Annotated in this window: 422 protein-coding genes, 6 tRNA genes, 2 pseudogenes and 1 riboswitch (1 of these 431 running past the window's edge); of the genes and pseudogenes, 221 read left to right on the top strand and 209 right to left on the bottom strand. The window is 57.4% G+C overall.

Annotated elements, in window-relative coordinates; genetic code table 11:
* Nucleotides 1–95: 95 nt before the first annotated feature.
* Nucleotides 96–2,426: a VWA domain-containing protein gene (locus EL361_RS12175; RefSeq protein WP_126379912.1), complete on the bottom strand. Its 2,331-nt coding sequence runs from the start codon at nt 2,424–2,426 to the stop codon at nt 96–98.
* A 291-nt stretch (nt 2,427–2,717) separates the two neighbouring features.
* Between EL361_RS12175 and EL361_RS12170 the strand changes: the two genes are divergently transcribed.
* The gene (locus EL361_RS12170; protein ID WP_126379910.1) at nt 2,718–4,247 is read left to right on the top strand and encodes a YifB family Mg chelatase-like AAA ATPase; all 1,530 of its coding nucleotides are present in this window, start codon (nt 2,718–2,720) and stop codon (nt 4,245–4,247) included.
* A 47-nt stretch (nt 4,248–4,294) separates the two neighbouring features.
* On the opposite strand, the gene EL361_RS12165 is transcribed toward EL361_RS12170, so the two are convergent.
* Nucleotides 4,295–5,722, bottom strand: a complete 1,428-nt coding sequence (locus EL361_RS12165) for a sigma-54-dependent transcriptional regulator (protein ID WP_126379908.1) — start codon at nt 5,720–5,722, stop codon at nt 4,295–4,297.
* A complete protein-coding gene (locus EL361_RS12160; protein WP_126379906.1) occupies nt 5,712–8,306 on the bottom strand; it encodes a PAS domain S-box protein in 2,595 nt (864 codons plus the stop codon). The genes EL361_RS12165 and EL361_RS12160 overlap by 11 nt, the downstream gene beginning before the upstream one ends.
* A gap of 361 nt (nt 8,307–8,667) precedes the next feature.
* Here EL361_RS12160 and EL361_RS12155 point away from each other — a divergent pair, with 361 nt between their 5' ends.
* The 5 genes and pseudogenes from EL361_RS12155 to EL361_RS12135 form a co-directional block, all read left to right on the top strand.
* Nucleotides 8,668–9,531 (top strand): isocitrate lyase/PEP mutase family protein, encoded by an 864-nt coding sequence (locus EL361_RS12155; RefSeq protein ID WP_126379904.1) that lies wholly within the window; start codon nt 8,668–8,670, stop codon nt 9,529–9,531.
* Between the two features lie 30 nt (nt 9,532–9,561).
* On the top strand, nt 9,562–10,536 hold the full coding sequence (locus EL361_RS12150) for a TRAP transporter substrate-binding protein (protein ID WP_126379902.1): 975 nt from the start codon (nt 9,562–9,564) through the stop codon (nt 10,534–10,536).
* Between the two features lie 82 nt (nt 10,537–10,618).
* Nucleotides 10,619–11,116: a TRAP transporter small permease gene (locus EL361_RS12145; protein WP_126379900.1), complete on the top strand. Its 498-nt coding sequence runs from the start codon at nt 10,619–10,621 to the stop codon at nt 11,114–11,116.
* Nucleotides 11,117–11,126: 10 nt separating this feature from the next.
* Entirely contained in the window at nt 11,127–12,404 is a 1,278-nt protein-coding gene (locus tag EL361_RS12140) for a TRAP transporter large permease (RefSeq protein WP_126379898.1), read from the top strand.
* 231 nt (nt 12,405–12,635) lie between these two features.
* Nucleotides 12,636–12,773: pseudogene (locus tag EL361_RS12135) on the top strand (magnesium chelatase subunit ChlI family protein); the annotation flags it as partial.
* 39 nt (nt 12,774–12,812) lie between these two features.
* Here the strand turns inward: EL361_RS12135 and EL361_RS12130 are convergent.
* The gene (locus EL361_RS12130; RefSeq protein ID WP_126379894.1) at nt 12,813–14,324 is read right to left on the bottom strand and encodes an ATP-binding protein; all 1,512 of its coding nucleotides are present in this window, start codon (nt 14,322–14,324) and stop codon (nt 12,813–12,815) included.
* Nucleotides 14,325–14,883: 559 nt separating this feature from the next.
* Here EL361_RS12130 and EL361_RS12120 point away from each other — a divergent pair.
* Together EL361_RS12120 and EL361_RS12115 are read left to right on the top strand one after the other, a co-directional pair.
* Nucleotides 14,884–15,786: a type 2 periplasmic-binding domain-containing protein gene (locus tag EL361_RS12120; RefSeq protein ID WP_126379892.1), complete on the top strand. Its 903-nt coding sequence runs from the start codon at nt 14,884–14,886 to the stop codon at nt 15,784–15,786.
* A 57-nt stretch (nt 15,787–15,843) separates the two neighbouring features.
* Nucleotides 15,844–16,677: a mechanosensitive ion channel family protein gene (locus tag EL361_RS12115; protein WP_126379890.1), complete on the top strand. Its 834-nt coding sequence runs from the start codon at nt 15,844–15,846 to the stop codon at nt 16,675–16,677.
* Between the two features lie 170 nt (nt 16,678–16,847).
* Here EL361_RS12115 and EL361_RS12110 read toward each other — a convergent pair whose 3' ends face one another.
* Nucleotides 16,848–18,290 (bottom strand): response regulator, encoded by a 1,443-nt coding sequence (locus EL361_RS12110; RefSeq protein ID WP_126379888.1) that lies wholly within the window; start codon nt 18,288–18,290, stop codon nt 16,848–16,850.
* Nucleotides 18,287–19,696, bottom strand: coding sequence for a sensor histidine kinase (locus EL361_RS12105; RefSeq protein ID WP_126379886.1), 1,410 nt, complete (start codon nt 19,694–19,696; stop codon nt 18,287–18,289). Before EL361_RS12105 ends, EL361_RS12110 begins: the two co-directional genes overlap by 4 nt.
* A gap of 222 nt (nt 19,697–19,918) precedes the next feature.
* Between EL361_RS12105 and EL361_RS12100 the strand changes: the two genes are divergently transcribed.
* Entirely contained in the window at nt 19,919–21,727 is a 1,809-nt protein-coding gene (locus tag EL361_RS12100) for an MASE3 domain-containing protein (RefSeq protein WP_172961733.1), read from the top strand.
* A 94-nt stretch (nt 21,728–21,821) separates the two neighbouring features.
* Nucleotides 21,822–21,896, top strand: a riboswitch (cyclic di-GMP riboswitch).
* Nucleotides 21,897–22,005: 109 nt separating this feature from the next.
* Nucleotides 22,006–22,530 carry a chemotaxis protein CheX gene (locus EL361_RS12095; RefSeq protein ID WP_232034773.1) on the top strand — a complete coding sequence of 175 codons (525 nt, stop codon included), beginning with the start codon at nt 22,006–22,008 and terminating at the stop codon, nt 22,528–22,530.
* Nucleotides 22,531–22,538: 8 nt separating this feature from the next.
* Here the strand turns inward: EL361_RS12095 and EL361_RS12090 are convergent, their stop codons facing one another.
* From EL361_RS12090 to EL361_RS12075, 5 genes and pseudogenes are all read right to left on the bottom strand, one after another.
* Nucleotides 22,539–23,261 carry a M48 family metallopeptidase gene (locus EL361_RS12090; RefSeq protein ID WP_126379882.1) on the bottom strand — a complete coding sequence of 241 codons (723 nt, stop codon included), beginning with the start codon at nt 23,259–23,261 and terminating at the stop codon, nt 22,539–22,541.
* 177 nt (nt 23,262–23,438) lie between these two features.
* Nucleotides 23,439–23,525, bottom strand: coding sequence for an SEC-C metal-binding domain-containing protein (locus tag EL361_RS17380; RefSeq protein WP_420810705.1), 87 nt, complete (start codon nt 23,523–23,525; stop codon nt 23,439–23,441).
* A 78-nt stretch (nt 23,526–23,603) separates the two neighbouring features.
* A pseudogene (locus tag EL361_RS17375) lies at nt 23,604–23,929 on the bottom strand (YchJ family protein); the annotation flags it as partial.
* The gene (locus EL361_RS12080) at nt 23,926–24,216 is read right to left on the bottom strand and encodes a hypothetical protein (protein ID WP_126379880.1); all 291 of its coding nucleotides are present in this window, start codon (nt 24,214–24,216) and stop codon (nt 23,926–23,928) included. The gene EL361_RS12080 and the pseudogene EL361_RS17375, both read right to left, overlap by 4 nt.
* Complete coding sequence (locus EL361_RS12075; RefSeq protein WP_126379878.1) at nt 24,217–24,636, bottom strand: NifB/NifX family molybdenum-iron cluster-binding protein; 420 nt, start codon at nt 24,634–24,636, stop codon at nt 24,217–24,219.
* A gap of 122 nt (nt 24,637–24,758) precedes the next feature.
* On the opposite strand from EL361_RS12075, the gene arfB reads away from it, so the two are divergent.
* Nucleotides 24,759–25,187, top strand: coding sequence for an alternative ribosome rescue aminoacyl-tRNA hydrolase ArfB (gene arfB, locus EL361_RS12070; RefSeq protein ID WP_126379876.1), 429 nt, complete (start codon nt 24,759–24,761; stop codon nt 25,185–25,187).
* A gap of 39 nt (nt 25,188–25,226) precedes the next feature.
* Here the strand turns inward: arfB and EL361_RS12065 are convergent, their stop codons facing one another.
* The 3 genes from EL361_RS12065 to EL361_RS12055 form a co-directional block, all read right to left on the bottom strand.
* A complete protein-coding gene (locus EL361_RS12065) occupies nt 25,227–25,751 on the bottom strand; it encodes a YeeE/YedE thiosulfate transporter family protein (protein WP_126379874.1) in 525 nt (174 codons plus the stop codon).
* The gene (locus tag EL361_RS12060; RefSeq protein ID WP_126379872.1) at nt 25,748–26,272 is read right to left on the bottom strand and encodes a YeeE/YedE thiosulfate transporter family protein; all 525 of its coding nucleotides are present in this window, start codon (nt 26,270–26,272) and stop codon (nt 25,748–25,750) included. The genes EL361_RS12065 and EL361_RS12060 overlap by 4 nt, the downstream gene beginning before the upstream one ends.
* A gap of 352 nt (nt 26,273–26,624) precedes the next feature.
* Nucleotides 26,625–27,989: an L-serine ammonia-lyase gene (locus EL361_RS12055; RefSeq protein WP_126379870.1), complete on the bottom strand. Its 1,365-nt coding sequence runs from the start codon at nt 27,987–27,989 to the stop codon at nt 26,625–26,627.
* 162 nt (nt 27,990–28,151) lie between these two features.
* Here EL361_RS12055 and EL361_RS12050 point away from each other — a divergent pair, with 162 nt between their 5' ends.
* Entirely contained in the window at nt 28,152–29,081 is a 930-nt protein-coding gene (locus EL361_RS12050) for a YheT family hydrolase (RefSeq protein ID WP_232034772.1), read from the top strand.
* 124 nt (nt 29,082–29,205) lie between these two features.
* Here EL361_RS12050 and EL361_RS12045 read toward each other — a convergent pair whose 3' ends face one another.
* The 7 genes from EL361_RS12045 to EL361_RS12015 all read right to left on the bottom strand — a co-directional run bounded on the left by EL361_RS12045 (nt 29,206) and on the right by EL361_RS12015 (nt 36,163).
* Entirely contained in the window at nt 29,206–29,838 is a 633-nt protein-coding gene (locus tag EL361_RS12045) for a 3'-5' exonuclease (RefSeq protein ID WP_126379866.1), read from the bottom strand.
* A gap of 104 nt (nt 29,839–29,942) precedes the next feature.
* Entirely contained in the window at nt 29,943–30,245 is a 303-nt protein-coding gene (locus EL361_RS12040) for a GIY-YIG nuclease family protein (protein ID WP_126379864.1), read from the bottom strand.
* 8 nt (nt 30,246–30,253) lie between these two features.
* Nucleotides 30,254–31,285, bottom strand: coding sequence for an ABC transporter ATP-binding protein (locus tag EL361_RS12035; protein ID WP_126379862.1), 1,032 nt, complete (start codon nt 31,283–31,285; stop codon nt 30,254–30,256).
* 10 nt (nt 31,286–31,295) lie between these two features.
* Nucleotides 31,296–32,210 (bottom strand): ABC transporter ATP-binding protein, encoded by a 915-nt coding sequence (locus EL361_RS12030; RefSeq protein WP_126381453.1) that lies wholly within the window; start codon nt 32,208–32,210, stop codon nt 31,296–31,298.
* 76 nt (nt 32,211–32,286) lie between these two features.
* A complete protein-coding gene (locus tag EL361_RS12025; protein WP_126379861.1) occupies nt 32,287–33,204 on the bottom strand; it encodes an ABC transporter permease in 918 nt (305 codons plus the stop codon).
* Nucleotide 33,205: 1 nt separating this feature from the next.
* Nucleotides 33,206–34,183, bottom strand: a complete 978-nt coding sequence (locus tag EL361_RS12020) for an ABC transporter permease (protein ID WP_126379859.1) — start codon at nt 34,181–34,183, stop codon at nt 33,206–33,208.
* A 360-nt stretch (nt 34,184–34,543) separates the two neighbouring features.
* Nucleotides 34,544–36,163, bottom strand: coding sequence for an ABC transporter substrate-binding protein (locus EL361_RS12015; protein ID WP_126379857.1), 1,620 nt, complete (start codon nt 36,161–36,163; stop codon nt 34,544–34,546).
* 333 nt (nt 36,164–36,496) lie between these two features.
* On the opposite strand from EL361_RS12015, the gene EL361_RS12010 reads away from it, so the two are divergent.
* A complete protein-coding gene (locus EL361_RS12010; protein ID WP_126379855.1) occupies nt 36,497–36,835 on the top strand; it encodes an STAS domain-containing protein in 339 nt (112 codons plus the stop codon).
* A 23-nt stretch (nt 36,836–36,858) separates the two neighbouring features.
* The gene (locus EL361_RS12005; protein ID WP_126379853.1) at nt 36,859–37,272 is read left to right on the top strand and encodes an ATP-binding protein; all 414 of its coding nucleotides are present in this window, start codon (nt 36,859–36,861) and stop codon (nt 37,270–37,272) included.
* Between the two features lie 7 nt (nt 37,273–37,279).
* On the opposite strand, the gene EL361_RS12000 is transcribed toward EL361_RS12005, so the two are convergent.
* The 4 genes from EL361_RS12000 to EL361_RS11985 all read right to left on the bottom strand — a co-directional run bounded on the left by EL361_RS12000 (nt 37,280) and on the right by EL361_RS11985 (nt 42,690).
* A complete protein-coding gene (locus tag EL361_RS12000; RefSeq protein WP_126379851.1) occupies nt 37,280–40,888 on the bottom strand; it encodes a bifunctional diguanylate cyclase/phosphodiesterase in 3,609 nt (1,202 codons plus the stop codon).
* 110 nt (nt 40,889–40,998) lie between these two features.
* Entirely contained in the window at nt 40,999–41,271 is a 273-nt protein-coding gene (locus EL361_RS11995) for a hypothetical protein (RefSeq protein ID WP_172961732.1), read from the bottom strand.
* Between the two features lie 109 nt (nt 41,272–41,380).
* Nucleotides 41,381–41,998 (bottom strand): acyltransferase, encoded by a 618-nt coding sequence (locus tag EL361_RS11990; protein ID WP_172961731.1) that lies wholly within the window; start codon nt 41,996–41,998, stop codon nt 41,381–41,383.
* The gene (locus tag EL361_RS11985) at nt 41,995–42,690 is read right to left on the bottom strand and encodes a glycosyltransferase family protein (protein WP_126379847.1); all 696 of its coding nucleotides are present in this window, start codon (nt 42,688–42,690) and stop codon (nt 41,995–41,997) included. The genes EL361_RS11990 and EL361_RS11985 overlap by 4 nt, the downstream gene beginning before the upstream one ends.
* Before the next feature lie 175 nt (nt 42,691–42,865).
* On the opposite strand from EL361_RS11985, the gene EL361_RS11980 reads away from it, so the two are divergent.
* The 15 genes from EL361_RS11980 to EL361_RS11910 all read left to right on the top strand — a co-directional run bounded on the left by EL361_RS11980 (nt 42,866) and on the right by EL361_RS11910 (nt 54,842).
* Nucleotides 42,866–42,940, top strand: a tRNA-Val gene (locus EL361_RS11980).
* A gap of 100 nt (nt 42,941–43,040) precedes the next feature.
* Nucleotides 43,041–44,990, top strand: coding sequence for a threonine--tRNA ligase (gene thrS, locus EL361_RS11975; RefSeq protein ID WP_126379845.1), 1,950 nt, complete (start codon nt 43,041–43,043; stop codon nt 44,988–44,990).
* On the top strand, nt 44,959–45,489 hold the full coding sequence (gene infC / locus EL361_RS11970) for a translation initiation factor IF-3 (RefSeq protein ID WP_126379843.1): 531 nt from the start codon (nt 44,959–44,961) through the stop codon (nt 45,487–45,489). Before thrS ends, infC begins: the two co-directional genes overlap by 32 nt.
* A gap of 144 nt (nt 45,490–45,633) precedes the next feature.
* Nucleotides 45,634–45,843: a 50S ribosomal protein L35 gene (gene rpmI / locus EL361_RS11965; RefSeq protein ID WP_126379841.1), complete on the top strand. Its 210-nt coding sequence runs from the start codon at nt 45,634–45,636 to the stop codon at nt 45,841–45,843.
* An 80-nt stretch (nt 45,844–45,923) separates the two neighbouring features.
* Nucleotides 45,924–46,277 (top strand): 50S ribosomal protein L20, encoded by a 354-nt coding sequence (rplT, locus tag EL361_RS11960; protein WP_126379839.1) that lies wholly within the window; start codon nt 45,924–45,926, stop codon nt 46,275–46,277.
* A gap of 1 nt (nt 46,278) precedes the next feature.
* A complete protein-coding gene (gene pheS / locus EL361_RS11955) occupies nt 46,279–47,331 on the top strand; it encodes a phenylalanine--tRNA ligase subunit alpha (RefSeq protein ID WP_126379837.1) in 1,053 nt (350 codons plus the stop codon).
* A 210-nt stretch (nt 47,332–47,541) separates the two neighbouring features.
* A complete protein-coding gene (pheT, locus tag EL361_RS11950) occupies nt 47,542–49,941 on the top strand; it encodes a phenylalanine--tRNA ligase subunit beta (protein ID WP_126379835.1) in 2,400 nt (799 codons plus the stop codon).
* Nucleotides 49,942–50,099: 158 nt separating this feature from the next.
* Complete coding sequence (locus EL361_RS11945; RefSeq protein ID WP_126379833.1) at nt 50,100–50,438, top strand: MerR family transcriptional regulator; 339 nt, start codon at nt 50,100–50,102, stop codon at nt 50,436–50,438.
* A gap of 84 nt (nt 50,439–50,522) precedes the next feature.
* Nucleotides 50,523–50,765: a nicotinamide mononucleotide transporter gene (locus tag EL361_RS11940; RefSeq protein ID WP_126379831.1), complete on the top strand. Its 243-nt coding sequence runs from the start codon at nt 50,523–50,525 to the stop codon at nt 50,763–50,765.
* A 91-nt stretch (nt 50,766–50,856) separates the two neighbouring features.
* Nucleotides 50,857–50,933: transfer RNA gene (locus EL361_RS11935), tRNA-Pro, on the top strand.
* Between the two features lie 448 nt (nt 50,934–51,381).
* Nucleotides 51,382–52,707, top strand: coding sequence for an APC family permease (locus tag EL361_RS11930; protein ID WP_126379829.1), 1,326 nt, complete (start codon nt 51,382–51,384; stop codon nt 52,705–52,707).
* A 210-nt stretch (nt 52,708–52,917) separates the two neighbouring features.
* Nucleotides 52,918–53,376: a DUF1499 domain-containing protein gene (locus EL361_RS11925; protein ID WP_126379827.1), complete on the top strand. Its 459-nt coding sequence runs from the start codon at nt 52,918–52,920 to the stop codon at nt 53,374–53,376.
* Between the two features lie 59 nt (nt 53,377–53,435).
* Complete coding sequence (locus EL361_RS11920) at nt 53,436–53,771, top strand: TraR/DksA family transcriptional regulator (RefSeq protein ID WP_126379825.1); 336 nt, start codon at nt 53,436–53,438, stop codon at nt 53,769–53,771.
* 286 nt (nt 53,772–54,057) lie between these two features.
* Entirely contained in the window at nt 54,058–54,600 is a 543-nt protein-coding gene (locus EL361_RS11915; RefSeq protein ID WP_232034771.1) for an acyloxyacyl hydrolase, read from the top strand.
* Between the two features lie 166 nt (nt 54,601–54,766).
* Nucleotides 54,767–54,842 (top strand) — tRNA-Thr (locus tag EL361_RS11910).
* A gap of 58 nt (nt 54,843–54,900) precedes the next feature.
* On the opposite strand, the gene EL361_RS11905 is transcribed toward EL361_RS11910, so the two are convergent.
* Together EL361_RS11905 and rarD are read right to left on the bottom strand one after the other, a co-directional pair.
* A complete protein-coding gene (locus EL361_RS11905; RefSeq protein WP_126379823.1) occupies nt 54,901–56,112 on the bottom strand; it encodes a glycosyltransferase family protein in 1,212 nt (403 codons plus the stop codon).
* A gap of 61 nt (nt 56,113–56,173) precedes the next feature.
* Nucleotides 56,174–57,088: an EamA family transporter RarD gene (rarD, locus tag EL361_RS11900; RefSeq protein WP_126379821.1), complete on the bottom strand. Its 915-nt coding sequence runs from the start codon at nt 57,086–57,088 to the stop codon at nt 56,174–56,176.
* A 283-nt stretch (nt 57,089–57,371) separates the two neighbouring features.
* Here rarD and EL361_RS11895 point away from each other — a divergent pair, with 283 nt between their 5' ends.
* Entirely contained in the window at nt 57,372–58,031 is a 660-nt protein-coding gene (locus EL361_RS11895) for a GntR family transcriptional regulator (protein ID WP_126379819.1), read from the top strand.
* 94 nt (nt 58,032–58,125) lie between these two features.
* Here the strand turns inward: EL361_RS11895 and EL361_RS11890 are convergent, their stop codons facing one another.
* The 5 genes from EL361_RS11890 to EL361_RS11870 all read right to left on the bottom strand — a co-directional run bounded on the left by EL361_RS11890 (nt 58,126) and on the right by EL361_RS11870 (nt 64,511).
* Entirely contained in the window at nt 58,126–59,034 is a 909-nt protein-coding gene (locus tag EL361_RS11890; protein ID WP_126379817.1) for a diguanylate cyclase domain-containing protein, read from the bottom strand.
* Entirely contained in the window at nt 59,031–62,753 is a 3,723-nt protein-coding gene (locus EL361_RS11885; protein ID WP_172961730.1) for a CHASE domain-containing protein, read from the bottom strand. The genes EL361_RS11890 and EL361_RS11885 overlap by 4 nt, the downstream gene beginning before the upstream one ends.
* Before the next feature lie 161 nt (nt 62,754–62,914).
* Nucleotides 62,915–63,736, bottom strand: a complete 822-nt coding sequence (locus tag EL361_RS11880; protein ID WP_126379814.1) for a M48 family metallopeptidase — start codon at nt 63,734–63,736, stop codon at nt 62,915–62,917.
* Complete coding sequence (locus EL361_RS11875; RefSeq protein ID WP_126379812.1) at nt 63,733–64,191, bottom strand: YbjQ family protein; 459 nt, start codon at nt 64,189–64,191, stop codon at nt 63,733–63,735. The genes EL361_RS11880 and EL361_RS11875 overlap by 4 nt, the downstream gene beginning before the upstream one ends.
* Nucleotides 64,192–64,196: 5 nt before the next feature.
* Nucleotides 64,197–64,511, bottom strand: a complete 315-nt coding sequence (locus tag EL361_RS11870; RefSeq protein WP_126379810.1) for a YbjQ family protein — start codon at nt 64,509–64,511, stop codon at nt 64,197–64,199.
* 175 nt (nt 64,512–64,686) lie between these two features.
* Here EL361_RS11870 and EL361_RS11865 point away from each other — a divergent pair, with 175 nt between their 5' ends.
* On the top strand, nt 64,687–64,896 hold the full coding sequence (locus tag EL361_RS11865; protein ID WP_126379808.1) for a hypothetical protein: 210 nt from the start codon (nt 64,687–64,689) through the stop codon (nt 64,894–64,896).
* A 131-nt stretch (nt 64,897–65,027) separates the two neighbouring features.
* On the opposite strand, the gene EL361_RS11860 is transcribed toward EL361_RS11865, so the two are convergent.
* From EL361_RS11860 to EL361_RS11845, 4 genes are all read right to left on the bottom strand, one after another.
* Nucleotides 65,028–67,523: a Lon protease family protein gene (locus tag EL361_RS11860; RefSeq protein ID WP_126379806.1), complete on the bottom strand. Its 2,496-nt coding sequence runs from the start codon at nt 67,521–67,523 to the stop codon at nt 65,028–65,030.
* 23 nt (nt 67,524–67,546) lie between these two features.
* The gene (locus EL361_RS11855) at nt 67,547–67,960 is read right to left on the bottom strand and encodes an Hsp20/alpha crystallin family protein (protein ID WP_126379804.1); all 414 of its coding nucleotides are present in this window, start codon (nt 67,958–67,960) and stop codon (nt 67,547–67,549) included.
* Nucleotides 67,961–68,162: 202 nt separating this feature from the next.
* Nucleotides 68,163–68,735, bottom strand: coding sequence for a sigma factor-like helix-turn-helix DNA-binding protein (locus EL361_RS11850; protein WP_126379801.1), 573 nt, complete (start codon nt 68,733–68,735; stop codon nt 68,163–68,165).
* A gap of 141 nt (nt 68,736–68,876) precedes the next feature.
* On the bottom strand, nt 68,877–71,324 hold the full coding sequence (locus EL361_RS11845) for a SulP family inorganic anion transporter (protein ID WP_126379799.1): 2,448 nt from the start codon (nt 71,322–71,324) through the stop codon (nt 68,877–68,879).
* A gap of 292 nt (nt 71,325–71,616) precedes the next feature.
* On the opposite strand from EL361_RS11845, the gene EL361_RS11840 reads away from it, so the two are divergent.
* Nucleotides 71,617–72,111 (top strand): rubrerythrin family protein, encoded by a 495-nt coding sequence (locus EL361_RS11840; RefSeq protein ID WP_126379797.1) that lies wholly within the window; start codon nt 71,617–71,619, stop codon nt 72,109–72,111.
* Nucleotides 72,112–72,530: 419 nt separating this feature from the next.
* Nucleotides 72,531–72,758: a rubredoxin gene (locus EL361_RS11835; RefSeq protein ID WP_126379795.1), complete on the top strand. Its 228-nt coding sequence runs from the start codon at nt 72,531–72,533 to the stop codon at nt 72,756–72,758.
* A gap of 456 nt (nt 72,759–73,214) precedes the next feature.
* On the opposite strand, the gene EL361_RS11830 is transcribed toward EL361_RS11835, so the two are convergent.
* The 5 genes from EL361_RS11830 to EL361_RS11810 all read right to left on the bottom strand — a co-directional run bounded on the left by EL361_RS11830 (nt 73,215) and on the right by EL361_RS11810 (nt 78,944).
* A complete protein-coding gene (locus EL361_RS11830) occupies nt 73,215–74,774 on the bottom strand; it encodes an anti-phage dCTP deaminase (protein WP_126379793.1) in 1,560 nt (519 codons plus the stop codon).
* 352 nt (nt 74,775–75,126) lie between these two features.
* Nucleotides 75,127–75,834, bottom strand: coding sequence for an ABC transporter ATP-binding protein (locus EL361_RS11825; protein ID WP_126379791.1), 708 nt, complete (start codon nt 75,832–75,834; stop codon nt 75,127–75,129).
* Nucleotides 75,834–76,601, bottom strand: a complete 768-nt coding sequence (locus EL361_RS11820; protein ID WP_126379789.1) for an ABC transporter ATP-binding protein — start codon at nt 76,599–76,601, stop codon at nt 75,834–75,836. The genes EL361_RS11825 and EL361_RS11820 overlap by 1 nt, the downstream gene beginning before the upstream one ends.
* 1 nt (nt 76,602) lies before the next feature.
* Nucleotides 76,603–77,937 carry a branched-chain amino acid ABC transporter permease gene (locus EL361_RS11815; RefSeq protein ID WP_126379787.1) on the bottom strand — a complete coding sequence of 445 codons (1,335 nt, stop codon included), beginning with the start codon at nt 77,935–77,937 and terminating at the stop codon, nt 76,603–76,605.
* A 41-nt stretch (nt 77,938–77,978) separates the two neighbouring features.
* On the bottom strand, nt 77,979–78,944 hold the full coding sequence (locus tag EL361_RS11810) for a branched-chain amino acid ABC transporter permease (protein ID WP_126379786.1): 966 nt from the start codon (nt 78,942–78,944) through the stop codon (nt 77,979–77,981).
* Here EL361_RS11810 and EL361_RS17100 point away from each other — a divergent pair.
* Nucleotides 78,934–79,074 (top strand): hypothetical protein, encoded by a 141-nt coding sequence (locus EL361_RS17100; protein WP_172961729.1) that lies wholly within the window; start codon nt 78,934–78,936, stop codon nt 79,072–79,074. The two genes, EL361_RS11810 and EL361_RS17100, sit on opposite strands and share 11 nt — an antisense overlap.
* Before the next feature lie 8 nt (nt 79,075–79,082).
* Here EL361_RS17100 and EL361_RS11805 read toward each other — a convergent pair whose 3' ends face one another.
* Nucleotides 79,083–80,240 (bottom strand): ABC transporter substrate-binding protein, encoded by a 1,158-nt coding sequence (locus EL361_RS11805; protein ID WP_126379783.1) that lies wholly within the window; start codon nt 80,238–80,240, stop codon nt 79,083–79,085.
* A 367-nt stretch (nt 80,241–80,607) separates the two neighbouring features.
* On the opposite strand from EL361_RS11805, the gene EL361_RS11800 reads away from it, so the two are divergent.
* The 4 genes from EL361_RS11800 to EL361_RS11785 all read left to right on the top strand — a co-directional run bounded on the left by EL361_RS11800 (nt 80,608) and on the right by EL361_RS11785 (nt 83,243).
* Entirely contained in the window at nt 80,608–81,225 is a 618-nt protein-coding gene (locus EL361_RS11800; protein ID WP_126379781.1) for a D-sedoheptulose 7-phosphate isomerase, read from the top strand.
* A 16-nt stretch (nt 81,226–81,241) separates the two neighbouring features.
* Nucleotides 81,242–81,484, top strand: coding sequence for an FmdB family zinc ribbon protein (locus EL361_RS11795; RefSeq protein WP_126379779.1), 243 nt, complete (start codon nt 81,242–81,244; stop codon nt 81,482–81,484).
* A 323-nt stretch (nt 81,485–81,807) separates the two neighbouring features.
* Entirely contained in the window at nt 81,808–82,731 is a 924-nt protein-coding gene (gene hemC, locus EL361_RS11790; protein WP_126379777.1) for a hydroxymethylbilane synthase, read from the top strand.
* A gap of 122 nt (nt 82,732–82,853) precedes the next feature.
* On the top strand, nt 82,854–83,243 hold the full coding sequence (locus tag EL361_RS11785) for a hypothetical protein (RefSeq protein ID WP_126379775.1): 390 nt from the start codon (nt 82,854–82,856) through the stop codon (nt 83,241–83,243).
* Nucleotides 83,244–83,404: 161 nt separating this feature from the next.
* Here EL361_RS11785 and EL361_RS11780 read toward each other — a convergent pair whose 3' ends face one another.
* From EL361_RS11780 to thrB, 5 genes are all read right to left on the bottom strand, one after another.
* Entirely contained in the window at nt 83,405–83,872 is a 468-nt protein-coding gene (locus EL361_RS11780; RefSeq protein ID WP_126379773.1) for a FlxA-like family protein, read from the bottom strand.
* 130 nt (nt 83,873–84,002) lie between these two features.
* Entirely contained in the window at nt 84,003–84,632 is a 630-nt protein-coding gene (locus tag EL361_RS11775) for a Crp/Fnr family transcriptional regulator (RefSeq protein WP_126379771.1), read from the bottom strand.
* 122 nt (nt 84,633–84,754) lie between these two features.
* Nucleotides 84,755–85,240: a hypothetical protein gene (locus EL361_RS11770; protein ID WP_126379769.1), complete on the bottom strand. Its 486-nt coding sequence runs from the start codon at nt 85,238–85,240 to the stop codon at nt 84,755–84,757.
* Nucleotides 85,241–85,256: 16 nt separating this feature from the next.
* Entirely contained in the window at nt 85,257–85,838 is a 582-nt protein-coding gene (locus EL361_RS11765; RefSeq protein WP_126379767.1) for a hypothetical protein, read from the bottom strand.
* A complete protein-coding gene (gene thrB / locus EL361_RS11760) occupies nt 85,835–86,374 on the bottom strand; it encodes a homoserine kinase (RefSeq protein WP_126379765.1) in 540 nt (179 codons plus the stop codon). The genes EL361_RS11765 and thrB overlap by 4 nt, the downstream gene beginning before the upstream one ends.
* 136 nt (nt 86,375–86,510) lie before the next feature.
* Between thrB and EL361_RS11755 the strand changes: the two genes are divergently transcribed.
* Entirely contained in the window at nt 86,511–87,797 is a 1,287-nt protein-coding gene (locus tag EL361_RS11755) for a type III PLP-dependent enzyme domain-containing protein (protein ID WP_197723434.1), read from the top strand.
* Between the two features lie 125 nt (nt 87,798–87,922).
* On the opposite strand, the gene jag is transcribed toward EL361_RS11755, so the two are convergent.
* The 6 genes from jag to EL361_RS11725 form a co-directional block, all read right to left on the bottom strand.
* On the bottom strand, nt 87,923–88,936 hold the full coding sequence (jag, locus tag EL361_RS11750; RefSeq protein WP_126379761.1) for an RNA-binding cell elongation regulator Jag/EloR: 1,014 nt from the start codon (nt 88,934–88,936) through the stop codon (nt 87,923–87,925).
* Nucleotides 88,937–88,993: 57 nt separating this feature from the next.
* Nucleotides 88,994–90,598 (bottom strand): membrane protein insertase YidC, encoded by a 1,605-nt coding sequence (gene yidC / locus EL361_RS11745; protein ID WP_126379759.1) that lies wholly within the window; start codon nt 90,596–90,598, stop codon nt 88,994–88,996.
* A complete protein-coding gene (gene yidD, locus EL361_RS11740; RefSeq protein ID WP_126379757.1) occupies nt 90,591–90,863 on the bottom strand; it encodes a membrane protein insertion efficiency factor YidD in 273 nt (90 codons plus the stop codon). Before yidD ends, yidC begins: the two co-directional genes overlap by 8 nt.
* 20 nt (nt 90,864–90,883) lie before the next feature.
* The gene (rnpA, locus tag EL361_RS11735) at nt 90,884–91,225 is read right to left on the bottom strand and encodes a ribonuclease P protein component (protein ID WP_232034770.1); all 342 of its coding nucleotides are present in this window, start codon (nt 91,223–91,225) and stop codon (nt 90,884–90,886) included.
* A gap of 23 nt (nt 91,226–91,248) precedes the next feature.
* Complete coding sequence (gene rpmH, locus EL361_RS11730) at nt 91,249–91,383, bottom strand: 50S ribosomal protein L34 (RefSeq protein WP_126381445.1); 135 nt, start codon at nt 91,381–91,383, stop codon at nt 91,249–91,251.
* Nucleotides 91,384–91,615: 232 nt separating this feature from the next.
* Nucleotides 91,616–92,509 (bottom strand): flagellin N-terminal helical domain-containing protein, encoded by an 894-nt coding sequence (locus tag EL361_RS11725; RefSeq protein WP_126379755.1) that lies wholly within the window; start codon nt 92,507–92,509, stop codon nt 91,616–91,618.
* Between the two features lie 229 nt (nt 92,510–92,738).
* Between EL361_RS11725 and EL361_RS11720 the strand changes: the two genes are divergently transcribed.
* Nucleotides 92,739–93,404, top strand: a complete 666-nt coding sequence (locus EL361_RS11720) for a lactate utilization protein (protein WP_126379753.1) — start codon at nt 92,739–92,741, stop codon at nt 93,402–93,404.
* 342 nt (nt 93,405–93,746) lie between these two features.
* Nucleotides 93,747–94,346, top strand: coding sequence for a phosphatase PAP2 family protein (locus EL361_RS11715; RefSeq protein WP_126379751.1), 600 nt, complete (start codon nt 93,747–93,749; stop codon nt 94,344–94,346).
* A 151-nt stretch (nt 94,347–94,497) separates the two neighbouring features.
* Here the strand turns inward: EL361_RS11715 and EL361_RS11710 are convergent, their stop codons facing one another.
* Both EL361_RS11710 and EL361_RS11705 read right to left on the bottom strand, forming a co-directional pair.
* Nucleotides 94,498–95,169, bottom strand: coding sequence for a TVP38/TMEM64 family protein (locus EL361_RS11710; protein WP_126379749.1), 672 nt, complete (start codon nt 95,167–95,169; stop codon nt 94,498–94,500).
* 71 nt (nt 95,170–95,240) lie between these two features.
* Nucleotides 95,241–95,966, bottom strand: coding sequence for a glycosyltransferase family 2 protein (locus tag EL361_RS11705; protein WP_126379747.1), 726 nt, complete (start codon nt 95,964–95,966; stop codon nt 95,241–95,243).
* Between the two features lie 92 nt (nt 95,967–96,058).
* Here EL361_RS11705 and EL361_RS11700 point away from each other — a divergent pair.
* A tRNA-Met gene (locus EL361_RS11700) sits at nt 96,059–96,135 on the top strand.
* 56 nt (nt 96,136–96,191) lie between these two features.
* Nucleotides 96,192–96,268 (top strand) — tRNA-Met (locus EL361_RS11695).
* A 157-nt stretch (nt 96,269–96,425) separates the two neighbouring features.
* Here EL361_RS11695 and EL361_RS11690 read toward each other — a convergent pair.
* The 9 genes from EL361_RS11690 to EL361_RS11650 all read right to left on the bottom strand — a co-directional run bounded on the left by EL361_RS11690 (nt 96,426) and on the right by EL361_RS11650 (nt 107,562).
* Entirely contained in the window at nt 96,426–96,761 is a 336-nt protein-coding gene (locus EL361_RS11690; protein WP_126379745.1) for a NifB/NifX family molybdenum-iron cluster-binding protein, read from the bottom strand.
* A gap of 169 nt (nt 96,762–96,930) precedes the next feature.
* Nucleotides 96,931–99,531 (bottom strand): PEP/pyruvate-binding domain-containing protein, encoded by a 2,601-nt coding sequence (locus tag EL361_RS11685; protein WP_172961728.1) that lies wholly within the window; start codon nt 99,529–99,531, stop codon nt 96,931–96,933.
* A 90-nt stretch (nt 99,532–99,621) separates the two neighbouring features.
* On the bottom strand, nt 99,622–100,332 hold the full coding sequence (locus EL361_RS11680; RefSeq protein ID WP_126379741.1) for a hypothetical protein: 711 nt from the start codon (nt 100,330–100,332) through the stop codon (nt 99,622–99,624).
* A 2-nt stretch (nt 100,333–100,334) separates the two neighbouring features.
* Nucleotides 100,335–101,591, bottom strand: a complete 1,257-nt coding sequence (locus EL361_RS11675) for a sulfite exporter TauE/SafE family protein (protein ID WP_126379739.1) — start codon at nt 101,589–101,591, stop codon at nt 100,335–100,337.
* A gap of 171 nt (nt 101,592–101,762) precedes the next feature.
* The gene (locus EL361_RS11670; protein ID WP_126379737.1) at nt 101,763–102,191 is read right to left on the bottom strand and encodes a response regulator; all 429 of its coding nucleotides are present in this window, start codon (nt 102,189–102,191) and stop codon (nt 101,763–101,765) included.
* Nucleotides 102,188–103,981, bottom strand: a complete 1,794-nt coding sequence (locus EL361_RS11665; RefSeq protein ID WP_126379735.1) for a sensor histidine kinase — start codon at nt 103,979–103,981, stop codon at nt 102,188–102,190. The genes EL361_RS11670 and EL361_RS11665 overlap by 4 nt, the downstream gene beginning before the upstream one ends.
* Nucleotides 103,974–104,396: a DNA-binding transcriptional response regulator gene (locus EL361_RS11660; protein ID WP_126379733.1), complete on the bottom strand. Its 423-nt coding sequence runs from the start codon at nt 104,394–104,396 to the stop codon at nt 103,974–103,976. The genes EL361_RS11665 and EL361_RS11660 overlap by 8 nt, the downstream gene beginning before the upstream one ends.
* A 227-nt stretch (nt 104,397–104,623) precedes the next feature.
* Nucleotides 104,624–106,072, bottom strand: a complete 1,449-nt coding sequence (locus EL361_RS11655) for a sigma-54-dependent transcriptional regulator (RefSeq protein ID WP_126379731.1) — start codon at nt 106,070–106,072, stop codon at nt 104,624–104,626.
* Complete coding sequence (locus tag EL361_RS11650; protein ID WP_172961727.1) at nt 106,057–107,562, bottom strand: sensor histidine kinase; 1,506 nt, start codon at nt 107,560–107,562, stop codon at nt 106,057–106,059. Before EL361_RS11650 ends, EL361_RS11655 begins: the two co-directional genes overlap by 16 nt.
* 284 nt (nt 107,563–107,846) lie before the next feature.
* On the opposite strand from EL361_RS11650, the gene EL361_RS11645 reads away from it, so the two are divergent.
* Nucleotides 107,847–108,221 carry a response regulator gene (locus EL361_RS11645; protein WP_126379729.1) on the top strand — a complete coding sequence of 125 codons (375 nt, stop codon included), beginning with the start codon at nt 107,847–107,849 and terminating at the stop codon, nt 108,219–108,221.
* A gap of 182 nt (nt 108,222–108,403) precedes the next feature.
* On the opposite strand, the gene EL361_RS11640 is transcribed toward EL361_RS11645, so the two are convergent.
* A complete protein-coding gene (locus tag EL361_RS11640) occupies nt 108,404–110,635 on the bottom strand; it encodes an ATP-binding protein (protein WP_126379727.1) in 2,232 nt (743 codons plus the stop codon).
* Between the two features lie 460 nt (nt 110,636–111,095).
* Between EL361_RS11640 and EL361_RS11635 the strand changes: the two genes are divergently transcribed.
* Nucleotides 111,096–112,730 (top strand): Na/Pi cotransporter family protein, encoded by a 1,635-nt coding sequence (locus EL361_RS11635; RefSeq protein WP_232034930.1) that lies wholly within the window; start codon nt 111,096–111,098, stop codon nt 112,728–112,730.
* Between the two features lie 131 nt (nt 112,731–112,861).
* Here the strand turns inward: EL361_RS11635 and EL361_RS11630 are convergent, their stop codons facing one another.
* On the bottom strand, nt 112,862–113,839 hold the full coding sequence (locus EL361_RS11630; protein ID WP_126379723.1) for a glycosyltransferase family 2 protein: 978 nt from the start codon (nt 113,837–113,839) through the stop codon (nt 112,862–112,864).
* 229 nt (nt 113,840–114,068) lie between these two features.
* Between EL361_RS11630 and EL361_RS11625 the strand changes: the two genes are divergently transcribed.
* A complete protein-coding gene (locus EL361_RS11625; protein WP_126379721.1) occupies nt 114,069–115,211 on the top strand; it encodes an MFS transporter in 1,143 nt (380 codons plus the stop codon).
* Between the two features lie 104 nt (nt 115,212–115,315).
* On the opposite strand, the gene uxx1 is transcribed toward EL361_RS11625, so the two are convergent.
* The 3 genes from uxx1 to EL361_RS11610 form a co-directional block, all read right to left on the bottom strand.
* Nucleotides 115,316–115,513 carry a UXX-star selenoprotein family 1 gene (gene uxx1, locus EL361_RS17330; protein ID WP_126379719.1) on the bottom strand — a complete coding sequence of 66 codons (198 nt, stop codon included), beginning with the start codon at nt 115,511–115,513 and terminating at the stop codon, nt 115,316–115,318.
* A gap of 74 nt (nt 115,514–115,587) precedes the next feature.
* Nucleotides 115,588–118,569, bottom strand: a complete 2,982-nt coding sequence (locus EL361_RS11615) for an EAL domain-containing protein (RefSeq protein ID WP_232034929.1) — start codon at nt 118,567–118,569, stop codon at nt 115,588–115,590.
* Between the two features lie 2 nt (nt 118,570–118,571).
* Nucleotides 118,572–119,810, bottom strand: a complete 1,239-nt coding sequence (locus tag EL361_RS11610) for an ABC transporter substrate-binding protein (protein ID WP_126379715.1) — start codon at nt 119,808–119,810, stop codon at nt 118,572–118,574.
* Between the two features lie 175 nt (nt 119,811–119,985).
* Between EL361_RS11610 and EL361_RS11605 the strand changes: the two genes are divergently transcribed.
* The 5 genes from EL361_RS11605 (at nt 119,986) to EL361_RS11585 (ending at nt 125,519) form a co-directional block, all read left to right on the top strand.
* Nucleotides 119,986–121,041 (top strand): type 2 periplasmic-binding domain-containing protein, encoded by a 1,056-nt coding sequence (locus EL361_RS11605; RefSeq protein WP_126379713.1) that lies wholly within the window; start codon nt 119,986–119,988, stop codon nt 121,039–121,041.
* Nucleotides 121,042–121,045: 4 nt separating this feature from the next.
* Nucleotides 121,046–122,014, top strand: coding sequence for a D-2-hydroxyacid dehydrogenase (locus EL361_RS11600; protein WP_126379711.1), 969 nt, complete (start codon nt 121,046–121,048; stop codon nt 122,012–122,014).
* A gap of 199 nt (nt 122,015–122,213) precedes the next feature.
* Nucleotides 122,214–123,902: an FAD-dependent oxidoreductase gene (locus tag EL361_RS11595; protein ID WP_126379709.1), complete on the top strand. Its 1,689-nt coding sequence runs from the start codon at nt 122,214–122,216 to the stop codon at nt 123,900–123,902.
* Nucleotides 123,903–124,057: 155 nt separating this feature from the next.
* A complete protein-coding gene (locus EL361_RS11590) occupies nt 124,058–124,927 on the top strand; it encodes a radical SAM protein (protein ID WP_126379707.1) in 870 nt (289 codons plus the stop codon).
* A 166-nt stretch (nt 124,928–125,093) separates the two neighbouring features.
* The gene (locus EL361_RS11585; RefSeq protein ID WP_126379705.1) at nt 125,094–125,519 is read left to right on the top strand and encodes a Fur family transcriptional regulator; all 426 of its coding nucleotides are present in this window, start codon (nt 125,094–125,096) and stop codon (nt 125,517–125,519) included.
* A 144-nt stretch (nt 125,520–125,663) separates the two neighbouring features.
* On the opposite strand, the gene EL361_RS11580 is transcribed toward EL361_RS11585, so the two are convergent.
* A complete protein-coding gene (locus tag EL361_RS11580; RefSeq protein ID WP_126379703.1) occupies nt 125,664–126,071 on the bottom strand; it encodes a hypothetical protein in 408 nt (135 codons plus the stop codon).
* Between the two features lie 305 nt (nt 126,072–126,376).
* Between EL361_RS11580 and EL361_RS11575 the strand changes: the two genes are divergently transcribed.
* Nucleotides 126,377–126,730 (top strand): hypothetical protein, encoded by a 354-nt coding sequence (locus EL361_RS11575; RefSeq protein ID WP_126379701.1) that lies wholly within the window; start codon nt 126,377–126,379, stop codon nt 126,728–126,730.
* A 201-nt stretch (nt 126,731–126,931) separates the two neighbouring features.
* On the opposite strand, the gene thiC is transcribed toward EL361_RS11575, so the two are convergent.
* The 4 genes from thiC to rdgC are packed head-to-tail and all read right to left on the bottom strand — an operon-like array spanning nt 126,932 to nt 130,198.
* A complete protein-coding gene (gene thiC, locus EL361_RS11570; protein WP_126379699.1) occupies nt 126,932–128,197 on the bottom strand; it encodes a phosphomethylpyrimidine synthase ThiC in 1,266 nt (421 codons plus the stop codon).
* A 23-nt stretch (nt 128,198–128,220) separates the two neighbouring features.
* Nucleotides 128,221–129,006: a prolipoprotein diacylglyceryl transferase gene (lgt, locus tag EL361_RS11565; protein ID WP_126379697.1), complete on the bottom strand. Its 786-nt coding sequence runs from the start codon at nt 129,004–129,006 to the stop codon at nt 128,221–128,223.
* Nucleotides 129,007–129,028: 22 nt separating this feature from the next.
* Nucleotides 129,029–129,568, bottom strand: coding sequence for a hypothetical protein (locus EL361_RS11560; protein WP_126379695.1), 540 nt, complete (start codon nt 129,566–129,568; stop codon nt 129,029–129,031).
* A 15-nt stretch (nt 129,569–129,583) separates the two neighbouring features.
* On the bottom strand, nt 129,584–130,198 hold the full coding sequence (rdgC, locus tag EL361_RS11555) for a recombination-associated protein RdgC (RefSeq protein ID WP_126381441.1): 615 nt from the start codon (nt 130,196–130,198) through the stop codon (nt 129,584–129,586).
* A gap of 177 nt (nt 130,199–130,375) precedes the next feature.
* On the opposite strand from rdgC, the gene EL361_RS11550 reads away from it, so the two are divergent.
* Nucleotides 130,376–130,966 carry a VOC family protein gene (locus EL361_RS11550; protein WP_126379693.1) on the top strand — a complete coding sequence of 197 codons (591 nt, stop codon included), beginning with the start codon at nt 130,376–130,378 and terminating at the stop codon, nt 130,964–130,966.
* Between the two features lie 252 nt (nt 130,967–131,218).
* Here EL361_RS11550 and EL361_RS11545 read toward each other — a convergent pair whose 3' ends face one another.
* From EL361_RS11545 to EL361_RS17095, 3 genes are all read right to left on the bottom strand, one after another.
* The gene (locus tag EL361_RS11545) at nt 131,219–131,671 is read right to left on the bottom strand and encodes a hypothetical protein (protein ID WP_126379691.1); all 453 of its coding nucleotides are present in this window, start codon (nt 131,669–131,671) and stop codon (nt 131,219–131,221) included.
* 200 nt (nt 131,672–131,871) lie between these two features.
* The gene (locus EL361_RS11540; RefSeq protein ID WP_126379689.1) at nt 131,872–133,887 is read right to left on the bottom strand and encodes a methyl-accepting chemotaxis protein; all 2,016 of its coding nucleotides are present in this window, start codon (nt 133,885–133,887) and stop codon (nt 131,872–131,874) included.
* Between the two features lie 118 nt (nt 133,888–134,005).
* Nucleotides 134,006–134,515, bottom strand: coding sequence for a cyclic nucleotide-binding domain-containing protein (locus tag EL361_RS17095; RefSeq protein WP_172961726.1), 510 nt, complete (start codon nt 134,513–134,515; stop codon nt 134,006–134,008).
* Nucleotides 134,516–134,699: 184 nt separating this feature from the next.
* Here EL361_RS17095 and EL361_RS11530 point away from each other — a divergent pair, with 184 nt between their 5' ends.
* The 4 genes from EL361_RS11530 (at nt 134,700) to EL361_RS11515 (ending at nt 141,772) form a co-directional block, all read left to right on the top strand.
* Nucleotides 134,700–135,509 carry a tetratricopeptide repeat protein gene (locus tag EL361_RS11530; RefSeq protein ID WP_172961725.1) on the top strand — a complete coding sequence of 270 codons (810 nt, stop codon included), beginning with the start codon at nt 134,700–134,702 and terminating at the stop codon, nt 135,507–135,509.
* A gap of 101 nt (nt 135,510–135,610) precedes the next feature.
* Complete coding sequence (locus tag EL361_RS11525) at nt 135,611–135,976, top strand: hypothetical protein (RefSeq protein WP_126379683.1); 366 nt, start codon at nt 135,611–135,613, stop codon at nt 135,974–135,976.
* A gap of 103 nt (nt 135,977–136,079) precedes the next feature.
* Nucleotides 136,080–138,818 carry a TIGR03960 family B12-binding radical SAM protein gene (locus tag EL361_RS11520; protein ID WP_126379681.1) on the top strand — a complete coding sequence of 913 codons (2,739 nt, stop codon included), beginning with the start codon at nt 136,080–136,082 and terminating at the stop codon, nt 138,816–138,818.
* A 326-nt stretch (nt 138,819–139,144) separates the two neighbouring features.
* Nucleotides 139,145–141,772 carry a M16 family metallopeptidase gene (locus tag EL361_RS11515; RefSeq protein WP_126379679.1) on the top strand — a complete coding sequence of 876 codons (2,628 nt, stop codon included), beginning with the start codon at nt 139,145–139,147 and terminating at the stop codon, nt 141,770–141,772.
* A gap of 530 nt (nt 141,773–142,302) precedes the next feature.
* On the opposite strand, the gene dsrP is transcribed toward EL361_RS11515, so the two are convergent.
* The 6 genes from dsrP to EL361_RS11485 are packed head-to-tail and all read right to left on the bottom strand — an operon-like array spanning nt 142,303 to nt 147,902.
* On the bottom strand, nt 142,303–143,460 hold the full coding sequence (dsrP, locus tag EL361_RS11510; protein WP_126379677.1) for a sulfate reduction electron transfer complex DsrMKJOP subunit DsrP: 1,158 nt from the start codon (nt 143,458–143,460) through the stop codon (nt 142,303–142,305).
* A gap of 11 nt (nt 143,461–143,471) precedes the next feature.
* Complete coding sequence (gene dsrO, locus EL361_RS11505) at nt 143,472–144,242, bottom strand: sulfate reduction electron transfer complex DsrMKJOP subunit DsrO (RefSeq protein ID WP_126379675.1); 771 nt, start codon at nt 144,240–144,242, stop codon at nt 143,472–143,474.
* The gene (gene dsrJ / locus EL361_RS11500) at nt 144,242–144,631 is read right to left on the bottom strand and encodes a sulfate reduction electron transfer complex DsrMKJOP subunit DsrJ (protein ID WP_126379673.1); all 390 of its coding nucleotides are present in this window, start codon (nt 144,629–144,631) and stop codon (nt 144,242–144,244) included. Before dsrJ ends, dsrO begins: the two co-directional genes overlap by 1 nt.
* A gap of 14 nt (nt 144,632–144,645) precedes the next feature.
* A complete protein-coding gene (gene dsrK, locus EL361_RS11495) occupies nt 144,646–146,265 on the bottom strand; it encodes a sulfate reduction electron transfer complex DsrMKJOP subunit DsrK (protein WP_126379671.1) in 1,620 nt (539 codons plus the stop codon).
* Nucleotides 146,266–146,281: 16 nt separating this feature from the next.
* Nucleotides 146,282–147,325 carry a sulfate reduction electron transfer complex DsrMKJOP subunit DsrM gene (gene dsrM, locus EL361_RS11490; protein WP_126379669.1) on the bottom strand — a complete coding sequence of 348 codons (1,044 nt, stop codon included), beginning with the start codon at nt 147,323–147,325 and terminating at the stop codon, nt 146,282–146,284.
* Nucleotides 147,326–147,383: 58 nt separating this feature from the next.
* The gene (locus EL361_RS11485) at nt 147,384–147,902 is read right to left on the bottom strand and encodes an RsbRD N-terminal domain-containing protein (RefSeq protein WP_126379667.1); all 519 of its coding nucleotides are present in this window, start codon (nt 147,900–147,902) and stop codon (nt 147,384–147,386) included.
* 360 nt (nt 147,903–148,262) lie between these two features.
* Between EL361_RS11485 and EL361_RS11480 the strand changes: the two genes are divergently transcribed.
* A complete protein-coding gene (locus EL361_RS11480) occupies nt 148,263–149,999 on the top strand; it encodes a B12-binding domain-containing radical SAM protein (protein WP_126379665.1) in 1,737 nt (578 codons plus the stop codon).
* A 94-nt stretch (nt 150,000–150,093) separates the two neighbouring features.
* Here the strand turns inward: EL361_RS11480 and EL361_RS11475 are convergent, their stop codons facing one another.
* Complete coding sequence (locus EL361_RS11475; protein WP_232034769.1) at nt 150,094–150,321, bottom strand: hypothetical protein; 228 nt, start codon at nt 150,319–150,321, stop codon at nt 150,094–150,096.
* 170 nt (nt 150,322–150,491) lie between these two features.
* On the opposite strand from EL361_RS11475, the gene EL361_RS11470 reads away from it, so the two are divergent.
* The 5 genes from EL361_RS11470 to EL361_RS11450 all read left to right on the top strand — a co-directional run bounded on the left by EL361_RS11470 (nt 150,492) and on the right by EL361_RS11450 (nt 157,518).
* Nucleotides 150,492–150,866 carry a Rid family detoxifying hydrolase gene (locus EL361_RS11470; protein WP_232034768.1) on the top strand — a complete coding sequence of 125 codons (375 nt, stop codon included), beginning with the start codon at nt 150,492–150,494 and terminating at the stop codon, nt 150,864–150,866.
* A 199-nt stretch (nt 150,867–151,065) separates the two neighbouring features.
* Nucleotides 151,066–154,464 (top strand): FecR domain-containing protein, encoded by a 3,399-nt coding sequence (locus EL361_RS11465; RefSeq protein ID WP_126379661.1) that lies wholly within the window; start codon nt 151,066–151,068, stop codon nt 154,462–154,464.
* Nucleotides 154,465–154,778: 314 nt separating this feature from the next.
* Entirely contained in the window at nt 154,779–155,663 is an 885-nt protein-coding gene (locus EL361_RS11460) for an NAD-dependent epimerase/dehydratase family protein (RefSeq protein WP_126379659.1), read from the top strand.
* Between the two features lie 98 nt (nt 155,664–155,761).
* Nucleotides 155,762–156,295, top strand: coding sequence for an acyltransferase (locus EL361_RS11455; protein WP_269471677.1), 534 nt, complete (start codon nt 155,762–155,764; stop codon nt 156,293–156,295).
* A gap of 62 nt (nt 156,296–156,357) precedes the next feature.
* The gene (locus tag EL361_RS11450) at nt 156,358–157,518 is read left to right on the top strand and encodes a DegT/DnrJ/EryC1/StrS family aminotransferase (RefSeq protein WP_126379655.1); all 1,161 of its coding nucleotides are present in this window, start codon (nt 156,358–156,360) and stop codon (nt 157,516–157,518) included.
* A gap of 91 nt (nt 157,519–157,609) precedes the next feature.
* Here the strand turns inward: EL361_RS11450 and EL361_RS11445 are convergent, their stop codons facing one another.
* On the bottom strand, nt 157,610–157,849 hold the full coding sequence (locus EL361_RS11445; protein WP_126379653.1) for a hypothetical protein: 240 nt from the start codon (nt 157,847–157,849) through the stop codon (nt 157,610–157,612).
* A gap of 351 nt (nt 157,850–158,200) precedes the next feature.
* Here EL361_RS11445 and EL361_RS11440 point away from each other — a divergent pair, with 351 nt between their 5' ends.
* Nucleotides 158,201–158,605 (top strand): Ros/MucR family transcriptional regulator, encoded by a 405-nt coding sequence (locus EL361_RS11440; RefSeq protein ID WP_126379651.1) that lies wholly within the window; start codon nt 158,201–158,203, stop codon nt 158,603–158,605.
* 65 nt (nt 158,606–158,670) lie between these two features.
* Here the strand turns inward: EL361_RS11440 and fcl are convergent, their stop codons facing one another.
* Nucleotides 158,671–159,603 (bottom strand): GDP-L-fucose synthase, encoded by a 933-nt coding sequence (gene fcl / locus EL361_RS11435; protein ID WP_126379649.1) that lies wholly within the window; start codon nt 159,601–159,603, stop codon nt 158,671–158,673.
* 359 nt (nt 159,604–159,962) lie between these two features.
* Between fcl and EL361_RS17090 the strand changes: the two genes are divergently transcribed.
* Nucleotides 159,963–160,268: a chemotaxis protein CheD gene (locus tag EL361_RS17090; RefSeq protein WP_172961724.1), complete on the top strand. Its 306-nt coding sequence runs from the start codon at nt 159,963–159,965 to the stop codon at nt 160,266–160,268.
* On the opposite strand, the gene EL361_RS11425 is transcribed toward EL361_RS17090, so the two are convergent.
* The 8 genes from EL361_RS11425 to EL361_RS11390 form a co-directional block, all read right to left on the bottom strand.
* Nucleotides 160,265–161,245 carry a deoxyhypusine synthase family protein gene (locus tag EL361_RS11425; protein ID WP_126379645.1) on the bottom strand — a complete coding sequence of 327 codons (981 nt, stop codon included), beginning with the start codon at nt 161,243–161,245 and terminating at the stop codon, nt 160,265–160,267. The genes EL361_RS17090 and EL361_RS11425 overlap by 4 nt on opposite strands.
* Nucleotides 161,246–161,254: 9 nt before the next feature.
* Complete coding sequence (locus EL361_RS11420) at nt 161,255–164,401, bottom strand: efflux RND transporter permease subunit (RefSeq protein WP_126379643.1); 3,147 nt, start codon at nt 164,399–164,401, stop codon at nt 161,255–161,257.
* Nucleotides 164,402–164,446: 45 nt separating this feature from the next.
* The gene (locus EL361_RS11415) at nt 164,447–165,511 is read right to left on the bottom strand and encodes an efflux RND transporter periplasmic adaptor subunit (protein WP_126379641.1); all 1,065 of its coding nucleotides are present in this window, start codon (nt 165,509–165,511) and stop codon (nt 164,447–164,449) included.
* Between the two features lie 19 nt (nt 165,512–165,530).
* On the bottom strand, nt 165,531–165,989 hold the full coding sequence (locus EL361_RS11410) for a MarR family winged helix-turn-helix transcriptional regulator (RefSeq protein WP_126379639.1): 459 nt from the start codon (nt 165,987–165,989) through the stop codon (nt 165,531–165,533).
* Nucleotides 165,990–166,123: 134 nt separating this feature from the next.
* Nucleotides 166,124–167,041: a DMT family transporter gene (locus EL361_RS11405; protein ID WP_338031041.1), complete on the bottom strand. Its 918-nt coding sequence runs from the start codon at nt 167,039–167,041 to the stop codon at nt 166,124–166,126.
* A gap of 103 nt (nt 167,042–167,144) precedes the next feature.
* The gene (locus EL361_RS11400; protein WP_126379635.1) at nt 167,145–167,327 is read right to left on the bottom strand and encodes a hypothetical protein; all 183 of its coding nucleotides are present in this window, start codon (nt 167,325–167,327) and stop codon (nt 167,145–167,147) included.
* 154 nt (nt 167,328–167,481) lie between these two features.
* Nucleotides 167,482–167,883 (bottom strand): hypothetical protein, encoded by a 402-nt coding sequence (locus tag EL361_RS11395; protein ID WP_126379633.1) that lies wholly within the window; start codon nt 167,881–167,883, stop codon nt 167,482–167,484.
* A 15-nt stretch (nt 167,884–167,898) separates the two neighbouring features.
* A complete protein-coding gene (locus EL361_RS11390; RefSeq protein WP_126379631.1) occupies nt 167,899–168,081 on the bottom strand; it encodes a toxin-antitoxin system HicB family antitoxin in 183 nt (60 codons plus the stop codon).
* Nucleotides 168,082–168,402: 321 nt separating this feature from the next.
* Between EL361_RS11390 and EL361_RS11385 the strand changes: the two genes are divergently transcribed.
* The 3 genes from EL361_RS11385 to cysC all read left to right on the top strand — a co-directional run bounded on the left by EL361_RS11385 (nt 168,403) and on the right by cysC (nt 170,931).
* Nucleotides 168,403–169,515 (top strand): DUF3179 domain-containing protein, encoded by a 1,113-nt coding sequence (locus tag EL361_RS11385; protein WP_126379629.1) that lies wholly within the window; start codon nt 168,403–168,405, stop codon nt 169,513–169,515.
* A 12-nt stretch (nt 169,516–169,527) separates the two neighbouring features.
* Nucleotides 169,528–170,253 (top strand): HAD family hydrolase, encoded by a 726-nt coding sequence (locus EL361_RS11380; RefSeq protein ID WP_126379627.1) that lies wholly within the window; start codon nt 169,528–169,530, stop codon nt 170,251–170,253.
* Nucleotides 170,254–170,316: 63 nt separating this feature from the next.
* Complete coding sequence (cysC, locus tag EL361_RS11375) at nt 170,317–170,931, top strand: adenylyl-sulfate kinase (protein WP_126379625.1); 615 nt, start codon at nt 170,317–170,319, stop codon at nt 170,929–170,931.
* 123 nt (nt 170,932–171,054) lie between these two features.
* Here the strand turns inward: cysC and EL361_RS11370 are convergent, their stop codons facing one another.
* Nucleotides 171,055–171,684: a class I SAM-dependent methyltransferase gene (locus EL361_RS11370; RefSeq protein WP_126379623.1), complete on the bottom strand. Its 630-nt coding sequence runs from the start codon at nt 171,682–171,684 to the stop codon at nt 171,055–171,057.
* 9 nt (nt 171,685–171,693) lie between these two features.
* On the bottom strand, nt 171,694–173,676 hold the full coding sequence (locus EL361_RS11365; RefSeq protein WP_126379621.1) for a FapA family protein: 1,983 nt from the start codon (nt 173,674–173,676) through the stop codon (nt 171,694–171,696).
* A gap of 207 nt (nt 173,677–173,883) precedes the next feature.
* Here EL361_RS11365 and EL361_RS11360 point away from each other — a divergent pair, with 207 nt between their 5' ends.
* From EL361_RS11360 to EL361_RS11315, 11 genes are all read left to right on the top strand, one after another.
* The gene (locus EL361_RS11360) at nt 173,884–174,789 is read left to right on the top strand and encodes a M23 family metallopeptidase (protein ID WP_172961722.1); all 906 of its coding nucleotides are present in this window, start codon (nt 173,884–173,886) and stop codon (nt 174,787–174,789) included.
* 210 nt (nt 174,790–174,999) lie between these two features.
* A complete protein-coding gene (locus EL361_RS11355) occupies nt 175,000–175,566 on the top strand; it encodes a helix-turn-helix domain-containing protein (RefSeq protein ID WP_126379617.1) in 567 nt (188 codons plus the stop codon).
* 6 nt (nt 175,567–175,572) lie between these two features.
* A complete protein-coding gene (locus tag EL361_RS11350; RefSeq protein ID WP_126379615.1) occupies nt 175,573–177,228 on the top strand; it encodes an AMP-binding protein in 1,656 nt (551 codons plus the stop codon).
* 91 nt (nt 177,229–177,319) lie between these two features.
* Complete coding sequence (locus tag EL361_RS11345) at nt 177,320–177,871, top strand: helix-turn-helix domain-containing protein (protein ID WP_126379613.1); 552 nt, start codon at nt 177,320–177,322, stop codon at nt 177,869–177,871.
* A gap of 89 nt (nt 177,872–177,960) precedes the next feature.
* A complete protein-coding gene (locus EL361_RS11340) occupies nt 177,961–179,604 on the top strand; it encodes an AMP-binding protein (protein ID WP_126379611.1) in 1,644 nt (547 codons plus the stop codon).
* 143 nt (nt 179,605–179,747) lie between these two features.
* Nucleotides 179,748–180,785, top strand: coding sequence for a GGDEF domain-containing protein (locus tag EL361_RS11335; protein ID WP_126379609.1), 1,038 nt, complete (start codon nt 179,748–179,750; stop codon nt 180,783–180,785).
* Nucleotides 180,786–180,919: 134 nt separating this feature from the next.
* The gene (locus EL361_RS17085; RefSeq protein ID WP_172961721.1) at nt 180,920–181,090 is read left to right on the top strand and encodes a hypothetical protein; all 171 of its coding nucleotides are present in this window, start codon (nt 180,920–180,922) and stop codon (nt 181,088–181,090) included.
* A 6-nt stretch (nt 181,091–181,096) separates the two neighbouring features.
* Nucleotides 181,097–181,498: a VanZ family protein gene (locus tag EL361_RS11330; protein WP_126379607.1), complete on the top strand. Its 402-nt coding sequence runs from the start codon at nt 181,097–181,099 to the stop codon at nt 181,496–181,498.
* Nucleotides 181,499–181,978: 480 nt separating this feature from the next.
* Complete coding sequence (locus EL361_RS11325; RefSeq protein WP_126379605.1) at nt 181,979–183,256, top strand: metallophosphoesterase family protein; 1,278 nt, start codon at nt 181,979–181,981, stop codon at nt 183,254–183,256.
* Nucleotides 183,253–186,768, top strand: coding sequence for a YhaN family protein (locus EL361_RS11320; protein ID WP_126379603.1), 3,516 nt, complete (start codon nt 183,253–183,255; stop codon nt 186,766–186,768). The genes EL361_RS11325 and EL361_RS11320 overlap by 4 nt, the downstream gene beginning before the upstream one ends.
* 15 nt (nt 186,769–186,783) lie before the next feature.
* Entirely contained in the window at nt 186,784–187,038 is a 255-nt protein-coding gene (locus EL361_RS11315; protein WP_126379601.1) for a DUF6899 family protein, read from the top strand.
* A 380-nt stretch (nt 187,039–187,418) separates the two neighbouring features.
* Here EL361_RS11315 and htpG read toward each other — a convergent pair whose 3' ends face one another.
* The 4 genes from htpG to EL361_RS11295 form a co-directional block, all read right to left on the bottom strand.
* Nucleotides 187,419–189,317 carry a molecular chaperone HtpG gene (gene htpG, locus EL361_RS11310; RefSeq protein ID WP_126379599.1) on the bottom strand — a complete coding sequence of 633 codons (1,899 nt, stop codon included), beginning with the start codon at nt 189,315–189,317 and terminating at the stop codon, nt 187,419–187,421.
* Between the two features lie 130 nt (nt 189,318–189,447).
* Nucleotides 189,448–190,581 carry an oxidoreductase gene (locus tag EL361_RS11305; RefSeq protein ID WP_126379597.1) on the bottom strand — a complete coding sequence of 378 codons (1,134 nt, stop codon included), beginning with the start codon at nt 190,579–190,581 and terminating at the stop codon, nt 189,448–189,450.
* A 141-nt stretch (nt 190,582–190,722) separates the two neighbouring features.
* Nucleotides 190,723–191,016, bottom strand: coding sequence for a putative quinol monooxygenase (locus EL361_RS11300; protein ID WP_126379595.1), 294 nt, complete (start codon nt 191,014–191,016; stop codon nt 190,723–190,725).
* Nucleotides 191,017–191,026: 10 nt separating this feature from the next.
* Nucleotides 191,027–191,536, bottom strand: a complete 510-nt coding sequence (locus EL361_RS11295) for a nitroreductase family protein (protein ID WP_126379593.1) — start codon at nt 191,534–191,536, stop codon at nt 191,027–191,029.
* Nucleotides 191,537–191,705: 169 nt separating this feature from the next.
* Between EL361_RS11295 and EL361_RS11290 the strand changes: the two genes are divergently transcribed.
* The 3 genes from EL361_RS11290 to EL361_RS11280 all read left to right on the top strand — a co-directional run bounded on the left by EL361_RS11290 (nt 191,706) and on the right by EL361_RS11280 (nt 197,502).
* Entirely contained in the window at nt 191,706–192,077 is a 372-nt protein-coding gene (locus tag EL361_RS11290) for a winged helix-turn-helix transcriptional regulator (RefSeq protein WP_126379591.1), read from the top strand.
* A gap of 122 nt (nt 192,078–192,199) precedes the next feature.
* Nucleotides 192,200–193,549 (top strand): cyclic di-GMP phosphodiesterase, encoded by a 1,350-nt coding sequence (locus EL361_RS11285; protein WP_126379589.1) that lies wholly within the window; start codon nt 192,200–192,202, stop codon nt 193,547–193,549.
* Between the two features lie 59 nt (nt 193,550–193,608).
* A complete protein-coding gene (locus tag EL361_RS11280) occupies nt 193,609–197,502 on the top strand; it encodes a class I adenylate cyclase (RefSeq protein WP_126379587.1) in 3,894 nt (1,297 codons plus the stop codon).
* A 62-nt stretch (nt 197,503–197,564) separates the two neighbouring features.
* Here EL361_RS11280 and mnmE read toward each other — a convergent pair whose 3' ends face one another.
* On the bottom strand, nt 197,565–198,974 hold the full coding sequence (mnmE, locus tag EL361_RS11275) for a tRNA uridine-5-carboxymethylaminomethyl(34) synthesis GTPase MnmE (RefSeq protein WP_126379585.1): 1,410 nt from the start codon (nt 198,972–198,974) through the stop codon (nt 197,565–197,567).
* A gap of 78 nt (nt 198,975–199,052) precedes the next feature.
* Here mnmE and EL361_RS11270 point away from each other — a divergent pair, with 78 nt between their 5' ends.
* A complete protein-coding gene (locus EL361_RS11270) occupies nt 199,053–200,432 on the top strand; it encodes an SH3 domain-containing C40 family peptidase (protein ID WP_126379583.1) in 1,380 nt (459 codons plus the stop codon).
* Nucleotides 200,433–200,674: 242 nt separating this feature from the next.
* Here EL361_RS11270 and EL361_RS17080 read toward each other — a convergent pair whose 3' ends face one another.
* The 5 genes from EL361_RS17080 to EL361_RS11250 form a co-directional block, all read right to left on the bottom strand.
* On the bottom strand, nt 200,675–200,812 hold the full coding sequence (locus EL361_RS17080) for a hypothetical protein (protein ID WP_172961720.1): 138 nt from the start codon (nt 200,810–200,812) through the stop codon (nt 200,675–200,677).
* Nucleotides 200,813–201,157: 345 nt separating this feature from the next.
* Nucleotides 201,158–203,326: a ribonuclease R gene (gene rnr, locus EL361_RS11265; RefSeq protein WP_126379581.1), complete on the bottom strand. Its 2,169-nt coding sequence runs from the start codon at nt 203,324–203,326 to the stop codon at nt 201,158–201,160.
* Between the two features lie 203 nt (nt 203,327–203,529).
* A complete protein-coding gene (gene lpxK / locus EL361_RS11260) occupies nt 203,530–204,588 on the bottom strand; it encodes a tetraacyldisaccharide 4'-kinase (RefSeq protein WP_126379579.1) in 1,059 nt (352 codons plus the stop codon).
* Nucleotides 204,589–204,631: 43 nt separating this feature from the next.
* Nucleotides 204,632–205,339: a Bax inhibitor-1/YccA family protein gene (locus tag EL361_RS11255; RefSeq protein ID WP_126379577.1), complete on the bottom strand. Its 708-nt coding sequence runs from the start codon at nt 205,337–205,339 to the stop codon at nt 204,632–204,634.
* A gap of 343 nt (nt 205,340–205,682) precedes the next feature.
* Nucleotides 205,683–206,744, bottom strand: coding sequence for an adenine nucleotide alpha hydrolase family protein (locus tag EL361_RS11250; protein WP_126379575.1), 1,062 nt, complete (start codon nt 206,742–206,744; stop codon nt 205,683–205,685).
* 203 nt (nt 206,745–206,947) lie between these two features.
* Here EL361_RS11250 and recA point away from each other — a divergent pair, with 203 nt between their 5' ends.
* From recA to EL361_RS11235, 3 genes are all read left to right on the top strand, one after another.
* Nucleotides 206,948–208,021 carry a recombinase RecA gene (gene recA / locus EL361_RS11245; protein WP_126379573.1) on the top strand — a complete coding sequence of 358 codons (1,074 nt, stop codon included), beginning with the start codon at nt 206,948–206,950 and terminating at the stop codon, nt 208,019–208,021.
* A 122-nt stretch (nt 208,022–208,143) separates the two neighbouring features.
* Nucleotides 208,144–210,789, top strand: coding sequence for an alanine--tRNA ligase (alaS, locus tag EL361_RS11240; protein ID WP_126379571.1), 2,646 nt, complete (start codon nt 208,144–208,146; stop codon nt 210,787–210,789).
* A 131-nt stretch (nt 210,790–210,920) separates the two neighbouring features.
* Nucleotides 210,921–211,544 (top strand): cysteine hydrolase family protein, encoded by a 624-nt coding sequence (locus EL361_RS11235; protein ID WP_126379569.1) that lies wholly within the window; start codon nt 210,921–210,923, stop codon nt 211,542–211,544.
* 33 nt (nt 211,545–211,577) lie between these two features.
* Here the strand turns inward: EL361_RS11235 and EL361_RS11230 are convergent, their stop codons facing one another.
* Both EL361_RS11230 and EL361_RS11225 read right to left on the bottom strand, forming a co-directional pair.
* The gene (locus EL361_RS11230; RefSeq protein WP_126379567.1) at nt 211,578–212,723 is read right to left on the bottom strand and encodes an SO_0444 family Cu/Zn efflux transporter; all 1,146 of its coding nucleotides are present in this window, start codon (nt 212,721–212,723) and stop codon (nt 211,578–211,580) included.
* Between the two features lie 30 nt (nt 212,724–212,753).
* The gene (locus EL361_RS11225) at nt 212,754–213,104 is read right to left on the bottom strand and encodes an ArsR/SmtB family transcription factor (protein ID WP_126379565.1); all 351 of its coding nucleotides are present in this window, start codon (nt 213,102–213,104) and stop codon (nt 212,754–212,756) included.
* A 202-nt stretch (nt 213,105–213,306) separates the two neighbouring features.
* Between EL361_RS11225 and EL361_RS11220 the strand changes: the two genes are divergently transcribed.
* Both EL361_RS11220 and corA read left to right on the top strand, forming a co-directional pair.
* Entirely contained in the window at nt 213,307–214,311 is a 1,005-nt protein-coding gene (locus EL361_RS11220; protein ID WP_232034928.1) for a mechanosensitive ion channel family protein, read from the top strand.
* A complete protein-coding gene (corA, locus tag EL361_RS11215; RefSeq protein ID WP_126379561.1) occupies nt 214,304–215,374 on the top strand; it encodes a magnesium/cobalt transporter CorA in 1,071 nt (356 codons plus the stop codon). The genes EL361_RS11220 and corA overlap by 8 nt, the downstream gene beginning before the upstream one ends.
* A 5-nt stretch (nt 215,375–215,379) precedes the next feature.
* Here corA and EL361_RS11210 read toward each other — a convergent pair whose 3' ends face one another.
* Both EL361_RS11210 and EL361_RS11205 read right to left on the bottom strand, forming a co-directional pair.
* The gene (locus tag EL361_RS11210; protein WP_126379559.1) at nt 215,380–215,730 is read right to left on the bottom strand and encodes a DsrE family protein; all 351 of its coding nucleotides are present in this window, start codon (nt 215,728–215,730) and stop codon (nt 215,380–215,382) included.
* 145 nt (nt 215,731–215,875) lie between these two features.
* A complete protein-coding gene (locus EL361_RS11205) occupies nt 215,876–217,594 on the bottom strand; it encodes a Na+/H+ antiporter NhaC family protein (RefSeq protein ID WP_126379557.1) in 1,719 nt (572 codons plus the stop codon).
* 296 nt (nt 217,595–217,890) lie between these two features.
* Here EL361_RS11205 and EL361_RS11200 point away from each other — a divergent pair, with 296 nt between their 5' ends.
* Both EL361_RS11200 and EL361_RS11195 read left to right on the top strand, forming a co-directional pair.
* Nucleotides 217,891–219,162, top strand: coding sequence for a double-cubane-cluster-containing anaerobic reductase (locus EL361_RS11200; RefSeq protein ID WP_126379555.1), 1,272 nt, complete (start codon nt 217,891–217,893; stop codon nt 219,160–219,162).
* A gap of 2 nt (nt 219,163–219,164) precedes the next feature.
* Nucleotides 219,165–219,920, top strand: a complete 756-nt coding sequence (locus EL361_RS11195) for an acyl-CoA dehydratase activase (RefSeq protein ID WP_126381437.1) — start codon at nt 219,165–219,167, stop codon at nt 219,918–219,920.
* 71 nt (nt 219,921–219,991) lie between these two features.
* Here EL361_RS11195 and EL361_RS11190 read toward each other — a convergent pair whose 3' ends face one another.
* The 4 genes from EL361_RS11190 to EL361_RS11175 form a co-directional block, all read right to left on the bottom strand.
* Nucleotides 219,992–220,588 (bottom strand): DUF2238 domain-containing protein, encoded by a 597-nt coding sequence (locus EL361_RS11190; protein WP_126379553.1) that lies wholly within the window; start codon nt 220,586–220,588, stop codon nt 219,992–219,994.
* Between the two features lie 66 nt (nt 220,589–220,654).
* Nucleotides 220,655–221,254 (bottom strand): hypothetical protein, encoded by a 600-nt coding sequence (locus tag EL361_RS11185; protein WP_126379551.1) that lies wholly within the window; start codon nt 221,252–221,254, stop codon nt 220,655–220,657.
* Nucleotides 221,255–221,403: 149 nt separating this feature from the next.
* Nucleotides 221,404–221,868, bottom strand: a complete 465-nt coding sequence (locus tag EL361_RS11180) for a RuvC family protein (protein ID WP_126379548.1) — start codon at nt 221,866–221,868, stop codon at nt 221,404–221,406.
* A 12-nt stretch (nt 221,869–221,880) separates the two neighbouring features.
* Nucleotides 221,881–222,852, bottom strand: a complete 972-nt coding sequence (locus EL361_RS11175) for an ABC transporter ATP-binding protein (protein WP_126379546.1) — start codon at nt 222,850–222,852, stop codon at nt 221,881–221,883.
* 74 nt (nt 222,853–222,926) lie between these two features.
* Here EL361_RS11175 and EL361_RS11170 point away from each other — a divergent pair, with 74 nt between their 5' ends.
* From EL361_RS11170 to EL361_RS11155, 4 genes are all read left to right on the top strand, one after another.
* Entirely contained in the window at nt 222,927–223,370 is a 444-nt protein-coding gene (locus tag EL361_RS11170; protein ID WP_126379544.1) for a DUF3795 domain-containing protein, read from the top strand.
* Entirely contained in the window at nt 223,367–224,713 is a 1,347-nt protein-coding gene (gene trmFO / locus EL361_RS11165; RefSeq protein WP_126379542.1) for a methylenetetrahydrofolate--tRNA-(uracil(54)-C(5))-methyltransferase (FADH(2)-oxidizing) TrmFO, read from the top strand. Before EL361_RS11170 ends, trmFO begins: the two co-directional genes overlap by 4 nt.
* Complete coding sequence (locus EL361_RS11160; RefSeq protein ID WP_197723433.1) at nt 224,713–225,189, top strand: EVE domain-containing protein; 477 nt, start codon at nt 224,713–224,715, stop codon at nt 225,187–225,189. Before trmFO ends, EL361_RS11160 begins: the two co-directional genes overlap by 1 nt.
* A gap of 61 nt (nt 225,190–225,250) precedes the next feature.
* Nucleotides 225,251–225,463: a SlyX family protein gene (locus EL361_RS11155; RefSeq protein ID WP_126379538.1), complete on the top strand. Its 213-nt coding sequence runs from the start codon at nt 225,251–225,253 to the stop codon at nt 225,461–225,463.
* A gap of 52 nt (nt 225,464–225,515) precedes the next feature.
* Here the strand turns inward: EL361_RS11155 and EL361_RS11150 are convergent, their stop codons facing one another.
* Nucleotides 225,516–227,768, bottom strand: a complete 2,253-nt coding sequence (locus EL361_RS11150) for a DUF3536 domain-containing protein (protein ID WP_126379536.1) — start codon at nt 227,766–227,768, stop codon at nt 225,516–225,518.
* A gap of 199 nt (nt 227,769–227,967) precedes the next feature.
* Here EL361_RS11150 and EL361_RS11145 point away from each other — a divergent pair, with 199 nt between their 5' ends.
* Nucleotides 227,968–228,240 (top strand): hypothetical protein, encoded by a 273-nt coding sequence (locus tag EL361_RS11145; protein ID WP_126379533.1) that lies wholly within the window; start codon nt 227,968–227,970, stop codon nt 228,238–228,240.
* A 110-nt stretch (nt 228,241–228,350) separates the two neighbouring features.
* On the opposite strand, the gene greA is transcribed toward EL361_RS11145, so the two are convergent.
* The 22 genes from greA to EL361_RS11035 all read right to left on the bottom strand — a co-directional run bounded on the left by greA (nt 228,351) and on the right by EL361_RS11035 (nt 248,601).
* Nucleotides 228,351–228,842, bottom strand: coding sequence for a transcription elongation factor GreA (gene greA, locus EL361_RS11140; protein ID WP_126379531.1), 492 nt, complete (start codon nt 228,840–228,842; stop codon nt 228,351–228,353).
* Nucleotides 228,843–229,045: 203 nt separating this feature from the next.
* Nucleotides 229,046–231,487, bottom strand: coding sequence for an endopeptidase La (gene lon, locus EL361_RS11135; protein WP_126379529.1), 2,442 nt, complete (start codon nt 231,485–231,487; stop codon nt 229,046–229,048).
* Nucleotides 231,488–231,614: 127 nt separating this feature from the next.
* The gene (locus tag EL361_RS11130; protein ID WP_126379527.1) at nt 231,615–231,890 is read right to left on the bottom strand and encodes an acylphosphatase; all 276 of its coding nucleotides are present in this window, start codon (nt 231,888–231,890) and stop codon (nt 231,615–231,617) included.
* A gap of 11 nt (nt 231,891–231,901) precedes the next feature.
* Complete coding sequence (gene radC, locus EL361_RS11125) at nt 231,902–232,609, bottom strand: RadC family protein (RefSeq protein ID WP_126379525.1); 708 nt, start codon at nt 232,607–232,609, stop codon at nt 231,902–231,904.
* Between the two features lie 111 nt (nt 232,610–232,720).
* On the bottom strand, nt 232,721–233,722 hold the full coding sequence (gene holA / locus EL361_RS11120) for a DNA polymerase III subunit delta (RefSeq protein ID WP_126379522.1): 1,002 nt from the start codon (nt 233,720–233,722) through the stop codon (nt 232,721–232,723).
* 70 nt (nt 233,723–233,792) lie between these two features.
* Nucleotides 233,793–234,290, bottom strand: a complete 498-nt coding sequence (gene lptE / locus EL361_RS11115; protein WP_126379520.1) for an LPS assembly lipoprotein LptE — start codon at nt 234,288–234,290, stop codon at nt 233,793–233,795.
* Nucleotide 234,291: 1 nt separating this feature from the next.
* Nucleotides 234,292–236,796: a leucine--tRNA ligase gene (gene leuS / locus EL361_RS11110; RefSeq protein ID WP_126379518.1), complete on the bottom strand. Its 2,505-nt coding sequence runs from the start codon at nt 236,794–236,796 to the stop codon at nt 234,292–234,294.
* A 10-nt stretch (nt 236,797–236,806) separates the two neighbouring features.
* A complete protein-coding gene (locus EL361_RS11105; RefSeq protein WP_126379516.1) occupies nt 236,807–237,334 on the bottom strand; it encodes a hypothetical protein in 528 nt (175 codons plus the stop codon).
* Nucleotides 237,312–237,779, bottom strand: coding sequence for a transcription antitermination factor NusB (nusB, locus tag EL361_RS11100; RefSeq protein WP_126379514.1), 468 nt, complete (start codon nt 237,777–237,779; stop codon nt 237,312–237,314). Before nusB ends, EL361_RS11105 begins: the two co-directional genes overlap by 23 nt.
* A gap of 3 nt (nt 237,780–237,782) precedes the next feature.
* Nucleotides 237,783–238,253 carry a 6,7-dimethyl-8-ribityllumazine synthase gene (gene ribH, locus EL361_RS11095; protein WP_126379512.1) on the bottom strand — a complete coding sequence of 157 codons (471 nt, stop codon included), beginning with the start codon at nt 238,251–238,253 and terminating at the stop codon, nt 237,783–237,785.
* A 42-nt stretch (nt 238,254–238,295) separates the two neighbouring features.
* Nucleotides 238,296–239,507, bottom strand: a complete 1,212-nt coding sequence (locus tag EL361_RS11090; protein ID WP_126379510.1) for a bifunctional 3,4-dihydroxy-2-butanone-4-phosphate synthase/GTP cyclohydrolase II — start codon at nt 239,505–239,507, stop codon at nt 238,296–238,298.
* 83 nt (nt 239,508–239,590) lie between these two features.
* Complete coding sequence (locus tag EL361_RS11085) at nt 239,591–240,247, bottom strand: riboflavin synthase (protein ID WP_126379507.1); 657 nt, start codon at nt 240,245–240,247, stop codon at nt 239,591–239,593.
* Entirely contained in the window at nt 240,248–241,390 is a 1,143-nt protein-coding gene (ribD, locus tag EL361_RS11080; RefSeq protein WP_232034765.1) for a bifunctional diaminohydroxyphosphoribosylaminopyrimidine deaminase/5-amino-6-(5-phosphoribosylamino)uracil reductase RibD, read from the bottom strand.
* Nucleotides 241,365–241,820: a deoxycytidylate deaminase gene (locus EL361_RS11075; protein WP_126379505.1), complete on the bottom strand. Its 456-nt coding sequence runs from the start codon at nt 241,818–241,820 to the stop codon at nt 241,365–241,367. The genes ribD and EL361_RS11075 overlap by 26 nt, the downstream gene beginning before the upstream one ends.
* Nucleotides 241,821–241,976: 156 nt before the next feature.
* Nucleotides 241,977–243,215 carry a serine hydroxymethyltransferase gene (glyA, locus tag EL361_RS11070; protein WP_126379503.1) on the bottom strand — a complete coding sequence of 413 codons (1,239 nt, stop codon included), beginning with the start codon at nt 243,213–243,215 and terminating at the stop codon, nt 241,977–241,979.
* A gap of 47 nt (nt 243,216–243,262) precedes the next feature.
* Nucleotides 243,263–244,507 carry a beta-ketoacyl-ACP synthase II gene (gene fabF / locus EL361_RS11065; protein WP_126379501.1) on the bottom strand — a complete coding sequence of 415 codons (1,245 nt, stop codon included), beginning with the start codon at nt 244,505–244,507 and terminating at the stop codon, nt 243,263–243,265.
* Nucleotides 244,508–244,636: 129 nt separating this feature from the next.
* On the bottom strand, nt 244,637–244,867 hold the full coding sequence (gene acpP, locus EL361_RS11060; RefSeq protein ID WP_126379499.1) for an acyl carrier protein: 231 nt from the start codon (nt 244,865–244,867) through the stop codon (nt 244,637–244,639).
* A 44-nt stretch (nt 244,868–244,911) separates the two neighbouring features.
* Nucleotides 244,912–245,655 (bottom strand): 3-oxoacyl-[acyl-carrier-protein] reductase, encoded by a 744-nt coding sequence (fabG, locus tag EL361_RS11055; protein ID WP_126379497.1) that lies wholly within the window; start codon nt 245,653–245,655, stop codon nt 244,912–244,914.
* A gap of 130 nt (nt 245,656–245,785) precedes the next feature.
* Nucleotides 245,786–246,772, bottom strand: coding sequence for a beta-ketoacyl-ACP synthase III (locus tag EL361_RS11050; protein ID WP_126379495.1), 987 nt, complete (start codon nt 246,770–246,772; stop codon nt 245,786–245,788).
* Nucleotides 246,773–246,816: 44 nt separating this feature from the next.
* On the bottom strand, nt 246,817–247,836 hold the full coding sequence (plsX, locus tag EL361_RS11045; protein WP_126379493.1) for a phosphate acyltransferase PlsX: 1,020 nt from the start codon (nt 247,834–247,836) through the stop codon (nt 246,817–246,819).
* Entirely contained in the window at nt 247,826–248,008 is a 183-nt protein-coding gene (rpmF, locus tag EL361_RS11040) for a 50S ribosomal protein L32 (RefSeq protein WP_126379491.1), read from the bottom strand. Before rpmF ends, plsX begins: the two co-directional genes overlap by 11 nt.
* A gap of 62 nt (nt 248,009–248,070) precedes the next feature.
* Nucleotides 248,071–248,601, bottom strand: a complete 531-nt coding sequence (locus tag EL361_RS11035) for a YceD family protein (RefSeq protein ID WP_126379489.1) — start codon at nt 248,599–248,601, stop codon at nt 248,071–248,073.
* A 207-nt stretch (nt 248,602–248,808) separates the two neighbouring features.
* On the opposite strand from EL361_RS11035, the gene rpmB reads away from it, so the two are divergent.
* Nucleotides 248,809–249,018 (top strand): 50S ribosomal protein L28, encoded by a 210-nt coding sequence (gene rpmB, locus EL361_RS11030; protein WP_126379487.1) that lies wholly within the window; start codon nt 248,809–248,811, stop codon nt 249,016–249,018.
* Nucleotides 249,019–249,212: 194 nt separating this feature from the next.
* Here the strand turns inward: rpmB and gltX are convergent, their stop codons facing one another.
* Both gltX and EL361_RS11020 read right to left on the bottom strand, forming a co-directional pair.
* On the bottom strand, nt 249,213–250,613 hold the full coding sequence (gene gltX, locus EL361_RS11025) for a glutamate--tRNA ligase (protein ID WP_126379485.1): 1,401 nt from the start codon (nt 250,611–250,613) through the stop codon (nt 249,213–249,215).
* A 101-nt stretch (nt 250,614–250,714) separates the two neighbouring features.
* Nucleotides 250,715–250,936, bottom strand: coding sequence for a NifU family protein (locus EL361_RS11020; RefSeq protein WP_126379483.1), 222 nt, complete (start codon nt 250,934–250,936; stop codon nt 250,715–250,717).
* 78 nt (nt 250,937–251,014) lie between these two features.
* Here EL361_RS11020 and EL361_RS11015 point away from each other — a divergent pair, with 78 nt between their 5' ends.
* A complete protein-coding gene (locus tag EL361_RS11015; protein WP_126379481.1) occupies nt 251,015–252,235 on the top strand; it encodes an AI-2E family transporter in 1,221 nt (406 codons plus the stop codon).
* A gap of 63 nt (nt 252,236–252,298) precedes the next feature.
* On the opposite strand, the gene EL361_RS11010 is transcribed toward EL361_RS11015, so the two are convergent.
* The gene (locus tag EL361_RS11010; RefSeq protein ID WP_172961718.1) at nt 252,299–253,498 is read right to left on the bottom strand and encodes an MFS transporter; all 1,200 of its coding nucleotides are present in this window, start codon (nt 253,496–253,498) and stop codon (nt 252,299–252,301) included.
* A 284-nt stretch (nt 253,499–253,782) separates the two neighbouring features.
* Here EL361_RS11010 and EL361_RS11005 point away from each other — a divergent pair, with 284 nt between their 5' ends.
* From EL361_RS11005 to EL361_RS10995, 3 genes are all read left to right on the top strand, one after another.
* Nucleotides 253,783–254,295, top strand: a complete 513-nt coding sequence (locus EL361_RS11005; protein WP_172961717.1) for a periplasmic heavy metal sensor — start codon at nt 253,783–253,785, stop codon at nt 254,293–254,295.
* A 119-nt stretch (nt 254,296–254,414) separates the two neighbouring features.
* Complete coding sequence (locus EL361_RS11000; protein ID WP_126379475.1) at nt 254,415–256,193, top strand: two-component system sensor histidine kinase NtrB; 1,779 nt, start codon at nt 254,415–254,417, stop codon at nt 256,191–256,193.
* On the top strand, nt 256,190–257,608 hold the full coding sequence (locus EL361_RS10995; RefSeq protein WP_126379473.1) for a sigma-54-dependent transcriptional regulator: 1,419 nt from the start codon (nt 256,190–256,192) through the stop codon (nt 257,606–257,608). The genes EL361_RS11000 and EL361_RS10995 overlap by 4 nt, the downstream gene beginning before the upstream one ends.
* Nucleotides 257,609–257,700: 92 nt before the next feature.
* Here EL361_RS10995 and EL361_RS10990 read toward each other — a convergent pair whose 3' ends face one another.
* Both EL361_RS10990 and EL361_RS10985 read right to left on the bottom strand, forming a co-directional pair.
* Nucleotides 257,701–258,054: a ferredoxin-thioredoxin reductase catalytic domain-containing protein gene (locus EL361_RS10990; RefSeq protein WP_126379471.1), complete on the bottom strand. Its 354-nt coding sequence runs from the start codon at nt 258,052–258,054 to the stop codon at nt 257,701–257,703.
* A gap of 31 nt (nt 258,055–258,085) precedes the next feature.
* Nucleotides 258,086–258,340: a glutaredoxin family protein gene (locus tag EL361_RS10985; RefSeq protein WP_126379469.1), complete on the bottom strand. Its 255-nt coding sequence runs from the start codon at nt 258,338–258,340 to the stop codon at nt 258,086–258,088.
* A gap of 291 nt (nt 258,341–258,631) precedes the next feature.
* On the opposite strand from EL361_RS10985, the gene hisC reads away from it, so the two are divergent.
* The gene (hisC, locus tag EL361_RS10980; protein ID WP_172961716.1) at nt 258,632–259,708 is read left to right on the top strand and encodes a histidinol-phosphate transaminase; all 1,077 of its coding nucleotides are present in this window, start codon (nt 258,632–258,634) and stop codon (nt 259,706–259,708) included.
* Between the two features lie 493 nt (nt 259,709–260,201).
* Here the strand turns inward: hisC and EL361_RS10975 are convergent, their stop codons facing one another.
* From EL361_RS10975 to EL361_RS10945, 7 genes are all read right to left on the bottom strand, one after another.
* Nucleotides 260,202–261,083: an amino acid ABC transporter permease gene (locus tag EL361_RS10975; protein WP_232034764.1), complete on the bottom strand. Its 882-nt coding sequence runs from the start codon at nt 261,081–261,083 to the stop codon at nt 260,202–260,204.
* 102 nt (nt 261,084–261,185) lie between these two features.
* The gene (locus EL361_RS10970) at nt 261,186–262,019 is read right to left on the bottom strand and encodes a transporter substrate-binding domain-containing protein (RefSeq protein ID WP_126379464.1); all 834 of its coding nucleotides are present in this window, start codon (nt 262,017–262,019) and stop codon (nt 261,186–261,188) included.
* Between the two features lie 44 nt (nt 262,020–262,063).
* Complete coding sequence (locus EL361_RS10965; protein WP_126379461.1) at nt 262,064–262,837, bottom strand: amino acid ABC transporter ATP-binding protein; 774 nt, start codon at nt 262,835–262,837, stop codon at nt 262,064–262,066.
* A 4-nt stretch (nt 262,838–262,841) separates the two neighbouring features.
* On the bottom strand, nt 262,842–263,648 hold the full coding sequence (locus EL361_RS10960) for an amino acid ABC transporter permease (RefSeq protein WP_232034763.1): 807 nt from the start codon (nt 263,646–263,648) through the stop codon (nt 262,842–262,844).
* Nucleotides 263,649–264,015: 367 nt separating this feature from the next.
* On the bottom strand, nt 264,016–264,771 hold the full coding sequence (locus tag EL361_RS10955) for a glycosyltransferase family 2 protein (RefSeq protein ID WP_126379459.1): 756 nt from the start codon (nt 264,769–264,771) through the stop codon (nt 264,016–264,018).
* 3 nt (nt 264,772–264,774) lie between these two features.
* Complete coding sequence (tmk, locus tag EL361_RS10950; protein ID WP_126379457.1) at nt 264,775–265,455, bottom strand: dTMP kinase; 681 nt, start codon at nt 265,453–265,455, stop codon at nt 264,775–264,777.
* Nucleotides 265,431–266,471, bottom strand: coding sequence for a 3'-5' exoribonuclease YhaM family protein (locus EL361_RS10945; RefSeq protein WP_126379455.1), 1,041 nt, complete (start codon nt 266,469–266,471; stop codon nt 265,431–265,433). The genes tmk and EL361_RS10945 overlap by 25 nt, the downstream gene beginning before the upstream one ends.
* Before the next feature lie 207 nt (nt 266,472–266,678).
* Between EL361_RS10945 and surE the strand changes: the two genes are divergently transcribed.
* From surE to EL361_RS10920, 5 genes are all read left to right on the top strand, one after another.
* Nucleotides 266,679–267,434, top strand: a complete 756-nt coding sequence (surE, locus tag EL361_RS10940; protein ID WP_126379453.1) for a 5'/3'-nucleotidase SurE — start codon at nt 266,679–266,681, stop codon at nt 267,432–267,434.
* Between the two features lie 158 nt (nt 267,435–267,592).
* Complete coding sequence (gene fba, locus EL361_RS10935) at nt 267,593–268,516, top strand: class II fructose-1,6-bisphosphate aldolase (protein ID WP_126379451.1); 924 nt, start codon at nt 267,593–267,595, stop codon at nt 268,514–268,516.
* A 22-nt stretch (nt 268,517–268,538) separates the two neighbouring features.
* On the top strand, nt 268,539–269,540 hold the full coding sequence (gap, locus tag EL361_RS10930; RefSeq protein ID WP_126379449.1) for a type I glyceraldehyde-3-phosphate dehydrogenase: 1,002 nt from the start codon (nt 268,539–268,541) through the stop codon (nt 269,538–269,540).
* A 140-nt stretch (nt 269,541–269,680) separates the two neighbouring features.
* Entirely contained in the window at nt 269,681–270,535 is an 855-nt protein-coding gene (locus tag EL361_RS10925; RefSeq protein WP_126379447.1) for a hypothetical protein, read from the top strand.
* Between the two features lie 107 nt (nt 270,536–270,642).
* Entirely contained in the window at nt 270,643–272,559 is a 1,917-nt protein-coding gene (locus EL361_RS10920) for a molybdopterin-dependent oxidoreductase (protein WP_126379445.1), read from the top strand.
* A gap of 15 nt (nt 272,560–272,574) precedes the next feature.
* On the opposite strand, the gene EL361_RS10915 is transcribed toward EL361_RS10920, so the two are convergent.
* Complete coding sequence (locus EL361_RS10915) at nt 272,575–273,189, bottom strand: YigZ family protein (RefSeq protein ID WP_126379443.1); 615 nt, start codon at nt 273,187–273,189, stop codon at nt 272,575–272,577.
* A 150-nt stretch (nt 273,190–273,339) separates the two neighbouring features.
* Here EL361_RS10915 and EL361_RS10910 point away from each other — a divergent pair, with 150 nt between their 5' ends.
* From EL361_RS10910 to EL361_RS10830, 17 genes are all read left to right on the top strand, one after another.
* Nucleotides 273,340–273,768 carry a cupin domain-containing protein gene (locus EL361_RS10910; protein WP_126379441.1) on the top strand — a complete coding sequence of 143 codons (429 nt, stop codon included), beginning with the start codon at nt 273,340–273,342 and terminating at the stop codon, nt 273,766–273,768.
* 3 nt (nt 273,769–273,771) lie between these two features.
* Nucleotides 273,772–274,503, top strand: coding sequence for an SDR family NAD(P)-dependent oxidoreductase (locus EL361_RS10905; RefSeq protein WP_126379439.1), 732 nt, complete (start codon nt 273,772–273,774; stop codon nt 274,501–274,503).
* Nucleotides 274,500–275,264 carry an acylneuraminate cytidylyltransferase family protein gene (locus EL361_RS10900; protein ID WP_126379437.1) on the top strand — a complete coding sequence of 255 codons (765 nt, stop codon included), beginning with the start codon at nt 274,500–274,502 and terminating at the stop codon, nt 275,262–275,264. The genes EL361_RS10905 and EL361_RS10900 overlap by 4 nt, the downstream gene beginning before the upstream one ends.
* A gap of 169 nt (nt 275,265–275,433) precedes the next feature.
* Entirely contained in the window at nt 275,434–276,165 is a 732-nt protein-coding gene (locus tag EL361_RS10895; protein ID WP_126379435.1) for a substrate-binding periplasmic protein, read from the top strand.
* Between the two features lie 152 nt (nt 276,166–276,317).
* Nucleotides 276,318–279,773 carry a DNA polymerase III subunit alpha gene (dnaE, locus tag EL361_RS10890; RefSeq protein WP_126379433.1) on the top strand — a complete coding sequence of 1,152 codons (3,456 nt, stop codon included), beginning with the start codon at nt 276,318–276,320 and terminating at the stop codon, nt 279,771–279,773.
* A gap of 47 nt (nt 279,774–279,820) precedes the next feature.
* Entirely contained in the window at nt 279,821–280,207 is a 387-nt protein-coding gene (queD, locus tag EL361_RS10885; protein WP_126379431.1) for a 6-carboxytetrahydropterin synthase QueD, read from the top strand.
* A gap of 1 nt (nt 280,208) precedes the next feature.
* On the top strand, nt 280,209–280,673 hold the full coding sequence (gene dtd / locus EL361_RS10880) for a D-aminoacyl-tRNA deacylase (RefSeq protein ID WP_126379429.1): 465 nt from the start codon (nt 280,209–280,211) through the stop codon (nt 280,671–280,673).
* A gap of 8 nt (nt 280,674–280,681) precedes the next feature.
* On the top strand, nt 280,682–282,280 hold the full coding sequence (locus EL361_RS10875; RefSeq protein ID WP_126379426.1) for an ATP-binding SpoIIE family protein phosphatase: 1,599 nt from the start codon (nt 280,682–280,684) through the stop codon (nt 282,278–282,280).
* A complete protein-coding gene (locus tag EL361_RS10870; protein WP_126379423.1) occupies nt 282,262–282,603 on the top strand; it encodes an STAS domain-containing protein in 342 nt (113 codons plus the stop codon). The genes EL361_RS10875 and EL361_RS10870 overlap by 19 nt, the downstream gene beginning before the upstream one ends.
* Nucleotides 282,604–282,618: 15 nt before the next feature.
* Complete coding sequence (locus EL361_RS10865) at nt 282,619–283,731, top strand: DUF342 domain-containing protein (RefSeq protein ID WP_126379420.1); 1,113 nt, start codon at nt 282,619–282,621, stop codon at nt 283,729–283,731.
* 7 nt (nt 283,732–283,738) lie between these two features.
* Nucleotides 283,739–284,494 (top strand): motility protein A, encoded by a 756-nt coding sequence (locus tag EL361_RS10860; RefSeq protein WP_126379417.1) that lies wholly within the window; start codon nt 283,739–283,741, stop codon nt 284,492–284,494.
* A gap of 3 nt (nt 284,495–284,497) precedes the next feature.
* The gene (locus EL361_RS10855; protein WP_232034762.1) at nt 284,498–285,223 is read left to right on the top strand and encodes an OmpA family protein; all 726 of its coding nucleotides are present in this window, start codon (nt 284,498–284,500) and stop codon (nt 285,221–285,223) included.
* A complete protein-coding gene (locus EL361_RS10850; RefSeq protein ID WP_126379415.1) occupies nt 285,223–286,956 on the top strand; it encodes a CgeB family protein in 1,734 nt (577 codons plus the stop codon). Before EL361_RS10855 ends, EL361_RS10850 begins: the two co-directional genes overlap by 1 nt.
* Nucleotides 286,957–287,102: 146 nt before the next feature.
* Nucleotides 287,103–288,527, top strand: a complete 1,425-nt coding sequence (locus EL361_RS10845; RefSeq protein ID WP_232034761.1) for a glycosyltransferase family 9 protein — start codon at nt 287,103–287,105, stop codon at nt 288,525–288,527.
* 141 nt (nt 288,528–288,668) lie between these two features.
* Nucleotides 288,669–290,645 carry a flagellar hook-length control protein FliK gene (locus EL361_RS10840; RefSeq protein WP_126379412.1) on the top strand — a complete coding sequence of 659 codons (1,977 nt, stop codon included), beginning with the start codon at nt 288,669–288,671 and terminating at the stop codon, nt 290,643–290,645.
* A gap of 19 nt (nt 290,646–290,664) precedes the next feature.
* Entirely contained in the window at nt 290,665–291,405 is a 741-nt protein-coding gene (locus EL361_RS10835) for a flagellar hook assembly protein FlgD (RefSeq protein WP_126379409.1), read from the top strand.
* Between the two features lie 95 nt (nt 291,406–291,500).
* Nucleotides 291,501–293,117, top strand: coding sequence for a flagellar hook protein FlgE (locus tag EL361_RS10830; protein ID WP_126379406.1), 1,617 nt, complete (start codon nt 291,501–291,503; stop codon nt 293,115–293,117).
* Nucleotides 293,118–293,257: 140 nt separating this feature from the next.
* Here the strand turns inward: EL361_RS10830 and EL361_RS10825 are convergent, their stop codons facing one another.
* Nucleotides 293,258–293,662 carry a flagellar protein FlaG gene (locus tag EL361_RS10825; RefSeq protein WP_126379404.1) on the bottom strand — a complete coding sequence of 135 codons (405 nt, stop codon included), beginning with the start codon at nt 293,660–293,662 and terminating at the stop codon, nt 293,258–293,260.
* Nucleotides 293,663–294,000: 338 nt separating this feature from the next.
* Here EL361_RS10825 and EL361_RS10820 point away from each other — a divergent pair, with 338 nt between their 5' ends.
* The gene (locus EL361_RS10820) at nt 294,001–294,918 is read left to right on the top strand and encodes a flagellin N-terminal helical domain-containing protein (protein WP_126379401.1); all 918 of its coding nucleotides are present in this window, start codon (nt 294,001–294,003) and stop codon (nt 294,916–294,918) included.
* 135 nt (nt 294,919–295,053) lie between these two features.
* Here EL361_RS10820 and rnc read toward each other — a convergent pair whose 3' ends face one another.
* A complete protein-coding gene (gene rnc, locus EL361_RS10815) occupies nt 295,054–295,767 on the bottom strand; it encodes a ribonuclease III (protein ID WP_126379398.1) in 714 nt (237 codons plus the stop codon).
* 26 nt (nt 295,768–295,793) lie between these two features.
* On the opposite strand from rnc, the gene acs reads away from it, so the two are divergent.
* Both acs and EL361_RS10805 read left to right on the top strand, forming a co-directional pair.
* The gene (gene acs / locus EL361_RS10810; RefSeq protein WP_126379395.1) at nt 295,794–297,902 is read left to right on the top strand and encodes an acetate--CoA ligase alpha subunit; all 2,109 of its coding nucleotides are present in this window, start codon (nt 295,794–295,796) and stop codon (nt 297,900–297,902) included.
* Nucleotides 297,903–298,004: 102 nt separating this feature from the next.
* Nucleotides 298,005–299,066 (top strand): phosphotransacetylase family protein, encoded by a 1,062-nt coding sequence (locus EL361_RS10805; RefSeq protein ID WP_126379392.1) that lies wholly within the window; start codon nt 298,005–298,007, stop codon nt 299,064–299,066.
* Nucleotides 299,067–299,149: 83 nt separating this feature from the next.
* On the opposite strand, the gene EL361_RS10800 is transcribed toward EL361_RS10805, so the two are convergent.
* The 9 genes from EL361_RS10800 to EL361_RS10760 all read right to left on the bottom strand — a co-directional run bounded on the left by EL361_RS10800 (nt 299,150) and on the right by EL361_RS10760 (nt 308,781).
* On the bottom strand, nt 299,150–300,676 hold the full coding sequence (locus EL361_RS10800; RefSeq protein ID WP_126379389.1) for a flagellar hook protein FlgE: 1,527 nt from the start codon (nt 300,674–300,676) through the stop codon (nt 299,150–299,152).
* Nucleotides 300,677–300,869: 193 nt separating this feature from the next.
* Entirely contained in the window at nt 300,870–301,343 is a 474-nt protein-coding gene (rnhA, locus tag EL361_RS10795; protein ID WP_126379387.1) for a ribonuclease HI, read from the bottom strand.
* Nucleotides 301,343–301,852, bottom strand: a complete 510-nt coding sequence (locus EL361_RS10790) for a hypothetical protein (protein WP_126379384.1) — start codon at nt 301,850–301,852, stop codon at nt 301,343–301,345. Before EL361_RS10790 ends, rnhA begins: the two co-directional genes overlap by 1 nt.
* 71 nt (nt 301,853–301,923) lie before the next feature.
* Nucleotides 301,924–303,171 carry an ABC transporter permease gene (locus tag EL361_RS10785; protein WP_232034760.1) on the bottom strand — a complete coding sequence of 416 codons (1,248 nt, stop codon included), beginning with the start codon at nt 303,169–303,171 and terminating at the stop codon, nt 301,924–301,926.
* Nucleotides 303,155–303,838, bottom strand: coding sequence for an ABC transporter ATP-binding protein (locus EL361_RS10780; protein ID WP_126379380.1), 684 nt, complete (start codon nt 303,836–303,838; stop codon nt 303,155–303,157). Before EL361_RS10780 ends, EL361_RS10785 begins: the two co-directional genes overlap by 17 nt.
* 3 nt (nt 303,839–303,841) lie before the next feature.
* Complete coding sequence (locus EL361_RS10775) at nt 303,842–305,068, bottom strand: efflux RND transporter periplasmic adaptor subunit (RefSeq protein WP_126379377.1); 1,227 nt, start codon at nt 305,066–305,068, stop codon at nt 303,842–303,844.
* A gap of 53 nt (nt 305,069–305,121) precedes the next feature.
* Entirely contained in the window at nt 305,122–306,867 is a 1,746-nt protein-coding gene (locus EL361_RS10770; RefSeq protein ID WP_126379373.1) for an aldehyde ferredoxin oxidoreductase N-terminal domain-containing protein, read from the bottom strand.
* Complete coding sequence (locus EL361_RS10765) at nt 306,860–307,321, bottom strand: 4Fe-4S binding protein (RefSeq protein WP_232034759.1); 462 nt, start codon at nt 307,319–307,321, stop codon at nt 306,860–306,862. The genes EL361_RS10770 and EL361_RS10765 overlap by 8 nt, the downstream gene beginning before the upstream one ends.
* A 92-nt stretch (nt 307,322–307,413) precedes the next feature.
* Nucleotides 307,414–308,781, bottom strand: a complete 1,368-nt coding sequence (locus EL361_RS10760) for a phosphomannomutase/phosphoglucomutase (protein ID WP_126379371.1) — start codon at nt 308,779–308,781, stop codon at nt 307,414–307,416.
* A 208-nt stretch (nt 308,782–308,989) separates the two neighbouring features.
* Here EL361_RS10760 and hflK point away from each other — a divergent pair, with 208 nt between their 5' ends.
* Both hflK and hflC read left to right on the top strand, forming a co-directional pair.
* On the top strand, nt 308,990–310,045 hold the full coding sequence (hflK, locus tag EL361_RS10755; RefSeq protein ID WP_126379368.1) for an FtsH protease activity modulator HflK: 1,056 nt from the start codon (nt 308,990–308,992) through the stop codon (nt 310,043–310,045).
* On the top strand, nt 310,045–310,896 hold the full coding sequence (gene hflC, locus EL361_RS10750; protein WP_126379366.1) for a protease modulator HflC: 852 nt from the start codon (nt 310,045–310,047) through the stop codon (nt 310,894–310,896). Before hflK ends, hflC begins: the two co-directional genes overlap by 1 nt.
* 400 nt (nt 310,897–311,296) lie before the next feature.
* On the opposite strand, the gene EL361_RS17260 is transcribed toward hflC, so the two are convergent.
* A complete protein-coding gene (locus EL361_RS17260) occupies nt 311,297–311,473 on the bottom strand; it encodes a helix-turn-helix domain-containing protein (protein WP_232034926.1) in 177 nt (58 codons plus the stop codon).
* A gap of 182 nt (nt 311,474–311,655) precedes the next feature.
* On the opposite strand from EL361_RS17260, the gene EL361_RS10740 reads away from it, so the two are divergent.
* The 4 genes from EL361_RS10740 (at nt 311,656) to EL361_RS10725 (ending at nt 315,351) form a co-directional block, all read left to right on the top strand.
* Nucleotides 311,656–312,378 carry a LexA family transcriptional regulator gene (locus tag EL361_RS10740; protein WP_126379361.1) on the top strand — a complete coding sequence of 241 codons (723 nt, stop codon included), beginning with the start codon at nt 311,656–311,658 and terminating at the stop codon, nt 312,376–312,378.
* A gap of 179 nt (nt 312,379–312,557) precedes the next feature.
* The gene (gene panB, locus EL361_RS10735; protein WP_126379359.1) at nt 312,558–313,391 is read left to right on the top strand and encodes a 3-methyl-2-oxobutanoate hydroxymethyltransferase; all 834 of its coding nucleotides are present in this window, start codon (nt 312,558–312,560) and stop codon (nt 313,389–313,391) included.
* Between the two features lie 11 nt (nt 313,392–313,402).
* Nucleotides 313,403–314,362, top strand: a complete 960-nt coding sequence (locus tag EL361_RS10730; protein WP_126379356.1) for a hypothetical protein — start codon at nt 313,403–313,405, stop codon at nt 314,360–314,362.
* A gap of 290 nt (nt 314,363–314,652) precedes the next feature.
* Nucleotides 314,653–315,351, top strand: coding sequence for an aspartate/glutamate racemase family protein (locus EL361_RS10725; RefSeq protein WP_126379353.1), 699 nt, complete (start codon nt 314,653–314,655; stop codon nt 315,349–315,351).
* A 245-nt stretch (nt 315,352–315,596) separates the two neighbouring features.
* Here the strand turns inward: EL361_RS10725 and EL361_RS10720 are convergent, their stop codons facing one another.
* From EL361_RS10720 to EL361_RS10710, 3 genes are all read right to left on the bottom strand, one after another.
* Nucleotides 315,597–316,367 carry a hypothetical protein gene (locus EL361_RS10720; protein ID WP_126379349.1) on the bottom strand — a complete coding sequence of 257 codons (771 nt, stop codon included), beginning with the start codon at nt 316,365–316,367 and terminating at the stop codon, nt 315,597–315,599.
* Nucleotides 316,368–316,480: 113 nt separating this feature from the next.
* Nucleotides 316,481–316,933, bottom strand: a complete 453-nt coding sequence (locus EL361_RS10715; protein ID WP_126379346.1) for a YbhB/YbcL family Raf kinase inhibitor-like protein — start codon at nt 316,931–316,933, stop codon at nt 316,481–316,483.
* 5 nt (nt 316,934–316,938) lie between these two features.
* Nucleotides 316,939–317,481: a DUF6125 family protein gene (locus EL361_RS10710; protein WP_126379344.1), complete on the bottom strand. Its 543-nt coding sequence runs from the start codon at nt 317,479–317,481 to the stop codon at nt 316,939–316,941.
* Nucleotides 317,482–317,649: 168 nt separating this feature from the next.
* Here EL361_RS10710 and EL361_RS10705 point away from each other — a divergent pair, with 168 nt between their 5' ends.
* On the top strand, nt 317,650–319,467 hold the full coding sequence (locus tag EL361_RS10705; protein WP_172961715.1) for a sensor domain-containing protein: 1,818 nt from the start codon (nt 317,650–317,652) through the stop codon (nt 319,465–319,467).
* Between the two features lie 90 nt (nt 319,468–319,557).
* Here EL361_RS10705 and EL361_RS10700 read toward each other — a convergent pair whose 3' ends face one another.
* From EL361_RS10700 to EL361_RS10685, 4 genes are all read right to left on the bottom strand, one after another.
* Nucleotides 319,558–321,555: a monovalent cation:proton antiporter family protein gene (locus EL361_RS10700; RefSeq protein ID WP_126379340.1), complete on the bottom strand. Its 1,998-nt coding sequence runs from the start codon at nt 321,553–321,555 to the stop codon at nt 319,558–319,560.
* A 188-nt stretch (nt 321,556–321,743) separates the two neighbouring features.
* Nucleotides 321,744–322,610: a bifunctional methylenetetrahydrofolate dehydrogenase/methenyltetrahydrofolate cyclohydrolase FolD gene (gene folD, locus EL361_RS10695; protein ID WP_126379338.1), complete on the bottom strand. Its 867-nt coding sequence runs from the start codon at nt 322,608–322,610 to the stop codon at nt 321,744–321,746.
* 413 nt (nt 322,611–323,023) lie between these two features.
* Nucleotides 323,024–324,316 carry a phosphopyruvate hydratase gene (eno, locus tag EL361_RS10690; RefSeq protein ID WP_126379336.1) on the bottom strand — a complete coding sequence of 431 codons (1,293 nt, stop codon included), beginning with the start codon at nt 324,314–324,316 and terminating at the stop codon, nt 323,024–323,026.
* A gap of 86 nt (nt 324,317–324,402) precedes the next feature.
* The gene (locus EL361_RS10685; RefSeq protein WP_126379334.1) at nt 324,403–325,200 is read right to left on the bottom strand and encodes a type III pantothenate kinase; all 798 of its coding nucleotides are present in this window, start codon (nt 325,198–325,200) and stop codon (nt 324,403–324,405) included.
* Between the two features lie 174 nt (nt 325,201–325,374).
* Between EL361_RS10685 and EL361_RS10680 the strand changes: the two genes are divergently transcribed.
* From EL361_RS10680 to EL361_RS10585, 20 genes are all read left to right on the top strand, one after another.
* Complete coding sequence (locus EL361_RS10680; RefSeq protein WP_126379332.1) at nt 325,375–326,442, top strand: hypothetical protein; 1,068 nt, start codon at nt 325,375–325,377, stop codon at nt 326,440–326,442.
* A gap of 3 nt (nt 326,443–326,445) precedes the next feature.
* Complete coding sequence (locus EL361_RS10675; protein ID WP_126379330.1) at nt 326,446–329,127, top strand: multiheme c-type cytochrome; 2,682 nt, start codon at nt 326,446–326,448, stop codon at nt 329,125–329,127.
* Nucleotides 329,128–329,265: 138 nt separating this feature from the next.
* A complete protein-coding gene (gene ffh / locus EL361_RS10670) occupies nt 329,266–330,768 on the top strand; it encodes a signal recognition particle protein (RefSeq protein WP_126379327.1) in 1,503 nt (500 codons plus the stop codon).
* A gap of 134 nt (nt 330,769–330,902) precedes the next feature.
* Nucleotides 330,903–331,148, top strand: a complete 246-nt coding sequence (gene rpsP, locus EL361_RS10665) for a 30S ribosomal protein S16 (RefSeq protein WP_126379325.1) — start codon at nt 330,903–330,905, stop codon at nt 331,146–331,148.
* A 99-nt stretch (nt 331,149–331,247) separates the two neighbouring features.
* Nucleotides 331,248–331,481 (top strand): KH domain-containing protein, encoded by a 234-nt coding sequence (locus EL361_RS10660; RefSeq protein ID WP_126379323.1) that lies wholly within the window; start codon nt 331,248–331,250, stop codon nt 331,479–331,481.
* A 100-nt stretch (nt 331,482–331,581) separates the two neighbouring features.
* Entirely contained in the window at nt 331,582–332,211 is a 630-nt protein-coding gene (gene rimM / locus EL361_RS10655) for a ribosome maturation factor RimM (RefSeq protein WP_126379321.1), read from the top strand.
* A gap of 10 nt (nt 332,212–332,221) precedes the next feature.
* Entirely contained in the window at nt 332,222–333,511 is a 1,290-nt protein-coding gene (trmD, locus tag EL361_RS10650) for a tRNA (guanosine(37)-N1)-methyltransferase TrmD (protein WP_126379318.1), read from the top strand.
* Between the two features lie 46 nt (nt 333,512–333,557).
* Entirely contained in the window at nt 333,558–333,908 is a 351-nt protein-coding gene (gene rplS, locus EL361_RS10645; protein WP_126379316.1) for a 50S ribosomal protein L19, read from the top strand.
* A 65-nt stretch (nt 333,909–333,973) separates the two neighbouring features.
* Nucleotides 333,974–334,612, top strand: coding sequence for a ribonuclease HII (locus EL361_RS10640; protein WP_126379314.1), 639 nt, complete (start codon nt 333,974–333,976; stop codon nt 334,610–334,612).
* Nucleotides 334,594–334,989: a YraN family protein gene (locus tag EL361_RS10635; protein WP_126379312.1), complete on the top strand. Its 396-nt coding sequence runs from the start codon at nt 334,594–334,596 to the stop codon at nt 334,987–334,989. Before EL361_RS10640 ends, EL361_RS10635 begins: the two co-directional genes overlap by 19 nt.
* 10 nt (nt 334,990–334,999) lie before the next feature.
* Nucleotides 335,000–335,890 carry a 16S rRNA (cytidine(1402)-2'-O)-methyltransferase gene (rsmI, locus tag EL361_RS10630; protein WP_126381425.1) on the top strand — a complete coding sequence of 297 codons (891 nt, stop codon included), beginning with the start codon at nt 335,000–335,002 and terminating at the stop codon, nt 335,888–335,890.
* Nucleotides 335,887–336,696: a PTS system mannose/fructose/sorbose family transporter subunit IID gene (locus tag EL361_RS10625; protein ID WP_232034757.1), complete on the top strand. Its 810-nt coding sequence runs from the start codon at nt 335,887–335,889 to the stop codon at nt 336,694–336,696. The genes rsmI and EL361_RS10625 overlap by 4 nt, the downstream gene beginning before the upstream one ends.
* Before the next feature lie 52 nt (nt 336,697–336,748).
* Entirely contained in the window at nt 336,749–337,045 is a 297-nt protein-coding gene (locus tag EL361_RS10620) for an HPr family phosphocarrier protein (RefSeq protein WP_126379310.1), read from the top strand.
* A gap of 3 nt (nt 337,046–337,048) precedes the next feature.
* Nucleotides 337,049–338,830 carry a phosphoenolpyruvate--protein phosphotransferase gene (ptsP, locus tag EL361_RS10615; protein WP_126379308.1) on the top strand — a complete coding sequence of 594 codons (1,782 nt, stop codon included), beginning with the start codon at nt 337,049–337,051 and terminating at the stop codon, nt 338,828–338,830.
* A gap of 4 nt (nt 338,831–338,834) precedes the next feature.
* Entirely contained in the window at nt 338,835–339,305 is a 471-nt protein-coding gene (gene smpB, locus EL361_RS10610) for an SsrA-binding protein SmpB (protein ID WP_126379305.1), read from the top strand.
* Between the two features lie 7 nt (nt 339,306–339,312).
* Nucleotides 339,313–340,689: an FAD-binding oxidoreductase gene (locus EL361_RS10605; protein WP_126379303.1), complete on the top strand. Its 1,377-nt coding sequence runs from the start codon at nt 339,313–339,315 to the stop codon at nt 340,687–340,689.
* Between the two features lie 145 nt (nt 340,690–340,834).
* On the top strand, nt 340,835–341,278 hold the full coding sequence (locus tag EL361_RS10600; RefSeq protein ID WP_126379301.1) for a hypothetical protein: 444 nt from the start codon (nt 340,835–340,837) through the stop codon (nt 341,276–341,278).
* Between the two features lie 10 nt (nt 341,279–341,288).
* On the top strand, nt 341,289–341,729 hold the full coding sequence (locus EL361_RS10595) for a hypothetical protein (protein WP_126379299.1): 441 nt from the start codon (nt 341,289–341,291) through the stop codon (nt 341,727–341,729).
* A 136-nt stretch (nt 341,730–341,865) separates the two neighbouring features.
* A complete protein-coding gene (locus EL361_RS10590) occupies nt 341,866–342,312 on the top strand; it encodes a hypothetical protein (protein ID WP_126379297.1) in 447 nt (148 codons plus the stop codon).
* 16 nt (nt 342,313–342,328) lie between these two features.
* Nucleotides 342,329–342,763: a hypothetical protein gene (locus EL361_RS10585; RefSeq protein WP_126379295.1), complete on the top strand. Its 435-nt coding sequence runs from the start codon at nt 342,329–342,331 to the stop codon at nt 342,761–342,763.
* 48 nt (nt 342,764–342,811) lie between these two features.
* Here EL361_RS10585 and EL361_RS10580 read toward each other — a convergent pair whose 3' ends face one another.
* Nucleotides 342,812–345,154, bottom strand: coding sequence for a PAS domain S-box protein (locus EL361_RS10580; protein WP_126379293.1), 2,343 nt, complete (start codon nt 345,152–345,154; stop codon nt 342,812–342,814).
* 104 nt (nt 345,155–345,258) lie between these two features.
* Nucleotides 345,259–346,140, bottom strand: coding sequence for a DMT family transporter (locus EL361_RS10575; protein WP_126379291.1), 882 nt, complete (start codon nt 346,138–346,140; stop codon nt 345,259–345,261).
* A gap of 156 nt (nt 346,141–346,296) precedes the next feature.
* On the opposite strand from EL361_RS10575, the gene EL361_RS10570 reads away from it, so the two are divergent.
* Both EL361_RS10570 and secA read left to right on the top strand, forming a co-directional pair.
* Entirely contained in the window at nt 346,297–347,502 is a 1,206-nt protein-coding gene (locus tag EL361_RS10570; RefSeq protein ID WP_126379289.1) for a (Fe-S)-binding protein, read from the top strand.
* 37 nt (nt 347,503–347,539) lie between these two features.
* Nucleotides 347,540–350,050: a preprotein translocase subunit SecA gene (secA, locus tag EL361_RS10565; protein WP_126379287.1), complete on the top strand. Its 2,511-nt coding sequence runs from the start codon at nt 347,540–347,542 to the stop codon at nt 350,048–350,050.
* A 411-nt stretch (nt 350,051–350,461) separates the two neighbouring features.
* Here secA and EL361_RS10560 read toward each other — a convergent pair whose 3' ends face one another.
* Nucleotides 350,462–350,890, bottom strand: coding sequence for a PACE efflux transporter (locus EL361_RS10560; RefSeq protein WP_172961714.1), 429 nt, complete (start codon nt 350,888–350,890; stop codon nt 350,462–350,464).
* 114 nt (nt 350,891–351,004) lie between these two features.
* Between EL361_RS10560 and EL361_RS10555 the strand changes: the two genes are divergently transcribed.
* The 8 genes from EL361_RS10555 to EL361_RS10520 all read left to right on the top strand — a co-directional run bounded on the left by EL361_RS10555 (nt 351,005) and on the right by EL361_RS10520 (nt 359,936).
* Nucleotides 351,005–351,895 carry a LysR family transcriptional regulator gene (locus EL361_RS10555; protein ID WP_126379283.1) on the top strand — a complete coding sequence of 297 codons (891 nt, stop codon included), beginning with the start codon at nt 351,005–351,007 and terminating at the stop codon, nt 351,893–351,895.
* A 169-nt stretch (nt 351,896–352,064) separates the two neighbouring features.
* The gene (argJ, locus tag EL361_RS10550) at nt 352,065–353,243 is read left to right on the top strand and encodes a bifunctional glutamate N-acetyltransferase/amino-acid acetyltransferase ArgJ (protein ID WP_126379281.1); all 1,179 of its coding nucleotides are present in this window, start codon (nt 352,065–352,067) and stop codon (nt 353,241–353,243) included.
* 95 nt (nt 353,244–353,338) lie between these two features.
* Nucleotides 353,339–353,917 carry an HD domain-containing protein gene (locus tag EL361_RS10545; RefSeq protein ID WP_232034925.1) on the top strand — a complete coding sequence of 193 codons (579 nt, stop codon included), beginning with the start codon at nt 353,339–353,341 and terminating at the stop codon, nt 353,915–353,917.
* Nucleotides 353,918–354,057: 140 nt separating this feature from the next.
* Nucleotides 354,058–355,005 carry a sensor domain-containing diguanylate cyclase gene (locus tag EL361_RS10540; protein WP_197723432.1) on the top strand — a complete coding sequence of 316 codons (948 nt, stop codon included), beginning with the start codon at nt 354,058–354,060 and terminating at the stop codon, nt 355,003–355,005.
* Between the two features lie 108 nt (nt 355,006–355,113).
* Entirely contained in the window at nt 355,114–356,868 is a 1,755-nt protein-coding gene (locus EL361_RS10535) for a histone deacetylase family protein (protein WP_126379277.1), read from the top strand.
* A gap of 223 nt (nt 356,869–357,091) precedes the next feature.
* A complete protein-coding gene (locus tag EL361_RS10530) occupies nt 357,092–357,796 on the top strand; it encodes a FadR/GntR family transcriptional regulator (RefSeq protein WP_172961713.1) in 705 nt (234 codons plus the stop codon).
* 180 nt (nt 357,797–357,976) lie between these two features.
* Nucleotides 357,977–358,978 (top strand): alpha-hydroxy-acid oxidizing protein, encoded by a 1,002-nt coding sequence (locus tag EL361_RS10525; protein WP_126379273.1) that lies wholly within the window; start codon nt 357,977–357,979, stop codon nt 358,976–358,978.
* A 160-nt stretch (nt 358,979–359,138) separates the two neighbouring features.
* Nucleotides 359,139–359,936 (top strand): sulfite exporter TauE/SafE family protein, encoded by a 798-nt coding sequence (locus EL361_RS10520; protein ID WP_126379271.1) that lies wholly within the window; start codon nt 359,139–359,141, stop codon nt 359,934–359,936.
* A 202-nt stretch (nt 359,937–360,138) separates the two neighbouring features.
* Here EL361_RS10520 and EL361_RS10515 read toward each other — a convergent pair whose 3' ends face one another.
* Entirely contained in the window at nt 360,139–361,458 is a 1,320-nt protein-coding gene (locus EL361_RS10515) for an HD domain-containing phosphohydrolase (protein WP_126379269.1), read from the bottom strand.
* Between the two features lie 209 nt (nt 361,459–361,667).
* Here EL361_RS10515 and EL361_RS10510 point away from each other — a divergent pair, with 209 nt between their 5' ends.
* Genes EL361_RS10510 through EL361_RS10495 form a run of 4 tightly spaced genes read left to right on the top strand, consistent with a single transcriptional unit; the run spans nt 361,668 to nt 365,298 of the window.
* On the top strand, nt 361,668–362,471 hold the full coding sequence (locus EL361_RS10510) for an MlaE family ABC transporter permease (RefSeq protein WP_232034756.1): 804 nt from the start codon (nt 361,668–361,670) through the stop codon (nt 362,469–362,471).
* Nucleotides 362,472–362,478: 7 nt separating this feature from the next.
* Nucleotides 362,479–363,234 (top strand): ABC transporter ATP-binding protein, encoded by a 756-nt coding sequence (locus EL361_RS10505; RefSeq protein WP_126379267.1) that lies wholly within the window; start codon nt 362,479–362,481, stop codon nt 363,232–363,234.
* Between the two features lie 43 nt (nt 363,235–363,277).
* Complete coding sequence (locus EL361_RS10500) at nt 363,278–364,792, top strand: MlaD family protein (protein WP_126379265.1); 1,515 nt, start codon at nt 363,278–363,280, stop codon at nt 364,790–364,792.
* Between the two features lie 2 nt (nt 364,793–364,794).
* Nucleotides 364,795–365,298, top strand: coding sequence for a metallophosphoesterase family protein (locus EL361_RS10495; protein ID WP_126379263.1), 504 nt, complete (start codon nt 364,795–364,797; stop codon nt 365,296–365,298).
* Between the two features lie 153 nt (nt 365,299–365,451).
* Here EL361_RS10495 and EL361_RS10490 read toward each other — a convergent pair whose 3' ends face one another.
* From EL361_RS10490 to EL361_RS10465, 6 genes are all read right to left on the bottom strand, one after another.
* Entirely contained in the window at nt 365,452–366,345 is an 894-nt protein-coding gene (locus EL361_RS10490; RefSeq protein ID WP_126379261.1) for a flagellin N-terminal helical domain-containing protein, read from the bottom strand.
* A gap of 205 nt (nt 366,346–366,550) precedes the next feature.
* Nucleotides 366,551–367,714: a radical SAM family heme chaperone HemW gene (gene hemW / locus EL361_RS10485; protein WP_126379259.1), complete on the bottom strand. Its 1,164-nt coding sequence runs from the start codon at nt 367,712–367,714 to the stop codon at nt 366,551–366,553.
* A gap of 21 nt (nt 367,715–367,735) precedes the next feature.
* Entirely contained in the window at nt 367,736–368,122 is a 387-nt protein-coding gene (locus EL361_RS10480) for a hypothetical protein (protein ID WP_126379257.1), read from the bottom strand.
* Nucleotides 368,115–368,756, bottom strand: a complete 642-nt coding sequence (locus tag EL361_RS10475; RefSeq protein WP_126379256.1) for an epoxyqueuosine reductase QueH — start codon at nt 368,754–368,756, stop codon at nt 368,115–368,117. Before EL361_RS10475 ends, EL361_RS10480 begins: the two co-directional genes overlap by 8 nt.
* Before the next feature lie 20 nt (nt 368,757–368,776).
* Nucleotides 368,777–370,225 carry an Rne/Rng family ribonuclease gene (locus EL361_RS10470; protein WP_232034755.1) on the bottom strand — a complete coding sequence of 483 codons (1,449 nt, stop codon included), beginning with the start codon at nt 370,223–370,225 and terminating at the stop codon, nt 368,777–368,779.
* A gap of 78 nt (nt 370,226–370,303) precedes the next feature.
* Complete coding sequence (locus EL361_RS10465; protein WP_172961712.1) at nt 370,304–371,317, bottom strand: radical SAM protein; 1,014 nt, start codon at nt 371,315–371,317, stop codon at nt 370,304–370,306.
* Between the two features lie 95 nt (nt 371,318–371,412).
* On the opposite strand from EL361_RS10465, the gene EL361_RS10460 reads away from it, so the two are divergent.
* From EL361_RS10460 to EL361_RS10450, 3 genes are all read left to right on the top strand, one after another.
* A complete protein-coding gene (locus EL361_RS10460; RefSeq protein WP_126379252.1) occupies nt 371,413–372,312 on the top strand; it encodes a tRNA (adenine-N1)-methyltransferase in 900 nt (299 codons plus the stop codon).
* 197 nt (nt 372,313–372,509) lie between these two features.
* On the top strand, nt 372,510–373,226 hold the full coding sequence (locus EL361_RS10455) for a DUF6125 family protein (protein WP_126379250.1): 717 nt from the start codon (nt 372,510–372,512) through the stop codon (nt 373,224–373,226).
* A gap of 531 nt (nt 373,227–373,757) precedes the next feature.
* The gene (locus EL361_RS10450; RefSeq protein WP_126379248.1) at nt 373,758–374,885 is read left to right on the top strand and encodes an MFS transporter; all 1,128 of its coding nucleotides are present in this window, start codon (nt 373,758–373,760) and stop codon (nt 374,883–374,885) included.
* A gap of 113 nt (nt 374,886–374,998) precedes the next feature.
* On the opposite strand, the gene EL361_RS10445 is transcribed toward EL361_RS10450, so the two are convergent.
* Nucleotides 374,999–375,610 (bottom strand): LysE family translocator, encoded by a 612-nt coding sequence (locus EL361_RS10445; RefSeq protein ID WP_126379246.1) that lies wholly within the window; start codon nt 375,608–375,610, stop codon nt 374,999–375,001.
* Between the two features lie 108 nt (nt 375,611–375,718).
* Between EL361_RS10445 and EL361_RS10440 the strand changes: the two genes are divergently transcribed.
* The 8 genes from EL361_RS10440 (at nt 375,719) to EL361_RS10405 (ending at nt 385,715) form a co-directional block, all read left to right on the top strand.
* Nucleotides 375,719–377,065, top strand: coding sequence for an aminotransferase-like domain-containing protein (locus tag EL361_RS10440; RefSeq protein ID WP_126379244.1), 1,347 nt, complete (start codon nt 375,719–375,721; stop codon nt 377,063–377,065).
* A 143-nt stretch (nt 377,066–377,208) separates the two neighbouring features.
* Entirely contained in the window at nt 377,209–378,474 is a 1,266-nt protein-coding gene (locus tag EL361_RS10435; protein WP_126379242.1) for a phenylacetate--CoA ligase family protein, read from the top strand.
* Nucleotides 378,475–378,881: 407 nt separating this feature from the next.
* Nucleotides 378,882–380,045 (top strand): ChaN family lipoprotein, encoded by a 1,164-nt coding sequence (locus EL361_RS10430; protein WP_172961711.1) that lies wholly within the window; start codon nt 378,882–378,884, stop codon nt 380,043–380,045.
* A 6-nt stretch (nt 380,046–380,051) separates the two neighbouring features.
* Complete coding sequence (mutM, locus tag EL361_RS10425) at nt 380,052–380,894, top strand: bifunctional DNA-formamidopyrimidine glycosylase/DNA-(apurinic or apyrimidinic site) lyase (RefSeq protein WP_126379238.1); 843 nt, start codon at nt 380,052–380,054, stop codon at nt 380,892–380,894.
* A gap of 352 nt (nt 380,895–381,246) precedes the next feature.
* Nucleotides 381,247–382,773 carry a murein biosynthesis integral membrane protein MurJ gene (murJ, locus tag EL361_RS10420; protein ID WP_126379236.1) on the top strand — a complete coding sequence of 509 codons (1,527 nt, stop codon included), beginning with the start codon at nt 381,247–381,249 and terminating at the stop codon, nt 382,771–382,773.
* A 172-nt stretch (nt 382,774–382,945) separates the two neighbouring features.
* The gene (gene serB / locus EL361_RS10415; protein ID WP_126379234.1) at nt 382,946–384,157 is read left to right on the top strand and encodes a phosphoserine phosphatase SerB; all 1,212 of its coding nucleotides are present in this window, start codon (nt 382,946–382,948) and stop codon (nt 384,155–384,157) included.
* A 107-nt stretch (nt 384,158–384,264) separates the two neighbouring features.
* Nucleotides 384,265–385,035, top strand: a complete 771-nt coding sequence (locus tag EL361_RS10410; protein WP_126379232.1) for a tRNA1(Val) (adenine(37)-N6)-methyltransferase — start codon at nt 384,265–384,267, stop codon at nt 385,033–385,035.
* A gap of 14 nt (nt 385,036–385,049) precedes the next feature.
* Nucleotides 385,050–385,715: a hypothetical protein gene (locus EL361_RS10405; RefSeq protein ID WP_126379230.1), complete on the top strand. Its 666-nt coding sequence runs from the start codon at nt 385,050–385,052 to the stop codon at nt 385,713–385,715.
* A gap of 55 nt (nt 385,716–385,770) precedes the next feature.
* Here the strand turns inward: EL361_RS10405 and EL361_RS10400 are convergent, their stop codons facing one another.
* Nucleotides 385,771–386,445 carry a CBS and ACT domain-containing protein gene (locus EL361_RS10400; protein ID WP_126379228.1) on the bottom strand — a complete coding sequence of 225 codons (675 nt, stop codon included), beginning with the start codon at nt 386,443–386,445 and terminating at the stop codon, nt 385,771–385,773.
* Between the two features lie 187 nt (nt 386,446–386,632).
* Between EL361_RS10400 and larC the strand changes: the two genes are divergently transcribed.
* Nucleotides 386,633–387,349, top strand: coding sequence for a nickel pincer cofactor biosynthesis protein LarC (larC, locus tag EL361_RS10395; protein WP_126379226.1), 717 nt, complete (start codon nt 386,633–386,635; stop codon nt 387,347–387,349).
* 32 nt (nt 387,350–387,381) lie between these two features.
* Here larC and EL361_RS10390 read toward each other — a convergent pair whose 3' ends face one another.
* Entirely contained in the window at nt 387,382–388,611 is a 1,230-nt protein-coding gene (locus tag EL361_RS10390) for a peptidase U32 family protein (RefSeq protein ID WP_126379224.1), read from the bottom strand.
* 1 nt (nt 388,612) lies between these two features.
* The gene (locus tag EL361_RS10385) at nt 388,613–389,473 is read right to left on the bottom strand and encodes a PHP domain-containing protein (protein WP_126379222.1); all 861 of its coding nucleotides are present in this window, start codon (nt 389,471–389,473) and stop codon (nt 388,613–388,615) included.
* 135 nt (nt 389,474–389,608) lie between these two features.
* On the opposite strand from EL361_RS10385, the gene EL361_RS10380 reads away from it, so the two are divergent.
* The 8 genes from EL361_RS10380 to EL361_RS10345 all read left to right on the top strand — a co-directional run bounded on the left by EL361_RS10380 (nt 389,609) and on the right by EL361_RS10345 (nt 394,916).
* Nucleotides 389,609–389,806 carry a Trm112 family protein gene (locus EL361_RS10380; RefSeq protein ID WP_126379219.1) on the top strand — a complete coding sequence of 66 codons (198 nt, stop codon included), beginning with the start codon at nt 389,609–389,611 and terminating at the stop codon, nt 389,804–389,806.
* 208 nt (nt 389,807–390,014) lie between these two features.
* Nucleotides 390,015–390,425, top strand: coding sequence for an Hsp20/alpha crystallin family protein (locus tag EL361_RS10375; protein WP_126379217.1), 411 nt, complete (start codon nt 390,015–390,017; stop codon nt 390,423–390,425).
* A gap of 13 nt (nt 390,426–390,438) precedes the next feature.
* Nucleotides 390,439–390,804, top strand: coding sequence for an Hsp20/alpha crystallin family protein (locus tag EL361_RS10370; protein WP_126379216.1), 366 nt, complete (start codon nt 390,439–390,441; stop codon nt 390,802–390,804).
* Between the two features lie 333 nt (nt 390,805–391,137).
* A complete protein-coding gene (locus EL361_RS10365) occupies nt 391,138–391,644 on the top strand; it encodes a hypothetical protein (protein WP_126379214.1) in 507 nt (168 codons plus the stop codon).
* Nucleotides 391,645–391,665: 21 nt separating this feature from the next.
* A complete protein-coding gene (locus EL361_RS10360; protein WP_126379212.1) occupies nt 391,666–392,682 on the top strand; it encodes a glycosyltransferase in 1,017 nt (338 codons plus the stop codon).
* Between the two features lie 78 nt (nt 392,683–392,760).
* Nucleotides 392,761–393,597, top strand: coding sequence for a TatD family hydrolase (locus tag EL361_RS10355; protein ID WP_126379210.1), 837 nt, complete (start codon nt 392,761–392,763; stop codon nt 393,595–393,597).
* Nucleotides 393,598–393,751: 154 nt separating this feature from the next.
* Nucleotides 393,752–394,036, top strand: coding sequence for a hypothetical protein (locus EL361_RS10350; protein WP_126379208.1), 285 nt, complete (start codon nt 393,752–393,754; stop codon nt 394,034–394,036).
* Nucleotides 394,037–394,142: 106 nt separating this feature from the next.
* A complete protein-coding gene (locus tag EL361_RS10345) occupies nt 394,143–394,916 on the top strand; it encodes an alpha/beta fold hydrolase (protein WP_126379206.1) in 774 nt (257 codons plus the stop codon).
* A 114-nt stretch (nt 394,917–395,030) separates the two neighbouring features.
* Here the strand turns inward: EL361_RS10345 and EL361_RS10340 are convergent, their stop codons facing one another.
* From EL361_RS10340 to larB, 5 genes are all read right to left on the bottom strand, one after another.
* Nucleotides 395,031–395,447 (bottom strand): hypothetical protein, encoded by a 417-nt coding sequence (locus tag EL361_RS10340; protein WP_126379204.1) that lies wholly within the window; start codon nt 395,445–395,447, stop codon nt 395,031–395,033.
* The gene (locus tag EL361_RS10335) at nt 395,448–395,753 is read right to left on the bottom strand and encodes a DUF4911 domain-containing protein (RefSeq protein ID WP_126379202.1); all 306 of its coding nucleotides are present in this window, start codon (nt 395,751–395,753) and stop codon (nt 395,448–395,450) included.
* On the bottom strand, nt 395,753–396,826 hold the full coding sequence (locus EL361_RS10330; RefSeq protein ID WP_126379200.1) for a M24 family metallopeptidase: 1,074 nt from the start codon (nt 396,824–396,826) through the stop codon (nt 395,753–395,755). Before EL361_RS10330 ends, EL361_RS10335 begins: the two co-directional genes overlap by 1 nt.
* A gap of 134 nt (nt 396,827–396,960) precedes the next feature.
* Complete coding sequence (locus EL361_RS10325; RefSeq protein ID WP_126379198.1) at nt 396,961–397,692, bottom strand: acyl-[acyl-carrier-protein] thioesterase; 732 nt, start codon at nt 397,690–397,692, stop codon at nt 396,961–396,963.
* Between the two features lie 6 nt (nt 397,693–397,698).
* The gene (gene larB, locus EL361_RS10320) at nt 397,699–398,469 is read right to left on the bottom strand and encodes a nickel pincer cofactor biosynthesis protein LarB (protein ID WP_126379196.1); all 771 of its coding nucleotides are present in this window, start codon (nt 398,467–398,469) and stop codon (nt 397,699–397,701) included.
* A 230-nt stretch (nt 398,470–398,699) separates the two neighbouring features.
* Here larB and EL361_RS10315 point away from each other — a divergent pair, with 230 nt between their 5' ends.
* The gene (locus EL361_RS10315) at nt 398,700–400,115 is read left to right on the top strand and encodes a sigma-54-dependent transcriptional regulator (protein ID WP_126379194.1); all 1,416 of its coding nucleotides are present in this window, start codon (nt 398,700–398,702) and stop codon (nt 400,113–400,115) included.
* 63 nt (nt 400,116–400,178) lie between these two features.
* The gene (locus EL361_RS10310) at nt 400,179–401,369 is read left to right on the top strand and encodes a pyridoxal phosphate-dependent aminotransferase (RefSeq protein ID WP_126379192.1); all 1,191 of its coding nucleotides are present in this window, start codon (nt 400,179–400,181) and stop codon (nt 401,367–401,369) included.
* A gap of 256 nt (nt 401,370–401,625) precedes the next feature.
* Here EL361_RS10310 and EL361_RS10305 read toward each other — a convergent pair whose 3' ends face one another.
* The 12 genes from EL361_RS10305 to aprB form a co-directional block, all read right to left on the bottom strand.
* Entirely contained in the window at nt 401,626–402,033 is a 408-nt protein-coding gene (locus tag EL361_RS10305) for a bacteriohemerythrin (protein ID WP_126379190.1), read from the bottom strand.
* Nucleotides 402,034–402,204: 171 nt separating this feature from the next.
* The gene (locus tag EL361_RS10300) at nt 402,205–402,924 is read right to left on the bottom strand and encodes an ABC transporter ATP-binding protein (RefSeq protein ID WP_126379188.1); all 720 of its coding nucleotides are present in this window, start codon (nt 402,922–402,924) and stop codon (nt 402,205–402,207) included.
* Nucleotides 402,925–402,942: 18 nt separating this feature from the next.
* Nucleotides 402,943–404,139, bottom strand: coding sequence for a high-affinity branched-chain amino acid ABC transporter permease LivM (gene livM / locus EL361_RS10295; RefSeq protein WP_420810661.1), 1,197 nt, complete (start codon nt 404,137–404,139; stop codon nt 402,943–402,945).
* Nucleotides 404,140–404,149: 10 nt separating this feature from the next.
* Nucleotides 404,150–405,061 (bottom strand): branched-chain amino acid ABC transporter permease, encoded by a 912-nt coding sequence (locus EL361_RS10290; RefSeq protein WP_126379186.1) that lies wholly within the window; start codon nt 405,059–405,061, stop codon nt 404,150–404,152.
* A 116-nt stretch (nt 405,062–405,177) separates the two neighbouring features.
* Nucleotides 405,178–406,317, bottom strand: coding sequence for a branched-chain amino acid ABC transporter substrate-binding protein (locus EL361_RS10285; protein ID WP_126379184.1), 1,140 nt, complete (start codon nt 406,315–406,317; stop codon nt 405,178–405,180).
* A gap of 27 nt (nt 406,318–406,344) precedes the next feature.
* On the bottom strand, nt 406,345–407,109 hold the full coding sequence (locus EL361_RS10280; RefSeq protein ID WP_126379182.1) for an ABC transporter ATP-binding protein: 765 nt from the start codon (nt 407,107–407,109) through the stop codon (nt 406,345–406,347).
* 641 nt (nt 407,110–407,750) lie between these two features.
* Entirely contained in the window at nt 407,751–408,422 is a 672-nt protein-coding gene (locus EL361_RS10275; protein WP_126379180.1) for a coiled-coil domain-containing protein, read from the bottom strand.
* 61 nt (nt 408,423–408,483) lie between these two features.
* Nucleotides 408,484–409,665, bottom strand: a complete 1,182-nt coding sequence (gene qmoC / locus EL361_RS10270) for a quinone-interacting membrane-bound oxidoreductase complex subunit QmoC (protein WP_126379178.1) — start codon at nt 409,663–409,665, stop codon at nt 408,484–408,486.
* 13 nt (nt 409,666–409,678) lie between these two features.
* Nucleotides 409,679–411,913 carry a hydrogenase iron-sulfur subunit gene (locus EL361_RS10265; protein WP_126379176.1) on the bottom strand — a complete coding sequence of 745 codons (2,235 nt, stop codon included), beginning with the start codon at nt 411,911–411,913 and terminating at the stop codon, nt 409,679–409,681.
* A gap of 6 nt (nt 411,914–411,919) precedes the next feature.
* Nucleotides 411,920–413,158, bottom strand: a complete 1,239-nt coding sequence (locus EL361_RS10260) for a CoB--CoM heterodisulfide reductase iron-sulfur subunit A family protein (RefSeq protein ID WP_126379174.1) — start codon at nt 413,156–413,158, stop codon at nt 411,920–411,922.
* Between the two features lie 161 nt (nt 413,159–413,319).
* Complete coding sequence (gene aprA / locus EL361_RS10255) at nt 413,320–415,314, bottom strand: adenylyl-sulfate reductase subunit alpha (RefSeq protein WP_126379172.1); 1,995 nt, start codon at nt 415,312–415,314, stop codon at nt 413,320–413,322.
* A gap of 53 nt (nt 415,315–415,367) precedes the next feature.
* Nucleotides 415,368–415,874 carry an adenylyl-sulfate reductase subunit beta gene (aprB, locus tag EL361_RS10250; RefSeq protein ID WP_126379170.1) on the bottom strand — a complete coding sequence of 169 codons (507 nt, stop codon included), beginning with the start codon at nt 415,872–415,874 and terminating at the stop codon, nt 415,368–415,370.
* Between the two features lie 863 nt (nt 415,875–416,737).
* Here aprB and sat point away from each other — a divergent pair.
* The 5 genes from sat to EL361_RS10225 all read left to right on the top strand — a co-directional run bounded on the left by sat (nt 416,738) and on the right by EL361_RS10225 (nt 423,965).
* On the top strand, nt 416,738–418,003 hold the full coding sequence (sat, locus tag EL361_RS10245) for a sulfate adenylyltransferase (protein ID WP_126379168.1): 1,266 nt from the start codon (nt 416,738–416,740) through the stop codon (nt 418,001–418,003).
* A gap of 184 nt (nt 418,004–418,187) precedes the next feature.
* Complete coding sequence (locus tag EL361_RS10240) at nt 418,188–419,825, top strand: hypothetical protein (protein ID WP_126379166.1); 1,638 nt, start codon at nt 418,188–418,190, stop codon at nt 419,823–419,825.
* The gene (locus EL361_RS10235; protein WP_126379164.1) at nt 419,785–420,057 is read left to right on the top strand and encodes a hypothetical protein; all 273 of its coding nucleotides are present in this window, start codon (nt 419,785–419,787) and stop codon (nt 420,055–420,057) included. The genes EL361_RS10240 and EL361_RS10235 overlap by 41 nt, the downstream gene beginning before the upstream one ends.
* Before the next feature lie 45 nt (nt 420,058–420,102).
* Entirely contained in the window at nt 420,103–422,031 is a 1,929-nt protein-coding gene (locus EL361_RS10230; RefSeq protein ID WP_126379162.1) for an aconitate hydratase, read from the top strand.
* Nucleotides 422,032–422,060: 29 nt separating this feature from the next.
* Nucleotides 422,061–423,965, top strand: coding sequence for a SurA N-terminal domain-containing protein (locus EL361_RS10225; RefSeq protein ID WP_126379160.1), 1,905 nt, complete (start codon nt 422,061–422,063; stop codon nt 423,963–423,965).
* Nucleotides 423,966–424,070: 105 nt separating this feature from the next.
* Here EL361_RS10225 and EL361_RS10220 read toward each other — a convergent pair whose 3' ends face one another.
* From EL361_RS10220 to EL361_RS10200, 5 genes are all read right to left on the bottom strand, one after another.
* Nucleotides 424,071–424,433 carry a hypothetical protein gene (locus EL361_RS10220; RefSeq protein WP_126379158.1) on the bottom strand — a complete coding sequence of 121 codons (363 nt, stop codon included), beginning with the start codon at nt 424,431–424,433 and terminating at the stop codon, nt 424,071–424,073.
* 80 nt (nt 424,434–424,513) lie between these two features.
* A complete protein-coding gene (locus EL361_RS10215; RefSeq protein ID WP_126379156.1) occupies nt 424,514–425,395 on the bottom strand; it encodes a DMT family transporter in 882 nt (293 codons plus the stop codon).
* A 128-nt stretch (nt 425,396–425,523) separates the two neighbouring features.
* A complete protein-coding gene (locus EL361_RS10210; protein ID WP_126379154.1) occupies nt 425,524–426,603 on the bottom strand; it encodes a transglycosylase SLT domain-containing protein in 1,080 nt (359 codons plus the stop codon).
* A gap of 55 nt (nt 426,604–426,658) precedes the next feature.
* Entirely contained in the window at nt 426,659–429,448 is a 2,790-nt protein-coding gene (locus EL361_RS10205; RefSeq protein ID WP_172961710.1) for a PAS domain S-box protein, read from the bottom strand.
* 143 nt (nt 429,449–429,591) lie between these two features.
* Nucleotides 429,592–429,795, bottom strand: coding sequence for a hypothetical protein (locus tag EL361_RS10200; protein ID WP_126379150.1), 204 nt, complete (start codon nt 429,793–429,795; stop codon nt 429,592–429,594).
* A 459-nt stretch (nt 429,796–430,254) separates the two neighbouring features.
* On the opposite strand from EL361_RS10200, the gene EL361_RS10195 reads away from it, so the two are divergent.
* The 4 genes from EL361_RS10195 to EL361_RS10180 all read left to right on the top strand — a co-directional run bounded on the left by EL361_RS10195 (nt 430,255) and on the right by EL361_RS10180 (nt 436,207).
* On the top strand, nt 430,255–430,830 hold the full coding sequence (locus EL361_RS10195) for a peptidylprolyl isomerase (RefSeq protein ID WP_126379148.1): 576 nt from the start codon (nt 430,255–430,257) through the stop codon (nt 430,828–430,830).
* Nucleotides 430,831–431,064: 234 nt separating this feature from the next.
* Nucleotides 431,065–431,694 carry a TetR/AcrR family transcriptional regulator gene (locus EL361_RS10190; RefSeq protein WP_126379146.1) on the top strand — a complete coding sequence of 210 codons (630 nt, stop codon included), beginning with the start codon at nt 431,065–431,067 and terminating at the stop codon, nt 431,692–431,694.
* Between the two features lie 26 nt (nt 431,695–431,720).
* Nucleotides 431,721–433,079, top strand: a complete 1,359-nt coding sequence (locus tag EL361_RS10185; RefSeq protein WP_126379144.1) for an efflux RND transporter periplasmic adaptor subunit — start codon at nt 431,721–431,723, stop codon at nt 433,077–433,079.
* Nucleotides 433,076–436,207: an efflux RND transporter permease subunit gene (locus EL361_RS10180; RefSeq protein ID WP_197723431.1), complete on the top strand. Its 3,132-nt coding sequence runs from the start codon at nt 433,076–433,078 to the stop codon at nt 436,205–436,207. Before EL361_RS10185 ends, EL361_RS10180 begins: the two co-directional genes overlap by 4 nt.
* 216 nt (nt 436,208–436,423) lie before the next feature.
* On the opposite strand, the gene EL361_RS10175 is transcribed toward EL361_RS10180, so the two are convergent.
* Entirely contained in the window at nt 436,424–437,419 is a 996-nt protein-coding gene (locus tag EL361_RS10175; protein WP_126379143.1) for an AMIN domain-containing protein, read from the bottom strand.
* Between the two features lie 258 nt (nt 437,420–437,677).
* Between EL361_RS10175 and EL361_RS10170 the strand changes: the two genes are divergently transcribed.
* Nucleotides 437,678–437,768 (top strand) — tRNA-Ser (locus tag EL361_RS10170).
* Nucleotides 437,769–438,813: 1,045 nt separating this feature from the next.
* Here the strand turns inward: EL361_RS10170 and EL361_RS10165 are convergent.
* A complete protein-coding gene (locus tag EL361_RS10165) occupies nt 438,814–439,092 on the bottom strand; it encodes a hypothetical protein (RefSeq protein ID WP_126379141.1) in 279 nt (92 codons plus the stop codon).
* Between the two features lie 147 nt (nt 439,093–439,239).
* On the opposite strand from EL361_RS10165, the gene EL361_RS10160 reads away from it, so the two are divergent.
* The 20 genes from EL361_RS10160 (at nt 439,240) to EL361_RS10065 (ending at nt 454,625) form a co-directional block, all read left to right on the top strand.
* The gene (locus tag EL361_RS10160; protein ID WP_126379138.1) at nt 439,240–439,701 is read left to right on the top strand and encodes a hypothetical protein; all 462 of its coding nucleotides are present in this window, start codon (nt 439,240–439,242) and stop codon (nt 439,699–439,701) included.
* A gap of 22 nt (nt 439,702–439,723) precedes the next feature.
* Complete coding sequence (locus tag EL361_RS10155; protein ID WP_126379136.1) at nt 439,724–440,125, top strand: DUF5675 family protein; 402 nt, start codon at nt 439,724–439,726, stop codon at nt 440,123–440,125.
* A gap of 213 nt (nt 440,126–440,338) precedes the next feature.
* Complete coding sequence (locus tag EL361_RS10150) at nt 440,339–440,848, top strand: hypothetical protein (RefSeq protein WP_126379134.1); 510 nt, start codon at nt 440,339–440,341, stop codon at nt 440,846–440,848.
* Entirely contained in the window at nt 440,845–441,051 is a 207-nt protein-coding gene (locus EL361_RS10145; RefSeq protein ID WP_126379132.1) for a hypothetical protein, read from the top strand. Before EL361_RS10150 ends, EL361_RS10145 begins: the two co-directional genes overlap by 4 nt.
* 294 nt (nt 441,052–441,345) lie before the next feature.
* A complete protein-coding gene (locus EL361_RS10140) occupies nt 441,346–441,747 on the top strand; it encodes a hypothetical protein (RefSeq protein WP_126379130.1) in 402 nt (133 codons plus the stop codon).
* On the top strand, nt 441,744–443,264 hold the full coding sequence (locus EL361_RS10135; protein WP_126379128.1) for a terminase large subunit: 1,521 nt from the start codon (nt 441,744–441,746) through the stop codon (nt 443,262–443,264). Before EL361_RS10140 ends, EL361_RS10135 begins: the two co-directional genes overlap by 4 nt.
* Nucleotides 443,264–443,782 (top strand): GNAT family N-acetyltransferase, encoded by a 519-nt coding sequence (locus EL361_RS10130; protein ID WP_126379127.1) that lies wholly within the window; start codon nt 443,264–443,266, stop codon nt 443,780–443,782. Before EL361_RS10135 ends, EL361_RS10130 begins: the two co-directional genes overlap by 1 nt.
* Before the next feature lies 1 nt (nt 443,783).
* Nucleotides 443,784–444,008, top strand: coding sequence for a hypothetical protein (locus EL361_RS10125; protein WP_126379125.1), 225 nt, complete (start codon nt 443,784–443,786; stop codon nt 444,006–444,008).
* Between the two features lie 3 nt (nt 444,009–444,011).
* Nucleotides 444,012–445,853, top strand: a complete 1,842-nt coding sequence (locus tag EL361_RS10120) for a portal protein (RefSeq protein ID WP_126379123.1) — start codon at nt 444,012–444,014, stop codon at nt 445,851–445,853.
* Entirely contained in the window at nt 445,853–446,092 is a 240-nt protein-coding gene (locus EL361_RS10115) for a hypothetical protein (RefSeq protein WP_126379121.1), read from the top strand. Before EL361_RS10120 ends, EL361_RS10115 begins: the two co-directional genes overlap by 1 nt.
* A gap of 93 nt (nt 446,093–446,185) precedes the next feature.
* The gene (locus tag EL361_RS10110) at nt 446,186–446,809 is read left to right on the top strand and encodes a phage tail protein (protein WP_172961709.1); all 624 of its coding nucleotides are present in this window, start codon (nt 446,186–446,188) and stop codon (nt 446,807–446,809) included.
* 225 nt (nt 446,810–447,034) lie between these two features.
* Nucleotides 447,035–447,835, top strand: a complete 801-nt coding sequence (locus EL361_RS10105; RefSeq protein ID WP_126379117.1) for a hypothetical protein — start codon at nt 447,035–447,037, stop codon at nt 447,833–447,835.
* A 3-nt stretch (nt 447,836–447,838) separates the two neighbouring features.
* Nucleotides 447,839–448,750, top strand: coding sequence for a major capsid protein (locus EL361_RS10100; protein ID WP_126379115.1), 912 nt, complete (start codon nt 447,839–447,841; stop codon nt 448,748–448,750).
* Nucleotides 448,751–448,759: 9 nt separating this feature from the next.
* Nucleotides 448,760–449,158: a hypothetical protein gene (locus EL361_RS10095; RefSeq protein WP_126379113.1), complete on the top strand. Its 399-nt coding sequence runs from the start codon at nt 448,760–448,762 to the stop codon at nt 449,156–449,158.
* 435 nt (nt 449,159–449,593) lie between these two features.
* Entirely contained in the window at nt 449,594–449,983 is a 390-nt protein-coding gene (locus tag EL361_RS10090; RefSeq protein WP_126379111.1) for a hypothetical protein, read from the top strand.
* 3 nt (nt 449,984–449,986) lie between these two features.
* A complete protein-coding gene (locus tag EL361_RS10085) occupies nt 449,987–450,538 on the top strand; it encodes a phage connector family protein (RefSeq protein ID WP_126379109.1) in 552 nt (183 codons plus the stop codon).
* A 2-nt stretch (nt 450,539–450,540) separates the two neighbouring features.
* Nucleotides 450,541–452,853: a phage tail protein gene (locus EL361_RS10080; RefSeq protein WP_126379107.1), complete on the top strand. Its 2,313-nt coding sequence runs from the start codon at nt 450,541–450,543 to the stop codon at nt 452,851–452,853.
* Complete coding sequence (locus EL361_RS10075) at nt 452,850–453,299, top strand: hypothetical protein (protein WP_126379105.1); 450 nt, start codon at nt 452,850–452,852, stop codon at nt 453,297–453,299. The genes EL361_RS10080 and EL361_RS10075 overlap by 4 nt, the downstream gene beginning before the upstream one ends.
* A complete protein-coding gene (locus EL361_RS10070) occupies nt 453,299–453,802 on the top strand; it encodes a hypothetical protein (RefSeq protein ID WP_126379103.1) in 504 nt (167 codons plus the stop codon). Before EL361_RS10075 ends, EL361_RS10070 begins: the two co-directional genes overlap by 1 nt.
* A gap of 232 nt (nt 453,803–454,034) precedes the next feature.
* The gene (locus EL361_RS10065; RefSeq protein ID WP_126379101.1) at nt 454,035–454,625 is read left to right on the top strand and encodes a MarC family protein; all 591 of its coding nucleotides are present in this window, start codon (nt 454,035–454,037) and stop codon (nt 454,623–454,625) included.
* Between the two features lie 127 nt (nt 454,626–454,752).
* On the opposite strand, the gene EL361_RS10060 is transcribed toward EL361_RS10065, so the two are convergent.
* The gene (locus EL361_RS10060; RefSeq protein WP_126379099.1) at nt 454,753–455,145 is read right to left on the bottom strand and encodes a DUF309 domain-containing protein; all 393 of its coding nucleotides are present in this window, start codon (nt 455,143–455,145) and stop codon (nt 454,753–454,755) included.
* The gene (locus EL361_RS10055; RefSeq protein WP_126379097.1) at nt 455,138–455,713 is read right to left on the bottom strand and encodes a flavodoxin family protein; all 576 of its coding nucleotides are present in this window, start codon (nt 455,711–455,713) and stop codon (nt 455,138–455,140) included. The genes EL361_RS10060 and EL361_RS10055 overlap by 8 nt, the downstream gene beginning before the upstream one ends.
* Before the next feature lie 268 nt (nt 455,714–455,981).
* Between EL361_RS10055 and EL361_RS10050 the strand changes: the two genes are divergently transcribed.
* Nucleotides 455,982–456,701 (top strand): ABC transporter ATP-binding protein, encoded by a 720-nt coding sequence (locus EL361_RS10050; RefSeq protein WP_420810660.1) that lies wholly within the window; start codon nt 455,982–455,984, stop codon nt 456,699–456,701.
* On the top strand, nt 456,698–456,721 hold the 5' end (the start) of the coding sequence (locus tag EL361_RS10045; protein ID WP_126379095.1) for an ABC transporter permease. 2,541 nt of this gene lie beyond the right edge of the window; 24 of the gene's 2,565 nt are visible here — the first part of the coding sequence; the start codon lies at nt 456,698–456,700; its stop codon lies beyond the right edge, outside the window. The genes EL361_RS10050 and EL361_RS10045 overlap by 4 nt, the downstream gene beginning before the upstream one ends.

Raw genomic sequence — 456,721 nt, 5'->3', positions numbered from 1 at the left:
ACGGATGGGGCCGATCGAGGCTGGGATATGAAGACAAGTGAGCAGGGCGTCATCGAACCAGGTCGATGGCGCCCTGCTTTTGGGTGAAGGGGCGGTTATTGTCCCTGCGCTAGGCTGATCTGGATGGCGTGAACTTCTTGGACACATCTGTTCAGGGTCTGCTGCAGCACATCCTTTGGGACCCTTTGCTCGCGTTGCTTGGCGAGGGCAGCAAGGTTGGTGCGGGCGGTTTGTATCCTTCCTAGGATATCCGAACGGCCCTGGTTTTGAGCCTGCTGGGTGCAGGTGTCGAGCCGATTGCCCAACGTGTTCTCATGTCGCTTGCACTGCAATGGATAGGCCTTGCCCAATTGCCAGTTGTCTCGGTTGTGATTGCCTGTTCCTTGCGGTCCCTGCATGCCCATGTCCCGAGCAAAGGCGGCCTGCATCTCCTCTTTGGACATGCCTGCGTATGGATTGTGACCCTGTTCTGGATGTTCGTCCTGGTCGCTGAGACCTCCACCCGTATCCTGGGCACCGACGTTGGAATAGTCCACGTGGGAAGGGGGTGCACCAACGGTTCCAGTGGCTTGTGCGCCATGGTCTTCTGCCGTGGGCCGTTGGGCTGAATATCCGGCCGGACCGTCAGCCGCCTGCGGCAGCGCGATGTCCTTGGGGTTTTCATTCATGTCTTTGTCCGTGAGGCGGGCATCCGCTCCGCTGGCTGCTGCCTGCTGGGTCGGAGTCTGTGGTAATTGCGGGAGTTGATTGCCCTGCATTTGAGCCATGGTGGCTTGCATTTGGGCCATGGCGTCGGCTTGGGCCGCTGCGGCCTGTGTCTGGGCCAGCGCTTGCATCTGGTCGGCCATGGCCTGCATGTCCTGAGGCGATTGTGTCGGGGGCAGTGCTGTTGACTGCGACGGTGGCTTGGTCTCGCGCACAGTCTGCTTGGGGGGTGCTGCTGTTGCGGATTGCGATGCCTGGACTGGGGGCTGTACAGCTGAATTGTTACTTTGCGGTGGTGTCGAGATTACGTCATCAGGTTTGGGCAGGGTCGTCTTAATAACCTTGGTGCGACAGTTGACGGTCACCTGGTTTTCCTGGCCCTGACCGATGCCAAAAGGAAGGGAGCGCAAGCGTGATTCATTCGGACATTCTACGTCGACCTTGTACCTGCCCGGCGGTACTTCGAAGAAGCGCATTGAGGATCGGGAATCAGCCTCGTCCGCATAGGAGTCCGTGGGAATGTCGACGATGCGGATATAGCCGGTGACTGCTTTGCCGTTTTCGTCGACGACAAGCACACCGATTCGCGCATTGGCACAGATGCCGTTGATGTTTCTGTTCTCACCAGATCGGAGGGTAAATGCCTCGCTCTTAATACGCCTGCCAGTGTTGGAGCACTCCATATCCACCACGTATTCACCTGGTGATACGATGAAGCCGGAGGATGCTCCCTTGTGGTCGCCTTCTTTAACATATTGTTCGGTCTTCTGGTCCACAATGCGGATATAGCCCGGGACGTCGCTCCCATCACCATCCTTCATTGTTACGATGACTTGTGATTTGCCAAAAACAATGTCCTTTCGGGTGACCTGGTCCGCAGTCACAGTGACGTTTTTGATGACCTTGTTTTCAGACAGGGTGTCCGGGTTGATTTTCAGGGTGTATGTTCCCGGGGCGAGGCCGAAACTGACACGTCTTCCGCCATCGGAGGCAACGAGCTTGCCGGATGGGTCGAGCACGGAAATCATGACGGAGACGGGCGTCTTTTTGTCATCGAAGCAATTCACGACAAGATTCTTGGCCACGGTCTTTTTGACCACGGTGTCCAGTGCGCCCTTGAGTTTGTCCGCATCCGAAGCCGGGAAGTATTCTCCGCCGCCAGCTTCGGCCATGCACTTGAGCTGAGCTTCCGTCTCTCCTCCAACATCAAAGCCGACCACGTGCATCACAAAATTGATGCCCAGTTTCTTGAGTTCGGCAACAAAGGCACAGGGGTCGGGATCACAGGTTTCTTCTCCGTCGGAGACGAGCAGGAGAGTGGTTTCGTCCTCAAGGTGCTTGATGGCTTCCGCGGTCATGCGGATCGAACGGACGATGGGGGTCTTGCCTTTGGGGTTGATGTCCTTGATTTTGGTCAGGAAGGCCTGCTTGTCGATGGGACCGAGGGGGACAAGTGTCTCTACATCGTCGCAGTCGCCTTTTCGTCTGTGTCCGTATGTGACGAGGCCAATATCAATGTCGTCGGGGAGGTCCTTGACGATGCCGTCGAGAGCCTCCTTGGCGATGGTGATTTTGGCCTTGCCGTTGATCTGTCCCCACATGCTGCCCGAGGCATCGAAAATGAGGACAAGGTTTGTTTTTGTAGCTGCAAGAGCCGTAGTAGGTGTTTGCATGATGAGGATTGACAGCAATGCAAATGCAGTTATGGCGAATCTGCGCATATGCACTCCTTTAGTAGGGGTGATAATAAAGAGAGATTTATGATTACAATAGATGAAATAATTTGTCGAACATTCATGAATATTGGGAGGCTGTTTATTGACCCGTGGGGTTCGTGGTGTCTTGGGTTGAATTGATGCACTGTGGAGAAGTGCCGGTCTGCCATTGAGCTGTACGTTTCGCCTGTAACACCAATTCTGTCGGGGGGCGGCATTTCTGTCTTCACCTTGAGATTACCCGTCAATCCAGATATGCAAGTCGATACCAATGGAACGATATCCCTGGAGTTTTTCGTGTTAGCCAAAGTGTCCACAGCCGCCCTGTTGGGTATCGACGCCTTCCGGGTTGAATTGGAAGTCGATCTGTCCCGCTCCGGGATGCCAGCCTTCACCATGGTTGGTCTGGCCGAGGGCGCAGTGCGCGAGTCCAAGGAGCGTGTCTTTACCGCGCTCAAGAATTCGGGTTTTCGCATTCCCCCCTCAAGGATTACGGTCAACCTCGCACCGGCAGACATGCGCAAGGAAGGCAGTGGCTATGACCTGCCTTTGGCAGCGGCTCTGCTGGCGGCTTCGGGCGTGTTACCGCAGGTGGCGCTGGATGGCTGGATGCTGGCGGGTGAATTGTCGTTGGATGGTCAGCTCAAGGCCGTTCCGGGGATTCTTCCCTTGGCCTTGAAGGCCCGTGAGCAAGGGGCCAGGGGCTTGATCGTGCCTCCGGGTAATGCCGCCGAGGCCGCAGTGGTGGAAGACGTAGCGGTGTACGCGCCCGAGACTTTGGCTGATGTCGTCCGCCTGTTGACCGGAGAATTGATACTGGAGCCCGTCGCGCCAGGTGTGAAGGCGCTGTGGGAAGGCCGCTCCGGGTTTCATGTGGATTTCTCCGAGGTCAAGGGCCAGGAACACGCCAAGCGGGCCATCGAGATCGCAGCGGCTGGTGGGCATAACCTGCTGTTCATGGGCCCTCCGGGCAGTGGCAAAACCATGCTGGCCTCGCGTATCCCCACGGTGCTGCCTCCTCTGGAGTTCGACGAAGCTCTGGAAGTGACCAAGATTTATTCCGTTGCTGGTCTTTTGAATGGCGAATCCCTGAAGGTTTCGCGCCCGTTCCGCAGCCCGCATCATACAATTTCCCATCCCGGGCTGGTGGGTGGCGGTGCCTATCCCCGCCCCGGCGAGGTCAGCCTGTCGCACCGGGGAGTGCTGTTTCTGGATGAACTGCCCGAGTTCAAGAAGCATGTGCTGGAGGTGTTGCGTCAGCCCCTGGAAGATGGACACGTGACCATCTCGCGGGCGGCAGTGTCTTTGACCTACCCAGCGGATGTGATGCTGGTGGCGGCCATGAACCCCTGCCCGTGTGGCTATCTTGGTGACAACAAGCACGCTTGTGCCTGTTCGGCGCGTCAGGTGGGGCAATATCGCAGCAGGATCTCCGGGCCATTGCTTGATCGAATCGATCTGCATGTGGAGGTGCCGGCGGTGCCTTATCAGGACTTGAAGCAGAGTGGTGTTGGTGCGGATTCGGCGTCCATGCGTGGGCGTATCGAGGCCGCGCGAACGGTGCAGGCGAATCGCTACGTTGGATTGCCCGTGCGCACCAATGCGGATCTATCGGGCAAGCTGTTGGATGAGCACTGCGCTCCTGGTGAGCGGGGCCAGGACTTTCTGGGCAAGGCCGTGAACAGTCTTGGCCTGTCGGCCCGCGCCTATACGCGGATTCTGCGCATTGCTCGCACCATTGCCGATCTTGAAGGCGCTGAGCACATCGGGGTGCCGCAACTGGCCGAAGCCGTGAATTACCGCAGCCTGGACCGGGGGAAGTCCTAGTAGGAAGTGTCCCGATGGATGTTTGCGGAGGATATTCTTCCGTATTGCTATTGATTTTCACTCTGCTGACGTTTGAGATGCCTGCTGAGGGCTGGCTGGGAGATACCCAGATAGCGGGCGGCTACAGACTGATTGTTCCCTGAACGCCGCAGAGCCTCCTCAATGAGCTGGATGCGTGCCTCGTGCAGCGTGGGCAGCGTGTCCGCGTGAGTGAATATACTTGTGCGACCGTCGTCCTCTTCCCCCTCATGATGGTTTTCGACGTGTCCTTCAAAGATGCGTTCCTTGATGGAGGTCAGGGACAGTAATCCGCCCCGGTGTTTGCCCACCGCGTCAAACAGCATCGTCTCCAGTTCACGGATATTGCCGGGGAAGGAATAGCTGCTCAGCAGTGACACCAGTTCTTTGGGCGCGCTGGGCGTCTTCTTGTCCAGTTTGGCCGCCGTCAGCGCCAGGAAATGATTCACCAGCAAGGGAAGGTCTTCCTTGCGTTTACGCAACGGCGGGATGTGGACGAGATGTGTTTGTAGTCTGTAATACAGGTCGCGCCGGAAGGGCACGCCGCCTGAGTCCTCGCGGAGGTTGCGATGGGTTGCCACCAGGATGCGCACGTCGGCCTTGCGCGGTAGGTCGGAACCCAGGGGATAGTATTCGCGCTCCTGCAATAGCCGTAATAGTTTGACCTGCAAGGCGGGAGTCAGGTCGCCGATTTCGTCCATGAACAGGGTCCCATTCTCGGCAGTCTTCAGAAGTCCGTCGCGGTTGCTGTGGGCACCTGTAAAAGCCCCCTTGCGATGGCCGAACAACGTGTCAGAAAAGCTTTGTTCGTCCAATCCCGCGACGTTTACGGACACCAGCTTGCCTTTTCGTCCGCTCATGGCATGGATGCCTCGCGCCACAAGTTCTTTGCCCACGCCGGTCTCGCCGGTGATGAGTACGGCCTCGGGCGAAGCTGCAATGGCCTCGGCGTATTGGAATAGTGAAAGCATGGCTGGACTGCGCGTGACCACGCCTTCAAAGGCTTTGGGGTGTTCCCGTGTGTCCGACAGCACTCGCTTCTTGAGTGCCCGGTTTTCGCTGACCATGAATTGGTGCTCGTAAGCCCGTTTCACACACGAGAGCAGCCGCACTTTTTCCACGGGTTTTACCAGATAGTCGAACGCCCCATCCTTCATGCACTCCACGGCGGTGTTCAGGTCGTCCAGGGCGGTGATGACCACTACCACCACCTCTGGATGCGTCTCCTGGATGGATTTCAACAGGCTCTGGCCTCCCATGTAGGGCATGATCAGATCCAGGAGTACCAATCGGATGGAAGGGTCTGCGTCGAGGATGCTCAGCACCTCGCGTCCGTCATCACAGGTCTGCACGTCGCGCATGCCTCCGGCAAGGAGCGTCAGGCGAAAGCTTTCCAGCACTTCATGCTCGTCGTCCACAGCCAAAGTTCGAAATCGTTTCTGTTCGCTATTCGGCATCGAAGTCTCCAGAGGAATCTATCCCTCTCTTGAGGGGGAAGGTCAGGGTGACAGTGGTGCCCCGGCCTTCATGGGAGTCGAAATGGATGGACCCGTCGAGGTCATGCACGATGGTGGAAGACACGGCCAAGCCCAGGCCCGTTCCTCCGCAGTCGCGCTTGGTGGTGAAGAACGGGTCCATGACTCGTCCAAGGTTTTTCTGGGATATGCCTTGGCCCTCGTCGTGGACCATGACGAGGGCTAGCTCACCCCTCTTTTCAGAGCTGACCGTAATGGCACGGCCCGCATCCGGCAGGGCTTGGCAGGCATTTTGGATAACGTTGATGAGTACTTGCTCCAAACGTTGGAAACTGCCCTGCACCACAAGCTCGCCTGGGCACAGGTTCATGTTGAAATGGTCAGTGCTCTTGCGGATCATACTGGAAAGCAGAATCTCGGAGGTGCTGATGACGCGGTTCAGGTCCACAGCTTCGGTGGCCTCACCCATGTCCCGTCGTGAGAACACCAGCAACTCTTTGATGATACGTCCGATACGTCGCGAACCGTCCAGGATGCGGGTGTTCAGTGATGGCAGTGTCTCGCGCAGGATGGAGTAAGGGATGCCACCCAGTTCATAGTCGCCATTCTCCTCGTAGAATTCATCGAGTATCACCCGTGCCTGTTCCCAGGCGTCGGCAAGGGTTTGGGCCGAGGACAGAATGTAGGTGTTGGGGTTGTTGATCTCATGGGCGATACCCGAGGTCAGAACACCCATGGCGATCATTCGGTCTGCCTCGAACAATTGCTGCTGTTGCTCGGCGGCCTCGCGCTCTGCGCGTACGATGGGGGTGATGTCTTCGTAAAGCGACACCAGTTCCACCACGTCGCCGCCGGGACCGAACATGGGGGCGATGGACACCGAGACGATGATCTCGCGGCCTTCGGGCCAACGCAGTACACAGCGGTCCTTGCGTACCATAGCCATTTCCCGGCGGGCACGATTCGCTGGTGTTTCATCCTCGGGGATGGGGGCGCCGTCCAGAGTGAATATCGAGAATTCAGGCCGTGTGAATCCTCCTCCATACGGCAGCGGCCGGATACCCAGGAGCTGCTCGGCCCTCGCATTGGCGTAGGTCACGTTGTCTCGTGCGTCGCTGAGTACGATACTGGCGGGGCTGGTCGTCATGATACGCGACAGGATGTCGCGTTCACGCCGCAGGGCCTCAATGGCTTCCTTCTTTTCGCTGACATCAAGGCAGAATCCTTCAATGAACTCCCCTTCATGTTCCTCGCCGCGGGCCAGGCGGCTGGATAGTGAAACCCAGATGGGATCGCCGTTCTTCGTGAGATAGCGGGTCTCGAAGCCTGTGAACTGCGTGTGCTCGGTCAATAGCCGTAGCCACACGTCTCTGTCATTGGCGTCGTAATAGATGTCACGCATGTCTTGCACGGATTCAATGAGGTCGGCGGGACTGTCGTAGCCCAGAATGGTCGCCATGGATGGGCTGGCTTCCAAGAAACGACCTTGTATCGTGCTCTGGTAGACGCCCATAACAGCATTTTCAAAGATGCTGCGGTACTTCTCCTCGGTTCGTCGTAATTTGCGCTCGGTGTGTTTGCGGTTTTGAATGTTTACGGCCAGGAAAAAGATCAATGTCGCCATGCCGCCAGTGATGCTCGTTCCTCCTGTGATCAGGAAGGTTTGGAACAGGGTCAGTGGTGCGGGTGTCAGGTTCGCCTGGCAGGAGATGATGTTCCAGCCGGGGATGGAGAGCGGTACCCGGATGATGTTGTACCACTCCTTATCCATGCGCACGCGCTGGCCGGAGAGGTCATATTGCAGCGGCGGGATGTTGTCTGGCCCGAATTGGCGGCTTTTGCGCAGACGTTGGCGTACCCCGAGCGTGAGCGGGGCCAGTGAATGCAGCAGCCAACCATCTTGATTGGTGGAGAGCATCACTCCTTCCGGTGAAGCCATGGCCATTTTGTTGGGCTGTGATGCGAGAATTTCGTCGATTTCCTCCATTCCGATTTTCATGACCAGCACGCCTAACGGGGTGTCATGTTTGTCACCGTAGATGGGCACTGCCAGGTGGACGCCACGTTTGCTGGTGAACGCGCCCATGGCTGGGTAGATGGAGATTTCGTTATTCATGGCCTGTTTGAAATAGGGGCGGAACCCGTAGTTCTTTCCCACCAGTGGAGCCTCTAGAGAATCCGCGCTGGCAAAAGTCCGTCCGGTGTCAGAGAGCGTGTAGATGAGCGAGGTGGCGGCCATTTCGTTGACCGTGTTCAAGAGCGTGCGCGAATCCAGAGCATTGGGCGAACCTTGGTCGTATATCTGGATGATGGTGGGGTTTCGGGCCAGGCGTTTGGCCATGTCGAGGCGTTCATGGAGTATGACCCTGATTTGTTCGGCAACGAGCTTGGCAGACAGCTCGTGGGCTGCCCGTCGGTTTTCCATACGCATCATGTGCGCGGCCTCGTAACCGGTTACGGTCAGGACCACCATGAGGGCCACCAGAAAGACGGCGGTTCCTCGGAGACGGGCAGATTCACGGAGGGCGGCTCTTAAGCCATTGAAAATCGGCACTTGGTCAAACATGGTGGACACCTGTGCTGCTGTTGGGGGCGAGCCGGCATGGCCGTCCTTGCGAAAAGGGTCATTGGGGAAAAGAAACTAGCATGTAATGAAATAAATCAAATACCTATAATAAATGTAATAGTCATGCACCATGGCATGTTGTCCATGTTTACTCCTGCGAAGGTCCCTCCCCTATGGTTTTCCGCTCCAGCGCGCAGCGCCGATCCCTGAGAATTCCATAACTCTGGTCATACCTCCCTGCAAGCCTTTCTTAAAGCTATGGTATGCTTAAGCGTCTGTTATTTAAGTATGTTTCTGTGTCGTATGGGGTTTGGCACATGCCTTGCGAAAGAGGGGGAAACAAATTGGAGGTTTACTCATCATGAAAAAGACAACCCGTCTTCGCAATCTGCTTGCTGCCAAGGAATTACTCGTCGCTCCCGGCGCATACGATATGCTCAGCGCCAAAATCATCGAGGCCGTCGGCTTTAACGCTGTGTATCTGACCGGCTATGGCCAGTCTGCCAGTATGCTCGGACAGCCCGACGTGGGGCTGTTGACCATGAGTGAAATGGTCCAGCGCGCCGCCAGCATGGCCGAAGCTGTGGATGTGCCCATCCTCGCCGATGGTGACACCGGTTACGGCAACCCTGTCAATGTGATGCGCACTGTGCGTGAGTACGAGAAAGCAGGTGTTTGCGCCATTCAGCTCGAAGATCAGGTCTTCCCCAAAAAGTGCGGCCATATGTTGGGCCGTAAGGTCATCCCCCAAGAAGAAATGATTCAAAAGATCAAGGCCGCTTGCGATGCGCGCATCGATGAGGACTTTGTGATCATCGCCCGCACTGACGCCCGCACCGATCTCGGTTTGCAGGCAGCTCTGGACCGTGCCGCTGCTTACAAGGAAGCGGGCGCCGACCTGTTGTTTGTTGAGTCTCCCGAGAGCGAAGAGGAGATGCGCAAAATCAATGAGGCGTTCCCTGAGGCTTTCACGCTGGCCAATATGCTCGAAGGTGGCCGCAGCCCCATGCCCAACGTGGCCGAGATGGAAGAGATGGGCTTTAACATCGCCATCTACTGCACCGGACCTCTGTACGCCGCAGCCAATGCCGTGCGTGGCTACTGCGAAACTCTGAGGAAGGACACAACGACCAAAAATATCTGGGACGAGTTGCTGACCTTCCAGGAGTTCAACGATTTCATCGGGTTGAACAAGTACTACGAGGCCGAGAAAAAATACGCCTAGCAACCCGTAGCCACTCTCAAGGAGACTGTCATGAAACAAGGTATCCGACGCATTCTGCTATTCGTCTTCGCCGTGACTCTGCTGGCTGTGCCCGGTATGGCCCAGGCTAAAACCGTGCTCAAGCTGGGGCACTTGGCGCCCATCGACCATCCGTACCACGCCGGGGCCATGCTGCTCAGCGGCATGGTCGCCAAGAAAAGCCATGGAGACATGGAGATCAAAGTTTTCCCGGCTAACCAGCTTGGCAAACAGCGTGAACTGGTTGAAGGCGCGCAGCTTGGCACTGTGGACATGGTCCTGACTTCCGACGTGCTGCTGTCCAGTTTCGAAGAAACCATGGGTGTGTTGAACATGCCCTTCTTATTCCGTGACATCGAGCATGTGGGCAAAGTTCTCGATGGTCCAGTGGGCCAAGAACTGTCTGCTAACCTGGCCAAAAAGGGCCTGGTGGTGCTGGGTTACTGGGAGAATGGCTTTCGTCACATCACCAACTCCAAGCACCCCATCAATACCCCCGCAGACCTTAAGGGCCTGAAGGTGCGTACCCCCAGCGGTTATATCTTCATTGAATCGTTCAAGGACTTTGGTGCGTCTCCCACGCCCATGGCCTTTGGCGAACTGTACTCGGCTTTGCAGTTGGGCACCGTGGATGGCCAGGAAAATCCAGTGGCCCACGTCGTGACCCAGAAGTTCTATGAGGTGCAGAAGTACCTGTCCCTGACTGGTCACATCCATGTGAGTGAGCCGTTGGTCATGAGCAAAGTGATCTATGACTCTCTGTCCCCAGAGCAGCAGAAGATCCTGCACGAGAGTGCCGCTGAGATTGCCGTTTGGAGCCGTGCCAAAGTCGCCGAGGAAGCGAGCGAGAAGCTCGAATTCCTCAAGACCAAGATGAAGGTGAATACCGCTCAGCGCAAGACCTTCGCAGCCGCCTCCGAGGCCTTGTATGAACATTACGAGGGCAAGTTTGGCGCACTGATTAAGGAAATCAAATCAGCCATATAGGTCAGTTACTGATCAACACCCCCAACGTTCGTGGGCGGGATTTATCCCGCCCACGAACGCCCTGCCGCAAAGGAGTCTCCCCATGCAATTGCTGCGAGCGGTGAACACGTTCTTTAACAAATACCTGTCCATGCTGATCGCGGTGGCCTTTTCGATGATGACCCTGCTGATCTTCGCGCAGGTGGTCTGCCGCTACGTGTTCCAAGATCCGCTGTCCTGGTCTGAAGAGCTGGCACGTTACATCTTCATCTGGCTGACCTTCTGCGGTGCCAGTGTGGCCTTCTACGAAAATACACATATCAAGGTGTCCTACTTCATCGAGCGTATCGGCAATCCGAGGCTCCAGGCGGGTATGTTCCTGATCGCCGACGCTCTGTGCCTGTGGTTTCTGTGGGTCTTCGTCACGGATGGTGTCGTGGTGGCCTCGCGGGTTCTGTCCCTGGGACAGGTCTCGTCCTCCATGGGCTTTATTCCCGTGGGTATTGTCTACCTCGCTGTGCCCATCGGCAGCCTGTTTATGGCCCTCAACGTCCTGTACCACGCGCTGATGCATGTCCAAACCATCCTTGGCAAATCCTAGGGGTATAATTATGGGAACCACCCTCTTTCTTAGCTTTTTTATATTCGTTCTCGTCGGCGTACCCATCGCTGTGGCCTTGGGGCTGTCCTCGCTGGTGGCCCTTGTCATGCACAGTCATGTGCCGCTGATGGTGTTGGTTCAAAAGGCCTACGGCGGTGTCGATTCGTTCACTCTGATGGCCATTCCGTTTTTTATCCTGGCGGGAAACATCATGTCCTCGGGTGGTGTGTCCTCACGCCTGGTGAACTTGGCCAACTGTTTCTTCGGGCGCTTTCCGGGCGGTCTGGCGCACGTGGCCACGGCGGCATGCACATTCTTCGGTGCCATCTCCGGTTCGGCCCCGGCCACAACCGCGGCCATCGGTTCGGTTATGGTCGGCCCTATGCGTGAGAAGGGATACTCTCGCGTGTTCTCCGCTGCTTGCGTTGCTGCGTCGGGCACCATTGGTCTGCTCATCCCCCCGAGTATCACCATGGTCCTGTACGGCGTCATCACCGGCGCATCCGTGGGTAAACTGTTCTTGGGTGGTGTCCTGCCCGGTCTGCTTATGTGCAGTGCGCTCATGAGTGTGAACTACGTGGTTGCCAAGCGCCATGGCTATGGCGGTGGCGATAAGGTGGGCTTAGGCCAGACCATGAAAGCCATCAAAGACGCCTCGCTGGCATTGCTCATGCCATTGATCATTCTGGGCGGTATCTACGGTGGTGTGTTCACACCCACTGAGGCGGCGGTTGTAGCCGTGGTCTACGGCCTGATTATAGGTCGATATGTTTACAAGCAGCTCGACAATAAGCGACTTTACGAAGTCGTGCTGAGTACCGCCAAAAGCGCAGCGGTCATCATGTTCCTGGTAGCTACGGCCCATTGTTTTAGCTACCTGATGGCCAGCGAACAGATTCCTCAGGCTCTGACCAACTCCATGCTTAGCGTCTCCACAAATCCTTCCATTCTGTTGTTCATGATTTGTGCATCCTTGCTGGTGGTGGGCACGTTCCTGGATAATGCCGTGGCCGTGGTCCTCATGGCTCCCATTTTCCACCCGGTGATTATGTCTGCAGGCATCGACCCCGTGTATTTCGGGGTGTTGTTGGTGCTGACGCTGTCCATCGGTCAGGTCACCCCACCTGTGGGTCTCTGTCTGTTCGTGGCCTGCGACTTGGGCAAGGTGAGTATCGAAAAGCTGTCCATGGGCGTTCTGCCATACTTGCTGATCCTGGTGTTGGTGATGGTCGTGTTGATCCTGTGTCCCGATATCGTTCTCTTTATCCCGAATCACATGATGCAATAGACAGGCTCCATGGTGTCGCCCTAAGAACTCCCAGGGCGTCGATTCGGGAGGTCAGCGCAGAACTCAACTCATGATCTCTGCGTTGACCAGTCCCCTCCGGGTCCCGGCATGTGTCCGGGGCCCGGTTTTTTTAAACGCTTCCTACCTATCCCCTGAGTGTCTTCGTGTGCGGGGGCTTTATTCAAAGGAGTTCTCTGTTTTATGGGGCAAAGGCACCTGCTGCCAATTCATGGCCTGTCGGCCCGCGCCTATACGCGGATTCTGCGCATTGCCCGCACCATTGCCGATCTTGAAGGCGCTGAGCACATCGGGGTGCCGCAACTGGCCGAAGCCGTGAATTATCGCACCATGGACCGCAATCCCCTCTAGCCTGTCAAAATCATTGCGCCGGGCTAGAGCTGGTCCGGATCACACCCCCTGATCGACTCTCTGCTGTTCCCGCTGAATGTAATCGAAGAGCTGTTTGGACTGTTCGCCGTAGACACGGATGGTGTCCATATCCAGTACGATGTCAACTCGCTGCATGAGCATGCGGTCATCACCATCATGGATATGAGGCATGACTCCGGCAAAGGAGAGTCCCAGTGCTTCGCATTCTTCTACAAGCATAGGGCTGGCGGGAGCACCCAAAGGGAGAAAGGCGTATACGGCATCCCGTCGCTCGCGTTTGCACTGGCGCAAGGCTTCTGCAATCTCTTTCGCTGTATCGGGTCCGATGGCATGCACTATGATGAACACCACGTTCAGCTCGTCGGGCAACGGGAAGACACTGACTCTGGATTCGCCCAGAGGGTACTCAGTGTCTGGGGTTCCAATTTCCCGGGGCAATTCAAGCCAGCCGTAGATGTTGGAGACCATTGTTCTATGTCGCTCGGGAACGTACACCGTGGCAGGAGAGCGGTCGAAGGCACGGTAATGGTTGACCACCGAGCCCTTGGGTTGGACCGACGTTGCCAGTTCTTTGGCATGCATCCCCGAGGCAGTAATGGCCAGCATGATGCTGCATGGCCTGGAACCATAGCAGTTCTGCATGGCCTTCTGAGAAAAGGTGTGGGTGGTCACCGAGCAGTCGAAGGTTCCACGATGCCCGGCTTTCTTCGCCATGGCGGTGACGGCGTCCGCCATCTGTTGTGTCGCCCCTGGGCAACGGAAGGCCGGGTCGATGAAAGCCAGCCCCATCTCGCCCACAGGGACATTCGGATCATGAATCTTCAGGCCCGCGTGCCAGACCATCTGGTTGCTGGCCGGGTCGATGGCCACCACTGGTACGAAGGTTCCCTTGTCGAATGCTTCGGTCAGCGCCTCGAGATCATAGAGAAAGGCTTCCTGGGTATAGCCGTAGCAGCGCCAAGCCAGCTGGCAGATATGAGGGAGTTCCTCCCGGGTAGCGGGGCGGACGATGGCGTTCTTGACCGTGGGACGATCGCGCCCGCGCCGCACAGGCTGGACCTCCAGCAGTTCCTGGGGCAGCGCCCCATAGGGGATGGTCTTGATTAGGCGGGTCTCCTTGCCCTTGCGCCCGTGGCTCAAAAATTCGAGGGAATCCACGGCCTTTTGCATGAGCAGTGTGCCTAGTCCGGGCATGTCCATGTTTTCGAGATCGTCGGGAGTGTAGCGCTGCCCTTGCTGTGGGGTGAAAGGAATACCTCTTTCGCGAATGGAGATTACCAGCGAATTTTCATGAACGCAGAATTCCACGTCGATGGCCTCCCCCTCCACAGGGCCAGAGAAATGTCTGATTGCATTCCCGAAGGCTTCTTCCACAGCCATGCCGAGAAGTTGGCTGTCGGTTTTGCTGAAGCCCAGCAGGTGAGAGATCTGTGAGGTAAACTGCACGGTGGGCCTGACCATAATCAGATGGACCGGTACGGAGAGACTTCCCAGGGGGATACGGTGTGGGGATACATGGATGTCGGGCATTGCAGGCTACCTTCCTGGCACATTTCCGGGAGAGTGGGGTGCGTGTGATGCGAGATTGCGAATTCGAGTTTGGACGCTGCAGTTCACAGTTCATACTTGTAGGAGTAATTGATTGTATTTGTTGGTATCCATAAATCAAAGGAGCGTAAAGTGCCCCTACGAAAGGTTCTTCTTGTCATGAGCAAGGCCCGACTCTTCCGAGACGGGCCTTGGTTGGTGATGTGTTTTGGGCTATTCGCTTGCTGACCAAAAGCAGCGCTTGGGCGAGTGGACCTTGCCCTGCTTTTTAAGTTCCTGGATGACTTTGGAGACATCCTTTGATTCCAGCCCAGTTCCTTGGCGATTTTACCTGGGCGGACGGGTTTGCCTGCCACTTTCATGGCCTCCTTGTTGTTGGCATTGATTACTGATAGTGGCAGCAGGAGGGAGAGGTCAACAGCAACGTGAACAGGTAGGATTTTGGAGCCCATGCTGGACCGAAAGTTCGGGGCGTGGCATAGAATAGAGGCAAGAATGTCTGATAATGTCTTATCTGGAATGCTCATTCAGGAGGACACAGATGGGTAAAGGTTTAATGATCCTGTGCTGTCTTGTCCCATTCCTGATGGGAGCATACCCGCTACCCGGTGGTGGACTGTCGCAGGATGTGACACTGCTGGTGGAGCCAGGACGTGGACCGGTGGAGGGGTATTATAAGGCCCTGATTGAGTTGGCCCTGAAAAAAAGCGGATACATCGGTAATGTCTCCGTGGTGCGCTATCCCCCGTCGCAATTGAGCAATACCGATCTGGTCATCAACTCAAGCGATCCGTATACCATTGTCGCGGGAACAAATCCCCGATTCGAGGAGCAGATGCTTGCCGTACATGTCCCCATCTACCTTGGGCTGGGGAGTGGATACCGGATCATGCTCATTCGCAGGGATTCGCAACAGCGTCTGTCCACGGTTAAGACCTTGAAGGATTTGCAGGCGTTCAGTGTGGGGCAGGGTCGGGGCTGGTCTGATATCCCCATTCTGGAGAACGCAGGACTTACCGTGGTGCAGGGAGAACAATATCGGGATCTGTTTCCCATGTTGGCCTGGGGGCGTTTTGATCTTTTTTCGCGTGGGCTTTTCGAGGTCTACCCGGAGTATGAGTCCTATCGTGAAGAGTACCCCACCCTGGCGGTGGAAGAGCGGCTTGTGGTGGTCTATCCCTTTGCCATTTTCTTTTTCGTGTCCCGCGAGCATCATGAGCTTCATCGGATATTGGAACAGGGGTTGTCCAAGGCCTATGCCAGCGGGGAGTTGCAGGATCTGCTCATGGCTCAACCCACAGTCTCCGATGCACTGACTCGAGCCCGGCTGGACAAGCGCATGCGCATTGATCTGCCCGCCTATGACATGACTCTGGAAACGTTGAAGGCCATTCAGGCTTATCCTTTTGTTTTCGGCAAGGAAAAAGGACAGCCGCCTTATTAGACCGGCGGTGTCCGCTATTTAGAACTTAATATGAGCCCCATTTCGGGGGGAGGATTCATGAATCTCGATTTTGATGTCAGTAAACATAGTGACCAGATCATTGCCTGGTTGACAGTTAATGGAATTGATCTGCTCATGGCGCTGTTGATCCTGTTGGTGGGTATCTGGTTTGCACGGCGCGTGAGAGATGCGGCACAGGGGACCTTGGAGAAGCGGGAAGTGGATATCCTGCTGTCGAATTTCGTGGGCAACGTCGTGTTCTATGTTCTGGTGCTGACAGTGCTCATCGCGGCTCTGGGGCAGTTGGGGGTCGATACCACCTCGTTCATCGCCATTGTGGGTACGTTGGGTCTGGCCATCGGCCTGGCGGTAAAGGATAATCTGGCAAACTTTGCTTCGGGCGTGGTCTTGATTCTGGCTCGGCCCTTCACCGTGGGGGACTATATCTCCGTGGCAGGCGTATCCGGGACGGTCAAGAATGTGACCTTGGGCAATACGGTTCTGTCCACTCCGGATAACCAGAAGATCATCGTACCCAACACCAAGATCACCGGTGATGTGATTACCAACGCCACGGCCAACAACACCAGGCGTATCGATCTGCTGATCGGCATCGGCTATGGCGATGATATCGCCAAGGCCAAGAGCGTGGTGCAGGGGTTGCTTGAGGCTGAGTCCCGGGTGCTGGATGACCCTGCCTACACTGTTGCCGTGTCCGAGCTTGGGGACAGCAGCGTGAATCTGGTGGTCCGCCCCTGGGTGAAAACCGAGGACTACTGGGGCGCGCGGTTTGATTTGACCGAGCGTATCAAGCTTGCCCTGGACGAGAATGGCATCTCCATTCCCTTCCCACAGCGCGACATTCATATCGTGTCCGGTGGCGAATCCTAGGCGCCATTCATTCCTCTCCTGATCGGGCGGAATTACGAAGCAGGCTCCGCATGGTTGAACATGTGGGGCCTGTTCTGTTGTTGCGTGGTGGCGACTAATGGCACTGAGATGTTCAATAGTCCGGTGGGCGGAGAGTCCACTTCTTTTCGCATACTGCGCCTGAGAATGGGCTATGCTGGTTGTTCCCGGGGCAGAGAGGCGGTGATGATTGCGCTGCCGTTGTCCTGGAGTGTAAAAGTCAGCATTCCTCCAAGATTTTTCAGGTTTCGATAGGCCAGAGCCAGGTCCAAAGTTCCACCGCCTTCTTCAAAAGGCATGAGCAGGGTCTCTGCGTCAGGAGGCAAAACCTCGGCCATGTCATCGGCGAGGTTGAATTCCGCAGTAACGTGCGACGGAGTCTGGCTGGTCGTGATAATAAGTTTGCCCTGTGTGCTCATTTTTTGGGTCAGGTGATTCAAGACACTGGCAAAGGTTTCGGTCAGAAGGGCAGCGTCCGAGGGAATGTCGTCAATCTGCATGTCGAGCCTGGGGCGCACGTCCAGTCCCCGGGGAACAAGCCACGGAGTCAGTCGGTCCAGGCAGTATGTCATGATGGCCGACACGTTGACCGCTTCGGTCTTGACCGGCACCGGAGCCACATAGGCACTGATGCGGTTCATGAGCCCTTCCAGCCGACGGGCCTGTTCGAGAATGATCTCAGCCTCGGTGATATCCGGGTGCTTTTGCGCCAGACGTTTGGCGAATCCTCCCAGGGACATGAGTGGATTGCGGATTTCATGGGCCAACTCGTGGGAGACGGCACCCAAGGTGTTGAGTTTTTCGCGCTGGACCAGAACTTTATCCAGGAAGGCCCGCTCGGTGACGTCGGTGATGATGCCCTTGATGGGGGCCTCGGATTGGTCGTTGTCATCGCATCCGGAACCGATGGACTTGGCCTGTAAACGCAGTTGGTAGCCCTTCTTGTGGCGCATCTTGAACTCCAGGGCGAACCCAGAGTTATCGAGGCAGGATTGTTCAAGGGTTTTGGTGACTTGATCACGGCTCTCCGAGGCAATCAGACCCATGAATTTCCCGGGGATATCCACCAGTTCTTCGGGGGCATACCCCAGGATTTCGCTGCTGGTATCGTTGATGAAGCGAAGAGTGAGATCCTTGTCCAGGGTGAAAATCAGCACGGGCAGGTTCTGGACAAGATCCCTGTAGCGCTGCTCGGCACGGCGGACCTTTTCTTTCAGGGCCCTTCGTTCCAGGCAGTTGCGGATGGTTTGTTCCAACACGTCGAAGTTGAGGATGGGCTTGATGACATAGTCCCAGGCCCCGGCTTTGAAGGCGCCGATGGCATCGGAGATGTTGGCGTTGGCCGAAACGATGACCACCGGTGTTTCCGGTGAATGCTGATGAATACGCTCAAGGACTTCGAGTCCCGAAAGTTCGGGCAGGCCCATATCCAGAAGCACGAGGTCCGGTGACTGTTCGAGGAAGATATCGACGCCCATGGCTCCGTCCGAGGCTTCCAGCACCTCAAAGCCGCTGTCTTCCAACCAGGCCACGATGGAATTGCGAACGTTCTTGTCATCCTCGATGCTCAGGATACGCGCTGGGGTGGTGATCATGGAGTCGCCTCCAGGTCAACCGCCTGCCTGGCTGTTAATGTGGCGGGCAGGATCAGGTAAAATTCGTTTCCAGACGCCGTAGCTCGTTGTCCAACTCGCCCCCCGTGTAGCTCAACGATCTGTTTGACGAAGAACAGACCGTGTCCGGTGCCTTCCACTTTTTCGGCTTGGGAGCCGCGTACTCCTGCCTGGAACAGTTGCGAACCTGTCTCCTCGGGAATGGGGGGGCCTGTGGTAAAGAGGCCAAATCGTATTCCGGGTTTGCCGGGGCCCAGGGCATGAGGGATGCGCTGGATGGAGCAGGACAGGCTTTTACCTTGTCCCGAGCCGTCCTGCGGAGGAGAGGTGTATTTGAGGGCATTGGAGAACAGGTTGGCGTAAACTTGGGCCATGAGCCCCACATCCACATACAGTTCATTGGCGGGCGATGGGCCCGGGGGGGGGCACTGGTCAACCTCGATGTTATTCTCTGCCAGTCGTGGCAGGTAGTGATGCAATTGGGGTTCGATGATCTGGGTGACCATGTCGCAGGCCCGACGCTCCAGAACATAGTGGCCTTTTTCGAAATGGCTCTGCCTGAGCAGGGTTTCAAGGTACAGGCTGGTTTGCTCGTAGTGGGTGATGATCTCGGAGAACTGGGCATCAAGCTTGGTCTGCAAGTCCATGACGTCGGCGCAGTGAGGGCTGCCCGCGTTGAGCATGCGGCGCTGAAGAGGACCGAGCTGGTCGATGGTGCGTTTGAGTCGATTGAAGAACAGCTTGAAATACATGTTGGGCACGATCACATTGTGGCCGATGTCTTTGGCCAGACTGCGGATGAATCTCAGGTGCCGTTCGTTGGTTTCGTGCATCATGCGGTTGTGCAACTGGAATCCGATGCGATTGGCATATTTCTCCCAGAAGAGACTGTCACCAGAGGCCATGCGTTCCGCGGGATGGACCTCTAGGCAGCCGATGACGTCTCCGGGTGGATCAAAGGGCAGTTCTTTGATGTGTCTGGGGTTGGCCCGGATGGGGAAATACCAGTGTTCGTCCCGCCGGTCGGGATGCTGCGGGATTGCTGGCGAGGTTTGGAACAACCCTGGGTGCAGGGCATCACTTCCGGTGCATGCGATGCAGCGCAGGTTGAGCTTGGGAGTTACTAGGTATAGGGCGCAGTCCAGGCCGAAAATTACCTTTGGGACCATGACGCAGATGGCTCGGAAATCCTCTTCGCTCTCGAACTCCTGAACCAGGTCAAAGAAGATGTTCAGGGCACCGCTTTGGGGCTCCGTGAATTCATAGCTGGAGTAATCGGCTGTTTTGGCCTTGATGCGCGCGGCGATGGGATCGGCCCTTGCCGGACGCGGGCAATGGATGCTCGTGATAAGCCCCGGGCTTGGGGGCGGTTTGTCGTTCTGATTCATGGGCTCCGTCCGCGCTGAAGGCCTAAAACTATTATGGGCTCATGCAATAATGACAAATTGCGGTGTAATTGCAAGGTCTGGATGATGGATAGTCTTCGATTCTGTTTGTATTGAGTCTCAACACTATGTTTTGCGAGGTGTGGCTGTTGGTGGTACAGGACTCAGAGCTGCGTGGTTGGATGTGTCTGAAAATGAAGGACAATGGCCTGTGAAGGATGGGAGATGAAAAAAGTACTCTATGTCTTTGACTCCTGGCTTGAAGTAGCCGCCGGTCTGTTTATCACGGTCGTGCTGGTGCTTTTCTCCTCTTACAATTTTTTGTTGTTCCATACGCTCTCAGAACTGTTCAGCGTTGTTGTTGCCTTCTCGATGTTCGTGTTGGCCTACAGCTCGCGTGAGCGTATTCAGAGCGGATATCTCATTCTGCTCGGGGCGGCCTATTTCCATATAGCTACAATCGACCTGCTGCATACCCTGGCGTTCAAGGGGATGGGGGTCTTCCCCGGGCATGATGCCAATCTTCCCACCCAGCTATGGATAGCAGGGCGATATCTGGAAGGCTGTGCCCTTTTGGTTGCGGGCCTGCTGGCAAGCAGAAGGATTAATTTGACCGCTGCGTTCTGGGGCTATGCCCTGCTGGGTATGGGGCTGATCGCTGGCATCTTTATGGGCTATTTTCCGGATTGCTATGTCGATGGACAGGGGCTGACACCATTCAAGCGAATCAGCGAGATTGCGATCTGCGTCCTGTTCCTGCTGGCTCTGCTCACTCTGGGGCGTGCCCGTGCAGTGATTGGAAGGGCCGCCTATTGGTTGATCTCTCTCTCCATTGTCTTTTCAGTGGGTGCGGAGTTGTTGTTCACGTTCTACGTGAGTGTCTATGACCTCTCGTTGATTGTGGGGCACTTTGCCAAGGTGGGCTCGTTCTACCTCATTTTCAAGGCCGTGGTGGAAGCTGGATACGCCAGACCGCAGGATGTTTTGTTCCGGAAGTTGAACAGCAGCCGTGAGGAGTTGCAGGCGGCTCAGGGGCTGGCCCGGTTCGGGAGCTGGCACGAGAATCTGGAGACAGGTGAGACTGGTTGGTCTGATGAACTGTATCGCCTTCTGGGCTATTCCCCGCGGGAGATGGCGCCTTCGGGCCGGTTGATTGAGCGACATATTCATCCCGACGATTTGCCATCTTTGCAGGCCGACATGGACAAGGCTCTGGTGGAAAAATCCATGTTTGATCGGGAAGTTCGGTACTCAACCACCAGCGGCCAAGCCCGCCACGCCAGGGTCATGGGACGGGTTTTGGACCTGGGGAATGGCCCCGAGCGTCTTGATGGCAGCTTCCAGGACATCACCGATCGGAAACAGGCCGAACAGCTGCGGGCCGATGTTGACAGCATCACCCGCCATGATTTGCGGACTCCGTTGTCGTCGATCATTTCCTATGCCGAATTGCTTCATGACGAGCAGGACCTGAATGAGGAGCAGCGGGATATGGTTGCCCGCATTGCTGGTAACGGATTCAAGATGTTGGACCTGCTCAACCGTTCTCTGGATTTGTATCGCATGGAGCAGGGCACCTTTGAGATGTCCGCCAGACCTGTGAACCTTTCGCTTGTTATGGAGAGAGTGATGGAGGATCTGGCCGAGAAGGCGAAGCGCCGGCAGGTGGCATTTATGCTGGAGGAGTACCCCTCTGAAGGAAGCGGGCGTATCCGTGGAGATGATCTGCTGTGTTATACGCTGTTTGCCAATCTGGTTCAGAATGCAGTGGAAGCGTCTCCTCAGCGGGGCGAGGTTCGTATCCGGCTCGAAAATAATGGTCAGGCCAGAGCCACGGTCTGGAATGACGGGGTTGTTCCAGAGTCCGTGCGTGAACATTTTTTTGATAAATACGTGACCAGCGGCAAACCCAAGGGGACCGGGCTGGGGACCTACAGCGCCCGGCTGATTGCTCAGGTGCATGGCGGTGACATCGGTTTCAGCACCTCCGAGGACGAGGGTACTGCCGTCTGGGTGACGTTGCCCAAGTCCTGACTTTCAGGAGTCTGTTCGCCCGAAGATTCTTTGATATCGGCGAATCGTTTTTTGAGTTGACCCTTTGCTGCCAGACCCAATAAGATGGGGTTGTTCAGTATAAAGCCAAACCTGTTGCGAGGCAGGGACGGAAAGCCACGGATCTCAATGAGAACGCCGGGTTGCCTGGATGGCCGCATCCTCCATGCACAAGGCCGAAGCGCCGCAAAGTCGCAACGACCCTCTCCCGAATCTCCATCCGTTTTCTGCCCCATTGCCTGGTTTGGCGAGGGGGGCTTATGGCTCGTATCAATGTGGACGTGGTGAATCCGTTTCTGAATGCCGTGGTGGAAGTGTTGTCCACCATGGCCCAGGTGCGGGCGGCACCGGGAAGCCCGTATCTGAAGCAGGACAGCTCAGCTCGTGGCGATGTGTCGGGGCTGATCGGTATTACGGGAGAGGTGCAGGGCACCATTGCCGTGACATTCTCTGAGCGTTGCGCCTTGGCTATTGTGGGCAACATGCTTGGCGAGCGGATGACCTGCATGGATGAGTGCGTCATCGATGCCGTGGGTGAGTTGACCAATGTGATCTCGGGCAAGGCCCGCCAGGGATTGGAACAAATCGGCCAGACATTCAGCGCTGCGATTCCCCAGGTCATCACGGGGCAGGGGCATGCCATCGTTCATTGTGGTGATCCGGTGCTCTGTCTGGCATTTACCACGCTGTATGGTGACATCATCGTGGAGGTCGCCTTTGGCGATGGTGCGGCGCAGGTCTCTGTCGATGGGGCAGGTCCAAGGGATAAGGCCCGGGCGTATTGAGTGCCTGTCTAGCCTAGCCAGCGCGGAACATGCTTCCAGGCCCCGGATAACTCGTGGTCATGGGTTGCGCCGTGATGATCCAGCGAGTGCAGCAGGGCCCAGAATTCGGCAGAGTGGTTGAGCTGTTTGATGTGGGCCAGTTCGTGAAGCAATACGTGCCTGGTCAGGGGCCGGGGCAGGAAGAGCAGCTTGCAGTTCAGGCTGATGGTGCCGCGGGCCGAACAGCTTCCCCATCGTGATTTTTGAGCCCGGACTCGGGCGCGCTCAAAGGGCAGGTGTATTTCTTCAGACAGCTCACGCAGCCAGGGAACAAGGTGCAACCGTGCCTGCTGTTTGAGCCAGGTCAGGATGCACTTGCGGCAGGCTGATTGATCAGACGAGTCCCCTGTGAGCAGAAGGCTGTCCGGTCCGCTCTGGGTCAGGGCCGGAGCTTTGCGCGGGTTGTGCGCGATATCGATGCGCAGGACCCTGTCCAGGGTCTGGAGATTCAGTTCCCCGGGCATGAGCGGTGGTTCGGAAGACCATCCACCCTCCGACAGCCGCTGAATCTGTCGATGCAGCCACTCCTTACGGTCGGCCACGATGCTTGGCACCCGGTCCCTGTCAAACCCCTTGGGCACGACCACTTCCACCCCCGAGCGTGGACTGACACGCAAGGTCACTCGCTTGGCCCGGGAGCTTTCACGGACGCTGTAAGCCGGGAGGGGGGCATGCGGAGGGGTGTTGGTCATGTGTCCTTCAGCGCTTCAGAGAATCGGTACTGTGGGGCAGGACTCGTGGGAGTCATTTTGTACCCTGTGTGGGAAGTCGTCTCGAGACACCTGCCTTGCCCAGGGTTGGGAGCGGAAGTCATTCAAGGGCTGCTGGCCCGGCTGACGGTTTTGCCAGGCCGGGCCAGAAAGGGCTGATTAGCCCATGCAGCACTTCTTGTATTTTTTTCCGCTGCCGCAGGGGCAGGGCTCGTTGCGACCGATCTTGGGGGTTTCGCGACGCACGGTGGCTCCGACAATGTTGCCGTCCACATACAGCCAGTGCTCGCCTTCGCGGCGGAACTGGGCGTATTCGTGATGTTCGTTGCGTCCACCGGACTGTTCGAAGACGGCGGTGAATTCCACTTCGCCAGTCTCATCGTCGGGGCCGCCGTCCTTGGTGTCATGAACGGTCAGGCCCAGCCATGTGGCGGAGTCGGACCACTGCTGCGCGCCTTCGGGATCGAAACTCTTGTGCTTCTCGGGGCCAGGCTGGTCTGGATGTAGTCGATGTTGCCCACCACATAGGCGCTGTAGCGCGAGCGCATCAGTGCTTCGGCAGTGGGAGCAGGGGTGCCGTTGATGATGGGCTCGCAGCAGGCCGTGTATTCCTTGCCGGAACCGCAGGGACAGTCCTTGGGTTTGGTCATTGATGCTCCTTGATATGTTCGTGCACGGCGGCATCTGTCAGGGCCTGCACGTCCTGTTTGCTCAGGGGACGTTTGTCGGGCAGGAAGGCCATGATGAATGCTCCGCCGTCCGCTGTAAGGTTGACCTTGGTTTCACTGGTCGCGTCGGCCAGTTGCGCCTGGATGCGCTCCACCAGCAGGGCCAACAGATCCGTACGTACGGAGTCCTCGATGCTCAGGCGGTAAAATGCCAGCTGAGGATCGATGGGGAACCGTTTGATGCGGATTTGCGGGGCTGGTGCTTTCATCTAGCTCAGGGGTTTCAAGGTTGGAATTTCATGATGGTGGCAGCCGTGGCCGTCATCACCATGGTCATGGTCGCAGATATCAGGCTGGTCCTGGACCTTTCCGTCCAGCCAGGCCTGCAGGCCTTCGCGCACTGAACCTTCCAGACCGCGGATGGTCTGGATGCCGGATTCGGCCAGCTTGTTCACGGCGCCTTGACCCATGTTGCCAGCCAGAAGGGTGGTCACACCCTCGGAGGCCATGGTGGCGGCGATGTTGGATTTGCAACCGCAGCCCTCGGGGGCGGCCACATGTTCTTCGACCAGGACTTCCTTGGTCTCGTCGTCCAGGGTCAGTACGGTGAAGAATTCGCAGTGTCCAAAATGCGAGTCTACGATATGCACGCCATTGTCGTCGGTTTTCGTGGGAATGGCAATCTTCATGGGGAGTCCTCCGGTGTTGCTTGGTTCGGAGGGGGAGTATAAGACTTGTTCGCTAGGGGTCAATGCCGATTCGAATCGGCTGTGCCCTAGTATTTCGATAGGATAAAAGGGTCAAGAATAAGATGGATATCGTTTATATCAATGCTCAGTTGAGCATCCCCATGGATGAGGTGCAATTCACGGCTGTGCGCAGTGGTGGACCCGGCGGTCAGAATGTGAACAAGGTCGCCACCAGCGTAACGTTGATTTTTGATGTTGCGGGGTCGCCCTCGCTGTCCGGGCCGCAGCGTGTCAGAATTCAGGACAAGCTCGCCAATCGTATCGGGCGCGATGGAGCTTTGCGTTTGACTGCGCGCGACACTCGCAGCCAGTTGTCCAACAAGGAGTTGGCCGTCAAACGGTTTGCCGAGCTGTTGCGCGAGGCCTTGAAACGCCCCAAGGCCAGGCGTAAGACCCGGCCTACACTGGCCTCCAAGCATCGCCGTCTGGACTCGAAGAAGCAACGTGCAGGCCTGAAGAAGACTCGCGGCAAGGTCAGTTCCGAGGATTGAAACGCCAACTGTTGAGTGATCAACAGTTGGCGCTACGTGCTATAGTCCCTTTTGTTCGAACCATCGGAACAGAGCAATTCCCCCTGCCCAGGACAGCCCGACCAGTATCCAGTGATTGATGCCAAGCAGTCCGGGAAGGGTTGTCTTGCCAAGGTCACCCCAGGTCAGGATTGTGACCTTGATTGCGGGGTAGGCTTCGGCATACAGAGCCGCGCCAACAAGCATTCCAAAAATGCCCCACAGGGCGTCCCATCGGCCTTCTCCCAGTGCCCCGGCGGAAGTCCCTGGGCAGTAGCCCAGCATTGCCCAGCCGATGCCGAAGAGCAGGCCGCCCAGAATGTTGCCGCCCAGCACGGCGGTCTTGATGTCGAGTTGTACCAGGCCCATGTCATAGAGCAGGTGAATGCCCACCATGCCGACAAGCACCGTGGACAGCATGAATTTGACGATGGTCATATCCAACAGTCGTAAAGCACCGAGTTGGCGATCATAACGGATAACCTCGGCGCGTTGCAGCAGAAAGCCGAACAGGATTCCAGTGATCAATCCGTAGTACAGACTCATCTCCCCTCCCTGCCGTAGATGATCCTCGCAGTGAGCAGGCCCCCGAGAAAGAAGCAGACCAGGGCGATGAATCCGCTCAGGGATAACTGGAGGGTTCCGCTCAGGCCATGCCCACTGGGGCAACCACCCGCCAAACGTGCTCCAAAGATGGCAATAACGCCGCCAATGAAGGCCACCAGGGCGCGCTTGGCCGTGCTCGGGCCAAAACGCTCTTGCCACATATCGGGCACTGCCTGGATCTTGAATCCGCCAATGAATTTGGCCGCAAGGTACGAGCCGATGAAAATTCCAGCCACGAACATCCATTGCCAGTCGATTTTGGGGGCCGTCTTGATGAAATAGTCCATGACTGCCACCCGCTCGGGATCGAATAGTTGCTCGATGAGTCCTGCCGAGCGAACAAAGGTTGTGGATGCCCCAAAGTATTTGCCTGCAATCCAAACCGAAAGAACGACGAGCAGTCCACTGAGTCCGCCACAAAGATAGGGGTTCCAAGGCCTTGGCGATGTAAACTTGTCCATTCGCTATTCCTCCCCAAAAGGAGCCTGAGCCGCTGACTCAGGGTTTTAAGCGTGAAGGGCGCTGTATATGATACTTTTTATGGCTACGTGTTTCCGATAGCATATTGCCGGAGGCATATCCATGCCTGCAGGAAGCGTTTGTGCCCGCTGTAAATATGAAATCGAGTCATGGCTTGTGTCGGGGAAGAGTGAAGGGGCAGAGGGCTCACGCTTTGGCAGGGCGCGGAAATGAGAATGTCGCAAACAGCACCCGGGGCGTTGTGCGAAAGCCCCGAGTGGGGGGTACGGTATCGAGGAAGGGCTGTAGCCCTGCCTCAATACCGTTGGTTACTGCAAATCCGGTGATTGGTCGCTAGCATTTTGGATTATTCAGGGCCAGGCCACCCAGGCTGGTCTCTTTATACTTGCAATGCATGTCGCGTCCGGTCTGATTCATGGTCCAGATGGCCTTGTCCAGATCGATGATCTGGGTTGTGGGATCGCCGAGGGTGGCCATCAGGTAGGCATTGTAGGCTTTCACCGCGCCCATGGCATTGCGTTCGATGCAGGGGATCTGCACGTAACCGCCCACCGGGTCGCAAGTCAGCCCCAAATGGTGTTCCAGAGCGATCTCCGCGGCGTTTTCTGCTACCTGGAAGCGATAGCCCTTGGCGTAGGCCAGCATGGCTGCGGCCATGGCCGAGGCCGTGCCGATCTCACCCTGGCAGCCAACTTCGGCTCCAGCAATGGAGGCGTTGTGCTTGACCAGAAAGCCCACGGCAGCAGCGGTCAGGAAGGCCTCGCGGATGGTCTGGCGATCAGAACCCATATGGTTGTGCAGGGCGTAGAGAATGCTGGGGATGACCCCGGAGGAACCGGACGTGGGCGCGGTGACCACCACGTGTCCTGCCGCATTTTCTTCGGCCGCCGCCATGGCATAGGCATCCAGCAGCATCAGAAAGCGATCGGCACTATGCTCGGATTCCTTGGCTCGGCGCACCAGAGTCGGGGCCTTGCGTGACAGGCCGATGCAGCCCGGCAGCTTGCCTTCGGTGTCGCAGCCCCGGCGCACGGCGTTTTCCATGGATCGGGCAATAAGGTCCAGCTGGTCGTAAATTTCGCGTTCACTGCGTCCGTGCAGGGCTTTCTCGTTCTCCAGAATCAACTGGTGCAGGCGCAAATCCTTGGCCTGAAGCTGAGCCTTGAGCTGGGCCATGGTTTCATAGGGGTGGGGTGGCTGACCCAAATCCGGCTCCTGCCAGCCCTTCCATTGAACGAATCCGCCACCGGTGGAGTAATATTCCATTGTCAGCAGGGGGGTGGAACCGGCCAGCAGCGTGAGCACAAGGGTGTTGTTAAACGGGAAGTCGTGCTCAAGGTTGTCAAAGATCACGGTCTGCGGTCCCAGCATCACTCGGCAATCCTCCACGGGTAGTGGATGGGTGTCTTTGGGGTGCTCCAAGAGGTCATCCAGTAGTTCCTGAGGCACGGATTCGGGCAGATATCCCAGCAATCCCGCAAGAACAGCCTTGTCCGTGCCGTGACCGTCTCCGGTGGCGGACAGGGACCCGAACAATTGCACTGTGAGCTTGCCGGCACGGGTCAGTTCGCTGGGAGGCAGTTCACGGACCCGTGTCAGAAAATCATAGGCCGCTCGCATGGGGCCGATGGTATGCGAACTGGATGGTCCGGGGCCGATGCTGAATAGGTCGAAGACCGATGTTGTGATTGCGTTCATCTCAAAAATTTAGCCTCAAGGTTCGCATAACGCAACAAAATACGACGGGGTGTTTCAAACATCCAGAACCGTTGCATTTCCGATGGTTGGGGCTATAGTGCCGCCATGCCTGTGATAGAAGCATCCTCATACAACCCATCGTATTGGCTGACGGGTGGCCACGTGCAGACACTGTATCCGGTCCTGCGGCGGCCCACTCTCTCCCTTGAGTACACCCGCGAACGTCTGACCTTGCCTGATGGTGACTTCCTTGATCTTGACTGGAGTCTGGCCCCAGGCTCACAGGGACAGCGTGCGGGGGGTGTGGCTCTGGTCATTCACGGCTTGGAGGGCCATTCAAGGCGCAAGTACCTGCAAGGGATGGTCAAGGCTCTGAATGGCGCGGGCTGGGATTGCGTGGCCATGAATCACCGCGGTTGCTCTGGCGAGATGAATCGCCTGGCAAGGTTTTACCACAGTGGTGAGACCGATGACGTGCATAGTGCCCTGACCTATGCCATTGGGGCAGGGCAGTACAACCGTGCTGCGCTGGTTGGGTTCTCCATGGGTGGGAATCAGACGCTTAAATATCTGGGAGAGGACCCGCAGCGTGTGCCTGTCCAGTTGCAGTGTGCTGTTGCCGTGTCGGCCCCGTGTGATCTCGCTGGGTGTGCTCGGGTGCTGGAACAGGGATTCTCGCGGGTCTATCAAGCCTATCTGATGCGCAGCCTGCGCCAAAAGGTGCGCGAGAAGCATGAGATTTTTCCTGATCGCATCCCCGTGGATGGACTGAGTCGGATGACCACTTTCCGGGAATTTGACGATGCCTACACCGCTCCCTGTAATGGTTTCAGGGACGCCGCCGACTACTACGAAAAATGTAGCAGCGCCCGTGTGCTCGAGGGGATCCAGATTCCCGTTTTGACCCTCAGCGCCCAGGATGACCCTTTTTTGTCCGAGGGGTGTTACCCTTATGACATGGCCCGCGGCAGTCAATGGCTGCACCTGGAAACACCGCAGACGGGTGGGCACGTTGGTTTTGCCGTGAATGGCGCAGCCGGACCGTATTATTCCGAACAACGGGCAGTGGAATTTTTGGATCGATTTGCCTGATTATTTGACGGATGATCATTTTTAATGGGTCGTTTCAGGTCGGACTGAAATTGAAAAGCAACGAGCCCCATGCTGGATTACCGGCATGGGGCTCGTTGCTGCTTCCCTAGGGGAAGAGTCTGTACTATTTCTTTTTGGGTTTTTTCCCGTTGCCGTTGGTGGGAATCAGTCCTGCATCATTCATCTGCAGGAACAGTTCACGGCTGATCCAGGCGTCGGTGGCGGCGTAGCGAATTTGGGCCTTGGTCAGGCTCTTGTTCGCCCAGTTGGTACAGCGCGCAGCCTTGGAGATACGGATACCCAGGAATTTTGCGGCAAGGTTGCGCAGGCCATGGGTCTCCAGCTTGTGCTCCAGGGCGATGGCGCCCAGGTCCAGGAACCCAGCGTCCTTGAAGGGTTCCAGCTTTTGCAGATCCTTGACGTCATCACGCACGGCAACGCCGGACTTGATGACCTTCTTGTCCTCGAAGATGGCTCTGAGGGCTTCGGGGAAAGGGGTCTTGGAGAGCTGAAAGATGTAAACCTTTGAGCTGGTGGCGATCTGAATGAGGGAAGGCAGGAAGTACATGCCTTTCTTGAAGGCGGGGCGGGACTCGGTATCGAATCCCAAGAGCGGTTCGTCCGCGATTTCGTTTACGGCGTACTCGGCGTCTTCCTCATTGGTCACGAGCATGATGTCGCCCTCATAGCCTTGGAGGGGGAGCTCGTTGATCTCGTCCTTACTGATTTTTCTGCGATATTGTTCGATGTCGATCATGGTGATTGTGCTCAGCGCGTTGAGTCCCGGATGATTTCGCGCGGTGTTCGTAAAAATGAGTATACACTGAAGGGCTGCCTTTTCCAAGGTCGCAACCCAAGGGGTCATTGTTCGTTTGTTGTCTGAAGCGGAAGTCCTTGCTCCTGCTCCTTTTTGACCAGGAAATCAATTTTGTCGGATGCGGGGCGTTGCTTGACCGCGTACTCGATGCGGCTGGCCACGCTCCGATCTTCAAACCGGGCGCTGGCAGCCAGGACAACCGGTGTGCGGGAACGGGTGTATTTGGCGCCTGTTCCCGCGTTGTGCTCACGGAGTCTGCGTTCGATGTCCGTGGTTATGCCGCAGTACAGTGTGTCGTCCGCACAGCGGAGCAGATACACGGTCCAGGGATGATCAGAAGCGGCCATGACAACGGCTACAGACGGCCTTCCTCCACTCCGTGACAGGCCACAAAACGACCGGTCTCGGGCTCAATCAACTTGGGAATTTCGTGCCGGCAGCGATCCTGGGCATGTGGGCAACGGCCGTGGAAGACGCAGCCCGGAGGCAGGTTGATGGGCGTGGGTACATCCCCGGAAAGTTTGACGTGGCTGCCCTGCTTGGTGACACCCAACTGCGGGATGGCCGACAGCAGAGCCTGTGTATAGGGGTGCATCGGAGAACTGAAGAGTTCCTTCTTGGTTGTCAACTCGCACAGGGTGCCCAGATACATGACCGCCACACGGGTGGCGATGTGCTCCACCACCGACAGGTCATGGCTGATGAACAGGTAGGTCAGGCCGCGCTGGTCCTGGGCGTCCATGAGCAGGTTCAGGATCTGGGCCTGGATGGAAACGTCCAGAGCGGCAATGGGCTCGTCCGCGGCAATGAACTGCGGGTCCACCATCAACGCGCGGGCGATGCTGATGCGCTGGCGTTGACCGCCGGAAAATTCGTGGGGATAGTTGTCTGCCCAGCCGGGACGAACACCCACTTGGGTCATGACTTCAGCGACCTTGTCGTGCACATCCCCGTTGGAGATGCCGGGGACATGGAAGCGCAGGGGCTCCTCCAGAATCTGGCGCACGGTCATGCGCGGGTTCAGGGAGGCATAGGGGTCCTGAAAGACCATCTGCATCTTGGTGCGGTAGGGCATCATGGCCTTGGGCGACAACTGATCGATGCGATGCCCTTCGTAGTGCACTGCTCCGGAAGTGGGGGGGTACAGCCCCATCACGGTACGGGCAAGGGTCGACTTGCCACAACCGGATTCACCGACCACAGCCAGGGTCTCGCCGGGCAGGATGCCGAGGGTGACATCGTTGACGGCTTTGACCACGGTCTGTTTACGGGTCACGCGTCCGCCCTGGAGGCGTAACTGCTCCAGAAATCCGCCGGAAATATCAAAATGCTTAACGAGATTATCAATCTCAAGCAGGCATTTGGGTGTTTGGGGTTCAACTTTCATGATCAGTCTCCTACACGCAGTGGCAAGCCACGAGGCTGCCGCTTTCCCGAGAGGTTAGCGCGGGCATCTCCTCGGAGCAGATGGTGCACTTCTTGGTGCAGCGGGGGTTGAAAGCGCAGCCGGAAGGCATGTTGTACAGGCTGGGCATGATTCCGGGGATCTGTTCCAGACGAGCCCCCTTGGCGCCAGCTTGCGGCAGGGCCTTGATCAGTCCCTGTGTGTAGGGGTGCAGGGGGTTGGTGACGATCTCCTGGGTCAGCCCCATCTCGATGATGCGGCCAGCGTACATGACGGCGATCTTCTGGGTCACCTGCGAGACAACGGCCAAGTCATGGGTGATCAGGATCAGTCCCATGTTGTCCTTCTCACACAGCTCCAGCAACAGATCCATGATCTCGGCCTGGATGGTCACGTCCAGAGCCGTGGTGGGCTCGTCGGCGACGATCAGGCTGGGATCGGTCAGCAGCGCAATGGCGATGACGATGCGCTGGCGCATACCTCCGGAAAACTCGTGTGGATACTGCTTGAGGCGTTTTTCCGGCGAGGGGATGTAGACCTTGTGCAACTTCTCCAGCGCGATTTTTTCGGCATCGGCCTTGGATATGTTGCGGTGTGCCTGCAGGGTCTCGACCATCTGAGTGCCGATGGTCAGAACCGGGTTCAGGGTCATCATGGGGTCCTGGAAGATCATGCTGATCCGATTGCCGCGGATCTTGCGCATTTCATCTTCCTTCAGGGCTGAGATGTCCTGGCCCTCGAGGATGACCTTGCCGGTGTCGATGAATCCGGGCTTGCTGATCAGGTTCAGGATGGCAAAGCCGGTCACGGATTTGCCAGCCCCGGATTCGCCCACCAGGCCGAGGCGTTCGCCGCGGTTCAGGGTGAAGCTGACATTGTTCACCGCAGGGAGAGTGCCTTTTCTCATGGCAAACTTCACGGTGAGGTCCTGGACGTCGAGGAGCTTGTCCCCGTTATGCTGTTCGGGCTGTATTTTCACGGCTCTAGTTCTTGTAGAGTTTGGGGTTCAAGAAGTCCCGCATCCAGTCGCCGAGCAGGTTGATGGCCAGAATCAGGCCGACCAGCACGATACCGGGGAACAGGGTGATCCACCACGAGCCGCTGAAAATGTATTCGAAGCCGGACTTGATGAGCGAGCCGAGGGACGGTTGGGTCACTGGCATGCCCAGTCCGATGAAGGACAGGGCGGCTTCGCTCATGATGGCATTGGCCACCTGTACGGTGGAGATGACCAGAACCGGCGTCATGGTGTTGGGCAGGATATGGCGCCACATGATGCGCCAGGCGGGCAACCCGATGACCCGGGCGGCTTCAACGTATTCCTTCTTCTTTTCAGCCAGGACCGAGGCGCGCACGGTTCGTGCGTACTGTGGCCATTCGGCTAGTCCGATGACGATGATCAGGAATGGGACTGCTATTTCCTCGTATTTGCCCACTCCGAAGGCCGTTTGGAAGATGGCTCCCAGAAAGATCGCGACCATGTATGTCGAGAATGAGAGCTGGACATCGGCCACTCGCATCAGCAGTGAATCCAGCCGTCCTCCGGAATAGCCGGAGATCAGACCGATGCTGATGCCCAAAAAGGCCTGCAAGGCGACGGCTCCCAGACCAATGAGTACCGAGACGCGGGTTCCGTAGAGGATGGTGGACAGCATGTCACGGCCCTGGGCATCGGTGCCCAAGGGGAATTTGGCGTCGCCGCCGGGGCTCCACATGGGGGCCATTTCGGCGTCCATGACATCGATTTGTGCAGCGTCATAGGGATTGGTCGGTGCCGTCAGTGGCGCAGAAAAACCGGCGATCAGGAAAAAGACCAGCACGATGAAGCTGCCAATGGCGACCGGGTCGCGCAGGAAACTGTAAATGAAGAATGAATCCTTGAATTGTCTGAGTCTGCCCATGCTACTTCCTCCCTGCCACGCGGACGGTGGGGTTCACCATGCCGTAGATGATGTCCACCAGAGTGTTCACGAAGACGAAGATAGCGCCCACGAAGACGAGATAGGCCACGAGCAGCGACGAGTCGGCGCGTTCCACGGCCTCCAGGAAGATGAAGCCCATGCCCTGCCATTGGAAGACTGTCTCGGTGAGAACGGTGAAGGCAATCATGGTTCCCAACTGCACACCACCTACGGTGATGACCGGCAACAGCGTGTTCTTGAAACCGTGTACCAGCAGTATCCGCCACGGGGCCAGGCCTTTGGCGCGGGCAAACTTCATGTATTCGGCTTCCAGAACTTCCTTCATCTCGGCGCGTACCAGACGGATGAACAATGGGAGCATGACCGATGACAGGGAGATTCCGGGCAGGATCAGGTGGCGTAGGCCGTCCTTGGTGAACAGTCCGGAGTCCCATGGGCCCCAGACGTTGACGGTCTCTCCCCGCCCGTATGAGGGCAGCCAGCCGAGTTGAACCGCAAAAATATAGATCAGCATGATGGCCGTCAAAAAGACCGGGATGGAGACACCGACCACACTGCCTCCCATGAGGAAACGTGAGAGGACCGTGTTTGGTTTGACGGCGGCATAAATGCCAACGGGTATGGAAATGAGGATGATCATGATCGAGGAGACAAGGACCAGCTCAAGGGTCGCCGGTGCTTTCTTGATGATGACTTCCATGGCGGGCTTCTTGAAGAAGAAGGATTGGCCCACATCGCCGTGGGCGGCATTCTTCACAAAACGTACCCACTGGGTGAGCAGGGGATCGTTCAGGCCCAGATCGTCGGCGATCCTGTTGCGTTCCTCAACGGAGACCGAGATGCCGACCAGATCACGGACGGGGTCACCAACGGCTTTCTTGATGGCAAAGCCGATCATGCTGATGACCAGCATGACGATCAACGCCTGGGCGATGCGACGGACAATAAAAGCGAACATGGTTGATTTCGTTGGTTGGGGTTAGCAGGCCATTCAAAAACAGCCACCTGCATTGTTGCTGCGAAAAATTCAAACTCTCACGCATTGCTCATACGCCACGATCTTGAATTTCTCTTGCGCCGTTCTGTTTTTCTTCATCCGTAGGAGTCGAGGCTCGTCAACGGCTGAGGATTACAGTTCACAATTCTTGAAGGGTCTGCATGAGCAATCGCCAACCCGAGGGGTTGACCCGAGGCTTCAATACGGCCCGCAATCCCAGTTTGGGCTTGCGGGCCGTGGAAAACCTCCGGAGGAGAGGGGACTACACCCTCACAGGCTGAATGACAACCCCCTCTCCATCTTACCGGAAGACTTGAATCATTAGTCCATCTTCAGGTTCCCGAAGTACGGGAAGTTCATGACGTTGACGATTTCGTCAGCGTTCTTGACCTGGGGAGAAACGGCCCAGGACAGGTACTGCCAATGCAGGGGAATGAAGGCGGCATCGTCGTAGAGGATGCGCTCAACCTGCTGCAGCATGGCGGTACGCTTGGCAACGTCGGTTTCGGCGTTGGAGTCGGCAATCAGCTTGTCGACTTCGGGGTTGCAGTAGTTGCCGCTGTTGTACTGGCCAAGGCCGGTGTCGGCGTTGAAGCACATCAGCAGGTACTCGGTGTAGTTGGCGGAGTCTTCGGTGTCAGGGTGCCAGCCGATCATCTGGATGTCAGCGGCGCGGGCATCGAACTCATCCCAGTACTGAGCCTTGGGCATGGTCTTCAGTTCGACCTTGATGCCGATCTTGGCGACCATGGAGGCGAAGGCCTGGGCAATCTTTTCGTCGTTCACGTAACGGTTGTTGGGAGCGATCATGGTGCAGGTGAAGCCGTTTTCGTAGCCGGCTTCCTTCATCAGCTGCTTGGCTTTTTCCAGGTCGAAGCGGGGCTTCAACTCGGCAACGTAGCCCAAGTAGCCTTCGGGAGCCTGCTGGGCGGCGGCCATGGCCTTACCCTTCATGATCTTCTCAACGATACCTTCGTTGTTCACGGCGTAGGCGATGGCCTGACGGACCTTTTTGTTGGCCAGTTCAGGACGGCGCTTCTGGTTCAGCTGCATGGTGATGATGCGCGAACCGGCCATGGTGATCAGGTTGACATTGGGGTCCTTCTCCAGGCGGTCGTAGTCCTGCGGAGGAACGGGCATGATGAAGTCCACGTCACCGGAAAGCATGGCTGCCACGCGGGTGGCGTCTTCCTTGATCGGGGTCAGGATGATCTTGTCGACGTTACCTGCCTCGGTATCCCAGTATTCGGCGAACTTGGTGAATTCCATGCGAACGCCCTGCTCGCGATGGGTGACCTTGTATTTGCCGGTGCCGGACTCGTGAGTCAGAGCGTAGGAGGGGCCAACCTTGACGATGGCGTCCTTGGGATTACCGGCTTCATCGGTACCGGTGTAGAACACGCTGTCCATGGGGAAGATGTAGGTGGCCATGTTCAGCAGCAGCGGATAGGGCACCTTGGTCTTCAGCTCGACGGTGAAATCGTCGATGGCAGTGGCGGATTCAAAGATTTCGAACAGACCCTTGAAGTCAGGGCTGATCTTCAGGCGGTTCACGGTCCAGACAACGTCCTTGGCAGTGAAAGCATTGCCAGAGTGGAACTTGACGCCCTGACGCAGGGTAAAGCGGACGGTCAGGGGATCAGTGCGCTCCCACTTGGTGGCCAGACGGGGCTCGAACTGCATGTCCTTGGTCCAGCGGACCAGGGGATCAAACACCATGTGCGAGTACTGCAGCATGCCGCCGGACAGCTGGACATGAGGGTCCAGGGATACGGGGTCGGCATCCATGGCCAGGCGCAGGACACCCTTTTCTGCGGAAACCTTGGCTGCCGCGGCAGGTTTGGCCTCTTTCTTTTCCACTTTTTCTTCTTTCTGCTCGCCGCAACCGGCCATCAGAGCGATGGACAGGATGAGCGCGATCAGCAATGCAAAACGTTTCATCAAACACCTCCGGATAAAGTTGAATCAGCATTTAACACCGGCATCAGTTATGATGCACGGCGTGTGAGCTCACAGGGGTTGCCCCTTGCCCGTTATACGGGCATAAATGAAGTCATATTTCCAGAAAAAACAAAAGAAATACTCAATGATCCCGGAATTCCAACCCTTTTGCCACCCCCTGCGAAAGGCACCTGTTGGTTTCCCGGGGACGGGATCTGGACGATCCTTACCGATTCTGACGATTTGGTTACAAGGAATGAACAAAAAGAACAAGCTTATACACAATAATCCATTATCTGTTGATGGTTGTTGTGGCCGTGAGGAGGTCTTGTCGTGAAAACCAGTCTGGTTCAGAGCGCAGGGAATGTCGTTCTTGTCAGTTTGTCCGGTCGTATGGATTCGGCAGGGGTGCAGGCTGCATCTGATGAATTCAAGGGTCTAGTCACCTCTGCGGGCAGGAATACGGTGATTGATATGTCCGGGGTGGAATTCATGGCATCTGTGGGCATGCGTCTTTTCATCGAGGCTCAGAAGAATCTTGACGAAAAGGGAGCGAAGCTGGTTCTGGCCGCTGCCCGGCCCTTGGTGGAAGAGGGACTGCGTATCGCCGGTATCGACAAGATGGTGACAACGACTTCAGACGTGCCAGCGGCCATGGCCCTGTTTGATTAAGGCCGCCCGGCCCGGAGAGAAAGATGTCAGAAGCAGCCCTGTCGCTCAAGATGGATCGGGATTGGCAGACACTGGCAGACTGCGTCGAGCAGGTCAGGGGCTTTACGAGTGCCTATGACCTTGGTGAGCGGGCGAGATATGTACTGGAGTTGGTGCTGGAGGAAATCCTGTCCAACGCGGTGCGCCATGTGCCTGCGGGCGAGCGTCGAGGAGTGGGGGTGACGGTGACCGTTTGCGGACGGGGAGTCAGTGTGATGTTCGAGGACCGGGGTGTTCCCTTTGATCCGACGTTCGAGGCTGAGCAGCGGGAAGGCCTGAGCGGTGACGAGCACGGGGGGTTTGGCCTGCACCTGGTGCGTAATTTTGTGGATGCCTGGGAGTATTCGCGCCAGGATGGGCAGAATACGTTGACCGTCGAGATTGAGGGGGGAAGCTGACGCGTCTTTACGAGTGCTGAGACAGCAGAGCCCGGGCGTCGACCTCGTCCATGGGCCGGCCCAGGTGGAATCCCTGCACCATGTTGCAGCCTAATTGCCTGACCTGTTCCAGTTGAGCTTCATTTTCCACCCCTTCTGCGACGACTTCAAGCTCCAGCGCCTGGGCCAGGACCACGATGGCCTTGACGATTTCCTTGTTTTCCTCGGTCTCGAGCAGATCCACAATGAATGAATGGTCGATCTTCAGGGAATCCATGGGCAGTCGCGACAGATGCGACAGGGAAGAGTAGCCGGTGCCAAAGTCATCAATGGCCAGCTGCACCCCCAGAACTTTCAATCGCTCCAGAATCATCTGCGAAGCGTCCGGCGATTCCATGACAGCGGTTTCCGTGAGTTCCAGCTTCAGGCGATGAGGTGGAAGATTCGTCTGGTGCAATGTCCGGCGCACCATGGCCAGCAGGTTGGTGTGCGAGGCCTGTTTGGCGGACAGGTTGACCGAGATGGTCAACCCCTCGTTGGAGCCGGGGAGCGTGAGCCATTCGGCCATGGTGGCGCAGGCCTGTTTGAGGACCCATTGCCCGATGGGGATGATGATGCCTGTCTCTTCGGCTACGGGGATGAATTCCGCAGGGGATATCGGACCGCGTTCGGGGTGATGCCAACGGATCAAGGCCTCGAATCCGCTCAGGGCTCTGGTTTGGGCGTCGAAAATCGGTTGATACTGGAGTTTGAATTCTCTGGCAGCCAGTGCCCGCTCGAGGTCGTGTTCCAGGGCCATGGCCGCCATGGCGGCAAGGTGCATGGTGCGGTTGAAGACCCGGAACAACCCCTTGCCCTGCTGCTTGGCCTGGTACATGGCGATATCCGAGTCCCGCAGCAGTTCTTCGGAGCTGGCGTAGTCCTCGGTTTTGATGACGATGCCGACACTGGCTGTGGTGCGTAGCTCGTGATCTCCCACCATGATGGAGGCGGAGACAGACTCCTGAATGCGGCGCACGATGTGAACGACCTGCTGTGGTTTGTCGAATTCCTCCAGTAGAATGGCGAATTCATCGCCTCCCAGACGAGCCAGGGTGTCCACTGAACGCAGTACGGGGGCGATGCGTCGGGCCGTTTCCTTGAGGACCTCGTCACCGGTCAGGTGCCCGTGGCTGTCGTTGATGATCTTGAATCGATCCAGATCCATCATGACCACGGCAAAGCGGTAGTCCGTGCGGCGTTCGGAGCGCCGAATGGCTCGTCCCAGGCGCTCCATGAACAGGGCTCTGTTGGGCAGGCTCGTCAGGTCGTCATGTAGGGCCTGGTGAGTGAGCTGCTCCTCATTCATATTGCGTTCGATGCCCAGAGCCACCTGTTCGGAGACTGAAGACAACAGGCGCAGATCTTTTTCGCTGTAGCGGTTGGGGTCCTCATAATCATTGACCGCCATCACGCCGATGACCTTGTCCTTGATGATCAGAGGGACGCCCATCCAGACTTCTGCGGGGGCTCCCATGACGCCGAATTTCAACTGCTGCTCACGGTTCATGATCAGGGGTTTGGCCTGGTTGAAAACCGCCAGGGTCAGGCTTTTCCCCTTCAGGGAACTGATGGCGACGGGCTCCCAGGGGATGCCGTGTTCCTGGTCCTTGGCGTAAACGAAGTCGATCAGGTCGCGTTCCGTGTCCACAAGGGCAATATAAAAGGTTTCGGCTCCGATGTGTTCAATGAGAATGGCGTGCACCGCGGCATAGAGTGTTTTCAGATCTCGTGTGGTGGTGACCGCACTGGACATGGCCAACATGATGGCGGAGACGGTTTCGTTTTCCTTGCGGGTGTTGATGTCTGAGATGGCACCCAGAATTCGCGTGGTTTGACCGTCGTCATCCACGACGCCGGTACCTCTGTCCAGGACCCAGTGATAACTGCCATCCCTGCGGCGGACACGATATTCCACGGCAAAGGAGTCCTCGCGACCTTCGATGACGGCTTCCTCGGCACTGTTGATTTGTTCCACGTCGTCGTGATGCACGTGGGATTGCCAGTGACCGGGAATGCTCTCGAATTCCTCGTCACTATACCCGAGAATCTGCTTGCAGCGCGGGGACAGATAGATGCTGCTCGTTTCCAGATTCCAGTCCCAGATGCCGTCGTTGGCCCCCTGCACGGCCAGAGCGTAGCGCTCCTCGCTTTCGCGGATTTGCTGCTCTGCAACCTTGCGGTGCGTAATATCGCGGATGGACTCGATACCACCCACGACATTGCCGTTATTGTCCAGAAGTTGGGAAGCCGTGGCCCAGACGTGAGCGCCTTTGCCTGCATACGCGTTGGGGACGAATGTCTCGGCGTAAATGGCGTGGCCGTCACGTGTGACGGAATGATACCGGCCGATCAGCTCGGTGTAGTCTTTACCCACCAGGTCAATCAGGCCGGGGCGCCGTTCTCCGTAAAAAGGGACCGCGTATTCAAAATTGCCTTTACCAAGCATGTTTTTGGCCTTGAAGCCGGTCATGGCGGCAATGGCCCGGTTCCAGGCAATAACCCGACCTTCATGGTCAATGACGAACGTCGGGTCCGGCAGGAATTCGACTATGTCCAGAAGCCGTCGGTGGCTGGCCTGGATGTCTGGCTGCACTGCCTTGCGGTAGGTGAGGAAACTCATGCCTGCAAGGCACAGCAGCAAAAGGGCTCCGATGATATGACGCTCATGGCGAATGGCAGTCATGGAGGCATTGACTTCGGTGTCCGGGGCGGACAGGGCGATGATGATGGATTGGTCGCCAAAGTGGGCAGTTCGCCAAGCGACAAGCTTGCGGGTGGGTGGACCATCTTGGCGCAGGATGTAGGAATAACTTCCGGTTCCGGAAGGCTCGGAGAGCATGCGCGTATCTATTTCCAGGACTTCGGGGTGACTGGCGTGGAGCCCGTCAAAGACGTTTCGCCCGATGAGTTGCGCCTCATGGTCGAACAGAACCTGCCCTGTGCTGCCAAGGATGAAGGCGGCTCCATGCTGGCCAGAGCGCAATGGGGCGATGTGTGTTCTGATGACGGTGCCCAGATCGACGATGCCGGTGAGAATCCCTCTGAATTTGCCATCAACCAGGACGGGGTAGAAAAGCCCCATGGCCTGGATATCCCGGGATGCATGAAGCGGAGGGACAAGGGGCAGGGCGCGGCCATCTGAAAAGGTGGACCAATACTTTTCGGACCAGTCGAGAAGGAGCCGGGTCGCTTTTCCTCCTGCAGCCTTGCCGCCCGATTGGGCGACAATGGAATCCGGGGCATCAAGATAGGCCAGGGTAAGCAGGGTTGGGATGTTGACAGTGGTGGTGTCCAGCAGGGTCTGGATGGAGGAGACGTCTCGCAGCCCGCGTTCAAGCTCGGGAAAAGAATACTGGGTGTAGATTTCCAGCGCGGAAAAAACCTCGTTCATGCGCGAGTGCATGGCCTGAGCGGCCAGCTGTACCTGAAGGGATTGCTGCTCGTTGAAGATGGCCTCATGGCGGATGACGGCCCGACGGTCGGTCCAGAGATTGAGCGTCCAGAAGATCAGGAACAGCAGTAGCAGCCCCACGCCATGGAGCAGGAGATAGTGGCGTTGTGTGGTCGGTTTAAAGGGGGAGACAGGGCGTGGCATAGATGCTGACTATAACGATCGGCTTTGGAATAGACAAGGTGGAAGACAGGGGGCGAAAAATCAGGCCCGCAACCGGAGCTGCAGGCCTGAAAAAATGGAGTCTTTCGCCGTTATTGATTCTGTTTCGCCAGGTCCATGAAGGTGGCGCCACAGTATGCGGCCAGATTGAAGGAGGCATAGTTGTTGACCGGGTCTTCGGCATAGCGGAATCCGAGTTTGGATTCGGGCTGGTACTGAGCCACGGTCTCATTGGAGCAACTGAAGTGTGGACACTGGTTGTTGTTGCAGACCAGGATGATACCCCATCCGGTCTCCGGTGGTCCTTCCCAGGGCAGCAGAATTTCTCCGCAGTGGGGGCATTTGCGATCGGTTGCAATATCCATAGTGAATCTCCTTGCTCATTCGAAAGAGCTTATATGTCTTTGTCGTTGCCAACGTGCAGCAACTAAGGCCGGATTGATGTTTTGTCCAGTGCCGCGCGATGGAGATGAATTATTTTTTTGCCATGGGGATCAGTTCGCGGTCCCAGGTGATGCCTTGGCGCAAGGCCTTGGCCGGTGCCCCTGCAGCCAGGCTTCCTGAGGGGATGTTCCCGGTCACAACGGCTCTGGCTCCGATCACGCAGTCTGCTCCGATGGTTGCCCCTTTGAGAAGCATGGCCTCCAGCCCCAGCCAGACATGATCCCCTATGGTAATGTCGTCAGAGGGGTTCAGCCGCTGGCCTGTTTCCGTGTCCAGAATGGAGTGGGCGTCACCTGTGGCAATGGTGACACCGCGTGAAACCAGACAGTCGCGCCCCAGAGTGCAGCGGGTTCCTTCGAAAATGCTGGCTTCCATCTCCAGAATGAAGCTGCCATCCCCCACTGCAAACAATCCTTTGCCGTGGAGCAGGCGCAGGTTGAGGGCCTCGATTTCGCAATGAGCCCCGATATGGATGCGATGGCCACTGCCGCGCAGGGTCAGCGTTGTGTTTCTGAGGCGGGCATAGCGACCGAAGATAATGGTGTTGTCATTGCCGATGATGTCAAGAGTGACGTTGTCGAAGTCGCAGTCCCTGTGCTGGATTTCGTTGTCTTCGCCGCGCATGGCGAGGTGGATATGGTCGCTCATGTCGTTTTCCTGTCCGTCTGCTTGAGCTGTCTGGAGTTGAATCCGGTGTCGTCCAGTCCGCATCCGGCATCGTAGATGCCCACAAGTTGGTCAATCCTGCGGATGGATCGGGCGCGTCGGGCATAGCGCAGGATGTTCAGGTAGTCGGATTCATAGCCGCCTTCACCCTGCCAACCTCCACAGCGAATGGTGATCAGTTCGCGGGACAGGCACAGACACAAGGGGTCGATGTTGCCTTGGCGGACCAACTCCCTGCCAGGGGCGTCTTCGGGCAGGAAAGGCTTGTCAAAGGCCCGGCTGACATCGATGCGCCCAACCTGCATCTCGTATTCCAGGCCTTGGAGATACAGGCTGAAGGCCTCTGGGGTCAGGGCGTTGTCATCATCCACGAAGAGCACGAATCGGCCTCGCGCTGCCCGGAGCAGGGTGTCGCGAATGGCGTTGCCGAAGTTGCCGTCATGGGGCAGGTCGAAGAAGCGGACGTAATCCGGTGCGGGATGACCATCTGGGCTGGTGCGCTGGCCTTTGACTCCGTCAAAGCCCACAAGCATCTCGACTCCTGCGGGAGGCAGTTCTGCAATGGCGTAAGCTGCTGCGGCGTCGACACTGGCAATGGCCTGGGCCAGGGCCAGAGGACGATTCCCACGGCTGGGGGTGATGACGGAAAATAGTGGTGGTTGTTTCTGCGGCATGGGCACTCCTAATGAATGTTCACAAAGGTACAATGGCACCGACAGGTTGGCAACGCCTGCCGGGAGCATTGGAGCTTCCTGTGTGGCCTGTTCTTGTGGTGTTGGAAAAAAAGGCAGATATCTTCTTGACACCCGTGGCCTAGGGCAATATAGATTCTCTTCCCAAACGCAGGGTAGGCCCGTAGCTCAGGGGGAGAGCACTTGCTTGACACGCAAGGGGTCAGCAGTTCAAATCTGCTCGGGCCTACCATTTTTTCTGATTATCAAGGGAGGCTTTGGCCTCCCTATTTGTTTTATGGATTTGGAAGGTCAGGCTCCTATAATAAGGAAACTACATCGGGAGACGATTCGTGCAGATTTCCGTTGGTGGAGAAGTTGTCGAGGCGCAGGCGGGTGATACCTGTGGTGATGTCCTGAGTAAGGCATTGTCCAAGAAGAAATTCAAACAGGTGGTGGCCGCTGACTGTGGTGGAACCATTCTGGACCTGTCCAGGCCCATTGGCGACGGTTGTACAGAGCTGCAGGCCGTGTTCGAAGACACTCCCCAGGGGCTGGACGTGATCCGTCACAGTGCCGCCCACATCATGGCTGAAGCCGTGAAGCGGTTGTTCCCCGATGCGCAGGTGACGATTGGGCCTTCCATCGAGAGCGGCTTCTTCTACGATTTCGATTTTGAGCGTCCCTTCACTCCCGATGATCTCGAGGCCATCGAAGCCGAGATGAAGAGCAGTGTCGGGCGTGATCTGCCTTTTGAGCGGAGCGAGGTGTCCAAGGACGAGGCCAAGGCCCTGTTCGAAGGCCTGGGTGAGCACTACAAGGGTGAGATCATGGACGATCTGGGCGGTGAGGAGTTTTCCCTCTACGCCCATGGTGAGTTCACCGATCTTTGCCGTGGTCCCCATATCCCCTCCACCGGCAAATTGAAGGCCTTCAAGCTGATGTCCGTGGCCGGTGCCTACTGGCGCGGTGACGAGAAGAACAAGATGCTGCAGCGCATCTACGGCACGGCCTTTGGTTCCGAAAAGGATCTCAAGAAGCACTTGAATCAGCTGGAAGAGGCCAAGAAGCGTGATCATCGCAAGCTCGGCCCGGCGCTGGATCTGTTCAGCTTCCACGAGGAAGGTGGCGCGGGCATGGCCTACTGGCATCCCAAAGGCGCGTTGCTGCGGACCATTCTTGAGGACTTCGTGAACCACGAGATGCTCAAGCGCGGTTACGACATTGTTCGTACCCCACAGATTTTGAAGCGCGAGCTTTGGGAGACCTCGGGCCATTATGAGAACTATCGTGAGAACATGTATTTCACGGAGATCGATGATGTGCCCTATGGCGTCAAGCCCATGAACTGCGTTGCGCACATGATGATCTACAACACGGGGCTCAAAAGCTACCGTGATCTGCCCAAGCGATATTTCGAGTTCGGCGTGGTCCATCGCCACGAGATGTCCGGAGTGCTGCACGGCCTGCTGCGTGTGCGCCAGTTCACTCAGGATGATGCCCACATCATCTGCCGTCCGGATCAGTTGCATGACGAGATCAAGGGAGTCATGGACTGGATTCAGGCGCTGATGGGGCTGTTCGAGTTCGAGTGCATGATGGAAATCAGCACCCGCCCCGAAAAGTCCATTGGTTCTGAAGAGGACTGGGAGCGCGCCACCAGCGCATTGATGAACGCCATGGATGATATGGGTTTGCCGTATCAGATCAATGAGGGCGACGGTGCCTTCTATGGTCCCAAGATCGACGTCAAGCTGCGTGATTGCCTGGGCCGCGAATGGCAGTGCTCCACAATTCAGGTGGATTTCACCTTGCCAGAACGATTTGACATGGTATACATCGGCGAGGACGGTGAAAGACACCGCCCCGTTATGGTCCATCGGGCCATCATGGGTTCCGTCGAACGCTTCATCGGAGTGCTGACCGAGCACTATGCCGGAGCCTTCCCCACCTGGCTGGCACCAGTCCAGGCGCGGATCGTGACCGTGACCGATGCCCAGAAGGAATTCGCCGAAACCGCCTTGACGGCCCTGCGTGAACGTGGGGTGCGTGTTGAGGCGGATTTGCGCAATGAGAAATTGGGTTATAAGGTTCGTGAAGCGCAAGTACAAAAAATTCCCTATATCTTTGTGATAGGGGACAAGGAAGTGGAGTCCGGCGGCGTGAATGTGCGTTTGCGGGGCGAGAATCTCGGCCTTAAAACTTTTGATGAGGCCGCAGGAATGGTACTGACCGAGTGTCAGGAACCGTTCAAACGAGGAGGAATGAGCTATAGCTTCAGCAGCTACCCAATCCCGGTGTAACAGGCAGATCCGTGTGCGCGAAGTGCGCGTGATCGGGGCCGACGGCGAGCAAGCGGGCATTATGGCCACTCAGGATGCATTGCAGATGGCAATGGATCTGGGTCTTGATCTGGTGGAAGTCGCGCCGAATTCCCGGCCACCCGTGTGTAAGATCATGGACTACGGCAGGTACAAATACCAGCTGCAGAAAAAGCAGCAGGAAGCCCGTAGAAAGCAGAGCACGGTCCAGATCAAAGAGATCAAGGTGAGGCCTAAAACCGATGATCACGACTTCAACACCAAGTTGAAGCACGTGCTGCGTTTCCTTGAGGGCGGCGACCGAGTGAAGGTCACCGTATTCTTCAGGGGTCGCGAGATTGTGCACAAGGATCGTGGAATGATGATCCTGCAGCGCATGGTCGAAGCCGTGGGTGATCTCGCCAAGGTCGAGCAGCAGCCGCGTTCCGAGGGCCGCACGATGAGCCTTTTGCTGGCACCCATCAAATTGCAGCAGCCGTAGCCGCTCGTTCTCCGAGCTTAGACGCTAGCACCGCGCTCCGCGCGGGTATGCATATACTTGGGGAGGGCTTCGGCTCGCCCTGAGCTTCGGGATGCCCGAAGCAAAGTCGTTGTGGTTTATTGTATTCACTTGAAGGAGAGCATTATGCCCAAGATCAAGACCAACAGGAGCGCCGCCAAGCGTTTCAAGCTGACCGGCTCGGGCAAGATTTCCCGCCGCCGTCAGGGGCTCCGTCACATCCTCACCAAGAAGTCGCAGAAGCGTAAGAACCGTCTTGGTAAGGCCACTTTGGTTGACAAGTCCAATGAGAGTGCCGTGCGCCGCATGGTGCCCAAGGCCACGTTGAAAAAGTAGTTTATCCATTCATTGATTGATCGTTCTGCCTGTCAGGCCGGGGTGACCCAGGTACGCAGGTCGAAAGGAGGAAACGAACGATGAGAATTAAAAGAGGAAAAGTCGCCAAGAGGCGTCATAAAAAATATTTGAAGATGGCCAAGGGCTATCGTGGTGCTCGCAGCAAGCTGTACACCACGGCACGGGAAACCGTTGAGCGCGCCCTTGTCTATGCTTACCGCGATCGCAAGGTCCGTAAGCGTGAGTTCCGCAAGCTGTGGATCATCCGCATCAACGCTGCTGCGCGTATGCACGGTCTGTCCTATTCCAAGCTCATTCACGGCCTGAATCAGGCCGGTGTTGAGTTGAACCGCAAGGTTCTGGCTGACATCGCAGTGCGTGACAAAGAGGCCTTCGGCAAGATTGCCGAGATCGCAAAGTCCAAGGTGAACTAGAGTGTCTGAAGCGGGTTCTATTCTCGTCACGGAGTTGGAGTCCCTTGTCCCCGAATTGAAGGATGCACTGACTGGTGCATCCGACAGTGACGGGCTTGAGGAAATCAGGGTTAAGTATCTGGGCCGAAAGGGTCTTCTGGCCGCGAAACTCGCGACGTTGAAGGACCTGCCGGTTGAGGACAAGCCGTTGGTCGGCAAAGCCGGTAACGCCGTGAAAACGGAGTTGACCGAGCTGTTTGCCGCGCGCGAGGCCGAATTGGCCCGTGCCGGTGTCGACGCTGCCCTGTCCCGGTTCGATCCGACCATGCCCGGGCGCACCCCTGCCATGGGTTCGCTGCATCCCATTACTCTGGTCATGGAAGAGATCTGTCAGGTCTTTACCGGGCTTGGGTTTGAGGTTGTCAGCGGGCCGGAGATCGAGACCGACTGGTATAACTTCGAGGCGTTGAATCTGGCGCCTGAGCATCCCGCCCGCGATATGCAGGACACCCTGTATGTCACGGATAATGTGGTGCTGCGCACCCACACCTCGCCCCTGCAAATCCGTACCATGATGGAGCGCAAGCCCCCCGTGGCAGCGGTGGCACCGGGCAAGGTCTATCGTCGGGACTCCGACCTGACGCATACGCCCATGTTCCACCAGATCGAAGGGTTCCTGGTTGATCATGAAGTGTCCATGGCCGATCTGCGCGGAACGTTAACCTCGTTTCTGCAGCAGATTTTCGGCAAGGATACGCGTGTGCGTTTCCGTCCCAGCTTCTTCCCGTTCACCGAGCCTAGTGCCGAAGTGGACATCAGCTGCTGCATGTGCGGTGGTTCCGGAGAAGTTGCAGGCGCTCCCTGCCGAGTCTGCAAGCAGACTGGTTGGGTGGAGATTCTCGGCTGTGGAATGATCGATCCCGAAGTGTTCAAGGCTGTGGAGTATGACCCGGAGGTTTATACCGGGTTTGCCTTTGGCCTTGGCGTGGAGCGAGTTGCCATGCTCAAATACGGCATCGGTGACCTGCGCATGTTCTTCGAGAACGACACCCGCTTCCTGTCTCAGTTTTCTTAAGACTTAGCCACAACGACGTTTAGGGCCCCGGACCGAGAGGTTCGGGGCCTTTTTCATAAGCCGTGCCCTGCTTGGCTCCCGTCACCACCCCGTAAGTTGAAAATCGGGGCGATTCCGGGTATGCAGGACGACTTGCCGTATGCGCTGTGCGGCATCTTTCCGAAATTTCTCGCGGTCGGCCACGGGCCGGTCCGACGGAGGCAATAATCAATGCTGTTGAGTCTGAATTGGTTGCGGGAATTCGTGCCCTTCGAAGGCACGGATCAGGAACTGGGTGACAAGCTGACCATGCTTGGTCTCGAGCTGGAAGAAATCATCCATCCCTTTGAGCACCTGGCGAACGTGGTCGTGGGTCACGTGGTGGAGTGCGACAGGCATCCCGAGGCCGAAAAGCTATCCGTGACCAAGGTAGACGTGGGTGAGGCTGAACTGCTGCCCATCGTCTGCGGTGCGCCTAACGTGGCCCAGGGGCAGAAAGTGGCCGTGGCCAAGATCGGTGCAGTGCTGCCTGGCGACTTCAAGATCAAGAAGGCCAAGCTTCGCGGCCAGTTGTCCATGGGCATGATCTGCGCCGAGGATGAACTGGGACTGGGCGACAGCCATTCCGGAATCATGGTTCTGGACGAGAGCCTTGAGGTCGGTATCCCTCTGGTGGACGCCCTGAATCTGGACCAGGTGGTCTTTGACATCGGCGTGACCCCCAACCGTGCAGACTGCAACTCCGTGCTGGGGTTGGCCCGCGAGACCGCACTGGCCTATGGATTGCCTCTGACCCTGCCCGAACTCAAGCTCAATGAATCCGGCGAAGACTGCTCGGACATGGTCAAGATCGTCATTGACGACCCGGCCCAGTGTCCGCTGTTTCAGGGGCGCGTGATCAAGGGCATCCAGGTCGGACCTGCTCCGGCCTGGATGCGATACCGCCTGATTGCCGTGGGCCAGCGCCCCATCAGCAACATGGTGGATGTCTCCAACTACGTGATGTTTGAGTTGGGACATCCCAACCACGCCTATGATTTGAACCTGATCAAGGGTGCAACCATCCGCGTGGGACAGGCCAGCGACGGCCAGACCTTCACCACCTTGGACGATCAGGAGCGCAAACTCACTGCCGCCGACCTGTTGATCTGGGATGCTGAGCGCCCGGTGGGGCTGGCCGGTGTCATGGGCGGTGCCGAGACCGAAGTCCACGAAGGTACCACTGATATTTTCCTCGAACTGGCGGTCTTCAATCCGCCCACCGTGCGCAAGACCGCCCGCCGCTTGAGCCTGCCCAGCGAGGCGTCCTACCGCTTCGAACGTGGAGTGGACCAGGGGCTGGCCAAGTATTGTATCGACCGCACGGCCGCACTCATGGCCGAGTGTGGAGCCGGACAATTGCTGCCGGGTATGTGTGTGTCCGAGCCTCGTCCCTGGCTGAATCGTACTCTGCGATTCCGACGCGAACGTGCCGAGAAGCTATTGGGCATCGAGCTTTCCGAAGAATTCTGCCGCACCACCATCACTGGCATGGGCTGCAAGGTCAACGACACCAATGCCGAGGACTGGAGCGTCGAGGCACCGAGCCACCGCCTGGACCTGGAGCGCGAGGTGGACCTGTTTGAGGAGATTGCCCGTGTCTATGGCATGGATCGTATCCCCGCTGTGTTGCCGCGAGTTTCCAAGTCGCTGGATTCCATCGGCAAGGAAGATACGCGCTATACGTTCACCATGAAGCTCAAGCATTGGGCACGGGGTGTGGGCCTGCGCGAAGCGATCAATTACAGCTTTGTGGGCGACGACGAGTTGGATTTGTTGGGCCTGCCCAAGGAAGGTCGCGTCCCGGTCATGAATCCTCTGTCCGAGGATCAGAACATGATGCGTACCGTGCTGGCTCCAGGCCTGCTGGGTAACGTGCGTACCAACGTGGGCCATGGCTCCCGCCATCTCCGTCTGTTCGAAGTGGCTCATGTCTTCTGGGCGGATGAGCACTCAGAGACCACAGTCAACGAGCCCACCCGTCTGGCGCTAATGGTCACTGGCCGTCGCGAACGCGAGCGCTGGCCCTGGCCCGCTGAAGATTTCGCCGAGTATGAAGATCTCAAAGGCTTTGTGGAGCACCTGCTCCAGCATCTGGGATTGCCCGGGGCCAATTTCAAGACCGTGGAAGGGCATACCTACCTGACGCCTTGTGTGCAGGTGATTGTGGATGGCCGTTCTGTGGGGCTGCTTGGCTGCGTCAATGGCGATGTGGCAGACCATTACAACGCCCGTCGTGACGTCTGGCTTGGTGAATTGGACGTGGACCTGCTGCGTGAGATGTTCGAGGCTCTGACTCCCGGATTCGAACCCTTGGCCGTGTACCCGCCCATCCGGCGCGACATCACCGTCATTGCGCCTGAGGGATTGTCCGTGGCTCAGATCATCGGAGCCATCGAAGGCATGAAGGTCGATCTGCTGGAAGACGTGACCATGGTGGACCTGTACGAGCCCGAGGGTGAGGCTGTGCGCAACGTAACCGTGCGCCTGACTTATCGCCACGCCAAGAAGACCCTGAAGGACAAGGAAGTGGACAAGCGTCACTCCAAGGTTGTCGAGGGTTTGCTCAAGGCGTTGCCGGTTCGCGTGTAATTCTGCCATATTGACCGTGAGCCGTTGATGTAAATCTCAAATGGTCGTATGCAGGGGCTGATGTCCATGTCCGTTATTCTGCGGCACTCCTGGCGGGGTGCTGGCGGAGGCGGCATGGAAGGATGTAAGTTGGATGACCTGTTGATTGGGAGATACAGATGCTGGGCAGAACATACCGTATCGGCAAGGCCGCCGAGTTGCTCGGATTGAATACATCCGTGCTGCGGTATTGGGAGTCCGAGTTCTCGCAGATCAGGCCCATTCGAACGAAGAAGGGCCAGCGCCTGTATAACGACGATCATCTGGCGCTTTTGGAGCGCATACGGACGTTGCTGCACGGTGAGGGTCTGACCATCGAGGGGGCTCGTAAACGCCTGGAGCAGGACTTGCGAGGCGAGAATGAGCCGCCTCCCTGTGAACCGGGGCTGGATTCCAGCCTCAAGCAGGAGCTGCGCGACGAGCTGATGGAGTTGAAGCGGCTCCTCAGTGACAGATAAAATTAAAACCCCGGCAAGTCCGGGGTTTTTTCTTGGCTGAAATCCGTGTGGCAGGGTATCCTATGGGCAAACCGAGGAGGACCCATGGAGACGGCCCTGACCTGGATGCTGACCTGCCTTTCCGTGACCGGAGTGATCCTGAATATCAAAAAAAGCAGAATGGGCTTTGTGTTCTTTGTTGTGGCCAATATGGGCTGGATCACGGTGAATGTCCGCAACGAAATCTATGCCCAGGCATTTTTGTTCATTATTTATACTGGTCTTTCCATCTGGGGGTTTGTCGAGTGGACGCGACATCCACCCCGCAGAGAGTGCAAAGATGAATAAACTTGGGCTATAATTTAATTTGGTGTTGACATTTGAACGCCCACGCTCTAGGTAATCTTTCCCCGCACGCGAAAGCGTGCTTGAGATTCGTCGGGATGTAGCGCAGCCTGGTAGCGCACCTGAATGGGGTTCAGGGGGTCGAATGTTCAAATCATTTCATCCCGACCAGAAAGTTCAAGGGCTTACGAAGAAATTCGTAAGCCCTTTTTCTTTGGTTTCAGCGTTTGTGTCCGTTATGTGTCCGCCGGTGCAAAAGAAGGCCGCGCCGGGGCCCATGAATTAGGCAAAGTAAAACCATTCCACGCTGTTCATGAGAAAGAAACGACGAGCAAGGCTTGTAAGGCTATCTAAGGTTGTGTTGCGAATATTTTTGACAGTTTTTTTCGATAAACTGACATATCGGACTATAAAATTCACCATTTCGCGCTAGACATTGCCTGCTTGAGGTGCCAAGAAACCTCGACGTGTGGCTTATTGCATTGCTCAATACGCACCACTTTAACAGCGATGTTGAAGTTTTTTTTTGACACTCGTCCCTCGCCATCCCGCTTGGCGGGCACTGAAGTGGCAACGAGGAAACAAACCGACAAGACCAACAATCAAGGATACAAAATCTATGGATAATTTACAGAAGAAATATGGATTCTGGACTGCAACTGCCATGGTTGTGGGCATTGTGATTGGCTCCGGGGTATTCTTTAAGGCAGACGATGTACTTAAAGCCTCAGATGGAGATCTGTGCACAGCCTTGTTGGCATGGCTGATCGGTGGCTCCATCATGATCGTTACCGCGTATGTTTTTTCGAAAATAGCTACCCGCATCGAACGTGTGAACGGTGTGGTTGACTATTTTGAAGAGGCTTATGGTAGCAAGGCTGGCTACTTTGTGGCCTGGTTCATGACCTTTGTTTACTACCCCACGCTGGTGGCAGTTCTGGCATGGGTTTCGGCCAACTACAGCGTGAGTCTGATTGGCTGGACAGATGGGGTCTGGACTCTTTCCTTTATATATATGACCGCCTTTTTCCTGCTCAACTATTTCTCTCCGGTTCTGGCGGGCAAGTGGCAGGTCTCTGCGACTGTCATCAAGCTGGTCCCTCTGGCTCTGGTTGCCATCGTCGGCGGTTTTGTCGGCCTGACTTCCGGCCAGACCCTTGAAAACTTTGCGCAGGCTGCCCAGATGGTTTCCAGCGGTGGTGGAGGGCTTGCCGTGGCGACCCTGTCCACTGCATTTGCCTACGAAGGCTGGATTATCGCCACTGTTATCAACGCTGAACTGAAAGATGCAAAGCGTACCCTGCCGCGGGCGCTTGTGGTTGGTGCCATCGCCGTAGTGGTCATTTACATGCTCTACTATCTGGGTATTTCCGGTGTGTTGACCAATGACCAGGTCCTGGCTCAGGGCGATGCAGCACCCGTTCAGGTGATGTCCATGGTGTTCGGTACGTTGGGTGGCACTCTGCTGACAGTGTTTGTTATTATCTCCTGCCTTGGCACCCTGAACGGTTTGATCATGGGTTCTGCCCGTGGCATGTATTCCATTGCCTCGCGCAACATGGGGCCCAAGCCCGAGGTGTTCAAGCGCATTAACGCCGCAACCAACAGCACCACCCATTCGGCATTGATTGGCTACCTGTTCTCCTGCATCTGGCTGGTGGTCTGGTACGGCAACTTCAATGGCTGGTGGGGCCAATTCATGGATATTTCCGAATTGCCCATCGCCTTCCTGTATGTCATCTACATTTCCATTTATATCTGGGTAATGAAGACCTTCACCGACCTTGGCCCGGTCAGCCGTTTCATCTGTCCGCTTCTGGCTGGTTGTGGCTCCATCTACATTATTTGGGGTGCTGTGCAGAAGGATATGTTCGCTCACTTCCTTGTGATCCTGTTGGCCATTTTCGGCATTGGTATGATGCTTATGAACGATAAGAAGGGCTAAGAGTCCGAATCCAATCGTCTTACGCGTCAGGCGATCACTGATGCAAAGAGCATTCAGAATGCCCTCGAATCCTGTTCGGGGGCATTTTTTCGTCTAATGGCGATATTATTCTCAAACCTGAACCGAAGAGATTCCCTGTTGTGTCTGGAGGGAGTTGCAAATATGGCAACCGCGCTTGCTCATTATTCTTTTGCGATTTAAATAGAATGCATGACAAATAAATACCTTCCACTTCTCGCGCTGGTCTGCACAGCTTTTGGAGTCCTTCTTGCCGGCTGTGCCGGCTCCGTTCCTACCAATATCGGCGTGCAGGGCGGGCGCTTGGCCTTGTGCCCCTCCAGCCCCAATTGTGTGTCATCCTATGATATAGACGAGCGGCACGGAGTTGCCCCTGTTGTCCTGAGTGGTAAAGCCGCGGAGGCGGGCATGGCTCATGTGCGGCAAGCCGTGGAAGCCCTGCCCGGTGCAAGGGTCGTGGGGCAGGGTGAGACCTACCTGCGTGCCGAGTTTGCCAGCCGGGTGTTCGGGTTCGTGGATGATCTGGAGTGTCTCTACGACGCCAGCACGCATACGGTACACATGCGGTCTGCCGCGCGGCTGGGGTATTATGACTTTGGGGTGAACCGGGCGCGTATCGAACTACTGAGGGAGTTGTTGAGTCACCAATAGCCTTGGGCGAGTGCTGTGGAGACAAGCCAAGCGATGGGTTTTGTGGTAGGAACAACAGTATGAACGAGAAACAGAAAAACGACTTCAAAGAACAGATCCGTAAGGAAATTGAGTCTCTGAGCGAGACCATCACGGGCCTGGCCGAGAACACAGGGCCCGTGGAGCCGGATGTCGCCATTGGGCGTTTGTCCCGTCTGGATACCATGCTCAATCAGGGCATCAACGAGGCCTCCATCGCCAAGGGGCGCGAACGTCTGCGCAAGCTGGAAGCGACCCTGAGCCGCGTGGATGATGACGAGGAATTCGGTTTCTGCTCGGAATGCGGTGACCCCATCCCCCTGGCTCGGCTACTGGCTATCCCCGAATGCATCACCTGTGTGGAGTGCGCAGAATAGGGTTTGATGTACCGCTTAAATCTATAGATGTGCAGAGAGCGGGGAGTAAACAGCCTTGGATGAAAAAATGCACGCAGCAAGTCTGTGTGCTTTTTTTGTGCGAGGGCTTTGGACCTCGTGTCTGAGTTTTGCCTTCCTCCCCATGACATCTGTCCATTTTTTTCTTTCCATATCAGATCTCTTCCAGCCATGGCTTACAGGGTAAAACAATCTGGAAATCCGTGTGAAATATGGTATCGTTTTAGAACCTGTATTATTCATGAGTCCTAAGACGAGGAGGGGTTTGATGCGTCGGTTCTGCGCCATTGCCGCTATTGTCTGCATTATGATTACTGTGGGGATGGATCTGACAGCCTCTGCCACGGAGGTGGTTTCCGAAGCACGGATAGGAGTTTTGGCTCACGATGTCCCTTTTGTAAGCTTTAATAGGGAGTCCGGAGCGGATTTGAATGCTGAGGTGCTCTTTGTTTCTCCTGTTTTTTTGCAGGCTATTGGTGCGCCCAGGCCGCACATCGGAGGGAGTTTGAATGTCACGGGGGACACTTCGCAGGTCTATGCAGGTCTGACCTGGGATGGACAGCTCGGGCGTGGATTCTTCGTTGAGGGTATGTTCGGCGGTGCATTGCACGACGGCAAGTTGGATACCGATGAAAGTGATCGCAAATCTCTGGGGACGAGTCTGTTGTTCCGATTGGGAGTTGCCTTGGGCTATGCGCTCAATGAGCGGATGAATGTCTTGCTTGTTGTTGATCATGTGTCCAACGCCAATCTGGCCTCAAGTAATGAGGGGCTTGATACGATTGGTCTGAAGCTCGGATACAAATTTTAAAAATATTGCCAGACAAGGATTTTCCCTTGTTTTCGAGCAAAGATCGCGCGGCAGGGTTGATTATGTGGTGCTGTAACGGCCACATAAAGGCGACTGAAGCGCTCATTTTTTCTTGACCCGCGCGGGTGAATGACTTAAATCGCCGTCTGCGTCTTTGACGCAATTTGCCCACGTAGCTCAGGCGGTAGAGCGCGTCCTTGGTAAGGACGAGGTCAGCAGTTCAAGTCTGCTCGTGGGCTCCAGAAAAGAATAAGGCCGACGCCATCAGGTGTCGGCCTTTTTTCGTGCGCAAGAAATACCTTATTGGGCGCACAAGATATCGATCATTCGCCGGACTCTGTGGACGTAGGTGTGCTCTGCGGCAATCCGTTTTCGTGCAGCGCGGGTTACGGCCCTTGCCCGGGTCGTGTCCTTGCTCCAGCGGGCCACGGCCTCGGGGATGTCTTCTGGCGTATCGTAGCAGGCACTTTCAACATCCGGTTCGAACAACTCATCCATCTGGCGCCTGCGGTCCGTGAGCAGGAAACCTCCGGCCGCCGGGACATCAAAGGCCCGTTGGGTGACGGCCCCCGGCATCTGCGTGCTCGAGCAGGCGAAGTTGATGGTTGAGGCGCGGTACAGGCGTGGCAGGTCGGGGGTGTAATAGCCAATTGCTGGATGCAGGGAAAATTGCGAAGCGAGCGGGCCGAGTTGCCGTTGCCAGTGCCTGTCTCCCACGATGGTGGCGTTAAAGGGGGCCAGTCGGGAGACGCAGTGTTGGCGGTAGGCCCGGTTGGCTTCCCAACAGGCCAGATGCAGTGCGCCGCGTCTGTCGCTGGCGCTTAGTGGCGCAACGGCGGTCGCAAATTTTGGGTACCGTTTTTGGAGACAACTTAAGGTGTCGCTTTGGTAGTCGCCTTGCGCCAGGGCCCACCCTGCAGAGCGGTAATGGCGCAGGAGTCCACGCGGGAAGTTGAAATTGCACAGCGTTCGTCCGAGCTTGTCCACCCAGTTGGAGCCTACAAAGGAGACTGGCAGAGTCGTGCCCGAGGTCGCTATGGGTGCCTCAAGGTCGACGCGGGTGCTGTCGGCAGCCAGAGGCAGGTGATGGACGTTATCGAAACCCATGGGTTCGAGTTTTGTCCGGGCGTCGGGATCGCAGCAAAACAGGACGGAACGGGTAGAAGTGAGGTGGGACCGCCCGTGTAGGAATAATTCCGGGCTGTCCACGAACCATGTGGCGAACGTCAACCGCAGCTTGTTCAGCAGGTCCATGAGTGGCCCTTCGAGGTCTCCACCCAGAAAATTGATGCTGAGCAGTGTGTCGGGTCGGTGGGCCTGAATGCGCTCCAGAAGTGAGGTCACATATCCCTGTGCTCCGGGTGCTGCTTCGCGCTCGGGCCAGAAGGCCGTGACATCGGCTCCTGTCAGGGCAAAGGCCGCCATCAGTTCCCGTTCCAGAAAGTAGCCGAAACGAAGAAACAGGATGCGGGGCGAGTTGCGCCGGGGCTTTCGCCCAGGGGAAGCATTCATGGCGACTCCTGCACCAAGAGGGATGGGCCAGTGAATGTGTTACGAAGCACGGGCCTTTGCGTCAACCGGTTTGGCGAACGGAGGCCCGGCGCAGCCTCTTCACTCCATCGACCGTGTACAGGCCAATGCCAGCCCAGATCAGCAAGAAGGTGGTCATGTGTGCGGGGGTGAAGGTTTCGTCGTAGGCGAAGATGCCCAGTAGGAACATGCAGGTGGGGGCCACGTATTGCAGTACTCCCAGGGTCACCAGAGACAACCTTCTGGCTCCGAAGGCGAAGGCCATGAGCGGCAGGGCGGTAGCGGCTCCGGCGCCAACCATCAAGGCGTCGGCCTGAAGGCCATAAGCTCCCAATGCGCCTGTGTTCTGTCCCCAGAGATGCAGCAGGTAGGCTGCGGCCGGGAGGCCCAGAATCAGGGTCTCGAGAAAGAGTCCGGGTGCGGACTCTACGTGTACGATTTTACGCACCAATCCATAGAAGCCGAAGGAAAAGGCCAGGGTCAGCGCGATCCACGGGAAGTGTCCATAGGCCACGATCAGATTGATGACCCCTGCCAGAGCCAACAGGATGGCCAGCATTTGAAGAGGTCGCAATCGGTCCTTGAAGAATATGAATCCCAAAATCACGTTGACCAGTGGGTTGATGTAATAACCCAGGCTGGATTCCACCACATGCCCGGAGTTGACGGCCCAGATGTAGGTGAACCAGTTGATGGAAATGAGTGCGCTGCTGATGGTCAATGGCAGCATGATTCGTGGTGATTTCAGGGCAGAGTAGACTTCGGCCATCCGGCCCGTGGTTGTCAGCACCAGGCCCAGGAAGAGCAGGGACCAGGCGATTCGGTGGCAAAGCAGTTCCAGCGCGGGCACCATCCCCAGAGCTTTCCAGTAAACGGGTAACAGCCCCCAACAAAGAAAGGCCGCAAGAGCAGCCAGTCCACCTGTTGTACTGGGGGGAGATGGGGGGCGGGATGGCATGGGGCAGCGCTCCTGATCGTGGGATGGATTATGTGGCAGGGCATTAAGTAATGTTCTAGTTGAGGAAGTCAATGAGTTCCGGTGGGATGCGGAGAATGACCTCGCATAATCGATCATGGAGAGTGGATTGCCATGGAATGGTTCGACTGCTACACTCGCGCCGCCGTTGAGGAGGACCGCAGCTGTCACGGGAGAGTTGGTTGCGTTGTCTGTTCAGTGAGCGTTTGTTGCCGCCGTTTTTGTATGCCTGGCGGTTAAGTGCGGTTACAGCAAGAGGTATCAAATGGAAGGAAATAATGTGATCACCCGGCGGGTGCTCCGAGACGAGGTCGCTGATTATTTGATTGATGCGATCCTCTCCGGAGAGTTCCGGCCCGGCGATAAAATCGTTGAGACAAGGATTTCAAAGGAGCTCCAGGTCAGTCAGGGCGCGGTGCGTGAAGCCATCCGCGATCTGATCGCCAAGGGTTTTTTGGAAACAGAGCCCTACAAGGGTACGCGGGTCCGTGAGTTTTCCCCCGAAGAACTCGGGGATTACTACGCGGTGCGCATCGAGTTGGAGACCATGGCCGTTCAATGGGCCATTAAGAAGGGCGGCAAGCTTTTCGATCTCTCCAGCTTGAGGGAGTGCGTGGATAAGATGTTCGAGTGCGCCAAGATCGGTGACACCAAAAACCTGAGGAAATACGACATCGATTTCCATAAGGAACTGGTCAAGGCCGCTGGCAACGAGTTCCTGCTCAAGGCTTGGGAGTCACTCGGGAACTACTACTGGGCGCTGTTGGGGATCCATTACGGATCTTCGGGTATTGATCCCGAACGTCAGGCCTCCTTGCACACCGAACTTATCGAGGCTCTGGAGAGTCGCGACCAGGAACGGGTTGCCAACACCATCCATGAGCATTTTTCAGACATCAAGAAGATGTTTGGGCAGGGCAGCTAGCCCGTTTGTTGAGATAAAGAAGAGCAATGCCCGGCGCGAGTTCATCGCGTCGGGCATTTTTTCGTTGGGATAGGGGCTAATTCAATGGCCCGGTCTAGCGGGAGATGCGCACCTGGTTGCGACCATTTTCCTTGGCCTCGTACAGCATTGCGTCGGCTTTCTTGATCAGGAACTCAGGGTCCTTCAATGCGCCTGGGACCAGAGTTGCCACACCTACGCTGATCGTCACGTGGTCAGTCACCAGCGAGTGAGCATGGGGTATGTTCAGGCTCTCCACTGCATTCCTGATATCCTCGGCAAGATGTTCTGCTCCGTCGGTTTCAGTCTCGGCCAGAATGGCCGCGAATTCCTCGCCTCCGTAGCGGGCGATCAGGTCGGAGGGGCGTTTGATGCAGAATTTCAACGCCCGGGCCACCTGACGCAGACACTCATCGCCTTCGGCATGCCCGTAGTTGTCATTATAGGCCTTGAAATGGTCGATATCGGCCATGATCAGGGATACCGGGGACTGACTCCGCCTGCTGCGCAGCCATTCCATGTTGAGGAACTCATCAAAACGGCGCCGGTTGGGAATGCCTGTCAGTCCATCAAGAGCGGAAAGATCCCGCAGGATATCCCGTTGGCGCTTGAGCTCCACATGAGAACGGACACGGGCTTTGACAATGGGGATGCTGAAGGGCTTGGTGATGTAGTCCACGGCACCCAGTTCCAAGCCCTTGGTTTCATCATCCTCTTCGGACATGGAAGTGATGAAAATCACTGGAATGGAAGCGGTGGACGGGTTGTTCTTCAAACGGCGGCAGACCTCGTGCCCGTCGATGCCAGGCATAATGATATCCAGCAGGACGAGATCGGGCGGGGCCGGCCCAGAGACTGCCGCCAGGGCGTCTTCGCCATTGGTGGCGACACTGACTTCAAACTCGTCGGACAGTGCTTCCCCGAGGATGGTGATGTTAAACGACGAGTCGTCAACGATAAGAACTCTGCTTCTTTCACTATTCATGAATGATCTCCATCAGGATCGAGGCCAAGAGATGTAAGGATAGCATTAACCGTTTCTCTGGCGCCAGAGAAATCAAAATGTGCCAATTGATCTTCCAGAGTGCCAGCGAGTTTCGTCGCCTCGGACCCGGCCAGCGCTTTGCTGACGTGGGGTGCCATTTGTGCTGCCGTAAAGTTGTTGAGAGTCAACAGATCCTCAAGCTCTCGCAGGAGTCTGGTGGCTTCTGAGGGGTCGAATGTGCCCGAGGGTGACAATTTGTCTTTGGATTCCGTCACCAGTTGCAGGGAGGCCAGTAACCGTGACAGCTCGTGCCTGAACTGCGTCAGGGCTTGGGCCTCCGGGGGATGGTTGCGGCGCAGGTCGTGAACCAGAGCCGAGGCTGCGTGGTGCAGATCCATGGCTGCGATGTTGCCTGAGACCCCCTTGATGGTGTGCACCAGAGTGTGAGCCGAGCTGAAGTCTTCCGCCGCCAGAGCAGCGGATAATTGTTCATCGAAATCGCTGTGCTGGTGGGCAAAGTCGATCAGCAGCCTGCGGAACAGAGATGCATTTCCCCCCAGCCGTTCCAGCCCCAAGGGGATGTCTAGACCAGGGAGTGAGGTTGGGAGTTCGTCCTGAGGCAAAGCGTTGCCAGCGATGATCGGTTCATCAGAAAGGGGCGTTTCCACCATGGTTGGGTTGATCCAGCGAGCCAGAGTTTCGAACAGCTCCTGAGTGTCCACCGGCTTGGATACGTAATCGTTCATGCCCGCAGCAATGCAGCGCTCACGATCTCCGGCCATGGCGTGAGCAGTCATGGCGATGATGGGCAGATCCTTGAACCGCTGGTCTGCGCGTATGGCCAGGGTAGCCTCGTAGCCATCCATGAGTGGCATCTGGATATCCATGAGCACGGCGTCAAAGGGTGCCCCCATGAGTATCCGGTCGGTTGCCTGTTGACCATTGACGGCCAGTTCGACGTCGATGTCCACCTGCTGCAAAATTTCCTTGGCCACTTGTTGGTTGATGGCGTTGTCTTCCGCCAGCAGTAAGCGTGCTCCGGGGAAGGAGATCTTGACGTTGGGGGGGAGCCTTCGCGACTGGGAGGTGGCTTCCTCGAGAGCTTTTTCTGTGCCCGGTGCGAACTCTACCGTAAAGGTGAAGGTGCTGCCCTGACCGGGAGTGCTTTGCACCGTGATTTGGCCGTTCATCATGTCCACCAAGCGTTTGCAGATGGCAAGGCCCAGGCCTGACCCTCCGTAGCGTCGAGTCGTGGAGGAGTCGGCCTGAGTAAAGGAATCAAAGAGCTTGGACTGGTCCTGCTCGGTAATGCCGATGCCTGTATCCCGGACGCTGAATTGAACCGAAATTGCCTCTGGTGTGGCAGGGTCGGGTGCCAGCGTGACGATGACATCAATGGTTCCCTGGCTGGTGAATTTGAAGGCGTTGCCCATGAGGTTCATCAGGATCTGTTCAAGGCGCAGGGAGTCGCCTTGCAGATGGCTGGGGACATCCGGCGCGGTGTGGATGGAAAAATCGAGTCCCTTGTCCGTGGCTTGAAATGCAAACACATCGTGAAGGCGTGTCAGGATTTCTTGCAGGGCAAAGGTTGTTTGCTCCAGCTGGAGTTTTCCGGCTTCGATCTTGGAAAAGTCCAGAACGTCGTTGATGACTCGCAGCAGAGAATTGGAGGAATGTTTGATCTTGGAGAGATAGTCTTGCTGCTTGGGAGAAAGTTCCGTTTTCAGGGCCAGGTCTGTCAGACCGATTACGGCGTTCATCGGGGTGCGGATTTCATGGCTCATGTTGGCCAGGAAGTCGCTCTTGGCCCGGTTGGCCTGATCAGCTTCTTCCTTGGCTTCGACCAACTGCTGCTCAAGGGTCTTTCGTGCAGTGACATCCTGGATGATGCCGATCATGCGCAAAGGTTTGCCATCGGAATCGTAATCGACCACACGCCCCCGGGCCATCACCCAAATCAGGTTACCGGACCTCTGGTGGGCACGGTATTCCACCTGATAGATGCCGATGAAATCCGGTTGGTGGCTGGCCTTCAGGCGGCGCATGACCATGGGTAGATCATCGGGGTGGAGCGTCATTTCAAGGGTTTCCATTGACGGCGGCAATTCAGCGGTATCGTAGCCGTGAATGATTGCCCATTGGTCACTGTAGTAGACCTCTCCGCTGGCAATGTTCCAGTCCCAGAGTCCGGAGGCAGAGCCCACAAGAGCCAACTCCAGGCGTTCTTTGAGGTTTTCCAGCTGGTTGCGCGCTTGCCTTTGATCGGTGATGTCCATGTGCGTGCCTGCTGCACGTAGCGGTGTCCCATCCGAGGCCCGCTCCACGACCCTGCCCTGCGTGAGAATCCATTTCCACTGGCCAGATTTTGCCTGCATTCGGATTTCGGCGCTATAGAGCGGGGTGATACCGGCGAGATGGTTTTGCAGCACGTCCGAGACCCATGGCATATCCTCGGGGTGGACCAGATTGGCCCATGATTCGAATTTGGGCTCGATTTCCGATACCTGGTATCCCAGCATTTCAGCCCAGCGGTCATTGATGGTGACATCCCCGGTCAGCATGTCCCAATCCCAGAGTCCAAGGTCTGCGCCCTGCAGAGCCAGCTCCAGTCGCTCCTCGCTGTTGCGCAGCTCGTCGGTACGCTGGTCCACCAGTCTGCGGATGCGTTGAGTCTGGCCCGTGATGGTGGCGAGGTACGCGCACAGGACCACTGTCAGTGCGAGGCCGGCGGCACCGATAATGACAGGGTAGCGGGATTCGAAGCGGTCGAAGAATTGTTGCTTGGGTACGCAGGTCATGCGCCAGATACGCCCGCCGATGGAGATGTCCTTTTCGTCGTGTATGCCTTCGAGAATTTTGGGGTAGGGGGTGCCGTCGGTCTGGGCGGCGTGGAGAAACTGTTTATCTTCGGGCGCACTCATATCGTGCAGGTAGAGGGCGACCCCCTGGTCTTCCAAACCTGAAAGGGCTTCTTCAATGAAGTCTCCCCCCCTAAGAACCAGAATGACGAATCCCTTGAGATTTGCCCGTCGGTCTTCCAGTTTTTCTTGAGGGTGATTGCGATGATAAACAGGGAGGATGGCAAGGACGCCGAATTGACTTTCCTTTTCCTGGACCAGGGTCAGGCGCTCAGTGACCTGGATTGTCCCGGAGTCTCGGGCTTGCTGCAGGGCAGTAGCCCGGGACGGGCTGGATGCGATGTTGAAGCCTAGGGCATTGAGGTTGCCCTCCAGCGGGTTGATATAATAGGCGGGGTAATACTCGTCTCGGAGTTTCGCAGGGATCAATCGCCCATCAGCGTCAAGATCGGTGATTTCAAATTTCTTAAAACCATCGGCACGTGCTGCTGACCGGTAGATGGATCGCTCTGCGGAACTGACCCGAGGGTTCCAGCTGATGGCCTGAATACCTTTAATCTGCTTCAGAGCAGGATCTGTGGAGAGTTTGAACTCGTTGCGCGAGATGAAATCCGTGGCCTGAAAGGTTCCGCGGACAAGTTCGAGCAGAACCAGATACTCATTGAAAAAGTTCTCTACATTCAGGTAGCGAAGCTGTGCAGCGTTATGAAATTCCCGTTTTAGGGCCAGGTCTTCCCGTGACTTGATGGCAATGTAGGAGGCTAAGGCCAACAGGCTTCCCACCACGGCAACGAGGATGACCGGGCCGAATCGGCGGATCATCTCGGTCAGGGATCGCGTTGTGGTATTTTCCTTGTCCATACCTTGTGCCCATCGTTCTTGATCAAGACTGTCGAGAGGTGAAGTGGCCTCTGGCCCATCCATAGCATGGACCGGTCTTCAGGACAACGAAGGGAGGGAAAACGGGGGGTTGTGTACTTCTCCCCCCGCTTATGATTCGTTGGAATAAGGTGAGGATAAGCTCAGACCGAAAGTTGTGGCTCCGGGTTCAGCGGAGTGAGCGGTCCGGCAGGGAATCCTTCCACCTTGGCGCGGTTGCGCAGGTGCTGGATGCGCGACTGGGTTTCGGGATGGCTCAGGGCAAAGCGCGTCAGGTAGTTGGTCTCCGCGCGTTTGGCAAAATGCGAGAACACCTGCTCCGCTCCCGTAATATGTCCGAATACGGACATCAGGGCGTCCTGACCGGCTTCGTCGGCCAGGGTTTCCTGCCTGCGGGTAAAGGTCAGTTCTGTCAGCACGACCATATTGCCCAGGGAGCCTCCAATGGAGTCGCCGGCGTCCAGCACCAGAGAGGACAGGGTCAGGAGCACCAGGCCGCGGCCCATGCCCCGCAAATGATCACGATGGGCGATGTGCCCCAGTTCGTGCCCAAGGATGAAGGCCAGTTCGTTTTCCGATTCAATGGCATCCAGAATGCCCGTGGTCAGAACAATTTGCCCGCCGGGAACGGCAAAGGCATTGACCTGCGGGTCCTCGCGGATGGAGATGGTCACGGGGAAGGGAATGTCGGTGCTGCGGGTGCGGATGGTCTCGGCCAGTTTCTGGATGGCTTCCGGAGCCGGGCTGGCATTCTTCAGGATGGGATGCTTGCCCAGGAATCCGCCGATGGCGAGTTCCGTCTCGTAGGAAATATGTGGGGCGATTTTGTCCACGGCAAAGCCCAGAGCGACATAGATGCCGACCACAATGGCCGAAGCTGCTGCCAGCATCAGCAGCAGGTCTTTGATGGGAGAGCCGGGACTGACGTTGACGTTGGTCTCGGGCAGGCGGGGGGTATATTTCAAACGTCTTTCCTCAGGCGGACGGCGGTGCCGTAGGCCACGGCTTCCACGCAACTGACGCCGTTCTTTTTCTTGGATTTGCTGATGGAGGCCGTTTCGATGCGAACATTTACGATGTAGTCGGCATCGGGCACCTGTTCCTTCATGCGCAGCAGGGCTTCGCGTCGAGCGCGGTCGAGCAGCGTCTCGTAGGACTTGATGCGCCCGCCAAAGAAGTTTTTGAGCCAGGCCAGGAAGCGCTTGAAATAGTCCACCGAGATGACGGCACTGCCACTGACGACCGCCACGGCTTCGGCCTTGTCCGGGGCAAAGGGCAGGGTCTTGGCGCAAACCATAGGCAGATTGATGGAGGCACGTTCGCGCTGCTCCAGAGAGCGGAAGTGGCGGCGCTCAAAGAACGTTCCGACCACATAGCCCACGATAAGCAGGATGATGAAGAAATAATAGTCGGGGAACATGGTTGCTACTCCACACGCACGGCAGTGCCGTATGCATATAGCTCGGCCGCTCCGCCTGCGATGCTGGAGGTGGCAAAGCGGATATTGACGATGGCATTGGCCCCGAGTTGCTCGGCTTGGGCGGTCATGCGCTCCGTGGCTTCCTTGCGGGAGTCCTGAAGCAGTTTGGTGTAACCGCGCAGTTCGCCACCGATCAGGTTCTTCAGTTTTGCCAGGATGTCCACACCCAGATGGCGGGCGCGGATGGTGTTGCCGGACACCAGCCCGAAATGCTCGACAATGGTTTTTCCGGGGACGGTTTCGATATTGGTCAGGATCATTCTTCCTCCTGAGGAAAGACTGCTATACAGGTGCGAGTTTCAGGAAATGCTGTTGCCCATGAAGGTCTTCGAATTGAAAACATAGCTTGGTGTTGGTAGTGAAAAAAAGAATTAGCATTGCCTTCTTGACTCGACTCTTTTGTGGAGTAGCGTTGAGAGGAAAGGAGGTTTTGCCATGTTCTTTGAATGGCTATTTACTGAATGCCTGTTGTTATTTTCGCTGATTGTGTTGGTTTTCAGGGCCGATGCCGTGATGCACTCCTGTCTGTCTGTATCCAGAAAGGTCATTGCTGCGGGGATTCGCGTTGTCAGGCAGCGAGTGGCCACTTCTGGTCGCGATGATTTCTATTGCTTTTTCCCTGCCCACACCCTGTGCGGAAAATAGTTGGTTGCAGCCCCAACGCAGGATGCTTTGGCTTTGCAGGAGTGCTCGTCCTATACGACGATCAGGCCGTGGTGCAAAGCAAAAAGGGCCGCCGCGTAAGCGACGGCCCCTGTGTGTAGAAGCGAAAACGGCTACTTCTTCTTTGCCGGAGTCTTTTTCTTGGGCTTGGAAGATGTCTTTTTGTCTCCCTTCTTGCCAAAGTCACGCAGGGATTCTCCAAGTTCTTTGAGTCTCTCGTTGGCCAAAGCGAAGATGGAACCCTTGGTCCACCCTGTCTTGGTGCGGGTGCCCGCCTTGACTCCGGTCAGAATCTCGATGCCCTGCTCAATGGTTTCTACGGCCCAGATATGGAAGGTGCCGTCCTTGACGGCCTGGATCACCTCGGGACGGAGCATCAGGTCCTTGACGTTGGGCTTGGGGATCATCACCCCCTGATCGCCGGTCAGCCCCGCGTTCTTGCAGCACAGGTAGAAGCCTTCAATCTTCTGGTTGACCCCGCCGATGGGCTGGACCTCGCCCTTCTGGTTGACCGAACCAGTGACTGCCACGGATTGGCGGATCGGCTTGCCCGAGAGGCTGGAAAGCAGGGCGTACAGTTCTGTGGAGGAAGCCGAATCGCCATCGATCCCACCATAGGATTGCTCAAAGGCAATGGACGCGGCCAGGGACAGGGGCTTGTCTTGGGCAAACAAATTGCGCAACCAGCCTGAAAGGATGAGCATGCCCTTGTTGTGTGTGGGGCCGGACATGTCGGCCTCGCGTTCGATATTGATGATTCCTTCCTTGCCCAGGCTGGTGACCGCGGTGATGCGCGAGGGCTTGCCGAACATGTGGTCGCCCATGGAATAGACGGCCAGGCCGTTGACCTGCCCCACCTCTTCACCGGAGGTATCTACGAACAGGCTGCCCCGATCGATCATTTCCTGAATGCGGTCCTCGATCTGATTGGCCCGATGGATCTTGGCCTCAAGGGCTTCAAGGACGTGCTTGTCGGTGATGGCCTTGGCTTTGTCGACACCTGCATAGTAGTCGGCTTCGGCCAGCAGGTCTGCCAGCGCAGGGAAGGATGTGGAGAGCTTCTCCTGACGTCCGGCCATGCGCACGGCCTCTTCCACCAGAGCGGCCACGCCTGAGGCATCAAAGGGGCGCAGTTTTTCCTTCTTTACTTCGGCGGCCACGAATTGAGCCATTTTTTGCACGGCATCATCCGTGCGGTCCATGGCGGACTCGTAGTCGGCCCGGACCTTGAAGATTTTCGGTCCGTCGGGATCGTAGTGCCTGAGCATATGGTAGAGCCGGGTATCACCAAGAACAACGACCTTGACGTCCATGTCGATGGGCTCGGGCTTTAAGCCCGCACCGGCCATGAAATAGTAAGGATCGAAGGTTTCAATCTCGATGCGTTCGGTCTTCAGTGAGCGCTTCAGAGTCGGCCAGACCCCGGGTTCCATGATTGCGTCCATCAGGTTGATGACCAGGTAGCCTCCATTGGCCTTGACGAAGGATCCTGCCTGAATCTTGGTGAAGTCCGTTCTCCATCCCCCGAAGCGATCTCCCTGCCGATCAATGGCCCCGAACAGGTTGCGATAGGTGGGGTAGGTCTCGAAGATGACAGGTGGCGACTTGCGTTCGGAATTGTCCACCAGCAGATTGATTTGGTAGGGCCGCAGCAGGTCGTCCGGGTTGGGAGCGCTCATCATGAACGGCATTCCCTGAGGTGCCTGGGACTGTTGCCCGCCCAGCATCTTTATCTCATCCAGATTGTCGGCCATGTGCTCCAGCATGGCGTCCAGGTGTGTGCGGACTTTCTTGGCCTTGTATTTCTTGCGTACTGGGGCAACGAAATCCTCGGCTAGAGACAGGAACATCAAGCGGTCCACTTCCTCGTGCTTCTTGCCGACTTCCTTTTGGAGTTCCTTGACCTGCTTGACGATGTTATCCAGCTCTTCCTTGAGCTCCAGGCGCTTGTCGCGCAGGCGTTCAAATTCTTCACGCGGGAAGCGGCCCTTTTCCACGAGGTCTTCGATATCGACCAGGCGTTTGGGCTCGCCATCCACCATGGGCACCAGGTCCGGGCGCTGTATGGGGCCCATCTGCATGCGTACGACCACCAGTCCGGTGTCCGCGACCTTTTCCTCGATGGACTTGTAGAATTCGCGAACGCGCCGTTCGTGGGCTTCGGCGATTTCGTTCTTGCGGGCGATGTATTCCTCGCTCTCGAAGAGCTGGGGAATCTCCCGCTTCACGTTGTCCAGAAATCCCTGAACATCCTTCTTGAATTTAGCACCGCCTCCGGCAGGGAAGCGCAGCAGGATGGGTTGTTCGGAATGCTTGTAATTGTTGACGTAGGCAAGGTCATCAGGCGCCTTGTCCTTATGGGATAATTCCTTCAGAAGCTTCTTGACCGTGGCCTGACGACCGGTACCGGGTTCGCCCGTCACGAAAATATTGTAGCCCTTCTTGGCCATGCCCATGCCGAAGCGGAAGGCATCAACGCCGCGTTGCTGTCCGATGATTTCGTCATGGGGCTCCACTTCTGCGGTGGTCTTGAAGCCCAGGCCTGTCGGGTTCAGCTTCCAGCGAAGCTGTTCGATGGGAACCTTGAGAGATTGTGTCAAAGGGGCCATTCGGACCTCCCTGGTCGGAGTAGTTATTCGCTGAGGGAAGAATATTCGTCGGCGCTGCAACTGCGGGGCAGTTTCACTTCGACAATGCCGTCTTCATAGGATGCACTGACTGTTCCCGGTTCCACCGGACAGGGCAGGTACATCTCGCGTCTGAAGGATTGCTCTTTGCGTGTGCCGTCTTCGGAGTGCTCCACCTTGCGGCCGGAGATAATGAGCCGTCGTTCGGTCACGGTCACGGACAGGTCTTCGGGCATCAGGCCCGGCGCTTCCGTTCTGATCAGGATTTCGGATTCGGTATGCGTTACGGACAGGCCCGCCTTGCCCAGAGGCCGGGCCGGGGGAAGGCCAAAATCCGAGCATAGGGCTTCGAATAGCTTGTCCATGTCGTGCTTCATTCTGGAGAGTTGCTGCTCTCCCCATACCTTCAAGTCGGGCATTGCCCAAACCTCCTTGCGGCAGAAGTGCCGCCCTGCCTGAGGCCAGCAGGAAAAGGGAATATCTGTCTATAGATATAACAAATCAGGGAAAAGAAACAAGAAAAACTCCGTGGGAGTTCGAGTAGGCAGAGTTCCAAAAAGCACGGGCCGGGATGCGAAATGCAACCCGGCCGGCTTAGTCAAAACAAGTGGTCTTGGAAAATTAGTGAATGGTCGCAGTGGGAGGCAGGGCGCCCAGATGCAGGTGCAAGGCTTCCAGCGCTCGGGTTTCCATCGTCCTGATCTCATTGCGGCTGGTGCCCAGTGCCCCTGCTGTTTCATCCACAGACATGCCCTCGCCATGGCGCATGCATAACACTGTGCGTTGGCTGGAGGTCAGTGGATCTTCGCTTTCGTCGAGCACCAGTTCCAGCCCGAAGGATTTACCGCCCAGGAGTTTCAGGATGCGGGCCAGCGGGGTGGTGGGGTAGTGCACGGCCCGCACATACTCCATGGTGACTTCCTTGGCGAAGCCATGGATGAATTTCAGGGCGTCTCCGAAGCGGATGCGTTCACGATTCATGGTCGGTGCGGACATGGAGGTGATGCGCTCGTACACGGTGTCCACGATCATCAGGATATCCATGCGGGGCAGGCGTCCGGTGGTGTCTTCCAGGGTCTTGGCCACGGTGGTGAAAACCGTGCCTCGGGTCAACTCGAAGAGGTCGTCCGGGTTGACGTTCTGAGAAATGGTGCCGTCGCACAGTGCCTGGTCGAAGTCTTGCCAATCGAGCATGGATCCCTCCCGAAGTGTTGCTCTGTTCTTGTGAGGTTATTCGGGCGAAGCAGGGCAAAACATCCATGCGGGGGATGAATTATATAAAAAAGGGCCGGAAAACCGGCCCTGTGATGTGTTGGGATCAGCGCTGGCTTCAGGCTAGCGCAGGATGTCACGGATGGTGGCGTTGGCGCCAGAGACACGATCCGCCAGCAGGCTGACCACGAATCGATGCACGGACGAGGCAATCTCGGGACGTTTGGCCTGCAACAGGTTCATGACCTTGGTGGACAGCTTGTACAGCACACAGTTTTCCGCCGCGATGATGGAGGCTGTGCGTGGGGCCGAGGTGTAGAGACCCATTTCGCCAAAGACCGTTCCCGGTCCCATTTTCTTCAGGCGCAGTTTTTTGCCACCTTCGAGTTCGAGTTGGACGTTCACCATGCCGCTCTCGATGAAATACATGGCATCAGATGGGTCACCCTGTGAGAAGACGGGCTTGTTCTTTTTGACCTCGATGCGCTTCAATATCTTCATCAGCGCCGGGATGTACTTCTGCTCCGGGAAGATGGGGGCCAACAGCGAGGGCAACGCCTGCTGCTTGATGGTCAGCATGTCTTCTTCTTCCAGGATGCGGTCTTCGGCCCATTCCAGAGCGTAATCCATAGAAACGACCGTGACTGAGCCGCCGTAGGGGTCGTCCAGTTCACACCCTGCTCGGCCCAGCTGCGCTTCCAGCTCAAAGGGCACGTTGGTGAAGATGAGGATGAATTCGTGGCGCTGTGCCATCTGCTTGAGCTTGATGAAGCTGATGGCTACCGAGGAATCAAGTCCACTGATGAAGGTGAAGTCCAACAGTACGAATTTCAGGGGCAGGCGTTCTTCATCCCTGGCCCGGTCCAGAATCATTTCCAATAGATTGTTGGTGGTGCCCATGAAGATGAACCCCTGCAGGGTCATGGCATAGATATGGTCGCCCTTGGTTTTGAGCATGGCGATCTGTGTAGGAGCACGGTCCACGTTGCTATGAAAGTGGGCCCCGGAGATGTCGTGTTTGACCACACTCACCGAGCCGTAGCGTCCGGCTGTCACCAGCATGGCCAGCCCGGCTCCCATGGCCAGTCCGGGCAGCAGGCCCATGGTGGAGGTGAGCAGGAAGATCAGGATCAACAGTGCGTAGTCGCCTTTTTGGGTGAAGCGGGTGCGGGTTTCGATGATCCAGCGCCACATCAGTCCCAGGCCCAAAGCAAACAGGATGCCCGCCGGGATGAAGCGGGGCAGATAGGGCAGCAGTTTGTGTGAGAAGGCCAATGCGCTCATACAGACCAGGGCCACGATGAATCCGGCGATCTTGCCATGTGCACCGGCACTGCGCCGTGCAAGGCTGCGGTCCAGCGACAGCGCGCCCGGCATGCCGCCCGCAAATCCTGTGAAGATGCTGCCGAAACCAAGAGCCGTGAATTCACGGTTCAGATCGATGGGGCGCGAGTCCAGCACCTCCATCTCCGAGACGCGAATCATGGTCGAGGCCAGAACCAGTCCGGCCAGGGCCGCATAGTGTCCTGCGTGATCAAGAATTACGTTCCAGTCGATTTGTTTGAGAAAGCCGACGTCATAAACCTGTAACCAGAACAGGTCGGGTTCGTGTGCGGCGAATAGCCAGCCCAATTCGCGGGCCTGGGCCAGGCCGATGCCCTCGTAATGCAGAAATCCGAAAAGGCCGCCCATGGACAACAACAGCACCGAGGCGATGACATAGGCGTTGTGAATCCAGCGGATGCAGATGAATAGGACGATCCCCAGCGCGGCGGCGGGGGCCCACTTGATGCAGAATTCCATCTGTGCATATTTCATGAACAGTTCTTCGAGGCAGGCATTGGTGCCCAGGGCAAGGTTGAAGGCCTGGATAATGATGATCAGGCCAATGCCTGCAAGGACGCCACCCACGGCCTGGATGGGCACGTAGCGGATGAAATCTCCACTGCGGGTCATTCCCGCGGCCAGCAGGCACAGGCCCGTGAAGACGGCGGCCACGAAGACGGAGGCCAGAACTGTGGGATACAGGGCTTCGGCAGGGCCAGCGCCCATCTGGTGGTAGATCGAGCTGGTCAGCAGAAAAAGGAACAAACCGGCCATGGATTCCGGTCCGGCAGCGGAGCAGGCAATGCCGCTGCGAGCAGCCACGACCATGCTCATGATGATGGCGCTGATCAGCGCCATGCTGATGGCATGATGAAAATTGTCGGCCAGTGGCCCCTGGGAGAAGACAAGCCCGGCGATGGCGATGGAGATCATGACGGTGACGATACCAGAGGCAAGTCCGGCCATGATGTTCTTGGCGGCGCCTCCTTCGAAAATACCGGGTTGATCGCCCAGCGGGGCATCCTTGCGGGTCAGCTCTTCTTCGGGAATGGCTTCATGGCGTCGAGCAGGTTCGGGAGCAGAGTCTTCGGGGACCATACCGATGACATCTTCAAGGGCCAAATCCTCGGCCTCGGCCTGTACGGTAACGACTTCGTTGCACTCGGGGCAGCGCACCTTGGCGTCAACATAGCGTTCGGGAACCTTCTTGGAGAAATCGCATTTTTTGCATTTGAGGATGGCCAAGGGATGAGCTCCTTCTCAGGGATTTTCATATCTATAAACCGCTTGAAGCGAGTTGTGCAACTCTAGCTCTCTACCCTATCGGATTATTGACGGAAATCTTAAAAATCAAGTGAAAGCATATATTTCTCGATCCTGTGACTTGAGTGTACGATAATGATATGAATATTCAGAATCCCAAGGGGATAGGGGGAGTGTCTTTTCTTTGAAAAGGGGTTGACGCCAAGTATTGATGTGGATATAAACGCTATCAATAACTTTTACCAATAAGAATCAAACCTAGGAGAATATCACGATGTCCAAGACCGAAAAGAATCTCAAAGATGCCTTTGCTGGCGAGTCCCAGGCCAACCGTAAGTATCTTGCTTTTGCTGCCCAGGCCGAAAAGGAAGGGCTCGCCACTGTCGCCAAGCTGTTCCGCGCCACTGCCGAGGCAGAGACCATTCACGCCCATAATCATCTCAAAGCCCTGGGCGCTGTGGGCACGACCGCCGAGAATCTGCAGGCTGCCATCTCCGGTGAGACCTTTGAGTTCGAGACCATGTATCCGCCCATGCTCGAAGAGGCCATTGCCGAGGGCAACAAGAAGGCCGAGCGTGCGTTCCGTCTGGCCAATGACGCCGAGAAGATCCATGCCGACCTGTATCAGAAGTATCTGGATGGTCTGGACGCCAAAGCTGATGCCGAGTTCTACCTCTGCACCGTGTGTGGATACATCCACGAGAACGATGCGCCGGACTCCTGTCCTATCTGTAAGGCGGCCGCTAAGGCCTTTGTCAATCTCGGCTAGTTTCCGATCGTCCTGCGACGCGCGATTGCGGCGTTGCTTCAAAGGGCCTCAAACCCTCGCGTATGTCTTGATACGCATCGGGCTTGAGGCCCTTCTTGCGCCTGGCACTCACACGCCGCAGAACGATCGGTTTTCGGCGATTTGAAAAACTCGCGCCTTGCCAGCACGGTTTCTTGACCGCCGACCGCGGTAAGAATTTCAAAGGCTCAATCCCTTGCGTGTAACATGCGTAAGGGGTTGAGCCTCTTTTTGCATCACGTTGCTTTCTTTATCCATAAGCCCATTCTATCTCAGCGGCTCAAGGTTGCACTCACACGCTGCTGAACAATCGGGGGAACAGAAAGGAATTGAATTCACGAAGAGAGTAAATAGATGGTAGGGTAGAAATCCCTTTTGCCTGAACTCAGCTGGAGGATACCATGGCGCAACCCGAAGAAATGTACCGCTGTCAGACCGTGAACTGTGGCTATATCTATGATCCGGACCGGGGCGACCGCAAGGGCAAGATTGCGAAGGGAACGGCCTTCGAGGACTTGCCGGACACCTGGCGCTGCCCCATCTGCGGCGGCACTCGGAAGTGCTTCCGACCCATGGCAGGGCCGGGGTCTACTGTGCCCGCCGATTGCGAACTCCCCACCGATTCTTGACATGTAAACAGGGCGTCTTGCTGGGAGATGGGTGCTAGAGAATGGGGTGCGTGGCGTTGATTTTGGTTTGACAGGATGGATTTTGAAATTTGATAGAAAAGGACCCCTTAGAGGGGTCCTTTCAGAAACTACCAGCCACGATTTCTTGCTGTTTCTGCAGCTCGATTAATTACTTGCTCTTGAAAGTCGGCTTGTTGGCTTGCAGCTTTGTCTTTTCGGAAGTTTTCGAATGAGACAATTTTGCATGCGTCGTTAGTCGAATACGCGGATGAATTGCATGCTTCCTTAGTTTTCTCGAAAGATTTTATCTTACGATTATTCATGCATCCCTACCCCTCGTTATGTATATACTAGACTGATCTTATGCACATGATTGTGATTTTTTCAACAAATAAATTTGCCAAAGCGAGTCAAGCTCGGGAGTGTGTTATCGAGGTTCTGGGTTGCAGGCAAATATTATCTCCTATGAACCTCATCTACCGTCTGAAGGATTCCATTTTCATTGTCCTCTGTGGTGTCAATTTGGCTTATTATTTTAGGTTTGGCTGTTAACGGGTCGAGTTCTAAATAGCACCCGTTACGCTTACGTTCTCCAGCCTCAAAGAGTCTGAGGTAAACTCGAGGTGCGATTCCTTCGAATTGATTGATTCTAAGGTGATTTGTGCCATCGCCTTCCGGCTTGTCTACTCTGATTGAATCGTCGTGGATATGGATCGCAAGACTCTTGTCGTATGGTTCAATGTAGTAAACCTGTTTGATTCCGGATGAAACTATGTGCCTCGCGCAGTTGTGACAGGGAAATGTTGTGCAGTAGAGAGTAGAGTTTTTTATCCCATTACCACCATTGCGTGCGGCTGTCGTTATGGCGTCCATTTCAGCATGTATTGCTCGTGAATATTCTGTTAATCCTTCGATTTGAGTCAATTTCGAAATGATTTCTGATATTGTTTCAGCGTCTTGATCTGGCAAAATTTTAGATATTATTGATTCTGCATCATTCTTAATGTCTTCTTTTATAGAAGAGTTTTTGCATTTTCTGTTGAATCTAAATGCACATCGGTTGTCATTGACTCCATCGTCATGCGTGTATAGCCCCCCACCAAATTTAGGAACGTCATTTCTTCCGACAGAAATGATGTCACCATCTTCTGTGACGATTGCTGCTCCTACTTGTTTAGAGATACATGCTGAACGACAAGATGATGCTTGGGCGCAACACATCGCAAATTCAGCTTTGGTTGGTGAATGTGCATTAATTCCGAGAAGAAGTTCAATGAAACGAGTGAGTTTTGGGTCTATATTTGAAATATGGTCGCTGCTGTTTTCAATGAAAAAATCAGATTTACATAAAACCTTTGAAACTTGAACGCCCAATTTATCTGCATCTTTGCGATCTCTGTTTATTATTTCTGAAACAACATTGTCGGAGATGCGCTTATTGATTGAGAGCCTATTTCGTCTTTCTTCTTCAGGGCACAGGACACCAATGAGGAAAAACCTATCCCCATATGTGGCCCGAAGAAGTTCAAGTTCTGATTTGTGCTTAATATTATCAATAATGCTTACCGTGCGTATTTCATGGTCTTTTTCATTGCCCGGGATAACTGGTTGAGATTTATCGGCTTCGATGTGGTCTGAAAAAATTTCAGCTCGTAATTTTTCTCTTTCTGTTCGAATTTTGACAATAGCTTCTCTGGCTAAGGCCTCTGGGCCAAATTTTGTTCTAATATTTAATCCAGCTTCTTGTAGTTCCTTAATGCTACTGCCTGCATCTGAAGATGCTATTTCAATTTCAGAAAGGTTTTTGATTATGTCGGTGATTTTAATTGGTAGGACATTGTAATTATAATTTTCAAAGTGCTTCGATAATTTTTCAGTGACAGTTGAAATTCCGCAACCAGCAAAGCCACATAAGGCAATAACGATTTCTTGCGATTGTCTTTTTCGAATGCGTTCTGCATCACTGGTTAAGGATTTTTTATTAGAGACAGCTTTTACGATTTTGGCAGCCTTCATGTATTAATCCTCGCATTTTTATAGTGATCCAGATGCACAGCCTTATGATTAATCATTTGGTTTTAGATATCAGTTTATAATTGTACTGTCTAAGGTTGGGTATTGAAAAAAGGAGAGATGTTGTTGAAAAACTAGCTATACAACGACTACACATGCATCGGTGAGTGCCGATGGCTTGTCATTTTGTAGGGTTTTGCGAGAAGGAGTAATCCTCCATTCCACGCAAGCGGCTAAAAAAGTGTGCGGATGCAAGGCGCAAAAAAACCGCCGAGCCCGATGCGTACGAGAGGTACGTGAGGGTTCGGCGGTTTTTAATTGCAACGTAGCAGACGCGCGCTTTTCAGCCGCTTGCCTAGCCGCCGAGGTAGGATTTCTGAACCTCAGGATCATTCATGAACTCTTCGGTGGGGCCTTCCTTGAGCACGTGTCCGTGTTCCAGCAGGTAGGCCCGCTGGGCGAACTTCAGCGCCATGCGAGCATTCTGTTCCACAAGCAGGATCGTGGTGCCCTGATTGTTGATCTCGCGCAGGGCGGCGAACACGCGCTTCATGAGCAGTGGTGACAGGCCCATGGACGGCTCGTCCAGGATCATCAGCTCGCGCCCGCAGATGAAGGCACGGCCCACGGCCAGCATCTGCTGCTCGCCGCCGGACATGGTCCCGGCTTTCTGGTCCTTGCGTTCCAACAGCCGCGGGAAGATCTCGAACACGCGGTCGATGTCGCGCTTGACCTGATCGGTGTCCTTGCGGGCAAAGGCGCCGAGCTTCAGGTTCTCGTGCACGGTCAGGTTGCCGAACAAGCGGCGGCCTTCGGGCACGTGCGAGATGCCAAGCTCCGAGACGACCTTTTCAGGTGGGTAGGACCTCAAATCCTTGCCCTTGAAGGTCATGGTGCCCTGGGTGATGTTGGCGACCTGTGAGATGGCGCGCAGAGTCGTGGTCTTGCCCGCCCCATTGGCACCGATGATGGTTACGATCTCACCTTGTTCAATATGGAAATCAATGCCTTGCAGAGCACGGATATTGTCATAGGAGACGTGGAGATTCTCAACCTTCAGCATTAGTCTTCCTCCCCGCCCAGATAAGCCTCGATGACCTTGGGATGGTTCTGAACCACGTCCGGGTCACCCTCGACCAGTAACTCACCAAAGACCAGCGCCTGAACGTGTGTACACAGGTCGCGCACGAACTTGAGCCGGTGTTCGATCAGGAAGATGGCCAGATTGAAGCGTTCGTGCACCAGTTTGACCACATCGATGATGCCCTGGAGTTCCTCCGGGGTCATGCCCACGGTGGGTTCGTCCAGGAACAGGACCTTGGGTTCAGTGACCATGGCGCGGGCCATTTCCACCCGGCGCTGTGCGCCGTAGGGCAGGTTTCCGACAAGGTCGTCCGCATATTGGTCCACACGGAAGATCTTGAGGTATTCCATAGCCATTTCGGTGGCTGCGGCTTCTTCGCGGTTACGCTTGGGCGTGTCGAACAGTGCCCCAATCATACCATAGGTCAGCTTGGAGTAGCGGGCCATCTTGACGTGCTCAAGCACGGTCATGTGCCGCCACAGGCGCATTTCCTGGAAGGTGCGCGCCAAGCCCAGGCCTGCGATTTCGCTGGTGCGTTTGCCTCGGATGGATTTGCCCTCGAAGAACACGTCACCATCAGTGGGCGTATAGATGCCGGTGATCAGGTTGAAGATAGTGGTCTTGCCCGCCCCGTTGGGGCCGATAAGGCCGGTGATCTGTCCCGGTTCCAGGGTCAGATTGTATTCATTGACGGCGCGCAGGCCACCGAAGTTGTGTCCCATGTTTTTAACTTCAAGAAGTGCCATGCTACTTCTCCTCCCTGGGGCCGAACATGCTGCGGATATTGAAATCCCTGAAGGCAAACAGTCCGGTAGGCCGGTAGATCATGACCAGGATGAGCAAGAGCGGAATGCAGATCCACTTGAAGATACCCAGCGGTCGCAGAGCCTCGCCAAGCACGCTGATGCTCACGGCGCCGATGATGGAGCCGGTCACGGAGTTCAGGCCGCCAAAGTAGACCATGGCCAGGACCTCGGCCAGTTTCTGCACACCGAACATGGCGGGGTTCACGTAGCGCAGCACGTGAGCGAACAGCCCGCCCGCCACACCGGCCCAGAATGCTCCGAACAGGAAGGCGGACATCTTGGTCGTGCGGGTGTTCACGGTCATGGCCTCGGCGGCGGACTCGTCGTCACGCACGGCGTTCAGCGCCTTGCCCATGGTCGATGTCACGAAGTTGTTGATGATCCAGACACCGGCAACAACGACCAGGAAAACCACGGGCAGTGTTGCCCAGTCCGGCTGGCTGGAAAGGCCGCGTGGGCCGCCCAGAGCCTGGACGTTTTCAAAGAAGCTCTTGACGATGAACAGGAATGCCAACGAGATGATGGCCAGATAGTCGCCACGTGTCTTGAACGACGGGATGGCGATGATGAGTGCCCAGAGGGAAGCCATCAGTCCACCGAAGATCAGCGCCAGGGGGAAGGTCAGGTAGGCCTGAGCCCACTCGAAGACCGGGCTGCCCAGGACCTTGTCATCCACGAACAGACCCACGGAAAAGAGCGAGGCTCCGTAAGCGCCCAGGGCCATGAAGCCCGGATGCGAGCACGAGAATTCGCCCATGTAGCCGTTGATGATGTTCAGGGAGAGGGTGAACAGGATGGCGATGAGCATCAGCTTCAAGGTGATCAGTCGATAGTCACTCATGCTCGCCCAGAAATGGAACACCGCGAACATGATCGCCAGATGCACGGCGGCGGTGACGATGAGTGGCATGTGGGACATCGCACGTGAGATGCCGTTGCAGGCGCTACCCGCGACCTTGAAGAACAGGGCCATGGGGATGGCGAAGATGCACAGTACGTAGATGAATGCGCTGGGAATGTTCAGCAGTTCTCTTGCCATGAAGGCGTCGCCACCGCGCATGGATTCGATGATGCTCGCGATGACCTTGAACGTGGTGTTGATGCCGAATAGCACGGGAATTTTATGCAGCCCCATGGCGTTGGCAAGCCCGAGGCCGAAGCTGCGTTCCAACAGAACGCAGATCAGTCCGCCCAGGAGCCAGGCCAACATGGGGACGCCAGTGAAGAAGCGCCGGATGGGCCCTTTTTTCTGGCTGGTGATTGTATTGTCTTCCATTATCATTACCTTTTCGGGTCGAGGCTTGTGGGGTGAAACGATTACAGGCGCAGTTTGGCGCTATAAGACTCACCGAACAGACCATGGGGCCGGTAGACGAGAATGATCAAAATGATGGAGTAGGCAATCAGGTCACGCAGGTTCGAACCGATGTTCATGGCGAACACCTTGTTGATGACCATGATCAACGGCACGACCATGATTTCGATGAACCCGAGCATGAACCCTGCGATACAGGCGCCCATGATGGACCCGCGGCCTCCGAGAATGGCGGCCACAAAGGCCTTCCAACCGAAGGTGACTCCCATGTAGGGGTCCAGTACGGGGTAGGCCAGGCTGAACAGGATGCCTGCTGCGGCGGCAAGGGCGGAGCCGATGCCGAACGTCATGGCGGCAATGGTGTTCAGCGGCACGCCCACAAGGGGCACGACGGCGAAGTCATAGGCCATGGCCCGCATGGCCATGCCCCATTTGGTCCGCATGACGAATTGGTGCAGCGCAAGCATCAGACCGAGGGAGATCAATACAATCATGATCTTCTTGTTGGTCACGAAGACTCCACCCAGATTATAGGTCTCTGACTGGATGAGCTGCGGAAATTTGAGTCGTTCGGCACCCAGGAAGATCAGGTTGCCCGTCTCCAGGATGATACCGATCATCAGACCGGTAATGGCTGCCGAGGCGCGCGGTGCATTACGCAAGGGGCGATAGCCAACCCGCTCGACAAAGACACCCACGAATGAGGTGAGGAACATCGAGATCAGGATGGTCAGGGTGAGGATGACCCAGCCGGGCAGGATGGCCGTAGCGCCAGTCCCGACCAGTGCCAGGAGTGACATGGCCACTCCCAGGCCGATGTAGGCTCCGACCATGAAAATGTCGCCGTGAGCGAAGTTGAACAGCATCAGGATGCTGTAGACCATGGAGTAGCCCAAGGCGATGAGGGCGTAGAAGCTCCCCCACTGCAGGGCATTGACCAGGTTTTGGAGAAGGAACGTGATAGTCATGCAAATGGCTCCCAGAGGACAGGCCGGAGGCGCTTGTGCCCCGGCCTTGGATTGTCGGCGGGTTGTCCTGACCCGACACGACGGCGATATCAAACATGGCGGCCCGCGTTTGCGGGCCGCCATTGTGTGAGTCGTATTCTACGGGCAGACAGACTTGTGGAAGCTGAACTGGCCAGCATCGTCGATCTGAACCACCACAGCGCACTTGATGGGGTCACCTTCGGGGGTGAAGGTCATGCCACCGGTGATACCGGGGAATTCCTTGACCTTACCAAGGGCCTTCATGACTTCGGCGCGGTCAGCCTTCAGGAAGCCGGTAAGCTTGGCGTCCTGGATGGCCTGCAGCATCAGGCGAGTGGAGTCCCAGGTCAGGGCAGCCACGTCGTCAGGAGTCTTGCCGTACTTGGCCTTGTAAGCGTCGATGAATGCCTTGGTGTCACCCTTGGCGCCGGCAGCGGCGTAGTGGGTGGAGAAGTAGTAGCCCTTACAGGCATCGCCACACAGACCCATCAGATCGCCGGAACCCCAGGAATCGGAGCCCAGAATGGGCTTGTTCCAACCCATTTCACGGGCGGCGTTCACGATCAGGGGGATCTCGTTGTAGTACTGGGGAACGAAGATGACATCAGCGCCGGACATGACGATGTTGGTCATCTGCGCGCCGAATTCCACGTCCTTGGTGGTGAAGGTCTCGAAAGCAACAACAGAGCCGGGACCGTGGATTTCCTCGAAAGCGGCCTTGAAGAATTCAGCCAGACCCTTGGGGTAGTCAGAGGCGATGTCGTACAGGACGGCAGCCTTCTTGGCGCCCAGTTCCTCGGTGGCGAACTTGGCAACAACCGGACCCTGGAAGGGATCCAGGAAACAGCCGCGGAACACGTAGGGACGGTCCATGGTGGTGTTGGGGTTGGTGGACCAGGGGCTCACCATGGGAGTGGCGTAGTTGTTGGCGATTTCGCCAGCGGGTACGGCCTGCTTGGAGGACTGGGGCCCGACAATGGCGAGCACTTCGTCTTCGGTGATCAGCTTGGTAGCTGCCTTAACGGCGGATTCAGCCTTGGATTCGTTGTCTTCGTAGACGAACTCGACCATGACCTTCTTACCACCGACCATCAGGCCGCCGGCACCGTTGATTTCTTCCTTCAGCATTTCTGCGGCGTTCTTGGAAGACTGTCCCACATCCGGAATGTCACCGGTCAGCGGGATGTTAAAGCCGAGTTTGATGCTGTCGGCAGCCAAAGCAACGCTGGCCATCATAAAGACAGCGGCCAATGCCATTGCAACAACGCGTTTCATAACTGTACCTCCTCAAAAGTGAAATGTTCGCAACTGACGTCCTGCCGAAGTAACTGAAAATATATAAAATGGAAAGCCGTCGAATTATTCGTTTTTGCAAAAAATACGGTAGGTTGTACGCTCAAACAGTGACAAAAGCGAAGGTTATATATGAAAGTGTTACAATTCCGGGAAGTTGGGTGTATACAATTTTGTTAATAGGATTTGTTGTGTTTGTGCAAAAAAGAGGTTCCACTTTTGTGAAATGCGCAGCGAATGGGCGCTGTAGGAGCGGCGTGCGGAGTTGTCAGCAGGCGGGAATTGGGGTAGCTGAGGTCCGTTGACAGCAGGCCTGAAAAGGTTTGTGATTTTCAGGAAGGAGCAATGCATGTCCGATGAAACACGCAGGATTGTATTAGAGCATTCGGCTGCCGGGTGCGAACTCCGGGAAAAGTATTTTCGGGAGTCGACCGACAAGGTCGTGGATGTGGCACGCATTATGGCTGTGGCTCTGGCTCGTGGCGGGAAGATGCTGTTTGCAGGCAACGGTGGTTCAGCAGCGGATGCCCAGCATCTGGCCGCGGAATTCGTGAATCGTTTCCTGCTGGAACGGCCTCCGTTACCCGCTGTGGCCTTGACCACGGATACTTCCATTATTACCGCTATTGGCAACGATTACAGCTTCGATCAGATTTTTGAGAAACAGGTTCTGGCCCTGGGCAACCGGGGTGATGTGCTGGTGGCGATTTCCACCTCGGGCAACAGCCCGAATCTGGTGCATGCCCTGCGTGCCGGACGCGAGCGTGGGGTGACCACCGTTGGTATGGTGGGCCAGGGCGGTGGCGAGATGGCCCCGTTCTGTGACCATCTGCTCATGGTCCCCAGCAAGCAGACCCCGCTGATCCAGGAGGTCCAGATCACCATCGGGCACATGTTGTGTCGCCTGGTGGACTATTACCTCTTTGAAGCCGTGACCGAACTGCAGCCCTATCTTGAGGGCGAATAGTCTCACGGAGGAATTGATGCCTATTTTTGAATACAAATGTGACAAGTGCGGCAACGAATTCGAGGAAATCGTCTTCGGTACCCCTGGTATCGTGAAGTGTCCGGCTTGCGGCTCCGACAAGACCGGGAAATTGATGTCCTGCTGTCGGCACAAGGCCGGTGGCCCTGCCGCTGATCTGGGTACCGCCCCGGCGGCGTCTGCTGGTGGCGGCGGTGGTTGTGCCGGGTGTTCCGGTGGCGACTGCTCTTCCTGCGGCTAAATCGTCCAGAATGATCCAATGACCTTGGTGCTGCGAAAGACATTGATCCTCATGTGTTTCATATACACTTCGGCCCAATGCCTTTTTTGCACCTCGTTCTTGAACCATTCTGAACAATTTCGCCAGAATGTTAGTGGTTAGACTTGAGGAATAACCTCTGGATACCCGTGGGTTGATTCTTCTGGGCCTACCCCCAAATCACTCTGGGCGGTCAGCAGGGCCGGCGATTTTTTGGGATGTGTCACTGACCGGCTAGTAGACAATACAAATAATGGATGTTTGCCCTTTGACGGCATACCCCATCAAGCTATCGGGAATACTCAATGAAAAAGATCACCATCGCCACGCGTGGCAGCAGACTCGCTCTGTGGCAGGCCAATCACATCAAGTCCCTGCTCGAAGGTCAGTATCACGGCCTTGAAGTCGATCTGCTCAAGATCAAGACTACCGGGGACAAGATTCTTGATGTTCCTCTGGCCAAGGTCGGCGGCAAGGGCCTGTTCGTGAAAGAGATCGAGGAAGCCCTGCTGGATGGCCGTGCCGATTTGGCCGTGCACAGCATGAAGGATGTTCCCACCGAATTACCCGAAGGGCTTATTGTGGGTGTTATCCCCGAACGTGAGGATAATACCGACTCGCTGCTGTCCGTCCATTACGGCAGCTTGGCCGAATTGCCTCAGGGCGCCACTGTTGGAACCTCCAGCCTGCGCCGTGGCGCACAGGTCAAGGCGCTGCGTCCAGACCTGGAAGTGCGTGACCTGCGAGGCAATGTGGACACCCGTCTGCGCAAGCTGGTGGAAGGGGAATACGACGCCATCGTCATGGCCACTGCGGGCATGAAGCGTTTGGAACTCGAAGCGCCCAAGTCCTCGCTGTTGGCACCGCCCGAATTTCTGCCTGCCGTTGCCCAGGGCGCTCTGGGGATCGAATACAAGGCTGATGGTCCCATGGCAGAGATGCTGGCCTTTTTGAATCATGAACCTTCCAAAATTCAGGTTCAGGCTGAACGTGGTTTTCTGACTGGCCTGGAAGGTGGCTGTCAGGTCCCCATTGCCGCCTATGCGGAGCACGACGGGCAGACCGTGCACCTGACGGGCTACCTGTCCGATACCGATGGTTCCAACCCTATCCGCATGGAAGCTGAAGGTCCGGTGGCTGATGCCTTCGAGATCGGTCTGGGCTTGGCCAGAAAGGTGATCGAGGCCGGTGGCGACGAAATCCTTGAGCGGGTCTACGGCGAATTGTAATCACCCGGAACCGTGCTCCTGATCCATCAATAGTTCCGCCCGTCCTGTCATGCACAGGGCGGGCGGTTATGTTTGGAGGCCCGGGCCGGGTCTGCTATGATGTCTGGAACAGGGGAGTGACTATGTATAGAATCATCGCGGCGCTAGTGCTGGTCCTTGTATTGGCAGTGCCTACCCATGCCGAGAACACGGGAGATGTCCTGCTGCAGTGCGTGACCTTGAAATGGGATGCGGGCAAGACCTATCCGCCTCAGGTCAAGGTCGAGGCCTGGGTCTTTGGCAAGTCCGTGGCAACGGGGCTGCTCGACCAGAAGAATTCAATTTTCGAATTTGAATTCGAGGACGGTTTCGTGGTTGCCAAAGGCAAGGTCTCTGCTTCGTTTGTCGCTTACGATGGCAAGGGCAAGCTCAAGCTGGAGTCCATGGAAGCCGGATGTGATTTCTCGGGAAGCTTTCCCCTCAAACCCCGGCATCTTGCCGATTTCGAATTCGAAGCCAAATTCGATTACTGATTTCCGGTTCGCTCGTAGATGTCTTGAGACTCAGCGTCCCTGCTTCAGTGGAGATTAAGAGCAGGGTGTCGGGATGATTGGACCAGAAGGTCGTCTGGCAATGAAAAGAACAGGCCCGGGAATATGCCCGGGCCTTTGTTGTGTCGAGTGGGAAGAGTTGCCTAGGTCAGGCTGCCTGTATTCATGAAACTGCTACCTCCGACCTGGGCCCCAGCTCCCTGCTGATCATCGTATAGCTGTTGCAACTGCGATTGCAGTTGGGCCAGCTCGGACTGTTTGAGTGCCAGTTGCTGCTGTTTTTCTTCGGCAGACAGGTCACTGGACTGAATTTCGCTGATTTCGTCCTGCAATTGCTGGATACGTTCTTTCAACTGGTCGATGATGCTTGTGCCCTCGTCTTCCGAAGTATCTCCCGAGCCTCCCCCCAGCCCAGCCTTATTCAAGAGATTGTCAAAGGGGTTGTCTTCGGCAGCCAGCTTCTTGGCCGTTTCGGAGAGTTCGATCACGTAATCCCGCATGGGATCTCCCGTGGATTCCTCGACGGGCTTGGCCACCACAGGCTCCTGCTTTTTGCCCATGGTGAATGACAGGGCTGCATCGAGCATAGCATCCAAAGAAATTGACGGCATGACGGACTCCTCTCGATATCCTATCGGCGAGTTCGGTCAAAACTTGAGGGAAACTGTTGAGTCAGGGGGGCAGAGAGCAAAGAAGGGCGCCCGCAGGAGCGCCCTTGATGGAATGGGTGGGAGTGATCGGCTACAGGCCTTTGCGTTTTTCGGCGGCCTTGGCAGCGAAATCTTCAATCTCGATGAGATAAATGGTCTTTTCTCGCTGGTCGTTCATGCGAAATTCGATCATTTTCTCCTGCTCCAGAGTTTCCAGAACCTTGTCGATGGTTTCCTTGTTGGTATTGAAGGAAGAACTCAGGTAATTCAACGAGTCGAGATAGTTTAGGTTTCTATTTCCGTGTTTACCAAACAGGGTGAACACATTACAGATTCCCACAAAAATATTCGGAACACGCAGGGATTTGCTGGTTGCTGTCTTCAGACGGTGTACCAGCACGTTGAGCAGTGTGGAGATCATGGGTGGGCTTTGCCTGATGTATTCCTGAAAATCGTCGTTCTTGATTTCGACAACCTTGGAATCTTCGAGGGCCACAGCAGTGGCTGTGCGCTTTTCGTCACCCAGCAGGATGGCCATCTCGCCAAACATCGAGACGGGCTTCAGGATGGCGAACACTTTCTTTTTGCCGTCCATCATCTTGGAGATTTCAACGCGCCCTTCCTTGAGCAGATAGGCGGAGTCCCCTTTGGACCCCTCACCGAAGATGACGGAGTATTTGAGAAAGTTTCGAACCAGAAAAGAGCTTTTTGGGCTGGCCATGCAGACCTCCTGCGCGCATCGTGATCATAAAATGATCGCAGCAAGGCGATCGAAAATCATCTCGAATATAGCGGGTTTCCGCTGTCGCGGCAATGGGGGAAGCGCGGAGAGGGGAAGGGCAGTTAGAAACGGGTCATGGCGCCTTCACTGGCAAAGAAGACTTCATTCTTGCCGCGGTCACCAGTGAGTTTCATGCGGTAGCCAAAGGTGATGAACAATTCGTTTCTGGTGGGAAGAGTTTCGGGTTTTAAGCGGAATTCGAAGCCGATGCCCGAATCCCTGTCCAGAGAGCCAGGCTCAAACACGCGCAGGTCCTGCGCGATTACCTTGCCGCTGGCGTCGGAGAGATAGGCGGCAAACCAGATGTCAGCCACTTGATTGGCCCAGGCGGGGATGGCGTCACTCAAAGGAAGAGCCGAACCGCATACGCTGAACTGGTCATTGGTGGGGACGATACGGTAGTCGAAACGCCAGAACTTCATTGCCAAACTTTGATTGGCATCCAGAGTCCAGGGCTGCCGGGCAAGGTGCTTGACGTTGGTGCTGGAGCAGCCCCACAGGGCTGTCAGGCTTATGATGATCGCAAGGCAGGCGATCAGGCGTTTCATCGGTGCTTCCAAGGGCTTAGGTTGTGAGCTTAGGAGGACCTTGCACCATCATTTCGGCAAGAGTCAAGTTGACTTTGGGCAGGCGAGCCATGCGAGAACCCAGGAAATCCATCTCCAGCTTGGCAAGTTCCCGGTACAAGGGGGTGCGGTCCAGTGGGTTTGCACCGGCCTCGTTGGGAAAGCGGAAACAACCGGGGTATTCGTTGAGTTGTCCCATCCGTCCGGCCAGCACGTGCGGAACCCCGTGCAGTCGGCAGATCATCAAGCGATGGCGATACAATCCGCACAATCCGTCATCGTTCAGAGGGCACATGGCCGAAGGCCGTTCGCCCTTGTTCAGGGAGTCCTGAGCGGCATGGACATAGTCCTGAGCACGGGTCATGTACTGCTCGCGCTTTTCAGCGGGCAGGTCATCCAGTCCCTTGAACAGAAAACTCCACTCTACATAAGTATGGTGCTGGAAATAGCTGGTGCAGCAGTTGTTCTCGCAGCCCTGACAGGTAAATCCCGTCTCGCCTACGGTGGTGTCGTAAGCCTGTTGCATGCGTGCGTACAGGGCTTCCAGGCGGCGGAATACGCCGGTGCGGTTGCGTTTCATGATTTATCCTGATGGGCAAGCCAATCCGCGATATGCCTGGCGCAATCCTCGGGGGACAGGCTGGCGGTGTCCAGCGTGAGGTCGGCGATCTGCTCGTAGAGCGGCTTGCGTTCGTTGTAGAGATCCTGGACGGTCTGCCCGTCGGCGATGGCAAGGCCACGTCCCTGGGCGCCGCCTACACGAGCACAGGTGGTCTCAACGCCGGGGTCGAGATGGACCAGAGGACCAAGTGTGTTCAGGCGCGCGATGGCTTCGGCTCCGTAGATGACGCTGCCGCCGGTGGAAATGACAGCACGCTTGGCAAAAATCTGCGTAACGATTTCCTCTTCGGTCCGAATAAAGCTCTCGCGACCGAGAGCATCGAAGATATCTTGCAAAGGGCGGCCAAAGAAGGACTCGAGAAGGTGGTCAGTATCCATGTGGGCCCATTGCAGATGCTCGGCCAGGGCCTTGCCCACAGTGGTCTTCCCTGCACCGGCCATGCCGATCAGGGTGACGCAACCTTCGTCTGTCTGTCTGGTGCTGAAAGCTACCATTTCGTTCTTCCTGTGTGGTCATTGAGCGGGGTGTGGGATGCCCTCCCCACCCGGCGTGGAATGCGGTAAAAAACAGGCCCTGTCAAGGCTTCCCAATCCGGCAGGCAGGGATTAGCATGGGGTCATGGACATTCGAATGACACCCTTGGAGGTGGCTCGGGCCCTGCAATCGGCCATGGAGCGGGGGCTGATGGGCAGCGAAGATACAAGTCTGATCATCTATGATCTCGACCGGCTGCGTTCGCGATTGCAGGAAGCCAGACAGGCATTTCCAGAGGGCACATTGCATGCCGTGGCGGTCAAGGCCAACCCCCTCCCTGCAGTGCTGCGGCGATTGGCCGACGAGCATCCCTGTATAGGGGCCGAAGCCGCATCCCTGCCCGAGTTGGAATTGGCCCTTGGGGCCGGTTTCGGGCCGGAGCGCATCCTGTTTGATTCCCCTGCCAAGACCCATGCCGAATTGCGCTTGGCTTTAGAACGCGGGATTGTCCTTAATGCCGACAATTTTCAGGAACTTGAGCGCATGGCCGGGCTGCTGGGGGGAGCGAGCATTGGTGCTGCGAAGCTCCACGGTGGGATTGGCTTGCGCGTCAACCCGCAGGTTGGGGCAGGGGCTATCGCCACGACCTCAGTGGCAGGTCAATATTCCAAATTCGGCGTCCCAGTGAGCGAGTGCCGTGATGAGATTCTGGCCGCTTTTGAGCGCTATTCATGGTTGACCGGGTTGCATTCTCATGTTGGTTCTCAGGGCTGTTCTCTGGAGCAACTCTGTGCCGGGGTGCGGACCCTGCTCGATCTGGCCGAGGAGATCAATTCGCGGTTGCCGGAGCGGATTCGTCTGCTGGACATCGGGGGGGGCTTACCCGCAACCTATAGGGATTCCGAACCCAAATCATCCCTGATGGACTACGCCCAGGCCTTGCGCCAAAGATGCCCGGAACTCTGGTCGGGGCGCTATCGCATTGCCACGGAATTCGGACGGGCCATCCATGCCAACGCGGCCTTTGCTGCTGCCCGCGTGGAATACGTGAAAACACAAGCCGGAGTGGTCACCGCTGTGACGCATCTTGGGGCGGATATGTTTCTGCGCAAATGCTACAACCCCGGCGATTGGCATCATGATGTGCTGGCTGTTGATGGTTCCGGGCAGATCAAGGCTGGCGAGGCCGTTGTGCAGACCATTGCCGGGCCCTTGTGCTTTCAAGGAGATCTGCCTGCCCGTGATGTGTCGCTGCCGCTTCTTGAGCAGGGAGATGCTGTCTGTTTTCGGGATGTGGGCGCTTACACCCTCTCCATGTGGTCCCGCTATAATTCGCGCCAGATGCCAGCGGTGCTGGGCATGACGCGTAGTGAAGAAGGCCCGCGCTTCACGATCCTGCGGGCACGGGAAAGCGTGGAACAGGTCCTGCGTTTTTGGGAATAATGTATTTTTCAGGATACTTTTCGAGCCCATGAAAAAAAGGGGAACTCCGTTTGGAGTTCCCCTTTTGATTTGTCGAGTCCGCATAGCGAAGCGCTAGCTGCGGTCATCCGCCTGGAGTCGTGTTGCTAGGCCCGCTGCTGCTGACGTCCTCCGCCGCGGCGATTGTCGTTTGCGGGGTAGATCAGCACGCGCTTGAGCGGTCCCTCACCCTTGGAACGGGTGGCGATGCTGGCATCGTCCTGCAAGGCCAGGTGGACCAGGCGGCGATGATAGGAAGACAGCGGCTTGGTGCTCTGCGTCCGGCCCTGATTCTTGGCCTTGTCAGCCAGATACAAAGCCAGCTTGCGCAGGTTGTCGTCCTGTTTGTCGCGGTAGTCGCCTGCATCCAGATGGACGCGGACCGAAGTCTGGAACTTGCGGGCGACGATGCGATTGGTAATGTATTGCAGAGCCGTGATGGTCTGGCCCTCGCGGCCAATGATCAGGCCGGAGTTGGGCTCGTCATCGATGAGGACCTTGAGGCGTCCGGACTCCTGGCTGAAGACCAGCTTGGTTTCGCCGACAATGGGCTCCAGCAGTTTGACCAGAACCTCGCGGACAGCGTCTTCGAGGGCTTGGGCGTCAGGAGGCGTTGCCGCAGGGCGGGGATCAACGTTCTGGGGGCGCCTAGTCGGTTCGGATTGAGTTTTGCGACGAGGCTCCGGTGCGGGATCGCGCCGCGGAGCTGTCTCCTTCTCTCGTTCGGGCCGAGGGGCACGTGCCGGAGCCGGTTTGTTCTCGCGACGGGGTTCGGGCTTTGCCTCGCGGCGTGGCTTCGGTTCGCTTGCGGGCCTAACCTCGGTGCGTGGTTTCGCTTCCTCACGCGGAGTCTGTTCGACCTGCGGCTTGGCTTCCTGTACCGAAGGCTCTTCACGACGTTTGGTCGCTGCGTCACGTTGCAGATCAGCAAAAGGCTGACGCTTCTCGCGGCGCTTGGCGCGAACCACAGCCTTCTTCTTGCCCATCAGGCCGAAGATACCTGCCGATCCGCCGGAGATGATCTCGATCTCTAGTTTCTCTCTGGAAAGGGCAAAGTGCGTGCACGCAGCTTCGATGGCGTCGTCTACGCCTTTGCCCGTGAATTCCTTGAACTCGCTCATCAGAACTCCTTGCAATGATACCAGGGGGAGCTACCGGTGCCAGCCTGCGCGACGCCGTTAGGCGTCGCGGGTCAGCATCCACTGCTGGGCGATAGACAGGACGTTGTTCACCATCCAGTACACAACCAGCCCCGAAGGGAAGTTCAGGAACAGGAAGGTGAAGATGACCGGCATGAACAGCATCACCTTGGCCTGGGTCGGGTCGCCGGGCGAAGGAGTCATTTTCTGCTGCAGGAACATGGATGCACCCATGATCAGCGGCGTGACGTAGAAGGGATCCTTGGCCGAAAGGTCGGCCAGCCAGACGATGTCAGTGAAGGGCACGTGGGCGATGAACGAGGCATGGCGAAGCTCAATGGCTCCAAGCAGTGCCTGGTACAGGCCGAAGAATACGGGGATCTGCATCATCATCGGCAGGCAGCCGCCAGCCGGGTTGACCTTGTAGGTCTTGTACAGCCGCATCATCTCTTCGTTCATCTTCTGGCGGTCATCTTTGTACTGCTCGCGGACTTTGGCCATGAGCGGCTGAATCTTCTTCATCTTGTTCATGGACTTGTAGCTCTTGTTGGAGAGCGGCCAGAACACGATCTTGATGATGACGGTCAGCAGGATGATGGCGACACCCCAGTTGCCGACCATGCCGTACAGGAAGTTCAGCAGTTGCAGCAAGGGCTTGGCCAGGACATCGAAGAACCCGTAGGTCACGATGCTTTCCAGGCCGTTGGGGGTGCCTGCAAGGAAGTTCTCGCTGATGGGACCCAAGTAGTAGTTGTTGCCAACGTTTACCTGAGTGCCCTGAGCCAGATCGATGTTTTCCTTATCCATCTGGATGCGGAACAGATCGCCGGCATATTTGGCGTGCATGGCCAGGTTGCCCGCTTCGGGGGCTACGGCCAGGACGAAATAGTTGGACTGGATAGCGCCCCAGCCCACGCCATCGAGGCGGGAGACTCCAGCACCCAGATCTTCGCGGTCATTCTCGTTGTCAGTGCCTTCGGCGTCGAGCCAGGAGACACGGGTCATGTTGTAACGATCGTCAGGGTGGGTCAGGGGCTTGCTGGCCAGGGTGAAGCCCAGGCGACCCGAGATGGGGGTCGTCGAGGTGTTGGTCAGGGCGATGTCTTCCTTGATCAGGTAGGAATCGGCCTTGAAAGTCAGGGTGCGCACAATGGCCAACCCGCCAAACACACCGGAGAAGGTGACGTTGGTCTCGTCACCTTCGGAAACGGTAACCCGGGTCTGCTCGGGCGCGGCCCACTGGCCGCTGCGCCAGGAGCCCTGACCATTCCAAAGGATACCCAGCAGGCCTTTGTCCATGGCGGCGGAGGACACCAGATTCACCTGGGGAGCACCGGGCTCAATGCTGGTCGTGTAATTCTTGAGTTCGAAGTCGGTCAGGATACCGCCTGCGGAATTGAGGACGGCCTTGAACAAAGGGGTCTCGACCACCACATCCTGGCCATCGACCGGAACGAAGGCGGGAGCCTCTTTGGGTTCCGCCGGAACGGATGCCGTTGCCGGGGAATTCTGCATGGTCGCAGCCTGCTCGGCAGGCGCCTGTGCGGGCTGGGGCTGGGGGGAAAAGAAATACGTCCAGCCCAGCAGGATCAGGGTGGAGAGGCCAATGGCGATCAACGTACGTTTTGTATTGTCATTATCCATTGTTCATACCTGTGTGGATGTTGGCTGTTGGGGACCCTGCGGCCGAGTCCGGTCTGGGAGGCACGGGATCGAGACCTCCCTTGCACAAGGGGTGGCAGCGCAGCAAGCGGCGCAGGGTAAGCCAGGACCCCTTGAGAGCACCGTGAACGGTGAGGGCTTCGATGGCGTATGACGAGCAAGTGGGGACGAACCGACACGATGGCGGGAATAAGGGAGAAATGGCGCGCTGATAGGCGCGAATGAGCAGACAGAGTGCGGTTCTCATGCTCTTATTGCCTGCGGGATTCAACCCGCGGTAGGGCCTGGTGCTTTTAATGATTTGGCCACCAGTGCCGAGAGTTCTTCCTGAACAAGTGCCATGCCCAATCGTTTGGCGTCCACATGGCGCTTGGGGACTACGACGTAGTCAATGGGAGCCGTCAGTTCGGCCCTGTGCAAGCGGAAGAACTCCCTCAGGAGGCGCTTGATGCGGTTGCGACGAACCGCTGACCCCAGTTTCTTGCTCACCGCCACCCCAAGACGCCAGGTCGCCTGTGGGGCGGTATTGGGGAGCGCGAATACAATGAAATGCCTGGAATGGAATTTCCTTCCCCGCTCATAGCAGGCAAGGAACCGGGGTCGTTTCAAAAGACGGTTATCTCGCGGAAAGCTTAAGCTGATAATCTCTTGCGTCCCTTTGCGCGCCTGCGACGCAGGATGGCGCGGCCGTTTTTGGTGCTGGAACGGACACGGAATCCGCAGGTCCTTTTTCTTCTGATTTTGCTGGGCTGATATGTTCTTTTCATTTGAACTCTCCTTGAGTGGCAAAGTAAACGGCAGTAATTAACCGTTGCCCGGCGCGAAGTCAACCCCGGAGGGTGCGCGCGGCCAGCGGGTTTTCATCGTTTCGTGGTGCGAAAAGGCTGAAAGGACGCGGTATCCCACGTTCCACGATCAGTCTCTTCGCGGCTGGTCTATGTGCACCAGCGCGGCTTGCTTGTCAAGCCTATCCTGTGTTCTGATTTTTCAAACCGGAGATTAGCCGCCAATGAGTTGCATGGCCATGCGAGGCAGGGAATTGGCCTGGGCCAGCATGGCGACAGCGGCCTGGGACATGATCTGGGCACGCACGAATTGTGTCATCTCCAGGGCCACATCCACATCCGAAATGCGTGATTCCGAGGCCTGGAGGTTTTCCGCCATGATCTCCAGGTTGGTTACGGCATAGAGCCTGTTTTCCAGTGCGCCGAGGTTGGCTCGGATCTTGTCCTTGGAGACGATGGCGTTCTTGATGGCATCCAGGGCGAACTGGGCAGCGGACTGGGTGGAGATGGAGAACCCGGCACCCGCAGCGGATTGGTTGCCCACGCCCAGAGCCGAGGCCGTGGCGTTGTTTATAGAGATGTAATAGTAGTCTTCGGAGCAATCGTTACCCGAGCCGAAGTGCACTTTGAGCGGTCCGGTTGGGACGAGAGCCGAGCCAACGTGGGCGGAATTTTCGCCCGAAAGGTTGCCATTGAGCAGGTGGATGCCGTTGAAGTCCGTGGCGTTGGCGATTCTGGTGATTTCAGAGGCCATGGCCTGATACTCGGAATCGATGATCAGGCGTTGGTCTGAGTTGTAGGTTCCGGTGGCGGCCTGTTCGGCCAGCTCTTTCATGCGAATCAATTTTTCATCGATGACCTGGGCTGCGCCGTCTGCGGTCTGGATGAGGGAAATGGCGTCGTTGACGTTGCGGGCACCCTGATGCATGGCGGCGATTTCGGAGCGCATCAATTCGCGAATGGCGAGGCCTGCTGCGTCGTCCGCAGCGCTGGTGACGCGCAGCCCCGAAGACAGGCGGCTGACCGATGAGGCCAGCATGGAAAAGGCCGATCCCATATTTCGGGCGGCGTTTATGGCCATGAGGTTGTTGTTGATAACCAATGACATGTTTGCCCCATGTTGAATCGGATTGAGTGGCACGCCAGACGGTGGAAACAAAAATCCGTTACCAACTTTCCTATCGTCCATAACCAGGAAAACTTAAGGGGTGGCAGGCTTTTTCTGGAATTGAATGAATTTTTTGCAGAAGGTGGCAAGCGAGGCGTGCATGGACGACCTTGACCCCAGGCCTGCGGCTTGGCACTTGTGGCTGAAGAAACCAAAGGGAGATCGACAGATGGATAAGCCCCTTGATGCGTTCCACGAAGGAAGGCTGAATCAATTGAAAAAGGCCCTGGCCCGTAATAATTTCGAGCCATATATCGTGTCTGGTGCTGGAGCTGCGCGAACGCTGGTGGTTGACGAGTTGCTGCCCAGGATGATGCAGGACGAGCACGTCAAGTCAGCCTCCTTTGGCGGCTCCATGACCTTGGTGCACTCGGGCATTTACGAAGGGGTCAAGGCTGTGCCCGAGCTGGAGGTGCTGGATACCTATGACACCTCAGTGCCGCGTTTCGAGGTGCTCAATATACGGCGCAAGGCATTGCTTTCCGATGTGTTCCTGACCGGCACCAATGCCATTACCGAGGACGGTCGACTGGTGAATCTGGATGGCACGGGCAATCGTGTGGCTGCTCTGGCCTTTGGTCCGAGGTTTGTCATTGTGGTGGTAGGCCGCAACAAGATCGTTCCGAATCTGGACGCAGCCTTTGCTCGGATCAAGGACCACGCCGCTCCTGTGAATAGCATGCGCCTGGACCGCAAGACTCCGTGCGTCAAGACCCTGCGCTGTGAGAATTGCACCAGCCCGGAGCGTATTTGCAATACTTGGGCGATTACCGAGAAGTCGTGGCCTAAGAATCGCATCAAGGTGATCCTAATCGACCAGGAACTCGGCTTTTAAAGGCGGCTGAAAAGGGGCCGTCTGCGGTGTCACTGTGAAATAATCGAACTCTTGCGTATGTTCAGATACGCGTCGATCTCGATTCTTTCTTGCTCCTGACATCCGCTCCCTTTTGAGCCACCTTTGAAGAATGAGTTGGAATTGGATTATTGAGCGCCTTCAGAATCTGAAAGGGCTGCTTGGAGTGCAACATCCCGGCTTGCAAGCGGCTCAAAAATGGGCGAGTTCGAGGCGTGAGGATCAATGCGGGCCGACGCGTACACGATCAGTACGCGAGAATTGCATCGATCCGAAACACCGAAGCAACCGTGCGTTTTTCATCCGCTTGGACCAAGGAAGAATATGAATTTTATGACACCCAGTTGGGATCTGGCCCTATTCGAATTCGCCAATGGCGTGTTCAGAAATGGCCTGTTCGATTGGCTGATGCCGCTCATTTCATCGGCCGTGTTCCTGTGGTTGATTGTGCTGGGTGGATTGGCGCTGGGTGCGCGGCGTTACGGCAAGGCTCAGTTGGCGGGCCTGCTCATTCTGGCCCTGGCCGTAGGCGCGGCTGATGGCGGAACGAATCTGGTCAAGAAGGCCACCGGTCGGGTCCGACCCCTGAATGCCCTGGCTCAGACCCATTTCGTGGAGGATGGGCAGTGGCAGCAGCGCCCCGCAGATTTTGTACAGACCAAGGTGCACGGCAATTCCTATCCATCGGCCCATGCGGCCAATGCCATGGCTGCCGCCGTACTCATCTGGCTGCTCTGGCCTGGGACCCGGCGTTATGTCTGGGCGATGCCTCTGCTGGTGGGCTGGTCGCGACTGTATCTGGGCAAGCATTATCCCACGGACGTGCTCATGGGCTGGCTGTTCGGGATTGGTGCGGCCTTGGCGGTCTGGATTGTGCTCAAACTGGTCCGTGGCGGGAGGCCCTTGGGGCTGCCCGGCGGCTAGGTCGGGGCAAGAGAACCCCGGACGAGTAGGGTGCAGCGCAATTTATCTTGTGACTCGGGGCCAGTGCAATTGCATGGGCATAAGAGTGGTCTGGTGGCGTGTGGCTTGGCCCCTGATGCGTAATGGTGGGGCTGAAATGAGAGTCGGGGAACTAGTCCCCGTTGATCACGCTGCCCGCCCGCTTCTTGCGATAGAGCACAAATCCCCACCAGGTGGAGATGCCGAACAGGATGACGGCCAGGGTGACTCGCCAGGCGAAATCGACCTTGAAGCCACTGCCCAACAGGGCGAAGATCAGGGTCTGGGGGATGAAGCCGATGGTCGATCCGGCCAGGAATGGCAAGGCTCCAACAGAGCTGACTCCTGCCACGAGATTGGTCAGGATGTTGCTGCCCACGGGCATGAAACGGATGATCAGGGTCATGGAAAACGGATTGTTCCGCAGGAATTTGTCGACCTTTCCGATCTTGCCGCCGAAGCGCTCGGTTACGGTGCGCCGGCCCAAGAACCGGGCAAAGCAGAAGGCCAGGGCGCAGCCCAGAGCCGTGCCGATGGTCCCCGCAAGGGTTCCACCTATGAATCCGTATGCATATCCCGCAAGGAAGCTGATGATCTGCCGGGGCAGGCCAATGCCCGTGAACAGGCCCGCCATGCCGATGAACAGTGCCCAGCCTGCCAGCCCCTGCCCGCGGATATGGGCGTCGATCCAGCGTTCGTTCAGGGCTTCATCCAGACCCGCCATGCGCAAGGCAAGACCCACGCCCACCAGTGTGGCGAGCATGATTGATCCTTTCAGATAGGTACGGGCCTGTTTGCGATCCATGCGGCGTCTGTCCGTTGGTGTTTGCTGTGGGCGCAGGGTAGCTCAGGGTGAGCGAAGAGGGAAGGCCGGGATTACTTCTGGTCTTCGATGTCGTAATCGATGGCCCGGTCCAGCAACCAGCGCACGCCAATCAGGTCGTAGAGGCCAGCCTTCAAGCGGTCCCAAGTGCCGTATTTGCTTTCGCCGTGCATGCGGTGGCGGTGATTGACCGGAGTCTCCATCACCTTGGCCTTCTGCATCTTCATCAACGTGGGCAGATAACGGTGCATGTTCTTGAACATGGGCATCCGGCGGGCCATCTCGGTGCGCATGACCTTCAGCGAACAGCCAGTGTCGTGCACGGTCTCGCGGGTCCACCAGTTGCGGGCGGCGTTGCCGATGCGCGAGGACAGGCGTTTGACGGCGGTATCCTTGCGGGTGGTGCGCCAGCCAATGACCATGTCAGCTCCCTCGGCATCGTACATGGCGAGCATGGACGGGATGTCGGCGGGGTCGTTTTGGAGGTCGGCGTCCAGGGTGACGACGACGTCCCCCGTGGCATGCTGGAATCCTGCGGCGAATCCTGCGGATTGGCCCCGGTTTTCCCTGAAGGACAGATAGCGCACGTGCTCGTCCTTGGCGGCGAGGTCGCGGATGACGGCCAGGGAGTTATCCGTGCTGGCGTCGTTGATATAGATCACTTCCCAACTGGGCTTGATTCCCGTCAGGGCAGTGCTGATTTCCTTATGCAGGACCGGTAGGTTGGCTTCCTCGTTGAAAACGGGGATCACCAGCGATATGGACTTTATGTTTGGCATGACCGGGAGAGGAATACGGGAATCAAAAATAATTGTAAATAGGGTTTGACAATGGCGAGCCCGGATGTTTATAAGCCCTTTCTCGACAGCGTTGCGGGGTGGAGCAGTACGGTAGCTCGTCGGGCTCATAACCCGAAGGCCGCAGGTTCAAATCCTGTCCCCGCTACCAAAATTTTCAGGGCTTGCAGTGAATAAACTGTAGGCCCTTTCTTAACAGAATAGTGTTGCGGGGTGGAGCAGTACGGTAGCTCGTCGGGCTCATAACCCGAAGGCCGCAGGTTCAAATCCTGTCCCCGCTACCAAATGAAGTTCAAGGGCTTACGATGAGAATCGTAGGCCCTTTTTTTATTCAACGTTGTCGATGGAGTCGTGTCTGATTGAGGTCTTGGCATGAGGGAACACCTTGCTCCTCCTTCTTTTGCGGGGGGCGCAGATGAGCATGTGGTTCATGGTGCGAGGCTATTTCAACCGGCTGGTCTCCTCCAGTTCCATGTATCGGACAACGGCTTCACTCACCGTGTCTTTACGCGAAAAAGAGATGCTTGTTCCTGAACTACGGCAGGCAAGAGCCGCTTTGGGGCCACAATTGCCTGAGAGTACAGCCTTTACGCCCATGGACTCCAGCATACGGGCAACCTTCACGCCGCAGCCTTCCTTATCATCTCGATGAGGATTTTGGATGGCTTCAATGAGAGTTTTTCCGTCCTCCACGATGACGAACCAATCGGCACGCCCCAGGACTGGTTCCACATGGCTCTCCATTTTCGGCCCATCAGCAGCAACAGCGATACACATCTTGCACCTCTTTGAAATGTACCTTCAAAATCAATGCCGGTATGAGTTGTCCATTAAATCATGAGTTTACAGGTGGAGCTTTCCTGGTAGGGACGCAGGATTCGCCTGTTTTGAATGGAGAGGGCGTGATTTGATGACGTTGGGCTGGTCTCAGGTGTTGCGGCCTTTTTCAGTCAAGAAAAAATTTGTCCAGCTGTCCCGAGAGCATCTTTCGTCGTCGCTGCGCCTCGGCCGGGTCGGCCATGATCATGTCCAGCTGACGGGTGTGGATGATCAGGTAGCCCAAGGCCCGAAGGCGTCGTACCATGGATGCGCGGTCGAAGCCTTCCATCCTGGCAGACAGGGCGTCCCCACGCAGCTTGACCCGGAAGTCCCTTTCCTGAAGCAGATCCGCAATCAGTTTCGTGCGCAGGATTCTGCGCCTCCGCCCCGCCGCGCCACCCTGGAATTGGAATTCGGCATAGTTGTCGGATTCCTGCTCGCCCACCAGGGCTTCCACTCCGCAAAAATGGAAGCCGAACCGGGATTGGAGGCTGACGAAATTTCTGGTGACCATGAAATAGTTCCGCTGGGCGTAGTGGGACGCCAGAGCAGGCTCCAGAGCCGGATTGGCCGTGGCCTCGAACATCACGGATAGTAATCCCCTGGCGTTGACGGGCGGTGGCCCTTCCCAAGGGACGGCATTTATTCCCTCCCACAGGGCCAACATGGGGATAGAGGCGATGTTCTCCAGCCGGATGAACCGTTCGTCCTCGTCTTTCAAATAGCCATCGTCCAGGTTGAGCACCCAGAATTGCTTGGCTCCGTCGTGGTACAGTTGCTTGGCCGATGTGCGGGGTGACTGCCTGTCCTGCCCGAATGAGAACATCTCGCGCACGGATTTCTCGTGGCAGAAGCGTACGAGATCGTGCAGGCTCTCACAGTTTCTGGGCCGAAATTCAGGTGAGTCCGGGTCCAGCAGGTGCAGGGGCAGAATATGCCTCGCTGCGCCCCTGAGCGAGGCGTGTACAGGGCTGTTTCGGATGGTCTCTGCGCTGCGGGGGCCACATCCATGTAGGCCTTCAATCCGCCCCTGATAGACCTTGCGGGTGTTGGCATCGAGGGTGATTGTTGCTCCCGGTTCCAGTGAACCGTATGCCCCTTTGAGCCCGAACAGGGCGGGGACATCAAATTCCCGAGCAACATTGGCGAGGTGTCCTGCCGCGCTGCCCATCTCCGAGATCACTCCACGTGCCCGGTGCATCAGAGGTGCCCATGAGGGCAGAGCCTGCCGGATCAACAGGATATCACCTTCCGGGAACAGCAGCAGATCGGCCTGGGAACGGGCACGGAAGACCTTGCCGCAGGTTGAGCCGGGGGAGGCCGTGTTGCCTCCGGACAACAGCACGTGGCCCAGAGGTGCTGCGTCGTCCTGTTCCGCCGCCTGCCACAGATCCTGAATCGGGGCGAGTGGTCGCAAAAGAGTGCGTGTCTGGAGCAGAATGATGTTGCCCTTTGCATCCAGAGCCCATTCGATGTCCTGCGGGGAACCGAAATGCTCATCCAGTCTCAGGGCCAGTGCGGCGATTGCTTTGGCTTTGCTGTTGGTCAGTGATGGCTTGTCGCAACGTGAGGATTCCACCTCCTGGCTACAGGTGCCTTCATCCGGGCGGCAGGCGAACAACGTGTCCTTGTGGGCGATGGTTCTGTCCAGCATGGTCGGAGGATTGCACCGATCAAAGCGGAACAGGTCCGCATCGGCGGAACCGTCCACAACAGTCTTGGGCAGACCCCAGGTCGAATGCACCGAGACGTTTAAATCCAGAGGGTCCATGGCGCCCGAGGAATAGGCAACACCTCCTGCCGTGGCATCGACCATGCGCATCACTCCGACGCACATGGCGGCATCCTCGTCACGAATGCCCTTTCTCCAGCGGTAGCTCATGGCCTGGCGGCCATACTTGGAGGCCACCACCACTTTATAGACCAGCAGTGCTTCGTCACGGCTGACATTGAGTTTTGTTTTGTATTGTCCGGCAAAGGCGGCTTCGGCCAAGTCCTCGCCAAGGCCACTGGAACGCATGGCCACACGCAGCCGTTGACCATCATCCAGGCTGTCCATGCCGTCCATGATGGCTGCGGCAACATCATCGGGCAGGGGGGACTCGATGATCAGTTGTTGAAGGGAGGAGGCCAACTGGAACAGGACTTCCTCGTTTTCCTTGGCTCCATTCAGGTTGGCTGTACGTATTCGCTGTCGAATTTCCTGCTTCAAGCCACGGTGGGACATGAACCTGCGATAGGATTCGGCGCTGATGACAAAGCCTTGCGGGATGTCGATGCCAGGCATGGCCCCGGCTTCTCCGAGGTAAGCCATCTTTGGGCCCACGAAATCTGCCAGTTCTCTACTGATTTCGGCGAGGTTTACCGTCAGAGGGCCTGTTTTCGGGGGCTGTCGGGGTTCGATATGTGGAGAGATATTGGCCTGGATGGTCTGAAATCTGGTCTGAAGGTTGTCGTAGCGGCCTGGGGCAAGGGACATCAGGTCTGCGACAATTCGTGAGGTGGATTCCGTAGCACGGGTGGCGAGCTGGCGGACGAAAGGCATATCGAAGAGGGCTTCACCGCGCAGTGCTTCCTCGATATCCATCATGCATTCGTGCGCCTCACGGTCGTGACGCAGGAGTTGTCGGAAGTGGTGGTAGCGAGATTGGAATTCGGCTCGCAACCTCTCTTCATCCACGGCGTTTGTCGTGCTGCGTCCGAAGATGCGTCGAAAAAAATTGATCATGGCAAGCCTGTTTGGACGTCGGTTTGACGGGGCGGGCATCGCCCGCCCCGTGTTCCGTCGTGCGTGCCACGGCGGATGCGCTTCTGATTGCTACATTTCCTTCTTGGCTCCGGCCTTCATGACCAGACCCACTCCCTCAAACAGGAAGAAGATGGAGTATCCCCACCAGAGGGTGTAGACGACATAGAAGACCAGAGAGAAAACAAGCATCCCCATCTTGCTGGATGCGCTCTCCGGTTCGACCTTGTAATAGTTGTAGCCGACTTCCACTCCCTTTGCCACGACTGTGGCCGTGAACTTGGCCTCCTTGAACTGCTTCTTGGCCTTGAGGCTCTTGTCCATACTCTGGAAGAGCTTCCACCAGACATACATGGCTTCCTTTTCCGGCATGCCATACCGGCTGGTGAGGTCTGCGCCGTTGTTGTTGAACATGAGCTTGGAATCATCAAGGGCTGCCCCGAGGATGGCTCCAAGGTTCTCCTGGATGCGGAGTCCCGAACCATCCAGAGTGGCGCTCAGATTGTTGGCAGAGAGCAGCCGCATTGCCCTTTCGGCAAAGGCCGCTTCCTTGGCGAGCACAATCAAATCGACTCTGGTGCTGTCAAAGGCCTTGGCCTGGTCCTTGAGCATCGGGATATAGTTGGTCGACCCCTTGGAGATGGAGTTGAACATCTTGTCCGAGGCTTCGAAGGCGTTCTGTCCGTTTCCGAAGTTCGGAGTGAACATATAGGCAAATACGGCCAGGAACCCCACTGCCATCGCGAGGCCCAGGTTGAAGTGCTTCTTGTCTTTGACTAGCATGATTAGTCCTCCCTCAGTTGACCGATCTTGGTGATGAACGTTCCGATGACCCAGACTCCGAAGATGCCCACCACCACAAAGAAGCTCCAGTTGCCGATGCTGGTGAGGAGCCCCGTGGTGTCACTGGACAATGACAGGTACTGCATCTCGGTCAGCTTGCCGGGCAGGGCAAACAGTCGGTTGATGAAACCGGCCAGGATGGCGGTGGCGTAGAAGCCACGGATGTAGATACCCTTGACCAGCTTGGTGGTCAGTGCGCCGACCTGGATACCCAGCAGCGAACCGAGCAGCATGCCCATGGCCAGGGTGTAGAAAATGAAGCCATAAATGGCGTACTGGGTGATGGAGGCATAACCTGCGGTGAAGATGATCTGCAGGATGTCGGTACCCACGGTGGTGAAGGACGAAACGCCCAGCACATAGACAAACACGGGGAAGGTCACGAATCCGCCACCCACGCCCATGATGGCGGCCAGGAAGCCCACCAGTGCGCCGGACAGGGCCACGAACAGGGCGGAGATCTTCTTGCCACCGGGGACCAGATCTTCGTCAAAGGTGATCATGGGAGGGATATTGGTGGCCTGGAGCTTGGCAGGCAGGCCAAGCTCGCCGGAGGGGGCGGAGCCGTGGGCGTCGCCGTCGGAGTCCTTGCCCCTGAGCTTCAGGAAGTCCACCATGGCATAGATGCCCAGGAATCCGAGCAGCACCACGTAGATGACGCTGATGAACGTATCGGACAGCACCGGGTTGATGTCGTACAGGGCCCGGTTGATCAACCCCCCGCCCGTGACTCCGACAATGGAGCCCACCAGGAATGCCACGGCCAGCCCCACGGAGACGTTGCCCAACTTCTTGTGAACAGCGGTGCCCATGATGGCCTTGGCGAAAATATGGAACAGGTCCGTTCCCACCGCAAGGATACCCTTGATACCTGCACTCATCAGTGCAGGGGTGATGATGAATCCACCACCTGCGCCGATACAGCCTGTAATCAGTCCGGCACAGAGGCCGATGACGATGGAAACCAGGAAGACTTCAGGGGTGTAGAACGCCGGAGTGTAGGCCTTCTTACCGCCCAGGATCTCGGGCAGTCCGCCAATGTCCCCAGCCATGGCCACGGAGAATATGATTGCCGGAAGAGCCAGGCACAGCACCAGGATCATCCGTTTTCTGCTGTGCAGAATACTCATGGAAACCTCATAGTCCCATCGTGCGTGGGCCTTGGCTCCTTCCATGAGAAAGTTGAATAACGTTCGCATTGCTTCGTCTCCTTGTGAAGATGTTGTCTCGTTGTGCCGTTGGTGTCGGGCCATGTTCGGTTGCCGGCGCTCACCGGTCAGGGAAGCACGGAGTTGACCTTGAACCGTGGCTCAGGCCCTGGTACTCCCCGCTGTGCGTCCCGCTGGCACCGAATGAGCGGGGGGCCAGGATTAATCCCCTCGTCTCAGGACTATGAGTTGAGCTTCGGCCTCATTGATTCGGGCTTCGGCCTTTTCCTTGTGTGCGTTTGCCTCGCCGATCTTCTGCATCAGGTCGTCCATCTCGCAGGGCTTGAGCAGGTAGTCGAAAGCACCTTCTCTCATCCCGTCGATGGCTGTTTCCACGGTGCCATGGCCGGTGAGCATGATCACTTCCACCAGGGGGTGATTGGCCTTGATTCGCTTCAGGGTTTCGACGCCGTCCAGACCGGGCATCTTGACGTCCAGAATGACCACATCGATGTTGTCCTCGCTGACCAGCAGGTCCAGTCCCTCTTGTCCGGAATAGGACTTGAGGACTTTGGCTCCTCGCTTGTCCAGACGCTTGGCCAGTGTCTCCACGAAAGCGTGCTCATCATCGATGAGTAGGACTCTGGTCATGACGTACCTCCATTGTTCATGTTCTTACAGTCACTGCATTGCTGGGCCGTTTCGCTGCAGTTGTCGTCGCCAGTTCCCAGGCTCCCAGCACGGGGTTCCTGAGGAAGAATTACGGTGAAAGTCGTGCCCTTGTTCACGGTGCTCTTGACTGTGATGTCACCACCCATCTTGGTCACGATGCCGTAGCAGATGGACAGTCCGAGACCTGTGCCCTTGCCCACGGGCTTGGTGGTGTAGAAGGGGTCGAAGATTCGGGCCAGATTGGCCTGTGGAATGCCATGGCCGGTGTCCTTGACCACCACATGAACAGTGCTGTCGATGGCCTTGGAACTGAGATCCAACTGCCCGCCGTCCTTGCTCATGGCGTCCAGGGCATTGTTGATGAGGTTCAGCAGAACCTGCTGAATCTCCGAGGGAGAGGCACAGATACCCGGCAGGTCGGATTGCAGGTTGGTGACGATTTGGACATTGGCGTACCGGGCGCGTTGACCGGAGAGGGCGGTCATTTCTTCGATCAGTTCGTTCAGATCAACGGCCTTCAGGGTGGCGTCGGTCTTGCGGGCAAAGCTCAGGAGCTTGTGGGTGATTTCCTTGCATCGTGCGCCTTGCGTCTTGATCTGCACCAGGGATTGTCCGATTTCGGTGCGGTCGGCTTCGCTGAGGGGGACATCATCGGACAGGATGTCTGATATCCATCCGCCTTCTTCGACCATGATGGCCACGGGATTGTTGATTTCATGGGCAATTCCGGCGGCCAGTTCACCCACTGAAGCCAGCTTGCCGGCCTCGATGAACTGCTCGTTGAGCATTTCTTTTTCTTCGTCAGCCTGGCGCACGCGCCCCACCACTCGGTGCGAGCGCCATACGGCCACCACGATAATGGCCACACCGCCCAGCAGGAACACCACAAGGCCGAGGTTGCGGGTGTGGTACAGGCTTTCCAGGGCGTCGTCCGCGTCCTGGCGATAGACCAGGGTCCATTCTCCGCCCTTGAGCGGCGTGGTCACAATGATCACATCACGTTCCACAGCTGGCGGGCGGATAATGCTGACGTTGACGTTTCTGGCTGGTTTGATTTCCTCGCTGACGTCCTTTTGCGTTGTCTGCGTTGCGATGAGATCGAGGATGGCTGGAATTTCATTTTGGACATTGACTCTGGGCTTGGTTTGAAATTCACCCTTGTTACTGATGATGAATCCCAGCCCCGTGCGGCCGATGCGGATGTTTTCCACCAACTGGTTGAAAGCCACGAAATCGATGGTTGCCCGCAGGACCCAATCCCGCTCGCCGGACTCCATGCGAACGGCCACGATGAAATGCGGAACACCCCTGAGCCCCAGAAAGACATCACTGATATGGACCTTGCGGCGCATGACTTCCTTGAACCATTGGGCGTTTGAATAGTCGGCTTTCCCCAGTCGGAAGGGGCCTGCATAGGCTTCTTGAATACCATCGCTACGGATCAGCCCCAGGTCCACGAACATGCCCTGGTGATAGCCTTGCAGTGCGGACAGCAACCCTTGCAGTTCCTTGGGATCACGCAGTCGGGTGAAGGAGAAGGAATTGGCCAGAACGCGGATTTCGGCTTGGCGTTCGTTGAGGAAGCTGTCGATGTTCTGCTTGTGCTTTTCAACGACTTCTTCCAGATGGTCGATGACCTTGTTGCGGTATGAGGTGTGAAATTCATAGCCTACGATGCCCGAGATGAGGATCAGGGGCGTGAACGAAACCAGCACCACGGACAGGACCATGGTTCTGGTGAGTTGCTTGTAATAGGCTTCGTCAAACATTGTCTGTTCCCGGTTTGGGGTGGCTCAGGTCCGGTGTCGCCTCTTGCGTGGTTGCGGTCTCATTCAAAAGATTCCGCAGCACGCGTTTGAGTTTGTCCAGGTCGCCGGTTTTCTCCACGCAGGCTGCGACGGTGGAGATTCCTGCCGGGAGGGTGGAGCAGTCCACGTCTTCCAGAGCATGGAGCACCACCTTGGCCTGGCCCGGGTCGATTCTTGTGCAGTGTCGGATGCCACAGAATTCGGGGTCCAGTACGAGGAGATGAACGACTTGGGAGGACCCCAGTATTTCCAGTAGATGTGCGCCGTTCTTGGCCTCGGTCACGCGGTAGCCTTCCCGAAGCAGTTCCCGGAACAGCAATTCGCGCACGTGGGAATTGCGGTCCGTGATGACGATGTGAAAATCCGATGCGCACATACAAAAACCCCCATTGTCTCCGCTGGGGTAAGGGCAATGCGCATGCCAAAAGGCTGGCGACGCAATATGCTGAAATATCAGGTGTATTTTTAAGAAGAGAAGGCGAAGGAAGAGTATAGGTGTCAGGAATTTTTACGATTTGTCAAAGCAGGAGAGATTGCCCCTTCGGGCAGGTGGGATGCCGGGAGTCGTATTGTCCTCCCCCGGAGAGGGGGAGTTGAAAGTGATCAGTCGCTAGATCCATTGTGAGAAACGGAGGTCCCAACCTTCAGACCGTATTTTTCAATGCGGGCGATGAGAGTGGGTCTGGATATTCCCAGCAGTTTGGCGGCCTGGGTGCGGTTGCCTCCGGTTCGCGTCAAGGCCTCGGCAATGATACGGGTTCCGATTTCGTCCATGAGAGTGTCAAACAGGTTGTCGTTTCCTTGCGCATTCATGGCCTGGTGCACCCAGTTTTGCAGAGGATCACCTTTGATGGTTGGTGGAGCAGCGCGGCGCAAAGCGCTTTCACGGCTTTCCAGCGCCCGGTCGACATCGTCCCGATTCAGAGGAGCCCCCCGGCTGAAGATCAAGGCGTTCTTCAATGCATTGGATAGTTCCCGCACATTGCCGGGCCAGGAATGGCTTGTGAGTCGTGCCAGTCCATCGGTTGTCAGCCCCGGATTTTCGCTGTCCATGTCTCGGGCGAAGCGGGCCAGGAAATAGTCTGTCAGCAGGGGGATGTCCTCCACCCGCTCCCTGAGCGGGGGCAGGTGCAGAGTGACGACCTTGAGCCTGTAGTACAGATCTTCCCTGAACCTGCCGTCGGCAACGGCTGCTTCGAGATCGCGATTGGTGGCGGCGATGATGCGTACGTCCACGGGAACGGGGTGCCCGCTGCCGAGTCGCTCGATCTTTTTTTCCTGAAGCAGGCGCAGGATCTTGGCCTGGATGGAAACGGGCATGTCGCCGATCTCGTCTAGCAGGATGGTGCCTCTGTGGGCCTGTTCGATCTTGCCGACTCGACGGCTGGAGGCTCCGGTAAAGGCCCCCTTTTCGTAGCCGAAGAGTTCGCTTTCCAGCAGGGTCTCGGGGATGGCCACGCAGTTGATGACCAAAAAAGGCTGCTCCGCTCTTAAGCTATGCTGATACACGGCCCTGGAGACCAGTTCCTTGCCGGTACCGGATTCGCCCCGGATCATGACCGTGGCGTCGGTCGGGGCTACTCGCCCGATGGCCTTGTAGACCTCCTGCATGACCTGGCTGCGGCCAATGAGTGCATCGCTGGAGGCGGATTCCGGGCGAGCGTCAACCTCTACCCGCGAGCGGGTGAAGCGCCCTGCTTTCAGGGCTTCGCCGATGAGCTTGAGTACGGCCGGGATTTCAAAGGGCTTCAGAATGTAGTCGAAGGCTCCCAGCTTGGTGGCCTCGATGGCTGTTTCGGTTGTGCCGTATGCCGTCATGATGATCACGGGCAGATGAGGATCCATGCCGCGCATGGCCGCGAAGGTTTCAAGGCCGTTCATGCCGGGCAGGCGCACGTCCATAATGACCAGATCAGGGCTTTCGGCTTTGACCTCCTCCAATCCGGCTTCCCCGGAGGCGGCGACGCGGATGGAGTGCCCCTCGGTCATCAGGAGTTTGTCGAAACTCTGTCGGAGCTGGGCGTCGTCATCAACGATCAGGATTGAAGCCATGAGTCCTCCTCCGTGCAGGGCAGCCCGATGACAAATGTTGCACCTTGACCCTCGGTGGAGTGTACATGCAGCCAGCCGCCATGTTCAACCACAATGCGTCGGGCAATGCTCAGCCCCAGTCCCGTGCCTTCCTCCTTGGTGCTGAAGAAGGGCTGGAAGATCTCGGCTTGAAGGTCTTCGGAAATCCCCGGGCCGGTGTCGCTGATGCGGATCAGGGCCACGCGCCCCCGTGGCTCGATGATGCCTTCTTCTTCCCGGATGTTGATTTTGCCGCCTCCAGCCATGGCGTCGCAGGCATTGAGCAGGAGATTGACCAGGACTTCCTTGAGCTGATCGCCATCCACGGCAAGGATGGGTAGCCGTCTGTTGCGAACGACCTTTATTTCGACGCCATGGGATTCCAGCCTGTGGCGAAGCAGCTGCAGAGCTGTGTCCACTACCTCTGACGGACTCACGGGTTGGACCTTGAGCTTTGGGGGTCTGGCGAACTCCAGAAAGTTCTTCACGATGGTGTCGATATGGCGGATTTCTTCGGAGATGACTTCGAAGTCTTCTTTTTGCACGGAGTCCAGACGCAGGGTTCGCTCCAGGGAAAACAGGCGCATTTTGACCGATGTCAGAGGATTGCGGATGGAATGAGCCACACCAGCCGCCAGCTTGCCCACCATGGCCAGTTTTTCGGACTGGAGCAGATGCTCCCGGCTTTCTTCCAGTTTGCTCTTGGCCTTGTCCACGTCCGTAATCAGGTGGTGAACCCTTTGGCGCAAGGCTTCGACTTCGTCTCCTACGCCGTTGACCTTGGATTTTTCCTGAGTTTCCATGGCCAGTTGGCGGATGGGGCCCAGGACCTGCTTGAGTAGGATAAGGACCAGAAGCACCCCGAAGAGGACCGAGCCTGGGAGGGCCACTCCTGCCATGACGGCCACCAGATCGGCCTTTTCCTTGTATTTTTCACTTTCCCTGGTCAGGAGCTCCTCGTGCAACGTCTTGTAGGCCTTGCACAGATTGTAAAGACTCAGAAATTCCTTGCGGACCTCCCAGTGCAGGTTGGCTCCCGCATCGCGTTGTCCTTTCTTGTACAGGTCCAGTACACGGTCGCGATTGACCACATAGCGTAGATAGTGTGACTCTATATTGCTCAGGATTTCAAGGGCTTCCATTTCCATAGGGGAGCGCCTGGCCTTCTTGATCCATTCTTCGAATCGCTGATGATGAAATTCCAGACGTTCAAGCCAGGCGGGGTCGTCATTCAAAAAATAGTAGGTGGCGAAGCCTTTTTGCATCACCAGGGCGGATTCCAGGCCTTGGGCGGCGGTCAGGGCCTGAATTTCGGAGTCCACAAGCGTGGTGTACAGGTCACGGGTTCGATAGGAGTACCAGAAAGTTACGCTGGCACCGATGATATTGATGGCCACCAGCCCCAGAAGCAGGAAATAGATGCGCCCTCTGAGGCTGGGTTTGAACAGACGAGCCAGTGTGCTTGTATCCATCAGTGATTCCTTTTGATTTCGTATCGCTTCGGGTATCGACGAAACGTATCTTTGCGTGATGCTGAGGACAACATGGATGGAAGTAAAGGAAAAATACAGGATTCCTCATCTTCCGTCGATCATGCCTTGCTGCTCCGTTAAGTGAGGAAAGGGACGCTGTATCTCACTGCTAACCTACATTACAGGTGCAAGATTCAGAGATACAGGACTGAAAACAGGTTGTGTCACGGCTTCGGGGCGTGCTACCGGTGGAAAAATTCAGGTAATCGAAAGGACGGTATCTCATGTCTGACACTCCCATCCGACTCCTGCTGGTTGACGACGAGGCTGGCTTTGTCGACGTCTTGTACAAGCGCTTGACTCGGCGCGGGCTGGAAGTGGTCACGGCCCTTTCGGGGGAATCAGCCATTCAGGCCCTGCGCAAACAGGATTTCGATGTCTGTGTGCTTGATCTGAAGATGGAGGATATGGACGGCATTGAGGTGCTCAAGATCTTCAAGAAGATGGCCCCTGAACTGCCGATTATTTTTCTCACTGGGCATGGTTCGGAACAGGCCGCCATCGAGGGGATGCGCTTTGGAGCGAAGGACTACCTGATGAAGCCTTGTGATCTGGAAACCCTGTTGGCCCGGGTGCTGGACGCAGCTCAGCGGGAATGACGGATGGTTTGGAACGGTGGATCTGCTGTTTCTGACCATGACTGTGTATGTTGAGAAATCGATGGGAGTCGAGGCTGAGGCCCGTGATTCGAGCATGGAGAAGTCCGCTGAGGTCTGGGGCGGTTTATTGCTTCCGTCAGGTCGTGAGAGGGCAGGAAAGCCTTGGGCGAGATGTACCTGCTCTATAGTTTCTGAGAATGTCTGCTCATGGCCTTTGCGGTGTGAAGAGCTGCCGCAGTCTGTTTACTGTCCCTGGCCAGCGCCGCCTGCTCCAGAGTGCCCATCTGCCGTCCCAGTTCCGGGAGGCCATAGCTTCGGGCCGCGCCCTTCAGGCCGTGCGCCATGCGCGTGATCTTGTCGAAGTCTTCCTGTTCAATCCATTGTTCGATGGTCAGAAGTCCTTCCTCCAATTCTTCATGGAAAATTGGGAGCAGGGCCTGGATTCCCGGCTCCAGATAAGTTGATGCGCCGGTCGGGTGCATGTCAGTGGCAGTCGTTTGTGCCGTGATGTGGGCATGGATGCTCATGGCCGCAAGGAGTTCGGACCGGGTCAGCGGTTTGGTCAGTACCTCATCGCAGCCTACGTCCATTGCCTCCCGCCGGCGGGAGGGCAGGGCATCTGCAGTAAGCGCAATGATTGGTAAACGGCCAAGTCCCCTCTCCTGTTCCTGTTTGCGAATGGAGAGTACTGCTTCCAGCCCATCCATTTCGGGCATTTGGATGTCCATTAGCACCAGGCCATATTGACCACTGAGCGCTTTTTCAACCGCTTCTCGTCCATTGACGGCCCGTTCGGGTTTTGCCGGTGTTCCTTCAAGGAATAACTCAATGATTTCATAGTTTGAGGCTAGGTCTTCGGCCACCAGCGTCCGGATAGGAGGGACCTCTTCCGCAGTGCGATTTTTCCTGCCTTCTGTAGTGACGTGCAGGGGGTATTCCGTCACTGGCAGGGGCAATGTGAAGTGGAAGGATGAGCCCTGATCCAACACACTGTCCACCCAGAGCTGTCCGGCCATGGCTTCCACCAATCGGCGACAGATGGACAGCCCGAGTCCTGTGCCGCCGTATTCACGGGTGGTGGACGGATCGGCCTGTGTGAAGTCTTCAAAGATCGTGACGAGCTTGTCGGCCGGGATGCCGATGCCGGTGTCATGCACGACAAAATGCAGGTCATGTTCGCCTTGGGGCGTGACCGATAGTTCGATTTTGCCCTGGCTGGTGAATTTATAGGCATTGGACAGCAGATTCACCAGGACCTGACGCAGGCGCATGGGGTCACCGACTCTAAATGGTGGAATCGCGGGATCTAAGTTGATGTCGAAGCCCAATTGCTCGGCTTTGCCTCCGGCGGCGTTGCGGACCACTCTGGCGCAGACCTGCAACAGTTCGAACAGGTCGAATGGTCGTTCTTCCAGTTCAATGATTCCGGATTCGATGCGGGAGATATCCAGGATGTCGGTGACGAGTTCCAGCAGATGTCCGCCCGCATCCGAGATGTTCTTGAGTCCGCGGCGTTGGCGGGGGGACAAGCTGGGAGCATCCAACACTTCGGCCATGCCCAGGATTGTGTTCAGAGGGGTTCTGATTTCATGGCTCATGACCGCCAGGAAGCGGCTTTTGGTTCTTTCTGCCTCTTCGGCATGTTCCTTTGCTTTCTGGAGTTCTTCTGTCCGTAGCTTGACCCGCTGTTCCAGTTGGTCCTTGTGCCGCCTCAATTGAGCATTGGTGCGCTTGAGAACGGAGGAATAGCGGGAGTTCTGAGTCCGGTGCGCAATGATGAACGGGATGGAAAAAAGCAGGAACAGGATGCCGATGGCCACGGCCTCCCAGCGCTTGTTGTGCAGCAGCACTTCGAGTTTGGGTACGGCAAAGTCTGCGCAGGCCAGGTATCTTCGGCCGGCAGGAGAAAGCTCGGGCAGGGCCACGGAACGGAAGGTTCCCCACTCATCTGTGTAGGTCAGATATACCGGTTGATCGTTCTCCAACGCCAGGACGAATTCGTTGGGTATCTCACGGTAGGGATAGTAATACCAACGCCGAATTTCTTCGGCTTCTTCGGGTGTGACCGTGGGAGCTGAAAAGTAGTATCGCCCTTGTTCTTCAATGATTGTGTAAGCATAGTTCAAGCCGCTTTCCCGGACAAACGCATTGAAACGTTCGCGGTTGGACAGTTCCTCTTGATAGCTGATGGAGTCTTTGTCCGTGGTGCGGTCATGAAAGTCCTTGGCCAGGATATGCTTAAGAGCCGAGGCAGAGACAAGGAGTCTGCTGTCGATGTCCGCCAGTATCTGATCTTCGGCGCGCTGGGTATACCAGACGACAAACGTGGCGACGAACATGGCATAGATGACGACGCTGATCAGGACCATGCGGAATGGGCGCTGAGGAATGGAGGGGGCATCGTTGGAAATCATTGCGTCAATATACTGGATAGTCGCATTAAATGCAGCAAAAAGGAGTATGTTGGTAAGTCACTGAATATCAAATCGTCGATTACGGATGGACGATATGGCCTGTGATTCTTCCAAGTGCTGGTGATAGGGCTAAAATCATGTTGTGCTTCAGAGGCTGCGACGCAGTGCGCGTTTGGTTATAGGCCTGGTGCAAAGCAGGCACATTGCCTTGGATGAGGGGCGGTAGTCGTCAAGATGATCGTTGTTTCTCTCAGCCCGATTCTCATTGTGTGTTGTGTCGATAGTGCCTGGAGCGTGATGAACGGCAAGGTGCTCCTGCTGTGGGGCGCCCCACCGCTGAGTGCGGGTTGATTTTTCTTCTTCTTTTCATTTTGGGGCGTCCACGCTAAGAATTGCGGTCATTGAAGATGTGTGACCAGATTGAACATGGACGACAGATCAAGGGAGTTCCCATTTGCAGATGATTATTTCGCTGGCCGGAGGACTGGGCCTGCTCCTATTGGGCATGAAGCTGATGAGCGATGGCCTGAAGTTGGCTGCCGGTGGCGCACTGCGCAGGGTGTTGTCCAATTCGACCAAGACCCCGTTTCGTGGTTTGACCTCCGGGTTTGTGATGACCTCGGCGGTGCAATCTTCTGCTGCGGTGACCGTGGCGGCCATCGGTTTTGTCAATGCCGGAGTGATGACTCTGGGCCAGACCGTTTGGGTGGTTTATGGCAGCAACATCGGCACGACATCCACGGCCTGGATCGTGGCCTCCCTTGGGCTGAAGCTCAATATCAAGATTCTGGCCCTGCCACTGATTGCTGTGGGTACTGCCTTGTGGCTGTCCAGGGGCGGGACGCGCCGCGCAGCTCTTGGTGAGGCTTTGGCCGGATTTGGTCTGTTCTTTTTGGGGATTGAGGCACTGCAGGAAGTGTTTATCGGCCTCAGTCAGACGGTTCGGGTTGAGCAGTGGGTCTTTGATGGGTGGGCTGGGTATTTGTCCCTGTGCGGTATTGGATTTGGCATGACCTTCCTCATGCAGTCGTCCAGTGCCTCCATGGCTCTGATCCTGACGGCGACGGCGCAGGGCATGCTGCCACTGGAGTTGGCTGCATCGGCTGTGATCGGTGCCAACCTGGGGTCCACAAGTACGGCGGCCATCGCGGTCATAGGGGCGACTTCGAACGCCAAACGCGTTGCTGCCATGCACGTGATTTTTAATCTGATCACGGGGCTGGCTGCTTTTGGTGCACTCTCCTTGATCCTGGGCGGGATTTTACACTTGCGTCTGCTGTTGAATATGACCTTGGACCCGGTGCCCGTGCTTGCGCTCTTCCATACAACATTCAATATCCTTGGTGTGTTTTTGGTGGGGCCCTTTACCACTCGTTTGACCGGAATGGTTGAAAACTGGTTTCGGACGGAAGAGGAAGAAGAGGGCACCCTCAGGTACTTGGATAGCAACGTCCTTTCCACCCCGGCCGTGGCTGTGGGAGCGATGGTGCGTGAAGTGGCCCGGGTTGGCGCAACGGCACAACGCATGGCCCATGCTGCCCTGCGTTGCCGGAGCAAGGAGCAGCCGTGCCGGGAGTTGCATCGCGAGAAAGCCGTTCTGGATAAGCTTCAGGCCGAGATTGCCATGTTTTCGGCCAAGCTGCGCAAGCATGGCCTGCCCCAGGAAACTGCTGAATTGATCCCCGATATCCTGCGCTCCCTCAGGTATTATGTCATGACCGGGGATTCCGCCTTGGAGGCGGAGACCATCTATAAGAACCTGGAGCCTACTGAGGATGCCGAGTTGGATGAGGCTCTGGAAAAACTGTTGGACAGTGCAGTCACCCTGTCTCTGCACGCCGATCCCTCGGATGCCAGTTTTTCCAGTTTGCGTCTGGCAGAAAAAGTGGAAATCTTTGAACAGCGCTACCAGTATCTGAAGCAGGACATTCTGGATGCCGGATCGGCCAACCGGCTTGGTGTTGATTCCATGGTGGGGTACCTGGATTACTTGTCGAGTATCCATAGAATGATGGACCAGACAGCTAAGGGCGGTGGCTGGTTGCGTGGCCTGGGGCTGCGGCTTGGGGTGTACAGTCGCCCGAAGGCGTTATAAAAATGCGCGAGGCCGCGGACCCTATGTCCTCGGCCTCTGGCGCATTCCAGCCCGAATGTCTTCGGGGTGGCGGGTCGCCCAGTAGAGTCTCTCCCCTCCCCTGGATTTCCCACCCGTCTCTGGTAATTTGTTTATTGCAGGACCCTGAGTTCCCGTTCTTTCATCAGGCGCAATAGTTCGAGTCTGCTGCCCTTGCCGGGGCGTGGCCGGAAGGCTGCTGCCGGTGTGGCCTGGACATGTGACTCGATGAAAGTCATGTACCACCAGATGTCGTCCATGCTGACGTGCTTGCGCAGGTAAGCCTCCGGTCTGCCATGGCTGAAGTGGTGGACCAGGGCATCGGTGACCACTGCAGCACGCATACCGCCGTTACGCAGGGCGCTGTTAATGTAAAATTCGTCGGCCCGTGTGGCCCCGTCCGGCAGGCGGAGTGCCATGGGTACGATGCGCTCTATGAGGTCACCGTCAAAGAGCAGGCAGTCCACTGAGACATGGCTCAGGTAGACCTGTTTGGGGCGGTTCAGTTCCAGGTACTTTCCCACAAGGTTGTCGCCCAGTACCTTCTCCCACACAAAGCGATGATAGACGGCGTTCTGTTCGACGGGAATCAGGGGCAGCCGCTTTCGTTCTGCCGGGTAGTGGGCTCTGAGTGCCCGGTCCATCAGTTGGCGTCCGATTCGGCTGATAGGCGTCAGTGCCGAGATCGCCAGAATGTCCTTGTGCCCCTTGTGCAGCTTGTAGGTGGCCAGCAGGTGCTCCAGCCAGAACGGTGTTACGAAGACGTCTTCGGATAGTCGCACGATGACATCTTGCTTGTGGCGCTCAAAGATGAAATTTTCCATGGAGAGCATGGCAGGGATCTGACCACGTGGTGTGGCGTGAACGTCGATGACGTTGGCGTGCCGGCGCTGGAAGGACTTGATGATGACTGCGTGCTCGTCGCTGACGTCGTTGGCGACGACGTATATCTTCTTGAAGCGCCCGAGATCAGTGAAAAGTTCCAGGCACTTGATGCACAACAGCAGGCAATCCACCCGGTGGGAGGTCAGTAGCACCAGGACGGGGCTGACGTCCTGCGCTCGGGGTGTGATGTCGATAATCTTTGCCATGTTGTTCTCGCATCCTTGCGAAGGGTACATGTTGCCTTCTGGTTGCAAGTCTTATCGGGCATTATGGCCGTTCCTTTAGGGGGATTTGTGATAAAATATGAAATCATATTGCAATCAACTGACATGAATGGAGAAAAAACTTGCCTTTTGGGCTTGAATTAAGCACAGCACGAGCTCGCGCAAAAGTGCCCTCCCACTCCCAATATAATGCAATCTGGAGTAACCAGACATGGATATCCACGCTCAAAAGAAGCGCATCTATCTGTTTTTAATCATTTTGACTGTCGCTTCAGCCATGGGGTTGCAGGGCTGGCGGACGTTGATCAACAATTTCGCGGTGGAAGCCGCCGGGCTGGATGGGCTGGGGATGGGGGTAGTTCAGTCCGTGCGCGAGATCCCGGGCTTTCTGGCATTGCTGGTGGTCTATCTGCTGCTGATTATCCGCGAGCATCGGCTGGCTGCCCTATCGGTTCTCATTATGGGACTGGGAGTTGCCGGCACGGGATTGTTCCCCTCGGTCTGGGGGCTGGCCCTGACCACCCTGGTCATGTCTTTTGGGTTCCATTATTTTGAGACCTGCAATCAGTCATTGACCCTCCAACATTTCGATTCAGCCACGGCTCCCATTGTCTTCGGACGCTTGCGGGGAATGATGTCCGTGGGCAATCTCATCATGGGTGGTGCGATTTTTATTCTGGCTCCGGTGTTGGAGTATACCCAGTTGTTCGCGCTGGTTGGTGTGGCCGTGGCCGTGGCAGGAGCGAGCATGCTGTGGTTCGAGCCTCGTGGTGGCCAGACCGAGCCGCAGCGAAAGACCATGGTCCTGCGCTGGAAGTACTGGTTGTATTACCTGCTGACGTTTTTGGCAGGGGCCAGACGGCAGATTTTTGTGGCTTTTTCGGTGTTTCTGCTGGTGGAGCGATTTGGCTTTTCCGTGCGTGAAGTCACGGCGTTGTTCGTGTTGAACAACGCCATCAACTGGTTTGCCGGGCCCTGGATCGGCAGGGCAGTGGTCCGCCTGGGCGAACGGCGAGTCTTGTCGGTGGAGTATGCCGGACTGGTGCTGGTCTTCATGGTCTATGCCCAGACCGGGAGCAAGGCTGTGGTGGCGCTGATGTATGTGCTGGATCATCTTCTGTTCAACTGCGCCTTTGCCATCCGAACCTATTTTCAGAAGATTGCCAAGCCAGCAGACATTGCCCCGAGCATGGCTGTGGGATTCACCATCAACCACATTGCGGCGGTGGTCGTGCCGGTTACCGGTGGCCTGTTGTGGCTCGTGGACCCGGCGATGGTGTTCTATGCTGGTGCCGGACTGGCTCTGGTGTCTTTGGTCTGTGTGCAGCTGATTCGGACTCCTGCCGCTTCGTAGCATCGACGATGCTAACAAGAAGCCCGGGCCATCTTCGATAGCTCGGGCTTCTTTTATGAAAGACGTTCTGTGTGCCGGCAACCTGCCGGAGCGATTTAGCAGCCTCAGGTGCCACCGAATCCGATGGTGACCTTGCCGTCTTCCACCAGCACGGGAACTTTTCTTGCCCCATCGGCCAGCTTGAGCATTTCGTCCAGTTTGGCGGGGTCCATGCTAACGTCGAAATATGTGGCATCCGGGTGGGCCGACCTGGCCCTGATGGTATGCGGTCAACCGGATTTCCCATAGATGATGATCGCCATGTTGCTCTCTCCTTGCATTTGGAATGTCGATACGACCCTAGGTTATCGCATCGAGAAATTCAATGCTTGGAGGGCTAGATGTCGAGGACTTCGTCGCCACGGAGCAAAGCTTCTGCCTTCTCGCGGGGCATGGGGCGGGCAAAGAGGTAGCCTTGGGCATATTCGCAGCCCAAGTCTTTGAGCATGGCGCTTTGAACATCGGTGTCCACTCCCTCGGCCACCACGGCGACGCCGATGTTCTTGGCAAGGGAGATGATGGACCTGACCAGTACCTGGGATTCAGCGTCTTCCCCGAAGCGGGAGATGAAGCTGCGGTCGATCTTCAGCGCATCGATGGGGAATTGGCGGAGATAGGACAGAGACGAATAGCCGGTACCGAAATCATCCATGGACAGGGAGATGCCCAGGTCCTTGAGTTGCCCGAGCATCTCAATGGCGATGGAGGCATGATTCATGAGAACGGTTTCGGCAACCTCCAGGCGCAGATTGGAGGGGGTGATGCCGGTCAGTTCAAGGATCTCGCGTAACTGCGGGATGAGCGTGGGCTGAACGAACTGCTTGGCCGAGAGGTTGATGGAAATGTTGAGCGGAGTTCCTGGCGGGAATTGTTTTTCCCAATCACGGATGGTGCTGCAGACATTTCGCAGTACCCATTCACCCAGGGGGTGGATCAGACCAGTGTCCTCGGCCAGAGGGATGAACTCCGCTGGGGAGATCATGCCGAGCTTGGGGTGGTTCCAACGGACTAGGGCCTCGAATCCGTTCAGGCGCTTGTTGTCCAGGTCCACAATGGGCTGCAGCAGGGTCACGAAGTCATCGCGTTCCAGGGATTTTCGTAGTTCGGTTTCCAGTTCCAGCAGCCTCACGTTCTGGTCGTGCATGCGTTGGCTGAAGACCTTGAAGCGTGAGCGCCCGGATTCCTTGGCTCTGTACATGGCCGTATCGGCGTCGCGTAGGATGGAGTCGGGGCGGTCATAGTCCTTCTTGACCAATACGATGCCGAGGCTGGCCGATGTGTGCACGTCGTAGCCACCCAGATGCGCCGGTTCCTTGACTGCGTCGGAAATGCGCTTGGCGATCTTGATGGCCTCGCGCGGGGCCCGCATATCCTCGAGCAGCACGGCGAATTCGTCGCCTCCGAAGCGGGCGACGGTATCCATGGTGCGCACGGCCTCTTCCAGCTTGCGCGCCACGTGCTTCAGGAGTTCATCGCCGATGTTGTGGCCCAGGCTGTCATTGATGATCTTGAAGCGGTCGAGGTCCATGTAGAGCACAGCGTAGACAAAGTCCTTGGTCCGCTTGGTGCGCTCCATGGCCTGACGCAGGTGATCCAGGAACAGGATGCGGTTGGGCAGTCCGGTCAGAGGATCGTGGAAGGCCTGGTGCCGTAAGGCTGATTCGGCTTCCTTGCGGTTGGTGATGTCTTCCACCGATCCTTCATAAAAGAGAAGCTTACCCCTTTCGTCATGGACGGCCCGGGCGTTTTGGGAAGTCCATACGATACGACCATCCTGGCGTCTGGCTTGGGATTCGAAGTCACGGACTTCCTTGTTTTCCTTAAGTTGTGACCAAAACTCTTCGCCATGGGATTCGTCCACATGGAAGCCAGCCATGCCGCAGCCTGCCGCCCCCAGAAGTTCCATGGGGTTGGCGTAGCCGTAAATGCGGGCCAGAGCGGGGTTGGCGGCGACATAGGTGCCGTCCGGAGCGAGCTGGAAGATGCCCTCGATGGCGTTCTCGAAGATGCCCCGATATTTGGCCTCGGCCTGACGCAAAGCCAGTTCGGCGGCACTGCGTTCGGCAGCTTCTGCCGTCAGCTGTTTGTTGGATTCGGAGAGTTCGGCCGTGCGTTGTTCGACGCGTTCTTCCAACTCGGCGTGGGCGAGTTTGAGTTTGAGTTCGGCCTGCTTACGGTTGGTGATATCGCGGATGATGCCAACAATATTGAGATCACCCTTGAGCGGGAGCATGGCCATGGACATTTCGGCAGGGAAGGATGTCCCATCCAGCCGTTGTCCGTTGACTTCTATGGTTGCCTGTTGTTGGGGAGATTCGGAGTCGCCGTCCTCCGTGGAAATATTGCAGTGGTCCAGTCCGGCCAACGTCAGCATGGCGTGCATCTCCGCTCCCAGCAGGTCGCGGACGTTGGTTTCGATCAAGTTGCCGGAGGTGGCACCAAACATATCCAGCAAAGCGGAGTTGAATTGCAGGAGGTTGCCTTCGGCATCGGTCACCAGCAGGCCATCGGCCATGTTGTTCACAATGGCCGAGACAGTGGCCAAGGTGTCCTGCAACTCGTCCGTTGCATTTTTCACCGATTCTTCCAGCCCGGTAATCAGGGTCGAGAGTTCCTGAGAGGTGGAGTGGAAGGCGCCGGCGAGTTCGCCCAGTTCATCGTTGGAGTCGATGTCCAGGGTGGCTTCAAAGTCGCGGCCCTTGATCTTGCGGGCGTACTCGGTGAGTGCGATTAACGGGCGCGAGATGTTTTCCATGAAGAAATAGGCGATCAGCGCGCAGGTCAGGAACAGGGCCAGGGTCAGAATCTGATGATTGATGATGGCCCCGAGGATGGCCTTGTTGATCAGGCCCTTGTCCATGCCGATATGAACGCTGCCAATTTCTCCTGCAAGGATGGGGTGTGCGACATGAATGAATTCGCCCTTGTCCGGTAAGGTGAGGCTGAGGCTGATCGGTGTTTTGACACGCCCGGCATTGAGTGTCCGGAGGTCCCACAGCAACGTGGAGATCTGCTCCGGGATTTCCGGGACAAAAGTGTGTGCCACGATATCCCCTGAGTGGGAGGCCACCAGAACGTATGAGACCCCATCAATGTCCAAGAACTGGTCGATGCGTGATTGAATGGACGCCGCATCGCGAGACAGGACCAACTCCGCGCTGGAGTCGGCCATGGATTTGGCAATGGCCAGGGCTTTGGATTCATACTCGTAGGTCATGCGATCGCGAAGCGTCCAGGCCGAGTAGGATGAGGACACTGCAGCGATGACGCCGAAGGCCAGGAGCATGAACAGCAGGGTTTTCTTGAACAGACGGGTCATTTTCACTGCGACCACCGCCCGAAGTCATGAATGGGAACCAGGCGCCCCTTGTCGAAACCGATGAAATAGATCTTGTCCATGGCTTGGTGCCGATCAGGGCTGAAGACCACGGGGGTACCCAGGCCCAGATCATACCCGGAGGGGTCATTCAGAGCCTTGGCCAGGGCCTTGCGGCTGGGATTGGGACCGATGCGCTCAAGAGCCAGGACAAGGGCCTTGGCGTTCAGAAATCCCTCGAAGGCAACCGGGCTGAAAGCGGGAGGCGAATAAGGGCCTTTGATCAGTCCGGTTGGTACAGAGGTTGTTTGCTCCATGAGGGCCATGAATTCCTGCACTGCCGGAAGTTCATGGTGTTCGTGGCAGGGGACGACTGCGGAGGTGATGATGTCTCCGAGGCGTTCTGCGGGGAAAGAGGGTTCTTTTTCCAGAAGGTCAAGTGTGGTCTCAGGGTCGGCAAAGGACATGGTGGCGATGGGGACTTGCAATCCAAGGGTGTTTGCGTCGCGGATAAAGGCGGCGCAGGCGGCCGATGTGCCGACGCAGATCACGGCCTGGGGTTTTTTCCTCTGGATGATTTCGATTTGTGGGGTCATGTCGTCTTCATAGGCGGTGCCCCTGTGGTAGGTGGCTTCGACGGCCATGGTCTTGTGCTGAGAGGCCAGGGCCCGACGAACGCCGTCCCATCCGTTGCGCCCGAAGGCATCAGCCTGATAGAAAACAGCGATGTCATCCCGTCCGGCAGCAAGAAAGTTGTCTACCAGTGCCAGTGCCTCATCGTTGTAGGAGGCTCGCAGGTTGAAAATTTTTTCCACATAGGGGTGGCGTCTCAGGGGCTCGGCTCCGGTCAGCGGAAAGAGCATCAGCATGTTCCTGTCACCGTAGCGTTTCAGGAGGGGCAGGATTTTGGTGGTCGTGGGGGTGCCCACATAATTAAACAGGGCGAAAACCTTGCTGCGCTGGATCAGGGTGATGGTGTTGTCCAGGCACTTTTGTGGATTGTAGGCGTCATCCAGCGCAAGGATGGAGATGGTATTTCCGTGGACGCCGCCGCGCTGATTAACCTGATCGAAGTAGGCCTGAGCCCCTCGATGGAGTTCAATGCCCAGTTCCCGGATGGGGCCTGAGAATGCAGCAGACATGCCCAGAACGATGTCTTGGCCTGCGCCACAGGGGCGAGGGCCGATGCACAGGGCGGAAAGGGCGAGCAGTGTGAGGATGTAGGTTCGTAATGCGCGTGTCATCTATGCTCCCTAGTGGGCATGGGGATGTACTGTTACTATCAAAATCAGACGCATTAAACAATTGGATAAACGTGAAAACATGGGTGTGCCGGTGTCGCGTTTGGCCCTGCGCTATGATAGTGAAGGGCGCAGGGGACAGTGCGGTCTATAAGCGTGACAGCGACGGAGATTTGCGATGAATCGCAGGGTTTTTTTGAGGCGTGCGGCCTGGATGGGAGGCGCTTTGCTGGCGGGAACTCCGCTGGCAGCAGCGGCCAGAGTTGCCGATGGGCGCAAGGTTCGCTGGAAGATGGTTCTGGCCTGGACCAGAGATATGGAACTGTTCAAGCGTGGGGCTATTCGCTTTGCACGTCGGGTTTCCCTGTTGTCCGAGAGCCGTCTGGCCATTGATGTGTCGGTGGCGCCTGAGGGGATGACTCCGTCAGATGTCCTGGGCATGCTTGAGCGGGATGAGGTTCATTGTTCGCATTGTTTTGCGCGGGATCTGGCTCCACGCTCGCCCGCTCTGGAATGGTTCAGCTCCGTCCCCTTTGGCCTGACTCCGGCGGGGTATGATGCCTGGCTCTACGGGATGGGGGGAGCTGCCCTCTGGAAGCAGGCCTGCGAACCGTTGGGGTTCTATCCCCGCTCCATGGGTGACACAGGTCCGGTGCGTTTTGGCTGGTCCAATCGGAATTTGAATGGACTGGATGATTTCAAGGGATTGCGCGTGCCTGCTCAGGGTGTCGTGTCCGATGTGCTGGCGCGCGCAGGGGCGTTGCCCGTCCTCCCTGAGGACGGTACCCCCACAGTCAGTGCCCTGGCCTCGGGGAGGTTGGACGCAGCCTCCTGGCATGGTTTGTTCCATGAACGCGAATTAGGGTTCCACAAGGCGGCGCGCATGTCCTGGGGGCCGGCCTGGCAGGCCCCGGCTGGCCGGATGATGCTCTGTTTGAACCGTAAGGCCTTCGAGGCGCTGCCTGCCAGTTTGCGGATTATCATCAATGCCTCCGCCGTGGAGGAAGACCATCGACTTAGTGCCGATTTTACCGCGCGCAATGCACGGGCCATGGCTGCCCTGGTGACCGGGGATTCTTCAATCCTGCGCGGGATTGCTCCCGAAGCACTGACGGCCTTTCGGCGCTGGAGTCATGAGGCCGCTGGTGACCGTGCTGCATCCTCTACCCTTGCCCGTACGGTTCGCGATAGTTATTTGAAGGCCCTTGGCGAATTGAACGCAGGCAAGGAGTGAGACAATGACCAAAACGCAGATGGTTGTTTTAGACGGATATGTGCTGAACCCCGGCGATAACCCCTGGGATCCGGTAGCGGCCTTGGGGGAACTGAAGATTCATGACCGGACTGATCCCGGGCAGGTTCTGGAGCGTGCTCGTGATGCGCGGATTCTGATGACCAACAAAACGGTTGTGGACGCAGCACTGCTGGACGGTTTGCCAAACCTCGAATTCATCTCCGTGCTGGCCACAGGCTATGACGTGGTGGACGTGGCCGCTGCAAGGGACAGGGGAATCCCCGTGTCCAATGTGCCAGGGTATGGAACTCGCGCCGTGGCCCAGTTTGTCATGGCTCAGACTCTGGAACTTTGCCATGGCATTTCCGCTCACGACGTCAGCGTGCGTGAAGGGCGCTGGGGACAGGGGCCGGACTGGTGCTATTGGTTGCGTCCACAGGTGGAGCTGGCAGGGCTGACCATGGGGATTGTCGGTTTCGGGGGCATTGGATCACGAGTGGCTGAATTGGCGCATGCCTTCGGGATGCGGGTATTGGCTCATGCGCCCAGACCCAAACCTGCGCCATGGTTCAAGCCGTTCGGGTTTGCCTCACTGGAAGAGATTTTCGAGGAGTCGGACGTCATCAGCCTGCACTGCCCGTTGACCCCGGACAACGAGGGTTTCGTGAACCGGGCTTTGTTGTCACGGATGAAGCCCGATGCGTTGCTGATCAACACAGCGCGAGGAGCACTCATCAACGAGCCTGACTTGGCCAAGGCACTGGACCAAGGCCTGCTCGGTGGAGCCGCGCTGGATGTGTTGTCCAGTGAGCCGGTGAAGGTTGATAATCCGCTGATGCAAGCTCCGCGATGTATTCTGACGCCTCATATCGCCTGGGCCTCCCAGGCCGCACGGGTCCGGCTCATGGAGCAGACCGCGGCGAACATCACAGCCTTCCTGGCGGGGACCCCGGTCAACGTGGTCAACGGCTGATTCCTGAGACCTTCGGGTTTTCCAGGGGCGTGTCTGGCGGACTCGCCTCTGAGGGACTGGTCACCCTGACGCGGGGTGTCTTTGTTCTGAAAAGTCGACGTCTCACGCTTGAACTCGCTTGCGGATATGCTAGGTTGTTATTGGAAAATGATCGTAGCCTATTGCAACAGCTGAATTTGAGATATCGGAGGATTGGTCCATGAGCGACGAGACTAAGAAGAATGGCGAAGAGCAGTGGTACCTGCCCGAAGACAGTAGGACTCACCTCGAGAAGCTGTTCAAGGATATGCCCGAGCCCGTGACTCTGGAGGTCTTCACCCAACCCGGAGTGAACGACCCCTACAATGAAGCCATGGAAATGTTCATGCGCGACATCGACAGGCTTGGTGAGAAGATCACGGTCAATTTTAATGACCTGGAAAGCGAAAAGGCTTCCAAATACGGGGTAAGCCTTTCCCCCAGTCTGTTGGTGCAGCCCGAAAAGTACCGCATTCGCTACACCGGAACCCCGCTGGGTGAAGAGGCGCGCGTCTTTATCGAGACCATGATGCTCATTTCCCATGGCAAGAGCGGGCTGTCTCAATCTTCGCAGGATGTTCTGGCCGGATTGTCCGAGGAACGCGAAATCAAGGTCTTCATCAGTCCCACTTGTCCTTATTGCCCCGGCCAGGTCAGTCAGGTGATGCGCGCGGCCATTGAACGACCCGATTTGATTTCTGCCGAGTGCGTGGAGACCGTGGAGAACCAGGCGTTGGCCGATGAGTATCAGGCCCAGTCCGTGCCCCTGACCGTGACCAACGAGTCGTTCCGCCAGAAGGGGCTGCTGCCCGAGGAGCGGTTCGTGCTTGAGATGGTCTACCTGAAGCACGCTGAAGAATTGCTGGAAGAGATGCAGAAGAATGACCCTGACGCCCCGGATCAGGCTGCCACCCGTGCCATGGCTGAGGACGTCACCCCCGCAGGGGAGTATGACGTTGTGGTCGCAGGGGCAGGTCCGGCCGGATTGACCGCTGCTATCTATACCGAACGGAGTGGGTTGAAGACCCTGGTCCTGGAAAAGGGAGTGGTCGGCGGTCAGGTGATCCTGACTCCCGAGGTTGAGAATTACCCCGGATTCAAGATGGTGGGCGGGATCAAGCTGATGGAGATGATCTCGGCCCAGGCCCGTGATTATTGCGATATTCACGAGGGTGAAGGCCTGGATGAGATCAAGATCGGCAAGAAGGTCGAGATCATCACGGCCAAGGGCCGCTATCTGGCCAAGTCGCTGGTTCTGGCCACGGGAGCCAGCGCCAAGCTGCTGGGAGTCCCGGGCGAGGCGCAGCTTTTCGGCCGGGGTGTTTCCGTGTGTGCGTCCTGCGATGGTTGGGCCTACAAGGGCAAGCACGTGATCATGGTCGGCGGCGGCAACACCGCCCTGACGGAAGCCCTGCATCTCAAGAACATGGATGTTGAAGTGACCCTCGTTCATCGTCGTGACGAGTTCCGGGCTGAAAAGCACCTTCAGAACGGTATCAGAGACGCGGGCATCGAGGTGATCTGGGACACCGAAGTGAAAGAGTTCGTAGGTGACGAGACCGGGCTGCACGGAGTGCGTCTGAAGAACGTCAAGACGGAGGAAACCAGCGAGTTGAAGGTTGATGGTGCGTTTCTGGCCATCGGCTGGAATCCGAACACCGAGATTCCCGAGCAGGTGGGTGTAACTCTGGATGAATGGGGCTATATCAAGGTGGATCGCAACATGCGCACCAATATCCCGCGCATCTACGCCTGTGGTGATGTGATCGGCGGAGTGCAGCAGATCGCAACGGCCGTGGGCGAAGGCTCCACCGCTGCCCTGGCCGTGTTCGAGGATTTGTCCAATCCGTACTGGAAGCGAGCCGATTAGGGTTGCCTTTTCCTCTGCAATGAGTTCGTTTTGCTCCGGTCTGGCCCTGTGCGTGTTTGGTGCACGGGGTTTGACCGGAGTTCTTGTTTATGGAGAGCTCCTTCCGCGACGGAAGAAGCATCAGCACTCGGTTTGATCGATATAAGGACATTCTCATGCAGCATGAGGGCACCATCATTCGGCCCCCCAACGAGGGGAGCAGCATCCTGCTTCAGGTCGCCGTGGGGTGTTCCCACAATAAGTGCACCTTTTGTGGGGCCTACAAGGGGGAACGGTTTCGCATCAAGGACCGGGAGACCGTTTCCCAGGATATTGCCTATGCTGCCCGCCATTGCCGGGATCAGCGGCGATTGTTCCTGTGTGGGGGAGATGCACTGGTGCTGCCTCAGGCTCGGTTGCAGGAAATTCTTGGCGAGATTCGCGGGCAGTTGCCCTGGGTCACGCGGGTGGGGGCTTATGGCAGTGCCAAGGCAGTGGGCCTGAAGAGCGATTCTCAGTTGATGGAGCTACGCGATGCCGGAATGGGCATTGTCTATATGGGGCTGGAGTCCGGGGATGATGAAACCCTTGCCCGGGTCTGCAAGCATGGGAACAGCGAGGCCATTATCCACCAGGGGCTGCGGATCAAACAGGCCGGGATGCGGCTGTCCGTGACCGTGCTGCTTGGATTGGGTGGAGTGGAGCGTTCGTCCATACATGCCCGGGCCACGGGGCAGGTGCTGACAAGGATGGACCCGCAGCATGTCGGAGCCCTGACACTCATGCTCATGGAAAATACTCCTCTGCATGCGCAGTGGCAGCGTGGTGATTTCGAACTGCCCGATGCCCAGGGGATGCTGACGGAATTGCGCACCATGCTGGAATGCACGACGCTGACGCGAGGGTTGTTCCTGGCCAATCATGCCTCAAATTATCTGCCGCTGAAGGTGCGCCTGCCCTCGGGCAAGCAGGCAGCTCTGGAACAGATCGATCGAGCTCTGGCCGGGCATGAGCCCTTGAAGGATGAGCGTTTCCGGGCCCTGTAGAGCCCTGGAGTTGGTCCTTTTCTCCAGCCTTCTGGCAATCCCCTGTTTTGTTGTGGTTTTTTTATTGAAGGCAGCGCGATGTTGTGACAACCTTCTCGCGAAAATTATTCCTTGACGAAATCTTTTAATGGTAATAGTTCTTATTTAGTAATCAGGGAGTATCAGCATGGAAAATAAGCCACAACGCATGACCAAGCAGCGCAAGATCATTCTCGAGGAGTTGCGCAAGCTAACCAGCCATCCCACTGCGGATGAGTTGTATGAAATTGTTCGCGAACGACTGCCGCGCATCAGTCTGGGAACCGTATACAGGAATCTGGACGTCCTTTCCGAGAATGGAGAGGTCCTCAAGCTGGAATCTGCAGGCAGTCAGAAGCGTTTCGATGGAGACGTCAGTTCGCATTGCCATGTGCGCTGCGTCAACTGCGGCCGAGTGGGAGATGTCATGGACGAATTGCCGGAACCGGAAGTGCACAGCGTTTCGGCCCCGGGGTTTACCATTACCCACGGAGCGACTGAATTTTATGGAGTGTGCGATACCTGCCGCGACGGGGATGAACTAGCTGCCCCTGGAGCCCACAGGACACAGTAACTCCAGAGTTTTGGCGTGCGCCTGTTTTGGTTCCCCACAACCAGAACGTCGAACCCATCCATACCCATCCGCATCAATTGGCGCATGACAAAACGCCCCTGGATTTCTCCGGGGGCGTTCTTGTTGCTTGCGTGACCTTGTGACTTAGTCCGTGGGCGCTGTCTTCTTCATCCTTGGTGATTTCTCGATGAGGTCCATCAGCAGCAGAGCGGAGGTCATGTCCTTGCCATTTCTGGCGTTGGTCTCATCAAGAATATAGTCCTTGAGAGTGGTCGTGGCCTCCTTGAGCAATTGGCTTTTTTGGGCGTCGAAGTAATAGGCTGCGTCCAGCACACACAGGATGAGGTATTGCCATTCCTCATTGCTATGCACGTGGTAGCGCAGAATTTCGCGGACCTTCAGGATGGCGAAGACCACATTCTCCAGCCTGGTAAAGTCCTTCGAGAAAATCTCGCTGTCGTTGATGCGCGGCCGTGGATAGAGCACCGAATCCAGGTGCTTCTCCGGGGCTTGCCGCTTCTTGTATTGCTCCAGGGCGATGACTGAGCCCATAGTACCGCCTCCTCCCGAGGCCAGATTGTTCATCCCGGAAAAACCGGGGGTGGGGGGCGCCTGACGCCTATGATATCTATTCGGACGAAGTGCAAAAAACATTAAGGCAATTCGTGGGAAAAATGAGTGTCGGTTTTTCGACGCAGCTCGACTGATTGCTGTGGGATTCCATTTTAAGAAATCTGTATTTTCCTTGTTATACGGCCTCAAAATGACTTCCATCCATGGCTGGCGCGATATTTGCTCAACACCTTCCAGACCAACAAAAACCCGGGAATGAGTCCCGGCCGGAAGGAGACAGGTTGATGAGAGCGCTGAACACGGAACCCACTCAGGAAGAATTGAATCGCACCTTTGCCCGTCTGAAGGAGTGCCTGAAACCCGAAGTGCTGGAAGAAGTCATGCACATGGGCATCAGGGAGAGTATGATCAACGAATATCGGGACCTGGCCACCGCAGCCAGTGACCTGATCAAGTTGCACCGCAAGTCGGGCTTTGCCCCGGTTCTGGAAGGTGAGCATGCCGAGGATTACGAAAATATTTTAGCCCGGTTCTCCACCAGCGGGCAGCGCTTTCGCGTATTGATCGAGGAATCTTCCTCCGTTGACGAAGTGGCGATGCTGGCCATTGCGCCCAGGCAGAGCTCCTGCGTCAACTAGCGAATATTTAAGGGGTGGGAGTTGCGCCTGGAGAGGTGCACCGTGTGAAGTCTCTTTCCGGAGACATGTGAAGGGCCGTCAGCCAGGAAGGCGGGCGGTCTTCCATTTTGGTTGATGTAATAAAACGGCCCCGGGCAGATGCCTGGGGCCGTTTTTATTGGTATTTGCGCTGGAACAAGGTTCCCGTGCGCCTGTCGGACTCTAGAAGTCCTTGAGCATCTTGACGGCGCAGAACTCGCCACACATGGCGCATTCCTCACGGTCCTTGTGGTCCTCACGGCGGTGGCGAACCATGGGCGGATCAAGGGCCAGATCGGCCATTTTGTTCCAGTCCAGGTCGGCACGGGCCTGGGAGATGTCCAGGTCGCGGGCGACGGCCAGGGGGCGGCCCAGTGCATTTTCCGCGGCCTGTGCTGCAATGCGCGAGGCCATGACTCCGGCGTAGACGTCCTTGCCGTCAGGCAGGGTCAGGTGCTCGGCCGGGGTCAGGTAGCACAGGAAGTCGGCGCCGAACCAGGCAGCCAGTGCGCCACCGATGGCTCCGGCAATATGGTCGTAGCCGGGGGCGCTGTCGGTGACCAGGGGGCCGAGTACATACAGGGGAGCGCCCATGCACAGCTGTTTGATGCCCTGAATCTGAGCCTGCACCAGGTGCAGCGGCACATGGCCGGGGCCTTCGATCATGACCTGGACACCGGCGTCCCATGCACGGCGGGTCAGTTCGGCCAGGGTCACGACCTCGTCCCACTGGGCGGTGTCACCTGCGTCCACGCCAGCACCGGGACGCATGCCGTCGCCAAGGCTGAGGGTCAGGTTGTGCTTGGCAGAGATTTCCAGCAGGCGATCATACTGCTCGTACAGCGGGTTCTCATTGCCGGTTTCCTTCATGTAGCGCACGGTCATGGAGCCACCACGGGAAACAACGCCCAGCATGCGGTCGGCGCTGTCGATCAACTGGGAGGCACGGCGGGTGACGCCACAGTGCACGGTAATGAAATCCACGCCCTGCTTGGCCTGGTTCTCGATTTCTTCGAACAGGCCATCGGCAGTGAAGGAAGCGGCGTGTGCGCCTGCTTTGACGCGCCTCTGGGCGCAGCCGTACAGCGGGACGGTGCCGAGCGGCAACCGCGTAGCTGCCAGCATTTCCTTGCGGATGGTATCCAGATCACCACCGGTGGACAGGTCCATTACGGCGTGTGCGCCGGCGGCTTCGGCCAGATGCAGCTTCTTGATTTCTCTGGAAGGTTCTTCCACGAACGGGGAGGTGCCGATGTTCGCATTGACCTTGACCGAGGCGGGCTGACCGATCAGCGTGGGCTGAACGTTCTTGTGCGCCGGGTTGGCCAGTAGCACCATGGTGCCGTTCTTGATGGCCTCGGTGATAACGGATTCTTCCAGGGCCTCGGTCTTGGCAAGGGCCGGGAGATGCTCATTCAGCAACTGTTCCAGAATCGGGTTGGTAGGCATATCTTTTTCTATCCAGTTTGTGGTTATGCGTGGCGGCGATAAGCGGTCCACAGCAGGTACATTCCGTAGAGCATGAGCGGCAGGGACAGGAGCTGCCCCATAGTCATACCGAGGGCCACATGACCCAGGTGCGCATCGGGTTGGCGCACGAATTCCACGAGGAAACGGAAGAATCCGTATCCCAGGGCAAAGAGTCCCGACACGGCCCGTTCAGGGGGGCGCCGGGAGGAAAAGATAAAGAGCAGGCAGAACAGGACCACTCCTTCCAGCGCAAACTCATAGAGTTGCGAGGGGTGGCGGGGATAGGGGCCTGCCTCCCATCCCGGAAAGATCATGGCCCAGGGCACGTCCGTGACGCGGCCCCAGAGTTCGCCATTGATGAAATTGCCGATGCGTCCGGCTCCGAGACCGATGGGTACCAGCGGCGCAACAAAGTCGGACACGGCCCAGAAGGTGCGGCCAGTGCGCCGGGCGTGTAGCCAGAAGCAGAAGATGACGCCAAGCAGTCCGCCATGGAATGACATGCCGCCGTTCCAGATCTTGACGATGGACAGCGGGTCCGCCAGATAGGCCATGGGTTCGTAGAAGAGAACATAGCCCAGCCGGCCCCCCAGAACCACGCCGAACATGGCCATGGCGATCAGGTCGTCCACCTCTGTGGCGGTCCAGTCCGATCCCGGGCGTGAAGCCCTCCAACGGCCCAGTAGCCAGCCTCCAGCGAAGCCCACAAGGTACATCAGTCCGTACCAGTGGATATTCACGGGGCCAATGGAAAGGGCGGTGGGGTCGAATCGGGGATAGGTGAGCATGCAGTCTCCGGTCGTGCCCGGGCTAGTCGTCCTGACCGTTCTTGTTCAGCCAGCTGCGAACCTTTTTGCGTTCCTCGTCCCAGCCCTCGGAGAACCGGAGCTTCAGGAACTCGAAGTACACGGCGTCCAGAAAGGCCATACCGCGTTCGACCAGATACATCTTCTCCAGGAAGGAGGCATCGGGGTCATCGCCTTCCTCCTGTTTGAACTCCACCTTGGGGGTCTTGAATGAGGTCTGGCTGAAATCCTCGGCCTTCAGGGTGGTCTGCCAGACGTCCGAGTCCAACTCGATTTTAATCTGGGCCTTGGAGACCTTTTTGCCCAGGGCCAGTCCGGCCTTGGCTTCCTTGAGCTCACTCATCAGTCCGGAGACGGAAGTTGTCTCTTTGGCGTCGCCTTCGCCACCCTGAACCGAGATTCGCTGTTCCATATACATGGCAAAGGTCTCACCGTCGGGCGTGGCAAAGTGCCCGCCTTTGGCTTCGCTCTTGTACCAGAGCCAGGTCAGGAAATCCTGGCCCAGCACGATATCGGTGGCCTGTCCGAGATAGGCGTCTTCCATGTTCGGCTCCTAAGGCTAGACGAAGAGGGTTGGTTCGACGTCGTCCAACTGTTGCTGACGGCTTTCGCCCAGCAGCTGCAACGCCTGATAATACGGGGTCAACGGCTCCAGGTGCAGATCAAAGGTCAGGGTGAACTGATCTTCGAACAGGCTGCACAGTTTGCCTTGGGTGGAGGCCAGATAGATGACATTGGAGCGCACGTTCCAGACCACGTCGAAGACTGCCGGGATGGGCAGGCTGCGGGCCATGAGGCGGATCTTGGTCTGATCCTTGAGTTCACGCTTGCGGTCGCGGGAGACAAATTTCTTGCCTTCCTTCTCCACGCGTTCCATCTCGTCGTTCAGGGCCAGGGTATAGTGTTTTTTCATCACCGCAGCCGATATGCGACGGGTGTCCAGGCGCAGGGAGAAGGTCATGAACTCACCCTTTTCAGGGGGAGCGGTGCGCCACTGGGAATCGAGCATCTCATCAAAGCAGACCCAGCCGAAGGAACGCTCTTCCGAGGTGTGGTCGATGTCCTGGAAGGCGTTTTTCTTGAGCCTGTCGGGGATTTCGGGCCACAGAGTCTCGGGGATTTCGCCTATGATGCGATAGCGTGTGAAGCTGGTGCTGGCGGAAAGAAAGCCCACGGTATTCTCCTTGTTTTCACAGCGTGCCCATGGCTCGCTGATGTCTGTCCGGTTCAGTTCCATACCGTTGGCAGCGGGCAGTAGCAAGCTCAAACCTCGCGCCGTAATTCACATATATTGATAGAGGCGGCGGCATCCGGTAATCATTGAGGGACTTACGAACATCGGGAGTATTCAATGCCGCGATATGCAGGGATTAATCATCTGGCCATGGTGACTGGTGATATGGACGCGACCATCCGCTTTTGGCGCGATCTATTGGGGATGCGTCTTGTGGTGGGGTTGGGTAGACCCGGCTATCGCCATTACTTTTTCGAGATTTCAGGCTCGGACATGATCGCCTTTTTTGAATGGCCCGATGCTGAACCCGCAACCATGAAGGATCACGGTTTTCCGGTGCGCGGCCCCGTCGCGTTTGATCATGTGTCCATTGGCGTGGAAGGCGAGGAAGACTTGTGGGAGGTCAAAGCCCTCCTCGAGGGCGCCGGGTTCGAGCCGTCCGAAGTGGTTGACCACGGGTTCATCCATTCCGTGTATGCCTTTGATCCCAACAACGTGCCCATCGAATTTTCCTGGGCCGTGTCGGGGGCGGACCCGCGTCTGCGACCAGCCATGGTGGATCATGCTCCCTCGGCCACGACCATGAAAGGACCCGAGCCCCAGACTGGCCATTGGCCTGACGTAACCATCGAACCCAAGGCTGAGCGGGAGATCTATGCGGGGGAAGGTCGCGAGGTCCTGAATCCGGCTCGTAACAGGTGGAAATAATAAACGGCAGGAGTTTTGTCTGTCTTGGAATCCCCACTGGAGATCGAGCGCTAGGCTTTTCGAATGGGTGGATACTTAGTCCATTTGGTTGTTGAGACTTCAAGCCTGAATTTCAACAGATGAAGAGAACAAGACTTTCTGGTGAGTCAGATGCGAGGCGTCAGAAATGAGCAAGACTGACGTGTATTTAAGGATACTTGAGGGTGTGCTCATTGTGCGGCACCAATACAGATGATTGCCTTGGGCGCTCTGCTAGATGGAGCCAAGACGACCTGGGACGATCGTCTCAAAATTGAGGGATGCCTCGGCGTAGGCTTCCAGAGCGCGGCGGCGGGTCAGGTTGCTGGTGTCCGGTTCATCCGGGTTTGCCTGCTTTGCGGATCTTGGCTCGGCCGTGCTCAGGATTTCGGCGGCTTCAAGATGAGAGCTGAAGGTCTCGGAGCGAGCCCGTTGCATCTGCTGCTGCCCGGACCGGGCGTCGCGGGCGATGCGTTCGGTATCCAGCTCCACGTCCTGGGCGGTGAAATCGATGCCGAACTTGCCCAAGGAAAAACCGATGGTCGTCTTGCGAACCCGTGCGGTTTCGGTGGCGGTGCGAGCTTCCTGCACGGCCTTTTGCGCACGCTCTTCAACCGTACGCTGGCTGGCGATACGGGAATAGGCGTCAAAGGCCTGGCTGGCTTGTGTGGCGTTGAGGATGCTCATCGCAGCTTCCCGAGCAGCCGATTACGCGTGCGATGCGACGCGCTAGGCTGGTCGTGCCCCTGAGGGCTTGGGTTCAGGCGGAGGCACCGGTCCTCGATGCTGCCGCTGTACTCCGGCTTCCGTCCTGGAAGCTGCTGGCTGGTGGTCTGTAAAGAGAAACTAAGCAACCTGAGTCGATTTGGCAAGGGGGCTTACGTTTCTCAAGGTTTGAGGTTGCACTCGGTCTTGCTGTCGCATTCCAGAAAATGAATCTCGGCCCTGGCGGTATCCTTGTTCAGGGGCTTGATCCGCACATCGATCTTTTGGTCGAAGAATCGGGCTGCGCCATTCAGGATGCCCTCGAAATAATCGAACAGGGCGCGGGGCGAAGTATAATTCATGAACAGGGTATCACCCTTGTCTTCGAAGGTGAATTTGGGGGGCTTCACGCCGGGCATGTCCTTGGTGACTTCGGCATGTACATCGTTCATGGACATGTAGAATTCCTTCAGGTCTTTGGTGCGGAAGTAGCGCTTGTAGAGCTTGTGGAAGCCATTCACGGTGACCAGCCCCAAGCCGTAGAGTACGTCGCGTTTGGAGGTGCCGGTGGCGGCACTGACCAGATCGGCCATCTGGTGCAGTACTGTGTCGGGGTAGCTCTCGCCGGGCAGGAAGGTCGGATCGCCCAGTTCCTCCTGCACGGCCTCGAAGGTGTCGGGACCGAATTCGTCCTTGATGTAGTCCTGCATCAGCTTGGGCAGCACTCCTTTCATCAATCCTTCGGACTTGGCAATCTTCAGGGACTTGCCTTCCTTGCCGGATAACCCCTGGGCCAGGCCAAGCAGTTCTGCGGACAGGGTGGCGATGTCCTTGGTGGCGTATGCCTGCTGGGTGGCCCCTTCATCGGAGTCGCGCGCAATGGAGGCGATTTCCTCAACACTGGCGGAAATTTGTTCGGCGGCGGCGGATTGCTCCTCCGCAGCCTGGGCAATATGGTGCACGCGATCCACCATGCCTTCGATATGCTCCATGACTTTTTCAAGGGCCTGTCCGGCCTGATTGGAAAGGTCTGTGGACTCCTCCACCATTCTGCCGGTGCGGTCCATGGAGGTCATGGCCTCCTTGGACGACGCCTGAATGTTTCTGACTGCGGATTCTACCTCGCCAGTGGCTTGCATGGTCTTCTCGGCCAGTTTGCGGACCTCGTCGGCCACAACGGCAAAGCCACGCCCGGCATCTCCCGCTCGTGCGGCTTCGATGGCGGCATTCAGGGCCAGCAGGTTGGTCTGGTCAGCGATGTCTGAAATCACGCCGATGACACGTCCGATTTCTCCGGCCTGGGTATCCAGCCCGGCAAGGACTTCGGCCAGTTCCTTGGCGGAGGTGGCCAGGGTGTTGATGCCTTCCACGGCCTTGTGCACCATGTTTGTGCCATCAACGGCCACTTCGCGTGCTTCGCTGGCGGCTTCGGAGGTGGCTGAGGCATTGGTGGCCACCTCCATGACAGCGCTCATCATCTTGTCGATGGCGCCGGCCACGGCTTCTGTCTGTTGCTTTTGACGATTTGCGCCAGTGGCCTGTTCATCGGCATAGGCGCTCATGAGTTCGGATGATCCGGCCATGCGTTGAGCCAGTTCATTGATGGCTTGGGATGCGGAATGAAAATTCGCGAGTTTATTTCTATTGTGTTCGGCTTCGGCCATTTCGCGGGCGCAGGGAACAGCCAGCACAACGGCGGCCCCGCCGCCGGTTCGGGTGGAGTAAACGCGGATGGTCTCGCCCGAAACAGTAACGGTCTGGGTTCCTTCGAGGGCATCCGCCTTTTGGGCTGCTTCGGCGGCTTCGGGGCCCAGCAAAGTCTTGATATCCAGCCCCGCTATCTTGTTTGCAGGGCGTCCTGCCAGGCGGGCAAAGCTTTCGCTGGCCGCGGCAGTCGTCTTGTCCGGCCCGAAGGCTGCCAGAGGCAGAGGGGAGGCGTGCACTGCCAGGGACAGGGCTTCCAGTTCAGCCTTGGCAGCATCGAGTTGCTCAAAGGCCTCGCGGGCTGTCTGCACCGCTTGGCGACCGGCCATGGAGCTTCGTCTGGCAACCCAGGCCGTCAGGCCCAGGCCAAGGGCGGACCCGATTCCTGCGACCCACCACGAGGCCGTTTCGGCAGAAACGATTGCAAGTGCGGCAAAAGTCACACCGAGAATCCAGATACTTGCAGATGAGCCGGAGTCCTTGAGGTCGGGCATGGTCGTCTTACTCCAGATGGAAGGTCCCGGAGGCATCGCTGGAATTGGCGATGCTGTAGTAATTGTTCAAGCTATAATGGGTATGGGCAAAACGCAATAGAAGCGACGGGAAGCGGCATTATTCGCCATCGACAATCTTCTTGCGCAGGACCGCCATCTTTTCCTTGGCCGTGGCCAATTCGGTGGTTGTTTCGCGTAGGCGCTCGGCCAGAATATCCACAAACATGCGGTAGAGCACCGTGTAACAGGCGTTGCGGTCCTTTTCATCCAGGCGTTCCAAAAAAGAGGCGTCCACGGCCAGGCACATGGCGTCGGTGTGGGCGCGTACGGTGGCGGAACGTTCCTGCTCGCTGAGTACTCCCATTTCACCAAACACCGAACCGGAGCCACAGATTTCCCCTATCTTTCGCCCGGCCTTTTCCACCCGCACGCGGCCCGAGATGATAAAGTACATCCAGGAATCAAAAGCGCCTTCGTTGATGATGGTCTCGCCCTTGTCGTATTTTCTGAGTTTGGAAAGCGAGAGGACGGCTCTCAATTGGTCATCTTCCATGGAATGGAACAATGGCATCCGGCGAAGGTTGGCCAGGTATTCCTCGTGACCTTCCAAATAGGCTGATTCCTGCATTCGATCATCCTTGTATGGCTGCTGAAGGAAAGGATTCAGCCAGAACAATGACATACAACAGTGCAGTGCGGCAACTGGCGGATGGACAAGGCGGGTGAAGGTTCTTTTAAAGCACAGGCAATTCGTGTAACTAGATTTGCCTGCGCTTGGTGCAGGGCCCCATTTTTCAGGGAGTAAAGGATAGATGACGAAGCCTGTACAAACCGTCGTGCAGCACTTGAGTCGTGCAAAAGCGGCGTTCCTCAAGGGACAGACGCTCCGGCCCATGGTTTCCATAGCCGAGGCGCTGAAGGTCATGCTCACCGCTCAACTGCATTCCACTGAATTGCAGAAAGTGGCTTCATTGCTGCGTGAGAATCTTCAGAATGTTTCCAAGCTGGAAGCCGTTGCGGCCAGACGCAAGGAACCGTTCGTCTTTCAGAAGGGTGGAGAGAAACAGATTCTTGCCCAGCTTGTGCCGCTGATCAGGGCCATTCATGCGGATCGTAAAAAGGAATCCATGGAGGCTGTGCGCGCTCGCAAGCTGAATATCGACAAGGCCATCAACCACGCCCAGAATGCGCTGTCGGCTGGCAAACTTGACGAGGCCAAGGAATATTTCCGTCAGGCTGCTCATCTGTATGTGGATGAAGATGCCATGTATCTGATTATTGCCACCAAGCTTCAGGCCGGTGAATTTTTCAAGGAATCCTTTGAATACCTGCGCCCGGCCTTGCAGAAAAATAATAATGACCGCAAGGCATGTGACATGCTCGTTATTGCCTCGCAAAAGATAGGCAAACCCGACCGTGGACTGGTTCTGATCAAGAAAATCCGTGAGAAGCAGGGGGACAGCCCGTATTTGCTGTTTGCCCAGGCCCGGCTTTCGGCTCGCAAGAAGCAGTTCATGGAAGCAGTGAAACTGTGCAAGCAGGCTTTGTCCATGGACCCGGAATTGATGGAAGTGAAGAAGTATTTGCGCAAGGTCGAGGCCAAGGCCGCCAAGGCCAAATAGAGCTGATTCATCCGACTGCAGAAGGGAGTTGGGGCGCTCGCCTTGACTAAGCCGTCGGCAGTTCCTACTTTCCTGCCTCAACCCACATCAAGGAGAACCCAATGGCTTATGATATTCGTTTGGTGAAGCTGATCAATGGCGAGATGATCCTCGGTAAATATGTCGAGGAAGACGGTCAGGCCAAGTTGCAGGACGCCGCTGTGCTGCAGACCGTGCCGACCCAGCAGGGCGTGCAGATGATGCTTGTTCCCTTTGGCTATCCTTTTGATAACGAGATGGATGCCGAGATCGACTACAAGCATGTGATCTACCGCTATAAGAAAATTCCCGCTGATCTGGAGACGAAATATCTCGAAGCCGCCAGCGGTCTGGCCATGGCCAGCTCGGGCGATCTGTCCAACCTGCAGGGAATGACCGGTGGAGCCACCCAGGGTGTTTCGGACTTTGCCGAGATGCTCAAGAAGTAGCTTGCCGGACCGCTGAGTTTGATATTTGCGGGCGGCCCGAGGGTCGCCCTTTTTGCGTGGCTCGGCTACGCTGCACCACGGGCCGCTGAGCCCGGGAGAAAAGATGAAGAATCTGCTGCCATTGTTTACCGGCCCCAGCCGTTATCTGGGCACGGAGCCTGGTTCCGTGCACAAGGACCCCTCCAAAGTGGAGGGGCGTCTGGCTCTGGCCTTTCCCGATATGTACGAGGTGGGCATGTCCTATCTCGGTCAGAAGATCCTTTACGGCATCGTGAACTCTCGCGACAACCTCTGGGCCGAGCGCGTCTTTGCGCCGGACCGAGAGGCTGGTCAGATTTTGCAGCGGCACAACGAGCCCCTTTGCACTCTGGAGTCCGATACTCCACTGGGGAAAATGGACGCCGTGGCGTTCCATATCACCCACGAGCTTTGCTACACCAATATTCTGTATATGCTCGACCTGGCGCGTATTCCGCTCATGGCCGTGGGCCGCGGTGAGGACGACCCCATTATCATGGCCGGAGGCGGTTGCGCCTTCAATGCCGAGCCGGTGGCTCCGTTTTTCGATCTGATGATGATCGGCGATGGTGAGGAGTCGCTGCCTGAGGTTATGGAGATCATTGCCAAGGCCAGAAAGGCGGGCACCCCACGCGAGGAGATCATCAAGGATCTTCGTCACGTGCCCGGTGTGTACGTGCCTTCGTTGTTTGCCACCCAGGGCCAGGGCAAGGCTCTGAAACCGCTTCTGGATGATTACACCAAGATTGAAAAGCGCATTGTGGCCGACATGGAGCATTGTGAATTTCCCACGAACCACATCGTTCCCTATGCCGAGGTCGTGCATAATCGACTGGCCGTGGAGATCGCACGCGGCTGCACGCGCGGCTGCCGTTTCTGTCAGGCCGGCATGATCTATCGTCCGGCACGCGAGCGTTCCCCCGAGAGCCTTGATCAACTCATTGCCAAGGGCCTGGAACAGACCGGATACGAGGATCTTTCGTTCCTCTCTTTGTCCACGGGCGACTATTCCGCCTTGGAAGAATTGTTCAGCCAGAGTTTCGAGCGCTGTCGTTCCGAGCAGGTGGCCATCAGCCTGCCGTCGCTGCGTGTGGGGTCGGTCTCCGAGCGTGTGATGGGGCTCATGGCTTCTATCCGCCGCACGGGTGCGACTCTGGCCCCGGAAGCGGGTAGCCAGCGTCTGCGTGACGTGATCAACAAGGGCATCACCGAGCAGGCCCTTGTGGAGCATGTCAAAAAGCTCTTTGACCGGGGCTGGCAGCAGGTGAAGCTGTATTTCATGATCGGGCTGCCTACCGAGACCCCCGAGGATATTGAAGCCATTCTCGATCTGTGCCTCAAAGTGCGTGACTGCGCCGGGCCGCGTGACAAGCGTTTGCAGGTCACGGCTGCGGTGTCGCCATTCGTGCCCAAACCGCACACCCCGTTCCAGTGGGAGCGGCAGATTGACATGGAAGAGGTTCGTCAGCGTGTGAATTACCTGAAGGATCTGTTCCGCCCGCATAAGCGTGTCAAGATGCGCTACCACCTGCCGGAGATGAGTTATCTTGAGGGATTTTTCTCTCGCGGGGATCGATCTTTGGCTCCTGTGGTGTTGCGGGCCTATGACAAGGGCGCGTTGTTTGCCAGTTGGAAGGACCATCTGCGTCTGGAGCCGTGGCTTGAAGCCATGGAGGAGGAAGGGCTGGATCCCAAGGATTATCTGGCTGAGCGTGATGTAGATGCGCCTTTGCCTTGGGATCATCTGACCTGCGGTGTGACCAAGAAATTTCTGCTCACCGAACTCAAGCGGTCCCGAGAGGGCAAGCTGACCGACGACTGCCGCTATCTGGCCTGTCGCAACTGCGGCGTCTGCAATTTCGATGGACGCGAGTCCGAGTTGGTCAAGCAGGCGGCTGATGCCGAGATCAAGCCTCGTGTGGTCTGCTCCGAGCGGGATCAGTCCGATGCCAGCGGCGGTGCCGCGCATCAAACCGGGGTCCAGACTGAAGAGCCGGAGACGACTGTCGCCGCTGACATCGCTACCACTGGCGCACAGGATTTTCCTGCTGCAACAGACGACGCAGGGGTCATTGAATGTGCTGACCCCGTCGGCAAAAGCTCAACTCCGGCCCCGCAGGAGCGTTCACAACAGCGTGGTCAGGGCGGGCGTCCTCTGCCGCCTGACATCGGAGAACTGTCCGACAAGGCCTGCCATTATCGCATCTGGCACAGTAAGCTGGAGGAAACCCGTTTCCTGTCACCCATTGAGCTGCAATCGTTCATCGGGCGGATCCTGCGTCGGGCCAAGATCCCTGTCAGCTACTCTGCCGGGTTCCACCCTCTGCCGCGAGTGTCCTTTGGCCGGGCGCTGTCCGTTGGCGTGGCCAGCGAACGTGAATGGTTCAATGTCTTTTTGCGCAGGGAAATGGGCCCGCAGGAGTTGGCCGAGCATCTGATGCCGTATCTGCCCGAAGGTTTCAACCTGCTGATGGTGGAGACGCTGTCCATGAGCAAGAAGCAGAAGCAGGCCGTGGCCGAGGATTTCGTGCTGGAATATCTGGAGGATTCGGACATTGTCGCGGCACGGTGTGGCGAATGGGCAGAGGTCATGGCGCGCGAGTCCATGCCCTGGACGCGCATGACCAAGAAGGGTGAGCGTACCACGGATATCCGGCCACTGATTGCTCAGGCCGAGCCCGAAGGCATGAAGTCCATGTCTCTGCGTTTTGACTGGACAGACAAGTATCTTTCACCGCTGCGTATCGTGGAGCTGGTGAATCCCGACCTGCCTCCCGAACGGTTCAGACTGACAAAGATGCGTCAGTGGATGCATTTGCCCTAGTTGGCGGTTGAATATTCAATGCAGCCGATGTGGCTGCAGATGGGCCGGATTCTCGTGGATGGTGACATGCACGAGAGTCCGGTCTGTTTTTGCGATTGATCTTGGGAGGTGTAGAATGCTCTGGGGTGAAAGTTCCGAAACGGAGTGTATTGATGTTCCCCTTGAGCAGTACCTGTATCAGCCGGAAATCCCGAAGAATTGAGGCGTATCGCCTTGCGTTTTCATCGGTAGGTCTTATCACATCTGAAGCGGGGTGCATGCGCCTCGCTTTTTTGCCTCTGCCATCTGACGGCCCACACGACAAGGAGAACCAGGAGTGAGTAGAGATGTTAAAGAAGATATTTATTCTTATGGGAGCGTTGACCATGGCCGCTGCTAGTGCCCTACCCGCTTCCGCTGCCGATACGGTGCTGACACAACTGACCAACGGCATGTCCGTGCTGGTGCAGCCGGACGATCGCTTTCCTCTGGTTTCCCTGCGGCTCTACGTGCGGGCCGGATCTGCCTACGAGACCGACAAGCAGTCGGGAATCAGCCATTTGTTGGAGCATATGGTCTTCAAGGGCACGGGCAAGCGCGCACCCGGAGAGGTTGCCGAGACCATCGAAGGCGCTGGTGGCTACCTGAACGCGGCCACGAGCTTCGACTACACCGTGTACAAGATCGATCTGCCTGCTGAGCGTCTGACTCTGGGCCTGGATGTATTGAGGGATATGATCTTCAACGTGGCTCTGGATCCTGATGAACTGGAGAGCGAGAAGAAGGTTGTGCTGGCCGAATTGGAGCGTGGCGAGGATAGTCCGTCTTCACGCCGTTTCAAGTCCCTGCAACCTCTTGTCTGGGAAGACAATGGCTATGAGCGGCCCATTATTGGCACCCGCGAGAGTGTTCAGGGCATCAGTCGCCAGGACATCCTCGATTATATCGGTCAGTTCTATCAGCCCCAGTCCATGCTCATGGTCGTGGTTGGTGATGTGCAGCCCGATGCTGCTGTGGCCGAGGTGGAACAGTTTTTCGGGCAGCTTCAGAACACTGGGCGTGTTACTCCCAAGCGGCCCTTGCCCGTGGCCTCGCACAACGCTCCGCGTATCCATGTGGAGCAGGGGCCTTGGAACAAGGCTTACGTCGCAATAGCCTTTCCTGCGCCTGGTCTGCATTCCGGCGAGGCTGTCGGCTTGGACATGCTGGGACATCTGTTGGGTGGAGACGAGACTTCGCGCCTGTATCGCAAGTTCAAGTACGAACTGGGCCTTGTGGACGATATTTCCTCGTATGCTTTGAGCCTTGAGCAGGTTGGCCTGTTTTATATCAGCGCCACCCTCGATGGTGACAAGCTGCCTGAGTTCTGGAAGGCCTTGAATCAGGAGCTGGCGGGGCTGGATGCCTCCGTGTTCACCACGCAGGAGCTTGAGCGCACCCGCTTGAACATCGAAAATTCTCTGTATTCCTCCAAGGAGACCTTGGGAGGACTGGCTTCCAAGATCGGATATTTCCAGTTCTTCGAGGGTAGCCTCGAAGCCGAGGAGAATTATCTCTACACTCTGGGTGGGGTGACTACCGATCAGATGCAGACCCTTGTGGACAAGTATCTGACCCGTGACGCCTTGGCGGTCTCCGCACTCATTCCGGAGAATGGTGTTGATCTCGCCGAGGTGAAGAACTCCCTGGCGGGAACTGTGGACGCAGCCTGGACAAAGGGCTCGGCTGACAAGGCCGCTGCTGCCAACACCCTGGGGCGCGGCAAGACCGAGACCATCGATCTGGGTGGCGGACATACTTTGGTGCTGCTGCCTGACGGCACATTGCCCTACACCTCCATTGCCATGGCCTACAAGGGCGGGGATTCTTTGCTCTTCCCGGACGAGCAAGGCCTGGCCGACTTGACCTCGCGTTCCTTGACTCGCGGTACAGGCAACCTGTCCGCTAACGACTATGAGGATTATCTGTCCGACCGGGCAGCCGTCATCAATGCCTCGGCCAGCCGCGACATGTTCGTGATCGGAGCTAAGTTCCCGTCGCGTTTTTCCGAGGAGCTATTGCCGCTGTTCAAGGAGACGTTGACCTCTCCGGCCTTGGCCGAAGCGGAAGTTGAGCGGGCCAAGCAGGAACAGATCGCTGCCATCAAGCAGCGCGAGGACCAGCCCACGGGGCTGGCGTTCCGCCATCTGTTCCCCATGCTTTTCTCGGATACTGCCTATTCGTACTTCCATCGCGGCACCGTTGACGGTGTTGCAAAGTACACTGCAGCGCAGACTGTCGGGTTCTGGGAACGTCAGAGTGCCCAGTCCTGGATCATGTCCGTATGCGGTGATTTCGATCGTGAGGCCATTGTCAGCCTTGCCCGAGAACTTGCTACCGAAAATCAAGCCCAGGATTTTGCGTATTCCACCCCGAATTGGGGCAAGGAGTTCAACAAGAATCTGACCATGCCGGATCGCAACCAGTCGCACATTGTGGTCTCATTCCCTGTGCCCGGTTCCCGTCATGAAGATGCCGTTGGCCTGGATCTGTTGCGACAGGCCCTGGCCGGTCAGGGGGGAATGCTATTCCGCGAACTGCGCGACAAGCAGGGCTTGGGGTACACCGTCACCGCCCTCTTGTGGCAGGCGCCTGAGTCCGGATTCCTGGCCTTCTATATTGGTACCTACCCGGATAAGACCGAGCAGGCTCTGGCCGGATTCGAGACGGCAGTGGCCGATCTGCATGCCAATACGCTCTCCGTTGAGGAGATCGATCGCGCCAAGAACTTGCTGGAAGGCGACTATTACCGCGAGCACCAGAGTCTGTCTTCGCGCAGTAGCGAAGCCGCTGGGTTGCTGGTTCGTGGATTCCCGCTGGATTACAATCGCACAAGCCTGGACAAGGCCAGGACTCTGACGCCGAAAGACCTTCAGAATCTGGCCAAGAAGTATCTGATCTGGGACAAGGGCTATACGCTGACAGTGACGCCCTAGGGGCCGTCTTAAGCAGGGCGACGCCCAGGAATGGGACGTTCCTCTGTGTTTACTTTGATCCGATCCACCGCCCGGTGCAACAACGCTGCATCGGGCGGTTTTGCTTTTCAGAGAGAGGGCGAGTGCGCCAGGGACGGAGAAATGAACGAGTCGGGCGTTCATGCCTCGTTGATGATCACTCTTTGAGTGCGAGCGGAGGTGGCAATCCGATCTGTAATTATTGCCCAGCGGCAATGCCACGAGTCTGGTCCTGTGCCGGTCTGGGGGCAGGGACTGTTCTGATGCCGGGTGCCGTGGCAGAAACTGCTGCTTATGCGTTGCTGGGGGGAGGAGCGGGCAGCGTGCTTTGGGCCAACAGATGTTGCCCGCGCAATGAGCTTGCCTGGTCAATGGGGTGAGTACGCTTACCTGCATGAGAGTGCCGGAAGGTCAGTGTTCCTGGCTGGCGAAGCGGCATACCCAAGGAAAAAGGCCCGCCCCCTTTCGGGAACGGGCCTTCAGCACTGTATAGGGGCCTAACGTCCGGTGAGTTAGGCTGCAGCTTCCTTCTTCACGGAAACAGCGATCTTCCACAGCACGGTCACGATGAGCGCGCCAATGGCATAGATGCCCATGGAGATCAGAAGCTCGGTGCTCGACGGCATGTATTCGGTCACGCCTTCGAACATGTTGGGGATGAAACCGGCGACCACGAGGCCCATGCCCTTGTCGATCCAGGTGGCGGCGATCAGGATGATCAGCGCGAAGATCAGGACGGGCTTGCACTTGCGTGTGGTGCTCGGAATGAGCAGAGCCAGAGACAGGAGAGCCATGAACGCAGCTGCCCAGAAGTAGGGCACCATGGCATTGTAGCCATCAAGGCCCGAGAACAGATACACGATGGAGTGCATGTGTCCGGGGATGTTGGAGTAGAATGCAGTGAACAGTTCAAGGAAGAAGAAGAAGACGTTGAAGACCATGGCGTAAGCGATGATCCGGGCCAGCATCTGGACCGCGTCTTTACCAAGCTCGAACTTGGTGGTCTTCTCCATGGCGAACAAGGCCAGCAACATGATGGCAGGACCAGCACAGAAGGCGCTCGCCAGGAAGCGGGCAGCCAGGATAGCGGTCAGCCAGAAGTGGCGGCCAGGGATACCGGCGTACAGGAACGCCGTGACGGTGTGGATGGAGAAGGCGAAGGGCACGGACAGGATTGCCAGTACCTTGACCCACTTGGCGTAAGGTACGCCCTTTTTCTGGGCTTCCAGAGAGGCCCAGCCAACCACGATGTTCAGGCCCATGTATCCGTTAAGGACCATGGCATCCCAGAACAGGACGGAGTTCGGAGTCGGATTCATGATCAGGTTCATCAGACGCAGGGGCTGGCCCAGGTCGACGATGACGAACAGCAGGCACATGACGATGGCGCCAATGGCCATGAACTCGCCAAACACCACGAGGTTTCCGAACTTTTTATAGTCGTGCAGGTAATAGGGCAGCACCAGCATGACGCCAGAGGCGGCAACACCGACCAGATAGGTCAGCTGGGCAATATAAAAGCCCCAGGATACGTCGCGGCTCAGATTGGTCAGCACCAAACCCTGTTGGAACTGCTGGAGGTAACTGTAGGCGCCGATGCAGATCAGCAGCCCGAGGAAGCCGACCCACATCCAGTATTTCTTGTCACCTTTGAGTGCATATTCAAGCATGTCGCACCACCTTAGATGATGTAGAAGACGCTGGGCTCGGTTCCCAGGTCCGGTTTACGGCGGATGGTGTAGTTCTCCGCAAGGATGTGGCGGATCTCGGATTCGGGATTGTTCAGATCACCGAAGATCAGCTTGCCTTCAGACGCTTCCACACAGGCGGGCAACTTGCCTTCGGCAAGGCGCTCGGCGCAGAAGTTACACTTCTCGACCACACCCTTGGTGCGGGTGGGGTAGTCCGTGTTCTGCTCCGCAATGAACGGGCGTGGATCCTGGAAGTTGAAGCTTCTGGAACCGTAGGGGCAACCCGCCATACAGAAGCGGCAACCGATGCAGCGGTGCATGTCCATGATGACGATGCCGTCTGCACGCTTGTAGGTTGCCTGCGTGGGGCAGACTCGAACGCACGGGGGGTTCTTGCAGTGGTTGCACAGCAGCAGGAAATCCTGGTGGTGCATCTTTTCTTCCAAGAACTCGTTGTGCTTGTTCGGGAAGGAGTGGTGGAAGCTATCTGTCCACAGCCATTTAATCTCCTGGTTACCAGGGATGGTCGGCACATTGTGGTACTTGTGACAGGCTTCAACCAGGGGCAGGAAGTCTTCCTTATGGTGGAACTTCCTGGTGTCGATGACCATGCCCCAGCGACCAGCCGTGAGGTGGTCGTGGTTGGGAGCCACGTGGTCGTAGTGCGGCAGGTAGGAAGCGGCCGCGGTGCCAGCACCGGCGGCAAGTCCCATGGCCGTCACACCGGCGACTTTGAGGAAGTGTCTTCTATTGGTTTTCATTATTTCTCCTCCTTGGGCGCGATGTGGCAATCCCAGCAGTAGGGAGCAACTGCGGCGGCCGTGTGGCACTTGTCGCAGAACTGTTCCTTGCTGGTGTGACACTTCATGCAGCTCTTCTGGAGGCTCATCTCGAAGTGAGCGCCGCTTTGCTTACTGGTGTATACGCGGTTTCCATCGCGTACGACCCAGTCGCGCCAATTATCCAGGAGCTGCATGTGCTCAGCCCGCATCCATTCAGCGGATTCTACACACTGGGTTGCGACATCCTTGGGAGGAAGCTGCAGCTCGGGCGTCTTATAGGCGGCCTGGCCGACGTTGTACCAGAACGGGAACGTCATCAGGCCGACAAAGACGATGATTCCGGCAATGATCTTACCACCGTCAAACATAGGTCAGTCCTCCCTTACTCGGCACCCGGCAGGGGTTCCTGCCGCAGGTTCACTTCTCTGGGAATCTCGCCGTCCATCACCAAAGCGTTGGCGACCATCTCGTGGACGCCCGTGACGTCAACACCCGGGGCCCAGTAATTGGCCAGCGGGGGCAGGGTCGCGCGGTCAATGGCGCAGATGGTGGCGAGCATGTTTACGTCGTGTTTTTCCTGCACGTAACGCAGGGCGTTGCCTCGGGGCAGACCGCCGCGCATGCGCATTTCCATGTACTCGTCCGTGTTCAGGCCCGAGCCGCCAGCGCAGCAGAAGGTCTTTTCACGGATGGTTTCCTCGGGCATCTCGTAGAAGTTGTTGCATACGTTCTGAATGACGTAGCGTGGCTCATCCAAGAGGCCCATGGCGCGAGCAGGGTTGCAGGAGTCATGGTACGTGACCCGCAGGTGGTCGTTGCGGCTGGGGTCAAGTTTCAGCTTATTGTGCTTCATCAAGTCGGCGGTGAACTCCGTGATGTGAATCATGGAAGTTCCAGCAGCGTTGTCGAAGCGGGTGCCGGTAATGGGGCTGACCGGGGTCTCCAAGAAGTCCGCCGGGCCGTTCATGGTATCCATGTACTGGTTGACCACGCGCCACATGTGACCGCACTCGCCACCGATGATGTACTTGACGCCCAGGCGCTGGGCCTCGGCATACATCTTGGCGTTCAGCTTCTTCATCAGGCCGTCGGATGTGAACAGGCCGAAGTTGCCGCCCTCGGAGGCGTAGGTGGACCAAGTATAGTCCAGCCCGATCTCGTGGAAGAGCATCAGGTAGCCCATGTAGGTGTACGTTCCCGGGTCAGCGAATATGTCGCCGGACGGGGTGATGAACAGAACCTCGTGGCCCTTTTCGTTCACCGGGCAGTTCACCTTGACGCCCGTGATGTCTTCAATGTCTTCACACATGAAGTCCATCATGTCGTAGTAGGCGTGGGGCTGGATACCCATGTGGTTGCCAGTACGGTTGGAGTTCGAGGCGGGCTCGAGGATCCAGTTGATGTTCAGACCCACCAGGTGCAGCAGTTCACGCGCCATCATGGTGATTTCAGCGGTGTCGATGCCATAGGGGCAGAACAGCGAACAGCGGCGGCACTCGGTGCACTGGTAGAAGTAGAGGAACCATTCTTTGACGACGTCCTCTTCCAGCTTGCGGGCACCAGCCAGTTTGCCCAGGATCTTCCCGGCGAGGGTGAACTCACCGCGGTAGATGCTGCGCAGCAGCTCGGCGCGGAGCACCGGCATGTTCTTGGGGTCACCACCACCGATGTAGAAGTGACATTTATCGGCGCAGGCACCGCAACGCACACAGATGTCCATGAACACCTTGAAGGAGCGGTACTTGTCCAGACGTTCACGGAAACCGTCGCGAATGATGTCGCGCCAGTTTTCGGGCAGCTTCCAGTCTTCGTCAGTGGGAACCCATTTGCGGGCATACGGGAACTGACCATGAGTGGACTTGTTCAGATATTCAACGATTTCCGGTTTGCCGGGGTAACACCAGTTACCCGGGCGGAATTCCGCCGGAACATCCATCCAGTCCTTCTGCGGAACTTTGAAGTCGTACTGCAAAAGTTCTTCAGGTTTTACATTCCAAGCCATCGTCTACTCCTTATGGCTACTGGGCCTCGGTTTGAGCGGCCTCGTCCAGGCCTTTCTCGACGGGAAGTCCGGCTTCAACCATCTTTTCACGGAATTCGTCTTCGTAATCCGCGTAGCTGTGAGCCTTGACGTTCGGGTCGTTCCAGGGATTGCGGTGATGCTTCGCCCGGTTGTCGTTGGGAAGGTTCCTGGTCGGAGACAGGAACACACCACCCAGGTGCATCAGCTTGCTGAACGGGAAATACGCGATCAGCACGCAGACGAGGAACAGGTGGATGTAGAAGATGGCACCGATTCCCTCGATGTGCGCCGCAGGCGCAAAGCTGAACAGGCCCATGGTCAGTTCCTTAACAGCCATGATGTCGGTCTTGCCGAAGTAGCGCATCATGATGCCGGAACAGGCAACGGACAGGATCAGGAACAGCGGGAAATAGTCGGCCACCAAGGAGATGTAGCGAACCTGCGGGAGCAGGGCGCGCCTGAGCAGCAGGAATGTCGCGCCCAGTACCAGGAACACGTCCGTCAGGTACAGGGTGGGCACGCCGAGCTGCAGCAGACCATCAAAGAACTCCAGACCGGACAGGAAGCCCGGAACCGGATCGGTGAACAGGCGGAAGTGCCGCACGAACACGATCAGGAAGGAGTAGTGGAAAAGCAGCGCAAAGCCCCACAGCCACTTGGAGGAAGCGTAGCGGACTTTCATGTCCACGCCGTCCTCGGTGCTGCCGAAGCGCTGCACGGCCAGATTGCGGAACAGGGAGCGGAAACACAGGATTTCCAACGCCATGCGTGCAATGGTCTGGCCGGTGGTTTGCGGATTGTCCAGCTTGGAATGCCGGATCCAATCGTGCGATTTCATCTGACCCCCGGTCGTGGGGATCCTGAATGGCACGGGCGATTTTGCCCAGCCAATGACTTTGGCGACGAATCCTACAAAGAAGATTGCGATCGCCAGGTACGGAATGACCACTCCGAACAAGTGGGTCATTCCAGCCGCGGTTCCGCCCATCCCGACAAGGATGAGAACGAAGACGGCGAAAAGTGAATACAGTGCGTTCATAAGCCCCTACCTCGATTTAAGTTACAGTGCCAGTTACCCCGTCACCGGACTCCGAAGATCATTCGAACTTCGGGTAATCGACTGTAATTCCCTTTTTCCGGAGCACTCCGGAAAAATGGCGCTTGAAGTCCTCGAGCCGAAGCTCGAACAACTGGTTGCGGCATTTTGTGTAGATGTCGAAGGCCACCAGCATCATCGTGTCCACTCTGGACTCGAACTGCAGGACTTCGCTCACGGGCACTTCGCCGGCATCGATCTGCTTGGCAAACTGCTCGCGGACTACATGCTTGATGAAGATCAGAATGGCTACCGCCTCGGAAGGCGAGTAGTCCTGTACCGTGCGAATGCGGACAACGGTATCGATTAAAGGAGCGAGGTCTTCACCGGCCTCGTCCTTCAATAATTCGTCAAAGAGGCCTGCGATGGCTCCATCGATATTGGTGCCCACAGGGTTGCCCCAACGGTGCTTCTTGTGCAGAAACATCGAACTCAACCCCGGGTAAGTCTTGACGATTAGATCGAACCAACGTTCAAGAACGGCTTCTCTGTTTTCGCGTAGAAGATCGATAAGGTGCATAGGTGGTTGAGCTTCTCTTATATTATATAATGATATTTGACGGTGTTGGCGCAAAACGAAAATCTGCACAGGAGTGAAATATCCTGCGCGATTTGTAAACAGTTGAAATCGATTCTCAGCGGCAGGCGCGCAGCCTGAACCACGCGGGAGAGCTGGAACTTCAGGCCTCCTACCCACTGACTTGTCCTCGCGTATAATGAAAATAAAGTCGTTTCGTCAAACGATTCGTGCACATTTTCACAACCTTTTGTCCCGCGTGTACTGGAGATTTGACGGCGTTTTCCGTTGGAGTCTGAGTAGATCGGGGATGGCCTTCATGGACTGCTTCGGGTACAGCAAGGCCAACGAACAGGAGGAACCATGCCCGCGCCCAAGGTGGCGCTCATCTATGCCTATTGGTTGGAGGAGCGTACCCACACAGAAGATATCCGTAGCGTGCCCATCGGCACCTATGCCATTGCTGCGGCCTGTATCCAGGCCGGATATGAGGTGCGTGTTTTTGATTGGCACGGTAAGCGTGGCTTTGAAGACGACATGGAGGCCGAGCTCCGAAGCTTTGCCCCGGATGTGGTCGGATTCACGGTTCTTCAGGCCAACCGCTTTGGTGCATTGGAGATCGCGGCACTGGCGAAGCGGGTGCTGTCCGATGTTCCGGTGGTGTTCGGTGGAATCTCGGCCACTGCCCTCTGGGACTTTTTTCTGAGGCACTACCCTCAGCTTGATGCCGTGGTTTTGGGCGAAGGTGACGTCACCATGCCCGAGCTGGTGGCGGCGTTATGCGCAGGCGATGATCTGGCTTCGGTTGCGGGGATTGCCTATCGTGGCCCGCAGGGACCGTGCTGCAGCGCTGTGCGCCCGCCCGTGAAGAATCTGGATGACCTGCCCATCCCCGCTCGCTGGTTTCGCTACAATCATCTGGCCTTGACCCGTGGCTGTCCTGGGCGCTGCACGTTCTGCGGTTCTCCTGACTTCTGGGGTCCAAGGGTTCGTTTCCGTTCGGCCAAGCATTTCGTGGATGAGATGCAGCTCCTTGTCGAGCAGGGCATTGATAATCTCTATGTGTCTGACGACACTTTTACTCTGGACAAGGGCCGGGTCATCGAGGTCTGCCGCGAGATTCTGGACCGAGGCCTGGATGTCCAGTGGCAGGCCATCTCACGCGTCAATGCGGTGGACGCCGAGGTGCTCGGCTGGATGCGCCGGGCCGGGTGCATTCAGATCAGTTTCGGGGTGGAGAGTGGTGATACGGAGATTCGCGATTTCCTGAATAAGAATATCCGCGAGGAAGATGTGGTTCGGGCCTTTGCGCTCAGCCACAGCGTGGGCATTCTGGCGCGAGCCTATTTCATCTATGGCTGTCCGGGCGAATCCGAGGCCACTGTGGATCGAACCCTGGCGCTCATTGACCGCATCCGCCCCCTGGTCTGTCATTTCTTCATTCTGTCCATTTTTCCGGGCACAGCGCTATATGAGCGCTATAAGCAGCAGACTGGGGCTACGGACGATATCTGGTTGGAACGGATTGAAGACATCAAGTATTTTCAGACCGACGAGACCCTGGATCTGGAAACCGTGGAGCGTTTCGGAAATAGGCTGCGAAGTGAATATGGTGTCCGTCTGCCGGAGTATGCTGCGAGAGTGGAATTGTCTGGTGATCCAGAATTGGCCGTCCGCCATGCCGATTTTCTGGCGCGTCTGGGCATGACCTTCCACGATGGCGATTATTCCAGTAACCCACTGGTGAACGATCCCCTCTCGGTGGCGGAGGTCTTGTACCGCCGGGCCCTGGACTATCACCCCGACGCCACCGCGGCTTTGGGATTGGGGTTGATTTTGCAGAAACGCAGGGAATACCCCGAATCCGTACGCGCTCTGGCCTTGGGCCTGACCGCCAACGAAGGGCACCCGAAGTTGTGTATGGCTTTGGCCGTGTCACTCATGAATCTCGGAGAATTCGGCAAGGCATTGTCGTTTCTGCTGCCTTTCGAGGACAACCCCCAGGCTTTGCAGTATGCGGCCCTGTGCTTCCGCAATATGGGCGAGCGCGAGCATGAATCCCGAACTCTGGAGCGGCTGCGCGGTTTGCAGAAAGGCTAAAAAAAAGCGCCCGAAGGCGCTTGGTCAAGAGGCCGAAAACGAAGAGTCGCTTGGAACACCGCGCTAATGTCGATTGGGGATTCTAAAGGCTCTTCTAATAGAAGCTCCAGCCCCCGGTTCCTTCGCGGAAATCCTCATACATCTCCTCTGACAGCCCCACCATGACGACTCCGTCTCTTTCGGCGAGGCAGACGTTGTTGGGGGCATAGCCATGATCCAAAGCGATCTCCTGCCAATGCTTGCGGGTCATTTCGGCGGCTTGCTGAGCAGCCTCGGGAGCCTTCTCGCTCTTCTTCCAATTATTGATCATTACGCAATTCATGATTGTGTTCTCCTTTGGGCGGCACTTCGGGCCGCCTACGGGTATTCTTGAACTATATAGGTGATCATTTTTGTCGGAAATGCAAGAGGGGCAGAGCGTTTTCCGTGGAGGGTTGCGGCTTGATGTGATAGTCCGTCAGCAGACAATTCAATTCAGTAATGGAGGATAATATGCAGTTTGTTCAGACTGAAAAAGCAGCCGCAGCAGTGGGACCTTATTCTCAGGCCGCAGATACGGGTGCCCTCGTCTTTGTCAGCGGTCAGCTTGGTCTGTCGCCTAAAACCGGTGATATGGCTGAGGGGTTCGAGGCTCAGACGCGGCAGGCGCTGTCGAACATGAAAGCCATCATTGAAGCTGCGGGCCGGACCGTGAACGATGTGGCAGCCGTGGACGTCTTTGTGACGGATATGGGGCAGTTTCCTGTGTTCAACGGTATTTATGCCGCATTTTTTGGGGAGCATAAACCGGCTCGCGCGGTGATCGAAGTTTCTGCCTTGCCCAAGGCGGGGCTGGTTGAAATCAAGTGCGTGGTGGCCAAGGCGTAGTCCCCTACGCTCTGTATTTGCCAGCTGATAGGCCCGGGTGGAATACCACTCGGGCTTTTTGTATGAAATAGCCCAAATGCCAGTGGTTTTGGCTGGTATGTCATGAAATTCCGAGTTGTCATTGCTCTGGCTTGCCCAACCTGCTAATATCCTCCTAAACGTCTATAGATTATCCAATACCGGCAGCTGAGGGGGGAGTATGGAAGCCGTTGGTCATGTGGTCGGTCTTTTGGGTGAGGTGAGAGCCGAGTCCGAAGCTGGTCTTCGTCCGTTACAGCTTGGAAGCGAGGTGTATCCCGACGACATCCTGCTGACCAATCAGGGTGCCCATGTAGAAGTTCGTTTTGCAGACCAAAGTGTCTTGTCTCAGGGTGAGAACGCCCGTCTGACCATTGATTCCTTTGTCTACAGCCCCCAGGATAGTGCTGCCTCGAATATGGTCCTCAATATGGCTGAGGGCACGTTTCGCATGGTGACTGGCGAGATTGCCGCCTCCAATCCCGAAGGCGTGTCCATGGTTTCGCCTCTGGCAACCATCGGTATCCGGGGGACAGGTGCCGACCTGCAGGTTGGAGAGGACGGACTCAAGGTCGGTATCTTCCAGTACGATGGCAAGGACCTGACCGTGACGACCCCCTACGGAACCATGATCATCAACAACGCCAACCTGATCCTTGATGTCTTTGCGGATGGGACCTTTGGCGAACTCCGAACCTATACCGATTTCGAGAAAGCTTTTTTTGATGCCATCGCTCCGATTCTCTCCATTCCCACAGCTCGCGAGGGCGGCGAGGATGACGGTGGTGATGATGGTGACGAGGGTGACGGCCCGGGTGACGGAACCGGAAATGGTGACGGCGAAGATGGTGGCGGTGGCGAGGATGAGGTCACCGTGGAGCTGAATCCCGAAGACGGAGCCTCGGAAGGTGACATCCTGTCCTTCATCATGGGCGCCATGGAGGAGATATTGGGCGATGATACCCTGGCTGGTGGTGCCGGGGGAGATACTCTGGGTGGGGGAGACAGTGTCCCTGGAAGTGGGGACGGATCTCCTTTTGACCCCGATAACTGGGGCCAGCCTGATGATCCTTTTGCGGATTCCCTGGCCGGTGGCGATGACGATGACGACGATACTGTGTCCGGCGGCGACACGGGCGATGGAGATACCGGGGATGATACCGGAGGCCATAGTGGCGGTTCGGGCGGAGGCAGCTCCAGTGCTTCCTGTGACTGTCCGGCCCCTGCGAGTCTGGACGGAACCACGGGTTACACCATTGTGGGCGATGAGGCCGGGACCACATTTGGTGCCGATTTTGCCTGGGTTGGGGATGTGAATGGTGATGGGATAGATGACTTCATGATTTCCGCAGCCAATGCCGACCCTAACGGCGTTAACAATGCCGGAGAAACCTATCTGATCTTTGGTGGCACGAACCTGGAAAATCTGGATGCTGCGGACGGAACCACCGACGGCAGCATTGATATTTCGTACCTGGATGGCAGCAATGGCTATGTCCTGGATGGGTATCGATATGAAGGTAGGTTTGGGGCCTATGGTCGCAACAAGAATATGAGCACCGTGGGTGACTTCAATAACGACGGATACGATGACTTTTCTCTGGGAGCCACCAGTTTTTCCACGGCAACAGGTGAAGGGTACGTGTTGTTCGGCGGGTCGAGCCTGGCGGCTTTGGACGCCATGGATGGGACAGCCGATGGAACCCTCAATGTCAAATACCTGGCTTCGGGCAACGGTGGTGACGGGAGTAACGGCTTTATCCTCAACGGATTTACTACGTACGATCAGGGGGGGAGTTCAGCCAGCTATGGCGATATCAATGGTGATGGCTTTTCGGATGTTATCCAGTCCGGTTTCATGGCGGGTTCCACCCTTGATTCCGGAGAAGTCTATGTGGTGTTCGGTGGTAACGGCTGGTCCGGTGGGGCCGAGTTGAGCCAGAACGGGCTCAATGGAACCAACGGCGTTTTTTTCTACAACTCCAATGCACGTGAATTCATGGGCAACAGTGTCACTGGCATCCCGGATATGAATGGCGACGGTTTTGCCGAAGTTTTGATCGGGGCCAACGAGGGGCATGGGTCCAATGCCGACAGAACCGGCAAGGCCTATCTCGTGTTTGGCGGTTCCTATGGAGTCAAGGGGGAGTCCAGCGTTCTTTCCGGTGGTTTCAATGTGTCTGGCCTGGATGGAAGTAATGGATATCTGTTTGAGGGCGTGGATAATCAGGATGTTACCGGTCAGGTGAGTTATGCTGATGTGAATGGTGATGGGATTAGCGATCTGATCATCGGAGCACCGGAAAGTTATACTGGCCAGTATGGCCCGGGTAAGGTCTTCGTGGTCTACGGCGATCAACTCGCGGCTCTGGATGCTGCGGATGGTTCGGGTGATGGCACAATACAGTTGTCAAAACTGCTGGCAACAAATGGGGCGGATGGCACCTATGGCTATGTCATGGCAGGTAATGCAGGCAGTACTGATCGTCTTGGCTTTTCCGTGCAGACCGCTGGTGACGTGAATAACGATGGCTATGGGGATTTCATGGTTGGCGGGCATACGGTTGCTGCCAACGAGAATGGCGAGGGCTATCTGATCTTCGGCGGAGTCAACGGAGTGAAAGGGTGGGGAGCCAAGCAGGCCAGTCTGGATCCGGATGCCCTGAGCGGTGAAGACGGGGTGATTGTGCTGGGCAAGGCTGCGGGAGATTCCACTGGCTACGGTGTCGGTTATCTGGGGGATTTGAACAACGATGGCTATGCGGATTTCGGGATCACGGGTCACGGCGGTGACCCCAATGGTGAAGTCTACGTCATCTATGGCAACGAATTCACGGGGTATCAGGATTCGACACTGCTGACTCTTGCAGGAACAGCTCCTTCAAGGGTCCTGACCGTCCGAGGTCAGGAGGATACCGATGAGGTGGATATCAATCTGAGCACCGGTGCGGTGAGTATGAGCTCCGGGACGTTCACTTCGATAGATGCGACCGATGCGACCAAGGTGGAAGCATCCGATTACGAGGGACAGATCACCTTAACCGGCAGCTCGGGTGAGGATACTTTCTTCGGGGGGGCTGGCGATGATTATGCCCAAGGCGGTCAGGGCGATGATTATCTTGAAGGTGGAGCCGGAAACGATGAGCTTTGGGGGGGGATTGGAATCGATGAACTCTCTGGAGGGACGGGCAATGACACCCTTGTGGGTGGAGCTTCCGGTGATATGCTGACTTCCGATTTGGGGGAAGACGTTTTTCTGTACACCATTGAAAGCGATATGACCAACGACACCATTTCTGACGCGGATTGGGATTTTGACAAATTGCAATTCGATTCGGTTAATTTTGGCCTTGCTGCCGGTACATTGGATTCCGGCCGATTCTTTGTGGTGACGAACTATACCGATAACTACACGGACGTGACGCAGGATGGAGCCGTCTTTATTTACGATGATGGGGCCGAGAGCTTGTACTACGACGATGACGGAAACGATGGCAGCTATGGTGCCTTCAGCCTGGATATTACCTATAATGGAAACGCACCCGAGTATGACGATATCGAGCTTGTGAACCTCGCCTAGCAGATGACCTGTGAGAGTACATTCCCCAGCCCCCGGAAGCCTGGTTTCCGAGGGCTGTTTCGTGTCCGGGAAGCGCCGGGGCGCAACGATTCTTGGGGAAAACGGTTGACAAGACCGTGCTGGCAAAGGAAGACATTTCGGATATGGGCGGTTCGGCAGACGCTGAAGGCCGTTGTTTTGAATCTGAAGTCGCGGCCAAGGGCTTGGTCGGGACGTTTGTTTTTTACTGCATACCGGGGCTGCCAGGCGACCTGTCCGTTTGGGCATGATGAACGCCATGTTGCGCTCCGGGGCCGCAGATCGAGGAGTATAACGTGAGTGAATTGGCAGTAGTCTTTGGTGGTTCCGGATTTCTGGGCAGCCATGTGTGCGACGAGCTTGTCCGGGCCGGGTTCAAGGTGCGGGTTTGCGATCGCGTGGAGTCTCCCCATCTCAGCGATGGTCAGGAGATGTTCCTGTGCGACATCCTGGACCCCGAATCCATGCGCAAGGCCGTGAGTGGCGCCGATTACGTCTACAATTTTGCGGGGCTCGCCGATATCGACGAGGCCCGTGACAAGCCCATCGAGACGATTCAGCTCAACGTGTTGGGAAACGCTCACATCCTTGATGCCTGCCGTGAGGCCAACGTCAAACGCTATGTCTTCGCCAGCACCGTCTATGTCTATAGTGAAAAGGGTTCTTTTTATCGCGCCAGCAAACAGGCTTCGGAACGGATCATCGAGGCCTACAAGGAGCGCTACGGGATCGAATATTCCATCCTGCGCTATGGTTCGCTCTATGGTCGCCGGGCTGATATGCGTAACGGTATTTACAGGATTCTGCATTCGGCTCTATCCCAGGGCAAGGTGACCTATTCGGGGACCGGAGACGAGCAGCGCGAATACATCCATGTTCGGGATGCGGCCAAACTTTCGGTACGCATTTTGAATGAAGAGTACGCCAACCAGCATGTGATCTTGACTGGTCCCTACCCCTACCGCGTGCGGGATCTGATGGAAATGGTGCGCGAGATTCTGGGTAACAAACCGGACATCGAGTTCCTGAACCAGCCATTGGGCGGGCATTACAAGATCACTCCCTATGGTTTCCTGCCGCGAGTGGGGACCAAGCTGGTGGGTGAGTCGTACACGGACATGGGACAGGGACTGCTCGATTGCCTGGCCGAGATGCATGAAACCGAGGACGGGCAAAGCTGATTTGATTGTCGGATAGGACACAACCTGTGGCGGATAAGCGAACAGAATCGACGCATGAGCCCCAAACGCAAGACGTTTTTGTTCATGAAAGCTCCTATGTGGACGATCATGTCACCATAGGTGCCGGAACCAGAATCTGGCATTTTTCTCACATCATGAGTGGATGCGTTCTTGGGCAGGATTGCAACATCGGTCAGAACGTCGTGATCGGCCCGGAAGTGAGCATCGGGAATCGTTGCAGGATTCAGAACAATGTTTCCGTCTATAAGGGGGTGACCCTGGAGGACGAGGTGTTCTGCGGTCCCTCCGCTGTCTTTACCAACGTCATCAACCCTCGCAGCCACATCCCGCGGATGGGGCAACTTCGGCAGACCCTGGTCCGCAAAGGGGCCACTCTGGGCGCCAACTGTACAGTTGTCTGCGGCATCAGCATTGGGCGGTATGCCTTTATTGGGGCCGGAGCGGTGGTGACGGTTGACGTGCCTGATCACTCTTTGGTGGTGGGTAACCCCGCCAGGCAGAAGGGCTGGGTCTGTGCCTGTGGCGAACACTTGGATGATGCGCTGTCGTGTGCGGCCTGCAAAGCCAGGTACTATGAGAACCAGAGCCGGGGACTTGCCCGGATCGATTGATTGACCATCAACACTGTTCATGGCCAAGGGGATGAACCTGGCCATTGTGGAGTCTGAACATTATGACAATGCCATTTATTGATTTGAAGGCCCAGTTCCGTGCGCTGGAGTCTGATATTCGCGCCCGTATGGACGCTGTTCTGGAACATGGCCAGTTCATTATGGGGCCTGAGGTTCGTGAGCTGGAAGAGAAGCTGGCCGGGTTTGCAGGTGTGAAGAACGCCATTGCCTGTTCCAGCGGGACAGATGCGCTGCTGCTGGCCCTGATGGCTCATGGAGTCGGGCCGGGGGACGCCGTGTTTACGACCCCCTTCACGTTTATCGCCACTGCGGAAGTGATTTCGCTGCTGGGAGCGACTCCCGTGTACGTGGATGTGGACCCCGAGACTTTCAATATCAATCCCGAGGCGCTGAATCTGGCTGTGCGTGCCGTGAAGATGGGCGATGCCGGTAAGCATCCCCTGCCCAACGGGGTGGACAAGCTGACTCCCAAGGGGATCATTCCCGTGGATATCTTCGGCGTACCTGCCGAGTACGATGCCATCATGGAGCTGGCTGAGAGCCATGGTTTGTTTGTGTTGCAGGATGGAGCCCAGAGTTTTGGGTCCGAGTACAACGGCGTGCGGGCCGGGGCTTTGGGGCATGTTTCTGCCACCAGCTTTTTCCCGGCCAAACCCTTGGGTTGTTACGGCGATGGCGGAGCGGTGTTTACCGATGACGACGAGATGGCCGAATTGATGCGGTCGCTGATGATTCACGGGATGGGGAGCCATCGCTACGACAATGATCGCATCGGGATCAACGGTCGCCTGGATTCCTTGCAGGCTGCCGTGTTGTTACCCAAGTTGGCAGCCTTCCCCGGCGAACTCGATCAGCGTCAACGCGTGGCGGACCGGTATACCGGGCAGTTGTCCAAGCTGCCAGGGTTTACCTTCCAGAAGGTGCCGGATGGATGTCGCAGTGCCTGGGCCCAGTATTCCATTCTCCATGAGCGTCGCGAAGAGATTCAGGCCGCTCTGAAGGAAGCCGGAATTCCTTCGGTCATCTACTATCCCAAGCCGTTGCATATTCAGACGGCGTTTGCAGAATTAGGCTACGCTGCAGAGGATATGCCTGTTTCCATGCGTCTGGCAGAGAGTATCTTCAGCCTGCCCATGCACCCGTACATGACTGACGAGCAAGTGGATGAGGTCTGCGGAGTGATTGCCGGGGTCCTGGCTTAGACCCTTTTTTGAAATTCATTGAAAGGCGCCCCTGCCGCATGATTGCGGCAGGGGCGCCTTTTTGTGTGAAAGAAGGGAGAGGGGGGAGGTCTTAACCAGCTCCCTGCTGGAAATGCTGCTCAATCACCGAGGCGTCGGATGCGGTGGATGCGACGCCCAATGCCTTGGCTTCGCCATGGCAGACAAAACCTGCGCCAGTGTGGTTGACGTATCCGGCGGAGAGGACCGTACCATAGGGCATTTGTTCCCTGAGTTCATCATGGTCGATCCTGTCGGGGAAGAGCACGGGGATGGCCTGGCCGGAAAAATCTTCAAAAATAATGTATTTCATTTGATGCCTCTGCTTGGTCGGTGCATGCGAACACGTGGTGTTGTGGTTTTATATGATGAATTGTGGGTGATGTAAAATGCTCGCGAATGCCCATGATCTTCAGTTTCTGTCTGTCGTCCAAGGCGAAGAGGAGTTGATTTTGTCGTTGTGCATGGAAGTGTATGCTGTGTATTACTTGTTTTGTGTCGTGTACTGATCTTTAATTGTGTTGCAATGTTTTGATTTAGTATGATAGAGACATGATACTCTGACATGAAATGAGGGTTTACGTGACGCAACGGAATGTGTGTGAATAGTTTCCGTCGTTACGGTTGTTGAACGATGGTGATATATTTCGGAGGAAAGTCGCGCATGGAAGATTATCTTAAGGAAGCTTTGGATATCGTAAAGGCACAAGCCAGTGTCCGAACCATGACCGAGGATGAAATTACATCCATGGTTCAAAAGCTGGCCCATGGGATCAGAAGGATTGGTGAGGGGGATCTCGTAGAAGAAAAGCTTGCTCCTACCGTGGACCCTAAAAAGGCTATCCGAGAGAAATCCATCATCAATCTTGAGGATGGCAAGCCTTATAAGATATTGACCAAGAAGAATTTGATCAAGTTTGGTCTGACTCCAGATGAGTATCGGGAGAAGTGGGGGTACAAAAAGGGAACCCCGTTGATCTGCAAGAGTCTTCAACGCGAGCGTCGTAAGAAAATGAAGGAAATGCAGCTCTGGACCAAGAGGAAAAAGAAGGGAACAGCGAAAAAATAAAAAGCCACACGCAAAAAACGGCCTCCGGGATGAATCGGGGGCCGTTTTTTGCGTGTGGGGACGATTCAGCAGGGTGAATTATTGACGAACCAAGAATACGTGGAGGCAATGCCCTCGCGCAAACTGATGCCTGCTGTCCAGCCTTTTCCCGTAAGACGGGAGACATCCAGCAGTTTCCTGGGAGTGCCGTCCGGCTTGTTTCGGTCGTAGATGACGTTTCCTTTGTAACCGACGATGTCTTGAATGATCTCAGCAAGTTCGGCAATGCTGATATCGGTCCCGACCCCTACATTAATGATGTCTTCTTCATCATAATTGTCCATCAGGAACAGACTGGCCTGTGCCAGATCGTCCACATGCAGGAATTCTCGCCGAGGGGTTCCGCTGCCCCAGACAGATACTTCGGGTGCGCCAGTGAGCTTGGCCTCGTGGAATTTGCGGAGCAGGGCAGGCAATACATGGGCACTGACCAGATCGAAATTGTCACCAGGGCCATAGAGATTTGTGGGCATCAGACTGATGGCATTGAATCCATACTGGCGTCGGTAGGCTTGGCACATCTTCAACCCCGCGATCTTGGCTACGGCGTACCACTGATTGGTGGGTTCCAGTTCTCCGGTCAAGAGGTGCTCTTCGCGTATGGGTTGAGGAGCAAACTTGGGATAGATGCATGACGACCCCAGAAATAGTAGTTTTCTGGCCCCGTTCCTGTAAGCCGCATCTATGATGTTTGATTGAATGAGCAGATTGTCCCGAATAAATTCAGCCGGGCGGATGTCGTTGGCATGGATGCCTCCCACCTTGGCTGCCGCCAGAACTACATATTGGGGTTTCTGGTGGGCAAAGAAATCGTTGACCTGGGCTTGGTCAGTGAGATCGCATTGGGCGTGTGTGCGGGTGATGATGGATGTGTGTCCCGCCTGTTGCAAGGCGCGGACAATAGCCGAGCCAACCAAGCCTCGGTGACCGGCGACATAGATAATTGCCTCTTGTTCCACTGATGCCTCCCTGAATGACCTGCGGAGATGCTACAGTGTTTTGAGCCTGATGTGAATGACGAGCCCTTTGCCCCGCCAAGGAAAGTGCGTAGTGTTTAGGTATGAAATCAGCCGGTTCCCCACCCCCCATCACCAGCCCGGAGCAATATGCAAAGCAAGGCTATCCCATTGAGCATTTACGTATTGGAGAGTGCATTTTTACGCGCAGGCCTGCGATGATTACCACGGTGCTAGGTTCGTGTGTCAGCGCGACGTTCTATCATCCTGTATCGTCTGCGGCCGCCATCTTTCATGCCATGTTACCGATTTGCTGCGGTTATTTGAATGAAAAAAGGTCTTGTAAATATGTGGATGTGGCCGTGGATGAAATCATGGTTCGTTTCGGCAAATTGGGCATCAAAGCGCATGATCTGGACGTGAAGCTGTTCGGGGGGGGATTCACCATTGACCCCGAACGCAAGGATGCCGTGCGTGATATCGTCGATGTCGGGCGCAAGAACGTGAGTGCGGCACGCGACTCCCTGGCCAAGCATGGGCTGAAGGTCATGGCCGAGGATGTGCTCGGCAGGCGCGGACGCAAGGTGTTTTTCCTGACAGCCACAGGTGAAGTCTGGGTCAGGCCCGTGTCCGCCGAGGCTGGCGATCTGGATTCGTCTTTATTCTAAGACGAGGAATCTTCAAGTACGTAGGTGAAGATTAACGGTGCCACAATGCTGGCGTCGGAATTGATCATGAATCGAGGGGTGTCGGGGGCCAGCTTGTGCCAGGTGATCTTTTCATTGGGCGGCGCGCCGGAGTATGACCCGTATGAGGTCGTGGAGTCACCGATCTGGGCAAAGTAGGCCCAGTAGGGAGTGTCTTCCAGGTAGCAGTCCTGAATGAGCATGGGCACGACGCAGATGGAGAAATCTCCCGAAATGCCACCACCGATCTGGAAAAACCCCACGGGGATCTCCGCATCGGCTCGTTTCTTATACCATCCTGCCAGATGCTCCAATTGCTGGGTTCCCCGTTTGACACCATTGTGGTTCGGGATATTCCCGAGCATGACTTCGGCAGTGTAGATATTGCCCAGAGTGGAGTCTTCCCAGCCCGGAGTGTAGATGGGGATGCTCATTTCCTTGGCGGCAAGGACCCAAGAGCGCTCTCGCGGAAGCTGGAAACGATCCTCTATGCCAGGAATATCGAGGACGTCATTCAGGAATTGGTGGGGAAATTTCGCTTCTCCCCTGCTCGCCGCTTCGGTCCACATCTGGACAATGTGGTCCTCGATCTCCTTCATCACGGTTTCCGGGATGCAGGTGTCGGTGACGCGATTCAGCCCACTGTCGCGCAGAGCGACTTCATCCTGCGGAGTCAGGTCTCTGTATTCGGGCAGGATTTTGTATTCATTGCCGGCAAAGAGGTTGAAGATGTCTTCTTCCAGATTGGCAGCGGTGCAGGAGATGGCGTGTACCTTGCCCTGGCGTATCATTCGGGCCAGGGAAATGCCGATTTCCGCCGTGCTCATGGCGCCTGCCATGGCCAGGAACATCTGACCGCCACCATCAAGCAGATCGCACCACCCCTTTGCCGCGTCCAGGGTTTCGCGGGCGTTGAAGTGTTTGAAATGCTCTTCCATGAAGGCACGGATGGCGGTCATCAGGGCTCCTTACGTTTGAGTAGCGGTGGACGGGGTTCCCTTTTTCTCCATGCCGATGAAGAACATGAGCAGCGACGGGATGACAAACACGGTGAAGACCGTGGAAAGGGCCAACCCGCCGAGGATGACTGCACCGAGCCCGCGGTACAATTCCGAGCCCGGACCGGGCCATACCGCCAGAGGCAGCATGCCGAAGATGGAGGTCATGGCGCTCATGTAGATCGGGCGCAAGCGGGTACGGACGGATTCCAGCACGGCTTCCTTGTGGTCCATGCCGCCTTCGCGGATGTTGTTCAGGGATTGGTGCACGATGAGGATGGCGTTGTTGACCACGACACCGATGAGGATAACGAAACCCAGCATGGTCAGCACATCAAGGGGCTGTGTGGTGAGCAGAAGATTCTCCAACTTCAGGCCGATGAACCCACCCGCCGCCGCCAGGGGCACCGTGAACAAGATGATCAGTGGGTAGAAGAAGTTCCCGAACAGTGAGGACATCAGCAGGTAGATGATGACCACGGCCAGGATGAAGTTCCACTGCAGGGCCTGACGGGTGACGGTCAGCTTGTCTGCCGCGCCCGAAAGCTGGGTCTTCATCCCCTGAAGTGCGCCTTTGGCCTCGAGGTCCGGGATGATGCTGTCCTGAATGAGTTCCATGGCTTCTTCAAGGGGCATGGTTTCGGGAGGGGTGACCTGCAGGGTGAAGGTTCTGTTGCGCTCCAGGTGGCGAATCTCGTTGATGCCAGTTGTTCTGGTCAGGCCGGCAAGCGAGGAGATGGGCAGCAGCCTGCCGTCTGGAGTGGACAGAAGTGCTCCGTACAGATCTTCAGGAGTGGAAATCTTCTGCTCCGAGGCCATGAGGACCAGATCGATGGAAGGCTGTCCTTCTTCCTTGAAGTCTCCGACCTTGCGGCCGTCCATGAGGACATCAGTGGAAATGCCGAGGTCCTGTGAAGTCAGCCCGGTGGCCTTGAGCCTGTCTCGGTAGGGCGCAAGGCGGATTTCCGGAAAGGTCATCTCAAAGGATGGCACCGGACGGACCTGGGCCCCTGCCATGGCTTTGGGGATGGTCAGGAACAGGGTCTGTGCGGCGGCGGCCATTGTGGGCAGATCGGACCCGATCAGGTCCACGTCAATGGTCCGGTCACCGCCGATCTGGTTCTGGAAGATACCGGCCTGGAAGCTGAATCCGAAGACTCCTGGAATGGAGTTGGACCAGCCCATCATGGGGCCGAGCAACTCTCTGGCTCTTTGTTCCTGGGATGAAATGACGCCGAAGATATTGAAGCCCGGAGTGCCCACATAGAACAGGTTGCGGATGCCAGGCAGGCCATTGACTTCATCCTGTCCCAGGAACGGGTCGGCCATGCCGAAGATGCGGTTGCCCCAGTCCGTTCGTTCATTGACGGACATGCCCGGAGGCGGAATCAGGACCGAGAGCAGCATATTGCGGTTGCCCTGAGGCAGGTATTCCATCTTGGGCATGAAGAGCCAGGAGGAGCCGACGGCAAGTCCGGTAAGCAACAGAATGGTGGCCAGACGGGTGCCTGTGCTTTTCAGACAGGTCTGGACAAGGCCCATGACGCTATTGGAAATGCGTGTGCCCAGCCCGGTCAGAGGTTTCAATATGCGCAGTTCGAATTCCTTTCCGTTTTTCCGTCGTTCCGCCAGGCTGAAAAGCTGTTTGGCGAACATGGGAATCACGGAAATGGAGACGATCATGGAAATGCTCACTGCGCAGGTTACGGCGATGGCGATATCCTTGAACAGCTGTCCCGCTTCTTCCTCAATGAAGACGACGGGCAGAAATACCGCCACGGTGGTCAGGGTGGAGGCCAGCACCGCTCCCCACACTTCTCTTGTGCCGTCATAGGCGGCCTGGGCCGCACGTTTTCCCAGCTGCTTGCGGTGGCGGTCGATATTTTCCAGGACCACGATGGCGTTGTCCACGAGCATGCCCACGGCAAAGGAGATACCTGCCAGGGAGACCACGTTCAGGTTGCGCCCGAACAGACTCATGAAAATGAAGGTGCCAATAATGGAGATGGGGATGGCCACGGCCACGATGATGGTGGACGACAGGCTGCGCAGAAAGATGATCAGGATGGTCACGGCCAGGATGCTGCCGACGATGATATTCTGTTGAACCAGACCGATGGCACCATTGATGTAGGGGCGCTGATCATAGGTCCAGTCCATGCGGATGCCGTTCTCCTTGAGCATCCCGCTATTCAGTTCTTTCACGACCTCATGGACCCGGTCGGTCATTTCCAGAATATTGGCGCCAGTCTCCGGTTTTACACCAATGGCGATCCCAGGTTCGTTGTTGTGCATCATGGCCGAGACGGGGCGTTCAAAACCGAATTCCGCCCGACCCACATCGGCCACGGTCACGCGTTGTTGGCCCGTGGAGCGGATAACCACGGCCTCGATCTGTTCCGGGGATTTGAATTCTCCCACGGAACGGATGCGGTATTCGTGGCTGCCCAGGCTCATATTACCAGCAGAAATATTGATATTTTCTGTCTGCAGGACACCGATCAGGTCGGGGATGGTCAGCCCGTGTGCAGCCAGCTTGGCGGGGTCGACGATGACGTGCATTTCCTGCTCTGTGCCGCCGCCGATGAACAGGTCGGCGACGCCTTCCACACGTTCCAGATGTTGCCGCACCCGGTCCTCGAAGAGGGTCTTGTAGCTTGCAATGGGACGCTTGTTGTCGGGCAGAGCCTTGAGCACGATCCAGATTACCGGCGAGGCGGCAGAACCCGTGGCCGTGATCACCGGCTTGTCGGCAGTGGCCGGATAGGACGGTACCTCGTTCAACTTGTTGGAAACCCTCAACAGGGCATCATCGGAATCGGTGCCGATCTTGAACTTCAGGGTGAGTTCGCCGCTGGAGTTCTTGGAGGTGCTATCCATCTCCTTCAGGCCCGGGATGCCCTTGAGGACATCCTCCTGTTCTTCGATGATATCCCGTTCGATCTCGTAGGGCGTGGCCCCGGACCAAGTCGTCGTTACCGTGATTTCAGGTTCTGTGACAGAGGGGGTCAACTGATAAGGCAATCCGAACAGGCCAATGAGCCCGAACAAGACGATCAGGATGATGCCCACCAGCACTGTGACAGGCTTGTCGATGGAAGACCGGATGATATCCATGGAACGCTCCACCCGCACCTCAAGGATGCGGCTCGGCGAGAGTGTCTACTGTTTGGCTCCGGCCGTGCGGACCGGTGCGCCGGGGTACAGTCGTTCGTTGCCTTTGATAACCAGGTCCATGCCTTCTGCGAGGCCCGGTCCGTTTACAGCGGCTAAAAGGCCCAGGTAGGCCACCACGTTGACGGGGATCATCTGGGCCTTGCCGTCGACCGCGGCAAAGACCATGGGCTGGCCGCGCAGGATGGTTACTGCATCGCGGGGTACAATGACGGACTTGACCTTGGCACCCACGGGCAGATGGGCCGTGGCCTGCATGCCTTGGGCAAAGTGGGTGCCGGGGATGCGAATCTTGATCGGGAAGGTGCGTGTCCCCACATCTCCTCGGGGAATGATGGCGAAGATCTTGCCCGACGTCGCCTTGCCCCCGATGGTGACTTCGATGGTCTGGTCGACACTGATAAAGGGCAGGACGGTTTCGGGGACATTGATGATGACGTCCATGGCCTCGTCCAGAGCCACGGTTGCGACCACGGCTCCGGCAGCGATCCATTCGCCGCGTTCCACTTTGCGTTCCAGCACGATGCCTGCAAACGGTGATGGAACTCTGGATTTTGTAATTTCGAGTTGCAGCCTGTCGGCTACGGCTTCCAGAGCACGAGCCTTGTTCTGGACTTCCTGTAGGGCGTAAAAGGCGTTGTCGAACTCCTGAGTGGAGATGGAGCCGCTTTTGATCAGTTCTTCGCGACGCTTGAGCTCGATCTTCGCGAGCTCTTGTGCTGCCTTGGCTTCGTCCAGGTAGCCCTGTGCCGCGATGAGATGCTTGACGGCAATGGCCGTGTCCATGGTGACCAGATCAGCTCCGGCATTCACTCGGCGGCCTTCCTCGAAATGGACATTCAGCACCCGGCCTGCGACTTCCGAGGCGACTTCCGAGACTTCCGGGTAGTACACGGTACCTACGAAATCGGACCGGGGAGCCACGCTGTCAGCGCCGGATTTGGCGGTTTCGATCAGTGTTGGCGGCGGCCCCTGAGGTTTGTCCTGTGCGACGGTCCCTGTGGGCAGGGTCAGGACGATCAGCGTGATCAACGTAATAATAGAAGTCTTCATATCTCCCCCAGCACGACGACTAGCCGTTGTCGCGCATATAGCTGATATGGTTGTACAGTCTGTTGAGCATGTCTAGTAAACTGCGCTGTTCCTTTTCGGTGAGGCAGGAATAGGCGCGTTCACCCTGGGCCAGGACGATGGGTGTGACGGTCTCTTTCAGCTCTTTGCCTCGCTGGGTCAGGTAAATTCTGTAGGTGCGACGATCCTTGGGGTCGCGCTCGCGGTAGACAACACCTTTGCCTTCGAGAACATCGATCATGCGGGTGATGTTGGCGGTGTCCTTGAAGGAGCACTCAGCCAGTTCCTTTTGCGAGCGGCCTTCCTTTTCCCAGAGTCGGCAGAGCAGGGCGTATTGCTCGGAGGTGATATCGATGCCGGCCTCGCGGAAATAGCGACGGAGTTCGAATTTGATGGCTTTGCCTGTGCGGGCAATGGCGTATGCCACTGATTCATCGAGGGAAAATCTATTATCTAGCATGTGCAATTCCTGTAGGTGAAATAGTTGTACCCGTAATTATATGGGGGGATATTGTTGTGTCAATGCGGAAACCCTGAGGCCAGCAATTACCTGGGTGTCAGGGAGGATAAGCCATCAGAGGAAACTGGTTTGTTTTAAACGGTTTCCTCTGAGCCTTGCGTTTTGGGCCAGAGTTGGGCGACGAGCATTCCGGAGAGCATCAGTGCACAGCCGAACATGCCGCGTCCGGTCATGGATTCGCCAAGAATGACCCATCCGCCCAGAGCTGCGAACACGGCTTCCAGACTCAGGATGACGGCGGCATGGGTTGGGGGGGCGTCCTTTTGGGCGATGACCTGAAGGGTGTAGGCAACGCCTACGGGCATGATGCCACCGTAGACAATGGGAAACCAACCTGCCTGCAGGGAAGCCAAAGTGACTTCTTCGGTCAGGAAGGCGGCTATGAAATGCAGGAGTGAACAAAAGGCGAACTGTCCAAAAGCCAGTTTGATGCAGTCCATCTTGGGTGACAGCCAGCCCAGAACCAGAACGTGTATGGCCCAGAAAATTGCGCTGGCAAGCACCCAGGAATCACCTGGCGCCAGGGTGAAATCGGCAGTGACGGAGAGCAGGAACAGCCCTGCGGCTGCGATGCCCGCCCCCAGTGCGCCACCCAGTCCTGGGCGTTGGCCGATGATAAGTCCCAGGAATGGAACAAAAACGACATACAGGCCGGTAATGAAGCCACCTTTGGCTGCGGTTGTGTTCACCAGGCCCACTTGCTGCAGAGCCACTCCCAAAAACAGGATGGCTCCGGCGATCATGGCGCCACGAATGGCGAAGCCCTTGCTGACCTCTGTGCCGGGGGGCAGTGTCGTTCCGCGTCGGGAAGACCAGATGACCAGAGGCACCAGCGACAAGGAACCGATGGCAAAGCGTACGGCGTTGAAGATCATGGGGCCGACATAGTCCATGCCCGAGCGCTGGGCGACAAATCCTGTGCCCCAGACCATGGCGGTGATCAGCAGAAAAATATTGGCTTTGACGACTCGTGACTGCATAGCCGGGGTCAAGTACCCCGATTCCGCGATGCTGGCAATATGTGCAGGAATGAGATGTGCCGCCAAAAGGTGGCGGCAGCAGGGTAAATGGACGGGCGGAGATTTTTGTGAAGAGTTATTCTACGGCGATGGTGCCACCCTTGAAGATTTCGATGTGAAAGATGCGACTGCAACTGTCGCAGATTTCTGTAGAGCGTTTCATCTCGTTGTAGTGGGTCTTGTGTATGGTGTTGCAGGCCGGGCAGGGGATCCCGATGATTTTGCCTTTGTCCTCGGCATCTGGAAAAAGGAGCGTCATGCTCGTTTCCTCCTCTTGTTTGTTTTAGGTTTGTTTTGGGACACCTTTGCCCTGTTTTTGAGTCGTCCGTGAGGCGCGATGGTGACAATGTGACGGCACCGCAAAAAAAAGCCCCCGCTATGCGGGGGCTTGGTGATCACAAGAGGGGAAGATTCTATTGATTGGCGGAAATGTCGGGGGTGTCCACAGCGCAGTTGCAGGCTTTGCGCTGTTGGTCCAGATCGATGTCCCACAGGGCCTGGGTGTACATCATGAGCCATTCGTAGGGCAGGGAAAGTTCCTGCTCGCCATTGGACATTACGCAGGTGTTACCCCGGCGTTTGACCAGATAGGCGCTTTTCTGTTTTGCGTCGCCGTCCGAAGCGATGATGGCAAAGACCTGATCTCCGTCTTCGGTGGAGTAAAGCTCCTGCTTGGTGAGTACGCCGGTGTTTTCCTCGAAGAAAGAGGTCTGGGCGTAGAGCGCTCCTCTGAAGGAGATGCTCGCGCCGCCGTCGTTGTCCAACGTGATGGCTTTCATGGGACCTTGTACTCCTGCGGTTCTTGCTTCACTCATGACCCCCTCCTGCTCCTACGTGGGAAGTTTGAGTTGGATTGGTCCGGTATCCTTGGAGTCCTTGCGGTAGGCTTCCTCCACCAACTCGATGAAGTATTCCGTCATGGTCTGGCCTTTAATTGCCGCCAGGATGCGCAGTTTCTTGTGCACTTCCTGGGGGATACGCAGTGTAAGCTGCTTTTTGTCCTCTTCGGCCATGACGTTCTCCCAAACCGGGCGGCGAGGGCTATCCGAGTAACTGCCCGGGAATAAATGCTTCTCGCCTTTTTCCAATCAACTGCATCGCAATTACCACACTTGACATTAAAATGTAAATAGACAGCTAAGCTGTCTTTGATGTGTTTCATGTCAAGTAGTGGAATACCGGGGGGCTGGAGCAGAAAATAAAAAGGCATCAGGGAAATGCGCGGTTGGAGGCTGTGCTGTGGCTTTGAGAATAAGCCATGATAGCGTACGCTTAGGCTGTTGTAACAAACCGGGCTGCTAAAGCCGGGCGGCTTGCCGTCCGATGAGGATGCCATGACCAATATCATTTGTATATCGCTGATTCGTCTGTTGTTGATCGTGACCCTACTTGCACCCGTCGGTGGAGGTGTGGCCATGGCTCAGGAAGGGTTTGCGGATTCAGCCATTGCCGAGCTCAAACGCTATATAGTGGGCAATGATCGGCAGTACAATTTGCCGCCCGCCGTGGATAAACCGGAGTTTGTTGGCATGGCCGATGCCGGGTTGTATCTTGATCCCGACGAGATCGTCTTTGTGGAAGAGTTTCCGGGAGAGGACAGCAAGGCGGTGATCTACCCGCGAAACATTCTGGTAATGCACGAGGTTGTCAATATCCGGGAGACGGGCCGAAATCGGACCGTGACTTACTGCCCGTTGACGGGGACCGTGGTGGGCTATCTGTCCAAAGCCGGAGGCCAGGATACCTCCTTCGGAAACATGGGGATGTTGGCAAATTCGAATCGCATTCTCTACGATCGGGTGACTAATACCTTTTGGCCCCAGTTGTTGGGCATTGGCATTCGGGGGCCCCTGAAAGGAGAGCGGTTGGAGAGGTTTCCGCTGATCTGGACACGCTGGAAATACGCAAAAAAAAGATATCCCGAGGGCAAGGTGCTCTCCCGCCGGACGGGCTACAAATATCGATACGGAAAGGATCGGTACGGATCGTACGCCAAGTCGGGAACCTATTACGACACTGGTGGATCCTACTACGCTCTCGCTCATGTGGACCCGAGCATTCACCCCAAGGTGCGCATTCTCGGGCTGGCCGAGGGAGAGATCGCGGTGGCGTTTCTTGAGTCGGAAATCAAGAAGAGAAGGCTTGCAAGTGTGGACTTCGGCATGTCCCCCATCGTGGCCATCTATGACAAATCCCTGGATGCCATAAGGGTTTTCCATGCCGAGGCTGATGGCCGGGGGCTGCATTTCGAGATGGCTGGCGACGAGATCGTAGATAAGGAGACTCGGTCACGCTGGGATATCATGGGCCAGGCCACCGAAGGACGCTTGCGGGGTATGAAGCTGGAGCGGGTCGCGGCCATGGACAGCATGTGGTTTGCCTGGAAGGCGTTTCATCCTTTTACGGAAGTTTGGGGGCGGCAAAGCAATGGTGAAGGCTCTTTTTGAGTGCCCGTTGGCATGTTGCGTACCGCTGAGCGGCCATGGGAATTCCCCGTGTTAACTCCCGGGAGTCTCCAGGCTGTTGTCTTTGATTTTGATGGCACCCTGGCTGAGTTGACCATTGATTTTGGGGCCATGAAGCGTGAACTGTTGGCTTTGGTTCAGGTGGTCATACCCACTGCCCGGCTCGTTCCAGGTATTCCTGCCTTGGAATGGATGGAGATCATTCTTTCGCCCTTACTTCGGGAAGCGCCCGAAGAGGCCTTGGCCCTTCGGGCCCGCTTTGATCGTCGTATAATGGATATTGAAATCGCCGCAGCCCGGAAGGGAGAGCTGTTTCCCTTTGTGCGGCCCATGCTGCATCGATTGCGCGGTGATGGCTTGAAGTTAGCCGTGATTACGAGGAACTGTACTCAGGCCGTGCGCGAAGTGTTCCCTGATATTGCGGAGTATACGGACTGTGTGTTTGCCCGGGGCGATGTTTCACGGGTTAAGCCGGATCCCGGACATTTGCATGTTGCGTTGCAGCACATGGACGTCGAAGCTTGTCGAGCCATCATGGTCGGGGATCATGTGCTGGATATTGCGACGGGGAAGGGGGCGGGTACGTGGACTGCCGGAGTCCTGACCGGTGTGTGTACGCGTCAGAACTTTGTTGATGCTGGCGCGGATATCGTGGCGGATGACGGGGCTGGTGCGGTGTGGGCGTTTCTGGAATTGCATAAGTTCGGTAGGTTAATCTGATTGCAGCGGTGGACAGGTTACCCCAAAACACACTATATCCCTTGGCAAAAGGGAGTTGCATGAATGGGGTTTACACTCTGGTTTACGGGGCTGTCGGGTGCGGGGAAGTCAACGCTCTCCATGCACGTTTATCTCGAGATTCGTCGCCGGATGCTCAAGGCCGAGTTACTGGATGGCGATCTGATTCGAACGAATTTCAGCTCTGAGCTTGGATTTTCCCGTGAGCATAGAGATCTCAATGTCCGCCGTATCGGATTTATCTCCCATCTGTTGAACAAGAATGGCGTGAATAGTGTTGTCGCTGCCATTGCCCCGTTCGAGGAAGCCAGGCAGCAGAATAGGACATTGTTGGATAACTATGTCGAGATCTGGTGCAAATGTCCGCTTGAAGTCGTTGAGTCCAGAGATGTCAAAGGTCTGTACGCCAGAGCTCGCGCAGGCGAAATCAAGGCTTTCACCGGTATTACTTCGCCCTATGAAGAGCCGGTTGGAGCCGATATTGTTTGTGAAACCGACAAGGAAACCGTGACGGTCAGTGTGCGCAACATCCTGGAGTGGTTGGAGGATCGGGATTTCCTGCCCAAGGTCGAGAACTGCAAGCGCAGGGATTACTCCAAGCACGATGAAGAGTCCTGGCGTCAGCGATTGGCTGAATTGGGATACGCCAAGCAGCGTTGACGGGATATGTTTTTTCGGCAGGGGCCGGTGGCGTGGGCTTTTGTCTCGTTTTATCGCAGAACATGTTGGGCGGGGGAATCCCCGTTCGCCAGATCAAGGACCTGAGGCGAGTGCTGCAGGTCCTTATTGTTTTTGCAGGGTGATCAGTCCGACGGCTCCAAGATGGAAGGAGCGAGTGACCGTCCCAGACAATTCAAGCCGGTCGAGCAACCCCAGAGTTCCCCCCATTTGCAGATACTCCTGATAGAGAAGGAAATGTTCACCGCCCGCAGCGCGCTCGAATACTGTCACGCCCAGATGGCCCACGCGTCCCGCGAGATTGCGAGGAGCAAGGTAGTCCGCAATGGCCAAAGTGCCTCCCGGTTTGAGAACCCGCAGGGTTTCGGTCAGGAGGGCTTCACGGACGATGCCAGGCTTTTCGTGCAGAGCAAAAGCCAGAATGGCGAAATCGTAGTTGTTGTCAGTCAGGGGCAGATGTGTGGCATCAGCGTGAATGTAAGCGATTGAAGCTGGAGACTTCTGGCGGGCCACGGTCAGCATGGGCAGTGAAAGATCGACTCCCGTGCACGAAAATCCGGCGTTGTTCAGGGCGATGAGTTGTGCACCCGTGCCGCAGCAGATGTCGATGACGTCGTGTGCCTTCAGGCTCAGTCCCAGGGACACCACAGCGCGTCGAATCCCCCGCAAGAATGGGCCGGTCAGCGGGTCGTACAGCCGGGCAACGGTGGCGTATTCATCGGTTGGTCGTGGCATCGTCCGGCATTACTCCATGACAATGGCAGTGGTCTCCGGATCGTAGAAGAACTGGCAGGGACCTTCCTGGGGTTCATGCAGGACGACTTTCTTGTCTGCAATGATGATGACTGTGCCGGGATGGGCGACGCGGTTGACCTTGACGCGAAGCAGGCTCAGTTCTTCCAGTGCGATGCGTCGTTCCTGCAGTGCGGTCTCGATTTCCTGCATGCGATTTACGATGCCGATGCGTTTCTTGATGATTTCGGCCACGTCGCGCCGCTTGCCGGCGGGGGTGCGTTCCAGCAGAGCCTTGGGAGATTCGGTGCCAAGGGCTCCGTCGATCTGTGATTTCTGTTCACGAAGCGTCTTGCGTTCGGCAATGAGCTTGTCGATGCCCCCGATCTCGATGCCCACATCAAGTCGGATCATGGTCTTGACCCCCAGGTCCGACCCGATCTCGTTGGCGACCACTCCTTTGCCCGCCTCAGTGACTCCACCGAGGATAATGCCTTTGCCCTTGATGCAAACCACACGTCCCTTGGCAGTGACCACGCTGGTGGAAAGGTTGTGGGCCACGTTGATGTCACCGTCGGCCTCGATGAGGGCGTTTTCAGCGAAGTTGCAGGAGACGTCGCCCTTGGCGCGAACCTTGCCCTCGCCCTTCATGACGATACCGCCCTTGACGCCAATATTGGCCCCGGCGCTGACATGGGCGCTTTCAATGGCCATCCCTGCGAAAATATCTCCGGGAGCCGTGACTTTGAATCCGTCGCGAATTGAACCGTCGATGAGGACGGAACCGTTTTCCAGTCGCAGGTTGCCCGAGGCGTAACTGATGTCGCCTGTGATGTGGACCATTTCCAGTACGGAAACCCGGTTCTTGTCCCAGGTGATCATGCCCGCAATGGCTGAGCTGAATTCCACGCCGTCGGCTGTGACATCGACGTTTTCTCCGGCATAGACCTCGGCGGGGCGGCCTTTGCGGGGCACCAGATCTTCACCAAATACGTCACGCCCGAAGTGGCCTTCCCGAGGTGGGATCAATCGCCCGATCAGTGTGCCTTCCTTGATGGGCTCGAATTTGCTGCGTTCACGGGGGTCGACCACATGGGAGTCATCCTCGGCCATGGCTTCCTGTGCTCCGATGAACGCCAGTTCGAAGCGTCCATCTTCACCATGAATCGGGGCCTTGCCCTTGGCTACGGTTACCCCGTCCTGAGATTCGCCCGTTCGTTCGGCCTTGGAAATGGCCTTGGCCAGGGGAGCCTCCGCTAGTGTGCGCACCCCCATGGACCAGAGGTCGCGCTTGACCATGTCCACGGAAATGGGGGTTCCCTGAAATGTCTGAGGGTAGATGGTGCCTGAAATCTTTAGCCTGTTGGAGGCGATCTTGAATAGCGGCTTGATGATCAGTTTCTTCTTGCGGTAGTCCACCAGTCCATAGCCCTTGGCACTGATCTCCATGGTTTCTTCGTTGAGGACTGCCCCGGAAGATTCTTCGATATGGATTTCGGCAGGCTTGCGGTCCGACTTCGCGAGAATGGGCGCACCGGTCACCGAGGTGCCTGGAGCCGGTTTGCCGGGAGGAATCAACTCTGCGATGACATCACCGTGGAAGACAGGGTAGGCCATGTCTCCCTTGAATTCGATTCTGGCATCGCTGGCATCGGTTGGTGGTTTGCCTTGGGCGACGACCATGCCCGTGATGTCCTTCTTGAGCCGGGCTTTGAGCAGGACTTTGTCTGCCAGCGGGCCATCGGGGTTGATGATTCCGGCTTGGCGCATGGCGTCATGGAGGGCTTGTGCAGAGAGGGGGGGGTGTCGGAGCCCGTTGGAGTATAGGCTTCGATAACCGCAGTCATGCCATCTTCCGAGATGGAAATGGTCAGCGCAGACCCCGTCTGGCTGGACTGGTCCGATTGTGGATCTTCGCTCATGCGGTGTGACTCCCCCGAGTTTGGTCCTGATTCCCGGTGAGGTGGACCTGACATAAAATCTACACGTTGTCATAAGGATTGGCAATCATCACCGTGACTCCGGGGGCTTTCATGCCGAGTCCAAGTACGCTATATTGAACTGATGCTGGTTCCCCAACTCCATACCCCTTTCGCAATGACAAAGGTCTTGGCTACGGCCTTGGGTTGCCTGATTGTTGTGATGTTGTGGGGGGCAGCGTCGGCAGAAACGCTGCAGTTCGAGTTGCCTTTGGACTGTGACATGCGCAGCGATTGCTTCATTCAGCAGTATTTCGATCATGTCCCAGGGGCGGAGTACGGGGACTATGCGTGTGGTCGACTCTCCTACGATGGACATACGGGGACTGACTTTCGTGTTCGCGACCTGGTGCAGATGGAAGAGGGCATTCCTGTGCTCGCCGCTGCTCCGGGTACGGTGAGGGCCACTCGTGATGGCATGGACGACGTGAGCGTCAATGAAATCGGGTTGGACGCACTGGGGGATCGTTTTGCAGGCAATTCCGTGGTGATTTCTCATGGGGCGGGCGTTGAGACCCAGTACAGTCATCTCAGAAAAGGCAGTGTGCGAGTTCGCTCCGGGCAGCGCGTTCGTGCAGGAGATGTCCTCGGCCTTGTGGGACTTTCTGGGCGTACGGAATTTCCTCACCTGGAATTTTCGGTTCGTGTCCGAGGGAAAGCGGTTGATCCATTTATTGGTGTGGCCGATGACCCGGAGTGCGCGCTGGGAGATGACCCCTTGTGGACAGAACAGGCCTTGAGCCTGCTGCCCTATGAGCCAACTCGGTTACTGGGATCGGGTTTTGCCGCCACGCCTCCTTCCCGTGACGAGGTGGCTCGGCGAATGCACCGCAAAACCGTGTTTGCGCCTGAGAGTGAGGCCCTGGTCTTTTGGATTCGAGTGGCTGGCTTGCTCGAAGGCGATCGCTTGGAATTCGCATTGACCGGACCGGAGGGCAGGGTGCTGGCACGCCATGCGCAGAGGATGAAGCGGTCCAAGGTGCAGTTCTTCCAGTATGTGGGCAGCAAGCGGGGCAACAGCAATTGGCCGGTCGGAGAATATGTGGGGCGGTTCATTCTCCGGCGCTCCAATCCTGATGGTGAGGGCGTTGTCATTGACTCCTCGAACCGGGCAACGGTCTCTCGATAATCTCTCCATTCTTCTTTATAATCTCCTGTAATATATTACATATGATCTATTAACTGTTCAAGATCGTTGCGTATTGCGCGTTTCCTCCAGTTTCCGTATGGTGTCGCGCTACGGGAATGCCAAGCCTTGTTTGGCGGGCTTTTCCTGTCTTCGTCACCAACATCATGGGGCACCTGTTGGCCTGCCCCTGTTTGCGAAAAGGAGGAGCCAATGGAGAACGGAAAGATCGGCATCCGTATCAAGTCCTACCGCGAGAGCAAGGACCTGAGCGTCGAGCAAATGGCCGAAAAGACGGGGCTTGATGCCGCGTTTATCGTCGCCATCGAGAATCAGACCGCATCCCCGGCCTTGGGGCCGCTGGTGAAGATTGCCCGGGCGTTGGGCGTTCGATTGGGGACATTCACTGACGATGCGCTGACCGATGATCCGTTGATCCATCGCCTGGTTGATCGCAAACTGGATTCCGAACCTTTGGCCAGTGGCGAAAAGCATCCCGAAATGACCTACCAGCATCTGGGCAAGGGCAAGGCGGACCGTCACATGGAGCCGTTCTTCATCCGCCTGGAGCCGGAGGGCGACGAGCCCGAGATGTCCTCCCACGAGGGCGAAGAGTTTGTCGTTGTCATGTCTGGCGAGGTGGTGCTGCGCTATGGTCAGGAGGTGCATATCCTGACTCCCGGCGACAGTATGTATTACAATTCGGTGGTGCCGCATCACGTGGGCAGCAAGGGCCCCGGCCCTGCCGAAATCTACGCCGTCGTCTACGTGCCGTTCTAGGGGGGAATTGTGGAGAATCAACGCCCCGCTGTCGTGGACATTACCCTCGGCCAAATTCTGGCAGAAACCGCCGCCAAATATCCGGACCGGGATGCGGTCGTCTATGTGGACCGTGACTTTCGCCTGACCTGGAGTGAGTTCAACTCCCTGGTTGATCGCTTTGCCAAGGGGCTGATGGCCCTGGGTGTGCAGAAGGGTGAAAAAGTCGCGGTCTGGTCGACCAACGTTCCATACTGGGTTGCCCTGCAGTTTGCCACCGCCAGGATTGGTGCGGTGTTGCTGACCGTGAACACCAGCTATAAGATTTCCGAGTTGGACTACCTGCTCAAGCAGTCCGAGTGCGAAAACATCTTTGTCATGGATGGCTTCTACGACACCGACTACGTGCGCACCATGTACGAGCTTGTGCCCGAGCTGAAGACTCAGGAGCGCGGTGCCCTCAAGTCCGAGAAGTTCCCGCACCTGAAGCGGGTGGCCTATCTTGGGCCGCAGAAGCACCGAGGCATGTATTCCGTGCCCGAGGTCGTGGCCCTGGGCAAGATGATCACCGACGAGCAGTACGCCGAACGCCAGGCCGGCCTGCATCCCGACGATGTGGTCAATATGCAGTATACCTCTGGTACCACCGGCTTCCCCAAAGGGGTCATGCTGACCCACAAGTCCATCGGCAACAACGGCTACTGGATCGGTGAGAATCAGGGTTTCACCGAGCAGGACCGTTTGTGTCTGCCTGTGCCTCTATTCCACTGCTTTGGTTGCGTACTGGGAGTGCTGGCTGCCACCACCCATGGAACGGCCATGGTCATCCTGGAGAAGTTCGATCCCTTGCTGGTCATGAAGAGCGTGGAGCGTGAGAAGTGTACGGCACTCTACGGTGTGCCCACCATGTTCATTGCCGTGTTGCAGCACGATAGGTTTAAGGACTTCGATTTCTCCTCCTTGCGCACTGGCATCATGGCTGGCTCACCCTGTCCGGTCAGGGTCATGAAGCAGGTCATGGATCAGATGTACATGAAGGACATCACCATCTGCTACGGCCTGACCGAGTCCTCTCCGGTCATGACCCAGACTCGCATGGACGACGATATTCGTCGGCGTACCGAGAGCGTGGGCCGGGCCATGCCCGCCGTGGAAGTACTCATCAAGGACCCCGAAACGGGTGATCAGTGCGCAAGCGGTGTGCAGGGTGAAGTCTGCACCCGGGGCTATCTGGTGATGAAGGGGTACTACAACATGCCCGAGGCCACGGAACAGGCCATCGACGCTGATGGTTGGCTGCATTCAGGCGACCTGGGCGTGATGGACGAGGACGGCTATGTGGCCATCACCGGACGCTTGAAGGACATGATCATTCGTGGCGGAGAGAATATCTATCCCCGCGAAATCGAAGAGTTCCTGTATAATATGGAAGGCATTTCCGACGTGCAGGTGGCTGGTATCCCCAGCCGCAAGTACGGCGAGGAGATCGGGGCCTTTATCATCCAGAAGGAAGGGGTGGAATTGACCCCCAAGGATGTGCAGGGCTTCTGCAAGGACAAGATCGCCTTCCACAAGATTCCCCGCTACGTGGTGTTTCTCGAGCAATATCCCATGACCGCCAGCGGCAAGATTCAGAAGTACAAGCTGCGTGATATGGGGGCCGAGTTGTTCCCCGACGCCTAAGCGCGTAGGGCAGTTGCGGAGACCATTGAGAATTACGGTCCGGGGCGGCGGCGTCAGCTGCTCCGGGACCGACAAGACGAAGGAGGAGGATATGGAACAGGCATACAAGGAAATTGCGCCTCGCCTGGCAGGTCTGCGCGATGCATTGGACCTCTCCGTGGAGGACCTGGCAGCCAAGTTATCCGTGGAACCGGAGACCGTGGCTGCCTACGAATCCGGTGTCATGGAGATTCCGGTGAGCTATTTGTTCAAGGTGGCTCAGGAATGCGGTGTGGACCTGACGGTGCTCATTTCCGGGGCAGAAGCCCATCTGACGAACTTCTCACTGGTCAAGGCTGGCGAGGGACTGTCGGTGGAGCGTCGCAAGGATTACGACTACAAGAGCCTTGCCTACAAGTTCACTGGCCGCAAGATGGAACCCTTCAAGATTCGCGTGCCCGCCAAGAAGGCCGATGAAGTCAAGGCCGTGACCCATTCCGGTCAGGAATTCATCTATATGCTGGAAGGGCGTCTGGAGCTGATGCTCGACGGTAACCCAGTGATTCTGGAACCGGGCGATAGCCTGTATTTCAGCTCTCATACCCCACATTCCCTGCGTGCTCTCGACGGGAAGGACGCGGAATTCATCGACGTCATTATCTAGGCGCGCTGCCGGGCCCGGCGGAGCGCCTCGCTTTGATTCATTGACGACCAAGTATGAATTCCACGAACCCATATCCAATGAGAGGAGCCATGAACAAGCTCAAACCCGCAAGCTACGAAGAATTTATCAGCGCCTATGCCCCCGAGGTCCCCGAGAATTTCAACTTCTCCTTCGACATCCTTGACGCCATTGCAGCCGAGGACCCCGAGCGCAAGGCCATTGTTCACATCGGACCGGATGGGTACCGCCGGGAATACGACTTCCACTGGCTGGCAACTGCCTCCTGCCGTCTGGCCAATGCCCTGAAAGAGCAGGGCGTGGGCAAAGGCGATCGCGTGATGATCATTCTGTATCGGCGCATCGAATTCTGGGTAACCATGCTGGCCCTGCATCGCCTGGGCGCAGTGGGCGTTCCCTCTCCGAATCTGCTGACTACCAAGGACATCGTCTATCGGGTGGCCACAGGCAATATCTCCGCCGTTGTCTGTGAGGATTCCGTTGCAGCCACTGTGGACGCCGCACGCGCCGAAAGTCCGGGGCTCAAGGTCCTGGTCCAGACCGGTCCGGGCATGCTGCTGTCGGGCTGGAGCCACTACGACACCATCTGCGCTACGGCTGCGGATGTGTTCCCCCGTCCCGATGACGCCGCCTGTGGTGCTGATCCACTGCTGATCTTCTTCTCGTCGGGCACCACCGGGCCTCCGAAGATGGTCATGCACAACCATCACTATCCCATCGGACACTACGTGACCGGTGCCTACTGGCATGACCTGGAACCCGGTGATGTGCACCTGACCGTGGCTGACACGGGGTGGGGCAAAGCCGTGTGGGGCAAGATGTATGGCCAGTGGATGGCCGGTGCTGCCGTGTTCGTCTATGATTTCCGGGGCAAGTTCACCCCGGCAGATTTGTTGGGAGTCGTGGCCCGTGAGGGAGTGACCACCTTCTGCGCACCTCCGACCATTTATCGCTTTTTGATCCGTGAGGATCTTGGGAAGTATGATCTGACCAAGCTCAGGCACTGCACCACCGCGGGTGAGCTGCTGAACACCAGCGTGTTCGAAGACTGGCAGCGTATTGTGGGCCTGCCCATTTACGAGGGCTATGGCCAGACCGAGACCACGCTGCAGATTGCCACTTTCCCGTTCATGGAGGCCAAGCCCGGCTCCATCGGCAAGCCCACCCCCGGTTGGGACGTGGTACTGCTGGACGGCGAGGGCAATGAAGTGGGGTCCGGCGAGGAAGGTGAAATCTGTATTCGCCTCGGTGAGGAGCCCGTACTCGGACTGTTCAGCGAGTATCTCGACGAGCCGGAGAAAACTGCCAACGCCATGGAGGGCGGTTATTACCACACCGGTGACAAGGCCTGGCGTGATGAGGATGGGTACTACTGGTTCATGGGACGGGTGGATGACCTGATCAAGAGCTCCGGCTATCGCATCGGACCCTTTGAGGTGGAAAGCGCACTCATTTCCCACGAGGCTGTGGTGGAAGCCGCAGTCACTGGCGTTCCCGACGATGTAAGAGGCCAGGCCGTCAAGGCGACCATTGTTTTGGCCTCGGGATTTGAGGGGACCGATGAACTGACCAAGGAGTTGCAGAACCACGTCAAGAAGGTCACTGCCCCGTACAAGTATCCTCGGGTGATCGCGTATGTTGCTGAGCTGCCCAAGACCATCTCCGGCAAGATTAAGCGTGCAGAAATCCGCGACCAGGACATGAAAAGCGTGTAATTATAGCTATCTATAGTATGAATCGTGTAGGGCGGCGGGGAGAAATCTTCGCCGCCTTGCTATTTTGAAAATGATGAGAGATACTCCTGAAAATCTTTAGAGTTGGGCGGAGATTTCCCGCAATTGTCAGGGAGGCGTTCAGGATGAGCGACGCAAAGCAGATTTATGCGGTTCTGAAGCGCAATGAAGAGATCTGCCGAAAATTCTTCGAGATCGAGACGGAAGTCTTGACCATCCTGGATTTTGAAGCTCTGTTCGCGCGTCTGGTCTCCCTGATCAAAACCAAATTCGATATTCCCCATGTCTGGATATCCATCATCCGCGATGGTGAGTTGGCGGCAATGCTGGACAATCTGGATGCTTCGGGTGAACTGCGCGAGCAGTTGGCCCTGGTGGATGGCGATGCTGCACTCTCTCTGCTGCAGGACCGCAAGAGTCCGATTCTGGAAAATCGTTCCTTGCATCTGTTTGATGCGCTGCTCCCCACTCCTGCCCCACAGGGACTTCGTTCCATTGCCGTGGCTCCGCTGATTCTGGATGGCAAACTGGTGGGCTGTCTGAATCAGGCCGATACCCGTTCGGACCGTTTCAGCCCGGACATGGACACCACACTCCTTTCGCAGTTGGCCATCAAGGTTTCGCTGTGCCTGTCCAATGTCACGGCGCACGAGCGTCTGGCTCGGCTGGCGTCGCGTGATTCCCTGACGGGGCTGCTGAATCGCAGGGCCATGGAGGAGCGGTTGCACGAGGAGTTTTTGCGTTCTCAGCGCTATGGGGATAGTTTGGCTCTGGCCTTTGTGGATATGGATGATTTCAAGAAGGTCAATGATACTCTGGGGCACGATGCGGGCGATGCGATGCTGGTCTATTTCTCTCGTCGTTTGCAGAAGATGGCCCGTAAGATTGATGCCTGCGCCCGTTTTGCCGGGGATGAGTTTGTGGTGATCCTGCCCAACACAGATCGCAAACAGGCCTGCGCGTTTATGGAACGGGTGATGCGTTTCTTCGAGATGTCCCCGGTGCCGGATATCGATCGTTACGTGCGGTTCAGTTTTGGCGTCTCTTCCACCGAAGATGAGGCCGTGACCTCACCTGCTCTGCTGCTCAAGAAGGCCGATGAAGAACTCTTCGAGCGTAAGGCTGCAAAAGACGCGCCCAAACGCCGGGTTGTTGGTACCTGAACCTCTGTTTTTAGTCACTGGTCGTGTCTGGCCGGGGACTTTCCGAGAATTGCCCCTTTTCCATTGCCTCGCAAAGAGGTAAGGTGAGCCCCTCACCCCAACCATTTCGGCGATTTGTCCGTTAGGAGCAATGCATGAAGGACGCTCTCTTTCGTGGAGTCATGATCGGAGGCGCATTGGGCGTCATGGCCACCTATGTTCTGAACTGGGACCCGCCCCGGGCTTTCGGTATCGGCATTGTTGCCGGGCTGTTGGCCGGTTACACCAAGTACAAGATCGATAGCCGCAAGGACAAGGACGAGTAAGGCCGCATGGAGAACGATCAGCAGTCCCGGCGCATCGTCAGGCTGTTCTTCGCGTTGTTCGCGGTGGGCATTCTGTTTCTTGTTTTCGTGTCCCTTTTTTCGGACTTCATGCCACCGTACCGCCGTCTCTTCTGGCGGGTCTCATTGGACAATGTACTGCATTTCATTGCATTTGCCCTGCTTGGTGGGGTGGCTCCCCTGGCTTTTCGGCACAGCGCCAAGGCCTTTGGGGCCTTGTTCGTGCTGATGCTGCTCGGATTTTCCCTGGAGTTCTGGCAGCTGTATCTGCCCAATCGGCGTTGTGAACTCATCGATGCTTCGGCCAATGTGCTGGGGATCGTGGTCGGCGGGGGGCTGGGGTTCTGGGTGCGCACTCTTCTGTTCGCACCGCGTGGTAAATCGTCTTAGTGCTTCCTGCTTTTTGATCACTTTTGCAGCCCTGTTGCTGCGTCCTTGCCATGTTTCGACACAGGCTTAGAGGGCACAAAAAAGACTTGCCAGTTTGTGCAGGGGGGGCCGGATACATAAGGCCGTGTCCCCGGGTTACCGACTGGGCACCTCTGGGGATGCGTAGTGCAAGGCAAGTCTTAGGGGCGCCTCTATGCGCCTGATGTGGAAGGCTGGTTTTATTTCGGCAACCCTCCTATTGAGGTTGGCCACCTTATGTGATCGGGCGGGACTTCCGCCCTATGCTTTAGAATAACCACCGGGCCTCTTCTGTCAATACTTTTCCAGTTTTTGAATCGATGATTTTCGCCCGTGGCACTAGGGCTGCCTTCGTGTTGTCCATGTGGTTGCCGCCACTGGAGATCGGTGGCGGTCCCAGGGGATTTGGTGTACAGATGCACAAACCGTCAACTGCCTGAAACACCGAGGTTCTTTCGTCGCATGATCCGTTTTCTGCATGCCGCCGACATTCATCTGGATAGTCCGCTCGTAGGACTGTCTCGCTACGAGGGAGCCCCTGTGGACGAGGTCCGCAGTGCCACGCGTCGGGCGCTGGTCCGTTTGGTGGACACCGCCATTGAGCACGCCGTGCCTCTGATGCTCATCGCCGGGGACGCCTATGACGGCGACTGGAAGGATTTTCAGACGGGATTGTTTTTTGCGGCCCAGATGTCACGGCTGAATCAGGCTGGCATCCGGGTGATTATGGTGCGTGGCAACCACGATGCCGCCAGCGTCATGACGCGCTCTCTACCCTTGCCGGAAAACGTCACCATCCTTTCGGCCAAGCGGCCCGAGACCATCGATTTTCCGGAGCTGGGTATTGCCGTTCATGGGCAAAGCTTTGCCACCCGCGACGTCTCTGAAAACCTTGTCCCAGCCTATCCCGCACCACTGCCGGATCGTTTCAATATCGGTCTGCTGCATACGGCGGTCAGCGGTAACCACGGCAGTGCGCCACCCTATGCCCCGTGCCGTCTGGAAGAACTGGTGGCCAAGGGCTATCAGTACTGGGCCTTGGGGCACGTTCACAATTACAAGAAATTGCATGAAGAACCCGCAGTGATCTACACGGGATGCATTCAGGGGCGTCATGCCCGTGAGCCAGGCCCCAAGGGCTGCGTGCTCGTTTCCGTCAACGAAGCCGAGACCGTGGAGACCGAATTTCTGCCCCTGGCCGTGATGCGCTGGGAACAGGTGGAAGTGGACGCCATTGCCGCTGTCAATCGCCATGAGGTGGGGGATCTGTTCGCCGAGGCCCTGCGCGCTGCATTGGCCCAGGCGGGCGAGCTGCCCCTGGCAGTGCGGGTGCTGGTTGTTGGACGCACAGCGGCTCATGCCGCGCTTGCAGCGGACCCCGAGCGTACGGTGAACGAATTGCGGGCTTTGGCCGAGGATGTGTCTGCCGGACGCGCTTGGGTGGAGAAGGTGAAGCTGCAGACGGCCTCTCCCCTTGATGTGGAGGCCCTGCGCGACAGCGACACGCCCCAGGGTGACTTGCTGCGGTCATTGGAGCGCCTGGCTCAGGGACCTGAGGAATTGGCGGAACTGGGCCTGGATCTGACGGATATTGAGGCCAAGCTGCGGGCTGTTCCCGGCTCGGGCGTCACTTTGCCCGACCTTGAGGATCAAGCGGCCATGGCGGCCCTGCTGGATGACGTGCGCGAGTTGGTGCTGCCACTTCTGGACGTCAAGGAGACCGGGGAGGGCAATCAATGAGGCTGATACGGCTTGATTTGGTGGCCTTTGGTCCCTTTACGGACCGCAGTCTGGACTTTGGGGACGGGCTTGCTCTGCATGTGGTGCATGGGGCCAACGAGGCTGGCAAGAGTTCCTCCATGAGAGGCCTGCGCAATTTCCTGTATGGCATGCCTCACCGTTTCAGCGATAATTTTTTGCACGAGAGCAAGGCCGTGGAGGTCCGCGGTTCACTGCTGTTGCCTGATGGGCAACGCCTGGAACTCCGGCGGCGCAAGGCCCGCAAGAACGACCTTGTGGATTTGGCAAGCGGGCAGCCCATGGAGCAGGAGCGCCTGACTGCTCTGCTGGGAGGGGTGTCCGAGCCAGCCTACAATGCCATGTTTGGTCTTAATCATGAAGAACTCGCCTTCGGGGGTGAGGACATCCTTGCTTCCGGCGGGGACCTGGGCGAAACCCTGTTTGCTGCGGCTTCGGGCATTACTCATCTGCGTGACGCTCTGGGCCGGTTGCAGGCCGAGGCCGAGGCCCTGTTCACTGCCCGTGGCGGGGCGGGAAAGCGTATCAATGCCCTGCTTACGAGGCTCAAGGACCTGCGCCGCGAAGTGAAGGACACAGCCGTCACCCCTGCTCAGTACAAGGACCTGGTCAAGACCCGCGACGAGTTGCAGGTCCGATTGCAGGCCATGCAGAAGGAATTGGATCGTGCGACCAGAGATCGGAGCCGGCTGGAGCGGTATCTTGAGGCCTCGGCCCCGGCACGTTTACGCACTGAATTGCGCTCGCGGTTGGCGGCGCTGGGCGAAGCCCCGGCTCTGGCTCCTGGCTTTACGGAACGCCGGACCACTGCGCTTTTGGGGCGCGACGCGGCCTTGCGTAACGAAGATCAGGCCAGCACTGGCCTGCGCGAATTGGATGGACGGCTGGCAGAACTGGACGTTAATTCCGATCTCAATGACTCCGTGGAGCTGGTGGATCGCCTCTATCAGGAGACGTCACAACACGCCAAGGCCCTACGTGATGCCGAAAAACTCGGTCATGAGCGGCGTGTTCTGTTGGGCGAAGCCACTAGAATATTGGCTTCTCTGCGCCCTGGTTTCGCTTTGGAAGAGGCCGAATCCCTGCGTCTGAACAAGGCCGATCAGGCCAGGATTCAGGATTTGGGTCGACGCTATGAAGCCCTGCTGGAACGCCGGGATAGCGCCGAACGTGACCTGCGTCGTCAGCAACGGGAATTGGAAACGTCGCGTGCCCAGTTGGCCGCGGCTCCTGAAGGAGTGGAGACCACGGAGCTGGCGGTGCTTCTGAAGCGTACAGCCACCGAGGGGGACCCTCAGGCACGTTGGCGCGAGGCCCATGCCGTGCGCGAACGTCAGGAACAGCGGGCGCAGACAGAGCTTGCGCGTCTGGGGCGCTGGCAGGGGGAGTTGTCCGAGGTCGATACTCTTGCCGTGCCGGATGAAAGCGTGGTGCACCGTTTTGAAGCTCAGTTGAATGATCTGAACGCCGTCCGCAAGAGCGTCTCGGATGCCGAACGGGAAACCGCTGCGCGCCTGGCAGAACTCACCGTAGATCTGCAACGGTTCATGGATGACGGCCCAGTGCCTCGACCCAAGGACCTGCGCCAGGCAAGGGAGCTGCGTGACTCGGGTTGGTCGCTTATCCGGCGCTCGCTGGCCGGGAGTGAGCCCGGCGAGATGGAACGAACAATCTTTTTGCAGAATGTGTCCGAGGGCGACGACCTGCCCCAAGCCTATGAACTCTGCGTGCGTCGGTCCGACGATGTTGCTGATGGTCTGTATCGTGACGCTGATCGGGTGGCCCGCCGGGCGGAGCTTGAAGCCGCATTGGACCGGCTGCGCCGTCAGCAGAAGGCCGAGGGCGAGCGCTTGGCCGAGTTGGAGGCGGAGAGCGCCGAAATCCATGGTCAGTGGCAGGCCCTGTGGGTGCCATTGGGGGTGACCCCAGCCAGTCCCACGGAGATGTTGTCCTGGCTGGGGGGCTGGAAGCGGCTGCGCGAGATGTTGCAGGTCGTGCACGAGCGCCGCGCAGATGAAGTACGTATCGAGGATGAGGCGCAGGCGTTGCGTCTGGGGCTGCGTGAAGCGTTGGCACGGATGGGCGAGGACCTGCCGGGTGAGGACGCCGCCTTGGCGTCGCTGCTGGCAGTGGCCCATGCGGCACTGGAACGTCATGTCGAGCAGCGACGTGTGGTGACGGCTTTGACCGAACAGCTGGCTGGTTTGGAACGCTCGATGGTCGAAGCCCAAGCCCTGGGTAAGGATGCCTTTGATGCTCTGGGCGAATGGGCTGCTGCCTGGACGCTGGCCGTTGCCCCGTTGGGATTGGGGCCACAGGCTTTGCCTGTTGAGGCTCAGGCCGTACTGGATGAGTTGGTCTCACTCTTTAGTGCTCTGGATGAAGCCACAAAACTCCAGGCCCGCATCGAGGCTATTCAGGCCGATTATTCAGCCTACAGCGCCGAGGTGCAGGCGGCCTGTCAGCGATTGGCTCCGAATCTTGATGCCGAGGACCCCGCGCGGGCAGCAACAACATTATTCAAGCAGCTCAAGGCCTCGCAGCAGGCCGCCGATCAACGGCTGGAACTCACTGCCCAGCGCAAGCGTTTCCTTGTTCAGCGCGAAGCTGCCCAGCAGGCGGCCCTGGAGCATGCCGAGGCATTGAAACTGTTGTGTGGCGAGGCCGGGTGCGAAGCTCCCGAAGATCTGGAGCAGGCCGAAGCCAGCGCTCGCAGCCGTAGCGAAGCTCAGACGGCCTTGGATCACGCCGAGGAACGCCTGCTGGCCCTGTGCGGCGGGCAGGATTTGGATACCTTTGCGACTCAGGTCATAGAGCAGGACCCGGATGTGGCCAAGGCGGATATCGCCCGCCTCGGGGTGGAGATCACCGCCCATACAACCGGTCGTGATGAGTTGCTTCAGGAACTCGGTAGCCTGAACAAACAGCTGGCGGATATGGATGGCACCTCCCTGGCCGCAGATAAGGCACAGGAGGCTCAGGGCCTTTCCTCTGATATTCAGACTGGGGTTGATCGTCTGGTGCGCCTGCGTCTGGCTGCCGCCGTGGTGGCCCGGGAGATGGAGCGCTATCGGCGCAGCAACCAGGGCCCGGTGCTGGACAGGGCCAGTGGGTTGTTCCGCAAGCTGACTCTGGAATCCTTCAGCGCCTTGGAAGCGGATTTCGACCACAAGGGTGAGCCCGTGCTCAAGGGCGTGCGCCCCACGGGGGATCGCCTGGAGGTGGAAGCCATGAGCGATGGCACACGCGACCAGTTGTATTTGGCCCTGCGGTTGGCTGGCCTGCACCGGTATCTGGATAATAATCCGCCCATGCCATTCATCGTGGACGATATTCTCGTGAATTTTGATGACGATCGTTCCCGTGCTACGCTCATGGCCCTGGCTGAGCTGGCCGAGCGTACGCAGGTGGTGTTCTTCACCCACCACGCGCATCTGGTGGAACTGGCCCGTGAGGCTGTGCCTGCCACCTCGCTGACCGTCCATACTCTTTAGCCCTCTGGAGGCCCTATGCCCTATATCACGCCGGACCGCCGTGAGGCCTTTGACCAGGCCCTGGCTCAATTGGCCGAAGAAGTCACCAATCAGGGCGAGCTGAATTACTGCATCTACAAGCTCTCGACCCTGATCATCGACCGCATCGGCGAGTCCTACGAAAAGCTCTCCATGTGCTCTTCGGCCATGGAGCACGCCAAGTTGGAGTGGTACCGGAAAAAGCTCTCTCCATACGAAGACATCAAGATTAAAGACAACGGTGATATCTAGGGCGGCGACTGAAATGACGCAATCTGCTGCGTTGCTGCGCGAATTCCAGCCCCTCGCGTATGTCTTAATACACGTCGGAACTGGAATTCGCTCGCGCCTTGCATCTCACGCCATTTGAACCGCCGCTAGAAGACAAAATGCTCCTGGCGTCTCCCGCCAGTGATACCTTTGTCGAAAGGAAAAAAGCACAAAGCAAAGCCCCCGCTTGGAATTTCCGAGCGGGGGCTCTTTGTTTGATATTAATTTTCTATATGCGCAGATCGTTCTAACCTGTGCGAGTGCTAGGCGCGAGGATCGCTCAAGGCCGACGTGTACGAAAGGTACACGAGGTGTTGCGCGGGACGAAGCAACAACGCAATCGCTCAGGTTTGGGCGACCTGCTAGGCTTTTTTGATCTCCGCATACCAGCCGGAAGCCTGCTCCAGCAGCGTATTGATACGGCCCACCATGGCATGGGGATCGTTCAGATAGCCATCCATGAGCAGGGCCGATTCATACAACTGTTCCACGGTGGACTTCAGGAAATCGTCGCCTGCATCGCTCTTGAAGATGCGCAGCAGATTACGCGTCAGCGGATGGTCGCGGTTCAGTTCCATGACCCGCACCGGGGGCGTGGAGTCCTTGACCATGAGCTGCATGTACTTTTGCATCTGCGAAGACATGGCTCCATCAGGAGTGACCAGGCAGGCGGCGCTGCCCTTGAGGCGTTTGGATTCACGCACATCTTCCACACGCTCGCCCAGAATCTCCTTGATGGCGGAAAGCATGCCTTCAAAGGTCTTGGCGTCTTCCTCGTTCAGGGCCTCGGGCTTGACCTCGTCCTCATCCACGGTTTCGAACTTTTCCAGTTCGCCGATGTCGGCCTGTTCTGCGGCCACAAGGTCGAAGTCCTTGTATTTGCCCAGGGCGTCCATGATGAACTCGTCGATGGGTTCGTAGAGGTAGAGCACCTCAAGCCCGCGCTGGGTGAAGATTTCCAGATGCGGGTCCAGGCGCACGGCTTCGCGGCTGGGGCCGGAAACATAGTAGATGGCCTTCTGGCCTTCCTTCATGCGCTCTGCATACTCGGCCAGCGAGGTCAGGCCCTGGGCGTCCTCATCGGTGGAGGAATTGAAGCGCAGCAACTCCGCGAACTTGTCGCGGTTGATGTAGTCGGAATAACCGAGCTTGAAGACCTTGTTGTGGTTGGTCCAGAACTGGGCGTAGCGCTCTTTGTCCTCGGTCAGCTTGGCCAGCTGTGCCAGCACCTGTTTGGTGATGGTGGTCTTGATCTTGTCCACCAGCAGGTTCTGCTGCAGGGTCTCGCGCGAGAGGTTGAGCGGCAGGTCTTCGGTATCCACCAAGCCTCGGGTAAAGCCGAGGTATTCGGGGATCAGGGCCTTGTGCTTGCGCTCGATGAGTACCCGACGCACGTACAGGTCCAGGCCGTAGTTGTCCGGGTTGTCGAACAGGCTGTTGGAGGGGCTGGCCGGGATGAAGACCAGGCTGGTGAACTGCACGGGGGCGTCCACGGCTATGTGCAGGGTCTCCAGGGGCGGGGTCTGGTCCAGGGTCAGGAAGGAGTAGAACTCGTCGTATTGTTCCTTCTTGATCTTGAACTTGGGCTCGCGCCACAGGGCGGGCTGGGTGTTGACCTGTTCATCCGCCAGCATGATGGGGAAATTGATGAAATTTGAGTGACGGTGAAGGATGTCCTTGATGGTCCGCTCTTCGGCGTATTTCTTGGCCTCTTCCTTCAGATGAATTTCGATCTTGGTGCCGCGCGGGGCGTCGCCGTCCAGTTCCTGCATGGTGTAGGAACCGGTGCCGCTGGAGGTCCAGGACATGGGGCTGGCGTCGGGTGTGGCCGAACGGGTGGTGATGACCACCTTGTCCGCGACCATGAATACGGAGTAGAAGCCCACGCCAAAACGGCCAATGATATTGTCCAGACTTTCACCGGAGGCTTCGGCCTCCTTCATGAACTGGGCCGAACCCGAGTGGGCAATCGTGCCGATGTTGGCGACCAGTTCATCGGCGGTCATGCCCAGGCCGGTGTCCTCGATGGTCAACACTCCGGCGTCGGCGTCGGCATTGATGCGGATTTCCAGAGGAGCGTCGGCATCGGCGACATCGTGTCCGCCTGCGGTCAGGAAACGCAGTTTGTCCAGGGCATCGGAAGCGTTGGAGACAAGCTCCCTCAGGAAAATCTCGTGATTGGTGTAGATGGAGTGGGTGATGATGTCCAAGAGCTGTTTGATTTCAGCCTTGAATTGTTTTTTATGTTCTTTTGCTGCCATTGAAGACCTCCTTTAAGCGTTGTCGTGCCGCATAGATAGGTCCGCCACCAAGACAGTCAAGGGGGGAGGCCATGACAAAAGCCCCTCTGGCCGGAACCAGAGGGGCGTTCAGCTCATGTGGGCTTAGGCCCTATTTTTCTTTCTTGTTTTCCAACTGCTTTTTCTTGAGCAGGCAGTACAGGCCCTCGCCGGCGCGCACAGGCTTGAAGCACAGGTTGTCGGACATGCACTCGGCCTTGGCGTGATCACCGCTTTTCCAGCGCTTGATGAGGTTTGGCTCGCGGATTAGCGGGCGGCACAGGGAGATGAAATCGCAGATGCCATCGTTGACGAACTGCTCGGCCTTCTCGAAGGAGCGGATGCCGCCCACCAGCATCAGTGGCGCGCCATTGTTTGTTTTTTTGTAGGCCTCGGCGGCCTTGCGATGGAAGCCTTCGCGGTCGCGTTTGATCATGCCCATGCGCGAGGGGATGTTCTGGCGGGAGTCGATGGTGCCGCCGGACAACTCGATGGCATCGATGCCAGCCTCGTTCAGCCGGGCACAGATGGAGAGCATGTCGTCGAGGGTGTACGAATTTTCCAGGTCGTGCATGTAGTCGTGGGCATTGAGCTTGATCAGTACCGGGTAATCCGGGCCCACGGCTTCGCGTACGGCCGTGTAGACGTCCATGGTCAGGCGTTCGCGGTTCTCGCGGTTGCCACCGTACTGGTCGTCGCGCAGATTGTAGAAGGGGGAGAGGAACTGGCCCAGCAGATAGCCGTGGGCCGAGTGAATCTGTACGGCATCGAACCCGGCCTGCTTGGCGCGGGAGGCGGCGTTGCCAAAGGCCTGAATCACGGCCTGGATGTCGTCTGCGGTCATGGCCTTGCAGTCGCGGGCCTTGCCCCTGAAGTCCTTGTCCGAGGGGCCGAAAGGCTGAAGATTTGTCAGGTCCTGGGCTCCGCGATTGCCCGCGTGGGCCAATTGGCAACAGATCTTTCCGCCAGCCTGGTGGGCTTTGGCAGTCATTTCCGTCAGTCCCGGGATCATCTCGTCAGTATGGATGCCCAGCTGCCAAGGACCGGCTTGGCCCTCGGGCGAGACATAGGCGTGACCGGTGATGATCAGCCCGATTTCGTTCTTGGCCAAGTGGCCCATCATCGCATTGAGTTTTGAGGAAGATGAGCCGTCTTCTCCGGCCATGCCTTCCCATGTGGCGGAACGTACGAACCGGTTGGGAAGCTCCATCGAGCCTACGCGAACGGAATCAAAAAGTGTGGACATGAGGCGTGCATCCTTGGGTTCTATGTTGGTAGAGGGCTTGCGGGTTGTGGAGTGCTCCCCACGAGAAAGCCCAATCGACGGACGTTGTCAACAAGTCGAGGAGCTTGGTCGCCATTGGAGCATATTTGATTTGGCCTGGCGTCAGGTGGGATCAAAGGCCGTCCAAACGGTGACATCAGCGGATTCCATGATTGCGGCTGAGGCATCGCGGAAGGCCGCGATGTGCGCGGTGGCCAGATGTCGATCCAGATGTTCCTGGCTCTCCCATTGTTCCAGAATGCAGTAGCGGTCCGCCTCGGCGGTGCGATGCGGGATGTAGCTCAGGCAGCCCTGTTCGGCGCGGGTTGCGGCGACCAGGGGGGCGAGGATTGTTTCCAGTGTTGCCCCCTGGCCGGGCTTGACGGTCAGCAGGGCGGTAACGGCGATCTGAGGCATGAAAACTCCTTTACCAGCGGTCGTGGTGGATGCGTTCGGGGCGGAAGCGGTCGACCTTGCCCGAAGGCTGATCCGGGTGACCGATGGGAATCAGGGCCAGGGGCTGAATCTGCTCGGGCAGTCCCAGCAGATTGCGCATGCCTTCCACGCGGGGCAGGTCGGGGTAGATTCCCGTCCAGACGGCTCCAAGGCCAAGCCCATGCACAGCCAGCAGGATATTCTGCACGGCAGCGGAACAGTCCTGCACCCAGTATCCCGGATATTTTTCCAGGCTGGTATCGCCACAGACCAGAATGGCCAAGGGAGCCTGACGGCACATGGCGGCGTAGGGATGGAATTCGGGGATTTTGCTCAAAGTCTGGCGGTCCTCGATGACCACGAACTGCCAAGGCTGAGCGTTGCCTGCGCTGGGTGCCGACATGGCAGCCTGGAGCAACTGGGTCACTTGTGCTTCGTCCACGGGCTGATCCGTGAATTTGCGGATGCTGCGGCGGGTATGGATGGCTTCGATAATATCCATTTTCTTTCTCCTGAGTATTGGAGTTGCTTGTCCCATGGGGTTTGTTGTACGCCATAGGGACAGAATCGCAAGTAGGCACCTTTTGAACATGTAGCTACCTTTTGGGAACTGTAAGTCGAAGGGCCGATTGCGGCATAATACGCCTTCATGGGCCAAAGGAGAAGTGCCAATGGGATGCGAAATCAAGCGCTGTGGCGACAAGGAATACTATTGCACCGTGGAGCTTACGCTGCAGATTATTGGTGGCAAGTGGAAGCCGATTATTCTGTGGTATTTGCACACGAATGGAACCCAACGTTTTGGCGAGCTCCGGCGCACCATGCCCAACATTACCCAAAAGATGTTGACCCAGCAGCTGCGGGAACTGGAGGCCGATGGGCTGGTGCATCGCGAAGTGTATCCGCAGGTGCCGCCCAAGGTGGAGTATTCGTTGACCGAATTGGGCACCAGTGTCGTACCGGTGATGCGTACCATGTGTGAGTGGGGTCAATCCTATGAAAAGGCCGTGGCACAGGCTGCAGATGGCCGCGATGCGGCGTAAGAGACCGCCCTGTTGCGGCGGAGAGTATTGACAGGACGTAGATGGCAACGTAGGTCCTTTAATTAGCACAGAAACCCTGTTTTTGGCCCGCGATCCGTGGGCTGGGCGGTTCGGTACTCGTTATGGCACAAACGGAATATCCCATCCATGTGGAGCAGCTCGTGATCGGGCTGTTTATCCGTCTTGAGCTCGAAGAGGGAAAGAATCCATTCCGAAAATCCGAGTTCAAGATCAAGACGGATAAGCAACTCCAGACCCTGAAGGGGATGGGACTTGAGCATGTGATTTGTGTCCTGGAACAATCCGACCGTATGCCTTTGCCACCCAAGAACAAGCGCAAGGCTGGTTCAGGTGGGGCCAGGGGCGGTTCAGCCGAGACTTCCGGTGGGGGCGCTTCGGCGAGTAAGACTTCCGGCTCCAAAGCCAAGCCCGGAAGCAAGACGCCGGTGTCAGTGCAGCTTTTGGGTTTGAAGAGCGAAACCATCGAGCGCAACAAGGAACGGCGTAAACGCTTCCGCAAGGTTGAAAAACGCTACGACAAGACCATGAGCAGCGTGGTCACCATCTTGCGCAGGGCCTCGGGACATTCCAGCGAGGCCGCAGAAGAGGCATCCGAACTTGTGAATTCTCTGGTGGAAACGTTCCTGTCCGAGCGTGACACCATGATCAATCTGATGAGTTCCAAGCCCAGCGAGGAGGCCAAGAACTATCACGCCCTGAACGTGACGGTGCTCTCCATGATGGTGGGCAAGGGGCTGGGGTTCAAGAGCGAGATCATGCACCCTCTGGGCCTGGGGGCCATGTTTCATGACATCGGCAAGGGGCGTGTGCCCATGCAGGCCGTGAGTGGCATGGGGGCAACCACCATGACCAAGGCCGCCGAGAAGTATGTGAAGGAACACCCCCTGATCGGGGCGCGGCTGGTCAACGATTTTTCGCAGTTCCCCAAGCTGGCAACACAGGCCGTGCTGCAGCATCACGAACTGCTGGACGGGTCCGGCTACCCCAAGCGCCTGAAGGGTGATGCCATCTCCCCGCTGGCGCGGGTCGTGGCTGTGGTCAATCAATACGACAACCTGATCAACGATCACCGGGCCGAAACTCTGGCCACTCCACACCAAGCCTTGAAGAAGTTGTATGCCAGCATGCGCGGTAAGATGGATTCCAGAATTCTGGCCATGTTCATTCGCAGTATGGGCGTCTATCCTCCAGGCACGGTGGTCAAGCTGTCCAACGGACAATTCGGGATGGTCACGGCCGTCAACCCGGACCATGCAGCGCGGCCCACGGTGCTCATGTACCATTCTGAAATCCCCAAGAATGAAGCCCTGCTGGTGGATCTTGTGGTGGAAGAGGATCTGAACGTGGCTGAGACGTTCCGCCCCGAAGACTTACCCCGAGAGGTCTTTTCCTACCTGAGTCCGAGCAAGACGATCAATTATTATGCCGAGGCAGTGGGCGACGGCGCCTAGCGGCAGGTGCCCTGTCCCGAGCGATCAACCTCCGCCAAAACGCTGAAAGGAATCCGTTCGTGGTCAAGCCCTCTTCCGTTTCCCCTCTGGCGCAGGTCCTGGACCAGCTGTGGCGGGCCATGCACCTGCCCACCGATGCGTTTGAAGTTGTGGGCAACATTGTCGACCAGGCCCTGTCCTTTCAGCAGGAACTGGATGACAGTGATCCCGAATCCGCTCGGCTGACCTCACGCTTATCCTATCTCATGGCCGAACTGGCCTCCTCGTCAGGGGACAATGCCATTATCCGCAAGCTCCTGCAGGAATTGGTCGAACAGGGTGCCCTGGGCGAGTTGCTGTGCGCATCCTTTATTGGTTCCAACAAGATCACCGGCGAAAAATTGCGTATTGCACTGCAGGCATTGCCTGCCAATCGTCTGCTGGCTGTGACCAATCGTTTCTTGTCTGCTCCGCGTGCGGCCCAGCCCAAGGAACAGGCCTGGGCCACGGAGACGGTGCATGAACTGCAAAGCGACGACCCCGAAGAAGCGTTGTTGTTCCTGGATAGATTGGCGCAGTCGGGGGAACGCCCTGCCTTTGCCGTGCAGCGCGAGATGCTGCACGGGCGATTTGGATTCTGGCTGCAGGAATTGTTGCGCCTGGATCTGGATCAGGAGCAGGCCCGTTATATGGCGGATACGGCCTCGCGTCTGGACTGGGCGCCGCTGACCGGAAATATTTTGCGTCTGCTCAAATATGCCGGACCTGACGATTTGCCTGCCATCTTCGACATGGTGGAACCGTCCTGGAGCGACCCCGGAGGGCGCACGGCCAAGGCCGCGTTGCTGTTTTTGAAGCACAAGGAACCTCAGGTCCGACTGGCAGCGGCCCGAGTTCTGGTCCGATTGGGTTCGCCCAAGGCATCCAAGGTCCTGGCCATGATCTATGCCGCGACTCCCGAAGCCCGTTCTGGCGTACTTGGCGTGGCTCTGATGCTCGGTGCACAGGATTTTGCCCGCTTTGCCAAGGCGTTGCCTGCCAAGGCCAGGCCCGAGGTTTTGGGCGCGTTGCTGTCGTGTCTGGCGCGGTTGGATCCGGTGTGGCTGCGCAACGCCCTGAAGGGAATTGATGGTTCGATAGCCACTGCCGTCGCCGGTCTCGTCAAGGGGCGCAAGCGGGCGGTGCACAAGCCACGGTTCAAGCCGCAAAAACCAGCCCCATACCGCAAGGCCCCGGATCAGCCCAAGTCGTTGCTGGGAAAGGTCAAGAAGATGATGGGTGGTGAATCCGAGGCCGGTCCATCGGCAGGGCAAGTCTTCGTGGGGAATCTTGCACCCGGGGCAAAGATTAAGAGCAAGATCATCAAGGATGTCGAATGCCCAGGTAAGGATTTGAGCAAGATGGCGTTCCAGGGATGTGCCCTGGGGGCCATGGATTTACGCCAGTCCAAACTGGCAGGAACGCGGTTTGTCAAATGCCGCCTGAATGGAGTGGACCTGTCCGCCGCGCGCTTCAAGAATACCGTGTTTGAGGAGTGTGATTTTGCGGGCTGTCTGTTCTCGGGGAGTTCGTTGGATGGCGTTCGTCTGGTGCGCTGTTCCCTGACCAGAACCCATTTCGATGGAGTGTTGACGTCGGGATTGGAGTTGATGAGCTGCCGTTTTGATGAGTCGTCATTCTGGGGTGCGCACCTGGAGGGCGCTACTGTGCGCTCCTGCCTATTCGGCCGAATTGATTTTTCCTATGCTGCCCTGGTGGATGCGGATTTCGATGGCGTCGAGTTCACGGATTGTGTGTTCAGGCACTTGTATGCCTCGTCATCGCGAGTGATGAATGCCGCGGCATGGGGCTGCGTGTTCCAGGCCTGCGCCCTGCCGGGAGTTCATGGCGATGAGCCGGGTCTGTTGCTGGAGGTCGAACGTTCGGCCCAGGCCCTGGTGGCCGGAGTTGCAGACAGGGAGCAGCCTACGGCCGTGAGTGGCAAACTGGCAAAGGCCGAAGGCCAGACCGCCATGCTTTCGCTGGTTCAGAATTGGCTCCATGAGCGGGACCTCGCCCGCAACCGGCGGTTGGCTCTGGCCGCAAACCGTCGCCGGTTGGACTGGTGCGCCGGAAAACTCGGCCTTGAGGCCTCCAAGGTCCTGGGGATGCTGCCGGGGCTGGTGCAGGCCGGTGCCATCCGTGATGGGGATACGTCTATTCCCGCCCCTGCCTGCATCATTCAGGGCTGGACTCCGACATACACGGCCCTGAAGAATCTGGAGGAGTATTTTGGCGGAATCTATCCTGCGCCATCGCCTGACGAGAAGCCTGCCCCTGCCATTCTTGTGGAGGCGTTCTATTCCATCGGAAGCGTGGGCACCATCGCCCAGACCCGAAATTCGGATATCGATATGTGGGTCTGCTTCGATGAGACCCGGGTTGAACCTGACAAGGTCACAGGATTCAAGGAGAAACTCGAGGCCATAGAGCGCTGGGCCGACAGGGAGTACGGCCTGGAGCTGCATTTCTTCGTCATGGACATGGGCAAGGTGCGTGAGAACAACTTCGGGTTCAGCGACAAGGAAAGCGCCGGTTCCAGCCAGGCCTTGCTGCTCAAGGAGGAGTTCTATCGTACCGCTGTCCTCTTGGGCGGCAAGAAACTGGCTTGGTGGTTGCTGCCGCCCGATGCAAGTGATGCGGCCTATGCCAAGGGGTTGGAGCGTATTGCCTCGGCCGCGAGCCTGCCCCCCGATGATGTGGTTGACCTTGGGGCCATGAGTCGGATTCCGCGTGATGAGTTTTTTGGGGCCTCGTTGTGGCAGATCGTCAAGGCGCTCAAGAGTCCGTTCAAGTCCATCATGAAGTTCGCCCTGCTGGACAAGTATATTGCGGGGGGCAATGCGGACACCCTGTTGTGCAACCGACTGAATCGTAACATTCAGGCTGGACGCTATGATTTCTGGAGTGTGGATCCCTATGGTGTGATGTTCAGCGAGGTGGAGGCCCACTACCGGAACACCGCCAACAAGGACGCCCGGGAACTGATGCAGATGGCCTTCGAACAGAAGACCGGATTTTCGTCCCAAGGCAGGACTACGGGCCGTCAGGCTGAAATGTGTGGTACGAGTTGGCTGGAATATTTTTATCCCTACTGCGCAGACGAACGCAGTGGTCTGCCCAAGCAGGGCAAACCTGGTGAAAAGGGGACAAGGACCTTTGCCGATCTCCACGAATTGGGCCAGATGGTTGCCCGGTACATGTTTGGAACCTATGAGCAGATTCGCAAAGGTGTGGACGACCTGGATACCGAGGCCCGGATTACCGATCAGGATTTGACCAAGCTGGGGCGTAAGATCTTCGGGCACTTCGACAAGAAGCCCGGCAAGATCATGCATATCCCGTTTGTGGATTCACCCAAGCGGCTGTTCGAATCGTTGGAGATCGTTTGCGAGGGGCAGCCGGGAACCCCCAGAATCTGGTTGGCCAAGGGTGAACCCGCTGGGGTCAAAAGCAGGAAGGCGCCTTTTGAGGAGCTGCATAAGGACAGGAGTCCCGTGGCCTTGCTGGCCTGGCTGGTGGCTAATCATCTGTATGAGGTTGGTGAGCAGTTCCGGGGCACGAATCTTCAGGCTCCCATCTCCACTCCTGATGTGCGCAGGTTGCTGGATGATCTGGCGGAGTTCTTCGCCCCCAAGCAGATCTTCGAGCCCGAAATCGAGGAAACCCTGCGTGATGAAGAGGTCATCCACGCTCTCGTGGTGGTCAACTTCATGACCGATCGCGAGATCAGGGAGATTCGTGATGTGGTGTTGCTGTATGCCACCAATTGGGGCGAGGTCTTTTGCGTGACCGAACCCAAGGGGCTGGACTTTCTGGAGAAGAACGTCAGCACATTCATTCAGGCCAACACCAAGGCCAGAATTGCCCCCAGTCTGGAGTGCAGGGTGCACATCCCGCACAAGTCACTGGCTCCGCGTCCGCCAGCGATCTAGCCGATTCTCTCGCGGCGGTCATCGGCAGTTGTATTGTCTGCAGTGGTGGTCGCTTTCGGGAACTATTTTCCGATGCAGAACCGGCCGAAAACGGCCTCCAGCACGCCAGCGGGAGCGATGTCTCCCGTGATTTCCGAGAGCATGGAACAGGCCGTTTCCAGGCGGACGCCCAGCAGATCGTAAGGCAAGCCCTGCTGGATGTCGGTCTCCAGGGCTTCAAGCTCGACCAGGGCACCTGACAGGGCCTGGGACTGGCGCAGGTTGGGGACGACTTCTCCGGCATCGGGTTCTGCTCCGCCACCCACGATGCGTTCGCGGATGCGTTGGCACAGGGCGTCCAGCCCTTGGCCGGTCTTGGCCGAGATGCCCACGGTTTCATACCCGGCTTTGGCGAACCAGTCCGTCTCCTGCGCGGGGGATTCCTTGGAGTGGGGGGGGGCAGAGAGATCGGTCTTGTTGAGAACCACCAGCGTATTTTCCGGGCCGGTGTTCTGCGCCAGGGCCACATCGTCCGCAGACAGGGTGCGATGGCGGTCCACCACCAGCAGTACGAGGTCCGCCTGCGTGGTCAGATCGCGTGAGCGTTCAAGCCCGGCGCGTTCCACAGCATCTTCGGTCTCGCGCAATCCGGCCGTATCCACCAGCCGTACAGGCAGCCCCTCCAGATTCAGGGCTTCCTCGAGGTAATCGCGTGTGGTGCCGGGGATGTCGGTCACAATGGCTCGTTCGCGCCCGAGCAGTGCGTTCATCAGGCTGGATTTGCCCGCATTGACCTGTCCGGCCAGCACGGTCAGTGCTCCATCCCGCCAACAGCGGTTTCGCTCGAAGCTGCCCAGTAGCGTGCGCAGTCCCTCACGGACCGTGCCGATGCCTTCCAGAAATTCATCGGGGCTCAAGCATTCCACTTCATCTTCGGGGAAATCCACGGCCACGCAGAGCTTGACCCGCAGTTCTTCCAACTGGTCGCGCAGTTGGGTGATGCGTTTGCCCAGTGCTCCGGAAAGCTTGGCTTGGGCCAGGGTCAGTCCTGCACGGGTGGGGGCGGCTATGGTCTCGGCCACGGCTTCGGCCTGGGTCAGATCCAGGCGTCCGTTCATGAAGGCGCGGTAGGTGAATTCTCCGGGGCTTGCGGTTCGAGCGCCAGCCTTGAGGACGGCCTCCAGCACTGCCCGCAGTACTGCCGGGCCTCCGTGGCAGTTGAATTCCACCACATCCTCCCCTGTGTATGATCCGGGGCCGGGCATGTATGCGACCAGCGCTTCATCAAGGCGTTGTCCGCCCTCGTCGTCAATCCAGCCATGATGCAGGCGGTAGGGCTTCAGTCCGCCGAAATTCTGCCGCGTGGAACTGAACAGGCGCTGGGCAATGGACAGGGCATCCGGGCCGCTGGCGCGGACGATGCCGACGCCTCCGCTGCCCGGAGGAGTGGCGATGGCCGCAATGGTGTCGTGTTTGGAACCGGCAATGTGCATGGGGCTGGTATATGCTCTCGCGGCCCGTTTGCAAAGTGGCTGGTTGCCATTTGAGAATCGCCAACGTAGAACCTGAACATGAGCTATCCTAATACCCTTCCTTGCTGGCGGCGTGTGACCTCGGCTGGAATGACCGTGGCGCTGTTGTGTCTCCTGCTGGTCGGCTGCGCCACAGGGCCGACTCCCCAGGGGCCTATCCGCGACCTGATCCAATTGCCGCAGAGCCCCGCTGCCTATCTGGACCCGATGACTGCCGACGTGCCAATGATTTCCCCGGATGAGGCACAGGTCTTGGCCCGGCAGTTTGTGGAAGATTATTTTTCGCCCTGGCATCGTTCCTGGCCTGCCAATGATGCGGAGAAGGTCTTCAAGGGGCTGCACAATTACGATTCTGCACGGATGTTTGGCGAGAATCGGCAGCTCAGATCCCCGGCCTGGCTGGAAGGATTACGCCGTCAGTCGATGGAGGGTGACTATCCCAATGCACGGTTGCGGGCTCTGACGGTGGTCAATACCTCCATGCGGGTGCTGCCCACCATGGAGCCAGCATTTCAGGATTTTAATCAGGCCGGAGAAGGATACCCCTTCGATTATCTCCAGAATACGGCGGTCTGGGCGCAGACTCCGCTGTTCGTTTCTCATTTTTCGGATGACGGGGCCTGGGCCTTGTGTGAATCCCGGTTTGCCTATGGCTGGATTCCCATGCGTGATATTGCCATGGTGGATGATGAGTTTGCAGAGAGCTTCGAACAGCTTGATTTGATGACGTTCACTTCGGACCGGGTGCCCCTGTACGATGATTTCGGCCTCTTTCGCTTTCGGGGGCGGGTGGGGATGCTGCTGCCCTTTATTGCCAGAGAGGATGGCGTCTTCCAAGCCCTGATTGCTGTGCGCGATTCATTGGGCAGGGCCGTGTTGGCCAGCACCTCAGTGCCGCAGTGTGATGGCGCCGAATTTCCCCTGGAGGCAACGGCCTTCAATCTCGCTCTCCTCGGTCGGGACTTGATGGGCCAACCCTATGGCTGGGGAGGGATGTACGGGCATCGTGATTGCTCGGCGACGCTGATGGACATGTTCGCGGCTCTGGGCATCGGCTTGCCTCGGAATTCATCACAACAGGCACGGGCCGGACATTTTATATCACTGGACGGGTTGGATGATCAGGCCAAGGTCAAGCGTATTCTTGACATGGCCCAGCCCTGGCAGACCTTGCTCTGGAAGCCTGGGCATATCATGCTTTACATCGGGCAATACGAAGGACGGCCTGTGGCTCTGCACACGACCTGGGGCGTAAAGACCAAGGTTGGAGATCGCGAGGGACGCCATTTCATCGGTGCCACGGTGATCACGACCCTTGCCCCGGGCAGCGAGTTGAACGAGTTGGACCGACCGGACGGTATTCTTCTGCACAAGATCAAGGGGATGACCTTCCTCCCAGGGCAAACGATGGAAGATTAGTCAGCTACTTTGTTGCTGCGATCCGTTCACCCCCTTGTGTATGTATTGAGGCACGAGGGGGTGAGTTTTTTTTGCGCCGTGCCCATCGATTCTTTCTGGTGAGCCAGTGTCAGAACGCCTTGTCGGTGCCTTGGCTTTTCCCATCAGATCCTTTGGGGCACATCATTGGGCAAGCAACAAAAAGAGCCCGGCGCGCTGATGCGCACCGGGCTGAAGAGAGGGTACTTGGCCTGCAGAGTTGGCTAGAAGCTGCCAGGCCGAGTGGCATTGTCAGTTTGGGCTTCGAAGACGTGGTCGAAGATTCCTCCGGCAAACCCATTAATCAGGGCCAGTAGATTCAGGGCCACCAATGCGGGGATGTTTTTGATAATCTGGACCATGTTCTTACTCCTGTGGTGTGTGTCGCCGGCAATCAAGCGGCGTTAATCAGTCATGTAATAAATTTCACAAGCGATGGCAACCCTTAGGATAAAGAATGCCATGCTATATTTTTATGTAAAAATTCTAAGTGTTTAAATCGATTTCGCCGTGTTTCTCGTGTTGAGAGTTATGAGGCAAGGCGGATATAGGGCCGCGACTGAGACCTGTCAAGGCTTCCTGGTGGGTTTTAGGTGGATTTTCAGGACCAAAGCAATCGATTTCCAAGTTACTTAATTCACAATGTCTAGGCGTAAAAAAGCCCCGATCTTGTCGGGGCTGATTGATGGAGAGGGGATAAACGCCTGCTACGTCAGGAGTTCCAGGTCGACTTCAAGGCGGGCCAGATTGACGCTGAACAGTTTGACCTTGACGGTTTGCCCAAGGTGGAAGCGTCGCGCTGTGCGCTCGCCCACGATTTCCTGACGTTCGGGCAGGTAATGGTAGTAGTCGTCGGACAGTGTGGAGAGCCTGACCATGCCTTCGGCCATGACTTCGTTCAGTTCCACCCAGAAGCCGTATTCGGCCACTCCGTTGACCACGCCAGTGAATTCTTCGCCGACCTTGTCCGCCAGGAAGAGGATCGTCAGGCGTTTCAGGATTTCGCGTTCGGCCTTCATGGCAACGCGTTCGCGGGCACTGATGCTTTCGCAGATTTTGCTCAGGGTTTCGGGCTTTGGCAGCGGTTCGGAGTGCATCTTCAGGGCTTTCTTCATGGAGCGATGCACCAGCAAGTCTGCGTAACGCCGGATGGGAGAGGTGAAATGGGCGTAGCATTCCGAGGCCAGACCGAAGTGGCCTTCATTGGAGGGCGAATACACGGCCTGCATCATGGAGCGTAGTACCAGTCGTCCGGCCATGAACTCCAGGTCCGTACCTTCGGCCACGCCCAGAAGGTCTTGCAGGTCTGCGGGGGTGATGGTGCCCTTGGGTGGTGACTGGGGGGTGATTCCCGCACGCGCCAGGAGCTTGAAGACCCCAGCCAGCTTTTCGCTATCGGGCTTGGGATGGATGCGGTACGGACAGGGCAGATCCAAAACGGTCAGTCGCCGGGCAACGGATTCGTTGGCTGCTACCATGAATTCTTCAATGATTTGGTGGGCGAAGTTGCGTGGTCTGGGCCTGATGTCTGTTGTTTCGCCCAGCAGATTGAAGTGGATTTCGGGCTCGGGCAGGTCGAAGTCCAGAGATCCGCGACTCGAACGCACACCATTCAGCACCCGGGCCAGGGCTTCGGCTTCGCGCAGCATGGGCATCAGCTCGGGGCCAATGAACTCGTGTTCTTTGGGATCGTTCTGTTCCAGAGCGCGGTGGACCTGCATGTAGGTCAAACGCTTGTGACTCTTGATTACCGCAGCATAGAACTCTTCATCACGCGGCTGCCCATCGGCGCTGAAGGATATCTCTGCGACCATGGCCAGACGCGGGACGTCCGGGTTCAGGCTGCACAACCCGTTGGACAGGGCCTCGGGGAACATGGGCTCCACGGATTGCGGGAAATAATAGGAGTTGCCACGTTTCTGGGCTTCGAGGTCCAGAGCGCTGCCCGGCCTGACGTAGTGCGAGACATCGGCAATGGCCACGGTCAGTCGCCAGCCATTACCTTCGCGGCGCACATGCACGGCGTCGTCAAAGTCGCGGGCCTTGGCACCGTCGATGGTGACAAGGGCCAGCTCGCGCAGGTCCTTGCGGCCTTCGAAGTCTGCCGGATTTGGCTGGGCAGGGAGCCTTTGGGCCTCGTGCAGGGCGTCGTTGGGGAAGATGGTGGGCACGCCGTGGGCTGCCTTGACCAGTTTCTCCTGGACGCTGACGTCTTCCTCGTTGCCAAGGACCTCGGTGGCTGTGGCTGCCCAGAGCTTGTTGTCCAGCTTGTCGCCGGGTTCCACATAGAGAAGTTCGCCATCCTTGGGACGAGTCTCCATGTGAGCCGTGTCCGTCATGACATTGAAGTCCAGCCGTGGGTCCGTAGGCCGCGAGAGATACAGGTCCGGCCCGAGTTTGCGTTCGATGCGTACGGGCAGTCTCTTGTTCTTGCGCTCCAGGACGCGCACCACACGCCCCTCGGGGTTCATATCACGGCCTTTGGAACGGGGGGCGGGCATCATCGCCACCACGACCTTGTCACCATTCCAGGCGTCACCGAAGTTGCGGCGGTTGATGAAGATATCTTTGCGGCGTTGGTCTTCGGGCAGGACAAATCCGACCCCCGAGCGCTGGACCTGCAACTCGCCGGTCACCAGCGACATGCTCTCGGTCAGGCCAAAGGACCCTCCACGGGTGCGAATGATCTTGCCGTCGTCCATCAGGACCTTGAGGGCGGCTTTCAAATCCCGCTTGTCTTTTTTGTAGGCCCCCAGCGCGTGCAGGATTTCGTTGCGCCGCATGGGACGTTTGGCTTCTTTCAGGGCGCGCAGGACACCTTTGGCATCAACGGGGCCCCTGTCGGGCTTGTTCTTTACTTTCTTCTTGTTCGCCATGATGGCTCCATATTTTTATATTGTCGGTTTTCTTTAAATTACATCAGTTTTTGTGCAATGGATACGAATACCCGAGGCTTGCACAAGATGTCACGCGATCGTTACCCTTGTGGAGAGGGAAGTCGATCAGTTCAGGCGGCCTGAGCTCGCCGCAGGGGAAATCTGGAATCGGGGGCAGTGGGCGGATGCCCGGGAGTGTGTGATCAGAGCAGGGGCCAGGTCGCCCTCCACCAGTCCGGGAAGCTGTGATTGGTGAACAATCCGGGACCAAAATCCAGAGTGTGGTCGAAGGTCCAGAGGTTGTAAGGATTGAATTGGACAAGCTTCACGGCATCCTTGCCGGTGCAGAGCACTCGTTCCGCATTGGCCAGATCGGCCTTTTCACGGATGAATTTCCAGTCGTCTTCTTGGTAATTGTAGTGGTCGTCAAAGCGCAGATGCTTGATCGGGGGATGCCCCAGCAGTTCTTCTGCGGTGCGCTGGACCTGCTCGTGTTCGCCCACACCGGAAACCAGAAGATAAGGCTCGTCGCCAAATCCACGGGCAGATTCGCTTCGATCCAGTCTTGTCAGGCCCTTGGGCGAGAAGGTGAATGGAAAGACCGGAGCCTTGTATTGGGCCAGAAACTCCTGGCAGAAAGGCTCCAGAGCCTGAAAATCATCCTGTGGTGCCTTGATCAGGAAGGCTGCCGTGCGTGTCAGTGCCTCTTCACCTTCGCGCCAGGGACCCGAAGGAATCACTCGGTTCCAATCCTCGGTCAGATCCTGTGGGCGAAGCAGCACGAGGTCCAGATGTCGCTCGATGCCAAGGTGTTGGAAGCCGTCATCCAGCAGATAGAGGTCGGGGTTGTGGTGCTTGGCGATCCACTTGGCAGCGCGGGCGCGTTGAGGGTCCACCACCACATGTGCCTCGGGGCAGGACTTGGCCAGAAGCAGGGGTTCGTCTCCGGCTTCACGAGCCGTGGATTGCTCATGCACCAGATAGGGCAGTTCGGGGGGGATGGATTTGTATCCCCGGGTCAGCACGGCGGGGGTCAGCCCTTCATTGATGGCCCATTGGACGATCCACTCCGTGAGCGGAGTCTTGCCGGTGCCGCCCCAGCAGATATTGCCGATGCTGATGGTGGGGCGCTCGGGCTTGTAGGACGTCAGGGCCCCGGATTCGTACCACTGCCGCCTCAGGCGCATCGCCATGGCGTAGAGCCTGCTCGGCAGGTACAGCAGAGGAAAGAGTTTGCGCTGCAGGGGAGTGACGTTGTGCATAAATAGATCGGGGGCGGAGTGCCGCCCCCGTAAGTTGTCTTGGCTAGTCCCTGGTGGAGCCCATGAGTCTCAGCAGCATCAGGAACAGGTTGATGAAGTCCAGATACAGGGTCAGCGCGCCCAGGATTACGCCGCGTCGGACTGCGGTGGCGTCATTGGCCGGAGCGGTTTCGCCCATGACCTTGAGCTTCTGGGTGTCGTAGGCGGTCAGGCCGGTGAAGATGATCACTCCCAGGAAGGAGATGATGAAGCTCATCTGGCTGGAGCCCAGGAAGATGTTCACAACACTGGCGATGATGATGCCCACAAGGCCCATGAACAGGAAGCTGCCCCAGGAGGTCAGGTCCTTTTTCGTGGTCATGCCGTAGACGCTCATGGCACCGAACATGCCCGCCGCAGTCACAAAGGCCGAGAAGACGCTCTGGCCGGTATAGACGATAAGCACGGTGGACAGAGACAGGCCCATGAGTGCGCTGTAGGCCATGAACATGCCTGTGGCCATGGATGCAGACATTTTATTGATGCCTGCGGACAGGGCGATGACCAGCCCGAACGGGGCGAGCATGACCACAAAGGCCATGATCTGGTTGCTGAACAGAGCGTTCAGCAGAGCCGGGCTGGAAGCGGTGAAGAAGGCAACGCCCGCAGTCAACGCCAAGCCGAGAGACATCCACTGATAGACGCCGCGCATGAAAGCGTTGAGGACCTCGGCTTTCTGCCGGGGCATGGAAACGGTCTGGAACCTACTCATTGTATCCTCCGGGTGGAAATTTGATTCGTGATTACGATGGTTCATCATTAATACCGAACCTTGCCGCTGGCAAGGGCGGTTGGGGCGCTGGAGCCCGAATTGTCAAGAAAGAGTGGATTATGATGCTGACGTCCGGTGTCAGTGGACGATTTGTCGAGGAAAAGAGGAAACCCGGCGAAGCCGATGTTCATGCTCGGGGGTCAAATCTTGTTTATAAAAGTCTCGCCGTTGCCGGTGCTTGCGTCATCCAGGCGGTGGCTGCTTTGTCTGCTGTTGATTTGCCTCAAGTCGCGAACTGTCGCACTTGCCAGGTTTCAATAAAAGATAAGCAAGGGCTGTGCCACTATCGGTCCTGGGTGTCCATGCGATTGCGGGTGGGTTTGGAATCGTTCCATGTGGTTTCGGCCCAGCCCATGGACGGGGTGCGGGAAGGCTCAACAGTCACGGTGCGTTGCGCGCCCTTGTGAGTCACAATGACGATTACTGGCTCGGCGGACTTGACGGCTTTGGGTGAATAGCTGGCAACCAGAGCGGCGGCTTCGGCCACGGCAGAATCAGGCCAGTCGTCACCAATCTGACGCCCCAAACCTAGAGGGCCGGGAAAATCCTGCACGTCAAAGAGCAGATCGTCTTTGCGGGCCAGACGTGTCAGTGCATTGTTGCTGGCCTCATTGCGCCCCATGGACAGCCAGTGGGTTCCGGCCCAGAGTTGGCGGCCCGAGTTGGCCAGATGGAAATCATTGGCCGATGGATTGTCGATATGCTCAAACACCGGGCCATAGCGCCGGGCCGAGGCCGGTTCCGTGAGCAGGCATCCGCCACCGGGGGTGGGGATTTCGGTGATACCGAATTCCTTGGCCATTGCCAGTTGGTCGTTGCGCCCACGTCCGCCAATGCCATGCAGGCGCTCACGGTCCACAAGTCCGGATTCTTCCATGGGGGTCGGGTCCAGCCGCTTGGCACACAGGGGGCGCAAGAGGATGTCCTTGGTCTCGGACTCGTTGCGCACGCTGTTCATGGCGTCGCGGCGCTGGGACATGGGACGTTGGCCGATAACCTCTCCGGTGATGATGAATTTGGCACCATAGTGCTCCATCATCCGTCGGGCGTGGGAGAGCATGATGATCTTGCAATCCACGCAGGGATTGAAGTATTTGCCGAAACCATATTTGGGTCCGGCCAGCATCATTTTCACATAGGCGTCGCCGATGTCTACGGCTTCGATATCCAGGCCGTAAATGTCACGCCAATGGGCCACCTTGTCCGGCTTGCCGAAAAAGGGGGAGGTGAAATGCAGGCATTTGACGGAGAGTCCCTGGGCCATGATCACCTTGGCCGCAAGCAGGGAGTCCAAACCGGCGGAGAACAGGGCCACCGCGTCGTATTTTTGGTTAGTTTTAGTCATGGGTGAAGTGCCTATAACCATGAGCAGGTGGCAAGGCAAGGGGGGCTATCTGTGCGCCGGCAAGGCGAAAATGACCCTGCTTGCTCTGTCTGAAATGGGAATTCTCAACGTTTGAGCGCTTGTAAAGCGCGGTTGCCCGCCTTACGGGCTTCTGTTATGTGGAGTCGTCTTTAGCATCCAATACCTTTTAAGGAGATACCGTCATGGCACGCAGCCCCCAAAAGAGCCCTGAAGCGCTTCGCAAGGAAGCCCTGGACACCGCGCTGACCACCATCGAGCGTAAGTACGGCCAAGGCTCCGTCATGAAGCTGTCCGATGATGCCCACGTCGCAATCAAATTTATCCCCACCGGTTCTATCGGTTTGGACTTGGCGTTGGGCATTGGCGGTATTCCACGAGGCCGAGTCTGTGAAGTTTTCGGGCCGGAATCGTCAGGCAAGACGACTTTGGCATTGCATATTATTGCCGAGGCCCAAAAGGCTGGTGGCAACGCCGCGTTCATCGATGCCGAACATGCATTGGATGTGAACTACGCCAAACGCCTTGGCGTCAAAACCGACGAGTTGCTCATTAGCCAGCCCGACTACGGTGAACAGGCCCTGGATATTGCCAGCCTGCTGGTGCGTTCCGGTGCGGTGGATGTGATTGTCATCGACTCCGTTGCCGCATTGATTCCCCAGGCCGAACTGGAAGGCGAGATGGGCGAGACCCAGGTGGGCGGGCACGCGCGCCTGATGTCCCATGCGCTGCGGAAGCTGACGGGTATCATTCACACCTCGCATACCGCCGTGATCTTCATCAACCAGATCCGCATGAAGATCGGCATGACCGGTTATGGCAACCCCGAGACCACCACCGGTGGTAATGCGCTCAAGTTCTACTCCTCTGTACGCCTGGATATCCGACGTATCCAGACCCTGAAGGACAAGGACGAAGCCTACGGCATCAAGGCCCGTGTCCGTCCGGTCAAGAACAAGGTTGCTCCGCCCTTCCGCGAGGCCATCTTTGATGTGCTGTATGGCACGGGCATCTCCCGTGAAGGTGAGATTCTCGACATCGGTGTGGACGCCGGTATCGTGGACAAGTCCGGTGCGTGGTATTCCTTCGGGGATGAGCGTTTGGGGCAGGGCAAGGAAAATGTCCGGGCCATGCTGGCTGAAAACGATGATCTGCGTAATGCCATCGAGGAAAAAGTGCTCGTGCATCTGGGCATGAGGGATGCCGCCCCCGAGGCGGAGCCCGCCGAAGAGGCAGTCCCCAAGGCCGCAAAAAACTAATTTACGATTCCCGAAACGGCGCGGCCGGGGATGCCCCGGCCGCAGCTCCATTACTCCGCCACTCCCGCCGTTTCCCTCACCACAACGAGAGTTAACTTATTCGCATCAGGAGATTTTGCATCGTGCTGACCGCCACTGAAATCCGCCAGAAATTCCTCGAATACTTTGAGGGTAAAGGACATACTCCCGTGTCCTCTTCATCCCTCGTGCCCAAGGACGATCCGACCCTGCTGTTTACCAACGCGGGCATGGTCCAGTTCAAGAAAACCTTCCTGGGCCAGGAAAAGCGCGACTACGTGCGTGCGACCACTTCCCAGAAGTGCCTGCGCGTGGGAGGCAAGCACAACGACCTGGAGAACGTGGGACGCACTGCACGCCACCACACCTTTTTCGAGATGTTGGGCAACTTCTCCTTTGGCGATTATTTCAAGGAAGATGCCATCCGCTACGCCTGGGATTTCATCACTGGCGAACTGGGGCTGCCCAAGGACAAACTCTATATCACCATCTACAAGGATGATGATGAGGCGGGCGAGCTGTGGCAGAAGGTGGCTGGAGTCGCTCCCGAGATGATTTACCGCCTGGGCGAGAAGGATAACTTCTGGTCCATGGGTGATACCGGCCCCTGTGGACCGTGCTCCGAGATTCATATCGATCAGGGCGAGCACATGAAGTGCGGTCCGAACTGTGGCATCGGCCAGTGCGACTGCGATCGTTATCTGGAGATCTGGAATCTGGTGTTCATGCAGTACGACCAGTCTGCCGATGGCACCCGCGAGCCGCTGCCCCGCCCGTCCATTGATACGGGCATGGGGCTGGAGCGCATTGCCGCTGTCTGCCAGGGAGTCAACTCCAACTACGATACCGATCTGTTTCTGGCCATCATCGGCTTTACCGCCGAGCTTGCGGGCGTGAAGTACAAGGAGCAGGGCGAGGACGTGGACACTGCGTTGCGCGTCATTGCCGACCACAGCCGCTCCATCGCCTTCATGATTGCCGACGGCATCCTGCCCTCCAACGAGGGGCGTGGTTATGTCCTCAGGCGTCTGATCCGCCGCGCTCTGCGTTTTGGCAAACTCATCGGCCAGGACGAGGCCTTCCTGTTCAAGGTTGCCCTGAAGGTTGTGGACGAGATGGGTGACCATTACCCGGAGTTGAAGGACAATCAGGAGTTCATGGCCAAGGTCGTGCGCGAGGAGGAGAATCGCTTCTCCCAGACCCTGGACAAGGGCCTTGCCATCCTGGAGGAAGAGCTTGAGAAGATGCGCGGCGCTGGCGAGACCATTGTCTCCGGCGAGTTCGCTTTCAAGCTGTATGACACCTTCGGTTTCCCCGTGGATATCGTGAACGACGTGGCTGAGAAACAGGGCATGAGCGTTGACGAGGCCGGGTTCAAGGCCTTCATGCAGGAGCAGAAGAATCGCGCCAAGGCCGCCTGGAAGGGCGGCGGTGAGCAGACTCTGGCTGCCCGTTTCCAGTCACTGCTGGAAGATGGCCTGCGCTCCGAGTTCGTGGGCTACGATTTTCTGAAAGCCGATTCGCGCATCGTGGCGCTGCTTGGTGAATCCGCCGAGCCGGTGGAAAGTCTGGATAAGGGCGCCAAGGGCTATCTCGTGACCAGCTCGACTCCGTTCTACGGCGAATCTGGTGGTCAGGAGGGTGACAGTGGAGCCATCCATTCCCCTTCGGGCAAGGTTGAAGTGACCGACACCATGAAGCCTGCGCCCGAGTTGATCGTGCATGCTGTGACCTGCACCGAAGGACAGGTACTGCCCGATCAGGAAGTGCAGATGATCGTGGAAGAAGGCCAGCGCACTGCTTCGGCCCGAAACCACACCTCGACTCACCTGCTGCACGCCGCTCTGCGCAAGATCCTGGGCGACCACGTCAAGCAGGCCGGCTCTCTGGTTGGTCCTGATCGCCTGCGTTTCGACTTTACTCACATTGCCGCCATGACCGTGAAGGAAAAGGCCGAGGTCGAGCGCGAAGTCACCCGTGCCGTGCTTGCCGACATCCCCCTTGAAGTGGCGGAGATGGAATACGACGCCGCAGTAGAGAAGGGCGCCATGGCCCTGTTCGGTGAGAAATACGATTCCACCGTGCGGGTTGTTTCGGTTCCCGGCGAATCCGTGGAGCTTTGCGGTGGAACGCACTTGCGCTCCACGGGGCAGGCTGGTCCCTTCATGATTCTGTCCGAATCCGGCGTGGCTGCCGGTGTGCGGCGCATCGAGGCCGCCACGGGTTGGAATGCCATCAATCAGTTCAATGCCATCCGCCTGGCAGCCGAAAAGGCTGCCGAGGTGCTCAAGGGCAGCCCTGCCGAATTGCCCGAGCGAGTCCTGGCTTTGAACCGTGAGGTCAAGAAGCTCAAGAAGGACATCGAGAAGATCGCGGCCCAGGCTGCTTCTTCTGCCGGTGGTGCGGATATCATGGACAGCGTCGAGGAACTCGGCGGGATCAAGGTTCTGGCCGCCAAGGTCAACGCTCCCAACATGGGGGCCATGCGTAAGATGATGGATGACGTACGCTCCAAGCTGGCATCGGGCGTGGCTTGCCTGATTTGCGAGGCTGCCGGCAAGGCCAATGTGGCTATCTACGTCTCCAAGGATCTGCATGACCGCTTCACCGCACCGGCCCTGATCAAGGATGTGGCTGCCGAAGTGGGGGGCTCCGGAGGCGGGCGCCCGGATATGGCTCAGGCTGGCGGAACCAACCCCGCAGGCATCGAAGCCGCTTTGACCAAGCTCAGGGCTTTGCTCGCGGGCTAGGCTCCAAAGCCATTCAGGATACATCCAAGGCTGCACCTCCTCACGGGGTGCAGCCTTTTTTATGCTCTTGGGAGTGGCAAGCTTGGGCGTTTGGTGTACGCTGCATGAAAATCCGTTTTCTGGAGGGTGCCATGAGGAGGATGATACTGCTTGCGATGGTCGTCTGGCTGTTGGCTGCTCCTGGGCAGACTCTTGCGCAGTCCATAGATGGGCTCTGGGATCAGGCGCAGGCCCCTGAGATCCCACAGATCAATGTGGTGCAGGCCAACCCCGCCAGCACGGCCCTGCTGGTATTGGATATCGAGGAGTTGACCTGCAATGCGGCCAGGCGACCCCGATGCCTGGACACCGTGCCACGCATTGCCGAGCTGATTCGCCGTGCCCGGGAAGCAGGGTTGCCTGTGGTCTACAGTCTGACGCCGAAGATGACGCCCATCCTTGATCTGGTGGTTCCGAAGAAGAGTGAGCCCATCGTTGCTTCCAGCGTGGATAAATTCTGGGATACCGATTTGGAGAAAATCCTGCAGGACCTGGGCGTTGATACGGTCATCGTCACGGGCACTGCGGCTCATGGGGCGGTGCTGCATACGGCGACTGCTGCTGGGTTCCGGGGGCTGAAGGTGCTCCTGCCCGTGGATTGCCTGTCCGCGGCCGATCTCTATACCGAGCAGGCCACTGTGCAGTTGCTGCTGACCGGGCCGGGAACGCGCAGGGTGATCAGTCTGACCCGCAGTGACTTGATTACGATCCAATGAAAAACGGGGAGCCTTCTGGCTCCCCGTTTATGGTTATTTCACCGTGAAATTCTGACCACTCAAGGGCTTCAGAGGCTGCGGGCCGCAGCCGCACCCCGAACCGCAACTGCTGGCATGCTGATGGCTTTTCCCTCGGATGAGCAGAGGGCGAACAATGAGCGCCAACAGAATCAGCGATGCGCTGATACTCCACCATGTGATGTGGTCGGCCTCCGAGGCACGGACCCAGGATGTGACCGACAGACCCATGGCGAAATAGATGCGATTGACCAGCCAGCCGATGCCAAGGGCGCAGAGGGCGATGGCTCCGACATAGATGGCGGTGGCGCGCTTGCCCAGCACCTTGGAGGTGACGGCGATGGTCGCGGCATTGGTCGCAGGTCCTGCGAGCAGGAAGACAAGGGCCGCTCCGGGGGACAATCCCTTCAGGGCCATTGTGGCTGCGATGGGGGTGGAGGACGTCGCGCAGATATACAGGGGGATACCAGCAACAAGCATTACCACCATGGAGGCCCATTCGTTGCCGAGATAGCTTTCGAAGAAGTCTGCAGGGACAAAGGTTGAAATCAATCCTGCCAGAAGAATCCCAATGATTAGCCACTTTCCGATGTCCTGAAGCATCTCTCCGAAGGTCTGGGTAAAGCCGTCCTTAAGTCGGTGGGAGAATGAAGTCTCATTCGTCGTGGTTTCACTGCCGCAACATCCCCCACCGCATCCGCAATCCGATGTCATGTCCGAAGGGTTGTTATTGTCCAGCGCGCGGCTGTCGGGCAGTGCATTGATAGCCAGTCCCGCCACGGTGGCTGTGATGAATGCTGCGATAGGGCGAACAACGGTCATTACCGGGTCGAGCATGGCCCAGGTTACGGCCATGGAATCGGCCCCGGTCTCCGGGGTTGAAATCATGAAGGCGGCGGTGGCGCCCTTGCTGGCGCCTTGACGCCTGAGGCCTGTCGCTGCCGGTACCACCCCGCAGGAGCAGAGAGGCAGAGGCACGCCCAGTGCCGAGGCCTTGAGTACCGAGGTGGCTCCGTTCTTTCCCAGATGTTTCGCGATGAATTGATCAGAGATGAAGACTTTGATCAAAGCGGCAACGAAAAAGCCGAACAAGACCCAAGGGGCCGCTTCGTTGAGGAGAATCCAGGTTTCAGTGGTGTAGGTGATCAGTATGTCGAGCATCGTGATGCAGTCTCCGATGTTGATTATGGGTTATTCTCGTGCGTGGCACAGGCCTTCGCTCAGCAGATGACGGACGTGGTCGTCGTCCAGGGAATAGAAGGCCATTTTACCTTCGCGGCGGTAGCGGACCAGTCGGTTGGCACGCAGCAGTCTGAGTTGGTGCGAGATGGCGGAAGAAGACAGACCCGTGAGTGAGGCCAGGTCGCAGACACAGAGTTCCTCCATGGTCAGGGCGTAGAGGATGCGCGCCCGGGTTGGATCGCTGAGGGCCTTGAAGATTTCGGCCAATCGCAGCATGGTGTCATCATCCGGCATTTTCTCGCGCACCCGCCCGAGGCTCTCAGGGTGCAGTCCGTGGACTTCGCAAAGGTCGTTGGCCATGGTTTCTCCAGATTCTCATGTGAGCAGTTGTTCAACTGTTTGTTTTTAGTTAGTGGCTCAGGGCCACATGGTCAAGCAGGAATATCGCGACCGTCCGTGAGTTATCGAAATTCATGGCGGAATGCTGGACCTGTGGTAGTTTGAGCAAAGATCCAATTGGAGGCGTTATATGTCGAGCGAGATACTGATGCACTTTGTGACTATGGCCGTGGCGGTGCTGGCAACGTTTGTAGTTGTTTCCCTGTTTCTCAAGTGGGCCGTCGTAAAATTGGAAGGCTATTACAAAAGCCGGGGGATAGTGCTCGACGAGGGCATCCGCGCGGACTTCTCACGGTCATTCAAGGTTGTTGTGCTGGGGCTTGTGCTGTTTGTCCTGATGCGGGAAATTAGCTTCGGACCGGTGGCAACTCGTTATGTGTCCTATGTTTTGCTGATAGGGATCACCTTAATGTGTATCTCGCTGGTCTATAACTTTGTGCGAGGCATGCTGGACTTCTCACTGAAGCGTAAGGGACTGTCTCTGGATGAACACAGTAGCCGGGTGCTGCTGCCAGTGGTAAAGGCAATTGCCTGGATTGTAGCGCTGGCATTTTTGTTGGACAATTTCGGATTCAAGATATCAACGATTCTGGCCGGTTTAGGCGTGGCTGGCGTGGCTGTGGGCTTTGCTGCGCAGGCTGTGCTGGGTGATTTGTTCAGTTATTTTGCAATTCTTTTTGACAGGCCATTTCGCATTGGCGATTTCATCGTGCTCGACACCCTGCGGGGCAATATTGAACACATTGGCTTGAAAACCACCCGCATCCGCAGCCTTGATGGCGAACAGATCGTTCTCTCGAATTCAGATCTGACAGGCTCAAGGGTTCATAACTACAGGCGCATGACTCGTCGTCGAGTCCTGTTTGGGTTTGGCGTGGTCTACCAAACCCCTGCGGCCAAGGTCGAGGCAATCCCCGGATTGGTGCGTGCGGTGATTGAAAATGTGGACCTTGCGACATGTGATCGTGCCCATTTCAAGCAGTTTGGGGCGTTCAGCCTTGATTTTGAGGTTGTATTTTATGTGGAGTCGCCGGACTATGGTACCTATATGGATATCCAACAGACCATCAATCTGGGGTTGATGAAAACTTTCGAGGCGCAGGGAATTGCCTTCGCCTACCCGACGCAAAAGATTTATATGACGAGCGAGGAGGAAAACGATGCTTGAATATTTAAATTTGAAGCTGTTCACAGGGCGTCGGGGTGCCCCCCCCGGGACTCTGGAATATTCTGGCAAGGAACGTGAGTTTTCTCCATACCTGAACCATTTTGCCTACAGCAGTGATGGTTTGGTGGAGCAGGCCTATAATCCGATGGGGCCAGCACCTGATCTTTCGGACGGGCGTGTTCATTTTCTGAGCCTGACCGGTGTTCATGAGGCTGATGTGGTCAAGTCCCTCGGTGCGTGGGGCGGGGCTCATCCTCTGATGATGGAGGATATCCTGAACACGGGACAGCGGCCCAAACTCAATGAGCAGGATGGTGTCTTTTTCGCGACCCTGCGGAATGTCGATTATGATCTTGAGACCAAACGCATTCAGGAAGAACAGGTCAGCCTGCTTTGGTCGGAGCAGCATCTGTTGGCCTTTCAGGAGAGTGAGCAGGATGCCTGGGCCCCTGTTATCGAGCGCCTGAGAAAAGGTGGGAAACGTATTCGCAGTGGAGGCGTTGACTATCTGGTCGTGGCGCTGATGGACTCCCTGGTGGATGGTGCCATGGAGGCCCTGAGCCTGCTCACAGTGGAGGTGCAGGAGTTGGAGTCCACGCTGGCACGCAAGCCCGAGGAGCAGGCTTTGCTGGAGGTCTACCGCGTGCGGCGTGACTGTATTCTGCTGTTGCGCAATGTCTTGTTACCGACGCACGAGGTGCTCTCATCGCTCAAGCGCAACGAGGTCTTTGCTGCTTCGGCTGAAGCTGTGCATTATCTGGGAGATGTTCTTGAGCACGCCCTGCACGGCACCGAGGCCGCCAAGGTGCTGCATGATATCCTGGGTGGGATGATGGATGTACACATCTCGCTTGCTGGGATGCGCATGAACAACGTGATGAAGGTGCTGACCATCGTTGCCACCATTTTCATTCCCTTGACGTTCATCGCAGGCATCTATGGCATGAACTTCAAGATCATGCCGGAACTGGAATGGGCATGGGGCTATCCGGCCGCGCTGGGGTTGATGCTGGCTGTGGCTTTGGGCATGGTCTGGTACTTCATGCGCAAGCGCTGGTTCTGAGGAGACTAGATTGTAAGTACGCGCCAGTTGTCATCCTTGAGCGTTTCGGTCAGCAGCGATCCTGTGTGCTTCACGTTCAGCCCGAGGGCTTCAAGGTCCGAGGCGATACCGTAATTTTCAGCGCAGGCCCTGCAGGCCATGAGTTCGACACCGGCCTCGGTCAATTCGGACAAGTGGCTTTGCAGTTCCTTGTCACCGAGCAGCAGGGGTTGGCTCGGTCCCCAGAGGATGAGTCGGACCTGTTCCCACCAGCCACGAATCAGAGCGTTGCCGCTGTACATGAAGACCATGTTCAGGGCGACTTCACGGTGGGGAGTGCTCCAGACAAGGCACAGGTTCAGGGGAGTGTTGCTCATGGGTGGCTCCTGGGGCTAATGGGTTGCAGATAAACGGTTGATACCTCCTGAGGCTGGCAGGAGGCAAGATTGATGACTGTGTGAAATGACAACGGCCCGGAACCATCAGGTTCCGGGCCGTTGTTTGTGGATACTGAAGCGGCTGTTAGCCTTGGACGGGTTTGCCCACCAGTCGGACGATCAGGGCCACGGCGATCAGTCCCGCAGGCAGCACGATGGCGACCGGCAGTCCCAGACCTGCGGGGATATAACCGAAGACAATGGTCACCAGCGCGACTGTCAGGGCATAGACCAGCTGGGTTCGCGTGTGATCGATGTGGTCGCAGGCCGAGCCCATGGATGAGAGAATGGTCGTGTCTGAAATGGGCGAGCAATGGTCACCGAAGATGGCCCCGGTGAGCACGGCTCCCACGTTCATGATCACGTAGCCGTGGCTGGGATCGATGGAGAAGGCCAGGGGAATGGCCAGAGGCATCAGGATGCCCATGGTGCCGTACGAGGTTCCCGTGGCAAAGGAGATGATCGAGCCCATGATGAAAATGATGCTGGGCAGCAGGAACGGCGGAATTGTCTCGGACAACACACCCACCAGATAGGCGGCCGTGCCCAGTTCCTTGATGGTGCCGGACAGGCTCCAGGCCAGGATCAGGATGACCGCAGTGATATTCAGGGATTTTACACCCTGAACCCAGACAGCCACGGCTTCACCCACGGGCAGGATACGTTTGAAGATGGCGATGCACAGGGCAACGATCCCGGCAAACAGTGCGGCCTGGAACAGGACCACCGAGGCGTCTGATGCGCCGAAGGCTTCGCGGATGGCGGTGAAGCTGGCCGGTGAATCCTTAAGCAGGGCGATGAGCGTCTGGTCGTCGCCCCCCAATACGGCGCTGCGTCCGTTGAAATAGAACCCCAGGAATGCGGCGATGATGAGTGTACCGATGGGGATGATGGCATACCAGATGCTGGACTTGGTGTCTTCGTCGGGCTCCAGCCCGGTGGCCTCGTCGGCAACCATGGGTTTGGCATCATCGGCCAGAACCTTGCCGGTGGTGCGTGCCCGGCGTTCGGCAGTATACATGGGGCCGAATTCGCGCAGGAACCAGATTGTGGCCACGATGAAGAACAGGATGAAGATGTTGTAGAAACGATAGGGGATGGTTTCCACGAAGGCGCCGTAGGCATTGGTCTGGATGCCCACGGCCTGGAAGGCGTCACGGATCAGGCCCACTTCATAGGCCACCCAGGTGGAGATCAATGCGATGCCCGCGATGGGCGCGGCAGTGGCATCGATGATGAAAGCCAGCTTCTCGCGGGAGACTTTCATCTTGTCTGTCACCGGACGCATGATGGGGCCAACGGTCAGGGAGTTGGCGTAGTCATCAAAGAAAATGCACAGGCCCAAGAGCCAGGTCACGAACTGTGAGCTGCGCGGGCTGTTGGCCTTCTTGGCCAGTGCCTCGGCAATGGCCTTGGCTCCGCCCATCTTGGAGACCAGGGCGATCATGCCGCCGATGGCCAGACACTGCAGTACGATGCCTGCGTTCCAGGAGTCGGCCAGCGAGGCCAGCATCTCGTTGGACAGCCGCAGGAACCCGCCGACAACGCCGTTATAGAGATCGAAGCCTTTGGCCTCGAGCATGAAAGTACCGGAATAGACACCCAGAAACAGCGACAGGATGACGTTCTTGGTGATGAACGCCAGGGCGATGGCAACCAGAGGCGGAATGAGCGTCCACATCCCATAGTGGGCGGCGTTGACGGGGCCAAGGCTGGAATCGGCGCCAAAGGCCAGGGCAGGAACAAGACCCGCCAGAACAAGACAGATGAAATTGACCAAGATGGTACGACGAAGACGTTGCATACATTCCCCACTGCAGTTTGATTTCGTTGCGATTCGCGCAACGGACCGCATCGGAGTAATGTAAATCGTCATTTGAGGCAAGTATTGATGGGTAAGTCGTAATGATTTGTGGGCAGCTTACGCTGAAGACCTTCATCAGACTGATTCATTTGATGAGGAGACGCTAAGGGCTATGTGTCAATTCTTGATCAAGTTTATAAATACTTGCCATTGTATATTCTGATAATGCAAGGTGTAGAATCCGCCCGCAAGTCGGGCAGGCACCAAACTGCACCAGACCCTGAGGAGGGCAAATAATGAGCGACGCGCATCGTGAAATGTGGGAGCGGCTGAATCTTGATCTGACAGCCCATGACGGATTGCTGGAGGTCTTGGGGAAATTTTATGGTGACATCTATATGTCCCAGGATAATCGCCTCAAAGGGATGGAATACATGGATTTCGTTCTGTCCGAGGTTCATGGTCTGCGGATCAAGGAATTGCAGGAAGCCAAGGCTCAGGGGCGCAAGGTTGTGGGTACCTTCTGCGTCTTTGTGCCCGAGGAACTGACCCTGGCCGCTGACGCCGTTCAGGTGGGACTCTGCGCCGGGGCCGAGGCTGGCAGTGACCTGGCCGAGGAACTGGTGCCGCGTAATACCTGTGCACTCATCAAGTCATTCATCGGTTTCAAGCTGGCGCGTCTTTGTCCGTATCTCGAATCCAGCGATCTGGTCGTGGGTGAGACCACTTGCGACGGCAAGAAAAAGGCCTATGAGGCTTTTGCCGATCACGCTCCTCTGTATGTGATGGAAGTGCCCCAGACCAAATCCGTGTCGGCGCGCGAACTGTGGCGCGATGAGGTCCTGCGATACATGGCGCAGGTGGAGAAGCTGACTGGCGTCACCATCACCGCCGAGCGTCTGCGTACGGCCATCAAGACGGTCAATGATCGGCGTCGGGCTTTGCAGCGATTGACCGCATTGCGCTCCGCCGACCCTGCGCCCATCTCGGGGCGGGACGCGCTGCTGATCAACCAGATCAGCTTCTATGATGATCCGCATCGCTTCACCTACAAGATCAATGAACTGTGCGATGAGCTGGAACTCCGCGTCCAGGCCGGGCAGGGTGTCGCCCCGGTGGGGACTCCGCGACTGATGCTCTCGGGCTGCCCCATGGCCGTACCCAATTGGAAATTGCCGTATGTCATCGAAAGTTCAGGCGCGGTCATCGTGGGGGAGGAATCCTGCATTGGAACGCGCAATACCCGCGATTTGGTGGATGAGTCCGGCGAGACCGTGGCAGAGATGGTCGACGCTCTGGTGGATCGTTACATGAAGATCGACTGCGCCTGCTTCACTCCCAATACGGATCGACAGGACAATGTGGCGAGCATGGCCCAGACCCTGAAGGCTGATGGGGTGATCAACTATTCGCTGATGTTCTGTCAGCCCTATGCCCATGAGGCTATGAAGCTGGAGCATTTCCTGGAGGGAACGGTGCCGACCATGTCCTTGGAGACCGACTACAGCATGGAGGATGTGGAGCAGTTGAAGACCAGAATCGAAGCCTTTGTGGAAATGGTGTCTTGAGCATGATTGCAGGCATCGACGTGGGCTCGCGCTCCATGGAGTTGGTGGTTTTGAATGGCGGTGGTGTGGCTGTGTCGCGCCGCCTGCCCACCACCTTTCACCCCCGGCAACAGCTGCGGCAGTTATTGGAGGGAGTAAATCCTGAGCGCATTGTCGCCACGGGCTACGGACGTGAACTGGTGGCCGGGGCGGGACTGGAAGTGCCCGTGACTACGGTCACGGAAATCAAGGCCTACGCGGCTGGAGTGCACGCGCGTTGCCCCCTGGCGCGGACCGTGCTGGATATCGGTGGACAGGATACCAAGGCCATAGCCCTGACCGACAGCGGCAGAGTCAGCAAGTTCGAGATGAATGACCGCTGCGCTGCGGGCACGGGCAAGTTCCTTGAGCATCTGGCCACGGTTTTTCAGATCCCGGTACAAGAGTTTGGTGATTATGCACTGGAGGCTGCGGTCTCTTTGCCCATCAATAGCATGTGTACCGTCTTCGCGGAGACCGAGGCGACCTCGCTCATGGCTGGTGGCGCGGCCCCGGAATCCATTGCCCGCGGGCTCCATGCCTCGGTGGTGTCGCGCACGGTGAATATGCTGCGCCGGGTCGGTCTGCGGGAGCCACTCGTCTTTGCCGGTGGCGTGGCCAACAATCGTTGTATGGTCCGTTTGTTGGCCGAGGCTCTGGGGACCGAGCCGGTTATTCCTGATGAACCAGATATGATCGGGGCCTTGGGCGCGGCGCTGTGCGCTCCTGCAGAGGCGTGAGGAGCTGTTACAGGCGATGATCCACTGATCGTTTTGGTGTGCTGAATATTTGTTGCCGCAGGTCTGCGGGCCTAATGTCGGTAAAGCGACCTGTCAGGGCGGATGAAATGATACAGTCCCAGACTGGTTAGGGCTCCCATGGTATCCAGCAGCATGTCTTTTTGTGCGTCCCAGACGTCTCCCTGGCTGCCCAGGAATTCTATGCCCGTATCCCCGCCTTCCTGCACGGCATACCACCATTCGATGATCTCGTACCCGCAAGCCACGGCCATGATGCTGAATAGGGCAAAGAGGGTCGCCAACACAGGGCCGCAAAGTCGTTTGCGGAGCAGGTATTCGGCAATGGGGTAGGCATAGAACCCAACGGAAAAATGTCCGATGCGGTCAAAGTGGTTGCGCTCGGAACCGATCAGGCTGTTGAACCAGTCGAAGGGCACGTTGGCAAAGGTGTAATGGCCGCCCATGGTATGCCAGAACAGCCAGAAGCCCATCAGGGCATAGGCCGTGTTGGAGAACCGGAAGCGAGTGTATGTTGCCCCGAGAAAGATGAATACAGCCAGGGCCGGGATGTTTTCTGCCCACCAGACGGCGCGTGAAACGGGTTCGATGGCCAGTACAGTCCAGTAGATGGCATAGATGATGGCCAGGATGATTGGAAAGCGTTTCATAAGAGCCTAGTGTCGGTCTTCAGCGTGAAATTCGATCCCCACTTCCGGTGAAGATCGAGGCTGGCGCTATAAATAATCGGCCAGTGATTTCCTTGCCAGCGAATTCATTGTGCCTTGCTGATACCGAATCAGGAAGGGATCGTTCTCGTCTTCCTCGACCTGGCTCATGTAAGCGGCCAGCCCGGAACTGACATTCTTGAATGTACTGTTGTTGGCCAGTTTGCTCAAGGTCTCGGATTGTTCCTCGATGCGCGCAAAGGCTTGCTGGAGCTTGGGATCTTCCAGAGCAGCTTCGATGGCCTCCTTGTCCGGATGATCTCCGGATACCGCGATCTTGCCCGAGTCGTCACGCTGCAGGATGAAATCGCGTGTGACGCTGACCCCACCGGCCTGAAGCGTATCTGTCAGAACCCCCACGAATTCTTGCTGCAGGACCTTGAGATCTTCGGCCATGGAGTTGGCGACGTTGGCCATGGGATTGGCTTGCACCATGCGCGACAGTTTGTCCGCCAGAGACGACAGAGTCAGCTTGTCCAGAAGTTCATCGCCATTCAGGATATCTTCGGTGCGTTGCTTTGCTGCCTTAACATCTTCTTCAGTGGTCTCGCGGGCCTGAAGGATCATTTTATCGCTGGCTGTGTCGTAGCCGATTCCGTGAATGCTCATGTCGTGCTCCCCATGGGAAAAGATTTCCCAATCTTTTGATTGAGCAGGAGAAAAGCAAGAATCGGACCCGGGAATTCAGTAAAATCAATATTTCTTAAGAAACAGGGGGTATCGGTAAGGACGTTGATCGGCGGCGATAAAACGGCGAATCAGGCTTTGAGTTCGGCAGGCAGTTCGGTCAGCCAGCCTGCGTTGAGCACCCCCCACAGGCCGATCAGGATGGCTTCGGCGGCGTCGTGCCTGAGGGATGTCGGGCGAGGGGCGTTTGACCATTGGATAATCTTGCGTGCCCGTTGATCGGCGTGTCGTTTGGCCTTGGCTCCGGAGGTTTGTTGCCGTGGCAGCAGAAGGCGCTTCCTCCAGATTTCGGCAGTGATCGTGTGTACATCCAGTCCGCGTTTGACACCCTCGTTGGCCCAGAGGTCCGCTAGAGTTCCCCCGCCTTCCAGCACCAGAATGTCCAGTTCGGGGATATCCTTCAGAATGCCGTGGGCGCCACGCTTCAGCCTCGCCTGTGAACCGAAGTTGTGGGAGCGGTACCAGACAAGCCTGCCCTGTGGGTTGTACAGGGCCAGGCCGGTGCGCAGCCCCAAATCAACGGCGAGCAGGCTCATGGGGGCTTAGCCCTATTCGTGCAGCCAGCAGCGCACACCCTGACCATTCTGCATGATCAACGGCGGGTGTTCTTCGCGGCAGCGGTCAAAGGCGTGAGGGCAACGCGGGTGAAAATGGCAGCCCCGGGGCAGGTCTGTCAGGCTGGGGACGATGCCGGTGATGGGGGTGAGCTTTACGGCCTTGTCCCCAAGCCGGGGGATGGATCGCATCAGGCCCTGCGTATAGGGGTGCAGGGGGGCGCGGAACAGGTCGGTTACTGGTGCCTGCTCTACGATCTTGCCGGCATACATCACCGCCACGCGCGAGCAGGATTGGGCCACAATGCCCAGGTCGTGGGTGATGAGCAGGATGGAGGCGTCCTTGTCCCGGGTCAGGCCAAGCATCAGTTCCAGAATCTGGGCCTGGATGGTGACGTCCAGTGCGGTGGTGGGTTCGTCGGCAAGCACCAGTTCGGGATTGCAGGCCAGAGCCATGGCGATGACCACACGCTGGCGCATGCCACCACTCATCTCGTGGGGGTAGCTTTGGGCACGATTTTCAGGATTGGGGATGCCCACCAGCTTGAGCATTTCCACGGCGGCCTCTGCGGCTTCCTGATGAGTTGTTTTCTGGTGCAGCTCAATGGCTTCGGCGATCTGATCGCCAATCTTGAAGACTGGATTCAGGGAAGTCATGGGCTCCTGAAAGATCATGGAGATGCGGTTGCCGCGTACCGAACGCATCTCTTTTTCGCTCAGGGAGAGCAGGTCCGTATCATCAAAAATGATTTTTCCATCCACGATGCGGCCCGGAGGTTGGGGGATCAATCTCAGCACGGAAAGAGCAAGCATTGTTTTGCCGCAGCCGGATTCACCCACCACGGCCATGGCTTCTCCACGGGGCACTTCCAGATTGACGCCATCCACGGCGCGAGCCACGCCCCGGCTGGTGAAAAAGTGGGTCTGCAAGTTGCGGATGTCGAGAATCGGGGCCATGTGTCGCATTGCCTCGCTATGGATATTGTGGGACAGTAAATTGGAGCCGCGAGCTATAGTGGAGTGCGGCAGAGGAGTTGTCAATGCACTACGCGGAGATGGTCGATCAGGTGGCCCCCTGCGGCCTTGATTGTGGTCGTTGTCTGGACAATCCGGACAGTGCTATCTGTGGGCTTTCGCAGCGCCTCAGGGAAGAGCTGGGTGGCTTTTCTGCCCTGGCCGAACGGTTTGCCAAGATGGACCCTGCCTTTGGAGAGTATCCGGCCTTTGAACGGCTCTTGGATCGGCTGGGCAAAGGGGGCTGCACGGGATGCCGGAGTGGCAATTGCCTGCTGTCCGGCTGCGGGGTTAAGGATTGCGTGCGGGAACAGGGTGTTGACTTTTGTCACGAGTGTGGCGATTTCCCCTGCAACAAAACAATGCTGCCTCCGGCACTTCATGAGCGCTGGAAACAGAATAACGAGCGCATGCGCGAGATGGGCCTTGAAGTCTATTTGGCCGAGGCGCGTCTGAAACCGAGGTATTGAGTCCATTGAATACAGCGAAAGTAGCGATCATCGGCGGTGGCCTGGCCGGATGCGAATGCGCCTGGCAGTTGGCCCGCTACGGCGTCGGCGCCGTGATCTTTGAAATGAAGCCCGAGCAGTTTTCCCCGGCCCATGTCCGGGAAGGTTTGGCCGAACTGGTCTGTTCCAACTCGTTCCGCTCCGATGATCCCGAAACAGCGGTGGGACAGCTGAAGCGCGAAATGCGCGAGGCCGAGAGCCTGATCATGGAAGCCGCCGAGGCTACACGTGTTCCGGCAGGCAAGGCGCTGGCCGTGGATCGGGAGCGGTTCTCCGACTATATCACCGAGGCTGTCGAGACCCATGCTCTGATTCGGTTGGAGCATCGTGAGATTCAGTCTCTGGAGGACCCGATTCTGGCGGGATTCGAGGCCGTGGTCGTGGCTGCCGGGCCTTTGGCCAGCGAAGAGTTGGCCTCCAGCCTGGCCCGTGCCGTGGGCAATGAACGCCTGTATTTTTACGATGCCATTGCCCCTATCGTGGAGGCCGATTCCGTGGACCTGGGCACGGCCTATTGGGCCTCGCGCTACAACCCGGAAGAAAAGGACTACCTGAACTGCCCCATGACCGAGGAGCAGTACATGGTCTTCCATGCCGCCCTGCTGGAAGCCGATAAGGTTCAGCCCAAGGATTTTGAAAAGGAAGTGCATTTCGAGGGCTGTCTGCCCATTGAGGCCATGGCCGAACGCGGGGAGAAGACCCTGTCTTTCGGGCCATTGAAGCCGGTGGGGCTGGAGCATCCCGAGACCGGGGAGCGTTTTTATGCCGTGGTTCAGCTGCGGCCCGAGAACGAAGCCAAGACTCGCTTGAATATGGTGGGCTTCCAGACCAAGTTGACTTACCCGGAGCAGAAGCGGGTCTTTTCCATGATTCCGGGATTGGAGAATGCCGAGTTTGAGCGCATGGGCAGCATCCACCGCAATACCTATGTGGACGCGCCCAAGGTGCTGACCGAACACCTGGAGCTCAAGGCTTGCCCTGGAGTGTTCCTGGCCGGGCAGGTGACCGGAGTTGAGGGCTATGTGGAGTCCACGGCCTGTGGGTTGTGGCTGGGCCTGTACCTGGCCGGGAAGCTGACTGGTCATGAGGTGTCTACGCCGCCATCCGAAACGGCCCTTGGGGCCTTGCTGATGCATCTGCGTACCGAAGCCAAGAATTTTCAGCCGTCCAACGTCCAGTTCGGGCTGATGCCGCCGCTGGGCGTGAAGGCCAACAAGCGCAAGCGTAAGGGGCTGTATGCCCAGCGCGCCGAAAAGGCTTGGGCCACATGGCAGGAAGAGTCTGGCTGTGTGAGGGAAGAATAGTGAACTATTGGCTGCTGAAGACTGAGCCGGGGTCCTTTTCCATCAGGGATCTCGCGGGCGGACCAGAGCAGACGACACCTTGGGACGGAGTGCGCAACTACCAGGCCCGCAACATGATGCGCGATGCCATGAAGATGGGCGATCAGGTGCTGTTTTATCACAGCGTAACCGACCCGGGCGTGGTGGGTGTGGCCGAGGTTGTGCGCGAAGGCTATCCCGATCACACGGCCTGGGAGGAAGGCAGCCGGTATTATGATGCCCGCAGCACTCCCGAAAAACCGCTGTGGTTCATGGTGGACATTCGGCTGGTGGAGACCTTCGAAGTGCCCTTGTCGCTGAAGTTTCTGCGTACAGTCCCCGAACTGGCGAGCATGGAACTGCTGCGCAAGGGCAGCCGACTGTCCGTACAGCCCGTGCGAGCCCATGAGTTCGAAGTGATCCGTGCCCTGGCCCACGAGAGTGACCTGGGTCGTTGATGACAGTCTTGACAGCAACAAGATGACAGACCGGACCAGAGGTCCACACCGGGAGGATGTCATGGATTATGAAAGCCGCATCATTGCCCTGGAAGAAACCGTGGGATTGCAGGGGAAGACCATTGATGACCTGTCCGACGTTATTGCCGAGCAGCAGAAGCAGATCGACAAGAATGAGCGCATGCTCAGGGCTGTGGCGAACAAGCTGCATGCCATGTACGATCCAGGCCTGTCCGTGGACGGCCCGCCAGACGAGGCCCCGCCACATTATTAGCAGGGGACTTACGGGCATGGGCATCCGCTGAGGATGCATCGACAGTGAACTGCTAGACAGCGATGCCAAGCAGTTGCGCCAGAGGTTTTGCCTCTGGTGTATCGGACAGCAGAAGCCAGATGCGATTCTGCACCGGCCAAAAGTCCAGCCCTGGGCAGATGTCTTGTGAACGCCGCAGGACTTGCTCTGCCGTATTCAGGTCCGGGGTGTCGAGTTCCAGCAGGCTCAGCAGGTGATTCTGGAGCCTCCGCTGCAAGGCCTCACGGCCATCCGAGTCCATTTCTGTGGCCTTCAGGAATGCTTCGAGCAGGTCATCGTCATCCCCTGGTGAGGTGATCCAGCTCCAGGCCAGAGCCGGTCTAAAACGCCCCCAACTCCGGGCCTGATTCTGATTGTTCTGTGATTCTGCCAGGGGTAAAAACAAGTCCCGTCCCGTCTGCATCAGCAGCAGGTCCCGCTCCCATCCATTTTCTTCCGCGGCTTTGGCCCAGGCCAGGACCAGGGCCTGGCGCTTGCCCCAGGGCAATGCATCTGCTGGGAACCAGTCTTTCTCTTCTTCGATTCTGAAGCGCCCTTGCAGTACTTTTGTTCCGGAGGCAGGTTTCCAGTACCAGATCGATTCCCGGCTGATTTCTCCTCCAGCGAATTCAAAACTGGCTGTTCCCGAGGCAGTGTGTGCTTCGCCTTGTTCCTTGAAGGTCAGACTGACCGTGATCTCAGGCCAATGGATTTGGATGTTCTTTTGATTGAAGTCTCCCAACGAATCTCCCCAGGCCATGAGCAGAGCCTGGGCCATGAGACTGACGGGGGTTTCACGGCGTGTCAGGACTTCGGAAAGGAATAACTCGTCGCCGCGTAGTCCGCCCGGATTGCGGCGCGTGGGGTTGGAACGGGCGTCCTGAAGAGCCTTGCTGAACTGGCGCTCCAGTTCGGCACAACCGATGGGAATGCCACTGTCACCGGCCAGTTCCATGGCTCGTAGTGCGTTGGCCATGGCATTGAGCGGTTCAATGCGATCGAGGTCGTCAAAGAACCATGCGCAGCTGGCGAAGGAAGCTTGGGCATAGCGCTGCATATCCAGGAGTGTCCAAGCCTTTTCCTTGTCTTTCCCGGAGAGAGCGGTATTGAACTGCGTGGTTTCAAAGACACTTCGCGCCCCCCCCGCCAGCACCTGCCCGTAGGCTTCCAATGCATCATTCTGATTGCGGAACAGGGATGCTCCCTGCTGGTCGAAATGGGTGTCCAACGTGTCTTTGACCAGGCGCAGAGCCCGGCGCAGGGGCAGCCGCCACTGTTGGTTCCAACCAGGGCGGCCTTCGGTGGAACAGCCACAGTCGCCGCGCCAGCGTTCCACGCCATGGGCGCAACTCCAGGAGGATTCCTGATGCAGCCGGACCTTGTGCGTGGGAGGGGTCGCAGCCAGATAGGCAGCATAGTTGGTCAGCACCACATCGGGATCGCGATCTGCCTGTTTCAGAAGATAGGCCAGACCCATCTCGCCGAAAGTGAAGTGATGGCCATAGGTCTCGCCATCCGTCGCCAGGGAGAGCAGCCCTGGAGTGAGAGCTTTGCGTACGCGAGTCCAGAAGGCTTCGCCGTTTTCCAGCAGACGCTCGAAAGCCACGGCCTGGGACAGGCCGCCATGATAGAAGAAGATGGAAATGGATCGCCCCGATGGCAGGTCCATCCGGTAGGGGGCTGTGATATCCAGCGTGCCTTCATGGACATCCTGCCAGAGTTCACTTCCCAGTTCGGTAACGGCCTGAGCCTGGCGAGGAGCAAGGATCGTATACGCAATGCCCGCCTCGGCCAGGACCTCCAGCGTCGCTGTGTCGACAGCGGTTTCGGCCAGCCACATGCCATCAGGCAGCCGTTTGTAACGAGCCTGGAAATCATGCACGGCCCAGGCGACTTCCACTCGCTTTTCCCGTTCGGTGGCCAAGGGCATGATTACGTGGTGCCGTACCTGTGCCATGGCGTTGCCGAAGCCCAGCCGGGAGCGAGAGAGCCGGTCGCCCTCCAGGATGCGGGCATAGGTTTCGGGAGCGTGCCGGTGCATCCAGGACAACAGCGTCGGGCCGAAATTGAAGCTGATCCACTCGTAGGCGTTGATGATGTCCTGAATTTGGCCAGCGTCGTTCAGAATGCGGGCAAAGGCCAACGGGGCATAACTTTCGCGGCAGATGCGCTCATTCCAATTCAGCTCCGGTGCGGCGCTGCCCTCGGGCAGGACTTCACCCAGCCAGGGATCTTCACGCGGTGGTTGATAAAAATGGCCGTGGATGCATAGTTGCTGATCGCTCATGGGGGCAGCCTCGCCGTTGGTGATGATGCTTTTTCACTTCTTAGAGCAGTTTCACTGCAAAGGCGTGCCAAGTCAATATGGACAAAGTTGTGTTATGGAGGTGTGAGCATGCCCTTTGGATTCAGTTGACGACCAGACAGGCATGCAGTACCCCCGCAGGTGAAAACAGGACCCAAACCCATGAGAAGGGAGAATACCCATGGCAGCCGATGAACGCGCTGAATTGCAGAGTTTGTCCAGGGATGAATTGCTGGACGTCTTCGAGGGCGGACTGTTCGAACTGGTCACCGAGGGCAAGGAATATTCCGATCTTCTGGAAATGACCTTGGCTTTGGGAATCAAGAGCTTTATGCGCGACAAACTTGCGGGGCTGGACTCCGAGGAACTCATTGAGATGTTCCTGGACAGCGAGCGGGTCGTGGTCGAACTGGTTGATTATGCCGCCGAGCAGGGACTGCTGGACGAAGAATGATACGAAGCGGTGCACAGAGATACGCTGCACAGCAATGAATGAAAAACCCCCCGGGATCGTAAGAATCCGGGGGGTATCGTCTTTGAGGGAGGTCAATCAGGCGGTATCGCCTAGTTGTCCTTGATGGCCGGGCCGTTGTAACTCACCGACAGAATTTCGTATTCGATATTGCCGCGCGGCACATCGATGGACACCTCGTCGCCTTCTTCCTTGCCCAGCAGGGCACGGCCTACGGGGGACAGCACGGAGATGCCGTCTTTCACATGATCGGTTTCGTCGGGGCCGAGCAGAATGAGGGTTTTGCGTTCTTCCGTATCCAGATCTTCTACTTCCACTGTGGCGCCAAACATGACCTTGTCGCCAGACATGGTGTTCAAATCGATGATGTCAAACGTAGGAATGCGGGATTCGATGTAGTTGATCTTGGCTTCAAGCATGCCTTGGCGTTCACGTGCGGCATGGTATCCCGCATTTTCCTTCAGATCACCTTCTTCGCGGGCAAGCTTGATGGCCAGGATGACTCCCGGGCGTTCCTTCTTGAGTTCTTCCAGTTCTTTCTTGATCTTTTCGTAGCCTTCAGTGGAAATCGGGATACTGTTCATGGTGTTCTTCCTTCGAGGGAGCTCAATATGTTGCTCTGATGCTGTTGATCTGATGTTGCACCGGCGAGTCTGTCGTCGCTAGGTAACCGATGTTTGGGTAGAACAGAGTGCCCGTCCGGGTCAAGCTTCTGTTTGCATGCCGAACCCCCGGGATTCGGCGTTGCATGCCCAAAACAAAGAGGCGGCCCGGAGGCCGCCTTGAATTACTTCTTTGTGCTTGCCTTGCGTTGTATCTTCTTTCCACCTGCCAGGGGCCAGATCTCGTCGATGTGCTCAACGGGTCTGACCTTGATCCTGCGCAGCAACTCCTTGGGGATGTCCACAAGGTTGCGTTCGTTCTGTTTGGGAATCAGAACCTGTTTCATGCCATGGGACACGGCTGCCAGGATTTTTTCCTTGATGCCGCCCACAGGCAGGACGCGACCACGCAGAGTGACCTCGCCAGTCATGCAGGTGTCGCTGGTCACCGGGGTTTCGGTGATGGCCGAAACCAGAGCCGTGACCAGGGTGACGCCAGCAGACGGACCGTCCTTGGGAGTGGCACCGGCGGGCACATGGATATGGATATCCATTTTTTCCGTGAAGTCCGGGTCCAACCCGAAGTGGTCCGCTCGACTACGGGCGTAGGACAGAGCAGCCTGGGCCGACTCTTTCATCACGTCGCCCAACTGTCCGGTCAGGATCAGTTTGCCCTTGCCCGGCATGGTGGTGACTTCGATGTGCAGGATTTCTCCACCATAGGGGGTCCAGGCCAAGCCCAGCGCCACTCCAGGAGGCAGATCCTTCTCCATCTCGTCATCGCGGAAGTACTCGGGGCCGAGGTGCTTCTCGATGGTTGCCGAGGTCAGACGGTAAGGGCCGGATTCGCCCTGAGCCTTGCGGCGGGCGAGTTTGCGGCAGACCGACCCGATTTCTCGTTCCAGATTTCTGAGGCCCGCTTCGCGGGTGTAGCCTCGGATGATCTTGGAGAGCATGGTGTCGGAAAGCTGCACTTCCTCTTCCGTCAGTCCGTTTTCCTCGCACTGGCGAGGCAACAGATAGCGCCTGGCGATCTTGACCTTCTCATGCTCAGTATACCCCGGGATGCGGATGGTCTCCATGCGGTCCAACAGCGGTCTGGGAATGGTGTCCAGAGTGTTGGCCGTACAGATGAACATCACCTTGGAGAGGTCATAGGGCACGTTCAGGTAATGGTCGGTGAACGAGAAGTTCTGTTCCGGGTCCAGTACCTCGAGCAGAGCCGAGGATGGATCGCCCCGGAAGTCCTGGCCCAGCTTGTCGATCTCGTCGAGCATGAACACCGGGTTGCGGGTTCCGGCCTGCTTGAGGCCCTGAATGATGCGTCCCGGCATGGCGCCGATGTAGGTGCGGCGGTGGCCGCGAATCTCGGCTTCATCTCTCATTCCACCCAGAGACATGCGCTGGAATTTGCGACCAAGAGCGCGGGCGATGGACCGGCCAAGGCTGGTCTTGCCCACACCGGGAGGGCCTACAAAGCACAAGATCGGTCCCTTCATCTTGGGATTCAATTTGCGCACGGAGAGATATTCGAGGATGCGTTCCTTGACCTTTTCCAGGTCGTAGTGATCCTCGTTGAGGATGGTCTCGGCCTGTTTGATGTCCATCCTGTCGCGGGACTGCTTTTTCCAGGGCACTTCGACGATCCAGTCCAGATAGGTGCGGATGACCGTGGCTTCCGAGGAATCCGGGTGCATGGAGGACAGTCGCTTGAGTTGTTTGTCAGCTTCCTTGCGCACGTCCTTAGGCGGTCCGGCCTTGTTCAGAGCCTCGCGAATCATGTCCAGCTCTTCGTCCTCATCGGCCTCGTCGCCCAACTCCTTGCGGATGGCTTTCAGCTGCTCGCGCAGGTAGTAGTCCTTCTGGGCCTTGTCCATCCCTTCGCGGGCCACGTTCTGGATGCGCGCCTGCATGGAGGCGACTTCAACTTCCTTGGCTAACTGGGTGTTGACCAGAGTCAGGCGCTCCACGGGGTCGGCACAGGCCAGAATGGTCTGGGCGTTTTCCACCTTCATGCGCAGGTTCGAAGCCACCAGGTCAGCCAAGCGACCGGGATCGTCAACGCTGGACAGAACGCTCATGATGTCGGGCGAGGAGATGCCGCGCAGGCTCATGATCTGTTCGCTTTGTTCCTTGGCAGCGCGAACCATGGCTTCTTGCTCGGGAGTCAGCGGGTCCACTTCCTTTTCCTCGATGACCTCCACGCGAGCGCTGTGGTAAGGTGTATCGCCGGTGAACTCCGTGACTCGGGCGCGTGAGACACCCTGAACCAAAATTTTCAGGCGGCCATCAGGCATTTTGAGCATGCGCATGATGGAGGCCACGGTACCGATCTCGTGCACATCCTCAGGTCCGGGATCGTCGACGGACTCGTCCTTTTGCGTCAGAATCAGGATGTAGCGGTTCCCGGACAGAGCCTCGTCAACCGCGGCGACTGATTTTTCGCGGCCCACAAACAGGGGCAGAATCATGTAGTTGAAGACCACGATGTCCCGCACCGGGAGTACGGGCAATTCAGTTGGTATATCCGCTGGAGGCGTTCCACCGTTGTCTCCGCCGGTGGCATCTCCGTCGAGGGCATCACCGAGGATCAGGATGGATTCAAGGTCTTTTTTCTTATCGCTCATGATTGTTCCTTTCCATATGAGGAGGCCGCACCCTACCTTGCCGGCCTGGACTGCCAGCCTGGGAGGGTGTGTGAGCCTTTCGTACGCCGTTTTTGGCGTTTACTGTCTGGTGTTTGCGGGGTCCGGCTCAGGTCCGGATCTGAAAACCGTCAAATTCCTTGTCGTAATCCAGCCACTTGCTTTGCAGATCGTTCACCCTGGACAGGGTCGATCCCGTCAACAGGCGCGTTTTGAATTCCTTGAGATTGTCTTCAGTCCCCTGAGCCAGGACCTCGACGGTGCCGTCGGCCAGGTTGCGAATCCAGCCGTTGACACCGAGACTGCGGGCCTGGTCCGCTGTCCAAGCGCGATAAGCCACGCCCTGGACAGTGCCATGGATGATGCATTGCAGGCTGCGAGTCATGAGCGCTCTCCTTATTCAAAGGTGTGCGACAGGCCCTGTTCGGGCAGCAAGCCTTCTGTCCTAAAGCTGTAATGCGTGTCGTCTCCAACGATCATGTGGTCGAGGACACGGACCCCCAGTGCCTGGGCTGCGGCACTGATACGTCTGGTCAATTCCCTGTCCTTGCGGGACGGTTCCAGACCGCCTCCCGGGTGATTGTGCACCAGGATGAGTCCACTGGCTTCGAATCGCAAGGCCATGGCCAGGACCTCCCGAACGTAGACGGGAGCTTGATCCACCGTTCCTCGGCTGACCTGTTCCCAGGCTACCAGCCGGTTTTTGGTGTCCACCATGGCGACCCAGAATTCCTCGGCAGTCTTGCCGCCGAGTCTGGCTATGGCCATTTGAGCCACAGCCTGCGGACTTTCCAGCACCTCGCGCCGGGTCAGGGGCGCTTCGGACATTCGGGCCCAGGTCTCGCGCCACAGCGCCCAGAATGATTCCAGGGCTGGACCGAAACCATGCACCTTGCGGAGGTCTTCGGTCCGAGCCGAAAAGACCCCGTTCAAGGTCCCGAAGCGGTGCAGAAGTTCCTTGGCCAGCGGCTTGGTGTCTTGCCTGAGCAGGACATGTCCAAGCAGCAACTCCAGGATTTCATATTCCGCAAGCTGACGGGGCGAACGCAACAGGCGCTCGCGTAGCCGTCGCCGGTGACCCTGATAGTGCTTCTTACCGCTCATAATAGGTCCGCATTAGGCCTTGGGCAAGGGGAATGGCAAAAAAACAGGCTTCTACGCAATAAAAGTGCTTGTATCCGCTTGCTGGTGCAGATGCAATGACCAAGAGAAGGGTTAGCGCGTGGATTGAGCTGTTTTGGGGCTGAAAAGAGAGTACAGGCCACCCACAAGAGCTTCGAAGGCCTGCTCCGGTGTGCGTTGGCCGGTTTTTACGCCGAATTCCGCTTCAAGAACAAGGTGCCAGATGCGGGACAGGCGAGCCGGGCCGAGCCTTTTGGCCAGGCTTGATTTGCGCTGAACAACGGTATGATGGACCCAGACCGAAGGCTTTTCGCCCTGACCAAGTTCCCACAGGATGCGGCCTTCGCGGATCATGAGAGCCAGGAAGGAGAAGAAAATGCTGTTCGATGAAGACACCAGACGATTGTCGAAAACCTTCTGCCAGACCCGTTCAGGGGATTTTCCTTCGAGCACCGAGGAGATGAATTCGAAGACATCCATGTCGGCCTGGTGCGAGATCAGGGCGATGTGGGCCTTGACGACTTCTCCGGATTCTCCGGCGGCCAGGGCTATTTTCTCCAATTCGTTTTTGGCACCCATGGCGTCGTGGGGCAGGGCATCGGCCAGGGCATGGGCCACGGGGGGGCTGATAATCAGTTTTTTGCGCCGGACAAAGCTGCTCACGAAGTCGGGCATGGTTCTGGGGGTCAGCCCGGGGCTGGTCCAGACCCAACCGCGCTTTTCAGCCACGGGCCAGTACTTCTGTTTGGTGAGCACCGCGGGAGGCTTGACCTGGCCTTTCTTGTCTGCGGCGGGCTCCAGGCAGAATATGGGCCAGATCTGGGCGTTGAAGCTGGACAGGGTGGAAGTGAGTTTGTCCCAGGAGTCCTTGAGAAACTTGTTAGCCCGGCGGACCACCACCAAACGCGGAGTGCCCATCAGGTCGGGGATGGACAGGTCCTGCCAGAATGCTCCGGGGAGCTCGTCGTCGGCCCAGTAAGCGCGGCGATCCCAAGTCTTGCCTTCACCGTGGAGCTCTACAAGGGATTCCACTTCAAGGCGGATGAGTTCAGGGTCTGGGCAGATAAGAAAGGAGAATCCTGGCCTGTCTGACATGACGCTCCCGGATGACGGTCTGTATCTTGAAAAAACGCCCCGCGACCAGATGGCCGCGGGGCGGCGAGAGCTAGTAGTTCTGGCTGAGCCTGTCAGCCAGTTTTCGGGCGGCCATTTCCATCACGTCGGCTTCGGCTCCTTCCTGGTCGGAGGTGAAGCTTTCGCTATGCGAAGCATTCCCGCGCCAGAGTTCTTTGCCGCTGCTCTTGGAAACGATCCAGGCCTCGATATTGATGGAAGCGCTGGACTTGATGGTGTCATCGTTCTCGTCGGTCAGAGAGGTTGCGGTCCTGAAGCGCTTGACCTTGATGCTCATGTAGGCTGTGGCCTCGTCACGATCAACCCAACTGACGCGGCCGCGCCTGGTGAATTCATCACGGATTTCAGCGCGTAGCAGGGACTCCAGATCGGGGTCCATGGTCGGGTTCTCCACACTTTTGATGAAGAGCGCACGAGCGTCTTCGGGAAGGTCGAAGGGGGCATCCTTGTTGGAGGCCTGTTGATAGCCGGCGCAGCCCCACAGGGACAGTGCCAGAGTCATGACCACGAAAGTGCGGAGAATTCGCATATCAGCCCACCACGATGTTTACGAGTTTGCCGGGGATGACGATGACCTTGCGGACCGTCTTGCCTTCAATATGTTTGAGCACGTTTTCTTCGGTCATGGCGACCTGTTCAATGTCTTCCTTGGAGGCCTGTGCGGAAACATTGATTCGAGCCCTGAGTTTGCCATTGATCTGGACCACGACAGTGACTTCGTCCACGACAAGTGCCGTTTCATCGTGCTCGGGCCATGACTGCTCGGAGAGCAGGGTCGTGTATCCCATCTTGGCCCACAGTTCCTCGCAGATATGTGGAGCCACGGGAGACAGGACCGTCAGGGTTGAGCTGATGGCAGAGGACAGGACGCGAACCCCGTCTTCGGTGTCTGCCAGCTTGTCCTTGCACAGATACATGGCGTTGACCAGTTCCATGACCGCTGCGATGGCTGTGTTGAACTGGAAGCTGCTGGTAATATCGCGCAGGACTTTCTGGACCGTGGCGTGTTCCTTGCGGCGCAGATCCTTGGCCTCGTCGGACAGAGACAGACCGTCAATGCCAGCACAGGGGCCGACAGGCGAGAGTTTCGGCAGCAGTTCGTCCACCAGGCGCCAGAGACGTCCCAGGAAGCGGGAGGCGCCTTCCACACCTTTGTCGCTCCATTCCAGATCCTTTTCAGGCGGAGCAGCGAACAGGCAGAACAGACGCGTGGTGTCGGCTCCGTAGCGGGCAATGAGCTTGTCGGGGTCCACCACGTTGCCCTTGGACTTGGACATCTTGGCCCCGTCCATGAGCACCATGCCCTGGGTCAGCAGGTTGGCGAAGGGCTCGTCGATGCTCACATAGCCCAGGTCACGCAGGGCCTTGACGTAGAATCGGGAATACAAGAGGTGCAGGATGGCGTGTTCGATACCGCCAATGTACTGGTCGACATTGAGCCAGTAATCGATGGCTTCGGGGTCGAGCCCCTGCGAGTCGTCACGGGCACAGGCGTAGCGCAGGAAGTACCAGGAAGACTCCATGAAGGTGTCCATGGTATCGGTCTCGCGCCGGGCCTCGGCCCCGCACTTGGGGCAGGTGGTCTTGACAAAGCTGTCGGTGTCGGCCAGCGGGCTGCGGCCATCCTCACGGGTGCGAACATCCATGGGCAGTTCCACGGGCAGGTCAGACTCGGGGACCGGGACTGCACCGCAACTGTCGCAGTAGATGACCGGAATGGGAGCGCCCCAGTAACGCTGACGAGATACGTTCCAGTCCCGCAGACGGTAGTTGACGGTCTTTTTGCCCTTGCCGCTTTCTGCCAGATGGTTGGTGATGGCTTCCTTGGCATCCGCGTTGGGCATACCGTCGAAGGAACCCGAGTTCACCAGCACACCAGGGTCGGTGTAGGCAACGTCCAGAGTCGACGCCTCCAGGGCTTCGTCTTCGGGCTGAATGACTACCTGAATGGGCAGGTCGTACTTCTTGGCAAATTCGAAATCGCGCTGGTCGTGTGCAGGGACGGCCATGACTGCACCGGTGCCGTACCCCATGAGCACGAAGTTGGCGATCCACAGCGGCATCTTTTGGCCGGTGACCGGGTTGGTGCAGTACACGCCGGTGAAGACGCCTTCCTTTTCGAGGTCATCGGCGCCACGGACGATGCGGTCCATGTTGCGGACTTTGTCCACAAAGGCGGTGATTTCTGCAGTACGCGTTTCATCCGTACAGGCCTCAAGAATCTTGTCCACCAGCGGATGCTCGGCAGCGACACTCATGAAGGTCGCACCGAACAAGGTGTCGGGACGGGTGGTAAAGACGTCAACGGTCTCGCCAGTGCCTTCCACCTCAAAGGTCAGTTGCGAACCGTAGCTGCGGCCGATCCAGTTGCGCTGCATGGTCTTGACGCGCTCGGGCCAGCCCGGAAGGTCGTCCAGGGCCTCCAGCAGTTCGTCGGCGTAGTCGGTGATGCGCAGGAACCATTGTTTCAGGTCGCGCTGCTGAACCTCGGAATCGCAACGCCAGCACAGGCCTTCTTCTACCTGTTCGTTGGCCAGCACCGTGTGGCAGTCCGGACACCAGTTCACGGGGGACTGCTTGCGGTAGATCAGGCCCTTTTCCATGAGCTTCAGGAAGAACTGCTGCTCCCACTTGTAGTACTTGGGGTGGCAGGTCGCCAGTTCGCGGTCCCAATCATAGGAATAGCCCAGGCGCTTGAGCTGAACCCGCATGGTGTCGATGTTCTCGTAGGTCCATTTTGCGGGATGGGTATCATTCTTGATGGCTGCGTTTTCGGCAGGCAGACCAAAGGCGTCCCAGCCCATGGGGTGCAGGACATTATAGCCCTGCATGCGCTGGAACCTGGCCACTACGTCACCGATGGAGTAGTTGCGCACATGACCCATGTGGATGCGCCCGGAAGGATAGGGGAACATCTCCAGGACGTAGTATTTCTTCTTGTCCGGGTCGGGTGAGACCTTGAAAATACCGTTGTCTTCCCAGGCTTTTTGCCATTTGAGCTCAATGGTTTCGGGGGCGTATCCGGATTGCGACATATCTGTTCCCTTACAGGCTTTTGAACAATGCGGGGAAAAACTTCACCAACGTGCGTCGCACGGGTTTGTTTTGTAATTCTTCGGTTTTTTGCCTCATCTGGCGATCGATGTCGAGTCGCTCTGCATAACGCACGTGGCTGAAGGCCCGTTCCCAGGCCTCCACAGCGCCGCTGATCTTGGTGCGGCTGTTCTCGCCCACCAGAAGATATACGGACCCCACGCGGCGGTATTGGCCCCAGAAAGCCAGGCCCCAACGGGTCAGGGCTTCCTGAGTGGTGCCTCCCAGCACCCTTGCCACGCTTTCGCTATCCAGCCACCAACTGCGCCAGCCAAGGTCCATGATGGCCTCGGCCATGGGACCAGCCCAGGTCTCCGGGTTTTCCGAGGGCGTATTCCAGCACAATTCCACTCCAGTGGACCGGCGCTTGCCGGACCAGGCGCGGATTGCAGCCCCGGAGGACGCGTTGCGGCGCAGATAGACCCGGGGGGTTCCCCTGGGGCTTTGGCCCGCGTCTTTAACGAACCCTAAGCTCACCATTTTCGATGGCTTTGGCGACGGCGTCCAGGATGCCGTTGATGAAGTTCTTGGAATTGTCATCACCGAAGCGTTTTGCCAGTTCGATGGCTTCGTTGATGGCGACCTTGAGCGGTACGTCATCGACGTGAAGCATCTCGTACAGGGCCAGCCTCAGGATGGTCAGCTCAACACGGGCGATGCGTTTGATCTTCCAGTGCTGAGAGAACTTGGTGACGGTCTCGTCAATGCTTTCTGTGTTGCTCCAGACTCCAGAAACAAGGGTCCAGGCAAATTCCGAACGGTTTCCATCCGGATTCTGCTCCAGCTCCTCGTTGCGTTCCGGTGTCATTTTGAACAACCGTCTCACGTCGTCCATGGTCTCGACCGGGGCAAAGGTCAAGCCATACAACACTTCAAATGCGCGGCGCCGCCCGGTACGGCGGCCTCCTTTCTTTTTTTGCGGCATGGACTAAATCTGCTCCATGACCCGGACCATCTCCAGGGTTGCGGAGGCGGCTTCCACGCCCTTGTTGCCGGCCTTGGACCCAGCGCGCTCGATGGCCTGCTCGAGGGTGTCGGTGGTCAGGATGCCAAAGCCGATGGGTACGTTGGTTTCCATCATGGCCTGGGCAATGCCCTTGGCGGCTTCGCCGGAAACGAACTCGAAGTGAGGGGTGGCGCCGCGAATGACTGCACCGAGGCAGATGACGGCGTCGTACTTGCCGCTGGCGGCCAGCTTCTTGGCGACCAGGGGCATTTCGAATGCACCGGGGATGCGCACCAGAGTCAGGTTTTCCTTGGCGGCTCCATTGCGGACCAGATAGTCAACGGCTCCGCCAACCAGCCTGTCCACGATGAAGTCGTTGAACCGGCAGGCAGCAATGGCAACGGTCAGCCCCTGGGCATCGAATTTTCCTTCGATGGTTTTCAGATCAGTCATGATTCTCTCCGTGAGTTTTGAAAAGTTGTGATCGGTCTGATGCTATTTGTCGAGGTTCAGCATGTGGCCGAGTTTCTTCTTTTTGGTCTCGAGGTAGTGGTAATTCCACTCGCAGGATTTCATTTCAATGGAGACGCGCTCGACGATCTCCAGACCGTAGCCCTCGAGGCCGACGATCTTCTTGGGATTGTTGGTCATCAGGCGCATCTTGCGGATGCCCAATGAAACCAGAATCTGAGCGCCGATGCCGTAGTCGCGCAGGTCGGCCTTGAAGCCGAGCTTCTTGTTGGCTTCAACGGTGTCCAGGCCTTCGTCCTGCAAGGCGTAAGCGCGGATCTTGTTGCACAGGCCGATGCCTCGACCTTCCTGGCGCATGTACAGTATCACGCCTTCGCCTTCTTCGGCGATCATATTCATGGCGGTCTGGAGCTGTCCGCCGCAATCGCAGCGCATGGAGCCGAGCACGTCACCGGTCAGACATTCGCTATGCACGCGTACCAGAACCGGCTTTTCAGGATCGAGTTCACCCTTGACCAGCGCCAGATGCTCCTTCTTGTCCACTTCGGAATAGAAGGCCACGGCCTTGAAGTCTCCGCCGAAGCAGGTGGGCAATTTGGCTTCGGCCTTGCGCTCCACAGCCAGCTGGCCGAACTTCATGCGGTATTCGATCAGATCGCGGATGGTGGCGATCTTCAGGTCGTGCTTCTTCGCAAATTCCTTCAGGTCGGGCATGCGAGCCATGTTGCCGTCCTCGCGCATGATCTCGCAGATCACTGCGGCGGGCTTCAGGCCGGCGAGTCTCGACAGGTCCACGCCACCTTCGGTCTGGCCGCAACGCACCAGAACCCCTCCGGGGTTGGCGCGCAGAGGGAAGATGTGCCCGGGCATCACGATGTCCTCGGGTTTCACATCGTCCTGAATGGCGGTCAGGATGGTGGTGGAGCGGTCAAAGGCCGAAATGCCGGTGCTCACGCCCTTGCGGGCCTCGATGGACACGGTGAACGGAGTCTCGAAGCCGGACTCGTTCTTGTTGGTCATCATGGGCAGTTCAAGCTTGTCCACCATGTCGTGAGACATGGGCAGGCAGATCAGGCCGCGGCCATGGGTGGCCATGAAATTGATGACTTCGGGGGTGGCGAATTCTGCGGCGATGGTCAGATCACCTTCGTTTTCGCGGTCCTCGTCGTCCACGAGGATGATCATTTTCCCCTGGCGGATCTCTTCAATGGCCTGTTCGGCCGAAATGATGGGCATAATCTTCATTCCTTTTATGGGCGTCGAATTTGGCTCAGTGGCCACGCCCGAACCGCCGTTAGGCGGGGTCATGCTGTCGTGGATCAGAATCCGTTCTTTCGCAGGAATTCTTCGGTCAGGTTGCTCTTGGGTGTGGATGGCGATGCGCCGTTCACCCAGGGGGCCACCATACGCTGCACGTACTTGCCGATCAAGTCCGTCTCTATGTTCACCCGGACCCCGGCTGCCCACTTGGAAATGGTGGTCACGCGCTGGGTTTCGGGGATGATGTTCACTTCCAACCAATCCTGTCCGCAGGCGTTCACCGTTAGCGAGATGCCGTCCAGAGCCACGGAACCTTTCTCGATCACCTGTGGTCCGTATTCGGCGGGGTAGGTCACTCGATATATTTTTGATTCGCCGGCAGGGGTCACGGAGGCCACCTCGGCGATGCTGTCCACGTGTCCAGAGACAAGATGCCCGCCCAGGCGATCACCCAGGGCGAGAGCACGCTCCAGATTGACCAGTGACCCGGAACTGAGGCTGCCCAGGCTGGTGCAGCCCATGGTCTCGGCCGAGGCATAGGCACTGAACCAGTCGGCCCCGAAGCTGTCCACCGTCAGGCAGACTCCGTTCACGGCGATGCTTTCGCCCATGACGAAGTCCCGCATGGAGGCTGGTGCGATGCGCAGCCGGGTTTCGGCTCCACGATTTTCGGTAGCCAGCACGTTGCCGGTGCATTCCACGAGTCCAGTAAACATTTAGTCGTCCTTGTCCTTGGGGCGATAGGTCAGCAATGTGTCCACACCGCTTGTGCGCGAGCCTGCAAAACGCAGGTTGAGCGCTTGATCCATGGTTTCCGGAGCCCGGCCGGAAAACAGGTTCTTGGCCTGGGCGTCTCCCACTATCCGGGGAGCCACGTACAGCCGGAATTCGTCCATAAGCCCGGCCTCGATGAAACGCAAGGCCAGCGTGCCTCCACCTTCGCACAGGGCGTACCAGACGCCGCATTCACTGCGCAGACGCTCCAGCCCATGGCCCAGTTCCAGTCCACCACCTGTGGCGGCGGGCAGTCCCCAGATCCGGCAGCCCAGATCGGTCAGGGCTTTGGCCTTGGCCGAAGCTGCAGCCTGCTCCGTGGTCCAGAAGATGGTTTGCAGTGCTCGCTGTCTGAGCAGGAAGTAGTCTTCCTCTGCGTCGGGCAGGTTGGAAGTAACCACTATTGCCAGCGGGTCAACCTCGGATTCGGCCCGGCGTACGTTCAGACGCGGGTTGTCGGCACGCAGGGTGCCCCCGCCCACAATGACTGCGCCGCACAGCATGCGTAATCGATGCACGTCAGCCCGGGACTCCTCGCAGGTGATCCACTTGGAGTGGCCGGTGCGTGTGGCGATCTTGCCATCCAGGGTTGAGGCCATCTTCAGGAACACATAAGGCCTGGCGGTGAATTGCCAAGTCCTGAAATCGGCTGTCAGGTCCAGGCAGAGTTGTTCCTCGATGCCCTCGTGGACCGTGACACCTCTGTCGCGAAGATACTGGGCCCCGCCTTCGGCCTGCGGATTGGGGTCCAGAGTGCCGATGAAAATTTCCTTGATACCCGCTTTGTGTACGGCATGGGAACAGGGCGGAGTCTTGCCCTGATGGTTGCAGGGCTCCAGAGTTACGAACATCACGCAATCCGCAGGGTTGATGCCTTTGGATCGGGCATCGGCCAGGCAATTGGGTTCGGCGTGGGGGCCCCCGAATTGCTGGTGCCAGCCCTCGGCAACCACCTGATCGTCGCGCACCAGCACGGCCCCAACACAGGGGTTGGGTGCTGTGTTGCCGCGTCCGCGCCGGGCGAGCGTGGCGGCGTGGCGCATGAAGCGCGCCGCGTCGTTAGGGGGTAAAGTCGATGCGCTCAAAATTGACTCCCGACTCGGCCATCATGCGTTCGGCCAGTTCATCCGGGTAGGCTTCGGTGAAAAAGACGTTTTTGACCTGCACGTTGATCAGCATTTTGGTGCAGATCAGGCAGGGCTGCGTGGTGCAGAACAGGTCTGCGCCTCGGATGCTGATGCCGTGCAGTGCAGCCTGGATGATGACGTTCTGCTCGGCATGCAGACCACGGCAGATCTCATGGCGTTGGCCCGAGGGCACGCCAAGTTCTTCTCTCAGGCAGCCGATATCAAGACAGTGGGGGGTGTCGACAGGGGCGCCGTTGTAGCCGGTGGCGAGGATCCGTTTGTCGAGTACGGCAACGGCACCCACCTTGCGACGGGTGCAGGTGGAACGTTCGGCCACCATGTAGGTGATCCTCATGAAGTAGTCGGGCCAGGACATGCGTTGGGACATGGGCGCTTCCACCTTGGTGGCGACAGATGCCGCCTCGATTTGACTGTCAAAGCCGGGCAGTGCCCGGCGTTTTGCCCCTATTCCCCCAAAGAGGGGGTGTCAAATGACGCAGCGGGACGGAAACAGGGGACCGCCCCGCTGCGCGATGAAATCAGTCTACCAGGCAAACAGGGGGAACTGGCGCGCAAAGGCAGCCACTTCGGCCTTGATTTCCTTGAGTCTGGTGTCGTTGTCCAGAGATCCCAGTGCATCCACGATCCAGGCGGCGATCTTTTCCATGCCGGGCTCGGTGAAGCCGCGGGTGGTCATGGCCGGGGAGCCCAGGCGGATGCCCGAGGTCACGAACGGGGACTGGGTGTCAAAGGGCACGGTGTTCTTGTTTACGGTGATGCCTGCTTTGTCCAGACCGATCTGGGCATCCTTGCCGGTGATGCCCTTGGAGGTCAGATCGACGAGGATCAGGTGGTTGTCCGTGCCGCCGGAGACCAGGTCGAACCCGGCGTTCTTGATGGGTGCGGCCAGGGCCTTGCAGTTGGCAATGACCTGCTTCTGATAGGTCTTGAATTCAGGACGCAGAGCCTCGCCAAAGGCCACGGCCTTGGCAGCGATGACGTGCATCAGCGGGCCGCCCTGCATGCCGGGGAAGATCTGGGAATTGAGTTTCTTGCCCAGGTCCTCTTCGGCCAGGATCATGCCGCCGCGGGGGCCGCGCAGAGTCTTGTGCGTGGTCGTGGTGGTGATGTGTGCATGCCCGATGGGGGTCGGGTGCTCACCTGCGGCGATCAGCCCTGCGATGTGGGCCATGTCCACCATCAGGATGGCGCCGACTTCATCGGCAATGGCGCGGAAGCGAGCGAAGTCGATGATGCGCGGGTACACGGTGGCACCGGCGATGATCATCTTGGGCTTGCATTCCTTGGCCAGGCGTTCCAGCTCTTCGTAGTCGATGAGCCCGGTGTCCTTGGACACGCCGTAGGGCACGATGTTGTACAGCTTGCCCGAGAAGTTTACGGGGCTGCCGTGGGTCAGGTGACCGCCGTGGCAGAGGTCCATGGCCAGCACGGTGTCACCGGGTTGGCATGCAGCGAAGTAGGCCGCCATGTTGGCGCTGGAACCCGAATGGGGCTGGACGTTGGCGTACGCGCAGCCGAACAGTTCCTTGGCACGGTCGCAGGCAAGATCCTCGACTATGTCAACATACTCGCAACCGCCGTAGTAGCGCTTGCCGGAGTAGCCTTCGGCGTATTTGTGGGTCAGCACGCTGCCCATGGTCTGGCGCACAGCGGCAGATGTGAAGTTTTCCGAGGCGATGAGCTCGACGTTTTCCATCTGACGCTCGATTTCCAGGTTCATTGCCTTGGCGACTTCGCGATCTTGAAGGAGCAATTCTTCCATGACGGTTATCCTTGTTTGTTTATCTCAACGGGCTCGTGCCCGGCGGATTAGTCCTCGAAGCGTTTGAGCAGCACGCTGGCGTTGGTGCCACCAAATCCGAAGGAGTTGGACAGCACGTAATTCACCTGGCGCTCAACCGAACCGTTTGCCGTGTAGTCGAGGTCGCATTCATCACCCGGGTTTTCCATGTTCAGGGTTCCGGGGATGACGCCCTCGTTCAGGCTCAGGGAGGAGAACACGGCCTCTACGCCGCCAGCCGCGCCGAGCAGGTGCCCGACCATGGATTTGTTGGCGGTGATGGCGATGTCGTAGGCGTGCTTGCCGAACACGGACTTGATGGACCGGGACTCGGCCAGGTCATTCAAGGGCGTGCTGGTGCCGTGGGCATTGATGCAGTCCACATCCTGCGGGGAAACTCCAGCGTCGTTCAGTGCGCCTTTCATGCAGAGCTTCATGCCGATGCCGTCCTCGGAGGGGGCGGTCATGTGGTAGGCATCGCCGGAGGCGCCGAAGCCTACGATTTCAGCGTAGATCTTTGCGCCGCGGGCTTTGGCGTGTTCCAATTCCTCGAGCATCAGCAAGCCGCAGCCTTCGCCCATGACAAATCCGTCGCGGTCCCGCTCAAAGGGGCGCGAGGCTCGCAGGGGATCATCGTTGCGGGTACTCATGGCCTTCATGGACGAGAAACCGCCCAGAGCCAGATGGCTGATGGTGGACTCCACGCCGCCGGTGATCATGGCATCGGCGCGTCCCAGCAGAATTTCGGAGAAGGCGTAGCCGATGGCGTGGGTACCCGAAGCACAGGCCGAGGTGGTGGCCAGGTTCGGTCCGCGAGCACCGGTAAAGATGGAGACCTGCCCCGGCGCCATGTTGCCGATGACGATGGGGATGAAGAACGGGGATACGCCACGGGGGCCACGGTCAAGGTACTTGGCATGGGTGGCCTCGATGGTCTCCAGTCCGCCTAGGCCGCAGCCAAGCAGAACACCCACGCGGTGGGAGTTGGAGTCGTCGATGGTCATGGCGCAATCTTCCATCAGCATGTTGCCGCAATGAACGGCATACTGGGTGAAGACCTCCATGCGTTTGGCCTGCTTGAAGGGAATGTGGTCTTTGGCGACCCAGTCTTTGACTTCGGCTACGATCTGGGTGGCGAAGTCGCTGGCGTCAAATTTGGTCACGGGACCCACACCGGAAACACCGGCCACCAGATTTTTCCAGCTGGTAGCGACGTCGTTGCCGATGGGGGTGATGGCCGACAGGCCAGTGATGACAACCCTCTTTCTGGACATATATCCTCGCAAAATCCGGACGGGGATTTCGACCGGCAGTGTCTTTGAAGAAGAAAAGGGGGAAGCGTCTTATGGCCTATGGCCAGCCACAAGACGCTCCGGAGAATGTATCAAAAAGGGAGTTAACCCTTAGTTGTTCTTGGCGATATAGTCGATGGCGTCCTGCACCTTGACGAGCTTCTGGGCTTCGTCGTCATCGATCTCGATACCGAACTCCTCTTCCATAGCCATGATCAGCTCGGTGAGGTCCAGGGAATCGGCGCCGAGGTCTTCGACAAAAGAGGCTTCGTTTTTCACTTCGTCAGCGGAAACGCCGAGCTGGTCGACGATGATGTCTTTGATTTTGGCTTCGGTGGACATGGTTCCTCCAGTTTTTTTACAATCAGTTCAATGTTGTGTTCAAATTACATGTACATGCCGCCGGTGACAGATAGAACCTGTCCGGTGATGTAGGCGGCGTCGTCAGAGATCAGGAAGGCAACAGCCCCGGCGATGTCTTCGGTGGACCCGAAGCGCTTCAGGGGGATGTGGCTGAGCATGTTCTCTGTGACTTTTTCGGGAAGTTCTGCAGTCATGTCGGTTTCAATGAAACCGGGGGCCACCGCATTGACGGTGATGCTGCGGGGAGCAAGCTCCAGGGCGGCGGTCTTGGTCAGGCCGATGAGCCCGGCCTTGGAGGCCACATAGTTGGCCTGTCCCGCATTGCCGGACTGACCCACCACGGACGCCATGTTCACAATGCGCCCGGCGCGCTGCTTGCCCATGATTTTCGTGGCTTCACGCAGACAGACAAAAGCACCGGACAGGTTCACCGCAATGACCTTGTCCCAGTCTTCATCCTTCATGCGCATCATCAGGCCGTCTTTGGTCATGCCCGCATTGTTGACCAGCGCGGACAGAAAGACTTTGCCCTTGATTTCTTCCTTGAAGAAATCGGTGATGGCTCCACGGTCGGACTGGTCGAGCTTGAATGCCTTGGCACTACCGCCTGCGGCTTCGATTTCGGCCACGACCTTTTCAGCCTCTTCGGGACGGCTGACATACGTCAGGTAGACCTGGTAGCCCTCTTTGGCCATCCGCAGGGCGCAAGCCTTGCCGATGCCTCGGGAGCCGCCGGTTACCAATACTGTTTTTGAAAGATCACTCATTGTATTACTCGGTTCGGTTTCAATGAATCGAAGCTGAGTTTGTAGCCTAATTCAGCGCTGACTTCAACACTACTACTCGCAAAGAATATTCTTTAATTTCAGATTGTTGCAATGGTAGTTGCGATATCATCTAAAATTGCAAAATAAGAGCACCCCAAGTGAACCCGGCTCCAAAGGTCGTCAGCAGTGCCCGTGTGCCGGGCTCAAGCACGCCCATGGCGCGGCCTTCAGCCAGTGCGATACCCACGCTGGCGGCGGAAGTGTTGCCGTATTTCTGGACGTTGGTGAAAACCCGTTCCTCGGGGATACCGAGTTTTTTGCCCACGGCCTCGATGATTCGCAGATTGGCCTGGTGCGGGATGAGCACGTCGATATCATCCACTGTCAATTCGCTCTGTTCGATCAGGCGCTTGCAGGCCGAGGTCATGCTGCGCACGGCGACTTTGTAGACTTCACGACCATTCATCTGAATGAAGAAGGCTTCATCGATGGTGTCACCGAGCTTGTAGGGATGCTCGGAGCCGCCACCCAGGATGGTCAGAAGCTCGCCGTACTGGCCGTCAGACTCCATGAGCGCGCCCTGAATCTCGACGCCGTTCTCGCCCTTGTCGGCTGTGACCACGGCTGCGCCGGAGCCATCACCGAACAGGACGCAGGTGGTGCGGTCTTCCCAGTTGGTCCGGGGTGAAAGCACTTCCGAAGCCACGATCAGAACAACGGCGCTGGGGTCGGTATTGACGAAACTGCGGGCGACCTGGAGGCTGTAGATGAAACCGGAGCAGGCAGCGTTCAGGTCAAAGGCCATGCATCCGGAGATGCCGAGCTTGTGCTGAATCTGCGTGGCGGTGTTGGGGCAGTAGGAGTCAGGACTGCAGGTGGCGCAAATGATGTGTGTCACTTCATCTGCACTCATGCCAGCGTCGGTCAGGGCCTGCTGGGCGGCCTTGGTGCCGAGGTCGGAGGTGACTTCGCCCTGGGAGATGTGCCGCTGGTTGATGCCGGTACGGGTGGTGATCCACTCGTCGCTGGTATCGACGATCTTTTCCAGATCGGCGTTGGTCACGATATTATCGGGAACGTTGAACCCGAAACCACGGATGTAGGCTTGCTGTGTCATGGGATCCCGTCGGGTTTGAATGCGCGGGACGAGGGGAGGTGGGGTTAGCCGCCCAATCCCTTGTGCTTGTCCAGCGCTTTTTTGATGTGATCGTTGGCGCCGCTTTCCACAAACCGTCCGGCCATTTTCACGGCACTGGAGATGGCTTTGGGGTTGGAGGCGCCATGGCAGACAATGACGATACCAGCCAGGCCCAGAAGTGGCGCTCCGCCGTATTCGGCGTAATCCACAAAGCGGGCGAAGCTTCTGAGTCTGCCTTTGGCAAGAAAGGTCCCTATCTTGCCAAGCCAACTGCTCATGAGTTCGCGTTTCAGGACCTTGGCCATGCTGGAGGCCAGGCCCTCGGAAAGTTTCAGGGCAACGTTGCCCACAAAGCCGTCACAGACCACGACGTCCACGTCTCCCGTGAACACGTCGCGGCCTTCCACATTGCCTACAAAGCGCAATGACGAAGCCTTCAGGCGATCAAAGGTTTCCTTGACCAGGCTATTGCCCTTGCCTTCTTCCTCACCGATGGACAGCAGTCCCACACGAGGCTGGGCAAAACCCAGGACATCGCGCGCGAGCACTTCTCCCAGTATTCCGAACTGGAAGAGGTGTTCTGGCTTGGAATCGACATTGGCACCCACGTCCAGCAGAACCATGGGCTTCTTGACCGTAGGGAGGACGCCAGCGAATGCCGGGCGCAAGACGCCCTTGACGCGGCCAATAACAAACATTCCGCAAGCCACGCTGGCTCCGGAATGACCCGCACTGACCACGCCATCGGCTCGGCCTTCCTTCACCAGGCGGCAAGCCACCTGGATGGAGGAATCCTTTTTACGGCGCAACACGTCCGAAGGCTTGTCGGTCATTTCCGCCACCTGAGTGGTGTGAATGACTTCGACATCCAGTCCGGACGTGTCGGAACGCGACAACTCGCCCCGAAGCATGGTCTCGTCCCCCACCAGGATCAGGGACAAGCCCATCTCCCTCGCGGCGTCAAGTGCGCCGGGAACAACCACGCCGGGGCCGCTGTCACCGCCCATGGCGTCAACGGCTATGCGGGGCTTGCTACTCGGCATCTTCCTGGAAAAGCACCTGTTTGCCCTTGTAAGCGCCGCAGCTGGAGCAGGCGCGGTGAGGCAGGGTGGGCTCTCCGCATTCGCAGTAGATCACAGTGGGCTTGGCCACGCGATCGTGGGAGCGGCGCATGCCTTTCTTGGACTTGGAAGTTTTCTTCTTGGGTACTGCCATTGGTATTACCTCTTTCTTGATGTCTTGTATGAGATCGCCTGCCCGGAGGGTGGCGTTCGTCTCTAGTTGCCTTTGCTCGGAATTTTGAGATTCCGCAGAGCGGCCATTCTGGGGTCGCCGCCTTGGGCCTTGCAGCTGCATTCCTGCTTGTTAAGTTCAGCCCCACATTGGGGGCACAAACCTTTGCATTCGTCAGAGCACAGAGGCTTGGCTGGCAAAGCGAGGACGAACTGTTCCCAAAGGATCGTCCCTACGTCAAGCTCTAACTTGCCTTTGTGCTCACGAATCAGAGGCTCATGACCATCTTCCATTTCAGGAGTCAACTCCTCGAAGGTGTTGAACTGCTGATCAAAGGAGAATGATGCACTTTGCAGGCAGCGGTCGCAAGGGATAGTGACCGTGCCGGAGATGCGCCCATTCACAATGCAGGTTTTATCCTGCGGATTGAGGTGCACCTTGGCTTCAATATCGTCGCCCGGTACCACGTCCATCCCATACTCTTTGGCAGGGACAGCCCATATCTCGGGGTCCGTAAATGAAAATTCCCGGCCCTGCGCCGGGATGTCTGTAATGTCGATCCATAATGTGTGCATGATTTGCCTCGCAAGAGGACATACCTATAGGTGAATTTTTCGTATTGTCAAGGCCGAAGCGCTTGCGTTTTCATTCTGGCTGGTATAAGGAAGCGAATTCGCTTTGGGTGCATGCGGGGCAGTCCCCGCCGCCCAGCCAAATTTACGGACTCTTTCAGCGGGTCGCGCCGTGCGCGGTCACCGCCGGAAAAATACAGGAGGATCACCATGAGCCAGGTTTGTGAGATCTGCGGCAAGCGCCCCCAGGTTGGTAATAACGTTTCCCACGCACACAACAAGACCAAGCGTCGTTTCATGCCCAATCTTCAGAAGATTCGCGTGCAGCTGGACTCCGGCGAGGTCAAAAGCATGAAGGTTTGCACTCGTTGCATTCGTTCCGGCAGCATCAAGAAGCCCGCTGTTTCCAAGGCTTCCTAGCTCCCGCGCATGACATGGAAAATGGCCTCGCAGGTATTGCCTGCGAGGCTTTTCTTGTTTCCTCCGGTCGGAGGCTTCTCCCCCGGGGGGATGCCTGCTGATGGGGGGAGTCTGCTCGTGCGTAGGCTCTGTTCACCAAAAAAAGCCCCGGCCATGTCATGGCCGGGGCTTTTTCATGATCGTTGTGGCGGGAGCTAGTCCTGAGGCAGAGCCAGTGCCCGGTCCATGCGATTCAGGGACTTGTCCTTGCCCAGCACGGCCAGGGTCTCGTACAGGCCGGGGCTGAAGCTGCGACCGGTGATGGCCACGCGCACGGGTTGGGCAATCTTGCCGAACTTGAGCTCGCGTTCTTCGGCAAAGGCATGCAGAGCTTCTTCCAGAGCGGCTTCGGTGAACTCGTCCACTGTCGCCAGCAGGGCGCGTACTTCTGCAAGGAGTTCGCGTGCTGCTGGTTTCAGATTCTTTTTCACGGCCTTTTCTTCGAACTCGATCTGTTCGTCATCCATCAGGAAGAACGCGCATTGCTCGGCCATCTCCACCATGGTGGTGGCGCGGGGCTGATACAGGGGCACGATTTCGGCCAGTTTGGCGTCGTCGGCCTCAAGATCAAGGTCCTTCAGATAGCGAGCCAACAGCGGCACCAGCGACTCCACGGAGGCTTCCTTGATGTAATGGGCGTTGACGCTGGTCAATTTGGTCAGGTCGAACATGGACGGGGAGGAGTTCAGGCCCTTGGCATTGAACAGCTCCACGAGTTCCTCGCGGCTGAACACTTCCTGGTCGCCGTGGCCCCAGCCCAGACGTACCAGATAGTTGACCATGGCTTCGGGCAAAAAGCCCATCTTCTCGTATTCCATGACGCTCATGGCCCCATGGCGTTTGGAAAGCTTCTTCTTGTCCGAGCCGAAAATCATGGGCACATGACCGAATTCGGGCATGGGGTAGCCCAATGCGTTGTACAGGGCCATCTGCTTGGGGTTGTTGGACAGGTGGTCCTCGCCCCGGATGATGTGTGTCACGCCCATGTCGGCGTCATCCACCACCACGGCCAGATTGTACATGGGGCTGCCGTTGCCTCGGCGGATGATGAAATCGTCCACCATCTCCTGATAGTCCATGGAGATGGGGCCCTTGACCAGGTCCTTCCAGGCGCACAGGCCTTCGGGGGCCTTGAAACGCACCACACGCCCCTCGCCGGGGCCGAGGTTCTTGCTGCGACAGGACTCATCGTATTTGGGCTTCTTGCCCTCGGCCCGGGCCTTTTCGCGCATGGCATCCACCTGCTCGGAGGTGCAATCGCAGTAATAGGCGTGGCCGGTTTCGATGAGCTTCTCGATGTGCTGGTTGTACAGCTCGGTGCGATCAGACTGCAGGTACGGACCATGGTCCCAGTCCAGTCCAAGCCAGTTCATGCCATCCACGATGGCCTGGGTCATCTCTGGGGTGGAGCGGGCCTGGTCGGTATCCTCGATGCGCAGCACGAATTCGCCGTCGTGGGCACGGGCAAACAGCCAGTTGAACAGAGCGGTACGGGCGCCGCCGATATGTAGATAGCCCGTGGGGCTGGGGGGGAAGCGGGTGACGACTTTGGTCATTGGTATGATCTCCTGACGGAAAGAGTCCGGCACAAATAGCCGGGCCCCCGGAGCCGAAAGGCCTCGGGGTTACATATTTAAAGGATGTTGGTGCCGGACCGCTATACGGCCTCGACGCTCTGAACCTCTGGAACTTCCTTGAGGACGATGCGTTCGATGCCGTTTTTCAGGGTCATCTGCGACATGGGGCAGCCTTTGCAGGCGCCCTGGAGGCGCACCTGGACCACTCCGTCTTCGGTAATGTTCACCAGTTCAACGTCGCCGCCGTCGGCCTGCAGGGCCGGACGAACCTTGGCCAGGGCCTGTTCCACTTTATCGCGCATGGTTGTATCCTCCAATTGAAGCTGTCCGGGTGGTATACGGTCTGTCCCCGGCTTGTCAAACCTGTTGAGCAGGGCAGGATGTGCCGGATCCGTTTACCTCTGGCGCGCCGGGGCGGAGCCTGCTACAAAGCAGGAGTCGATATCCTCGATCTTTATGGAGAAACGATTGTGAACGAGCACGGCCCCACTCACCGTCCTGCCGACGGTGGCATGTACAAATGGACTTTGGGGATTTTGATCCTGTTTGCCCTGTACCTCGCGTACCGGGTGTTCAGTCCTTTCTTGACGCCCATTGTTTTCTCCAGCGTGCTGGCAGCCATCTTCTATCCCCTGTTCACCTGGGTTTCCAGTAAGCTGGGAGGCAAGGATACGTTCGCCGCCGTGGCCGTGTTGCTGATCGTGATTTTCTGCGTGTTCCTGCCCATGTTCTTTTTTCTGACCGGGTTGGTGAGTCAGGGAGCAACCTCCATTGCCGAGGTCACGGCCTGGCTGCGCAGTCCCGATTTCCAGGAGTTGTTGACCAGGGCCCGGGTAGAGACGGTGCTGTCGTGGCTGCAAGAGAAGCTGCCCTTCATTGATTTTGCGGGCATCGATTTTCAGTCCGGGATGATCCAGTTCTCGCGAAATGTGGGCCAGACCATGATTGCCATGGGTACGAGCATCCTGGGGAACGCCTTCAATGTCCTGATGCAGTTCATGATCATGCTGTTTGTGTTGTTCTTCCTGCTCAAGGACGGTCGACGCATGGTTCAGTATGTGAAGTATCTGTCCCCGCTGCATGAGGATCAGGAAGACACCATCATCAATAGTCTGCGCAATGTGTCGCGTTCGGTGCTGGTGGGTGGATTGCTGGTGGCCCTGTTGCAGGGCGTGGTGGGTGGATTCGGCTTGTCCCTTGTGGGAATCCCCCCGTTGTTCTGGGGGACGATGATGGGCTTCACCTCTCTGGTTCCTGTGCTTGGCACGGGCATCGTCTGGGTTCCGGCGACCTTGTACCTGCTGATTATCGGGGAGTATCAGTCCTCTTTGATTCTGCTGGGATGGTGCGGAATCATCGTCACCAGTATCGACACGTTCCTGAGGCCCTATTTCATGAAGGAAGCCTCGGGCATGCCCCTGCTGTATATTTTCTTGTCCGTGATCGGCGGCTTGCAGGCCTTTGGCCCTCCCGGCTTGCTGTATGGACCGCTCATCCTGTCGTTTACCATGGTCATGCTGCGTATTTATGGCGAGGTTTTTGGTGACGTCATCAAGCCCGAGGATGCGGCTGCTTCCGTTGATCAGGACTCGGAAGGGTAGGCAGTCGTAGACTCGGCTGCGAGTGATGCGTGAGCCGGGTGTGTTTCCGGGGCTGTGCTGGCGCTAGTCGCGCTTGGAAAAGCGCATGAATTTGAGGGGCAGCACTCCGGCGGTGATGAGCACACCGAGCCAGACGAATCCCCCTGCGAAATCTCCCCGGTCTCCGAACCATCCCAGCGCGGGTGGCGTGAGGCCACTTCCCAGCAGCACAGCCACGGGCACGATGAATGAGACCGCGATATTGCGCACCCGGTCAGGAAAAGCCAGTGAGACAGCGGTCAACCCGGCGGGGAAAAAGCACACGGCCAGGATGGGCTGCCCGATGGCTGCGGCAATGAGGCCCCAGTCAGAAAAGAGCCCCAGACAGGCCGTGAGTGTGCCCGTCAGCCCCAGGGACAGGGCCGCCGTGGCGCGAGCGCCGATGCGATCCACAATGATTCCCGATGTCAATGCCACCAGCGGTCCCGCCATGCGCGAGGCCATGAGCACCATATTGGCCCGTTCCACATCCATGTGGACCTCGTCGATGAGGTACAGGGAAAGCATGCTGTAAGGGCCGAAGCTGGCTGCAATGGCCAGTGAAAAGAGCAGTGCCAGCCCCCAGAATGCCGGTCGCAAAAGGACTTCCTGAAAGATCATGGCAGGACTGGGCGTCTGCCCCCGCTGTTCGCCTCCGCGTCCCTTGATGATGAACAACACCCCCATGCACAGGCCCAGCACGCCGAATCCCGCAAAGACGGTTCTCCAGGATACGACCTCCGCCAGTATGGCACCCAGCGCCGGGATGACTATGAACGCTGCATTGGGGGCCAGCTCGTGCACAGCCAATCCCTTGCCCCAGTGACGGTGCTCCAGAATGCTGGTGATGGCCGAAATGGCAGAGGGGAAGTACAGACCCCCGGCCATGCCCATCAGCAGCAGGTACAGCCGCAACAACGGCATGTTCGGCGCACGGGAGACCGCAATCATGGTCAGACCTATGGCAAATGTGGAGAGCAGGATGGCCCCGCGGTGGCGCAACAGGCGTGCCGCGATGCTGGACAGGACCATGGAGATGCTCATGCCCAGGGAGATGGGCAGGAACAGGCCTCCCGCCTGGGTGTGGCTGATGCCGAACTCGATTTCGATCATGGGCAGGAATGGCCCGAGGATGACCCGCGAGGCGAAATTCACGAAGAACAGCCCGGCGAATATCAGGAGATAGGGCAACGCGCCACGCAGGGGCAAAGTGGACGATTCGTCGGTAGTGGGCAAGGTGGGCATGCTCGTTGTCCGGGCTATATAAGGATAAGGCAGGAGCGACGCTTGTACCTCTGAACGCTGCTGGAGGCAATAATGGGGCCGCCTGTCATTGATGTGCAGACGTGTGCTTCTGTGCACTATGTTGCACTTATGTGCAAAGTATGGTGTGTTGTATATTGCACAAAGCAGGGGCTTGTCCTTCATTTTTTCGCCAATATGCTGGTTTTACAGGGTATGAGTTTTTGGCACGGCATGTGCTTAATGAGAGGCATCCACGTTGAATGCAACGCAATGACAAGGAGCACATGATGAACCGTAAAACATTGAGTATCGTAATCGCGACCGTGGCGGTCCTGTCCCTCTCCGCCATGGCCTTCGCTTACGGCCCTGGAATGGGCCCCGGGAACGGACGCGGCGGATGCGGCGGATACGGCCCCGCCCAAACGCTGACCCCCGAACAGCAGGAGAAGCTGGATATCCTTCAGAAGGAGTATTTCTCCAAGACTCAGTCCCTGCGTCAGGAAGTGTACGCCAAGCATATGGAGCTCGAGGCTCTGCTGGCTGCCAAGGATGCCGACGCGGCCAAGGTCGACGAAGTGACCAAGCGTCTTGTGGACTTGAAGGGTCGGATGTTCGAGCAGCGTGTGGAGTTCCGCAAGCAGCTTAAGGAGTTGGGTATCCAGAACTATGGTCGCGGCGGACGCGGTGGCTGCGGTCAGGCCAAGGGCAATTGCCCCGGCTATGGTCAGCGTAGCGGCCCGCAGGATGGCAGCGGCCCCTGTGGTGGTGCCCCCAACTGCCCCGGAGCCAATGGTTAATATATAAGGTCTCATCCATCCCCTCGCCTCAATAGGTATACCCGGGGTCCCGTCTGCGGCAGGCGGGGCCCCGGGACCATTTATATAAAAGACCGCCGCGACACAGGAGCCTTACGACCATGGACATCGGCCTGAGAGTCAAAGACAGAAGCTTTTTGCTGACCGCCGCACTGGCGCTGATGGTTCTTGGCCTTGGCTTGTCCTTTCTGACCTTCCAGAACCTGCGTCGCCAGCGCGAGACCGTCGAGGAACACATGTTCCTGGCTTCGCAGTCCATCCTGCGCGGGATCGAGGCCTCGCTGATGCGCGAGCTGAGGATTCACATGCCCGGTGGTTTCATGGGAGGGCGTGGCCGGATGGCCCGTCCAACCGTTGATCTGAAGCCCCGCCTCGTGGAAATGTTCGATGAACTGGTGGCCCAAAGTGATGTCGCCTTCATTGCCTTCTATGCTCAGGATTCTTCGTTGATCATCGGCGTTCAGGCCGACGGGCGGACAATCCCCTTGCTCCCGGTATCGGGATGGCGTGCTCTGCAGGATGATGGTCATTGGGCAGCAATGTACACTGGCGACAAGAAGGACGTCTTTGTCTCCGGCATCCGTGCCCGTCAGGGGCTCGCAAATCTTTGCGCTTTGGACCCCAGTCTCAAATGCCCGCCACAAAAGGGCGGTTTTCCGATCCTGATGGTTGGTCTGAATCCGGACCGGCATCTTGATAATTTCAATAAATTCAAGCGTACTGCCCTGTTGCAGACCGGCTATGTGCTGGTTGTTGCAGCCTTCCTCTGGGGGCTTGCCGTGGCCTATCTGCGCCGCCGTGACCAGAGTCATGCGCTGCACCGCCTTGAAACGTTCCACTCTCGTCTGCTGGACACCATGCCCGATGGTCTGTTGACCCTGAACTGCGACGAAGTGGTGCTGGCTGCCAACCCTGCGGCCAAGCGCCTGCTGGGCGGAGAAAACGAACTGGTCGGGTCGCGTTGGAGTGACCTGCCTCTGACCTGTTCCGATGGCTGGAGCGATAGCGATGTCTGCTCGCTTGGTGCGGGTTGGGTGCAGTGCCAGGCCGGTGGCCGCAGTCTGGAGGTGATGTCCGCCCCGATTCCTGCCGAGGATGGTGCCGGTGGCGAACGTCTGCTGCTGGTGCGTGACCGTACGGAGCTGAAGGCCCTGGAAGAAGACCTGGGCGAGGCCAAGCGTTTGGCCGCCATTGGTCGCCTTGCTGCGGGACTGGCGCATGAGATTCGTAATCCCCTTTCGGCCCTGCGTGGGTTTGCACAATTCTTCCAGAAGAAGCTCAAGGGCCGTGATCCCGAAGAGCAGTATGCAGATACCATGGTTCGCGAGGCCGATCGTCTGGATAAGGTCATCACTGACTTGCTGTTCCTATCGCGCCCACGGGAGCCGGAGAAGGTGCTGGTGGAGATGACTCCGCTGGCCAACGATCTCCGTGGACTCTTGCGCTTTGATCTGGAGCACGCCGGGGTGGAGCTGGATGTTGATATTCGTGCACAGCATGTGCTGGCCGATCCCGACATGCTCAAGCAGGCGCTCATCAATCTTGTGCTCAACAGCCTTGCCGCTGTGGGTACCGCAGACAGGCCCGGACATATCGGCATCGCTTCCTTTGACGACGAGAACATGGTGGCTGTGACCGTGACTGACAATGGCTCAGGCATGACCCCCGAAGAACGTGCGCATGCTCTGGAGCCGTTTTTTACCTCCAAGAAGCAGGGCACCGGATTGGGTCTGGCCATCGTGCATCGCATTGCGCGGGACCATGGCGGTCATGTGGAAATCATGACCCGGATCGAGGGCGAGGACCAAGGCACCGAGGTGCGCCTTCTTTTCCCTGCTGCCGATGACGACAACGAATTTAACGAGGGAGTTGAATCATGACGGGTGCCAAGGCCAAACGCCGGGTGCTGGTTGTGGATGATGAACCCGCACTGCGCTTGCTTGTGGGTGCTGTCCTCCATGACGAGGGCTGGGAGGTCATGGAGGCCGGGAGCGCGGAACAGGCGCTTGAGATGCTGCCCCAGGCGGCCCCCAGCGTGATCCTTCTGGATATGCGAATGCCGGGCATGGATGGGCTGGAAGCTCTGGGTGCTCTGCGCGTCAAGGCTCCCGGTGTGCCCGTGGTCATGCTCACTGCCTTCGGCACCGTGGGCCATGCCGTGGATGCCATGAAACGCGGGGCCTTCGATTATCTGACCAAGCCCGCTGACAACGAGGAACTGGTGGCCGTGCTGAGCAAGGCCTACGAATATTCCCGTCTTGTTTCGGAAAATGCCGATCTGCGCCGCGAAGCCGGAACAACGGTGGAGGCACGCAATATCGTGGGCCAGTCCCCGGGAATGCAGCAGGTCAAGGACCTTATCGAACAGGCCGGACCCAGTGAAGCCACGGTGCTGATCACCGGCGACTCCGGCACCGGCAAGGAACTGGTTGCTGCGGCGTTGCACGCCGTGAGCCAGCGGTCCAAGGGGCCGCTCATCAAGGTCAACTGCGCAGCCTTGCCAGCTGATCTTTTGGAAAGCGAATTGTTTGGTTACGTCAAGGGCGCCTTTACCGGAGCGGTGAAGGATAAACCCGGGCGTTTCCAATTGGCCTCGGGCGGTACCTTGTTCCTGGATGAGATGGGCGAGTTGCCCATGAATCTTCAGGCCAAGCTATTGCGCGCCTTGCAGGAACGTACCGTGGAGCCTTTGGGTGGCGTTGGTCCCATCCCCGTGGACGTGCGCATTCTGGCCGCCACCAATCGTGACCTTCAGACCGAAGTCGCTGCCGGGCGCTTCCGTGAAGACCTCTATTTCCGTCTCAACGTGTTGGAGATTGCCATTCCGCCCTTGCGCGAGCGCATGGACGATCTGCCGCTCTTGACCACCCACCTGCTGACGCGCTTGGGTGAAAAGAACAACAAGACCATCCGTGAATTATCCCCAGCTTTTGTGGAGGCATTGTCCCGCTATTCCTGGCCGGGCAACGTGCGTGAACTGGAGAACGCCCTGGAACGGGCGCTGGTTCTTTCGCGAACCGATTCGCTGGCACCTCAGGACCTGCCTCCGCAGGTACTGGACCCGCGTCCTGCATCTGCAACTCTCACGGCGCCCATCCCCTTTGGCGTGGATGCCTATGCGGCCACCGGCCTGCCCAAGGCTCCTCCCTCGCTGGACGAGGCCGAAAAGCAGGCGATCATGGAAACTCTGGCCCTGCATGGTGGCCATCGCCAGAAGACCGCCGATGCCCTGAACATCAGCCGCCGGACCTTGCAATACAAACTCAAGAAATATGGGTTGACCCTTCGGGGATAGCCCTTGCTTCCGGTTAATTGGGAAGAATGGAAAGCAGAGCGCCCTCCTGGTTTGACCGGGAGGGCGCTTATTCTTTGTGCTCGTATGGCGGGCTAGTCGCCAAGGCCCAAAGCGGCCATGACTTTTTCTACGGGTCTGCGCTCGGGCACGGTTTTGTGTTCAATGCTGCCCGCGGCCCATTCCTTGGTCACGTACAGCCCGCAGAAACAGGCTCCGTATTCCTTCATGTCCGGCTCGCGATATTCACAGGGGCAGACGATATCCCTGTCCTGCTCAAAGTCGCCAGAGGCCAAACGGCAGGGGCAGGCCATATGCCCGTAGCGCTCCTTGTTGGTCAGCAGACTGTCCAGCAGCGGCAGGGTCATGTTCTCGAGATCGTCATTGAAGTAGCAGCCCTTGGGCTCCTGAATCTTTTTCAGTGTTGTATACAGTTGCTTGGCGTCCATCTTATTCACCCTTTTCTGATGTTACCGGCAACTAGCCGAGGTGCTTTTTCAGTTCGTCCTTCTTGTAGCCCACGACGACGCAATCCTCATCAATGACCACGGTGGGGAAGGAGGCGGAGGGGTTGTACTTCTTGACCTGCTCAACGGCATCCTTGCGCTCGTCCCCAGTCAGTTGGTCAACGTGGATACAGGCGTATGTGATGCCCATGCTATCCAGATATTCTTTGGTGTGCTTGCAGTGGATACAGGTGGAAAGTGCGTAGACCGTGACTTGCTTGTCGGCCATGGGGTTCTCCTTTGATGGTGGCCCGTTGTTCAGGCCGATGAAATATCCGCGGTTTGCGGCATGGCTGCAATGAATTCAAATTTCAGCATATTCCGGTTATGCTTCAATTCTGAAATCGTATTGCTCCTTTTCAGGGAGCAGGTGCAACCACCAGCCGGAAAAGGATTCTTCTACTGGGCTCTGATGCCGGGATGAAATTCATCTCAAGCCACCCAGAATGTTAAATGTAAGTTGTCGGGTCGTTAAGGTCAACTTGCTGGCCGGGCACAATGCGCAATCGTTGGGGGAACAGTGGCTGAAAGAGAAAGGGAATACGCAGCAGGCCTGACCGAAGCCCAGGCTCGTGCGCAGTCGCAAAGTGGACGTGTGGTTAAATTGAATAGCAATGAGAATCCGTTGGGGTGCTCGCCTGCCGCGCGGATCGCCATGGCTCATGCAACGATGCAGGCGCATCGTTATCCGCCAGCGGTGGCGCAGGAGTTGAATGTGGCCTTGGCCCAACGGCTGGGCGTGGCAGAAGAATGCGTGGTGACCACGGCGGGTTCGGTGCAACTGATCGAGTTGCTCCTGGGGCTGACCTGTGCTGGCGGGCGAGGCGAAGCCTTGTCCTTTGCTCCGTGTTTTCCGGCCTTTGCCCACCGGGCGAAGATCATGGGGGTGGAGCATCGGCAGGTGCCGCTTGGGTCGGACTTTGGCATGGATTTGGGGGCACTGGGGCAGGCCGTGGATGAACGTACGCGCCTTGTCTATGTAGCCAACCCGGACAACCCCACGGGCCGGATCGTGAGTCGCGCCGAGTTGCTGGATTTTGCGCGGTCGTTGCCGAAAGACACGTTGTTACTGGTGGACGAGGCCTATCTGGATTTTGCTGACGACCCGCAGGCGGTTTCGGTGTTGGGAGTGCTGGATCAGGTTCCCCATTTGGGCATCATCCGTACGTTTTCCAAGGCCTACGGGCTGGCCGGGGCGAGAGTCGGCTATGGGGTGCTGCCGGTTGCCATAGCGCGAGAGTTGCGCACGATGCAGTTGCCGTTTGCCGTAAGCGGTCCCTCCATTGCCGGGGCACTGGCAGCACTCACGGACGAGGATTTTCGGAGGCAGTCCGCCGAGTTGGCGCGCGAGGGGCGTAAGTATTTGCAGCAGGAGTTGACGCGGCTGGGCTGTGAAATCGTGGAGGGCCAGGGTCCGTTCGTGATGTTTCGCCCTCAGCGCGAGGCCGGTAAGGTGTTTGAAAGCCTGCTGAAGCAGGGCGTGGCCGTGCGTCCGTTGGACTATGCGGGCCTGCCTGAATGGCTGCGCGTCAGCACTGGAACCCAAGAGGATAATGAAGAGTTTGTGAAGGCGTTGGGAGTGGCGTTGAGGGAGTAGGCATATCTGCCTAGTTGTTTTTGGGGGAGAGTGGAGCGGTTGCTCCAGCCTTGATGTGCAATGCCGAAAGCGTCCGCCTTCAGCGGGACCAGAGGAGGTTGGTGGGGATTGCTGGCGCTTTTTCCCCCCGAAACCTCCTCTGGACTCCTCCCCTCCCCCCTTGAGTCAAGGAAGTGAGTTATCCCAACCGCCAAACGAGTCGATTTGGCGACGTTTAAGCATCCTGTATGGTCGAATTTGTAGCCGGGCCTGACCGCTCAGTCGGTCGGCCAAGGTCCGCCCAGTTCGCGGCCTGATGTCCCGATGGAAGGGATGGGGCGGGGACTTTAAGTGAGGGCGATCGATCCTTCAAAAAAGTCCAATGCATTTGTAGGTTGTTACAGAATGTGGCAGTGCGAGGCGCAAGGGCAATTCAGGCCCGACGTGTACTTTTACGGTACACGAGGGTGTGAATTGGCCGTGGCAACGAAGCAATGGTGCGTTTTGGAGCAACCTACAGATTGTTGCGAAGCCGTAGCTCCAGCTTCCGCGCCAACGCCGAGCAGGTCAACGTCAGCATCAGGTAGAGCACCGTCACCGTGATCATGATTTCGAACGTCATGTAGGTGGCAGCCATCAGTTCCAGCCCCTGGAAGGTCAGTTCCTGTACCGAGATCACCGAGACAATGGCCGTGTCCTTGATGGTGGAGATGAACTGCCCGGCCAAGGGGGGGACGATGCGTGAAAAGGCCTGAGGCAGGATCACGTGGCGCATCTGCTGCCAGCGGGTCAGGCCCAGAGCATAGGCCGCCTCGTGCTGCCCGCGCTCGATGGACTGGATGCCCGCCCGTACGTGCTCGGTAATGAACGCGCCTTCGTAGACCGCCATGGTCAACAGCGCTGCCAGAAAATTGGAGATGCGCGGGACGGGAGCCGCCACATGCGGCAACAGGTTCTGGAACCACAGGGGGCTGGAGCGGATAAAATCGTCCACGCCCAAAGCCGTCATGAGGTGGTCGGCTAAAAAGAAATAAAAGATGAAGATCAATACCAACGGTGGAGTGTTGCGGATAAGCTCCACATAGGTCCGGCCCACCATGCGTGGAAACAGGCCCTTGGCCGTTCGCGCCAACCCCATGATCATCCCGAGCAGCGTGGCAAAGACCATGGTCCAGGCCGCGAGGCGGATGGTGGTCAGCAGTCCTTCCGTGACCAGCCCCGGCACCCAGCGTCCGGCGTCGGCATCAAAGCGCAGCAGATACTGCACCAGCACATTCCAGCGCCACTTGTAGTCCATCGTAGCTTCGACCCGCCAGATAAACAGTCCCACGCACAGTATCCCCACGCCGATGATCACGGCGTCGAGGGGGGTGAATTTGATCGGCTTTTTCCGCACTATCTAGGCTGTCCAGGAATGGTCATTGTTATTGCTCGAAATGTGTGGCGCGCCCGCACGGGGCGGGCGCGCCTTGAGTGTCTGCAAGTATGCGGAGGCCTGTTATTCGACCTGGCTCTTCCAATCCATGGTCTCGAACCAGTAGTGGTAGCGGTCCTGAATCCAGTTCTCGCCCTGTACGGCCAGAATCCAACTGTTGACGTAGTTCAGCATGTCCGGGTCGCCCTTGCGCATGCAGATGCCGTTGGGCTCGTTGGTCAGGTTGTTCTTCAGAGGGATGAACAGCTTGTCAGCGTTTTTCACGGCTTCCTGTGCTGGCAGGGGGGCCATGCTGACAAAGGCGTGGGCGCGGCCCATGAGCAGATCCTGCAAAGCTTGAGGCTCCTTATCGAACAGCTTTTTCTTGGCCTTGGGGAAGAAACGCTGGGCGGCCTTCTGGGCTGTGGTGCCGGTACGTACGGCGATGGTTACGTCGGGGCTGTTGAAGTCCTCGATACTGTCAAAGCCGGCAGCCAGTTTCTTGTTGGCCACCAGGGATTGGCCCGAATAGTAGTAGGGCAGGCTGAAGTAGACCTGCTGCGCCCGGTCGGCACGGATGGACATGCCGCCAATGAGCAGGTCGAATTTTCCGGCCAGCAGCGCGGGGATGATGCCTTTCCAGGCAGTGGGCACCAGTTCGATCTTCACGCCCATGTCCTGGGCAAAGCGTCGGGCCACATCGATTTCGAAACCGATGAATTTGCCGGTCTTGTCCTTCATGGCCCAGGGGACGAAAGTGTCGAACCCTACGCGCAATACGCCACGCTCCATGATCTTGGTCAGGGTGCTTTCCTCGGTCAGCTTCATCCCCGTATTGGCTGCCTGAGCTACGGTCACGCAGACAAGCAGGGTCAGGACCAGGACCAGGGCCGTGATCAGTCTCTTTGCTTTGGGCATCGTGTTGTTCTCCTTGCAGGTTCATGCCCTCGATGGGCTATTGATTACAGAATCTGGCTGAGGAACAGCCGGGTTCGTTCCTGTTTCGGGTTGTCGAAAAAATCGTTTGCCGGTGCTTCTTCCACCACGTGGCCGTCTTCCATGAAGATCACTCGGTCTCCGGCCTCGCGGGCAAAGCCCATCTCATGCGTGACCACGACCATGGTCATGCCGCCGTGGGCCAGGTCCTTCATCACTTCCAGCACCTCGCCGATCATCTCCGGGTCCAGAGCGCTGGTGGCTTCGTCAAAGAGCATGATCCTGGGATTCATGGCGAGTGCGCGGGCAATGGCAACGCGCTGCTGCTGCCCGCCGGAAAGCTGCGCCGGTCGGCTGTCCCGCTTGTCCGTCAGGCCCACCCGTTCCAGGAGTTCCAGAGTGGTTTCCGTTGCTTCGGCCGTGCTCTTCTTGCGGACCAGACGCTGGGCGAGATTGATGTTCTCCAGCACGGTCATGTGCGGAAACAGGTTAAAGGACTGGAAGACCATGCCCGTCTCCGTGCGGATGGCCAGCCGGTTGGCCGAGGAATCATCCAGAGGGGTGCCGTTGATGATCACGGCGCCTTCGTCCACGTCCTCCAGCCCGTTCAGGCATCGGAGCAGGGTTGATTTGCCGGACCCGGACGGTCCGATGACCACTACGACCTCGCATTGCTGAACGGACAGGGAGACTCCGTCCAGGGCGCGGACCCCGCCCGGGAAGGTCTTGGTCAGCCCGCGAGCGGTGATGATTTCTTGGCCAAGGCATTTGGCCTCGGAGGTCAGGTTGTTCATTTTCATGGGCTTACTCGTCCACTTTCAGGCGTTTTTCCATGGCTGCCACGGCGAGTGACAGCGGCAGGGTGATGGAGAGGTAAATGGCGGCCACGGTGAACCAGACCTCGAAGACCATGAAGGTGTCCGAGGAAATGACATTGCCGTGTTGGGTGAGTTCGAAGATGGCGATGGTGCTGGCCAGAGACGAATCCTTGATCAGCGATACGGCCACACCGGTCAGCGGCGGCAGCACCCGACGCACGGCCTGGGGCACGATGATGGTGCGGTAGGTGTCGAAGCGCGACAGGCCCAGGCTGTAGGCAGCTTCCCACTGTCCTTCCTGGATGGAGACGATGCCGGAGCGGAAGATTTCCGAGGCATAGGCCCCTTCGAACAGCGACAGGGCCAGTACCGCAGAGGCGAAGCCGTCCATGCCCAGCACCGGGGCGATGACGTAGTAGATGAAAAAGATTTGGGTCAGCAGCGGCGTATTGCGGATGAATTCCACGTAGCCCCGCGCGACCATCTGCGCGGCAAAGGAGCTGGATTGGCGCAGGATGGCCGTGGTCAGGCCAAAGGCCATGGCCAACACCATGGATATTCCGGCGATCTGGAAGGTGACGAAAAGTCCCTGCAACAGCGGCCCGGCACTGAGTACACCGCCTTCGGAGGTGAACAGATAGCGGGGCATGCGATACCACTTCCAGTGGTATCCCAGGCCTTGTTCGCCTGAGGCGATGAACCAGGCCACGACACCCAGCAGCAAGGCATAGAGTGCAAAATCCTTGTAGTGGGCACGCAGGGCGCGGCCCAGAGGCAGAGCAAGAGCGGTCACGACAGGGGCCTCCTGTCGATGGGGTGGTCTGGGATGGGTTTTGTAGCGGGTTGTGGAGAGACTTTACAAAGGCGGATGGTGACGGTTGCACGGGGCAGGGCGCAGTTTCCGTCCGTGGGCAGGCCGGATTCTCCGCCACCCGGGCCGTAGAACACCACGGATGTCTGCCGCAGTCTTTCGGGTCGGTATGTGTTTGCTGTACGTATCATGGTTATTCCCCGCAGGAGAAAATAGAGCATAGCAAAAAACTCGGAAGATGAGAACGTGGTACCTGAAAAGTAACCAGCTCGAGAGAGGACGCGTGGGAAATTGGGGGTCGTCTCCGCCGTTGCAGAGTGCTGTCCGGCGGGGTGCTTGCGTGTTCTGCTCAGGAATCCTTGCGGTTCAGCTCCACAAGCTTCATGTACTTCTGAAAGGCGTAGATGAAGGAATGCACGGCCAGCACCAGCCCGGCGCGGCCATCGCGGAAGCCCTGCTTGAGCAGATATTGCTTGGCGAATTTTCCCACGGCATGGGCCAGAGCCTTGCCCACTCCGGCGCGTTTGCCCTTGGCGGCCATTTCTCGGGCAGCCAGCGAGGTGTAGGAATTGATCTTGTCCAGATGCTCGGACAGGTCGGCATAGGGGTAGTGCACGATGTCGCCGCTCAGACGGGAGGTGGCGCCCGTGGGGTGAAATTCCTCGTGGGGCAGCATGCCCCGGATCTCCACCTTGTCCAGGCGGAAGACGCGCAGCAGCAGGTCCGGGTACCAGCCGCTGTGTTTGATGAAACGGTCCAGATACCAGGAGCGGCGCGGGCACCAGTAGCCGCCGGTGTTGCCGGGAGCGCTGAGGGCAGTGGTGACGCTCTCTTTCAACTCGGGGGACAGAAATTCGTCCTGATCCAAGGTGATGATCCAGGGCGTTTTGACGTGTTCGAAGGCGAATTTGAACTGGGGGATGGTGCCTTCCCAGGCGCGGTGCAGGATTTTTGCCCCGGCGGCTTCGGCAATGGCCAGGGTGGTGTCCGTGCTGCCGGAGTCCACCACCAGCAGGGCGTCACAGAAGTCCAGGCTGGACAGGGTCTGTTCCAGCCACTTCTCACCATTGAAGGTCAGGATCACAGCGGTGATCTGCTCTGGCATGGGCTAGTCCCGCAGGGTCTTGGGTTTGGGGCCTTCGCTGGAATCGGCGCGTTTGACCAGATTCTGGTCGATGACTTCGATGGCGTCGCGCACCACCTCGGCCAGCCCCTGCTCGGCGTTCACCGTGCGGAAGCGCTTCTGGTACAGCGATCCCCAGGTCAGGTAGCCTTCGCGGATGCGGTTGTGGAATTCCAGGCTTTCGGCCTCGAATCGGCCTTCGGAATCGGCCAACCCTTCGCGCAGGTTACGGGTCAAAGCACGCTTCAAGCCCACCTCGGGGGAAAGGTCGAAGAGCAGCGTCAGGTCGGGCCACAGGCCGCCGGCTGCCACGTCATTGAAGGTGTGCAGCAACTTGGGGTCAAGGCCACGCCCATAGCCTTGATAGACAATGGTGGAGTCAGCGTAGCGATCCGAAAGGACCACCTGTCCGGCTTCAAGAGCTGGGCGGATGACTGAGGCCACGTGCTGGGCTCGGTCCGCCAGATACAGGAAAAGTTCGCTCTCACCGGTCAGGTCACGGCTTTCCATGTCCAGCAGGATTTTGCGCAACTGACGGCCCAGGCGGCTGCCGCCCGGTTCCAGCGTGCGCAACACCTCATAGCCCTGGGCTTCCAGATGCTCCTGGACGCGGCCCATGACCGTGGATTTTCCCGATCCCTCTATGCCTTCAAAGGTAATAAACATTGCTCGTCCTTTTTGTCGTCGCCGTTTTCGGCGGCGGGGTCGGGGGTGCGCTTGGGTTTGTATACGAATCGGCCCAGGGAGCGCACATAGGGGCTCCAGCCGGTTTCGTCTTCGGGTACGGCAGGTTCCACGGCCTCGGCCACGGTCTTCAGTTTGGCGTCCAGATTGTCCGCGAAATGCAGGGCAAAGGCCTCGGGGGTCTTGGGGCGCTTGGGTGAGCCGAATTCAAGTTCGCCGTGGTGGCTGACGATGATGTGCTTCAAGTGCATCGCCACCTCGGGTTCCAGTCCCTTTTCCATGGCCGTCGCGAGAAATGGCTCGATGACGTTCAGCCCCAGCTGGATGTGCCCTAACAAGCGGCCTTCATCGGTGTGTTCGCGTACCGGTCCCTGGGCGTATTCCCAAGCCTTGCCCAGGTCATGGAATACGGCTGCGGCCAGCAGTACCTGACGATCCAGTTCAGGATAGAGGTCGCAGAACGACATGCACAGACGGCACACGGACAGTGTGTGTTCCACCAACCCGCCAGCATAGGCGTGGTGGATGCTGATGGCACCGGGCGCAGGCATGATGCGCGCCTTGATCTGTTTGTTGGTGAGTACGGTGCGCACCAGAACACGGAGCGGCTTGTGGCGGATGTTTTCTTTGCAGAGCTTTTCCAGGTCTGCGAGCATGTCTTCGGGATCGCGTTCGCTGGCAGGGACGAAGTCGGCCAGTTGCAAGCCATTGGCTGAGGGCTCCACCACCGTGGCCGCGTCGGCCACGACCTGGGGCTGGTCGCGGTAGGTGCCCACCATGCCGCGAATGCGGACAAATTGTCCGGCGGCAAGGTTCGTGATGGCCTGCGCCTGGGGGCTGAATATCTTGGTGGGGATCTCACCGGAACGGTCCGCCAGCGTCAGGGACCAGAACGGACCATTCTTGGCCTGGCCCTGTTGGGCGGAGGCCAGAAGAAATATTTCATCTACGTTTTGTCCGGGGGTCAGGTCTCGGACGAAGGTGCTTTTCTGCGTCATGTTCCGATGGGGTCAGTGGTTATGTCGATAACGGTTTGCTGCATTTCGATAGCAGACATGGCAAGAGGGCGCAATTGCCCAAGGGGTGCACGCGGCATTGCGAACGTGGCTTTGCTGGGCTAATCTGGCGGTGAACAGCTCGGCAGCAGACTTTTGATGTCGTGCGGCTAAAAATACACCCCGATTACCGTAAGGATAGATGATTCCATGCATATTCTGTTGACCAATGATGATGGCATCCAGGCCGTGGGCCTGCGCGCTCTGGATCAGGCCCTGCGCGATGCCGGGCATAGCGTGGAGGTGGTTGCTCCCGTCTCCGAACAATCGGCTGTGGGCCACGCCGTGACCCTGACCATGCCGCTCAAGGTGAAGCGCTTTCAGGAGAACGGCTTCAACGGCATGGGCGTCAACGGAACCCCTGTGGACTGCGTGAAGCTGGGGCTGACTCAGTTGCTGGACAAGGCACCTGACCTTGTGGTGTCGGGCATCAACTCAGGTTGCAATGTGGGCGTTGATATCATCTATTCCGGTACGGTTTCCGCCGCCACTGAAGGGGCGCTCATGGGGCTGCCTGCCCTGGCTGTGTCTCTGGATAACTGGAATTTCACCGATGCCTCGGAGCAGGCGGGCTGGGCTGCCGATTTCGTGGGACGCATGGACTGGGAGCAGCTGCCCGAGCAAAGTGTGCTGAATCTGAATTTTCCCAACTGTCCCTTGACCGAAGCCAAACCGCTGGCCGTGTGCCGTCAGACCACGGCGGCCTATCGCGATTGGTATGTCGCGCGTAAGGACCCCCGCGGGCGTGACTATTACTGGCTGGAAGGGGAGATTCCGAAAGAGAAGGTCTCGCCGGATACGGACCGGGCGTTGTTGTGGGATGGTCATATTACCTTGACCCCACTCAGGTTCAATTTTACGGACTCCGAACTGTTGCCCCGTCTGGAGGCACTGGCCGTTCGTTGACAGCCTACCGCCCTCAGTCTATAAAATAATTCGTTTCAGCATGTCACTTTAGAGTGCCGCACCCCGGGGGGAGGCGGGCTCGATCAATTCATTGTGTATCGACCGGACGGGAGCTGCATGCGTCCCGCCCTGAACCATAGCTTTTCGAGGAGGACCCCATGCCGCTTACCGGACCCAAAGAGATGTTCGAGAAGGCTTATAAGGGCGGCCATGCTGTTGGCGCATTCAACGTCAATAACATGGAAATCATTCAGGGCATCATGATGGCCGCAGAAGAGGAAAAGGCCCCTCTGATTCTGCAGATTTCATCAGGCGCTCGCAAATACGCCAGCCAGATCTACCTGATGAAGCTTATCGAGGCTGCCCTGGTCGAGGCCGACCTGCCCGTGGTCGTGCATCTTGACCATGGCGCTGACTTCGACATCTGCAAGGCCTGCATCGACGGTGGCTTTACCTCCGTGATGTACGACGGATCGCACCTGTCCTTTGACGAGAACATCAAAATCACCAAACAGGTGGTGGACTACGCCCATGACCGCGGCGTCTGGGTTGAGGCCGAGTTGGGCCGCCTGGCCGGTATCGAGGAGCATGTGGTCAGCGAGGAAAACGTCTACACCGAGCCTGACCAGGCTGTGGAGTTTGTGGAGCGCTCGGGCTGTGACTCCCTGGCCATTGCCATCGGCACCAGCCATGGGGCCTACAAGTTTGCTGGCGAACCCCGTCTGGACTTTGAGCGTTTGGAAAAGATCACCAAGATCATGCCTGATTATCCTCTGGTACTGCACGGGTCATCCTCGGTGCCGCAGGAGTTCGTGGAAATGGCCAACCAGTACGGCGGTGACATCCCCGGTGCCAAGGGTGTGCCCGAAGACCTGCTGCGCAAGGCCGCAACCTTTGGCGTCTGCAAGATCAATATCGATACCGATATCCGTCTGGCCATGACCGCCACTATTCGCAAGTCCTTCGTGGACAATCCCACCGTATTTGACCCCCGGAAGTACCTGGGCGCCGCGCGCCAGGCCGTGAAGGACATGGTGCAGCACAAGATCAAGAATGTGCTCGGCTGTTCCAACCAGATCTAACGCAACGCAAAGGAAGAGACAGATGGCTGTACGCATTGGAATCAACGGCTTCGGCCGCATTGGCCGATACCTGGTTCGTCTCATGGCTCAGGAAACCGGCTATGAAGTCGCCATGGTCAACGCTCGTGCCGATAACGAGACTCTGGCGCACCTGCTCAAGTACGACTCCGTTCACGGAACCTATCCCGGTGAGGTCAAGGCCACGGAAAACGGTTTCACCGTTGACGGCAATGAAATTATCGTCACCCGCCATCCCATTGGCGAGTGGACCTGGAAGGATGGCAACGTCGATCTGGTCATCGAGACGACGGGCAGGGTCAAGGATAAGGCCGGGTTGTCCAAGCATATCGAATGTGGTGCCAAGAAAGCCATCATCAGTGCCCCGGGCAAGGATGTGGACCTGACCGTTGTGATGGGCGTGAACCACGACCTGTACGACTCCGCCAAGCATGACGTTGTTTCCAGCGCATCGTGCACCACGAACTGCATGGCTCCGGCCGTGAAGCTTATTCATGACGCCTTCGGTATCAAGCACGGTCAGATCACCACCGTGCATTCCTACACCATGAGCCAGCGCATTCTGGACGGGTCTCATTCGGACCTGCGCCGTGGCCGCGCTGCCGCCATGAGCATTGTGCCCACCACCACTGGCGCGGCCAAGGCCGTGACCATGGTCATTCCGGAACTCAAGGGTAAGCTGGACGGCATGTCCATGCGTGTGCCGACCCCCAACGTTTCGCTGGTGGACATGGTCTGTGAGCTGGAGAAGTCCGTTACTGCCGAGGAAGTCAATGCTCTGCTCAAGGAAGCCGCCGCAGGCTCCATGCAGGGCTACATGGGCTACTCCGAGATTCCGTTGGTGTCCGTGGACTACACGGGCAACGAGAACGGCGGCGTGGTGGACGGTCTGCTGACCTCCGTCATGAACGGCACTCAGCTCAAGCTCATCATCTGGTACGACAATGAGAGTGGGTTCACCAACCAGCTGATGCGCTTCATCAAGTTGATTGGCAAGGACCTGTAAAGAACTCTGATTTAAAAAAGCGATAATGGCCCCCATCTCCTGATTTTGGAGATGGGGGTTTTCTTTTTGTTCCTTGGTGTGTAGATTATTCTATATAGACATACCCCGGGAAGGGCCACCTCAACGTGCAGGAGGAATCTATGTCTACCATCGTGCGGGCCATGATCAATGCGGGTTTGCCCAATCCGGTCTGGGAACTGGATGATGAGCAGGAAAACATGTTTTTGGATATTCTGAAAAAGGAAAAGCCAGTCAGCGGGCAGAGCTACCCCAGGGGCCATGCCTATCTCGGTTACGGAGGACTATTGGTCAGTACGGAACCGGATGAGGGTGGAGTGCCTGATGAGCTGTATGTGCATGATGGGTTGGTCGATCTGGATGGCTATTTTGAGGAGAACCGGGTGGACGATCAATCCTTCTTGGAGAAGTTTCTACTTGAGGTAGGGCAGGTCAGTCTTACGCCCGGCCAGCATGACTCCATGAATGAAGATATCCGTACCAATGTCCACAATGGGCCGGGGGTGAAGCTCAAGGCCATGGGGCTGACGGTCGTTCCTTCATACAATCCAGGGCGTTGGAATATCAGCAGCTATGTGCGGCATCGTAATAATTGCTATAATTATGCGACGAACATTCTGACGAATGGCTTTGCCCAACCAGGGAGGGCTAGCCGATGTCGCAATGTTGGAGTGGTCCGCCGTACTGCTGTTCTTGCAAGGGCAGATGGCTTGGAGGCGGTACCCAATGCTAACGCGGTTCTGGCGACAGGGCATTACGTGGCGTTGGCCTTGGATCTGACGGGAGGGGATGAGGATTATCATTGGTGGCGCAAGGGCAGTGATGGCACATGGTCTCATAAGCCTGGAGAGGGACGAGCCACCAATCTTGATAGTTCCGGAAATATTATTAACGACCCTCAGACTTGTGATCGCGGGGACTACAACGTCTGGAAAGGATATTTCAAAGTGGTGCGGGATGAGGTGGAGATTCGCTGAGTTGGTGGAAGTGGAGAAGGGCACTGTCTACGACAAGTCGAAGGCGGTGCCTCGTTCAGACGATTGTCACTTTACGCCTCGGGGCGGGTTGGGCTACCAGAATGTGCATGAGCACTACTGAATTTGTCTCCGCCTGTACCCGTGACTGCCCGGACTGTTGTTCCATTGTCGTGACCAAAAACGAGGACGGAAGCTGTTCGTTCAAGGGCAACCCGGAGCATCCCTTCACCAAGGGCTTCATCTGCGCCAAGACGGCCAAGTATCCGCAGATGCTTACCCATCCCGAGCGTATTACCCAGCCGCTGGTGCGCTCTGGCGCGGGCTATTGGCCCGTGACCTGGGACGAAGCCCTTGATCTCGTCACCCGGCGCATCGATAAGCTGCGCAACAAGCCCGAGCGCATTTTGCACATGAAGGGCCACGGCTACCGGGGGGTGCTGGCTGGCGTTTCCAACTGGTTCTTCGGGCGGCTGGGCAGCTCGACCCTGAGCGGTTCGCCCTGTGATGAGGCCGGAATCGTGGCTTCGGAGGCAGATTTCGGCGTACTGGATACCAACCACCCGGAGGACCTTCAGAACGCGTCGCGCATTGTGAACTGGGGCCGGGATTTTTCTCGGTTCTCGGTGCACCAGGCCGCCATCGTCAAGGCCGCGCGTAAGGCCGGGACCAAGGTCTTGACTATCTCCCCGGCCTACGGTGGGAACGAGGGCTTTTCCGACGAAATCGTCTTGATTCGTCCGGGTACGGATCGCTTTCTGGCTGCGGCCCTGTGCAAGGGGCTGCTGACTCGTGGCGTGGCAGCCGAAATTCGCGATGCCGCTGCCAATCTTTCGACCCTTGAGTCATTGGTGGTCGGGATGGAAACCAATGACCTGTTGGAAGCTTGTGGCGTGTCCCGTGCTGATTTCGAGATGGTTCTGGATTGGTACACCGCAGATGGCCCTACGGCTTCGGTCATCGGCTGGGGCCTGCAACGCTACCTGCATGGTGGCGAAAACGTGCGCTGGATCGATGCCGTGGTCATGCTCTCGGGCAATGTGGGCATTGCTGGGGGTGGTGCACACTACAATATCTCCTCGGGCCGTAACTTCAGTAAATGGTCGGACGACGGTGCGGCGGACAAACCGCGCCGGACTCTGCCCGTGCACAACATCGGTCGGGCCATCATGCGAGCGGAACCTCCCATTGAAATGATCTGGGTGGACGGCGGTAACTTCATTAATCAGATGCCTGCGGGCGATGTGATGGTCGAGGCCTTTGGGCGTTGCGAATTTGTGGTTGCGGTGGATACGTTCTTTACGGATACAGCCCTGCGGGCTGATTTGATTCTGCCGTGTGCTTTGATGACCGAGCGCGAAGACGTGCTTGGGTCCTGTCTGCACGACTGGGTGGCCCATTCTGCCAAGGTGCAGGACCCCCCGGGCGAGGTCCGCAACGACTGGGATATTCTGGAGGATCTGGGCAAGCGCCTGGCCGAGCCCGTGCTGCTGCCCGACCGGGAGGAGACTTTGGCCCGTGGGCTACAGACTCCGAACCTGAAGGTGACTCTGGATGAATTGCGGGCCAAGGGGTTTGCCAAGGCCGATTGGCCTGTCGTGGCATTTGAGAATCTCGAGTTCGGGCATGCGGACGGGAAGTTTCGGTTTGTAGAGGAACTGTCTCCCGAACCGGAGGAACCGGCCGAGTACCCCCTGAATTTGCTGACGCTGATCAGCAGGAAGACCATCCACTCCCAGTTGCCTCCCGGTGACGAGGGGGAGGGGCTGCCTGAGGTCTATATTTCGTCGCAAAGCCCGATGCTGGAAAAGGTGGACCGGGACAAGCCCGTGTTTGTCGTTTCTCAACGAGGTCGGATCGAGGTTCGGCTGGTGCTGGACGATACTGTGCATCCCGAAGCCGTGGTGGTACGCCGTGGGGGCTGGATGCGCTATGGCAAGGGCTTGAATCCGCTTGTGGTTCCCGCCGAAACGGACATGGGTGGTGGCACGGCCTATTACAGCCAGCGGGTCCGACTGGAGAGCTGAGCTTGTGGGGAAGCGCTATGAGACAGGAGTGATGACGGCCTTGCCGTCGGTCAATTCGACGAGGGCCTCTGTAAGTGCTGCGGCATGCTCTTCGGGCAGTTCCAGAATGTAAGCCACCCGCTCCCCGTAGTCTTCGCTCAGCACCGTGGCTTCGTAATCCGGGAGCAGTCGCTTGGCCTGGGTTACGGCTTGATAATCGAACTCGGCGCGCAGGCGCACGGTCTCCACTTTTTCGGTCAGCGGCATGTCTTCAATGATCATGGTCACCATGCCCGAATAAGCGCGGGTCAGCCCTCCGGTGCCCAGCTTGATTCCCCCATAATAGCGCGTGACCACCACTGCCACCTCGCCCACTCCCGAATGGAGCAGGGCGTGCAGCATGGGCCGTCCGGCCGTGCCGTGGGGTTCGCCGTCGTCGCTCATGCCCACGACGCGGGTGTCACCCGGAGGTCCGGCTGCAAAGGCCCAGCAATTGTGGGTGGCGTCGGAAAATTCGGCACGGATGTCGTTGATGAAGGCCTTGGCCGTTTCAGCATCAGGGGCATGGGCCGCGCTGACAATGAATCGGCTGCGTTTGATGGAGTTCTCCAACCGATGGTCGGCGGAGGGGATGGGATAACGAAGTGCCATGGCCCGTTTGCCATAGCCCGCTCACCCATGAGAGGCAAGGCCCGGTTGACACCCTCGGCGCGTGAAGAATAGAGTCTCTTCCCGATTGCAAATCTCTGTTTCGCACTGCATGGAATCAGCGGCGCATGAGCGCCGAAAAGGAGAATATTGATGTCTGAGAATCAACGCCATGACGATGATGTCGCCCGTGTGCTCAAGGATGACGGAGTGGAAAAGACCGTCCTGAAAACCTTTGAGAACGTTCCTGTCACCAATCTTGCCGCCATCAAGGACGAGATGGGCGAAGGCTCCTGGGCCGTGCGTTTGGTCTATAACGATGTGTTCGGCGGTGTTTTGATTCAGCAGTTGCCTGGCGAGGGCAACCGCCTGCATTTCCATCCCGATGCCCACGAATGTTGGGTGATCATGGAAGGCGAGTGGGAATGGTTCATTGATGGCGAAGGCACGCGCCGGGTCGTTACCGGTGATATCGTGACCGTGCCTCAGGGAGTGAAGCACAAGATCAGGTGCGTGGGCGACAAGTCCGCCATTCGCTTTGCCATCACCCGCCCGGACGTTAACCACGTCTACGCGGAGTAGACTATGGGATTCAAGAATATCCGTTTTGATTTTTCCGGTCAGACCGCACTTGTGGTCGGTGGTAGCCGGGGCATTGGCAAGGCCATTGTGGAAGAATTGCTCGCCGCTGGAGCGCGTGTCTTCTACCTGTCGCGCAAGCCGGGGCTGGGGATGGACAAGGCCACGCATCTGGCCGCCGACTTGACCGACGAGGCGCAGGTCAAGGCTGCCTTTGCCGTCATCGATGCCGTGGCTCCGTTGGACATCATGGTCAACTCCGCTGCCATCAATTTCTGCAAGGGCAATCAGGAGATCGGCAAGGACGAATGGGACAGCGTGTTGGACGTCAACCTTGGCGCGGCGTTTGTGCTGTGTCGGGAGGCTCTGGCCCGCATGGTGCCCAGAAAGTTCGGCAAGATCGTGAATATTTCTTCCATTGCAGGCCGGCACCGCAGCGTGGTCAGCGGCGCACACTATGTGTCCAGCAAGGCCGGGATGATTGGTATGACTCGGCAGTTGGCCTACGAAGCCGCAGCCCATGGGGTGAATATCAACTCGCATTGCCCGAGTCAGACCATGACGGACATGTTGCGCGAGTCCATGACTCCCGAAGCCATTGCCGATCTTGAAGCCAAGATCCCTATGCAGCGGGTGGCGACCGTGGCCGATCAGGCCGGGCCCGTTTTGTTTTTGTGCAGCGATGCGGCGGCCTATATCACCGGGGCCTGCCTTGATGTTAATGGAGGCATGTTATGAGCGACAAGACCACCGTTGCCCTACTTTTGGGGCGCAAGGGTTCCTCCGGATTCCCTGGCAAAAATTCCATGACCATTCTGGGGCGCCCCGCGTTTACCTATCCCATCATGGCGGCCAAGAATTCCCGATTCGTTGATCACATCTTCGTTTCCACGGATCACGAGGGAATCATTGCAGCGGCACCTGAAATGGGAGTGGAAGTCATCGAACGCCCGGAGGAACTGGCCAATGACGAGGCCTTGTTCGAAGATGCCCTTGAGCATGGCTATTTCGAGGTCGTCTCACGGCTGGGCAAGGCTCCCGACTATGTCGTGGTGCTGATGTGCAACGCTGTGACCATCAATGCGGCCCTCATCGATGAAGCCATCGAGAAACTGGAGGCCAATCCCGAAGCGGATTCCGCCGTGACGGTCTCGGTGTTCGACATGTACAGCCCGCTGCGGGCCAGAAAACTCGGTGAAGATGGCTATCTGAAACCCTTTGTTCCCTTCGAGGCCTTTGGTGATCCCAAGACTTTGTCCTGTGATCGTCGCAGCCAGGGAACGTCCTATTTCGCAGATATGAGTCACACCGTGTGTCGGGGAGAGTGCATTGCCAACATGGCCGAGGGGCTGTTGCCTCAGCGCTGGATGGGGCAGAACATTCTTCCTGTGGTCAATGGTGACGGGTGCGACATCGACGAGCGTTGGCAGTTGGACATGTCCATCAACTGGCTCAAGGATCATGGCTTCTCGGAAGGCGATACCCCTTACGAGGATTGATATGACTTAAATTGTTTTTTCAGCCCCGTTTTGCCTTGTGTGAAGCGGGGCTTTTACTGGTCTCACGCGCAGGGGGGAGGCCGTATGTGCTGATACTGTGGCTGGTTGTTGGATGAGCAGAAACAGTTTAAAGAACAATTTGTATTTCCCCGGGAAGGGAAGATGAAGGATGTTGAGGCATTTTCTTGCTGCATTACTTGTTTTGACTGCTTTAAGCTCAGCTTATGCCGTCCCGCTTACGCTCAAGGTCAACACATCGATCAAGCCGCCGTTGTCCACGGTTGCCGAAGATGGCGCTTTGGACCTGGTGCTGGCCGAGTTGTTTTCGCGTGTGGGGCATGAACTGCAATTGCTGCGGCTCCCTCCTGCTCGTGCTCTGGTCATGGTCAATCGTGGGGAAAGCGATGTCGAAGTCCCGCGAACGGCCGGCATGGAGTTGACCTATACGAACCTGGTCATGGTTTCCGAACCCATTATCGAATATTATTTTGTTGGTTTCACCAAGGGTGCGTCCTTGGATCAGCTCTTTTGGGATGACCTGAGAGGGCGGTCTGTGGCTGCGATTCGTGGTTGGAAAATCTATGAAGAAAAAGTTCCCACAGCGGCCAAGACAACGTGGGTGTCCAGCCCGGAACAATTGTTCAGAATGCTTGATCATGCGCATGCGGAAGTCGCTCTGCATGAACGCTACACCGGAAATGGAATCATCAGGCAAATGGGGATTCAGGGGGTCCGAGAGGCCTCACCTCCATTGGCTCTCCGCCCCATGTATCTTTATGTCCATCGCAGATACGCATCTCTTGCTCCCCGTTTGGCTGTTGCCCTTCGCACTATGAAACAGGATGGGACCTATGCCCGACTGATGCGTTCCGTGCTGGGGGACAGCTTTCAGTGTAAATGAATTGTGTTGATCTAATTATCTGAAATAATGCTTATTTTGCTTCTTTTTTCTTCTCTCTGTCTTAACCTCGCATTGGCCCGCTGGGCTTTTTCTGCTACTCCCAGTGGGAGGCCGAAACCGGCCTGCGAACTCTAGGAGGATCCCCAAGACAGATGCCTGATTTTGTTCATTTACATTGCCATACAGAATACAGCCTGCTGGACGGAGCCATCCGTCTCGATGACCTGTGCTCCACGGCCAAGGACTTTGGAATGCCCGCGGCGTGCATCACCGACCACGGCAATATGTACGGAGCCGCCAAGTTCTGGCTGACCGCCAAGAAATACGGGATCAAGCCCATCATCGGCTCAGAGGTCTACGTCTCTCTGGGCGATCACAATATCAAGGAGGGCCAGGACGCCAGGCGACGCTATCATCTGGTGCTGCTGGCCCAGAACCTGCTCGGCTACAAGAACCTGACCAAGATCGTTACTGAAGGCTATCTGAACGGTTTCTACTATAAACCCAGAGTGTCTCTGGATGTGCTGCGTAAATACAGCGATGGCATCATTGGTTTGTCTGCCTGTTTGCAGGGACAGGTTGTACGTGATCTGTTGGACAAGGGCATGGATGCGGGCATCAAGACTGCCCGCGAGTACGAGTCCATCTTTCCGGGCCGGTTTTACATCGAGTTGCAGGCCAACGGCATTGCCGACCAGATTCGCGCCAACCAGCAGCTTTTGGAGCTGGCTGAGGCCACCAATCTGCCTCTGGTCGGCACCAATGACTGCCACTATCTGACCGCGCAGGATGCCGAAGCCCATGATATTCTGCTCTGTGTGCAGACCAACGCCTGCGTGGACGACGAAAAGCGCATGCGCCTGGACACCAAGGAGCTGTACTACCGCTCGCCTGACGAAATGGCCCACGAGTTTTCCGATTGCCCGCAGGCCATCGAGAACACCGTACGCATTGCCGAGCAGTGCAATGTCGAAATCCCCATGGGCAAATATTTCTTCCCGGTCTACGAAGTGGACGAAGGCAAGACCCTGGGCGACGAGATGTGTGACCTGGCTCGTGAGGGCCTGAAGGAACGCCTGGAAAACATCCCTTACGAGGTGGACGAGAAGGTCTATTGGGATCGTCTGGAGCTGGAGCTCAAGGTCATCCTGGAGATGGGCTTCCCCGGTTACTTCCTCATCGTGCAGGACTTCATCAACTGGGCCAAGGACAACAGAATTCCCGTGGGCCCGGGGCGTGGCTCTGCTGCGGGATCGTTGGTCGCCTATGCCCTGAAGATCACCAACCTTGATCCCCTGCCGTATAACCTGCTGTTCGAGCGGTTCCTGAACCCCGAACGCGTCTCCATGCCGGATATCGACGTTGACTTCTGCGAGCGTCGCCGCACAGAAGTCATTCGGTATACCGCCGAGAAGTACGGTGAGGATTCCGTTGCCCAGATCACCACCTTCGGCACCATGAAGGCCAAGGCCGTGGTGCGCGACGTGGGGCGTGCTTTGGGTCTGACCTTTGCCGAGACTGACAAGATTGCCAAACTGATTCCCGACGAAATGAAGATGACCATCTCCAAGGCTCTGGAGATGGAGCCCGAGCTGCATCAGATGATGCGTGACGATTCGCGGGTGGCCAAGCTCATCGACGTTTCACGTCGTCTGGAAGGCATGCACCGCCATGCCTCGACCCATGCGGCTGGCGTGGTCATTTCCGACGGCCCCATGAACGAGTATCTGCCACTGTATCGCGGGAAAAAGGGCGAAGTCGTTACCCAGTTTGACATGAAACTGGTGGAGAAGGTCGGGCTGGTCAAGTTCGACTTCCTGGGCCTGCGGACCATGACCGTGATCCAGGATAGCCTGGATATCATTGCCGAACAGGGCAAGGATGTCCCGGATCTGGATACCCTGGCTCTGGATGATGTTGCGACGTACGATTTGTATTCCCGGGGTGATACCGACGGTATCTTCCAGGTGGAATCCGACGGTATGCGCAAGTACCTGCGCATGCTTCGTCCGTCCTGTTTTGATGATGTCATCGCCATGCTCGCCCTGTATCGTCCCGGACCGCTCGGCTCGGGCATGGTGGACGAGTTCATCAAGCGCAAGCACGGTGAGGTGCCGGTCACCTATCCGTTGCCCTCGCTGGAGCCCGTGCTCAGAGATACCTACGGCGTCATCGTCTATCAGGAACAGGTCATGAAGATTGCTCAGGTCGTGGCTCGCTACACCCTGGGTGGTGCAGACCTGCTCAGACGCGCCATGGGTAAGAAGAATGCCGAGGCCATGGCCGAGCAGCGCGAGATTTTCTACAAGGGTGCGGCTGAAAACGACGTCACCAAGGAGAAGGCCAAGGAAATCTTCGACTTGATGGAGATGTTCGCGGCCTATGGCTTCAACAAGTCGCATTCGGCTGCCTACGCGCTGATTTCGTATCACACGGCCTATCTGAAGACGCATTTCCCCACCGAGTTCATGGCGGCCATGATCACCTCGGAAGTCTCGAATACCGACAAGCTGTTGAAATACATCAATGCCTGTCGGGACATGGAGATCGAGGTCCTGATTCCGGACATCAATCGCTCCATGCGTCACTTCACCGTGCCTGAGGAAGGGCAGATCATCTTTGGTCTGGCAGGGGTGAAGAACGTGGGTGACGAGGCCATCCGCGAGATCGTGGATGCCCGCCAGAAGGATGGCCCTTTCAAGAGCATGCTGGACCTGTGCGAGCGGGTTGCTCTGCGCAAGGTCACCAAGCGGGTGCTCGAAAACCTGATCAAGGCCGGAGCCATGGACAGCCTGGGTGTGCCCCGTGCGTTGTTGGCGGACGGTCTGGACAAGGTGGTGGCCCTGGCCCAGAAGCGGGCCAAGGAGAAGGACAGCGGTCAGATGTCCCTGATGGGCATGGTCGGTATGGAAATGCCGTCTCTGCCGGGGCTGGGTCTGAACATGGAAGGGCCAGTTACCGAGGAATGGAGCGACGACGAAAAATTGCGGGTGGAAAAGGAAGTTCTGGGGTTCTTCCTGTCCAGCCATCCATTGTTGACCTATCGCCACGAGCTTCGGCGCATGAACCTGATCAACCTTCAGGATGCCGCCGACTACCCCAACGAAGCCGAGATTCGTACGGCGGTCATCGTCACGGGGCGCAAGGAGATTATCACCAAGAAGGGCGACAAGATGGCCTTTTTGGAGATCGAGGACCTTGTGGGCAACGGTGAACTGACTGTATTTCCCCGTGCCTGGCCCGAAGTGAAGGAAATTCTGGAGCAGGATGAGCCGCTCCTGCTTGTGGCCAAGGTCAGTGACCGTGATGGTGGATTGCCTCAGGAAGAGGGGATGCCCAAACGCGCCAAGCTGATTCTTGAAGAGGTAAAGATTTTAGCCGATGCCCTGTCTGCCAACACCTTGCCGGTGAATCTGAATCTGTCTGCCAAGTCCCTGGGCAATGGCGGCATGGATCGCCTCAAGGACGTGCTGGCCGGATTCCCGGGAAAGACTGAGGTGCATCTGTGGCTTACGGTGGACGGATTTGCCTGCAAGTTGGCCCTGGGGCCGCAGTACAAGGTAACCGCCTGCCGGGATTTCTGGAAAAAGATTGAAACATTGCAATAAATTGATCTCGGGGTTTTCCCGAGTATCATTAAGGGAAGGCAACAGTTATGCCGAAAGGTAAATGGAGACTTGAGATTACAGAGGACTTTGCCGCCTCGCATCAACTTCGCCACTACGAAGGCAAATGTGAACGCATGCATGGTCATAATTTTGGTGTTCTGGCCGCAGTGGAGGGGGATACACTGACCCCTGACACCGAACTGCTCATTGACTTCAAGGTGCTGAGGAAACAGCTGAAAGCCGTTCTCTCCGAGTTGGATCACAGGCATCTGAACGAGGTGGAACCGTTCACCACCTGCAATCCGTCTTCGGAAAATCTGGCACGGTTCATCTATCAGGGGCTGAGTGCGAAGCTTGCTGATGTTGGTGTGCGTGTGGCTTACATCACCGTCTCGGAAAAACCGGCCCAGTCCGCAACGTACTTCGAGGACTAGCGTGCGTTTGCATCTGCAGCGCGTTCGCAGCGCCCGAGTGGATGTGGATGGAAAATCCGTCGGCGAAATCGGCACAGGACTGCTGGTGCTGGCCGGATTTTCGTCTGCGGACGGAGGGGAGCTGCCCACCTCTGCTGTGTGGAAGAAGATGCTTTCCAAGGTTTTGGACCTGCGGGTTTTTCCAGACGAGGACGACAAGCTGAATTTGTCTCTCAAGGACTTTGGTGGTGAGTTGTTGATGGTTTCGCAGTTCACTCTGTATGCGGATTGCAAGAAGGGCCGTCGTCCGTCCTTCCACCTTGCTGCCAACGGTGAACATGCGTTAGGCTTGTACGACCGCTTGCTGAATGATTTCGAGCAATTGCTCCCGGGCCGTGTCCAGTCGGGAGCCTTCGGCGAGATGATGGATGTGTCTCTGACCAATTGGGGGCCAGTGACGATCCTCTTGGACAGCGCTGATTTTTAGGGAGCGGCATGGGCGTACGTAGGCGATCCGAGACAGATTCGATCCGGGTGCTTGTGGTGGATGATCAAGAGTCCATTCGCGAGGCGCTCGTCGAGATGCTTGATGATTTCGCCTATGACGTGGCCATGGCCGAAGACGGAGAGGAAGCCATCGTCCTCTATAATGAATTCGGCCCGGATATTATCCTGCTGGATATGAATATGCCGCGGATGGACGGGCTGGGCGTGATCAAATACCTGCGTGAGGTCGAGGAAGATTCCGACGTCCTGATCACCATGCTGACCTCGAATCGTTCCCCGGAGAATAAGCTTCAGGCCTTTGGCGCCGGGGCCAACGATTTTTTGTACAAGCCCTTTGATCGGGCCGAATTACTGGCACGGGTCGGGGTGGGGGCGCGTCAGGTTCGATTGAACCGACGCTTGCGCCAGGCCTTTGATACCATTGATGACGAGTTGGTCATGGTGGCGGAGTTGCAGGAACGGCTGCTTCCCAAGGTGGAGTCGGTGCCTGTGTCCTGGCCGGGGATGTCCGGGGTGCGGGTCCAGAGTCTGTATCGTCCGTCCGGCAGGGCCAGCGGAGATTACTTCGATTTCTTTCCGGTGGGAGACGGGGTGCTGCGGGCTGTGGTGGCCGATGTCTCGGGCCACGGTGCCAGGGCAGCCTTTCTGATGGGCATTGTTCGCACATTGTTTCGGGTCTCCAAGTCCCATTTCATGGGGTTGGAGGAGACTTTCCAGCTGATCAATACCCACTTGTGCGGCATCATCGGCGAGGAAGAAGACTTTGCTACGGTGTTGGCCGTGGATCTGGATTTCGAGCGTGGCGAACTGCGCTATATCAATGCCGGTCATTGTCCGGGAGTATTGTCCTCGGAGAGCGGTGTGGATGATTTGCCGCCCACGGGCACGGTTCTGGGGTTCTTTGAAATGCCATATCAGGAGCACAGGCTCAAACTCCCTGCAGGTGGCGGTTTGTTCATGTATACGGATGGCTTTTACGATTGGCAGCGCAGCGGCGGAGGGTTGTTCGATTACGATTCGTTTCGTGAGCTTGCCGTGCGGGTGGTCGAGGACGGGGGTGATTTCCCGGATCGATTGATGAGTGCCCTGCGCATTGAGGATGGAAGTGAGCCCGCGTTCCGTGATGACGTGACTGCGCTTTGGATCGCGTTTGGAGCGCAGGACGGAGCCTGCTATTCCTGTCAGGCACGGGTGGGTGAGGCTCGCGCGTTGGTTCGTCGTGCCATTGCGGACCTGGCAAAACAGATCGACGGCAAGAACGTGCTGTACGACTTGGACCTGGCGTTGACTGAAGCCGTGGCCAACGTGGTGGAACATGCCTATCCCGAGGGGCAACCTGGGGACGTGGATGTTGAAGTTCGGGTAATCCCCGGGCGTAGCGTTTCCATGGAGGTCAGGGACAGTGGCCCCGGGTTTGATCCGACAGGCAGGGATGTGAACCCTCCGGGACCCGAGGCTGTATCTGGACGAGGGCTGTATATCATTTCTCAACTGGCAGAGACCTTGGATGTGGTTCGCCGTGACGGCATGAACATTGTCAGCTTTACGAAAAACATAGAGAAAGAAGCATGGAAAACCTGCGGATAAAGCGGACCAGAAATGCTGCTCTCGCCGACTACACAGGGGAAATGACCCTTGAGGTGACACGGGAGCTGAGGGAAACCATCGACGCGGTCATGACCGATGACGATGTGCAGTGCCTGATCTTTGATCTGTCCGGCGTGTCGTTTATAGACAGCTCCGGGATCGGATTTCTTGTGTCCCTTGCATCGCGTGTTGAAAATGAAGCCAAGTCGTTCTATCTCTATCGGCCCGATGCACAAGTCGTCAGAACTTTGGAGCTTGTACAGTTGAAGAAGTATTTCAAGATTCTGGGGACCGAAGAGGAACTCGCCCCTTTGATGCTCTAAGGCGAGCGCGCAGGTATGTCGTATTATTTAAAACATTATTTTGATCCGGATTTTGATTTTCAAAATCTCAAGCCACAGGAATTGGCTGACGGAAGGGTGGATCATTACAACCTGGGCTACGTCCAGAACGTGAACCAGGGACAGGTCGTGGCCCAGTGGGTGGACTCGCCCGAGCAGGCCGGTGGAAACGGGAACCAGTTGGCCTTCGAGGACAAAGTCTTTCCTGCGGGCAAAAATACCCAGGTGGACCCTGAAGACGGTGACAAGCTGTTGGCTACCGTTCCGGGGTACGTGTTTTACGACGACGGCAAGATCACGGTGAAGAAGACTCTCAACATCCGTCGGGATGTGGACTTCCATACCGGAAATATTCAGTTCTTGGGCAATGTGATCATTCACGGAGGCGTCCGTTCGGGATTTCAGGTCCAAGGCCTGAATATCATGATCAAGGATACGGTGGACGCCGCCTTGATCCGAGCCGATGAATCCATTGTTGCCGAGGCCGGGATCAAGGGTGGCAGCAAGGGCGTGGTCAAAGCCACTGGCAACCTGCGGGCATCCTATGCGGAAAATGCCATGCTTCTGGCCGGAGGCCGGACGCTGATCGATGCCGCATGCATGCATTGCGAGGTCTTCTCCGGTGAGCAGTTGGCCGTCAAAGGGCGACTTGCCGGGGGAATGGCGGTGAGTTCACGGTTGATTTTCGTGGGCGAACAGTTGGGTGGTGCTTTGGGTGCCGAAACAACGCTTATTCTTGGTTATGATGCGATCCTGTTGAACAAGTCTCAACTTGTGGAAGCTCGCATCAAGGTCAGCAAGGATCGATTGAAAGAAAAGCAGGCCCTGCTGGCCAAGCATGAAGATCTGGCGGAAGAATTGGCCCCTCAGATTGCTCGTGAGCGGGAGCGGCTCGACAAACTCCTGGCAAGGCATCGGGCGATCTGGTCCAGAATCAGCCGCCTGGAGGACATGGAATCCTGTCGGGTGGTCGTGCCTGGCAAGGTTCTGCCCGGGGTCGAGATTTGCATTGGAGAGGCCTGCCTCAGCGTCAATGAATACTTGGAAGACGTTTGCTTTACATACAAAGACTACGAGATAGTCATCACTTCCCCCGCAATGAAGAGATAGCGCACACATGGATATCGGGACTCTTATAGGTATATTGGCCGGGTTGGGACTGATCGTTGGCTCCATCATGTTTGGTGGTGGAGCTATCGGTGGATTTATTGATGTTCCTTCCGTCTTGGTTGTTGTCGGTGGCACCGGAGCGGTGACATTCATCATGTTTCCCATGGGCGTTGTCATCGGTTCCATCAAAGTGGGCATGAAGACTTTTTTTGCCAAGCCTAGTGATTACCCCGCCCTTATCGATCAGATCGTGATGATGGCCGAGAAGGCCCGCAAGGAATCTCTTGTGGCTCTGGAAAAAGTCCCCGTTGATGACCCTTTTATCAAGAAAGGGGTGCAATTGGTCGCTGACGGGACTGAGGAAGATCTGGTGCGCGCCGTGTTGGAGACAGAGGTCTCCTTCATGCAGCGTCGCCATGCTCAGGGGCAGGGCGTATTCAAGGGCATGGGCACCATGGCTCCGGCCATGGGCATGATCGGAACGCTGATCGGTCTGGTCAAGATGCTCCAGAACCTGTCGGACCCCGGTTCCATTGGTCCGTCCATGGCTGTTGCCTTGTTGACGACATTTTACGGTGCTGTTTTGGCGAACATCCTGTTTTTGCCCATGGCCAAGAAGCTGGAGGAACGCAGCGCCGAGGAGTCTCTGTACATGGAAATCGCCACCGAAGGCATCATTGGCATCCTGCACGGTGAACATCCTTCCATCGTCAAGGAAAAGCTGTATGCCTTCCTGTCTCCGGCCTTGCGGGGAGGGGAATAGCCCGTGGCCAAGAAGTTCACTCCACCGCCCGAGGAAGGGCTGCCCCCGTGGATGGCCACATTCGCAGATCTGGTGACCTTGCTGATGTGTTTTTTCGTGCTGCTGTTATCTTTTGCCAATCAGGATATTGCCAATTTCAGGACGCTGATGGGCTCCATCAAGGATGCCTTTGGCGTCCAGACCGAGCGTCCTGAAGCAACCCATGCTGCCTATTCCCCTACGCGGTTGGAAAAAAAAGGCGTGAAGCTTAACCAGGAACAGAAGGTTGTCCTAGACCTGACCATGCAGTTGCGGGCGCTCATCGAAGAAGACAAGGAACTCAAGCGATCCACCGGTGTTTCCGCCGAGCGGGAAGGGGTTTTGGTTCGGGTCGAGGCTGCCTACCTGTTCAAACCAGGTGAGGCCAAGCTTTCCCCCGGTGCCCCGAAGATGTTGGCCAACGTGCTGAAGATTCTGAGTGAGTATAATTTCAATTGCGTCATTCGCGGGCATACCGCCGATCGGGATGCCGGAACCGGGATGTATCCTTCCAACTGGGAGTTGTCCGCCGCCAGAGCCGCAGCGACCCTGCGCTATCTGGTCGATCAGGGCGGCATTGACCCCCGTCGGCTGAAGGCCGTGGGCTATGCGGGAACCAGACCTCTGGTGCCCAACGACAAGGAAGCGGATCGAGCCCGTAACCGTCGGGTGGAGTTTCTGCTCCATCGGCCCGAGGCGGAGTCTTGGTGATGACTGATATCGATGCCTCCGGCGGCAGAGACGAATCTGCGCAGATATTTTCATATACGGCCAGGGCCGTTCATGAAGCCAATGCCTTGAGCGATGTGGAGTTGTTGTTCCCCGATCGATCCTGGCCGTTGTGCGGTCGTGCCGGTGATGCCATGGAGTTGCGTGCCGTCCAGTCGTTTGAGCCTGATTCCGGAACGCTTCCCGTGTTGCTGGGCGCGGGGTTGGGGCGCGGGCTGGAATGGCTTCTTCAGCACTGGGATGGCCCGCTGGCTGTGGTGGACAAGGAAGTGCCCATTCTGGAGTTGACGCAGTGTCGCGAGCGCTACGGCTCCAATCCACAAATTTTGTGGGTCGATGCGGTCGATGCCAACGATGCTCTGCGCGAGCTGACCCTTTGGCAGATGGAGCAGGGGGGCAAGCCTTTTTCTGCGCTGTCCATGACTGCCTATCGCCGTATCGACCGGGAGTATTACGGCTGGCTCGTCGAACAGTTGTCCGCCAGTCGTCGATTCAATTTCTGGGAAAAGGCCGATTACCCCAAATTCAAGAGTTGGCCTCCCAGGGTGCTCTATCTGACCAGCGACTATTTTCTGGTGGGAGAACTGGTGCGCGCCAGTGAACGTCTGGGCACTCCCCATTTCTTTTTGAACATCGACACCAAGGAAACAGGCTGCGCCGAGTTCGTGGAGCAACTGTTGGCCGCAGTTGTTGATTTCAAGCCCGATTTCATCTTCACCATCAATCATCTGGGTGTGGACCGCGAGGGTGTCCTGGTGGATCTGATCGAGCGTCTGCGTCTGCCCCTGGCTTCGTGGTTCGTGGATAATCCGCACCTGATCCTGTATCTCTACAACAAGCTGGTCAGTCCTTGGACCGCACTATTTACCTGGGATGCGGATAATATTGAATCGCTCCAGGCTCTCGGGTTCCCCCATGTCAGCTATCTGCCTTTGGCGACGGATACTACCCGTTTCCGTCCCCCTGCCAATCTGCCGGACAGGCATGACTGGCGGTCGCGAGTCTCCTTTGTGGGCAATTCAATGATCTACAAGGTGGGACAGCGTATGAAGGCCGGGCGATTCCCGCGTCCGTTGCTGCTGACATACAAGCAGGTGGCCGCCGGTTTCCGGGCCAGCTCGGACCGCTCTGTCAGTACCTATCTGCGTCGGGAGCACCCGGACCTGGCCGAGGTCTTCGATACCTTCGAGGATAATGAGCGCCGCCTGTGCTACGAGACCATGATCACCTGGGAGGCCACTCGCCAGTATCGCAAGGAATGCGTCCAGGGGACTCTTGGTTTTTCACCACTCATTGCCGGTGATACGGGTTGGAAGACGACCTTTGCCCATGAGGACCGTGATTGGCGCTGGCATAAGGAACTCAATTACTATGAGGAACTGCCCTATTTCTATCCCCTGTCCGAGGTCAATTTCAATTGCACCAGCCAGCAGATGAAAGGAGCGGTGAATCAGCGCGTATTCGATGTGCCTGCTGCCGGCGCTTTTGTGCTGACAGACCATAGAGTGCAAATGGAAAACCTGCTTGAGCCTGGCAAAGAGGTCGCTTATTATGATCAGCCGGAAGATGCTCCTGAAATGATTCGTCATTATCTTGATCATCCGGCCGAAAGGGAGCGAATCATTCAGGCCGCTCGCAAGCGTATCCTGGCCGAGCATACCTACGAGCATCGGTTGGAATCCCTGTTCAGGACCATGAAGAACATCTACGGTTAGCTGGGCACGGGGCAATGTCATCTGACTGGTTGCGTTGGAGAATTTCCCTCCCTGCGAGGGGAATGATTCGCCAAGGGCTGGAGGATGTGTCTGGTTTTTAAGTGGCCTGAGAACGATTTTTTTTCCAGAGAGCCAAGGAGCAGCATTTGAGTTCACAACGCCCCATCCTGATTCTGCAGATGCAGCGCATGGGGGATTTGATTCTGTCCTATCCTCTGGTGCTGTGGCTGTCTCGCCGCTATCCGGGCCGTCCCATCTGGATGATGGCCGAAGAGCTTTTCTACAAGCAGTTGATGCAGGTCAATCCCGGAGGAGTGACTTTCTTCCCCTGGGCGGAGAGAAGCCTCGCCCATCTGCGTTCCCATAAGTATGAATTGGTGATCAACCTCTCCCATGATCCGCGGGCGGCTGCGTTGGCCGGGCAGGTGGAGTCCGAAGAGGTCTTCGGGCCTGTGAGCGGTGAGGATGGGCTGCGCTATATCCGTGGCGATTGGGCATTGTACCGGGCCTCACTGGTCAGAAGTAATCGCCATAACCGTTTCCACTGGGCGGATCTGAACGCACTGGATGTCGTCTCCCTGGATGATATCGCCACCACGAATTGGAGTGTGCCCCGCACCATCACCAAAGTGGCCAGCCGTAAGGTCGGACTTTTTCTTGGTGCAAGCCAGGAGGCCAAGCGACCCTCTGTGGGCTTTTGGCAAAAACTGGGCAGTGAGCTGTTGAAACGCGATCTTCGGCCAGTGTTACTCGGTGGGCCAGCAGAAGTTGAATTGGCTCAGCAAGTTGCCCGAGGGATTCCAGCCAGGGTGATCAATTTTGCCGGGCAGCAGACCTTGGCGGAGTTGGCCTATATCGGCCAGACTCTGGGCATGATGGTCACTCCGGACACCGGGCCCATGCATTTGGCGGCCTGGACCGGACTTCGGACCCTCAACCTGTCCATGGGTAACGTCAACTGCTGGGAAACAGGACCATACCAGGCTGGGCATTTTGTGCTCAGGGCTCGCATGAGCTGTAGCGGCTGTTGGCATTGCCACCGGGCAAGAACTTATTGCCATGATCATTTTCTGCCCCGACAGGTGGCCTTCATCATCGACCGCATCAATCAGAAAGAGCAGGAATGTTTTGCCAAGCGCAGGCTTCCGGACCTGGAATTGATGGAGACGGGCCAATCCCGGCAGGGGCTGTATTCCCTCAAATCCATTGCTCCGGCAGCAGATCCTTCGGCCCGTGAATTGTTGGGGCTTTTTTGGCAGCAGTACTGGGGCGCACGTTTTGGCCTGTGGCCCATGGACGAGGCTTCCTCTGCCTTTTCGGATATATACCAGCAGTATCCTCGAATGCGCGATGCCATGCGAGGGGGACTTGTTCGCCTCTCAAGGGATTTGCGTCGAGGTCTGACCCCCGGCGGGGGGCGGACAATTTCCGATGACTTCTGGCATGCCTCTTCGCCAGCCTTGCAACCAGCGCGCAGCTACTGCCAACTCTACCTGGAAAACGGGGATATGGCCCCTTCCGCCTGGGCAGGATGTCTGGGGCTGGTGGAGGAACTCCTGGACCTGATGTAGTCTCTGCGTTGCCCGGCTGATTTTTCCTGAGCGGCAAGAAATGTCCTGCCCTGCCCCTGCCTCCTTAATATAACTTATTGAAATTAAAGACTGTGTTTTTTGGCACGCCCCTTGAACTATTGAGGTCCGAGGAGCCAAAGAATGCAGTTTTTTCCCTTTATGGCTGATTCCAGCGGGCTGAGTGCAACTCAGGTTGGAAGGACAGCGACACAAACGATCAAATCCACCGGCAAGCAGGCTGGCGGATCGTTTGCTGCGTTGTTCGAAGGTCAGAAAGAGGCGCTCCGCCCTGAATTCTTCCAGGAAAAGACAGGCAAGAGTGATGTGCCCACTATTTGGGACAAGTCCCGATCCGGGCTCAAGGGCTTGGTTGCCGACTCCAGCGGCCGCCGTTTCTCCAGTGTTTTGGGCAAGGCCACAGGGGCAGAGGATGCCAATAGCGAGGCCATCGCTGATTTGCGTTCGATTCTTTCGGGCAAGGGTGCCAAGTCCAAGAGCCTGAAGGAAACGAGTTCGCTCAAGATGACCCGCGAGGACTTTGCAGCCCTGAAGGATGGCCTGAAAGAGGCTGGATTGTCCGAGGCCGATATCGAGGCTCTGGCGGAAAAGATTTCCAGTGCGGAAGGGTTGACCTGGGGCACGTTTGTGACCTCGTTGTCGGACAAGCTCGCAACCTTGGGCAAGAATCAGAATCTGATTGCCATTGGTGATCTGGAATCCAGAGAGCTGCAGACCCTGTTCCAGAAGATCGGGTTTACTACAGAGCAGGCGGAGTCGTTGTTGTCCGATTTGCGCAGCGGCAAGACCACCAGCGTCTGGAAAACCGTCAGTGACAAGTTGGCCTCTCTCCCTGCCGATGCAACCATTGATCTGAGTCGATCCGAATTGGGTGCTTTGGCCAAGGTTTCCGGTTTGTCCGGGACCGGGGCTGTCCATCTGCTGTCTTTGCTTGGCGATGCGCAGTCAGCAACGCTTTCCGCAGTGCAGTTGAAGACTGTGATGGGTACGCTCAAGTCAGAGGTTGCCGCAGATCTGGAGCATGCCAAGGGCTCGGGCAAGCAGTTGATGACTCTGGTCAATGACGTGCTGGCCGAGGCCGGTGAGAAGGCGAGCAATGAGCAACTCGCCAGCGATCGCTCGGATAACAGCGTGCGGAACAAGAAAATTCTTGGTGAGGAAAGCCGTCGTGAACGTGCCCAGCAGCGCACCGACGGGGCCCAAGCCGACAGGTCTTCAGATCAAGGTTCAGAGGGCCATGCCGAGCGCGTGCTCAAGGCCGATCCCAATGCCTCTGCCAGTCGGGCTGCCACTGTCGTTGCCGCTGGTAAGGGTGATGCTCAGGCTGACTCCAAGGGTGATTCCGGCAAGGACGCCAAAGGTGACGGCAAGGCCGAAGCCAAGGGTGTTCGCGACGGTTTGGCCGCCAGAAATGGTCAAGTCACTGGCGACAATGCCGAATCCGGGGCCAAGGACTCTACTGGGGATGGCGGTGCCACCAAGGACAGCGACTCCCACAAGAAGGCTTGGGGTGAACTGTGGGGTAAGGTCAAGGTGGAAGGGACGCATGCCCAGGCGGCAGCTGTCCAGATGCCCGAAGCTGTCTCTCGCACCGAGTCCGCCGCCAGGGCCGATGCTCTGGTTCAGAAGTGGGGTCAGAGTACCTCCGGCCGTATGATGCAGCAGGTGGAATCCGGGCTGCTCAAGAATATGGGTGAAGGGCGCAAGCAGCTGACCCTGGAGCTCAACCCTGGCGATCTGGGCAAGTTGAGTGTCATTCTTCAAGCCAAGGATGGCGAAGTTAGCGTCATGTTCCGGGCCGAACATCAAGACACCGGACGTATCCTTTCGGAACAACTTTCCCAGTTGAAGGTGCATCTGGAAAATCAGGGTATCAAGGTCGGCAAGATGGAGGTCCAGACTCAGCTTCAGGACCAGGATCTTGGTCAGGGCTGGCAAGGCGCCGATCAACATAACATGACGCAAGCACAGAAGAATTTTATTGAGAAGCGTGGCATTTTGAGAATGCTGCGACAGGATGGCATAGGCGTGGCCCAGGAATTGCTCAATGATCCTGAAACGGCAAGAATTGCCCAAGATGGGCTCTACGTTGTCGCCTAAGACAGGATTGAGGTGAACCATGCAGGTTTATGATTCCAGCCATATCACCGGCAAGGCCGAGAAAGAGTTTCAGATGGAAACGTATACGGGCAAGTCCGAATTGGACAAGGCCGACTTCCTGACTCTTCTCGTTGCTCAGCTTCAGCATCAGGATCCCATGAGCCCCATGGATGATCAGCAGTTTACCGCCGAGCTTGCGCAGTTCTCGCAGCTTGAGCAGCTGACCCAGATCAATGAGGGGATTGGTGGATTGTCACAGACCACAGCTCAACAGCAGATGGTCAACGCCGCGTCCTACATCGGTAAGGATGTCCGTGCGGTGGGTGACAGCCTGAGTATCCACGATGATGGCTCGGTGAGCAGTCTCTACTATCTCCTGGCGGACAATGCTTCCAACGTCTTCGCAAATATTTTTGATTCCAACGGCAACATCGTCCGTACCGTCGAGATGGGGGCCCAGGCCACCGGTGAACACGAGTACGAATGGGACGGCAAGGACTGGAAGGGCGATAAGTTGTCCGAAGGTACCTACTATGTGGCTCTGGCTGCAGAGGACCAGGAAGGTTCACCAATCCTCACGCAGACCGAAGTCAGCGGCAGGGTTGAAGGTGTCATGTACGACGGCGGTGTGCATTATCTCCGCCTGGAAGATGGACGAGTGGTCGCTTTCAACTACGTCAAGGAAGTTGTCGCTTCCAACGGTACAACCAGTGAAGAGGGTGACTCTTCCTCCGGAGAGGAAGAATCCACCACAGAATAATTGGAATTTCGTCTCCAATACCGCGGCTCAGGAAGAGGACGGGTCTGACAGGGTCCTCCGCGGCAGAGGAATATGAGGAATAAGGAGGTTCGGTAATGGGTCTTTCAGCATCGATGTGGACCGGCGTTTCCGGTCTGGGCGCACATGGCGAGAAGATGAGTGTCATCGGCAACAACATCGCCAATGTGAACACCGTGGGGTTCAAGGGCGCCCGCATGTATTTTGAGGATTTCATCAGCCAGGACATCAACACCGCAGCCGGAACCGCGCAGATTGGACGCGGAGTTGGCATCGGTGCAGTCTATGCCGACTTCAGTCAGGGCGCGTTTGAGACCACCAACGAACCGACTGACCTTGCCATTGGTGGCCGGGGGTTCTTCAAGGTCTCGCCTTTGGGTGAGGAACAGGCCTACTACACTCGCGCCGGTAATTTCCGGTTCGACAAGGATGGCTATCTGGTTGATCCGCATGGCTATGTGCTTCAGGGCTGGGCCATCGACAACTCGACGTCAACGGCTGTTGCCAGCGGCTCGGGGTCGTCCAGCTCCAGTGTGGCTTCGGCCATCAAGGGATCTGGCCTGCCTACCGACATTCAGTTGGAAGGCTTTACGGCCCAGCCGAAAGCGACCACCAACGTGACCATGATCACCAACCTGGATGCCCGTGACGGCAACGACAACACCACCAGCGCGACCAATCCGTTCTTCGCCATGTTCGAGAATTGGAATGGTCAGAGCGACACCCCCATTGGTGAGAGTCAGTACGCTTATCAGAGCACCATCAAGGTCTATGATGAAGGTGGTTCTTCGCACAACGTGACCACCTACTATGACCATGTGTCCAACTCTGGTGGCCTGACCTACTGGGAATACATGGTTACCGTTGATCCTGCCGAGGATGGGCGTATCATTGATGGTCAGACTCTTGCCAACTCCGGTGTCGCTGGCGTGATGATGATCGGGACCCTGACCTTCGACTCCGCAGGACAAATTCGCAGTCAAAGTGCATTTACCCTGAGTTCTGGAGCTTCAGGCGACCTGGGTAATCTGGACCAGTGGACCCAGGCGCAGTTCAATGTGGAAGGACAACCGGTCTTTACGGCGAACTTTACCGGTCAGGCCGGTGCCAGTGCCACCGAGGAATCCAATGCCCGCAATATTGGCATCAACTTCGGATTGACCAACCCCTCTCCCAATGCCGGTTGGGCAGCAGGCTCCGTGGCCAACGCCTCGCTGATTGGCACGAACATCGCCAATCTGCCTGAGTTCGCGGACCTTCAGGTCAACGCCAACGCAACCACGAGCTTCTCGGGGTCCAGTTCCACCCAGTTCCAGTCGCAAGACGGGTACACGTTCGGTTTCCTGCAGAACGTCTCGGTGGACCGCGATGGCATTCTCACAGGCCGTTACTCCAACGGTGTGGTCATCGAACTCTACCAGATCACGCTTTACGACTTCGTCAACAAGTGGGGCATGCGCCGGGAGGGCTCGAACCTCTTCTCCCAGACCAGGGAGTCCGGCGAGGCTACGCCTGGCCCTGCAAACGCCAACGGTCTGGGCAGCATTGCTTCCAACTCCCTGGAGCAGTCCAATGTGGATATTGCGACCGAGTTTGTGAAGATGATTACCACGGAGCGAGGCTTCCAGGCCAACTCCAAGGTGATCACGACTACGGATAACATGCTGCAACAGGTTATTATGATGAAGCGCTAGACCCGCTAAATAAGCACACAACCGATCTCCTTCACCATAACCGGAGCCTGGCCCGAGCGGCCGGGCTCCGCGACAACAAAACGCCCTCAGCAGGATGCCGGGGGCGTTTTTGTTTTTTGCAAAGAGGGAGATGGGGGCAGCTAGAAGGCCGTGTCGACCATGTGCTCGGAGTCGCTCATTTCCTTGATGGATGCGACAAGCTTCAGGATGTCATCGGCGGGAATTTTGCGAATGACCTTTTCGCCGTCCGCGCTTTTGACCTCGGCCTGGATCTGATCGGTCTCCTCATGAATATGGAACGTGATGCTGACCCCAGCGGATTGCATGAACTTCTCCACGGGTTCGGTCATTTTCAGTAGCCGCTCTGCCGGACTGGGCTTATCCGCTTGATCCTGAGTCTTGGTGGCGGCGGTATTGTCCTCAACCCCGTGCGGGTCAGTCCTGTCGTTCACCCTGACTGCTGACTGCGCCGTGGTGTCCTTCTGGATGCGGAAATTTTTTCCATAGCCGTCGGAGGCCGTGAGTTGGATGCTTGTGTAATCCATTGTTCCTCTCCCTGATGCTGAGCCTAAGAGCCTGATTTAGGTACTCTCAATCTAGTTATCGGTTCTTTTGGTCCTTTCTTTAGGGCAAAGGGCTGGGATTTTTGGCACGCGGCAGGGGCGGGATAAAGGGAACGGAGAAGGTGTGCGGTTTCAGGTGGTTATCTGTGAAGGGGAGCGAATGTAAGGCTAGTGATCAGGGAAAAAATGTCCATCCTATTGATTTTATAGTGGTTTCTAGAGATTTTCTAGAATGCAAGTGTATAGAATTGTTGATGTTTGTTTGTTTGGCACTGTGATTGCTTGAGTAGTGGCAAGTCAAAACAAGGAGGTTTTGAAATATGTCTTTGGTCATTAACCACAACTTGATGGCAATGAATGCCGCCCGGAACCTGACCGAGAGCTATGGAAGGCTTTCGACGTCAACCAGGCGTCTGTCTTCCGGTCTGCGAGTCGGCACTGCCGCCGATGACGCCGCCGGATTGGCGATTCGCGAGCTGATGCGCTCCGATATCAAGACCCTTCACCAGGGCGTACGTAACGCCAACGATGCCATTTCCATGGTGCAGACGGCTGATGGCGCGTTGCAGGTCATCGACGAAAAGCTCATTCGCATGAAGGAGCTTGCGGAACAGGCGGCCACGGGTACGTACAACTCGGATCAGCGCCTGATCATCGATTCGGAATACCAGGCTATGGCCTCGGAAATTACCCGTATCGCGCTGGCAACGGACTTCAACCAGGTCCACCTGTTGGATGGTACCCTTTCTGGTGTCGTTCCCACAGACCATGACGGTAGCGGCATGCAGCCGACCGGACCGATGAAGATCCACTTCGGAACAGGTAATGACTCTTCCGAAGACTACTATTTCATCTCCATTGGTGGCGCCACGGCGTCCCACTTCGGGCTCGGGCTCGGCTCGGATGGTGCAGCTTCCAACTTTGTTGGCGGTCAGACCATCTCCACCCAGTCCCTGGCGCAGGCAGCCCTGGCTGCTCTGGACCAGGCCATCATCTCCAAGGACAAGATTCGTGCGAACCTTGGTGCACTTCAGAACCGTCTGGAAAACACCATCACCAACCTGCAGATTCAGTCCGAAAACCTGCAGGCTGCCGAATCACGCATCTCCGATGTGGACGTGGCCTTGGAAATGACCGAGTTCGTCCGCAACCAGATTCTGACGCAGTCGGCTACAGCGATGTTGGCTCAGGCCAACTCCCTGCCCAGACTGGCAATGCAGCTCATCGGTGGTGGTTAATAACCGCGCGGCCTAGGGCCGCTTAACGCGCTGAAGACGCGGCCAAAGACGTATCCCGGGGGAGTCCTTAGGGGCTCCCCCGGTTGAATACGCTCCAGGCCACCCCCGCCAAAGAAGCGAGATTGAGAAATTCAGCTAAGTCTGAGGGGCTTGATCGTCGTTTTTAGTGAAAAAGTTCAGAGCCTTGGCTGCAGCGTTCTGCTCGGCCTGCTTCATGCTTTGTCCTTGGGCGCTGATCCGGGTGCCTTCAGGCAGCGCCACTTCCACCTTGAATACCTTGGCGTGCTCCGGGCCACTGCTGTCCTTCAGCGAGTATACGGGGCGTTCCTTGAAGCGTTCCTGAGTCAGTTCCTGCAGGCTGCTTTTGCAGTCCTTGGAGCGGCGGATGTCGCACATCTCGGGCAATCGGGATGCGAAGACGGTGCTCACCACGAGCTTGGCTGCAGCATATCCTCCGTCCAGAAATACCGCACCGAAGATTGCCTCCAGCGCATCGGACAGCAGGGAATTTCTTTCCCGTCCTCCTTGGCTGTCTTCCCCCTTTCCCAAAAGTAGCAATTCACTCAATCCCAATTCCCGGGCGACATCAGCCAATGCGGGCTCACTGACAAGCCGAGCGCGCATGCGCGTGAGTGAGCCCTCGGGGGCTTCGGGGAATTTGCGGTAGAGTATCTCGGACATGCAGAGCTCCAGCACCGCATCTCCGAGATACTCCAGCCGTTCGTTGTCTCCGCCCTGATCGGGGTTCTCATTGGCGAACGAACTGTGGGTCAAGGCTGTGTGAAGGAGCTTGACTTGAGAAAACCGATGCGAAATAACTTGTTGCAAGGCCTCGAAATTCTGCTTCATCCTGTTCCTCCTGGAGACTATAGGGTATGTCGGAAGCCAATTTGAATTCATTGTTTGACCCGAAGGCAGTTGCCATTATCGGTGCCTCTGGCATTCCCGGTAAGGTCGGGTACAGCGTTGTGTCCAATCTGTTGGACGCCGGTTATCAGGGGCGGATTTTACCAGTCAACCCCAAAGGTGGTGAAATCCTCGGACTTCCTGTCGTGGCGTCCATTGCCGAGTTACCCCCGTCGCTTGATCTGGCAGTCATCTGCATCCCTCCCAAATACGTGATTGATGCCTTGGAGGCATTGGGCAAGCTCTCGACCCGCGCGGTTATCGTTATTACTGCGGGTTTCAAGGAAGTTGGTCACGAGGGATACAAGCTTGAGGAACAACTCAAGGAAATATCCTCACGGTATGGTATGGCTGTGCTTGGCCCCAACTGCCTCGGGCTTAATAACACGGGCCCGGGTCTTAACGCCACCTTTGCCGCCGGCACTCCCCCCAAGGGGAATATTGCATTTTTCTCTCAGTCCGGAGCGCTGTGTACGGCCATTCTGGATTGGGCTTTGGGTGAGAATATCGGATTCTCCAAGTTCGTGAGTCTGGGCAACAAGGCCGTACTCGATGAATCGGATATGCTGGATTACCTGCGTGATGATCCTGAGACTCAGGTCATTCTCGGGTATGTGGAAAGCGTTGAGGACGGTCAACGCTTCGCCCGTGTGGCCCGTGACGTCACGCCCCATAAGCCCGTGATCATGATCAAGTCCGGTACCACCTCGGCAGGGGCCAAGGCGGCCTCCAGCCATACCGGAGCCATGGCCGGATCGGAACAGGCCTATGGAGCAGCCTTCAACCAGGCCGGTATCATTCGCGTTCGGGACGTGGCCATGCTGTTCAATCTGGCGCAGGCCTTTTCCACTCAGCCGCTGCCTGCGGGGCCGAATCTGGCCATTGTCACCAACTCCGGTGGCCCGGGCATCATGGCTGCAGACGTGACCGAGCAATCGGCTCTGCTCATGGCATCCATTTCGGCCAAGACCGTGGACACCTTGATGCAGGCTTTACCTCCCTTTGCCTCGCTCTACAATCCTATTGATATCATCGGAGACGCAGACGCCGAGCGCTATCGGGTGACTCTGGAGGCCGTGGTCAAGGACGAGCTGGTGAGTTCCATTCTGGTGATGCTGACGCCAACGGCCTCGGCCGAGATCGAGAAGACGGCTCAGGCCATTATTGATGTGACCAAGGGCTGTGGTAAGCCGGTGTTTGCCTGTTTCATGGGTCAACAGCGCGTGGCGCCGGGACGTCGAATCCTCCAGGAGGCAGGGATTCCGTGTTACGCCTTCCCCGAGCCCGCCATTCGTAGCATCGAGGCCATGTACAAGTATCAGCTTTGGCGGACCCGACCCGCTCCGGTTGAAGTTTGCTATCGTCGCGACAAAAACCGAGCCTCCAAGGTTCTGGAGACAGCTCGAGGCAACGGCTGTGTGGAGATTGTGGAATTTCAGGCTCAGGATCTACTCAAAGCCTATGAACTCCCCGTGCCGCAGACCGAATTGGCGCGTACTTCCGATGCTGCGGTCAAGGCCGCAAAACGCATCGGCTATCCGGTGGTCCTGAAAATTGCCTCGCCGCACATCTCGCACAAGTCTGATGTGGGTGGCGTACGTGTGGGGCTCGAGGATGAAGCTGCTGTGCGCAGTGCCTTCCTGGATGTCACCTCCCGCGCGGCACGGTTGCGCAAGGACGCCTCGATTACCGGCTGTCTGGTGCAGTCCATGGCTCCCAAGGGATCCAAGGAAGTCATCATCGGCTTCAAACGCGATCCGCAATTCGGGGCGCTCATCATGTTTGGCCTGGGTGGGATCTATGTTGAGGTCCTGAAGGATATCGCTTTCAGGCTCGCTCCATTGTCCATGGACGACGCGGCGGAAATGATACGCGAAATCAAGTCCTACCCGCTGCTCCGAGGGGTGCGTGGTGAGCCGCCTGTGGATTTCAAGACCATTGAGGATATCCTGTTGACCATGTCGCAATTGGCTCAGGATTTCCCGGACATCTATGAAGCGGAATTCAACCCTGTGCTGGTCAACCACGAGGGGGCCGTTGTGGCGGACGTGCGCGTCACTTTGTGCACAGGAGCATAGCGGGCACGATCCGTTTATTGTGGTTTCGACGGTGCGGGCTGCATTTTCTTTACGAATAAAAAGGTGTACACCCTTTTCAGCGCAGATATTCAGGAGGACGAAATGGCTGGCATATACATCGGTTCGACTTCAGGCTTTTCCGGCAAAAACATGGTTGTCATGGGTCTGGGGCTGAAACTACAGAAAGACAGTGTGTCCGTGGGCTACATGAAGCCCGTCGGGGCCATGCCCGCCGAGATCGAGGGAACAGCCTGGGACGAAGATGCCTACTTCGTGCAGGATGTCCTGGGGCTGAAGAATGATGCCGAGGCATTGACCCCCGTACTTGTGACCCAGGATTTCAAGGTCAAGGCCTTTTCCGGGCAGTGCGGCGATCTGATGGGCGATATCAAGGCTGCCTACGAGAAAGTCAGTGCCGGGCATGATGTGACCCTGGTGGCCGGTTCCGGCAGCATGTACTCCGGCAAGTACTGCAACGTGGACGGAGTGTCCGTGGCCAAGGAGCTGGGACTGAAGGTCATCATCATCGACCGCTTTCAGGAAGAACTGAAGTACGACTACCTGATGGTCATGAAGGAAGCCCTGGGCGAGAACCTCGTCGGTGTTATCCTGAACGACATTCCCCCTTCCTTCATGGATGAAGTGGAGACCATGCTCAGGCCCTGCCTGGAGCGCATGGGCGTTCGCGTATTGGGTGTGATTCCCAAGGATCCGCTCATGGGAGCCATCAAGGTTTCCGATCTGGCCGAGCGCCTGGGTGGCAAGGTCATCTCTGCCCATAACAAGGCGGACAAGGTGGTCGAGAATTTCCTCATCGGCACCATGCAGGTGGAAAACTTCATGACCCACTTCCGCAAGAACAAGAATTCTGCGGTTATTGTGGGCGGTGACCGTTCCGACGTGCAGTTGGTGGCCTTGGAAGGCAACTGTCCGTGTCTGGTCCTGACGGGCAACCTCTATCCCAACGACATCATCCTGACCCGCTCCGAGGTCCTTGAAGTGCCCATCGTTATTGTCCGTGACGACACGTATTCCGTGGCCAAGAAGATGGAGACCATCCTCTCGCGCCATAAACTGCGCGACGTGATCAAGATCCGTCAGGGTGCACAGTTGGTCAGTGCCAATATCGATTACGAATTCATCAAGAAGAGCATCGGCATCTAGATCGGAGCCGAAGATATGACCAAGAGAAAAGGCGCACCCTTCGGGGTGCGCCTTTATTGCTGTGTGGTTTGACTGAGAGAAAGCTATCGCTTCATCTGGATGGCATTTTTGATGATGTCATCTGCGGCGGTGATGACCTTGGAGTTGGCCTGGAAGCCACGCTCGGTGAGGATCATCTTGGCAAACTGTTCGGCAATGTCCACATTGGACTGTTCCAGCTTGTTGGAGTTGATGCCTCCGAAGCTGTCTTCACCAGCATAACCTTCCACTGCGGTCCCGGAACCCTGGGTTTCCGAGAAGTGGTTGGATCCTTCGCGCCGCAGGCCGAACTCGCTGGCAAAGGTGTAGAGCGTGACCTGTGCAAGCTCCTGCTGGATGCCATTGGAGTACTTGCCCACCAAAATGCCGTCTCGGTCCATACTGAGGCTGGCCAGGAAGCCCTCGGCGTATCCATCCTGGGATTGGAAGGAGATAGCCGAAGTGCCTTCAAAGGCAGTGGTCGCCAGGGCGCCTCTGGTGAAAGAGTCCAGGGAAGGCAGACGACCGACCACGGTGCCTACGGCACCCGCATTAGAGGCTCCCCCAGCTTCATAGGCGCTGGCCGAGAGGCCGAAGTTTACTCCGATGGTGCTTGTGGCTCCGGTGTCGCTGAATGTGGCGGAAAGTTCCGGGTAACCGTTGGCTGTGAAGGCCGTTGGTGTCCAGTTGGAGAGTCCCTTTGCGTCACCTGTTCCGTTAAAACTGAACGCCGCCAGATCCACGATCTGCCCCGTGGAATCAAAGGACATGACGCCAGTCATCAGGATGCCCGCCCCGGATGTGCCCGTGATACCGGCACGCCCATCGTTGGACGGGGCCATGGTCACCATGAACTCGAAATGGTCCATGCCTCCGGCATTGCTGACATCCGCCTTGTCGAAATAGACATTCAGTGTCTGTTCGGCACCTGTGTCGTCGTAGATTTTGATGGCACTTTGGAATCCATACCCCTCGGAACCGATGGGTGGAGTTTCCGTGCCATTCCAGTTCTCGAACATGGAGAACATGGGGTTGGCGGTGCTGTTGGATTTGCTCTCCGATAGCCCGATGTTGGAAATAAAGGAGACTTCCGTAGTGGCGTCGGGCGAGATACTGTAACGCCCGTTGGCATCAGTGCGCAGCTGGATATCCCCTGTGGAGCCATTGACTCCGTCGGTGATGGTCTGGCCTTGCAGACGATACCCATTGGGGTCAACCAGATAGCCCGTATTGTCGAAACGGAAGTTTCCCGCTCGGGTGTAGCGGGTCAGGTTGTTGTCCGGGCCTGTTACCCGGAAAAAACCCTTCCCGGAAATACCGAGGTCCGTCGTGTCGCTGCCATCAATCATCGCACCGGTTCGGAAGTCCGTGAGCACGGCGCCAAGTCCGACGCCAAGCCCGATCTGGGACGGGCCCGAGGTTGCCCCCGCGCTTCCCGAAGCAATGGATTCACTGATGAGCGTTTGGAAATGCGCGTCGGTAGTCTTGTAGCCCACGGTGCTCACATTGGCGATATTATTGCCAATGTTCTGCATCCGCGTGCTGTGGGACACCATTCCAGTGGTCCCGACGTACATGGATTGAAAGCTCATAACCTTCTCCTTCAGCCGATATAAACACACACAACCGACGGAAAAAAATTCCCGTCACATGGATGATTCGCAAGGACTGTGCCAGCGGTGAACGAAAGAAGGAGATCATTCTCTTTGGATGAAAGCCGGCCCCGTGAGCGATGTGCACACGGGGCCGGAAGGATGGAGAGGGAAGAGCAGGAGCTCTGTGTGGCTAGGCTTTGGGATCTTTGGGGAGGCCGGTTTTGCCTGCTTCGGTGCGTGCCAGGACATCACAGCGTTCATTTTCCGGGTCGCCGCTATGGCCTTTGACCCAGTTGTAGTTGATCTCGTGTTCGGCGAGTAGCGGGTCCAACCGGAGCCAGAGGTCCTGGTTCTTCACTGGTTTCTTGGCAGCGGTTTTCCAGCCGTTTTTTATCCAGTTCTTGAGCCAGCCCTGGCGGATGGCATCCAGAAAGTACTTGGAATCGGAGAACAGGTTGACCTTGCAGGGGCGCTTCAAGGTGGACAGTGCCTCAAGCACGGCCATCAACTCCATGCGGTTGTTGGTGGTGCCGGAGAAACCGCCGGACAGTTCCTTGCGCTCGTCTCCGAACTTGAGCACTGCGCCCCATCCGCCGGGGCCAGGATTGCCCAGGCAGGAGCCGTCGGTATAGATGGTGACCGTTTCCGTGGTGTTGTCCGTCATCAGCTCCGACCTCCCGTGTCCAGTCCGGTCACGCGTTCCCAGATCAGTTGCAGGGCCTTCATCAGGCCCGTGGGCCAGCTGTCGGATTCAAAATAGGGTCGCATATGCTCCTGAAGTTCGTCATTGAATCCTGAACCAAGGGATTTCTCGATCCAGGGCGGGGAGACGACGATGAGTTTCCCGCCAGTGCTGTCGATCCCGATATACAGGCTTTTTGCCTTGAGTTTTGGTGGTTCAGGTGTGCCGTCGGCAATACGCAGAACCAGTTCGATGCCCAATTCTTCTCTGAACAATTTCGCAAAGTCTCTGAATTGGGCCTTTTGATCCGAGGACAGGGCACCGGACTTGTCCAAAATCGCTGAGCGGGTCTTGATGTCTTCGAGGGCGTTGTCGAAATGTTTTGTATAGAGCCAGCCCACCCCGATAAAGACACAGATCAGCAGCATGGTCCGCAGAAAGCGGGCGCCACCGGACTCTTCTCGGTAGTTGGACATGGGATTGAACTTCATGGGTTGATCCTTGTACGTTGAGGGCCTTGGGGCCGAGTGTTTTCTAGCGGTTGGTTCGGGAGGGCGTCAAGTCAGGATCCATCGCCGCGCAATGCCGCAACTGCATCAAGCCGGGCGGCCTGGCGTGCGGGACGGATGCCGAAGATGACTCCGACGGCCACAGCCGAGGAGAGTGCCAGGACGAAGACCTTGGCCGAGAATTGGATTTCCAGGATGCCCAGTCGGGTCAGTGCCTGCCCCAGGCCCAGGCCCAGGCCCATGCCGATGAGCGCTCCGGCTATGGTCAAGATGGCGGCTTCGAACAGGAACTGTGCGGTGATGGTCCAGGCCTTGGCTCCCATGGCCTTGCGCAGGCCGATCTCCGAGGTACGTTCGCTGACGCTGATGTAGAAGAGGTTGGCCAATACAAACCCGCCTACCAGCATGGCAACCGTGGCCGTGACGCCCAGAAAAACAACCAGTCCGCCCTTGAGCATGCCAATGAATTTCAGGATTTCATCGGCGGTGAGGATGGTGAAATCGTCGTCTTCGCCGTCCTTCAGGCCGTGCAGGTGCCGAAGCAGTGAGCGGGTGTTCTCCACATGCACGCTCATGCGTTCGGGGTCATGGAATTTGACACGCAGTGCGCGGAAATATTTGCGGTCCATGTTGAAACGTTGGGTGAGGGTGGTCAGGGGAATGATCATGCGTTCGTCGATGCTCGATCCACCGCCTGAGAACCCCCGGTAGGAGAGCCGTCCGATGACCTGTATGGGCAGGTCTCCCAGGAAGACGACCTTGCCGATGGGGGACTCGTCCCCGAACAGCTCTTCGGCCGCTTGGTCGCCAATCAGTCCGACCTTGGTGCCCAGGGCCACATCCCGGTCACTGAAGTCCCGGCCTTCGGCCAGAGGCCAGTTCCAGACCTCGGAATAAGCGGCAGTGGACCCTACCACCACGGGCAGTTCTTTGCTTTTGCCTCCGTAGCGGGCCATGATGCTGCGCTTGGCGCGCATGGGTACTACGAGATAGGCGCCGGGCAGGGACTGGCGAAGCCTGCGGGCGTCCTCCCAGGACAAGGTCAGGGTGCGTTTGCCCACGGCACGGCTCTTGATGTCTCCACCCAGAACAAACACCGCATCAGGTCCGAACATGTCTACTATTTCCAGCGCCTTGCGTTGGGCGCCATCCACGCTGGTGACAATGACCGTGAGTGCGGCGATGCCCATGGCAATACCCGCTGATACAAAGATGCTGCGCAGTTTGTAGGCCCAAACCGCCTCCAGTGCGAACCCGAAGACGCGGCCTAGAGTGACAAGGGTCTCAATCGCTTGGCGCAATGTTCCCGTCCAGCATCTGTATGGACGAGGTCGCGTAGGAGGCGGTCTCCTCGTCGTGGGTGACCATGATGACAGTGGTTCCGCCTGCATTGATTTGTGCAAGCAGGGACATGATTTCTCCACTGGTGGTGGAGTCGAGCTGGCCTGTGGGTTCGTCGGCGAAGATCACTGCGGGTCGGTTCAGCAATGCCCGGGCCAGTGCCACCCGCTGTTGCTGTCCGCCGGACAATTGCGAAGGCCGATAGGCGGCTCTGTCCGCCAGCCCCACTTGGTCCAGAATGTCTTGGGCGCGGGTCGTGAGGGTGCGCCGGGACTCAGTCCCATACAGGCCGGGCAACAGGACATTGTCCAGGGCAGAGGCGTAGGGGATCAGGTAAAAGCTTTGGAATACGAAACCGAACTGTGTGTTGCGCACTTCTGATTGGGCGTCGTCATCCATGGATGACACATCTTTGCCCGATAGCAGATAACGCCCTGCACTGGGGCGGTCCAGCAAGCCGAGAATGTGCAGCAGAGTGGATTTTCCCGAGCCCGAAGGGCCCTGCAATGCCACGAAATCGCCCTGATTGATGGTCAGATCAAGACCTTTGAGGACTTTGGTGGTCAAGTCGCCCTGCACGTAATCTTTGGTCACGCCTTCCAGGCGTATGAGGTGGGCGTCACCCATGGGCTAGTCCTTTTTCTTCTTCTGGCCGGGCAGCACCAGTTGGGTAGCGACGGTGTCCCCCTCGGACAGACCCGAGAGCACTTCGGAATGTGTGACTCCGGCCAACCCGAGTTCCGGATATGCCTTGCGGACATCCTTTCCTTCAGACACGAAGACAACCTGCTCGCCGCCCACCCATTTCAGAGCGGCATTGGGCAGGGCCAGGACGTCTTTCTTGATTTCCACAATGATCTGGCTCTGGGTGGTCATCTCGGGGCGCAGGCGCAGGGCCTGATCCTTGTCCAGCCGAACCAGTGCCTGATAGTAGACGATATTGTCGCGGATTTCCGGTTCGGGATAGATCTGGTCGATGGTCCCGTTGAAGATGTCACCGGGGTAGGCGTCCACCTGGAACTCAACGGGCAGCCCCGGGCGCACTCGCCCGATGTCTGTTTCATCAACGTAAATCCACATCTCCAGGCGTGTGGGATCGAGCACGGTGATCAGGTTGGCCACTTCCAGGCCCGTGACCACGGTTTCTCCTTCCTGGGCTGCAACCTGGCTGACCACCCCGGTCAATGGGCTGATGATGCGCGTGTAGGACAGCCGGGTGCGGATGGAATCCAGAGCTGCCTGCTCCTGCGCCAGGGTCTTTTGGGCCTTGCGCTGATCCTCGACGGTTTCGAAGCGGATGCGTTCCAGGGCCGAGACCTTGACGCGCAGAGCGCTTTTCTTGACCGCTGCATTCTGGCGGGCATCGTCCAGGGCATCTTGGGCGACCAGATCGGCCTCGGCCAACTGGCGCTGACGCTCGAAGGACAGAATCGCGTAATCCAGCTCGGCGGCCGCGGCGTTCAGCTCGGCTTCGGCCTCGTTGACACGCAGGGGGGACGTGGTTTTGACCCGTGAGAACTCGGCTCGGGCATGTTCGCGGCGAGCCAGGGCTTCGGCTTCGGAGGCCTTGAGTTCGCGGTCATCGATCACGGCGATCAGGTCGCCCTGAGTCACTGGGTCACCCACGCGGACGTTCATTGTGGTGATGCGCCCAGTGGCCTGGGCCCCGATCTTGACGATGGCCCCGACCTGCGCTTTGACGATGCCCGTGGCCTCCAACTGGTTACGGACTTCGCCGCGGGCCACGCGGGCGGTGTTCAGGACTTCGATTTTGCCGTCACCACTGCGGGTGGTCCAGAACAGGCCCAGGGCGGCAATGGCAAAGACAAGGATGGCAATGATGATTTTTTTGCGCACGTATCCACTCTCGTGTGTTGAAAACGAGTGTTAAGAATTTGTAAGTGCAGAGGTTACGACGGGTTGGCACCAAGGTCCAGTATGGATCGCGAATAGGCCTCCTGAAGCGCCGCCAGATACTTCGGGTCCATCGCGCCTTTCCAGGTGACGACCTCCATGAACCGTTTGGGCACACGGGCCTGCGTCGGATCAAACCCGGTGGTCAGTTTGAGGCGCCAGCGCAGGCGTTGCATCTCCCCGGCCAGAGCCTCGAGGTTCGTGGCGGTGTCTTGCAGACCCACGGAACTCAGAGCCTCTGCCACACGTTCATTGGAGTAGATTTTGCGCGCAAACAGGCAGGAAACCATGCTGGTCAGCATCACCCGGCCACGTTCGTCGTCGACCATGAACTTCACGGCCTTGTCCACATCCTTGTCCTTGGCGGACTGGTCGTATGAATAACCGCCGCTGTCCAGATGTGAATGTCTGAAGCCCATGGCCTGGGAGACGTAGAAGACTTCTCCTGTGGCGTAACCGGCCATCTCCTGGCCCAGTACGCAGGCAAAGTCCTCTCCGCCATAGTGCTCGGCGGCAACCATGGCCCCGCGTGCCAGGATTTCGTAGAATTCGTTTGTCCGGCCTCCCAAGCAGTCCATGGCGGCGATGAAGCCCTTGGAGTCACCGAAGGCCAGCGGGAGCAGGGTCTCCTGTTCGCTGATAAGGCCCTTTTCCAGGGCTTCGGCGGCCCAGGCCAGGGCCACGCCGGCACTCATCACATCCATGCCCTGGCGTTCGCAGGCATCCAGAACGGCCAGCACATCCGAGGCGTTGGTCAGTCCCAGCATGGAGCCGCAGGCAAAGACGGGTTCGTAGTCGTAAGAGACCTGGCGGTAGAGGTATTCATTCTCGCTGGCAAATTTTTCCCGTAGCAGGCCGATATGAATGCAGCCTACCGGACAACCCGCGCAAGCGGTCTGTCTGAGCAGTAATTGCTCGGCAATGCGCTCGCCAGAGATGCCGTCTATCTCCGGGCGCTTTGTCTTCTGGAGGTTGTTCCAGGGCAGGGCCGAGAGTTCATTCAGGGCCAGCAGGTTCTCGGCAGTGCCCAGGTTGTGATACTTGCTCATCATGTCCGTGCCGGTCAGGTCGGAATAGATGGCCTTGAAAAGTTTCTTGTAATCCTTGCCCCCGGCCAGAGGCAGTTCTCGATCACCTTCCACTACCACGGCCTTCAGGTTTTTGGCGCCCATGACCGCACCGGAGCCCAGCCGCCCGAAATGGCGGAAGGAATCCACATTGATGCAGGCGTAGGAACAGAGGTTTTCACCCGCAGGGCCGATGCGGAAGATGCTGCGATGGCCGGCTGTTGCGGCCCGACGGCGCAGGTATTTGCCAGTGGTAAAGACGTCGCGTCCGCGCATGTACTCCACATCTTCCACGCGCAGGCCACGTCCGGCCAGGAAGAGCGAGGACAGTCGCTCCGAACGTCCGGTAACCACCAGAGCGTCGTAGCCGGCAAAACGCATGGACAGGGCAAGTCGTCCACCGGCGTGGCTTTCGGCGTATTGTTCGTTGTAGGGAGACTTGAAGCCGCAGACCACTTTGCTCATCAGGGGGAAATGCCCGGTCAGGGGGCCGATGGCGAAGATCAGTGGTTGATCAGGGTGTAGGGCGGGCAGTTCCGGGTGACCGAAATGCTCATAGAGCTTGGCTGCCAGCCCGGAACCTCCCAGACATTCTGCAGGCGACAGGAAATCCGAGCGTTCACCTCGTCCGGTCTGCATATCGACATGCATGATGTGGAATGGGCGATTACTCATGATGGTCTCCCTCGGTGGTTTCCACGGGCAGGGGCCGGCCCCTGCGTTTGGGGGCTTCGGCAAGTTCCAGGCATTCGTGCGGACAGAAGGACACGCAGCGTCCACAGTGGATGCAGACATAGGGGAAGCCGTCTTCCGGGCTCATGCTGATGGCGGCCACCGGACAGACCTTGGCGCATTCGCCGCAGCGGATGCACAGTTCGCGCTTGACCTTGACGCCTCCGCCTTTGCGTTGGGTGAAGGCTCCTGTGGGGCAGGCTTCGGCGCAGGGTGCCGGGTCGCAGGCCACGCAGACCGTGGCCTCGAATCCCGTGGACAGGCCGCCTGCCGACCCGATGCGAATCCCCGCACGGGTCCAGGACAGGCTGTCGTGGACCAGACGTGCGCAGGCCAGGGAACAGGAATGGCAGCCAATGCAACGCTCCATGGCGCTGGCAACAAGTATCTTGGGCATGTCCTTTCTCCTTTTCCCTGCACAAGTTGTTGGAAACAGGAGGTTCCCTGCTTCCCAACTATTTATGTTTATTCTGGTCTGCCAGAGGGTTCTTAGCTCATTTCCTTGATCCATTGAGCCAATGGGACTTCAATGACCTTGCGGATTTCTTCCAGACGCTCGGCGCTTTCGGCCTCAAATCGCAGCACCAGCACGGGCTGGGTGTTGGAGGCGCGTAGCAGTCCCCATCCGTCGGGGAAGACGATGCGTACTCCATCCACATCGATGACATCATAGTCGTCCTTGAAGAACTCTTGAGCGCGTTTGACCACGTCGAACTTGATGGCGTCCGGGCACTCCTGACGAATCTCGGGGGTGTTGAACGTCTTTGGCCAGTCTTCAAGGTAGGTGCTGATGGGTTTGCCCGGAGTGCGAGCAACGATGTCCACGATGCGCAGGGCCGAATACAGAGCGTCGTCGAATCCGTAGTAGCGGTCCGCGAAGAACATGTGTCCGCTCATCTCACCTGCCAGCAGCGCACCTGTTTCCTGCATCCTGGCCTTGATCAGCGAGTGGCCAGTGGCGTTCATGATGGCGTCGCCTCCGTGCTCGGTAATATCCTTGTACATCAGGTGGGTGCACTTGACCTCACCGATGACGGAGGCTCCCGGGTGGCGGGTCAGAATGTCGCGGGCATAGATGGACAACAGCTGGTCGCCGTAGATCATTTTGCCGTTTTCATCGATGACGCCGATGCGGTCCGCATCACCATCCAGGCCGATGCCCAGCTCTGCGCCTTCGGCCGGGACCCGTTTGATGAGGTCAGCCATGTACTTGGGCACCGTGGGGTCGGGATGGTGATTGGGGAAGTCGCCATCAGGCCGGGTGTACTGCTCGATGACCTCGGCTCCGATACGCCTGAGCAACTCGGCACAGACTTCGCCCCCAGCGCCATTGCCGCCGTCCAGTACGATCTTGACAGGTCGCTCGAGAGTGACCTGTGCTGACAGATCATCCAGATAGCTGGGGACGATGTCATGGGACGAGGCCATGCCACTTCCGGTCTCGAATTCGCCAGAAGCCATGATCTTGTAGACTTCCTGAATTTCCTCGGAATGGATGGTGGACTCACCAGCCCAGACCTTGAATCCGTTGAACTCGGGCGGATTGTGGCTGGCGGTGATCATGACACCTGCTTTGCGGCCAAGTTTTTTAACCGCAAAGTAGAACAGTGGGGTGGCCACCATGTTCAGGTAGATCACGTCCACGCCCGTGGAGGTCAACCCATTGATCATGCGTTCCTGATAACCGGGCGAGGAATGGCGGCAGTCATGAGCCACAATGGCTTCTGTGATTCCCTGACGGCGGAAGTAGGTACCGCATGCCTTGCCCAGGATTTCGACCCAATCCGCGTCGAAATCCTTGTCCACGATTCCGCGGATGTCATAAGCACGAAAAATCTCTTTATTGACGGGTTTCATCTATCCTCCCGTGTGATATAACGTTATCATTGTCGGGCAAGGTTATCCTATTTATAAGGATTAAACCCCGACGTGGGATTTATCAAGCCGCTTTTCAGTGTGGACGCTGTGTACCACAGGTTTATATCGGGTAAAAGACGAAAGGTTTCGGGTGGAAAGGGCCTTTGTGCCTTGACCACACAAGCCTGAGAACTTAATGGATGCTATTATGAATTGGGATTGGGAAAAATTACAGCAACGTCGGCAGAGACCCCCAGGAGGCCCCAATGGGCCGAATCTGGGCGACTTGAACGTTAATTTTGACAGGTTTAAGAATTTCGGATTCCCCGGTTGGAAGATACTGCTTGGGGTGCTGGTGCTCCTCTGGCTGGCGTCGGGTATCTACATCGTAGGCCCTGACGAGGTCGGCGTGGTCAAACGCTTCGGCGCGTACAGCAGCCAGACGGAACCTGGGCCGCATTATCACTGGCCAGCTCCTTTTGAATCCGTACTCAAGCCGCAGGTGACCAAGGTTCATCGCGTGGAAGTTGGTTTCATGAGCCTGGGGCGTAGCGAGTTCACTCAGAATTCGCGTCTGACTCCCGAAGAGTCCCTGATGCTGACCGGTGACGAGAACATCGTGGATGTGCAGTTCATCGTGCAGTACAAGATCAAGGACCCTGCCAAGTATCTGTTCAATCTGAAGGGCCAGGAAAACACGGTCAAGTCCGTGGCCGAGGCGGCCATGCGCGAGGTTGTGGGCTACAACAAGATTGACGCGGTGCTGACGACCGGCAAGCTGGAAATTCAGAACGAATGCCGTTTGCAACTCCAGTCCATTTTGGACAAGTACGAGTGCGGTATCAACGTGCTGGCTGTTCAGCTTCAGGATGTCCATCCGCCCAAGGAAGTCATCGATGCCTTCAAGGACGTGGCCTCTGCCCGTGAGGACAAGAGCCGCTTCATCAACGAGGCCGATGCCTACCGCAACGATCTGATGCCCAAGGCCCGTGGTCAGGCGGCTGTTCTGATCAATCAGGCCGCTGCCTATAAGGAGACCCGGATCAGGGTCGCCAAGGGTGAAGCCGACAAGTTCCTGTCCGTGTTGCGCGAATACAACAAGGCCAAGGACGTGACCCGCAAGCGTCTGTATCTGGAGACCATGGAGAAGATTCTCTCCAATCCGGATATGGAGAAGGTCATCATTAGTGATGATGCTGCGGGCTCGGTTCTGCCCTACCTGCCGCTTGATCGAAGGCAGAAGATTGAAGGAGGAAAGAAGTAATGCCAGGAAAGAAGGCTGGAATCCTCCTTGCTGTGCTCGTGTTGGGCTTTGTTTTCGTGACTCAGAGTCTTTACACCGTGGACCAGACCGAAAAGGCCATTGTCCTGCAATTGGGCAAGCCTGTGGGCGGCGTCATGCTCCCCGGACTGCATTTCAAGAAACCGTTTGTCCAGAATGTGCTGTTCTTCGATTCCCGGGTGCTGGAGTATGACGCCCGCCCCGAGGAGATCCTGACCAAGGATAAGAAGAACATGATCGTGGACAACTTCACCAAATATCGCATTGTTGATCCGCTGCAGTACTACCGTACCGTGCGCAACGAGCGGGGTGCACTGGCTCGGCTTGACGATATCGTCTACGCCCAGCTGCGTGTGGCTCTCGGTGGGTATACCCTGATCGAGGTTGTGGCCGAGAAACGTGGTCAGATCATGCATGAAGTGTCCGCCCGGGCCTCCGAGCTGGTCAAGGACTACGGTATCGAGATTGTCGATGTGCGTATCAAGCGCACGGATCTGCCCACGGAGAACGAACGGGCCATCTTTGGCCGGATGCGTGCCGAGCGTGAACGCCAGGCCAAGCAGTATCGTTCCGAAGGTCGGGAAGAGTCGGCCAAGATCAAGTCCAATGCCGACAAGGACAGGGCGCTCATCCTGGCCGAAGCCGAGCGCGAGTCTGCCATGCTGCAGGGTCAGGGCGACGGTCAGGCGACTGCCATCTATGCCAAGGCCCTCAACCAGTCTCCGGAGTTCTATGCCTTTAAGCGAAGCATGGAAGCCTACGAGAAGAGCTTGATGGGTAATACTCGTGTTATCCTGACACCGAAGAGCGAGTTCTTTAAGTATCTGAGGTAGATGGTTTGTTGTTGAGCATGTAGAATGCAAAGCCCGCTCCTTTTTCGGGGGCGGGCTTTTTTGATGCTGCATTGAAGATGCAATATATGATGCAGAATTTTTTTTGTGTATTGAAAGTTGGGTGTCTACTGGGGGTTATGGATATTTATCCCGACAATACCGATCATCTTACTAGGAAATGTCGTTGACAAGGGTAGACCTTGTATTCATTATGCGGGTGTCTCAAGTCGCACTGAGGGGAATTGAAATAGGTTGGGGAATGGCAGGCGAAGGCTTTCGACTTGCGTTCTCGTTGGGTTGCCAACAATTCCTGAGGGCGTGTCGTTTTGCCTTAGACTTCCACGCAATACCTGTTTTGATGAATCGTTGGGCGCGCTCTCTCGTGGGGAGGGCCGGCTCGTTATTTGTTTTTTGTTCCACGTGGTCGCCCTGGCGGTCGGGATGGGATAGGCAAGAGATCCTCGGGGACTCCGATTTCCGCTAATTGCTGGATGCGCTTGGCAGGAGCGGTTTCTCCCTTTACAATACGGGTGATCATCGAGGGGTGAACCCCGAGCAATCTGGCAAGGCCACCCATAGTGTACCCGTTGAGCACAAGCCAGGCGCGCAGCTTGGCTTGACGAGATGGGACATTTGATTCAAGTACTTTACTTGTTTCTTTTATTTGAGTAGTCATTGCTAGAGTCTATATAAGTTAGGCGAAGTAGCTGTCAATAGCCAATTTAAGGAAACCCGGGAAACGATAGGGAAGGAATGTGAATGGGAAAGTCAGGTAAGAAGTACGGGGAAGGATTTGGCCCTGTCGTGGATCGTATCAAGGAAGCAACGGGAACCAGGACTCAGGTTGAACTCGCAGCAGTACTTGGCATTCGCCAGTCCAGTATTTCTGATGCCAAACGCAGGGACTCCGTGCCCGCTGATTGGTATCTTACTCTTTTTCGCGAGTTCGGTTTGAATCCCGATTGGTTGGCCTATGGCCGCGGTCCCCGCTACATCAAGACCAAGGAAGGCTATCAGCCCTTTGATCAGCCTGCCCTGTCAGAGACCGTGCGTGAAGAAGCCTCTCCGTATGGTGATCCCATGGCATCTGCCAAGGTGGTCTCCTATTATGCCATGGCTGGCGGCACCTCCGAGTCCGGACAGTGGAAGCCCGTACCCGCAGGCAAGTTGACCATCCCCAAGGGGTTTGATCGCAAGTCGCTGCTCGTGGTCAAGATGGACGGTGGCGGTATGGAGCCCATGATTCGTCGTGGTGCTTATGTCGGCCTGGACCGTGATCAGACCACCGTGCTTTCCGGAGAGATTTACGGCGTGCTGCTGCCCTTCGAGGGATTGGTCGTTCGGCGTGTGTTCCTGGAAGCCGACAAGACACGCTTTGTGCTACGGGCCGAGAACGAAGGTCATGCGGATCAGCATTTCACCTTTGATGAATACAAGGACCGCATTCTGGGCCGCATGGTCTGGATGATGCAAGAGGTCTAGCGAGTGATCTCTTACTGGCACAGCAACGGGAAGGGCTGTGCCTGCCGGGATAATGACTGAAAAAGCCCCCCTCGATTGAGGGGGGCTTTTTCAGTGGGTTGAGGTGCTTGTCAGCGGCGTGCACGGACTGTTAGTCTATGCGCCCGCGCTTGTACGAGCCGGGAAATAAGGAGATCGTAATGAGTGACAAGATAACGGTTCCTGGTGTCGTTGCCTGCAAGGGCGGTCGCAAGCTGTCCATGCTCACCGCCTATGATGCGGTGCTGGCCGCATTAGCTGATGCCAGTGGTGTGGATATGATTCTGGTTGGCGATTCGCTGGCCATGGTGGGGCTCGGGCAGCGCGATACGTTGGCGGTGGGTATGGATGCCATGATCCATCATACCCGGGCCGTCTCCCGGGGTACAGAACGGGCCCTGGTCGTGGGCGATATGCCTTTTATGTCCTATCAGACTTCTGATGAGGAAGCTGTGCGCAATGCGGGACGATTTCTGGCTCAAGGGCGCGCCAGCGCCATCAAGCTGGAAGGTGGGGCGCGCATGCTGAGTCGTATTCAAGCCATTGTGGCCGCGGATATTCCGGTGATGGGTCATATCGGGCTGACCCCTCAGAGTGTGGCAAAGCTGGGTGGATTCAAGGTCCAGGGCAAGACCGCCGAAGCTGGACGGGCTCTGGTGGAAGAGGCTCGCATGCTGGAGGACGCCGGCTGTTTCAGCATGGTGCTTGAAGCCGTTCCGGCCCCCATTGCAAAGCTGGTCACCGAAGCCGTATCCATCCCGACCATCGGTATTGGTGCCGGACCGTACTGCGATGGGCAGGTGCTGGTGACCCATGACGTTCTTGGTCTGTTTGATCGCTTCACCCCGAAGTTTGTGAAGCGTTATGCCGAACTCGGCAAGGTTGCCGTGTCCGCCATGCAGGCCTATCGCGAGGATGTGGAGGCCGGGGCCTTCCCCGGGCCTGAGCATTCCTTTGACATGCCGGCCGAAGAAGTCGCAAAGCTCAAAGGGTAGGCGCCGCAACTATGGAATTTGATCTGCATACGCTGTGGACCGGCCTTGGCTGGCCGCTCATTCGTTTGATTTTCTTTATCTCCGTGGGCGTCCTGGTGGGTAACCTCATCGAGGCCCTGAACTGGACCAGGGCCGTGGCCAAACTGGCTCAGCCTTTGACCACGGTGGCTCGCCTGAAGGATATTACTGGCGCGGCCTTTTCCATGGCCTTTTTCTCCGGGATTACGGCCAACACAATGTTGGCCGAGGCCCATGAACAGGGCAAGCTTTCGGACCGGGAGTTGATGCTCTCCAACCTGTTCAACAGCCTGCCTACCTATTTTCTGCATCTGCCGACCATGTTTTTCATCACCGTGCCGTTTATCGGCGATGCGGCGGTGACCTATGTGGGGCTGACCCTGTTTGCCGCATTTCTGCGTACAGTCTGCATTGTGTTTATGGGCCGTCTGTTGTTACCGCCATTGCCCGAGGGCTGTGTTGTCTGCCGTCTGGACGAGCAGAAAAGTCGTGGCTGGAGCGAGGCCCTGGAACGCACCTGGTCACGCTTCAAGAAGCGTATTCACAAGATTCTGCGGATCACCGTGCCCATCTATATTCTGATTTTCTTTATCAACAAATTGGGCGGTTTCACAGCCATGGAACAGTTCATGGCCGAGCACGTCAGCGTGTTCTCCTGGCTGCCACCACAGGCTCTGGGCATTGTGGTGTTTCATGTCGCTGCCGAATTCACCGCAGGATTGGCCACTGCCGGAGCTTTGTTGGCCGATGGCAGCCTGACAACGCGTGAGATTGTATTGGCGCTTCTTTTGGGCAACGTTTTGTCTTCGCCCATGAGAGCATTCAGGCACCAGTTTCCATACTATGCGGGTATCTTCAAGCCGCGTATTGCGCTGCGGCTCATCGCGGTGAATCAGACCCTGCGCGTGGCGGCGGTGATTCTTGTCGGCATCGGCTACTACTTTCTTGGTTAATTTAGTCGCTTGAAAAAGGCGCGTCTGCGGTGTTGCTTCGTTCAAAACAAACCCTCGCCTACGTCCGTGTAGGCGTCGGGCTTGCTTTGAACTCGTGCCTACCCTCCACACCCTTTTGAAGCGACTAGGGGAGGTGGGAGTGCGGAACTTCGTTCCCATATCACGTACTTCCCGCGAGTCGCTGTAGGTGGTTGCTCCCTTTTAGGCCATTGCGGTGGAGTCCTTGAAATGCCTAAGATAGCTCGGCATACAGACGGTATATTTTAATGACCGGACCTAGGGAGGCGACCATGAAGCGCATCGGACTGCTGGCAGGCATGAGCTGGGAATCCAGTGTGGAATATTACCGCATTATCAACCGCGAGGTGGCTTCACGCCTGGGAGGGGTGCACTCCGCCGATATCCTGATGCGGTCCTTTGACTTCCAGAATATTTACGATCTGATGTGTGGTGGTGACTGGGATGGCCTGGCCGGGGTTGTGGGGCGAGCAGCCCGCGGGCTGGTCGATCAGGGAGCCGACTGTGTCCTCATCTGCACCAACACCGTGCACAATGTGGCTGCGCAGGTGCAGGAGGAACTCTCCGTGCCCTTGATTCACATTGCCGATGCAGCAGGCCACGCCGTGAAGGCCGCCGGGCAGACCAGGGTGGGACTGTTGGGAACGCGTTTTACCATGGAGCTTGATTTCTATGCGGGCAGGTTGGCGGAGCACCACGGCATCGAAGTGCTCGTGCCGGACCAGACCCAGCGAGGCGAAGTGGATCGCATTATCTTCGAAGAACTCGTGAAGGGTGAGCTTCGTGATGAATCGCGTACGAAATACGTGGAGGTCATCGCTGATCTTGCCTCCCGGGGGGCGCAATCCGTGGTGCTTGGATGTACTGAAATCCCCTTGTTGGTTGGCCCGCAGGATTCTCCCTTGCCCCTGCACGACACCACCACCCTGCATGCTCTGGCCGCCGTGGACTTTGCGCTGTCAGGCATTTGAAAAAACGCGTTTCTGTTTCATTGCGTCGGCGAGAACGAATCCTCGTCGATATGGGAATAGGCGTCGGTTTTGATCTCGTTTTGCGCCTGGCATTCATGCGCTTTTGAATCGCCTGTCCGGTGTCAGGGAGGAAGATGGGGGAGTACCCATGAAGTTGGTCCCCCCCCTCGCCTGTCGTGGCAATTTCAAATCAGTCCTACAGAGCAATGCAGGGCTGTTTTTTTGTTCCGCTTTTTGAAAAGGCGTTACAGACCTGCCTGCATGGCAGGGTTGACCCGAACAATGGCCACCCGCCAGCCATCATAGTCGCGGTAGTCATCTGATTTCAGCCTGACGATGGGCAGGATGCGCTTGAGTTCCGGGATATCCAGGGACAACTGCACATCCGCATCAGGGGCTGTACGATCCAGTACGAAGACGGCCAAGGCGTGGGTGTCCAGCGGACGGGCATCCTCCAGCCCTCCTTCGGGCATGGAATCCAATCTACGCATGGTCTTGTATGTTTCGGTCCAGGTGGCGGCAGGGGCGGGCAAGCCGTCCTTGGGCACCAGGAAGACTCTGATGACAGGGGTTCTGGTATAGATGGGAGTGACCTGGGCCATGTCGATATTCACCCCGTTCTCATCCACCGTGTATATTGAGCTGTAAACGATTCCTGCCCGGCGTCCGTTGCTGTCGGAGAGTGTCGCTGCGCCGCTGGTGGTGCGCCCTGTGGGGCCATCTGCTCGTGCAGCGTAGCGCAATAGCCGGTGGTGTGTGACCCGGAAACCGGAGTAATGGAAGCCGTGGGCGGCAAGAGCGTGGTGTGCCTCGGGTGTGAACCGTGTCCCGCGCAAGGTCTCACCCTGTAAGTGCCCAATGATGCCCCGCATGGCATGAATGGCATCGGGTGGATAGGCGGATGCCTCGTCGGGCAGCGCTTCGGGCACGGGGCTTAGGGTTGTCGGTATTCGCGTGCAGCCAGCAAGCAGGACAGCCAGTGCCAGGCACAAAACCAGGGTGCGATGGTGGGGCATGGGACCTCCGGGCAGGGAATGAATCGTTTGCCCAGAGTATCAGAAAGGAAGGTAAAGAAACAGCCGCCCACACACCAGGGATGCGTGGGCGGCTGAAAATGTTTGGGAAGGGGTTATCTGGTGTAGGTGCCCATGGTCTGGGCCGAAGCCAGGACGTGTCCTTCCATGGCCTGCTCCAGTTCTTCGCGTCTGGCCTCGGGAGCCAGGTCCAGATCGCAGTCCAAAGCATAGAGGGTGAAGAAATAGCGGTGTGTTCCACTGGGAGGACAGGGGCCGCCGTAACCGATGCGATTCCAGCTGTTCAGGCCCTGGCGCAGGCCCGAGGGATGCTCAGCCTGAGCGGGAATCTTGGCCGCAAGGCGGAAGGCGATGCCCGGGATGCCGTAGATGAGCCAATGGGTCCATGTTCCGGCGGGAGCATCGGGGTCGTCACAAATCAGGGCATAGGTCTTGGTGCCTTCGGGCGCATCTTCCCACTCAAGGGCGGGAGAGAAGTCGCTGGCGTCGCAGGTATACTGGATGGGAATGGCGGCGCCTTCGTCAAAGGATGTGCTGAACAGTTTCATGCGGGTCAGTCTCCTTGATGGTCGAGTTGTTGCGCTTCGGATACCAGAGTGAACCGCCACTTGCAAAAGACTTCCTTGGGGTGCGAATCCGGCGGGGCAAAAAGGCATTCGGTCTTGATGCGAGGATCAACCTCGGTGGCGAACTGCGAGAATTCTGCCATGTGCATATCCTTGCAGCAGTATTCACCCAGGCCTCTGGCCAGACGGGCCTCCTGAGCTGGGCAGTGAGGGACCTGGATGGTGACTTCGTCCTCGGTTTCCCGAATGTCGTAGTCCACGAGGATGCACCAGGGGAAAAGCCTCATGGCGCGCACGAAAGAGGTCAATCCGGCCTCGGTAATGCCGAAGCGTCGGGTCAGGTCACGCGCACCCAGTTGCCCGCATTTTCCCCAGACCTGTTCGTTGAGCTTTTCGGCGGTTTCACGACCGAATTTCTCTTCGACGCGAATGAACCAGAACGCATCCACCACACGGTAATGCCATAACAGGAACCGGATGTAGTCGTCCTTGCCCTGCTGGCCAAGTTCGTCGAGCACTGAAAGATCCATGGAGTCTCCTGAAAAATGGTCTCCGCTGCGGTCTTGATGTACAATGAACCAAGGGGATTGGCAAAAACAGGATTGCGTTGAATTTGCGGAAGTTGCGTTTCAAGGGTAAATGAGGCAGCAGTCGGAAACATTTTTTGAATTCCCCTCATGTTCGAACAGGCAGTGATTATGGATTTGTTAACAAGCACATATCTCGTTCCCGTGTGGCAGTTGCTGCTGCTTGGGCTGGTTCTCTTGGGGCTGTGCACAGCCCTTGGACTGGTCTTGCGTCGACTCTGTTCGGGGAAGAGCAGTGGCGCGGCTTTTGAACGGCGCCTGCACGACAGCGAAAAGCGCAACGAGGACCTGCGCCGCAGCGAGGAAAAATTCAGACATCTGTACGAATCCGCTCCGGTGGGGATTCTGCGTATCCTTGTGGATGGCAGCAGAGTGCTCATGGGCAATGACGCCGCTGCCCGGATGTTCGGCTTTGACACCGAAGCCGAGTTCATGGAGTCATGCACGCCCAAGGATTTTTATGCCGATCCGGACCAGCATCTGGAGCTCGTTGATGCCCTGAACCGGGAAGGCCGGGTCGAGGGCTATGAAATCATGATCAAACGGCCTGATGGCAAGCGCAAGATCGTTTCGCTGTGGGCTCATATCCATCCCGAGGATGGCAGCATGGAAGGCGCCGTTGTGGACGTGACCGCCACCCGGCTGGCCGAGCGCGAACTGCGCGATGGGCATTTGTTCCTGCAGGCCGTAATGGACACGTTACCCACTCCGTTGTTTTTCAAGGATCGTTCCGGGCGAATCCGGCATGTGAACAAGGCCTTTGAGGAATTCATGGGCATGGGGCGCAAGGCAATGCTGGGCAAGCCCGTGTCTGAAATGATCCCGGATGAGGCCCTCGAGCAATGGGATATGGCTGACCAGGGACTGCTTTCGGCCAGCGGGGCGGCCATGCAACGCTTTGAATCCTGGGTCAGAACCCGTGGCAGCGGCCGGCGCGATGTGATGGTGCACGAAGGGCTGGTCACCGATTCCAAGGACAAGCGCATCGGTATTGTCGGGGTGCTGACCGACGTGACCGAACGCAAACGCATAGAGCACAACCTGCGTGAAGCCGAGGAAACCTATCGGAATATCTTCGAGAATTCCGGCCAGGGCATTTTCACCTCCACACCGGATGGTCGTTTCCTGAAGGTTAACGCCGCCATGGCCAGACTTTCTGGGTATGAAACCCCGGAATTGATGGTGGCCGAAGTGAAGGATATCGCCAAGCAGATTTATGCCAACTCCAACCAGCGCGATTTGCTGCTGGCAGCATTGCAGCGTGATGGTGAGATTCAGGGGCAGGAACTCGAGGTGCAGAAGCGCGATGGCAAGCGAGTCTGGGTTTCTGTGAGTATCAAGGGGATTAATGATGCTGCCGGTGAACTTGTTCGCCTGGAGGGCGTGGTCGAGGATATCACCGAGCGCAAAACAGCAGAGCATGAATTGACTCGCCGGGCCACCACCGATGCCCTGACCGGGCTTCCTAATCGTTTTTTGTTTGAGCAAGCCTTTGAAAAGATGCTGGCTCAGGCCAAACGCTCGGGAGAACGATTGGCCCTCTTGTATATGGACCTCGACAACTTCAAGCCCGTTAACGACAACTACGGGCATCAGGTCGGCGATGAGCTTCTTGTGGAAGTGGCCCGTCGGATTCAGGCCCGGCTGCGTGAATCCGACGTGGCAGCTCGCCTGGGTGGTGACGAGTTCGGTGTCCTGCTCTGGAACCCGACGGACAGCGATGTTGTGGCTCGCATTGCCGCCGAGATCGTGGAATCCATTGGGCGTTCCACGGAGCTCTCCGTTGCCACCGTGACCGTGGGGGTGAGCATTGGCGGGAGCCAGTATCCTGACCATGGGGAAGATGCCAGAACCCTGACCAAGCGCGCTGACGATGCCATGTACAGCGTCAAGCAGGGAGGTCGGAACGGATTCCGAATGGCTGAGTGAAGTGAACCGCGATTTTTCAATGATGAAAGTGTAAAAGCCCGGCGCATCCGCGCCGGGCTTTTTGGTGGAGTATTCTGTACAGAAGCGGGGCTAGGCCGGTGTCACCTCTTCTTTGGGGATCAGATCGCCTACCGGACAGGGCAGAAATGTGCTGGTGAACTCCCGGATTTGTTTGGCAGTGCCGATGACCGCCACCAGATCGCCCACGGATAGCGAGGTGTCCGGTGACGGGTTGATCTGGAGTTCCTCATGATGTTCGATGGCAATAACCGAGGCCCCGGTCCGGGTTCTGACCTCGGCCTGACGCAGTGTCCTGCCAGCCAGGGGGCAGTTCTCGCCCAGTTCTATCCAGTGCAGGTCAAACAGATTTCGCGAGACACGCAGTTTGCGCAGGGCTTTTTCCTGTCCATGATGAAAGGTGTCGTACAAGTCGCTGTGGACCTCGTCTGTGAAGCGCATGATATGGGCGGCTGGCACCTTGAGTTGAGCCAGGGTCTGTCGGATGAATTCCAGACTGGCCTCCATACCCGGCTCTACCACCACGTCCAGCCCGAGGCGGGACATGGTTTGCATCTCCTGAGGGCCGTTGGTGCGGCCAATGGTCACGACGTTGGGGGCGAGGTGCTGAGCCAACTGAACCACGGTGCGGGTGACATCGAAGGCTGGAGGCGTGATGAGCACGATCTTGGCCTGGTCGAGATGCGCGGCATGAAGGACAACCTCCTGGGTGGCATCTCCGTAGATAACGGGATGGCCGTTATCGGTCAGGCGTTTCATGCATCTGTGGCTGGCCTCGATAACCACATAGGGAACACCGAAGCGGCGCAGAATATCTGCCACTAGCCCGCCTATGATGCCTCCGCCCACAAGCACCACGTGGTTCCTCAAGGTCTCGGTTTTGATATTGATGGTCGTCAGCTGTTGATCGGGCAGGAAGCGTTTGCGAACGTCGTAGAGCGGCCCCGTGGCCTTGGACAGAGCCGGAGTCAGCAGCATGGTCAGCACTGTCACTGCCAGAATCAGGGCGAATTGGTTCTGATTCAGCCCGCCGACGGCCAGGCCCGTGCCAGCCAGCAGAAAGGACAGCTCGCCAATCTGTGACATGCCCAGCCCCATGGCCAGTGGTACGACGTTGCCGTAACGGAAGATGCGGGCAATCCCTGCGAAAATGAGTCCCTTGACCAGCATGATAGCGCCCACAAGCAGCAGGACCGTGCCCAGATTGGCAAACAGGACCACAGGGTTCAGCATCATACCCACTGAGGCGAAGAAGAGTAGGCCGAACAGATCGCGCAGAGGTAATACATTGCTCAGAATCTGGTAGGCGTAATCGGATTCGCTGAGGACCATGCCCGCCACAAAAGCCCCGAAGGCAAAGGACAGCCCTGTCAGGTGCGTGGCGTAGCCAATGCCTAACCCGATGGTGCAGGTGGAAAGTAGAAACAGTTCGCGCGAACCCGCCCGGGCGATGCGCTCAAGGAGCATGGGGATGATCTTGCGGCCCAGTACAAACATGGTGCCCAGAAAGAGCACGGCCTTGACTCCGGCCCAGATGAGAGGGCCCGACCCGGCGTCCTCAACTCCAATCTGGGGCAGGATGATGAGCATGGGGGCAATGGCCAGGTCTTGCACGATGAGCATGCCGATCATGACCCGGCTGGAGAGGGTGCCCAGCAGCTCCTGGCTTTCGAGCGTTTTCAACACCACCATGGTACTGGAAAGGGAAAGCACGGCCCCGAGCCAGATGGAAGCGGTTCTGTCCCAACCGAGGAACTCACCCAGCCCGTAACCGAAAGCCATGACCAGCAGGATCTGGATGGGAGTGCCAATGAGTGCCACTAACCGCACGGGTCTGAGTTCCTTGAGTGAAAACTCGATACCCAGTTCAAAGAGTAAAAGTCCCACTCCGATTTCAGCCAGTAGTTCGATGTTGTGGGCATTGCCCACCATGATTCCCGGCGTGTGCGGCCCCACCAGGATACCGGCCAGGATATAGCCGAAAATCAGCGGCTGGCCCAGACGCCGGGCAATGATGGCAAAGATCAGTGAGGCCACGATGATGATGATCAGGTCGGAAGCGATGCCCATGGAATACTCTCGATAGGGTTGATGCCCATTGTGCCCTGATGGGCGGGCAGTGAGTTTTGTCTTGGGTTCCCATCCTAGTCGATGCCTGCTGCCGGGAGCAACAGGAAACGGATAAATTCATGTTGTTGAAATGAGAAAGGGGCCGGTGCGATGGCACAGGCCCCTTTGGTTGGGTAATTTTGCTGGAGTTAGGCTTTCACGTGATCGCTGTAAGCCTGCATGGTGTTCAGCAGCAACTGGGCGATGGTCATGGGGCCCACGCCGCCCGGCACTGGGGAGATAGCCGAGCATTTGTCCTTCATAGCCTCAAAGTCGCAGTCGCCCACCAGTCCGTCGTCGGTGCGGTGGATACCCACATCCACGACCACGGCGCCTTCCTTGATCCAGTCTCCCTTGACGTGCAAGGGGCGCCCCACAGCAGCGATGACGATGTCGGCGTCTTGGCAAAAGGCCTTCTGGTCTTCCAAAGGGGTTCGCGAGTGCACGATGGTGGTGCTGGCATTGCCCTGGTCGCTGTATTCGATGAGCATCAAGGCCATGGGCTTGCCCACGATGTTGGAACGGCCCAGAACCACGGCCTTCTTGCCGCTGGTGCTGATGTCGTAGCGCTTGAGCAGCTCGATGACTCCGGCGGGGGTGCAGGATCGATAGCCCGGCAGACCCAGAGCCAGCTTGCCCACGTTCATGGGATGGAAGCCGTCCACGTCCTTGTCCGGATCGATGAGATCCAGACAGGCCTGGGAGTCCAGTCCACTCGGCAGAGGGAGTTGCAGCAGGATGCCGTCCACGGTGTCATCGGCATTGAGGCTGCGGATCAGGTCCATGAGTTCGTCCTGAGTGACGGAGGCGTCAAGACGATGGGGGATGGAGCGGATGCCGGTCTCGACGCAGCCTTTTTCCTTCATGCGCACGTAGACCTGCGACGCGGGGTCCTCACCCACCAGAATTACGGCTAGCCCCGGGACGCGGCCATGCTTCTTCTCCAGAGCATCCACTTTTTCCTTGATCTCAGCCCTGATGGCTGCGGACGTGGCTTTCCCATCCAGCAATATCATTTCTATCCCTCCGAAACGGCCGCCCATGAACGGCCGTCTGCTTTGTTGCCACGAACGATTCAAAATCTCGCGTATGTCTCAATACTACTCGATCTTGAATCGTTCTTGCGCCTCGCATCCGACTATCCTTGAGCACCCGTTGAAGAGGAGCTTGGCCGTCGCCTGGAGGCGTTTTCGTCATTTCAAATAATTGGGGTCGGATACGCCGACCCCATATAAAGCTATTCCTGCTAAACGCGTTTTGAAATTCCGGGTTAAGTGGTTTGCCTTAAAAAAAGGAACCACTGCGGATTGTTTGAGAGCCGTCGGATGCCAGGCGCGAGGGCGATGCAGGACTGACGCGTATTTGATCATACGCGAGGGACTGCATCGCCCGAAGCAACGCCGCAGATGGCGGCTCACGGACGATCCGCCTAATCCATGTCGAACCACTGTTCGCCCATGATAGGCCCAAAGTAGATGCCGTCGTCTTCCAGGTCCTCTTCCAGACGCACCAACTGGTTGTACTTGGCCAGTCTGTCAGAGCGGGACAGGGAGCCGGACTTGATCTGACCGGCATTGGTGGCCAGTGCCAAGTCCGCGATGAAGTGATCCTCGGTCTCGCCGGAGCGGTGGGAAATGACGGTGGTGTAAGCAGCCTGCTTGGCCATCTCGATGGTGTCCAGGGTTTCGGTCACGGTGCCGATCTGGTTCAGCTTGATCAGGATGGAGTTGGCTGCGCCCTCGTCGATGCCACGGGCAAGGATGTCCGGGTTGGTGACGAAGATGTCATCACCCACCAACTGGATGGTGTCGCCCATGGCCTGGGTCTGGAGCTTCCAGCCGTCCCAATCGGCTTCGGCCAAGCCGTCCTCGATGGAGATCAGGGGGAAGGTGCTCGTCATTTCCTTGTAGAAGTCCACCAGTCCGGCGGCATCGAATTCGCGACCTTCACCGGCAAAGACGTATTTGCCGTTCTTGTAGAACTCGCTGGCGGCGGCGTCGATGGCCAGGGCGATCTGCTTGCCCGGCTCGTAACCGGCTTCGGTGATGGCGCGCATCAGGTATTCGAAGGCGGCCTTGTGGCTGGGGAGGTTGGGGGCGAAGCCACCCTCGTCACCCACGGAGGTGACCATGCCGTCTTTCTTCAGGATTTTTTGCAGGGCGTGGAAGGTCTCCGAACCCATGCGCAGGGCCTCGGCAAAGGTTTCGGCGCCCAGAGGCATGATCATGAATTCCTGGATGTCCAGGTTGTTGGGGGCGTGCTCGCCACCGTTGATGACGTTCATCATCGGGGTGGGCAGCAGCTTGGCGTTGGCTCCGCCCAGGTAGCGGTACAGGGGCAGTCCCATGAAATTGGCAGCAGCACGGGCGGTGGCCATGGACACGCCGAGCATGGCGTTGGCGCCCAAGCGGCCTTTGTTCTCGGTGCCGTCCAGGTCAATCATCAGATTGTCCAGAGAGACCTGTCGGAGAGCATCGAGGCCCACGATGTTCTCGGCGATTTCGGTGTTCACGTTTTCCACGGCCTGGAGCACGCCCTTGCCGCCGAAGCGTTTGGGGTCGCCGTCACGAAGCTCAAGAGCCTCGCGGGTGCCGGTGGATGCGCCCGAAGGCACGGCTGCGACGCCGGTGGCGCCGGATTCGGTGGTGACTTCCACTTCGACCGTGGGGTTGCCTCTGGAATCGAGAATCTCTCTTGCCCAGACATTGATAATGGTGCTCATGACAGCGCTCCTCTTAAAAGTATGTATTATTTCATGGTGTCGGGGTCGCGCGGCGTTCGGTCGAGCCGTGCAACCAACCGAGGATATCAGAATCTGCCGTTTCGTTCCAGAAAAGCTATGTGCAGGCCAGTAGGAATCAAGTCGGGCCTGACATGGTCGATGGCCTCGCACTGGTCGGCCACGCTGGTTGCCAGTCCGCCAGTGGCCACCACAAGGGCTTCTCCGCCCAAGAGGTCCTTCAGGCGTCGGACCAGACCTTCGGTCATGGCAGCGAACCCCACGATGAAGCCCTGGTTCAGGCTGAGCATGGTGCTAAAGCCCAGGCGAAAGGGGCCGTCCAGGGTCAGCGTCAGGTCCGGCAGCTTGGCCGTACCCGTGGTCAGGGCGCGGGCCGAGCTTTCGATGCCCGGGCAGGTCAGTCCGCCCAGGTATTCGTCGCCGCATACGCAGTCCATGGTGGTGGCGGTGCCGTAGTCGATGACCACCAGATTGGCGGCTTCGGGATACAGCCGCCGGGCCGCGTAACAGCCCACCATGCGATCGGCTCCGACATTGTCGGGAATGGACGCCATGTTGGAAAAGCCAAGGGGCAGGTCGTCCGGAACGAACCTTGGGCGCACCCCGGTCAAGCGCATTACGGCTTCAGCCAGAGGGCCGTCGGCTCGCGGCACCACGGAGGATACGGCGCAGGCCGAAATGTCCTGTGGGGCAATGCCTGCGCGCTGGCAGGCCGCCAGCAATCCTGGCTCCAGGGCCGCAGCCGGGTCTGCGAACGTGGGCACAATGATCGTATCTTCCACGGATGGAGGGCCATCCGGGCCAGCGATGACGGCCTTCACGTTGGTGTTGCCGATGTCGATTAAAAGCAGGTGGGTCTTGCTCATGGTTCCCTTGATGGACTATGCTGTTTCCGCTCACCGGAATGTAATGGTTTCAGAGGGAAATTCAAGTGGTTGATTTCCTCGGCCTGCGGGTTGTCCTTTCAGCCCGGAGGCGATATTGAATCCCCTGGACAACACCGGGCGCAAGCCCGACAGCTTTGACCCGAGAGGAATGCCATGGATCCGACTTTACTTGTCCCAATCCCTGACCCCATTCAGGTGCCTTGGGGCTGGTTTCAGGGGCTTTTATCCCTGACCTTCGTCGTACATATTCTGCTGGTGAATATCGCCCTGGGTGGTGCCTTGGCCGCACTGTCAGCCACTTGGTGCAAGCATGAATGCACCGAGCCGGTGGGTAAGGATATTTCCGTGAAGCTGCCAACGATCATCGCGCTGGCAGTGAACTTCGGGGTGGCTCCGCTTCTGTTTTTGCAGACCCTGTACGGGCATTTGTTCTATGTCAGCGATATCCTCATGGGCTGGTGGTGGCTGGTTGTTCCGTTTCTGATTATCGTCGCCTACTACGCGGCCTACCTCTTTGATTTTCAGTTCGACGGGTTGGGCTCACTGCGGGGGCTGGTCATCGGTTTCTGCGCCCTGATTCTGCTACTGGTGGGGTTCCTGTTTTCCAATAATATTTCGCTGCTCGGCAATCCGGTGCAGTGGCCGCAGTATTTTACCGCCGAAGGTGGCACCTTCCTGAATTTCGGGGATCCGACGCTGATCCCACGTTATCTGCATTTCGTTCTGGCCTCGCTGGCCGTGGGCGGGCTGGTGACTGCCCTGCACTGGCAGCGGCCTTCCAAGCAGGCCGAACCGCTGGCGGAATGGTATGTGGATCAGGGCATGAAGTGGTTCTTCCGCGGCACCGTGGCGCAACTCGTGGTGGGGCCATGGTTCCTGCTGGGTTTTGGGCACGATGTGATCCTGCAGTTCATGGGGCATTCCGGTTTGGCAACGGCCTTGTTCCTGGCTTCGCTGATGGGGGCCTTGATGTGTTTGCATGCCGGGTTCTTCAAGCAGCCCAGGCAAGGGGCTTTCTATCTGGTCTGCACGGTGGCCACCATGACCGGGGTACGCGAGTTCGCGCGCATCGGCACCATGGATCCGTATTTCAAGGCCACCTCTCTTGAGGTCACGGGACAGTATTCGCCCATGATCATGTTTGTGGTTGCCCTGGTTGTCGGGCTGGGCCTCATGGCCTATATTCTCAAGCTGGCCGCCAAGGCCCGGAAGGAGGGCTAGCTCATGGATTATCCCGTCTGGCATATCCCCGAATTCGGCGGCGGCCTGCTCATTGCCATCATTGCCGTGGTCCACGTTTATGTGGCTCACCTGGCCGTGGGAGGCGGACTGTTCCTGGTGCTGACCGAGCGCAAGGGGCTGATCGAGGGCTCGGATGCCATCCTGGCCTATTGCAAGAAGCACACGAAGTTTTTCCTGCTGTTGACCATGGTTTTCGGCAGTCTGACCGGCGTGGCCATCTGGTTCGTCATCGCTCTGACCAACCCCACGGCGACCCTGACTCTTATCCATACCTATGGCTTTGCCTGGGCCACGGAGTGGGTGTTTTTCCTGGGCGAGATCGTGGCGTTGCTGGTGTATTATTATACCTTCGGCAAGATGAATTCGCGTGACCATCTGACCGTGGGCAAGCTGTATTTCTTCTTCGGGTTCGCCTCGCTGTTCATGATCAACGCCATTATCGGTTCCATGCTGACTCCGGGTGACTGGCTCGAGACCCAGAATTTCTGGGACGGGTTCTTCAACCCCAGCTTCTGGCCAGCGCTCTTTTTCCGTGCGCTACTGGGCTTTTCCTTTGCCGGGCTGTTCGGGTTTTTTACGGCCTCTTTCAGTCGCGACCCGGAAATTCGGGACGGGCTGGCGCGCTATAACGCCATGTGGACCTGCATTCCGCTGGTACTGATGGTCCCCACGGGCTGGTGGTACTTCAGCATTCTTCCCGAAGGGCCGCAGGCCATGATCATGGGCTGGAACGCCGAGATCGTGCCCTTTACCCGTGCGCTGCTGGCGTCCTCTCCGGCGATCCTGGCTCTGGCGTTGCTCATGACCCTTAAGCTGCCGCCCTCGGTCCGGCGTTGGGTGGCGCTGATTCTGCTCATTCTGGGGCAAGTCCAGATGGGCGGTTTCGAATGGACGCGCGAGGCTGCTCGCAGGCCTTATGTGCTGGCGGGGCATACCTATTCCAACCAGATTCACCCTCAGGATATCGAGCGCATCAATGAGCAGGGCTGGCTGAAGATTGCCAAGTGGGTGGAGAACCGCGAGATCACCGACGACAACCGTCTGGCTGCCGGGCGTGAGTTGTTCTACGGCCAGTGCTTTTCCTGCCATAGCGTGGGAGGCCTTTCCAACGACATCTTGCCCCTGACCGCCAAGTTCAGTGTGTTTGGCCTGGATGCGCAATTGGATGGGCAGGGCAAGATCCGTAACTACATGCCGCCTTTTGCAGGCACGGGCGAGGAGCGTTTGGCTCTGGCCTCGTATATCGTCGAGGAATTGCATGGAGGCGATAAGCCCTTTTATGGTGCAGCGGGGGAGGCCGATGTTGCCGGGGCTGTGGAGGCCGCCAAGGTGCCCACGCCCGTGGATATTCCGCCTTTTGACAAGAAAAAAGATGAATACGTGCTGCTGGCCTGGAATAATCTGGGCATGCATTGCATCTCCGACTCCGACCGCTGGTGGACGCTGTTGCCCCCGGCCAATGATATCTTTGCCCAACTGGTGCGACGCGGCGATGTGCCCGAACTGGTGACCGAGGGCGTGACCATTACCTATGAAGTGGAAGAAGGGTTCAGAAATCCTTCCGACCACGTGGAATTCTGGGATTTCGCTGACAAGTTGTTTGGCGCGACGCTTCAGAAGAATGTCGGGTTGGCGGGCAAGGGGCTGATCGGTGACATGGACCTGGATGCAGAGCGTCGGGCCTTCCATGCTGATCTGATTCCTGTGGTGCCGTATCCCGACGGCGGCGGGTTCAACCCGTATCCGTTGTTTACGGTCAAGGCCGTTGATTCCGAGACTGGTGAGGTGCTGGCGACCACGCGCACCGTGGCTCCCACGACGACTGAAATGGGCTGTCGCAACTGCCATGGCGGCGAGTGGCGAGTGGCCGTGGTGGCCGGATTCACGGGTGAGACCTCGCGCGATGTGCTGGCCGTGCATGACAAGATCAACAAGACTGACCTGCTTAAACTGGCCGAGCAGGGGGAACCGGTGCTCTGCCAGAGCTGCCACGCTGATCCGGTGCTGGGTACCGAGGGCAATCCTGAAATCCTCAACTTCCCGGCGGCGTTGCATGGCTGGCACGCCAACTATCTGACGGGACGCGAGGAGGACGCCTGCGCGGCATGCCATCCCAACGATCCGATAGGTCCGACACGCTGTCTACGCGGGATTCATGATGACATTGGCGTGACCTGCGTCAATTGCCATGGAACCATGGAAGATCACGCTTTGTCTTTGCTCAAGAAGGAGGACGAGGCTGGCAAGAAGGGCGCGGCGCGTTTGATGAAGAACTTGGCGCCACGCACCGTAGACAGCCTGGCCGAGGTCAATGGCCGGACCCCGTGGTTGCAGGAGCCTGACTGCCTGAATTGCCACGTGGGCTTTGAGCCGCCCGAGACCATGGACGGGTTTAACAAATGGACCGCCGACGGCTCGGAACTCTTCCGCAACCGCCGCGACGACATGGACGCCCTGATGTGCGAGGCCTGTCATGGTTCCACCCACGCCATCTATCCGGCTCGCGAGGATTCCGGCTACGGTGCGAACCGCGATAATATCCCTCCCATGCAGTATATGGGCGAGGCCAAGCAGATGGGAAAGGATGGCAACTGCAATGTCTGCCATGTGAATACCGAATACACTGCTGCGGATATGGCACATCATCCGGGTGGCTTCCGATAGAAAAGAAGAACCTGCGCCCGTCCGGGGTTGACTCCTCTGGCGGGCGCAGGTAGAACCACCCGGCTTATTGAGCTTGACGAAACTCTCGGGGTTCTTTAACAAGAACCTCTTTTTATTTTCTGAGATGGTGAACTAACTATGTTTGACAATCTACAAGACCGCCTGAACACGGTATTCAAGAAGTTCAAGGGGCAGGGTCGCCTGGATGAGAATAATATCCAGGAAGGCCTTCGCGAGGTGCGTCTTGCGCTCTTGGAGGCGGACGTCAACTTCAAGGTTGTCAAAGAGTTCATCAGCCGGGTCAAGGATCGTTGCCTTGGTCAGGATGTGCTCAAGAGCCTGACCCCCGGTCAACAAGTGGTCAAGATCGTCCACGAAGAGATGATCGGCCTGCTGGGCGGCGAGACCGCTGACCTTGAACTGCGTGGCAATCCGGCTGTGATCATGATGGTCGGCCTGCAGGGTTCGGGTAAGACGACGACCTCGTCCAAGCTCGCTTTGCACCTCAGGCGCCTGAAGTTCAAGCCGTTGCTGGTTCCGGCGGACGTCTATCGTCCTGCGGCTATCGAGCAGCTGACGACGCTTGGCAAGCAGCTGGACGTGCCTGTGTTTGCGTCTTCCACGGACATGAACCCCGTTGACATTGCCAGTCAGGCACGCGAATACGCCCGTGAGCAGGGCTGCAACGTGATGCTCCTGGATACTGCCGGTCGTCTGCACATCGATGAGACGCTGATGGACGAGCTTGCGGCCATCAAGGCCGAAGTGTCGCCGCAGGAGATTCTCTTTGTGGCGGATGCCATGACCGGCCAGGATGCCGTGACCGTGGCCGCCAGCTTTGACGAGCGCCTGGATGTGTCCGGTGTTGTGCTGACCAAGATGGACGGTGATGCCCGCGGTGGTGCGGCCTTGTCCATCAAGCATGTCACGGGCAAGCCCATCAAGTTTGTGGGTATGGGCGAGAAGGCTAGCGATCTGGAAGTATTCCACCCTGATCGCGCGGCCTCGCGTATCTTGGGCATGGGTGATATGCTCACCCTGATCGAGAAGGCTCAGGAAGATATCACCGAGGAAGAAGCCGAGAAAATCGGCAAGAAATTTCAGCGCGCGGAGTTCGATTTCGAGGACTTCCGTACGCAGATGCGGCGGATGAAGAAGCTCGGTTCGCTGGAGGGTATTCTCAAGATGCTCCCCGGCATGGGCGGCCTCAAGGAGAAGTTGGGCGAACTCAAGGTTCCAGACAAGGAACTGGGTCGCGTGGAAGCCATGATCAATTCCATGACCATGGAAGAGCGCAAGAACCCCAACCTCATCAATCCCAGTCGCAAGGAGCGCATCGCGCGTGGTTCGGGCATCGAGCTGGATGAAGTCAACCAGCTGGTCAAGAACTTCGAGCAGATGCGCAAGATGATGAAGAAGATGATGGGCCGCTCCAAGAAAAAGGGCGGTATGCCGAAAATGCCCAAGCTTCCCGGAATGGGTGGCGGTATGCCAGGAATTCCGGGTATGGAAGGGATGGAAGGTATGGGAGGTATGCCGGGAATGGACGGTGATGAAGCCGCCCGCGCCCAGTTTACCAAGGCCAAGGTCAAGCGCAAGAAACGCGTGAAGCCTCAGAAGAAGAAAAAGAAGAAGAAATAGGACGGCACACCGGGACGCGGCTGCCCCAGGTGAGCCTTAGGTATACAAGGTTTAGGCCTCATTTTACCGATGTTTTATGGCTGCTTGCTTTTTTCGTTTAAATTGTAATACTATACCAATTGGGAGATAGACGAATGGCTCTGAAGCTCCGACTGACCAGGATGGGATCCAAGAAGCGTCCGTTTTACCGTATCGTGGCCATGGACAGTGCCACCCGCCGTGACGGCCGCGCGCTTGAGTATGTGGGTTACTACAACCCCATGGTTGAGCCCGTGGACGTGAAAGTGGACATGGACAAAGTGAAGAAATGGATGGATCGCGGGGCCCAGCCCAGCAATACCGTCAAGTCTCTGCTCAAGAAAGCCGCCAAGGCTGAGTAGTTTACTTTATTCACAACGTCCCGTTCCGCTGTCGATCATGGCGGCAATGTGTTGTAGTTCCTGCGAGACGTCCCCCTTGGAATTGATGCGGAGGGTACCATGCTCAAAGATCTGATCTCGTACATTGCCAAATCGTTGGTCGACAACCCAGACGACGTCGTCGTCTCGGAAATCGAGGGTGAACAAACTTCGGTGCTTGAGTTGAAGGTGGCCAAGGAAGACCTTGGTAAAGTGATTGGCAAGCAGGGTCGTACGGCCCGTGCCATGCGCACCATTATCGGTGCAGCTTCCACCAAGGCCCGTAAGCGGGCCGTGCTCGAAATCATCGAATAGGTTCACTGTGCGGTCATTTTGGCCGCTACCGTTTCGGAATGCGCGGTGGGGTGCAAGCTCCGGGCGGGACAGTACAAGGCTAGAAGGCCGGAGGCGGTCAGTGACGACGTCGACAAAGGACCTCGTGCTGATAGCCGAGGTATTGAAGCCCCATGGAATTCGAGGGGAAGTCTCAGTGGATTACCACGGAGACTCCCCTTTTCTATTGGATGAATTCCCCGAGATATTCTTGAGGCCCAAAGCACCTAGGCCCCGACCAACGGTGGGCGCAAAATCCGGCAAGCCCGGCTTGAAAAAGCGTGTTGCCAAGCCTGCCGCACCTCGTACACGACCCGTGAAGATCGAATCCTGGCGGCCTCATAAGGGGCGGCTTCTGGTGTTTTTCGAAGGTATCGCGGATCGCGATGCTGCAGATGAGCTACGCGGAGCCGAACTGCTGGTCCGTGAGGCGGATTTGCCCGAGCCCGGTGAGGATGAACTCTATCTCTATGAGGTGGAGGGGCTGACCGTGCTTTTGGAGGACGGTTCGACTCTGGGGCACGTGCGCCAGGTGCAGCTGTTGCCAGCCGGGCAGGAAGTCTGGGCCATCGACACCGAAGACGGCCGGGAAGTGCTGTTTCCGGTTGCCGACGAGTTTGTGGCCGGAGTGGACCTTGATGAGGGCTGGGTGACCATTGTACCTCCTCCGGGACTGCTGGAACTGTATCTGAACGATGATAGCAGCGAATAGCGGAGCCAGCGTGCAGTTCAATATTATCACCTTGTTTCCCGAGTTCTTCGACTCCCCTCTGTCCTGTGGCCTGATGGCCAAAGGCACGGAGCAGGGACTGGTGAACTTTTCGCTGCTCAACCCCCGCGATTTCACTTCTGACAGGCATCGTACCGTGGATGATCGGCCCTATGGCGGTGGTCCGGGCATGGTCATGATGTGTGACCCCGTGGCTCAAGCCATCGAGAGTCTGCCCGATCCAGGGCGCATCGTGTATCTTTCTCCGCGCGGTAAACCCATGAGTCAGTCCCTGGCTAGGGAGTTTGCCGAGGAGCAGAACCTGACGCTCATCTGTGGGCGTTATGAGGGTCTCGACGAGCGGTTGCTGGAACTGTTTCCCATTGAACAGGTGTCGGTGGGTGATTTCGTGCTCAACGGTGGCGAAAGCGCTGCCTTGTGTCTGCTGGAATCCGTGGCCCGTTTGGTGCCTGAATTCATGGGACATGAAGATTCTGCGGATGAGGAGAGCTTCTCCACCGGGCTGCTCGAATATCCTCATTACACTCGGCCCGAGCAGTATCGAGGCTTGTCCGTGCCCGAGGTGTTGACCGGAGGCGACCACAAGCGCATTGCCCAGTGGCGGCATGAACGGGCTCTTGATCAGACCCTGGCCAGCCGCCCGGACTTGTTGTGGCAGGCAGAAATCGACGGGGATGATGTGCATTATCTGCGCCGGGCCCGGGCCGAAGGGCTTGGAGGCGCGTTAGGGCGCAATTTGTACCTGGCGTTGTTGCACGCTCCTGTGGTGAATAAATTTGGGCATACGGTGTCTGTCTCTTTGACAAACCTCGACATCCACGATATAGCCCGCGTTTCCTGTACGTGTGGACTTGGCGGATATTATATTGCCACGCCACTCGCCGATCAGCGAAAGCTCCTGGAGCGACTGGTCGGGCATTGGCTCGACGGCCCCGGCCGCAGGGCCAACAGCGACCGCTCGGAGGCCATTGGCACTATCCGCGCGGCTACAGATCTGGAAGAAATCGTCCAGGATGTGGAGAACCGCTGCGGACAGGTTCCCAAGATCGTCGCCACATCGGCGCGCGGTGCGGGAGACCTGACTGGGAATGAAGTGCGGGAATGGCTTGGGGAGGGCCCCGTGCTGCTTGTGATGGGCACAGCACACGGGTTGGCGCCGGAAGTCCTTGAAAGGGCTGATGGTGTGCTACGGCCGGTACGGTTCATGAGTGGGTATAATCACCTTTCTGTCCGCTCGGCCACGGCTATAATGGTTGACCGTCTGCTTGGCGACGCGCTATAGAGCCAAGTTCCCGACGTGAAAAATCTTCCGCTTAAGGAGTTTTGATATGGATATCATCAAGCAAATCGAAAACGAACAGCTTCGCATCGACCTGCCTCAGTTCAAGGCTGGCGACACCGTCAAAGTGCACACCCGCATCCTCGAGGGCGGCAAGGAACGCATCCAGATGTTCCAGGGCGCCGTGCTGCGTGTCCGCCGCGGTACCACCAACGCCACCTTCACGGTGCGTAAGGTGTCCGACGGTGTTGGTGTTGAGCGTATTTTCCCCCTGCACAGCCCCTACCTGGAGCGTGTTGAAGTGGTGAGCGAGGGCAAAGTCCGCCGTTCCCGCATCTACTACCTGCGCCAGCGTAAGGGCAAGGCCGCGCGTATCAAGACCAAGAACCTGTGGGATTAATCCTGCGGGTGCTTGCCGGAGGGTTCCCCTTCCGGTGCTCTCGATGCGGTGCAAGGCAGTAAGCCATGCCGCTTATGGAAACGACAGAATTGGCCGGGGAATCTTTTCCCCGGCCTTTTGCCGGTTTGGATGAAGCCGGGCGGGGATGCCTCGCCGGGCCTGTTGTTGCTGCCGCCGTTATCCTACCTCCCGAGTATGACCTCCCCGGTCTGACCGATTCCAAGAAACTCACCGAGAAGCATCGTCTTGAGCTGGAGCCGCTCATCAAGGCCCAGGCGATTGCCTGGGGCATTGGTGTGATTTGGCCCCTTGAGATCGATCGAACGGATATCCTGCGCTCCAGCTTGAAGGCCATGTGCCTTGCTGTGGACTGCATGAAGATTCACCCCGTGTTTTTGGTCGTGGATGGCAACCAGAAGGTGCCGTCGAGCATCCCCCAGGCCACAGTGGTCCGGGGGGACTCCAAGGTGCCCGAAATCTCGGCGGCTTCCGTGCTGGCCAAGACCCTGCGTGATCGGGTCATGATCAAGCTGGATCGGAAATATCCGGGCTACGCGTTTGCCGGTCACAAGGGGTACGGTTCCAAGGCCCATATGCAGGCCATACGTGAACTTGGTCCCTGTCGCATGCACCGCATGACCTTCCGGGGGGTAAAGCCCGAGAAGCCATCCAGGGAGCAGGCGCTATGCCTCCCCGGCATTTAGTGCTTGGCCGTCTGGGCGAAGACGCGGCTGCTGCATTCCTGCGCAAAAAGGGCTACAAGGTTCGTGATCGTAATTGGCGAGGCACGCGCGGCGAGTTGGACCTGATCTGCGAAAAGGATGGCGAGATTGTGTTTGTGGAGGTCAAGACCAGAACCCCTGGCCCCATGAACAAGCCTTATCAGGGGCTGACCGCCAACAAGCAGAGCGTGCTGATGCGTACGGTTTCAGAATATCTGAGCAGAGGTGATTTGTGGGATCGCCCTTGTCGTTTGGATCTGGTGGGGGTCGAGATCGAGAATGACGATTCGCCTGTCATCGAGCATATTGAAAATGCCTGTTCACTGACGCCGCAAGGCGGCAATTGGCAGCCCTGGTAATTCCATGACAATGAACGACTGCACAACGACCGTGCGCCCGGGAGCGCTGTACATCGTGGCGACTCCTCTGGGGAACCTCGGTGATCTTTCGCCTCGTGCCCACGAGGTCCTGTCCGGGGCGGACATCGTCTTGGCTGAGGACTCGCGTCGCGCCGGGCTGCTGTTTCAGCGTCTGGGCATCAAGTCGCATGGCTTTATCAGCTTTCATGAGCACAACGAGAACGGCAAGCGAGGACAGGTCTTGTCCATGCTTGCCGAGGGCCGTTCCGTGGCGCTCATTTCCGACGCGGGCACACCGCTGATGTCAGATCCCGGATTCACCCTGGTGCGTGCCTGCCGTGAGGCCGGGCATGAGGTGGTTCCGGTCCCAGGACCATCAGCACCTTTGACCGCGCTGATGGCTTGTGGTCTGGCGCCTCAGCCGTTTACATTTCTGGGGTTTCTGCCGCGCAAGGTGGGCGAGCAGCGGCGACTGTTTGAGCGCCACGGGGCCAGTGGCGCGACGTTGGTCTTTTTTGAGCGTAAGAACCGGCTCATGGCCAGTCTGGCGGTTGCCGCTGATGCGCTGGGTGCTCGCGAGGTCAGTGTGGCGCGCGAATTGACCAAGGCCCACGAGGAATTTATATTAGGCCGTTTGGATGCGCTGGATGAATTGGATGTCCCTGAACGGGGCGAGTTCACGGTGGTCATCGGTCCCCCCGAGGAGAAAGGCGAAACCTCCGAGGATGGGATGCGCCTTATTCTGGATCGTGAGCGCGACAATGGGGGCAAGCCCAAGGAAGTGGCTCGCAGGGCTGTTGCGCAGGCAACGGGCTGGACGGCCAAGGCCGCTTATGAATTGTTGCTGAAAATGGACCGCGAAGAGACTGGAAAACCCGGGATGGAATCGGAGTCGAGTTGAGCGCTGAGAGTGGACCACATGCATGGAAGCGCCACCCGACAGCTTCCACCGTGTTTCCCACCGCCCGAATACTGTTCATGTGCCTGATGCGCACGTGGCTGGTGGGCGCGGGGATCAGCACGCGTGGCATGCAGAACCTGGGGTTGGCCTACGCCATGGACCCGGGCCTGATGGCGATCTATGGTGGTGGGGAACGGCTGCGTCAGGCCCGCCAGCGTTACGCTCAGCATTACAATACCCATCCATTCTGGACGCCGCTGCTTGTGGGTGTTTTTCTTGGCATGGAAAAGAAGATTTCCAAGGGGATTCTGACCGTCGACTTGTACGAAAGCGTGCGCGGGACGACTATTTACACCTTGTCCGCCATCGGTGATTCGTTTTTCGGGGGCAGCGTTCTGGTCCTCTGGTCACTGACTACGGCCTGTCTGTTTCTGTCCGGGCACGGTTTTGCCGCCATTGTCTTGGGAGTGACCTGTTTTGCGGCTCTGGTTCTGTTCAAGTGTTGGACGTTCTGGTTCGGATTCAGGGAAGGACTTAATATTTTGCACCGGCTCGGGCGTTGGAACCTCATCAATTGGGGGCAGCGGTTCAAGCTGTTGAATGCGGGGCTTTTGGTGGCGGTGTGGGTGCTGGCCTGGCCTGGCCCCATTGTGTGGTATGAGTGGATTCCGGCGGTAATTCTGTTTGGAAGCGCAGCCGCACTCATATTGAGTACGGGGTTGTCCCGGGAGATTCTGATGGCCGGAGCACTGGCCGTCTACCTTGGGCTGCCTTGGTTGAAGCAACTTGTCTGGTCGTTGTTCTGATGTTTGTGTGTGAACGTCATGTCGCAATGAACTGCGCGCAAGGAGGGGTCACGTGATCGACCAGGGGACTGCCCCAGGCAAAGCATTGAGTGCCGAGGTTCGCGTCGGCAATGAGCTTGGGCTGCATGCGCGCCCGGCTGCCAAACTGGCTCAGGAAGCGCAGCGTTTCGACTGTGATATCTTTCTGGTGTCCGGCGATCAGGAAGTGGATGCCAAGAGCATCCTGGATATCCTGACTCTGGCGGCCCAGCAGGGAGGGCGGATGCAGATTCGTGCAAGTGGAGATGATGCCAGTGAGGCGTTAGAAGCTCTGACCGGCCTGTTCAAGAGCCGGTTTGGTGAGGGGTAGCCAGTGGCCAGAAAGGTCCTGACCGGTATTCCGGTCTCTTCGGGGATTGCCATTGGCAAAGCCCTGTTCATGAATCGCCGCTTGTACGGACGGATTCCGCGTCAGTCCATTGCTCAGCATTTTGTGGAGGGCGAGAAATCGCGCCTGAAGCAGGCCATGGATCAGGCCGTGGAAGAGCTGGACCTCGTACGTGGGCAGGTGCCGAACGAGTTCAAGGAACACGGGCTGATCATCGATTCGCACATCACCATCCTGCGCGATCCCAAGCTCAGGAATCTGGCCTTCGGTTATATCGAAGACATGCGCATCAATGCTGAATGGGCGCTGCTGAAAGCCGTCAAGGAGATGGAGAAGCGATTCGCTGTCATCCAGGACGACTACATTCGTCAGCGTATTCAGGATGTGCGCCTGGTGGCTGATCGTGTGCAGTCCAAGCTGATGGGCCTGTCCCATGAGATGCAGGAGATCGAAGGTCGCATCATCCTGATGGCCCATGACCTCGCTCCGTCGGATACCGCCGGGCTCGAAGTGGACAAGATCATGGCCTTCACCACGGCTGAAGGCGGCAAGACTTCGCACACGGGTATCCTTGCCCGATCGTTGCAGATTCCATCCATCGTGGGAGTCAAGGATCTCGAGGACACCGTCGAAGACGGCGAATTCGTGATCATCGATGCCCTGAAGGGCAGGATTCTGGTGGAGCCTGAAGAGGACGAGCTGGCCGAGTATATTGCCCTTCAGGACCAGTTTGATGGCTATCAGAAAGCCATTGTCCGCAACTGCCATCTGCCTGCCGAGACCATTGATGGTTACAGGGTGCAGGTGCAGGCCAATATTGAACTTTTCGAGGAAGTCGCGGCAGTGCTGGACCATGGTGCAGAGGGCGTTGGGCTGTACCGGACTGAGTATTCCTACATGAATCGCGAGATCCTGCCCTCCGAGGATGAACTGTTCGAAGAGTATCGGGATCTGGCAAGCATTCTGTCTCCGGCCAAGGTCGTTTTCCGTACTCTGGACCTGGGAGCGGACAAATTCATTTCCGGATTTGGCGCCATCGACGAGCGCAATCCGGCTCTGGGGCTGCGCTCCATCCGGTTGTGCCTGCAACACCGCGATCTTTTCAGGTCTCAGATTCGCGCTATTCTGCGGGCCAGCTTGGCAGGCAACACGGCCATGATGTATCCCATGATTTCCGGCCTGCGCGAGTTGCGCGAGGCCAACCGTGTGCTGGCCGAGGCCAAGGCCCAGTTGCGCGACGAGGGGATTCCCTTCAACGAAGAGCTGCCCGTGGGCATCATGGTGGAGTTGCCTTCGGCAGTGATGACTGCCGAGCTGCTGGCCAAGGAAGTGGATTTCTTTTCCATCGGGACCAATGACCTGATTCAATATTCTCTGGGTATCGACCGTACGAACAAGCATGTTTCGTACCTTTATCAGCCTTTGCATCCGGCGATCCTGCGCTCCATCAAGCATGTGGTGGATGCGGCTCATCAGAGTGGTATCGAGGTCAGTCTGTGCGGCGAGGTCGCGTCTGATCCGTTCTGCGTACCCATCCTGATGGGGATGCAGATCGATTCCCTGAGCATGAACCCACAGGCCATTCCCGGCATCAAGCGCATCATTCGCCAGACCACCATGGACGAATGCAAGGAGCTCCTGAGGCGTGTCCTGGAGTGCCGCACCGTGACCAAGATCAACAAGCTGGTCATGGATTCTATTTTCCAGCGCTTCCCCGAAGAACTGGCTTTCTATTCCTCCCTTCTGGACAATGAGGACTTTGTATAACGATATGAGTCAAAAAAGCACATCCGGCACCAAACTTATCGCCACCAACAAGAATGCCCGCCGGTATTACGAAATTCTGGATACGGTGGAGGCTGGCATCGCTCTCATGGGGTCCGAGGTCAAATCCCTGCGCGAGTCCAAGGTCAGCTTCAAGGACGGTTACGTCAGGATTGATGCCAACGGAGCCTGGCTGGTGGGCGTGCATATTGCCCCTTATGAGTTTGCCACCCATTTTGGGCACGAGCCCGAACGACCACGACAGTTGCTGCTGCACCGGCGCGAGATCGACTCTCTGGCTGCGAAAGTAGAGCAGAAGGGGCTGTCGTTGGTTCCTACCAAAATGTACTTCAAGCGCGGCAAGGTGAAGGTTGAAATTGCTCTGGGTAAGGGCAAAAAGACCTTTGATCGTCGTGACGACATCAAGCAGCGCGATATCGCGCGTGACACGGCCCGGGAACTGACCCGCTACAAGTAGGAGTTCCATGTCCGGACTGACTCCAGCACAAGCACGATTTCTGGGCGAACTCTTCCCGGGTGACGGCTTTACTGCCGTGCCCGAGGAGACCTGTGCCTTTGGTGCGGACGCCAGCCGTCTGTTCGAAGCCCCCTGGGCCGTGGTGCGGCCCGAGAGCGAGGAACAGGTGGTCAGGCTGATGGCCTGGGCTCAGGAAGAGGGCATGCCCCTGTTCCCCCGAGCGCGTGGAACCAACGTGGTGGGCGCGTGCGTGCCGCGTGGTGGCGGAGTGGTTGTCTCCACCCTGCGCATGAATCGCATTCTGGAGATCGATGCGCAGGATTTTGTGGCTGTGGTCCAGCCGGGGGTGGTGACTGCCGATCTCCAGAAGGAATTGGACCGGCATGGGCTGATGTATCCGCCCGATCCGGCCAGTGTTCGGATTTCGACCATTGGCGGCAATGTGGCCACCTGCGCGGGGGGCATGCGCGCCGTTAAATACGGAGTGACCCGTGACTACGTGCTTGGAGTACGGGCGGTGCTGCCCGGTGGGCGCGTTCTGTACACCGGTGGGCGTAACCACAAGAATGTGGTCGGGCTTGACCTGGCACGATTGTTCGTGGGCTCCGAGGGCACGCTTGGTCTGTTGACGGAAATTACCCTGAAACTTCTGCCCAAGCCCGAGGCCACGGCCTCGGTTCTGGCCGGGTGGCCGGACACGGATGGTGCCTTGGGTGCCGCACGGGACATCTTTGCGGCCGGGATTCTGCCCGCAGCCATGGAGTTCATGGAACGCGACGTTCTGAAGGCTGTTGCCAAGGTCGGAGAAGTCCCCTGGCCCGAGGGCACGGGCGCGGCATTGTTGCTGCGCCTGGATGGTGGCCGCAAGGCGTTGGCTGCTGATCTAGATCGATTGGAGCAGGTGGTCCGTTCGGCCTCGCCTTCGTTTTTGCTCCGCGGTTTGGGGGCGCGCGAAGAGGAGCCTTTGTGGGAGGTACGCCGGTTGATCAATCCTGCCTCGTTCAAGGTTGCTCCGGATAAATTGTCTGACGATATCACCGTGCCCCGCAGCAAGGTGCGCAACGCTGTGGACGGTATTCGCAAAATTGCCACCGAGGCCGGTCTGACGGTGTTGGTCTTTGGTCATCTTGGTGATGGCAATCTGCACGTCAATGTCATGCATGACAAAGCCGCAGGCGAGGGCGACCGTGCCCTCCAGGTCAAGAGCCAGGTGGTGGAACTGGTATTGTCCCTTGGGGGGACCATGTCCGGTGAGCACGGCGTCGGGCTGACCAAGTACGCGCATCTGGGAAAGCAGCTGTCTCCCCTGGAATCCGAGATTATGCATTATATTAAAAAAGTATTTGATTTCAAAGGGATACTAAACCCTGGTAAAGGCTACTAATTTACTTCCGTCCCTTCTCTTGCTTTCCCCTTATATTGTTGTAAGTGTTTATATTGCATGAGCAAACGCTTTCCCTGTTGATTTGTTCCCCCCAAGTGGTGTAGATGGTCGGTAGCTGATTTGGTTCTGTTGTTTTGGGGGAAACATGATACTTACCGCTGTTCTCGCATGTGTCGTGTTATTGATATTTGCCCTTGTCTTTGGGGGTATCGTTCGTAACGTCCGTACCAATTACTTGCGTGTCATCCGTTCATTGCGTCATCAGAGCTTTGATCTTGAAAACGGGATCAAGGATCTCAAGGCGGATATGCTGATCCGAGAGGTTCGGGTCTCCAATCTTGAAAAGGAGATCGAGAGTCTGGAGCTTGCCAAGGAACGGGAGCGCGCTGCCGCCGCAGCTGGTGATGTCCCCAGCCGAACCATCGTTGAAGCGTTGCAGTACATGGGCAAGATCACGGCCGAGGATGTGCTGCGCGCCAGAACTTATCTGGAAAATACCAAGAGCGGTTCAACGGTCGAAGAAGCCTTGATGATTCTGGGGCTTGTGCGTCCTGAGGATATGGACAGCGCAGCCCAAGAGGCCATGTGAGGATATCGGCATGATGATGGTCTACCTTTCTATTATTGGGCTGATTCTGCTCGTGACCTGCCCCGTGTATTATTGCCGTATGACCAGAGCCTATGCCGATGAGGTCCGGCGCCTGGAACATCAGGTTGCGCAATTGACGGTGACCAAGGAGGAATTGGATTTCGAGGTGGCCGGGCTTGTGGCTCAGGAGGATGAGTTGAACAAGCAGAAGTTGTCGTTAATCGAAGTTGATCCTTCGTTGCCAACGCTGGGGAGCGCCGGAGGGCGAAAGTACAAGAACCCGGAGGCGTATCTGCTGTCAGTGGGTACGATCACGGCCGAGGACATCCAAAAGGCCCAAAAGTTCAAACAGGGTTCGAAAAGTCCATATAATTTGGGTGAGATTCTCGTGATGATGGATACGATCTCGCCAGCTGAATTGTCTTTTGCCAAGTCCAAGGTCAGAGACTGAGGAAGGCATGGCCGTTGCGCGGGGCGCCTTGGGGCGCTTTTTTTGTGCCTGAGAACAGACGACTTGAATGTCGATTGCCTTGTATCGTCACTTTGCGTATTTTCTGGTAAGACTTGTCAATTATGAGAGGCCGTAAGTGGATATACAGACCGTAGCACTGGTGTGCGTTATTCTGCTTGCGTATTTCATTGTGTTGGGTGGACTTGTGTTGAACAAGCGCCGTAAGCTGAACCATGAAATTCGCGGTATGCTGGGCGATTTGAAGGGCTTGGAGAAGGATCTCCTGTCCATTCAGAAGGATGTCCTGCTCAGGCAGGGCCGGGTGGACCTGATCCGCAAGGATGTTCAGGCTCTGCGCGTGGCTATTGAGCAGGAGAAAAAGGCTGCAGCCCAGAGCGATGCTCCCCGGCAGGATATTGTGGGTGTCCTCATGTCCATGGGTAAGGTGACCGACAGTGACCTGCTGCGTGTGACCGCACATCTTGAGGAAACCAAGAGCGGGTCCAGTGTTGAAGAAGCGTTGGTCATTTTGGGAATTGTTTCGCCTGAAGACATGGAAATTGCCACTCAGGAAGTATTGTGAACGAGGTGAATGCCCAATGACAATGACCATCTATATCTATCTTATCCTCGGGTTGGTGTTGTTGGCATCGCCCGTGCTCTACATCAGGATGACCAAGGCCTACGGGGACGAGGCACTCCGTCTGCGTCAGGAAATTGCCCGGATCGTAGTGATGATTGAAGACAAGACCGCCGAGCGGGATCGTTTGAAGGAAGAAGAGGATGAATTGGTCCGTGAGCGTGTGTCTGTGATGAGCGCGCGGAGTGGGGCGCCTTCGTTGGGCGGTGATGATTTTGAGACCCCCGAGGACTTTTTGCTGACCTCCAAGATTATTTCCCAGGCCGATCTCGACAAGGCTGAGAAGTTCAAGGATGATTCCCAAAGTCCTTATGATCTGGGCGAGATTCTGGTGATGATGGATGTGATTACATCTGCTGAATTGTCTTTGGCGAAATCCAAGGTCCGTTCCTGATCGTTTTTATGAATTCAGTATGAATAAAGCGCCTTGCGGCGCTTTTTTTTATGTTCCGAATTCGTCGGTTTTCAAAGGCAGGGTGATGGTGAAGCGGGCTCCCTGTCCTGGAGCGGAGTCCACGGAAATCGTGCCCCGGTGGTTGCGGGTGATGATGAAGTAGGCCACGGAAAGGCCTAGCCCTGTGCCCTCGCCGGGGTCCTTGGTGGTATAAAACGGTTCGAAGATTCGATTTTTGTGCGCAGGATCGATCCCTGTCCCATTGTCTTCAACACTGATCATCGCCAGTGCTGACTTGCGTCTGATGCGCAGAATGAGTTTTGGGGCGGGATGGTCGGATGACGGTGCCATTGCGTGGGCCGCATTAACCAGTAGATTGAGCAGCACCTGTTGTATTTCAGTCTCCGTGCAGGGAACAGGCGGTAATTCTTCAAAATCACGTACGATTTCGATATCTCTGAAGTCGTATTTTTTCTTGAGGTCATAGTCATTGGCCGCAAGATCCAGCGTCTTCTCGATGCAATCGGTGATATCGACGAGCGCCCGGCGTGAATTGCTGGTGCGGCTGAAGTCGAGCATGTTGGCGACAATCTGTGCCGCCCGTTCTCCAGAGTCTCTGATCCCAGACAGCATATTGAAAATACTGCGGCGGCTCATGTATTCCCGCATGGCCTCCAGCGACAACCCCAGTTCTTCGGCGGCATTGACGTTGGCGGGCAGTGTAGAATCGAATCGGCGAATGATATTTTGTGCACCCTGAAGGATACCGCCCAATGGATTGTTGATTTCATGGGCCATGCCTGCAGCAAGCCCTCCCAGGGAGAGCATTTTCTCGGACTGGATCATGATTTCTTCAAGATGGATGCGATCGGTGACCTCGTCCAGACGGACTGCCGCGCCATCGGTGCCGCCTTCGGGCAGGGGATAGAGCAGCATGTCCCAGAAGGTGAGCTTGCCATCCCTTTCCATAGGCAGAGCCTTACAGGAGATGGGCTCGCGGGTTCGGATGGTCTCCTGCAACATGGCATCGAATTCGGAAAGGCCGGAGACTGAACTGGTGAGAGGGCGGTTTTCAAGATTGTCGCTGCATGCCAATCGGGCGGCGTCACTGTTCCAGAGTACGATTCTGCCTTGCAGGTCAACACAGAAGACGGCCGAGGGCATGGCATCGATGATATTATGCAGGTCACGACGGGCCTTGCGCAGTTCCCGTTCGGCCTCTTTTCGCTCCGTGATGTCCAGAGCCGTGAATATCATGCCAGTGTCCTGGTGCTGATCATCTTTCCAGGATGAGGAGAGGATGACATTGCGTCGTTCTCCGTCCTTGCATCTGAAAATGGTTTCCAGAGAGCCATGCCCCGTGAGTTGCACCTGAGGATGCTTGATGCGTGCGACCCTTAAAAATTCTTCTTCATCGGGGTAAAGGATGCGTGCACTTTGGCCTTTCAGTTCTTCGGGCGAGTAGCCGGTCAGACTGCAGAGGTGGTCGTTGACCTGTCCGATGATGCGATCGCGTACTTCTCCGATACCCACAGGGGCGGATCGAATGAGGCTGCGAAGTGCGGCTTCGCTCTGGCGCAGGGCTTCGTTGGCCTGTTTGCGCTCGGTGACGTCGTGGATGATGGAGAACAGAAGTTCCTGATCCAGTATCTTGACTGGCCCGGAGTGGACTTCAACCTCGCGTACCTCGCCGGATGCAAGTCGGTGCTTGAAATTGTAGAGGTTCTGCTTTTGAGTGTGGACTTGCGTTAGACGATGCTTGAGTTCTTCTGTTGGTAGAGTGTTGATATCTGAAATGTTTAGTGTTTTGAGCTTGCTACGACTATAGCCATAAAACTCACAGGCCTTGGTGTTGGCCTCCACGATATTTCCTGTCATCGGGTCGATGAGCAGCATGGTCATGAAGGCGTCTTCGAAGATATGAGAGAACAACTCCAGGTTCTCCCGCATCTTGAGCTCAGCCTGTTTGCGTTCGGTGACGTCGTCTATCAGTGTGACAATTTCACCGGAGGGCAATGCGAAAATAGTGTACTTGCGCCAACCGGATCGTTTGTCGTCCTGGTACAGTTGAGCCGGCAGGTGGATGGTCTCCCCGGTGCTCAGGGCTCTATGGATGGCACTGGGCAGTCCGATGCTTTCCGCATTGGGCAATATCTCGGAGAGTGTATGGCCGAGGACCTGTTCGCGTTTGATTCTGTTGAGGCGTTCGGAGGCGGGGTTCATGTCCCGCAGAATGAAATCGGTGTTGTCGTCGGAAGGGACCCAGATAGCCAAGGCGCTAGCCATATGAGCAAAGACGGCGCGATAGCGAAGATCGTCGCTGCCTGATTTCGGGCGTTGGCCCTGGCGCTGTTCACCGAATGTCGATCTGTTCTGCTTCTGGTCTCTCATGGTGCCGCGGAGTCTTTCCCGGACAGGTGCGGATTGGGTGTGTCCCCCTGTATAGCATGAGGAGAATAGGAAATGAAAGCAGGGAAATCAGGTGAATTTTAGGATCATTTTTTGTGCTGGCTGATGAGCACGCCACCCAGAACCAGAGTGGAGGCCGCGAACTGCTGATAAGTGAATATTTCGCCCAGGAATAGCCAGCCCATGGTCGCTGTGAAAACTGGAATCAGATTGATGAAGGCCGCTGCCTGACTGGTGGGGATGCATTTGACCCCGTAGTTGTAGCAGAAAAAGGCGCCCAGCGTGACGGCGATTCCCAGAAAGGCCACGGCCAGGCATGGTCCTGTGGGGAATGACGTGGGTAGATGGGTGCCCGGCAGTAGCAGGGTCGGTAGAAAAAAGACCGTTCCCGCACCAGCCATGAACATGGTCAGATACAGAGGGCTGTAGCGAGTGGACAGGTGCTTGGAAGTGATGATGTAGCCCACGGCCGAGGCCATGGCCAGGACTTCGAGGATGTTGCCGAGCATCGGATTGGGGGCATCCTCCGTGGCGACGCCGGAGGTTGAAAGCCAGACCACACCCGCCACGGCCAGCCCGAATCCGAAAAGGGTACCGGGGCTGACTTTCTCTTTCAGGATGGGGATGGCAGCCATGGAAACCATGAGCGGCAGCGTGGCCGTGATCATTCCAGCTTGGGAGGCCGTGGTGTATTGCAGGGCATTGGCCTCGAAGACGAAGTACAGGCATGGTTCGCACAGGGCCATGAATACCAGGAATTTGAAGTCGCCGGGCCGAGGGGTGCAGCCCTGTCGGATTCTGGTTGCAAAGGGCAGCATGACGGCAAAGCCCAGCGCCATTCGCCCAAAGATGATGATCATCGGATCAAAGGTCGCAAGGGCGTATTTCATGGCAATGAACGAGCCACCCCAGAGCAGGGAGGCCATGGTCAGTGCCAGATAGGCGAGTAGCGGGCTTGTGGTCTTCATGGGGTTCCGTTTGGGCTGAAGAGTACCCGGTGACATACCAGGGGCTTTTTTCTATCTTCGCCGCGTTTCTCTGTCTATTCGTTTCTTGTCGTCGGCATTGACGCAGGCGAGGTCCGTACTTATCGTACTCCCGGCGTAGGCCGGGAACGTATCTGCATGCAGCAAGACAACGACATCACAGACGAGAAGCAAAAGCCACAGTGTATTCTCTGTGGCAAATGCCTGGAGGTTTGCCCGCTGTTGGCTGCCACGGGGCGCGAGGAATTTTCGCCACGGGGCAAGCTGCTGCTGTTGTCGCGTCTTGCCGAAGCCCCGGAAACGCTGTCCGAGGCTGATGCCGAGCGGCTGGCTTCACTCTGTCTGACCTGTGGCCGCTGTGCCAAGGCCTGCCCCCAGGGAACTGATGTTCCGGCCGAGGTGTCGCGTTTGCGGGCCAAGCATCCGGGCTTTCAGCGCTGGTTGTGGAAGACCTGGGTCGAACGCTCTGGCCTGCTCTGGCCCGCCGCCGCCAAACTGGGAAATGTCTTGAAAGGCAAGCTCCCGGGCAGATCGGATGGTGTGGCAGCCGGACTGGCTTCCAAGCTTGCGACCATGGGCCTGGGCGGGGAGCTTGTCCCCTGGATTGCTGCAGAGAGCTTCGATGCTTGCCCTCAGGCCCCGAAGATCGTACTTTTCCCGGGCTGTCTGGCTCGAAGTGTTCGCACTGACTGGACAGACAAGGCCCTCTCCCTGTTAAACAGGCTTGGAGCCCAGGTGCAGGATGCCCCGGATTGGGCTTGCTGTGGCGGGACTTTGGGCCACGCAGGGCTCCTTGAACGGCAGCGCGAGGCGGCCCGGACCAATGTCCGTGCCTGGCGTGAGGCCGGGCGGCCATCCATCGTCACCTATTGCGCCTCCTGCCATCATGGTTTGGCGTCGTATATGGATCTTAATGGACTGGAGTTCGAAGACGGCGAGGTCGAGGTCTGGACCAAGGCTCTGGTGCCACTTTCCGAATTGGTGGCTTGCGGGCGATTTGGTGTGGTCGATGCGGCCCCTGAGCAGGTGCATTATCACCAGCCCTGCCACGCCCCCGAACCGGACCCGGACAGGGCCTGGATGACAAAGGCCGTTGGGGAGCGATTGGCCCCTGTGGACGGTAAAGCCTGCTGCGGGATGGGCGGAGTGCTGCAGATGGCAGCTCCCGGTTTATCCTCGCAAGTCGCTGGAAATTTATGGGAAAGCATGCGGCCCGCTCCCGGAGATCAGGTGATCACCGGATGCAGCGGCTGCTGGTTGCAGTTGGCTTCCACAGCCCCCGAAGGGGTATGTGTGGGGCATTGGCTGGACCTCCTTCAATACATTGAGACGCCGACCCCGTAAGGGGCGGTTCGCAACGAATACCAACCAGGAGAACTCGATGCTGAGCTCCATCAGCCGGAAGCTTTTCGGCACCAAGAATGAACGCTACCTCAAGAAGTTGGATCCCCTGGTGGACAAGATCGGCGGCCTGGAAGGCGAAATGCGCAAGCTCGCTGATGAAGATTTTCCTACCCGCATTGCCGATTATAAGCAGCAGGTGGAAGGCGGGCGCAGCCTGGACGACTTGCTGCCTGAGGTTTTTGCACTGGTTCGCGAGGCCGGACGCCGTGCCTTGAACATGCGGCACTTCGACGTGCAGCTCATCGGCGGCGCGGTGTTGCATCAAGGCAAGATCACCGAGATGCGAACCGGTGAAGGCAAGACCCTGGTCGCGACCCTGCCCGTGGTGCTCAACGCCCTGGAAGGCAAGGGCGCACATGTGGTCACGGTCAACGACTATCTGGCCAAGCGTGATGCCGAGTGGATGGGGCAGCTGTACTCGTTCCTGGGGCTGACCACGGGCGTTATCGTGCATGGCATGGATGACGAGCAGCGCAAGGCCGCTTACGGCGCGGATATCACCTACGGAACCAACAACGAATTCGGGTTCGACTATCTGCGCGACAACATGAAATTCTACCTCGATCAGCTGGTGCAGCGTCCCCTGCACTACTGCATCGTTGACGAAGTTGACTCCATCCTCATCGACGAAGCGCGGACTCCGCTGATCATCTCCGGCCAGGCCGAATCCTCGGTGGGCATGTATTCCCAGATGAACAGCATTGTGCCCAAGCTCCAGGCCGATACCGATTTCACGGTGGATGAGAAGGCCAAATCCGTGATGCTCACTGACGAAGGTGTGGCCCGTTGCGAGGAAATCCTGCAGATCGACAACCTGTTTGATCCTGCCAACATCACCTTGCAGCACCATGTGCTTCAGGCCTTGAAGGCCCACAAGCTCTTCCAGCGTGACGACGATTATATCGTCAAGGACGGCCAGGTCGTCATCGTCGATGAATTCACAGGTCGCCTCATGCCTGGTCGCCGTTTCTCGGATGGCCTGCATCAAGCCCTGGAAGCCAAGGAACATGTCAAGGTCGAGGCCGAGAACCAGACCCTGGCCTCCATCACCTTCCAGAACTTCTTCCGCATGTACAACAAGCTCTCGGGCATGACCGGTACGGCGGATACCGAGGCTGTGGAATTCAGTCAGATTTATGGACTGGAAGTTTTGGTCATCCCCACCAATATGGATATGGTCCGTTTGGATCAGCCCGACCTGGTCTACAAGAATCAGGAGGCCAAGTACCGGGCCATTGTCGAGGAGGTCGCACGGTTGCACAAGAAGGGGCAGCCCGTACTTGTGGGTACCGTGACCATCGACAAGTCCGAGCTGATTTCGAAGATGCTCACCAAACGTCGGGTTCCGCACAGCGTCCTGAATGCCAAGCAGCACGACAAGGAAGCCGAGATCGTGGCCGATGCAGGCCTGCGCGGCAAGGTTACCATTGCCACCAACATGGCGGGCCGTGGTACGGACATCAAGCTGGACGAAGAGACCAAGGCCTTGGGTGGATTGTATATCCTTGGAACCGAGCGCCACGAATCCCGACGCATCGACAACCAGTTGCGTGGTCGTTCCGGGCGTCAGGGTGACCCCGGTGAATCCCGTTTCTATCTGGCCTTGGACGATGAATTGATGCGTCTGTTCGGTTCCGACCGTATCGCGAGCATCATGGAGCGCTTGGGCCTGGATGAGGACGATGCCATCGAGAACAAGATGGTCTCCAGAGCCATCGAGAATGCCCAGAAGCGGGTTGAGGGACACAACTTCGATATTCGCAAGCAGCTGCTGGACTTTGATGACACCATGAACCAGCAGCGCAAGGCGATCTACTCCCAGCGCCGTGACATCATGGGCGCAGAGGAAGCTGAGCTGGAAGAGATGGTTCATGAGTTTGTGGAGGAATTCCTTGATGGATTGTTGACCGTGGTGACCACTGCCAAGGAGCCTGTCGAGGAGGATATTGAATATGCTGCCGCCAAAATGGAGGAAATATTCAACTACGCCCCGGCCCAGGAACTCAAGGAGAACCTGCCTTCCGTGGACGATGCGCGCGGTGTGATCCTCGGCAAGTTTGAATCGTTGAAGGCCGGAGCCCCGGATATCTACAACGAAATTCTGCGGTTCTTCCTGCTGGAAAGCCTGGATCGGAACTGGAAGGAACATCTGCTGAACATGGATCATCTGCGCGAAGGCATTGGCCTGCGCGGCTATGGTCAGAAAGACCCCAAGCAGGAATACAAGCGTGAAGGGTTCGAGATGTTCCAGGAGATGCTGGAGCGGATCAAGGAGAATACCTTGCGTGCCCTGTGCCGCCTGCGTCTGAAGACCGAGGTGGCCGAGGATGACTTCCAGCACAAGGATACGACCAAGGACGTGAAGATGCAGGGCGGGGGTGAAGCCAAGAAGCCCGAAACCGTCCGTCGCGAAGCGCCCAAAGTGGGGCGCAACGATCCCTGTCCTTGTGGTTCGGGTAAGAAATACAAGAAGTGCTGCGGCGCCTAGTCGGGCGCTGAAAAGCGCATGTTCGCGGTGTCATTTCGGCGCGGTCGAACCCTCGTGTATGTTTAGATACACGTCGGTCTCGGCCGCGCCTTATTTCTAGCGCTCAAACGCTTTTGAGCGCCCGAGGGCAGGCTGTTGAAAAACGCCTGCCTGCTTCGTTGTTTCAGGACAGTCAAACTTTCGCATATGTTTTAATATGCGTCGGCCCTGATTATCTCTGGCGCCTCGCTCACACATTTTTGAACAGCCTGCTGGATCAGGTGACGACCATCTGCTTCATTGTTTTAAGAATTAATCCAGACCTCGTGTATGTTGCGTACGCGAGGTCTTTTTTTTGTCAGACAGTGACAAAGCCCCTGACCGTGGAGTCGATCAGGGGCTTTGCTATTGGGAAGGTCAGTTGTTGCGAGATTAGTGCGTAACAGGTTCTGCCACGGGGAAGGTCATGTCATAGAGCCAGTTGAAGCCCATGGTGTAGATGGGCACAACCAGAATGAAGCTCAGATTGACGGTCAGGGCGGTCAGCAGGTCATAGCCCAGCCACCACATGCCCGCAGGCACGCAGACCAGCAGGAAGCTGCCCTCAAAGCCCAGGCTGTGCAGAAGCCGCAGAAAGAAGCCTCGCGGATACAGGGGCTTTCCCTGGTGCAGCAGCAAATGATCGAAGCTCAGGTTGTAAGCATAGTTCCAGATCATGGCCAAAGTGCTCATGGCAACACTGTAAGCCCCGAGTTTGCCGGGGGACAGGTCTAGTGCCCAGGACAGTATGGGCACAGCCAGGGTAATGAGCAGCAGTTCGTAAAGGATGGTATGGCGGAAGCGATCGGTTTTGGTTCTCACGGGGAATCTCCAGAGAGGGCTGTACCTCGGATTGACGTTGTTTCGCGAGAAGAAATATCTGTTCTGGTGATGAATTAAAGTTGGCTTCTATCTATAGTTTAGATAGAAAGAGGGATGCAATTTTCTCTGGAACAACTGGAAGCCTTTGTGGCGGCTGCGGATGAAGGCTCATTCTCTGCTGCGGGTCGGCATCTGGGCAAGGCCCAGTCTGCCGTGAGCACCGCAGTGGCCAATCTGGAGATCGACCTCGGGGTGTCCCTCTTTGACCGTGGCGGCAAGTTGCCGCTGCTGACCCTGGAGGGAGAAACTCTGTTGCGCGAGGCTCGTTCCATCTTGTTGCGCTGTGCCGAACTCAGGGACCGGGCCTGGGCCTGCGCAGATGGGGAAGGCGGAGTGGTTCGCCTTGCCGTGGATGAGGTGGTGCCCCATGAGTTGATGCTCGAGGTGCTGGTGGAGTTTGGGCGGCGCTATCCTGGTGTGGAACTGGAAATCCTCTATGGCGTGCTGGGAGACGTGTTGGGCATGGTGCAGTCGGGTCGGGCTGACTTGGGAATGCTTGTTCCCGTGGGGCCGCCCCCGCGGGAAGTACCACATCGATTGGCCGGGGCGTTGGGTTTCAGTCCTGTGGTCGGATCGTCGCATCCCTTGGCGACATTGACCGAAGTCAGTGCCGCGGACCTTGCCGCTCATCGTCAGTTGGTGATTACCAGCCGAGGGGGTGACAAAGCCCCTGAGGAGATGGTGTTTGGTTCACGCATCTGGAAGGTCGAAGGGTCGTACATGATCCGCGACCTGTTGTTGCAGGGTGTCGGCTGGGGCATGGTCGCCGACCATCTCATTGAGGACGACCTTCGTGCGGGACGGTTGGTTGTGTTGCCTGTGGTCGGAGTCTTTTCCGGTCATGCTGATCCTGTCTACGTGCTGCGCGCATCGGGTTCAGCTCTGGGAGCGGCTGGGCGCTGGCTTGCAGAAGCGCTTGAACGGGCCGTGGCAGCGAAAGAATGAAGATTCAGGGCAAGAGTTGAAAAATGATCTTGCCGTTTCTGGCCGGACATGATTTTCCCAAATCTAAGGCATGGGCACGAAGCTGTAGCCTACTGTTTGAACCTGATGGCCGCACCGTTTACACCTCTTCGGGCCGAGTGTAGGGTGGCGCTTCAATGAGGAGAACAAGATGTTGATACCCCAAGGATACAGATTTGCCGTGGCCGCTGGCGGGTTCAAAAAACCCGGTCGGTTGGATCTCGGTGTGGTTGAGAGCAAGGTCCCTGCCGCTGCAGCAGGAGTATTTACCACCAACAAATTTCAGGCAGCACCGGTTCTGGCTGGCCGTGAACTGCTGGAACAGTCCGAAACCGCTCGCGCCGTGGTGATCAATTCCGGGCAGGCCAATGCCTGCACTGGCGATGAAGGTCTGGAAAACTGCCGTGTGACCCGCGAACTGATCGCTCAGAATCTGGGCCTTCAGGAAGATGATATTTTGCCGGCCTCCACGGGGGTCATCGGCGATCAGTTGAAGATGGACAAGTGGTCCGAAGCCATGGAGCAGGTCCGCGAGAGTTTCGGCAAGGCCGATCCCATGGATATGGCCAAGGCCATCATGACCACCGACTCCTTCCCCAAGCTGGCCTGGCGTTCCATTGAAGTGGACGGGCGTGAAGTCCGTGTGCTGGGCATGTGCAAGGGCGCGGGCATGATCTGTCCGAACATGGCGACCCTGCTTGGACTGATCCTGACCGATGCAGGCATTGATCCGGCCTTGTGGCGGCGTATCATCAGCTGGGCCGTGCAGGAGAGCTTCAACCGGGTCACCGTGGACGGGGATACCAGTACCAACGATACGGTCTACGGCTTGGCCAACGGCGCTTCGGGCGTGACGTTCCTGGAAGGGGCCGAGGAAGCCCTGGCTGCTGCGGTCCTCGATGTCTGTCAGGATCTGGCCTACCTCATTGTGCAGGATGCCGAGGGCGGCACGAAGATCGTGCAGATCGATGTGGTGGGAGCCAAGGACGATGCCCAGGCCGACCTGGCTGCACGAGCCGTTGGCAACTCGCCGCTGGTCAAGACGGCCATGTACGGCAAGGACCCCAACTGGGGTCGCATCGCCGCAGCACTGGGACGCAGCGGCGCTGATTTTGATCCCAATGAGGTCAGCATCAGCATCGGGGCCATCGAGATTTTCAAGGATGGGCAGCCGATATCGATGGATATCGATAGCATGTTCGCCCCGATCCTGGATCGTCAGGATGTCGAGATCAAGGTGATCCTGGGCTCTGGAGAAGGGGAATCCTACCTTCTGGCCTCGGATCTGACCCATGAATACGTGACCATCAATGCCGATTACAGGACCTGATGGTTCAAGGATAAATGGAACACATGAGCTGCAAGCAAAGTGATGATTCAGGCTGTGGCGGGCACATTGCCGCTGGCAAGCCGGATCAGGATCGGATGAAGCGACTGGCGGATTTTTTGTTTGAAGTGGGCATGCTGCGCAAGACTCCACGCACCGGCTACCAGTTTTTGGGCACCGGTTCGGAGAACGTGGCTGAACACAGCTTTCGTACCGCCGTTATTGGCTATGTGCTGGCGAATATGGCCGGTGCGGACGAGTCGCGAACCACGCTGCTGTGCCTGTTTCATGATCTGCATGAGGCCCGCACCGGAGATTTCAACTACGTCAACAAGATGTACAACGAGTCCAAGCGGACTCAAGCCTTGAAGGATGCCACTGCGGGTACAGGGCTGTCCCAGCCGATTCTCGGTATGTGGGATGAGCTGGAGAGTGCTGATTCTCTGGAAGCCCAATTGGCTCAGGACGCAGATCAGATTGACCTGATCCTGAACCTCAAGGAGGAATTGGATCTGGGCAATCGCTATGCGGGCAAGTGGATGGAAAGTGCTCTGGAGCGTCTGCGTACTCCGCAAGGCCAGGAATTGGCACAGCGTATCTCGACCACCGACCAGAGCGATTGGTGGTATCTGGGGCCGGACAAATCCTGGTGGGAGCGTAAGAACGGCAAGAAGTAGTGCGCTTGGCACCGTTGGTTGTCTGGTGATTTGATAAAATGAGGCGCGGGAGTAAGATCCCGCGCTTTTGCGTTGTGAGAACAGAAGAATTGGCGGTACAAGGATTGTCCTGTCTTGATCTGTTTGGTATCTATTCAAGTATGGAAAACCTACATCATATCCCCAAGGGCTCTGCCAAGAGCGATAACGGTGGCGGCTTAGCTCTGTCTGACATGCTCCTCGAAAATCTGTTCGACGGGGTCTACTACGTGGATCGGGATCGCACGATTACCTATTGGAACAAGAGTGCGGAGCGCATCACCGGCTTTGACCGCTCTGAAGTGCTGGGCTCGTCCTGCTCGCATGGTATCTTGAGGCATATCAACGATATGGGGACTGAACTCTGCGATCATGGTTGCCCGCTCAAGAAGACCCTGCAGGACGGCAGAACCAGAGAAATCGAGGTCTTTTTGCATCACAAGGATGGACATCGGGTGCCCGTCGCAGTCCGGGCCGCACCGGTGTTTGATGATCAGGGAGGAGTGGTCGGGGCGGTGGAGGTCTTCAATGATATTTCCAGACGAAAGAATGTACTGAAGGAACTGCAGCAGTTGCGTCAGGAGGTTTATCTGGACGAGTTGACCCAGATCGGCAATCGCAAGTTCGCCAATCTGACTCTGGACGCCCGCATGGTTGAGCAGAAGGAACACAAAGTGAATTTCGGAGTTGTCTTCTGTGATATCGACCATTTCAAGCGGGTGAATGACACCTATGGCCATGATATCGGCGACAGGGTGCTGAGTATGGTCGCCCGATCGCTGGAAGGCTCCCTGCGCGAGATGGATGTGGCGTGCCGCTGGGGTGGTGAAGAATTTCTGCTGATCATTCCCAATACCGATCTGGAAGGTCTGGGAACCATCGCCGAACGTGCAAGGATGTTCGTTGAGCGTTCCTGGTTCGATCTCGAAGAGCAGCGTATCAATGTGACCATCTCTATGGGTGGGGCCGTGCTCGGGGCGGGGGAGACCATGGATTTCCTGATCCGCCGGGCAGATGAAAACATGTACGCGAGCAAGCAGGGGGGCAGGAACCGGGTGACTCTTTCCTGAACCCTGATGAATTCTGTTGCCATCATCCTGTGAGGAGAGCATAAGGCGCCTGATCAAGCCAATTTGGCGTTCACCTTATCCTGAGCCGCTAGGGCTTTTGGCATCGAAATGTTCAGAATCCGTCCTATCTACGATATTCGGCTTCCCATGGATCGCGTGGCAGTGGGCAAAGTGCAGGAGTTGCTGCGCGAGCGTTTTTCGGACATCCCTGCTCACGAGGTTGAGCAACTGCCTGCTCTGCTCGCCAATCCATTTCTCAAGCAGTATCGCACCATTCTCTTTGTGGCGGAAAACGGCCGCGGGGAGTTGCGCGGGTTTGCTCTGCTCTGCCATTTCCCGGACCTTGAGTTCTGTTACCTAGACTATATTTCCGTGCGCCAGCGTGACGGTGGCGGGGGAATTGGCTCGGTTCTGTATGAACGAATCCGTGAAGAGGCTCAGGCGCTGGGCGATACGGCCCTGTTCTTCGAGTGCCTGCCCGATGAGAAAGCACTCTGCGCATCGCCGGAAACCCTCAAGGAAAACGCGGCTCGCCTGAGGTTCTACGAGCGTTACAATGCACGCCCGATCATCGGAACCGCCTATGAGACTCCCCTGACTCCGGGAGGAGATTGTCCACCGTATCTGGTGGTGGATTCCCTTGGCAGGAGTCTGCATCTGTCCCGCAAGCGGATTCGTTCCATTGTCCGTGCGATTCTGACTCGAAAGTACCATGGAATCTGCCCGCAGGAATATACGGACAAGGTCGTCGAATCCTTCACCAAAAGCGAGTTGGAACTCAGGCCCGCACGCTACGGCATTCAGGCCGAAATCGAGGCATCAGCCATCTCGCGCCTCAGTCAGGACAAGCGCATCGCGCTGGTCATGAACGACAAACACGACATTCATCATGTGCGCGAGCGGGGCTACGTGGAAGCACCCGTCCGTATTCCCAAGATCCACAAGGAACTGATCAAGTCCGATCTTTTCGTGGAATCAAGGGTCCGCCATTATCCGGAGTCAGCGATCATGGCTGTTCACGACAAGGATTACGTGAATTACCTGAAGCGGGTCTGCGCCAAACTGCCCGACGACAAATCCATCTATCCCTATGTCTTTCCCATCCGAAACGCCTCGCGACCTCCGCGCGAACTGCCCGTTCGGGCGGGGTACTACTGCATGGACACGTTCACTCCGCTCAATGCCAATGCCTGGAAGGCCGCTAAAAGGGCCGTTGACTGTGGTCTGACAGCAGCTGACGAACTTCTGGGGGGGCGCAGGGCTGCCTACGCTCTGGTCCGCCCTCCGGGGCACCATGCGGAGCGCAAGGCTTTTGGCGGGTTCTGTTACTTCAATACGTCCTCCATCGCCGCTCATCGTCTTTCTACCCTCGGGACCGTTGCAGTTCTGGATATCGACTATCACCATGGCAATGGTACGCAGAATATCTTTTATGATCGCAAGGATGTGCTGACCGTTTCCATTCATGGGCATCCGCGTTTCGCCTATCCCTATTTCAGCGGGTTCTCCGAGGAGGTCGGGCAGGGCGCCGGTGAAGGCTACAACAGGAATTTCCCTCTTTTGGAACGTGTTGATGGGGAGAAGTATCGCAATACCCTGCGACGGGCTTTGGCGTTGATCAAGGATTTCAATCCGACCTTCCTCGTCGTGGCCTTGGGTCTTGATCCGGCCAAGGGGGATCCCACAGGCACGTGGAGTCTGCAGGCCAGGGATTTCACCGCCAACGGTCTCCTTATCGGCGAATTGGGGCTGCGGACGTTGGTCGTGCAGGAGGGGGGGTATCTTATTCGCTCCCTGGGGATAAATGCCCGTTGCTTTTTCCAGGGGCTCCACGAGGGAGCAACGCGAGCTCTTCGGCGGTAATTTCATTTGCCCGCGGGTACTGCGTCAGAGGATGCGAGTTCATTGTCTGCAGGGATTTCTCTTTGTCGGAAATATCCACTGATCATGATTTGTACCTGCTAATTTCTCAATACTTAGAGTGAAAACAGCGCGTCAGTTTTATTGGTCAGACCAATTGACGAAGAGAGTCTGTAGGTGTATTGGTCAGACCAATTGCTTGTTCAGCAGCATGATGGAGATTACGATGAATTCGGCGAATAATGTTGGAATGACGGGAGAGACGGCGTTTGCCAAGGCCGTGGAACGGATTCGGCATCTGGTCCGGTCTGGCGAGATATTGCCGGGCGGACGGTTGCCGCCCGAACGGCAATTGGCCGATGAGTTCGGCCTGTCGCGCAGTTCCGTGCGCGAAGCCATACGCGCCCTGGCCGAGCAGGGCATTCTGGAGAGCCGTCGTGGAGCCGGTACCTTTTTGGCGCCAGCCTCGGGTGCGACGCTTTTGAAGCGTCTTGCGGTGGCCGCTCAGGGGCAGAACGCCCGGGTGTCCCAGGTGTTCGAATTTCGGCGTATGCTTGAGCCACAAATGGTGCGTAAGGCCGTGGTCAACGTCACGGATGAGCAGCTGGAGCAAATGCGCGGAGCCGTTCGGCGCCAGGAGTTGGATATCGAGACCGGTGGTACAGGTCGCAGGCAGGATAGGCAGTTCCACCGTCTGGTGGCGGAGGCCACGGGCAATCCTCTGGCCGTGGAGGCTGTGAGATCCCTGGCAAGTCTGTTTGATGTTCCTCGCGCCAAGCAGTTCGATAGCCCCGTGCGGGACCGTGCTTCACTGGAGTCCCACAAGCGGGTGCTTAACGCCATCGAGGCCAGGGATCAGGATCTTGCCGCAAAGGAGATGGCGCGCCATTTGAGCGAGCTTGAACAATTGATTTGCGGTACTGAGGAATAGACCGGCATATCTGTTCGGTCAGAGTGTTTTGAGTTCTAATGATATGGAGTAATCGTTGGTGTCCGCCTCTTGCAGAGCGAATGCACTGCCGGTTTTAGACATTTGGTCGGTACTTCCGGGGCATCGGTCATGTATCCATTCTTCAAGAAATAGGGCGTTGTGCGCTCGGGAGAAGCAGTGATGAAAGAAGTTCGTGATCATGCACGTGAGTTGATGAAGGGATTCTGTCGGGTTTGCCCGGTCTGCAATGGCAAGGCCTGCGCCAGTGAAGTTCCCGGTATGGGCGGCTTGGGGACGGGATCATCATTTTTCAACAACATGAAGGCCCTGGAAATGGTTCGTCTGCGTCTGCGTCTGGTGCATGATGCCGTGCAGCCCGATACGGCGACCAGCCTGTTGGGTATGGACCTTGCCATGCCCGTTTTGGCCGCACCCATCGGCGGTGTGTCCTTCAACATGGGTGGCAAGATTTCCGAGGAAGACTATATCGACGCCGTGCTTGCCGGGTGCAAGGAAAAGGGCATCGTAGGCTGCACCGGTGATGGCGTGCCCGACTTCATCCATGAGGCCGGCAATGCCGCCCTCGTCAAGTTCGGGGGAATTCCGTTCATCAAGCCCTGGGAATCCGACGAACTGTTCACCAAAATCGACAAGGCCGCCGCTGCCGGGGCTACGATTTTCGGCATGGACCTTGATGCCGCCGGGCTGGTGACTTTGCGCAAGATGGGGCGTCCCGTGGCTCCTAAATCTCTGGATCAATTGAAAGAGATTGTGGAACGCACCCCTGGTAAATTCATCCTGAAGGGCGTGATGACCGTGGAAGATGCGCGTCTGGCCGTGGAGGCCGGGGTGGATGCCATTGTCGTGTCCAACCATGGTGGTCGTGTGCTGGATTATGCCCAAGGCACAGCCGAGGTCCTGCCCTCCATTGCCGTGGCCGTGAACGGCGACATGGAAGTCATCGTAGATGGTGGTATCCGGACCGGCGTGGATGTCCTGAAGATGCTGGCCCTTGGTGCCGATGCCGTGATGATCGGGCGCCCCTTCTCCATCGCCGCCGTGGGTGGTCTGGCAGAAGGTGTTGGCAAGTATCTGGACCAGCTGCGCGGTGAGTTGGAACAGGCCATGGTGCTGACTGGCTGCAAGTCCGTTGCCGATATCAACGAACGTGTCCTGGCCTAGCCAAGACAAATGATTGTCTTAGGGCAATCTCCAATAAAACTAGGCCTCCTCTGTCATCCGCCCACCGCTTTCAGCAGCGGGCGGAAGAGGATGCAATACGCCGAAAAGGGACGCCCGGCGGCCTTTGGCGAGATACCCAAACACAGGGAATTCTATTGATATGTCTAGCTTCCTCTTCCTCTATATAGCCGCGGGAGCGCTCGCAGGTGTCCTGGCCGGGCTGTTCGGCATCGGCGGCGGGTTGGTCATCGTGCCCATCCTTGTCTACTGTTTCGGCATTCAGGGGGTGCACCCCGACATTCTTATGCAGGTGGCTCTTGGCACCTCGTTGGCTTGCATCCTGTTCACCTCGGTGTCCAGTGCTCGCTCGCATAACAAGCGCGGGGCTGTGGATTGGAGCACGGTCAAGCGCATCGTGCTGGGCATCCTGATCGGTACCTATCTGGGGTCCGTGCTCGCAGCATGGCTACCGTCGGATTTCTTGAAGGGCTTCTTCGTCATCTTTCTCTACTACGTGGGTGCGCAGATGCTCTTGGGTAAACAGCCCAAAGCCTCGCGCGATTTGCCCTCGGCCCTGCCCATGTTCGGTACAGGTAATTTCATCGGCGTGGTCTCCAGCCTTGTAGGCATTGGTGGTGGTACGCTGTCCGTGCCGTTTCTTGTGTGGTGCAATACGCCTATGCATCGGGCCATCGGCACTGCCTCGGCCATCGGCTTCCCCATCGCCGTGGCCGGGACGCTGGGATTCGTCATCAACGGCTTGGGCGTGCCTAACCGTCCCGACATGACCCTGGGCTTTGTCTACCTCCCGGCGCTCGTGGGCATCGTGGGCATGGGTGTGCTCATGGCTCCGGTGGGGGTGCGTCTGGCGCATAGTCTGCCCGTGCCCAAGCTCAAGAAGGCCTTTGCCGTGCTACTGTTCGTGGTAGGTACCCGGATGCTCATGAGCTTGTTCTAGGTTGGCGCCTGGCTGATTCGACTCGCAAGGGCCGTCCATATGGACGGCCCTTTTTAGTGGCTTTGGCTGAGCCCTTCAGGGGAAGTTCTCAAGGAGTATCCCTGTGGCGGCTCGATCCGGGCGGGACTGTGTTAGTCTTCGAAAAAAGGTCGGTCCGTTTTGTTCGGGGACCGGCCTCTGGGCTGTAAAACATCGAGGGAATTTAGGCGTTGTTGTCTTTGCCACGTTCCTTATCCTGAGCTTCGGCGGCTTTTTTGGCCTCGGCGCTCTGGGGGTTGGGCTTTTCGTCCTCGGGCAGGTCTTCGGTGTACTTGTCGCGAATGGCCGTGATGACATCGAAGATATCAAGGAAGGCATCCACCACGTCGGGGTCGAAGTGCTGTCCGCGCTCCTCTTTGATTAGACCGATGATTTTCTCGTCGGGCCAGGGTGGCTTGTAGGAGCGCCGCGAGCCCAGGGCATCGAAGACATCGGCCAGGGCACAGATGCGTGCTTCCAGAGGAATTGCTTCGCCAACCAGTGATTCACCCATGGCCTTTACTTCACCAGTCAGGGCGGTGATCTTGCCGGGATAGCCTCTGCCGCTCCATTTCTCGTGATGCCCCAGTGCGATTCGCCCGGACATGGCGTCCAGTTCCGAGGTCGAATGCACGAACAGCTTGGCCCCATACACGGTATGGAACTGCATGATGGCGAATTCCTCGTTGTCGAGCTTGGCCGGTTTTTTGAGAATCTTGTCCGAGATGCCCACCTTGCCCACATCGTGCAGCATGGAAGCCACGCGGATCAGGTCTTTTGTCTTCTTGCGCTCGGTTTCCGCTAAGCCCTTCATCATGGCGTATTTATGATAAATTTCTGCGCAGTAGGTTCCCACCCGGGTGACGTGAGGGCCCGTTTCCGTGGGGTCACGAAGTTCGGCCATCTGCATCATGCGCAGAATCAGCTCGCGGGTCATGATGGCCCGTTCAATGGCCACCGAGGCCGTGTTGGCGAACAGAGGTAGCATGTTCTGGGAGTCGTGGGAAAACGAGATGGATTTGCCCGTCTCGTTCTTGGCGTTGATCAACTGGATGATGCCGGAGACCTTGCCCTGTGAGGTCTTGATGGGCACCGTGAGCATGGAGGTGGTGTGATAGCCCGTTTTTTTATCGAAGGCGGGGTTGAAGGTCACGGGCGAATCACCGGGCATGTCATAGACATCTTCGATGTTCAGGGATTCGCCTCGTCCGGCCACATAGCCGACGATGGACTCGTCGTTGAGGGGGATGGAGAAATTGGCGTAGATGTCCTTGTTGATCTCGCCTTCCTTCATGAACGAGTCGTTGTGCACGTAGCTGAATTTAAGTTTGTTCTCGTCCAGAAGATAGATTGTCCCCGCGTCGGCATTTGTCAGCCTGCGGCTTTCGGTCAGTACGCGGTCCAGGATGGCATCAAGGTCTTTGAGCTCATTGAGTCTGTCGTTGACAGCCAGGATCTCGTTGAATTGATCCGCACACTGTGCGGAGCGACGGGGGGCGGACATTATTCCTCCATGGCCTGCAAGAGGATAGCAAAAAAACTTCTATCTACTCCATAATAGTATAAATCAGTATTGCGTCAAGCAACCACGGATCAAGCCGGGAACGCCCGGCCACGCTTGTTTTAAACCCTTGAGTTCTGGTAAAGTATCGCATTTGATGCTATATCATGCCCTCCCCGCGCAGCCCTTTTGGGTTTTGCGGCAAGTGGGGCTTGTCAAGTAACGATATCCCGGCTGTTGATGATATGATGCGTTTCTTCCAGTGGCTTGGCGGCTCCTCCCTTGAGATGGTCGCAGAAATCGGGCGCGTGACAGCGTTGTTTGCTGAGGCGTGTACTTGGCTGGCGCGTCCCCCGTGGCGTATACGGCAGTTCTTCAAGCAGATGGAATTCGTGGGCGTTCGGTCCCTGTTCGTGGTCTGCCTGACGGCCTTGTTCACGGGTATGGTTCTGGCCTTGCAAACCTACTACGCCTTCCGTCTTTTTTCTGCGGAATCCCTTGTGGGTGCTACGGTGGCCCTGTCCATGACTCGTGAATTGGGCCCGGTGATCACGGCGCTGATGGTGACCGGACGAGCCGGTTCTGCCATTGCCGCTGAGATTGGAACCATGCGTGTGACCGAACAGGTCGATGCGCTGACGGTGATGGCCATCAACCCGGTGCAGTATCTGGTGACTCCGCGTGTATTGGCGGGATTTCTGATGCTGCCGCTGCTCACCGTGATTTCGGATTTCGTGGGCATTCTGGGCGGGTACCTGATCGGCGTGAAGACCTTGGGCATCAACAGCGGAATCTTCATGAACAAGATTTACGAATTGTTGACCCTGGATGATATTTATGAAGGCCTGTACAAGGCCGCTGTCTTTGGTGCGATTCTGACTTTGGTAGGCTGTTACAAGGGCTTTTACACTTCGGGCGGAGCTGAAGGCGTGGGCCGGGCAACCACCGAGGCTGTGGTTCTCTCGTCCGTACTTATTCTGGCCAGTGATTACGTGATGACCGCGTTCATGATGTAGGAACAAGATGGAACCGATCATTGAACTGAAGAATATACGCAAGCGCTTTGGGGACCATGAAGTCCTCAAGGGGTTGGAGCTGGCCATTCGCCCCGGTACGGTGAGTGTGATCATCGGCGGTAGCGGCGGGGGCAAATCCGTGCTGCTCAAGCATGTGATCGGCCTGCTCAAGCCGGATGAAGGCCAGGTGTTTGTGGATGGTCAGGATACCGTCCCGCTTTCGGAGCGGGAGTTGACCGAGATCCGCAAGAAGTTTGGGGTGCTGTTTCAAGAGGCTGCCTTGTTTGATTCCATGAATGTGGAAGAGAATGTTGCCTTTCCCCTGGTGGAACACACAAAGCTCAGCGCTGCAGAAATCCAACGGGTTGTGGCTGAAAAATTGGCTTCGGTGGGGCTGTCCGGCCAGGGGCCCAAGATGCCCTCCGAGCTGTCGGGTGGGATGCGCAAGCGTGTGGGGCTGGCGCGGGCCGTTGCCCTGGACCCCAAGATTGTGCTTTTCGACGAGCCAACTAGCGGGCTGGACCCGGTGATGGGTGCCAATATCAATGATTTGATCTTGAGAACCCGCGATGAATTCGGGGCCACCTGTGTGGTGATCAGCCACGATATCCAGGCGACCTTTGCCATCGCGGATGAAATATTTATGCTTTATGATGGCAAGATTATTGCCAGCGGGACTCCGGAAAGCATCAAAGATTCCCAGGACCCGGTGGTGCAGCAGTTTATTCAAGGCAAGGCCGAGGGGCCGATCCAGATTGCATGATCGCAGGCCCGGATAATCGGGTGGACAAACGGGGAAAATTGCCATGGCCTTCAAGACGGGAACAGAAATCAAAGTCGGAATATTCGTCTTCATCGCCCTTGTTGCGCTGGGTGTCATGTCGTTGCAGGTGGGCTCCGGCTCCCTGTTCAGCAGTGGGACCTATGATCTGGTGGTTGTCTTTGACAATGTCACGGGTCTGAAGGCTGGTGCCCCGGTGGAAATCGCGGGCATCGAGGTCGGGTTGGTCAAGGAGATCGGCCTTGAGGGGGGCCGGGCCAGACTTGTGTTGGGCATCAAGGATGATGTGAAGGTGCGTTCCGATGTGACCGCAAGCATCAAGTCGCGTGGTGTTCTGGGTGACAAGTTTCTGGAGTTGCGTGGCGGTACGGATGGGTATGACTATCTGGCCGAGGGCCAGTCCATTCAACTGTCCGATCGTTCAGCCGATCTTGAGGTGCTGTTCGAAAAGGTCGGGCAGATTGCCGATGATATCGGCGTGGTTGCCAAGAGCGTGGCCAATGTCATGGGCGGGCCTGATGGCGAGCGTGACTTGCGCCTGACCTTCCACAGCCTGCGCGATCTTTCCGTGAGCCTGAACCAGATGGTTCAGTCAAACATGGAAAGTGTGAACATGATCGTTGCCAACATGCGAGAGTTCTCAGGCGACCTGCGTCAGGTCTCCAGTCAGAACAAGCGGAATATCGGAAGCATCATCGAGAATTTTGAAGTCGCCTCAGGCCAACTCAGAGTGACTCTGGACAAGATGGGTTCTGTTCTGGACAAGATCGATTCCGGGCAGGGCGCCATTGGCAAGATGGTCGGTGATAACGAAATGGGTGAGGACTTGAAGCGTACTGTTGCTTCGCTGGAGAGCGTGGCCCGCAAGATTGACGAGGGCAAGGGAACCCTTGGCAAGCTGGTCAACGACGAAACGACTGGCGAAGAGTTGGACAAGGCCTTGGAAGGGGTCAACAAGTACCTGGCCAAACAGGATGAGTTCAAGACCGTGCTTGATTTTCATGCCGAACATCAGGCGGCAAGCGGCGATTTGAAATCGTACCTGAATGTGGAGCTGCACCCCAGCAGCGACCATTTCTATCTGCTGGGCGTGGTCTCCGACCCTCGTGGGCGGACTACGGAAACCGAGACCGTGACCAGCCGATGGGTTGGGGGTGCCTTTACCGAAGTCCGGGAGATCGAGGAAAAGACCGAGCGTGACCAGTTGCTGTTCAATGCCCAGATTGGCAAGCGCTGGGGTGATTTTGTATTGCGCGGAGGCGTGTTTGAATCCACCGGTGGCGTTGGCGCGGAGTATTACCTCTGGGAGGACCGGGTGAGACTTTTTGCCGAGGCCTTCGATTTCGATAGCAACGATCCGGCGCACTACAAGGCCGGTGTGAATGTCTACTTCCTGAAGAATTTCTACGTTGCCGCGGGCTGGGATGATTTTGCCAGCAATAAGGGTAATAGCTCCTTCTTCGCCGGGCTGGGCCTCAGGTTTACCGACGAGGATATCAAGTACATCATGTCCAGCATTCCGGTTTCGGCTGCCAACTAACGATGAAGATCGCACTCATTTCCGATACACATGCCACGGGGCCAACCCCCTGGATGCAGGCTGTGTATGACCGCTATCTGGCCAAGGCCGACCTTCTGTTGCACATGGGCGACATGACGAGCAAGGAATTATGGTCCTTCTTCATGCAGCATCCGGGTTTTCACGCCGTGGCTGGCAACATGGATGAGTGGTCTTTGTCCGGCGAGCTTGAGACCCGGCTTTCCATGACCGTAGAAGGCGGGCTGCGTATCGGGATGATGCACGGCTTCGGTTTGTCGGGCCGTCCCCTGTCCGGGGCTGTGGCTCAGGCCTTTGGGCCGGACTATGACCTGCTGTGTTTCGGTCATACTCATGAACCCGCCTGGATCGACTATGATGGTGTGCGGGTCGCCAATCCCGGCAGCCTGCGCGAGACCGGCAAGGCGCCCACCTTGGCCTATGTTCACGTGGCGGCGGATGGAACCATGACCCGTGAGCTGGTGCAGGTGCCCAGGGAGATGGGCTGAACAAACAGATTTCGAATCTGATTTGATACAGGCAACGCCCCTCCTTCCGATGGAAAGAGGGGCGTTTTGTAATGCGTCCTGTGGGCGCCCGTGACGCCCGTCGTGCAGCTGATTGATCAAGCAGCGTTCAGGCGGCCCACGGGGCCTGCCGTATTAACCGCCCAAGAGCTGCATGGCCATACGAGGCAGCGAGTTGGCCTGGGCGAGCATGGACACTGCGGCCGAGGACTTGATCTGCTGACGCACAAACTCGGTCATCTCGATGGCCACGTCCACATCGGAGATGCGGGATTCGGCCGCCTGCAGGTTCTCAGACTGGATCTGCAGGTTGGAGATGGTGTTCTCCAGACGGTTCTGGAGAGCGCCGAGGTTGGCTCGGATCTTATCCTTGGACACGATGGCATTCTTGATGCCGTCCAGTGCGTTCTGCGCCGCGGACTGAGTCGAGATCGTGAAACCGGCAGACGTGGACGTCGCCTGGTTGCCAACACCCAGAGCCGAAGCCGTGGAAGTGTCGATCCTGATGTAGTAGTAGTCCTCGGAGCTGTCGTTGGCGGTACCGAAGTGGACCTTCATCTTACCGGTAGAAACAAGGCCAGAACCGGTGTGAGTGTCGGATGACAGGTTACCGTTCAACAGGTAAATGCCGTTGAAGTCCGTGGCGTTGGCGATACGAGTGATTTCCGAAGCCATGGCCTGATACTCGGAGTCGATGATCAGACGCTGGTCGGAGTTGTAAGTACCCGTGGCACCCTGTTCTGCCAGTTCCTTCATGCGGATGAGCTTTTCATCGATGACCTGGAGCGCGCCGTCGGCGGTCTGAATCATCGAGATGGCATCGTTGGCATTTCGCACACCCTGGTTCAGGGCTGCGATATCCGAACGCATCAGCTCTCGAATGGCCAGACCGGCCGCATCGTCAGAGGCGGTACCGATCCGAAGACCGGAAGAAAGACGACGAACGGATGTTCCAAGTGCGCCAAAAGATTGGCTCAAGTTCCGCGCGGCATTTGCCGCCATCAAGTTGTTGTTGATGACCAGAGACATGTGTGGTTTCCCTCCATAGAATGGTTCTACAGCTTCCGTGCTGCGTTTGAGGATTGCGCCGTGTGTAATTTCTCTTCGGCGTCGGGGAGGGAAAAGTTTAGGGTCCCGTGCGTAATTTGTTTACTGACGGGGGCGGGTGGATATTCAGAAATGGCGGAAAAGGCGCAATCCCCGGGAAAAACATCCATGGGATTTTTTTTGGATTTTAGGGGCTGGGGAGTGGATGTGGAGCGCTGGGTTCATCACTGAACAGGTTGGCGAGGATGGTATCCGAAACCAGCATTCCGGCTTTGGACAACCGAATGTATCCACCAGTGATGCGAATCAGCTCGTTCTGACGCAGAGCCCGAACCAGTGGGCCGAACTCCTTGGTGAACGAGACTCCGGCGAGCTTCTGGTAGGACGCCAGATTGAGTCCCTTGGAGGTGCGCAGCCGCAGCATGACCATTTCCCTGACGCGGGTGCGCAGGTCGAGCTCCTCACGGTTTCTGCCCAACTTGCCGCTGTCCACGGCCTTGGCGTAGTCGTTCAGATCATGTGGGTTTTCCCAGCGGCTGTGCTTGATGGTTGATACGGCCGCTGGTCCTAGACCCAGATAATTCTTGCCTTCCCAGTAGCCCTGATTGTGGCGGCTGGTGTAGCCCATGCGCGCGAAGTTGGAAATCTCGTACTGCAGGTAGCCTTCGCTTTCCAGGAATTCTGCCCCATAGAGGAACATCTTGGCCATGTCGTCGTCCGGGGCCATCTCCATATCAACTTTGTGGGAGAGTTCTTCGAGGGGAGTGCCTGGCTCAAGGGTCAGTCCGTAGCACGACAGGTGGTCAGGGCGCATGAGTACCACCTCGCGCAGTTCCTTCATCCATGTATAAAGGCGTTGCTTGGGCAAGCCCCAGATGAGGTCCACGGAGATGTTTGTAAAGCCGCAGTCGCGGGCAAGGCGGACAACGCCTCGGGCCTGGTCTGCGGTGTGTGGGCGTCCCAGGGTCTTCAGGTAGTTGTCGTGCAGGCTTTGGACGCCGATGGAGAGTCGGTTAATGCCCATTTCCCGCATGGCGTACAGGTAGGACATATCCATGATGGAGTCCGGGTTGGCCTCCATGGTGAATTCCAGGTCCGGTTTCAGGGCGAAGTTGCGGCGGATGGCCGATACCACGCTGGCCAGCATCGGCAGTTCCAACAGACTCGGGGTGCCGCCCCCCAGATAGACACTGGTCACGGTGGGCCGCTTCAGGGCCCGCCCCCAATGCTCGGCCTCCTTGCGCAGCAGTCCGGCGTAGCGCTCCATGTCTCCGGCCTTGGGAATGACGGAGTGGAAGGCGCAGTAGGTGCACTTGCGGCGGCAGAAGGGGACGTGGACGTAAAGAAGCATGGTCTGGATGAGCCTCCCTGATCAGTTCTTACGTGCGGCGCGCACCCCCACGCCGATGAGCAGGGAGAGCAGAGGCACCGTCAGACCGTGTACCAGAGCAGGCAGGCCGTAGATCATGAACTGATCCGCAAGGCTCGGAGCGACCAACCCGGTCCAGTCTGTCTGGTGCAGGGGCTGGCAGAGGCTGTAGAGCCAAAAGGCGTATCCGCCCTCGGTCAGTTTCAGCAGGCCCACAAAGAACAGGGCGTGCAGGGTGGTGAATCCCACGGCGGCAAGAAATTTGTTGGCTTTGATGACGGAGATTCCCAGGAGAAGCGCGGGGACGATGGCGGCCGAGAAATGCAGAATCTGCGGGGTGTCGTCCAGGCCCTTGAACAGCGCTGCCAGGTATACGGTCTGTTCAAGCATCGTCGTCTCCATCGATGGGGGTGAGGGGCGCAACGTCAGGCATGTTGTCGGGCATTTCGCTCAATGAGGCCTCAGGCGGTGCGGTGGGTGGCTCTTCCAGTTCCCGGGCGTAGCGTTCATTTTCGCTATACAGGCAGCCGCAGTATTGCTGGCGATAGATGCCCCAGTCCTTGGACGTGGCAATGCCTTCCTTCCAGCCTTCGCGAAAGTCCTCGTACAGGAATGTGCATTTGCCCTGGCCGGCAACGTCCCGGCCCAGGCCAGCGATCATCTCGTGCTTCTGGAATTTGCTGTAGAGCAGGGTCGTTGAGAAACAGTCGAATTTTCCACGCCGCGCCATGCCAGCCGTACGTTCCAGGCGCATGGCGTAACAATGGAAGCAGCGGTTGTCTTCGCGAAACGAAACGCCCCGGAACCAGGCCTGTGGGTCGTATTCGTTGTCCTTGTAGATGACCTTGAAATTCAGACGTGCGGCAACCTCCGCCAAGGCATCGCGGCGGCGCTTGTATTCCATCAGGGGGTGGATGTTGGGGTTGTAGTACAGCCCCGTGACTTCATAGCCCCTGTCCTGAAGAGCGCGGACCGGTGCGATGGCACACGGTCCGCAACACATATGCAACAGTATTTTGGGCATGGGCTCCCTCCCGCCGTCGCCTATTCGGGCAGCAGCTGGATGGGGGTGTTGTAGGCCTGCTCCAGTTCCAGCAATTGCTCACGCTTGTGGTTGGCCATATAGGCCAACAGCTCGGTGTTGCAACGCTGCTGGACCGGGTCGCCGTTCTTTTTCATTCGCAGTTGGCGGTTGATGTCCTTCAAGGCTTGCAGGGCCTGCCACTCCATGTTGCGGCGCATGCCGGTGCCGCCACAGCAGGCACAGGGTTCGGTGGACACGGCCAGGGCCGAGGACCCCAGACGCTGACGCACCATCTCCAGCAACCCGAAGCGGGACAGTCGGCCCACATCGGTGCGGGCGCGGTCCATCTTTACGGCGGCGCGCAGGACTTTTTCGACGTCGCGGCAGTGATTCTTGTCCTTCATCTCGATGAAATCGATGACCACCTGTCCGCCGATATCGCGCAGCACCAACTGGCGGGCGATTTCCTCGGCGGCTTCGAGGTTGGTCTTGAGCGCCATGTCGCGGAAGTTCTTCTTGCCGCCAATGCGCCCGGAGTTGATGTCCACTGCGGTCAGGGCCTCGGTGGAATCGAATACCAGTCGTCCGCCGCTGGGCAGGTCGACTTCGCGGCCGTAGATGGACTCGATCTGGCGATCCAGATTGAAGCGTTCCCACAGGCTCTTGCTGGGGTCGTCATGATATTTGACCAGATTGGGGCGCCTCGGGAACACCAGGGAGACCATTTCCTTGAGGTTCGCGGCGGTGTTTTTGTCATCCACCCAGATTTCTGCTGTATCGCTGTTCATGTAGTCGCGGATGGCGCGCGACGCCAGGTCCATTTCTGTATAGATGGAGGATGGAGTCTCCTGTCCGACCTTTTTGCGGACCTCTGTCCAGAGGCGTTTCAGGAACTTCAGGTCCTTGGTGAGCATGGTTTTGCCCACGCCCAGGCTGGCGGTGCGAACGATGACGCCGAGGCCTTCGTCCAACTTCAGGTCCTCGACCACGGCCTTCAGCTTGGCGCGTTCCTTTTCGTCCTCGATTTTGCGGGAGATTCCCACCTGCTCGCGCCCGATGGTCAGCACGAAATAGCGTCCCGGCAGGGAGAGATAGGTCGTGATGAACGCGCCTTTTTTGCCGGTGGGTTCCTTGACCACCTGCACGAGAACTTCCTGACCTGCCTTCAGCACTTTCTGCATGGGCGGGTACTTGAAGCCCTTTCTCGGGGCGTTGGAATCCAGATAGTACTCGGGGTGAACCTCGTCTATCTGCAGGAAACCGTTGCGCTCCGCGCCATAGTTGACGAAGGCCGCCTGGAGGTTGGGATCGATGTTGTTGATAACGCCCTTGTAGATATTGCCCTTGGTTTTGGCCTGGTGCAGCATCTCGACGTAGTATTCCAGAATCTTGCCGTCTTCGGTGATGACCACCTCGACCTGTTCACCGGGCAGAACCCCAATGAGCATTTTTTGCCGTTTCTTCGGCATTTGTCACCTCGATGTGAAAATGGTTCGGGACCAGCCGCAACTGGTGTGCTCACGGAAGCGCCTTTGTGGCGCTGTGCCTTAGTCTTCGCGCAATGCGAAGAACGTGGCTCCGTCGCTTGTGAATGTGGTGAGCCTGCTGCGCGATTCCAGATCATCCAGGGCTCGGGTCACGGCCTCCCGGGGGAGGGCCAGAGCATCGGCCAGCTGGGCTGCCGTCTGGGGTCTTCGCGCGATGGAGGCTGACACACGTTCCAGTGCGGTGTTTTCCGCATCGTCCGTTTCGCGAGCCTTTTCGGCCCGGGGCGGGGATGCGGTGTCCTCGGTAATATGCCTCGTCTCACCCATGTGGGACGCGGGTTTCTGTTTTGCCTGTCCGCCGTCGGCGGCGAGCTTGCCCAAGGTTTCGCGCCATTGCGCGAGGGCCTCGGGGGCTACGGGCTGGGCCGTTTTCAGGGTGCCGGGGCGGGTCATGGTCTCCACGTCCACGCGGTCCGGTTTGAGTTCGGCCACAAACTCCTTCAACCTGGCGAGGTTCTCCTCGCTGTCATTGACCCCGGCGACCAGCAGCACCTCCAACAGGAGGCGGCCAGTGAACTCCTGGCGAAAGGCCAGCAGGCCCGCCTTGAGGGCATCCACGCTGACCGCTTTGTGCGGCCTGTTCAGATGGAGCATCTCGTCGGGCACCAGGGTATCCAGGGAGGGCAGCACGACATCGGCAAGGGCCAGCTCGCGCCGGACCTGACGGTCGTGCAGCAGGGTGGAGTTGGTCAGAACGGCGACGGGCGTCTTTGGAAAAATCTGTCGCACTCCCTCGATAATAACGCCCATTTCACTGTTCAGACAGGGCTCGCCCAGTCCCCCCAGAGTCACGTATTCCGGGGCTTGGTGCATTTCACTTTTCCAATGCGCCAGTTCCCCGAGCAGTTCTTCGGCCCGGACATAGGGTTTCCGGTTCATGTCCAGTTGTGTGGTCCGTCCCACTTCGCAGTAAATGCAGTCCAGTGAGCATACCGCATCGCCCAGCAGGTCGAGGCCGAGAGAGAGGCCGAGCCTGCCGGAACGTACCGGGCCGAATACATACTTATATGCCAATATTGCGCGATCCTTGTAAACTGGTTAGTTGTCTGAGGTAGATTGGGGTTGACTGCACCGCTCGAAAACCCTACCCCACGCCTTCGGAGGATATTATGCCAAACCCTGGACAATTGGTAATGCTCATTAGCCCGAAGGGCAAGAGATACGTTCGAGTTTTCGATCCCAAGGATCAATTACACTGTAATGAGGGCGTGATCGAAATGTCCGCCATCGCCGAGGCCGGCTACGGTGGCATCGCCATTACGCACATGAACAAGGCTTTTCGCATTGTTCGGCCCACCATGTATGACCTGATCAAATACGGCATCAAGCGCCAGACGCAGATTCTGTATCCCAAGGAAATCGGGTATATTCTGGTCAAGTTGGGCATCGGGTCCGGCTCCCGCGTCATCGAGGCGGGCAGTGGTTCCGGTGGTCTGACCGTTGCCCTGTCACATGTGACGGGTGAGACCGGCAAGGTCTATACCTATGAGCGCCGCCCCGAGTTTGCCGCACTGGTACGCAAGAACCTGGATCGCTGCGGTCTGGGCAAGAATGTGGAGCAGTTCGAAGGCGACGTCATCGAAGGCTTTGAGCAGGACGATGCGGATGCGCTGTTCCTGGACGTGCGCGACCCCTGGAACCACGTGCATAACGTGGCCAATGCCGTGCGTCCCGGCGCTCCGGTCTGTTTTCTGGCTCCGGTCACCAATCAGGTCAGCCGTTTGCTGGAGGCCATGGAGACCGCCCCTTTTGACGATATCGAAGTTGTGGAGATTTTGGTCCGGCGCTGGAAGCCCATCCCGGACCGCCTGCGCCCCGAAGACCGCATGGTCGCCCACACCGGCTTTTTGATCTTCGCCCGCCAGCAGGACCCTCTGGAGCCTGGACAGCGAGCCATGGGCACCCGCGAGCGCAAGCAGGAAGCTGCCCGCCGCGAACGCGAAGCCCAACGAGCCGCCAAAGAGGCCAAGGAAGCGAAAGAAACCGAAGCGCAGGATGGGGAAGAGTAGCCTTTTCCAAGTCTTGCCATACGTATAGAAATGCAACCGGCAGTCCCGTAAGGGGTTGCCGGTTTTTTATGTATATGGGGCGCTGCCCCGTGCCCTGTTCAAGGGGATAATCCCCTTGAGAATCCTTCTATCGCAAAGCGGATGCTTTTATTGTAGAAGTTGCCTACGCAATAGATGATTAATCAGGACGGGCAGATATGAGTGAGAAACGTGACGAATTGATAGGCCAGATCATCGAAACCGTGCGCCAGACCGGGGCGCATTACGGCCTGTGGCTGGCCGAGGCCGTGCATCAGATGGGGCTGGAACGGGCCTTGGAGGCCGAAGCCGAAGCCGGGGATAGGCTGACCGGCATTGTGGAGCGCAAGCTCGCCAAGGTCCTGGGCGGTGAGGGGCTCAAAGATCTGTTCGCCGGGCTGGATGAAACGGCACTGACCGATTTGGGCAAGGAACTGCGCACAGCCTGGCTGGCTGCAGACGGGGTCTGGTTTCAGGCGGTGGAAGGCATGGCCGGCATGGACGACGCCAAGCGCGTCAACGATACCTGCTGGTCCCGCTTTGCGCCACTGGAGGCCTCGCGCGCCATGGCGGCCCTTGGGCTTGCCCGTGGCGGTGGGCTGGAGGCGCTTAAAGAGTGTCTGGCCCAGCGCATGTATGCCCATATCAACGACTGGGAGATCGTGGACGAAACCCCGACTTCTTTCATTTTCCGCATGAATCGCTGCCGAGTGCAGACGGCCCGCGTCCGCAAAGGCTTGGCCGACTATCCCTGCAAATCCGGTGGCACAGTGGAGTATACCAGCTTTGCCCGGCAGGTGGACCCGCGCATCGTGACTGAGTGCGTGGCTTGTCCGCCGGATGAACATCCTGCCCAGTGGGTCTGCTCCTGGCGTTTTACTCTGGACTGTCCATAAGCAAGCAATTGCGGTGTTGCTGCAAAAACCTCAAGCCCTCATGTGCGTATCAGCACACATCGGACTTGAGGTTTTTTTGCGCCTTGCACTTGCCTACTTCTGAACAGTCCAGAAGAGTGGGGGCGCGACAATGCTAGAGCGGGAAACAAACACAGCAGGAGGGAGGGAGAAAATAACTTCAGCTGTTGGTTTCAGTCGTCTTGGGGTCCGGAAGCTTCCCCTCGAAGCTTGACCTGCACTCCTTTCAGGACCTAGGGTTTGCTCACCATTGCTTTTTACAAGAGAGTCATCTGATGAATGTATTGCTTTGGAACGCCTCTCCTCCTCCCCCCTGCCAATAGGGGCGGATGTACCATCATTGATGATCCTGGCGAACCGGTTGCGCTGAGCGTCGGTTTGTTCTTCTTTGCGTCCATTCTCCCCCTTTCCTTTGCCTAGTTCTACGCGGGTCTGAGCCTGCGCCCACTGAACCATGCGGTTTGCGCGGCGTTCTCGCCGTGGTTGCCGCTGTATTCGCAAGGATGAATCATCATGCATCGCCATATTCCTTTGGTAGGGCTCTGCCTTGCCGTGTTTTTCATTATGATCGGCATGGGCACGGCCTCCGTTGCTCTGCCGAGTAAATACCTTCAGTTGTCCGGGACCATGCGATCCTCCGGCTGGATTGCCTCGTGTTTTGCCGTGTCCTACCTGCTGTGCCAGTACCCGGTGGGGCGTTGGGCGGATAAGTACGGGTATTGTCAGGTCCTGGCTCTGGGATGCTTTCTGATCGCCGTGTCCGCTCTGGTTTTCAGCTATGCACAAAGCCCGCAGGCCATTTACGTGGGCCGGTTCATTCAGGGTGCGGGGGAGGCTCCGGTTTGGGCCTCTGCCCCGGCATTGCTTGGTCGCCTCTATCCCACCATGAGGGGACGCGTCATGGGGCTGTACAACATGGCTTTTCACCTCGGCCTCATGCTGGGGCCAGTGATTGGCGCATGGTATCTGGTTCAGGCCGGGATGGACCCTTTTCTGGTGTTTGCGGGGATGAGCCTTGTGGCGTTGGTGCTGGTCGTGAGTTCGTTGTGGGGCCGCTTGCCGCAGAATCGGCAGACAGTGTTGCCCAAGGGCAGAGGGGCGGGGCGGACTCGCTCTCTTTGGTCCGTGATGGGAGTCGTTCCCTTTTATGGGGCCGTGTACGGGCTGTTGGTCAGTTGTCTCCCTGTTCATCTGACAGCCGTGGTTGGATATACCCCGGAGCGTTTGGGTGTGTTTCTGTTTGTGGTCTACTCTGGGCTTGCCGTTGCGCAATTGCTGGGGGGGATGCTGTCCGACCGTTATGGTCGGGGGAGATTCATCGCCGTTGGAATTGTGTGCATCAGCGTCGGGCTGCTTGGTTTTAACGGAGAGAATCCTTTGGGATACATGGCTGCTGGTGCTGTCATGGGCCTTGGGCTCGGGTGTTTTGCTGCGGCTTCCATGGCTCTGGTGAATGAACTGGCGGGGCACAACTGCGAGGGCCGGGCCTCCGGGTTGTACTTTGCGGCATGGGGCTGTGGGTATTTCTCGGGGCCATTGCTGGTGAACTCGGTAGGGCTTGCTGTGGGGAACTGGCTGCTGGTTTTCTACGCCCTTGGGGTCTCTGTGGTGGCATGGAGGTTCAAGAGAATGAGGGGATAGGCTCCCTCTTGTTTGAATGGAGTTACTGAAACGAAAAGCGGCAGTCCCGAAGAGGACTGCCGCTTGTTGTTTCATGCTGTATAGTCAGGGGGTACCCTCTGCTGAATGCCTCGTTACCCCATTCCGTCCTGCGGCAGTTGCGCCAGTACCAGCGATGCCACAAGCAGTAGCGCCAGTGTCAGATTGAAGGCGCGGCGGCGCGCCGGGGAGGTCAGGAAGCGCCCCACGCCCACGCCCGCCAGCGACCAGAACGAGAAACAGGGCGGCACCATGACCGTGAAAACGGCTGCGATGATGAAGACTTGCAGGAATACGTTGCCGCCGCTGGTCGTGAACATGGACACCGCACCGATATACATCATCCAGCATTTGGGGTTCAGCCATTGGAAGACCACGGCCTGCATGAAGGTCAGGGGCTGACCCGCGTCCTTGCCGTCCACCGTGCCGCTGTAGTTGGCGACCTTCCAGGCCAGCCAGAGCAGATAGGCCGACCCAGCCAGATTCAGGGCTGTGTGCGCGGGGGGATAAAGCAGGATCAATTGCCCGAGGCCTACGCCCACCATCATGCACATCACCGGGATGCTCAGTGTGGCCCCCAGAATATGTGGCAGGCTTGCTCGGTAGCCGTGGTTCGCGCCCGTGGCCGTCATGATGATGTTGTTTGGTCCGGGGGTTACGGTCATGCCGAAGCAGAACAGGATGAGCGGGATCAGGTTCTCAAACACGGGGATTCTCCAAAGGCTAGAAATGGTGCCCGGCCTCGGAGGCCGGTTGTCGAGCTTGCCCCTGTTTACGGTTGACACAATTGTTTGGTCAAAATATCGATTGTGACCATGACAATATCGATGCAGCTTCCCGAGACCGGCGATTGCCCCAAGTACCTGTCCATTGCGGATTTCATTCAGGCGGCAGTGGCCGAGGGACGTTTGGCTCCTGGCGATCCGTTGCCCACGCACCGCGATCTGGCGGATCAGCTGGGCGTGACCGTAGGCACGGTGACACGCGGTTATGCCGAGGCCGCCCGGCGCGGGCTGGTGCGCGGCGAGCGGGGGCGTGGAACCTATGTGATGCAGGATCGGCAGGGCTTTGCCGAACTGGGGCAGAATGACGGAGTGGTGGATCTGGGTCTTGCCGCGACTACTTATCCTCTGGGGCCGTCTTTGGGGGCGACCCTGGCCGAGCTTGCGGGCCGTGACGGATTACAGGAGCTGTTGACCCGGCACGAATCACGAGGACTGCCCCGTCACCGGGAGGCCGGTGTGCGCTGGGCTGCGGAGTATGGCTACACCGCTCAGGCGGACAATGTATTGGTCTGCGCCGGGGCGCAGCATGCCATTCTGGCAACGTTGGCAGCCATGTTCAGCCCCGGCGACCGGGTGGCCGTGGAAAGCCTGACCTATCCCATGGTCAAGCCCATGGCCAAGCGTCTGTCCCTGCAATTGGTGCCCATTCCCATGGATGAGCAGGGCCTGATGCCTGATGCTCTGAATGCAGCCTGTGTGCGCGACAAGATCCGCGGTCTGTATACCATGCCCGCCTGTCAGAATCCGACCCTGGCGCGGATGCCGGAGTTTCGCCGCCATGAGGTGGCCGCGGTCTGCCGCCGTCACGGGCTGTCCATTGTGGAAGACGACGTCTATGCCTTGGCCGTGGATTCGTCCCTGCCGCCGTTATCCATGCTGGCTCCAGAGTTGGGATATTTCATCGCCGCCACATCCAAGGTGCTGTGCGACGGCCTGCGCGTGGCGTTTTTGTGTGTGCCACCGCAGGCGGTGCGCCGCCTTGAATCCGCCATCGAGATGTCTGCCTGGAAGGCCGCCGGTCTGATGGCGGAAATTACCTCCATCTGGATCAGCGATGGTTCCGCCATGCGCATTGTGGAGGCCAACCGCACCGAGGCCGCGGCGCGCAACGAACTGGCGCGTGAGGTCCTGGGCAAGGATGCCTTCAGGGGGCAGACCACCGGCAGCTATATCTGGGTGCCCATGCCCCGGGGGTGGCGGGCTGTTGATTTTGCCGAGACCGCAGCGGAGCGGGGCGTTATCGTGGCCCACACCGAACATTTTGCGGTGGGTGGTTTGGGGGCCGAGCAGGGGGTGCGAGTCTCCTTGTCCGGGGTGCGTGACCGCGCCACATTGAAGCGTGGATTGGAGACTCTGGCCGAGATGTTGAAGCTGTAAAAACGAGTCCATAAATTTCAATTTTGCTATTGTAACAAGCTGTAATATATGATATTATAAAAAATAACTTGAAATATCAGCTTCTCTCTGCTATAAGTCACGGTTCACTCTATCTGACAATCTATTCGAATGGAGAATAACCGATGACCCGTAAAGACCGTACCGAAGGCATTTATTCTCGGCGCGAGGTACTCGACGAGTCCGAGCGCAAGCAATACTATGCCATCCAGCTCAAGGAACTGCTGACCTACGCCTACCGCTATTCCGAAGACGTGAAGAAGCGTTTCGACCGGGCGCAGTTCAATGTGGACAAGTTCAAGACCCTGAACGACCTGAAGCACATCCCCATCCTCAAGAAGAAGGAACTGATCTTCCTGCAGTCCATGGGACCGCGTCTTGGCGGGCTGCTGACCAAGGATCTGGGCGAACTGCGCCGCGTGTTCCTGTCCCCCGGACCGATCTTTGATCCCGAAGACAGAAGTGATGATTACTGGGGATGGACCGAGGGCTTCTACGCTGCCGGTTTCCGTACTGGTGATCTGTCTCAGGTGACCTTCAACTATCACCTGACCCCCGCGGGTCTGATGTTCGAAGAGCCTCTTCGTAATCTGGGTTGCTCCGTGGTGCCTGCCGGCCCCGGCAACACCAATACCCAGCTTGAGATTCTGCAGAAGCTGCGCGTCACCGGCTATGTCGGTACCCCCAGTTACCTGATGCACCTGGCCCAGAAGGCCGAGGAAGCCGGGTTGAACCTGCGCAAGGATCTGTATCTGGAAGTGGCTTTCGTCACCGGCGAAAAGTTCTCCGAGAAGATGCGTTCCTCTCTGGAAAAGAAATTCGACCTCATCATGCGCCAGGGCTACGGCACTGCCGACGTGGGCTGCATCGGTTATGAATGCTTCCACACCACCGGCCTGCATATTGCCAACCGCTCTTTCGTGGAGATCTGCCACCCCGACACCGGCATCCCCCTGAAGGATGGCGAAGTGGGTGAGATCGTGGTCACGGCCTTTAACAAGACCTATCCGCTGATCCGCCTCGCCACCGGCGACCTGGGTTACATCGACCGTTCCCCCTGCCCCTGTGGGCGTACTTCGCCCCGTTTGGGCGGTATTGTGGGCCGTGTGGACACCACCACCCGCATCAAGGGCATGTTCGTTTACCCCCATCAGGTCGAGCAGGTCATGGCCCGCTTCGAAGAAGTCAAGCGCTGGCAGATCGAAGTCACCAACCCCGGTGGCATCGACGAGATGGTTCTCTACGTGGAGGCCAGCAACTTCAAGCGCGAGGACGAGATGCTGCATGACTTCCGCCAGCAGATCAAACTGCGCCCCGAGCTGAAGATTGTGGCTCCCGGTACTCTGCCTCCGCAGATTCGGCCCATCGAAGACAAGCGCAAGTGGGATTAACAGACGGGCTGTAGACGCACGTTTGTTTTGTTACTGCTAAAAGGGCAGACCCTCGTGTATTTCAGATACACGTCGGGCCTGCCCTTTTTTTGCGCCTCACATCCGTACGCCTTCAACCCGTCTGTTGGTAGGGAGCCGAAGTGCGTTTTGTGTCGGTAAGAATTGAAGCCGCTTGCTGGTAGCTTGGAGCAAGATACACATTGTGCCTGCCCTTTTTTTGCGCCTCGCCCTCACGGCTCACTAGGCTCTCAAACGGGGCTGGCTGCTTGTAGATGCATGTCTGCTTAGTTGCTCCAAAATAATTGGATCGGTATGGTGTTGAATCTCCGTGCAAGGTGGGCTTGTCTCCGTGTTGCCGAGCCGCTACTATGGCATTGTTTGAACGACTCGATAACGCAGGACAGGACATGACTTTGATAAAAACTTTTCGCCTCTGGATTGTCGCCATTGTTGTGGCAGCGGTCCTGGGCGGTTGCGCTACAACCCCCATGCCTATGCAAGACATACTCCCTGGTGATTTGTTCGAACCCGGCGGCGAGGCCCTGTCCACGGCCCAGTTGACCGAACGGGTTCGAAGTACGGCCTATGTGCTGTTGGGCGAGGGCCATACCGTGGCCTGTGACCATCGCGTGCAGGCCGACATCTTGGCCGCGCTTGCCGATGTCGGTTTGGTCTCTGCACTCGGGTTGGAGATGGTCCCCATGGACAAGCAGCCCGTGCTGGATCGCTTCAATGCCGGTGAAATCAACGTGGACGATCTTGGAAAGGAATTGGATTGGAAAGCGATCTGGGGTCATTCCTACGCAGGTTACGCCCCTGTGTTTCGCGAGGCTGCCGAGCGCGGGGTTCCATTGTTTGCCCTGAACGTTCCCAAGCGGGTGGTGAGAGCCGTGTCCGCCAATGGACTGGATGGTGTGGAAGAGGCCGACCGCCAGTATCTGCCCTCGCGCATTATCCCTCCCACCGACGATCAGGTCGATTCACTGCATGAAGAATTCGAGCGGCATCAAGGCATGATGACCGAGCGCAAAATCAAGGATGAGGAAGAGCGGTTCCTGTTGATTCAATCCCTGTGGGATACGATCATGGCCGAGAATGCCGTGGCCGTGCGCGGGCGTTTGGGCGGAACCATGCTCATTCTGGCTGGCTCCGGGCACGTGGAATACAGCTGGGGCATCCCGCATCGTCTGCATGCGCTGGATGCCGATGCCGGAGTGTTGACCATCATGCCCTGGCGTGGGCTGGATGATGTGGATGCCGAGGCTGGGGATCTCTTTTTTTACTGTGCGTTGACGCATTCGTCGCGTCTTGGGTTCACGCTGGAACAGTTCCCCGGTTATGCCGAGGTTGTGGCTGTGGCTCCGGAGACCAAAGCTGCCAAGGCCGGATTCATGCCCGGTGATCGCATCGAGACGGTGCAGGGCATGGAGGCCGAGGATTTGTGGGTGCTGCACAAGGCCGCAATTCAAGCCAAGAAGGATGGGGTGCCGCTGAATTTCGTCGTGCTGCGTGGGGAGGAGCGGGTCTCATTGTCCCTGCCTTTGTCGCACGGTAAGCCCGAGGGCGAGTAGCGGCACATGCCCGAATTGCCCGAGGTTGAAACCATTGCCCGAGGGTTGGCAACCGATCTTGCCGAGGCATCCATCTCCGGCGTTCGGTTGCTGGAGTCCGGGTCCCTGTCCACGGGAACCGGAGCGTTAGGCCACGATGAATTCCTGGCCGAGTTGCCCGGGGCACGCATCCTGCGGGTCCGGCGCCGCGCCAAGGTGTTGTTTATGGACCTTGCCACCGCCAAGCGCCCACTCCTGCATCTGGCCTTTCACCTGCGCATGACCGGTCGGCTTACTGTGGAACCCGCGCAGACCGAGCCCCGGCCCCATACCCGCATCGTCTTTGATCTTGCCGATGGCAGGCATCTGTTTTTTGCGGACGTCCGCAAGTTCGGATCGTGTCGGGCCATGCCGTTGGAAGGTCTGCCGCACTGGGCATTCTGGGCTACCCTCGGGCCAGAGCCGCTGGAGATCAACGCCGAACAGTTTGCGGGTCTGTTCAAGGGCCGCCGGGGGGGCATCAAGGCCCTGCTGCTCAACCAAAAATTCATCGCTGGTATTGGCAATATCTACGCCGACGAATCCCTGTTCCGGGCGGGTATCCGCCCCGATGCTGCGGCCGATCGTGTGTCGCGGGCGCGGCTCATGCGTCTGCACCAAGAGTTGGTGGAAGTCCTGAACGAGGCCATTGCCGCCAATGGCTCCTCCATCAGCGATTACGTCAATGCCCGGGGTGATGCCGGAGCCTTTCAGAATGATTTCAGGGTCTATGGCCGTGCGGGGCAGCCGTGCCGCAATTGCCAAACCCTACTTGCCAAGCGTACGGTGGCGGGCCGGACAACAGTCTTCTGTCATAAGTGCCAACGGTAGGCCGCCCGAGAGCAGCTGTCTGCTTTGTTGCTGCGGGAAAGATGAAATCTCACGTATGTCTTGATACGCTTCGATTTCGTCTTCCTCTTGCGCCTCGCATCCGACCACTCTGGGACAGCCTGCGGGGAATGTGCTCTGAACGGCCTGCGAAGAAAATAGTGTGTCTGTCGGACCGCCGTAGGGTGAGCAGCTTGTGAAGAAGGGAAGAGCCGTGGGGCACTCAATGGACGCTCCCGAGTATTGATTGTAGATGGCGAAGATCATAATCGAATAAGTTTAAGTAGGATTCCCAAGGTGTTGATTCCCTTTGGTTATTAATCGGGGGCGGTACCTCCGGCAGTCGGAGATCAGATTGAACAGTCATTCCAAGACCGTCGCAAAAAATGCCGCAGTGGTGGGCGGGGCCACGTTGGCCTCACGCATCCTCGGCTTTTTGCGTGACCTGATCATTGCCTTTGCCTTGGGTGCAGGGCCGATGGCGGATGCTTTTTTCGTGGCCTTCCGTCTGCCCAATCTGCTGCGGCGACTGTTCGGCGAAGGGTCGCTGACCATGGCTTTTGTGCCGGTCTTCACCCGGACTCGTGAGGACTCGGGCGAGGCCGAGGCCCATACCTTTGCCCGGTCGGCCCTTGTCTGGCTGGTGTTGATCCTGGGCGTGATTACGGCCTGTGCTGGACTGCTGGCCAAGCCGCTGGTCCTTGTCGTCGCACCGGGCTTTGCGGATGACCCGCAACTGGTGGCCGTGACAGCGGAACTGGTGCGTATCTGCTTCCCCTACATCATTTTCATCTCCGGGGTGGCCCTGTGCATGGGCATCCTCAATTCTTCAGGCCATTTTCTGGCTCCGGCTCTGGCCCCGTGCATACTCAATACGGTGCTCATTGCCTCGGCTCTGGCGGGTGTGGCCATGGGCTGGAGTGTGCCGCATTGTCTGGCTTGGGGCGTTGTTCTGGCGGGCCTTGGGCAATGGTTGTTGCAGCAGCCGTATCTGGCGCGTCTTGGCTTTTCGTGGCGCGGGCCGTGGTCGTTTTCCAATCCGGGAGTCAAGAAGACCGGCAAGCTGATGTTGCCCACGGTCTTCGGCGCGGCAGTCTATCAGATCAACATTATTCTGGGCACGGTGCTGGCCTCATTCCTGGCCGTGGGTAGTATTTCGTATCTGTACTACGCTGATCGGTTGGTACAATTCCCCCTTGGCGTGTTCGGGGTGGCCGTGTCTACTGCGGCGTTGCCGAGCCTGTCTCTGCTGGCGGCCAAGGGGCAGATGGATGATTTTCGTCAGACATTGTCCGCCAGTCTGCGCCTGACCTTATTTATCAGCCTGCCTGCCGCGGCCGGCCTCATAGGCCTGTCCGAACCCATTGTCTCATTGCTCTTCGGGCGCGGGGCCTTCAGCGCCGAGGCCGTGAGCATGACTGCCTGGGCGTTGGTGGGATACGGCGTGGGCCTGCCTGCCTTTGCCATGGTCCGCCCGTTGGTTTCTGCCTGCTATGCCTTGCAGGATACCCGGACCCCGGTGCGAGCCGCCGTAGTCAGTCTGCTGGTCTATGTGATCTCGGGCGTGACTCTGATGCAAGTCATGGATCATGTGGGACTGGCTCTTGCGACGACGATTTCCTCGTGGGTCAATGCCGGATTGCTGTTGCGCGGGCTGAATCGCCATCTGGGCCGCTGGGCTGATTTCTGGCGACAGGTGGCGCTGTTTGTCGCCTTGTCGCTGGTCATGGGCGCGGCGGCATGGCTGACCATCGGGCTTGGCCGTTGGGCTGTGGCATTGGTCCCCCTCTGGGGCGTGGGCTACGGGGTGGCGACCTGGCTGCTCAAAGTGCCAGAGGCGAGGATGGTGGTGGATGTGCTACGCCGCAGATTGGGGCGCTAGGGCCGCTGGGAAATGCACGTTTGCTGCGTTGCTGCGAACAAGGCTAAATCTCGTGTACGCTTATATACACATCGATCTCGTATAGTTCTTGCGACTGCCTGAAACCGCCCTGACGAGACTTTCCTTCCAAGGTTAAAGCGGTTACAACGTCGGCCAAACGGAGACACTATTCATGTCCGAAATATTTCTGATCAAGATCTCCGGTGAGGACAAGCCGGGCATCATGTCGCACATGTCCCGCATTCTGGCGGATTATGGCGTGCGTATCCTCGACCTTGGCCAGGCCGTGATCCACAACACCCTGTCCTTGGGCATGATCATCGATATTCCCGAGGCACAGGGTTCCGCCCCCATCCTCAAGGATTTGCTCTACGGAGCCAACGAACTGGGCGTGAAGCTGAAGTTCGTGCCCGTGACCGAGGCCAAGCATGAGGACTGGGTCCAGGCCCAGGGCCGCAAGCGTTATATCGTGACATTGCTCTCGCGCGAGATCGGGGCCGAGCAGATTGCCCGGGTCACCGGGGTGATGACCGATGTCGGTTTGAATATCGATTTCATTTCCCGCCTGTCTGGACGTATCTCCCTGGTCAAGCCGGATGCATTGCCCAGAGCCTGTGTGGAATTCTCCGTGCGTGGTGAGCCCAGCGACATGTTACAACTGCGGTCGGCCTTCATGGATATTACCGGCGAGTTGGGCGTGGACATCTCCTTCCAGGAGGACAATGTCTATCGTCGTAATCGTAGACTGGTGGCTTTCGATATGGACTCCACCCTGATTCAGGCCGAGGTCATCGACGAACTGGCGCGCAAGGCCGGGGTTGTGGACGAAGTCTCGCGCATCACCGAATCCGCCATGCGTGGGGAGTTGGATTTCAAGGAAAGCCTGCGAGAGCGTGTGGCCCTGCTCAAGGGATTGGATGCCTCGGTGCTGGAAGAGGTGGCAGAAGAGGTGCCCTTTACCGAGGGTGCCGAACGCCTGGTCTCCAACCTGAAGAAGTTGGGTTACAAGATAGCCATTCTTTCGGGGGGATTCACCTATTTCGGACAGCATCTGAAGCGCAAGCTGGGGGTGGACCACGTCTACGCCAACGAATTGGAGATCAAGGACGGAAAGCTCACCGGCAAGGTCGTGGGCGAGATCGTGGACGGCAAGCGCAAGGCCGAACTGCTTGAAGAAATCGCACTGACCGAGGACATCAGCCTGCAACAGGTGGTTGCCGTGGGTGACGGAGCCAACGACCTGCCCATGCTGGGGGTCGCAGGGCTGGGCATCGCCTTCCATGCCAAGCCCATTGTGCGCGAAGGCGCGCGACAGGCCATTTCGACGCTGGGGTTGGACGGCATTCTCTATCTTCTCGGGCTGCGGGATCGCGAAGCCGAATAGTTGGCTGTTGAAAAACGCACGTTTGCTTCGTTGCGGTGAAAGCGGTTTTGGCGTGACCGGGAAAGGCTCAGGGCCAATTGTTTCTGCCAGCCCCTGAGGGTACTGAAATGAACGCATCCCAGAATCCCGACATTCTCTCTGCCCGCGAGTATTTTCCGCGTGGCATGTCTCAGCCCGAGTCGGGCTTTCGTTTTTCCATGGACGCCTTGCTGCTGGCCTGTTTTGCCCCTGTGGGTGGTGCAGCTCATGCCGTGGATTTGGGCTGTGGTTGCGGGGTGGTGGGGCAGGGCTGGATGCTGCGTCAGCCGGAAGCAGACCCGGTGGTCACCGGGCTGGATGTGAATCCGCAGATGTTGGACTGCGCAGCTGCCAATGCCGTGAGTTTGGGATTGGAAGATCGGTATGCCGTTGTCCGTGCCGACGTGTCCGCAGTGCGGATCGATCCCGATCTGTCTCCTGAATCTTGCGATCTGGTATTATGCAATCCACCATACCGCGAGCCGGGCACGGGTCGTCGCCCGGCTGATCATGGGCGTGACACGGCAAGGTTTGAGGCCGTGGCCCCCATCGCTGCCTTTGTGGAAGCGGCCTCCTATCTGCTCAAGAATCGCAAGCGCGCCTGCTTTATCGGCCTGCCCGAACGCCTGCCCGAGCTATTGACCGACATGCTTACCCAGCGGCTGGCGCCCAAGCGTCTGCTGTTGGTGCATTCCCGCGTGGATGAACCCGCCCGCCTTGCTCTGGTAGAAGCCGTGAAGAATGGTGGGCCGGGGCTGGTGGTGGAACCGCCGCTGGTCGTCTACCAGGGGCAGGGTGCGAAGTCCTGCCTGACCCCGCAGGCATTGGAGTATTGTCCATTTCTTGTTTGTAACGGCTAAACGACGGAGGGGGGATGCGTAACCATGCTAAAATTGGGGAATTGTACAGAGGGTTTGATGGGTACATCAATAAGATTTATGGTTTTTATTTAGATTCGTTGGTTGGGTTTCAGGCGGTAAGAAATACTGCTGAGGATTACCTCGATGGATTAGCCGTTTTTGCAGATGATGATTTTGATGACTATAAGGAATTACTGTCATTTTCATATCGAGATATTTTGAATGATCCTATCGTTGAAAATCAATTGCACACTCCAAATACTGGCGACGTCATTTCGAGAAATGCTGAAGATGGTGCAAATTATATTGCTTTAGGGCAAATGTGTTTGGTTATGGTCTATTCGTATTGGGATGAATATACCCGTCCTGAATTTGCGAAGGCAATGGGGTATATTAATGGTGATGAGAGTGGTGATGAAAAGAGAAGGATTATAAACAATGAAGTGAGATATGATTTTTGGGGTGATATTCGATATCTTCGCCAATCGATTGTCCACTGCCGAGGAATTGCAAATTCAGATTGCGCTAAGTTGAAAAGGATCAAATGCTTCAAGCCGGGCGATGAAATTGTGATTACACCAAGGTTGATGCGTCGTCTTTTTCAGGTGATGGTTGCTCACAATAATGATTTATTTAAGTATAGTTTGCCGGAATCACCTTCAATAGTTCTTAAATCGTGAAAAAAAGCCGCCGCCCCTTCCGGAGCGACGGCCTGTTTGATTCTTCAGGGGAGCCTTACAGCGAATGCTGAATCTCCTCACGCAGGGTAAACAGCACATTGTACTGGGACTTCAGTTCTTCCATCATGGTCTTTTGCAGGGCCTTGTCCATGTCTTGGATGCGGACGAAGACTCGGCGGGTGGGTGCGTCTTCCGGCTCATAGGCAGTCAGGATGCTCATGATGCGGGCGTTGTGCTTGTTGAGCAGGCCCACAAGACCACCCAGGGTGCCCTGGTCGTCGGGCAGGTCGATGGCGACCTGGAATCCGCCGTGGAGCACGCCGGTAATGGAAATCAGGACTTCGAACACGTCGGATTGGGTGATCACGCCCACAAGCTTGCCTGCGTCGTCCACCACGGGCAGTCCTCCGACCTTGGTGTCCAGCATCAGCACGGCGGCCTTCTCAACGGACTCGCCTTCCTGGATGGTGACCAGGTTGGTGGACATGATATCCTGGACCTTGATCTCTGAGAGCAGGTAGTACAATTCATGAACGTCCAGGGTTGTGGCCTTGGACGGTGATGCTTCCTTGATGTCGCGATCAGTGACAATACCGAGCAGGATGCCGTTCTTGTCCACCACGGAAAGACCGCGCACGTTCTTGTCCTTCATGACCTTGGATGCACGCATCATGGAGGTTTCAGGGGTCACTGTGACGGGTTCCTTGCTCATCCAGTTGCCTACGAGCATATCTCAGGCCTCCTTGGTTTGGTCGATCCCCGCTATCCTGAGGGGGAATGGGTGACTGCTGGTTTTCTATCCGTTTTTCGGCTAGTTGCCGATGTAATCTTTCTGTAAAATCTCATAGGTGAAGATTCTTTTCAATCAGTAAAGTGCATTGTGTGCGACTCATACGTGCAGAGTGGGGATTGGGTGCATGGCAAAGCTGTTCATCGACTGCCGGTTTGGTCTGGGTGGAGACATGTTTCTGGCCGCCCTTGCGGATATGGGGCTGAACCTGCAACCGTTGGTGAAAGCCCTGGGACAGGCTGGTATCTCCATTGCTCTGGATGCGCCGGAGGTGCGGGTTCACGGCTTGGCTGGCCGGAGGTTGTCCATTGATGCACCGGGGGTGCAACCCCTGCGGCACCTGCCGGAAATTATGAGTATCGTGGAGAGGCTGCCGCTGTCCGAAGTCGTGCGCGGGCGCGTTGCTACGGCTTTTGTGCGTCTCGCAGAGGTGGAGGCAAAGATGCATGGCATCGGCGTGGACGAGGTGCACTTTCACGAAGTGGGTGCCGTGGACACGCTGATCGATGTTGCGGGTGCGTTTTACGGGTTGGAAGCTCTGGGTGTGACCCGGGTGCTGTGTTCGACGCTGCCCTGGTTTGGCGGCAAGGTGGAGTGTGCCCATGGTACGTTGCCCCTGCCTGCGCCAGCGACTCTGGAACTGATGAAGGGCAAGCCCGTGTCACCTACGGAGTTCGAGTTGGAAATCCTGACCCCCACCGGCGCACTGATCATTGATCAGGTCGTGGACGAATTCGTACACGGTCCCGAAGGCGTTGTGCGGCAGGTGGGGCGCTCCTTTGGCACTCATGATCTGGGGCAAGGCTGCGGTGGACTCCGGTTGGTGCTACTGGATGAACACTAGCCCGTCGGGGAAACCTGTTTGGTTCCAGACGATCAGGCTCTTAAATAGAGATTCTCTAGAATATCTTTAGATTCACAGCGAAGCACGATGGTCATACCCGAATGGATAACGTCGACCTGCTCTCCATCCAGTTTTTCCAAGGCATAATCCCCCGCTGCGATGATGGGGCGTTTCAGCCCGGGCTTGAGGACTGTGATGGGCCTGTCCACATTCCAGCGGTGGCGCACGGCCACTTCCCAGGCATTGTCCGCTCGGCGGGCCAGAACCCGAGCCAGAATGGGGCGCGGGGCCTCGGCCTGACCATACAGCGCCTTGCGCCCTGGCAGGAAGAAGCCTGTTCCCAATGGGCGCGAAGCCGTGTTCATGAGTTCATCCAGGTACAATCCCGGGCGGAAGATTCCGGCCCGGAAATCAGCCATGGCCGTGGCATAGGCGTCCACGGCGTGGACCAGATAGCCGCCGGATTTCATGCGTCCTTCGATCTTCAGGGCGGCCAGCCCCGTGCGCATGAACCAGGGCACGTATTTGATCAGGCACAGGTCCTCGGGGGCGAAGATGGAGGTGTGCCCATCCTCCTCCACGGCTTCCCAGGTGTCTTGCCCCTGGCGCGTGGATTCTTCCAGGCGTACGGCAGTGGTCTTGTACTGGAAACGGCAGGGATGAGTGCATAACCCCTGGTTGGCTGAGCGTCCGTTCATGTGTGCCGAAAGCATGCAGCGGCCCGAAATGGCCATGCATTGGGCACCGTGCACAAAGGCTTCCAGTTCCAGGTCCGGGCACTGGCGCGCAATGGCGCCCATGGACCGCAGCGATAATTCCCTCGCCAGATTCACTCGCGAAACGCCCATCTCCTGCCAGAACGCAGCGGATTCGGCATTGGCGGTGTTGGCCTGTGTCGAGAGATGCAGCGGCATCTCCGGCAGGATGCGCCGGGCGAGCGCCAGCACGCCGGGGTCTGCGATGATCAATCCGTCCGGGGCCTGATTCCCATGGAATTCAGAGAGGCGTTCCAGGGCGTCGCGCACAGCCGGCATCTGCTCCTGGCGGGGCAGGGCGTTCATGCAAACATAGGCCCGGGCACCGGCTTCATGGGTCAGCCTCAGGCCTTCGGCCAGTTCGTCCCAACTGAAACCGGCGCTGGGAGCGCGCAGGTTCAAGGCCGGGCCACCTAGGTAGACGGCATCTGCACCATAGGTCAGAGCGGTGGTGAGTTTTTCGCGGTTGCCGGCCGGGGCCAGCAGCTCAGGCAGAGAGATATTCATATTAGACAGGCAGCCCTTGCTTGGCTCTGGCTTCCTTCATGGCCTCCAGCAGGGCGTAAGGCACGTGCAGTCCGCCTCGGCCCTTGCCGAGACTGATGTCGGGCTTGACCGTGCCGTGAAAGTCCGAACCACCGGAAGCCAGCAGATCCAGGTCTTTGACGAGTTTACCATATTTTTCGGTCATGGTGCGGGTATGCTCGGTGTAGATGACCTCGATACCGTCCAGGCCCATCTCCTTGAGATCCTTGATGCGTCGGGCCTCAGGTTCGCCGTCCAGCTTGAGGGTATAGGGATGGGCCAGAATGACGGTGGCGCCTTCTTTCTTGAGCAGGGGGATGGCTTCCTCGGGAGTCAGCTTGTCCTTGGGCAGATAGGCTCGTCCGCTGTCGCCGATATAGACGTCAAAGGCATTCTGGACGCTGTCTGCTCCGCCGGCTTCGATGATGGCTTTGGCAATGTGCGGGCGGCCCACTGTGCCGTCTCCGGCAATCTCCAGAACGCGCTCGTAAGTCACATCCAGCCCCAGGGACTGGAGTTTGTCGCAGATGCGTGTGTTGCGACTTGCACGGCGTTCGCGCAGCCATTCCAGTTTGGCATTCAGTTGAACGGGGTTAGGCGGCAGAAAAAGCCCCAGAATGTGCATGAATCCGGTGGCCGAATCCACGGCCAGTTCGCAGCCGGGGATGATCTCCAGATCGTGTTCGACTCCGGCGGCAAGGGCTTCGGGCAAACCGTCGGTGATGTCATGATCCGTCAGAGCCAAGGCTCTGAGCCCACTTCGTTTGCCCAGAGCCACAAGTTCCGTGGGGGTTAGGGTGCCGTCTGAAATGGTGGAATGCGTATGGAGATCGATGCCGGGCATGTGCGGCTCCTTGTTCTTGCTGCTGAACGTTGATGGTCCCTTGTTGCTAGGGCATGGAAAACCGGGTGTCAACGACGCCTTGAGGCCAAGGCGCAAAGCGGGTATAGCTGAACCCACTCGAGAAGGAGGAATGAAATGACGCTGAACAAGGAACTGTTGGATATTTTGGCCTGCCCCAAGTGCAAAGGCGAGATTGGCCTGCTGCCGGCACAGGATGGCCTGCACTGTGCGCAGTGCCAGGTTGTTTACCCCATCAAGGATGAAATCCCCATCATGCTGGTGGAAGAGGCCATAGCCGAAGCCGAGTGGCCCGGTGGGGTGGCGCAGGATTAACTGCCGCTTTATTCTTTTTGCTTTGATCATGAAACAGGCCCGGCGCATTGCACCGGGCCTGTTTCAGGTGTAGCGTTCAAGTCTTGGTTGTTCGTTTGATTTTTCTTCTCCCCTGCCCGACTTTTTCGACCTCTCTTGACAACCTTTTCGGCCTGCTTATTTTAATCATCGAACACGAACTTCTGTTAACATTACGGAGGTTACAGAAATGGTGATTGATTATGGTTCCTTTTATGACGTCCCGCGTTGGGACAAGTTGTTCCAGGATTTTTTCGGTCCCACAAGCCTCAGCCAGCGCAGGGTTGCCTATCCGCCACTGAACATCAGTGAGACCGAAGATGCCATCCAACTGCGCGCCCAGATTCCCGGGATCAGCATGGAAGACATCGAGCTGACTCTGACGGACAAGAATCTGGTCATCAAGGGTGAGCGAAAGGCCCCCGAGGGCAAGTATTTTCGTCAGGAGCGTCCGGCGGGTGCCTTTCAGCGTGTGATCACCCTGAACGTGCCTGTGGAACGCGACCAGGTTCGCGCTACGCTGAAGGACGGCATTTTGGCGATCGACCTGCCCAAGGCCGATTCGGTAAAGCCCAAGAAGATCGATATCGCAGTTTCCTAGGAGGTCAAGAGTCATGACAAACGACATCCAAAAGCACGAAGAGAATCTGCCCCGCTATCGTCAACCCTCCGATATTCTGGAGCGCGAGGACGGCTTTCATATCTTCATGGACGTCCCCGGTGTTGCCAAGGAGGATTTGATCATCGATCTCAATGAAAACGAGTTGGTCGTTACCGGGCGTGCTTGCTTCGAGCCCGGAGCCGACGAGAAGTTCATCGAGGTCGAGTTCGGTGGGTGCGAATATCGCCGGGCCTTCAAGCTCTCCAACACCGTAGACCGCGAAAAGATCAAGGCCAACGTGGATAACGGGGTGCTGGAGTTGCACCTTCCCAAGGCCGAGAAGGCTGTGCCTAAGCGGATTGAGATCAAGGCCGGATGATCGGGAGGTTTTGAGCAGCCATCTGCTTCGTTGCCGTAGGGATTTCAAGCCCTAGCGTATGCCAAATACGCGGCGAGCTTGAAATTCCTTTGCGCCTTGCATCCGACCACCCAAACCTCTCCCGGTCCGGTTGCGGTTCCGAACTGCGCTTGAGCTTGGTATCTTACCGCAGATGAGAGAAGTGGATGCTTGGGAAAATGACTGACTGGAGCTGTCTTTCTGGCAGCATGGAGAAGATGCAATACTAAATGAAGGACCGGCCCCTGAGTGGGGTCGGTTCTTTTTTGATTGCTCGACCTTGCACCAGGGCTTTTGCAGGGCTATGGAAACCATATGAAGATGATGCTTTTCAATGTGTTGCGCTGGGCGCCCCTGGCGGTTTTCCTGTGGTTCATGCGCAGTGGCGCCGGTGGTGTGGATTGGCGAATGGCCTATCTGACGGCAGGTGGCCTGGGTGTCGTGGTCCTGCTGATGGATATTGTTACCCGACGGATTGAGCCGTTGTATCTGGGCACCAACCTCTGGCTGATCAGTGGTGCCGTACTGTATTTGGTGGAATTCTGGACATCCCTTGGCTGGTATGCCCGGTTGGGTTCCGGGAGCCTGTTTGCGTGGGTGGCGTTGACCTCATTGGGAGTCTGTCTCTGGATAGTGCTTCGCGGGCGTAATGGCAGGAAGGATTCGGCCATTTTTTTTGGGGCCTCTGTTGTGGCTTTGGGAATTGCCGTGGCTTGCGGAGGCTCGGTGTTCATGGGAGGGACGCTGTCCTTCATGGGGCTGCTGGTACTGCAACAACTGCTCGCACGGGGGCGCGAACGAGCCTTGCAACGGGCTTCGTGATGGCGTAGCTAAACAGGCAGTATGACCAAGACTTACATCTTTCTTCCTCCTCTGCGAAAGGCCACTGGCGGTACCTATGTGCTGCATCAGGTGGCGGCGCATCTGCATGCGGGCGGTTTGCCCGTGTCTCTGGTCACGCGTGAAGGCGGTCATGAGGCCCCGGAGATCTCCCGGGATGTGCCCGTGATCTCATGGGACGCGTTGGCGTTGACTCCCGACGACCTTTGGCTTGTGCCCGAAGGCTGGGTTAATGCCCTGGCTCCCGGGCTTCAGGCCGGAGCAAGGACCGTGGTCTATGTTCAGAACTGGGCCTATCTGTTTTCCGCGCTGCCTCCTGGCGTGAGTTGGGACAAGCTGGACGTCTCGTTCCTGGCGGTGTCAGACCCTGTGGGTTGGTATATTCGTGAGTGCCTGGGGGGAGAGGTCCCCGTGCTGCGTCCGGGGATTGACCCCGAACGTTTCCAGGCGCCGGAGGTCCCCAAGGCCGTCAGTCCTGTGCGCGTGGCGTTCATGCCCCGCAAGAACAAGGCACTGGCCGCACAGGTCCGGGCAATGCTCGAAGCGCGAGCTGCGAGAACGCCGGGAGCGCCCGAGATCGAATGGTTGCCCATTGAGGGCCTGGAGCTGGACGGTGTGGCCGCGACACTGAAACGTGCACATATTTTTCTGGCCATGGGCTATCCAGAGGGCTGCCCACTGCCCCCGCTGGAGGCCATGGCCTGTGGCTGTCCGGTCGTCGGTTTTGGCGGTCTAGGCGGGTTTGACTACATGCGTCAGGCTGAAGACATCCCCGGCGCGGCCCAGCCGTGGTTCCCTCTGCGCGAGGTTTCCTGGGGCGGTAATGGGCTGTTCGCAGTGGATGCCGATGTGGCTGCTGCGGCGCTGGCTCTGGAACGTGTTGCCACATGGGTGGCACAGGAAGATCCACGTTATGCCCAGGCCGTGGAACAGGCGCGGATCACGGCGGCTGCCTATTCCGTGCAGCAGCAGCGTGAGGCTGTGCTCGCACTGTGGCCGAAGCTGTTGGGCTCTTTGTGATGCGTTCCCGCCCTTGGGGTGGGGTGATCTGAAAACATTGCGCCTGCGTCCGACGCAGGCCTTTTTATGGGATACGAAATGGGAAAGAAGAAGAACAAGAAGCCCAGAGAGTTGCCCGAAGCCCTAGGCTTGCCGACAGGTGGTGTGGAGACCCATGCCCATCTGGATATGGAGCCTTTTGCCGAAGATTTGGATGCCGTTCTGGACCGGGCCGAGGCCTGTGGTGTCGCACGGATTGGTCAGGTCTTTCTGGGGCCTGAGGCCTATGAGAAGGGGCGCGGGTTGTTCGAATCCCGGCCCGGGGTATTCTTCCTGCTGGGGGTTCATCCCCACGACGCCAAAGGCTGGACCGACGAGACGCTAAGCGCCATGCGTGCGGCTTTTGCTTCGGACTCGCGCCTGAAAGCCGTGGGCGAAGCCGGGCTGGATTATTATTACGACTATTCACCGCGCGACGTGCAGCGTCGGGTGTTTGCCGCACAGCTGCAACTGGCGTGCGAGGTCGATCGGCCGATGGTGGTTCATTCCCGCGATGCTCTGGACGAGACCTTTGAGGTTTTGGAGGCCGAAGGCTTCAAGGACAGGCCATTGCTCTGGCACTGCTTTGGTGGGGACACGGCCTTTGCGCGGCGGGTGCTGGACAACGGCTGGATGATCTCCATCCCCGGTGCGGTGACCTGGAAGAAGATGGACGAGCTGCGCGAGGCCGTGGAAATGATCCCCATGGACCGGCTGGTGCTGGAAACCGACTGCCCGTTCCTGGCCCCGGACCCGTGGCGCGGCAAGCGCAATGAACCCGCCTTTATCGGTTTTACGGCCCGGGCCGTGGCCGAGGCCAAGGGGCTGCCCTTGGAAGAGATTTGGCGGGTCACGGCGGAGAATGCGACGCGCTTTTTCAGGCTGGATGAGGAATAGCTCTTACGCTTTTGGGCAAGGGCTTAGTGGTGGTTGGGTGCGCCTCTTGCCTGGGGACTCATGAGATGAAAAATTATCTGCGTTCAATACTGGTTGGTGTGTCTACTGAAAGGTTTTTTGACGATTCATTTTGAGTTGATAGTGGAGAAAATGTATGCCCGACGCTAAAATCGAAAAAGTGGAAAAGCAGCTTCAACAAGTTTTTGGTGACGAAATGCCTGCCAACCCGACCAAGGACATCAGCGCCGCCTTACAGCTTGCGGAGTGCCTGGAGGCCAAGGGGTTTTCCTTTGCAATGAAGGACTGCTGCCCCAAGAGTCTGGACGATAGCCTGTGGCGGGCGGTGTTTTCCAAGGACGAGACGAAATTCATGGCTGAGGATGCTCAGTCGGCGGTGGCCATCTGTGTTGCTGCTGTGGACGCGTTGAGCAGCGAATAGTTTTTGAAGCTCCTGCCGTGCCCGAGATCAAGAGGCTGGCGGCGGAGGATATTGGCGAATCACGGCGGAAAGAGTGACGCGCTTTCTCGGGCTGGAGGTGTGAGGCGTGAAAGGGTTTCTTCTGACAGATCACAAGGCGAAGATTCGGTATCACGACTTGCTGGGCGATGGTCCGCCCATACTGTTTCTGCACGGGTTGGGCTGTTCTTCTTCCTTTGATTATCCCCAAGTCGCGGCATTCCGGGAACTGCAGCAGCACAGAAGAATCCTGGTTGATCTGCTTGGTTCCGGGTATAGCGATAGCCCGGAAAATTTCAGTTACTCCATGGCCGCGCACGCCAGTTGCCTTGAGCAGCTTATTGAGCACATGGGCTTGGATAATTTTTATCTCTACGGTCACAGCATGGGGGGAGCCATCGCCATCTCACTGGCCGGAAAGTGCGAACAACGGTTGAGTGGGCTGGTGCTCAGTGAGGCGAATCTGGACTCGGGTGGTGGCCTCTTCAGCAGACGAATTGCAGGTCATGAAGAGGGTGGCTATCTGGAGTCCGGTCATCAGACAATGATCAGGAATGCCAGGGCGAGTGCCTGTGAGGAATGGGCTGTTGGCCTTGAGGCAAGCTCTCCTGTCGCGGTATATCGGGAGTCGAAGTCGTTGGTGGATGGCGAGGCTCGCAGTTGGCGCCAGATATTGTATTCCTTGAACATTCCACGAACATTCATATTTGGACAAAAATCATTGCCCGACCCTGAGGAGTCCAGACTGAAAGCCAATGGCATCAATATCGAAATTGTTGATAATGCCGGACATTCCATGGCCTGGGACAACCCGGCCGGACTCGCTACGGCAATACAGCGTGGCATTCATTTTGCCGGGTAAGATAGAGAGGTCAATGAGCGCGAATCGCTGCTGAGCATTGCCAGGACGCAGCAAAGACAAGAATCACAAAGGGGGCCAAGTGGCCCCCTTTGTCTTGGTCATAGTGCTTGCGCTCTAGAAGTGAATTTCCTTGATGTCCCCGGCCTTCAACTGCATCAGGCCCCACGGGGTGCGACCATAGAACATGGTCTTGGGTGACATGGTCACTTTTTTGGTGCTGCCATCGCTGAGGACAATGGTGGCTGCCAGCTCCGAGCCCTGCTCGAACAGGGTCACGTTTTTTACCTTGGCAAAATCAATGGCCATGTTGGCTTTGCCCAGATGAACGGGCACCAGGGTCAGCCCTTCCACGGAAAAGTCAGACACCGTGAATGTGGTGTCTGTGTCGTCCAGGATGGTCACGGTAAAGGAACGGTCAGGTGCGGGGATTTTCTTGACGATATCGGTATCGCCAAAACCGCCCATGCCCATGCACAGCAGAGCCAGCGAAAGGACGGCGGTCAAGGCGGCAAGGCGTCGCAAAGCGTTCATCTAGGCTTCTCCAGTGGTTCGTGATGGCAGCGTGATTTCGGTGAAGGGCACCTCGTCGCGCATGGTCTCCAGGAATTCCCGGGTCTCGCGTTCGGTACCAGCTGTGTGCACCAGTTGCAGGACCGCAGTATGTTTATCCACTACACTTAAATAGGCCAGATTATCGTATGATTCAAGAATGAACTTGAAGAATGCGATGTCACTTGGGGCGATGCGCAGGTAGATGCGGCGCGAATCGTGTGGTTTCACCGCGTCGCGTGCATACTGGGCACTTTTTGCTTTGCCGATGCGTCGTCGCCTGACCATTAGAATACCTCATGCCCGTTGGCAGTGACCAGCACCATGTGCTCCCAGCGGATGCCGCCCCATTCGGGGTAGTACAGTCCGGGCTCCACGGTCACGATCATGCCGGGTTTGAATTCGCCGTTGGCCTTGGGGCTGACACTGGGGCCCTCGTGGGTTTCCAGGCCGATACCGTGCCCCAGAGCATGGGTGAAATGATCGGCCACGCCATAGGCTTCGAAGACGCCACGGGCTACGCGGTAGGCTTCGGCGATGGATTCGCCGGGCTGGATGACATCAATGGCGCGCTGTTGGGCCTCCTGTGTCTGCTCAAGGGCGCGTTTGAATTCGTCCGAGGGCGAGTTGCCGACCCAGAAGGTCCTGGTCTGGTCCGAGCAGTAGTCATCCAGGCGGCAGCCCTTGTCCAGCAGCACGGAACAGTTGTCTGTGATCTTCCTGTCGCCGGGGATGGCATGGGGCAGTGCGCCGTTGGTGTCCACCGCTGCGATAGTGGAGAACGACAGCTCGGAGGCACCCTGGTCGCGATAGAGCTTTTCCACTTCCCAGGCCAGTTCCTTTTCCGTCATGCCCGGGGCAGCGATCTTTTGCGCCTGCTCGAAGACTTTGTGGTTCAGGGCACAGGAGCGGCGCATGATGTCGATTTCAGCGGGTTCCTTGATGTATCTGAGCTTTTCGACCAGGCCGGACAGAGGCTTGAGTTCGGATTTGCGCTCAACGAGGCGAGAGTGGAAATCAAAACTAACAGCGGAGCTTTCGAATCCGACTGGGCCTGGGCAGAGCTCCTGCAGGAAATCTCCCATCTGCTCGTGCGCGGGCGGGCGATAGATGAAAATTTTGTCTTCGTCCCACAGGCGCTTTGCCGCGTCATGATAGCGCGAATCGGTCAGCAGCCAGTCCCCGGCCTTGCGGGTGATCAGCAGCATGCCTGCGGACTCGTTGCACTGCGGGTTGTGCAGTTCGAAGCCGGACAGGTAATAGCGGTTGGCAGCGTGGGACACGAGCAGGGCGTCGACTCCCTTTTCCTCAAGGGTGGCGCGGAGCTTGTCGCGGCGGGCGGTATAGGTCTGTGTGTTCATGCCAGGTCTCGTGATTGTTGTGGTTGGGCGGGAAAGGGCCCCGTCAAGGCCGCTCTATAACGCTTCGCTTTCGGCAGTGCAACGCGTCAGACCTGCCTGGGGCTGGCGTGTTCTGTTGCCTGGAGTGTTTTGGTTCATGACCAGTGGGTGAGCATGCGTACAGCTTCGGTGCCGTCACTGCGGATCAGGGTATGCAACATCGTGTTCGGCTCCACGCCCGTGGCGCAGCCTGCTGTGGCTCTCTCTCCGGGCAGAATTTCGGCCCTGAAGGCAATATCCACCACCGAGGGTTGGAATCGGGGCCTGCCATTTGGGATGGGTTCCAGCCCCCATTTGAGGAGATGCACATTGTTGACGTGCCCGTTCTGGTCCTGGTCTGCCGCTCGGGCGGTGACAATGGCTTCATGCTGCGTTGCCTGGAGCTTGGGCAGTGATTTGGCCGTGAACTCGCAGGCCCGTTCATCCTGATTGGGGAAGCGTTCCAGTACGAAGTCAGGCATGGAACCCAGGCGGCGAGTGGCGAGGTCCAGAGCCACCCAAGAGGAGGTGCCGGTGCCGATGATGGCTCCGCTTTCGTCGGTCAAACGGTAATCGCGGGCTGCACGCCGCTTGTTTCTGGTGGTTGGCCAGGTACAGACGGTGATGGTTTCGCCGTAGACCGGGTAACGTTCCATGCGGATGCACAGGCGCGAAAGTACCCAGGCCACTCCGGCCTTGACCATCTCCTTATTGGAAAAGCCCAGCCGTCCGGCGTGGATGGTGGCGGCTTCCTGCAGCCAGTCGGCGATGGTTCCGATGCTGGTGGTGTAGTCGGCTGTTGTTTCATAAATACGGACCTTGAATGGTTCCGTGTATGTTCGGGTCATGAAAAGCTACTCCGCAGGGTGAGTCTTGAGTAATTTTGCGGCAAAGGCTGCGGCTCCGAATCCATTGTCGATATTGGATACCGTGATGCCGGGAGAGCAGGAGTTGAGCATGGCCAACAGGCTGGAAATGCCCCCAAGGGGATTGCCACTGTTCTGCGAGCTGGGCACGGCGATCACTGGCGTAGGCAGAAGGCCCGCCAATACGCTGGGCAGTGCCCCATCCATCCCGGCTACGGCAATGACTACCTGTGCGGCCCGCAGGGCAGGCAGATGCGGTGTTAGCCGATGGACGCCAGCAACGCCCACATCGGCGATGAGGCCGCAGTCCAGTCCGAAGAATCGCGCGCAGCCATAGGCCTCCAGAGCGACGCTCAGGTCCGATGTTCCGGCCGTAGCCACCAGCACTTCGCCCCTTTGAGGCCAAGGGGGAGTCAAGCCGAGGTCAGCTCCCAGAGCGAACAGGCCCGAGAGTTCGTGATAGTGTCCATTTGGGAAGGTCTGGGTCAGGGCCGTGGCGGCACCATTGCCGACTCTGGTGGCCAGCACAGGGCCGTGATCCTGAAGTCCCTGGACGCAGGCCACGATTTGCGCAGGAGTTTTGCCCGTGGCAAAGACCACCTCGCCCAATCCCGTGCGCGAAAGGCGATGGGCGTCCAGATTGATGCCTTGTGCCAAGTCGCCGAGCGGGCGGTTCTGGAATTGACCAAGGGCTTCATCGGGTGACAAGAGCCCCTTGGAGACCTGTTCCAGAACATCATGAATATTTTTTTCGGTCATGTTTGTACTCTTTGTTCTTGAAATATTGCCCGAAACTAGTTGAGCGCCAAGGGTAGGTCAATAGCATCGTCGTGTTTAAAGCGCCTCGTAGCAGCGTGAAACACTTCGAATTGGTGCTTGAGGGCAATGCGATAAACGCTCGTGAAAAGATGAAGGAGTGTTTTGATTCCCGAAGGAAGCATGCCTCATTTCGTTGATAAATTTTCATGGAAAGGATAAAAGCTGTACCCATGTCGTCAAAGACGATCCTGTTCCTCGCCAAACCGCAGGCCATCACTCCCCTGTTTGCTCAATGCAAAGAAGCCGGGGTCGAGGCTGGCCTTGCCGAAACCATTCGTGGCGCGCTCGACTTCATCGAAAAGAAGAAGCCAGGCGTGGTCTTTGCCTACGCCATGCTCCCGGGCGTGAAACTCGAGGACCTGCTTATCCATGGGCAGGATGATTCTTCCTTTCCTCCCGTAGTGGTTTTTACGGATCGTGGTTCCAGTGGAGAGGCCCAGCGACTGATGGAACTTGGGGCCAAGGATTATTGGCTTGAGCCCTTGTCGTGGGAAAAGATTCAGGCCGTGATCCCGTCTGACGAGGCTCCTGTCCCCGCCAACGAACCCCAGGCTACGGCTCCCCCTGCGGGAACCGGAGTGAAGATCATTGGTCAGGATGCTTCGGTGCGCCGGGTACTTGCCCTGTCTCGCCAAGTCGCTCCTTCCAAGGCTTCGGTGCTGATTTCCGGCGAGTCCGGAACCGGTAAGGAAATGTTTGCCAGGTACCTTCATCAGAACAGCAATCGAGCCAATGCGCCCTTTGTGGCCATCAATTGCGCGGCCCTGCCCGAACATCTGCTGGAAAGCGAGCTTTTCGGCCATGAGAAAGGTTCTTTTACCGGGGCCATCAACCGCAAGCTGGGCAAATTCGAATTGGCCAGTGGTGGCACCATCCTGCTCGATGAAATCACCGAAATGGATATGGGCCTGCAAGCCAAGCTGTTGCGGGTACTCCAGGAGGGCGAGTTGGACCGCGTGGGCGGTGTGGAGACCGTGAAGGTGGATGTGCGCGTGTTGGCGACGACCAACCGCGACATCGAGACCACGGTGAAAAATAAGGAATTTCGCCAGGACCTGTATTTCCGCTTGAACGTGATCCCGCTGAAGCTGCCTGCCCTGAATGAGCGTGGCGATGATATCATGTTGCTGGCCCAGTTCTTTGTGGATCACTACAGCAAGGAATATGGCCTGCCACGCCTTGCATTCTCCGACGCCGCCCGGGCATGGCTCATGGGTTACGACTGGCCGGGGAATGTGCGCGAGTTGCAGAACCTGATGGAGCGCGCTGTGCTTTTGGCGGGTGCAGGCCCCATCGAGGAACAGCATTTCCTGTTGGATGGAGACAACTGGCCGCTGTTCGACGAGGAAGAACTTCAGGACGAGACGCCATCTCCCGGAGCACCGGCGGCGGATGAGGCCTCATTGCACAACGCCCTTGGTGGTCGCGATCTGCCCTTGTCGGAGATCGAGCGCATTGCCATTTTAAAGCGCCTGGAGCAAACCGAGGGCAATAGGACCCAAGCCGCAGATCTGCTGGGGATTTCCGTACGCACTCTGCGCAACAAGATTTCAGACTACAAGAAGAGGGGCCTTACGGTCCCGTAAGCCATCGGCCTTTGCGCCGAAGTCCTCCGTCCGAATCATGGGCGGTTTATCGAGGTACTCACCATGCAGATGCTTTCCGAACAGGTCGGCGGCTACATCAAGAAGTCGTCGTGGATCAGGAAAATGTTCGAGACCGGTATTGAACTCAAGGCCCAGCACGGCGAAGATGCTGTCTGCGATTTCAGCCTTGGCAATCCCGACCTCGCTCCGCCCAAGGCCGTGGCAACGGCTATTGGTAATGTTGCAGAAGCGGCAGACAAGCCCTTTGCCTTTGGCTACATGCCTAACCCCGGCTATCCCTTTGCGCGTGAAGCTCTGGCAGGATACCTGTCCAAGGAGCAGGGCGTGGACATTGATGCGGGCGATGTGATCATCACCTGCGGTGCTGCCGGTGCTTTGAACGTTATCATGCGTGCGGTACTCAACCCCGGTGACGAGGTATTGAGCCCTGCCCCCTATTTTGTGGAGTATGGGTTCTATACCCAGAATCACGGCGGTGTGTTCAAGTCCGTGCCCGCCAAGCCCCTGACCTTCGAGCTTGATCTGGAGGCCCTGGAGGCCGGGATCAACGCCAAGACCCGTATCGTGCTCATCAACTCGCCCAACAACCCCTCGGGCGCAGTCTATGCCAAGGAAGAGTTGGAGGGGCTTGCCGCGATCCTGAAGGCCAAGAGCGAGGAGTATGGCCGGCCCATCTATCTGGTGGCCGACGAGCCGTATCGATTCCTGGTCTTTGACGGTATCGAGGTTCCTTCCATTCTGCCCCTGTATGACTATGCCATTGCGGTCAGTTCTTTTTCCAAGAACCTGTCCCTGGCAGGAGAGCGAGTGGGCTACGCGACGGTGGCCCCGCAGATGCCTGGCAAGGAGCAGTTGCTGGGTGGCCTGATTCTGGCCAACCGGATTCTGGGCTTCGTCAATGCCCCGGCCATTGGTCAGAAGGTCATGGCCGAGGCCATTGGCTCGCAGGTCAACGTGACGGTCTACGCCGAGCGCCGCAAGGCCATGACCAAGGTCCTGGACGATGCTGGCTACAACTTCACCATGCCCAAGGGCGCGTTCTACTTCTTCCCCGAAGCTCCGGGCGGAGACGACGTGGCGTTCTGTGCCGCCTTGCAGGAAGAGTTGATTCTGGCGGTTCCAGGGTCGGGCTTCGGCTGCCCTGGTTACTTCCGCCTCGCATTTTGTGTGGGCGAGGAAGTTATTCGCAGGTCGGCTGAAGGGTTCAAAAAGGCCTATAGGAAGTTGGCGTAGCTAGAGCGTCCATGAACGGCCATCTGCGGCGTTGCTGCGGGAAATTTGAAATCTCGCGTATGTCCATATACGCATCGATCTCCAATTTCTCTCGCGCCTGGCATCTGACCATCCCTGAACGCTCTACAGGCCGGAGCGTTTAAAATGCAAAAATCGCCGTACGCGCTAAGCCCGTTTCGTTTTGATGAATAATAAAAGCGCCGCCCCCTTCCGGGAGCGGCGCTTCTTTTTAATATGCGGCCACTTAGTGGTTGGCTTATTGGATTCCCTTTTCCTTGAGGAAGTGGGTCAGCTTGCGGTCCGTGCCGTTGATGTGGGACTTCCACCAGTCGGTCAGGTAGTCCAGCACATCCTGGGGCAGGTTTTTATCACTGTCCTGGGAGGCCATCAGGTAGTCAGAGGATTTGAGGATGTAGTCCTCATGCTCTTCGATGTGGTCGTCCATGACGGGGTAGCCGTGCTCTTCCATCAGGCGCTGCTCGGTGGAGAAGTGGTAGCCGATGTAATCGTGCGCTTCGGAGACGATGTTGTCCACGACGTCCTGTGCTTTGCCCTGTGTAAAGGCGTCGTACAGGTCGTTGATCAGTGCGATGAGTTTTTCGTGTTGCTCGTCGATCTCCGAGACGCCCAGTTTCAGGCTGTCGTTCCATTCGATTCTGGGCATTCAAGGCCTCCTTTGCACGCGGTTGGCAGGGGGGAATCTATAGTCTTGCAATTGAATAGGTCCAGCAACGGCTCCCTGTCAAGAGAACGTTCCTCGCAACAGTGCGTGGTTGCAGGTAAAAAAAGGCCTTCCCAAAGGAAGGCCCGGATAATCATATTGGCAGCGCCCAGGTTATTCGCCCAGATATGCCTTCTTGATGTCCTCGTTTTGGAGCAAGGAGGCCGCATCGTCTTCCATGATGACCTTGCCGGTCTCAAGGACATAACCGCGCGAGGCGATCTTGAGCGCCAGATTGGCGTTCTGTTCCACCAGCAGGATGGTCATGCCTTCCTTGCTGATGCGCTCCACGATGCTGAAGATCTGGCGAACGATGAGCGGGGCCAGTCCAAGAGACGGCTCATCCAGCAACAGTACCTCGGGGCGGCTCATGAGCGCCCGGGCCATGGCCAGCATCTGCTGCTCGCCGCCGGACAGGGTGCCTCCCTTCTGGCGGCGGCGTTCGCGCAGCACGGGGAACAGGTCCAGCACATACTCCAGGTCCCGCTTGATCTCGTCCTTGTCCTTGCGGAAAAAGGCGCCCATCTCCAGGTTTTCCAGCACAGAAAGGCGCGGGAAGATGCGCCGGCCTTCGGGCACCTGACACAGGCCCATGGGCGGCAGCAGGTCAGGGGCTTTGCCCTGAATGGGTTGGCCCTTGTAGAGCACTTCACCGGATTCGCAGGGGGTGATGTTGCAGATGGTCATCAACGTGGTGGATTTGCCCGCACCATTGGCCCCGATGATGGAGACGATCTCGCCGGCATAGACCTTGAGCGAGATGCCCTTCAGGGCCTGGATGCGGCCATAACAGGTGACCACATTGTTCAGTTCGAGGATCGGTTGTTTACTCATATTGCTCACGGGTGCTGATTAATCATTGTCGTCGGAACGCGTGCCAAATCGCTTGGCAGGCCACAGGCCCTTGGGCTTGAAGATCATCATGACGGTCATGGCTCCACCAAAGGCCAGCATGCGATAGAGCTCGAATTCTCGGAAAACCTCGGGCAGGGCCACCAGCGCCAGTGCTCCCAGCATGATGCCGGGGATGGAGCCCATGCCGCCCAGTACGACCATGGCCAGAACCATGGCGGATTCGAGGAAGGTGAAACTCTCGGGGCTGACAAAGCGCATCCGTGCCGCAAAGAAGGCTCCGGCCAAACCACCGAAGGTTGCGCCCATGGCATAGGCCAAGAGCTTCAGCTTGAAGGTGTTCACGCCCATCAGTTCGGCAGCCGTTTCATCCTCGCGGATGGCCTCCCAGGCACGTCCCACGCGTGAGAAATTAAGCCGGTGTACGGCAATGATGGTCAGCACCATCAACCCCAGGATCACGTAGTACATGTAGGTCAGCTTCTTGAGCCAGATATGCTCCAGGCTGAAGCCGTTTGCAAAAGAGAAATAATACAGCCCCGGGGCCTTGATGCCCAGGATGCCATTGGGACCGTTTGTCAGTTGCATCCAGTTGTTGAGCAGCAGGCGCACGATTTCACCGAAGCCCAGAGTCACGATGGCCAGATAGTCGCCACGCATGCGCAGGGTCGGGTAGCCGATGATGCAACCTGCCAGGGCGGCGGTCATGGCCGCAAAGGGCAGGCAGATCCAGAAGGGCATGGCGTAGTGGATGGACAGCAGGCCGTAGGTGTAGGCACCCACTCCATAGAAGGCGATGAACCCGAGGTCCAGCAGGCCGCAAAGTCCCACAACGATATTCAGCCCCAGCCCCAGGCAGATGTAGATCATGACGTTGATGGCAACGTCCTGCACATAGCGCCCGGTGAAGAAGGGCAGGGCGAAGGTTGCGGCAAAGCCGATTCCCCACCAGAGCCAGACGGGTACGGTGTCGATGCCCCGATTCGCTGCGGCCCTGACATTGGCCACAGGTGTTGTGATGGCGTTGAACATCCCGGTTTCATTCAACTGGCGCAGGATCAGTACCGCGCCGGAGAGACCCACGACCCAGCCCCAGACAATGAGACTGTTCTTGAAGGTCAGGGTGCCATCGGGATGGATGCCCATCAGCGGCCACAGCAGCACATAGAACCAGGCCATCGCAATGGCCCAGGTCATCCAAGTTTTTTTAGACCCGCGTATCATCGACATTCTCACCCATGATTCCGGTAGGCATGAAATACAGTACTCCGATCAGAATAACGAAGGCCCACACGTCTTTGTATTCGCTTGAAAGATAGCCCGCAGCCATGATCTCGACCATACCGATGATGAGTCCGCCGATCATTGCGCCGGTGATGTTGCCGATGCCGCCAAGGACAGCGGCGGCAAAGGCCTTGATGCCGGGGACGAATCCCATGTCATAGCGAACTGAACCGTAGTACAGGCCGACCATGATGCCCGCAGCAGCGGCCAGACCTGCGCCCAGGGCGAAGGTGGTGCTGATGATGCGGTTGGAGTTGATGCCCACCAGAGCGCTCATGACCTTGTCCTGGGCGGTGGCGCGCATGGCTGTGCCGATCTTGGTCCTGAAAACCAGGATATTGAGCCCGATCAGCAGGAGCACAGTCATGACCAGAATCATGACCTGCATGTAGGACATGGTGACCATTCCAATGCTGAAGCCGCCGTCGGTAAAGGATGTGGGGTAGGGTTTGTCGTACACGCCCTGTGTCAGCATCAGCCCGTTTTGCAAAAAGATGGACATGCCCAGTGCCGAGAGCAGCACCGACAGGCGCGAGGCAAAGCGCAGGGGTTTGTAGGCCACTTTTTCCACTGCCATGGCGAGCATGGCGCAGTAGCCCATGGTCAGGGCCATGGAACCCATCAGGCAGAGCCAGGGGTGGGTTTCCATGTAGCCCATGGAGGCCATAAACGACAGGATGATGACGCCCATGTACCCGCCAGCGGCGAAGAACTCGCCGTGGGCGAAGTTGATCAGTTGGATGATGCCGTACACCATGGTGTAGCCGAGGGCGATGAGGGCATAGACCCCGCCCAAAGTGAGCCCATTGATGAATTGCTGAATAAAAAATTCCATGTGCGTTTTCCGTTGAATCCTGTCGCGTTAAGGTCCGATTTCGGGCATTTGCGAAGTGGTCGTTGAAAAATGGCTGAGGGAATCGCCAGTGGCGATTCCCTCAGCTTTGGGATGGTTTAGTAGGTGGAACCGGTTTCGGGGTTCCAGTAGTTGATGAACTTGCCGCCATCAACCTTACGAATGATGTAGTTGGAACCGGAGTCGCCGTTGGGCATGAACTTGATGCGCTTGGTGGCACCGTCGTAGTCCATCTTCATCAGAGCGCCCTTGATGGCGTCGGGGTCGGTGGAGCCGGTTTCCTTGATGGCTTTGATCGCGGCGTAGGCTGCGTCAAAGGCATAACCCGAGTAGGCGCCGGGAGCGGCAAAGCCCATCTCGGAGTATTTCATCAGGAACTTCTTGTACAGGGAACGCTGCTTGTCGATGAAACCGAAGGTCAGGTACATGCCTTCGGAAGCTTCCTTGGCGATGCTGATGAGCTGCGGGTGGTACACGGCGTCCTGACCGATGATAGCGGCCTTGATGCCGACGCGGCGGGCCTGAATGGCCATCAATGCACCAGAAGAGGAGTTCTGCAGGCTCATGTAGAAGACATCGGGATTGGCGGCTTTGACCTTGGCCAGAACAGCGGAGAAGTCCTTGTCGCCCTGGTTGACGTGGTCATGTCCCAGCACTTTGATGCCGGCGGCAGCGGCTTTCTTCTCGACGTTGTCGGCCAGCCCCTGAGAATAGGTGGTCTTGTCGTCGATCAGATAAATATTCTTGCCTTTCAGGTAGTTGGTCATGAAGGCCACGGCAACAACGGACTGGTCATCGTCACGACCGCACATGCGGAACATGTATTCCAGGCCGCGTTCGGTAACTTTTTCGTTGGTGGATGCCGGGGTCAGCATGGGGATGGATTCCTCATCCAGCGTCTCGGACGCGGGAATGGTGGAGGAGGAACAGTACGCGCCGATAACAAAGCTGACTTCGTCATTGATCAGCTTGTTGGCGGAGGCAACAGCCTGGCGCGGGTCGCAGGCAGTGTCCTGCGGGAAGAATTTGATCTCGTCGAAGCCGGGCACACCGCCTTCATCCTGGACGACTGCAATGGCAGCACGCACACCGTTGGCAATGTCGTTACCGTCAGCGGCGTAGGGGCCGGTCAGGGGACTCATGGAACCGACATTCAGGGTTTTGGCAACGGCTGCTCCAGCCAGAGCCAGCGACATCACCATCGCAAAGGTCAGGGTCATCGTAATCAGTTTCTTCATCCTATCCTCCTCTCTTGTGGATACTATCTACTGCCCCAAATAGGCCTCGATAACTGCTGGGTCACGTTGGACATGTTCGGGACTTCCCTCGCTAATCATGACGCCGTGGTCGACGACAACGATGCGATCACAGATGCCCATGACCACTTTCATGTCGTGTTCAACCATCAGGACGTTGACCCCGTGATCACGAATTTTCAGGATGTAATCCATGAGTTCGCGGCTTTCAGCGGGGTTCATGCCTGCGGCAGGTTCATCCAGAAGGATGACCCTTGGCTCGGAAGCCAGAGCCCTGGCAATTTCCAGTCTGCGCTGATGCCCGTAAGGTAAATTCGATGAAATTTCATCAGCGTATTCTTCTACACCCATGAACTGGAGGGCCTTGAAGGCCTTTTCGCGGATGAGTTCTTCTTCTTTTTTTTGCGATTTGGTTCGCAAAACGGCTCCGAAAACACCCTTTTTGGTGCGGCAATGGAGCGCAACCATGACGTTTTCGAGCGCGGTCATGGCCGTGAAGAGGCGAATATTTTGGAAGGTTCTGGCGACTCCAGACTCGAGAACCATGTATGGACGTTGTCCAATAATGGACGAACCACCAAAGCTGACACCACCGGAACTGGCCTTGTAGACCCCGGTAATGACATTGAAAATAGTGGTTTTCCCGGCTCCGTTTGGTCCGATTAAGCCGACAATTTCTCCGGCTTTGACACCAAAACTGACATCGGACAGCGCTTTCAGGCCGCCGAAGTTGACGCAGACATCGGTGAGGGTGAGTTCTGATAGTGTTGTCATAGGCTAGGAAGTCATAGTTGAAAATCATCTTAAAATCAAGAAACCACCGCTTTATTCGCAATGATTGGAGCCTATTGTTGCTCATTCTGAATATCTCATCGTTTTAGGGAATTTTTGACTGATGTGGCCTTAATGCACGCAACCATTGAGTTGTGCTGATGTATCAGTTCTATTCGATTTTGTTAAAGCATGAAACATTGTGCTCTGCATGAGAAGATTAATTCCTTTGCCATTAGTGCGTTTGATGGCAGTCGGCCATGATTGAAGACGGTTTAGTTGCTTTTTTTTGAAATTATCATGTGCAGAATAAATGTCTGTTTAGGAATGAATCAGCGGTATTCTGTGCGGTAGGATACTCATTAAAAGTGTGGATATTCTACTTATAGAGCTGAAAAACGAATCGCGAATTGCGAGAAACGAGAGTATAGGCCCGGTTGTTTGGGGGGATGCCTGCCGATGAAAATGCAGATAACGACGGTACGCATGATTTTGATGACGTTATGGATCGCTCCAGAGAGGTGCTTGGACGTGCCCTCACCGTGTAAGTCCTGCCTGTGTTCTAATGAGTATTGACTGTAGTCCATAGAAAAAGCCCCGGGCCTTTTGGGCCCGGGGCTTTATAAGTGCTCGTTGGACTGAGCTTAGAAGCCGAAGCTGTCGCCGCCATCATCCACGGTGCCGAAGCCGAAGCTATCGGAGATTTCACCAGCGGAATCGGCAGGGGCATCACCAGCAGGTGCAGCAGCGTCGCCGCCGCCTTCGCCGGGAGCTGCACTCACGACACCATGCTTGATAACTTCTTCGATCTTGGCCAGCAGGGTGTCGACCTTGCCGGTGTAGTCCACAATCTTGGTCTCGGAGACCTGCAGCTTCTTTTCGCCTTCGCCCAGCTGTGCCTCGTAGGTGGTCACCTTGGCGCTGGCGTCTTTCAGCTTGGCCTGGGTCTCGGCAAGCTTCTTCTCGAGATCGGAGATCTTGGAAGCCTGCTCGGAGTTCTTGGCCTGGGTATCTTTCAGCTCAGCCACGATGCCAGCTACCTGAGCGGTAACGGCCTCGGGCAGGACAGGCACGGACACATGCTGTCCGAACTGGTCAGCCTTGCCCTTGATGTCGATGAGCTCGGGGTTTTGCTCGTAGATCCAAGCCTTGGCGATCGCTTCAGCGAACGGCAGGCTGGTATTGTCGATCTCAAGCTGAGTCATGTAGCCGAGCATCTCTTTGATGCCAGCCATATTGGAGTCCTTATCGTCGCCGGTGAGGTACGCGGCGAACATGCCCATGGAGAAAACCTTGCGGTCAACGCTCTCAGCCATTGTATTATCCTCCTATTTCCTTTCGGAAAAATGATAGTCCTTAATGAGTTCCTATACGTTGCTAGCCCAGCGGCACACGGCCGATGTAGCGGGCGTACACCAGAGCCACGGTCCTGTAGATCACGTGACCGAGCTTGGACCAGGGCAGGTATGCGAACAGCATCCAGACCACAACCAGGTGAATGTAATACATGGGGTACGCCAGGCCAGCGACGCCGAGCAGACGCAGCAGCTCGGAACCGATACCAGTCAGGGCGACAGCCCAGATGATTCCCAGAAGGTACCAGTCATAGAAGCTGGACTTGGTCTTGGAATCCTCAAGGTTCATGCGGCGGCGGGTCAGCTTGGTCAGGCCGATGACCATGGCGATGGCGCCAGCGTTGGCCAGAAGCTTCACCGGGCTCAGCAGGTGCATGGGAGTGTGTCCCATGGGTGAGATGAACTCGATGACCTTGCCGCCCCAGTGACCAAAGGCCACAAGGCCAGTCACGATGGCCAGGGCAATGAAGCTGTAGAACAGCAGCAGGTGGCCCTTGAAGCGTTCCTCGCTCTGCACGTCCTCAGTTTCGCCCTCACAGTCCTTGAAGTTGGTGTGTTGGCCAACTTCATTGACGAGAACGTCCTTGATGCAGTCGATCAGGCAGGGCTTCTTGCGTTCACCCACATAGTAGGTGCCGCCAGTGCTCTGGAAGGACTTGATCATCTTGGAAACACCCATCCCGAACGTAGCGACCATGAAGAAGAAGGTCAGGCTCATGATGGGGTCAACGGTGTAGTCACCGGGGAAGATCTTGCCGAAGACGATGTCGCCGTCGGGGATCGTCAGGCCGGTGGTCAGGTACCACACGAACAGCCAGATGACTGCCGGGATGGCAACCAGGATGGGCAGGTATTTGGAAGCGCTCATCCATTTACCGATCACGGTAGGGGTCACCAGGTTGCGGTACGCCATGTTGCGCAGCGCGGACAGCAGGTCACCGGGCTTGGCGCCACGGGGACACAGATCCGAGCAGGTGCCGCAGTTATGGCACAGCCAGATGTCGATATCGTTGACCAGCTTGTCTTTCAGACCCCACTGCGCCCAGATCATCTCCTTGCGGGGATAGGGGGCGTCAGCCGGAGACAGAGGACAGGCCACCGAGCAGGTGGCACACTGGTAGCATTTCTTAAGGGATTCGCCCCCGACTTCTTGCAGATCCTTGATGAACTGCAGATCAGGTTCAATCCGAACAGCATTAGACATGGTTATTGCCTCCCTAGTATCCCTTGAACGGGTTGGGACCCTTCTCGAGGATCATGTCCATGAACTCTTCGATCATGTCGGGCAACTTGTCGTACTCGTCGATGGCGACCTGGTACTGCTCAACACGGTCAGGCTCAACACCCAGACGCGCCAGAGTCTCCGCGATGTTCTCCTTTCTGCGGTTGCAGATCTCGGAGCCCTTCACGAAGTGGCACTGGTAGTCGTCGCCGTACTTGCAGCCCAGCATCATCACACCGTCGATGCCCTTACTCATGGCGTCAGCAACCCAGATGGCGTTGACGGAGCCCAGGCAGCGGACGGGCAGGATGCGGACATACGGGTTCCAGGATTTGCCGCGCATGGCAGCCATATCCAGAGCCGGGTAGGCGTCGTTTTCGCAAGCCAGGATGATGACGCGGGGGCCGTCGGCATCCATGTCGTCCGGGACCTTGATCGCTTTGATGGCGGAACCGATTTGGTCGACGTTGTAGTCTGCGAAGGAGATGACGCGCTCGGGGCAAGCACCCATGCAGGTACCGCAACGGCGGCAACGCGTGGGGTTGGGCTTGGGAGTTCCCTTCTCGTCATCGTCCAGGGCGCCAAACGGACATTCTTCGGTGCAGCGTTTGCACTGGGTGCAACGCACGAAGTTGAAGTCCGGGAAGGTCAAGTCGCCAGAGCGCGGGTGCACGGAGACACCGCGGTTGGCGGACTCGATGCACTGGATTGCTTTCAGGGCGGCACCAGCGGCGTCTTCTTCTGCATTGTCCATGAACATCGGCTGACGGACACAACCAGCGGCATAAACACCGGTGCGGCGGGTCTCGTACGGGAAACAGATGTAGTTGGAGTCACAGAAGCCGTCAAAGAGATCCAGATCCGGGAAGGCCGGGCCCTGGCGGTACACGAAGTTCATGACCGGGTCTTTGGCGGTGGAGGGGACGATGCCGGTAGGCAGAACGACCGTGTCGACCTTCAGGCTGAAGTCCTGACCGATCAGGTTGTTCTTGACCGTTACCAGCAGGCCGTCGCCGTCCTGCTCGATGCTGGACACATAGCCCTTGGTGAGCATGATGCCCGGATCGTCGGTGGCAGCCTTGTAGTATTTCTCGTGGATGCCCTGAACCATCATGTCTTCATAGATGATGTAGGCCTGAGCGTTGTCATCAAGCTCGCGGACATAGCCGGCCTGCTTGATGGACACCACGGAGTTTACAGCGCTGGAGTAGGGCAGGTGGCGATCATTTTCGAGGTCCTCGAATTTGAACTTCTCTTCCTCTTCCTCGCCATCGGCGGCTGCGGCCTCATCGGTGCAGATCTCGTCGCAAACGGGCTTGTAGAGATCCTTGGGCATCAGCTTGTCGATGTTCAGGATGAAGGCCACTTTCTTGCCGCTGAACGAACCTTCCTTGACCTTGGCTTCCAACTCGGCAGTGGTCATCACGCCGGGCAGGGTGCCGTAGCCGAAGGGTTCCAGAACCTTGGTTCCCTGGGGAACCCAACCGGTGGCCAGAACCACAGCACCCACAGGCTTTTCGGAGCCGGTGGAGAACTTGGCTGTGTAGGTGCCGGGAGCGCCTTCAAGGGCGGTGATGGTCGTGCCGGTGAGCACCTCGATGCGGGCATTGGCCTGCACCTGCTCAACCAGAGCCTCGATACCGGTTTCATGAGCTTCGGTATAAGGGTGCATCAGGGGCACAGTCTTGTGCAGGCCCAAGGCGCGGCCACCCAGCACGGCGTCTTTCTCGACGAGAACGACGTCGTAACCGGCGTTGGCAGCGTGCTGTGCGGCATGCAAGCCGGTCCAGCCACCACCCACGACCATGATGGTCCTGACGGTTTCGATGTCTTCAGGCTGAGCCACGGTGGACTTCTGCAGCTTGATGACACCCATATTGATATAGTCGATGGCCATACCTTTCTTCAGCTCTTCGTCCAGACCCTGAGGGAAGCACATGCCCACCTGCTCGCGCAGGTTGACGCGTTCCACCAGGATATTCTTGCCGAAGTCATAGGCCTCCCAGTCGCAACGGGGAGAAGAACCACAAACCAGAACACCGTCAATGGTACCCGCGGCGATATCCTCTTGGATCATCTTGCGGCCTTCCTCGCCCGGCAGGACGGGATGGCTCTTTACCACGGGGCATTCGGTGCCCCACCTTTTTTCAGCAAATTCGACCAGCTCCTCGACATTGAGGTACGGGCCGACGGCTGATTCGTCGAAATAGATACCAATTTTCTCGGCCATCGTAAGCTACCTCCCTCTCACCGTTTCAATCGCCTTCATCGCGGCGCCGGTGCCCGATTGAGCGGATTTCATAACATCAAGAGGCTTTTTGGCACAGCCAGCGGCGAAAATGCCGTTGTCCTCGCCGCCAACGATAAAGCCTTCTTCGTCCAGCGGGAGGTCGAAGGGCAGCTTCTCTCCGGCCAAGGTGGGCTGCATTCCGGTCGCCAGCACAACGAGGTCGTATTCTTCTTTGGATTTGGTACCGGCCACGGCATCTTCCACGGTCAGGACCACGGTGCCGTTCTCGCCCTTCTGGGCATCGGCAACCTTGCCCTTGATGGCGTGGATGCCTTCATCGGAAAGCACGCGATCGCGGAATTTCTGATAACGGTCCGGGGTACGCAGGTCGATGTAGTAGATGGTGACCTGAGTGTCGGGCAGCTGCTCGCGTACATAGGTGGCCTGCTTCAGGGAAGCCATGCAACAGATGTAGGAACAGAAGCTCAGATTGTTCTCATCGCGGGAACCGGCGCACTGCACAAAGGCAACCCGCTTGGGGGCTTTGCCGTCGGAGGGGCGCGAAATGGTGCCGTTGGTGGGACCGTGGGACGAAGCCAGACGCTCCATCTGCATGTTTGACACGCAGTTTTCGATGAGGCCTGCGCCCAGATTGGTCAGGTTGGTCATGTCGTAGGGTTTCCAACCGGTAGCCATAACGATGGCGCCGACGTTGACCTCGATGACCTTTTCAGTCTCGTCCAGATCGATGAACTCGTTTTCCGCGAGCTTTTCGGCATCGCTGGAGGAGAGTTCATCCTTTTCCAGGACGTAACGAGCAGGATATGCGAAGGGCATGTCCTTATGAAGAGCCTTGCGCTGAGCCAGGCCGAATTCAAACTCGTTCACGCTGCCGCTGCCGATTTCATCGGCGGCCTCGGAGAGGTCGGCCGCGAAGGGCGCGGTAAAGCGGGGTTTGATTTTGATTTTAACGGTATAATCACCTTTTTGCCCGGTCACGGAGACCACTTCGGCGAGGGTGAAGACATTGACGAGAGAATTTTTCTTGATGCGCTGGAACTGGATTTCCAGACCGCATGAAGGGGGACACAGCTTGGGGAAATACTTATTCAGCTGAGCCACCCGTCCACCCAGATACGGGCTTTTCTCAACGAGAAAGACCTCGTGTCCGACTTCTGCGGCTTCAAGCGCGGCCGTGATGCCGCTGAAACCGCCACCGACAACGAGCACGCTGGTGTTTGGCATTTGTTCCTCCCTAGATCAGGTTCGGGCCATACTTGAAAAATGGCCTAAGCCTAAACGATAACTTCAAGGTACTGCTCAGGCTTAGACCATTTTCGACTTGGGATGAAAGTTGAAAAAGGGTGGCCACGGGCATACGCCCGCAGCCACCCAGAGAGTTCATCCTAGTCGGGGATGATCTGGTAGTAAGGCTTCTTGAAGATGGCGGTTTCGCCCTTCTCAGGATCGTACTTCGAGTTCACGAAGCAATGCCATTTGGCATCGTCGAGACCCATGAAGTCACCACGGTAGTAGAAACCGGGGTAACGGGACTCTTCGCGGAACTGGATGTGCTGCATGTGCAGACGGACGGTCCACAGGCGGTGGTAGTTCTCCCAGCAGCGGAGCAGCTCGTGCAGGTCACGGGCAGCAAGCTTCATGGAGTCTTCTTCCAGCATCTCCATGAGCCAGAAGCCGGTGTCCAACAGAGCCTTGGAGGTGGTGTAGTAGGTACCTACGCCGCCGCCGTACTCGTCGGTGCACTTGACCAGACGCATCATGAAGTTCTTGGGAGAGATGTACTCGGGGTTCACAACGGGGTCGGTGGAAGCGTGCTTGCCAGCCTCGTAGTTGTAGAACGGACGGTAGATCTCTTTCTTCAGGTCTTCAGCAGACTCTTTCAGAGTAGGCGTGAAGTCCTTGTGATCCAAGTACCAACGGACCATCTGCTTACCGACGATGCGGCCTTCAGCATGGGAACCGGAGGAGAACTTGTGACCGGAAGCGCCAACGCCGTCAGCGCAGGTCCACAGGCCTTCAACGGTGGTCATACGGTTGTAGACCTTGCCGTTGGAAGCGCGGACTTTGTAGTCTTCGGGAACCCATTCTTCGTCAGGACCGGAACACCAGATGCCGCAGCAACCGGAGTGGGAACCCAACAGGTAAGGCTCGGTGGGCATGATCTCGGAACCGCGCACCTCAGGAGCGCAGTTGGTGGCGGCCCAGAGGTTGGCCTGGCCGACACACATGTCCAGGAAGTCTTCCCATGCTTCGGCTTCGAGGTGCTTCTGCTCAGCAGGAGTCATGGTCTCGAAAGCTTTCTGCAGGGCGGTCTTGGTGTCCATGTAGATGGGACCGCGACCTTCGCGCATCTCGCGAAGCATCATGTGGTTACGCAGGCAGGTGGGGATGATGTGACCCTTGGCGTATCCGCGCTCTTCGTAAGGCTTGAGCATGGCACGGTTGGTCTCACAGTAATCCTCGCCTTTGTAGTTGGTGGCTTTGGCCTTGAAGAGCAGGAACCAAGCACCAACCGGGCCGTAACCGTCCTTGAAGCGGGCGGGCACGAAGCGGTTTTCCATCATGGTCATTTCGCCGCCAGCCTGGGCAACGAGGGTGTAGGTGGTACCAGCGTTCCAGACGGGGTACCAAGCACGACCCATGCCCTCACCGGTGGAGCGGGGGCGGTAAACGTTAACAGCGCCACCACAGGCGATGCTGATAGCGTTGGCTTTGAAGATGTGAACTTTGTTCTCACGAGCGTCCATGGCCACACAACCGGCGATGCGGTTGGGGGTGTTGGCGTCGAGGAGCAGTTTCACGACAAAGATGCGCTCCATGTAGCGCTCTTCGCCCAGTGCGTTCTTGGCAGCTTCTGCCACGATGCACTTGTAGGACTCACCGTTGATCATGATCTGCCAACGGCCGGAGTTAACCGGAGTGGCACCGGTGCGCAGGGACAGGCCAGCAGCCTTAGCCTGGGCGCCGTCCAGGTTCTTGTTGTTCTCGTCCTTACACCAGACGGGCAGTCCCCACTCTTCGAAGTGGTGGACGGAATCGTCAACGTGGCGGCCGAGGTCGAAGATCAGGTCTTCGCGAACCAGGCCCATGAGGTCAGTGCGGACCATGCGGACGTAATCGTCCGGGTCGTTCTTGCCCATGTAGGTGTTGATAGCGGACAGGCCCTGTGCAACAGCACCGCCGCGCTCGATGGCAGCTTTGTCAACCATCATGATCTTGGCTTCGGGGGCGAACTTGTCGGCCCAGCAAACTGCTTCCCAGGCGGTACCGCAGTTGCCCATGCCGCCACCAATCATGAGGATGTCTACTTCATGCTCAACGATGGTGGGCTCGGCGATGGCAATGCCCTTCACCGCTTCTTTCATAGGAATACGAGGCATAGTTTAAACTCCTTTGAGTTTAGCGTTTCAATCAGTTCCCTAAACAGCTCAACCTAGCGGTTGGCGCCGTCCTCGCACGGGATGTCAGCCCAGCACTGGGTCTTGGTGTCATCGGTGATCTCGAACTTCTTGCCAAGGGCTTCCTTGGGAGCAACAAGTGCGGTCTCGGTGAACAGAAGCTCGGACTCAATGTCGCCCGGCTCAGGCTTGCCCTCGTAAGGCTTAATGGAGCCTTCAGGGGTGGTGCGGATGGGGAATTTGAAGCGCTTGACGTCGCCATTGCGGAACTTGATGGTCCACATGATGTCCTCGGAAGAACGCATGGGGATGGAAGTACCGCCCATGGGGGCAAAGTCAGCGTAAGGGCGAGCAGTGATAGCGCCCTGGGGGCAGATCTTCACGCAGGAGTAACACTCCCAGCATGCATCAGGCTCCTGGTTGTAGGCCTTCATTTCCTCGGGGTCGAGGATCATGAGGTCATTCGGGCAGATGTACATGCAAGCGGTCTTCTCGCCACCCTTGCATCCATCGCACTTCGAAGGGTCAACAAAAGTCGGCATAATGAATCCTCCAAACAATAAGGGTTGATGAAAACAACCTTTCCTAGAACATATCAGCCGCCTCAACGACGGAGATATGAAAAGCAGGGAAACACCGAGTTTCCCCGCCTTATGACGTTGCTCTCAGACACAGGTCACCCTGGTCTAACCGCAATGAGTTGTCATTGCGGATTTTCCGGGGCTTTCAATGATCTTGTGCCGGTGGTGCCCTAAGAGTCATTAATAGTGACTTATGGGCGCCTTTCTCACATGCAAGTTAGCATGAGCTACACGCTTGTGATGATAAGAACAAGCTGGAAATCTCTAGCAACTCCGCCCCTCGCCTGTCAAGGCGAAAGTGAATAATATCCCAAGCTCGGCTATGAGGATAAAAAACAACGAAATGCTTGATCTTTTTACGTACTTCAAATCAGGTCGAGAGCGCGCCGAGGCGCTTGGCACACGGCTATATACAAAGATTGAAAGACCAAGGCAAGGGTTGAAAGTTGATTTTATATATACATATTAAATAAAGACTCAGATTTGGCTCTAAATCCGGATGATATGGCATTTATATGATTTTTTGGGTGGTCATCACTGGCTCATCCTTGAGCTCGGAAACGGTTGTTTAGAGGGGGGTTTCCTGATGTGCGGTGTGTCGTCAAGGTTAGCTTGACATCTATCTATCTATAATAATTGATTAAAGATACAAGCTTGACATTTGCGCATTTTTTTCACAAACACCTTCGACGTACTTTCAAATTGGTTACTACGAGAATAGGCACCCAGAATTTGACTCGGATCGTGGAATAAATACTTCCCGAGGAAGCTGATGCCTCTCGAGGCTTAAGGAAACTATTCAAACCTCTCGAAAGGAGACGACTATGTCCAAACTCGTTCCCCCTCATGGTGGTAAAGGCCTGGTTGAATGCCTGCTGACCGGCGCTGAGCTGGCTGCTGAGCAGAAAAAGGCCGAAGGCCTGAAGCAGATTGAAATTTCCAACCGCGCCAAAGGCGACCTGATCATGATGGGCATCGGCGGATTCTCTCCGCTGGACGGCTTCATGACCAAGGCTGACTGGAAGAGCGTTTGTGAGAACTTCACCATGGCCGACGGCACCTTCTGGCCCGTTCCGGTCTGCCTGGACACTGATGCTGACGTGGCCGTTGGCGAAGAGATCGCCCTGGTCAACAAAGGCGTTGTCTACGCGACCATGCAGGTCACCGAGAAGTTCGAGATGACCGAAGAAGACAAGAAGTGGGAATGCGAGAAAGTTTATCGCGGTGAGGGCGAAGAGTCCGAAGGCGAGAACTTCTGGAAGATCGCTCCTGAAGATCACCCCGGCGTGCAGATGGTTCTGGCTCAGGGCAAGTTCAACCTGGCCGGTCCTGTGAAAGTGCTGTCCGAGGGCGACTACGCTGCGAAGTTCCCCGGCGTTTACCTCCGTCCTTCCGAGACCCGTGCCATGTTCGAAGAGCGCGGCTGGAGCACTGTTTCCGCCCTGCAGCTTCGTAACCCCATGCACCGCTCTCACGAGTTCCTGGCCAAGATCTCCATCGAAGTGTGTGACGGCTGCCTGATCCACTCCCTGATCGGCAACCTGAAGCCCGGCGATATCCCGGCCGAAGTCCGCGTGAAGTGCATTCAGATCCTGATCGACAACTACTTCGTTGCTGACAACGTCATCAACGCTGGTTACCCCCTGGACATGCGTTACGCTGGTCCTCGCGAAGGCCTGCTGCACGCTGCCTTCCGTCAGAACTACGGCGTTTCCCACATGCTGATCGGTCGTGACCACGCTGGTGTTGGCGACTTCTACGGCCTGTTCGAAGCTCAGCAGATCTTCGACCGCGTGCCCACCAATGGTCCTGGCAAGGATCTGATCTGCCAGCCCATGAAGATTGACTGGACCTTCTACTGCTTCAAGTGCGACGGCATGGCTTCCCTGCGTACCTGCCCTCACACCAAGGAAGATCGCGTCATCCTGTCCGGTACCAAGCTGCGTAAGGCCCTCTCCGAGGGTGCTGAAGTGGTCGATCACTTCGGTCGCGACGAAGTCCTCGTCGAGCTGCGCAAGTACTACGCTGGCCTGACCGAAAAGGTCGAGGTCAAGATGCAGGGCGCTGCTTCCGGCGACGTCATGAAATAGATCGGTTTTTACCGATTTATGATATAGGGGGCGTCTTCGGGCGCCCCTTTTCTTTTGGAGTTCTGGGGCATCATACCGCGATGACAGTGGAAAATGACGGTGTTTGCCGGGCTTGCGCTTTGTGGGGATATTGGTATAGAAATCGGTTCCCCATAAACTCCCTATCCGGATCGAGATTCCACCCATGCAAGATAAAAAATTCGGCAACAAGCCGTTCAATAAGTCGCAGAATAGATCATTAACCGACGAACTCGTGGATCTGGACCTCGACTTGGCCTACATGATTGCCAAGCGAACCCAGCTCCTGGGCCGCGCTGCGGCTGCGCGCAAGGCCAAGGGCAGGCCCTTGGCAGATGCCAATCAGGAACGCCGTATGCGTCGCTCCTGGGATGAAGTGGCCTCGCGCCATGGGTTGGATATTCGTCCACTGCGCCAGATTTTCACCTTGGCCAATGGCCTTGCCTATGCCGGTGCCGTGAAACCCGAATCCGCCAGCCGCAAGTTCATCATGAACCCCGAAGTCAAGGATCTTGCCCTGGAAATGGCTGGGCCTCGCAATCGGACCATCACCCGCCTGCTGACCGTGCTGGCCGTGCTGTCCGGCTCTTCGATCGAGCTGGCTCCCGTGGTGGTCAACGATCCCCTCGTGGAATTGGTCAAGGCTTTCAACCAGGCTGGAGCTTCCCTGTCGTGGGAAGAGGCCCTGGTCAAGAGCACTGGAGCCAAGGCTTCCCTGCCGGGTAAGACCATCCATGCCGGTGACGACCCGCTGAACCTGTACCTGCTGTTGGCTCTGGGGTTACCGCAGGTGGGACGAACCACCATTACGGGTGGCACTCCGCTGAAGGTTCTGGACCTGTCTGTTGTTGGGCGGGTGTTTGCCGGGTTGGGTGCACGCCTGACCTCCATCGAGCCGCACCTGACCGGTGCTCCTGTGCGCCTGGAGAGCGGTGGCATGACCCACGGTTCCTTCAAGGTCCCTGAAGGGTTTCCGCCGCTGTGCGCCTTGGCCATGGCTTTGGCCGGTCCGACCTATCCGGAAGGATTGCGTTTCAATTGGGACAAGGGCTGGGAAGGCGCTGGTCTGATGAATTTGGCCGTAAAGGTCCTGGCTGACTGTGGAGTGACCGCCACTCTGGGCAAGAATGAATTTTCTGTGGAAGCCGGAAGCTACAAGATCCCAGCCAAGCCGGATCGTTCCGTCCTGCCCCTGGATGCGGAACTGTGTGCCACGTTGCTGGCTTTGCCCCGGTTCACAGGGGGCTCCGTGACTCTGTCCGGGCATTGGCCCGACGATTGTCCCGATGCCCCAGTGGTTGAGGGGATGCTGCGCAATGCAGGGCTGGAACTGAAGGTTTCCGAGTCCGGCATCACCGTCACCGCTGGAAGCTGGCCTGACAAGCTGGATTTCGACGCCAGTCGAGGTTTGTTCCCGCTGGCCGTGGCCATGGGCATTGCCGCACCGGGTGACGCCCGCATTGCCATCAGTGAAGATGAAGACACCTCCACTGCCGAAGAAATCGCAGGGCGCATTGGCCGTTTTGCCCGGGTCAAGCCCGGTCGGGTTGTGATCGTCGCTGGCCGCGAGCCGTCTAATCGCTGGGCCGATCCCATGACCCCATTCCCCAGCCCGTCGCCGCAGTGGAGCTTGGCTTTGGCCCTGGCTTCCATGACCGCACCGGGTGTCACATTGGCAAACCCCGGAGGCCTGTCCGAGACCTGGCCCGGATTCTGGGGATTGTTCGCCGAAAATTTCAATCCCAAGGACAAGGAGCCCGAGGATGACGGAAAGAAGAAAGGACGACGTATCCGTGTCCGATGAAATTGCTGATCTGGAGCGTGAGGCCGAGGAAATCCTCCTTCAGCGGGAAACCGTGGTGGCGCAGATTCGCCAGCTGAGAGAAGCAGAGGACCCAGCGACCGGAACGTACTACGCCCAGGAAATTTTCCGCCTGTCACAGGATAAGTTGCGCTTGGCGACCGAAGCTGAGCTTTGTAAGTGCAAAGCCAATAGACTGCGGCTTGGGAACAAGCCCACGGGCATAGTGCAGTAACCCCCTGCCCGGTGGCTTCCCCGCTGCCGAAAGAGAGAGAATTCCATGCCTCAGAACCTGACCCAGAAGATCATCGACGCCCATCGCATCACCGGGGAGATGACCCCCGGATCTGAAGTCGCACTGCGCATCGACCAGACTTTGACCCAGGACGCAACAGGCACCATGGCCTATCTTCAGTTCGAAGCCATGGGCGTGCCTCGTGTACGCACCGAACTATCGGTGAGTTACGTGGACCACAACACGCTACAAATGGGATTCCGCAACCCGGACGATCATCGTTATCTGCGCACAGTGGCTGCGCGTTACGGTGTGGTCTACTCTCCTGCGGGTACCGGTATCTGCCATCAACTGCACCTCGAGAATTTTGCCCGCCCCGGGCGGACCCTCATTGGCTCGGACAGCCATACCCCCACAGCGGGTGGTGTGGGTTGCCTGGCCATGGGGGCTGGCGGTCTGTCTGTGGCTCTGGCCATGGCGGGTGAGCCCTATACCATCTCCATGCCCAAGGTCGTCCGCATCTGGCTGGAAGGAGAACTGACCGGCTGGGCAGCCGCCAAGGACATCATTCTGCATCTGTTGGGAGAGCTGAGCGTGAAGGGCGGCGTGGGCCGTGTCATGGAATTCGCCGGTCCCGGCGTTGCGAGCCTCAGCGTACCCGAGCGCGCCACCATCACCAATATGGGGGCTGAACTCGGCGCCACCACTTCGATCTTCCCCAGTGATGAGCAAACCCGCTCCTTCTTCAAGGCCATGGGACGTGAGGATGAGTTTGAGCTCCTGTTGGCCGATGAGGACGCCGAGTACGACGAAGAAGTGCGTATCGATCTTTCCACCCTTGAGCCTCTGGTCGCCGCTCCGCACATGCCCGACGTGCGCATGACCGTGCGTGAACTGGCGGGCAAGAAGGTTGATCAGTCGGCCATCGGCTCCTGCACCAACTCCTCTTACGCGGACTTGAAGACCGTGGCCCAGATGCTGGACGGTCAACGTATCAAGCCCGAGACCGATCTGCTGGTGTCGCCCGGCTCCAAACAAGTATTGAACATGCTGGCTGCCGAGGGGCTGATTTCTCCCATGCTCACCGCCGGTGCGCGCCTGCTGGAATGTACCTGCGGCCCTTGCATCGGTATGGGTGGTTCGCCAGTCTCCAGCGGTGTGTCCGTGCGAACGTTCAATCGCAATTTCGAGGGACGTTCCGGCACTCAGGACGGGCAGGTTTATCTGGCCAGCCCGCAGACTGCCGCCATGTGCGCCCTTAAGGGTGAGTTTACGGACCCGGCCACCTGGGGTGAGCCACCGGCCAAGCCCGAGTTCCCGGCCGAGGTGCCGTCAATTCGTCATCTGTTCCTGATGCCGCCAGCCGATGGCTCCGAAGTGGAGGTCCTGCGTGGGCCCAACATCGTGCCTCTGGAGAACTTCGAAGCACTGACGGAGACTTTGGAAACGACGGTGCAATTGAAGGTGGCCGACAACATCACGACGGACCACATTCTGCCTGCCGGGCCACAGATCACTGCGTTGCGCTCCAATATTCCGGCCATCAGCGAGTATATCTACTCCCGCGTGGACGCGGACTTCGTGTCCCGCATCCGTGAAGCCGGAGGCGGCGTCATCGTGGGTGGGGAAAACTACGGCCAGGGCTCCTCGCGTGAGCACGCAGCTCTTGGCCCGCGTCATCTTGGCGTTGCCGCCGTGATTGTCAAATCTCTTGCACGCATTCACCGTGCGAATCTGGTGAACTTCGGTATTCTGCCACTGACATTTGTAAATCCTGGTGATTACGAGCGGTTGGAGCAGGGTGCAGCCCTGACGGTGCCTGTTGGTTCCATTACGCCAGGGGGCGAAATCGAGGTTCAAGTTGCCGGAATCGGTGGTGTGTTGCTCCAAAATGATTTGACGGAAAATGAACTGGCTATTATTCAGTCAGGCGGCCTCCTGAACTTTGTCCGCGCTCAAGCTGACCACGCGTAATGTCAAGCCTTTAAAGGATTGGAGTCTCAATGCTAGATGGACTGCGGCAGAATGCCGGATCATGGGTCATCAAGATTCTATTCGGCGTCATCATCCTGGCGTTCGTTTTTGCCTACGGTTCCGGTACCCTCGGTGGCAAGGGTGGAGGCGTATTGGCCTACCTGGGCGAGACGCCCATCATGATCACCGATTTCCAGTCGCGCCTGCGTCGTGAACTCGATGCTGTGCGGACCCAGATGCCTGGTTTGTCCAACGAGGACATTTCGCAGATGCGGATCAAGGACCGGGTTCTGGCGAATATGGTGAACTCCACACTCATTCGTCAGCAGGCCCTGGAGTTGGGTCTGGCCGTGAGCGACGCCGAACTGCAGAAGCGCATCGTTTCCTATCAGGTCTTCCGCGGCAAGGATGGCCGTTTCGATACGGGCATCTACCGCGCAGTGCTGCGGGGCAGCAACATGACTCCCGCAGACTTTGAAACCGGTATGCGTCAGGATATCATGGCCGAGAAACTCCAGAAGTATCTGGATATGACCGTGGTCGTGGATGACGCTGAAGTGCGCGATTTCTTCCAGTATGGTGGCGAGCGAGTTGCCATCGACTATCTGCTTTTTCCCTGGGAAGATTTTGCTGCTGAGGTTCAGTCCTCCGACGAACAGGTTGAAAAATACTACGCCGACAATCAGGACCGCTTCAGGCGTCCGGCCCGCGCGACGCTGCAATACCTGCAGTTCACGCCCCAGGCGCTTTCCGGAGTCCAGACGGTTTCAGCTGAAGAGATCAAGACCTACTATGATACACATCAGGATGAGTTTGCCCGCCCCGAACAGGTCCGGGCCAGACACATTCTGCTCAAGCTGGATGCCGGTGCCCCTGAGGCTGAAGTCAAGGATGTACGCACCAAGTTGCTGCGTCTGAAGGCTCGTCTGGCCAAGGGGTCTACTTTCGAGGAGCTGGCTAAGAAATATTCCGAAGGCCCCAGCAACGCCACCGGCGGCGATTTGGGCTGGTTCTCACGCGGCATGATGGTTGGTCCCTTTGAGGAGGCTGCTTTCTCTCTGAAGCCTGGTGAGGTCAGTGAGCCCATTCGTACCAAATTCGGTTGGCATCTGCTCAAACTCGAGGATCACCGCGACGAGGGTGTCAAGGCCTTGGCAGAAGCCGAGTCCGACATCCGTTCCTCCCTGGCTGAGGATAAGGCTGCTGATGCCCTGTCCGACAAGCTCGATCAGGCCATCGGCCAGATCATCGTGGGTGACACTCTGGTCAAGGTTGCCGAAGGATTGGGGATGACCCTGGAGTCCACCGGTGCCATGACCAAGGATATGTTGGTCCAGCGCCTGGGCATCGATGCCGAGAGCGTTCAGTTGCTGTTTGATTTGGAGACCGGCAAGGCCTCCGAAACGCCTTTGAGCATCGAAGGTGGTTATCTGTTGGCGGCCAAGTCCAAGTTCGTCGAGTCTACCGTGGCTCCTCTGGACGAGGTCAAGGGCGTTATCGTCGAGACCCTGAGACGTGAGGGCGCTTTGACGCTGGCTCAGGAGAAAGCGGATTCCGTGCTGACCGAGTTGGTCGATCCTGCCAAGGCCAAAGCCGCTCTGGTGCAGTACAAGGCCAAACTTGCCACCAGCAAGCCCTTCGCCCGCCGTGGACTGATTCCCGAGCTCGGTATGAATCCCGAACTGGTGGAAGCAGCCTTTGCCGGAACTGAGGGCCAGTGGCTGGATAAGAGCTATTCCGTGGGCAGCGGCTATGCCCTCGCCCGTTTGGTGGAGCGGGTTGCTCCGCCTGAAGAATTGTGGGAACGCCAGAAGGAACTGCTCCGTACGCAGATTCAGCAGGCCAAGACCAATGAGATGTTCATGGCATACCTCTCGGGGCTGCGTGACAAGATTGAACTCAAGGTCGTGCAACCCCAGCTTCTGGAAAACTGATTATTCGGGTGAAAACCCTCGTTATATAAAGCCCGTCCGGCAATGCCGGGCGGGCTTTTTTGTGGGCTCATGCAAAGAGATGGAAGAACAATCAGAAGTGGCTGGTCAACGGGGCTTGTCGCTTTTCCCCTTGGGAGTCAGATTGCGCCAGAGTTCGGTGCCGAACATGACGAGTTTCATGGGCAGGTAGACGTACACAACGATCATTACCAGGGTATAGACGTACCCGCCGTTCCAGGGGCGCATCTTGTACCAGCGGTAGCCGGGGTGATTCCAGACGATGAAGAAAAAGAAGATGCAGCCCATGATATGCACAAAGGAACCAAGGCGCAGGCCGCGTTTGTAGTAGGCCAGATAGATGAGGCACATCAATGCTAGGTACAGCAGCAGGCTCACGGGACCAATGAGGTTCAGTGAGATGGACAATGCCCGGTAGATGATTGCCAGTGTGTTATCCAGAATCTGCATGACGGCTTCCCCCGATTACTTATTCAATAAGCATGATTCGGGGAAAAGGCAAAGAACGGAGAGACTTGAGTAGTTAAGTCTTATGCTGAGACAATGGTTTTTCGGCGGATGAGGCCCAGGTTTGGCAGTACGATTCCTGCGATGATGCATGCGGCCCCGGCCAATTGCCAGGGGGCGATGGGTTCGCCCAGAACCAGGAAGGCCAGGGCGACGGTGGTCACGGGCTCCATGGTGGAGAAGATGGAAGTGTAAGCGCTGCCCACAAGGTCGATGGCCGTGTACAGGAGACTCACAGCCAGCAAGGTGGGGAAGAATCCAAACGCCAGCGCCAGAGTTGCCTTGGGCCAGGTCATTTCCGCGAGCTTTGGAGGACCAGCCAGTATCGTGAACACCACTGTGGCCGCAGCCAGCACATAGAGGCACACGGTCAGGGGTGGTTCGTCCTTCAGTATGACCTGTGAGGCGACGAGGTACAGCGAGAAGATTGCCATGGCACCCAAGGCGTAGGCCAGCCCCATGCTGCTGACCGACTGTGAAAAGGCGTCGTAAAAAACCAGAGCACAACCTGTGGTGACGATGACCAGGGATATAATGACTTTTCTGTCCAGGCGCATTTTGAAGAGCACGGCGGACAGCAGTGTGACGCAGATGGGATAGAAATACAGGATCAGGGTCGTGGTGGAGGCGGTGATGTATTTCAACGCAGATAGAAAACAGATGCTTTGCAGGGGATAGATGCAGGTGCCAAGGGCCACGGCCTTGAGCAGGGTATGGGGAGCAATGCGAAGTGCCCGGGGATTGGTGGCTGCCAGCCACAGAGCCAGCATGAGGGTGCCCAATCCGAATCGGTAGGAGAGCATTTCGTAGGTCTCCATGCCCATGGCATAGCCCAGTTTGCCCAGGATGGGCAGGGTGCCGTAGCAGCAGGCGGAGATGATGGCGCAGATGAATCCCTTGAGCATGATGTTCCCTTCCTTGGCGGAGAGGAACAGTAAATGATCCTTAGGGGGCGCGCAATCCAGAAGTCATGTGTTCCATCAATAATGTTGGGCTGTTCTGGGAGGGAGTCGGTTTGTCGCCGCCTCAGTGCTCAGGTCGTTACCATGCGGCTTGCGATCTCGTGGTGGTTGACCAGAATGCGGCTGATGTAACTGACCGTGGAATCGAATCCGGGGATACGACCATAGCGTCCATATACGCCATGATCTTCGCGGGTGTTGGAGAGTCCGGAATGGTACCCGGCTGCGGCGGCGATGATGTTGCCATTTCTGGCACGCAGGAATCGGGCAAGCATCAGAACCATGGCGCTAACTGGCTTTTTGTAGAGCACGCGCTCATCAAATTCCTTGAAAAAGGCCACATCCTTGCTTGCAAAGATGCTGCGACCCTTGAAATTCTGCTGCAGGTATGAGGTGAACCGCTCACGTGCCTGCTTGACCTGTTTGTCCAGGGCCTCGATTTTGTCGCAGGCTTCAAGATACTTTTGGGCTCCGTCAACGGATTTGCCGTCGATGCCAGCCCGAAGAGCCTTCAGCAGGAAGTCCGACTCGTCCCCGGAGATTTTGAGCCGGGTGCGCCGGGCCTGTTTCCATGCCGTACGCTGTTCATAGTAGATATCCTGTTCTCCTGACCAGTCTGTTTTGCGATACGGAGGCGCGCTGTGTTCCGAACGGGTTCCGGCACAGACCAGTTTGTATTCCCGAGCTGTCGGAGTGATGAACTGGCAGATGCCCACGGCCAGTGCCCGGGATACGGCAAATTCATAAAAAAATGATTCGGTCATGATCTGGGCCGCTACCCAAGCCGGGTCCAGTGGATAGACATCGCGATGCTCGCGCACGCTTTGTATGATCCAGTGACAGATGTTCATGACCCGTTTTTCAAGGTCCATGGTTCCGTATTTCTGTTTCCATACAGGGAGGTTCTTCCCCTTGTAATGGGTGCGCACGGTCTCCAGCACGGCTCGTCCCAGACGGGCCTGAACGATACGGCCTTGCTTGCCGTCCAGAGGCTGTACATAGTTTTTGGGGATAATGACATTGATGGGCGAGCCTGTGGCGAAGGCTCCATTGGTTGCAGCTTCAGCGGACGTTGCCCCGCTGAGTCCGAACATGGGGGCCAGAGTGGCGGCGGTTACGACTTTGATGGCGTTGCGACGGCTAAGCCTCATGATAGCTCCTGCTCCAGTGAAAGAGGTTCATAGTCATGGATTGCAGCGTTCTGGATCAGGGGTCGGAGTTGTCCTGCACCGGGCCGGGGAGAGTCACGGTGATTGTGGTTCCTTCGGCTTCACCCGTATGCATGCCGATGGCTCCGCCATGGGCCTCGGCAATGAGTTTGGCTGAATACGTCCCAAGGCCGGTGCCGCCGCTCTTGTCTGCTGTGGCAAATTTTTCGAAGAATGTCTTCCGAATGGGCTCCGGTACTGCTCCGGCATTGCGGATGGCGACGGTCCTGGCGGTTCCTTCAACCATGGAAATAGTGACGCGCCCACCCTCGGGGGAAGCCTCCACGGCGTTCTTGAGCAGGTTGGCAAGCATGGAGTGATAGAGCAGTTCTTCGCCGCTGACGATAAACTCATTTGCTCCCGTGGGGTTGCCGTTGACCAGAATTTCAATTTGTAGGCTTTTGGACAGAATCTGGGAGTTCAATTCGCGCAGAACACGAAGTAGGACTCCGGTGAGATCCAGGTTCCGTGCCTCCATGTGATAGGTGCCCCTTTCCATCTTGTAGATGTCCAGCGATCTGTTGATCATCTCCAGCATGTGGTGCCCGGAGCGTTCGAGTTCGCGCAAGAGCGCCCTTTGGTCGTGATTCAGATTGTCGTCGTCCAGAAGCAGCTGTGGAACGTGGATGACTGCGCTCAGGGGGGACTTGAGGTCGTGGCGCACGATGTTATCCACATCATCTCTGAGTTGTTCCAGTTTTTTGCGATCGGTAATATCGTCGACAATCCAGAGTACTCCGGATTCGGGCAGGTCCGGGTCCAAAGCCTTGCCGGAGAGTTGGCACCAGAACGTTGATCCATTGGCGTGGCGATAGGGATACTCGACCTTCATGATTTCCTGTGAGGCCAGCTTGGAAGAGAATTGTTCCCCAAATTCTTCATAGTGCTTGTCTGACAGATGAAGGAAGCGGGTGGAGCGCCCGACCATCTCCTCGGGGGGATAGCCGAACATCTCGGCAAATCGTGCGTTGACCTTGGCGATATGCCGACCATTCTTGAGTAGTAGGGTTCCCACCAAGGTGTTGTCAAAAATGGCTTCGAACTCTTCGACGGCACTGCGCAGGCGTTCTTCAATCTGCTTGCGTGAGGTGATGTCCGTTGTGATGCCTACGATGCCTGTCACCTTGCCGCGCTCGTTGAACAGGGGAACTTCCCTGGTCAGCATCACGTGTCGGCGCCCCTTAAAGTCCAATGTCTCCTCATGCTCATAAGGCTTTTTGGACTGAAGGACTTTGGCGTCATTCATGTAAATGCTGGCCGCGTGGCTCTCGGTGAGCATTTCGCGGGGGGTCTTGCCTTCGTAGGTGCCTGTTTTCCAGCCGAAGAAGCGTTCATAACGGCGATTGACAAGGACATAACGGCTTTGAGCATCCCGCAGGTAGACCAACGAGGGGACGTTGTCCAGAATACTTTGCAACAGGTCCTTGCTCTGTTTCAGGGCTGCATCCGAGCGTATGCGTTCCGTAATGTCGTGGAAAAACCAGGCGCGTCCTCGGTAGTTTCCGCGTTCGTCCACCAGGCTGTTGGAGTTGACCTCCAGCACTGTTCCATTTTTGAGGCTGATGGTGGTGCCTCGCATTTCGGCACCGGGTGCGGAAGACAGGGTTCTGAACGCCTCCAGGAATGGGCGGGGGTCGATGAGTTGCCGTGTCACCTGTCGCAGGATTTCTTTTCCTGATCTGTCATCCCGGGGATTGAGACCGAGTTGCCATTGTTGGAGCAACTGAGAGTTCCAAAGCAGGGGGCGTGGCTCGTTGTTCATGACGAGCACTCCGTCGGGAGTGGACTCCAGCTGTGTTGCCAGCAGCAGGTTGTGATCTTCAAGACGCTGGCGTGAGCGCTGGCGGTAAAAGAAGGCCGTGGCTCCTGTGAGGATGAGCGCCAGTAATCCGCCCAGGATCCATCTCTGGCGGCTCAGGCTTGCCTGGAGGGTAAAGATATCTGTTTCGTGGGCCAGTAGGGAAATGATGATTCGGCGCTCTCCCATCTGTACGGATTCCCAGGACATGAATTCGCAATCTCTGGTATCGGGAGTGAGATGGGGCGTTGTGCAGATGTGGCGACCTGTGGGCATGGTCAGCATGGAGAGCAGCATGTCCTGACTTTGCTTGCCCATATCCTTCAGATCGGCCAACAGGTTACGCGCGGTCTGTTCTCTGTTGCGTGAATAGATCACGGTACCGTCGGCCGCCATGACGTAGATGGAGCCCTTGAGGTGGGCATGCAGTCCGCCAGCCAGGCGGGCGAGCATATTCCCCAGATCGACGATCAGGACCAGGCTTCCTGCGGGACGATTTTTGACTTTGATATGGGCAACCATGCCCATGAATTGATGCTCGGCCGTAATCAGAAGCGGTGGAGTGTAAACCTGTCCGGGGGGTGTTGTGAGGATGGCCGGGCCACAGATCCATTCTTCGGCAGCGTTGCGCATGGTCTTGATGACCTGTGGGTCGGACGCAGACATGAACTCCAGGACCTGATCATCGGAGAAATAGGCCATGGCCTTCAGGTCGGGAAAGACGCTGTTGGCCGAGCGGAATAGGGCATGGAGGGATTCATAGTCCAGAGTGCCGGTCGCAAAAGCCGGAAGGGCATGGGTGGCCAGGGAGTCTGCCTGGGCATGGAGGGAGTTGATGAGTCCAGCCAGTGATTGGCGGATGAGCACAGCCTGGGTGTACTGCTGATCGCTAAAGGCCTTGTGCCGTTCCTGGTCGGCCTTTTCCTGAGCCCACTGCGAGCCCAATGCGAATATCCCGAGGATGGCAGCGATTGCCATGGCAAAGAGCATGTAGGCTTTGCGCTGTGGTGTTGGGGCGAGCGAAAGGCTCGGAACGTGGGCCGGGGTCTCCATAAATATGATTGTTACCGGAAAGTTGGACAAAAAAAAAGCGCCACCCGAAAAAACAGGTGGCGCAGAATGGATTGTAGTGTCTAGAAAATGAAAGAAAGGATGCGCGAATGAATGGGTTTCCTGGCTTTTGGCACGGTGAGCGGGATGTCTGCGATACGGCGCTTCAATGCCACGACCGCCAAATCGTTCTGGCGACGTTGCTCATGCAGTTGCTTGCTGGAATCTTTCAGGGAATTCCTGAGGGCCTTCATTTCACGGATGTGTTTCTGGATGATGTTATCCATGGTCTCCTGCCTGGTGGTTGGACGGGTTGTTTACCCGTCGCGGGCGTTATGCCTTCCCCAAGGCTGTCACCCTTTAATGCAATGCCGCATCCAGGAGTTCCCCAACATCCAGGATGTTATTCAATTTCTCCACATGCATCCACAGCCTGTGGAGAACCAGTGAGCAAGATGTACTATAGTGCGGGGTGGAGCTGGCTGCAAATAGAAAGTTTCGATATGGGGATGTTCGCGTATTGATTTTTTTGATTTTTATGCTGATATCTCATTATAATTCTCACAATAGCCTAGTGTTTAGGGCGGATTTGAAAATCTGGGGGGGCGTGAATATTGCCCTTGGATATTGATGGGCTGAGGCTGTTTGGATTGAGAAGCTCAATACAAAAGAGTGGGACTTGTTTTGACTTCCTCGTGCTGCTCTTTTATCCAAGAGCAACAACAATTCGTTCAAGGAGATTGCTGATGAAGATAGGGCGCATGATCGTGCTGGCAGCGTTGCTGCTGTGTTTTTCCGTTTCCGGGGCCTTTGCCGCCAATCCGGTGGTTGTCATGGAAACCAGCCAGGGGAACATTGTCATTATGCTGGAGGAAGCCAAGGCCCCCGTGACCGTGGCCAATTTCCTCAAGTATGTGGATGCCGGGTTTTATGATGGAACCATTTTTCATCGGGTGATCAAGGGCTTCATGATTCAGGGCGGAGGTTTTGACATGAGCATGATGCGCAAGTCTGCCGGGGCTCCCATCATGAATGAAGCAAATAATGGTTTGCCCAATAGCCGTGGTACGATCGCCATGGCTCGGACCTCTGACCCGCACAGTGCCAGCAGTCAGTTTTTCATCAACCACAAGAACAATGCCAGCCTGGATTTCACGGGCAAGAACCCCCAGGGCTGGGGCTATGCCGTTTTTGGCCGTGTGATCCGTGGGATGGACGTGGTCGACACAATTGCCAAGGTTCAGACCGGCCGCCAGGGTGGTATGGGTGATGTGCCGCTGGTGCCTGTAGTGATCAAGAAGGCCTATCGTCACCAGCCCTAGCAGGGTGATGAAAACTCTCCGTTAGCGGCGCTATTTTGAGCCACGTAAACCCTTGCAAGGGGTGACTCGGTCGGCCTTGAGGGCTTGGCATCACTTTCAAATGTTTAACGATTGAACAATAAGCCTCGGAACAACTGTTCTGAGGCTTATTTTATTGTTCTCGGAACGGTGTTGACCGAAGCGTACTGATGCGCTAGGAAACTTAAAAAACGCTTTTCGTTTCTGGAGTATAAGATGGGTGCTTTGTCGCAAGAGATGCGTGATCGGATTCTGGAGGCGGCCTATGCCAGCTTCAGGCAGTTCGGGGTGCGTCGGGTTACAATGGATGAGATTTCGGGGGGGCTGCGTATCAGCAAGAAGACCCTGTATCGGTATTTTTCGAGCAAGAAGGATCTGGTCCGTGAGCTGGTGCTCAAGAGATACTCCCGCCATCTGGATGTCGTGCTGGTTGAAGTGTCTCGAGGGCGGTCGGCCCGGGAATCATTCATTGCCGGATATCGCAGATTGGGTGAGATGGTGCGCGAAGCTTCCCCTATCTTTCTGTCGGATACGCGGTCCTGCTATCCTGATATCTGGGAGGAGTTCGATGAGTTGCGTATTCGGGTGCTGGGTGAGTTCGCCCATGCCATTGCCCGGGGTGTCGAACGCGGAGAAATTCGCTCCGGCGTTCATCCGCAGATCGTGGCTGGAATCATGGAATGCGTGGTTCAGAAGTTCATGGTGCCGGATACGTTCCGCAATGCCGAATTTACTCCAAAGCAGGCTTGGCTGACCTGGTTTACCATGTTGACTTCGGGGTTGTTTTACGAACCATCCGATCTTTCAGATCCGGCCGAGGACGCTTATCATTTATTGAACCGATAGGATATTTCCTAGGCAAGGGGATGACGATGAAGATGTCCAGACGAATGCTTGTTTTGCCTGTTCTGTTGTTGGGAATCCTGACCCTGATTGTGCTGGTCAAGACCCGATTGACTCCTGAACGTGTCGGGATTGTCGAGCGCGCCCGGGCCGTACGCGTTGTGCCTGCCACTGAATTGGCGCTGGTCCCCCGGGCCGTGGGCTATGGCAGTGTGCAGCCCGGTCAGGTCTGGGAGGCCGTGGCCGAGGTGAGTGGGAAGGTCGTTGAGGTGCATGAAAGCCTTGACCGGGGGGCCATCCTGCCTGCCGGTGCGGTCCTGATGCGTATTGATCCTGTGGAATACCGTTTGGCACGAGACCGGTCGGAAGCCGCAGTTGCTGTCGTCCTGGCCAAGCTGCGCGAACTGGATCAACGAGAGCGCAATGCCATGAGTTCGCTGGGTGTGGAACAGAATTCTCTGCAGTTGTCCGAACGGGAGTTGGAACGAAAGCGCAGTCTTCAGGAGAGCGGAACCATTTCCAAGTCCGAGATGGAGACCGAGGAAAAGCGCTATCTGACTCAGAAGAATATTGTCCAAGGCTATCAAAGCACCCTTGAGCTGGTTCCGTCAGAGCGACAGGCCCTGTCTGCGGATTTGGCGTCTGCCCGTTCAAGCCTGGAGAATGCGCGTCTCGATCTGGACAAAACCGTCTTGCGCACGCCTTTCGAGTGCAGAATTGCGGCAGTGAACGTGGAGCTGTCCCAATACGCCAAGTCCGGGCAGGTCGTTGTCGTGGCCGATTCCATCGGTATTTCAGAAATCCCGGCTCAAGTGCCCATCGCGGCGTTTCGGAATCTGCTGGACATGAAGAGCTCGCCATTGGCTGCTGGGCGCATTGACATGGACGCTGTTCGACAGGCCGTGGGGTTGAAGGCGGTGGTGCGCTTGAATGTGGCAGGGACCCCCGTGGAATGGCAGGCTCGTTTCTCGCGCATTTCCGATGAGATCGATCCGCAAACCAGGACCGTGGGCGTGTATGTCGTGGTGGATAACCCCTATTTACAGGCCATTCCCGGAGGGCGTCCGCCGTTGGTCAAAAACATGTATTGCGAGGTCGAGCTCCGTGGGCAGCCGCGGGCAGCGCGAGTGATCGTGCCTCGATCCGCACTGCGTGAGGGGCGTGTGCATGTGGCAGGACCCGATGACAGGCTGCTCTCCCGTGAGGTGGTCGTGGACTATCTGCAAGGGAATGTCGCCAGCATTGCCAGTGGGCTTCAGGCGGGTGAGCGGGTAATTGTCTCCGATGTGTCTCCGGCCATCGAGGGCATGATGCTCAGCGTGGAACAGGACACTGCGCTGTTTGAGCGCGTGGTGGCCGAGGCGACCGGGGAGGCCGGATTGCGATGAAGAAGAGTTATCCCCTGCTGCGCTATTTTGCAGATCACCCCACGGCAGCCAATCTGCTGATGTTGTTGTTCCTGTTCCTGGGAGTGACTACAGCCGCGGATCTGAAGCGCGAGACATTCCCTGAATTTGATTCCTCCATGGTGGAGATTTCCGTGGCCTACCCCGGTGCTTCGGCCGAAGACGTTGAGAACGCCATCTGCCTGCGTATCGAGGACGCCCTGGATGGGATTACTCAGGTTGAAGAGGTCATCAGCGAAGCCCGCGAGGGAGTGGGGCGGGTTACCGTGGAGATGGTCGAAGGGGGTGACATCAGTCAGTTCCTGGCTGACATCCGTAGTGAGATCGATACCATCGATGATTTTCCCGATGCTGCCGAGGACCCTGTTGTCGGCGAGTTGAACCGGACGGATCTTGTCCTGTCAGTGGCTGTGACCGGGCCGATGTCCGTGCCTGACCTGAAGCTGTACAGTGAGCAGTTGAAGGACAGGATCATGGCCTTGCCCGAAGTCTCAGAGGTCAAGGTTCAGGGTTTTTCCGATCACCAGATTCGCATCGAGATCCCTGCGGGGACGTTGATGAAGTTTGGGCTTTCCGTGTCCGACGTTGCGGACCGCATTGCCCGCATGAGTGTGGATTTGCCTGCGGGCAGTGTCCAGACCCGTGAGGCGGATATCCTGGTGCGCATGGATGAGGAACGCCGCAATGTTCACGAGTATGAAGATCTGATCGTGATTTCCGGTAGAACAGGGGCCGAAATTCGTTTGGGGGATATCGCCACTATTTCTGACAGCTTTGAGCTGGATGAAGACAAGATCATCTTCAATGGTCAGCGCGCGGCCATTTTGCAGGTCAACAAGGTCAAGGCCGATGATACGCTGGATGTGATGCACGCCGTTTATGGCTTTTTGGATCGGGAACGTCTGGCTGCGCCACCAACGGTGACATTTACGGTGACGCGTAATATTTCCAAGATCGTCCAGGATCGTCTGGATTTGCTGACCATGAACGGTGTGCAGGGACTGATCCTGGTGTTTTTGACCCTGTGGCTGTTCTTTGCCTTTCGCTTTTCGTTCTGGGTCTCCATGGGGCTGCCCGTGTCGTTCATGGGGGCTGTGTTTGCCATGCAGATTTTCGGACTGTCCCTGAATCTGCTGTCCATGGTGGGGCTGCTTTTGGCATTGGGCCTGATCATGGACGATGCCATCGTTATTGCGGAGAATGTGGCCGCGCATCTGAAGATGGGCAAGAATGCCCTTGATGCTGCTGTGGAAGGGACGGCGCAGGTGGCCCGCGGCGTGGCTTCATCCTTTGCCACCACGGTACTCATTTTTGGAACCATCGCTCTGCTTCTGGAGGGTTCCATAGGCAAGATCCTGTGGGCCATGCCTGTGGTTCTGATCCTGACGCTGATGGCCAGTCTGATCGAGGCCTTTTTCATTTTGCCTAACCATTTGGCGCATTCTCTGGCTGGCTATCAGGATAATGGCAAGAACCGTTTTCGCAGAAGGTTCGAGCAGAGGCTGGAGGCTTTTCGAGAGGATCGCCTGGGGCGCGCCGTGGACTGGTGCGTGCGCTGGCGATATTTGTGGGTAGGATGTGTGCTGGCAGTTTTTCTGCTGTCGGTGGGTATGATTGCCGGTGGGCATCTCAAGACGCGAGCCTTCCCGGAGATCGATGGGGATGTCGTGGAAGCCCGCATCCTGCTGCCCCAAGGTACCCCTCTTGCGCGAACCGAGCAGATTGCAGCCCATGTTGCCCAGGCGGCTACTGCTGTGGGTGAAAATCTGAATGATCGGCAACCCGAGGGACGGGACCTGGTGGAGAACGTCAATATTCAGTTCGGGATGAATAGTGACGCCAATGAGAGCGGTGCACATCTGGCCACCGTTTCCATCGATCTGTTGGATGCCGAACGGCGCGATGCCACCATCGACGAATTCAACTCCCTGTGGCGCAAGGGTGTCGGGCAGGTGGCTGATGTAATCTCAATTTCTTACACCGAGCCAGCCATTGGACCGGCAGGCCGGGCCATCGATATCCGGCTGCAGGGGCATGACCTGGATAATCTCAAACTGGCCTCTCTGGAGTTGCAAGACTGGCTGAATGGGTACCGGGGAGTGCTGGACTTGAAGGATGACTTGCGACCGGGCAAGCCGGAAGTCCGAGTGCGGATGCGTGAGGGTGCCATGGCACTGGGGCTGGATGCCGCTTCCATTGCCCGTCAACTGCGTGCTGCCCTGCATGGCGTGGATGCCGCCGAGATTCAGGCCGGGCCGGAAAGCTACGAAATCAACGTGCGTCTGGCGCGTATGGATCGGGATAGCATGGCGGATCTGGAGTACTTTCACCTGACGGCACCGGATGGTTCACAAGTCCCGTTGGGTGCTGTGGCCGAATTGGTGGAGGGACGGGGATGGGCCAGAATCGGGCGTATTGATTCCTTGCGTACGGTAAGTATTCAGGGCGATGTGGATACCTCGTTGTCCAATGTTGGCGAGATCATCTCAGAGACCCAGGCGCAGTTTGTGCCGGAACTGTTGAAGCGCTACCCCGACGTGACGGTTTCACTGGAAGGTGAAGCCAGGGAAGGAGCCAAGACCGGGGCCTCGCTACGTAAGGCGCTCATGATTGGCCTGTTTGGTATTTTTGTGCTTCTTTCCTTCCAGTTCAAGAGCTACGCGGAGCCGCTGGTCGTAATTTCGGCTATCCCCATGGCGCTGATAGGCGTGATCTGGGGGCATTTGATCATGGGCCAGGACTTGGCCATGCCCAGCATCATGGGCTTTGTGTCCCTGGCCGGAATTGTGGTCAATGATTCGATCCTGCTTGTGGAGTTCATCAAGATACGCATGCGTGAAGAGGGACTGAGTGCGTCAGACGCGGCTCGTATGGCCAGCCGTGGGCGTTTTCGGGCAGTGCTGTTGACCTCCATGACCACAATCATGGGGCTCATCCCGCTGATGTTCGAGCGTAGCCTCCAGGCTCAGGTGCTGATTCCGCTGGCAGTGAGCATCATCTTCGGGTTGCTTGCCTCCACGGTATTGGTGCTTCTGGTGATCCCTGCGCTGTATGCCATTCTGGATGATTTCGGGTTGATCTCGAAATCGGTGCTTCAGGATCGAGATTAGACTGCGGCAAGCACTGAAAGTGCAGGCTCGGGGGCTGTTCGTCTGTCTGTGAGTCGGAAGCTGTAGTCCCATCATGTGCTGGCTGGAGATATTGTTCGCGCGGGATGCGATGGGCGCACTACAGGATGAGGCGGATGCGCCTCGGGGCAATGTGGTTTCGCAGAGGAGAGGACTGCGGGGTGAGCTGGCCGTGAATGTTTGTCGGAAAACGGGAGGCTAGCGGATGGTGATGGTCAGGCCATCCGGGGTGCGGCGGACCGATGCCTGTTTTGGCTCGCGGTCCAGATCCAGCACAATGCGCAGTTTATCCGAGTGGACACCCAGCCGAATGGCGCTTGCGCCACCTTTGCCCACCGCGACTTTCTTGTCACCTTCGTAGGTCCAGCTGCCGGGAACATCCACCACGTAGCGCGGCGGAGAGGATAACTGGAATCCAGTGGGATCTCCAGCCAAACCCTTCACGCTCAGGTTCAGGATAAGGGCGTCCTTCCATATCCCGGAGCGGATACCCGTTAACGTGGCGTTCCAGCTGGAGCGCTTCTTTTTTTGGGTTGTGCCGACAACGGCTGGTCGCGAGGCCTTGGGCGGCGCAGTGACTTCCACTTCCTCAAGGTCCGAGGAGGCTGGCCTGGGGGCGGCTGGTGCCGTAGCCACTTGCTGTGGCGCAGGAGCGGGCAGAGTGATGGCCGGTTTGTCCTGGGTCTTGGGCCCGTCCTTCGATACCTGTGCCGGCTTTGTGGGGGCAGGAATTGCAGGCGTGGAGGACATGGAATTCGTAGCGGGCGAAGCCTCGGCTACGGTTTTTTGTTCGGTCGGCGGTGGAGGAGCCTGTTGTGTGGCTTCAGCTGGGGATTCGCCAGCATCAGTTTGAGCCGATGATGCTGGTTGCGCAGGCGTGGGTGTGGTGTCGGTGGAAGACTCTTGCTGTACCGTGGGGGCGGGTTCCTCCACAACAGTGACAATCTCGCGGCGAATGGAGTTGGCCTGTTGCATCCGGGGGGCAAGCAGAGCGAACCAGGCCGTAGCACTCACCGCGACAATCAGCAGCAACACCAGCAGGAGCCGGGGGCCGCGTTGCGTCAGGGATTCGGACAAGCGCCGGTTGACCTGACCACAGCGGACACAGGTGTAGGTGGTCATCGGCAGGAATTTACCGAGGCCCTTGGGCACCAGGCCCAGCATGAGATCATGACCGCAGTGGGAACACTTCACGTCGACTCCTTAAGCGGTGTTATTTATCTGTAAATAAGCCCTGTTGTAAAGCTAAGGTCGAAATGTGAAAGTGATATTTATTTCAAGATGTTGGGGCATTGATCGAGAGGGGCTGATGGGCCTCTTGCGACTTGCTGAATTGTCTTGACAAACTTGAGGCGTACCCCTTATTCAGTATGTCCCGTTTGCGCCGGTATCACAAGCGGGCTTTGATTGTTGATCGTCCTATGGCTCCGGCGGCCTAGATGAACAACCCTTGGAGAGGTGGCCGAGCTGGCTGAAGGCGCGCCCCTGCTAAGGGCGTATACCTTTACGGGTATCGAGAGTTCGAATCTCTCCCTCTCCGCCATGAAATCAAAAGGGCTTACAGCATTGCTGTGAGCCCTTTTCTCGTTTGTGTCCGCGGCCTGCGGATCAACAACTCACAAGGTATACAATAGATCCTCGACGCATTGGTGGGCGCTGGTCTTGTGTCCGCATGTCGGACAGATCAGGTCGCTTGTGGGGTGCTGTACCATTCGCTTTAGACGGGGGGGCGGTTCATCCTTGCTTTGCGGTTGGCCCAGGCATTCGGGACAGGGGTGAGGAGTTGTTCGCATGTCGGGGCATAGAGCGCTGTATTCACGTGGTTCTTTGCCGTCTACGCAGCAATAACCATTCAGTTTGCATTGCCATTGGGCTTCTGATTCATCCCAGTATTTTTCCGAACAGCGAAGGTTTGCCATTGGTTTCTCCTGGATACGGAGGAATCACCAAAAGGGTGATTTAGCCTGGTCATTGTATAGGCGTAAATCGCCTTTATGTCAATGGGGGGGCAGGCCATGACGCCCTGTAAGAAAGTCAAAATATTTTATTCTGGGTCTATGATGTCGCGAGTCTCTACGATGGTTGGAGAAGTCCCTGAGGGCGATTCCATGCTCCATAGTGTGCAAGCGATGGCGTTTACTCGTTTACTCATAAGTCCAGCGACATAGGCAGCACCTGAGGCTCTGATTTGAACTCCTGATTCGTCATGGCCTTCAAAAGCATCCTCAAGGAACCTCAGGGCAGAGGCTACGTCATACAGCTCCGTAACCGGGTCTTTCGCGCTGGTGCTGAAGGGTATTTCGTTGTCCATGAATCTGACCTCGCAGTTGACCTGTTGAAGTGTGATCGTGGGGAAAACCGCTTAGTATTGGCGATAACTGAAATACGTTACTACTTAAAATCATGTATTTTGTAAACTGCAAGTGGGCTAAAAATCCATTCAGTGTAAGGGGTTGAGTGCTGTTTGGCTTTTTCCTACCGTTAATGATTTTCGAGTTGCAATGTAGAGTTAGGGTGCTGTATCTATAGATATAGATAAAACTTTATTGATGGACGTAAAGAAACACAGTCAGGGGAGCAAGAGGTGCTTATTCGGGGGAGGGGGCCTTGAGGGAGTAGCCCTGCATGGCCTGGGAGACCTGCCAGCAGAGTGAAGAGAAGTCCTGGTGGACTGCATGGGCCAGGCGGTAAGCATCTGGCAGCTTGAGGGTGCGACCCGAGTTGCGAACCTTGCGATAGGTGCCCACTGGGTCGCGCTGGGTGGGAAAAGCCGAGCGGGCGATGTCGGAATGGCTGCGCCCCTGCTTGATGCGGGCAGCCTCGATGGCATCCAGATAGTTCTGCGTAAAGGTCAGTGCTTCGTCCATGCGTTTACTATAGCCAAATATGGAATGTCGGCAATAGGCGAAAAAAGCCTAAAAAGCTGGCTTGCCCTGTTGACACTTAGGCGGAAATGGCCTATATATTCATTCACGATGAGGGGTCGCCATCAAGCGGCCTGACGGAGTGATGTGATGGGTATGAATCAGGACGAAGTGTGGGTCCCGGTTAATCTGCGGGGATTCCGAATTGGTTTCGAGATGAACGGAGCGGGGTTTGTGCGTTGCAGAGAACGCGAAGGGCAGGGGCGGTGGCTGCTGCCGCAAGCCGAGCATGGCGATGATGCTGGCCTTGGGTATCGATTGTGTTTCTCGGGGCGCGAGGGTTGGCTCCCGCTTCAGGACATTTTTAAAGCCTTCGGGACCAGAGTGGAAGCGGATTGGAAATGGATAGATCAGACTCGTCTGATCGTGGATGCCGAAAATCGCATGCTCGAGGAGCGTGCCCGCTTGCGCGATCCGCTGGGGGCCATGCTCCAGGAAGCTGAGGGCGATTATCTTATTGCCTTGTTGAATACGTTGTCCAGGGGGTGTCCCTGGGAGCGATCCCGGATCGTTGGTGATGCGCGCGGTGCTGACCCGATCCTGGGTTTTTAACGCGGGAGTGATGATGCGAAACATGCCCATTGTTGAATTGATTCGGCTGGAGGAGGCGCCCCTGGGTTCATTCGGCGTTTTGCGCATGAACAAGGAGGTGGTTTGTGTGACCCTGGAGCCGCCCGACAAGTTGAATGCGCAGGATGTTTCCAGCATTCCTGCACAGCAGTATCTCTGTGCACGGGTGGATTCTCCACGGTTCGGAAACACTTTTCAGGTGCAGGATGTGCCGGGACGGACCCGTGTACTGTTCCATTCCGGGAACACTGTTGAGGATACCCGAGGGTGCGTCTTGCTGGGAACGTCCTACGGGATGCTGGGGCAAGAGCGCGGAGTCCTTGGGAGCCGCAACGCCTTCAATCTGTTCATGGAAAATCTGAGCGGAGTGGATGGCTTTCATCTGACAATTCTGGAGCGCTATTAACACTTCAGAGTGATTGATCAGCTGTGGAGGCGGATTTGCGCTGTGTGAAATGTGCGGCACGGACACAGGTCATCAGGACATTGCAACGAGGGGAAGAGACGCATCGTATTCGGGCGTGCCACACGTGTGGGCATGTGTTTCGGACCAGGGAACAATTGATGATACCCCCAGAAGGTAGCAGCAATAGACGCAGCAGGTGCTCAGGAGGACGATGTGGCTGAATGGAAGGATGTGGGGAATCTCGTTGCCGGTGCCGCACCGGTCTTGGCTGGGATTCTTGGCGGTCCGGCAGGAGCGGTGGTTGGCGCAGCTGGTGCCTTGGCCGCATCGTTTCTGGGTGTGGAGCCGGAGCCGGATCGTGTGGTTCGGGCGCTGGGCAACCCGGAAAATCTGCTGCGTTTGAAGGAACTGGAGTCAGCCGAGAAAGAGCGCCTGCTGGCCTGGCAGGAAAAACAGCTTGAGGCCGAGCGGGACTTTGAGCGCGAGTTGGGTCGGCGGCATGAGGCGGACATGGCCTCTGATTCGTGGTTGTCGAAAAATGTCAGACCGTTGTGCCTGCTGATCGTTACCGTGGCCATTGTTGCCGCTTCATTGGATACGAAGATTGCCGTGGACAAGCTGGAGGCTCTGACCGGTTTGGGATGGGGCATCTACGGGTACTATTTTCTGGGGCGTTCGGCTTTTGACAAGGGTGCGGTGCGCCTGCACATGGGTGCCAAATGACCACGGATCAGGATGCCAGACTGCTGCTGGCGCGCATAGACGAGCGGGTCAAGGCCATCATGGAAGATGTTGCCGATCTGAGACGAACCAGGCGCTGTCATACTCACTCGGAAAAACTCAGGAATTTGGAGCGGGTCGTCTATGGGCTGATGATGGTGAGTTTTGGTCTGCTTGGGCGGGCGATCTATGAGCTATTGAGTTGAGGCCATAAAAAACCCGGGACACCGTGTGCGGCAAGACCATTGAACGCACTTATTTTTTAATGGGGCGGTCTCCCCTGCGTGCTCCCCCGTGGGCGGGGACGTCGCGTATTCATTATGTTCATCCCTTTGGTCAGACCGCTGCACCTGTGTCCCAGGTAAATTCAACATAATCATTTTCCTTATTCGTGGCAAGGAATCAGTGCCGAAAATCGAAGCCTTTCGTGCATAGATCAACGGTTATTTGTTGTATGTATTATGCTGATATTAAGGAACCTTGTTTTCAGTGAGCGAACAATGAGTGCTAACATCGAGACAAAGCAACACAAAATCAAGGGTCTGATTGTTGCCAACCCGGAGCAATGGTTGTCCGTGGGGGCAGCAGGTGCCTCTGAACAGGGCAAAAATATATTTGCACCACGTGTTGAAAACGCTCCAGAGCCGATGAATAGGGGCGAAATCCCTGCTCGAGAGCCCGATGAACAATGGGTCGTGCAGAGGCTGGTGGAGGTTGTCGAGCGCTGCATGCAAAGCGCCCAGGCCCCAGCCTCATCGGGACAGGCCGCAGGAGAGTGGAAGTTCGATACTGCGGGAGCCATTCGGGGGCTGACCCTGCTGGGCAAGAACTTGGGCATGTTCTCGGAGCGGGTGGAGCATCAGGTCAATGTCCATGAAGACGCCTTGGATGAACTGGCATGACCGAAAGGCAAAAGCAGATAAGGCAACGGCTCAAGGATGACTTCATCCATTACAGCCAGCGTTGTTTGTCCATTCGTAGCAAGTCTGGTGGGTTGGACCGGTTGGTATTGAACCGGGCGCAGTTGCACCTGCATCAGGCCATGAAGGAGCAGCGCAGGAAGAAGGGCAGAGTTCGTGTCTTTGTGCTCAAGGGCCGTCAGCAGGGCTGCTCGACCTATGTGGGGGCGAGATTTTTCCACCGAGTGACACATGGTCGAGGAATGCGCGCGTTCATTCTGGCTCACGACATGGAGGCCTCCCGGAACCTGTTTGCCATGACCAAGAGGTTTTACAGAAATTGCCCGGTGGCTGTCCGCCCCGTGGCGGGGAAGGACAACGAGCGCGAGCTGGCGTTTCCCCGGCTTGGAAGCGGCTACAGGGTGGGCACTGCCGGGTCCAGAAGTGCGGGTCGGTCCATGACCGTTCAGTACTTCCACGGTTCCGAGGTCGCCTTCTGGCCCAATGCAAGGGAGCACGTCGCAGGCGTACTGCAAACCGTTCCGGATGCCCCGGGCTCGGAAGTGGTCTTCGAGTCCACAGCCAACGGGATGGGAAACTTCTTCCATGCGGGCTGGCAGGCGGCCGAGGCCGGGGACTCCGGCTATGAGGCCGTATTTCTGCCTTGGTTCTGGCAACGGGAATATCGCAGCGAGGTCGGAGATGAATTCAGGCCCGACGACGAGGAGCGCCATCTCATGGCGGTTCTCGGCCTGACACCGCCGCAGCTTGTGTGGCGTCGGTTCAAGATCCGCGAGTTGGGTGACCCGTTGCTGTTTCGTCAGGAATACCCCTGCACCCCGGACGAGGCCTTTCAGAATACGGGGGAGGATTCGTTCATTCAGGCTGCCGATGTGCTGCGAGCCAGAAAGACCGAGGAGCCGGGCAGCGGCCCGGTCGTTGTCGGAGTGGATCCGGCACGGTTTGGAGACGATCGTACGGCCATGGTCTTTCGCCAGGGCCGTAGGGCTTTTGGGCTGAGGAGTTGGAGTGGCAAGGACACCATGGAGGTGGCTGGTCTTTGCCGGCGTGTGCTGGAATCCGACACCCCGCGAGTGGAGCGATTGTTTGTGGATGCGGGAGGATTGGGTGCGGGAGTGGTGGATCGCTTGCGTGAAATGGGCTTCGGGCTTCGGGTCAGTGCCGTGCAGTTCGGCGGGCGGGCGGCCAGTCAGGAACGCTATCGAAACAAGCGTGCGGAGATGTGGGGCGAGCTGCGCGAGTGGCTGACGGGGGAATTGCCCGTCTCACTGCCCGATGAGGATGCACTGCAATCCGATCTCACGGGCCCTGGATATTCCTATGACAGTCAGGGGCGCCTGGTGCTTGAACCCAAGGAACGGATGCGCCAGCGGGGTCTCAGATCACCGGATATTGCCGATGCTCTGGCCCTGACCTTTGCCGCACCGGTGCGCCGTGCGCGACCGCAGCAGCGTTTTGCAGACCGGGGCGAAGATCTCTGGCTGGGAGAGCGAAGTTGATGGACCTGATGACATTGACCCTCGTGGACGCAAGGAACCTGGGTACTGACGGGTTGTGCCCCTTGTGGGAGCAACTTGAGCGGGAAGGGAGTGCGCGGTCCTTGTTCTACGACGGCAGCATGAACACGGCTGAGGATTTTGCCCGGTTCGCACAGGCTCCACAGAGATTGTTGTACGCGGTGTTTGTCAGTGGGACACCAGCAGCCTTGTTCTGGCTGGATGGTTGGTCGGGCCGGGCAGCGTTTATCCACTTTGTAGTGTTTCGCCGGGCCTATGGTTCTACGGCGCGGGTCATTGGCCGCTATGTCACGGGCTGGTTGCTGCGGGCCAAGCGCAAGGGAGGCTTGCCGCTGGTGCAGACCCTCATTGGCCTGACACCGGAGACGAATCCTCTGGCCATCCGATTCGTTCGTGACATCGGGTTCAGGGTTCTGGGCCGAATCCCTCATGCAGTCACCATGCTGGAGGGGGAGACAACCGGGGCCATTGTTTCAATCCTGACTCATGAGGAGGTCTGAAATGGGTGGATCAGGCATCGGTAAATCCGTGCCCTCGGTGACATCGGCTCCAGCACCGGTAGAAATCCCGCCAACTCCGGCCGAGGATGAAGGCTCCCGTGAGTTGCTGGAGGCAGCACGTCAGAGGGAAGAAGAGCGTCGTAGAAAACAGGCCCGTGCCACGGTCGCCACTGGTGCCCAAGGTGATCTCGGGACCGCCAACGTGGGGAAATCAACCCTGGGATAGATCATGACTGCACATGCTGAAATGACGGAAATGTCTCTGCCCTTGGGCCCTGGCGACATCGCCGACGAGGTGATCCGACGGCACGAATCTCTACTCAGAGGGCGCGAAGCCTTTGACCCCATCTGGGAGGAAGTAGCCCAATACATGGGGCCGGCCTATTCAGGCTTTACGGCACGTCCCGGGCATCCGCGCAAACAGCGCGAGGATTTGGTGGATTCCACGGCACGGCGGGCTGCCAATGTCTTTGCAGCCGGAATGTTGTCGGGCGTGTCATCGCCTTCGCAACGCTGGTTCAGGCTCGGTATGCAGGACAGGGGACTGGCCGAGGCCCCTGGCGCACGCGCCTGGTTGCAGGAGGTGGAGGACATCGCCTATCGGGTTCTGTCGCATTGCGGATTCTACCCGCAGCAGACTTTGGGTTACCACCAGGCAGGGCTGTTCGGCTGGCAATGCCTGTATGTGGATGAAGACCCGGGGCAACCGGGGACCGGGGTCCGCTTCAGGGCGTTGCCCCTGCACGAGGTCTGCATTGCCGAGAATTTTCATGGCGAGGTGGACACGGTCTTCCGCAGTTTTCGACTCACGGCACGGCAGGCCACTCAGAAATGGGGCGAAGCCAACCTGTCGGATGCGCTGCGCCGGGCTCTGCATCGTCGGGGGAACAGCGACGAGGAATTCGATTTTCTGCATGCGGTCTATCCGCGTCGGGATAGCGGCAGCCCAGGTGACACTGACCGCGGAAAAAGCGCGGAAAGTGTCGCGGGTAAAAGCCTCGGCACGCAGGGTGGTGAGACGCTTCGTCCCTATGTGTCCGTGTATCTGGAGCGTGTTTCGCGCCGTATTGTTGCGACAGGCGGATACGCCGAGCTTCCCTATATCGTGACACGCTCGCATCGGTTGCCGGGCACGCCCTACAGCTATAGCCCCGGCACCGAGGCCCTGGCCGATGCCAAGATGATCAACGAGATGAAACGCCTGATTCTGGAGGCCGGGCAACTGGCTGTGGCTCCTCCCTATCTGGTGCCTGATGACGGGTTTGTGGGGCGGTTCTCTTTTGAACCGCGGGCCATGAACTACTACCGCCGGGGAGATGGCAATTCTCTGGCCGACTTCGGTCCTCTGTCCATCGGCGGCGATCCGCGCTTCTCCTGGGAGTTGCTCTCCGCCACCAAGGAAGACATCAACGAGGCCTTTTTCGTGGACTTGTTCCTGGCCATCAAGAGCCGCATCAGCCAGGGCGGTGCGCCCACGGCCATGGAAGTGGCTGAATTGGCGGGGGAGCGCATGTTCCTGCTGGGGCCGATGCTGGTCAACCAGCAGCAGGAGAATTTCCGTAGGCTCTTTGACCGGCTCTTTCGTTTGTTGGATCGGCGTGGGGAACTGCCTCCGCCTCCACCTGATTTGGCTGGGCGGTCCCTGGATGTGGATTACGTCAGTCCGCTGATGCTGGCTCAGCAGGAAACGCGGACCAACGCAGTGCTCCGGACCTATGCCGAGGTTGGAGGGATCGCCAGCGTATCGCCGCAGGTTCTGGACCTGTTCGACCATGACGAGAACGTGCGTCTGGTCTTGGAACAGCGGGGCTTTCCCCAGACCGGGGTGCGCTCGCGGTCCGATGTCGCGGCCCTGCGTGAACTGAGGGAGCAGGCAGCTGCCGGAGAGAAGCTTGGCGAGGTGCTGGAGGATTTGGCTCAAACCGCCGGGCAGGCCATGGGGAGTGCCCCGGTGCCCGGATCGGCCAACTCGGTGACCCGAGGCGACGGCACGCAGCAAGAAGCAGTCGCAGCTCCCAAAGTCGGAGGGCCAGAACCAACTGAGTCCAACGGCAATACGGAGCGCCGTTGATGGCTGCCAGCATGATGAGCGAGCCTGAGCTGGCCGGACATATCCAGAAGGCACTGTCGTCGCCTTCAGGCAAGGTGCTGATGGAGTTTCTGCGTTCACATTGTTTCATGCAGCCTACCCCACGACCCCGGGAATGGACCGGGCACGAGCAGGTGGAGTTTCGCTACGGGCGCATGACTTTGTTCCAGCTTCTGGATTATTTCGCAAACCCTGCGAACTTTAACCACCCCGAAGACTAGGCGGACACTCGCTAGAGATATTTTTTGTCGCACGCACCGGGTGTGCGGCGGAGGAATAACTGTGTGTGAAATCAATGATCAAGGAGAATGACTATGACCACTGACTGCACCTGCTTTCTGGATCGGATGGCTGAGATCGACGCTCATCCCGAACGTATTGACAACCCTCATCAGGTGACCGCCGGACAGACCGGCACCTATACCTCTGAACAGATCGACGCTCTGATTCAGGCTGCCGTGCCTTCGGGCGTGGTCATGGCCTTTGGCGCTGGCTCGGCTCCTTCCGGCTGGTTGGTCTGTGAGGGCTCGGCAATCTCCCGTGTGGACTACGCGCCTCTGTTTGCCGTGGTGGGCGAGACCTACGGCGCGGGTGATGGCAGCACGACCTTCAACCTGCCCGACCTGCGCGGCGAGTTTGTGCGCGGTTGGGACGATGGCCGGGGTGTGGATGTCGATCGTGTGCTGGGCAGTGCGCAGGAGGATGCCTTGCAGAACATTATTGGTGAGATCAAGGATATTGGCGCTGCCAGCTCAAACGGTCTGCGGGCGACTGGTCCGTTCTACGAGAACGGTGGCGTTGGTGACTACGACGCCGGGACCGATACCCCCATCGGTAGTGACTTCTGCAATATCGGATTCGATGCGTCCCGCGTGGCCCGCACTGCCGACGAAACCCGTCCCCGCAACGTCGCGTTTCTCTACTGCATCAAAGCCTAACAGATCGTTCCTCGGCGGCTGTCTGCGGCGTTCCTTCGGGTCATTCAACCGCTCGCGTGTGTGAAAATACGCGTCGCGTCTGAATCGTCCTTGCGCCTGACATCCAACCACCGTTGAACAATCTGCATGCTGTGCGCTGAGACGCGGCTTTGTGCACACCATTCATCCTCTCCGGGCGGGAATCGCGGCCCGCCCGGGTCAAACTTTTTACGGGAGCAATGGACCATGACGCAGGAAGCCTCACAGGCCCCCGAAACTGGACACGGCGAAGAGACACCTTCCACGCAAAACAATTGGCTGGAACAGGCCTTCCCCGAGGACGCGCTGGCCGAGCATGGCGGGGAACAGATTCCCCTGCGGGAGCATCCGCAACTGAGCAAATACGGCAGCGCGGCCGATATGGCCAAGTCCCTCCTGCACGCCCAATCTCTGGTGGGCCGCAAGACCGTGGGGCTGACTCGCCCGGCGGAAGATGCCACCCCCGAAGATTGGGAGCAGTATCACGCCGAACTCAAGCGCATGACCGGAGTGCCCGACTCCCCGGATGGATACGAGCTGGACGCGCCCAAGGGCATGGCTGCGGATGAGCGGCTCATGGACTGGTTCAGGAACAGCGCCCATGAGATGGGCCTGTCCCCGGAGCAGGCCAGGGGATTGTCCGAGCGTTACAACGACTGGTTGACCGACTCCGTTCAGGAGTTTGCCCGTCAGCGCGAGGGGCGCAGGCATGAAACCCTGCGCGATCTGAATACGCGATGGGGCGGCGATTCGGCGGCCAATCTGGAACTGGCGCGGCGGGGGTTTTCCACCTTTGCCCAGCGGGCTGGAATCAACGAAGTCGAGCAGGAGATGATCCTTTCGGCCCATGGTGACGATCCGCTGATGATTCGCCTGTTTCATGGCGTGGGGATGGCCTTTGCAGAGGACGGATTCGTGTCGGGTTCCAGCGGTCCCGGAAGTCGCGCACGCGAGATGTCCTCCAAACGGTTTTTCGCCGAGGAAGTCTTCGGCGGCAGAGGAGAATAAACAATGACGACCAGCGGCACCTTGAAGGAGATTTCCGCGCAGTTCGCCACCCGCCAACCCAAACAGGTGGACTGGCTGACCGAGGAAACTCCGGTGCTTGATGTGATCCCCTTCGAGGAGGCATCCCACACTCTGTGGAATGTCTATGACGAGGTATCCGACGTCTCCGGCGGCGGATTTGTGGATATGGACGCACCCCTGGACATGATCGAGGTGGATACGCGTCTGAACAAGGTGGATCTGTCCATCCTCGGGGCCAAGATGTTCTGCCCCGAGGACAAGGCCAAGGCCTTTGGTGGGCGCGACAGCTACTTTGCCAAGAAAACTCCCAAGGCCCTGCGAAAGCTGGGTGTGGATGCGGAAAAGGCCATCGTTTATGGCAATTTCCGTCAGTATGCCGTGGATCATGCCCGGCTCATCGATGCCGGTGATGCGGGCAACGAAAACTACAGCCTGCTGGCCGTGCGCTTTGTGCCCGGCGAGACCACGGGGCTGTTTTCAACCACCGGTTTCAAGCAGGGTGGATTGATCGACATGCGTGCGGTCAGTGGTGGTGGACTGTATGAAAACGAGCAGGGCATTCTGGGTTACGGAGTGCGCATGAAGGGCTACTTCGGTATCCAGATTGCCAACCCGGACACCGTGGCCGCTCTGGTCAACGTGACCCCGGACAGCCCCCCCACGGCTATTCAGGTGGACAATCTGCTGGACATGGTGCGCGCCGCGAACGGGACCTATCTGTTCTGCCATCGCAAGGCCCTGTCCATTCTGGCCGAGGTTGGCAAGGGCGCGGCCTTCCAGATGACCCCCGGTGACAAGAAGGTGGACCGCCGCATCGCAGAATGGAACGGCGTGCCCATCATCACCAGCTACAACTTCCAGGACGGGGCCGAGGCCCACGTCCAGGTGGACTAGGAGGGCGCAATGTACAACCACATCCTCAAGGTGCATGACCAGTATCTGGCCAAGGACATGGCCCTGCCGCAAAACGCCTCGCAGGCAGGCAACGGTGAGACGTTGAACTTCTCCGGTTCTCTTGGCGGGGTGGAGGTCCTGGCTGAGGTCACGGGTGACATTGCCCTGGCCGACACCAAGACCCTGACCGTGGGCCTGGAGCATTCCGATTCCGGCCAAAGCTGGGAACCGCTGGGCGAGGTCTGCAAGCTGACGGCCTCCGGGCCGCTTTCCATCGAGGCCGGAACCGTGCTCGGGCGATTTATTCCGCCCACGGACACCAAGGCCCTGACTCGAGCCGTGATTACCACGGACGATGCTGCGGCCAGTGGCTTCCTATCCATCTATCCGCACTACCTCGCCCGTTAGCAGGGCGCTCCTAAGCACTCATCTGCTTTGTTGCCGCCAACAGTGTAAACTTTTGCGTATGTCAGATACGCGGCAAGCTTACACTGTTATTGCGCCTCACATTTGAGCGCTTTTGAGCGCCCTGCCGTAGCGCTGAAAACAGCCATCTGCGGCGTTGCAGCGGGCAATTCAAACTCTCGCGTAGGACCGACTACGCCACGATCTTGAATTGCCCTTGCGTCTTGCATCTGACCATTTTGAGCGATCTGCGCAGAGGCTGTTTGCATCTGCTTTGTTGCCGCAAAAAGTGTAAACTTTTGTGTATGTCAAATACTCGGTAAGCTTACACTTTTATTACGCCTCACATCCATCCTGGGCGGGGTTTCATAACCCCGCCCTCATTTACCGACAACAGGCCCGGTTTCTTTTGGGAACAGACGGGCAATGGAGATTCATATGCAAACTCTCATGAATGACGGGCGCGTGGACGGTGGACAGAACGCACAGACATCCCAAGGGCAGGATGCCGAAACCCGGCGTGGACAGCGCGACGCCGAGGCCCCTTTGATGCTCGGGTTGGCCCCGGAGCAGATTCAGGCTCTGGGGTTGAAGGAATTGCCCCGTCCCGGTCAGGTGCTGGACGTGTTGGGGCAGGCCGTGGTGCGCAATTCGCCGGACCCAGAGGCCCTAGCCCTGGAGATCAGGCTCACGAATCTGGCCGATCCCGAAGCCGGGCAGCGGGAACGGTCTGAAGAGCGTGAGACTGACGAGCGCAGTGGCAAGCAGGGTGGGGGGCAAGGTGCCCAGGAAGAGTTCTTCCGCTCCCTGTTCCAGGGGGGAGCCTAGGCCATGAGCGTACGCATCCTGTCCGGGGCACTACTCGAACTGGGCGAGGACCGTATCACCTCGGCGGACCAGGACACCGAGCGGGCGCGGGTGGTGTCCGAGGTCTATGAGGACGAGCGTGACTCCCTGCTGGAGGAGCATCCCTGGAATTTTGCCATTTTCCGGGCCGGGCTGGCCCGGTTGGAATTGGTGCCTGCCTTCGGCTTTGCCCACGGTTTCAGGCTGCCCGCCGATTGTCTGTATGTGATCAGCGTAGAGCCGGAGACTCCGTATAAGATCGAGGGTGGGAATCTGTTGGCAGACCTCGAGGCCCTGAGCATTCGCTACGTGCGCCGGGTCGATGATGCTACACAGATGCCACCCACGTTCCGGGTCGCTCTGGCTACGCGCATTGCCGCGCGTGTCTGCAAGAAGATCACTGGCTCCAGTGCTGAAAAGGAGCGCCTGGAAACCCTGTATCGAGACCGGCTGCGCACGGCCAAGGGGCGCGATGCGCAGGGTGGTGGCACGCCCGATGCCGCACGCCCGGACCTGTTCGTCAATGCACGGAGGTAATCATGGGGCAGCAGACAATCCCCATCATCAATGCCTTTACCGCCGGGGAGCTGTCGCCCCACCTGGAGGGGCGCACGGACCACGAGAAATATTATAGCGGCTGTCGCAGGTTGGAGAACTTCATCCCCCGGCCCCACGGTAGCGTGTACAAGCGCCCGGGCACGCGGTTTGTGGCGCGGGCCAAATATGGTGATCGTGCGGCGCGTCTTATTGCCTTTGATTTCAACAGTACCGCCAGTCAGAGCTATGTCCTCGAGTTGGGGCACGAGTACCTGCGTTTTCACAAGGACGGTGGTGTGATTCTGGGTGAGGAGAACGAACCTTACGAGATCGCCACCCCCTGGACCGAGGACATGCTCTGGTCCGTGAACACGGTGCAGAGCTGTGACGTGCTGTATCTGGTGCATCCACAGGTGCGCCCGCACAAGCTGACTCGCGCCGGACATGCGGATTGGACCCTTGCACCCATGGCGTTTTCCTGGCCCGGACACGATTACGCCATTGCCGATGCCAACGGCGATGGTCTGGCCGATGGCAAACAGAACGATACGTTGAGTGTCCCTGCAGGTTGCCCCATGGAGGTGTCCATGCTCGTGAGCGGGCAGAGCCCGAATGGCACGGCCCGCTGGTTTGTCTACAAGGGCGGCGGCATCTTTGATGCCGGGGATCAGGACCGGGTGCTGACGTTCAAGGATTCACCGGTCGAGGACAGCGATCAGATCGAGTCCGTGCACAAGGCGGGGGGCGCGGTGAACAGCAAGTTCTGGGAGCCGGTGGATGTGGATCATACCATGCCCGAGGTCTGGGTCGAAGGAAACTGGCCCGGTGTGGCCGCCTTGTACGAAGATCGGCTGGTGTTGGCGGCCACCCCGAGTCAACCGCTGACCCTGTGGCTGTCCAGCACGGGAAGTTATGGGGATTTTCGCCTGAACACTGCCAGTTATGTGGATGGCATTCAGGACGAACCCCTGGACGACGATGCCATCGAGATCAGCCTGTCCGGTTCGCGCATCAATCCCATTCGCTGGATCATGGATTCTGAGGAACTGCTGGTGGGCACCAATGCCAGCGAGGTCAAGGTCTGGTCCGGGACCTCGGGCGAGGGTATGACCCCGTCGCGTGTGCAGCGCAAACGCCAGAGTGCTCACGGCAGTGCCTTTTTGCCCGCGCAACTCATTTCCAATGAGGTGCTGTTCATCTCGCGTAGCGGGCGCAAGGTGCGGCGCATGGCCTTTGATTTTGCCAGTGACCGTTACACGGCACCGGAAATCACCCTGCTGGCAGACCATATCACCGGGACAGGATTGCAGGATCTGGATTTTGCACGCGAGCCTGATGGTATTTTGTGGGTGGTGCGCAGTGACGGGGTGCTGGCCGGATGCACCTATCTGGCCGAGCAAAGTGTCGTGGCCTGGCATCGCCATCCGTTGGGCGGCGATGGAGCCTGCGAGAGCGTGGCCAGTATTCCCGGTGAAGACGGCGACGAGACCTGGCTGTTGGTGCGGCGGAGCATCGGCGGGCAGGTGCAGCGCATGCTGGAGCGGTTGGTTCCGGCTCCGGCTGTGGATGGCGACGCCTCGGATGCCTTTCATGTGGATTGTGGGCTGAGTAGCGGATTATCCGTGAGTGGATTTGAAGCCGCGAATCCCCTGCGTCTGATTGTGCCCGGCCACGGAGCCAGTGAGGGCGAAACCGTGCGCGTACAGGGCGTACAGGGGATGGAAGGCGAGGGGCAGTACACTGTGACGGCACCGGATGAGGATTCCTTTGCCTTGTCCGGGGTGGACGGTTCCGGTCTGGGGACATCGGCTCCTGGCGGAACAGTCTGGCGTCTGCTGAGCGAAGTGAGCGGCTTGGATCACCTGGAAGGTGAAACCGTTGATATCCTGGCTGATGGGGCCGTGCATCTCGCCCAGACCGTGCAGGGAGGTAGCGTGCGTCTGAATCGTCCTGCCTGGAAGGTCCATGCCGGATACGGCTTTGGGGCAGTGCTGCAACCCATGCGCCTGGAGACTGGTGCGGCCACAGGGACTTCTCAGACCATGCCCAAGCGTATTCTGGCCGTGACCCTGCGATTCAAGGATACGGTGGGTGGCAAGGTCTGCCCGGGGGATGATGTGTCGGGCAAATACGAACGAGTGTTGCCGCACGTGCAGCCTGCCCGTGCAGGCGAGGCGCCAAGGCCTTTTTCCGGGGACAGGGAACTTCGTTTGTCTGCCGGGTTCGATCGCGACGGGCTGTTCACCGTGCGCCAGGATGATCCCTTGCCCATGACCGTGATCTGCTGTGTACCGCGGGTGCAGGGAGGTGGATGATGAGGCTGGTTCCTTTTGAACCAGCGCATCTTGAGCGTCTGGAGTTGCGAGAATTTGATCGCCTGGGTGTGGTCGGGCTGGGAGATGGCCGTGACCTTGGGCGATTGGCCGAGTTCTATGCCCGGTCCGGTCCGGCCTTTACGGTCCTCGTTCGGGGCTGTGTCGCAGCCTGTGCGGGGGTGGCGGTGCAGCCCGGAGCCACGGGCAATGCCTGGATGTTCAGCGGTACGTTGATTGGTGAGCAGCCCGTGGCAGTGGCGCGGGCCATCAGGCGCGGGTTGGAAGACATCGAGTGCGAACATGGGCTGACACGGATACAGACCACGGCCCATCACAGCCTGGACCTGCCGCCGCGTTGGTATGCGTTTTTGGGATTTTCCCGCGAAGGGCTGCTGCGCAGGCTTGTGGGCGATGACGATTACTATCTGTATGCGAGGGTACGATAATGGGTGCGGATCCGATTTCATGGACCATTATGGGGCTGGGGTTGGCCAATCAGGTGATGGATGGAATGCAGAGTGCCGACGCAGCCAGAGATCAGCAACGAACAGCGGATCGGCAGGCTGACAATGCCCTCAAGCAGGGCGAGGAGAATGCCAAACTCATCGAGGCGCAGGTCAGCCGGGATAAGGAAGTGGCCCGGAGTGAAGTCCGTCGGGATCTGGCGCGTGCCAATGTGGCCCTGGCGGATGCCGGAGTTTCGTCCTCCACGGGATCGGCACTGGAAATCCTGTCCGGTGCGGCTGCCGATGGCAGACGCAATGTGGCCTGGCTGGGCTATGACGGGAAGCTGCGGGCCGAACAGGCCCGGTACCGGGGGCGATCTGGTGCTGCAAATTATGGCAGTCAGGCCTCATCGGCAGCAGCCAGGCAACGCTCGGCCTATAGTGATTTGGTGCTTGGCGGAACCAGCAGCCTGCTGTCTTTGGGGGCCAGGGCTTACGGATGATGAACCATTGGCCGGAGAACAGGGCTTGACCTCACGCGCTGGCCCGGCTACATCCGCTGCCCGCCACAGACCGACGCGGGAACAACTGCCGAATGCCCGGCTGATTTTCTGAATGGTCTGTTCCATGAGCGTTTGGTGCATTTGCATCTGAATATGATAGAATCCCCTTTGCCGATCGGGGTATGGTAAGGACCGTAAGCATAACGCGTCTGAAGATTGCCCGGAGGGCTCCATGAATCTGTTCGTTTCCATTTTCATCAAATTTTTCGTACTGCTCGCTCCATTCTTTGTGTTGTCCATGTTCCTGGCTTTGACCAAGGGCATGGACCGGGCCGCGAGGCGGGCTGTGGCCGTTCGCGTCACCCTTGCGGTGATTGTTGCCTGTCTGGTCTTGTTCTTCTTCGGCAATGGCCTTTTTGCCGTGCTGGGCATTACCGTGGATAGTTTCCGCATCGGGGCTGGAGCATTGCTGTTCCTGTCCGCGGTGTCCCTGGTGCATGGCAAGCCAGGCAAGGCACCGTCCGAGAGTGGGGAGGACATCAGCGTCGTGCCCTTGGCCATTCCCATTACCGTGGGGCCTGCCAGCACGGGTGCGCTTCTTGTTATGGGCGCTGGTCTGGAAGGGACCGAGAGGCTTGTGGGTTGCGCCGCGCTGGTGGCGGCGGTGATTTGCGTTGGTGTTATCCTGTTCATGTCCCACCATGTGCAGCGTGTGCTGGGCAAGATGGGCATCGAAATTTTGACCAAGCTTACGGGCCTGATTCTGGCTGCCCTGGCAGCGCAGATCATCTTTACAGGCATCGTCAATTTTCTGGGGACCTAACCCGAGCCAGCATAGGCTCCGCGATGCGACATGTGAGATTCCCTTGATGCGTTGCGAAAATACGTGACGCGTTGCTTTTTCAAGATGATTTTGATGAAAAACCCCGGGCTTATGCTCCGGGGTTTTTTTATGCAGGATCGGGGAGTGGGATGTCTGGCAGTAACTGGGGCGGAATGGGGGCGCTCGGAGCGGCATTGGCAAAAAAGACCAGCAGCCTTCCGCAACAGGCCAGCAGCTTGCTGACATCCACGCCCTGACAGGCAGGGGCGAATGGAGCCAGCAATTCCACAGCCCGGGGCAGTTTTCTGAGTGCGCCCAGACGATGTCCCCGACCGTTGTGGTACAGGCCCACGGCGATCATCAGGATTCCCTTGTACAGATCGCGCTCGGGTGCATCCTTGGGCAGTGATTTCCAGAGGCTTTCCAAGGTTTCGTGGCATTCGAACCACAAACTTGTATTCAATTCGTCCAGTGCCTTGATGAGCAGGTCCGGAGCGGATTGGGCGCAGGGCTTATTCATGGATTTTCTTGAGCAGCCAGGCCATGTTGCGGCCCAGAGTCTGCATGGTCTGCACGCCTTCGGCGTCTTTTTCCACCTCGCCCCTGTTCAGGCCGAAGCCCACATTCCAATAGCTGGAGCCGACCACCATCATCTGGCCGATGAGGAAGAAGGCGTTGAGGCCGTTGAAGACCTGCTGCGCACCACCACGGCGCACTGCCACCACACCTGCTCCCACCTTGCGGGCCAGCATGTCGCCGTTGGCTTTGGAGACCATCCCCGCTCGGTCGATGAGCGCTTTCATCTCGGTGGAGACGTTGGCAAAATAGGTGGGCGATCCCAGGATAATGCCGTCTGCTCCCAGCATTTTTTCCACACAGTCATTCAGAAAATCGATGTCCACGGCGCAGCGTTTGTCCTGATTCTTGAAGCATTTCAGGCAGGCGACGCAGCCTCGGATATTCTTTCCGGCAAGGGAGATGGACTCGGTCTCGATGCCTTCGGTCCGGAGTTCTCCCAGGACGTGATCGATGAGGACTTGTGTATTGCCTTTTTTACGGGCGCTGCCGTTGAATGCGACGACTTTCATGATCGAGACTCCTGGCGTTGGTTTCGAGGGCGACGGCTCCGGTCGGGAAATTCCATCCATATGATTGAGGGCACACGCATTGGAGTACCCGGGATTCCGATGTGGGACCGCATGTTTCGCCTGCTCGGGATATAGAACAAAACGGCACGATTATCCATTATGGCATGAGGACTCGTTTTAAACGTCAGCGGAACTTGCCTCGTTGGAGAATTCATCGCATCATGCAGGTAGAACTGTAAAAATGAATGCACCCGTGGAGGATGCGGGCATGATGAACCATACGGAATCCGGGCGCGAGCCCATCATGGAATTGGCGGATGTGCGGCTGACACTGCGGGCCGGAGGCGTCAGCGTGGACGTGCTGCGTGGAGTGGACCTGACCGTGCTCACTGGTGAGACCGTGAGCGTCGTCGGCCCTTCGGGAGCGGGCAAAACCACGTTGCTCATGGTGGCGGCGGGGCTGGAGCGTCCGACTTCGGGGCTGGTGCGCGTGGCGGGCCACGATCTGTCCGGGCTGGGTGAGGATGCCCTGGCGCGATTCCGGCGTGACAATGTGGGAGTGGTCTTTCAGGCCTTTCATCTGGTGCCGACCATGACCGCTCTGGAGAATGTGGCTCTGCCCCTGGAATTTGCCGGGGCACGCAACGCCATGGACCGGGCACGGTCCAACCTCGCGGCGGTGGGGTTGGAAGCCCGTGCCGGGCATTACCCCTCGCAACTTTCCGGTGGTGAGCAGCAACGAGTGGCCATTGCCCGGGCCTTTGCTCCGCAACCCCGATTGCTGCTGGCGGACGAACCCACGGGTAACCTGGATGCCGACACCGGAGCGCGGGTTGCTGATTTGCTGTTCGAGACCCGCGAGCGATTGGGCACGACCCTTGTGCTGGTGTCGCATGATCGAGGGCTGGCCGCCCGCTGTTCGCGAACCGTGACCATGCGCGACGGCTGTCTGGATGGTGCTGCCCAGGCGATGGAGGCCGGGGCATGAGGGCCACCCGGAGGTCATCC

Source organism: Desulfovibrio ferrophilus, assembly GCF_003966735.1.
In the GTDB taxonomy this organism is placed as follows: domain Bacteria; phylum Desulfobacterota; class Desulfovibrionia; order Desulfovibrionales; family Desulfovibrionaceae; genus Desulfovibrio_Q; species Desulfovibrio_Q ferrophilus.
The sequence above is the reverse complement of the archived record's forward strand: the minus strand, read 5'-3'. Positions and strand labels throughout refer to the sequence as shown.

What these genes read in the sequence shown, in the direction of transcription:
- EL361_RS10285 (WP_126379184.1), bottom strand. Translation starts at nt 406,317, where the DNA reads ATGAAGAAACTGATTACGATGACCCTGACCTTTGCGATGGTGATGTCG.
- EL361_RS10385 (WP_126379222.1), bottom strand. Translation starts at nt 389,473, where the DNA reads ATGCCCGGCATCGATCTCCATACGCATTCCACCATTTCAGACGGCACC.
- EL361_RS11315 (WP_126379601.1), top strand. Translation starts at nt 186,784, where the DNA reads ATGCCCTATATCACGCCGGACCGCCGTGAGGCCTTTGACCAGGCCCTG.
- EL361_RS10185 (WP_126379144.1), top strand. Translation starts at nt 431,721, where the DNA reads ATGAAGATGTCCAGACGAATGCTTGTTTTGCCTGTTCTGTTGTTGGGA.
- EL361_RS11800 (WP_126379781.1), top strand. Translation starts at nt 80,608, where the DNA reads ATGTCCGATGAAACACGCAGGATTGTATTAGAGCATTCGGCTGCCGGG.
- EL361_RS17085 (WP_172961721.1), top strand. Translation starts at nt 180,920, where the DNA reads ATGAAGGACGCTCTCTTTCGTGGAGTCATGATCGGAGGCGCATTGGGC.
- EL361_RS10570 (WP_126379289.1), top strand. Translation starts at nt 346,297, where the DNA reads ATGCAGCAAGACAACGACATCACAGACGAGAAGCAAAAGCCACAGTGT.
- EL361_RS10120 (WP_126379123.1), top strand. Translation starts at nt 444,012, where the DNA reads ATGACTGCACATGCTGAAATGACGGAAATGTCTCTGCCCTTGGGCCCT.
- EL361_RS10475 (WP_126379256.1), bottom strand. Translation starts at nt 368,756, where the DNA reads ATGCCCAAAATACTGTTGCATATGTGTTGCGGACCGTGTGCCATCGCA.
- EL361_RS12040 (WP_126379864.1), bottom strand. Translation starts at nt 30,245, where the DNA reads ATGGCCGCTTCTGATCATCCCTGGACCGTGTATCTGCTCCGCTGTGCG.
- EL361_RS10920 (WP_126379445.1), top strand. Translation starts at nt 270,643, where the DNA reads ATGAGCACTACTGAATTTGTCTCCGCCTGTACCCGTGACTGCCCGGAC.
- EL361_RS11855 (WP_126379804.1), bottom strand. Translation starts at nt 67,960, where the DNA reads ATGCCCGACTTGAAGGTATGGGGAGAGCAGCAACTCTCCAGAATGAAG.
- EL361_RS11925 (WP_126379827.1), top strand. Translation starts at nt 52,918, where the DNA reads ATGACAAATAAATACCTTCCACTTCTCGCGCTGGTCTGCACAGCTTTT.
- EL361_RS11210 (WP_126379559.1), bottom strand. Translation starts at nt 215,730, where the DNA reads ATGAGCAACACTCCCCTGAACCTGTGCCTTGTCTGGAGCACTCCCCAC.
- EL361_RS10765 (WP_232034759.1), bottom strand. Translation starts at nt 307,321, where the DNA reads ATGCCCAAGATACTTGTTGCCAGCGCCATGGAGCGTTGCATTGGCTGC.
- lgt (WP_126379697.1), bottom strand. Translation starts at nt 129,006, where the DNA reads ATGCTCACCTATCCCCGATTCGACCCCACCGCCCTTTCCATTGGCCCC.
- panB (WP_126379359.1), top strand. Translation starts at nt 312,558, where the DNA reads ATGAGTGACAAGATAACGGTTCCTGGTGTCGTTGCCTGCAAGGGCGGT.
- EL361_RS12020 (WP_126379859.1), bottom strand. Translation starts at nt 34,183, where the DNA reads ATGTTCGCTTTTATTGTCCGTCGCATCGCCCAGGCGTTGATCGTCATG.
- EL361_RS11685 (WP_172961728.1), bottom strand. Translation starts at nt 99,531, where the DNA reads ATGATCAATTTTTTTCGACGCATCTTCGGACGCAGCACGACAAACGCC.
- EL361_RS10090 (WP_126379111.1), top strand. Translation starts at nt 449,594, where the DNA reads ATGCAAACTCTCATGAATGACGGGCGCGTGGACGGTGGACAGAACGCA.
- EL361_RS11990 (WP_172961731.1), bottom strand. Translation starts at nt 41,998, where the DNA reads ATGAGCGACCATATCCACCTCGCCATGCGCGGCGAAGACAACGAAATC.
- EL361_RS10450 (WP_126379248.1), top strand. Translation starts at nt 373,758, where the DNA reads ATGCATCGCCATATTCCTTTGGTAGGGCTCTGCCTTGCCGTGTTTTTC.
- EL361_RS11915 (WP_232034771.1), top strand. Translation starts at nt 54,058, where the DNA reads ATGCGTCGGTTCTGCGCCATTGCCGCTATTGTCTGCATTATGATTACT.
- EL361_RS11415 (WP_126379641.1), bottom strand. Translation starts at nt 165,511, where the DNA reads ATGAAGACTTCTATTATTACGTTGATCACGCTGATCGTCCTGACCCTG.
- EL361_RS12175 (WP_126379912.1), bottom strand. Translation starts at nt 2,426, where the DNA reads ATGCGCAGATTCGCCATAACTGCATTTGCATTGCTGTCAATCCTCATC.
- EL361_RS12115 (WP_126379890.1), top strand. Translation starts at nt 15,844, where the DNA reads ATGAATCTCGATTTTGATGTCAGTAAACATAGTGACCAGATCATTGCC.
- EL361_RS11320 (WP_126379603.1), top strand. Translation starts at nt 183,253, where the DNA reads ATGAGGCTGATACGGCTTGATTTGGTGGCCTTTGGTCCCTTTACGGAC.
- EL361_RS10990 (WP_126379471.1), bottom strand. Translation starts at nt 258,054, where the DNA reads ATGGACGCCAAGCAACTGTATACAACACTGAAAAAGATTCAGGAGCCC.
- EL361_RS12155 (WP_126379904.1), top strand. Translation starts at nt 8,668, where the DNA reads ATGAAAAAGACAACCCGTCTTCGCAATCTGCTTGCTGCCAAGGAATTA.
- EL361_RS11830 (WP_126379793.1), bottom strand. Translation starts at nt 74,774, where the DNA reads ATGAAGGCTGCCAAAATCGTAAAAGCTGTCTCTAATAAAAAATCCTTA.
- EL361_RS10770 (WP_126379373.1), bottom strand. Translation starts at nt 306,867, where the DNA reads ATGAGTAATCGCCCATTCCACATCATGCATGTCGATATGCAGACCGGA.
- rpmF (WP_126379491.1), bottom strand. Translation starts at nt 248,008, where the DNA reads ATGGCAGTACCCAAGAAGAAAACTTCCAAGTCCAAGAAAGGCATGCGC.
- EL361_RS10165 (WP_126379141.1), bottom strand. Translation starts at nt 439,092, where the DNA reads ATGGACGAAGCACTGACCTTTACGCAGAACTATCTGGATGCCATCGAG.
- EL361_RS11995 (WP_172961732.1), bottom strand. Translation starts at nt 41,271, where the DNA reads ATGGATATTGCAACCGATCGCAAATGCCCCCACTGCGGAGAAATTCTG.
- EL361_RS10360 (WP_126379212.1), top strand. Translation starts at nt 391,666, where the DNA reads ATGACCAAGACTTACATCTTTCTTCCTCCTCTGCGAAAGGCCACTGGC.
- EL361_RS10860 (WP_126379417.1), top strand. Translation starts at nt 283,739, where the DNA reads ATGGATATCGGGACTCTTATAGGTATATTGGCCGGGTTGGGACTGATC.
- EL361_RS10135 (WP_126379128.1), top strand. Translation starts at nt 441,744, where the DNA reads ATGACCGAAAGGCAAAAGCAGATAAGGCAACGGCTCAAGGATGACTTC.
- EL361_RS10265 (WP_126379176.1), bottom strand. Translation starts at nt 411,913, where the DNA reads ATGGCCGAGAAAATTGGTATCTATTTCGACGAATCAGCCGTCGGCCCG.
- EL361_RS11985 (WP_126379847.1), bottom strand. Translation starts at nt 42,690, where the DNA reads ATGCCGCAGAAACAACCACCACTATTTTCCGTCATCACCCCCAGCCGT.
- EL361_RS11355 (WP_126379617.1), top strand. Translation starts at nt 175,000, where the DNA reads ATGGAGAACGGAAAGATCGGCATCCGTATCAAGTCCTACCGCGAGAGC.
- EL361_RS10065 (WP_126379101.1), top strand. Translation starts at nt 454,035, where the DNA reads ATGAATCTGTTCGTTTCCATTTTCATCAAATTTTTCGTACTGCTCGCT.
- EL361_RS11170 (WP_126379544.1), top strand. Translation starts at nt 222,927, where the DNA reads ATGCACTACGCGGAGATGGTCGATCAGGTGGCCCCCTGCGGCCTTGAT.
- EL361_RS11705 (WP_126379747.1), bottom strand. Translation starts at nt 95,966, where the DNA reads ATGCCAAACATAAAGTCCATATCGCTGGTGATCCCCGTTTTCAACGAG.
- EL361_RS11090 (WP_126379510.1), bottom strand. Translation starts at nt 239,507, where the DNA reads ATGCCCATCATTTCGGCCGAACAGGCCATTGAAGAGATCCGCCAGGGG.
- EL361_RS11335 (WP_126379609.1), top strand. Translation starts at nt 179,748, where the DNA reads ATGAGCGACGCAAAGCAGATTTATGCGGTTCTGAAGCGCAATGAAGAG.
- fabG (WP_126379497.1), bottom strand. Translation starts at nt 245,655, where the DNA reads ATGAGTGATCTTTCAAAAACAGTATTGGTAACCGGCGGCTCCCGAGGC.
- EL361_RS10205 (WP_172961710.1), bottom strand. Translation starts at nt 429,448, where the DNA reads ATGCTCTTTGCCATGGCAATCGCTGCCATCCTCGGGATATTCGCATTG.
- EL361_RS11195 (WP_126381437.1), top strand. Translation starts at nt 219,165, where the DNA reads ATGATTGCAGGCATCGACGTGGGCTCGCGCTCCATGGAGTTGGTGGTT.
- EL361_RS11820 (WP_126379789.1), bottom strand. Translation starts at nt 76,601, where the DNA reads ATGGCACTTCTTGAAGTTAAAAACATGGGACACAACTTCGGTGGCCTG.
- EL361_RS12095 (WP_232034773.1), top strand. Translation starts at nt 22,006, where the DNA reads ATGGCTCGTATCAATGTGGACGTGGTGAATCCGTTTCTGAATGCCGTG.
- EL361_RS11850 (WP_126379801.1), bottom strand. Translation starts at nt 68,735, where the DNA reads ATGCTCGATTGGCAAGACTTCGACCAGGCACTGTGCGACGGCACCATT.
- rplT (WP_126379839.1), top strand. Translation starts at nt 45,924, where the DNA reads ATGAGAATTAAAAGAGGAAAAGTCGCCAAGAGGCGTCATAAAAAATAT.
- EL361_RS17080 (WP_172961720.1), bottom strand. Translation starts at nt 200,812, where the DNA reads ATGGTCCAGATTATCAAAAACATCCCCGCATTGGTGGCCCTGAATCTA.
- EL361_RS10340 (WP_126379204.1), bottom strand. Translation starts at nt 395,447, where the DNA reads ATGAACGCTTTGCGACGCCTTGCCGCCTTGACCGCCGTCCTTTCGCTG.
- EL361_RS11815 (WP_126379787.1), bottom strand. Translation starts at nt 77,937, where the DNA reads ATGGAAGACAATACAATCACCAGCCAGAAAAAAGGGCCCATCCGGCGC.
- EL361_RS11540 (WP_126379689.1), bottom strand. Translation starts at nt 133,887, where the DNA reads ATGCCCGACCTCAAGGACTCCGGCTCATCTGCAAGTATCTGGATTCTC.
- EL361_RS11360 (WP_172961722.1), top strand. Translation starts at nt 173,884, where the DNA reads ATGCGCAGCGATTGCTTCATTCAGCAGTATTTCGATCATGTCCCAGGG.
- fba (WP_126379451.1), top strand. Translation starts at nt 267,593, where the DNA reads ATGCCGCTTACCGGACCCAAAGAGATGTTCGAGAAGGCTTATAAGGGC.
- EL361_RS11630 (WP_126379723.1), bottom strand. Translation starts at nt 113,839, where the DNA reads ATGGCAAAGATTATCGACATCACACCCCGAGCGCAGGACGTCAGCCCC.
- EL361_RS11450 (WP_126379655.1), top strand. Translation starts at nt 156,358, where the DNA reads ATGACAATGCCATTTATTGATTTGAAGGCCCAGTTCCGTGCGCTGGAG.
- EL361_RS11270 (WP_126379583.1), top strand. Translation starts at nt 199,053, where the DNA reads ATGAGCTATCCTAATACCCTTCCTTGCTGGCGGCGTGTGACCTCGGCT.
- EL361_RS11805 (WP_126379783.1), bottom strand. Translation starts at nt 80,240, where the DNA reads ATGAAACGCGTTGTTGCAATGGCATTGGCCGCTGTCTTTATGATGGCC.
- lptE (WP_126379520.1), bottom strand. Translation starts at nt 234,290, where the DNA reads ATGCGAATTCTCCGCACTTTCGTGGTCATGACTCTGGCACTGTCCCTG.
- EL361_RS11720 (WP_126379753.1), top strand. Translation starts at nt 92,739, where the DNA reads ATGGATAAGCCCCTTGATGCGTTCCACGAAGGAAGGCTGAATCAATTG.
- EL361_RS11340 (WP_126379611.1), top strand. Translation starts at nt 177,961, where the DNA reads ATGAACAAGCTCAAACCCGCAAGCTACGAAGAATTTATCAGCGCCTAT.
- EL361_RS11020 (WP_126379483.1), bottom strand. Translation starts at nt 250,936, where the DNA reads ATGCGCGATAAAGTGGAACAGGCCCTGGCCAAGGTTCGTCCGGCCCTG.
- EL361_RS10635 (WP_126379312.1), top strand. Translation starts at nt 334,594, where the DNA reads ATGCCTCCCCGGCATTTAGTGCTTGGCCGTCTGGGCGAAGACGCGGCT.
- EL361_RS11715 (WP_126379751.1), top strand. Translation starts at nt 93,747, where the DNA reads ATGAATTTTATGACACCCAGTTGGGATCTGGCCCTATTCGAATTCGCC.
- ribH (WP_126379512.1), bottom strand. Translation starts at nt 238,253, where the DNA reads ATGACTGATCTGAAAACCATCGAAGGAAAATTCGATGCCCAGGGGCTG.
- EL361_RS10805 (WP_126379392.1), top strand. Translation starts at nt 298,005, where the DNA reads ATGGCTGGCATATACATCGGTTCGACTTCAGGCTTTTCCGGCAAAAAC.
- EL361_RS11675 (WP_126379739.1), bottom strand. Translation starts at nt 101,591, where the DNA reads ATGCGAACGTTATTCAACTTTCTCATGGAAGGAGCCAAGGCCCACGCA.
- EL361_RS10535 (WP_126379277.1), top strand. Translation starts at nt 355,114, where the DNA reads ATGTTCAGAATCCGTCCTATCTACGATATTCGGCTTCCCATGGATCGC.
- EL361_RS11860 (WP_126379806.1), bottom strand. Translation starts at nt 67,523, where the DNA reads ATGGCCCCTTTGACACAATCTCTCAAGGTTCCCATCGAACAGCTTCGC.
- EL361_RS11400 (WP_126379635.1), bottom strand. Translation starts at nt 167,327, where the DNA reads ATGACGCTCCTTTTTCCAGATGCCGAGGACAAAGGCAAAATCATCGGG.
- EL361_RS10720 (WP_126379349.1), bottom strand. Translation starts at nt 316,367, where the DNA reads ATGCCCCACCATCGCACCCTGGTTTTGTGCCTGGCACTGGCTGTCCTG.
- EL361_RS10595 (WP_126379299.1), top strand. Translation starts at nt 341,289, where the DNA reads ATGATGATGGTCTACCTTTCTATTATTGGGCTGATTCTGCTCGTGACC.
- EL361_RS10780 (WP_126379380.1), bottom strand. Translation starts at nt 303,838, where the DNA reads ATGGGTGACGCCCACCTCATACGCCTGGAAGGCGTGACCAAAGATTAC.
- EL361_RS10375 (WP_126379217.1), top strand. Translation starts at nt 390,015, where the DNA reads ATGGTGATTGATTATGGTTCCTTTTATGACGTCCCGCGTTGGGACAAG.
- EL361_RS12110 (WP_126379888.1), bottom strand. Translation starts at nt 18,290, where the DNA reads ATGATCACCACCCCAGCGCGTATCCTGAGCATCGAGGATGACAAGAAC.
- EL361_RS10905 (WP_126379439.1), top strand. Translation starts at nt 273,772, where the DNA reads ATGGGATTCAAGAATATCCGTTTTGATTTTTCCGGTCAGACCGCACTT.
- nusB (WP_126379514.1), bottom strand. Translation starts at nt 237,779, where the DNA reads ATGCCGCAAAAAAAGAAAGGAGGCCGCCGTACCGGGCGGCGCCGCGCA.
- EL361_RS10820 (WP_126379401.1), top strand. Translation starts at nt 294,001, where the DNA reads ATGTCTTTGGTCATTAACCACAACTTGATGGCAATGAATGCCGCCCGG.
- EL361_RS10215 (WP_126379156.1), bottom strand. Translation starts at nt 425,395, where the DNA reads ATGCTCAAGGGATTCATCTGCGCCATCATCTCCGCCTGCTGCTACGGC.
- EL361_RS11725 (WP_126379755.1), bottom strand. Translation starts at nt 92,509, where the DNA reads ATGTCATTGGTTATCAACAACAACCTCATGGCCATAAACGCCGCCCGA.
- EL361_RS11295 (WP_126379593.1), bottom strand. Translation starts at nt 191,536, where the DNA reads ATGGATATTATCGAAGCCATCCATACCCGCCGCAGCATCCGCAAATTC.
- EL361_RS12015 (WP_126379857.1), bottom strand. Translation starts at nt 36,163, where the DNA reads ATGAAACGTTTTGCATTGCTGATCGCGCTCATCCTGTCCATCGCTCTG.
- EL361_RS10675 (WP_126379330.1), top strand. Translation starts at nt 326,446, where the DNA reads ATGGATTATCCCGTCTGGCATATCCCCGAATTCGGCGGCGGCCTGCTC.
- livM (WP_420810661.1), bottom strand. Translation starts at nt 404,139, where the DNA reads ATGACCTGGGCCATTGCGATGGCCTGGTTCTATGTGCTGCTGTGGCCG.
- EL361_RS11015 (WP_126379481.1), top strand. Translation starts at nt 251,015, where the DNA reads ATGTGCCGGATCCGTTTACCTCTGGCGCGCCGGGGCGGAGCCTGCTAC.
- EL361_RS10710 (WP_126379344.1), bottom strand. Translation starts at nt 317,481, where the DNA reads ATGGATCTTTCAGTGCTCGACGAACTTGGCCAGCAGGGCAAGGACGAC.
- EL361_RS10705 (WP_172961715.1), top strand. Translation starts at nt 317,650, where the DNA reads ATGGATTTGTTAACAAGCACATATCTCGTTCCCGTGTGGCAGTTGCTG.
- EL361_RS10290 (WP_126379186.1), bottom strand. Translation starts at nt 405,061, where the DNA reads ATGGAATTTTTTATTCAGCAATTCATCAATGGGCTCACTTTGGGCGGG.
- EL361_RS11175 (WP_126379546.1), bottom strand. Translation starts at nt 222,852, where the DNA reads ATGCGACACATGGCCCCGATTCTCGACATCCGCAACTTGCAGACCCAC.
- EL361_RS10405 (WP_126379230.1), top strand. Translation starts at nt 385,050, where the DNA reads ATGCGTAACCATGCTAAAATTGGGGAATTGTACAGAGGGTTTGATGGG.
- EL361_RS10660 (WP_126379323.1), top strand. Translation starts at nt 331,248, where the DNA reads ATGCTCAAAGATCTGATCTCGTACATTGCCAAATCGTTGGTCGACAAC.
- EL361_RS10605 (WP_126379303.1), top strand. Translation starts at nt 339,313, where the DNA reads ATGTCCGGACTGACTCCAGCACAAGCACGATTTCTGGGCGAACTCTTC.
- EL361_RS11660 (WP_126379733.1), bottom strand. Translation starts at nt 104,396, where the DNA reads ATGTGCGCATCGGATTTTCACATCGTCATCACGGACCGCAATTCCCAC.
- EL361_RS10235 (WP_126379164.1), top strand. Translation starts at nt 419,785, where the DNA reads ATGACGGAAAGAAGAAAGGACGACGTATCCGTGTCCGATGAAATTGCT.
- jag (WP_126379761.1), bottom strand. Translation starts at nt 88,936, where the DNA reads ATGAGCGAGTTCAAGGAATTCACGGGCAAAGGCGTAGACGACGCCATC.
- EL361_RS11525 (WP_126379683.1), top strand. Translation starts at nt 135,611, where the DNA reads ATGGCTTATGATATTCGTTTGGTGAAGCTGATCAATGGCGAGATGATC.
- rarD (WP_126379821.1), bottom strand. Translation starts at nt 57,088, where the DNA reads ATGCCATCCCGCCCCCCATCTCCCCCCAGTACAACAGGTGGACTGGCT.
- argJ (WP_126379281.1), top strand. Translation starts at nt 352,065, where the DNA reads ATGTTGATACCCCAAGGATACAGATTTGCCGTGGCCGCTGGCGGGTTC.
- EL361_RS11420 (WP_126379643.1), bottom strand. Translation starts at nt 164,401, where the DNA reads ATGGATATCATCCGGTCTTCCATCGACAAGCCTGTCACAGTGCTGGTG.
- EL361_RS11895 (WP_126379819.1), top strand. Translation starts at nt 57,372, where the DNA reads ATGGAAGGAAATAATGTGATCACCCGGCGGGTGCTCCGAGACGAGGTC.
- EL361_RS10835 (WP_126379409.1), top strand. Translation starts at nt 290,665, where the DNA reads ATGCAGGTTTATGATTCCAGCCATATCACCGGCAAGGCCGAGAAAGAG.
- EL361_RS11625 (WP_126379721.1), top strand. Translation starts at nt 114,069, where the DNA reads ATGGATATCCACGCTCAAAAGAAGCGCATCTATCTGTTTTTAATCATT.
- EL361_RS11560 (WP_126379695.1), bottom strand. Translation starts at nt 129,568, where the DNA reads ATGGAAGACGCCTATCTCGGACAGGCCACCGATATCGTGCTGGGCCAG.
- gap (WP_126379449.1), top strand. Translation starts at nt 268,539, where the DNA reads ATGGCTGTACGCATTGGAATCAACGGCTTCGGCCGCATTGGCCGATAC.
- EL361_RS10760 (WP_126379371.1), bottom strand. Translation starts at nt 308,781, where the DNA reads ATGAAACCCGTCAATAAAGAGATTTTTCGTGCTTATGACATCCGCGGA.
- EL361_RS11470 (WP_232034768.1), top strand. Translation starts at nt 150,492, where the DNA reads ATGCAGTTTGTTCAGACTGAAAAAGCAGCCGCAGCAGTGGGACCTTAT.
- EL361_RS11945 (WP_126379833.1), top strand. Translation starts at nt 50,100, where the DNA reads ATGCTGGGCAGAACATACCGTATCGGCAAGGCCGCCGAGTTGCTCGGA.
- EL361_RS11305 (WP_126379597.1), bottom strand. Translation starts at nt 190,581, where the DNA reads ATGTCCACACTTTTTGATTCCGTTCGCGTAGGCTCGATGGAGCTTCCC.
- EL361_RS10725 (WP_126379353.1), top strand. Translation starts at nt 314,653, where the DNA reads ATGAAGCGCATCGGACTGCTGGCAGGCATGAGCTGGGAATCCAGTGTG.
- lon (WP_126379529.1), bottom strand. Translation starts at nt 231,487, where the DNA reads ATGAGCGATAAGAAAAAAGACCTTGAATCCATCCTGATCCTCGGTGAT.
- yidD (WP_126379757.1), bottom strand. Translation starts at nt 90,863, where the DNA reads ATGAGAACCGCACTCTGTCTGCTCATTCGCGCCTATCAGCGCGCCATT.
- EL361_RS12150 (WP_126379902.1), top strand. Translation starts at nt 9,562, where the DNA reads ATGAAACAAGGTATCCGACGCATTCTGCTATTCGTCTTCGCCGTGACT.
- EL361_RS11810 (WP_126379786.1), bottom strand. Translation starts at nt 78,944, where the DNA reads ATGACTATCACGTTCCTTCTCCAAAACCTGGTCAATGCCCTGCAGTGG.
- EL361_RS10115 (WP_126379121.1), top strand. Translation starts at nt 445,853, where the DNA reads ATGGCTGCCAGCATGATGAGCGAGCCTGAGCTGGCCGGACATATCCAG.
- rnc (WP_126379398.1), bottom strand. Translation starts at nt 295,767, where the DNA reads ATGAAGCAGAATTTCGAGGCCTTGCAACAAGTTATTTCGCATCGGTTT.
- EL361_RS12160 (WP_126379906.1), bottom strand. Translation starts at nt 8,306, where the DNA reads ATGTTTGACCAAGTGCCGATTTTCAATGGCTTAAGAGCCGCCCTCCGT.
- rnhA (WP_126379387.1), bottom strand. Translation starts at nt 301,343, where the DNA reads ATGACGGACAACACCACGGAAACGGTCACCATCTATACCGACGGCTCC.
- EL361_RS10055 (WP_126379097.1), bottom strand. Translation starts at nt 455,713, where the DNA reads ATGAAAGTCGTCGCATTCAACGGCAGCGCCCGTAAAAAAGGCAATACA.
- EL361_RS10580 (WP_126379293.1), bottom strand. Translation starts at nt 345,154, where the DNA reads ATGAGAGACCAGAAGCAGAACAGATCGACATTCGGTGAACAGCGCCAG.
- EL361_RS11145 (WP_126379533.1), top strand. Translation starts at nt 227,968, where the DNA reads ATGGCAGCCGATGAACGCGCTGAATTGCAGAGTTTGTCCAGGGATGAA.
- EL361_RS10700 (WP_126379340.1), bottom strand. Translation starts at nt 321,555, where the DNA reads ATGGGCATCGCTTCCGACCTGATCATCATCATCGTGGCCTCACTGATC.
- EL361_RS11345 (WP_126379613.1), top strand. Translation starts at nt 177,320, where the DNA reads ATGGAACAGGCATACAAGGAAATTGCGCCTCGCCTGGCAGGTCTGCGC.
- EL361_RS10555 (WP_126379283.1), top strand. Translation starts at nt 351,005, where the DNA reads ATGCAATTTTCTCTGGAACAACTGGAAGCCTTTGTGGCGGCTGCGGAT.
- acs (WP_126379395.1), top strand. Translation starts at nt 295,794, where the DNA reads ATGTCGGAAGCCAATTTGAATTCATTGTTTGACCCGAAGGCAGTTGCC.
- EL361_RS10985 (WP_126379469.1), bottom strand. Translation starts at nt 258,340, where the DNA reads ATGGCCGACAAGCAAGTCACGGTCTACGCACTTTCCACCTGTATCCAC.
- EL361_RS10305 (WP_126379190.1), bottom strand. Translation starts at nt 402,033, where the DNA reads ATGCCCAGAATCGAATGGAACGACAGCCTGAAACTGGGCGTCTCGGAG.
- EL361_RS10825 (WP_126379404.1), bottom strand. Translation starts at nt 293,662, where the DNA reads ATGGATTACACAAGCATCCAACTCACGGCCTCCGACGGCTATGGAAAA.
- EL361_RS11635 (WP_232034930.1), top strand. Translation starts at nt 111,096, where the DNA reads ATGATTATTTCGCTGGCCGGAGGACTGGGCCTGCTCCTATTGGGCATG.
- serB (WP_126379234.1), top strand. Translation starts at nt 382,946, where the DNA reads ATGTCCGAAATATTTCTGATCAAGATCTCCGGTGAGGACAAGCCGGGC.
- EL361_RS11785 (WP_126379775.1), top strand. Translation starts at nt 82,854, where the DNA reads ATGTATAGAATCATCGCGGCGCTAGTGCTGGTCCTTGTATTGGCAGTG.
- EL361_RS10325 (WP_126379198.1), bottom strand. Translation starts at nt 397,692, where the DNA reads ATGACCCGAACATACACGGAACCATTCAAGGTCCGTATTTATGAAACA.
- EL361_RS11905 (WP_126379823.1), bottom strand. Translation starts at nt 56,112, where the DNA reads ATGAATGCTTCCCCTGGGCGAAAGCCCCGGCGCAACTCGCCCCGCATC.
- EL361_RS10145 (WP_126379132.1), top strand. Translation starts at nt 440,845, where the DNA reads ATGACCACGGATCAGGATGCCAGACTGCTGCTGGCGCGCATAGACGAG.
- EL361_RS11150 (WP_126379536.1), bottom strand. Translation starts at nt 227,768, where the DNA reads ATGAGCGATCAGCAACTATGCATCCACGGCCATTTTTATCAACCACCG.
- EL361_RS10730 (WP_126379356.1), top strand. Translation starts at nt 313,403, where the DNA reads ATGGAATTTGATCTGCATACGCTGTGGACCGGCCTTGGCTGGCCGCTC.
- EL361_RS11550 (WP_126379693.1), top strand. Translation starts at nt 130,376, where the DNA reads ATGCCGCGATATGCAGGGATTAATCATCTGGCCATGGTGACTGGTGAT.
- EL361_RS17260 (WP_232034926.1), bottom strand. Translation starts at nt 311,473, where the DNA reads ATGGGTGGCCTTGCCAGATTGCTCGGGGTTCACCCCTCGATGATCACC.
- EL361_RS11000 (WP_126379475.1), top strand. Translation starts at nt 254,415, where the DNA reads ATGGACATCGGCCTGAGAGTCAAAGACAGAAGCTTTTTGCTGACCGCC.
- EL361_RS10470 (WP_232034755.1), bottom strand. Translation starts at nt 370,225, where the DNA reads ATGCCGAAGAAACGGCAAAAAATGCTCATTGGGGTTCTGCCCGGTGAA.
- EL361_RS11595 (WP_126379709.1), top strand. Translation starts at nt 122,214, where the DNA reads ATGAGCGACGAGACTAAGAAGAATGGCGAAGAGCAGTGGTACCTGCCC.
- EL361_RS11035 (WP_126379489.1), bottom strand. Translation starts at nt 248,601, where the DNA reads ATGCACACATTATGGATCGACATTACAGACATCCCGGCGCAGGGCCGG.
- sat (WP_126379168.1), top strand. Translation starts at nt 416,738, where the DNA reads ATGTCCAAACTCGTTCCCCCTCATGGTGGTAAAGGCCTGGTTGAATGC.
- EL361_RS10455 (WP_126379250.1), top strand. Translation starts at nt 372,510, where the DNA reads ATGAGTGAGAAACGTGACGAATTGATAGGCCAGATCATCGAAACCGTG.
- EL361_RS11835 (WP_126379795.1), top strand. Translation starts at nt 72,531, where the DNA reads ATGGCGCAACCCGAAGAAATGTACCGCTGTCAGACCGTGAACTGTGGC.
- EL361_RS12030 (WP_126381453.1), bottom strand. Translation starts at nt 32,210, where the DNA reads ATGAGAAAAGGCACTCTCCCTGCGGTGAACAATGTCAGCTTCACCCTG.
- EL361_RS11480 (WP_126379665.1), top strand. Translation starts at nt 148,263, where the DNA reads ATGCCCGCGCCCAAGGTGGCGCTCATCTATGCCTATTGGTTGGAGGAG.
- EL361_RS11640 (WP_126379727.1), bottom strand. Translation starts at nt 110,635, where the DNA reads ATGATTTCCAACGATGCCCCCTCCATTCCTCAGCGCCCATTCCGCATG.
- EL361_RS10830 (WP_126379406.1), top strand. Translation starts at nt 291,501, where the DNA reads ATGGGTCTTTCAGCATCGATGTGGACCGGCGTTTCCGGTCTGGGCGCA.
- EL361_RS11370 (WP_126379623.1), bottom strand. Translation starts at nt 171,684, where the DNA reads ATGCCACGACCAACCGATGAATACGCCACCGTTGCCCGGCTGTACGAC.
- mutM (WP_126379238.1), top strand. Translation starts at nt 380,052, where the DNA reads ATGCCCGAATTGCCCGAGGTTGAAACCATTGCCCGAGGGTTGGCAACC.
- EL361_RS11575 (WP_126379701.1), top strand. Translation starts at nt 126,377, where the DNA reads ATGAGAGCGCTGAACACGGAACCCACTCAGGAAGAATTGAATCGCACC.
- acpP (WP_126379499.1), bottom strand. Translation starts at nt 244,867, where the DNA reads ATGTCCACCGAAGCCAAAATCAAAGACATCATCGTCGACCAGCTCGGC.
- larC (WP_126379226.1), top strand. Translation starts at nt 386,633, where the DNA reads ATGGCAAAGCTGTTCATCGACTGCCGGTTTGGTCTGGGTGGAGACATG.
- EL361_RS12065 (WP_126379874.1), bottom strand. Translation starts at nt 25,751, where the DNA reads ATGAGTCTGTACTACGGATTGATCACTGGAATCCTGTTCGGCTTTCTG.
- EL361_RS10870 (WP_126379423.1), top strand. Translation starts at nt 282,262, where the DNA reads ATGGAAAACCTGCGGATAAAGCGGACCAGAAATGCTGCTCTCGCCGAC.
- EL361_RS10910 (WP_126379441.1), top strand. Translation starts at nt 273,340, where the DNA reads ATGTCTGAGAATCAACGCCATGACGATGATGTCGCCCGTGTGCTCAAG.
- EL361_RS11085 (WP_126379507.1), bottom strand. Translation starts at nt 240,247, where the DNA reads ATGTTTACTGGACTCGTGGAATGCACCGGCAACGTGCTGGCTACCGAA.
- EL361_RS10335 (WP_126379202.1), bottom strand. Translation starts at nt 395,753, where the DNA reads ATGGTCAGGCGACGACGCATCGGCAAAGCAAAAAGTGCCCAGTATGCA.
- EL361_RS10480 (WP_126379257.1), bottom strand. Translation starts at nt 368,122, where the DNA reads ATGCTTGAACAGACCGTATACCTGGCAGCGCTGTTCAAGGGCCTGGAC.
- EL361_RS10365 (WP_126379214.1), top strand. Translation starts at nt 391,138, where the DNA reads ATGAAGATGATGCTTTTCAATGTGTTGCGCTGGGCGCCCCTGGCGGTT.
- EL361_RS10210 (WP_126379154.1), bottom strand. Translation starts at nt 426,603, where the DNA reads ATGAGGCTTAGCCGTCGCAACGCCATCAAAGTCGTAACCGCCGCCACT.
- EL361_RS11155 (WP_126379538.1), top strand. Translation starts at nt 225,251, where the DNA reads ATGGATTATGAAAGCCGCATCATTGCCCTGGAAGAAACCGTGGGATTG.
- EL361_RS11050 (WP_126379495.1), bottom strand. Translation starts at nt 246,772, where the DNA reads ATGACACAGCAAGCCTACATCCGTGGTTTCGGGTTCAACGTTCCCGAT.
- thrB (WP_126379765.1), bottom strand. Translation starts at nt 86,374, where the DNA reads ATGGTAGCTTTCAGCACCAGACAGACAGACGAAGGTTGCGTCACCCTG.
- EL361_RS12025 (WP_126379861.1), bottom strand. Translation starts at nt 33,204, where the DNA reads ATGGGCAGACTCAGACAATTCAAGGATTCATTCTTCATTTACAGTTTC.
- tmk (WP_126379457.1), bottom strand. Translation starts at nt 265,455, where the DNA reads ATGTTTATTACCTTTGAAGGCATAGAGGGATCGGGAAAATCCACGGTC.
- EL361_RS10520 (WP_126379271.1), top strand. Translation starts at nt 359,139, where the DNA reads ATGTCTAGCTTCCTCTTCCTCTATATAGCCGCGGGAGCGCTCGCAGGT.
- EL361_RS11365 (WP_126379621.1), bottom strand. Translation starts at nt 173,676, where the DNA reads ATGACAACGTGTAGATTTTATGTCAGGTCCACCTCACCGGGAATCAGG.
- EL361_RS11645 (WP_126379729.1), top strand. Translation starts at nt 107,847, where the DNA reads ATGTCTGACACTCCCATCCGACTCCTGCTGGTTGACGACGAGGCTGGC.
- EL361_RS10155 (WP_126379136.1), top strand. Translation starts at nt 439,724, where the DNA reads ATGCCCATTGTTGAATTGATTCGGCTGGAGGAGGCGCCCCTGGGTTCA.
- holA (WP_126379522.1), bottom strand. Translation starts at nt 233,722, where the DNA reads ATGTCAGACAGGCCAGGATTCTCCTTTCTTATCTGCCCAGACCCTGAA.
- EL361_RS12100 (WP_172961733.1), top strand. Translation starts at nt 19,919, where the DNA reads ATGAAAAAAGTACTCTATGTCTTTGACTCCTGGCTTGAAGTAGCCGCC.
- EL361_RS10500 (WP_126379265.1), top strand. Translation starts at nt 363,278, where the DNA reads ATGGCCTTCAAGACGGGAACAGAAATCAAAGTCGGAATATTCGTCTTC.
- EL361_RS11005 (WP_172961717.1), top strand. Translation starts at nt 253,783, where the DNA reads ATGATGAACCGTAAAACATTGAGTATCGTAATCGCGACCGTGGCGGTC.
- EL361_RS12035 (WP_126379862.1), bottom strand. Translation starts at nt 31,285, where the DNA reads ATGAAAGTTGAACCCCAAACACCCAAATGCCTGCTTGAGATTGATAAT.
- dsrO (WP_126379675.1), bottom strand. Translation starts at nt 144,242, where the DNA reads ATGAAAACCAATAGAAGACACTTCCTCAAAGTCGCCGGTGTGACGGCC.
- EL361_RS11325 (WP_126379605.1), top strand. Translation starts at nt 181,979, where the DNA reads ATGATCCGTTTTCTGCATGCCGCCGACATTCATCTGGATAGTCCGCTC.
- EL361_RS11475 (WP_232034769.1), bottom strand. Translation starts at nt 150,321, where the DNA reads ATGAATTGCGTAATGATCAATAATTGGAAGAAGAGCGAGAAGGCTCCC.
- EL361_RS10160 (WP_126379138.1), top strand. Translation starts at nt 439,240, where the DNA reads ATGGGTATGAATCAGGACGAAGTGTGGGTCCCGGTTAATCTGCGGGGA.
- EL361_RS11380 (WP_126379627.1), top strand. Translation starts at nt 169,528, where the DNA reads ATGTTGCGTACCGCTGAGCGGCCATGGGAATTCCCCGTGTTAACTCCC.
- EL361_RS12055 (WP_126379870.1), bottom strand. Translation starts at nt 27,989, where the DNA reads ATGAACGCAATCACAACATCGGTCTTCGACCTATTCAGCATCGGCCCC.
- EL361_RS10435 (WP_126379242.1), top strand. Translation starts at nt 377,209, where the DNA reads ATGACCCGTAAAGACCGTACCGAAGGCATTTATTCTCGGCGCGAGGTA.
- EL361_RS11105 (WP_126379516.1), bottom strand. Translation starts at nt 237,334, where the DNA reads ATGGTGAGCTTAGGGTTCGTTAAAGACGCGGGCCAAAGCCCCAGGGGA.
- EL361_RS10900 (WP_126379437.1), top strand. Translation starts at nt 274,500, where the DNA reads ATGAGCGACAAGACCACCGTTGCCCTACTTTTGGGGCGCAAGGGTTCC.
- EL361_RS10790 (WP_126379384.1), bottom strand. Translation starts at nt 301,852, where the DNA reads ATGAAGTTCAATCCCATGTCCAACTACCGAGAAGAGTCCGGTGGCGCC.
- EL361_RS10800 (WP_126379389.1), bottom strand. Translation starts at nt 300,676, where the DNA reads ATGAGCTTTCAATCCATGTACGTCGGGACCACTGGAATGGTGTCCCAC.
- EL361_RS12165 (WP_126379908.1), bottom strand. Translation starts at nt 5,722, where the DNA reads ATGCCGAATAGCGAACAGAAACGATTTCGAACTTTGGCTGTGGACGAC.
- EL361_RS10275 (WP_126379180.1), bottom strand. Translation starts at nt 408,422, where the DNA reads ATGGCTGAGAGCGTTGACCGCAAGGTTTTCTCCATGGGCATGTTCGCC.
- EL361_RS11890 (WP_126379817.1), bottom strand. Translation starts at nt 59,034, where the DNA reads ATGAATAGTGAAAGAAGCAGAGTTCTTATCGTTGACGACTCGTCGTTT.
- EL361_RS12120 (WP_126379892.1), top strand. Translation starts at nt 14,884, where the DNA reads ATGGGTAAAGGTTTAATGATCCTGTGCTGTCTTGTCCCATTCCTGATG.
- EL361_RS11920 (WP_126379825.1), top strand. Translation starts at nt 53,436, where the DNA reads ATGAACGAGAAACAGAAAAACGACTTCAAAGAACAGATCCGTAAGGAA.
- EL361_RS10715 (WP_126379346.1), bottom strand. Translation starts at nt 316,933, where the DNA reads ATGAAACTGTTCAGCACATCCTTTGACGAAGGCGCCGCCATTCCCATC.
- rplS (WP_126379316.1), top strand. Translation starts at nt 333,558, where the DNA reads ATGGATATCATCAAGCAAATCGAAAACGAACAGCTTCGCATCGACCTG.
- EL361_RS11230 (WP_126379567.1), bottom strand. Translation starts at nt 212,723, where the DNA reads ATGCTCGACATACTGATCACCTACACCACTGAAACCTGGATTCTCCTC.
- rpmI (WP_126379841.1), top strand. Translation starts at nt 45,634, where the DNA reads ATGCCCAAGATCAAGACCAACAGGAGCGCCGCCAAGCGTTTCAAGCTG.
- dsrP (WP_126379677.1), bottom strand. Translation starts at nt 143,460, where the DNA reads ATGCTTGAATATGCACTCAAAGGTGACAAGAAATACTGGATGTGGGTC.
- EL361_RS11330 (WP_126379607.1), top strand. Translation starts at nt 181,097, where the DNA reads ATGGAGAACGATCAGCAGTCCCGGCGCATCGTCAGGCTGTTCTTCGCG.
- EL361_RS12130 (WP_126379894.1), bottom strand. Translation starts at nt 14,324, where the DNA reads ATGCCCGACATCCATGTATCCCCACACCGTATCCCCCTGGGAAGTCTC.
- EL361_RS10390 (WP_126379224.1), bottom strand. Translation starts at nt 388,611, where the DNA reads ATGAATATCTCTCTGCCTGAGCTGCTGGCCCCGGCCGGCAACCGCGAA.
- EL361_RS11690 (WP_126379745.1), bottom strand. Translation starts at nt 96,761, where the DNA reads ATGTGTATCGCTGTTGCTGCTGATGGGCCGAAAATGGAGAGCCATGTG.
- EL361_RS10995 (WP_126379473.1), top strand. Translation starts at nt 256,190, where the DNA reads ATGACGGGTGCCAAGGCCAAACGCCGGGTGCTGGTTGTGGATGATGAA.
- EL361_RS10515 (WP_126379269.1), bottom strand. Translation starts at nt 361,458, where the DNA reads ATGTCCGCCCCCCGTCGCTCCGCACAGTGTGCGGATCAATTCAACGAG.
- EL361_RS10240 (WP_126379166.1), top strand. Translation starts at nt 418,188, where the DNA reads ATGCAAGATAAAAAATTCGGCAACAAGCCGTTCAATAAGTCGCAGAAT.
- EL361_RS11755 (WP_197723434.1), top strand. Translation starts at nt 86,511, where the DNA reads ATGACACCCTTGGAGGTGGCTCGGGCCCTGCAATCGGCCATGGAGCGG.
- greA (WP_126379531.1), bottom strand. Translation starts at nt 228,842, where the DNA reads ATGAACAGTATCCCGATTTCCACTGAAGGCTACGAAAAGATCAAGAAA.
- EL361_RS12090 (WP_126379882.1), bottom strand. Translation starts at nt 23,261, where the DNA reads ATGACCAACACCCCTCCGCATGCCCCCCTCCCGGCTTACAGCGTCCGT.
- plsX (WP_126379493.1), bottom strand. Translation starts at nt 247,836, where the DNA reads ATGCCGAGTAGCAAGCCCCGCATAGCCGTTGACGCCATGGGCGGTGAC.
- EL361_RS12005 (WP_126379853.1), top strand. Translation starts at nt 36,859, where the DNA reads ATGTCAGAAGCAGCCCTGTCGCTCAAGATGGATCGGGATTGGCAGACA.
- htpG (WP_126379599.1), bottom strand. Translation starts at nt 189,317, where the DNA reads ATGGCAGCAAAAGAACATAAAAAACAATTCAAGGCTGAAATCAAACAG.
- EL361_RS11465 (WP_126379661.1), top strand. Translation starts at nt 151,066, where the DNA reads ATGGAAGCCGTTGGTCATGTGGTCGGTCTTTTGGGTGAGGTGAGAGCC.
- rpmB (WP_126379487.1), top strand. Translation starts at nt 248,809, where the DNA reads ATGAGCCAGGTTTGTGAGATCTGCGGCAAGCGCCCCCAGGTTGGTAAT.
- EL361_RS11775 (WP_126379771.1), bottom strand. Translation starts at nt 84,632, where the DNA reads ATGGCCAGCCCAAAAAGCTCTTTTCTGGTTCGAAACTTTCTCAAATAC.
- EL361_RS11205 (WP_126379557.1), bottom strand. Translation starts at nt 217,594, where the DNA reads ATGCAACGTCTTCGTCGTACCATCTTGGTCAATTTCATCTGTCTTGTT.
- EL361_RS11485 (WP_126379667.1), bottom strand. Translation starts at nt 147,902, where the DNA reads ATGCACCTTATCGATCTTCTACGCGAAAACAGAGAAGCCGTTCTTGAA.
- aprB (WP_126379170.1), bottom strand. Translation starts at nt 415,874, where the DNA reads ATGCCGACTTTTGTTGACCCTTCGAAGTGCGATGGATGCAAGGGTGGC.
- EL361_RS12145 (WP_126379900.1), top strand. Translation starts at nt 10,619, where the DNA reads ATGCAATTGCTGCGAGCGGTGAACACGTTCTTTAACAAATACCTGTCC.
- EL361_RS11075 (WP_126379505.1), bottom strand. Translation starts at nt 241,820, where the DNA reads ATGTCCCAACGCATGTCCTGGCCCGACTACTTCATGAGGATCACCTAC.
- EL361_RS11530 (WP_172961725.1), top strand. Translation starts at nt 134,700, where the DNA reads ATGACGAAGCCTGTACAAACCGTCGTGCAGCACTTGAGTCGTGCAAAA.
- dsrJ (WP_126379673.1), bottom strand. Translation starts at nt 144,631, where the DNA reads ATGTTTGACGGTGGTAAGATCATTGCCGGAATCATCGTCTTTGTCGGC.
- EL361_RS11615 (WP_232034929.1), bottom strand. Translation starts at nt 118,569, where the DNA reads ATGACCCGTCTGTTCAAGAAAACCCTGCTGTTCATGCTCCTGGCCTTC.
- corA (WP_126379561.1), top strand. Translation starts at nt 214,304, where the DNA reads ATGCTTGAATATTTAAATTTGAAGCTGTTCACAGGGCGTCGGGGTGCC.
- EL361_RS11590 (WP_126379707.1), top strand. Translation starts at nt 124,058, where the DNA reads ATGCAGCATGAGGGCACCATCATTCGGCCCCCCAACGAGGGGAGCAGC.
- EL361_RS10350 (WP_126379208.1), top strand. Translation starts at nt 393,752, where the DNA reads ATGCCCGACGCTAAAATCGAAAAAGTGGAAAAGCAGCTTCAACAAGTT.
- EL361_RS11290 (WP_126379591.1), top strand. Translation starts at nt 191,706, where the DNA reads ATGGGATGCGAAATCAAGCGCTGTGGCGACAAGGAATACTATTGCACC.
- smpB (WP_126379305.1), top strand. Translation starts at nt 338,835, where the DNA reads ATGAGTCAAAAAAGCACATCCGGCACCAAACTTATCGCCACCAACAAG.
- folD (WP_126379338.1), bottom strand. Translation starts at nt 322,610, where the DNA reads ATGATATTGCTGGATGGGAAAGCCACGTCCGCAGCCATCAGGGCTGAG.
- EL361_RS11680 (WP_126379741.1), bottom strand. Translation starts at nt 100,332, where the DNA reads ATGCTAGTCAAAGACAAGAAGCACTTCAACCTGGGCCTCGCGATGGCA.
- EL361_RS10970 (WP_126379464.1), bottom strand. Translation starts at nt 262,019, where the DNA reads ATGCCCAAAGCAAAGAGACTGATCACGGCCCTGGTCCTGGTCCTGACC.
- qmoC (WP_126379178.1), bottom strand. Translation starts at nt 409,665, where the DNA reads ATGTCTAATGCTGTTCGGATTGAACCTGATCTGCAGTTCATCAAGGAT.
- EL361_RS11235 (WP_126379569.1), top strand. Translation starts at nt 210,921, where the DNA reads ATGAGGAGGATGATACTGCTTGCGATGGTCGTCTGGCTGTTGGCTGCT.
- EL361_RS11875 (WP_126379812.1), bottom strand. Translation starts at nt 64,191, where the DNA reads ATGTTCCCCGACTATTATTTCTTCATCATCCTGCTTATCGTGGGCTAT.
- EL361_RS11765 (WP_126379767.1), bottom strand. Translation starts at nt 85,838, where the DNA reads ATGAAACGCAACCGCACCGGCGTATTCCGCCGCCTGGAAGCCCTGTAC.
- EL361_RS11840 (WP_126379797.1), top strand. Translation starts at nt 71,617, where the DNA reads ATGTCCAAGACCGAAAAGAATCTCAAAGATGCCTTTGCTGGCGAGTCC.
- EL361_RS11010 (WP_172961718.1), bottom strand. Translation starts at nt 253,498, where the DNA reads ATGCCCACCTTGCCCACTACCGACGAATCGTCCACTTTGCCCCTGCGT.
- EL361_RS10945 (WP_126379455.1), bottom strand. Translation starts at nt 266,471, where the DNA reads ATGACGCAGAAAAGCACCTTCGTCCGAGACCTGACCCCCGGACAAAAC.
- EL361_RS11650 (WP_172961727.1), bottom strand. Translation starts at nt 107,562, where the DNA reads ATGGATACAAGCACACTGGCTCGTCTGTTCAAACCCAGCCTCAGAGGG.
- EL361_RS10200 (WP_126379150.1), bottom strand. Translation starts at nt 429,795, where the DNA reads ATGGATAACATCATCCAGAAACACATCCGTGAAATGAAGGCCCTCAGG.
- EL361_RS10355 (WP_126379210.1), top strand. Translation starts at nt 392,761, where the DNA reads ATGGGAAAGAAGAAGAACAAGAAGCCCAGAGAGTTGCCCGAAGCCCTA.
- EL361_RS11600 (WP_126379711.1), top strand. Translation starts at nt 121,046, where the DNA reads ATGACCAAAACGCAGATGGTTGTTTTAGACGGATATGTGCTGAACCCC.
- arfB (WP_126379876.1), top strand. Translation starts at nt 24,759, where the DNA reads ATGGATATCGTTTATATCAATGCTCAGTTGAGCATCCCCATGGATGAG.
- EL361_RS11930 (WP_126379829.1), top strand. Translation starts at nt 51,382, where the DNA reads ATGGATAATTTACAGAAGAAATATGGATTCTGGACTGCAACTGCCATG.
- EL361_RS10410 (WP_126379232.1), top strand. Translation starts at nt 384,265, where the DNA reads ATGAACGCATCCCAGAATCCCGACATTCTCTCTGCCCGCGAGTATTTT.
- EL361_RS11185 (WP_126379551.1), bottom strand. Translation starts at nt 221,254, where the DNA reads ATGAGCATTCACGGAATCGGCTACGACACAGCCAGCGATAAAATGATC.
- pheT (WP_126379835.1), top strand. Translation starts at nt 47,542, where the DNA reads ATGCTGTTGAGTCTGAATTGGTTGCGGGAATTCGTGCCCTTCGAAGGC.
- rsmI (WP_126381425.1), top strand. Translation starts at nt 335,000, where the DNA reads ATGAACGACTGCACAACGACCGTGCGCCCGGGAGCGCTGTACATCGTG.
- EL361_RS10080 (WP_126379107.1), top strand. Translation starts at nt 450,541, where the DNA reads ATGGGGCAGCAGACAATCCCCATCATCAATGCCTTTACCGCCGGGGAG.
- EL361_RS12000 (WP_126379851.1), bottom strand. Translation starts at nt 40,888, where the DNA reads ATGCCACGCCCTGTCTCCCCCTTTAAACCGACCACACAACGCCACTAT.
- EL361_RS10540 (WP_197723432.1), top strand. Translation starts at nt 354,058, where the DNA reads ATGGAAAACCTACATCATATCCCCAAGGGCTCTGCCAAGAGCGATAAC.
- EL361_RS11610 (WP_126379715.1), bottom strand. Translation starts at nt 119,810, where the DNA reads ATGACACGCGCATTACGAACCTACATCCTCACACTGCTCGCCCTTTCC.
- EL361_RS11390 (WP_126379631.1), bottom strand. Translation starts at nt 168,081, where the DNA reads ATGGCCGAAGAGGACAAAAAGCAGCTTACACTGCGTATCCCCCAGGAA.
- EL361_RS10075 (WP_126379105.1), top strand. Translation starts at nt 452,850, where the DNA reads ATGATGAGGCTGGTTCCTTTTGAACCAGCGCATCTTGAGCGTCTGGAG.
- larB (WP_126379196.1), bottom strand. Translation starts at nt 398,469, where the DNA reads ATGACCGAAAAAAATATTCATGATGTTCTGGAACAGGTCTCCAAGGGG.
- eno (WP_126379336.1), bottom strand. Translation starts at nt 324,316, where the DNA reads ATGAGCACCATTATCAATGTCTGGGCAAGAGAGATTCTCGATTCCAGA.
- EL361_RS12105 (WP_126379886.1), bottom strand. Translation starts at nt 19,696, where the DNA reads ATGAATCAGAACGACAAACCGCCCCCAAGCCCGGGGCTTATCACGAGC.
- EL361_RS11885 (WP_172961730.1), bottom strand. Translation starts at nt 62,753, where the DNA reads ATGGACAAGGAAAATACCACAACGCGATCCCTGACCGAGATGATCCGC.
- EL361_RS11825 (WP_126379791.1), bottom strand. Translation starts at nt 75,834, where the DNA reads ATGCTGAAGGTTGAGAATCTCCACGTCTCCTATGACAATATCCGTGCT.
- EL361_RS10280 (WP_126379182.1), bottom strand. Translation starts at nt 407,109, where the DNA reads ATGACAACACTATCAGAACTCACCCTCACCGATGTCTGCGTCAACTTC.
- EL361_RS10955 (WP_126379459.1), bottom strand. Translation starts at nt 264,771, where the DNA reads ATGCCAGAGCAGATCACCGCTGTGATCCTGACCTTCAATGGTGAGAAG.
- hflK (WP_126379368.1), top strand. Translation starts at nt 308,990, where the DNA reads ATGAATTGGGATTGGGAAAAATTACAGCAACGTCGGCAGAGACCCCCA.
- EL361_RS10230 (WP_126379162.1), top strand. Translation starts at nt 420,103, where the DNA reads ATGCCTCAGAACCTGACCCAGAAGATCATCGACGCCCATCGCATCACC.
- EL361_RS11865 (WP_126379808.1), top strand. Translation starts at nt 64,687, where the DNA reads ATGTTCTTTGAATGGCTATTTACTGAATGCCTGTTGTTATTTTCGCTG.
- EL361_RS10495 (WP_126379263.1), top strand. Translation starts at nt 364,795, where the DNA reads ATGAAGATCGCACTCATTTCCGATACACATGCCACGGGGCCAACCCCC.
- EL361_RS12140 (WP_126379898.1), top strand. Translation starts at nt 11,127, where the DNA reads ATGGGAACCACCCTCTTTCTTAGCTTTTTTATATTCGTTCTCGTCGGC.
- EL361_RS11410 (WP_126379639.1), bottom strand. Translation starts at nt 165,989, where the DNA reads ATGCTAGATAATAGATTTTCCCTCGATGAATCAGTGGCATACGCCATT.
- EL361_RS10195 (WP_126379148.1), top strand. Translation starts at nt 430,255, where the DNA reads ATGAAGATAGGGCGCATGATCGTGCTGGCAGCGTTGCTGCTGTGTTTT.
- hemW (WP_126379259.1), bottom strand. Translation starts at nt 367,714, where the DNA reads ATGCTTCTTTACGTCCACGTCCCCTTCTGCCGCCGCAAGTGCACCTAC.
- EL361_RS11300 (WP_126379595.1), bottom strand. Translation starts at nt 191,016, where the DNA reads ATGCCTCAGATCGCCGTTACCGCCCTGCTGACCGTCAAGCCCGGCCAG.
- EL361_RS11200 (WP_126379555.1), top strand. Translation starts at nt 217,891, where the DNA reads ATGAGCGACGCGCATCGTGAAATGTGGGAGCGGCTGAATCTTGATCTG.
- EL361_RS10095 (WP_126379113.1), top strand. Translation starts at nt 448,760, where the DNA reads ATGTACAACCACATCCTCAAGGTGCATGACCAGTATCTGGCCAAGGAC.
- EL361_RS10915 (WP_126379443.1), bottom strand. Translation starts at nt 273,189, where the DNA reads ATGGCACTTCGTTATCCCATCCCCTCCGCCGACCATCGGTTGGAGAAC.
- EL361_RS11655 (WP_126379731.1), bottom strand. Translation starts at nt 106,072, where the DNA reads ATGGCTTCAATCCTGATCGTTGATGACGACGCCCAGCTCCGACAGAGT.
- EL361_RS10190 (WP_126379146.1), top strand. Translation starts at nt 431,065, where the DNA reads ATGGGTGCTTTGTCGCAAGAGATGCGTGATCGGATTCTGGAGGCGGCC.
- EL361_RS10685 (WP_126379334.1), bottom strand. Translation starts at nt 325,200, where the DNA reads ATGAGCAAGACCCACCTGCTTTTAATCGACATCGGCAACACCAACGTG.
- hemC (WP_126379777.1), top strand. Translation starts at nt 81,808, where the DNA reads ATGAAAAAGATCACCATCGCCACGCGTGGCAGCAGACTCGCTCTGTGG.
- EL361_RS11520 (WP_126379681.1), top strand. Translation starts at nt 136,080, where the DNA reads ATGAAGAATCTGCTGCCATTGTTTACCGGCCCCAGCCGTTATCTGGGC.
- EL361_RS10840 (WP_126379412.1), top strand. Translation starts at nt 288,669, where the DNA reads ATGCAGTTTTTTCCCTTTATGGCTGATTCCAGCGGGCTGAGTGCAACT.
- EL361_RS10525 (WP_126379273.1), top strand. Translation starts at nt 357,977, where the DNA reads ATGAAAGAAGTTCGTGATCATGCACGTGAGTTGATGAAGGGATTCTGT.
- EL361_RS11580 (WP_126379703.1), bottom strand. Translation starts at nt 126,071, where the DNA reads ATGGGCTCAGTCATCGCCCTGGAGCAATACAAGAAGCGGCAAGCCCCG.
- EL361_RS10575 (WP_126379291.1), bottom strand. Translation starts at nt 346,140, where the DNA reads ATGAAGACCACAAGCCCGCTACTCGCCTATCTGGCACTGACCATGGCC.
- EL361_RS11255 (WP_126379577.1), bottom strand. Translation starts at nt 205,339, where the DNA reads ATGAGTAGGTTCCAGACCGTTTCCATGCCCCGGCAGAAAGCCGAGGTC.
- EL361_RS10875 (WP_126379426.1), top strand. Translation starts at nt 280,682, where the DNA reads ATGGGCGTACGTAGGCGATCCGAGACAGATTCGATCCGGGTGCTTGTG.
- radC (WP_126379525.1), bottom strand. Translation starts at nt 232,609, where the DNA reads ATGAGCGGTAAGAAGCACTATCAGGGTCACCGGCGACGGCTACGCGAG.
- EL361_RS10680 (WP_126379332.1), top strand. Translation starts at nt 325,375, where the DNA reads ATGGATCCGACTTTACTTGTCCCAATCCCTGACCCCATTCAGGTGCCT.
- EL361_RS10110 (WP_172961709.1), top strand. Translation starts at nt 446,186, where the DNA reads ATGACCACTGACTGCACCTGCTTTCTGGATCGGATGGCTGAGATCGAC.
- EL361_RS11425 (WP_126379645.1), bottom strand. Translation starts at nt 161,245, where the DNA reads ATGACCGCCATCCGTGCCTTCATGGAAGAGCATTTCAAACACTTCAAC.
- EL361_RS10585 (WP_126379295.1), top strand. Translation starts at nt 342,329, where the DNA reads ATGACAATGACCATCTATATCTATCTTATCCTCGGGTTGGTGTTGTTG.
- thiC (WP_126379699.1), bottom strand. Translation starts at nt 128,197, where the DNA reads ATGCCTACCAACCCGATTCTGGAACAGTTGCTGAATGAGCATCTCCCG.
- yidC (WP_126379759.1), bottom strand. Translation starts at nt 90,598, where the DNA reads ATGGATAATGACAATACAAAACGTACGTTGATCGCCATTGGCCTCTCC.
- EL361_RS11285 (WP_126379589.1), top strand. Translation starts at nt 192,200, where the DNA reads ATGGCACAAACGGAATATCCCATCCATGTGGAGCAGCTCGTGATCGGG.
- dsrK (WP_126379671.1), bottom strand. Translation starts at nt 146,265, where the DNA reads ATGGCTTGGAATGTAAAACCTGAAGAACTTTTGCAGTACGACTTCAAA.
- EL361_RS10220 (WP_126379158.1), bottom strand. Translation starts at nt 424,433, where the DNA reads ATGCAGATTCTGGATAACACACTGGCAATCATCTACCGGGCATTGTCC.
- surE (WP_126379453.1), top strand. Translation starts at nt 266,679, where the DNA reads ATGCATATTCTGTTGACCAATGATGATGGCATCCAGGCCGTGGGCCTG.
- EL361_RS10400 (WP_126379228.1), bottom strand. Translation starts at nt 386,445, where the DNA reads ATGCTCGTAGGCAACTGGATGAGCAAGGAACCCGTCACAGTGACCCCT.
- EL361_RS10300 (WP_126379188.1), bottom strand. Translation starts at nt 402,924, where the DNA reads ATGAGTAAACAACCGATCCTCGAACTGAACAATGTGGTCACCTGTTAT.
- EL361_RS11130 (WP_126379527.1), bottom strand. Translation starts at nt 231,890, where the DNA reads ATGACTCGCAGCCTGCAATGCATCATCCATGGCACTGTCCAGGGCGTG.
- rnr (WP_126379581.1), bottom strand. Translation starts at nt 203,326, where the DNA reads ATGGCGAACAAGAAGAAAGTAAAGAACAAGCCCGACAGGGGCCCCGTT.
- EL361_RS10130 (WP_126379127.1), top strand. Translation starts at nt 443,264, where the DNA reads ATGGACCTGATGACATTGACCCTCGTGGACGCAAGGAACCTGGGTACT.
- rpsP (WP_126379325.1), top strand. Translation starts at nt 330,903, where the DNA reads ATGGCTCTGAAGCTCCGACTGACCAGGATGGGATCCAAGAAGCGTCCG.
- EL361_RS11445 (WP_126379653.1), bottom strand. Translation starts at nt 157,849, where the DNA reads ATGAAATACATTATTTTTGAAGATTTTTCCGGCCAGGCCATCCCCGTG.
- EL361_RS10640 (WP_126379314.1), top strand. Translation starts at nt 333,974, where the DNA reads ATGCCGCTTATGGAAACGACAGAATTGGCCGGGGAATCTTTTCCCCGG.
- EL361_RS11545 (WP_126379691.1), bottom strand. Translation starts at nt 131,671, where the DNA reads ATGAGCATCCTCAACGCCACACAAGCCAGCCAGGCCTTTGACGCCTAT.
- EL361_RS10330 (WP_126379200.1), bottom strand. Translation starts at nt 396,826, where the DNA reads ATGAACACACAGACCTATACCGCCCGCCGCGACAAGCTCCGCGCCACC.
- EL361_RS11780 (WP_126379773.1), bottom strand. Translation starts at nt 83,872, where the DNA reads ATGCCGTCAATTTCTTTGGATGCTATGCTCGATGCAGCCCTGTCATTC.
- EL361_RS10125 (WP_126379125.1), top strand. Translation starts at nt 443,784, where the DNA reads ATGGGTGGATCAGGCATCGGTAAATCCGTGCCCTCGGTGACATCGGCT.
- EL361_RS11515 (WP_126379679.1), top strand. Translation starts at nt 139,145, where the DNA reads ATGTTAAAGAAGATATTTATTCTTATGGGAGCGTTGACCATGGCCGCT.
- EL361_RS11190 (WP_126379553.1), bottom strand. Translation starts at nt 220,588, where the DNA reads ATGAAACGCTTTCCAATCATCCTGGCCATCATCTATGCCATCTACTGG.
- cysC (WP_126379625.1), top strand. Translation starts at nt 170,317, where the DNA reads ATGGGGTTTACACTCTGGTTTACGGGGCTGTCGGGTGCGGGGAAGTCA.
- gltX (WP_126379485.1), bottom strand. Translation starts at nt 250,613, where the DNA reads ATGACCAAAGTCGTCACCCGCTTCCCCCCCAGCCCCACGGGCTATCTA.
- EL361_RS10105 (WP_126379117.1), top strand. Translation starts at nt 447,035, where the DNA reads ATGACGCAGGAAGCCTCACAGGCCCCCGAAACTGGACACGGCGAAGAG.
- EL361_RS12060 (WP_126379872.1), bottom strand. Translation starts at nt 26,272, where the DNA reads ATGGACAAGTTTACATCGCCAAGGCCTTGGAACCCCTATCTTTGTGGC.
- EL361_RS10180 (WP_197723431.1), top strand. Translation starts at nt 433,076, where the DNA reads ATGAAGAAGAGTTATCCCCTGCTGCGCTATTTTGCAGATCACCCCACG.
- EL361_RS11605 (WP_126379713.1), top strand. Translation starts at nt 119,986, where the DNA reads ATGAATCGCAGGGTTTTTTTGAGGCGTGCGGCCTGGATGGGAGGCGCT.
- EL361_RS11795 (WP_126379779.1), top strand. Translation starts at nt 81,242, where the DNA reads ATGCCTATTTTTGAATACAAATGTGACAAGTGCGGCAACGAATTCGAG.
- EL361_RS10085 (WP_126379109.1), top strand. Translation starts at nt 449,987, where the DNA reads ATGAGCGTACGCATCCTGTCCGGGGCACTACTCGAACTGGGCGAGGAC.
- EL361_RS10225 (WP_126379160.1), top strand. Translation starts at nt 422,061, where the DNA reads ATGCTAGATGGACTGCGGCAGAATGCCGGATCATGGGTCATCAAGATT.
- EL361_RS10370 (WP_126379216.1), top strand. Translation starts at nt 390,439, where the DNA reads ATGACAAACGACATCCAAAAGCACGAAGAGAATCTGCCCCGCTATCGT.
- EL361_RS10100 (WP_126379115.1), top strand. Translation starts at nt 447,839, where the DNA reads ATGACGACCAGCGGCACCTTGAAGGAGATTTCCGCGCAGTTCGCCACC.
- EL361_RS10925 (WP_126379447.1), top strand. Translation starts at nt 269,681, where the DNA reads ATGTCTACCATCGTGCGGGCCATGATCAATGCGGGTTTGCCCAATCCG.
- EL361_RS10380 (WP_126379219.1), top strand. Translation starts at nt 389,609, where the DNA reads ATGACGCTGAACAAGGAACTGTTGGATATTTTGGCCTGCCCCAAGTGC.
- EL361_RS11870 (WP_126379810.1), bottom strand. Translation starts at nt 64,511, where the DNA reads ATGATCCTGACCAATATCGAAACCGTCCCCGGAAAAACCATTGTCGAG.
- EL361_RS10315 (WP_126379194.1), top strand. Translation starts at nt 398,700, where the DNA reads ATGTCGTCAAAGACGATCCTGTTCCTCGCCAAACCGCAGGCCATCACT.
- EL361_RS10965 (WP_126379461.1), bottom strand. Translation starts at nt 262,837, where the DNA reads ATGAAAATGAACAACCTGACCTCCGAGGCCAAATGCCTTGGCCAAGAA.
- EL361_RS11670 (WP_126379737.1), bottom strand. Translation starts at nt 102,191, where the DNA reads ATGACCAGAGTCCTACTCATCGATGATGAGCACGCTTTCGTGGAGACA.
- mnmE (WP_126379585.1), bottom strand. Translation starts at nt 198,974, where the DNA reads ATGCACATTGCCGGTTCCAAACACGACACCATTGCGGCCATCGCCACT.
- aprA (WP_126379172.1), bottom strand. Translation starts at nt 415,314, where the DNA reads ATGCCTCGTATTCCTATGAAAGAAGCGGTGAAGGGCATTGCCATCGCC.
- EL361_RS10530 (WP_172961713.1), top strand. Translation starts at nt 357,092, where the DNA reads ATGAATTCGGCGAATAATGTTGGAATGACGGGAGAGACGGCGTTTGCC.
- EL361_RS10740 (WP_126379361.1), top strand. Translation starts at nt 311,656, where the DNA reads ATGGGAAAGTCAGGTAAGAAGTACGGGGAAGGATTTGGCCCTGTCGTG.
- EL361_RS11395 (WP_126379633.1), bottom strand. Translation starts at nt 167,883, where the DNA reads ATGAGTGAAGCAAGAACCGCAGGAGTACAAGGTCCCATGAAAGCCATC.
- EL361_RS11585 (WP_126379705.1), top strand. Translation starts at nt 125,094, where the DNA reads ATGGAAAATAAGCCACAACGCATGACCAAGCAGCGCAAGATCATTCTC.
- EL361_RS10895 (WP_126379435.1), top strand. Translation starts at nt 275,434, where the DNA reads ATGTTGAGGCATTTTCTTGCTGCATTACTTGTTTTGACTGCTTTAAGC.
- secA (WP_126379287.1), top strand. Translation starts at nt 347,540, where the DNA reads ATGCTGAGCTCCATCAGCCGGAAGCTTTTCGGCACCAAGAATGAACGC.
- EL361_RS11710 (WP_126379749.1), bottom strand. Translation starts at nt 95,169, where the DNA reads ATGGATCGCAAACAGGCCCGTACCTATCTGAAAGGATCAATCATGCTC.
- EL361_RS10310 (WP_126379192.1), top strand. Translation starts at nt 400,179, where the DNA reads ATGCAGATGCTTTCCGAACAGGTCGGCGGCTACATCAAGAAGTCGTCG.
- EL361_RS11225 (WP_126379565.1), bottom strand. Translation starts at nt 213,104, where the DNA reads ATGGCCAACGACCTTTGCGAAGTCCACGGACTGCACCCTGAGAGCCTC.
- EL361_RS17095 (WP_172961726.1), bottom strand. Translation starts at nt 134,515, where the DNA reads ATGCAGGAATCAGCCTATTTGGAAGGTCACGAGGAATACCTGGCCAAC.
- EL361_RS11940 (WP_126379831.1), top strand. Translation starts at nt 50,523, where the DNA reads ATGGAGACGGCCCTGACCTGGATGCTGACCTGCCTTTCCGTGACCGGA.
- EL361_RS10430 (WP_172961711.1), top strand. Translation starts at nt 378,882, where the DNA reads ATGACTTTGATAAAAACTTTTCGCCTCTGGATTGTCGCCATTGTTGTG.
- recA (WP_126379573.1), top strand. Translation starts at nt 206,948, where the DNA reads ATGGCACGCAGCCCCCAAAAGAGCCCTGAAGCGCTTCGCAAGGAAGCC.
- EL361_RS10545 (WP_232034925.1), top strand. Translation starts at nt 353,339, where the DNA reads ATGAAGCGACTGGCGGATTTTTTGTTTGAAGTGGGCATGCTGCGCAAG.
- EL361_RS10460 (WP_126379252.1), top strand. Translation starts at nt 371,413, where the DNA reads ATGCCAAACCCTGGACAATTGGTAATGCTCATTAGCCCGAAGGGCAAG.
- EL361_RS12075 (WP_126379878.1), bottom strand. Translation starts at nt 24,636, where the DNA reads ATGAAGATTGCCATTCCCACGAAAACCGACGACAATGGCGTGCATATC.
- EL361_RS11180 (WP_126379548.1), bottom strand. Translation starts at nt 221,868, where the DNA reads ATGAGCCTGCTCGCCGTTGATTTGGGGCTGCGCACCGGCCTGGCCCTG.
- EL361_RS11665 (WP_126379735.1), bottom strand. Translation starts at nt 103,981, where the DNA reads ATGTTTGACGAAGCCTATTACAAGCAACTCACCAGAACCATGGTCCTG.
- dnaE (WP_126379433.1), top strand. Translation starts at nt 276,318, where the DNA reads ATGCCTGATTTTGTTCATTTACATTGCCATACAGAATACAGCCTGCTG.
- hflC (WP_126379366.1), top strand. Translation starts at nt 310,045, where the DNA reads ATGCCAGGAAAGAAGGCTGGAATCCTCCTTGCTGTGCTCGTGTTGGGC.
- EL361_RS12045 (WP_126379866.1), bottom strand. Translation starts at nt 29,838, where the DNA reads ATGATCGACATCGAACAATATCGCAGAAAAATCAGTAAGGACGAGATC.
- glyA (WP_126379503.1), bottom strand. Translation starts at nt 243,215, where the DNA reads ATGGAAGAATTGCTCCTTCAAGATCGCGAAGTCGCCAAGGCAATGAAC.
- EL361_RS10865 (WP_126379420.1), top strand. Translation starts at nt 282,619, where the DNA reads ATGTCGTATTATTTAAAACATTATTTTGATCCGGATTTTGATTTTCAA.
- EL361_RS10140 (WP_126379130.1), top strand. Translation starts at nt 441,346, where the DNA reads ATGAGTGCTAACATCGAGACAAAGCAACACAAAATCAAGGGTCTGATT.
- EL361_RS11250 (WP_126379575.1), bottom strand. Translation starts at nt 206,744, where the DNA reads ATGACTAAAACTAACCAAAAATACGACGCGGTGGCCCTGTTCTCCGCC.
- ffh (WP_126379327.1), top strand. Translation starts at nt 329,266, where the DNA reads ATGTTTGACAATCTACAAGACCGCCTGAACACGGTATTCAAGAAGTTC.
- EL361_RS10600 (WP_126379301.1), top strand. Translation starts at nt 340,835, where the DNA reads ATGATACTTACCGCTGTTCTCGCATGTGTCGTGTTATTGATATTTGCC.
- lpxK (WP_126379579.1), bottom strand. Translation starts at nt 204,588, where the DNA reads ATGCACAACGTCACTCCCCTGCAGCGCAAACTCTTTCCTCTGCTGTAC.
- EL361_RS12080 (WP_126379880.1), bottom strand. Translation starts at nt 24,216, where the DNA reads ATGAAAGCACCAGCCCCGCAAATCCGCATCAAACGGTTCCCCATCGAT.
- EL361_RS10050 (WP_420810660.1), top strand. Translation starts at nt 455,982, where the DNA reads ATGATGAACCATACGGAATCCGGGCGCGAGCCCATCATGGAATTGGCG.
- fabF (WP_126379501.1), bottom strand. Translation starts at nt 244,507, where the DNA reads ATGTCCAGAAAGAGGGTTGTCATCACTGGCCTGTCGGCCATCACCCCC.
- EL361_RS11770 (WP_126379769.1), bottom strand. Translation starts at nt 85,240, where the DNA reads ATGAAACGCCTGATCGCCTGCCTTGCGATCATCATAAGCCTGACAGCC.
- leuS (WP_126379518.1), bottom strand. Translation starts at nt 236,796, where the DNA reads ATGTCGCAATCCGGATACGCCCCCGAAACCATTGAGCTCAAATGGCAA.
- EL361_RS10505 (WP_126379267.1), top strand. Translation starts at nt 362,479, where the DNA reads ATGGAACCGATCATTGAACTGAAGAATATACGCAAGCGCTTTGGGGAC.
- dsrM (WP_126379669.1), bottom strand. Translation starts at nt 147,325, where the DNA reads ATGAACGCACTGTATTCACTTTTCGCCGTCTTCGTTCTCATCCTTGTC.
- EL361_RS10070 (WP_126379103.1), top strand. Translation starts at nt 453,299, where the DNA reads ATGGGTGCGGATCCGATTTCATGGACCATTATGGGGCTGGGGTTGGCC.
- EL361_RS11385 (WP_126379629.1), top strand. Translation starts at nt 168,403, where the DNA reads ATGACCAATATCATTTGTATATCGCTGATTCGTCTGTTGTTGATCGTG.
- rpmH (WP_126381445.1), bottom strand. Translation starts at nt 91,383, where the DNA reads ATGAAAAGAACATATCAGCCCAGCAAAATCAGAAGAAAAAGGACCTGC.
- EL361_RS11220 (WP_232034928.1), top strand. Translation starts at nt 213,307, where the DNA reads ATGGCCGTGGCGGTGCTGGCAACGTTTGTAGTTGTTTCCCTGTTTCTC.
- EL361_RS10490 (WP_126379261.1), bottom strand. Translation starts at nt 366,345, where the DNA reads ATGTCTCTGGTCATCAACAACAACTTGATGGCGGCAAATGCCGCGCGG.
- EL361_RS11440 (WP_126379651.1), top strand. Translation starts at nt 158,201, where the DNA reads ATGGAAGATTATCTTAAGGAAGCTTTGGATATCGTAAAGGCACAAGCC.
- EL361_RS10850 (WP_126379415.1), top strand. Translation starts at nt 285,223, where the DNA reads ATGACTGATATCGATGCCTCCGGCGGCAGAGACGAATCTGCGCAGATA.
- EL361_RS10060 (WP_126379099.1), bottom strand. Translation starts at nt 455,145, where the DNA reads ATGAATAAGCCCTGCGCCCAATCCGCTCCGGACCTGCTCATCAAGGCA.
- EL361_RS10260 (WP_126379174.1), bottom strand. Translation starts at nt 413,158, where the DNA reads ATGCCAAACACCAGCGTGCTCGTTGTCGGTGGCGGTTTCAGCGGCATC.
- queD (WP_126379431.1), top strand. Translation starts at nt 279,821, where the DNA reads ATGCCGAAAGGTAAATGGAGACTTGAGATTACAGAGGACTTTGCCGCC.
- EL361_RS10440 (WP_126379244.1), top strand. Translation starts at nt 375,719, where the DNA reads ATGACAATATCGATGCAGCTTCCCGAGACCGGCGATTGCCCCAAGTAC.